Here is a 447471-nt window from a genome sequence, read left to right as displayed (position 1 = left end):
ACGGAGGAGTCGGACGCGGGCACGACCGTTCGGATGCTGCTCGACTCCGAGGAGGTCTCTGTGCGCCAGTCGCTCCGACAGCTCGGGTTCGTCGTCGACTCGATGCAGCGGGCGGCGATCGAGTCGCTTTCGGACGCCGAGGATCGGACGGCCGTCACCGCTCGCGACGAGCAGGCCGATCGGCTGTCGGCGATGATCGACCGGTCGGTGGCCCGCGGGCTCGCCGACCTCGAGGAACTCGACGCGCTCGGGACGACGCGCCCGGATCTGTTCGAGTCGTGGACGGCGATGCGCGAGCTCGGACGCGTCCGCGAGGCCGCCACGGGCATCGACGCCGTCGCGGCGCGGATGGACGATCCGCCGACCGAATCACGGATCGCTGAGATCCGCGAGCTCGCCGAGGAGGCCCGGTCGGTCGTCTCCGACGGCGTGAGCGTCGTCGTCGAGGACGAGGGCGTCGACGCCGCGCGGCGCGCGCTCGACGCTCAGAGCCGGACGTGCGAGTCGATCGAGGAATTCGACCGCCGGCTCGCCGAGGACGACGGCGACACGCCGGAGCTTCGCTCCGTCTTGGACCGGGTTCGACGGACTGCGGAACGTGGCGGCGTCCTCGCCGAACTCGGTCTCTCTCGAGCGATCCGTCGAGGCGATCCGCCCACGGAACGGCCCGACGGGGCGATCGGGCCCACAAGTCGGTGACGTCCGCCTCAGAACCGACCCCGTCTGCCTCAATACCGTTCCGGCGCGAGCGCGCTCGGACACTCGCCGATGCGCTCGCCGCCCGACTCGCGCACGACCATGAGGTCTCGCAGTCGGATCGAGCCGTTCTCCCGGTCGCGAACGCCGGCCTCGACCGCGAGCACCGTTCCGGCACGCAACTCCGTCTCGCCGTCGACCGACGGCGGCTCGCGGCGGTCCAACCCGACCCCGTGAACCACGGCGACGGCTCCGGAACCGGACTCGCCGGGGGCCGGATCGAACCCGTACGCGCCGACCTCCGCCGATATCTCCTCGCTCACGACCGCGACCCTGACGCCGGGATCGGCCGCGTCGACCGCCATCTCTCCGGCCGTCTCGCCCGCGACGTGCGCGCGACGTTCCCACCCGCCGTCGCCGTCGACGACGAACGTCCGGGTCAACGCGCCGTGATAGCCCACAGGGCCACGCGGCGCGATCGAGACGACGATGGGGTCGCCGGCTCGCAGCACGTTCCGGTCGGCTTGCGACCCCTCGACCATCGTGTTTCCGGCGGGATCGACCCCGGCGCGAGCCAGCGCCGCATCCGCCTCGCGACGGAGCCGCTCCGCCGATAGCGGCTCCTCCCGCCAGCACAGGCTCCCGGACGCGTCCGAAGCGACCGTGCTCTCTGCGACGATCGCCGCCACGTCGCCCATCGCGGCCGTGGCCGCGGTTTGGACGGTTCGGAGGCGGTCGATCTCCGCGTCGGATTTGGTCGTGCGCGCCTCCCGAACCGCCGTCGTCGAGGCGATCGAGTGGCCGGCCTGCTTCAGGTAGACCGCGGCGTCGTGCGGAAGCGTTCGGGGAACGACGACGTCGGCGCCCGAACCGACCAGTTCGGTGACCGCCGCGGCGGCTCGCTCGCCGACCGGCGCGCCGTCGTCCGTGTCGACCGGTCGGACGGAGCGGTCGATCGGGTTCGTCGCCCGCCCTCGACGGAACCTCGACTCGACTGGCGAAACGGACGAGTCGAAGCGTTCGACTGCGGGCGGACACAGGACTGCGTCGTCCTCGCTCACCGCGATCGCGGCCCGTCCGTCGAACGTGCCGGCCCGGGAGAGGTACCGGAGGTCCGAATCGAACCGGTCGCCGACCACGACGAGCGCGTCTGCGTCGCCGTCCGCGAGCCGCTCGGCGATCGCGGTGAGACCCGTCTCGACGGGGGCCGAGCCGGACGCGACCTCCGAGCCGGTCACGGTTCGGGTTCGGGCGCGGCGAGTTCCGCCTGGACGTCCTCGAGCAGTTCCTCGATCGGCTCCTCGCGCAGCTCGTTGTAGAGCAGCACGCTCACGGGCAGCGTCGGGGCACCGCTTATCAGGTTCTCGAGGAGGACCAGCCGCTCGCGTGCACGGGACATTCCGACGTAGAAGACGCGTCGCTCGTTGTCGGCGAGGACCGGAACCGGGCTCGTGGTCTTCGTGAACTCCTCGACGCCGTCGACGTCGGTCGGGTCCTCGACGGAGGCGGCGAGCTGTTCGACCACCTTCTCCGTGAGGTCCGTCGAGACGAAGACGTGGTCCGCTTCGCGGCCCTTCGCGGAGTGGATCGTCCCGACGCGGACGCGGCCCGGCTCGACGTCCTGGTAGTCGCCGTCGAAGTACGCCCCGATGGAGTTGCGCTGGAAGCTCGTCACCTTCCGAACCATGTCGCCCGCGCTCGCCCGGTCGGGCATGAACGGGGCGTACTCCGTGATCGTCTCCGGTTCGATGTCGATCGCCGTGATGTCCTCCACCTCGGCCGACTCCTCGCGGTCGTCGAGGTAGTCGTAGAAGTCGTCACGCTCGTTCGTGCCGAACGTCGAGTCCTGAAGCATGTCCGCGAGCCGTCGGGCCTCCAGTCCGGTCACGGGCTCGTCGTCGTTGTACTTCTCGACGGCGCGGACGTAGTCGGTGAGCCGGTCCGTCCACATCCGTCCGTCCGTGAGCAGCTGGAAGGGAATCCCGTGATCGAGGAACTCGTCGATGAAGTCGAACATCTGATAGCGCGCCCGGAAGAGACACATCACGTCCCCGTCGTCGTCATCGATCGTGTATCGGACGTTCCGGACGAGATCGAGCATGGACGGGCTCTCGATCCCCTCGACGATGCCGCCCTCCTTTCGGGGCCTGAGGTCCTTCTCCTGGCGTTTGTCGATGTGGCGGATCTCGGCGTTGACGACGTTGAGGATCCGGGAGGGGAGCCGGTAGGAGTTCGGGAGGACGACGTCCTCGTCGACGTCGGTGTCGAGCAGGAGGTCGGGATCGGCGCCCTGCCACGCGTAGACGACCTGGTCGTCGTCGCCCGCGATGAGCGCCTTCTTCATGTGCGGTCGCCATTCGGTGAAGACGTCGTACTGGAGCGTGGTGATGTCCTGGAACTCGTCGATCACCAGGTAGTCGACGTTCGGGACGAGCGAGCGCTGGGCGACGCGCTCGAGCATGTCCGCGAAGCCCACGAGCTCGTTGTCGCCCTTGTAGGCGCGCCAGGCGCGGATCGCCTCGGGGACGTCGATCCGGTCGTCGTCGGCCGGCCAGGTCGGGGTGTACTTGTTGCCCTCCTGGGCGTTGGGGTCGACCTCCGGGGGGAGCCGGACCTCCTCGACGTTCCACTGGAAGGGGACGTCGTACCAGTCGGCGACGTCGCGTTTGGTCCGTTGCAGCCACTGTGAGGTGGCGATGATCTTGTTTCCGATCGTCGTCGACCGCGCGGTGCGGCGGCTGGCCCCCCCGTATTCGTCCTCGAACTCGATCCCGAACTCCTCGCAGAACTCGGATTTGTCGTCGTCGCCGACGACGTCGCCACGCGAGAGGTTGAGCAGCTCGTAGGCCTTCGCGTGCATGGTACAGACGTTACCCTGCAGGGATCGCGGCGAGAGGTCGCGGCGCTCGGCGAGCCGTTCGCGGACCTCGGCGGCGGCGGCACGGGTGTAGGAGACGACGAGGACGTCACGCACGTCGACGTCGTCCTCCTCGAGCAGCTCGTCGACGCGGTCGAGCAGCGCCGTCGTCTTCCCGCTTCCGGGACCGCCGAACAGGCGGGTCACGGTCGGGTCGGCATCGGTCATTGTACCCCTACACGGGGTGCGCTCGGATAAACGGCGTGGCTTCGGATCGATCCGCCGGATCGGGGCGAAACGGACCGGCCCCGCGTCGATCGACGAACGGATCGCCGCTCTTTGACGAACCCTTCTCCACCGACCGTGAGCGTCTCTCCGCCGCTCGACGAGCCTCTCTCCATCGATCGTGAGCCCCGAACCCACACACGACGACGGACCGTAACCATCTTAAGTACCTCGCGGTTACTGGTAGATGAGTCCTGATAGGGTAGTGGACTATCCTCTTGGCTTGCGGAGCCAGGGACCGGAGTTCAAATCTCCGTCAGGACGTTCACTTCGTTCGTTGCACTCACTACGTTCACGTCCTGACTTGCTCCACGCTCGCTTCGCTCGCGTGGAACTCCGTCAGGACGCTTACTTCTATCCGTTTGGTCGTATTCTCAATGTCCGTTTGGTCGTATTCTCAATGTCCGTTTGGTCGTTTCTCCATGTTCGTTCGGTCCTTTCTGCGCGACGTTGCACGACGAGCGAAGCGACCGTTCGTGTCGGTCCGGCGCGTCGTCGAGTGACGTGTTCGGTTCCGGATCGACGCGTCGATCGGATCTCGATCGGAGCGAAACTGGATCCGGGAGGTCGGTTAGGGGACGGGGAGAGGGGCTACCGGTGCGTGTTTCACTTTCGCTTTCGGGGTCGCTTTTAAATCGCGGCGGAGCGAGGTAGTACGTATGAGTCAAGCGACGTTCGACGACGACGACCTGTTCGGCGAGGCGGCCGCCGAGACGCGCGAGGAGGTCGAAACGCACCTGGAGGCGGCACGCGACGAGCTGCCCGATCCGGAGGCGGTCTGGGAGACGGAGGCCGAAAACGTCCTCGGCGTCCTCAACGGCCTCAAGTCCGCGATGGACGCCGGGGACGCGGCGGACCACCTCCGCCAGGCGAGGAAGGCCTTCGTCCTCGGCGAGCGCGCCGACGCCTTCGAGGACGCCGATGACCTGGAGGCCGCGATCGACGACCTCGCGGAGCTGATCGAGGACCTCGAGTCCGCGGCGGCCGACGTCGGCGACCTCACCGGGACGGTTCCGGCGATCCGCGGGACGCTTCAGGACGCCCACGAGGCGGCGGATTCCGGGGACGGTGCGGAGGCGGAGGACACGGAGGAGGGATCGGAGACCGACGCCGATGCCGAGACCGAAGCGGAAGCCGAGTGAATCCACGTTCGGCTCCCTCGCCTCCCCATCCACGTCCGGCCGCCCCGCCCGCTTATCCGTATCCCTTCACTCGGCTCGTCCGCATCCTTCATTCGGTTCGTCCGTCGCTTCCGTCCCCCTTTCTCCTCTCAATCTCGCGATCGCTGACCGCCGCTGCGAGCTCCGAAAGCGATTCGCTCGCGAGTTCGAGGAGCGTCTCGCCGCGCTCGCGGTCCCCCTCGCGCGGGTCGCCCACCACGCCGTTTTCGGCGAACTCCGCGGAGTCGTGTGCGAGGTTCACGCCGGCGACCCACTCGCCCCACCGCTCGGCCGCGCCGGCGGCGGCCGCCTCGATCCGATCCTCTCGGACGAGGTCGGGGTGTGTCGCACGCAGGAGCGCCGTCTCGAGCGGCCCGCCGTGGCCCATGTCGCTCGCCTGTTCGCCCACGGACTCGAACCAGGTGAACGCGACCGCGTAGCCTCCGTGGGACGGATCGCGCGAGAACCGCCGGGCGACCTCCGCGAGCGCGTCGACGTTTCCCCCGTGGCCGTTCGCGAGGACGATCCGGTCGATCCCGTGGTGGACGAGCGACTCCGCGGTCTCGCGGACGTACGCCCGGAACGTGTCCGGGCTCACCCAGAGCGTCCCGTCGAACGCCCGGTGTTCCTCCGCGACCCCGACCGGGACCGTGGGCGCGACGAGCAGCTCGCCGTGGCTCCCCTCCGCGCTCCCGTCGTTGGGCGTTCCGTAGACGTCCGCGGCCTCGCTCGCCACGGCCGTCGCGGCGAGGGCGTCCGTTCCGAGCGGCGCGTGGGGGCCGTGCTGTTCGGTGCTGCCGACCGGGATCACCGCCGCGTCTATCGCGGCGTCGCGAACGTCGGTCCAGGTGGCCTCCGAGAGGTGCATACGCCCTCTCCGGCGCCGTGGACCGTATAGCCGGCGGTCATTCGAGCCGGCGGTCGTCTCCGTGGGAGACGTTCCTCACACCGACGGCGTCGCTCCGTCGCCGGATTCGACCTCTCTGTCGTCGAGTTCGGCCTCTCAGTCGTCGAGATCGGGCTCGGGCTCGGCGTCGATCGCGGCGGTCCGCTCGGCCGCGCGTTCGACGAACTCCCGGGGAAGCTCCTCGATCTCGCCGGCCTGGACGCCCCAGAGGTTCGCGTACAGCCCCTCGTTCGCGATCAGTTCCTCGTGGGTGCCGCGTTCGACGATCTCGCCGCCCTCCAGGACGAGGATCGTATCGGCGTCCTTGATCGTCGAGAGCCGGTGGGCGATCGCGAACGTGGTGCGGTCGGTCGTCAGCCGGTCGAGCGAGCGCTGGATGAGCATCTCCGTCTCCGTGTCCACGTCGGAGGTGGCCTCGTCGAGGACGAGGATCTCCGGGTCGGCCAGAACGGCGCGGGCGATCGTGAGCCGCTGGCGCTGGCCGCCCGAGAGCTTCACGCCGCGCTCGCCGACCATCGTGTCGTAGCCGTCCGGCAGGTTCTCGATGAACCCGTGGGCCTCGGCGGCCTTCGCCGCCTCGATCACCGCCTCGTCGCTCGCCTCGAAGGTGCCGTAGGTGATGTTCTCGCGAACGGTGCCGTAAAAGAGGTACGACGACTGGCCGACGTACCCGATCGACCGCCGCAGCGAGGGGAGGGTGACGTCCCGGACGTCCTGGCCGTCGATCCGGATCGCGCCGTCGTCGACGTCGTACATCCGGAGCAGGAGCCTGAGGAGGGTCGACTTGCCGGCGCCGGTCGGGCCGACGAGCGCGACCGTCTCCCCGCCCTCCGCCGTGAAGTCGATCCCGGAGACGGTCGGCTCCTCGCCGTAGCCGAAGGTCACGTCGTCGTACTCGACGCGTCCCTCGTCGACGACCAGATCCGGCGCGTCCGGGTCCTCCTCGAGGCGCGCCGGCTCGTCCATCAGCCCGAAGACGCGGGCCGCCGAGGCCCGAGCGCGCTGGTACATATTGATGATCTGGCCGAACTGCGCCATGGGCCAGATGAACCGCTGGGTGTAGAGGATGAACACGACGAACATCCCCGGGGAGAGCTCGCCGGAGAAGGGCCCCGGCGGACCCTGGAACACCCACAGCCCTCCGACGATGAACGTGATCACGAACCCGACCCCGGCGATCACCCGGAGCCCGGGGAAGAACTTGATCCGGGTCTCGATGGCGTCCCAGTTGGCCTCGAAGTAGTCGAGCGAGACGTCGTCGACGCGGTCGGACTCGTAGTCCTCCGTGGTCGCGGACTTGATCACGCCGATGCCGCCGAGGTTGTTCTCGATCCGGGAGTTCAGGGTTCCGACCGTCGATCGGACGTCCGCGTACTTCGGCTGGATCGTCTCGACGAAGAGGTAGGTGAACACGGCGATGATCGGCACCGGAAGCAGGGCGACGGCCGCGAGCTGCGGGTTGATCCAGACGAGGACGCCGCCGATCCCGACCACCATCACCGCGAGCCGGAACAGCGAGTTCATCCCGTCGTTGAGGAACCGCTCGAGGCGGTTGACGTCGTTCGAGAGCACCGACATCATCTCGCCGGTCTGTTTGTCCGCGAAGAAGGTCATGTTCAGCCGCTGCATCCGGTCGTAGGTGTCGGTCCGGACGTCGTGTTGGATGTGCTGGGCGAAGGAGTTGAACCCCCAGTTGCGCACCCAGTGGAACCCGGCGCCGAGGAGGAACGCGCCGGCCACCACCCCGACCGTGAACCAGAACTGGGAGAGCTGGTCGGCCGGCAGCCACGCGTCCGGCAACACGACGAGCGGGACCTGCTCGCTGAAGGCGGGGACCTCGCCCGCCTCGCGCTGGGCGGGCGTGACGAAGATGGCGTCGACGGCGATCCCGAGCATCAACGGCGGGAGGAGGTCGAGAAGCCGCGCGAACACGCTCGCGAGGATCCCGACGCCCACGTCCCGTCGATAGGTCCAGCCGTACTCGCGGAACAGCCGTTTCATCGGATTCTCGACGGCCTCCCGCTGGTCCTCGAAGGGATCGTCGCCCTCCCGCTCGGGGCTGCTCATTCGGTCGATCCTACCGCCGTCGCGGCAAAGAGGCTTCCCTTCGGGGTGTCGTCGCTCGACGAGCCTCTCCCGCTCATCGATCGACGATCACGCGATCTCCAACCTCGATCCCGTTTTCGGCCGCGTAGCCGTATCGGACCTCGAGGACGTACCTCCCGCGTCCCTCGAAGCGGTCGTCGGAGTCGGCCTCCGCGGAGTGGATGGTCGTGATCGTCCCGTCGGCGTCCACGAAGAGGATGTCGAGCGGGAACGACATGTTCCGCATCACGTAGGCGTGGGTGCCGACCTCGTCGTGGACGAAGAGCATGCCCTCGTTCGGGTCGAGCGAGTCGGTCTCCGAGAGGCCGGTGTAGCGTTTGTCCCGGGTGTCGGCGATCCGGACGTCGACGGTCGCCAGTCGGTCCCCGGTCGTGCCGTCCTCGACCTCGATCGTGGTTCGCTCGTACTCGCCGGGGTCGCCGGGCCAGAGGTCGACGGCGAGCACGCCGAGCGCGGCGGCGACGAGCAACAGGCCGACGACGGTGAGACGGCGGTTCACGGGCGGGCTTCGTGGCGCGGAAAGAAACCGTTTTCCGCTCCGGGGCCGATCGAAACGGTACGGGCTCGTGGTCTAGCTGGTTATGACGCGGCCTTTACAAGGCTGAGGTCGGCGGTTCGAACCCGCCCGAGCCCACTCCTGTGGCGAACCGAACGGTGAGCCGCAGGTGTGGCGGGGCGCGGTTCGAACCCTGCAAGACGCAGCGTCGAGCGAAGCGAGACGACCGTCTTGCTCCGGTTCGAACCCGCCCGAGCCCATTTCTGGGACGAACGAAGTGAGTCATAGACATGTCTGTGAGGTCGGTTCGAACCCGCCCGAGTCCGTTTTGAAGGGTGCGTACACGGAGACACCCATTTCACTCAGCCGAGTCGGCCGCACGGCCGCGCTCTTCGAGTTGGCGGTCCCGGTCCGTCGGACTGTGGAGCTCCGGAACCTCGATTGGAGACCCATCCTCGTCGACGGCGACGAAGACGAAACACGACTCACTGGTCCGCTTCCGCTCGCCCGTCCGTGGATCCTCGCGGTCGACGACGACTCGCACCCGGATGCTGGAGCGACCCACCCGGTACGCCCACGCCTCGACGACCGCAATGTCACCCCGGGGAATCGGGCGGGTAAAATCGAGTCCCGATATCCGAGCTGTAACGCACGTCTCGCCGGCGAAACGCATCGCGGACATCGCCCCCACCTCGTCCATGAGCTTCATCACCACCCCGCCGTGGGCGGTGTCGTAGTTGTTGGTCATGTCGGGCTGTATCCGAACGCGGTTCTCGATGTACGTCTCACATGGAGTCGGCATACCGGACGGACGGGCCATAGGGACTTAGTTTCGTGTCGGTTGCTCGCCTCGGGTTGCCCGCCACGTCTTCATCCCGGTTCCCCAGCCCGACTCGCGTGACGTGTTCCGGCCGATCTCTCCACCATCCGTGTACCGATCCCCTGTCCGGTCCCGCGGGGTCCTCGATCGTCCGGTACCGTTTTTCGACCGGAGCACCGACCGGATCGACGATGCCCTCCGATCGTGCCTCCGCCCCGCTCCGAGAATCCCGATCGTCTCGACGGCGGGTTCTCGCCGCGCTCGGCGCCGTGGCGTCCGCATCGACCGCCGGCTGTAGTGGCGTACTCCCGGGACGCGACTCCGGCCGTACCGACGATCCGATCGAGGTCACCGTCCTGAACGACACGTCGTCGACGGCCCAAATCGCGGTCCGCGTGACGGACGCCGAGGCGGAGATGATATTCAGTCGCGTGTTCTCCCTTGGCCCCGAGAAGATGGCGGGGTGCGGTGCGATCGAGGCGACTCCCGCGAGCGTACACGCGTTCACGGCGGACGGCGTCTCCCGCACGTGGCGGTACGCCCCGGATCTGCCGGCCGATTTCGAGTGTGATCGGGCGGATATCGGACTCACGCTACGCCGGGACGGGGCGATCGAACCGTGGTACTCGTGTTGACGACCCTTACTTCGGCCCCGTCGCAGCGGACGGCTCGCCGTGAGCCCCGCAGGCGTGACCCTTGGGTCCGTGATCGTGGCCGCTTCGATACTGCCCGCCGCCGCCACGTCCGTCATCGTCGCTCCGGTCGTGATCGCCGTCCCGCCCGTGACCGCCGCCGTCGCGGTCCGACCCCTTGCCGGCACCGCTCCCGTCTCCGTCGGCCTCGCGGGCGCCGACGTGTTCTGCGACCTTCCGGCGGTTGATCGCGCCGACGCGGTCGGCGACGGCGTCGGTGAGATCGAAGAGGTCGGAGCGGACGTCGCTTTCCGGATCGCGGATCGTCGGCCCGTCGCGGGACCCGGTGTCGAAGTCGGGGTGGACGGGGAGCCGCGAGAGGACGGGGACGTCGTAGTCCTCGCCGATGGCGTCGGCGCCGCCGTCGCCGAAGACCTCGTGGGTGTCCCCGCAGTCGGGACACCGGAAGGCGGCCATGTTCTCGACGACCCCGAGCACCGGCGCGTCGTGGTCGGCGAAGAGGCGAAGCCCCTTGCGGGCGTCGGCCACGGCCATCTCCTGTGGCGTGGTCACGATCACCACGCCGGCGACCGGCAGCGTCTGCAGCAGGTTCAACGACGCGTCGCCGGTGCCCGGCGGCAGGTCGACGACCAGGTAGTCGAGCCGGCCCCACTGGACCTCGGTGATGAACTTCATCATCACGTTGTTCACCATCGGGCCGCGGAGGACCGCGGGCTGGTCGTCGTCGTTCGGCATCATGTGGTCCGCGCTCATCACCATGACGCCGTCCGAACGCGGCGGGACGATCTCGCCGTCGGGCATGACGCCGGGCTCGTTCTCGGTCGGGAGCAGTCGAGGGACGTTCGGCCCGTGAACGTCCGCATCGAGGATGCCGACGCGCGCGCCGCGGTCGTGGAGGCCCGCCGCGAGGTTGGCTGCGACGGTCGTCTTGCCGACGCCGCCCTTTCCGGAGGCGACGGCGATGACGTTGCGGACGCCGGGCAGGACGTCCGCGTCGAAGCCGTGGTCGGCCCCCACCGCCGCCGAGAGTTCGGGCTCGAGGCCGGCGTCCTCGATCGTCCCGCGGATCGCGTCGCCGACGTCGATCTCGGCGGGCGAGTAGGGCGCGTTGAACGCCAGCGAGACCTCGGCGGTCCCGCCCTCGATTGAGACGTCGTTGACGAGTCCCAGCGAGACGACGTCGTCGTCGTTCATCGGGTCGGTCACGTCGGTGAGTCGGTGGATCAGGTCGGGTTCGGTGACGGTCATTGGCTTGGGGTCGGGGACGTGGATCGTGTGTTGGTCGTGGATCGCGCGTGTCGGTTGTGCGTCGCGCGCATCGGTCGTGTCTGAGTGGTGTGAGCGGTTCGATCGGTCTCGTGGTAGGTGGTAGGGAGGGGAGAGGGTGCCTCAGAAGAACGCGTATCCGATGGCCAGCGTCGCGAGGAACAGCCCGCCCCACAGCGCGGTGGTGAGCCCGACGAGGTAGCCGACCCCGAGGAGCCCCGTCTCCGCGTCGCGGGGGTCGCCGAGGAACCACGCGATCACCATCACGTAGACGGGCAACAAGACGATCCCGAAGATGAGGTAGGTGCCGGGACCGACGAACGGGAGCGCGTAGCCGGCCGAGCTGGCGAGCGGGACGGTCATCGCGCGTCCACCTCCTCGTGGTCGGACTCGATGGCGTGCAGCTCGACCACCGGGATCACCTTCGAGACGACGAGGAAGAACGCCGCCACGATCCCGATCGTGCCGAGCAGCGCCGACAGCTCGACGGCCGAGGGCGTGTAGGTCCCGGGCACGCCCGAATACAGCTGGAAGTGCGCGTGCATCAGCCCCTCGACGACGAAGAGCACCTTCTCGATCAGCGTACCCGCCAACACGCCGCCGGAGAGCGCGACGAGGACGGGGATCGAAAAGAGCGAGGGACGCAGCGAGGCCGCGAAGACGTACACCATCGCGAGCGCGACGAGGACGATCGCGACCCAGTAGAGCGGCGTCGCGATCTTGACCTCGGTCGCGTGCTGGAGGGTGGTCGGCGCGGCGAAGATCCCGGTGATGACCTGCTGGAGCTGGAGCCACAGGAACATGAGGCTGAAGAAGCCGAGCCACTTGCCGAGCCCGACGAAGACGGCGTCGGGGATGAGCTCCTCCCAGCCGTAGGCGTATCGGAACGCCGCGGCGATGATGACGATCCCGCTGACCGCGGAGGTCAACGCGATGGAGAGGAACGACGGTCCCTGGACGCCGCCGGCCCAGCCTGCCATCGAGGGCAACAGCGCGAACAGCCAGGGGATGACCCCGCCGTGCAACAGAAGCGGCGCCATGATGATGATCGCGAAGGCGATCCACCAGACCATCCGCTCGACAACCGCGTCCTCGCGCTCGGAGTAGCCGACGAGCAACAGCGCGTAGATCGGCGCGAACCGGTCGGGGAGGCGGTCGCGAAGCCGATGGAGGTCGTAGCGGATGGTCAACAGGAGGTAGGTCGCGGTCAACACGAAGTAGGCGGTGATGACCGTGACGTCCCACATCAGCGGCGACCACTGGACGCGGGTCGGCCAGGCGGGGACGACGCTCGTGACGAGCCGGTCCGGCCGCCCGACGTGGATGAGGATGAACAGCCCGGCGCAGGTCAACGCGGCGATCGTCAACAGCTCGGCCAGGCGAGCGACCGGCTGATAGGTGTCCATGCCGAGCAGCCGGACGGCCGCGGAGAGGATGATCCCGCCGTGGGCGATGCCGACCCACCAGATGAACGCGCCGATGTACAGCCCCCAGGGCACCCCGCCGCCGGAGCCCCAGTCCGCGAGGTTGGTGACGATGAGCCCGTGGCGAAGCTGCTGGAGGTAGAAGGCGACCCAGACGCCGATGGCGGCGAGCGCGGCGAGGAACGCGAGCGCGTACCGCGGCGTGACCGTGGTGATCGGACGCACGAGCGTCTCACGGGAGACGGCCGTCACGTCGACGCCGGCGTCGTCGGTGCTCACGCGCTCTCACCTCCCGCGGCCGCGGCGCCCCGATCGAGGACCTCCTTGCGGTCGTCGACGAGGCCCATCTCCTCGTAGGTGACGGGACCCTCGACCTGTTCTGCGTCCTGGGAGGGCTCGTTGCCGATGAACGTGACGTTGGGGTCGGTACCGCGCTCCTCGAGGAGCTGGAAGGACGAGACCGTGTGTTCCTTGCGTTCAGGGAACTCCGACAGATCGTTCTCCTGGCCGTCGACGTACTCCTCGAAGTGCTGGTTCGGGGGGCTCTCCGGGTCGTTCAGGTCGCCGAAGTGGATCGCGTCCATCGTACAGGCCTCCTCGCAGGCGGTGGTGCCGACCTTCTCCTCTCCCATCTGGCCGTCCTGTCTGTCGACACAGAAGGTGCACTTGCCCATCACGCCCTCCGGCGGGCGCGAGCCGACCCACCGACCCCGGTCGTCGATCTGGTGGTCGTCGTCGATCTCCGACTCGGGAACGTCCGGCTCGCCCCACTGGAAGTAGTTGACCCCGTAGGGACACGACACCTCGCAGTAGCGACAGCCGATGCAGATGTCGTAGTCGGTGAGTACGAGGCCGTCCTCCTCGCGGGTGTGGCGGGCGCCGACCGGACACACCTTCGTACACGGCGAGTCGGTACAGTGCTGGCAGGTGCGAACGAGGAAGTTCTCCTCGCCGGCCTGATGCTCGTCCTCGTAGGCCATGACGTACATCCAGTTCGACCCGCGCGAGAGGTTGTGCTCCTGGTCGCAGGCGACCATACAGGAGAGACACCCGTCGCAGTTGTTGAGGTTGATCACCATCCCCCAGCGGGTTTTGTCCTCGTCGCCGCCGGAATCGCTCGTCGCCGCCGGCGGGTCGGATTCCGAGCCCGACCCCGCGAGGACGCTGAGCGCCATGGCGGCCGCGCCGCCCTTCGTCATCACCTCGCGTCGCGAGAGGTCCTCGCCGTCGGCGATGTCCGCGAGCGTCTCGCGCAGCCCCTCCTCGTCGTCGGCGTCGACGACGACCTCGTCATCCATGTCCGCTCGGATCTCGGGGAGTTCGCGAGCGTCGCGTCCGAACTCCTCGAGGACTGCCTCGTGGTAGCGCTCGTGGAACTCGGCCTCCGAGAGCTCGCCGGCCACGACGCGCTGGGCGTCCTCGGCCATCGCCGCGCCCAGCTCGGCGTCGTAGTCGACGTCCGCGAGCATCCGCTCCGCCTCCGCCTTCGAGGGAACCGACGATCCCTCGCCGGGAGCCGAGCCATTCGAGCGTCCCGCTCGGTCCGCCGACGCGTCGCCGCTCGTCGGATCGGGGCGCTCCCGCGCGTAGATGTCGTCTCGATCGGCGGCAGCCTCCGGGCGCTCGTCGGTGGGTCCCGAGTCACGGCTCGGACCGGATTCGTCGCCGGAATCCTCACCCACGACCGATCACCCGGATTTCGGGCGGCGATACTCCGCGCCGGAGCGTCGAAGCCGCGTGTCTGGTTCGGGACATCGATCGAGGATCGAACCTCCGAAACAGTAACGAGTGGTACAAACATGTTCGAACGCCGGGAGGACGGTGATTCGCGGGAACGCCGCCGCCGACAGGCATGGCTATTCTCGGGAACGACATCGACGACGGCACGCGAGTGGAACCCGAACGGCGGCCGTGGACAACGATTAGGTCCGTGGCGCTCGAACCGTCCCGGGTGAGCCGGATCGATCTCCCGGGGGGCGCGAACGACGAACGCGATGGCGAACGCGCCAGTCACGGCGAGCGTGGCAACCGTGCCAGTCACGGCGAGCGTTCCGAGCGTGGAACTCGCGGCGAGCGCGCCAGCCACGGCGAGATCGAGGCGCTCGCGGCGATCGGTCTCCTCGTCGCCGTTCTCGTCCTCGCGATCGGCGCGGTGGCCGGCCCGGCGTCGATCCCGGGCGCCGACGGTCTCCTCGACGATGGCGCGGACGGCGAGCCCGAGATCCCGAGCGGGAACGGGAACGCGGACGTCGGAACCGAGGATGACGGCGTCGCCTCCGGGCACCGGACGCGGGTGACGGTGATCGAGGTCGTCGACGGCGACACGATGCACGTGCGACTCCCGGACGGCTCGCGGGACACGATCCGGCTCCTCGGGGTCGACACGCCCGAGGTCGGCGACGGGAACGTCGATCCCGCCGAGTGGGAGGGGATCCCCGACGACGAGGCGGGCCGCACCTGGCTCGCGGCGTGGGGCGATCGAGCGAGCGTCCACGCAGAAACGCGGCTCGCGGGCGAGGACGTCTACGTCGAGACGGATCCGACCGCCGACTACCGCGGCAGCTACGACCGGCTGCTCGTCTACGTCTACCGAAACGAGTCGGCCCGGACGTCGTTCAACCGGCGGCTGATCGACGAGGGATACGCGCGCCTCTACGAGAGCGAGTTCGAGCGGCGGTCAGCCTACCGATCGGCGGAGACGGCGGCGAGGGAGGACGGGGTCGGGGCGTGGGGCTACGAGGAGGGCGCCTGGACCGACGGCGGGCGCGTCGTTGATGGAGCGGGAGCCACGAGCGAGGGCGGGCTCGCGGTCGTCGCGATCCACGCCGACGCGGAGGGGAACGACCACGAGAACCGCAACGGCGAGTACGTGACCCTCGAGAACCGCGGGACGGACCCGATCGCGTTGGGCGGGTGGACCCTCTCGGATGCGGCCGGAAACGCGTACTCGTTCCCGGACGGGTTCGAACTCGAACCCGGCGACCACGTGACCGTCTACACGGGCGACGGGGCCGACACCGACACGGAGCTGTACTGGGGTTCGGATCGCGCGGTCTGGAACAACGACGGCGACACCGTGATCGTCCGGTCCGCGGACGGCACGACCCGCATCGAGTACGCGTATTGACGGCCGTCCTCGAGGTCGGCTCTCCGGGACCACCTCTCCGCCTTCTCACGCCTCGACGTCGACGAGCCGCATGAGCGGGTAGCCGTCCGCCATCTCCATGCGGGTTCGGACGACGACGTCATCGCGGACGATCCGCATCGAGACGTCCATGAGCGACCCCGTGAGTTCGGTGTAGCCGTTCTCGTGGTCGATCGCCTCGTGGACGCGGTCGTCGTGGATCGTGACGGTCACCGACTCGCAGTAGGGCTGGTTCTCTATCGCCTCGGCCATCCCGCGCTCGAGGCTGCGCGTGCTCGCGGGGCTCACTGGCGTGCCCGCGAACTGGTGGTAGAGCGATCCGAACTTGATCCCGGCCTCGAAGCAGGCCTCCTGGGCGTCGGTCGGCGCGTCCCCGGCGTGGGCGTCCGTGGGCATGTCCCGGAGGGTGGATCGCCGGGAGGTTATAGCCGCCGATCGGGGTGAATCGCCGGTACACGTAAACCGGATCCGACCGTGGGTCCGGTATGGCAGCGAAGTCGGCGTATCGCGACCGGCCGGAGGTGGAGGTGGAGATCCTCGATGCGCTCGTCGATCGTGGCGATGAGGGAATGACCGTCTTCGAGCTTCGCGCCGCCGTCGACGCCGACATCGACCGGATCGAGGAGGCGTTGAGCAACCTGAAGGACGACGGGCTGATCACCGTCGATCAGGCCGAGACTCGCCTGCGGATGTATCCCCACGACCGCGTCGTTCCCGACCCGACGGAGGATCACGACGAGCACGGACTGGTGGAGCGCATCCGATCGAAGCTCGGGCTGTGAGCCCGTCCCCGGTTCTCGGCCCGCCGGCTCCCGATTCGTCGGATCGTCGTCGCATCCAGCGGGCTTTTGTCTCTGCCGCGACTCCGGATCGGTATGACGCTGGTCAGTGACGCGCACGCCGACCACGGGGCCACCTTCGTCGAGCGCGGCGGACGGGAGGTCGTCGACCACTACGGTCGTCCCCATAGCGTCGGGCGTGCGGTCCGAAACGGGGTCGGGGCGATCGAGATGGGTTACGGGATCGCGGTCGTGAGCGGGGACGACCGCGTCGAGTTCGTCGACAACGCGGTCTCGAACCGCGTCCCCGAGTCGGACGGCGAGGGGGTCTACGCGCTGTTGCTCGACCCGCAGGGCGGGATCGAGACGGACATGTACGTCTACAACGCCGGGGAGCGACTGCTCGTGTTCACCCCGCCGGACCGGGTCGCCCCCCTCGTCGACGACTGGCTCGGGAAGGTGTTCATCCAGGACGTCGAGGTTCGCGACGCCTCCGAGGAGTTCGGCGTCTTCGGCGTTCACGGCCCCACGGCGACGGAGAAGATCGCCTCGGTGCTCAACGGCGCGGGTTCGCCCGAGCCCGCGCTCTCGTTCGTTCGAGGGACGATGGTCGACTCCGGCGTGACCGTGGTCGCGAGCGACGCCCCGCTCGGCGAGGAGGGCTACGAGGTCGTCTGTGCCGCCGAGGACGCCCCCCGCGTGTTCGACACCCTCCTCACTCGGGGGCTGAACGCGGCCCCGTTCGGCTACCGGACCTGGGACGCGTTGAGCGCGGAGGCCGGCACGCCGCTCTTCGAGTACGAGCTGGCGGGTCGGGTTCCGAACGTGGCAGGGATCCGCAACGCGCTCGACTTCGACAAGGGCTGTTACGTCGGCCAGGAGGTCGTCTCCCGCGTCGAGAACCAGGGGCGGCCGAGCCGCCGGCTGATCGGCGTTTCCCTCCCCGGAGACGCCGCCGCCCGCCCGACCACGGGCGCCGCGATCGTCGACGGGGACGCGGCGATCGGCGAGCTCACGCGCGTGGTCGAGAGCCCGACGAGCGGTGGGCCGATCGCCCTCGGATACGTGGAGTACGACGCGACCGCTCCCGGGTCATCGCTCTCCGTTCGCGCCGACGGTGACGACGTCCCGGCGACACGGGTCGAACTTCTCTTCGAGGCGGGAAGCGCCGAATCGGCGCGACTCCCGAGCTATCCCGAGTGAGGGCGGGCCGATCGGCGTTCTCGATCGAGTGAGATCGCGCCGATCGCCGCTCCGGCCGAATGAGGTCCGTCGGACGCCGCTCCGGAGGGGTATATTGATTATCCTGGATCCCGTGTGTCTACCGGATGTCTGCATCTTCGCGGGTGGAGACGGGGATCGACGGGCTCGATCGAGTGCTCTCGGGGGGACTCCGAACGGGACGTTCCTACATGCTTCGCGGCGGTCCGGGCACGGGTAAGACCATCCTCGGACTCCACTTTCTGACCAGCGGTGCCGAGGCCGACGAGTCGACGCTGTTCGTGAACTTCGAGGAGCCGACCGACCGGCTCCGCGAGAACGCGTCCTCCCTCGGGTTCGACCTCTCGGACGTCGAGTTCCTCGATCTGACCCCCGACGACGACGCGTTCACGGAGGAACGCACCTACGGGCTGTTCGGCCCGGAGGAGACCGAGGCGGGGCGCGTGGCCGAGGAGATCGAGGACGCGGTCGATCGGACAGATCCCGACCGCGTCTTCGTCGATCCGCTCACCCAGTTCCGCCAGCTCGTCAGCGACGACCGGGCGTTCAGACGCGAGGCCACCGCGTTCATGCAGTATCTGACCGACGCGGGGGCGACGGTCCTCTTTACGACCCAGTCGACGCCGAACCGGTCCGTAGACGACCTGGAGTACCTCTGTGACGGCAGCGTTCGGCTCTCGTACGCCGAGACGGGCCGGACGATCGAGGTGACGAAGTTCCGTGGCTCCGACTTCCAATCGGGCGCGCACACGGTGCGAATCACGGACGAGGGGATGTGCGTCTACCCCCGTCTCGCCCCGGAGATCCACTCGAGGGAGTTCACCGCCGAAACCGTCTCGTCGGGCGTTTCGGAGCTCGACGCGCTCCTCTCGGGCGGGATCGAGCGCGGTACGGTCTCCGTGATCTCGGGCCCCAGCGGCGTCGGCAAGACGACGACCGGGTCCCACTTCATGAAGGAGGCGGCCGCACGCGGGGAGCGGTCGGCGATCTACATGTTCGAGGAGTCGATGGCCACCTTCCTCCACCGCTCGCGGTCGATCGGCGTCCCGATCGACGAGATGATCGACGAGGGGTCGCTCGCGATCGAGGAGATCGAGCCGCTTTCCGTCTCGCCCGACGAGTTCGCGGCGCAGGTGCGAACGGAGGTCGAAGAGCGGGACGCGCGCGTCGTGATGCTCGACGGGATCTCGGGGTATCGCCTCTCGCTTCGCGGGGAGTCGGACGACCTCGTCCGCGAGCTGCACGCGCTCTGTCGGTACCTGCGGAACATGGGCGTCACCGTGATCCTCGTCGACGACGTCGGGACCGTGACCGGCGAGTTCACGCCGACGAGCTCGAAGATCAGCTACCTCGCCGACAACATCCTCTTTTTGCGCTACATCGAGGTGTCGGGCGAGCTGCGGAAGGCCGCCGGCGTGTTGAAGAAACGCGCGAGCGACTTCGAGCGGACGCTCCGCGAGTTCGAGATCACGAACGACGGGCTCGTTCTCGGGGAACCGCTTTCGGGACTGCGTGGCATCCTCACGGGCACGCCCGAGTTCGTCCACGAGGAGCGGACCGGCACCGTTGGGGAGACCGACGTCGACGCCGAGGGTAACCGACCGACCTGAGCACATGAGCAACCACGAGGCGTCGAACGGATCGGGGGGCGACGAGACGGCACCAGCCGGGGGTCCGTCGGGTCGCAATCGCCGTCCGGACGACCCCATCCAACGGCGAGGCGATCCCTCCGAGTCCCCGTGGATCGCTCGTCCGGCGGTCGATGCCGTCGACGGGGGCGTGACGCTCGGAGAGCGCGAGGAGAACGACGGCCGCGACCCCCGTACCCGGATCGCGTATTGTCTGACCCGCGAGGGGCACGAGCGGCTTCTCGTCTCCTGGCTCGAGGAGCGCGGGTACGAACCGGTTCGGCTCGGCTCGGCCGAGATGGAGGCGGCGCGGTTCGATCTGTGTATCGTCGATCGCCGGACGCTCGGGGAGGTCGCCGACGTCCTCACGGAGCGGCAGCGCCGTTCGAGCGTGCTGCTTCCGACGCTGCTTCTCACCTCCGAGGACACCGGCGAGGCGCTCGCCGCCCTGCCCGCGGAGCTGGCCGCGGTCGTCACCGACGTGGTCTCGACCCCGCTTCGAACGCCGATCCTGAAGCGGCGCCTCGAGGGCGCACTCCGGACGCGCCGGCTCTCGCGGGAGCTCGCGGGGAGTCGCGAGCGGTACCGGCGGCTCCTCGAGCACACGCCGGCGGCGGTGTTTCTGGTCCGCGACGGCCGGATCGAGTACGTGAACGCAGCCGGGGAGCGGACGCTCGGCGTTCGAGACGGCGACGTCCAGGGCGAACGGTTCGTGTCATTCGTCGACGAGGCGGACCGCGATCGGGTCGCCTCGATCGTGGAGTCGGTGGCGCCGGGTGCCGCCATCGAGTTCGTCGACGCTTCCCTCCGGCGAAACGAGTACGCGATCCCGGCCGAACTCGCCATCGCCCGGATCGACGACGAGGGCGGCGACACCGTCCAGATACTCGCCCACGACATCTCGCGGCGTCAGGCACGCGAGGAGCAGCTCAAGCTGTACAGGCGGGCGATGGACGCCGCGACGGTCGGCATCTCGATCACGAATCCCTCGCTTCCGGACAACCCGCTCATCTACGTCAACGACGAGTTCGAGCGTCTCACCGGCTACTCCCGCGACGAACTGCTCGGCCGAAACCCGCGGGTCCTGCAGACGGAGAACACCGACCCGGAGACGGTCGACCGACTGCGGGAAGCGATCGACGCCGGCGAGCCGGTCTCCGTGGAGATCCGAAACGGCCGGCCCGACGGTACGGAGTGGCACAACCAGCTCGACATCACGCCGATCGAGGGCGACGACGGCGAGGTGGAGTACTTCCTCGGGTTCCAACGCGACGTCAGCGACCGCCACGAGCGCGAACAGCGCCTGGCGGTGCTCGATCGGGTGCTTCGCCACGACCTGCGCAACCGGCTCAACCTCGTCACGGGCCACGCGGCGGAGATCGGGGCCGGAAACGGCGATCCCGCGGAACACGCGGCGGCGATCACCCGGGCGGCGGACAGCCTCATCTCGCTTGCCGACGCCGCTCGACGGTTTCGCTCGGCGATGCGGAACGCCGACGTGGCCGAACAGGTCCGGATCGACCACCTGATCACGGAGGTGGTGGACGCCGTCGAGGAACGACAACCCGACGTTCACATCGACTGCGATCTCCGGACCGCGGCGGTGCGATCGAACGGAAGCCTGAAACTCGCGATCGAGGAGCTCCTCTCGAACGCCATCGAGCACGCCGGCGCGGATGCGACGATCGAGGTGCTCCTCGAACGGGCGGGCGATGACGTGCTCGTCCACGTCGTCGACGACGGTCCCGGGATCCCGGTCGGCGAGCGAAACGCCCTCGAGGGAACCGCGGAGACGCCGACCGACCACGACTCGGGGATGGGTCTCTGGCTCGTCCGCTGGGCCGTCGAGGCGATCGACGGAGCAGTCTCCTACGTCCCGAACGAACCACGCGGCTCGATCGTCACGCTTCACGTTCCGATCGTCGAGGAGTCCGACGCCTCCGCGATCGAATAGGACGCGGGGCTGCCAGTTGGCTCCACACCTTCCCTACCGAAGGAGTCGGCGGAACTGCTCGCGGGAGAAGAACGAGGAGGGCCGATCCATGTGGACGCCGATCTCCCCGGAGAGCGCGCGGAGCCCGACGTGCTGGACCGGTTCGGGAAGCGAGTAGCAGGCGCGGACCAGCTTGCCGAGCCGGATCTCACGCGCGAGCCGATCGCGCCAGGCCGACTCGTAGTCGGCGAGCGTCGTCGGGTCGTCCGGTTCGATCCGGTCTGCGGCGGCGTCCGCGGCGGTCATCCCGTAGAGGATCCCGCCGCCGGTGAACGGCTTCGTCTGGGCGGCCGCGTCGCCGATCAGGAACGCGCGATCGCTCGTGACCGTCCCCGGCGGGCCGATCGGGATCGCTCCCGAGCAGAAGCGGTCGGTCTCGACGCCGTAGGCGTCGGTGAGGGCGTCGAACATGTCCGTCACGTCCGCGCTCGGGGGCGCCGCGAGGCCGTACTCGACCCCGGCGTTCCCGCGGGGGATCCGCCACGCGAAGAATCTCGGAGCCGTGAGGTGGACGTCGACGAAGTCGCCGTCGTCCGGCTCCGAGTCGAACGCGAGCACGCCGTGGAGCGTCTCCTCGGGCTCCGGCAGATCGAGCGATCGCCGCACGCGCGAGACGGGACCGTCACAGCCGGCGACCATCCGGGCCTCGATCGTCTCGGTGCCGCCCCCCGCGCTCTCGGCGACCGAGACCTCGAGGACGACCCGGTCGGCGCGCTCGTCGATCCCCGTGACGGTGTGGCCCTCCCGGACGTCCGCGCCGGCCTCGCGGGCGCAATCGGAGAGGGTGCGATCGAGCTCGACGCGGTCGATCACGTTCGAGACCGCCTCGCGCTTGTAGAAGGGATACGAACGCGACCCCGGACCGCCGACGTGAAACCGCGCGCCGCGGACGCGGTTCTGTCGGAGATTCGGCTTCGCGTCGTCCGGGACGTACTCCCAGATGTCCGTGGAGACGTGGCCGGAACACGCGAGCGGGGTACCGACCTCGCCCTTCTCGAGGGCGACGACGTCGTGGCCGGCCTCGGCGGCCCGGCGAGCGAACCGCGCGCCGGCGGGGCCGACGCCGACCACGGCGAAGTCGTACATGTCAGAACGGGAGTACCCGGCGTTGAAAGGGCTTTCCCGTCGGGGCGCCTCCCCGACCATTCGCGTTCGTGTCGTTCGGCGAGTCTGCGTTCGGATCGGTCGACGAGGGCGGTTCGAGTTGCCCGGCGAGGTCGCGGACGACCGCCGTCCTGCGTGGTCCGATCGCACGCCACACCCCGAGACGAACCGCTGAAGTAGCCGGATCGCCTACGCGCCGGTAGTGTCAACGCAGCTCGCCGACGTCGAAACGCTGTTCCTCCACGAGGCGCGGGGCCACTACGTCGTCGCCGCGGTCCGCGACGGCTCGCGCGTGTTCCGAGGGCGCCTGGAGCTGAAGGACACCGACGCCGGCCCGCGTCCGGGCAAGTTCCACGCGGTCCGCGGTGACGACGCCGAGCCGCGCCGCCCCGAGGAGTTCGTCGAGCTGGCGCGCGGCGCCTCGCGGATACGGATCTCCCAACAGACCTCCCCGGAGGGACGCAAGCGACTCCGCGCCGCCCTCGACGGGTACCAGCTCGAGGCGGCGGTCGTGCGGACCTGTCGTCGGTGTGCGGCCGAGGGGCGCTACTCGCCGATCACGGGAGAGACGGCGATCGCCCACAACGACGAGCACATCTGTCCCGAGTGTGCGAAACGCGAGCTCGACCGCGAGCTGTCCTTCGCGAGCGGCGCCGGCGGGACGAACGGCGGCGGGTTCACGAGCGCGGCCGAGGACCGCCTTGAGGAGCTTCTCATGGAGGTCCAGGACCTCGACCGGATCGCGAACCTGCTTTCGGGCGGGCTCGATCCCGACCTGACGAAGTACGACGAGGTGTCCGCGACCGTCGACGACGTGAGTCCCGTCCGGACGGCGGACCTCGACCTCCACCCGGAGCTGGCCGAGCGCACCCGCGACCGATTCGACGAGCTGCTTCCCGTCCAGAGCCTCTCCGTGCGGAACGGACTCCTGGATGGCCGCGACCAGCTCGTGGTGAGTGCCACGGCGACGGGCAAGACGCTCGTCGGCGAGCTGGCCGGCATCGATCGGGCGCTTTCGGGCGACGGCAAGCTCCTCTTTCTCGTCCCGCTCGTCGCGCTCGCCAACCAGAAACACGAGGACCTCCGCGACCGGTACGGCGACGTCCTCGACGTCACGATCCGGGTCGGATCCTCGCGGATCGACGACGACGGAACCCGGTTCGACCCGAACGCCGACGTGATCGTCGGGACCTACGAGGGGATCGACCACGCGCTGCGGACGGGCAAGGATCTCGGCGACGTCGGGACGGTCGTGATCGACGAGGTGCACACGCTGAAGGAGGGCGAGCGCGGCCACCGCCTCGACGGGCTCATCTCGCGGCTGAAGTACTACAGCGAGCGGCGCGCCGCCGAGCGTGCGGGCTACGACGGCGCCCAGTGGGTCTACCTGTCGGCGACGGTCGGCAACCCCGAGTGGCTCGCCGGCGAGCTCGAGGCCACGCTCATCGAGTTCGAGGAACGACCCGTCCCGATCGAACGCCACGTCACCTTCGCGGACGGCCGCGAGAAGACGCGGATCGCGAACAAGCTCGTCAAACGCGAGTTCGACCGGGAGTCCTCGAAGGGGTACCGCGGCCAGACGATCGTCTTCACCAACTCCCGGCGGCGCTGTCACGAGATCAGCCGGAAGCTCGAGTACGCCTCGGCGCCCTACCACGCCGGCCTCGAGTACGGCCGCCGCAAGCAGGTCGAACGGCAGTTCCTCGATCAGGACCTCTCCGCGGTCGTCACCACGGCCGCGCTCGCGGCCGGCGTCGACTTCCCCGCCTCGCAGGTGATCTTCGACTCGCTGGCGATGGGGATCGAGTGGCTCTCAGTCCAGGAGTTCTCCCAGATGCTCGGGCGGGCGGGCCGGCCGGACTACCACGACCGCGGCACCGTCTACCTGCTCGTCGAGCCCGACTGCACCTACCACAACTCGATGGAGCGGACCGAGGACGAGGTGGCGTTCACCCTCCTGAAAGGCGAGATGGAGGACGTCGCGACGCTGTACGACGAGACCGCCGCCGTCGAGGAGACGCTCGCGAACGTCACCGTCGCCGGCAAGCAGGCCAAACGGCTCAACGACCGGATGATCGGCGACGTTCCCACCAAACACGCCGTCGGCAAGCTGCTGGAGTGGGAGTTCATCGAGGGGTTCGAGCCGACCCCGCTCGGCCGGGGGATCACCCGGCACTTCCTCTCCCCGGACGAGGCGTTCTTCATCCTGAACGGGATCCGAAACGGGACGGACCCCTACGACCTCGTCGCGGAGCTGGAGCTTCGCGAGGACGACGATCGGTAGACCAAACCGGACGCCGATCGGGCGGGCGACCGGCGGTCGAGGTGGTCGAATCCCGCACGAACGAAACCCTTTAGCGGGCCATCCGGGTAGTAGGAGGTACGGGGCCGTGGGGTAGTGGTATCCTCGCTGCCTTGGGTGCAGTGGATCTGAGTTCGATTCTCAGCGGCCCCATTGCGTCACTCGTGGTTATCACACACAACCTGTCTCAGTTCTTTGTACAGCTCCGGGTGATGGTTTTTGAGTAGCTCTACGTCCGTTCCCAGTTCGTCTTCTATCCTGTTTCTGATTCGTGAAACCGTCTGATATCGTTTCGATCCGGGTGTGTCCGATTGAAGATGTTCTCGCTCTGTCTCGGTGAGTAGAGCCCGTGTGCGCGCCATGTGTTCTCTATATTTCCACCTGATATCTGCTTGGTGTTCTTCTCAATAGACATCTGCACATATGCAAATGTTAAGGTGGTAGAAACCAAACCAGATGACGCGACACGAACCATATGGAATCACACAGACGCGGAGACCTTACCGAGCAGATCGTTATTACCGAACTCAAAAGGCGGTGTATTAGCGTTTCGACCCCGATCGGGGACAACGAACGTTATGATGTCGTCCTTGAGCAGCCAAGTGGTAATTTGCTACGGGCACAGATCAAAACAGGACGTCTAAAAGACGGTGTAATTCGATTCAAGGGTGTTAGTCAACATACCAATTCTTCAGGACACGTTTATCAGCGATATGGAGACGATGTCGACTGTTTTCTAGTTTACTGTTATGAAACGGAACAAACGTATTTCATCGATTCTGCTGAGGTCGGGACGTCGATGTATCTCCGTGTTGATTCGCCTCGACAAGACACTAATCAGATCAACTGGGCAAAGGAATACCGTCTTGACGACCAATGGCCTCTCGAAAACCAAGAACAGGAACTGTCCGCTGTTTCCGTTGCTGTCGATGCTTTGCGAGAGACGGACGAATCAATTTTCACCGATCCTACCGGAGATGACTCCCGGACCGTCCTATTTGTTGACTCACACGAAAAGATTCGCTCTGTCGGTATCGAGACTGGATGGCTCATAGATGGTCGTATCCGGTTCGTACCGCGTCAGTCCCACGATCACTATCTCGTCTACTGTGCTGAACTGGAACGACTACTCGCGGTCAACGCAAATGATTTTGACCGGTCGATCTCTTTCCGGCCCGCCAATACGAGTCGTTCTTTCGCTCGTTCAAATTCAGTAGAGGCGTACGCCTTTGAAAACAACTGGCCGCCAGAGATCGATCCGGTTCCTCCGATTAGCTCAATTGAACCGCTCTCACGTCTTGCAGACCGGTTGGGAGAACACGGAACTGAACCGTCGATCGTTCCTGGTCGAAATAATAGAACGCTCGTCGTTTCTCATAACGAGTCGGAGTATCGGGTACGTGTCGCCTCGACATGGATCGAGAACGGATCATTGCGGTTCGACGCCGACGGAGATGCTGTCGATTATTACGCTCTTGAACATCCCGAAGATGATACGTTCTTTCTGGTTCCGGACGAGGCCTTCAGCAACTCCATCTCACTCCGAGTTGAACCTCCCGAAATAGCCAACCCGCAGATTAATTACGCTGATCGATTTCGCCTCGACCGGATGTGGCCTCCCTAGATCGAACTGACGCTTCTTCTCCGTCCCTTCCCGGTTCGGGGTCGCCGTCGCCAATGTCCGCTCCGTCGATCAGACTCGTTACACCCGGCCGAAGGCGGATTGATACTGATCACTTTTGATGCGGTGTGACGGCCAACCACGCCTTGCTTGCACCCGTTCCCCCGCGCCGGGTTTCGAAATCCTTTTGTCCGGAATGGGCTTTGGTTCGGGTGCGAGCCGCCTTAGCTCAGACTGGGAGAGCACTCGACTGAAGATCGAGCTGTCCCCGGTTCAAATCCGGGAGGCGGCATCCGGCTTCTACACGATTTTCATTCGAGTAGTTTTCGCACTCGAGTGAAGATCGAGCTGTCCCCGTTCCCGCGAGCGTAGCGAGCGGGAAGTCGAAAGACGAGTGAAGCGAGTCTTTCGGAAGTTCACAATCCGGGAGGCGGCATTAATCTCACAGTTCAACGCTGACGAGTACCACCTTCAGGACGGCGTGAGGAGATCATCCATCTCTGCGAGACTCCATAGCGACCAGCGTTCGTCGAGTTGATCTTCGAGTCCCTCGACGAACCCGCTCTTTGCGAACAGCGCGAAGCGCTCCTCCCGCTCATCCGGCCCCCATCTAACGTTCCCCGCTTTTGTCTGTAGCTCCTCGACGAGTGCCGTCCCGACTGGATCCGATGTCCACTTGCACTCGGCGAACAGGATCCGATCGTCGTTCGGTGCGAGACCGACGATATCGATCTCCTCTTCCCCGTACCACCAGCGGCCGACCTCCGAGTACGGCTCGAACTTGCCGCGTCGAATTCCTTCCCACACGGCCTCCTGGCACACGTCCTCGAACGTGGTGGCGACGTGCGTCGGGAGATCCGGAGCGATCGTTCCATCGTACACGATGTCCGGTGCTTCCTCGATGCTGGAACGGTTCGGCTCGACGTACCGGAACCAGAACCGGAGGAACCCGTCAGCGACGCGGTACCGCGACCGCTTGGACTTCTTCCCGGACGCTGTCACGGGAACTTCCCGATCGATCAGTCGGAGCTGCCGCAACGTCTGCAAATACTTCGATAACGGACCGACATCGATTCCCGTCGCTCCCGAGATCTCGTTCGGCGTCGTGTGCCCCAGCGCAACCGCTTCGAGAATACTCATGTACCGGGCGGGATTTCGGAGCTCGGTTCGAAGCAAAAACTCCGGCTCGGTGTACAGTACTGCTGACGGCGATAGCACCTGCGACCGGACGTTGTCCGCGAGCGATCGTCCGTAATCGAACAGCGTGAGATACATCGGCGTTCCGCCGGTGATCGCGTAGGATCGAATCGCGTCTACCGTCTCGTAGTCGATGACCTCACGGGCCTGCTGAAACGAGAACGGCCGCACGTCGAGTTGCCCCGTGCGGCGACCGTACAACGGACTCTCGTGGCCGAGTACCTCCGATTCCATCGTACTCACGCTTGATCCACAGAGAATCAGCATCGAATCGGTTTCCTGGAGTTGTTCATCGACGACTCCCTGTACGTAGGATGGTACCGAGTCGTTCTCCGCGACGAGGTACGGGAACTCGTCGATGACGACCACAACTGCCTCGGACTGGAGTTTCTCCCCGAGGTAGTCGAAGGCCTCGTCCCACCCGTCGATCCGTGGGGTGCGATCGTCGAAGAACGCTGCAACCTGATCGATGAACTTCTCGCGCTGCCGGTGTTCGGCTTCCTGTGCCGCGAGAAAGTAAATATGCGGCCGATCAGTACAGAACTGCTTCAGCAACTCCGTCTTGCCGACACGCCGACGCCCGTAGACGACGAATACGTCCGAACCGGGCGACTCAAACGCGTCTGAAAGCGCAGTAAGCTCCTCTCCCCGATCATAGAAAGTCATACTTTGAATAATGATTACTGCGATAATGACTTATACGTTCTGGCGCGGCTCCTCACCTCGCCCTGAGGTCCGGAACGGTGACGCTACGTGCCGGATCCACGCCTACCCGGACGGGTTCGAGGCCGAGGACACGGACGAGCCCCATCACCAGAAGTCACGGACTTCTGGTTAGCAGCCGGAACTCGAAGAATTCCGGCGACACCCTCAACGAGTGAACCCGTCAGGATGAGCGAAGTGGGGTGGGGTAGTTCACTCCCGTCCCGCCAAAACGCCTAACTCGACGACGGAAAATGGCGGAGACATGGTCGAGGGCGAGACCGAGCAGGCACAGGGGGAGGAGGTACGAGCGGAGCGACGATCGGAATACGGCTCGGACTGGCAGCGGTGGACCGACGATCGGGGGCCGTTCTACCGATCGTGTGCCGTCCCTCCCGTCGACGATCGAACCGAGACGCCGGCCGAAGGCGAGCGGCCGGCGGTGCAGTTCACGACGGGGATCACGCGAGCGGTGCTTCGAAACCTTCCGGTGGCGTTGCTCGCCGTCCTGGCGGTGTACGTTCCGACGACGATCGTCCAGTACGGCCGGTCCGGCCGCCTCGCGGTTTCGGTCCCCTCGATCGGAGTCTCGACGGCGATCGTGGCCGTGCCGGGGCTGTTGGTCGGCGGCCTGTGGTTGTACCTGCTCTACCGGCTGTTCGGATCGCGATTTCGCGGCTCGACGGTCCACCGCAGCGTCGTGTTCTTCGCGACCGCGATCCCGCTTGCGGCCGGAACGGTCCACGCGGCCTACGTCGCGTGGACGAACGCGGGGACGGGGGCAGACCCGGCGGCCACGGTGCAGGCGGGCTACTTCCTGTTCGTGTTGGTCGCCGGCCACCTCGTCTACGACGGGCTCGCGCTTCGCACCGAGAACCTCCTCGCGAACCTCGGTTCGACGACGATCGTCGATCGCGAGACTTACGAGGCGTTCTACGACGACCTCACGGAGACGCTCGGAGACACGATCTCGTTCGGTCCGGTGGAACTCCCGGAGTCGGTGACGTTCGCGGTGGTGGTCGCGCTCGTTCCGATCCTGTTGCCCATGCTCATCACGCCGTGGAGTTGGGTCGGGACGCTCTCGTATGCGGCCTACTCGCTCGTGACGCTGTTCGTCGTCGCCGTCCTCTATGACGTCTTCATGCTCGTCTATGCGTTCACGGAGCTGCTGCGGAGCGACGCGTTGAGCTACCAGCCGTTCCACCCGGACGAACACGGCGGGTTTCGCGACCTGGGTCGGTTCGCGACGCGGGTGAACGCGATCCTGCTCGTCGCGGGCGGATACGTCGCCTACCGCTTCTACGCGGAGGGGATCTTGAACCTCCCCGACGGCGGCCTCGGCGGCCCGCTCGTCGCCGTGACCTGGGTCGTGTTGTACCTCGGACCGGTCGCGGCCTACGTCTTCTTGGTCCTCTTTTGGCTCTATCACTCCTTCTGGCGGCTTCATCGCCGGATGGAAGAGGGCCGGCGCGAACGGATGGAGGAGCTACAGCGCGCCGCGAGAGCGCAAGCCGGCGAGGACGCGGACGGTCACACCGAACTCGAGACGGACGTCCCCGCCTGGGAGTCGCTGCAGTCCGCTCCGACCTGGCCGATCAAACGCCAGAGCCTCTTCGGGATCATCGTCGTCGATGCGGTTCCGGTGATCGCGACGTTCGTGCTCTGACCCGCAGGTCGGCACCAATCGAGACCGACGCCGTCGCCGGGTGTCGGTTGTGACGCCCGTCGAGCTGCCGTCGTCGCCGGGCGTCACTCCCCGAACGCTCGTTCGGTAAACCCCCGAAGGTCGCGGTTGAACCGCTCCGGAACCTCGAGGAACGGCGAGTGACCGACGCCCTCGTAGATGATGACCTCGGCGTCGGCCACGAGGTCGGCGTGGCGCCTCGCGGCGGCGGGCAGGACGACCCGGTCGGCCGCACCGTGGAGGAACAGGGCGGGAACGTCCAACTCTCGGATGACGTCCTCGTGGGCGCCGGTTCTCGCCTGCAGGGCCTCGCGGACCCGCGGCGGACAGCGGGCGTTGATCCCGAGCAGGAGGTGGCGCTCGCGGGCGGAAAGGGGCGTTTCCGTACAGATGTCGAGGAACTCGAGGAGGGAATCGACGCTCTCCTCGGCGTCGCGCGTCTCGAGGTTCTCGAGCATCGCCGCGAATTCCGGCCCGGCAACTTCGGAGGCCGCGTCGGTTCCCTTCTCCGTGATGGCGCCGACGAAGGCCGCCCCGGACACGTCCTCCGTCCCCTCGATCGAGAGGTAGTCGGCGAGCACCAGCCCGCCGTAGGACCACCCGACTACGACCGGATCCTGGGGGGCGAACTCCTCGATCACCGCCCGGACGTCGGCCGCCCACAGCCTCGGATCGCGGTAGCGCTCGTCGCCCTCCGGCTTCCCGGAGTCGCCGTGTCCACGCAGGTCCGGCGCGACGAGGCGGAGGTCCTCGACGAGGTCGCTCTCGAACTGCCGGAACCAGGAGAGCCGCGACTGCGAGTAGCCGTGGATCAAGACCACCGGCGGGGCGTCGACCGGACCCGCCGTATCGACACGTAGCTCCGTTCCCCCGCCGCCGACGACCGTGTGGGACTCCATGTCGCGGAATCGGAACACTGCGGTAAATAGGTTGGCGAGGTGGACCGGGTCGGTGAGCCACGAAGCGGCGCGAAGACGCTCCGGCACTCAGGCCGCGGCGATCAGCTGGTCGGCGCCGTAATCGAGGAGGTACGGGATGATCAGTCCGACGACCACGCTCGTCACACGCTGCATCGAGACCGGATACTCGTGCATCTGTTTGGCCACGTTCAGGTTCATGAAGTGGTTCATGTACTCCCTCGAGACGTCCGGCGACTGCGGGTTGACCTCTGGAAAGGTGGTTCCCGTTCCCTCGAGGTCGGCGACGTCGGTGGCGATCGCGTGTAGCCGCGCGTCCTTCTGGTTGGCCATGAACCAGTGGAGGGCGAAGACGGGGTAGAAGAACAACAGCACGCCGACGAGCGTCCCGACGGCGAGATAGAGGGTGTCGACCGCGACGAGTTCGGCGTTCCCGCTCATCGCGCCGGTCCGGATCCCGGTCACGATCGTGATGAGCGTATAGAGGATCAAGCCGATCACGTACCGGTGGCCGCTCGTCTCGATCAATTGCCCGACCGGCCGGAGTCCGCCGTATCCCGAGACGTCCTCGAAGTCGAGGAGGCGCTCGTTCCGGATCCGGGCCGGAAGCGTGAGGTGGACGTTGATCACGACCGCGAGGAACTCGGCGAGGATCGGGTAGTAGACGAACGGGATGATGACGAAGAACGCGAGCCCGCCGGCGATCGGCCCCATCGCGGACAACACGAACTCGACGTTCCCGAGCCCGAAGAGGTAGACGGCGTGCAAGAGGAGTCCGCAGGCGAGCAGTCCCCGACGAAGCCGCGGCGGCGCCGGGTTGGTCTCCCAGGCCGAGGATTCCTCGGCGGCGGAGCCCCAGACGCCGGCGAGGGCCGCCGCGTCGATCCGTCGAAGAGCCCGGTCGACGAAATCGAGGTCCGCGGAGTCCACGTCGTCCACCGTCCCGTGGGTAGCGACGTCGCGTGCGATCCGCCGGTACCGTCTTGCGAGCGTCGTCGCGGTGGACGCGGCGAGCAACAGCCCGGCGACCTCGAGGAAGTTCCCGGCGAGCGCGATCGGCGTCGCCTGTACGACGCCGACCGCCAGTCCGACGAGATGATCGATCGCCCAGACGATCGTGACGAACAGGTGGGCGGCGAAGCGCCGCATTCGAAGCCGGTCCGAAAGCGCGGCCACGCCGGTCCGATCGGCGTACCGTTCGATCCACAGCATCGTTCCGGAATCGGTCGATCCTCCGACCATGGATCGGACGTACGCGTTCTCTTTGAAGAAGGTACCGGCGGCGAGGGGAAACCGACGTCGCGAGAACCCCGCCGGAGACGGTGACCTTCAAGTCGCAGGGACGTGAGGTGGCGAACGATGGGGGACCCGGACCACGCCGACCTCGACGAACACGACGATCTCGAGGAGCACGGTGATCTCGACGATCCAAACGGTGATGCGGACGAGGAGACGCCGAGCGAGCTCGACGAGTCGGTTCGCAAGGCGGTCGAGCGGTCGCGAATGGGTGCCCCGGCGGTCGGCGAGGCGGTTCGAGACCGCTTTTCGGCCGACGAGGTCTTCCAGCGGATCGTCGCCGCGGCCGACGAGGAGGTCACCTCGAGCGGCCGCGAGCTGTTCTTCAGCGGCATCGCGGCGGGGTTCGCGATCAGCATCACCTTCCTGTTGTACGCCTCCGCGTCCGCGGCCACGGACCACCCGATCGTCGGCGCGGTGTTGTACCCGCTCGGGTTCATCTACATCATCATCGGCGGCTACCAGCTGTACACGGAGAACACGCTGCCGCCGGTCGCGTTGACCCTCGAGCGGCTCGCGAGCCTGCCGACGCTGCTTCGCCACTGGAGCATCGTCCTCGCCGGGAACTTCCTCGGCGGCGCGGCCGGGACGGCGGCGCTCGCATACGGGAACGTCTTCGATCCGGCGGCCGCGGAGAAGGCGCTCGAGTTGAGCCGACACGGCGCCTTCGAGACGCCGTGGTGGTCGCTGTTCTCGAAGGCCGTCTTCGCCGGGCTCATCGTCGCCGGCGTCGTCTGGGTCGGCTTCAGCGCGCGCGACACCGTCTCCCGGATCGTCGTCACCTACCTCGCCTTCCTCGCGATCCCGATCGGCGGGCTCTTTCACGTCGTCGTCTCCTTTTCGGAGGCGTTCTACCTCGTGTTGCACGGCGAGCTCGCGATCGCGTCCGGTCTCGTCGGGTTCGTCCTGCCGGTCCTCCTGGGTAACACCCTCGGCGGCGTGACGCTCGTCACCCTCGTCAACTACTTCCAGACGAGCGAGGACCGCCTCGAGTCCGCGCGGTTCGAGGGGATCGAACGTCGGCTCACCCCCCGCGAGTGGGCCTTCGGTCGACTGTCCGGGCGGTCGTACGTTCCGATGCTCGATCCCACGGAACAGGGGCTCTCCAGCGAGGGAACCTACCGGGTCATGGTCCCGATCGCCAACCCGCGGACCGAAGCGGATCTGGTTCGTCTGGCGAGCACGCTCGCGAGCGCACACGAGGACGCGATCGTCCACGCCGTCCACGTGATACAGACGCCCGGACGGCGACCCGGAGATCCGGGGCGGCGTCAACGCGAGCGCATAATGGAGGAGTCCGACCGGCTGATGGAGCCGCTCCGGGACGTCGCGGCCGACTACGACGCCGGGCTGCGGACCTCGATGGTGATCACGAACCGCTCGTTCGAGGAGGTGTTCAACGCCGCCCGTCGGACCGACCCCGACCTCGTGGTGATGGGGTGGGACGACGACCGGCTGTGGAGCGACGCCCGGGCTGAACGCCCCCTCACCGAGCTCACGAGCCGGCTGCCGAGCGACTTCCTCGTCGTGAAGGACCGCGGGCTCGACCTCTCGCGGGTCCTCGTTGCGACCGCGGGGGGGCCGAACTCCGAGCTCGGCGCCGAGGTCGCCGAGATGATCGAAACGGTCGCGGGCGCGGCGGTGTCGCTGTTGCACGTGGTCGACGACCCGGCGGAACGCGAGGCGGGCGAGACGTTCCTCTCCGAGTGGGCGCTCGATCAGGGGCTGCCCGACGCCGAGCGAATCGTCGACGACTCCGGCGACGTGGAGGCCGCGATCGAGCGTGAGGCCGGCGAGAACACCGTCCTCGTGCTCGGCGCGACCGAGCGGGGATTGCTCTCGCGCCTCCTCACCGACTCGCTGCACATGGAGGTCGTGAACGACGTCGACTGCTCGGTGCTTCTCACGGAGCGTCCCGGCGAGCGTTCGCTTCGAGATCGGATCCTCGGGTGAGGCGCGGGCGGCCCGGCGCCTCGAGAAAGGTACTTACCGCCGCATCGAGAACGGACGCGACGAGATGGACGACGCCCAGGCGCTCGACGAGATCGTTCACGAGCCGAGCCGGGAGTTCGTGGAGTCGACGAACGTCCACGCGTTCATGCGCGAACACGGGATGGACGACCACGAGGAGCTGATCGCGCGGACGACCCGCGAGGTGCCGGGCGAGCCGGACTCGGGGGTCGACTGGTTCTGGGACGAGATGGTCGACTACCTGGGCGTCGACTTCGAGACGGACTACGAGGCGGTCCGCGACGACTCCGACGGACCGCAGTTCTCGCGGTGGTACCCCGGCGGCGAGATCAACGTCGCCCACAACGTCCTCGATCGCCACGCCGCCGTCGACTCGCCGAACCGAAACCGGGTCGCGCTGATCTGGGAGGGCGAGCCGGGCGACGTCCGCGAGATCACCTACCACGAGCTGTATCGCCAAAGCAACCGCGTCGCAAACTACCTCGAGTCGGTCGGTATCGGCGCCGGCGACACCGTCGCGTTGTACATGCCGATGGTCCCGGAGGTGACCGCCATCCTCTACGGCTGTTTCAAGGTCGGCGCCATCGCCGTGCCGATCTTCTCCGGGTTCGGCACCGAGGCGACCGCGACGCGGATCGCGGACTCGGAGGCGAGCGTGCTGTTCACCGGCGACGGGTTCTACCGCCGGGGAAGCCCGATCCGGCTGAAGGCCGATGCCGACGCCGCGATCGAGGCGGCGGGCCACGTCGAGCACACCGTGGTCTACGACCGCCTCGGCGAGACCCCGGCGGGGAGCGGCGAGGGTGCCGATGGATCGGGGACGGACGCCGGGGCCGAAGCGAGAGCGAGGACGGACGCGGAGATCCCCTGGAACGACCGGCGCGACGCCACCTGGGCGGCGGCGATCGAGACCCGGGATCCCGAACACGATACGCCGGCATTCCCGTCGGAACACGAGGCCATGCTGTTGTACTCCTCGGGGACGACCGGCACGCCGAAGGGCATCGTCCAGACCCACGCCGGATCGCTCATGCAGTGTGCGAAGGAGGTGTACTTCGGGTTCGACCACAAGGACCACGACCGGTTCTTCTGGGTCTCCGACATCGGCTGGATGATGGGCCCGTGGTCGCTCATCGGCAACCACGCCTTCGGCGGCACGGTGTTCATGTACGAGGGCGCCCCCGATCACCCGGAGCCGGACCGGTTCTGGGAGATGATCGACCGCCACGGCATCTCGACGTTCGGGATCTCCCCGACGGCGATCCGGGCGCTTCGGAAGCACGGCGACGAGTGGCTCGAGGGGCACGACCTCTCCTCGCTGCGGCTGCTCGGGTCGACCGGCGAGCCGTGGGATCCGGAGTCGTGGCGGTGGTTCTATGACCGGGTCGGCGGCGGGGAGGCGCCGATCATCAACATCTCGGGCGGCACGGAGATCTGCGGGTGCTTTTTGATGCCGATGCCGACCCGGCCGCTCAAGCCGTGTACCCTCGGCGGGCCGGGCCTCGGGATGGCGATCGACATCGTGGACTCCGAGGGGAACTCCGTCCGCGAGTCGAACGAGCGGGGCTACCTCGTCGCGCGCGACTCGTGTCCCTCGATGACGAAGAGCCTCTGGTCGGGCGACGAGCGGTACCTCGAGGAGTACTGGTCGACCTTCGAGGACCTCTGGGACCACGGCGACTTCGCCCAACAGGACGAGGACGGCTTCTGGTTCCTCCACGGGCGCGCCGACGACGCGCTCAACGTGGCGGGCCGGAAGGTCGGTCCCGCGGAGATCGAGAGCGTGCTCATCGACCACGACGCGGTCAACCGCGCCGCGGTGGTGGGCGTCCCCGACGAGACGACCGGCACCGCCGTCGTCGCCTACGTCGTCCTCGAGGACGGCGTCGAGGCGAGCGACGAGATCCGCGAGGAGCTTCGCGAACTCGTCGGTCGCGAGCACGGCAAGCCCTTCACCCCGCGTGAACTCGCCTTCGTCGAGGAGTTCCCCAAGACCCAGTCCGGGAAGATCGTCCGGCGGGCGATCGCCGCCGCCCACCGCGGGGAGGACCCCGGCGACCTCTCCTCGCTCGAGAACCCGGAGGCGCTCGAGGAGATCCGCGACGCGCGGTGAGCGGCCGGACGACGCGAATTCTTGCCGGCGTCGCGGACGCGATCGCGGTGGTACTCGAGGGTCGCCCCGAACGCACCGGCCTCCGGACGGAGACGGGACGTTCGCGTGCGATCGCGTTCGGTCGGACATCGGCCTCCCGGTGTGGAACCGATCACTCGATCGGTGATCGAACGTTCGGAAGAGGAGGTGAACGGAGGGACGATCGGCCGCTGTCGCTCGCGACCGGCGTGGCGACCGCCCGCGATCGGCCGTTTCGGGTACTGTCGAGTGTTGCCAGGGCATCAACGGCCTTGTGAGTCGCCGAGAGAGGGAGGCATATGTCATCGTCACCTGGAGGTGCAACGGCGATCCAGCGCCTCGGCGACCGCGTCGCCGAGTGGGCGAACCGCTGGATCCCGAGCCCGTTCATCTTCGCGTTGTTGTTGACCGCGCTCGCGTACGTCGCGGCGAACGTATTCACCCCGGACGGCCCGGTCCAGAACGTCGTCAACTGGTATTCCGGCTTCTGGGCGCTGCTCGCGTTCGGGATGCAGATGGTGTTGATCCTCGTCACGGGATATGCGATCGCCGTCTCCGACGCGGTGAGCTCGTGGCTCGAACGGGTGGCGTCGATCCCGAAGGACGGCAAGCAGGCGGCCGTGTTCGTCGCCGCGATCGCGATGATCGCGGGCTACATACACTGGGGAATCGGCCTGATCGTGGGCGCGATCATCGCCATCTTCGTCGCACGGGCGGGCCACGCCCGCGATCGGACGTTCCACTACCCGCTTTTGTGCGCGGCGGGCTACACGAGCCTGCTCATCTTCAACGTGGGGCTCTCGAGCAGCGCGTCGCTGCTCTCCGCGACCGAGGGCCACGTCTTCGAGGACGTCATCGGGGTCGTCCCGCTCTCCGAGAGCGTCTTCACCGTTTACGCCGCCGGGCTCGCGGTGCTCACCTTCGTGTTCATCCTCGCGACGGTCTACCTGCTCGCACCCGAGGAGCACCACGCGACCGGGATCGAGGAGTACGCGCCGGGGCTGCTCGACGAGGGGGAGTTCGAGGCGGACGGCGACGAGGGGGACGCCCCTGGTGACGGATCCGAGGACGCCGACGGCTCCGAGGACGTCACCGAATCCGCCGTCGGTGGCGAAACGCGAACGCCGGCCGACGCGCTCAACCGGAGCCGGATCCTCGCGTACGGCGTGGCGGCCGGGATGTTCGTCTACGTCGTCCGCCACTTCGCGACCTCCGGGATCGGCGACGCCCTCGATCTGAACGTCTTCAACTTCCTGTTCATCGCGGTGGGGTTGCTCCTTCACGGGACGCCCGCGGACTACATGGACGCGATCCGCGAGGGGACCGAGGGCGCGGCCGGGATCATCCTCCAGTTCCCGTTTTACGCCGGCATCCTCGGCATCATCGCCAACTCCGGGCTGGGCGACATGATCGCGACGCTGCTCGTCGGCGTCTCGACGCCGGAGACGTTCCCCGTCATCGCGTGGCTGCTCGCCGGGTTCATGAACCTCTTCGTCCCGAGCGCGGGCGGCGAGTGGGGCGTCATCGGCGGCATCGTCGGCGGCGCGGCGGTCGAACAGGGCGTCCCGGCCGGCCAGGCGGTCATCGCCTACAGCACCGGCGACATGTGGACCAACATGTTCCAGCCGTTCTGGGCGCTGCCGCTCTTGGGTCTCACCCGGATGCGCGCCCGCGACATCCTCGGGTACACGCTCATCTTCCTCGTCGTGATGACGCCCGTCTACGCGCTCGGGCTCTACTTCCTGCCGTACTGAGGGTCGATCGTCTCGAACCCCTCGCGTCGTGAGGTTCGAGCCGTCCTTTGAACGCGTCCGCGTGTGTCGTTTTGCACCCAGTTCCCGAGTGCCGACGTCGACTCACTCCGGATCGGGGACGAACACGTGGATCGGCCACTCCCGCTCGTGGGAGAGCGCGAAGGCCTCGTCGGCCGGGGTCGGATCGCGGAACTCGAGGCGGACCGGATCGCCGATCGCGAGGTCGTCGTAGTCGGCGTCGACCCGCGCGGTCATCCGCACACCGCCCTCGAACTCCCCGATCGCGACCGGGAACGGCGCGAGATCCGAAAGCGCCGACGGCGGGTTGTGGATGCGCGTGAACGAGGCGATCTCGGCGTGCGGATCCACCTCCTCGAGATCGATCTCCCGCGCGCCACAGCGGTAACAGCGCGGACGCGGCGGCAACAGGGCGGCACCACACTCCCCGCACCGTCCCGCGAGGAGCGTGCCGTCGTCGACCGCCTCGAAGAATCCGGTGGCCGTGAAGGGGCTCCGTTTCGCGCGGGCGATCCGGTCGGGGTCTCCGGAGGCGACCCCCTCTGTGGAACCCTCGAGAGCGTCCTCGTCATCACCCCCCGAACCGTAGATCGGCCAGTCGAACGGACCGAACTCAGTGGGCGAATCCGGAGGTCCGGCCGGATCCTCGCCGTTACGGTCGCTCATGCGTCCACCCCCGACAGGAGGTGGGCGGTCGTGATCGAGTCGGCGGTTCCGCCCTCGTTGAGACACAGCGCCCGATCCGCGTCCGCGATCCGGCGATCGGGTCCGTCCGGTCGGTCAGCACCGACGATCCGCTCGTACGCCTCGACTATCTGGTATATTCCGGTCGCGCCGACCGGATGGCCGCGGGCCTTCAGCCCCCCGCTCGTGTTCACCCGGACGTCCGTACACTCGGCGGACCGTTCGTCGGGATCGAGGGCCACCTCGTGGCCGCGGCCAGCGGGGGTAAAGCCCGCGGCCTCCGCCGAGAGCGCCTCGTTGATCGAGAACGCGTCGTGGACCTCCGCGAGGTCGACGTCGCCGGCCCCGATCCCGGCCTGTTCGTAGACCGACTCGACGGCGCGTTCGACGCCCTTGAGGCGGGTGAGGTCGTGTTCGGCGATCGCGAGGGCGTCCGAGACCGCGGCGAACCCGTCGACCGCGATGGCGTTCTCGAGGCCGACGAGCCGCTCTGCGACCGACTCGCTCGCGACGATCGCCGCGGCCGACCCGTCGCTCACGGGCGCACACTCGAGCAGCTTGATCGGATCCGCGACGGGCGGCGACTCGAGGACGTCCTCGAGGGAGAACTCGCGGTCGAACTGCGCGATGGGGTTTCCACGCGCGTTTCTGTGGTTCCGGACCGCGATCCGCGCGAGGTCGGCCTCCGAGCGGTCGTGTTCGTGGAGGTATCGTTGGGCGAGCATGGCGTAGACGCCGGGGGCGGTGATCCCCGAGCGTTGGCCGAGCGTCCGCTCGGAGGCCGCCACGAGCGAGTCGGTCGCGACCGGCGTGCCGCCGGTGCTCATCGTCTCGACCCCGCAGGCGAGCACCGCGTCGTGTGTGCCCGCGGCGACGTCCGAGACCGCCTCGTGAAACGCGAGCCCCCCGGAGGCCGCACAGCCCTCGACGCGCTGGGCCGGGACGTGACGGAGTCCGGCCCACTCGGCGAACTGGGAGCCGTAGACGATCTGGTGTTCGTAGGACTCCGACTGGCTGCCCACGTAGAGGGCGTCGACGAGCTCCCGCGGCGAGGGGAGACCCGCGAAGGCCTCCTCGATCGCGAGCGAGAAGAGGTCGCGGCCGGCCATCCCGAACTGCCCGACGGGCGAGCGGCCGACCGCGACGACGTAGGGTCGTGTCATCGAGCGCGCTTGGCCCGCGGCGCACAAACGTCCTTGGGTCGTGGGAGGTGCTTTGGTCGTCCGGAACCTGCTTGCGCTGTCCGGGCGTTTATTTCACCCCGAGCGGAGTGCACCGAGGCGATGCTTTCTTGATCGGCCCACGGCTCCCTACGAACGGGAGACGAAGGGAGATGACCGACGAGAACGGCCGCGACCGCGATCGCTGTGATCGCTGTCGCGGGACGACGGAGGGGAGACGGGACGGACCGGCCGCGCCGTCGACGTCGCGGGTGTCCCCGGAGGCGGAACGAACCACCTTCGAGGTCGACGGAATGGAGTGTCTCGGCTGTCCGGGACGCATCGAGGAGGCCCTCGAGTCGATCGAGGGAGTCCACGACGCGACCGCCAGCCACGGGACCGCCACGGTCGGGATCCGATACGACGACTCGAGAGTCTCGGCGCAGGCGCTCGAGAGCCGGCTCGCCGCGGCCGGCCACGCCGTCGAGAGCCGCGATCGGGCCTTCCGGAACCGACAGGCGCGACACTGGGCCGACGCGCGCGTCGCGGCCGGGGTCATGGCCGGACTGATGGTCGCGGTCTCGTATGCGACCGTCATCTATCCCGCCCGCCACGAGTGGCTTCTCGGTCCCGCGATCGCGGACCACCTCCGTGCGGGCCTCGGGATGACGGGCGGGTTCAGCTTCCACCTCAACGTCGCGGTGCTTTCGGGGATCGTGTTGTTCTTCGCGGGACGACCCATGCTCGATCGCGGCCTCGAGGATCTTCGGTCGGGACGGGCGAGCCCGGAACTCGCGGCCGCTGGCCTCACCGTTCCGACGTACCTCCACGGCGCGGCGGTGGTGCTCGCGGGACCGATCGGCGTCGTGGACCTCGCCGCCCTGTCGATCCCGGTCCGGTTCGACGTCGTCGTCGCGACGGTGCTCGTCTGGCTCGGCCTCCGGCACGCGCTCGGGCTTTCGGCCCCGTCCGCGAGCGAGGTCGGGCCGGCCTCGGAGGGCGCACGCGAAACCCGGACTCCGGAACGGACCGATGCTCCGGCGCGGACCGACCCCACGGGCGAGCCGTGACCTTCAGCCTCTGTGTACGCGAGGCCTTCCGTGACGGCTCGGGCGAGCGTCACCGCCGGTTGGGCGTCGCGGTCACGACGCCGCTTCCCGGCGTCGGTCGTCTGTGTCCGTACGCCTCCGAGGACGCGGCGATCGCGGTCCAGTCGCACGTCGACGCCGAACTCGGCGAGCGTGCGATGTCCTATCTCGCCGACGGGCTCGCGATCGACGACGCGCTCGGCGGGCTGTTGTGCGCCGATGACGCGCGCGAACGCCGACAGATACACGGCGTCGACGGCGAGGACACCTTCGCACACACCGGCGCCGACTGTCCCGGCTGGGCCGGCCACCGCGAGGGCGAGAACGTGACCGTCGCGGGGACACACCTGGAGGGGCCGTCGGTGCTGGAGCGGACGCGTCGGGCCTACGAGTCGCACGCTCACGGCGAGGACCCGCTCGCGAGCCGGCTCGTCGACGCGCTCGCGGCGGGCCGGGAGGCCGGCGGCGACTCGCGGACGGAGCTGTCGGTCGGGTCCGCGGCTCTCCTCGTCGCATCGACCCGCGAGTACGACCCGATCGCGCCGTACTCCCACGACCTCCGTGTCGACGCCACCGAGACGCCGATCGAGGACCTCCGGGAGACCTACGAGAACGCCAGGCGAGGCTACGAGGACGTCCTCGAACGATACGCCTGAGGGAGGTCCGGTCGACGGCGACATGCCGAGCGAGGCGATCAGACCCGCCTGACGTTCACTCCCGATCGAGGTGCCCGAAGCCGGACGTTCACGTTCGACGCCCGTTCACACCCGAAGCCGGACGACGACGGGGAGGTGATCCGATGGATACCGGCCGCGGTCGTCGCGGTCCGCGAGCGTCGCGGCCGCGTCGACGTCGATTCCCTCGGAGACGAGCACGTGGTCGATGCGCCGGTTCATCACGAGCGAGCGGAAGTCCGTGAGGCTCGTGTCCGGACCGTGGCGGACCGGCGCCGACTCGACCGCGTCCGCGAGCGCCACGGTCGGGCGATCCTCGTCGGACTCGCGGCTCTCGACGGTTCCATCCGCGACGCCGCGCAGGATCCGATGGGGCTCCTCGCCGACCCGACAGTTGAGGTCGCCCAACACGACGACGGGCGTTCCCTCGGCGATCGTCGCCAGCCGGTCGGCGAGGGTCGCCGCCCCGCGTCTGCGTGCGCGGGCGCTCCGGTGGTCGAGGTGGGTGTTGCAGACGGTGAACGCGCCCGCGTCTCCGTCGCGTTCTGCCTCCGAGGGAACGATGCGGGCCCACGTCACGATCCGTGGATGGGCGCCGTCCCACCCGGCGCCGGGTTGCTCGGGCGTCTCCGAGAGCCAGAAGGTGTCGTGATCGCGGACCGTCCACCGGTCCGAGCGAACCGCGATCGGACAGCCCTCGCCCGATCCGTCCGCCAGTCGCCCGCGACCGACCAGCGCGTAGCCGGGCAGGGATTCACGGAGGTCCTCGCGCTGGCCGGCGCGCGGCTCCTGAAACCCGACCACGTCGGGGGCGTGAAACCGGACGAGCGACGCCACGCCGTCGCGACGCGCCGGCCAGCGGTCGTGACTGCCGCTCGAGTCGGCGAACCGAACGTTGTAGGTCATCGCCCGCAGTCGCCTCATGATCTCACGCGAGAACGCGAGCGGTCATAAACGGTCCGACGATCGAAACGGCGCTCGCTGGGTGCGTCCGACGCCTAGAGGTGGTCGGGGGACTCGCTTCCGTACTGGAGCTCGCCGCCGCGACCGCCCTCGACGGTCGAGGAGCCGGAGTCGCCCGAGGAGGGGACCCGGACGACCACGTCCTCGACGTCGTCGAACTCCAAGAGGAGATCGCGTTTGATGTTGGTGGCGGTGACGTTCGAGATCCCACAGCCGGAACAGGTGCCGCCGAGTTCGATCACGACCTCGCCGGTCTCGGGGTCGGCCTCGCGCACGACGCTCGTCCCGCCGTGCATCTGGATGATCGGCATCTGTCCGACCATCCACGTCTCGATCCGTTCCGCAAGCGTCTCCTCGCTCATTACCCCCGCTTCGGGCCCGAACCCCTGGAACCTTGCGGTCCGATCGGGACTGAGGGCGTTCGTCGAAACGGTTTGCGGTTACGCTCGCGTCCGATCGCCCGTGCCGCCGGTGAGCGCGCTCGCGAGGGCGCCCTTGACGACGACCTCGTCGCCGAGTTCGGTGAGCCGGAGCTCCGGGACGTTGACGAAGACCATGTCGGCGAGACGCTCGCGGATCGGATCGACGACGAGCTCGGGGTTGTTGAGCGCGACCGCCCCGCCGAGGGAGACGACGAGCGGGGCGTAGGCGTGACAGACGTTTGCGACTCCGATCGCGTTCCAGCGCGCCAATCGGTCGATCACGTGGTCCGCGAACTCGTCCTCGCCGGCGAGATCGAAGACGTCCTTCGCGGAGAACTCCGGGTCGTCGACCGGGAGTCGCGTCTCCATCCCGGTTCGATCCAGAAGCGTCCGCGCGTACTCGGGAACATTGTGGCCCGAACAGTACGCCTCCCAGTGGCCGTCCCGCCCGCACCCGCAGGTCATCGTGCCTTCGGGGTCGATGGTCATGTGGCCGACCTCGCCGGCGTTGCCGTCCCACCCCGAGAGGACGTGTCCGTCGACCGCGACGCCGGCGCCGATGCCCGTCGAGATCGTGATGTAGGCCATGTCGTCGGGGTTTCGATCGCTGTGGAACCGCTCGCCGATGACGCCGGCGTTCGTGTCGTTGTGCAGGTGGACCCGATCGGTCGAGAGCAGCTCCGAGATCGGTCCGGTAAGCGGGATGGTGTCGATCGAGTCCGGCAGGTTGGCGGGGTTCGAAACGGCCCCGGCGGCCAGATCCAGCGGGCCGATGGAAGCGATGCCGGCCGCCTCGACGTCGCCGGGATCGACGCCCGCGTTCGAACACGCCTCGCGGATCACGGCGAGGACGGCCTCGGTGACGGCGATTCCGGCCGGACCCGCCGGCGTGTCGGTCGAGGCCGATCCGAGGATCGACGCCGTGCCGTCGCCGACGACCGCCCGGACGTTCGTGGCCCCGAGGTCGACGCCCACGTAATACATCACTCCGAGAACGGTCCCCGCGACACATCAATGGCGGTGATCCTGCTCCTCGCGTGTGACGGGACGACCATTCGCACGCGTGGTTCCTACGATGCTCTACTCGTGAGTGAGCACGATGCCCTACCCGTGGAAGACTCCACGACGATCCGCCCGTCGAGGAATCTATGACGAACTACCGCGGAGGTCCTGGCGGACGAAGGTGACCGGACACGGCGCCGAGAGCATGACCTCCTGGGCGACGCTGCCGAAGACGGCCTTGCCGGTCGGGGAGCGGCGACGGCCGCCGACGACGACGCGGTCCGCCTCCACCTCCTCGGCGAGTTCGACGATCGACTCCCCCCGCTCGCCGACCACGCCGCGAACTTGGGTCTCGATGTCGTCCTCGTCCATTCGGTCCTCGAGGTCGCGGATCGAGGCGTGACGCCCCGCGACGTAATCGGGTGACGACTCCTCGCTTTGGGGATCGATGTTGAGCCGTTCGCGACTGCGATCGTACTCGTCATCGGTGTAGACGTGTGCCAACACGACCTCGGAACCGCACGGTCCGGCGACGGCCGCCGTCTCCTCGCCGAGCCGTCGAACTCGATCGTCGTTGTCCGCGCCGACCGCGAGCAGAATGGTATCGATGCCCATGGGTGGCAGTAGACACAGGGATAGTTAAAACCGATCGGTCGCCCGCTACGAGACTACGCGGGGATCCCCCCGAGTTGTGTGCTCCTCGTCTCAGTCGTCCATTCGTCCCTCTTCGCCCTCGAGAACCGCGACCTCAGCGTCGGCCGCGAGCTCCGGAACCGGCTCGGGCGAGTCGTTTCGATATCGCACCAGTTCGAACCGCTCGTAGGGGATCGTCTCCGCGACGTCCCAGCCCGCGCCGAGGTACGGGAAGTACGCCTCGCCCCCGCTCCGTTCGGGGATCTCCGAGACGTACGCCTCCGTCGCGTAGGGGACGAACGATCGGTAGATCCCCTCGCCGCCGATGACGAAGACGCGGTTCGTTCGACGTCCCTCGAGGGCGAGTTCCATCGCCCGGCCGGGATCGGTCGCGAAGGAGACTCGCGGATCGCTCGATGCCCGCGTCCCGTCGCGGCTCACGACGATCACGGGATCGCCGGGCGTGCGTCGTATCAGATCGAACGTCCGACGCCCAACGATCACGGGATTCCCCTCGACGCGTTCGCGGTACTGCTCGACGTCCTCGGGATACTCCCAGGGAACGTCCTCGCCGTCGCCGATCGCGCCGTCGCGATCGACCGCGGCGACGAGGGCGATCTCCGGGTTCCGGTCCGTGCGTTCCATCTCAGGTCAACTGGACGTCGTCGACGTCGTGGTGGCGCTTCGCGAGCGTCCGCGCGATCTCGATGGTCCGACCGGACGAGCCGATCGCGACGCCGCGGTCCTCCTCGGCCACCTCGACGTAGGCGACCCGGTCGTTCTGTTCGGAGATCGTCACCGCTCGGACCGCCGCCGGCGCGAGGGCGTTCGCCACGAACGCCTCCGGGGTGTCCGCGTTCTCGACGAGCTCGACGGAGGCGTCGAGCCGGTCCTCGACCCGCGCGACGGTCTCGCCGCCGTGACCGATCGCGGCGGCCATCTCGCCCGCGGGGACGAGGAAGACGAGCCGGTCGCCCTCCACGAGGCAGTCGATCGGCCTCACGCCGGTGATCTCGTCGAACCGCGCCATGTACCGTCGCGCCTCGTCGGAGAGCTCGACCCGCATCAGTCGTCAGCCCGGTTCGAGCCGCCGGACGGCTGTGAGCCCATCCGGAGGTCGACGTCGCCGGTGCCGATGGCGACCGGCTTGCCGGCGATGACGTTCTCGATGACGCCGTCGAGCTCGTCGTACTCGCCGTGGACGGCGGCGTCGAGCAGGTGGTTCACGGTGACCTCGAAGGCGGCCCGCGCGAGCACGGAGTCCTTCGAGCCCGAGATGCCGTGTCGGCCGATCGACTCGATCTCGCCGTTGTTCGTCATGATGTCGGCGACGAGCATCAGGTGGCGGATGTTCACGTCGTCGAGCCCCTGCTCTTCGAGCGTGTTCATCGTCTCGTCGATGATGGCCTCGCGGGCCGCCTCGACGCCCAGGTTGCGGTAGATCTCGTGGATGTTGTTACACGTGGTGCGCGTGTCGTCGACGCCCTCGATGGAGAGGACGTCTCCGAAGGCCGACCCCTCGGTGTAGAGGACGAACTCCTCCGTGTCGTCCTCGAGCTGCTCCTTGCGGATGACGACGCGGTCGACCTCCTCGATGCCCTTGAAGACGACGTCGCGAAGCTGCTCGACGAGCTGGAGCAGCTCGCGGTAGCTCGGCTGGTTGGGGCCGAACTCGATGACGGTGCCGGCCTGTCGGGCGTCGACGCCGAGGGCGTCCTCGATCGTCTCCGTGATGATCCCGGCGACCTCGGTGGGGTCCGTGTGGGTGGGCCACCGCTCCAGCAGGGTTTCCTCGTTCAGATCGATCCGAACGAGCATGTCCGCGACGTTCGTCGAGACGTCGCCGAGCGCGAGGATCTTCGTCGACTCGATGGACCAGACGACCTCGTGGGTCTTCTCGCGGTTCGTCGCGTACTCGCCCTCGAGGTGGACCGTCATCATCGGCGTGTCCGGCGTCTTCCGGGCGTCGACCAGCTCGATGAGCCGGGGAAGCCCCTGCGTGACGTCGATCTCGGCGACGCCCGCGTAGTGGAAGGTGTTCATCGTGTTGTGGGTCACGACGCCCTCCGCGGTGGTGAACGTCTCCAGTCCGGCGACAGAGAAGTCGTAGACGTACTCATGGTCGCTCGTGACCGTCTCGATCGATTCGATGCGGTCCCAGACGACGTCGCCGTTGATAGCTCGACGGAGCGTATCGAGCGCCTCCGAGTTGACGCCTGCTGTCTCTGCTTCGTCGACGAGTCGTTCCAGACGCGTGCGACCGATTCGCTGTCGGTTCGATGCTGCGTTCACTTGCCGACTTGGAATCCCGGCATCGGAGGCAACATCACGGAGCGCATCGCCGAAGTTCGGGATCTGATCGGTCACATCAGGACCGTCTCCATCCACTTCCGAAACGAGACTGTGGAGTTCTTCTCCGCGTTCGCCGATCATACCGACGCGGTCAGCGAACTGTCCGACGTGCTTTTTCGGGATCCGGAGCGTCCGTGAGCCATCCTGCTCTGCAAGCGTCGCGTGGACGCCCACTCGTGCGAGCAACAGAGCGATTCCGGCGCTAAGACGGTGGCTTCTGGAGCTGGATCGAACTGCGTTTCGGCCGACGTTCCCGTCGCCGCTGAAGTACCCACAAAGGGCTCCGCGAACGAACTCGTCGTTCGCGCCGAACGCGAAGCCGGGGACGGTCTTTTTGCCGTCCTCCAGACACGTTTCTCGAAGGAAGTCAGCGAGGATCGATCCGTTGATTCGGATGTCGTAGCCTCGTGCGAATCCGCTGTCGTTCTCGTACTCGTTGACCGTCAGGTCGAACCGCTCCGCGAACGCTCGGATTCGATCTTGGAAGTCGGAATCCACGTTGGAAACCGAGACGTAGTGATCGGTGACTGAGCCTTCCGCCAGCCACGCTCCGAGGAAGAATCCGGTCTCCTCATCAAGCGGGAATCGCTCGGGAAGCGAAACAGTACCACCGACGGGATAGACGGCGTGTTCGTCGAGTTCACCTCGATCGAGGGCGTTTCGCTTGTTGCGAAGTTGATCCTCCCCGCCAGGAACTGCCTCGACACCACCGTCGGTCAGGGTGGAGGTGTACCAATAGTCGCTCGTGGGGAGGAACTCTCGGAGATCGACGTCGTCCGAACTTTCGCCGTCGAAGGAGGCTACAACGGGAAGCCAGTCTCCCTCTGAGAGTTGCTCACCGGCCACGGGGGCGACCTCGTTTTCGAGCCGAGTGACGAACGAGTGCGCCTTGGTCGCCCGGATCGTCCGTCCGGATTCGAGCTCGAACCGGAGGAGCTCGTCCGGCGTTTCGTGACGACTAACCTCCTCGATCTGCTTCCATGCGACCTGCTCGTCCGAGCCGAGACTCAGCGTCTCCAGCCCGTCGGGTGCGATCGCGACCTCGTGATCATCGAATGATCGAGATTCGCGTGCGTCGACGACGTCATCGACGATCGCTCCGATCTCGGCGACGTTAGTCGCTCCGTTACGGCGAACGATGACGCGCTCGTCGTATGGCACGCTCATCTGCGTACCGGGCTCGCCGATCGACTGTGCGGAGACCGTCCCGACGGGATCGAGGGGATCGACGCGGGTGTCGAGATAGCGGTTCTCGACGCCGGTGACGATGTCGTTCGCCTGATCGGTCGTGATCCCGCCGTGTTCTCCGGCCTTCTCCTCGATCGTCTCGTAGAGGCGGGTCTTGAGACGTCGCGGCAGGTCCGTGTCCTCGACGAGCGCCTCGATGTCGTCGGTGACGTGATCGTAGGCCGCGGCGCCGGTCTCAGTCATCGGACTCAACCTCCAGTCCCTGCGCCTTGTTCAGCCCGGGACCGGCGTGTTCGGAGATGTTCGTCGGACGCTCCTTGCGGCCGAGGAACTCCTTTTTCTCCGCGTCGTCCTCGAACTCCGAGGAGAGCACGCGGTCGGCGATCTGTTCGACCTCGATGTCGTGGTCCTCGTTGGAGGAGACCTTGATGGGAGAGGTGCCGTCCTCGCCGAACTCGAACTGGACGAGCGTGCCGGAGGTGTCCCGGACCGACCCGTCGTACTGCGCCTCCAGCTCGGAGAGCGCGTTGATGAGCCGACGCTGGAGGTAGCCGGACTTCGAGGTCCGGACCGCCGTGTCGACGAGCCCCTCGCGGCCGCCCATCGCGTGGAAGAAGAACTCCCGCGGGGTGAGCCCGCCGCGGTAGGAGTTCTCCACGAAGCCGTGGGCCTCCGCCGAGAGGTCGTTCGGCTTGTAGTGTGAGAGCGAGCGGTCCTCGTAGCCGCGGTTGATCCGCTCGCCGCGAACCGCCTGCTGGCCGACGCAGCCGGCCATCTGGGTGAGGTTCAACATGGACCCACGCGCGCCCGAACGGGCCATCACGACCGCCGGATTGTCGTCGCCGAAGTGCTGGTCCGCGATCTCGCCGGCCGAGTCGCGGGCCTTGCCGAGCGTCTGCATGATCTTCATCTCGAGGGTCTCATCGACCGTCCGGCCGGGCAGGCTCTCCAGCTCGCCGGCCTCGTAGGAGTCGATCAGGTCATCGATGCGGTCGTAGGCGTTGTCGATCGCCTCGTCGACCTGCTCTTCGGCCTCCGCCGGGATCGACTCGTCGTCGATGCCGATCGAGAAGCCGAAGTGCATGATCGCCCGCATCGCGAGCGCCGCGACCTCGTTGATGAAGACGCGTGCGCGCGTCTCGCTGTAGACCTTCGTGATCGTGTCGACGACGTCGCCGCCGAAGGCGCCGACGGCGTCCTCGTCGATCGTACCCTCGACGAGCTGGCCGTCCTCGATGACGACGTCGTCGCCGGTCGAGGAGGTGAACTCGAGCTCGAGGTCGTCCGGGAGGAGCTCGGAGAACAGCGACCGGCCGGTCCAGTACTCCTGGCCGTCGTCGTCCACGCCGTCCGGCTCGGGCAGCTCGTCGACCCGCGTCGCACGCAGCAGGTCGAGCGCCTGCGTCTCCGTGAACTCGGGGTTCGTGTGGGTGAGCAGGTAGGTGCCTGAGATGTGGTCCTGGATGGCGCCGATGATGTTCTCGCCGAACCGCGGCGAGAGGATCTGCTCTTGGACGCGCATCAACACGCGCGCCTCGGCGCGCGCCTCCTCGTTCTGGAGGGCGTGCATGTTCATCTCGTCGCCGTCGAAGTCGGCGTTGTAGGGCGGACAGACCGTGGTGTTGAGCCGGAAGGTCTTGTAGGGCATCACCACGACCTCGTGGGCCATGATCGACATCCGGTGGAGCGACGGCTGCCGGTTGAAGATCACGATGTCGCCGTCGATCAGGTGTCGGTTGACCTCCCATCCCTCCTCGATCTTCTCAGAGAGCTCCTCGCAGTTGGTCTCGGTCACCTTGAGCCGGCGACCGTCGGGTCGGCGAACGTAGTTCGCGCCGGGGTGTTTCTCGGGGCCGTTCCGGACGTACTGGCGTGCCTCCTCGACGTTCCGCTCGGTGACGTTCAGCGTCTGGGTCATCTCGGTGGCGACCCGGTCCGGGACGCCGACCTCGTTGAGCGAGAGCGTTGGGTCGGGCGAGATGACGGTCCGCGCGGAGAAGTTCACGCGCTTTCCGGAGAGCGATCCGCGGAAGCGACCCTCCTTGCCCTTCAGCCGCTGGGAGAGCGTCTTCAGCGGACGCCCGGAGCGGTGTCGTGCGGGCGGGGTTCCGGAGATCTCGTTGTCGACGAACGTCGTCACGTGGTACTGCAACAGCTCCCAGAGGTCCTCGATGATGAGCTGTGGCGCGCCGGCCTCGCGGTTCTCCATGAACCGCTGGTTGATCCGGATGATGTCGACGAGCTTGTGCGTGAGGTCGTCCTCCGACCGCTGGCCGTTGTCGAGGGTGATCGACGGCCGGGTGGTCACCGGCGGAACCGGGAGCACGGTCAGGATCATCCACTCCGGACGGGAGTGTTCGGCGTCGATGCCGAGCACCTCGAGGTCCTCGTCGGGGATGTCCTCGAACCAGTCGCGAATGTCCGAGGGCATGAGCTTGTTCATGTCCTCCTCGGTCAGGTCGACGTCGAGCGCGCGCTCGATCGCACGGCGGTCCTCGTCGCGCGGCCGGAACTCGCCGGAGAGGATGTCGTTGATCCGATCGAGGGCGATCCCGGTCTCGTCGGCCAGCTCCGAGGGGGAGGTGCCCGTGTCCTCCTCGTCGTCGGGGTCCGGCTGCATCGCCTCGGCGATGTGCTCGGAGTACTCCCCCGAGAGAACGTCCTGTACCTCGTAGTAGGTCGTCGGCTTCTCGTGTTTGATGTCGGCCTGCGGGTCGCCACAGAACGGACACGTCGAGGCCTTGCGGGCCTGCCGCACCGCGGCCTTCAGGACGTCAGTCTGGTCGTCGCCGAGCTCGCGAGCGCGCTCGTAGCGCTCGCTGAACTCCTCGCGTTCGTGCTCCTCGAGCGCGAGCCGCCCGCACTCGCGACACGTCGATCGAAGCAGCCGTCGAATGAGCTTCGTGAAGCCGACGTGGATGACCGGCGCGGCCAGCTCGATGTGGCCGAAGTGGCCGTTACACGACCCCGAGTGGGATCCGCAGGTCCGACACTCCAAGCCCGGATCGATGACGCCGAGCCGGGGGTCCATGAGCCCCATGTCGATGGGGTAGCCGTCGTCGTCGTAGGTGTCCGCCGTGATGACCTTGGTCGCGGACATGTCCCGATACGTCTCCGGGTCCATCAGCCCGAAGGAGATGCCGCCGAGTTCTTTTGGTGTTTGCATTGACATGTGGTGTGCCTCCTAGACCGCGTCCTCCAGCTCGAGTTTCGGTCGAATGCCGAGGGCGATCATCTCATCGAGCAGGAGCTTGAACGCGTAGCTGACCTCCAGCTCGTGGATGTCGTCCTCGTCGCCGGTCACCGGGTCGTACACGCGACGCTGTTCGCGGTCCTCGACGGCGACGAGTCCCGTCTCCGCGGAGATGTAGACGTTCTCCGCGTCCGAGGACTCCAGCAGCCGCTCGTTGAGGACCATCGCCGCGCCGTGGCCGATGACGGTGTCGCGTTCCATCTCGCCGACGCGAAGCCCGCCCTCGCGGGCGCGTCCCTCGGTCGGCTGGCGGGTGAGCACCTGCACGGGGCCGCGCGAGCGGGCGTGCAGCTTGTTCGAGACCATGTGGTAGAGCTTGTGGTAGAAGATGGTCCCGACGAAGATCTCCGCCTCGATCTTCTCGCCGGTGACGCCGGAGTACATGACCTCCTTGCCCGAGGACTTGAAGCCGTTCTCCTCGAGGGAGCCGCGAAGCTCCTCCTCCTCTTCGCCCTGGAAGGGCGTGCCGTCGACGCGCTCGCCGCGGAGCGAGCCGACCTTGCCGCCGAGCATCTCCAGGACGTGGCCGACCGTCATCCGCGAGGGGAGCGCGTGCGGGTTGACGATGAGGTCCGGGACGACGCCCTCCTCGGTGAAGGGCATGTCCTCCTGGGGCGCGAGGTGGCCGACGACGCCCTTCTGGCCGTGTCGGGACGCGAACTTGTCTCCGAGTTCGGGGATCCGCTGGTCGCGGACCTTCACCTTCGAGAGCTTCGAGCCGTCCTCGCCCTCCATCAGCGTGACCGTGTCGACGACGCCGTCCTCGCCGGACCGCATCGTCACGGACGTCTCACGCCGCTTTTGCGGCGAGAGCCCGCCCATGTCGTCGGGCTCCTCGAGGAATCGCGGCGGGCTCGTCTTGCCGAGCAGGACAGACGACTCGTCAACCTTGGTCTCGGGGTTGACGAGGCCGTCCTCGTCGAGGTGCGTGTAGGCGTCCTCGCCGCGCGCGCCGCGAACGTCCTGGCTCGGGATCTCGAAGCGGTCCTCCTGGCCGCCGGGATAGCGTCGTTCCTCGCCCTCGTAGGTCCGGAAGAAGTGCGAGCGCGCGAGCGCCCGATCGACGGAGCCCTGGTTCATCACGAGCGCGTCCTCGATGTTGAACCCCTCGTAGGACATGACCGCGACGACGAAGTTCTGTGCGGCCGGCCGGTCGTCGAAGTTGATCTGTTCGGTCGTCTGGGTCTTCACCATCGACAGCTGCGGGTAGTGCATCAGGTGCTGTCGGGTGTCCGGGCGGATCCGGTAGTTGGCGGAGGGCAGCCCCAGCGACTGCTTCATCATCCCCGCGCCCATGGTGATGCGCGGACTGGCGTTGTGTTCGGGGTAGGGGATCATGCCCGCGCCGATCCCGAAGATGAGCTGCGGGTCGATCTCGAGGTGGGTGTGGTCCTCCTCCAGGTCGTCCTCGTCGATCGCGACGTAGACGTCCTCCTCCTCCTCGGCGTCGATGAACTCGACGTAGCCGCGGTCGACGAGGTCCTGGAACTCGAGGTCGTCGTTCTCGACCGCCTCGATCTCCTCGTCGGACAGCAGCGGCTCGCCGTCCTCGACGACGATCAGCGGCCGGCGGGCCCGCCCCGCGTCCGCGTTCACGATCACTTCCCGCGTGCGGTCCTTCACCGAGACGTTGACCATCTCGGAGACGTCGCCGCGGCGCCGTGCCTCTCGGATCTGTTCGGCGAGCTCGTCCGGGTCCGGATGGGTCCCGACCAGGCTGCCGTTGACGTAGACTTTCGCCTCGCGTTCTGATGCCATGTTAGTCGTCCGCCGTGGTTCGTTCGACGCCCTCGATGCCGGGGATCCCCTCGACACCCATCGACGCCAGTTCGCGTTTGAGTCCCTGTTCGTTCTCGACGTCCTGTGAGAGCTCCATCGCCTGTGCGAAGTTCTTCACCAGGCCACAGTTCGGCCCCTCCGGGGTCTCGGAGGGACAGATGCGACCCCACTGGGTCGCGTGCAGGTCCCGCGCCTCGAAGTGCGGCTGCGAGCGCGAAAGCGGCGATCGGAGCCGACGGAGGTGCGAGAGCACGCCCATGTAGTCCGTCCGATCGACGAGCTGGGAGACGCCCGACCGGCCGCCGACCCAGTTGCCCGTCGCGATCGGGTGTTCGAGCCGCTCGGTCAAGACGTCCGAGCGGACCACCGTGTTGACGGTGAGCTGTCGGTTCCGCATGTTGGCCCGCTCGAGCTGGTACTTGACGTCGCGGGAGAGCTTGTTCAGCGCCGTCCGGAAGAGGTCCTTCATCAGGTCGCCGGAGACCTTCAGCCGCTTGTTGGCGTAGTGGTCCTTGTCGTCGGATTCGCGTCGACCGAGCGCGAGCTCGAAGCACGCCTCGGCCATCCGACAGAGGTAGTAGGCCTTGTTGATACGGACGTCCTCCTCCTCGACGCCCTCCTCGTGGAGGTGCGGAAGGAGGTACCGGTCGATGACGTAGTTGGCCCGCTTGAGCTGGTAGTTCTTGCCCTGGCCGCTGGCGACGCGCTTGCCGAGCTCCTCGATGGCCTCCTCCTCGGTCTGGACGGAGGCCTCCTCCAGGTTCTCGAGCATGTACTTCACGATCTCCGGGTCGTCGGAGACGCGGTGGACGATCTCCTCGTCGGACTCGAGTCCGAGCGCACGCACGAGAGTCACGAAGTCGATCGAGCCCGAGACGGACGGGAACGACACCTCGAGGAGCCCCTCGCGGTTGCGCTCACAAAGCACCAGCGCGCGGTACCCGCGGCGCTGGGAGAACGTCTTTGCGACCTGGATCTCGTCGCCGTACTTCGTGTCGTACTCCGCGAGGATCTTGTTCGGCGCGAGGTCCTCGGAGGTCATCAACACGCGCTCGGAGCCGTTGACGATGAAGTAGCCGCCGGGGTCGACGGGGTCCTCGCCGATGTCGATGAGCTCCTCGTCGGAGAACCCGGCCATGTTGCACTTGTTCGAGCCGACCATGACCGGCATCCGGCCGACCTTGGTCTCCGTCGAGTCGACGACCGTCTCCGGTTCCTCCTCGCCGCCGCGAACGATGGACATCTCCATGAAGACCGGCGCGGAGTAGGTGATGTTCCGCAGGCGGGCCTCCTGGGGGTACAGAAGCTCCTCGGAGCCGTCCGCCTCGCGGACGCGGGGCGTGACCATCCGAACGTCGCCGAGTTCGACGTAGACGGGCTCTTGGCCCTCCTTGTCGCCGATGTCGGTCTCGATCGTCTCCTTCTCGTCGACGACGTCCTGCATGCCGCGACCGAGGAAGTTGTTGAACGATCGAAAGTGGTGTTCTGCGAGCCGTTCGTCCGAGAAGTACTCACGCGAGACCGCGCGTCGTGCTTGCCTGTTCATGAAACTACGAGTCGATAGACGATCGCCCGATCGGTCGTCCGCGACTCTCGGACGATCCGGATCACGTCGCCCGGTTCGGCCTCGTCGGGCAACGCGGGATCGGTGCGTTTGATCTTCGGCAGGTCGGTCCGTGCGACGTCGTACTCCGCGAGCACCTCGTCGATTTCCTCGGGATCGTCGAGGAGCTCGTGGTCGGGAACGAGTTCGTGGTCAGTTACGTTTACCATGGGTGCTGGGGGAAGAAGCTATCACGAGATACTACAGGTCGTTATATCCCCCAGACGCATAAGGGTTGCCAACTTCGATCGGGAGACGCAGCTATCCGATCGCGGGCGAGTGCTATCGAAACACACGGCGTATCCGCATAAAAGCATGACGCCGCATCGCGAGGCGGGTTCGCCCCCGATCGCCGGCCGACGACCTTCGGATCCCCTGCTACAGCACCACTCCCCGAGGTTCGCGTCGCGGGTCGATCGTCCGAATTGCGTGTCGGAAGCGCCCCGAACGCCGCCGCGCCGGATGGGAGTAATCGGCACGCCTGCGTCGGATGACAAGCCTTATTTGTGACACAGGGCTACCCGCAGGTGCAGCAGGCCCGGATGGTGTAGTGGCCCATCATACGACCCTGTCACGGTCGTGACGCGGGTTCAAATCCCGCTCCGGGCGCCTCCTCGCTGCATCCACCGGCCCGGATGGTGTAGTGGCCCATCATACGACCCTGTCACGGTCGTGACGCGGGTTCAAATCCCGCTCCGGGCGTTTTTCGACGAACGACACGGCGAGCGGAGCGAGCCGTTCGTCGAAAACGCGTGCGAGGGGATCTGAATCAGGGAGTGGAGGGAACGGAGTGAGTGGAACGACTGAGGTTCAAACCCCGCTCCGGGCGCTTTTGCCGACTCCAACCAGTGAGCGAGGCGTCTACGTGTGTTCTCTACGGGAGCCGTGAGCGGGCGGCGCCGATCCGTTCGTCGACGTCAACCGTCCTCGAGCAGTCCGAGATCGCGGGCCACGAGGTCCGCCAGGCTGTCGGCGACGCCCGGATCGACCTCTGCCAGCTCCTCGCCGTCGTGTCGGTTCTCGTTGTGTCGATCGATGGAGGCGGCGAGATCGGAGAGCGGGACCCGCGTCGTGGTGTCACAGGCCGAACAGCGGATCGGGACCGTCGGATCGTCCCCGGAGTCGTCGGGGGTCGCGCTCGCGTCCGTCTCTCGCGTGTCGCCGTCGTCGGTCATTCGACGTGGTGTGGTTCACGCGTCGTCATAAACACGTTGATGCGAGCGACCTCGATGCGGAGCGACCTCGCCGCCCGTGTTGGAGGTGCCCCGAGAGCGCTCGCGGCGACGTCCGACCACACCGCTTATTCGACCCCGCGTCCAACCCCGCCTCGAGATGGACCGGCTCCACGCGCGCTATCCGTTCCTCGAGGCGGCCCGCGAGGCCGTCGCGACCGCGGACGTCTCGCTGCCCGTGCTGGTCGCGGAGGGAGCGCCGGCCGTGGCGCGCGGCCGCGAGCGGGTCGAGCGAGCGCTGACCGAGGGCACCGTCGAGAGCGAGACCCCGGACGCATACGGCGTCCAGGCCGAACTGCTCTCGTACCCGATCGCGCGGATCCTCGTGTCGCTCCTGGAGTCCGACGCCGCGATCGAGAAGTACGCGCGCGCGGAAGCCGCCACGGCGATCGACCGGCTCCTCGAGGACCTCGATCGGGACGACGAGCTTCGGTCCGTGGGAACCGTCGGAATCGAACTCGAGGACGTCCTCCGGGAGTTCGACCTCGAGGACGCCGTCCGACGAGAGGCCGGACGACGGACCGTCAACCCGGCCCGAGCGCGCTATCGGATCGACGTCGGCCCCTACCTCCGGCTCTCCTCGAGCGACTGGGGCGACCGCTGGCGGCTCGTCAACCGCGAGCTGGCCGACGGGTCGCTCCCGATCGACCGCGACGACCTCCTGCGGTGTCTCGAGGAGGCCGTCCGTGATCGGGTGCTCGAGGGGCTCCCCTTCGAGTTCGCCGACGACGACGAGCTGGCCGCGGAGCTGTCCGCCGAGGTCGAGGACCTGCGACGGCTGCTCTCCGAGCGCCCGCGCGTCGGCGCGATCGAGGTGGTCGCGCCGGACCTGTTCCCGCCGTGTATGCGAAACCTGATCGAGAAGGCCGAGCGGGGGACGGCACTTTCGGCCCCCGAGGAGTTCGCGCTCATGGCCTTCCTCACGGGGCTGGACATGTCGCCCGAGGAGGTCGTCGCGTTCTGTGCCGACACGAGCCTCGATGCGGAGGCCATCCGCTATCAGACGGAGTTCCTCCGCGACGAGACGGGGACGCAGTACCCGCCGCCGACCTGCGAGACGCTTTCGGCCTACGGGATCTGTCACAACGAGGAGGACCACTGGCAGATCGCGGGCGACCCGCTCGCCTACTACGAGCGACGGCTGGAGGCGGCCGACGACGTCGTCGGCTGGCGCGATCGGGCGGAGGCGACCGGGACGACCGGCGACGTCGACGCGGACGCGTGACTCGGGGAGAAAGCCGGTGAGACGGGCGGGACGGACCGAAGTAGGACTGGAGGGATCGGACCGACTCCGAACGTATCCCCAGTGAACGACGAACGCTTTCAGGAGCCGCCGTTGGCCCGGATCAGGTAGGCGCCGACGGCGGCCATCAACAGGACGAACCCGACGAGCAGTCCGACCAGCGCGATCGCGCCCTGGGGGGGCAGCGCGAACGACCCCTCGACCGGAAGGTCCGGGGTCTTGCCGTAGGTGAGGCCGATGTAGACGAGACCGGCGAAGAAGACGACGACGGCGGCGAGGGAGACGACGATCTGCCGACGAAGCTCCGCGTCGATGTCCATACCGCAAGTCGGAAGAGCGAGCCCAAAAGGACTTCGAAACGCCTCCCGACGGCGTCGCGGCGATTCAAAGACGGAGGCTGAGCCCCCGAGATCGACGGGTTTCGACAGGTCCCATCGACGCGCCATTTAAATACGCTCGGCGGCAAGTTCCACACGAACTGGGGGTGTATCCCCTCGGGTGATCGAATGACGAATAATCGGGATAAACGGGGCAATTCGAACGATACACGAAACGCTCCGAGAGGCGAACCTCCGTTTCCACAGGAATCGTTTGGCTCCCCGACGCGAGAGGCGAGTACCCGCACCAAGCGTGCCCGGACGGAGCCGATGACGATCCGGCCGACCCGGGACCGGCGGTACGTCGTCGAGACGACGGGCGGCACCTACGTCGTCTCGCTCTCCGCCGGCAGCTGTACGTGTCCGGACGCCGCGATCCGCGGCGTCCGGTGTAAACACCTGCGTCGGGTGGCCATGGAGGTGACGAGCGGCTCGGTTCCGGCACCGAACGAACGTGTCGGCGTCTGTGCGGTCTGTGGACGCGAGACGTTCGTGCCGGTCGGATCCGCTGGCGCACACCTCTGTGAGACCCATCTGTTCGAGCCGGGCGAGATCGCACGCGATCGCGAGACCGGAAAGCGACTCTTGGTGACCGCGGTCACGGCCGACCGTGCCGACGCCACGGAGACGGACGAGGGACGTCTGGTGAGCGAGTACCCCACGAACGCCGACTACGGGTCCCACGAGCCGGTCGTCGAGGCGGTCTACATCTCGGAGGCGGAGGCTCGCGGCGGGACCGAGAACGGTTCCTCGAGCGTGATCGAGCCGAGCGATCGCAAGCGCTACCGCTTTCCCGCCTCGCGGCTTCGACGTCCGCGAGGGGACGACGATCGCGCCGGTCCGCGTCGATCGGCCGACGACGCCGATTCGAACGCCGCCGGCGAGCGAATCGGAACCGACTCGAGTTCCGCCGGCGAGCGGGTCGACGCCTGACCGTAGGGCGGAACCGAACCGTTCGCCGTCCGGGAGCGAGTACCCTCCGTCCTACAGGTCGTCGAGCGTGACCCGCGTCGAGTCGCCGACGAACTCCGCGAAGTCGGTCCCGTCCGCGAGCGCGGTCTCCTTTTTCACCCGGTAGTTGCCGCCGTCGGTGGTGTAGAGGTCGCCGGGGTGAAAGAAGTACCAGTCCTCCCGGTCGAACCGGACGGCGATCCGGGCCTTCGCGCCGAAGTTCTGCGAGAAGAACAACAGCGCCTCGACCTCCTCGCCGGTGAGGTAGATCGGGTCGCCCGCGCTCGATTTCGCCTCGATCGCGTAGAACCGATCGCCGTTTCCAGCGAGCACGTCGGGCAGCTCGCGCTCGGTCGCGCTGCCGCTCGCCGGGGCGCGCATCACCGCGAACCCCGCCTCGTCGAGTGCGTTGACGAGCTCGCGCTCGCGGCGATCGCCCTTCCGGTTAGCGGACATCGATCGCCTCCGCGTGCTCCCGGAGGGCGGGGCGCTCCCGTATCTCGGTCATCGTGGAGGGTTGCAGGCTCGAGGATAAAAACGCGACGCTCGATCGGATTGTCGGGACGCAGTCCAGCGATCGGATCTACGTTCCGTGTTCCCAGCTGTCCATGTACTCGCGCTGTTCGGCCGAGAGCGCGTCGTACTCGACGCCCTCGGCGTCGAGTTTGATCTCGGCGACCTCCCGGTCGAGGTCGTCGGGGACGTCGTGGACGCCCGCCTCGTAGGCGTCGCCGTTCTCGACCAGCTCGCGCACGCAGACGGCCTGGATGCCGAAGCTCTGGTCCATCACCTCGACGGGATGGCCGAGCGCGAGCGGGGCCGCGAGGTTGACGAGTCGCCCCTCGGCGATCACGTTCAGCTCCCGGCCGTCGGGCATCTCGTAGGCCTCGACGCCGTCGCGCGCCTCGAAGCGGTCGACGGCGAGGTCGGCCAGCTCCTCGAGGTTCACCTCCACGTCGAAGTGGCCGGCGTTCGCGAGGAGGACGCCGTCCTGCATGCGCTCGAAGTGTTCTCCCGTGATCACGTCGCGGTTGCCGGTCGTCGTGATGAAGACGTCGCCCTTTGCCGCGGCCTCGTCCATCGGCATGACGTCGTAGCCCTCCATGTGGGCCTCGAGGGCGCGGCGCGGCTCGACCTCGGTGACGATCACGTTCGCGTTCTGGCCCGACGCCTTCTTCGCGACGCCCTTGCCGCAGTAGCCGTACCCGCCGACGACGACGTTCTTGCCCGCGAACGAGAGGTTCGTCGTCATCGCGATGGTGGCGAGCGAGGACTCGCCGGTGCCGTGGACGTTGTCGAACAGGCGCTTCATCGGGGTGTCGTTGACCGCGAAGACCGGGTACCGGAGTTCGCCGTCCGCGTCCATCGCGCGCAGGCGGTGAACGCCCGTGGTGGTCTCCTCGGCGCCGCCGATGACGGAGTCGATCAGCTCGGGGTACTCCTCGTGGACGAGTTTGACCATGTCCATCCCGTCGTCGACCGTGATCGTCGGGTCGTGGGCGACGACGGCGTGCATCGCGTCGTAGTAGGCGTCGTCGTCGACGCCGCGCACCGCGTACGAGGTGATGTTCTCGTGGGCGTCGAGGGCGGCCGAGACGTCGTCGTGGGTCGAAAGCGGGTTGCAGCCGGTGATGGCGACCTCCGCGCCGCCGTCGGCCAGCAGTTCGACGAGGTTCGCCGTCTTCGCCTCGACGTGCATCGCCATCGCGACGACCTCGCCCTCGAGCGGTCGATCGGCGAGGAAGGACTCGCGAAGCTCCGAGAGGATCGGCATGTGCTGTATCGCCCAGTCCATCTTTCGGCGGCCCTCCTCGCGGGCCGCCTCGGGGTCCGCGAGCTGCTCGGTTACGGACGGATACGGATCGCTCATGCCCGAGCGTTTCCCGCGGTGTTCAAAAACCCTACCGACACCGGTCCGGAGACGGTGCGACCGCTCGACGTAGGGGAACATCCGATCGACGTGGTGACGGCATCCGACCGACGTGGTGACGGCATCCGCTCGGCGGCGTCTCGGCTCGTCGTCGATGAAGAACCGGGCGACGGTGTGGGTGGGTGAGTGGAGGCGAACGAACCGACGGAGGGGACCGGAGATGTGGTGTGGTGAGTGGTGTGGTGAGTGATGTGGGTACGTCCGGTGTGGACGTTCCGGGAAACCCCCCATCGTGTGCCTTTGACCCGCGTCGCCCGCACTCGGTTCGAGGGGAGGGGAGAGAATAAATCCCCCTCGCCGTTTTGACCGTGTAAACCGTTTATGACCGTTTATACTGCCGGTTTGGCCGTAAACGATCGCCGTGGCGAACGGTCGAACGGAGCGATCTCCAGGGGCCGAACGGGGAGGCTCCCGAGGACGGGCCGACCGTCACTCCGCACGCGCGACGAGGTCGGCGGCGACCGACCCGGCCCGCTCCATCACCGCGTCGGCGTCGAGCGTGGTGACCTCCCGATCGCGCATGAGGACCGATCCGTCACAGACCGTGTGGCGCACGTCCGAACCCCTCACCGCGTACGCGAGGTGTGAGACCAGGTCGTGGGCGGGCGTGAGGTGCGGGGACTCCAGGTCGACGACGATCAGATCGGCCGCGGCGCCGGCCTCGATCCGGCCGCCGGGAACTCCGATCGCCTCGGCGCCACCGCTCGTCGCCATCTCGACGACCGCCGGCGCGGGGACGGCCGAGGCGTCCGCGGCGGCGAGCTTTCCGACCATCGCGGCGTCGCGCATCTCGTCGAAGAGGTCGAGGTCGTTGTTCGAGGCGGCGCCGTCGGTCCCGATCCCGACCGTCACCCCGGCCTCCCGCAGCCGCTGGACCGGCGCGATGCCCGAGGCGAGCTTCATGTTCGAGGCCGGACAGTGGACGACCGCGGTCCCACGCTCGGCCAGTCGGGCGATCTCCGAGTCGTCGAGGTGGACGCCGTGTGCGAGGAAGCTCGAGGGGCCGAGCACGCCCCGGTCGTCGGCATACTCGATGGGCCGGATCCCGCGTTCGGAGACGATCGGGTCGACCTCGCTTTCGGTCTCGTTGGCGTGGAGGTGGACCGGCAGGTCGTGGGCGGCGGCCAGGTCGGCGGCCTCCTCGAGGATGGACTCCTCGACGGTCGTCAGCGAGTGGGGCATCACGGCCGTGTGGATCCGACCGTCGGCGGCACCGTCGTAGGTCGTCGCGAACTCGACTCCGTCCTCCAGGTCGGCGCGGGCCTCCTCGTGGTCCTTCCCGACCGTGACGATGCCGCGGCCGAGACGCGCGCGGACGCCGGCGCGCTCGACCACGTCGGCCACGCGGTCCATCGCGAAGTACATGTCCGCGAAGGCGGTCGTTCCAGAGCGGATCATCTCGAGCACGCCCAGCTCGGCGCCCGCCTCGATGTCGTCGTCGGTGAGCTCCTCCTCCACCGGCCAGATGTCCTCGCGAAGCCACGCGTCGAGGGGCTTGTCGTCGGCGTAGCCGCGAAGGAGGGTCATCGAGACGTGGGTGTGGGCGTTCACGAGGCCGGGCATGACCAGCCCGCCCGAGGCGTCGAGGACCTCGTCCCCCTCGAGGTCGGGGCCGATCGCCTCGATCGTTCCCGCGTCGGCGTCGATCAACACGTCGTCGGTCGTCACGCGGCCGTCGGGGCGCAGCACCCGACCGTCGGTCACCGCAAGCGTGTGCATACGCGGGCCTCGAGCGTCCGGCGTCGTAACTCCACCGAAGCCGCGAGAGTCACATCGGATCGGGGGCGATCCCGCGGCTCGAGTGGGTAGCGATCCGACGGCCCGAACCGAGGGCGGTCCTCAGCGCTCCGCGCAGTACTCGACGAAGTTCCGGAGAATGCGAAGCCCCGTCTCCCCGCTCTTTTCGGGGTGGAACTGGGTGCCGAAGACGTTCCCCGCGTCGTTGGCGACGATCGCCGGGAACTCGACGCCGTGGTCGCTCGTGGCGACGACGGCGTTCGCGTCGTCGGGCTCGGCGTAATAGGAGTGGACGAAGTAGGCATATCGCCCGTCGATCCCCTCGGCGATCGGGTGGGATCGCTCCACGGAGAGGTCGTTCCACCCCATGTGGGGGACCTTCTCGTCGACGTCGAACCGGACGTTTCGTCCGGGGATCAGATCCAGGCCGCGGACCTCGCCCTGTCCGGCGTGATCGGCCTCCTCGCTCGAGGTGAGAAGCATCTGCATCCCGAGACAGATGCCGAAGAGCGGCCGGCCGGCCTCGGCGTGGTCGACGAGCGCCTCGCGGTAGGGGCCGGCGTTCTCCATCCCCTCGCGGAACGCGCCCACGCCGGGCAGGACGACGCCGTCGGCGTCGGCGAACGTCTCCGGGTCGTCTGAGATCGTCACCGACGCGCCCGCGCGTTCGAGCCCGCGCGTCGCGGACCGCAGGTTTCCGAGGCCGTAATCGACGATCACGACATCGGCCAGCACCTCGTCGGGTGGCTCGGGAATGCCCATACGCGTTCTGGGCGGGCCGCCGTCAAGTCGGTTTCCCTCCCGATCGCGGAGGCGGGCGGGTCCAGCGAACCGGGACGCTCCGGATGAGGGATCGGGGCGCTTCGATCGTCCTCAAAACTCCCCGAGTCGCGACTGGCCGTCCGGTCCGGACGAGGCGCCGGGTTCCCCGCCCCCGTTCCCGTCTCCGGCCTCGTCCGACCTTCCGGCTCCGATCCCGGCGATCCGGGCGGCCTCGCCGATCGCCTCGAAGAAGCCGTCGCGCTGGCTCCGGTCGTAAAGCGTCGCCGCGGGGTGGACGGACAACAGCACGCGCCGGGAGGCGCCGCCGATCCGCTCGTCGACCACGGAACCGGCCTCCGAGGTGATCGCCACCTCGCGCTCGAGGAGGTGCTGGCTGGGGACCTTCCCGAGGGTAACGATCAACTCGGGATCGAGGCGATCGATCTCGGCGTCCAGGTGTCCCCGGCAGTTCGACAGCTCCTCGGCGGAGGGATCACGGTTGTCGGGCGGACGACACCGCACGCAGTTCGTGATGCGGACGTCCGCACGGGCGATCCCCGCCTCCCGAAGCGCCTCGTCGAGAACGTCGCCGGACCGGCCGACGAACGGTTTCCCCTGCTCGTCCTCGTCGGCGCCCGGGGCCTCCCCGACGAAGGCGAGGGCGGCGTCGGTCGGCCCGGATCCGTTCACGATCCGCGAGCGCGACTCGACGAGCGCCGGACAGCGCGTGCACTCCTCGACGCACAGATCGTCGCCGAGCCCGCCGTTCGGAGCGCTCGAGCTGTCGTCCGGAGCGCTCGAGCCGCCGTCCGAAACGACCCTTCCCTCGTCGTGGACCATACCGATCCGGCGGCCGCGGGGGACAAAAAGCCGATCGGGTCGAGAAGCGATCGGGAGGGGGTTCGAACGCTCCCGTCATCCGGAATCGCCGGCGAACCGCCGGAACGCTCTGGCCGCCCGCTTTGCGACTCGAACCGGCTCGGGGCGGTCGGCGCCGTCGATCGTCAACCGCCGGACGATCTCCTCGGCCCGATCCGGTTCGACGCCGACGGCGCGCACGAAGCGATCCGGACCGTCCTCACTCGAGGAGGTCGACACCCGACGTCGCTCCGGAAGCGATCGATAGATCGACTGCCGTTCCCGGCCCTCCTCGCCGTCGAACGCCTCCCGGATCGCGGACTCGAGTCCCGGACTCGGTTCGTAGGAGACGGAGAGAACGGGTCGGTCGACGGCGCGGTGGACCGCACGGAGGTCGACGACGTTGAACCACGCGGGGGCGATCCCGGCGATCACGAGCCGGCGAACGTCCTCGCGATCGAGCGTTTCGAAGAGGTCGATCGTCGCCGCGGTCGCGTCGGTTCCGCCGACGGTGCAGGTAGCGCCGACCAGGTCGTCGACGCGACCGTCCGCGCGAACGAGCGCGCCGCCGAGCCGGCTGCGCTCGGGGCCGTCGCTGAACGCGATCCCGAGCGAGCGGCTACCGGGTTTCACTCCCCGTGGTCCTTGATGTCCTGGAGCCGATCCAACAGCTCGTCGTTGGACGCGCCGATCTCGTATTCCACCCGTCCCTGGTGGTCGTTCTCGGCGGTGCGGACCCCGTCGTCGTCCTCGAAGTCGGCGTCCAGGTCCTGATTCTCCTGTTCGGATTCATCGTAGCTCCCGAAGCCCATACGTGTGAATATTGTCGATCGAACGTCAAAAAACTACTGCCGGAACGGGCCGCGAACCCCCGGCTCACCCGCCGTCGCTGATCGAGGCGAACCGGAAGTCCGCCGAGCGATCCTCGAACCGCGAGAGTGCGAAGGGATCGCCGGGGAACGGCGGATCGGTTCCCTCGATCCGGTGTCGGATCAGCGTCGCGGCGACGGGCGCGGTCATGATCCCCCGACCGTGAAAGCCCGTTGCGACGGCCAGCCCGTCCGGTCCCGCCGCCGGCCGGTCGACGATCGGTCGGGTGTCCGGCGTCGCGGCGTCGACGCCGGCCCAGTCGTCGACGATCCGGACGGGATCGGGGTCCGCGAGCAGGCCGGAACCGATCTCCGAGGCGTGCTCGCGGAACGCCCCGTCGGCCGATCGGCTCGCCGCCGCGGGATCGTCGACCGCGGCGGAACGGCCACCGACGAGCAGTTCGTCCTCGCCCATCGGCCGGAAGTAGACGTCGGGACCGGGAAGCCACCCCATCGAGACGTCCCGACCGCGAAGCGCCGGCGAGCGGATCACCACGCACTGGGTCCGATAGGGGCGGATCGGTATCGGGAGGTCGGGCGCGAGCAATTCCCGGGTTCGCCAACCCGCCGCGGCGACGACGGTCGAACAGTCGATGGCTCCGTGATCGGTTTCGACGCCGATCACGGAACCGGAATCGGCTCCGCCATCGGTTCCGCCCACGGGTTCGGTTCCATCCCCGCCATTATCCCCTTCCCCGTCGACGCGGATCCCGGTGACGGTCACTCCCGTCTCGACGCGTGCCCCCGACTCCTCGGCGTCGGCGCGCAGGGCGTCCGCGAGTTCGGCGGGATCGAGGTAGCCGGCGTTCGCGAACCGAACCGCGCCGGCGTACCCGGACATGTCCAGGGCGGGCCACCGCCGCTCGACCGCGTCGGGCGACTCGAATGCGACGTCCAGCCCGCCGTTTGCGACCTCGTTTCGGAGCCGGTCGACGCGCGCCCTCGCCGCCTCCTCGCGGTCCGGCGAGACGGGCTCGACGCTCGGCGCCTCGACGTACTCGATGGCGCCCGTCGCGTCGTACCGATCGAAGAACGCGTTCGCGTGGGCCGCGATCCCGGGGTAGTCCGGATACGACGGCGACATCGTCACCTCGCCGGCGGCACGCCCCGTGGCGCCCGCGGCGATCCGATCGCGCTCGAGGAGGAGGACCCGCCGGTCGACGGCGAGTTCACGGGCGATCGCACAGCCGATGACGCCGCCGCCGACCACGACGACTTCGGGCGATACGTCCCGCGCGAGCCGTCGTTCGCTCACTCGACGTCGATCCGGTGGCCGCCGTCGTCGGCGACCCGCTTCGAGAACTCGATCGTCAACACGCCGTTGTTGTAGGTCGCCGACGCCGAGTCCTCCTCGACGTCGGCAGGCAGGCGGACCCGACGGGAGACCGACCGCTCGCGCCGCTCGCGTCGGTGGTACTGGACGTCGTCCTCGTCGCGCTCGTCGGCGTACTCCTCGGACCGCTCGGCCGCGATCGTGAGGGTTCGATCCGAGAGGGTGACGTCTATCCCCTCGCGGTCGTATCCGGGGAGGTCCGCGGTCACCGTCACCGTCTCGTCGGTCTCGGCGACGTCGACGCTGAATCCGCCGCCGAGTCCGGTCTCGATGTCGCCGCCGATCTGCTCGAACTCGCGGCTCATGCGGTCGAAGAGCTGTTCGATCTCCTCGAAGGGGTCCCGTCGTGGCATGGGTACCGATAGGTCCGCGATCGACTTGAACGTTGTCGGGACGGGGGCGATCGCGTGGCGTGTGTCGTCCCGGGCTACGATGTGTCGTCTCGATTCACACGACGTGCGTCGTATCGTAGGACCCGAGCACGCGCACCCAGCCGTTCTCCGCGATCCCCTCGAGCGTCTCGAGTGCGGCCTGGGTCCGCGGCTCGTAGAGTCCGGCCTCGATGTCGAAGTGGAACAGGTAGTCGCCGAGGCGGTTGCCGCTCGGACGCGATTCGACCCGCGAGAGGTTGACGTCGCGGTCGGCGAACGCCTCGAGCATCTCCAGGAGGAGCCCGGGGTAGTTGGCGTCCGGATAGACGATCAGGGTCGTCTTGCCGCCCGCCCTCGAGCGCTCCGTGGCCGGCGCGATGACGAGGAACCGCGTCGCGTTCGAGGACCGGTCCTGGATGTCCTCCGCGAGGACGCGGAGGGTCGTCCCCTCGCCGTCGATCGGCTCGGCGTTGTCGGGGTGGCCGATCCCGGCGACGCTGGCGTCCGAGCGCGCGCGCTCGACGCCGCGTGCCGTCGAGGCGACCGCCTCCTGGTCGACGTCGGGGTACTCGCGCTCGAGGTAGGTCCGACACTGCGCGAGCGCCTGCGAGTGGCTTGCGACCACGTCGAAGTCCTCGGCCTGCGCGAGCAGGGCGTGTCGGATCGGGGTGACGATCTCCTCGACGACGGCGACCTCCTCGTCCGCGAGGGCGTCGAGGCTCTCCGTCACCGACCCCTCGATGCTGTTCTCGATTGGCACGACGCCGCGGTCGAACTCCCCCGAGGAGACCGACTCGACGATCGCCGTGACCGACTCGCGAAACGCCACGTCATCGGCGACGGCCCGGGCGGCCCGGTGTGAGTAGGTGCCGGCGGGGCCGAGCGTGACAACGTTCATCGTCCGCGATTGCCGGCCGGCGCCCAAAAGCGTGCCGGAGGCGCGCGCTCGTCGCCCTCGACGACGAACCTTTATAAATCAATACGTCGACGTGTACACCGTTGATGACCGATCCGAAGGACACGATCACCATCGAGAACGTCGTCGCGTCGACGGGGATCGGCCAGGAGCTGGACCTCGAGAGCGTGGCGATGGATCTGGCGGGCGCCGACTACGACCCCGAACAGTTCCCCGGACTCGTCTATCGCACGAAATCCCCGAAGTCGGCCGCGCTCATCTTCCGGTCGGGGAAGATCGTCTGTACGGGCGCGAACTCCACGGACGCGGTCCACGAGAGCCTGAACATGGTCTTCGACGAGCTTCGAGCCCTCGAGATCCCGGTCGAGGAGGACCCGGAGATCACGGTTCAAAACATCGTTACCTCCGCGGACCTCGGCGAGGACCTCAACCTCAACGCGATCGCGATCGGGCTGGGACTCGAACACATCGAGTACGAGCCCGAGCAGTTCCCCGGACTCGTCTATCGCCTCGACGACCCGGACGTCGTCGCCCTCCTCTTCGGCTCGGGCAAGCTCGTCATCACCGGCGGGAAGGAGCCCGCCGACGCGGCCGCCGCCGTCGACGTCATCGTCGAGCGTCTCGAGGAACTCGGACTGCTTTGAGCGACCACGAGTGCGTCGCCTGCCTCCCGTCGGACCCACGACGCTTTAGCCCTCGACGGACAACGCGTACGTGATGCTCCTCCAGTCGGGGTCCGGCTCCATCGCGGTTCTCTTTACGATCGTGTTCTTCGCGTTCGGGCTGTCGGTCACGGCACACCTCGCCGCCAGAAACGTCCTCGGGGACGTCGACCCGAAGCGGGCCCTCCTCGTCGGCCCGCTTCCGGCGGTCGTCGGCGTCGTCGGCGGGGCGTTCTCGCTTCCGGCCGCGCTTTCGGTCCCGGTCGCGATCCTGCTGGACGCGGCCGCCATTCACCGCGCCTACGGTCAGCCGCCGCGGGGCACCGCGCTCATCACGTTCATCCACTTCGTGATCACGGTGTTGGTGACCGTGGTCGTCGTCGGCGTGGCGATCCTGATCGCCAGCCGGCCGACGTGACCGACTCGACCGCCGAACCCGCAGCGGGGCACTGATCGAACCCCGCACCCCGGGTGTAGGTTTATACTGCTTGACGCGCCACGTTCGTCCATGCGTCCCCTCTCGCGGGCCCGGACCGTCGTCTGGAACGACGACGAACGGCGCCTACGCCTCCCGATCCGGCTGGTCCTCACGGTCGTGGTCTTCGGCCTCCTCGCGGGCGCGACCATGCTGGGTATCGGCGCGCTCGGCGTGTCGCTCCCGGAGGGCGCGACGGCGCTCGCGCTCACCGGCCTCGGAAGCCTCGCGATCGTGACCGTCGGCTGTGCTGTCGTCGCTCGAACGATCGACCGGAGGCGGTTCGACGACTACGGGCTCCGGATCGACCGCGAGTGGTGGATCGACTGCGGGTTCGGACTCGCGCTCGGCGCCCTCCTTCAGGCGGCGATCTTCCTCGTCGGGTGGGCCGCCGGCTGGTACGTCCCGAGCGGCACGTTCGTCTCGACGGGGGGCTTCGCGGGCGCGTTCGCGGGCGTTCTCGCTCTGTTCCTCGCGGTCGGGATCTACGAGGAGCTGTTGATCCGCGGCTGGCTCCTCTCGAACCTCGCGGAGGGACTGCGATTCGCCGGGGACCGCCTCGCCGTCGGCGTCGCCGTGGCCGTCTCCTCGGGCGTCTTCGGCGTCCTCCATGCGACGAACCCGAACGCGACGGCCCTCTCGACGGCGATCATCGGCCTGGCCGGCGTGTTCCTCGCGCTCGGCTACGTCCTCACCGGCGAGCTCGCGATCCCGATCGGGATACACGTCACGTGGAACTTCGCGCAGGGGGCGGTCTTCGGGTTCAGCGTCTCGGGGATCTCGATCCCCGCGACCGTGATCGAGACGCAGGTGGTCGGCCCCGCGGTCCTCTCGGGCGGGCGGTTCGGCCCCGAGGGCGGGGTGCTCGGGCTCTGTGGCATCCTCGTCGGCTGTGTGGCGATCGCGTGGTGGGTCGATCGCCGGACCGGGGGGCTCCGGATCCATCCGTCCGTGCTGGCGCCCGATACGGTGACCGACGCGAGCGGCTCCGGGACCGACGCCGATCCGAACGCGGAAGCGTGAGGATGTCGCCTCGGAAGGCGCCCCGAGCTACTCCACGAGCCGCTCGATCTCCGTGACGAGGATCCCGGTCGCGCCGACCGCCTTGAGGTCGGTGATCGTCGAGAAGACGTCGCCCTCGTCGACGACGGCGTGGACGGCGACCATCCCGTCGCCGTTCTCGTCGGCCTCGACGTCCATCACGGTCGGCCCGCCGAGTCCGGGCAGGACGTCCTTGACGTCTGGCAGCTTCGCCGTCGGCGCGTTCATCATCAGGTAGCGTTTGTCCTCGGCCGCGAGCACGGACTCGAGCGCGGTCATCACCTCCCGTACCTTCCCGTCCTCGACCACGTCGGAACGGGCGAACAGCCGCACCGAGGACTCGAGCACCTCGTCGATCACCGCGAGGCGGTTGACCTTCAGGGTGGTCCCCGTCGAGGTGATGTCGACGATCGCGTCGGCCATCTCGACGTGTGGGGTCAGTTCGGTGGCTCCGGTGACGGTGACGATCTCGGCGTCAACGCCGACCGTCTCGAAGTACGACCGGGTGATTCCCGGGAACTCGGTGGCGACGGTCCGTCCCTCGAGGTCGGCCACCGATCCGATCTCGCCGTCCTCGGGCGCCGCGAGAACGAGCCGGCAGGTTCCGTATCCGAGATCGAGGAGGTCGACGAGGGGCGTGTCCTCCGTGCCGCCCGCTCCGTCACCGTCTGTGTCCTCCTCCGACTCGCCCGTCGAGCCGGCGGCCGCGGCGCGTTCGACGACCGCTCCGGACTCCACGGCCTGGTCGAGGCCCGTGATCCCCAGATCGGCCGCGCCGTCGCGGACGTACTCCGGGATGTCCGCCGCGCGCGCAAAGAGGATGGAGACGTCCGGATCGACGGTGTCGGCGTACAGCTGTCTGTCGGCCGTCCGTTCGAGGTGGAGACCGGCGCGTTCCAACAGCTCGATCGTCGGCTCGTGGAGACGCCCCTTGTTGGGCACGGCGATTCGCATACCGGGACATCGCGGGGCGGGTGGAAACAGTTTTCGTCCGCCGCCGATCGCCTCACTCGTCGCCGGATCGGTCGTCGTCGTCCACGCTTCGCTCGCCACCACGCTCGACGGTTACCACGTGAACGTCGTCGGGATCGAACCCGACCGTCACGTCCCCCGCGATCGGATCCCGGGTTCGCGCGAGGAGTTCCCGGCCGTTCCACGCGAGGTGGACCCGGGTCGTCTCCCCGAGGAACTCGGCGCTCTCCGCGGTCGCTTTGAGTCGGTTGTCGGGCGCGTCGTGGATCGTTCCGTCCGCGTCGATCCGCAGCGCCTCCGGCCTCACGCAGACGGTGACCCGATCCCCGGAGCGGATCGATCGGCGTCCGGGATCCACGCGGACGGTCTCGCCGCCGATCTCGACCGGAACCGAAGGGGTTTCGGCAGGGTCGCTCGACCGGAGCGCGGTCCCCGAGAACACGTTGTTGTCGCCGACGAACTCGGCCACGAAGCGCGTCTCCGGCCGCCGATAGACGGCCTGGGGCGTGTTGACCTGTTCGAGGTGTCCCCCGTTCATGACCGCCACGCGGTCTGAGATCGCGAGCGCCTCCTCCTGGTCGTGGGTCACGTAGATGGTGGTGATGTCGAGCTCGCGCTGGATCGACCGCACCTGGAGCCGGAGGCGCTCGCGGAGCTTCGCGTCGAGGGCGCTCATCGGCTCGTCGAGAAGCAGGACGTCGGGCCCCGGCGCCAGGGCGCGGGCGAGCGCGACGCGCTGTCGTTGACCGCCCGAGAGTTCGTCGGGGTCCCGATCGGTCGCCTCCGGGAGATCGACCAGATCGAGCAGCTCCGCGACGCGTTCGGTCTCGGAGACGTCACCCGGCGGGTCGGAGAACCGAAGCCCGTAGGCCACGTTCTCGCCGACGGTCATGTGCGGAAACAGCGCGTAGTTCTGGAGGACGACGCCAACCTCGCGCTCCTCGGGCGGGACGCCCGACACGTCCCGGTCGCCGAACCGAACCGTACCGGCCGACGGCTCCTCGAAGCCCGCGATCAGCCGGAGCGTGGTCGTCTTCCCGCAGCCGGAGGGGCCGACGAGCGTGAAGAACTCGCCGCGAGGGACCCGTATCGACACCTCGTCGACGGCGGTCGTGTCGCCGTACCGACGCGAGACGGCCTCCAGTTCGACGGCGATCGGCGGGGAACTCTCAGATCCCACCGCCGTCACCCCCGAGCCGGTCGATCACGAGGAAGCTGGCGGCGGTGACGAACAGGAGAACGACGCCCATCGCGGTCGCGGGGCCGAGCCGCCGGCCGATGAACCGCTCCATCGCGACCGGCATCGTGTACTGGTCGGTCCCGGTCGCGAGCACGACGGTGGCCGAGAACTCGCCGACGGAGATCGCGAACGCGAACGCCGCGCCCGCGACGATCCCCGGCCAGACGAGGGGGAGTTCGACGTCCACGAGCGCGCGGATCCGGGAGGCCCCGAGCGCCCGTGCGGACTCGACGAGCGAGCGGTCGAGCGACTCGAGGCCGGGTGCGACGGTCCGAACCACGAACGGGTAGCCGGCCACGGCGTGTGCGGCGACGATCGCGACGGCGCCGCCGACGGCGATCCGCGTCCCGGCGACCTCCGCTCCGAAGACGAGCCCGCGGAGCAGCCCGAGCCCGACGACGATCCCGGAGACCGCGAGCGGCGCCATCGCCACGGCGTCGACGACCTTTCGGCCGCGGTACCCGCGGGTGCTGGAGACGGCGACGATCACGCCCATCGGCAACGCGACCGCGAGGGCGGCGAGCCCGAAGAGGAGCGAGTTTCGGATCGCGTCCCACGGCCGCACCTGAAACGCCGCCCCGGTCCGCTGCCGCTCGAGGAGGAACCGGTAGTGGTCGAGCGTGATCCCGCCGGGGTCGGTCACGCTGGCGAGGAGCATGCTCGCGATCGGCGCGAGGAAGACGATCCCGGCGAGCAGGACGTAGATTCCGAGTCCGGACCGGAGGAGGAGTTCCCTCGCCGAGCCGGTCGGCGGTCGGAGTGGGCGACGCGGAAGCGGGCGGATGCCCCGCGATCGGACCGTGTGTGCCGCCTCGTACCGGAGGTAGGCGTAGAGGATCGAAAGCGAGATGCCCAACTCGAGGAGCGCGAGCGCGGCGGCCTCCGTGTACTCGAGGTCGCGGACGAGCCGGTAGACGAACACCTCGACGGTCGCGAGCTCGAACCCCCCGAGCGCGAGCACGATGGGGAAGCTTCCGAACGTGAACACGAAGGCCAGCGCGGCCCCCGACAGCACCGCCGGATACAGCTGCGGCGCGACCACGTCGAGGAAGGCGCGGAAGGGGCTCGCACCGAGGCTTCTCGCGGTCTCGACCGCGCTCGCGTCGACCGACTCCCAGGCCGCGGTGGTGACGCGGGCGACGAGGGGCGCGTTGTAGAACGCGTGGGCGATCACGATGGCCTCGAGCGTGTAGAGCAGCTCGAGGCGGGGCAGTCCCACGGCGGCAAGCGCGGCGTTCAGCGTCCCCGTTCGCCCGAACGTGGCGACGAACCCCGTCGCGACCATGATCGACGGAAGCACGAAGGGGAGGATGGTGACGGAACGCAGCGCGCGTCGTCCGGGAAACTCGAAGCGGGCCAGCAGGTAGGCCCCCGGAAGCCCGAGCGCGACGCTCGCGCTCGTCGAGAGCGCGGCCTGATAGGCGGTGAACCCGACGATCCCGAGGTGTCGATCGGGTCCGAGGAGATCCCGGGCGGCCGCGACCGGGGACTCGCCCGTGAGGACCCGAGCGAGGTCCCCGAAGTAGAACGGATCGCGGAGGATCTCGAGGAACGCCGACGCCGTGACCCTCCCGTCGACGACGAGCGCCTCGACGAACACGGTCGCGACGGGGTAGTAGAACACGACGAGGAGAACGAGGACCGTGACCGCGGCGAGGACCGCGATCGCTCGCCGCTCGAGGCCGGCACGAACGCGGGCGAACGCAGTACGGAACCGCTCCAAACCGGCGTCGAACGACCCGTTTTCGTCGCGGGGTCGCTCATCGCGCGATCGGCCGCGGTCGGATCGGTCGCTCACCGTGGGCCCTCCCGATCTTCGGGGGCCGACGCGTCAGTTGCCACCGGCGAACTGGCGTTCCCAGGCGTCGACCCAGCCATCGAGCGACCCTTGTAGCTCCTCGTAGGTGAAGGTGACCGGTTCCGGCGGCTCCTTGGCGAGGTCGGCGTAGTCGTCGGGCAACTCGGCGTCGTCGGTCGCCGGGAACTGGACGTTTCGCTGGGCGATCTGGCCCTGCACCGCCGGGCGCAGGACGAAGGACATGAACTGCCTGGCGAGGTCGGGATCGGCGGCCTCCGAAAAGACCGCCATCCCCTCGGGGTTCGCGTAGCCCTGGTCGTTCAAAAACCGGATCTGGTGTTCATCGAGGTCGGCGCCGCTGTCGGCGGCGAACACCTGGTCCGTGGAGTAGGAGACGACCATCGGCGCCTCGCCGCCCGTCCAGGCGTCGTAGGCGTCGCTCCAGGAGCCGAGCACCCGCACGTCGTTCGCCTGGAGGTCCGCCCAGAAATCGAGGTAGTCGTACTCGCCCTCGTCGCCGAACTCGTGGACCGTGTGCAACAGGAACGCCCGGCCCGTGTCGCCGGAGGGCGTCTGGGCGATCAGGTCGCCGCGGTGTTCCTCCTCGAGGAGCCCCTCGAACGTCTCCGGCGCCTCGGTCTCGGTGCCGTCGTAGACCAGGCTGATGTAGCCCGTGTCGTATGGGATCGCCCGATCCGCGGGATCGAACTCGAGGCCCGACTTGACGGCTTCCGTCCCCTCGACGTCGCCCGCCTCGGCGAACAGATCGCCGTCGACGTTCTCGTCCACGCGGACCAGGTCGTCGGGGTTCACCCCGAGATAGAGGTCGGCCTCGACGTCGACGCCGGCGTTGTGCCGTTCGATGTAGTAGTTGAGGTCGTTCGGCGGCGTCTGCCAGACCAGCTCGGCGTCGAACTCCGACTCGAAGGCCTCCTTGAGCCACGCGCCCGGGCTCGTCGAGGGGGCGTCGATGAAGGCGCTGTAGGTCCCCACGACGAGGGTCCGCTCCCCGGGCGTCGAGGGCGTCCCGGTCACGTTTCCGTTCCCGCCGGCGTCGGGCGGCCGCTCCGTTTCGTCGGTCGATCCGTTTCCGTCCTCCGGGTCGGAACCCGAACACCCCGCGAGCCCCGCCGTCGCGGCGCCCGCGGCGGCCAGAAACGCGCGACGATCGAGGACGTCGCCGGCTCCGTGTTCGGCACGGCGGTCGGTCATTACCCGGTTGTTTCCGTCGGTGATACATAAACCGCGTGGCTCGGATCGGCGACGCTGAACGGGTGTGGTGTCGGGTTTCGGGTCGATCCTCGGCTGCGGAGTCTCGAGGCGACGCTTCGACGTCGGGTTTCCGACCGACACGGCTATCCGTCCCGCCCGCGAACCGAAGCGACGATGTCGGAGTCAACACGACGCGAGCTGCTCGCGGGCGCCGCGGCGGTCGGAACCGTGGGGCTCGCGGGCTGTCTGGGGGGACGCGACGGCGAGGTACCGCCGCCGGAGGTGACCGACGACCGCATCGAGGACTGGGAGCTCGTCGACGAGTCGAGCAGCACCATCCTCGAGGAGGAGGTCGGTCCGGTCACGGTCACCGCGCTCGAACACACGCGCGCATACGAACACCGTGGGGTCGCGGAGGCCGCCGCCGAGACGTTCGACTCGGACGGCTCGCCGGTCGTGTTCTTCGCCACGCGGGTCGACCTGCGGCCCGCGATCGACCAGCTCCCGCTCGGCGTCGGCCGGGACCGGGTGATGTCGCAGGTGGTGACGGCCGCGGACCAGGCGTTCCGTAGCCAGCTGTCGAGCGCCGGCCTCGAGGACGTCGAGCGGACGAACGAGGGGACCATGGACATCGCGACCGGCCACGAGGCGACCGCCTACACCTACCGCGGGTCGTTCGCCGCGACCTCGACGATCGACACCGGCTTCGGCGGAACGGAGGAGATCTCCGGAACCATCCAGATGGAGGGACGCCTCGCGGTCTGGCACGACGGGACCGACGTCCTGATCGCCGGCGGCGCCTATCCGGTCGAACGGATGACGGCCGCGATCGACGAGGGGCTCCCCGAGGGAGCGCCCGACGCGGAGGAGCTCGTCGACTCGGAGGCGCTTTCGGCCGACCCGGCGACATACGAGGAGGACGTCGAGGCGCTCATCGTCTCCGTGGAGTAGGCGACGACGGTCGCCGACTCCGGCGAGTAATCGTCGTCGGTTGCCGGCCGTCCGGCGTGGGGTCATCGCCGCCGATCCTTATTACCCCTCGGCACCCAGGGAGGGACGATGCCACAGCGACGGCACGTCCTGGGCGGGCTATTCGTGCTCGTTACGGCCGTGGCCATGGCCCTCCTGTGGACGGTCGCGGCGACCGTCTTCTTCGCCATCACCGTCGCGTACGTGCTCTCGCCGGTCCGTCGATGGGTCCGCCGACACGGCGCCTCGCGGCGGATCGCCTCGTTCGTTGCGACCATCGTCGGGTTCGTCGGCACCCTCCTCCTTTTCGCGCCCATCGGAGTCGTGTTGTTCCTCCGACTTGACGCCGTGATCGCGTTTCTCAACGAGGCGCCGGAGACCATTCCCATCGAGATCGGCGGCTGGTCGACGACCCTCGTCACCCAGGACGTGATCGCCGAGGCGGGCGACTGGCTCGTCGACGTGGCGACCGCGATCGCCGCCCAGATGCCCGTGTTGTTGATCAAGTTCGCGCTGTTCAGCTTCGTGGTCTACTCGATGCTTTACTACGAACAGCGAACGCGAAAGGCGCTCATCGCGCTCGTCCCGCCCTCCTACCGCGGGCTGGCCGACGCCCTCCACCGCCGCGCACGGCGAACCCTCTACGGGATCTACGTCGTCCAGGCGGCGACGGGCGTCGGGACGTTCCTTATCGCGATTCCGGTCCTCGTCGCCTTCGGGTACCCCTCGCCCGTCGCGCTCGCGGCGGTCGCCGGGATCCTCCAGTTCATCCCCGTGTTGGGCCCGAGCGTACTGATCGTGGCCCTGGCCGGCACCCACGTCGTGGCCGGCGAGCCGATCCTGGCGGTCGCGATCCTCGTGATCGGCGGACTCGTGATCGGCTGGGTTCCGGATCTGGTGATCCGCACGCGGCTCGCCGCCGAGACGGCGGACCTCGCGGCGAGCCTCTATTTCATCGGCTTCGTCGGCGGCGTGCTCACGGTCGGACCAATCGGGGTGATCGCCGGACCGCTCGTCGTCGCGCTCGTCTCCGAGCTCGCCGCCCAGCTCTCCGAGGAGTTCAATCGGCTCCCCGTGAGCGAGCGATCGTGACTCGGATCCGGCGTCGCTGAGTGCGCTGCACGCGGGAACCATCCGGGACGAGCTGATCGGGAGCCGACCGCCAACCGACGGGTATTCCCGCGCGCGCGAGCAACCGAGGGGTATACGATGAGCAAGGAATACATCGAGGTCCGGGGTGCCGAGGAGCACAACCTCTCGGACCTCGACGTCCGGATCCCGCGCGAGGAGTTCACGGTCGTCACCGGGCTCTCCGGGTCGGGCAAGTCGTCCCTGGCCTTCGAGACGGTCTACGCCGAGGGCCAGAGACGTTACATCGAGTCGCTTTCGGCGTACGCCCGGAACTTCCTCGGCCAGATGGACAAACCCCAGGTCGAGAGCGTCGAGGGGCTCTCGCCGGCGATCTCGATCGACCAGAAGAACGCCGCCAACAACCCCCGATCGACGGTCGGAACGGTCACGGAGCTCCACGACTACCTCCGCCTGCTGTACGCCCGCATCGGAAACCCGCACTGTCCCGAATGCGGCCACGAGGTCGGCGAGCAGTCCGCCCAGCAGATGGTCCGTCGGATCATGGAGCTTCCGGAGGGGACGAAAGCGGAGATCGCGGCGCCGGTCGTCCGCGACCAGAAGGGCGCCTTCGAGGACCTGTTCGAGGATCTCACCTCGCGGGGATACGCCCGCGTCGAGGTCGACGACGAGCGGTACGACCTCTCGTTCGACGACCCCGAGCTCGACGAGAACTACGATCACACGATCGACGTGATCGTCGACCGGATCGAGGTCTCCGAGGACGAACGTTCGCGGATCACCGACTCGGTCGAGACCGCCCTCGAGGAGGCCGGCGGCGTCCTCAAGGTGATCGTCCCCGATCCCCCCGCCGGTGCGGCCGACGATCTCGGCGGGTCGACGGCACGCTCGACGGGTGACCTGGCGGGAACGGCCGACGATGAGAAGTCGGACGACGACCCGGCGAACGGGGAGTCGAACGGCGCCGACCGGCTCGTCGTCGAGTTCTCCGAGGACCTCGCGTGCAGCCGCTGTCACATCGACTTCTCGGAGATCGAGACCCGGTCGTTCTCGTTCAACTCGCCCCACGGCGCCTGTCCCGAGTGTGAGGGGATCGGATCGACGAAGGAGGTCGACGAGGACCTCGTCGTCGAGGATCCCTCGAAGCCGATCAAGGACGTCTTCGAGGCGTGGTCGTACAACCGGTCGTACTACCGCACCCGGATCGACTCGGTCACGGCGCACTTCGGCGTCTCGGTCGAGACGCCCTTCGAGGATCTCGATCCGGACGTCCGCGAGCAGTTCCTCTACGGCACCGACGAGCAGGTCGTCTTCGAGCGGAAAACGAAGAACGGCGTTCGACGCAAGGAGAAGCGGTTCGAGGGCGTCATCCCGAACCTCCAGCGACGACACGTCGAAACCGAGTCGCAGTCGACCCGCGAGCACATCGAGGACTACATGGCCGTGACGACCTGTCCGGCCTGCGAGGGAACGCGCTTGAAGCCGCAGTCGCGCTCCGTGCTCGTCGACGACACGCCGATCACGGCGGTCAATCGGATGTCGATCGGCGAGGCCCGCGAGCACTTCGAGGGGATGGAGGCGACCCTCTCCGAGCGCGACCGGACCATCGCCGAGGAGATCCTCAAGGAGATCCGCGCCCGCCTCGGCTTCATGGAGGAGGTCGGCCTGGAGTACCTCACCCTCGACCGGGAGGCGTCGACCCTCTCGGGCGGCGAGAGCCAGCGGATCCGGCTCGCGACCCAGGTGGGATCGGGGCTGGTCGGCGTCCTGTACGTCCTCGACGAGCCGTCGATCGGGCTCCACCAGCGCGACAACGACCGGCTGTTGAACACCCTCGAGGGGCTTCGCGACCTGGGCAACACCCTGCTCGTGGTCGAACACGACGAGGAGACGATGCGCCGGGCGGACTCGATCATCGACATGGGACCCGGCCCGGGCAAGCGCGGCGGCGAGGTCGTCGCACAGGGCGACTTCGAGGCCATCTGCGAGGCGGAGGAGTCGGTCACCGGCGACTACCTGTCGGGGCGAAAGGCGGTTCCCGTCCCGGACGATCGACGCGAGCGCGACGGCGAGATCGTCGTCCGCGGCGCGCGCCAGCACAACCTCGACGACGTGGACGTCTCGCTCCCCCTCGGCGTCTTCACGGCGATCACGGGCGTCTCGGGCTCCGGCAAGTCCACCCTGATGCACGACGTCCTCTACAAGGGACTCGCCCGCGAGATGAACGACAACACCTCCGTCGATCCGGGCGACCACGACGCCATCGAGGGGATCGAGGAGATCGAGACGGTCCGGCTCATCGACCAGTCGCCGATCGGCCGTACGCCCCGCTCGAACCCCGCGACGTACACGAACGTCTTCGACGACATCCGCGAGCTGTTCGCGGAGACGAAGCTCGCGAACCGGCGCGGCTACGAGAAGGGTCGATTCTCCTTCAACGTCAAGGGCGGCCGGTGTGAGGAGTGCGGCGGGCAGGGCACGGTCACCATCGAGATGAACTTCCTCTCGGACGTCCACGTCCCCTGCGAGGAGTGCGGCGGCGACCGATACAACGACGAGACGCTGGAGGTGACCTACCGGGGCAAGACCATCGCCGACGTCCTCGAGATGAGCGTCGCGGAGGCCCACGAGTTCTTCGAGAGCCACGACGGCATCCGACGGCGCCTGCAGCTGCTTCGCGACGTCGGGCTCGGATACATGCGGCTCGGACAGCCCTCGACGACGCTTTCGGGCGGCGAGGCCCAGCGGGTCAAGCTGGCCGAGGAGCTCGGCAAGCGGGACGCCGGCGACACGCTCTACCTCCTCGACGAGCCGACGACCGGGCTCCACAAGGAGGACGAGCGCAAGCTGATCGACGTCCTCCACCGGCTCGTCGACAACGGAAACAGCGTCGTCGTCATCGAACACGAACTCGACCTCGTGAAGAACGCGGACCACGTGATCGACCTCGGACCGGAGGGCGGAGACGGCGGCGGGGAGCTCGTCGCGGCCGGCACTCCGGAGGCAGTCGCCGGGACCGAGGACTCACACACCGGCCGATACCTCCGTGACATGCTGCCCGCGGTCGACGCCGAGGGGCCCCGAAGCGACCGGCGAAAGCCGGCGACGGCGGACGACGACTGATCGCGATCGGAGTCTTGACCCCGCCCGGTGTACACGAATCGCCGCCCTCGACCACCGGCTCCGGGAGAACCGTTTTCACTGACGGCCTCCCGGATCCGGCATGGACGAGCCAGCGGAACCGGACGCGATCGACCGCGTGGCCGAACGGGCGCCCCTGCTTTCGGAATGTGGCGAGCGGTTCCGCGAGCGCGAGCCCTTCGCTGGCCTCACCGTCGGCGTCTCGGCACCGATCACCCCCCACACCGGCCTGTTCGTCGAGACGGTGGCCGCCGGCGACGCCGCGGCGGTGCTCGTGACCGGCGAGGCGGGGACGACCCACGGCGACGTCGTCGAGCGGCTGGCGACCCACCCGCGGATTCGAGTGCGCTCCGCTCCGGGGGACGACGAGGGAACGCTTCGGGAGGAACGCCACGAGCTGCTTTCGGCCGAGCCCGATCTGATCGCCGACGACGGCGCCAACCTCATCGAGCCGCTCTGTGAGGAGCGCCCGGCGATCGCCCGCGGCGTTCGCGGCGCCTGCGAGCAGACGACCGGCGGGATCACCCGGATTCGGGCGCTCGCCGAGCGGGAGGCCGTTCCGTTTCCGATCTACGACGTCAACGGCGCGCCGATGAAGCGGCACTTCGACAACGTCCACGGCACCGCGGAGAGCTCTATCTCGGCGATCGCGAGCCTGACGAACGCCCTCGTCGCGGGCTCGAAGGCGGCGGTGATCGGCTACGGTCACTGTGGAGGCGGGATCGCGGACAAGCTTCGGGCGCTCGGGGCGCGAACGACCGTCGCCGAGATCGATCCCCGGGCCGCGCTTCGCGCGCTCGCCGACGGACACGACGTCGCGCCGGCGGCGGAGGCGGTTCAGGACGCGTCGCTCGTGATCACGGCGACCGGCCGACCCGACGTCCTCGGCCGCGAGACCTTCGAGGCGATGGCCGACGGGGCCGTCCTCGCGTCGATCGGAAGCGAGATCGAGATCGACGTCGACGCGCTCGCGGAGCTGGCGCTCGATCGCACGCGGCCGGAGCCCGGGGTCGAGCGATTCCGTCTGCCGGACGGGCGGACGATCCGGCTGCTCGCGGACGGACGGGTCGTCAACCTCGCGTCCCCGGAGGGCGCCGGAAACCCGATCGAGGTGATGGACGCGACCTTCGCGGTGATGGCGCGAAGCCTGGAGACGCTGGCCGAGGGCGTCGATCTCGCTCCGGGGCTCCACCCGGTCCCCGAGCGGCTCGATCGGGAGATCGCCCGCCGAAAACTGGCCGCGATGGACGTGACGATCGATGGACGGACGAGGTGAGGGAAGGCCTACTCGGCGTCCGCCCGTTCCGTCACGTCGATGAACGACGCCGGCGGCGCCAGGTCGCGACGCCCGCCGAGGGTTATCACGAAGAGGACGCCGACGCCGACGACGTAGGCCGCCAACACCGGGATCGTCACGAGGAACATCGTCACGATGTCGGCCGGCGTGAACGCGGCGGCGAAGGTCAACGCCGCGATGGTCACCTCCCGCCATCGGGTCCGGAAGGCCGCATACGGGATCCCCGCGGAGTTCATGATAACCATCATCACGGGGATGTCGGCGAGGACGCCGATCCCGAGCGTCGTGTAGATGATGAGCCAGAGGAAGTCGTTGATCCGGTAGGTGATCACCATCCGGGCGTCGAGCGCGTCGGTGACGAGATACGAGATGATCCCGGGCGCGATGTACGCGTACCCGAGCGCGAATCCGCCGACCAGTCCCACGGTGAGCGCGCCGACCCACGCGAAGATACGCCGCCGGTGGCCCCGGACGATCCCGCGATCCCGAAGTGCCGGCCAGGCGTAGTAGGCCACGACGGGAAGCGTGAGGAGGAGGCCGACGAGCACCGAGAACTTCACCATGAAGATGAGCGCCTCGACCGGATGGAGGGTGATCACCGTCACCTGGCCGGCGTCCAGCTGATCGGGGACCCGATCGAGGAAGTCGGCGCGAACCCCGCCGAGCCCGCCGAGGTACAGCCAGGTAAACGTCACGCCCATCACGGCGATGAACCACGCGACGATCCGGAACGACCGGGACCGCAGCGAGTCGAAGATGAACTTCAGGTCCGTGTAGTAGCCGCCGATGTCCTCCTCGTCGGTGTCCTCGGCGAAATCGTCGATGAACGTCGTGCTCGCGCGCGAGGCCCGGTCGGTGACGTTTCCGATCACGCCGCCATCCCCACCGCCTCCCCCGCTTACGCCCCCGTCCCCGCCGGAGTCCGTCGAACCGTCGGTCGACCCCGAAACGTCGAGGTCGTCGTGGAGGGCCGGGTGGGTGGTGTCGTCCGATCTGGGATCGTCCGCGGTCTCCGCGTCCCCTCCGGCATCGTCTGTTGTCCCATCGTCCGGTGTCCCGGCGTCGTCCGTCTCCGTGTCGTCCGTCGCGTCCGCCGCGTCGAACCGGTCGAGGACCGCGCGTGCGGTTTCGGGGTCGTCCTCGTCTATCGCCTCGCCCGCGATGGCAAGCGCCTCCTCCTCGCTCAGGGCCTCGAAGGCCTCCTCGGGCGCCGCACGAACGCCGGCGGCGTCGAGTTCGCGCAGGTCGATCGCGGTCGGGTCGCCGTATCGGGCGCCGGCGGCGGTCGCATCGAGGTTCCGGTAGATGGCGCCCAGGAGCGCGAGGAGGAAGAAGACCGCGGCTACGATCGTCGCGTACAGTCCGAGCACGACGGCGGGATCGAGGCCTCCCACGCCCCCGGGCGGAGAGATGCGTCGCGAGCTCCCGGCCAGCGCTATCAGATCGTTCGCCGCCTCGCGGCCGCCGTATTCGTAGAAAGCGTAGACGATCGCGGCGCCGAGGACCGTTGCGCCGGCGACGAGGTTCCAGTGTCCGCGAGCGGAGGCGACGGGGTCGATCCGGTCCGAGGAGCGTTTCGCCGTGACCACGACCTTCGCGAGATAGAGGCTGAACCCGTAGAGGGCCGTGAGCGGGACCGCCCACATGATCTGGGTGAACGGATCCGGCGGCGAGAACATCGCGCCGAAGACGAAGATGCCCACGACCGCGTGGCGCCACTTCTCCCGGAAGGTCTCATAGGAGACGATCTCGGCGTAGGAGAGCCCGGTGATCAAAAGCGGCATCTGCCCGGCGAGCCCGAAGGAGATTGACAAAAAGACGATGAACTCCGTCCACATCACGATCGAGTAGCTCGGGTTGAAGCCGGCGTCGAGCCCGAACTCCGCGAGGAACGCGAACATCACGGGGAAGAAGACGAAGTAGCCGTAGGAGAGCCCGGCGAGGAACAGGGCGGTGGCGAGGAGGCCGATCGCCGCGATCTTCCAGCGCGGGATCGGCGACTGCGGCCACATCCCGCGTTCTCGAAGGCCGTCGCGGGCGAAGTAGACGAGGACGGGGAACGCGACGACGGCGCCGACGACCATCCCGATCTTCGCCTGCAGGAGGATCACCTCGAAGGGGGTCTGTGCGATGATCTCCAGCTCCGATTCGACGTCGACGGGCATGTTCGCGGCGGTGATGCCCTTGAGCGCGTCCCAGATGTACACCCGAAGCGCGTAGAAGGTCGCGATAAAGGCGATGAGGAAGACGACGAAGACCTTCTGGAGGTCCTTTTGGACCGACCGGAGGATCGCCGCCGCCGAGTCGCGACCCGCCGAAAGCGCCTGCTGGGTGTCCTCGTCGAGCGCGCTAGCCATACCGGGTCGAACGCTCGTCCCGGTTATCAACCTTTTCGAACGCACGTCGTGGTTTTCGAACACGCCGAGGCGTCGATCGAACCGACGTCACACCCTCGTCTCGACGTCACGTCTCGAAGCCATCCAAAAAGGCCTATAATAACCCGGGGGCCAACAACGAACGAATGGGTGAGGACTCGCCTTCGCGAGAGCCGCCGGCGGACGACCCGTCGCCGGACGCCGACGACCCCTCGGTCGCCGACGCGACGACGGACGAGGACAGCGGCGGGTCCGAGGATCCGGACGAGTACCGCTCCGAGCCGGACGATCACGACGATCGCGACGGTCGTGGCGACCCCTCGACCGAAAGCGACGGGGACGACGGAGCGAACGGATCCGACGAGAACGGAAGCGACCGCGGGGCCAACGGGTCCGACGGGAACGACGACTCCGACGATGACGACGATCCGAATGGGAAACCCGACGCCACGGAAGTCGAGGACGTGACGGATGAACCGGACGACGGTGCCGGCGTTGAAAGCGGAGGCGACGCGGACGGAGACGTCGACGATGACGAGGACGAAGGCGACGAGACTGACGAGGACGCCGGATCCGGTGTCGAGGACGACGAGGACGATGAAGATGATGAAGATGACGAGGACGACGACGACGAGGATGACGACGAGGACGAGGGAGACGACGGGGATGACGACGCCGATGTGGGCGACAACGCCGACGAGGATGACGAGGCCGAAGATGCACCTCGCGGTGTGAACGAGCCGACGGTGAGGGGCGACGATCCGGACGACCCTCTCGTCGAGGGACCCGACTCCGACCAGGAGATGCCGCTGGCGGAACACATCGAGGAGATGATGCGACGGCTCGGGATCGTCTTTCTCGTCGCGGGGATCGCCGTCCTGATCGCGTTTCCCTCCTCCAGCGATCTGATCAACTACTTCTGGTCGTACCACATCCCCGAGCCGAACGCGAACCGGCCGCGGCTGTACGCGCCCCTCGAACTCGTGTTGACCCGGCTCAAGGTCGCCGGGCTTGCCGGCGTCGTCGTGGGACTGCCGGTGTTCGTCTACCAGACCTATCGGTTCATGCGTCCGGGGCTCTATCGCCGCGAGCGGCGCTACTACATCGCCGCCATTCCGACGAGTCTCGTTCTCGGGACCATCGGGATCCTCTTTGCGCACTTCCTCGTCCTGCCGGCGATCTTCAGCTACTTCACCACCTACACCTCCGATGCCGCCGTCATCGCGTTCGGGCTCGCGGAGACGTTCAACCTCATCATCGTCATGATGTCGTTCATGGCGATCGTCTTCCAGATCCCGCTTTTCATCATGCTCGCGATCATGATGAACCTCGTCACCCGCCAGTGGCTCGAGGACAAGCGGCTCATCTTCTGGGGGGTCTTCTTGGGGATCGCCTTCCTGTTCAGCCCCGACCCGACCGGGATGGCCCCGATCATCGTCACGCTCACCATGATCGTGCTCTACGAGGGCACGCTCGCGCTCCTGCGGTGGACCGGGAACTGACCGATCCGTGGCCTGATCGGCCACCGATCGGCGATCCGACTTGCGACTCGATCTGGACCCCGTCCGCCACCCCCGAACCCGGAACTCCCCGTTCCGCGAGAGGAGGGTTCTTAGGTGATGACGACGAAGACGCGTCGTAATGGCCCAGGCCGGCAATCAGGATCTCACGGAGCGGTTCATCCAGTTCTATCGGAACTACTACCGCGAGGAGATCGGCGAGTTGGCACAGCGGTATCCCAACGAGCAGCGGTCGCTGTACGTCGACTACGACGACCTCTTCCAGTTCGATCGCGACCTGGCCGAGGACTTCCGCAGCCAGCCCGAGCAGATGCGCGAGTACGCGGAGGAGGCGCTGCGGCTCTACGACCTGCCGGCGGACGTCGGGCTCGGCAAGGCCCACGTGCGGGTCGAGAACCTGCCCGACAGCATCGACATCCGCGGCATCCGCGTCCACGACAACCACATCGGCCGGCTCGTCTCCGTGCGCGGAATCGTTCGCAAGGCGACCGACGTCCGCCCGAAGATCACGGACGCCGCCTTCGAGTGTCAACGCTGCGGGACGATGACCTACATCCCCCAAAGCGACGGCGGCTTCCAGGAGCCACACGAGTGTCAAGGCTGTGAGCGACAGGGGCCCTTCCGGGTGAACTTCGACCAGTCGGAGTTCATCGACTCACAGAAGCTCCGCATCCAGGAGTCGCCCGAGGGACTGCGCGGCGGCGAGACGCCCCAGGCGCTCGACGTCAACGTCGTCGACGACATCGCCGGAAAAGTGACGCCCGGGGACCACGTCACCGCCGTCGGCGTCCTCCACATAGAGCAGGTCGAACAGGGCAACGAGAAGTCCGCGATCTTCGATCTGTACATGGACGGCGTCTCCATCTCCATCGAGGACGAGGAGTTCGAGGACATGGAGATCACGACCGAGGACAGAGCCGAGATCGTCGAACTCTCGAACGACCCGGACGTCTACGGAAAGATGGTCGAGTCGATCGCGCCCGCGATCTACGGCTACGAGGAGGAGAAGCTGGCCATGGTGCTCCAGCTCTTTTCGGGCGTGACGAAACACCTCCCCGACGGATCGCGGATCCGCGGCGACCTCCACATGCTGCTCATCGGAGACCCTGGAACGGGAAAGAGCCAGATGATCTCCTACGTCGAGAACATCGCACCCCGCTCCGTCTACACGTCCGGCAAGGGGAGCAGCGCGGCGGGCCTTACGGCCGCCGCGGTTCGCGACGACTTCGGCGACGGCCAACAGTGGTCGCTGGAGGCCGGCGCGCTCGTGTTGGCCGACAAGGGGATCGCGGCGATCGACGAGCTGGATAAAATGGACGCCGGCGATAGGTCGGCGATGCACGAGGGGCTCGAACAGCAGAAGATCTCCATCTCGAAGGCCGGCATCAACGCCACGCTCAAGAGCCGGTGTTCGCTGCTCGGCGCGGCGAACCCCAAGTACGGCCGGTTCGACCAGTACGAGCCGATCGGCGAGCAGATCGACTTGGAGCCCGCGCTCATCTCGCGGTTCGACCTCATCTTCACGGTGACCGACCAGCCGGACCCCGAACACGACAGCCGGCTCGCAAAGCACATCCTGAAGACCAACTACGCCGGCGAGTTGAACACCCAACGCGAGGAGCTCGCCACCTCGGAGTTCACGCAGGCGGAGGTCGACGGCGTCACGGAGGAGGTGGCGCCCGCCATCGACGCCGACCTGCTGCGGAAGTACATCGCGTACGCGAAGCGGAACTGCTACCCGACGATGACCGACGAGGCCAAATCCGCCATCGAGGAGTTCTACGTCGACCTCCGTTCGAAGGGCGTCGACGAGGACGCGCCGGTTCCGGTGACGGCTCGACAGCTCGAGGCGCTCGTGCGGCTGGCCGAGGCGAGCGCCCGCGTTCGGCTCTCCGATACGGTCGACCGGGAGGACGCCGAACGCTCGACGAACATCGTCGAGTCGTGTCTCAAGGACATCGGCGTCGATCCCGAGACGGGACAGTTCGACGCCGACGTGGTCGAGACGGGGACCTCGAAGAGCCAGCGCGATCGCATCAAGAACCTGAAGGGACTGATCGCGGAGATCGAAGAGGAGTACGAGGAGGGGGCCCCGGTCGATGAGGTCCTCGAGCGCGCGGGCGAGGTCGGGATGGACCCCGGCAAGGCCGAGGACGAGATCGAGAAGCTGCGTCGCAAGGGTGAGGTGTACGAGCCGACCCAAAACCACCTCCGGACCACCTAGATGGACCGGATATCCGCGATCAGGAACCTCGAGGACGCCCTCCGGGAGTTCGATCACGGCGAGGCGACCCTCGAGGAGACGGAACGACGCGCCGTCGCCGTCCTACGCACCTACGCGACGGAGTTCGAGGGGTCGACCGACGTCTACAGGGCCGTCGGGCCCGACCCCGCCGGCGGAACCGTGGTGGTCGCTCCCTCGAAGGCGGCCGCACGCGCACGGATCGCAGAACGGATCGTGTCGATGTCGGCCGCCGGGACGGACGAGTGCGAGCCGTCCGACGCTCCCGAGTTCGAGGTCGAACGGCTGTAGCCGGGGAGGTTGACACCGGAGTTCGGGACCGATAGACGTGTCGACGAACCGATCGGATTTTACGAAAACAGTAGGACTTAATTCATCGTTATTCCTCCGGGGAGGCGTGCTACTGGTGATGGTGTACTCCCGGAGGGCGCGAACCGCGCTCCGGAACGCGTGTCGGGGCCACGATGACGTCGTCGTACGGCGGTTCGGGCGTGCGGCGATCCTCGAGGAGAACGCGTACGGCGCGTTCTTGGCCCTTCGGCTGCGAGCCGAACACGGGGGGGACGTACAGATCGAGCGAACGAGGCCCTTCAACGAGTTCGAGGCGGTGGATCCGGACGTTCGCGAGGCCGCGGTCGCGTACGCGGATCGCGAATCCCCCTCGACGCCGTACGCGAAGTTCGCTGCGGGCACGCCACACCCGGATCCGGCCACCCTGCGCGAGCGGTCGCTTTGATCCGCGAACGCGACGTGGCCCCGGCGTGGATCCGCATCGGCGGGATCCGGCGATCTGGCGTGGCGATCGACCTCCGGGACGTTCCAGAGTCGATCGAGATCGAACCACCGGATCTCGTCTCCCAGCTGTTGGCCGCGATACGTCCCGCATCGGGCTGTCGTCTCGACACCCGAACCGGCGGAGTGCGTCGTGGAGCCGGAGAGATCGACATCGACGTCGACTGTGTCGCCCCGTCGACGCCGATGGCGCTCGATCGCGTCGGGTCGCGTGGATCGTTGCGTTCGACGTTCGCTGCGGCGGCGCGAACGATCGGGTGGACGTCCACCGCGGCAAGCGAGCTCGCGGACCGCCGACTGGAACTGTCACGGCTCGAGGTTCCGACCGTCGAGATCGAGGCGGCGCGGCGTCGGGTCGCCGAGACGGGCACGGACGTCGACCGACTCCGGGAGGAGATCGCGACCATTCGCGGGGAGCTCTCGACCCGGCGTGAACTCGAGGCCGATCCGGACCCCGCTCGCGAGCGCCTCGCGGAGGCGACGGCGAATCTGGCCGAGACCGAGACGGTACACATCGCGGCACGCCAGGAGCTCGAACGCGCTCGCCGACGCGCTCGACACGCACGCGACGTCCGCGAACGACGACTCCGACTCGAGGACGAGATCGGCAACCTGGAGCGGGCGGCCCGCCGGCAGCTGGCTCGCCGGCTGTCCCCCGTGGTCCACGATCGATTGGCGGGACTGCCCGTCGAGACGGCGTTCCCCGCCGAGACGTCTCCCGTCGAGTCGGACGAGGAGAGGGTCGGCGACCTTCGAGACACCCCGCTTCTCGCCGCGCTCGCCGCGAGTGCCATCGCCGGTCGGCGTGCGCCCGTGGTATCCGTCTCCGGCGGGCGTTCGAACCTCGGAGATGATCCCCTCGATGGGGCGGCGGCGTCGATCGCTCGACGATTCGGCTACCCGATCGTTCGGGTGTGACCCGGACACGCGAGACTCGAGCTTCGGGCACGCGAGCGTTGATATACGAACGGGCGGCAACGGGCGTATGGACCTGTCGTGTGCCCTCGAGACTCGGGGCGGGCTGGCGATCGTGACCGGGCGGCTTCGAAACGACGCCGACGCTCGAAAGCGCGTTCGAGTCGAGAACGCGCTCGACGGCCCCGTGTTGCCTCCCCGGCGTCGTGGCGTGCCCGAGCCGGGGTGGGACGCCGACGGATACACCTGTAGACTCGCGCCCGGATCCACGAGGGCGTTCGGATACGTCTGTGTCGCCACCCCCTCGCGTACCGAGCAGCCGGCACGGATCGATACGGTGGAACCCACGACGGGGGACCCCATCGACCATCCGACGGTCGTCGCCCGCCGAACGCTCGGCGGCCACAGACCGCCTCGGGACTGTCTCGCGCGGTCGGGCAACGACATTGGCGGCACGGCGACTCCGGCGAACTATCCGCCCGAGAAACCGGATCGAGGGGGATCTGACGCGGCTGACCGAAGACGCTTCGACGCCCTCCCGGATCGGATCGCGGATCGCCTCGATCGGCTCGAGCGGGTCGAGGAGAACACGCTCGAATCCGCGACCCGTACCGTCTCCGAGTTCGGCGGTCTTGGGTCACTCCGTCGCGAGCTCGCGGTTGGACGCGGACGTCGATCGGCTTCGAGCGCTTCGGGATCGATGCGGGACGCTGATCGAACGCCACGAGCGTCTCGAGGTGCCGACGGAGGCCCTGGAGCGGCTGGCGTGATCGTCGCCGTCGCCGGCGGCAAGGGCGGGGTGGGAAAGACCACGGTCGCCTACAACCTGGCGGCCGCACGCGCCGGTGTGGTGATCGACGCGGACCTGAGCATGGCCGACCTGCCCGAGGGGTCCGGCCCCGACCTCCACGACGTGCTCGCCGGACGGGCGACCCCGCGGGAGTGTCTCCGAGGCGGACCCGTGACCGTGTTGCCCTGTGGCCGCTCGCTGGCCGGCGCGCGAGCGAGCGATCTGCGACGGCTCTCGGGCGTCCTTCGATCCATCGAGCGGGATCACCGGACGGTGATCGTCGACTGTCCGGCGGGTCGACGGGCCGATGCGGGCGTTCCGCTGGCGGCCGCCGACCGCTGCGTGCTCGTCGTCTCCCCGCGGGCGTTCGCGCTTCCGGACGCGATCCGAACGCGCGAGATGGCGCGGCAGTTCGGAACGGGGCTGTCCGCGGTCGCGATCAACCGGGTCGTCGAGCCCCCGCCGAAGGCACGGATCGCCGACGCGCTCGGCGCGCCGGCGGAGGCGATTCCGGCGGATCCGCGCGTGGCCCGCTCCGTGATCGAGGAGCGACCGATCGTCACCGCCGCCCCGGAGAGCGAGCCGGCAGAGGCGATCACGTCGCTGGCGAGCCGACTCTAAACGCGATCGACGCGGGACGCGAAACGACGTTCGTGGGATGCGAAAAGACCGTTCGAGGGCGGACGCGAAACGACGTTCGTGGGACGGCGGAAAAACGCGGCCGGTCAATTCGGAGAACGCACGTCGTCGGTTCTCGCGTTCGCCCTATCGGATCACTCCTCGGCGATCGCCGAGGCGCGCTCGCGGAGATCGACGTACGTCTTCCGGACGGTGACCGGCGTCACGTCGGCGACCTCGGCGGCCTGCTGTTGGGTCACGTCGCCGCCCCCCTCGCGACTCGCGGTGTAGAGACACGCGGCGGCGACGCCGGAGGGGTTTCGTCCCCCGACGAGCCCCTCGTCGACAGCCGTTTCCGCGAGTTCGCGGGCGCGCGACTCGATCCACGACGAACAGTCCAGCTTCGAGGCGAACCGCGGGAGGTACTCCGCCGGATGGACGGCGCCGATCGGCAACCCGAGCTCCCGGTTCATCGCCGCGAACGCGGCCCGGTGTTCGTCCTCCGTGGCCTTCGCGGCCGCACACACCTCGGGAACGGTTCGTGCGACGTTGGCGGTTCGAGCGGCGACGTAGACGCTCGCGGACGCGAACCCCTCGATGGACCGCCCGCGAAGGAGGTCGGCGTCCTGGGCGGACTCGAAGAGCGTACACGCCCTGTCACGGACGGGGTCCGGCAGCCCGAGGACGTCGGACAGCCGACGGATCTCCGTGAACGCGTAGACGCGGTTGCGATCCCGTTTCGACCCGATCCGCGCGCGATTGTGCTGGGTCCGCATCCGGGCGATCCGACGACGTTTGCGCGAGGTCGCCCTGGTCGCCCGTCCGATCTCCGTCGAGAGTCCCCGATCGTGGCGCGCACGCGTTCGCGGCGCGCCGGTCCGTTTCGGATCGGTCGTGTCGTCCGCGAAGGAGCGCCACTCCGGCCCGTGGTCGATCCGGTCCTCCGAGACGACGAGTCCGCACTCCGAACAGACCGTTTCCGTTCCCTCAACTCTGAGACGGCCGCCACACTCCGGACAGACGGGTCCACTCACCTGAGTCGTGCTGGTCTGACTCATCACGAGTGAACCTTGGCCCCGATCGCATACTTAAACCCGGGAGGGATCGGGGGGATCAACGCCGGCGCGCGCGGTCGAACCGACCGGTCACCGATAGGTTCCGCGGACCGACGTTCCTTCGCTTCGAACCGAAGACGAATTTTTAAATACGATATCGTGGAAGCAACCGTGTGACGCTCTCGGATATCGCGGCGGGCATCGAGGTGACGGCCGAGCAACGCGACCGGGGCGCTGCGGTCGTCGACGACACCGGCGTCGATCCGATAGACCGGCTCGCGGAGCACGCCGACGCCCTGCCGTGTACCCCGGCGGCGACGGCGACGCTCGTCGAGGCCTACACCGCGGGCGCGAGCGTTGGCGAGGCCGCTCGCGAGGCGAACGTCGCCCCGATGACGGCCGCGAAGGCGCTTCACCGGTGCGGGATCGACGGACTGCATCCCCTGGCGCCGACACGTCGGGAGATCGTTCGCGAGTGGCTGTCCGGACGCTACTCGCGAAGCGACGCCCTCGCGCTCGTCGGCGGGGACGAGGCGGACTTCGCGCTTTCGACTTACATCGAGACCCACGACCCGATCCCGGAGATCGCCGAGGCGCTCTCGGCCGCGAGCGACGTCGACGGCGGCGTGTGCGCCCTCGGCGGATCGATTTCGCTCCCCGACGATCTCCGATAGACGCTCCCGCTCCTCGAGATCGCCTCCCGCAGCGATCGCCGGCGGGACCCCTCACCGAAGCCGGTCGAGTAGCCGCTCCTCCTCGAAGTCGACGTCGACGGTCGTCTCGAAGCACGTCTGGAAGGCGGCCGCCACCGCGACGGCGTACGCGCCGTTTCGTTGATCCACCACCGGACGCATCGCCGACGGATCGGGATCCGGGAGGACGGCGTCCGCCGCCGCGATCGGTTCGCCGGTCGCGATGGTGACGTCACGTTCGGCTCCGACGTCCGCGAGCCGTCCACGGAGACGCTGGAGCGCGTCGCGGCCGTGATCGGTGCCGGGCGTCACGGCGGCGACCCGCTCCGCCGCCGTGACCGCCGCGACGGCCGGATTCGTGGCCACGGGCGGCGTGTCGACGACGACGTGGTCGGCGGTCGTCCTCGCCTCCTCGATCCGGGAGGCGAGCGCCCTCGCCGGCTCCGCGGCCTTCGCCCGTGCCAGCCGTTCGAACGGGGCTCGAACCGGAACGACGGACAGCGTTCCCGGCCAGTCCCCCTCGATCCGGTAGGTCGCATCGCGCAGGGGACGGTCCGTGTCGTCGACGAGGAGGCGCGTCAGATCCGGCGCGATCCGTCCGGACACGTACTCCGAGAGCCCTTGGGTCGCGTAGGCCGCGTCCACCACCGTCACGCTCCGGCCGCAGAGCGCGCCGATGGCCGCCAACTCCACCGCGGTTCGGGTCGTCCCGGCGCCGCCGACCGCGCCCACGACCGCGAGCGTCGTCTCACTCATACGTGTCCGCAGGACGGCGCCGGGTTAAACGATCGGAACGTGGCAACGGGCGTGGCGGGACGCAGCGTCGGGCGCCTCGAACTGGAGCGTCCCTCGTCGCGGGTCAGGCCGAGCGGATGGCGTCGGCGATCGCGTCGATCTCCCCGTCCGATAGGTCCGGACGGTCCCCCGCGACCGCGTGGATGGGCGCCCCGCCGTCGCCCTCGAAGCGCGGCACGACGTGGACGTGGACGTGGGGTACCTCCTGGCCGGCGGCCTCGCCGTCGTTGATGCCGACGTTCGCGGCGTCGGCGTCGACCGCGGATCGGATCCGCGGGGTGAGCTCCGTCACCACGTCGAACACCTCGCCGGCGAGGTCGGCCGGAAGGTCGCCGATCTGGCCGTGGTGCGTCTTCGGGATGACGAGGGTGTGGCCCGGCGCGAGCGGGTTCGCATCGAGGAACGCGAGCGCGCCGTCGGTCTCGTGAACGGTTCGGGCCGGGATGTCGCCGTCGACGATCGAACAGAAGATACAGTCCTCGGACATGTCCGAGGGATCGATGCGGCGGCGTATGAAGGTTTCTGCCGCCTCGACGACGTTCGATCCTCCACGCCGTGTCTCCCGTTCGACGGTCACTTCCCGAGCGCCCCGACGGTCACTTCCCGAGCGTCCCGACGGTCACTCCTCGAACTCGGTCAACTCGGGGTCCGCGTCGTCGTCGATCTCCGCGAAGACGGTCCGGTAGGTCTCGCGGTACCGCCAGATCTTCCGAAGGAGGATGAAGCCGAAGATCCCGTCGAAGACGAGCACGTAGACGACGAACGAGGGGAGCGATCCGAGCCCGGTGACGGCGCCGATGATCCCGGCTCCGAGCCCGACCGTCGAGTTGTAGGTGGCGTGGATGAGGGCGGCGATGAGGATGCCCTTCACGACGAGCGGTCCGCGGTGGTCGGGGTTGAACTTCGCCAGACCGAGGTAGTAGCCGGCGAACGACGAGTAGATGACGTGGCCCGGGCCGGCGAACGCCCGGACCGCCGCGATCCCGTCTCCCGCGCCGAGGATCGCCAGGCTGATCCCCATGTCGACGGCGTCGACGCTCCGGGAGATGTAAAGCAGGTTCTCGATCGTGGCGAACCCCAGTCCGGCCACCGCCCCGTAGACCGCGCCGTCGATCACGGCGTCGAACCGCGCGTCCGTGTAGGCGTACAGCCGGACCGCGAGCAGCTTTACGGTCTCCTCGACCGGCCCGACGACGAGGAAGAAGAAGCCGACCTGGCCGATCGCGTTGAAGGGGCCGAACGCGCCGGTGACCGCGGAGTTGAGCACCGCCGCGAACGTCGCCGTCAACACGGCCAGCAGGAACGTGGCGACGAGAAGGGACAGCGGCTCCGTCGTGGTCGCGTCCGAGTACCACACGTAGCCGGCGATCGCCGCCGCCGGGACGGCGGAGAGTATCGTCAGGATGCGAACGATCGGATCGCCGAACGCCCCGATCGCACCGATCCCGGCCAGGATCGAGAGGGCGATCAGGATCACGAAGGCCTTCGCGCCGACCGTGATGCTCCAGTATCCGGAGACGACGACGCGATCGAGGAGCGTTCGTGGCTCCCAGGTGGCGACGTCGTAGAGGTCCATGCTCCCGTCGGACGCCGACTCGATCGGATCGGACGGATCGCTCATGCGTGTTCGCTCCATTGATCCCCATCCAGTAAGGTGTTCCTCCGGTCGGACGCATTCGACCGGCTCCCGGATCGGGTCGCCATCCGACCGCGGCCGCGAACCGCGAGGCTTCAAAACCCCGCCGTCCGTACCGCGGGTATGCACTTCGATCCGCGCACCCAGCAGGCGCTTCGGGAGGCGGGGCTGGACGCCGAGGCGATCCGGGCGGCGAGCGACCGAGCGGCGGAGCTCGTCCGCGAGGACGCCGACGCCATCGAGGCGTTCTTCGAGGACGGGGGGACGTTCCACTCGGACATGGAGACCGCACACGGCCCCGACGGCCCGGTCGAACACGTCGACCTCTACACCCACGGAGGCGACCTTCGCGGCTACCTCTCGTTCGACTCGTGGGGGGCCTACGTCGAGGACGGACGGGTCCTCTCGGAGGAGGTCGTCGAGTTGACCCTCGGACCGACGGTCCACGACCGCGTGCGCTTCGTCCGGGACCCCGCGGACCTATGAACGTCAGGATCCGCGGGATCTACGCGACGGCCCTCACGAAGCTGTTTCTCGCGGCCGGCCACGAGGTCGTCGACGCCTCGCCGCCGATCCGCGAGCGCTTTCGCGAGACGGACGGGACCGGAGTTCGCGGCCCCGCCGCCGTCGACGTCTCGATCCGGACGACGGACGACCGGGAGGGCGTCGGGGCTCACGGCGAGTTCGCGGCGGTCGAGGCCGTCGCCGATCGACTGTCAGGGGTCGGGATCGACGCGTTCGTCTGGCCGGACCCGACCCCGTTCGGGAGCGTCTTCGACGGCGAGGTGACGGAGACGCTCGGCGGCGGCGCGGTCGTCCGACTGGCGGACGACATCACGTCGATCGAGGAGCGTCTTCGCGAGCGTCGCGGGGCGGGCGACTCGACCGACGAGACGGACGATCCAACCGACGAGGCGAACGTCCCCGAGATCCGCGGACTGCCGGGCGACGACCGACCGATCGAGGGATACCTCCCCTACGGCGCGACCGACGAGCGGATCGAGGTCGGCGACACGATGCGGGTGCAGGTACGCGAGTCCGCGCCGCCGTGGGGGGACCGCCGCCCCGAGCTCGATGCGAACATTCGGGTGCCGGGGACCCTGGCGTCGCTCGTTCCCGGCGAGGGCGTGCGCGTCGAGTCCCACGACGAGGCGGCGGGCCGCGAGCTCGCGGGGATGGTCGACCTTCTCGGGCTGGAGCCGCCGGAGGGATGGGGCGTCGTCTGGCACCGTCCCGCCGTCGACGCCGGAATGGACGCGCTGGAGGCGGGGCTGTCCCGGGCCGTGGAGCGGGTCGAGGGGATCGCCGCGGCACGCGAGAGATCGGTCGACGCGCCGCGGCCACTCGCGTTCCCGGCCGCGGGCGCGTGGTGTTGGTTCGGCCGGGAGTCGCGGTTCGAACTCGACGAGCGTCGCCGCGAGGTGGCGACCACGATGCCCGGACACCACCGAGTCAAGGCCGGATCGGAGGCGGCGAGCGCCGGCGTCGACCTCGCCGAGGCGCTGTGTGGCGACGGGCTGTCGGGCGGAGCGGCGTCGGACGGGGGAGAGGGCGGTCCGGAGTTCCCGTTCGGGGTCGTCCACGACCAGTTCGGTCCGAACGAGGGCGACCGCGTCCGGATCGCCCACGGCAAGCCCGCCGGACACCTGATCGTCCTCGGCGAGGGCGAGGTGACGGAGATCGATCCCGCGGCGGGACGGGTGACCGTCGAGCGTTCGATGACCGCCGGCGGCACCTACGACGCGCTCGGCGTTCCGCGTGAGGCCGGCGACGTGGCGACCACGACGTTCACGGAGGGACGGTGGTGGTACCCCACGACCTACCGCGACGGCGACGGGACGGTGAAGGGGACCTACCTCAACGTCTGCACGCCGGTCGAGGTCTTTCCCGAGGCGGTCCGCTACGTCGACCTCCACGTCGACGTGATCAAGCGGGCGGACGGGACGGTCGAACGCGTCGACGACGACGAGTTGGCGGCGGCCGTCGACGCGGGATACGTCTCGGAGCCGCTCGCCGAGCGGGCGCGATCGGTCGCGAGCGCGATCGAGAAGGCGGTCTAGCACCGTCGAACGGGTGGTCCGCCGGTCGCCCTCGACGGCTGCACCACATCCGGTCTTCCGTCGGGCGCGCCGCTCAAGTACGTGCGCGGCCAACGGCGGACGTGAGCGACGCCGACTCCCCGCTTTCGGAGGACCGTCCCGCCGTCGATCGGTCGCTGCGGGTCGACGCCCCGTTCGAGCCGGCCGGCGACCAGCCGGCGGCGATCGAGGCGCTCGTGGAGGGCTACGAGGACGGCGCGGACGAACAGACGCTGCTCGGCGTGACGGGTTCCGGCAAGACGAACACGGTCTCGTGGGTCGCGGAGGCGCTCGACCGGCCCACGCTCGTGTTGGCACACAACAAGACGCTCGCGGCCCAGCTCTACGAGGAGTTCCGGGAGCTGTTTCCCGACAACGCCGTCGAGTACTTCGTCTCCTACTACGACTACTACCAGCCGGAGGCGTACGTCGAGCAGACGGACACCTTCATCGACAAGGAGATGTCGATCAACGAGGAGATCGATCGACTGCGCCACTCCGCGACGCGGTCGCTTCTCACCCGCGAGGACGTAATCGTCGTCGCCTCCGTCTCCGCCATCTACGGGCTCGGCGACCCGGGGAACTATCGGGAGATGGCCCTCGAGCTGTCGGTCGGCGACCGGATCGGCCGGGAGGACCTCCTCGCCGAGCTCGTCGACCGGAACTACGACCGCAACGACGTGGACTTCACCCAGGGCACCTTCCGCGTCCGGGGCGACACGATCGAGGTGTTCCCGATGTACGGCCGCTACGCCCTGCGGATCGAGCTGTGGGGCGAGGAGGTCGACCGGATCCTCAAAGTCGATCCGATGCAGGGCGAGGTCGTCTCCCAGGAGCCGGCGGCGTTGATCCACCCCGCCGAACACTACTCGATCCCCGACGGCAAACTCGAGGAGGCGATCGCGGAGATCGAGGAGCTTCGCGACAGACGGGTGCGCCACTTCGAACGCGAGGGCGACCTCGTCGCCGCCCAGCGCATCGACGAGCGCACGACCTTCGATCTGGAGATGCTCCGCGAGACCGGCCACTGTTCGGGCATCGAGAACTACTCCGTCCACATGGACGACCGCGAGGTCGGCGACCCGCCCTACACCCTGCTCGATTACTTCCCCGACGACTTCCTCACGGTGATCGACGAGTCCCACCAGACGATCCCCCAGATCAAAGGTCAGTACGAGGGCGACAAGTCCCGCAAGGACTCGCTCGTCGAGAACGGCTTCCGGCTGCCGACCGCCTACGACAACCGGCCGCTCACCTTCGAGGAGTTCGAGGAGAAGACGGACCGAACCCTCTACGTCTCCGCGACGCCCGGCGACTACGAGCGCGAGCACTCCGCGCAGGTGGTCGAACAGATCGTCCGGCCGACCCACCTCGTCGACCCGGCGGTCGAGATCGCCGACGCGACCGGCCAGGTCGACGACCTCCTCGAGCGGATCGACGACCGGATCGACCGCGGCGAGCGCACCCTCGTCACCACCCTGACGAAGCGGATGGCCGAGGACCTCACGGAGTACCTCGAGGAGGCCGGCGTCGACGTCGCCTACATGCACGACGAGACGGACACCCTCGAGCGCCACGAGATCATTCGGGACCTCCGGCTCGGCAACATCGACGTCCTCGTCGGGATCAACCTCCTCCGGGAGGGGCTCGACATCCCGGAGGTGAGCCTCGTGGCGATCCTCGACGCCGACCAGGAGGGGTTCCTCCGCTCGACGACGACGCTCGTCCAGACCATGGGGCGGGCGGCACGAAACGTCGAAGGCGAGGTCGTCCTCTATGCCGACGAGGTGACTGACTCGATGCGGGCGGCGATCGAGGAGACCAACCGGCGACGGGAGATCCAACGCGAGTTCAACGAGGAACACGGCCACACCCCGACGACGATCGACAAGCCGGTCGGCGAGACGAACCTGCCCGGCGCGAGGACGGACACGAGCGGCGTCTCGGTCGGCGACGTCGAGACCGAGGACGGCGCCAGAGAGCAGATCGAGGCGCTCGAGGAACGGATGAACGAGGCGGCGAGCAACCTCGAGTTCGAGCTGGCCGCCGACATCCGCGACCGGATCGCGGAGCTGCGGTCGGCCTTCGAACTCGAGGAGCGCGAGGAGGGGACGGTCCCCGAGCCGACCGCCGAGGAGTTTTGAGCGCCCCGGCCGTCGACCAGTCCGTCTCGAGAGAGCCGACCGCGGATCGAGGCGCCTACCGGATCTTTCTCACGTCGCTGATGTCGAAGCCGCCGTCGTGGATCTCGGTCTCGAAGCGGACGATGTTCTCCTCCTCCAGCCGCGAGAGCACGCCCCGGAACTCGCGGATGACCATCGTCCGTGCGCGCTTCGATCCGCCCGTCTCCCAGGAGAACCGGAAGGTCCCGCCGGCGGCGTCCATCAGCGTGCCGCGTTCGGTCTCCGAGAGGGTGTCCTCGTTGACCAAAAGCAGGATGAGCCCGCCCCAGTGGTAGGCCGCCTTCTTCAGTCCCTTCATCACCATCGCGATGTCGTTCCAGGTCATCTCGTCGGAGACCGCCGAGACGAGGTCCGTGATCGAGTCGATGACGACGAGGTTTCCGGCGGCGTGCTCGGTGAGGTACTCCCCCAGCTCCGAAAGGAGGTCGCCGCGGCGGTCGCCGGCGCCGAGATCGCGGATCTCCGAGGGCTCGTTCCGGTACCAGTCACGCGGGATCGGGCTCAACTGGAAGTAGGGGACGGAGAGGTCGGCGAACTCGATGCCCGGAACCGCTGCCTCCGCGATCTCGTCGGCCATCGTGTACTCGAGCTCCCGACCGATCGAGTCCCGATCGGCGGTGAAGGAGACGTAGTGGATCTCGGGCGGGACCCGGGCGTCATCCGCCAGCTCCCCGTAATAGAGGTCGAAGAGCTCCTCGTCGACGTTGGCGAGCGCGTTCATCGCGACGCTCGTGTACAGGAACTCCCGGGCGCCGGCGCCGGACTCCCCGGCGAGCAGCACGACGTTCCCCGGGGGAGCGCCGCCGCCGAGGATGGAGTCGAGACGCGCGATGCCGAAGGGAAAACTCGCCATGCAGGATGGCCGTCCCCGGACCGTTTAGCCGTTACGCCGGCTCGACGCGTGCGCCGCGGTTGCGACCCCGAACGATCCGGACGCGACCGTCGACGCCGGCCGCCTCGAGGGCCGCCCGGCCGGCCTCGCGGGCCGCCTCGGCGCGGTCGGCGTCGGTGACCGCGTAGACGGCCGGCCCCCACGACGACTGGCCGGCGCCGTGGACCGCCGGGGCGTCCGAGAGCGCGGCCACGACCTCGCCGACCGGCGGACGGTAGACGCCGCCCTGCTCGTCGGCGTACCACGCGCCGTTGAGCCGACCGATCTCGGCGACCGCCTCCCCGAACGCCTCGGCGCGACCGTCGGCGACGGCTGGCAGCGCCCGGCGCGTGAGGATCCCGGCGATCCGGTCGGCCAGCTCCGGCTCCGCGCGCTCGACCGCCGTTCGGATGCTCTTGTCCTCGCTCTCGCCGCTGCGTCCGGGATCGACGTCCGGGGAGACCACGAGGAACCGCCAGTCGTCCGGGATCGCGTGGCGGGCGGCAACTGCCGGAACCTCCCACTCGCCGGCCGGCGGGCGCTTCGTGGTGAACCGCGCGGTCGGGTGGCCGGCATCGAGGAGGAATCCGCCCGCCTCGAAGCTCGCGACGCCGAGTCCGGACCGCCCCCCGCGACCGAGACGCGGGGCACGCTCACGGACGCGTGCCTCGCGGTCGTGGGCTCGGGCGACGCCCGCCAGGGTCGCGAGCGCGATCTGCGTGCCGCTCCCGAGCCCGGCGTGTCTCGGGATCGACGACCGAACGGCGATGGACGCGCCGGAGACGTCGAGGATCTCACACGCCCGCTCGGCGTACTCGGCGACGTCCACGCGAAGCGATCCGGTTTCCCCCGTCCGGATCTCGACGTCGATGGTCGACGACGGCTCCGCGAGAACCTCGACGGTCGGCTCGTCGATCGCGACGCCGACGCCCCCGTAGAGCCGCTCGTGTGAGAGGCTCAGGTTCGCGAACCCGAAGTGGAGTCGGGCGCCGGCGACGACGCGGGCCATGTCGGGTCGAGTTTCGACGTCCGGACGGATAAGGGACCCACCGCAGGCGGGGCTTGCCGTCGTCGGAACTCGATGGCACGACGACCCAGCGCGAGCCCATCCCCGCGTCGCCCCTCGCCCCTCACTCGAAGAGTCCCTCGACGTCGTTCTCCCGCGAGCGTCGACGCTCGACGAGGTCGCGGAGCCGAGCGTAGGCGACCGCGCGCCGGTCGGATTCCTCCTCCACGTCACCCGTCCCGTCGTCGACGTCCCGTCCGGCGAGCCGCGCTCCCGCCACGTCCGCGAGCAGGGTTCGGTAGCGCGTGCGTCCCGTTCCGACCTCCTCGCGGGCATAGCGAGCGGCGTCCGCGACGACGTCGGGATCGATCCACTCCGTCGACTCCGCGACCGCCGTCGCGGCCCGAACGAGGCGCTCGAGGTCGCTCCCGTCGCCGTCGGTGACGGCGGGCGCATCGTCGTCCATGTCGGATCGTACGCGCCGAACCGAATAAACGTCCGCTCCGAGCGGGTCCTCGTCCGTTTCGTCGGGTCCGTGCAACCACTTTGGGTCACTCCGATGCGGTCGAGAAACCGTACGACGGCACCGAACAGCGTGAAGTCCGGGCGCGTCCTACCCTCCCGTCGTGGCCGTCACTGTCGATATCGGAACGGACCGCCGGATCGAGTTCTCACGGAGCGAGGTAACCGGCGCGGTGGGGGATTCGATCACGGTCCTGCCGCTCGTGGTCGCGCTCGCGGTCGTCACGGAGGTGTCGCTCCCGAACGTGCTCGTCGCGTTCGGCGTCTTCCAGGTCGTCTGGGGCGTCGTCTACGGGCTGCCGGTCTCCGTCGAGCCGATGAAGGCGCTGGCGGCGCTCGCGATCGCGGGCGGGCTGACCCACGCCGAGCTGGCGCTTTCGGGCCTCGCGCTCGGCGTCGTGTTGCTCGTCCTCGGCGTCTCGGGGGCGCTCTCGGCGGTCGAACGCTGGATCGGGGAACCCGTGGTTCGAGGCGTCCAGCTCGCGGTCGGTCTGATCCTGCTCCAGACGGCGATTTCGATCGCCGCGACGGACCCGACCGTCGCCGCCGTCGGGCTCGCGATCGTCGCGGCGTCCGTGGCGGCGGGATACGGGAGCGCGAGCGCGCTCGTTGTCCTCCTCGCCGGCGCGCTTGCGACCATCGCAACGGCGGGGGTTCCCACGCCGCAGCTACCGGGTGCGCCGGCGCTCCCCGACCTCTCGGCCGGACTCACGCGGCGGGCGGCGGAGGGGGCGTTCGCCCAGCTCGCGATGACGGTCGGCAACGCCGCGTTCGCGACCTCGCTGCTTTTCGCCGACCGATTCGACGCCGAGGTCCCGGCCGACGACCTGTCGACGAGCATGGGCGTGATGAACCTCCTGGCCGTGCCCATCGGCGGGATCCCGATGTGTCACGGCTGCGACGGTGTCGCCGGAAAACACGCCTTCGGCGCCCGCACCGGCGGCGCGAACGTGATCCTCGGCGTCGGCTACGTCGCGGCGGCCCTCCTCGCGACCTCCGCGTTGCTCGCGGCGTTTCCCATGGCGCTCCTCGGCGTGCTGCTCGCGGTCGTCGCGTTCTCGCTGTCGCGGAGCGTCCTCGAGTCCTCGAACCTCCCGCTGTCCGTGGCCATCGGCGTCGGCGCGCTCCTCGTCAACCTCGGAGTCGCGTTCCTGCTCGGCGTCCTCGTCCACCTCGCGATCGAGCGTCGGCGGTGAGACCGGCGCGGACGATCACCGGTAGCACGCCCGCTCGACTTGCCGGTCGAACAGCCGCGAGAGCAACTGCGTGACCGGCCCGCCGCCGACCGCGACGCCGTCGACCGTCCCGATCGGCCGGACCTCGGCGGTCGTGTTGGTGAGGAACGCCTCGTCGGCTTCCCGAACGTCCGCCGGGTCGCAGGTCCCCTCCTCGATCGGGATCCCCTCCTCGGCCGCGAGATCGAGGACGACGCGTCGGGTGATCCCCGCCAGGACGGGTCCATCGAGACTCGGCGTCCGCAGGACGTTCCCGGAGACGAAGAAGACGTTCGAGGTCGCGCCCTCCGCGAGGTGGCCGTCGGCGTCACAGAGCAGGGCCTCGTCGGCGTCCGGATCGGCCTCTCGCGCCTCGATCCGGGCCAGGATACCGGGGAGGTAGTTGTGCGTCTTCGCCGTCGCCGGAAGACACGCGTCGGGGACGCGTCGGGTCTCGACGGTCCGAACCGTCGCGGGGCCCTCGAAGACGGGCTCGCCGTCCAGGCCGCCGCGGACGAGCGGGCGCGCGTAGACGACCACGGTCGGGTCGACCTCCGGGTCGGGATCGAGCGTTCCGGGCTGGACGCCCCGGGAGACGGAGAGCTTGAGGTAGGCGTCCTCGAGGTCGTTCGCCTCGAGGGTGCGATCGATCCGCGATTTGAGGCCCCTCCGCGTCAGCCCGTGATCGAGGGCGAGCGCCTCGCAGGTGTTCGCGAGCCGATCGGCGTGCGCCTCCCACTCGAAGACCGTGCCGCCGTAGGCGCGCAGCGTCTCGAAGGCGGCGTCGCCGTACATGAACCCCCGATCCCGGACGTTCACGGTGGCTTCGTCGGCGGGAACCAGATCCCCGTCGACGTGAAACAGGCGGGACGACCCGTCGTCCCCGTCGCCGGTCGCGCCCTCGGTCATGGCTCGCCCCCCGAGTCGCACAGGTCGACGAAGTTTCGAACCAGCCGCATGCCGTGATCGGTCAACACGCTCTCGGGGTGAAACTGGACGCCGACGTGGGGTCGATCGCGGTGGCGGACGCCCATCACGACTCCGCGGCCGTCGGCGGTGCGGGCGGTCTCGACGAGCGCGTCGGGGAGGGTCCCGCGCTCGACCCGAAGCGAGTGGTACCGGCCGACCTCGATCGGATCCGGGAGCCCCGCGAAGACGCCGACCCCGTCGTGGGAGACGCCGGAGGGCTTGCCGTGGACCACCTCGGGGGCCCGCGAGACGGTCGCGCCGTGTCGGGCACAGAGCGCCTGGTGGCCGAGACAGACCCCGAGCGTCGGGTATTCGAGGTCGAACAGTGGGACCGAGACCCCGGCGTCGTCGGGCGTTCCTGGCCCCGGCGAGACCACGATCCCGTCGGGGTCGACGGCCCGGATCCACTCGGTCGTGATCGCGTCGTTGCGGCGGACCGCGACCGCTCCCGCGATCTCTCCGACGTACTGGACGAGGTTGTAGACGAACGAGTCGTAGTTGTCGATCACGAGGATCCGCGGACCGTCCTCGGCGTCCCCCGATCCGGTGTGCCACTCGATCGACGAGGGGGAGTTGCACCCGTCGCCCTCAGACATCGGTCGTCCCCTCCTCGCCATCCGGACCGATCTCCGAGGTCGCGGTCGTTTCCACGCGCAACTCCCCGTCGGCGAGCGCCTCGTCGACCGCGTTGACGAGCCCGCGGGCCTTGTCGAGCGTCTCCTCGTACTCGGCGTCCGGATCCGAGTCGTCGACGATTCCGGCGCCGACCCGGAGGTGGTACTCGCCGGCGTGGCGGACGAGCGTCCGGATGAGGATGTTGAGCGTCGCGCGCCCGTCGAACCCCACGATCGCCATCGACCCGGTGTAGGGTCCGCGCTGTGTCGCCTCGAGCTCGTCGATGATCTCCATCGTCCGCGGCTTCGGCGCGCCCGTGATGGTCCCGCCCGGGAAACAGGCGGCGACGGCGTCGGCGAGCGAGACGTCATCGCGAGCGCGACCTTCGACCAGCGAGACGAGGTGCATCACCTCCGAGTAGCGGTCGACGCGGCGGTACTCCGGGACGTCGACCGAGCCGAACGCGGAGACCTTCCCGAGGTCGTTGCGCTCGAGGTCGACCAGCATGGCGTGTTCGGCGCGCTCCTTCTCGTCGGCCCGCAGCTCCGCCTCGAGGGCGGCGTCGGCCGCCGGGGTGTCGCCGCGCGGACGCGTGCCGGCGATCGGTTCGGTGACCAGCCGATCGCCCTCGCGCTCGAGCAGGAGCTCGGGGCTCGCTGAGACCAGATCGACGCCGCGGTCGCCGCGAGCGAACTCCAACAGCCCGGAGTAGGGGGCCGGGTTCACCTCCCGGAGCGCGTCGAAGGCCTCGACGGGATGGACCGCCGCGGGGGCGACGAGTCGCTTTGAGACGTTCGCCTGGAAGGTGTCGCCGGCGCGGACGTACTCCTTCACGCGGCGAACGCGGTCCGCGAAGGCCGCACGCCCGCAGTCGCTCTCGAAGGCGGCCGCGTCGGCGTCGACCGGCGCGGGGCCGACCTCGGGATCGCCGGTCTCGATGCGATCGGCGAACGCCGAGAGCGCCTCGACCGCCTCGGCGTGGATCCGATCGAGGCGAGCGCCGTCTTCCCCGTCATCGCCTCCGGGCACCCTCGGACACCGAACGAGCCGGAGTTCGACGGGCGAGTCGCACGGACACCTCCACGCGGCGAGCGTGTCGTAGACGGCGAACTGAAGCCGCGGGAGGCCACGGTCGTCGATGGCGGACTCGGGGAGATCCTCGAGCTCCCGGGCGACGTCGTAGGCGATCCATCCGATCGCGGCGCAGGGATACGGCACCGTACAGTCGCCGCGAACCAACCGCTCACCGGCGATCAGCTCCTCGAGTGCCGAGAGCGTCGGGGAGCGATCGCTCCCGTGGCGCTCGGCTGCGTTCGATCCGGGACCGCTCTCGCGGTCGGCGAGTACGGCCTCCGGGGAGACTCGGAGGCGCTCCGCCGGCTCGACGCCGAAGTAGCCCCAGCCGGACTGGCCGCCCGTGGTCTCGAGGACGGCGCCGCCGGGGCCCTCCCGGGCGCGCCGGTAGGCGAGAAAGGGATCGTCGACCTCGAGGCGCGCCTCGACCGGAACGCGGGCGCCCGACGGGGCGTCGACCGCGACCGAACGGAACGCGTCGCGGTCGGTACGCAGACGCATGCGTGATGGTTCGCGAGTGTGGGTGAAACGGTTTCGGTCCGAACGCCGGGAGAACGGCGAAGGGGTCGCCTCGATCGGGGGCGACTCCCGCTACTGGATGTGGCCTTCCTCGCGAAGCTGGTCGGCCTCGTTCTTCTCGTAGCGCCAGGTGATGTCGGCCTTCTCGTCCTGCCAGTCCCACGGCTCCACGAGGACGATGTCGTCCTCGCGGATCCAGATTCGCTTTTGCATCCGTCCGGGGATGCGGGCGGTACGTTCCGTGCCGTCCGCACACCGAACCTTCACGCGGTTCGCGCCGAGCATGTCGGTGACCTCCGCGAACACCTCGTCGTCGTCTGGCATCCGGAGGTCGCGCCGACCGTCGCCGTCGTCGCTCATGGGGGGCGATTCGATCCGTCGCGGTTTAAACCCGCCGGACGTCGTTCGGCGGTGAGCGTCCGGTCCCGGTGAGCGTTCGATCCGGTGAACGTCCGACGAGCGAACTCCGGTACCTTCGACCCCTTCGGCACCGTCGAGCGCCGGGGGAGAGTGGGCGGAGGAGAACGAACCGGGGAGCGTGAGGAGGGACTACTGGTTGTGCAGCTGTTCGCGGCCCGGAGCGATGAGCCGATCGAGGTAGGAGGCGAGCGCGGGCTTGGCGTCGGCGGGGTGCAGCTCGCCGGACTCGAGGTCGGCCTCCAGTTCCGGATAACTCTCGTACTCGAGGTCGCCGCCGTACTCCTCGGGACGCTCGACGACGACGCGGTCGAACCGCGGGAAGACGTGGTACTCGAAGATCTGGAGGACCGGGTTCTCCCGTTCGCGTCCCTCGTCGTCAGGTTCCGGGTCGGCGGTCGGCGGACAGTACGCCTTCTCGACCTTCGTCTCGATCTCCGAGGTGGCGTCCTCCATCGAGATGGTGACGCCCGTACTGGAGGACATCTTGCCGACCCCGGAGGCGAGGTCCGCGATGAGCGGGGTGTGCAGGCTCGTCGGGGGCTTGCGGTCGATGCTCGGAAGGACGTCGCGTGCGAGCATGTGGACCTTCCGCTGTTCCATCCCGCCGACGGCCAGATCGACGCCGAGGTACGGGATGTCGAGCGCCTGCATCAACGGGTAGACGGCCTGTGAGACCTTCACGGCGTCGCCGGATTTGATCTCGGCCATCGCTCGCTCGGCGCGGGCGAGCGTCGTCTCCAGTTCCAGGGCGTGGAGATCGAGGGTGTAGTCGTCCTCGAGCTGGAAGTCGGAGCCGAGCACGAACTGCGTGCGGCCCTCGTCGAGACCGTAGGCGATGAACTGGTCGCGCATCCGCTCCGCGGTCCGGCGGATGTCCTCGAAGGAGCCCTTGTCGTTGAGGTAGGCGTGGACGTCGGCGAGGAGGACGGTGACCTCGAAGCCGGCCTCCTGGAGGTCGATCAGCTTGTTCGCGGTGAGCATGTGCCCGATGTGGAGGACGCCCGAGGGCTCGTAGCCGACGTACGCCCGCTTCCCGTCGGGGTCGTCGGCCAGCGCCTCGATCTCCTCCTTCGTGACCACCTCGGCGGCGTTCCGGGTGATCAACTCGTAGGCGTCCATACGGGTCACCTCGGGGACCGCCCGGATATGACTTCTGAAAGCGCAGCGGCCGAGAATCGCGCAGCGATCGGGAACGGCGTCGTGGTCGAGAACGGAGGGTGGTCGAGAACGGCACAACGGACGCGAAAGCGCGGTATCGGTGGACACGCGGAATCTCCGGGCTCGACGCCCGTCGAGCGATCGAAGCGACGATCGAGCGGGAGGAGATCGAACGGGACGAGGTTCACGACGAGACGTCCGGTTGTGGCCTCGCGATGTCGCGTCCCGTTATGACTCTCCAGAATTGTGCAAGGTGTTTAAGGATCACGTTTATATCCCAGACGTACATCGCAATATCACGTGAAGAGGAAGACAAAGAATGAATGATTGGACGTAATAGAACCGTATCGTAAATAAAGTCCCGATAACGGTGAACCCATGTATTGAGTGACCCACCGCCCGCGCCGATCCCGCGTATCGAGCCGAAACCGAATCCCACCGACTCGACGTCCACGAACCGCCGCCCGTCGACCGAGAACACCACCGGACGAGACCGCCGCCGGCGGGCGGCAACCGCCGTGTGAACGGGCGATTTCGACGACGTCCGACACGTCCGATCGAGGATCCGCCCGCGACCGACCCGCTCGAAGGGATCGGAGACCGCCCCGCGATCCCTCTCCCGGCACCGGGGAAGCGACGCGAGCCACGACCCGGCGTCGACGGGCGAACGCCGAGCGGAACGGTCGGGACCGCCCCGGCGGCGGTCCACGGATGTCCCGCCAAACGCGAGCCGTCGTCCCAGCCGACGACGGCGCCAGGCGCGAAATCGCCGCTGGTCCCACGAAAACGCCGGGAGATCCGGGGGGCGATCCGTTCGTCCACCGATCGCCGCATCCGTCCCGTCCGTTCACCGTTTTCTCGATCGGCTTCCTACTCGCTCGGCTTCCCCTCGCGATCGTCCTGCTCGGTTACGCGGGTGATGCCGCCGATCACGGCCGATCGGCGCGGTGTTCCGAGATGATCTGATCGACCATCTCCGCGTTCCGTTCCCGCTCGCGCGCTTCGGCCCGCCGCTCCCAGTCGTCGATCGCGGCCTCGACCTCGCTCTCGCGTGCGACCGCCAGCTCGTCGACCTCCTGGATCGTGACCTGCTCGGCCGGCGCGACCGGGATCGACGCGTCGAAGAGCACCGCGTCGGCCGCATCCGAGAGGTTCCCCTCCCGGAGGACGAGCCGCGGTTCCGTCTCCGCGAGCCGTCGCGCGCTCCGGCGGCCGGCCCCTGAGGCGTCGCGCAGGTAGACCACGTCGCCGGGGGCGAGCCCGTACTCGCGGTCGGCCGTCTCGATCGCGTCGAGGGTGAACTGATCGACGGGCTTCACCGCGAGGAGATCGCGACCCGCCGCGACGTCGGCGAAGTCGGAGTGGTCGAGCTTCCAGAGCGCCTTCAGGCGCTCGAGCTTCTCCTCCAGCTCGTCGACCCGCTCGCGAGCCTCGTCGCGCTCGCGCTCGAGCCGGTCCGTCTCCCGCTCGAGCCGGGAGACCGATCGGCGCTCGCGGGCCTCGATCCGCTCCTCGCGTTTGGCCTCCGTGAGTTCGCCCTCGAGTTCCTCGATCCGGTCGTCGCGCGCCTCGAGTTTGTCCGTGAGGTCGTCGACGTGTCCCTCGAGGCGGTCGACGCGGTCGCGGAGCCGTCGGATCTCGCGTTCCTCCTCCGTGCGGTCCGGCTCGTCGGATCCGGCCTCCTCGCCGCCGTTGCCGCCGGAACCGCCTCCGTCGTTCGACCCGTCGTCCCGGAGGTCGGCGATGGCCGACTCGACGGACCGCTCGTCGCCCACGACGCGGGCGATCACGGCGTCCCGGTCGATCCGCGGCGGGGTCTTCTCCGCGATCCGCTCGAACTGGTCGGCGTGATCGTCGAGCGCAAAGAGCGCCGCGGCGAGCGCGTCGCGCTGGTGGTCGTCGTCGGTGTCGACCTCCCGGGTCCGGTGGAGCTTCTCGTCGACCGGGAGGTCGGTCTCGGGGATCCACCCGGCGGCGTCGAAGGACCGGCGGAACTTCTCTACGGTCTCGGGCATCGGCTCGACGTCCGCGGCGACGATCGCCGGCCGGCCGCGTTCGACTATCCACTCCGTGATGTCGCCAGAGTCCGCGGTCCGCGTCGAGTGGACGTCGTGGACCGTGCCGTCGAACCCGACGACGGCGACCGCGGTGGTCGTGCCCGGATCGATGCCGACGATCACGTGGTCGCGCCGCTCGACCAGCGGATCGAACTCGATCCCGTCGCGCCGCTCGCGTTCGATCTCGACGCGGACGTCCCCTGCCCGCGAGCTCGAGACGGGGATGTCCTCGGGGCGGGCCTCGACGGTGAAGACGGCGTTCGCGTAGCCGCCGTACTTCTCCGTCACGTCCCGGTCGTACTCGAGGTTCGCGGAGCGGAGCTCCGATTCGACCTCGCGGCTCCGCTTTTTGACGTTGCCGTGGATCCGGCGGGTGTAGCGGTCCTGGCTCCACCCGCCCTTGCCGGTCGAGCGCCCCCGGGCGACCTTGACGGTCGTCTCGTCGGTGAAGGCGGACACCTCGTGGCCGACGTTCGCCGCGGCGAGGCGCGCGGACGCCTCCGCCTCGGCCATCGGGTCGGACTCGTAGGGGATTCCGTGGCGGGAGGCGACCCGCGAGAGGGGCTCGGGTCGCTCCGCGCCGGTCACCTGCACGAGGCGGGTGCCGTCCGGCAGCGACCGGAGGAGCTGGACGAGTTCGCCCTTGTCGGCGGCGAGCTCGTAGGCGTTGTCGGTGGCGATCCGCGCCGGCTCGCGGTCGTCGATCAGCCGCAGGAGCTTCCGGAGGGAGACGACGTCGCGGTCGATCCGGGCGATGGGCCCCTCGACGTCGGGAAGCTCCGCCGCCGCCTCCTCGTCGTCCTCGTCGACGGGCGTGAGGGTCACGAGCGCGTAGGAGGGCGCGTCGCCGCGGACGTCGCCGCTTTGGACGTCGACGCCGAACACCGGCCGGTCGAGGGCGCGGATGGTCCCGGCAGTCACGGAAGACGATAGGCGATCGACGGGTAAATACCCCACGCCGGTGGGGGTGAGGGGAGTGAAAGCGGCGACGTCGGTCCTCCCCACCGTCGCCCGTGAGCTTCCCTACCCGTCGGCGTCGGGATACGGAACCTCGATCAGCTGTCCGTCGTCGGGGACGAAACACTCGCCGTCGAACGCCTCGCGCGCCTCGGCCTCGATCGCGGAGGCGTCCCCGGCGTACCGCGAGGAGATGTGGGTGAGCACGAGCCGTTTCGCGCCGGCCCGGGCGGCGATCTCGCCGGCCTCGCGGCCGGTCGAGTGGGCGGTCTGTCTGGCGCGTTCGGCCATGTCGTCGCCGAAGGTGGCGTCGTGGACGAGCAGGTCGGCGTCGGCCGCGACCTCGACGGTCCGGTTCTGCGGGCGCGTGTCGGCGGTGTAGACGAATCGCCGGCCGGGACGGGGCGGCCCGACGACTTGCTCGGGTCGCACGACCGTTCCGTCCTCCAGTTCGACCGGCTCGCCCTCGTGGAGCGTCCCGAACTCCGGGCCGGGCGGAACGCCGAGCTCCTCGGCCTTCGGCCGGTCGAACCGTCCCAGCCGGTCGTCCTCCACGAGCGCGTACCCCTGCGAGCGCGTGCGGTGGTCGGTCTCGAAGGCGCGGACCTCGTACTCGTCGGCTTCCAGCGCGACGGAGCCGGGCGAGACCTCGGCGATCCGCACCGGGAAGGCCGACTCGTGGCCGGCGGCGTGGACCAGGTCGTGGAGGTCACGCTTCGTGTTCGGCGGACAGTGGATCGCGAGGGGTCGCTCGCGATCGTTGAAGTCCATCGTCTGGACGAGTCCCGGAAGCCCGAGGACGTGGTCGCCGTGGAGGTGGGTGATGAAGACGTGGTCGACCGAAAAGCCCGTCGCGAACCGCATCATCTGGCGTTGGGTTCCCTCCCCGCAGTCGAAGAGCAGGCGGTCTCCCTCGCGATTCACGAGGAGGGAACTCGGAGCCCGCTCGGTGGTCGGGACGGCGCCGCCGGTCCCGAGGAATCGCACGCGAAGAGACATGCTCGTACCTGCGGACGGCGCTTATAAACCGGTGTCGAAAGGGGCTCCATCACGACCACCCGATCGACCGATTCTTGAGCACCCGTCGCCCATGGATCGGTAATGGACGGACCGCTGTGGACGGAGCGGCACGCGCCGGACCTCTCGGAGATCCGCCAGACCGAGGCGCGAGAGCGGTTCGAGCGTGCGCTCGAGGAGCCGATGAACCTGGTGGTTCAGGGGCCGCCGGGTGTCGGCAAGACGGCGGCGACGCGCGCGCTGGCCCGCGAGGCGCACGCCGATCCGGAAAACGACCTGATCGAGATCAACGTGGCGGACTTCTTCGATCGCAGCAAAAAGGAGATCCGCACCGACCCGCGCTTCGAGTCGTTCCTCTCGGGACGCAGCCGGCTGGCCAAACGCGACATGATCAACCGCGTGCTCAAGGAGTCGGCGGCGTACGCCCCGATGAGCGGCGAGTACAAGACGGTCGTCCTCGACAACGCCGAGTCGGTCCGCGAGGACTTCCAGCAGGCGCTGCGGCGCGTGATGGAGCAGTATCACCGCACGACGCAGTTCGTCATCACCACCCGTCAGCCGACGAAGCTGATCCCCCCGATCCGATCGCGGTGTTTCCCGGTTCAAATGCGCGCGCCCACCGTCGAGGAGACGATCGACGTCCTCGAAACGATCGCCGACCGCGAGGAGGCCACCTACGACCACGACGGCCTGGAGTTCCTCGCCAGCGCCGCCGGCGGCGACCTTCGTCGGGCGATCCTCTCCGCGCAGGCGACCGCCGTCGAGGGCGGCGAGATCACCATGTCGACCGCCTACGAGACGCTCGGGGAGATCGGCCACGACGAGGCGATCCGCGAGGCGCTCGCGGCGGCCGAGGACGGGGAGCTGTCGGACGCCAGGAGCACGATCGAGGACCTCCTCGACGAGGAGGGATACTCCGGGGAGGACTTGCTTCGCGAGCTGCTGCGGGTCGCCCGCGCGGGATCGACCTACGGCGGCGACGATCTGAAGCGGCTGCACAAGCTCGCCGGCGAGACCTCCCTCGACCTCGCCGAGGGGCTCGACGACCGGCTCCACCTCACCCACCTGTTGGCGGCCTGGGCCGCGGACCGGGACACGCTCGAGGGCGGGATCCGCGAATCCGTGGAGGCCTGAACCGATGTCCGGAGGTAGGAACCGATGACCTCGTCGTCGACGCGCGAGCCGGCGCCGTCCGAGCCGCCGATCGCCCGAATGCTTCCGTTTTCGGTCGTCGCTGACGCCTGGGGGCTCGCGCGGATTCCGGCCCTGATCGGCGCCGCAGTCCTCGTGTTCTCGCCGCCGATCGGAATCGCACTGTGGACGCTTGCGGTCGCGATCCTCTGGTTCCACCGGGACCCCGATCGGTCGACGCCCGAGGCGTCCAGTTCTGGTTCCGAGTCCGATTCCGAGTCCGCCCTCCCCGCAGTCTCTCCCGCCGACGGGACCGTTTCGACGATCCGCGAGGAGGGCGACCGCCTGCGGGTCGGGGTGTTCATGAACGTCACCGACGTCCACGTGAACCGCGCGCCCCTGTCCGGCACGGTGCAGGACGTTCGCCACCGACCGGGGGCCTACAGGCCCGCCTTCAGCAAGGATTCCGACCGCAACGAGCAGGTCGTGATCGACTGCGGGGACTACGAGCTGTTCCTCATCGCCGGGTGGTTCGCCCGGCGGATCCACCCGTCCGTCTCCGTCGGTGACGACCTCGAGCGCGGTCAGCGCGTCGGCCACGTCTCCTTCGGCTCGCGGGCGGACGTGCTGTTTCCCCCGTCGGTCGAGCGCGAGGACCTGTGTGTGCGCGAGGGTGAGACCGTTCGCGCCGGCGAGACCCTTCTCGTCGATCGGTGACTCGGAGCTCGGTGGTCCGATCGATACGGCCACCTTTCCGGTGGAAACCTTCTTGTATGTGTGGGGTGTTACCATAGATCGATGCCGGACACCAAATCGGGACGCGAGAAGAAGGGCAAGGACAAGCGTCGCCAGCTGGAGAACAGGCTCGCGAAACGCGAACTCACGGCCGAAGACGAGCCGCCCGAACCGGAAGGGATAGACGGCGACCTTCTCGCCGAGGACGTCGACGCTGACGCCGACGCCGACCTCGACGCCTGATCCCGCGTCGATCGCGTGTTCCGTTCTTGTCGTCTCGATCCGTTGTGTGAGCGACTGGATCGTCGGCGACTGCTCGGGAGTCTCCCACGAGGCTCGGTGGTTCGAGGAGATCGAGGCGGTCGTCCGTCAGGGCGGGTCAGTCGTCCGTCAGAGTGAGCCAGTATTTCCCTCCGTGCGACCCCGTGCTCCCATCCCATTCACTTAAACAACCCCGTGAGCGACCGTACCGCCTCCGCCCACATCGTGCTAATATGTCACACAATATTGGGTAGATCGTCCTCGCATCTCTCGATTTAATCGATCCTCGATTGTGGACTCCCCGTCCTCCACCTCCGTCCGGTGACGAAGCGTTTATATAGAATCACAATCAATCTTCGCTCGTCTATGAGTCAACGAATGCAGCAGGGACAGCCGATGATCATCATGGGCGACGACGCCCAGCGCGTCAAGGACAAGGACGCCCAGGAGTACAACATCTCGGCGGCCCGCGCCGTCGCCGAGGCGGTTCGATCGACGCTCGGCCCGAAGGGGATGGACAAGATGCTCGTCGACTCGATGGGCGACGTCACCATCACGAACGACGGGGTCACCATCCTCAAGGAGATGGACATCGACAACCCGACGGCCGAGATGATCATCGAGGTCGCGGAGACACAGGAGGACGAGGCCGGCGACGGCACTACGACCGCCGTTGCGATCGCGGGCGAACTCCTCAAGAACGCCGAGGACCTCATCGATCAGGACATCCATCCGACGGCGGTCATCAAGGGATTCTCCCTCGCGAGCGAGTACGCCCGCGAGGAGATCGACGAGATCGCAGAGCAGGTCGACCCCGAGGACGATGACCTTCTCCGTTCTGTCGCCGAGACCTCGATGACCGGAAAGGGCGCCGAGCTCGACAAGGACACCCTCGCCGACCTCGTCGTACGCGCCGTTCAGGCCGTCACCGTCAAAGCGGACGACGGCTCCCACGTCGTCGACCTCCAGAACCTGAAGATCGAGACGCAGACGGGCCGTCCCGCGAGCGCCTCCGAGCTCCTCTCGGGCGCGGTCATCAACAAGGATCCCGTCCAGGACGGGATGCCGACCGACTTCGAGTCCGCGAACGTTCTGCTCCTCGACGAGCCGATCGAGGTCGAGGAGGCCGACGTCGACACCTCCGTCTCCATCGAGACCCCCGACCAGCTCCAGCAGTTCCTCGACAAGGAGGAGGCCGAGCTTCGCGGCAAGGTCGACAAGATCGTCGAGTCGGGCGCCGACGTGGTCTTCTGTCAGAAGGGCATCGACGACCTCGCCCAGCACTACCTGGCTCGCCAGGGAATCCTCGCGGTCCGCCGGACCAAGAAGTCCGACCTCGGGTTCCTCAAGAACGTCCTCGACGCGCCCATCGTGAGCGACCTCGACGACCTCGAGGCCGACGACCTCGCGACGGGAACCATCCGCCGTGACCAGGAGGACGAGCTGTTCTACGTCGAGGGACCGAACTCACACGGCGTCACGCTGCTGCTTCGCGGCTCCACCGACCACGTCGTCGACGAGCTCGAACGCGGCGTCAACGACGCGCTCGACGTCGTCTCGACCACCGTCGCCGACGGGCGCACGCTCGCCGGCGGCGGCGCCATCGAGGTCGAACTCGCGAGCCGACTCCGTGATTACGCCGACTCCATCGAGGGCCGCGAACAGCTCGCCGTCGAGGCGTTCGCGGACGCCCTCGAGCTCGTCCCCCGCGTGCTCGCCGGAAACGCCGGCCTCGACTCCATCGACCTGCTCGTCGATCTGCGCGCGGCCCACGAGTCGGGCGACCAGCGCGCCGGCCTCGACGTCTTCTCCGGCGACGTCGTCGACACCTTCGACGCCGGGGTCGTCGAGACCGCCCACGCCAAAGAGCAGGCGCTCTCGTCTGCCACCGAGGCCGCGAACCTCGTCCTCAAGATCGACGACATCATCGCCGCGGGCGATCTGTCCACCTCCGGCGGCGACGACGAGGGCGCCCCCGGCGGCGCCGGCGGCATGGGCGGAATGGGCGGCGGCATGGGCGGCATGATGTAAGCCGGCCGGTCGAAACTCCCGCTCTCACCCCACCCGTCGATCTCTCACGCGTTCCGAGCCGTTCTCGAAACGTTCGTCATCTTCCCTTCGTTCGGTTCCGCTTTGGTTCGATTCCGCTTTCGTTCCCGCTTCCGTCCCCTGTCCGGCTTCGGCCGAGCCTCTCAAGTGTGTGTCAGGCGAACCGTCACCCATGGAGACGCTGCTTTTGGATTCCGAGGACGTCGCGTCGTACGCCGAGATGGACCGGCTGATCGACGCGGTCGAGGCGGCCTTCGCGGCCTACGAGCGCGGCGACGTCCGCATGCCGGCGAAGTCCTACATCGACCTCCCGCAGTACGAGGGCGACTTCCGGTCGATGCCGGCCTACCTCGACGTCGGCGACTGGGACGCGGCGGGCGTCAAGTGGGTGAACGTCCACACGCGAAACCCCTCGGAGTACGGCCTCCCGACCGTGATGGGGACGATGATCTACTCCGAGCCGGAGACCGCTTTCCCCCGTGCGATCATGGACGGCACGGAGTTGACGATGAACCGGACCGGCGCGGCCGCGGCGGTCGCGACCGACCACCTCGCGATCGAGGACGCGCGATCGCTCGGGATCGTCGGCGCGGGCGTACAGGCGTACACCCAACTCGAGGCGATCGCGACGATCCGGCCCATCGAGGAGGTCGTCGTGAGCGACATCGACGAGGACCGAGTCGGCCGATTCGTGGAGGCCTTCGAGGACCGATTTGCCGTCCGAGAGGGGACTCCGGCCGAGGCGGCCGCCTGTGACGTCTGTTCGACGGTCACCCCGGTCGAGGAGCCGATCGTGACACGCGAGATGGTCGGCGACCGGACCCACATCAACGCCATGGGCGCGGACGCGGCCGGCAAACACGAGATCGCCGACGAGGTCCTCCTGGACGCGAAACTCGTCATCGACGACTTCGAACAGTGTACCCACTCCGGGGAGATCAACGTCCCCTGGAGCGCGGGCATCCTCGACGCCGACGACGTCTACGGCGAGATCGGCGAGATCGTGACGGGCAAGAAGCCGGGGCGGACGCCGGAGGACGGACTCTCCGTCTTCGACTCGACGGGGCTCGCGATCCAGGACGTCGCGGCCGCACACGTCGTCTACGAGGCTGCCGACGCCAACGGCGCGGGATACGCCTTCGATCTGCTCGGGCTCGCGGGCCGGTTCGAGACGTGATCCGAGGGTCGCTCGCGAACCGCGTCTGACGTAAGAACTAATGCGGTCTCGGCGACACTGGATGGTATGGGAATCATGAGTAAGATCCTCGGCGGCGGGGGCAACCGCTCCGTCGACGACTACGTCGAACTCGACCTCGACGACTTCGCCGAGCCGCCGGGAGAGGCCGGAACGCAGGTCCACATCGCGGAGATAAGCGACAAGACCGACGTCATCGCGATCAAGGACGCCGTCTACGACGGCGACTTCGTCATCGCGGACATCACCCGCCACTCCACCTCGGATCGGACCATCGAGCACATCATCGACGAGCTGCGACAGGTCGCAGACGAGGTCGACGGCGACATCGTTCAAAAGGGCGACGACCAGCTCATTTTGACGCCCACCGGGGTCTCCATCTCCAGACAGAAGCTGGAGTGAGCCGCCGACGCAGCCGCGGATCGCGGGATCTGTCGCCGCGGATCACACGACATGTCGCGGCGGATCGCACGATATTTCCCGGTAACCCCCCGATGATCCAGTGAATGTCGAAGCCAGTCCTGCTCACCGGTGCGGGGGGACGGGTCGGCCAGGCCGTTCTCCGGGGGATCGGTAGCGAGTACGACTGGCGACTTCTCGACCGCGAGCCGCTCGCATCCGATCGGGTCCCCGACCGCGTCAGCGCCGCCGATCGATACGTCGCCGACGTCACCGACTTCGAGGCCGTCCGGGAGGCCATGGAGGGCGTCGAGGCCGTGATCCACCTCGCGGGCGATCCGCGGACGGACGCGCCCTGGGACAGCGTGCTCCGGAACAACATCGACGGGACCCGGACGATATTCGAGGCCGCCGTCGATGCCGACGTCGAGCGCGTCGCGTTCGCCTCCTCGAACCACGCCGTCGGCCACTACGAGACGGACGAACGAACGCCGGGCATGTACCGCAGCGACGACGACTACCGCCTCGACGGGACCGAGTTTCCCCGTCCCTCGAACCTCTATGGCGTCTCGAAGGCGACCGGCGAACTGCTCGGACGGTTCTACCACGACGAGTACGGGATCGACGTCGTCTGCGTCCGGATCGGCAACCTGACGCGCTCTCACCCCCCGCGCGAGTACGAGCGCGGACAGGCGATGTGGCTCTCCCACCGCGACTGTGCCCACCTGTTCGACCGCTGTCTGCGAGCGGACTACGGCTTCGAGATCGTCTACGGCATCTCCGACAACGACCGCAAGTACTACTCCATCGAGCGCGCCCGCGAGGTCCTCGGATACGACCCGCGCGACAACTCCGCGGAGTACACCTTCGAGGGCGACCCGATGGACGGCGACGACGGGTGAGCGGTCACTCCCCGGGATCTTCGTCCCCGCTCACCTCGTGGACGTGGCCGCATTCCGGGCACCGGACCTCCTCTCCGCGAACCCGCTGGCTCGACTCGCGGACCTCCCGCATCACGCTCGAGATCCGCTCTTCGGCCTCGAGTTCGTCCTCGACGTCCAGGTCGACGCCCTCGACCTCCAGCAGGAACTTCGCGATCTCCGTCACCTCGTACATCATCTCGTCGACGTCCTCCGCGGTGAAGAAGCCGGACATCGCGCCGTAGAGGAAGGTCGCGCCGGCCTTCGTCACCTTCCCCTCGAAGGAGTGTCGCGCCTGGTTCACGGCCTGGGGCGTGTACGTGTCCGTCATGAACGGAACCAGCTCGGGGAGGTTCTCGCCGATCTTCGTCATCTCCACGCCCGTCTCCGTCCGGAAGTCCGCACACAGCCTGGCTATCGCCCACTCCCGTGCGGTGATGTAGGTCCGATCGCGCAGGAACTCGTTGACCCGGTCGTACTGGGCGCCGTCCATCTTCTTGAACCGCTCGTACTTGCGGACGTCCGGCGGGACCTCGCTCGAGTCAGCGCCCTCGCGTTCGGTCGCTTCCTCGCCAGCCTCGTCGCTGGCGGTTTTGCCGTCGTCGTCGGCTTTCCCACTGTCGCTCCCGTCGCCGGCGGCTTTCCCGTTGCCGGCCTCGCCGCTGGTGGTTGCCTCGTCCGGCCTCCCCTCGTCGACCGGTTCCCGGTCGTCCGTCCCGTCGCGATCGACCGACTCCGACGTCCCCGACGCCGCACCCTGGTCCTCGCTCATACGTTCGCTAACCCGACCGGCGGGCAAAAGCGTTCCCCGTCGACCGACCGGGAAGCCGGCGAGCCGTCCACGAACACGTGAACTCGCCTCGTTCCCGTCGTGATTCCCGTCCCGAGTCGATTCCCGGTCCTACGCGGCGTACTTCTCGACGAGCGATCGGAGCCGCTCTTCGGGCTGGGCCCCGACGATCTCCTCGACCTGCTCGCCGTCCGCAAAGAGCACGAGCGTCGGAACGCCGCGGACGCCGAAGGTGCTCGCGAGCGTCTGGTTGGCGTCGACGTCGACCTTCGCGACCGTCGCGTCGGTCTCGTCGGCCAGCGTCTCGACGACCGGCTCGAGCATCTGGCACGGACCGCACCAGTCGGCATAGAAGTCCACGAGGACGACGCCGCCACCCTCGACGAGCTTCGTGAGGGCTTGCTCGTCGTCGACGTGAACCGGTTCATCGTGGGAGACGCCGCTCGAATCGGAACCTGATGTCGTTGCCATCACCCTTCGGTAGGCCGCCGTCGTAATTAAGAGTTTTGGGTAGTTTGAACAATATAGATGTACACGTTCGCCGGCGTTCCAACCGTCGGTCGGCGACGCCACGCGTGTCCTCCCTTCGCTCCATCCCGCACGCATTCCGCGTTTTCCGCCGTTCGTCTCCGTCTTCGTCCCGAAACACGCGTTCCCTCCGTCGTCGGCGTTCGTGCCGATATTCGACTCAGCGTCGGAATGGAATTGTACATTTTCTACACAAATCTTTTAACCCCTGACGACGTATCGATCCGTACACATGCCAGATTCGATGTCCGAACAGCTCCAGCGTGACATGGAGTGTGAGGGGCTCCTCGAGTGCTTTCACGGCCTCAAGCAGCTCGATCGCGAGTGCTTTCGCGCGCTCGTCGACGCCGGGGAGCCGCTCACCGTCGACGAGGTCGCGGAGGCGGTCGACCGGGAGCGATCGACGGCCTATCGTGCGGTCCAGCGGCTGTTGCAGACGGGCTTCATACAAAAGGAGCAGGTGAACTACGACCAGGGCGGCTACTACCACGTCTACTCGCCGACGGACCCCTCGAAGATCGCCGACGACATGCAGCGCATGCTCAACGACTGGTACGCGAAGATGGGACAGCTCATTCAGGAGTTCGAGACGAAGTACGAGGACGCCGACGCCCCGGCGACCGCCGAGAGCTGATCGCGGGCGAAGTAACCCGCCGTACCTCGCTTCTCGCTCCCGTTTTCGATTCCATCTCTCTCCCCTTCTCGCTCCCGTTTCCGGCCTCACCTCCGCTTCCCGTCCCGTTTCCGGCTCCACCTCGGTCCCTTTTTCGCGTTTCGTCCGTCCTCGATCGGCGTGTTCGTCCGCCAGGTCGACCGTCCGTCGATGATGAATAAGTATTGTACAATACACACAAACAGTAATACGCGAGGCGGGCGTATCCTCGGTCGATGAAACCGCCGACCCGGGCCGAGACGCAGAACTGCTCGCCGCGCTCGTCGGGAACCCCGCGTTCGCCGCGATCGGGATCCCCGCCATCGTCCCGCTCGTCGCCGGAGGGACCATGACTCCGCTCGACCTCCGCGCCGAGGTGCCGGCGCTTCAGCAGTCCGTCTACCTGAACTACGGCGCACACGGCCCCAGCCCGCGACCCGTCGTGGAGGCTGCCGAATCGTTCCTCCACACGCACGAGTACGACGCGCCGGCGCGGACGAACCCCTACGAGACGGCCGCCGACGCGTTCGATCGGACCCGGGAGGCCGTCGCCGATCACGTCGGCGCCGACCCCTCCGAGATCGGGCTCACCGAGAGCACCACCGCCGGGATCAACGCCATCGCGGGCGCGATCGACTGGGATCCGGGCGACGTCGTCGTTCGGACCGACCTCGAACACCCGGCCGGGATCCTCCCCTGGCAGCGGCTCGAACGCGAGGGGGTCGAGGTCCGCGTCGTTCCGACGAGGGACGGCCGGATCGATCCAGACGAGTTCGCGGCGGCGGTCGCCGACGCGCGGCTCGTCTGTTTTTCGGCCCTCACCTGGACGCACGGCACCCGGCTTCCCGTGGCCGACCTCGTCGACATCGCCCACGATGCCGGCGCCTTCGCGCTCGTCGATGCCGTCCAGGTGCCGGGCCAGACGTCGATGGACGTCGGGACGTGGGGCGCCGACGCCGTCGCCGCGGCCGGCCACAAGTGGCTGCTCGGCCCGTGGGGCGGCGGATTCGTGTACGTCGCGTCCGACGCCGTGGACGCGCTCCATCCTCGGTCCCTCGGCTATCGGAGCGTGAAGACGCCGACCGCGGACCCCTACGAGCTCGCCGAGGGAGCCCGCCGATTCGAGGTGGGAACCGCGAACCCGGCCCCACACGTCGGGCTGCAGGAGGCGATCGGGATCGTCGAGACGGTCGGGCTCGACCGCATCGAGGACCGGATCGGCGCCCTCGCCGGTCGACTTGCCGACGGCGTCCCCGCGGATCGACTGTTGAGCCCCGCCGACCCCGAGTCCGGTCTCGTGACGATCGACGTCGACGACCCGGCCGCGACCGTCGAACGCCTCGCGTCCGAGGAGATCCGCGTTCGCGACCTCCCGTTCCCGGAGGCCATCCGGGCGTCCGTCCACGCGATCAACACCGAGGACGACGTCGATCGCCTCCTCGATGCGCTCTCCGCGGAGTGGTGACCGTGGCCTCCGACGATCGGGTTCGCGTCTGGCTCGTCGAGCGGACCTACTCCGACGACGAACAGAACGTGGTCATCCTCGTCTACGCGACGACCGAGGGTGACCGGTACTTCCGCAAGGAGCGCGCGCTGACGAGCTTTTCGGACGTGCGCGATACGACCGCCGCGATCGAGGTCGACCCCGATGACCTCGGCGACGTCGACGACCCGTCGCTTCGAGAGCGCTATTCCGGGGAGGCCTCGCGAATGGCGGCCGAACACGATCCGGACGATCCCGTTTGACCTCCCCGTTCAGACGAACGCGAGCGGAACCATCACCGCAACGCCGAGGGCGACGCCGCCCGCGAGTTCGCGTTTGCCCCCGTGCGGGAGCGGCTCGCCGATCGACAGCGCCTCCGGCAGGAACTCCGTGAGGACGAGGTAGATCATCGCGCCCGCGGCGAACCCGAACCCGTAGGGGAGCAACCGGCGGGCGATCCGGACGAACGCGAAGGCGATCACGGCGCCGATCGGCTGGGGCAGACTCGAGAAGACCGCCCACCAGACCATCCGCCACTTCGGCACGCCCATGGCCTTCAGCGGGATGGAGATCGCCGTCCCCTCCGGGACGTTGTGGATGGAGATCGCGATCGTCATGAACACGGCCAGGATCGGGACGGTGAACCCGACGATCCCGATCCCGCCCGCGAGCCCGAGGTCGGCGAAGGAGACGCCGACGGCGATCCCCTCCGGAAAGCTGTGGACGGTCAACACGCCGAGGATCAACACGAGCTTCTTGAAGTCGGCCTCCTCGTACTCGCGCGGGTCGATATCGACGTCCATCAACACCTCGTGGGCGATCACGACGAGGACGACGCCGGCGGCCATGCCGATCGCGATCTCCAGCGGGGTCCCCTCCGAGAGCCCCTCGTCGATCAGCCCGAACAGCGACGCCGAGACCATGATCCCCGAGGCGAGCCCCCAGAGGACGACGGTCCAGCGGTCACCGATCTCCTCGAAGAAGAAGAACGGGAGCGCGCCGATCCCCGTCGCGAGCGCCGTGATGAACCCCGCGACGAACACCACGACGAGGTTCTCGAGAAGCGCCATTCGTCCGATCGTTATCGGATATCGGATATAAACCTCCCCCCGAACGTGGCGACGGCGCCCCTCGACCCGACCGATTTTCACGCTCGGGACCCAACCGCGGACATGGGGTTTCACACCTTCGACGCCGACCGCGCGGCGAGACTTGAGGAGGCGGGAAAACGCTACCGATACCTCTCCCGCGAGGAGCTGCTCGCCGCGATCGATCCCGGTCCGGACGCCGTGATCGCCGATCTCGGCAGCGGAACCGGCTTCTTCACCGACGACGTCGCACCCCACGTCGGGACCGTCCACGCCGTCGACGTCCAATCCGAGATGCACGAGTTCTACCGACGGAAGGGCGTTCCCGACAACGTCGAACTCCTCGCGAGCGACGTCGCCGACCTCCCCTTCGAGACCGATGCCCTCTCGGGGGCCTTCTCGACGATGACCTACCACGAGTTCGCGAGCCCGGAGGCGGTGGAGACGATCGCCCGCGTCGTCGAACCCGGGGGACGCCTCGTCGTCGTCGACTGGAGCGCCGACGGCGCCGGCGAGGCCGGACCGCCGATCGACGAGCGATACGACTCCGAGGCGGCCGCGGACGCGCTTCGCGCCGGCGGATTCGAGATCGAGCGCGTCGACGACCGTCCGGAGACCTTCCTGCTCGTCGCCGTCGCGCCGTAGCTTCCGGCGGCCTCTTCGCCGCCCGTCGTCACCGTCTACCGTCCGCAATCCGTAATCCGTAATCCGCAATCCACAGTCCGCAGTCCACAATCCGCAATCCGCCGTCTACCGTCCGCCGTCCGTCGTTTACGGTCCGCCGACTTCCCTTTCTATCCGCATTCTTATATTTGGGGCAAACGCTAATATTACACGAACGAACATTATGTTTGTATGGTAACCATAGACATCGAATCCGAGGAGGGACAACGCGAGATCCTCCGCCGGATGATGCTGATCCGCGAGTTCGACGAGATGGCCGGCGACCGATTCGCCGACGGGGAGATCCCGGGCTTCGTTCACCTCTATATCGGCGAGGAGGCGGTCGGCGTCGGCGCCTGTGCCGCGCTTGAGCCGGACGACTACATCGCGAGCACACACCGGGGCCACGGCCACTGCATCGCGAAGGGGCTCGACCCGAAACGGATGATGGCCGAACTCTACGGCAAACGCGAGGGCTACTGCAACGGCAAGGGCGGCTCGATGCACATCGCCGACGTCGACGCCGGGATGCTCGGCGCGAACGGGATCGTCGGCGCGGGCCCGCCGCTGGCCACCGGCGCGGCGCTCTCGGCGGCCCAAAAGGACGAGGACCGGGTCGCGCTGGCGTTCTTCGGCGACGGCGCCGTCGCGCAGGGCCAGGTACACGAAGCGATCAACCTCGCCGCGACGTGGGACCTGCCGGCCGTCTTCCTCGTCGAGAACAACCAGTTCGGCGAGGGGACCCCCGTCGAGAAGCAACACAACCTCGAGAACCTCAGCGAGACCGCGGAGGCCTACGACATCCCCGGATTCTCCGTCGACGGGATGGACGTCACGGCGATCTACGAGGCGGTCGAGCGCGCCCGCGAGCGCGCCGCCGCCGGCGAGGGACCGACCTTCATCGAGGCGAACACCTACCGCTATCGCGGCCACTTCGAGGGCGACCACCAGCCCTACCGCGACGAGGACGACGTCGAGGAGTGGCGCCAGCGGTGCCCGATCGACTCCTTCTCCGGCCGGCTCGTCGACGCCGGCGTGTTGGACGAATCGGCCGTCGAGGAGCTGCGCTCGGAGGCGGCCGCGGAGATCGAGGAGGCGGTCGCGTTCGCCCAGGACGCCACCGACCCCGACCCGAGCGAGGCCTACGAGGACATGTTCGACGTCGCCGTCCCCGAGTTGCACATGCACGCCGGCGGCGCCCGTGCCGACGGCGGCACCAGGGGAGGTGAGGGTCGATGAGCGTCGACTCGGACGTCAGCAGCGCCTCGAACACGGAGACGATGACCGTCCGCGAGGCCATCCGCGCCGCCATGCGCGAGGAGATGCAACGCGACGAGGACGTCTTCCTCATGGGCGAGGACGTCGGCCTCTTCGGCGGCGTCTTCGACGTCAGCGACGGGCTCTTGGAGGAGTTCGGCGAGGGGCGAGTCCGGGACACGCCGATCAGCGAGGCCGGATTCCTCGGCGCGGGGGTGGGCTCTGCGGCCGCCGGATCGCGGCCCATCGTCGAGATCATGTTCTCGGACTTCCTCGGCGTCTCGATGGAACAGACGATGAACCAGATGGCCAAGATGCGCTACATGTTCGGCGGGAAGACGGAGATGCCCGTCACCGTCCGGACGACGGAGGGCGGCGGCATGGGCGCGGCCAGCCAGCACTCCGGCACGGTCCACACGTGGTTCGCCCACTTCCCCGGGCTCATCGCCGTCACTCCGGGAACGCCCGCGGCCGCAAAGGGGCTGTTGAAGACCGCGATCCGGTCGAACGACCCCGTGTTCTTCTTCGAGAACAAGATGATCTACGAGCAGTCCGGCGAGGTCCCCACCGACCCGGACTTCACGCTCCCCATCGGCGAGGCGGGCGTGGAGCGCGAGGGCGAGGACGTGACCGTGATCGCCACCCAGCGCCTCGTCGGCGAGTCGCTGCAGGCGGCGGAGGAGCTCGCGGGCGACGTCGATCTCGAGGTGATCGACCTCCGGTCGCTGTACCCGCTCGACACCGACACGATCACGGAGAGCCTCGCGAAGACCGGGCGGGTCGTCATCGCCGACGAGAGCCCGGTCTCCTACGGCGTCCACGCCGAGGTGCTCTCGCGGCTCGTCGAGCACGGCTTCTACACGCTCGATGCGCCGCCGGAACGCGTCGGGGTTCCCGACACCCACATCCCCTTCAGCCAGCCGCTCGAGAACGAGGTGCTCCCCGACTCGGAGGACGTGATCGCGGCGGTCGGGCGGTTGTCCTGAATGGCTGAGGACGACTCCGTCTCCCCTTCATCCGGCGGTTCGTCCCCGACCGACGATTCGTCCCCGACCGACGATTCGTCCTCGCACGCCCCGACGGTCGGACTGATCGTCAACCCGGCCGCCGGCCGCGACATCCGCCGGCTCACCGGCGGCGCGAGCGTCAGCGACAACTATGCCAAACGCCGGACCGCGGAGTGCGTTCTCGCCGGGCTGCAGCTCGCGCCCGATCCGGTCGACGCACTCGTGATGCCCGACCGCGCCGAGCTCGGCCAGCGGATCGTCGGCAACGTCGACGCGGACGGCGATCTCGCGGCGGCGGGAATCGACGTCTCCCTGCTCGAGATGTCGATCGAGGGCGGACCCGAGGACACTCGGACTGCGGCGGGGCGATTTCGGGAGGTCGCCGACGCGGTCGTCGTGCTCGGCGGCGACGGCACCAACCGCGACGTCTCGACCGCGATCGGCGAGGTCCCGATGGTCAGCGTCTCGACCGGCACGAACAACGTCGTCCCGACGCCCGTCGACGGGACCGTCGCCGGCGCGGCTGCCGGCCTCGTCGCCTCCGGCGCGGCCGATCCGAGCGCGGTCACCACGCGCCACGGGACCCTCTCCGCGACCGTCGCCGGCGCCTCGGGCGAGGGGACGGTCTCGGGGCTCGCGACGATGGGGCTGCTCGATCGACCCTTCATCGGCACGCGGGCGGTGCTCGACGTCTCGGAGTTCGTCGCCGGCGTCACCTCGCGGGCGTTCCCCGCCGAGATCGGCCTCTCGGGGATCGCCGGCGGGATCGAGCCCTGTGCGCCCGACGCTCCCGGCGGCGTGGGCCTCCGGTTCCGCGACGGCGGCTCGCCTCGGACCGTCCGGGCCATCACCGTCCCCGGCGTCGTCGAGACCGTGACCGTCGGGACCTGCAGGCGGATCGACGCCGGCGAGCCCTGGACCGTGTACGTCGACCGCGGCGTGATCACCGCCGACGGCGAGCGCGAGCGGGAGGTCTCCGACGCCGAGGTCACCTTCAGGGTCCACGACGAGGGGCCGCGGCTCGTCGACGTCGAGGCGGCGTTCGAGGCCGCGATCGACGCGGGAACGTTTCGGCCGGCCGACGTGGAGGTGATGCGGTGATGACGGTGCGGTGGCGGTGAAGTGGTGGCGGCAAAGCGGTGGTTGGGGGTACGATGATGGCGATGCGGTGATGGCGATTCGGTGATGGAGATGCGGTGACGGCGCCCCCGGAACTCGAAATGCCTCGTGTCGAGCCGATCAGTCCGCCCGTCGCCAGCTCACGGTCACTTCGAGGTCCTCGCGGAGCAGCTCGGCGACGTGACAGGTCCGCTCGCCGCCGGTTACGATCCGATCGAGGGCGTCGTCGTCGGCGTCATCGACCCCCGAGAGCGCCACCTCGAGGTCGATCGACTCCACCGAACCCTCCGCGGGCTCGCTTTCCGCGCTCACCTCGATCCCCTCGAAGGCGATCTCGCGCATGTCCGCTTGCACGCCGATGCTCGCCGAGAGGCACGCGGAGAGCGCGCCCGTGAAGTAGTCGATCGGGGTCGGGTGACGTCCGCCCCCGAACTCGGGCGTGACGTCGAAGGGCCACTCGTAGCCGCCGGCCGTCACGGTCCCCGAGAGGTCCGGATCGAGGCTCGCGGTCGCGTTCCGTTCGGGAAGTGCCCGCACGCCGTCACCCTCGTTCACCGCGTCGGCCGCCGGATCGTCGTTCCCCTCGTTGGCCGCGACGGCCGCCGGTGCGTCGCTCGGCGAGACGCCATCGAGGAGCGGCCACGGGTTCTCGAGGCGCTCGACGAGCGTGGCGAGGAACCGGGCGGCGTCCGCCCCGTCGACGACGCGGTGGTCGAACGAGAGATCGAGCGGCAACACCTCTCGAACGACGACCTCCCCGTCCCGGGCGACGGCCCGCTCCGAGAGCGCGTTGACCCCGAGTATCGCCACCTGCGGCGGGTTGATGATCGGATCGAAGGACTCCACGCCGAGGAGCCCGAGGTTCGAGACCGTGAACGTCCCGCCCGAGAGGTCGTCCATCGTGAACTCCCCGGAGAGCGCGCGGTCGGTCATCCGGCGGCGCTCGTCGGCCAGTTCCGCGATCGACCGCTCCTCGACGTTCCCGATCACGGGCGTGATCAGCCCGTCGTCGACGTCGACGGCCAGGGCGACGTTCCGGTCGGCGTACAGCCGGTGGACCTCCTCCTCGAAGGTCGCGTTGAACGCCGGGTGCTCCTCGAGCGCGGCGGAGAGGGCGCTCACCAGCACGTCGGTCACCGAGACGTCCGTGCCGTGGACCGCCGTGGCGGCCTTCGCCGCCCGCCGCAGCGATCCGGCGTCGGCGGTCCGGTGTTCGGTGACGTGGACGGCGTTCCGGTAGCTCTCGCCGAGCCGCGAGCTGATCGTCCGTCGCATTCCGTCGAGCGGACGCTCCTCGACGACGGTGCGTCCCTCCTCGTCCTGGCCGCCCGCCGCCACGTCGGAGGGTTCCTCCTCCCCCGCACGTTCCGCTGCGGCCTCGACGTCCTCCGCGGTCACGGCACCGCCGGGTCCCGTTCCCGTCACCGTCGAGAGATCGACCCCGAGTTCGTCCGCGCGTTTGCGTGCGCGCGGCGAGACTTTCTCCGGCTCCTCGCCCGCGCCCGTCTCGGCGTCCGCATCCGTGGTTCCCGCCTCCGTCCCGCCCTCGGCGGCCCGCTCGACGTCCTCCTCGGTCACCGCGCCGCCCGGCCCGCTTCCGGAGACCGTCGCCGGATCGATGTCGAGCTCGTCGGCGCGCTTTCGCGCGCGCGGCGAGATCTTTCCGCCTCCGGACCCGGCGGTCGCTTGCCCGCGATCGTCACCCGCTTCGGGCTCGGCCTCGCCGACCGAACCTCCGGTTTCGGCCGCCTCGGTCCCGGATGCCTCGGCACCTTCGGCGTCGTCCCCCTCGGACGCTCCAGCCTCCGCGAGCAGGTCCGCGATGTCGGCGTCCGCCGCGGCGACGACCGCCATCGGCGCGCCCGGCGGCGCCGACTCGCCCTCCGCGAGAACGATCCGACGGAGCACCCCGTCCTCGCGCGCGTCGATCTCGGCGGTCGTCTTCTCGGATTCGATCTCGGCGATCGGTTCCTCGGCCTCCACCGAGTCACCCTCCTCGAGAAACCACTCAACGACGGTTCCCGCGTCCATCTCCAGTCCCAGCTTCGGAACCTTGACGACGTATCCCATGCCGGAACATCGGGGTCGATCGTTATAATTATGGCCGTGAACGTACCGATCGTTCCCGCGAATCGGGGCCGTCGAATCCACTTAACGGTTCGCAGTTCCAAGGTCGACCATGGTGATCCTCGTGCCCTTCGATGGCGGGGCGCTCGCGGAGGCGGCCCTCGAGCGCGCGGTCGAACTCGCGAACGCCCTCGGCGAGTCGGTCGTCGCCCTCGCGGTCGTGCCGCGGAACAACGGTCGGTACGCCCGCGAACGCGGCTGGATCGACGCCGACGAGGAGTTCGACGCCCGGTCCGTTCTCGCGGATCTCCGCGGGCGGACGAACGCGATCGCCGCCGAAGCGGAGTTTCGACACCTCGTCGTCGACCGATACGCGACCGCCGGCGAGATCGCGACCCACATCCGCGAGGTCGCCCGCGATATCGACGCCTCCGTCGTCGCCGTCGGAAGCGAGAACGCCGGCCGGATCGCCACTGGCGTGGCGAGCGTCGGATCGACCGTCGCGGCCGGGACGACCTACGACGTACTCATCGTCAGAAACGCCGACTCCTTGAGGAGCGAAACCCCGGGATAGCTCCCGTTCGGTCCACTCGCCCACCCCCTCGTCTATCCGCTTGCCTACTCGCCCGTCTGCCCGCTTGCCTACTCGCCCGTCGCCCGTTCGCCCGCCTATCCGCCGATCCGGCCGCGCTCTCGTCCGGCGGAACGACCGACGAGGAGGACGAGCGCCGCGAGCACGAGCCCGAACGCGAGCGTCCCGATCCCGCTCGGAGAGACGGAGATGGCCTCGCTGCCGAGGACCGTTATCGCCGTGACGACCGCGCCGAGGACGACCGCGACCCCGAGCAGCACCGCGCCGATCAGCTTGATCGCCCGATCGAGTTCGGAGACCGATCGATTCTGTGACATACACGTAGACGTAGCGCGTCCACTCTTAAACGAACGACGGGGATTCTCGAAACGCTGGAACGGTGGGTCCGACGCGAACCCTGCTCACCTCGCCCCACTCACCCCGTCCGATCGTCTCGGCCCACTCATCTCGTCCGATCACCCCGGTCCGTCACTTCGAGTCGGTCGCCTCGACCATCTCCGATCCCGTCTCCCACTTGTCGAAAAAGGAGACGTACCAGTAGATCCCGAACAGCAGGACGACCACGGCGATCAGATACGGAACGATGGGAACGCTCATCCCGAGGAACTCGAGCAGCGTTCGGAACTCGTAGAGGCCGACGCCGAGGACGGAGAGCGCCACGAGGAGTCCCCCTCGAGTCACCGACGCGTCGAACGCCATCAGATCCACCCCCGGCTGGCGGCGAGCCACTCGGTCGCGTTCCGCACCGTCCCGGTCGTCGCCTCGAGCACCATCGGGTACGCCTCGCCGCCCGGCCCGAAGAGCCCGCCGCGAGCGACGATGGCGGCGATCGGCAACACGTACGCCAGGATCACGAGCAGGACGGCGATCCCGCCCCACAGACGGATGTTGTCGAGCACGAGCGGCGCGTCGTCGGACCCGGAGATCGGATCGGCGATCGTCTCCGCGAGCCCGTCGGTCCGCTTGTTGCCCATCGTCAACATGACGTTGCTGAGGAACATCACGGCCGAGACGAAGAGGATCGTCCCGCCGACGGCGATCTGGAGGTTGAGCTCCTGGAACCCGCCGAACGCGGTCCCGTACTCGAAGCCGGCGTACTCCGGCTCGGCCGTCCGTCGCGGCACCCCGAGCAGCCCCTGTGCGTGCATCGCGTTGGACATGAGCGCCATCCCGGCGAACCACAGGACGACCTGGGCCAAGCCGATCTGTCTGCTGTAGATCGGCTTGTTCGTGATCTGGGGCCACAGCCAGTAGGTCGCCGCCATGAACGTCAACGCGACGGCGGCTCCGACGGTGAGGTGGAAGTGGCCTGGCACCCAGATCGTGTTGTGGATGAGGTAGTTGATGTTCATTCCGGCGTTTACCATCCCCGAGAAGCCGCCGGCGGCGAACATCAGCCCGGCGAGCATCATCCCGGTGAACGCGGGATCACGCCACGGGAGCGTCCGGAGCCAGCCGAACAGGCCGGTTCCGCCCCGGACCCGGGCCCCGTACTCCACGCTCGCGACGACCGTGAAGGCGGTCAACAGGCTCGGCAACAGCAGGAACATCGTGTTCGTCATCGCGACGAACTTGAACCCCTCCGCGATCCCCGGATCGAGGTACTGGTGGTGGATCCCGACCGGGGTCGAAAGCAGCAGGAACAACACGAACACCACGCGAGCGAGCGGGTCGCTGAAGAGCCGCCCGCCGGCGATCGACGGCAACACGGTGTACCAGAGCAGGTACGCCGGCATCAACCAGAAGTAGACGACCGGGTGGCCGAAGAACCAGAACAGCGTCCGCGTCAGCGTCGGGTTGACGGAGTCGATCAGCCCGAGCGACCACGGCAGCAGGAACACGAGGACGGAGATCGCGAGCGCCGAGGTCGCGATGTACCACATGATCATCGTCGTCAACACCATGAACGTCTGCAGCGGGATCCGCTCGTCGGGGTGCTCGCGCCGCCAGGCGAGGAAGGTCCGCCACCAGTCGAGTCCGGCCAGCCACGTTCCGACGAGGAAGACGGCGAGACCGCCGTAGAAGAGCGGGTGTGCCTGAAGCGGCGCGTAGAAGGTGAACAGCACGTCGGCGCTCAAGTCGACGGCGCTCGTGAAGCCGGCGAGGATCGTGATCCCCGTGAGCGTCATCCCCGTCGCCATCAGCCCGTACCACGCCCAGGAGAACCGCGTGTTCACGAGCGGGCGATCGAGGCTCCGCACGAGCGCCCAGGTGAACACCCCGACCAGGAAGAAGATGGTGAAGCTCAACACCAAGAAGACGCCGTGGGCCGTGAGGAACGTGTAGTAGTCGACCGAGCTGAACGGCCGCGCGATCCCCGTCCGGTGGAGCGTCTGAATGATCCCGAACGTCGTCCCGATCGCGAACGCGAGGAACGCGCCGAGGAACGTGGCCCGGACGATCCGCGCCTCCTCGGGGAACTTGTCGTAGAACGTCTCCCCAGCGTCGCCGGACGTCGTGCTTTCGCTCCCGTCCGCGGCTCCGCCCGCGGTGCCGCCTCCGCTCCCGCCCGCGGTGCCGCCTCCGCTCCCGTCCGCGGCGTCCCCCGTCTCACTCATCGCCATCACCGCCCGACTCGGTCGCGTTCGACGTCTCGAACTCCTCTTGAGGGACGACTTCCAGTTTCCCCTCCATGCCGTGGTGGGCGGCGCCGCAGTACTCGTTACAGATTATCCCGTACTCGGTGGGTTCGCTCGTCTCGACGGTCAGCGTCGAGACCTCGCCGGGGATCACCATCGTGTTCGCGTTCGTCCCCACCACCTCGAAGCCGTGTGTGACGTCCCGGGAGGTCACCATGAACGTCACCGTGCTGTTGGCCGGCACCACGATCGGGTCCGGTTCGAACCCGAACTGGTAGGCGACGACGTACGCCTCGTACTCGTTCTCGCCGACCTGCTCGACGCGCGGGTCCGCGAAGCGCTCGTCCTCGTCGAGCGCGGTCGGATCGACGGTCGGCTCGTCGGCGGCGACCATCGCGACGCCCGGTCCGACGGCCCCGTACGTCACCGAACCGATGAGCAGCAGGATGAGCCCCAGTCCGAGCGCCAGCCAGATCTTCTCGTAGCTGTGGACGTGCATGGATCACCCCACCACTATCAGGTCGTTTCCGAGGAACTCCACGAAGTAGATGTACACCCACATCGTCACGAGGATGACGAAGTACATCAAGATCAACGCGAGGGTCCCCTTCGGATCGAACGACTTCGGATCCTCGAGGAGCGCCGCCCGTTCGGACCCATCGGTCTCTGTCGTTCCCATAGGCAAAAGTTACTGGACCGATCCACTTATACTCGAAGGGCCATCCAGCACGATGGGACGCGCCCCTCGTTTATTTATGATCGCAGGACTCACGTGTGATCATGGACCTTCCCGCCCACTACGTCCCGCTCGTCGGGCTCCTCGCCATCCCGGCCGCGGTGGTCTTTGCCGCTTCCCGGGGAGAACCGGCAATCGCGCTCGCGATCGTCAACGTCTGCATCATCGTCGCGAGCCTCCACCGGGCGATGTCCGGCGAGACGGGCTCTTCGACCCACGCCGCGGCGTCCTCGTGATCCGCCTCCGGTTCCCCTGAATGTCCTGTTCGCTCTGTGACCTCCCGACGCCGGCCGAGCCCGTCACCGACCCGGACGTCGACGGCGAGTTCTGTTGTCGCGGCTGTCTTGAGGTCGCCCGGTCGCTCGGCGGGCTCGAGGAGCTGGAGGATGCGGCCGCGAACGTCGATGCCGATGTCTCCGCCGGTGGCGGGGGCGCGGGCGAGGACGGCGGGGACGCCGACCTCGAGACCACCTATCTCCACGTCGACGGGATGCACTGTGCGACCTGCGAGCGGTTCCTCGAGTTGACGGCCGGGCGAGCGGAGGGCGTCGAGGCGGCGACGGCGAGCTACGCCACGGACACCGTCCGCGTCGACTACGACCCCGAACGGATCGACTCGAACGACCTCGAGGAGGTCCTCTCGACGGCGGGGTACCACGCCACCGACCGCGCGGATCGGTCGGAGACCGGAGATGACGTCGACGTCGTTCGCTTCCTGGTCGGCGGCGGGCTCTTCGGGATGATGGCGATGTTGTGGTACGTCCTCTTTTTGTACCCGACCTACTTCGGATACGACCCGCTCTTCGAACTCGGCGGCGTGTCCGGACGCTACCTGTTCGCGCAGATCTGGGTGTTCGCCTCCATCGTGCTGTTTTACACCGGATTTCCGATCCTCCGTGGCGCCTACGTCAGCCTCCGTGCCGGCCGGCCGAACATGGATCTCCTCGTCTCGCTGGCCGCCGCGGGATCGTACGGATACAGCACGCTCGCCCTGTTTCTCGGGCAGACCGACCTGTACTTCGACGTGACGATCGCCGTGGTCCTCGTCGTGACCGCGGGCGGCCAGTACGAGACCCGGATCAAACGACGGGCGACCGGCCTGCTCTCCGATCTGACGACCGCGATGGACGAGACGGCCCGACTGGCCTCCGGCGAGGAGGTCACCGTCTCCGAGATCGCTCCCGGACAGCGGCTTCGCGTACGCCCCGGCGAGCGGATTCCCCTCGACGGGACGGTGGTCGAGGGGGTCGCCGCCGTCGACGAGTCGCTCGTCACCGGCGAGTCGATCCCGGAGACGAAACGCCCCGGCGACGCGGTTCGCGGGGGAACGATCGTGGCCGACGCCCCGCTCGTGGTGGCCGTCGGTGAGGACGCCGAGAGCACGCTGGATCGCCTCGTGGAGCTGCTGTGGGACGTCCAGAGCTCCCGGTCCGGCGCCCAGCGGCTCGCCGACCGACTCGCGACCGTGTTCGTTCCGCTCGTCGCCGCCACCGCCCTCGCCGTCGGAGCCGTCAGGCTCGCGACCGGCTCCTCGCCGACGGCCGCGGCGCTCGTCGCCCTCACCGTGCTCATCGTCTCGTGTCCGTGCGCGTTCGGGCTCGCGACCCCGCTCGCCGTCGCCGCCGGGATCCGCGAGGCGGCCGAGCGGGGGATCGTCGTCGCCTCCGACGCCCTCTTCGAGGAGGCGACGTCCGTCGACGCCGTCGTCCTCGACAAGACCGGGACGCTCACCGACGGCGAGATGCGGGTGCTCGACGTCGAGACGGCGGAGGGGACCACCGCCGACCGACTGCTCCGGCGAGCGGTCGAGCTCGAACGCGCCTCCCCGCATCCCATCGCCGAAGCGATCGTCGAGGGTGCCGATCGGCTCCGCTCCGACGGCGGTCTCTCGGACCGGGAGCCATCCGGTGTGGAGTCGCTCGATGACGTCGATGAACCACGTGAGGGCCCGTCTTCCGGCCGGGATCGGCCGGACCGTCCGGAGACGACCGTTCACGACCGCGGCGTCGTCGCCTCGATCGACGGGGTCGAACGACGGGTCGGCCACCCCTCGCTGTTCGACGACTGGGCGGTCCCGGACCGGCTCGCGGACGCCGCCGACTCCGTTCGAACCCGAGGGAACGTCCCCGTTCTCGTCGGTTGGGACGGCTCGGCACGCGGCGTCATCGCGGTCGGCGACGACGTTCGCGACGGCTGGGAGGCGTTCGTCTCCGACCTCCGCGACCGCGGGATGGAGGTCGTCGTCCTCACGGGCGACAGTCCCGAATCGGCCGCACGCTTCGAGGAGCACCCGAACGTGGACCGGGTTTTCGCCGGCGTCCCGCCGGAGGCGAAAGCGGCGACGGTCTCCCGGCTCGCGGCGGATCGCTCCGTGGCGATGGTGGGAGACGGCAGCAACGACGCGCCGGCGCTCGCGGCGGCGACGGTCGGCATCGCGGTCGCGAGCGGGACCGACCTCGCGCTCGACGCCGCCGACGCGATAGTGCTCGAGGACCGTCTCGGTGCGGTCACGGAGCTGTTCGATCTGGCCGCCGGGACCGGACGGCGGATCCGGACCAACCTCGGGTGGGCGCTCGTCTACAACGCGGTCGCGATCCCGCTCGCCGTCGCGGGACTGTTAAATCCCCTTCTCGCCGCGGTCGCGATGGGGGCGAGCAGCCTGCTCGTCGTGGCCAACTCCGCCCGATCGATCCTTTCGACGGGGTGAAGCTCACGACTTCGGTTTCGGTTGGTTGAGGCTCCGATCCCGGTTGGTTGGAACTCCGGTTCCCGTGGGATGAGATCCCGGTCCCGGCTTCGATTCGGGCGTTTCGGTGTCGCCGACGAACACGCTTTTGAGACCGGCGATCGAGAGGGGGCGTATGAAGGTACTCCTGGGGATCGGCGGCAGCGAGGACTCCTTTCGGGCTCTCGAGCGCACGATCGACCGCGCGGTGGCCGCGGGCGACGATCTCGTCGTCGCCGTGGTCGAGAATCCCGACTCCGATCGCTCCTACGAGGAGGTGGTCGAACGCGTCCGGTCGGTGCTCGAGGACGCCGAACTCGAGGCGGACGTTCGCCACGTCGAAGGCGATCCCGGAAGCCAGATCGTCGACATCGCCGAGCGCGAGGGGTTCGACCAGATCGTCCTCGGCGGCGGTCACACGAGCCCGATGGGGAAGATCTCCCTCGGGAACATCGCCGAGTTCGTGCTGTTGAACGCCAAGACCACCGTCACGCTGGTCCGATGACGCCCTCGCGTTTCCCCGATGCGGTCGCCGACGAGTTCCCTCGTCCCCCCCTCGAGTTCGAGGATCGCGAGGGACGCCACGTCGAGATCCGCGTCTACGACGGCTCAAAAGCGGAACACGACGCCCTCGCCGAGATGTACGACGACTTCGATTCGGCCGACAGGGCACAGGGGATCCCCCCGAGCCGCTCCGAGGAGATCCGCCGGTGGCTCGATCAGATCCTCGAGGGGGACTGTTACAACGTGATCGCCTGGCACGGCGACGACGTCGCCGGCCACGCCACCCTCGTCCCGGCGGACGGCGGCCACTACGAGTTGGCCATCTTCGTCCACCAGACCTACCAGGAGGCCGGCATCGGAACCCGGCTCATCCGCTGTCTGCTCGGCCACGGCCAGTCGGCGGGCGTCGAGACGGTCTGGTTGACGGTCGAACGCTGGAACCGCGCGGCGGTCGGGCTCTACGAGAAGATCGGATTCGAGACCGCCGACGCCGAGAGCTTCGAGATCGAGATGGTGCTCCGACTGAACGAGCCGCAGGAGACGGACGGATCGTCTCCCGACTCAGACTGACAAAACCGGCTGGCTCGCGTACAACAGGACGTACTCGGCCGCCTTCTCGAGCACCTCCCCCGGATCGCCGGAGACCGGCTCGCGGGGGACCACGAGGAAGTCGGCGTCGACGTCCTCCGCGGTGTCGAGGATCACGCTTCCGGGGTGGGTCGTCTTCACCGTGGTCGAAAATCCATAGGCGATCGACGTCGTGACGTCGACGCTCGCCGCGTCGGCCCGATCGAAGATCGTCTCCGTGAACGCCTCCGTGTCCTCGGCCACCGCCGACTCGTCGACTGCGCCGGTCTCGATCGCACGGGCGACGTCCTCGCCGAGGACGTAGACGGCGTGGACGGTCGCGTCGTACTCGTTCGCCACCGCGATCGCGTACTCGACCGCCTGCTGTGACTCGTCGCTGCCGTCCACGGGGGCCAACACCAGGTCGATGTCGAGGCTCGCCATACTCGGTCGGTCGTCATCCCCCGGTAAAAAGCCCCCTGTCCGACGGAGCGTCCCTTTTAAGCACCGCGCCGGAGAACGGCCGATATGTTCGATACGATCGTCATCGCCACCGACGGCTCAGACAGCGTGCGCCGCGCCGTCGACGTCGCGTTGGACCTCGCGGACCGGTTCGACTCCGCGGTCCACGCGCTGTACGTGATCGACAGCGGCGAGGTGGACTCCTCCCCCGAGGCGGTCCGTGAGGACCTCCGTGACGCCCTCGACGAGCGGGGGCGGTCGGCGCTTTCCGACGTCGCGGATCGCACGGATCTTCGCGTCGAGACTGCCGTCCGCGAGGGACGACCCGCCGCCGAGATCTCCGGATACGCCCGCGAGGTCGACGCCGACGTCGTCGCCACCGGAACGCGGGGCCGCCACGGCGAGAACCGGTTCCTGATCGGCTCGGTCGCAGAGCGCGTCGTTCGGACCTGTCCGGTCCCCGTCCTCACCGTTCGACAGCTCTCCGAGGAGTGACGCGTCGGGACCGGCGACGCCCACGTTCGGCCGGCGTACGTTCCGACCGGCATCCGCGTTCGCCCGGCGTTCAACGCGTCCGTCCGAACAACGGCGGAGTTTTCCACCTCGCGGGCGGAGTGGGGCCATGGACGACGAACTCATCGACGACGGGTCGATCCCGCTTTCGCGCCGCACCCGCCTCCCCGGAAAGGGCTTCTTCTACCCCGACTCGCTCGACGACGAGCGCGCCGAACGACGGGCGCGCGAGGCGGTCGAGGGTGCCGACGTGGTCGTCATCGCCGACGCCGACGCCGACGGGCTCGCGTGCGCCGCGATGATCCGCGAACGCTACGACGCCGCCCTCGACGTGGCGAGCTTCGAGGCCGACATCGAGGACCGGCTCTCGGAGGAGGCCGCTGGTTCGATCGACCCGGACGACGGGGAGACGGAGGACGCGGAGAAGGCGGACGACGCAGCGAACACGAACGAAGTGGCGGAGACGGACGACGCGGACGATCCCCACGAGCGATCCGCGGTCGCGCTCGTCGCGGCCGGCCCCTACTCGCTCGATACCGCCTTCGAGCGCGTCGCCGAGTACGCCGAACCGGGAATCGACCTCTACGTGTGTGACCTGTGTCCCGACGAGTTCGAGTGGATCGCGGAGCCGCTTTCCGATCTCCTCGAGGTCGCGGGGACCGCCCGCTGGTTCGACCACCATCAGTGGGACGAGTCGGCGGCCGAGTCGGTCCGCGAGGCGGGCGTCGATCTCGTCGTCGGTGACTCCGAGGAGGAGTGTACGGCCGACGTCACGCTTCGATCGATCGACGCCGACCTCGGCGACCGATTCGGCGAGCTCGCCGCGGTCACCCGCGATCACGACCTGTGGATCAAAGAGGATCCCCGGTCCGACGACCTCGCGGACTACGCCTACTGGACGTCACCCGAGGAGTACGTCACGATGGTCGGGACCTACGGCGTTGACCTCCCCGACCCGGTTCGGCGATTCCTCGAGTCCCGTCGCGTCGAGAAGCAGGATCGGATCGATGCCGCCGTCGATCGCGCGGCGGTCCACGGGATCGGCGACTGGTCGGTCGCGGTCACCTACGGCCGGTGTTCACAGAACGAGGTCGCGGAGACGCTTCGCGAGCGCGGCGCCGACGCCGCCGTGATCGTCAAGCCCGCCGGTTCGGCCTCGATCCGCGGCTCGGAGGGGTTCGAGCGCGCACACGAGGTGGCCGGCAGAGTGAACGGCGGCGGCCATCCGAAGGCGGCCGGCTGTAAGCCGGACATCTACGAGGACATGCTCGATTACGCACACCACTGGACCACCGAGGGACAGGCCGCGAGAAAGCTGATCCTCGGCGCCTTCGAGGCCGTGGCCGAGGAGGCGGAGTCGGTCGGATCGGACGACGACGCCGAGTGAGGACGTCACCTCGATCGTCCTCCTCACTTTCGCTTCTCGTCGATCCGTTCACGCCCCTCGTCGATCCGTTCTCGGCCCTTCACTCCTCGCGCTCGCCGACGACCCACTTGTGCGAGAAGTTCTCCCCGCACGAGCAGTGTGCGTACGCGTGGATCACGTCGCCCTCGGCGTAGAGGCCGCCGACCTCCTCGTTTTTTCCCTCGGCGAAGGCGAACACGAACTCGAGTTCGTGCGCCTCGTCGGCCTCCCCGTCCGCCGCCGGACAGGTCGCATCGTCGAGGGTCACGGCGATCTCGCCGGTCGTGCCCATCGCCTCCCGGGTGAACCCCATCGCGTCCATTCCGGTCCCCGCCTGGAACGCGGATCGGCCTCGCTCGCCGTCGACGACGATCACGACGCCGTTTTCGCGATCCTCCCCGACGTTTCGAAGCCGCGAGTCGTCGTCCAGTTCCGCGTCGCTGACGAACAACACGACGTCCTCGAGCCGCTCGCCCGCGAGGAACTCCTCAAGGTCGCTCATACCCCACGTCGGCGTTCCCGCCCTAAAAGGGGCGCGTACTCGCGGCGGCCTTCCTCCGGGCTACCCCGCAAAGGCCCTCTTCCGGGCCATTCCGTGAAGGTTCATATACGATCGCGGCCCAGCCGCCACATCGTCTGACCTTCACCGCGGGACGGATCGAGGTAGCGCGGCGCGACGTCCCGCGGCAGCGAGCGCCGCCTGTTCGCCACCTTCCACCGGACGTCTCACAGTTGATCGCGGATCGTCTCGGCGGTCGCTGCTCCGATCCCCTCGACGTCGGTGAGATCCTCCGTCGACGCCGATCGAACTCCCTCGACCGAGCCGAATCGCCGGAGCAGCCGTGTCCGCGTCTCGGGACCGATCCCGGGGACCGAATCGAGCACCGTCGAGACGTCGTCGCGAAGCGACTGGTGGTATCGGACCGCGAACCGATGGGCCTCGTCTCGAACCCGTCGCAACAGCCGTAGCTCCGGCGCGTCGTTCGGCCAATCACGCGCCCCCTCGGACGTGATCACGATTTCGTCGGCCTTCGCCAGTCCGACCGCCGGGATCTCCCACCCCGCCTCCTCGAGGGCCTCTCGGGCCGCCTCGAGTTGTCCCTCGCCGCCGTCGACGAGCAACAGGTCCGGGTCGGACCGGTCGTCGCGCCCCTCGACGGCCCGTTCGGCCCGCCAGCGGATCAGCTCCCGCATGTTGGCGTAGTCGTCGTTGCGCTCGGTTAGCTTCTTGCGACGGTACGCGCTCGTCTCTGCCGATCCGTCCACGAAACGGACGTTCGAACCGACCACCGCCCGCCCGCCGGCGTGGCTCACGTCGAACCCCTCGATCCGTTCGGGCCGATCGATCCCGAGCCGGTCGGCCAACGCGGCGATCTCGTCGGTCCGCCCGACGCGACGTCTCGCGTTCTTCAACGCGAGATCGACGAGCTTGGCCTCGCGTCCGGCACCCGGAACCCGAACGGAGACGCCCTCCGCTTCGAGCCAGCTCACCACGTCGTCGTCGGTTGGTCGCTCGGGCAACAGGATCGCGTCCGGTAGCTCCCGCTCCGCGTAGTACTGGGTGAGGAACGCCGACAGCACCGCGGCCGGCGTGGTCGCGGTCTCCTCACTCGTACTCGTGGTCTCGCCGCCCTCGGTCGGAACCGTGCCGTCGTCGAGACCACTCCCGCCAGCCCCATCGCCGGCGTCAGCATCGGCGTCGGTTCCCTCCACGTCCGTTCCGATCCTCGGCGAGTCGAGCCGGTGGCGGCTCCGATCGACGAGCTGTCCGCGAGAACTGTGGAGTCGAGCGACGCGTGCGGTCTGGCCCTCGACCGTCGCCGCGAGCACGTCCACCGTTCGGTCGTCGGACCGATCGGAGACGGCCTCCCCGCCCTCGCCGTGGAACGCCTCGATCGCCTCGAGTTCGTCCCTGAGCCGTGCGGCCCGTTCGAACTCCTCGCGCTCCGAGGCGGCTTCCATCTCCCGGCGGATCGGGTCGGCGAGGACGCCCGTTTCGCCCTCGAAGAACCGTCGAACGAGTTCGACGTCCTCGCGGTACGTCTCGGCTCCGATCTCGTCCGTACACGGCGCCGAACACAGCCCCATCTCGTAGTCCAGACACGGCCGGTCGCGGTTTCGGTATTTGTGATCCGAACAGCCTCGGAGCCCGTAGATCTCCCGGATCGCCTTGGTGACGGTCTCGACCCGTCCCTTGTCCGTGTAGGGTCCGTAGGCCACGGAGCCCTCCTCTGGATCCCTGGTTATCTCGATCCGCGGCACCTCGTGGTCGGTCAACTCGACGAGCGGATAGGACTTGTCGTCGGTCAACCGGACGTTGTAGCGCGGCTGCTGTCGCTTGATCAGGTTCGCCTCGAGAAGCAGCGCCTGCGTCTCGGTGTCGGTGACCGCGAAGTCGATCGCGTCGGCCCGCTCGACCATCCCCCGAATGCGGGCCGACCGTGGGTCCGCATACGATCGGACCCGACTCCGGAGGTCGACCGCCTTGCCGACGTACAGCGTCACGTCTCCGGAGACGAACTGGTAGACGCCCGGCTCCCTCGGGAGATCGGCCGCGTGATCGCGAACGTCCCCGGTGTCCATCACGTTCGAGTTGGTCGCTCACGGGCTTGAACCGCACGGTGAACGACCGCTCCGTCCCGCTCCCACCTCGCCCCGCATCGGTTCCACGTGGTGGTTTCGTCCGATACAGACAGACACAGTTATGCGGGTCCCTCCGCTACGGCCGGACATGACTGACCGTCACACGACGTACAACGGGGGCGCAGTATGCGAGTAGTGGCGAAGTTCGGCGGTACGAGCCTCGGCAGCGGCGACCGGATCGACCGGGCCGCCGACTCGATCACGAAGGCCGTCGAGGACGGCCACGAGATCGCCGTCGTCGCGAGCGCGATGGGATCGACGACCGACGAACTCCTCGACGAGATCACCTTCGAGGCCGACGAGGCCGACCGTGCCGAGATCGTCTCGATGGGCGAGCGCACGAGCGTCCGCATGCTGAAGGCCGCCCTCGCCGCTCGCGGCGTCGAGGCCGTTTTCCTCGAGCCGGGCCACGAGGACTGGCCGGTCATCACGAACGAGGTCGGCGAGCTGGACGTGGAGGCGACCCGACAGCGTGCCGAAAAGCTCGCGGCCGAACTGGACGACGTCGTCCCGGTCATCACCGGTTTCCTGGCCCAGGACCACCTCGGGAACGTCACTACCCTCGGCCGTGGCGGCTCGGATACGACCGCGGTGATGCTCGGCAACTACATGGACGCCGACGAGGTCGTCATCGTCACCGACGTCGAGGGCGTCATGACCGGCGACCCGCGCGTCGTCGAGGGGGCAAGGAACGTCGGTCGGATCACGGTCGACGAGCTTCGGAACCTCTCGTTCCGCGGCGCGGAGGTCGTCGCACCGAGCGCGCTGTCCTACAAGAGCGAGGAGATGAACGTGCGGGTCGTCCACTACCAACACGGCGATCTCCTCGAGGGGGGTACGCGGATCGAAGGACAGTTCGAGAACCTGATCGACATGCAGGACCAGCCGCTCGCGTGTCTCACCGTCGCGGGACGGGCGATCCGAAACCGGCCGGGGATCCTGGCGGAACTCTCCGACGCCCTTCGGACCGAGGACATCAACATCGACGCCGTCGCCTCGGGAATGGACTCCGTCACCTTCTACGTCAACCGCGATCTGGCGGAGACCGCGGAGACCCTGTTGCACGACCGCGTCGTCGACGACGACACCCTCTCGTCGGTGACGGTTCACGACCCGATCGCCGTCATCCGGCTCACCGGCGGCGAGCTACCGAACCGACCGGGAATCATCAAGGAGATCGTCTCGCCGCTCGCCGCGGCCGGGATCAACATCGTCGATCTGATCACGAGTGCGACTTCGGTCGCCCTCTTCGTCGCCTGGGACGACCGCGAGGAGGCGCTCAACATCGTCCAAGAGGAGTTCGACCAGTAGGCTTCGATCGCAGCCCAGCCTCGATCCCCCGACCGACCTACCTTACCGTCCCTCGCGCAACCGCGTTCCGATCCGCTCGGGCAGATCCGTCTCTCGAACGGCGTCCACGACCGTCTCGACGTCGTAGTCGACGCGTCGCTGTTCGACCGTCATCGCGTCGAGGTCGACGATCGCATAGGCCGCCCGCGGGTCGCCGTCCCGGGGTTGCCCGACGCTGCCGGGATTGAGGACGATCCCCTCCTCGTAGACCTCGTGGGACTGCACGTGCGTGTGGCCGAGGACCAACACGTCGGGGGCGCCGTCGCTTTCGTCTCCCTCGCCTTCGACCTGGTCGAGCAACCGGGGTGAGAACTCACCAGGGCGCGTGTAGCGGTCGGGATCCCGCGGGTGTCCGTGCACGAGGTGGACCCGTCCGTTCGCGGTCCGTCGCTTCGTCGGGAGGTCGCGAAGCCACTCGATCTGTGCGTCCGAGAGGTGTCGTTTCGCGTAGCGCACCCCCGCACCGGCGAGGCTGTTGAACCCGAACGTCGTGTCCCCGGCGACCGCACGGTCGTGGTTGCCCGCGATCGTTTCCGCGTGGAGTTCTCGGACCCGATCCACGCACTCGCTCGGCCAGGGGTTGTAGCCGACCACGTCGCCGGCACAGACCGTCCGGTCGACCGGCGGCATGTCCTCGAGGACGGCGTCGAGCGCGATCCGGTTGGCGTGTACGTCCGAGATCACTGCGAGACGCATGAACGGGACGTAGTCCGTCCGGTCGGGTTAGCCCTTCGGTGACGTAGCTCTTCGGCGGGAATCCTCGATTTCGTCTTCCCCAGTCCCCGTGCCCGGGAGACCGCCTCACTCCCCGTTTTCGAACGCGACCGCGACCGCGTCCTCGCTCACCGTCGCCGCCGCCGCACAGACCGGGTGTTCGAACTCCGCTTCGAGGACCTCCCGTGCGGCGTCGGGCGCGTTCGTTGCCTCGAGATCTCGCGGCTCCGGCGAGTCGATCTCGTAGGTCGCGACCATCGTCGGCTCCGAGACCGCCTCGACGCACAGCGCGTCGCGTCGGACCGTCCCGATCACGGCGCTTTCGGGGGCCACCACGCCCGCGATCCGGGGGGTGTCGTAGTCGTCCTTCTCGTAATCGAGTGCGAGAAGCGGCGTCGCAAGCGCGTCGCGTTCGGGATAGCCGGCCTCCAGCTTCTCGGCTATCGGATCGACGTGCGATCCGTTTCCGACCACCGCGCGGCGATGGCCGGTCGGCGTCTCGACCGCGCGTACGCAGTTGTAGGAGACGTACGGGTTGTCCGTTGGCTCGGCGTCCTCCGTTGGAGCCACCGTGAGCATGCCGTCTCGGTCGACGACCTCTCGGTTCGGGAACGATCGCGATGAGACGCGGTAGGCGCCGATGCCCGGCGCGACGACGACGAAGCGTCCGACGTACATACCTCCCGTTTTTGCGCTCTCGGGTATGGGTATGTCGGTTCGGCGAGGACGCTTCGGTCCGCTTCGGAACACTCATAACGCTCGACGGGGTACGAACGGGTGCCGATCGAGTCCATTGGGGTAGTGGCCAATCCTGTTGCCTTCTGGGGGCAACGACCCTGGTTCGAATCCAGGATGGACTACTTCTCTCGTCACTCTCTCCGCCCACTTCTTTCGCTCACTTCTCGACGTCCAGTAGCGCCACGCGCTCCTCGATCACGTCGGCGAGCGTGCCGTCGGTGGCTGCCAGTTCACGGTCGCTTACGTCGTAGAACGCCCGGACCCGATCCTCGTCCGTCCGTTCGGCGACTCGCTCCCTCGACCCGGTCGGAGCGGCCGAATCGTCCGGATCGAGGGCGGCGCCGTCCGCGAACAGATCCGCGAGGCGATCGAGGGCCACCTCGACGTCGACGCCATCTGCGGCGCTCGAACCTTCGTTTCGTTCCTCGGACGACGCGTAGGCGATCCCGATCGCGGGCGTCTCCCCCTCGTCCACGCCCATCTCGAGCGCGTCGTCGATCTGGCGTCTTCCGGCGGCGTACAACAGCGTCTCGACCGCGTGATCCCTGGCCACCTCCTCGCCGCGTTCGAAGGCCCGCTCGGCGCGCGCGACCGCGCGTTCGAGCTGGGTCGTAGAGACCACATAGCGCGCGTCGACCACCTGGACGACCGCGCCGGTCTCCCGGCGGATCGACCGAACTCGTCCCAAGAAGGCGTCGAGATCGTCGATCGACGTCGTCCCGACGAGAAACCGGGGGTTAGGGCAGGCGTCGCACGCTTCTCCCTCGGTCGATCCCTCTTCGGTCGATCCCTTCTCGTTCGAACCGGTCACCGGAAATCACCCAGGTTCGACTGCCCCTCGCCCTCGTCGCCGGCGGACCCGGCCGTCGCCGCCGCCGAGGCGGACGCGTCGGCCCGAACGTCCTCCATCGACGGGTCCTCGCGACCGGCGTTCTCCAGGATCGTCTCGGCCGTCCGCTCGCGCCCGCGAAGGGCCCCGAGAACGACCGACTTGTCGACCTCGCGGAGGTCCGAACGCGACTCGATTCCGGCCTCGTAGAGTCGTCTGGCGCGTTTGCGGCCGACCTCCCGGATCCCGGCCAACTCGAGCAGCTCCTCGCGGACGCCGTACTCGATGCGCTTTCTCGCCTCCCGGATCTCGCTCGCGCCGTCGATCTCGATCTCGTTGGCCAGCGTCTCCGCGGCCCGCAACAGCCACTCGGCGGTGTCGACCTTGCCGCGGATGTCGCCGGGACCGACCCCGTAGCGCTCCGCGATCCGGTCCTCGTCCACCTCGTTCGCCCAGTCCTCGAGGAGCCGTGCGGTCTTCAACGAGGCGAGCCAGTCCTCGAAGCGGACGTCCTCGTGTTCGGACGGCGTGGCTCCGAGCAGCTCGTCCTCGCGTTCGTAACACGTCTGCGTGTACCGCTTTTTGTCCCCGGACTTGAGGTAGAGCTCGTACATGTCCGGCGTACGGCTCACGAGGTGATACAGCCCGAGCGGCGAGAGATCGACGGGCTCCGGTTCGCTCGTTCCCTCCGGCTCCGACGTCTCGTCCGGCTCCGCCCCGTTTTGTGGCTCGTCCTCGACGCGATCGTAGGTCACGAACTCGACCGACTCCCCGTCGTCCCCGTTCCCGGTCGTCGCGCCGTCGCCCTCCTCCGCGGCCGATCTCCTCCTCGGCGCGTATCGTTCGTCGCTCCGGCTTCCGGTCCCGTCCCGTCCGCCGGCCGCGCGAAGCCCGTCGATCATCTCGGCGGCGCTCATCGGATCGAGGTACTGTCGGGAGACCGCGTGGCCGATGGACGTCGCCGCCAGCCGCTCGCCGTCGTGTCCCCGCTCGCGTTCGAGGAAGTCGTTAACGCTCAGGTACTCGATGACGGAGTCGGCGACGCGCTCGAGGTGTCGGTCGTCGTCGGCCTGGGCGGCGTACAGCGTGTTCCGGAGGAACTCGAAGAGCCCGTCGCGCGTCGATGCGAACCCCGTCGCGACGGTCGCGAGCACGTGCGTCCGCAACGCCGGCTCGGCCGCGAGCTTCGAGCGGACCGGCTCGGGATCGGCCCAGAGATACCGATCGAACAGCTCCTCGGATTCCTCGCGTCCGTCGGCCAGCAACACGGCCTCGCCGTAGGGATCCAGACCGGGACGACCCGCCCGCCCACACATCTGGTGGATCTCGAGGACGTCGAGCGGCTTCATCCCGCCAACCTCGCCGTCGTAGCGTCGCCAGTCGCGGACGATCACCCGTCTCGCCGGGGTGTTCACTCCGGCGGCGAGTGTCGGCGTCGCACAGACGCACTTGACGAGCCGATCGCGAAACGCCGCCTCGACGGCCGAGCGGTTCTCGCTCGCGAGCCCCGCGTGGTGAAACGCCGCACCCCGTTCGACGGCGTCGGCGAGGTCGGAGGCGGTCTCGGTCTCTGAGGCGTCGCGGATCTCCGCGGCGAGCGACTCGAGTTCCTCGCGTTCCTCCTCGGTGAGGCGATCCCCGGTGACCCGAGCCAGGTCCCGTGCCGCCGACTCGGCGTTGCGCCGGGAGTTGACGAAGACGAGCGAGGATCCCCCTCGGCCGTCCTCGACGGTGTCGAGCGCGTCGGCGACGAGCGCCGCGGTCTGGTCCGCGCCGGGGTCGTCGCCGACGGGCACCTCGCGTCTGTCTCCGTCGACGAAGTCGATCGCGCCGTCGCAGTGAACGCCCATCCGGAGGTCGATCGGCCTCCAGTCGGACTCGACGAGCGTCGCGTCGAGCCAGCCCGCGATCTCCGCGGCGTTGCCGACCGTCGCCGAGAGCGCGACCGTCTGGAGCCCCTCGTTCATCCGCCGGAGCTTCGCGAGCGTCACCTCGAGGGTCGGCCCCCGCGAGCGGTCGTCGACCAGGTGGACCTCGTCGCTCACCACACACGAGAGCTCGTCGATCCACGGGGCTCCGTTACGGATCAGCGAGTCGACCTTCTCGCTCGTCGCCACGATCACGTCGCGGGTGGCGAGCCACTCGCCGTCCGACTCGTAGTTGCCCGTCGAGACGCCGACGGTCACGCCGAACTCCGAAAAGCGCTCGAACGCCTCGCGCTTTTCTGACGCCAGCGCCCGAAGCGGGACGATGTACAGCGCCTTGCCGCCGCGTTCGACCGCCGAGAGCATCGCCAGCTCCGCGATGAGCGTCTTGCCGGAGGCGGTCGGAACCGCCGCGAGGAGGTTTTCACCCTCCAGCAGCCCGGCCTCGACCGCTTCGGCCTGCGGCGGATAGAGCTGTGAGACCCCCTCGGCCTCCAGGGCCTCCGCGACTCCATCGGGGAGCCCGGAGAGCGAACTCGGTTCCATCACGCCCCCCTTGGCGCCCGTTCCGGTTTAAACGATCGGAGTGGGGGTCGGACTACTTCCCCACCCTTTCCCTCCCTCTCCTCCGCTCGCCGACCCCTCGCCTGACCGTCCGCCCCGAACCCTCGCCTGACCGTCCGGAACGTGACCCGTCGGCATTCACACCCGATCGTCCGGATCGTGGTCCGCCGCCATCCGCCGGGCCTCCGTGCGGAACCGATCGCGATCCGCCTCGGCGTCCACCGTCGAGAGGTCCTCGTTTGCACCGTCCTCGCCGGTCTCGATCGCGGCGGTCACCCCGTCGCCCATGTAGAGCCGCTGTTCGGCGATCTCCTTCGTGTGAACGCGCTCGCCGTCTGTCGTCGCGTAGGTGAGCCGGACGAGCCCCTTCGAGTCGAACTCCCGGTCGACGAGCCACAGCGTCGTCATGTTCGGGGATCGGGAGAGCGCGCGGTTAAACGCCTCGTTGCCGTTCGATCCTCGCCGGTGGCAACGCATCGCGGGTGTCACTCGTCGCTGGCGCCACTCCTCACTCGTCGACGACGCTCGTCACTCGGTGTCCACACCGGTCGATCCCTCGATCAGCCGCTCCTTTTCGTCCCTCGATAGCTGCTTGATCGCGTGCTCGCGCGACATCGCCGCCGAGCGCGTCTCGAACTGCTCGACGTGGCGCAACTCGACGGGCGTCCGACCGCGCGTGTACCGCGCCCCGTCGCCGGCGTCGTGTTCCGCGACGCGGCGCTCGACGTCGGTCGTATAGCCCGTGTAGTAGGTGCCGTCCGCACACTCGATGACGTACACGTGGTGCACGCCTCGGTCCTCACTCCGCTCTGGCGGCCGCGATCCGTCTGGCGATCAGCCCCGCCTGCGCGCCGGCGACGAACCCGGCGTCGACGTTCACCGTCGTCACCACGGTACACGACTGGAGCCCGCCGTAGAGCGCCGCCTCCCCGTCGCCGGCGACGCCGTATCCCGACGCGACCGGGAGGGCGATCACCGGGACGTCGACGAGCCCCGCGACCACCGTCGGAAGCGCTCCCTCGCGGCCGGCCGCGACGATCGCCACGTCGGCCTCGCGGACGCGGTCGATCTGATCGAGGATCCGGACGAGGCTCGCGACTCCGACGTCCTCGATCAGATCGACGTCGGCGCCGACCTCGCGGGCGATCACGGCGGCCTCGCCCGCGATCGGCGCGTCGCTCGTCCCGCCGGTGACGATCGCGACCCGCGCGTCCAGATCCGGCGGTTCGAACTCCGGCGTGTGGACGACGACGGTTCGCGTCCGTTCGTCGTGATCCACCTCGGCGTCGGGAAACTCCGCGTACACCGCCTCGATCGCGGCCTCGGCGACCGCTGAATCCGCCCTGGTCACGAGCGCCCGTCCCGTCGTCTCGACCGCGGTCCGCGCCAGCCGTGCCGTCTCCTCGGGCGTCTTTCCGTCCGCGAGGATCGCCTCGGGGATGCCCCGTCTGGTCTCGCGGGCGGCGTCGAACCGTCCGGCGTCGGTCGTCGCGTACCCCGACAGCCGTGATTCGGCCTCCGAGATGCCGATCTCGCCGTCCGCGAGGGCTTCGAGTACGTCGCGCATACCCGGTCCTGTGAGCCCGATCGGTTCGTAGCTGTCGGTCCGTAGCGGCCTTCGACACCGTGACACTCGATACCGTTTAACGTGTGAACGTATCGGGTGATTTTGCCGTTAACCCCACTTACGGGCCCCGTATCGGGCGAATTCAGGAACTCTTATTAAGTATCGAGGGATAGTCCCGTCTGCATGGCAGACCTCATTGTCAAGGCAGCGGTCAAGGAAGCGCTGGAGGACAAGAACGTCGCCTCGGACTTCTACGAGGCGCTCGACGAGGAAGTCGCGGAGCTGCTCGAGGACGCCGCCGCCCGCGCGGAAGCGAACGACCGGAAGACGGTCCAGCCGCGCGACCTGTAGATCGGTCCCGCTTTCCTCCCGTTTTTTCACCCCTCGCCAGCCCCGGTGTCCGCGATCCGGCGCCGGCGAGGCTCCCGTGTGAGGTCGCTCGGCTTCTCGCGTGAGGGCTCCCGGATTTTCCGCGTGAGGTGGTCCTCAGGACTCGATCACGCGAACGCCGTCGTCGGTTCCGACGTGGACCTCGTCGGCGAGTCCGACGAACAGCCCGTGTTCGAGCACGCCCGGAACGGTCGCGATCGTTCGCGCGAGCGAGGCGGGGTCGTCGATCGCTCCGAACGAACAGTCCAACACGAGGTTCCCGTTGTCGGTGACGACCGGGCCGTCCTTTCGCTGGGCCCGCCGCAGCGTCGGTTCCCCGCCCGCGGCCCGGATCTCCCGTGCGACCGTCGCGCGAGCGTCGGGAAGCACCTCCACGGGGACCGCGCTGTCGAGCGTCGTCGCCTCCTTCGAGGGATCGGCCACGACGAGCAGCCGATCCGCGGCCGCGTCGACGACCTTCTCTCGCGCGTGGGCCGCGCCGCCGCCCTTGATCATGGCTCCGACGTCCTCCTCCGCTCCCCCCTCGTCGATCACGACCTGATCGGCGCCGTCTATCGCCAGGTCGATTCCGGGCTCGTCTCCTCCGACGACCTCCTCGAGGTCGACGAGCGGGATCGACTGCTCTCGCGCGAGTTCGCGGGACGCGAAGGACGTGGGGACGCCCCGGACGTCGAGGCCGGAATCGACCATGCGGCCGATCGCGCGGATCGCGAACGCCGCCGTCGATCCCGTTCCGAGGCCGACCACCGCGCCGTCGGTCACCGCCTCGGCGGCCGATTCGCCGGCCCGTCGCTTCTGGTCGTCCGTGCCGCCGGTCGTCTTCATACCCTCCCGTGCGGCGGCGTCGACAAAAAGCGTCGCCGTTCGGTCCCGTGCGGGGACGTCGGCTCGTCGGTCTCGAACCCGGGCGTCTCACTCCAGCCGATCGACCACGGCCTCGGCGTCGTACGCGAGCGTGAGCGTGCGCGACCGGCCGCGCCCTTCGACGTCGGCGTACTCGGCCTCGATGAGACCGAGCTGGTCGAGCTTGTTGATGATCTCCGAATAGCGGGTGTACCCCAGGTCGGTCTCCTCGTGGAACGCCTCGTAGACGTCGCCGGCGCGCTCTCCGTCGTGTTCGACGAGCACCTCGACGAGCGCCCGCTCGGAGGTGGAAAGGCCTCGAAGCGACCGCGAGAGGTGGACGAACTTCGACTTCTCGTAGGCCGCCTCGACGTCCTCCGTGGCGATCGTCTTCGATCCCCGCATCTCGGCGTTGAGCCCGGCCCGCCGGAGCAGGTCGATCCCGACCCGCAGGTCGCCGCTTTCGGCGGTCAGCTCGGAGACGCGTTCGAGCTCGGGGCGGTCGATGACCCCGTCTTGAAACCCGCGTTCGACCCGCTCCCCGAGGATGTCGACGATCTCGGGGACGTCGTAGACCGGAAAGTAGACCTCCTCGGGACGAAACACCGACTGCACGCGCGAGTCCAGCTCGTCGATCACCTCGAGCGAGAGGTCCGAGGAGACGACGATCACGCCGATGCGCGCCCCCGAGTGGGTCTCGTGGGCCCGCAGCATCGAATAGAGGGTGTCGGAGGCCTCGTTCTCGTAGAACAGGTAGTTCACGTCGTCGAGGGCGACCACGAGGACCTCGTCCTCCTCGATCAGCCGGTCCGTGATCTGTCCGAACAGCTTCTTGAAGGAGATCCCCGAGGAGGGCGGCTCGTACTCGAAGATGCGCTCGAAGAGCCTCGAGAAGACGGCGTACCGCGTCGAGTCGACCTGACAGTTGACCCGGACGGTCCGGACGTCGCTCCCGCCGGCGAGCTCGCCGAAGAGCTTCTGGATCGCGGTCGTCTTTCCGGTCCCCGGCGGCCCGCGGACCATCGTGTTCAGCGGCCGGGATCCACGAACCGCGGGGCGAAGCGCGTACTTGAGCCCCTCGATCTGGCTCTCGCGGTGTTTGAACGTCTCGGGAACGTAGTCGATCTCGAAGACGTGCTCGTCACGAAAGACCGACTCGTCCCACGAGAGCATCCCGTCGGGATCCCCGCTCATCGTGTACACCACGTCCCCCCGGTCACTTAACCGTTCCCCGGAACCTCGGCGAAAGTGTAACGATCCGTGATATCGTCCGAGGCCTTCGAAACGCGTGCTTTCGGTTTCACTATCGGCTCGCTCGAAACGACGTTTCCGTTCACGGTTCCCGTTCCGGTTCCGTTCCCGGTTCCCGTTCCGGTATCGGTTCCGGTTCCTCGAGGGACAGGACGTGCACGTACCGAGTCAGCGATCGGTGGACTCGCCGCTCGAACAGCGCGTCTATCGCCCAGCCCGCCTCCACCGCGGCCGACCGCCAGTCGCGGTCGGCGACCATCACCGCTCGGTCGCTCGCCCGCGCCGCCTCGGAGAGCGCGCCCGCGACCAGATCCGCGAGTTCGTGGCGCTCGATCTTCGACTGGCGGCCGTATGGTGCATCGAAGACGACGCAGTCGATTCCGTCGTCGACGACCGGCAGTACCGTCGCGTCCCCCCGGAGCACGTCCCAGCTCCCCGAGAGGTACGTCCGCAGGTTTCGCCGGGTGCCCCGGACCATCTTCGGCTGGGCGTCCGCGGCGAGCACGCGAGCCCCGACGAGTCCCGCCTCGATCGGCAGCCCGCCGGTTCCACACATCGGGTCGAGGACCGTCGCACCCGGCCGTGCGCCGGCCACGTTCACGTACGCACGGGCGTCGATCGGATCCATGCTTCCCGGCTGGAAGAACGGGCGGTCGGTCGGCTCCGGCGCGAACTCGCGGTCGGCCTCGGCGTGGACCCACCCGAGCACGCACGCCTCGACGCGCTCCCCATCGGCACCCGCCACGGCCTCGTGGTCCGGCCGCTTGCCGGCTGCAAAGAGCGCCCGCAGGACGTGGTCGGGGTCCTCGAGGTCGACCCGGAAGCCGCGGTCGACGAGCACCTGCCCGAGCTCGCGTTCGGCGCGGCCGGTCGAGACGCCAGTCGTGGCGCGCACGTCGCGCGCCCGGACCGCCACCGATCCGGTTCGGAGCGGCTCTTCGTCACCCGCTTTGGAGCGTTCCTCGACGTCCTGCTCGATCGGCCGATCGGCACACGCGACCCGGAGGAGCCGGACCGCGTCGTCGACGGTCGGATCGCACCGACCGATCGACTCGAGGGCGGCGTGGGTGTACGCGAGCCTCGGGATGCCGGTTCCGACCGCCTCCGCGCGGGCGATCCCGGGGGCCATCACCTCGACGCCGGCGGCGACGCTCGCGGCCTCGTAGGTCGCGAAGGCGTCCGTCTCCCCGGCCAGTTCGAGCCAGTACACGCCCGAGTTCCGCCCGCGGCCCAAATGAGCCTAACGGACGGCTCTCGCGGCGATCGATCGCCGAAAAAGCGGATCGTGGATGGATAGCCGACGGAACGATCGTCGAAGAAGCGCCGGGAGAGGGATTTGAACCCTCGATCCCGTGAGGGAACACGCTTTCCAGGCGTGCGCCTTGCCACTCGGCCATCCCGGCTTAGCCGATCCTACTTCGGTGCGACTGTTAAACCCTTCTCTTCGCCCGCAGGCGATGTTCACTCAGGTAGGCGATCGCGACGACGATCACGCCGACGCCGACGCCGATCGCGACCGCGATCGGGTACCCCACCGGAAGCTCACCCGCCCCGACGAGCAGGTATCCCTGCAGCCCCACGAGGAACGCGAGCGTTCCGACCGCGCCCCAGAGCAGCGCCGATCTGGCACGGGTTCGCGGCGTCGCCGGGACGCCGGGGCGATCGTTCGGGGAGTCCGGCCGTTCCGTCGTCGACTCCTCGGACGTCTCCTCGTCCGCCGACATCTACTCGCGGACCGCGATCGCCTCGATCTCCACGCCGACGCCCTTCGGCAGCGCGCCCGCCTGGACGGCCGACCGCGCCGGCGGATCCTCCTCGAAGTAGTCCGCGTACGTCCGGTTCATCGCCTCGAAGTCGTCGATGTCGGCGAGGAAAACGGTCACCTTACAGACGTCGCTCGGCTCCGCGCCGGCCTCGGCGAGCACCGCGACGAGGTTGTCCAGCGCCTGCTGCGTCTGGACGTCGATGTCCGCACCCGACAGCAGATCCCCCTCGGGCGTCAAGGGGATCTGACCGGCGGTGAACACGAGGTCCCCGGTCGCCGTCGCCTGGCTGTAGGCGCCGACCGCCGCCGGCGCCGCGTCCGTCTCGATGATCTCCTTCATGTGGACGCCTGCGCCGCGCGATCACTTAAAGACTCGATCGCCGGTTCCGACCCGTCCCGCTCTGTCCCCGCTCACGCGAGGATCTCGACCTCGTAGCCGTGGTCCTCGAGGCTCGCAACGATCTCCGCCGCGTGTGCGTCGTCGTGCGTTTCCATCTCGACTTCCAGCTCCGCGGCGTTGACGGCGACGTCCCGCGAGGTCCGGTCGTGGTGAACCGCGTAGACGTTCGCGCCGTGGTCGGCCACGATGTGTGCGATGGACTCGAGCTCGCCCGGGCGGTCCTTGAGCGCCATCTTCACCTTCAGGTACCGGCCCATCTCGATGAGCCCGCGCATGATCACGGTCGTCAGCCGGTTCATGTCGATGTTGCCGCCACAAAGCGCCGCCACGATCGTCTCGTCGTCCCCGTACTCGAAGGCCTCCGAGAGCACCGCCGCGAGCGGCACCGCGCCCGCCCCCTCGACGAGCGTCTTCGACCGTTCGAGGAGCAGCGTGAGCGCGTGGGCGATCTCCCGATCGGAGACCGTCACGACCTCGTCGACGCGCTCTTCGATCACCTCGAAGGTCCGCTCGCCGATCGATCGGGTCGCGATCCCGTCCGCGATCGTGTCGACGCTGTCTATCGTCTCGACGCGACCGAGCTCCAGCGATCGGGCCGCCGAGTCCGCTCCCTCCGCCTGCACGCCGACGACGCGGACGTCCTCCAACTGCGTTTTGATCGCCGTGGCGATCCCCGCGATGAGTCCGCCGCCGCCGATCGGAACCACGACCGTCTCCACGTCCGGGCGGTCCTCGACGATCTCCAAGCCGATCGTCCCCTGCCCGGCCATCACCGCCTCGTCGTCGAACGCGTGGACGTAGGTCCGCCCCTCGTTCCGTTCGATCTCGTGGGCGTGCGCCTGCGCCTCCTCGTAGTCGATCCCCTCCAGGACGACTCGACCGCCGTACCCGCGGGTGGCCTTCACCTTCGAGACCGGCGCGTGCTTCGGCATCACGATGGTCGAGTCGACGCCCGCGCGGGTCGCCGCCAGCGCCACGCCCTGCGCGTGGTTGCCGGCGCTCGCTGTCACCACGCCTGCCTCCCGCTCCTCGGGGGTGAGCGTCGCGATCCGGTTCATCGCGCCGCGGATCTTGAACGCGCCCGTGCGCTGGAAGTTCTCCAGTTTGAGGTGGACGTCGGCGCCCGTCATCTCCGAGAACGTCCGGGACCGCTCGAGCGGCGTCCGCCGGACGACCGACTCGATCCGTCCCCGGGCGGCCTCGACGTCCGAAAGCGACACCATACGCGTTCCTCGCCGCTCCGGCGGCTAATCGTTTCGGTTCCGCTCGCGTCGCTCCGTCTCCAGGGCGTTCGTCGGGTTCTCCTTCGCGGTCGCCGCGTCTCGGGGACGACGCGACCCGGTACGCGCGGCGGGCAGCGCGGCTCGACGTCTCGAGGAAATGGGGAAAGGGGGAATGCACGCGTGTGACGTGCACCTGAATCCAGCACGTCCGGTCATAAAAAGCTGCGGCTGGCGGAGTGAAAGTGTAACCGCATGACTGCGTCGACCGATCCGTCGCCGTCTGACGGATGTCCGATCGATCTCCCGGCCGGATCCCGTCGTCTTCCTCCGTCGGATGGCCCGCCGCCGTGCTTTATGTGATCATCGCTCGATCAATCGGCATGGACCTGTCAGCCGCCCTCCGGGACGCGGTCCTCGCCGCCCGACGCCGACCCGCCGACCTCCTCCCGTTCTACGTCCTCGCGGCCGCGATCCCCGTCATCGCGAGGACCGTCTCGTTCGTCGGATTCGCCGCGATCTACGCGTACCTCTCCTTCACCGGCCGGACCGAGCGGGTTCGATCCGCGCTCGCCGATCGCGATCTCCCCGCGATGCCCGACCCGGAGACGGAGCCCGAAGCCTTCGGACGGTGGGCGAGCGAGGTCGGTGCCGTTCTCGAGCCGCTCTTCGATCCCGTCGTGGCCGTGCTCCTCGCCGTCACGATCGTCCTCGCGCTTGCCGTAACCGTCCTCCTACACGCCGGCGTCGCCGCGGGGCAGTACGCGGTCTGTCTCGCCCGATTACGTGACGAACGCGCGACCCTCGCGGGGATCGGTGGCGTCCGATCCCACTGGCTCTCGATCCTCGTTCTCTCCCTTCTGGAGTTCGCCGTCTGGATCGCGGTGACGCTCGTTGCCGGGGTCGCGATCGCCGTCGCGGCCGTCGTCCACCCGATCCTCGCCGTGCTCGTCGGTCTGGTCGCGTTTCTCGTCTGGACCGTCCTCCTGCTCGCGACCCGGGCGGTTCTCGCGTTCGCGCCCGTCTCCGTCGTCGTCGACGACGTCGGTCCACTGGACGGCGTGGCCGGCGCAATGGCGTTCATTGGGGCGAACCCCGCGGAGGCGCTCGGCTACTACGCCCTCGCCGTCGCGTCTCTGTTCCTCCTGGCGTCGGCCGCCGGGGTCGCCTCGTTCGTCGGCGCCCCGAGCGTCGTCGGGCTCGCCAGCCTGCTCGTGCTCGCGCCCGGACTCGACCTGATCAAGACCGGTCTCCTCGGCCGGTGGCGTGGCGTCGTCGGCTTCCCCGATCCGAACTCACCCGTCGATAGCTCGACCCGGTCCGATCCGCCCCTCGTCGCGGTCCGCGGGGGAGTTCGAAACGGACTCTCGGAGGTGCTCGGATTCGTCCGGGCGGCTCCCGGACTCCACGCCCTCGTGCTCCTCGTCGGCGTCGCGGGGTTCGCGACCGGCTGGAACGCCGCCGAACCGCTCGCGGGCGTCGTGACCGCATCCATTCTCGATCGGCTCTCGGGCCACGTGCCGCCGGTCGCGGCCCTCGAGTTCTTCGCGAACAACCTGACGGTCGCGCTCGGGACGGCTCTGGCCGGCGTCGCCCTCGGAGTCCCCTCGATCGTCGCGATCTGGTTCAACGGGTTCGCCTTCGGCATCATCTTCCGGCTGGAGGTGGAGCTCCCGGCGCTCCTCGCGTTCGTCCTCCCGCACGGCGTCCTCGAGATCCCTGCCCTGATCGTCTCCGGCGCGCTCGGGCTCCACCTCGCCCGCTCGGGCTGGCGCACCTGGCGCGGGCGCGCATCACGGGAGTCGCTCGCGGAGGATCTCGTCTACGCGATCCGAGTTCTCGTCGGCGTCGGGATCCTCCTGTTCCTCGCGGGGCTGATCGAGGGGTTCTTGAGCCCGTACTACTTCCGGCCGTTCCTTTAACGTTCGATCGGCGGTCGTCTAACGTCCGATCGGCGGTCGTCTAACGTCCGATAGATGATCCCCTCGACGGTACGCGATCGGCACCCCTCGAGGGATGCCCCTCCCCGCGCGTCTCGGAGGGGCGTTCTCACCGCTCGTCGATCGGGACGAACTCCGCGTCCTGGGGGCCCGTGTAGCGCGCTCGGGGCCGGATCAGGCGGTTGTCCTCCTGATACTCGAGCACGTGGGCGATCCAGCCGCCGGCGCGCGCCATCGCGAAGATGGGCGTGAACATGTCCATCGGGATCCCGAGGTGGTCGTAGACGGACCCCGAGTAGAAGTCGACGTTCGGCGCGATCCCCTTCTCCGTGAGCCCCTCGTCCTCGAGGTACGACTCGATCGTGGTCGTGTACTCGAGCCACGTGTCGTCGCCGTTCGAGGCCGAGAGGTCGCGCAGCTTCTCCTCGAGGATGACGGCGCGCGGATCCTTCACCTCGTAGACCCGGTGGCCGAATCCCGGGATGCGCCGCCCCTCCTCGCGGGCGTCCTTGGCCCACTGCAGCGGGTCCTTGCTCGAGGCGTCGACCTCGCGAAGCGTCCGCATGACGTCCTCGTTGGCGCCGCCGTGAAGCGATCCCGACAGCGCGCCGATCCCGCCGGTCACCGCGGAGTAGATGTCGGCCATCGTCGAACCGATCACCATCGCCGTGAACGTCGAGGCGTTGAGCCCGTGGTCGGCGTGCAGCGTCAACGCCATGTCGAAGGTCTCCTCCGCGACCGCGTCCGGCTCGACGCCGGTCAGCATGTACAGGAAGTTCCCCGCGTAACTCAGCGACTCGTCGGGTTCGATCGGCTCTTCGCCCTGACGGACCCGATCGAAGGCGGCGAGGATCGTCGGGATCTTCGCCGTGATCCGACGACCCTGTCGAAGGGTCGCGTCGAGGTCCTCGGGGTCGGCGTCGGGCTCCGGTTCATAGGCCGAAAGCATCGACACCGCGGTTCGGAGCGCGGCCATCGGCTCCTCGTCGGCCTCGGCGAGGACCGCTATGGTCTCGAGTACGTCGTCGTCGACGTGACGCTCCTCCGCCAGCCGCGCCTCGAACTCCGTGAGCTCCTCGCGGGTCGGCAACTCGCCGTGCCACAGCAGGTACAGCACCTCCTCGTAGCTCGCCTCCCGTGCCAGGTCCTCGATCGCGTATCCGCGGTAGACGAGCTTTCCGACGCTCCCGTCGATGTAGCTCAGATCGGATTCGGCGACGAGAACGCCCTCCAAACCCCGCTTCAGCTCGTTTGACATATGGGAAGCCTTCCATCCACCCGAAAAAAAGCGTTGTCGTTTGGGAGGGTTTCGTAACGACGATCGTCGAACTCATCTACGACGTCATTCGGATTCGTTCCGACCGCTCATCCCCTGGCCGGAACCACCGAGATCGGTCGCTTGCGGTCGATCGCGTCCTCGAGCTCCTCGGCGATCGCCGACCCGCGGGACACCTGCACCTCGCCGCCCCGTCCGACGGTCGCGGTGAAGAGGTAGTCGTCGCCCGCCCGCACCTCGACGGTCTCGCCGACCTGTTCTTCGACCGGGATGACGACGTGTCTGGAGGTGATCTCGGGCTCGACGACCGTCCCGCGATCGCCGCCGTTCGTGGGGACGGACCCCGCCGTGCTCGTGGTTCCGCTCCCGTTGGCGCCACCGTCCGATCCGCCCGAGCGGTCGGGCCGCTCGGAGTGGGTCCGGACGTCGATGTCGATCCCGAGGCGGTCCTCGATGTCCGAGATCCGTCCGCCGCCCTTGCCGATGACGTAGGAGATGTCGTCCTCCTCGACGTAGACGATCGCCGTCTCGCGTCCCTGCAGCTCCACGTCGACGTGTCCGCGCGCGACGGAGCGGATCTCGCGTTCGATCTCCTTTTTCGCGATCCGCGAGACGCCGCTTTCGCGCTCGCCGTCGTCGTCGCCGATCGGGACCGTCACGACCTGGCGGTTGAACGTGTAGATCTCGTAGTCGGCACGGCCCGTCTCGAAGTCGCGGACCCGGATGACCGGTCGCGCGAGGTCCTCGGCGGTGAGTCCCTCGGGGACCTTCACCTCCGTGTCGACGTCGTAGACCGTGTGGACCTCGCCGGCCTCGATGTAGACCACGGTGTCGACGATCTGTGGGATCATCCCGAGCTCGACGCGGCCGACGAGCCGCTGGAGCGCATCGATCGCCCGCGAGGCGTGGACCACGCCGACCATGCCGACGCCGGCCATCCGCATGTCCGAGAACACCTCGAAGTCCGCGGTCTTTCTGACCTCGTCGTAGATCGTGTAGTCCGGCCGGACGAGAAGCAGCGAGTCGGCGGTGTTCGCCATGTCCCCGCCGAGAGCGCCGTACTGGGTGATCTCCGGGCCGACCTGCAGGTCCCGCGGCTTCTCCATCGTCTTGACCGCGTAGTCGTTGTCGTTGAGGAACTCCGCGACCGCCTGCGCGAACGTCGACTTGCCGGCCCCGGGTGACCCCGAGATCAGGACGCCGCGCTTCGACTCCAGGAAGCGCTCGCGGAGTTCGTCCGCCGACTCGTAGTCGTCGAGGGTCGTCTTCGCGATGGGCCGGACCGCCGTGATCTCGATCCCGTCCGCGAACGGCGGCCGCGCGACGGCGATCCGGTAGTTGCGGTACTGGACGATGTCCATCCCCTCGTCGGAGAGTTCGACGAAGCCCTCGTTCGATCCCCGCGCGAGGTTGACGATGGCGGTCGCCCACTCGTTCATCCGCTCGTCGCTCGTTACCTCCTCTTCGATCACCTCATAGCGCATCTCGCCGAGGGTGCCGCGTTTGGCCTTCGGCTTCGTCCCCGCCTTCAGGTGGACCGACATCGTCTCCTCCGTGAAGTAGTCGGCTATCGGCAGCTCCTCGACCACGCCGCGGGTCACCGGCTCGACGTACTCGACGGCGATCCCCTTCGCGCGGGCCACCTCCGACTGCACGACGTCGCTCGTCAGGAGGGTGGCGTCGTGATCCTCGGCGACGTCGCGGATGATCGCGTCGATGTCGCCCTCGCTCGCGGCCCCCTTCTCGGCCGGCTCCGGCCGCCGGCCGACGTAGGTCAACTCGATCGTCCCCGCGTCGGCGAACTCGGCGAGCCGCTGGAGCTCGGAGAGGCCGTCCCAGCCGGCGTCGTGGCCGTCGTTGGCCTGCGCCTCCAGCTCGCCGACGACCGCCTCCGGCACGAGGACCGTCGCCCCCTCGTAGGACCCGTCCTCGACGCGCTCGGACACGCGGCCGTCGATGACCGAACTGGTGTCCGGTACAACGTTCATACGCGACCTGGGGTCGGGACGCGTATAAGCGTGTTCGACCGCGGATCGTCCCCGATCGACCGACATGCTCGGGGACGGGCGCCCGCTTCCACCCTCCCGGCGACGCCCGCTCGATCCCTCGCGCCCAACGCCCACATCGACCCTCGCGTTTTTACCGGAGGACGACGCCAGACGTCACCATGAGCGAGCGCGAACTCCGTGATCTCACGCGGCGGCTCGTCACGATCCCGAGCCACGAGGACGAGACCGCCGCGGGCGACGCGATCGAGTCGTGGCTCCGCTCCGAGACGGATGCCGCGGTCGAGCGCGACCCCGACGGCAACGTGATCGCTCGACGGAACCCTAGTGGGTCGACAGCCCTTGCCCTCGTCGGCCATCACGACGTCGTCCCTCCGGCGGACCGACAGCTCACCGACGACGGCGGGTACGTCCTCGAGGAGCGCGACGGCCGGCTCCACGGGCGGGGGACCGCGGACATGAAGGGTGCGGTCGCCGCCTGTCTGCTGGCGTTTCGGGACGCCGACCTCCCGCCCGATCTCGAGTTCGTGTTCGCCTCCTTCGTCGGCGAGGAGCAGGGCGGCATCGGCGCCAGGGCCGCGATCGACCGCGGGTTCGCTCCGGAGTTCGCCGTCGTCGCCGAGGGGTCGACCGGCTACTCGGCGCCCGACGATCGACCGTCGGCCACCGTCACGGACGTCGCGGTGGCCCACCGGGGTCGCCGGGGATCGACGATCGTCGCCTCCGGCGAGTCCGCACACGCCTCCGAGTCCGGCGCCGGAGTGAACGCCGTCTACCGCGCCTGCGACGCCGTGGACGTCGTTCGCGACCTCTCCGTCCCCGAGACCACGGTTCTCGGAACGCCCCTCTCCGGCTCGCTCGCGGTCACCGAGATCGAGGGCGGAACGGCGATGAACGTGGTTCCGGACCGCTGTACCGTCACCGTCGACGAGCGGACCGTCCCGGACGAGCGCGCCCGTCTCGAGCGCGTCGAGGCGATGGACGGCGTCGAGTGGACGGTCGACGGGGACCTCCCGCCGATGGCGTGCTCGAGCGAGCCCTTCGCCGATGCCGCGGTCGCCGCCGCCCGAGCGGCCCACGAGCGGGAAGCGACCTCCTCCGCCGGCGGTTCGACCGGTTCCTCCGACGTCGGCACGCCCGAACGCGTCACCAAACCACACGCGACCGACGCGGGCTGGCTGGCGGCCGCGGGGACCGCCTGCGTGGTCTGTGGTCCCGCCGAGCCCGGGGAGGCACACACGGACGATGAGAGCGTCTCGATCCCGGTCCTCGAACGGTGTCGACGGCTCTACCGCACGCTCGCCGAGCGCGAGTTCGCGGCGCACGTGCGTGACGGGCACGGCGGAGAACCCCCGTGATCCCCGGGTGCGCACTCCTCGGGGCCGCTCTCTCCAGGGCCGCGCTTCCCGGAGCCGTCGCCGGAGCCACGGCGTTCTTTAGCCTCGGCGTGGTACGTCGCGCATGGACACGGACCCGGCCACCCCGGCCGACTCGGACGAACGCCCCGACGATCCCGGCTCCGATCGGAGCCTCGAGGACGCCTACGACGCGCTGCTCGACCGCTGTCGCCGGTGGAACGCCGTCTCGAGCGCCTCCGGCGTGCTCTCGTGGGACCAACAGGTGATGATGCCCGAGGGCGGCACGCCCGCCCGGTCGAAACAGCTCTCCGCGCTCTCCTCGCTCGAGCACGACCTCCTCACCGCCGAGGAGACGGGTGACCTCCTTGAGGAGATCGACGAGCGGAGCGGTGACCACGCCGCCGACCGGAGCGACGATCGCGGCGAGACCCTCTCCGCGGAGCAGGCCGCGGTCGTCCGCGAGATCCGGCGACCGTACGAGCGCGCTGACGCGGTGCCGCGCGATCTCGTCGAGGAGATCTCGGAAGCCTCCTCGGAGGCGCTCTCCGTCTGGGAACGCGCGCGGGCCGACGACGACTTCGACGCCTTCGCGCCCCACCTCGAGCGTCTCGTCGAGCTCAAACGCGAGTACGCCGAACACGTCGATCCCGACCGGGATCCCTACGCCGTGCTCTTCGAGGCGTACGAGCCGTGTCTCCCGATCGAGCGGGCGGAGGCGATCCTCGAGGAGCTTCGCGGGACGCTCGTCCCGCTGATCGACGCCATTCGGGAGTCGGACGTCGACCTCGCGGTCGACACCTTCGAGGGGACCTTTCCGGAGGAACGCCAGGAGGACCTCGCGCGGGAGGCGCTCGATCTCCTCGGATACGACTTCGAACGAGGCCGCCTCGACGTCTCCGCACATCCCTTCACCGCGGGCAACCAGTTCGACTGCCGGATCACGACCCGGTTCGACGAGTCGGACCCGCTCTCCGCGGTCGGATCGACGATCCACGAGTTCGGTCACGCGCGGTACACCCACGGGCTTCCACGGGAGCACTTCGGGACGCCGCTCGGGGACTCCCGGGACCTCTCGGTCCACGAGTCCCAGTCGCGGCTCTTCGAGAATCACGTCGGCCGCAGTCGCGCCTTCTGGGAGCGGTTCCTGCCGACGTTCCGCGAGCACTTCCCGGACGCGTCGGACGCGACCGTCGAGGACGCCTACGAGGCGGTCAACCAGGTCCACCCGGACAACCGCATCCGCGTCGAGGCCGACGAGCTCACCTACCACCTGCACGTCCTCGTCCGCTTCGAGATCGAACGCGACCTCGTTCGGGGCGACCTCGACGTCGCGGACGTCCCCGAACGGTGGAACGAGGGCTACGAGGAGTACCTCGGCATCCGCCCCGAAAACGACGCCGAGGGCTGTCTCCAGGACGTCCACTGGAGCCACGGCAACTTCGGCTACTTCCCGACCTACTCGCTCGGATCCGTGATGGCCGCCCAGCTGTACGCGGCGGCCGAGGCCGAGATCGACGCCGGTGAGGGTCCGGATCTCGACGCGCGCGTCGCCGCCGGCGACTTCGAGGCCCTCCACGAGTGGCTCCACGAGAACGTCCACCGACACGGCGCACGCTACGAGACCGACGAACTCGTGCGCCGTGCGACCGGCGAGCCGCTCTCGGCGGCGGCGTTTACGGACTACGTCGAGTCGAAGTACGGCGAGCTGTACGACGTCTCGCCGTAGGGGAGAGGGATCGCCACGCCGTAGAGGAGAGGGATCGCCACGCCGTAGGAGCGAGGGATCGACCCGTCGGAATCGACGTCACCAGGGCTCGCCCTTCAGGTTCCCCACAGTTCGTTCCTCGAGTTCACCACGGCTCGTTCTTCGCGCCGATCGCGAACGCGATCACGTTCGTGACGACGTGCAATACCGGCGTGATCACGAGCACGACCGCGATGGCGGGAAGCGTGAACCACTCGCCGAACCAGCCGGGCGCGACGAGGCACGCGAAAAGCAGCGCGACGACGACGAAATCGAGCTGATCGAGCCCGGGAAACGACGCCCCGCGCTCGCGGCCCGACCGCCGTTTGAGGAACGACGCCGCGATGTCGCCACACATCGCGCCGAACGCGAGCGCGAACGCGGCGTGATAGGGGAAGGTCGGCAGCTCGACGCCGATCGCCGACGACGCGGGGCCGTTGATCGCGTTCAGCCCCACCGCGAGCAGGACGCCGGCGACGGTGCCCGCGGCGGTCCCCCGCCAGGTCTTGCCGTCGCCGAGCACCCGCTTTTCGTTCCACGTTCGCCCGCCGTCGATCGGCCGTCCGCCGCCGGCCAACACCGCGACGTTGTTCGGGACGTACGCCGGCAGCATGGCCCACAGGGCGGTCGCGACGAGTGATCCGACCATACCGGCCCGACGGGGGTGGCCGTGTTAGCTCCTGTGGTGTTGTCGTCCCTCGGGTTCGGGGACAACGCTGATGGCGTTCGCCCCCGGATACTCGATCGAATGATCCCGCCGATCGCGCGCCGATTCGTCGCCGGCGATACCTCGGCTTCCGCCCTCTCGCACGCTCGCGGCGTGAACGACGAGGGCATCTCCGTCATCCTCAACCGGCTCGGGGAGCACCATACGACTCCCGAGGACGTCGAATCCGACGCCGCCGCCTATCGCTCGCTCGCCGACGCCATCGACCGTCGGGGACTCGACGCGTGCCTGTCGATCAAGCCCACCCAGGTCGGCCTCGACCTCTCGGCGGACCGCTACGTCGAGACCCTCCGGTCCGTCGTCGAATACGCCAGCGACCGGGACGTCTTCGTGTGGTGTGACATGGAGGGGTCCGCGACGACCGACGACACCCTCGACGCCTTCCGGGAGATCGCGGCGGAATACCCCTGGTCGGTCGGCCAGTGTCTCCAGTCGAACCTGAAACGCACGCGAGCGGATCTGGAGGCCCTCCTCGCGGTCCCCGGTCGGATCCGGATCGTCAAGGGCGCCTACGACGAGCCGTCGTCGATCGCCTACGTCGACCGCGAGCGCGTCGACGAGGCGTATCGGCGGGACGTCGAGTTCCTCCTCTCGAACCGCGATCGCGGCGTCGCCGTGGGCACCCACGATCCGGCGATGATCGGGCTCGCGCGTCGGCTCGCGGACGAGCATGGAACCGACTACCAGATCCAGATGCTGATGGGCGTTCGCGAGGACGCCCAACGCGATCTCGCGGAGCAGGGCGTCGACGTCGCCCAGTACGCCCCCTACGGGACCCGATGGGCCGACTACTTCTGGCGCCGCGTTCGCGAACGTCGGGCAAACGCGACCTTCGCGATCCGGGCGATCCTGGGACGGTGAGGCTCCCGGCGGACCGGGCGCGGGACGCTCCGGACGAGCTGCGTCGTCCGCCCTCCCGGCGGGTCTGTAACCTTTTAAGCGCGGCCGCCGCATGTTCCCACATCGGATGTCAACGTGGAAACGCGACTTCGCGAGCGGGCTCATCGTTCTCGTCCCGCTCATCGTCCTGCTTCTCGTCGTCGGATGGATCTATCGCCACATCGTCGCGCTTCCGCTCATCGACACCCTGGAGCCCGAGTGGCTCGTGGCGCCCGCCCTCCCGCTTTACCGCGTGCTCATCGCCCTCGCGCTTTTCACCACGCTCGTCCTCGCGGTCGGCTACTTCATGCGGACCACCCTCGGCCGGTTTCTCGAGGCCAGACTCGACGACGCGATCAACCACCTGCCCGCGTTGCGGGTCGTCTACAACGCCTCGAAGCTCGCCGTCGAGACCGCCCTCTCGGGGACGGACGACCTACAGAAACCGGTCCACCTCGAGACCTGGCAGGGGATCCGGATGACCGCGTTCAAGACCGGCAAGAAGACCCGGGACGGCCGGCTCGTGTTGTTCATGCCGACGGCGCCGAACATCACCACGGGATTCGTCATCGAGGTCGAACCCGAACGCGTCACCGAGACGGGCGAGAGCGTCGAGGAGGCCATGACTCGGGTCCTCTCCGCCGGGTTCGCCGAATCGGCCCACCAGGTCCCCGTCGAGGAGGAGTCGATCGCCGACGCCGTCGATCGGGGAGACGCTCGTGGTGACGGTCGAGAGGACGCCCGCGGTGGGGATCAAGGGGACGCTCGTGGCGACGGTCAAGGGAGCGCTCGCGGTGGCGGCCGTGAGGACGCCGCTGACGGCGATCGCGCCAACACGGAGTGACCGATCGCGCCTAGAGATACGTGAACCAGTCGTCGTGCTCGTCGGTCTGGCGCTCGACGAGATCGAAGAACGCCTGCTGGAGCTCCTCGGTCACGGGGCCGCGAGTGCCGGCGCCGATCTCGGTGTCGTCGACCGACCGGATCGGCGTCACCTCGGCGGCCGACCCGGTGAAGAAGAGCTCGTCGGCGGTGTACAGCTGTCCCCGCGACAGCACGGCCTCGTCGTGGACCGTGTAGCCCCGCTCGCGCGCCAGCGTGATGACGGTGTCCCGGGTGATCCCCTCGAGGATCGACTGGGCGCGTCCGGTGGTGTAGATCTCGCCGTCCTCGACGAGGAAGACGTTCTCGCCGGGGCCCTCCGCGACGTTGCCCTCCTTGTTCAAGACGATCGCCTCCACGTAGCCGTTCCGGCGGGCCTCCTCGCCGGCCAGCATGGAGTTGACGTACAGCCCGGTCGTCTTCACGTTCGTCGGGATCTGCGAGGAGGCGTGTTTCCGCCAGGAGGAGACCATCACGTCGACGCCCTCGTTGAGCGCCTCCTCTCCGAGGTAGGTGCCCCACGGCCAGGCCGCGATCGCGACGTCCGTCGGACAGTCCTTCGGCGAGACGCCGAGCGAGTGATAGCCGTAGTAGGCGATCGGTCGAATGTAGCCGCTCTCGAGGTCCTGGCGCCGCAGGAGGTCCATGGTCGCCTCGGTCAACTCCTCGCGCGAGTGGTCGATGTCGAGATCGTACAGCTTCGCCGAGTCGAAGAGTCGATCGAGGTGTTCATCCCACCGGAAGATCGCCGGGCCGTTCTCCGTGTCGTAACACCGCACGCCCTCGAAGACGCCCGTCCCGTAGTGGAGCGCGTGGGTGAGGACGTGGGTCGTCGCGTCCTCCCAATCGACGAACTCGCCGTTCTTCCAGATGGTGTCGACGTCCATCTCCTCGAAGCTCATACCTCCCCGGTCGTCGCCGCCGGTCATAAATCAGGGGGAATTCGCGTCCGGACGCGACGGCCGCTTCGGCCCCTCCGGCTTCCGCTCGTGTGGGCCGCTTCGACCCCACCTGATTCACGCGAGCGCGTCCACCAACGTCTCGCCCTCCACGTACGGGATCCCCTGTCGCTCCGCGTACGCCCTCGCGTCGGCGGGCGAAAGCGCCGCGCCGCTCTCGTCGTCGAGCATCTCGCAGACGACGGCGGCCGGCGGCATGTCGGTCGCCTCGGCCAGCGCGAGCCCGAACTCCGTGTGGCCGGTCCGCTCGCGCAACCCCTCGGCGGCGCCCCGGAGAAGGTGGACGTGTCCGGGAGTGTGGAACTCGGCCGCGAAGTCCTCGGCGGTGTAGGCGTCGGGATCGCGGTCGACGGCCGCCGCCGCGTTGCCGAGTTCCGTGATCGTGCGCGCCCGGTCGACGTCCGTGATCCCCGTGAACGTCTCGTGGTGGTTCACCGGAAGCGAGAACGACGACCGGTCGTCGTATGCGGGGTCGTCGTCGATCGCGGGGTGATCGAGCGCGTCGGCGAGAAACGGCAGCTCGAACGCCTCGGCGACCCGGTGGCCGACCGCCACACAGACCAGCCCGCCGGCGTCGTTTCGCATCCGCGAGACGGCCGCCGGGGTGACCGCGGTCGCCGGATAGATCATGTCGGTCTCTCCCTCCCTGTCCGCGAAGTCGTGGACGCAGATCGGCCCCCCGGATCGGAAGGCCTCGAGCGCCGGCTCGACGTCCGCATCCGGATCCACGCGCATCAGCGATCGGCCTCCGGCGCCCGCTCGTCCGCGCGGCTCGTCGGCTCGACGCGGAGCCGGACCGTCTCGCCGTCGACCAGGTCCAGCTCGTCCCGCAGCTTCACGGGCGCGATCACCTCGAGTTGCGAGTCGTCGTGGTGGGTGCGATCCGGGACGATCACGTGTGCGCCGCCGTACTCGCGCTCGGCGGCGTCGTCGGCGTCAGCGTCGTTGGCGTCGGCGTCGTTGGCCTCGTCGCCGTCAGCGTTCGACTCGGTGATCACGGTGACGCCGTAACAGGTGGCCGCGCCGTAGGTGCGGTCCTCGTCCGCCCACTCGTCGATGTCGATCGCCTCGATCCCGACGAGTTCGCCGCGTCGTCGAACGCTGGCCTCCTCGAGTTCGACGTTGAGGGTTCCGGGGAAGGGCTCGTACCCGAGCCGGGTTCGGAACTGTTCCATGTATCCCTCGAGGGTGATGTAGTGTCGTCCCTCGCCCATCCCGCTCGTGACGACGCCCGCGAGCGTGAGGTCGCTCTCCTCCTCGAAGAGGCGCCGGTAGTCCGCGTACTCGCCGCGGAGCCGCGACTCCCCGGCCTCCGTAACTGAGACCCACTGGCCGTCGCCGACGACCTCGCGGTCGATCAGCCCGGCCTCCTCGAGCCGCTGGAGCCGCCTGGAGGCCGTCTGTGCCGACGCGTCGAGGTCCTCGCCGAGGGCCGCACACGACACCTTCGTCTCGTGCAGCCCGCCGGCGAGCGCGACCGCCTTGAGCGCCGCGAGCTCGTCGGGTCCCGTCCGCGCGTCCGGGGGCGCCGTCTCTGACATACACGACGGATTCGACCCGTTCGCGTAAAAGCATAACGAATACGGAATACGTCACGAAATCGTGACGGTGCGTATCGAGATCGGGATTCGGACCGTGATCGTGAACCGTCCGTGTTCGATCCACCGCCGCGCCCTACAAAGACGCGTCGGTCGCACGCCGGCCGACCCCACCGACGTGTCGCTTCGCAAGGGCCTTTTAGACGGCCCCTGAACGGGCGGGCATGTTCCGACAGTTCCGGTCGGAGGTCGAGACCGCGCTCGCCGACGCGCTGGCGAGCCTGGACCTCCCGACCGACGATCTCGGCGTCGAGGAGCCGCCCGAGGAGATGGACGCGACCCTGGCCTCCAGCGCGTCCTTCCGACTCGCGGGCGAGCTCGGTGCCGCTCCGCCCCAGGTGGCCGAGGAGCTCGCGGCCGCCGTCGAGGCGACGATCGACGACGGCGACTTCGAGTATCTGGCCGACGTCGCCGTCGCCGGCCCGTATCTCAACTTCGAGACGACGGACGCGTACCTGCACGACACCCTCGCTGCGGGAGTCGACGAGGAGTACGGCGCGCTCGAGGACCGCGACACGTCCGTGGTCGTCGAGCACACGAGCGCGAACCCGACCGGGCCGGTCCACGTCGGGCGCGCCCGGAACCCGATCGTCGGGGACGCGGTCGCGAACGTCCTCGAGCTGGCCGGCTACGACGTCGAGCGTCACTACTACGTCAACGACGCCGGCCGCCAGATGGCCGTGTTCACCTGGGCCTTCGAGACGTTCGACGAGGACGACCTCGAGGATCCTCCGGCTCGCGACCGCATCGAGTACGATCTCGTGCGGTACTACCGCAAGGGCAACAGCTACCTCGAGGAGGCCGACCCCGAGGACGTGGAGGCGGCCGAAGCCGAGATCCAGTCGATCCTCCAGGGGCTCGAGGCGGGCGACGAGGAGACCTACGAGCGCGTCGGGACCGTCGTCGACCAGGTCCTCTCGGGGATGAAGGAGTGTCTCGCGCGCCTGCCCGCCGACTTCGACGAGTTCGTCAAGGAGACGCGGTTCATGCGCGACGGATCGACCGACGAGATCGCTGAACGCCTCCGCGAAAGCGACCACGCCGTCTACGAGGAGGACGCCTGGCAGCTGGAGCTCGACGAGTGGGGGATCGACAAGAACCTCGTCTTCCTCCGCTCGGACGGCACCTCGCTTTATACGACCCGGGATCTGGCCCACCACGAGTGGAAGTTTGAGAACTACGACCGGGCGGTCACGGTCCTCGGCGAGGACCACAAGCTCCAGGCCAACCAGCTCAACGCGACCCTCGAGATCCTCGGAAACGACGTCTCCCGGCTCGAGAACGTCATCTACTCGTACGTCAACCTGCCCGAGGGCAAGATGTCGACGCGCCGCGGTACCGGCGTGATGCTCGACGACCTCCTTGACGAGGCGATCGACCGCGCCCGCGAGGAGGTCGAGACCCGCCTCGACGACCGCATCCGCGACGACGACCTCACCGAGGAGGACGTCGAACGCATCGCCCACCAGGTCGGCATCGGCGCCGTCCGATACGACGTCGTCTCGAAACAGCCCGCGAAGGCGATCACCTTCGAGTGGGACCGCGCGCTCGACTTCGAGGCCCAGTCCGCTCCGTACGTCCAGTACGTCCACGCGCGCTGTTGTGGCATCCTCGAGGAGGCGGACGCCGAGGGCGTTTCGGTTCCGTCACCGACGGGCGACGAGTCCTTCGACGCCGCCGCCCTCGAGACCGACGAGGCCCGAACCCTCCTCCGTGAGATCGCCCGATTCCCCGCCGTGATCGAGGAGTCCGCGAGCGACCTCAAACCCCACGTCGTCGCCACTTACACCCGCGAGCTCGCCGACGCCTACAACTCCTTTTACCGCGAGTGTCCCGTCCTCTCGGCCGAGACCGATGAGCTGCGCCACGCCCGGCTCGCGCTCGTTTGCGCCTCGAAGCACGCGGTCGCGAACGCGCTTTCGGTCCTCGGCGTCGAAGCGCCCGAGTCGATGTGACCGTCCGCTCCCTCCGTTAGGTCACCGACGCGCGAGCGGGATCGAACCGCAACAACACCGCCCTTCCGACACCCCCCGGCGTCACCGCCCCAACAGTCGGCTGAAGAACCCCTTACGCTCGTTCCCGTCGTCGGATTCGTCGTCTTCACCGCCGTCGGATTCGTCCCTCTCGGACGCCGTGTCCGTTTCGTCGCCGCCCCCGGTCGTCGTTTCCGTCTCGTCGTCCCCTTCCGTTCCGTCCTCCGGCTCCGCTTTCGGTTCGGTCCCCGTCGACTCGTCCTCCGCTCCGTCGTCGTCCTCCGCTCCGCCGTCGCTATCTTCCGATACATCCTCACTTTCGGATCCATCGTCATCCTCATCGACGCCGACTTCGTCGTCGGACTTCTCGTCCCCGCCGGCCGTCTGGAAGGGTACGCTTTCGACTTCCCCCGACCCGTCGTTCGGCATGTCGTCCATGTCGTCGGATTCGCCCGTGTCGTCCGAACCTTCGGTGCTCTCGTCGTTCTCGTCGTCGTTCGCCTCCTCGCTCCCGTCGGGCTCGGCCTCGTCGATCGGCGGTACGCCCGGGTCCGGATCGCCCGTCTCCTCGGCGCTCTCTCCCTCCTCCGCCCTGTCGCTCAGATCCCCGCTCGTCATCTCGACGTGGGCGGTCGATCCGTTCTCGGGATCGGCGGCCGGCGAGTCAGCTTCGGCCTCCGATCCGTCGTCTGCCGCTTTCGCTTCCGAGTCGTCGTCCTCCGCTTCCGCTTTTCCTTCGTCCCCCTCATCCTCCGTCGACCCCGGCTCTTCGTCCGCCTCCAGCACGTCGGGGTCCACCTCCGGAACATCCACCCCGGTCAGTTCGCTCGCGAGCGATCGATAGGCGCGGGTGGCGGGCGCGGTCGGGGCGAACGTCGAGAGCGGCTCGCCGGCCTCGACCGCGTCCGGAACGGCCGCGTCCTCGGGAATCCGTCCCAGGATGGGTTCGCCGATCAGCTCCGCGATCCTCCCGTCGTCCGACGGCGGGTCGTCGGGGTCGACTCGAGTGATCGCCGCGCCGGCGACCGTCCCGCCGAGACGTTCGGCCAGCTCGCCCGTCTTTCGCGTATCGCGCAGGGCCTCGGTCCCCGTCGTCGAGACGAGCAGCGTCTCGTCGGCGAGCCCGAGCGGCAGCGCGGAGTCGTGTGAGAGACCGGCGCCCGCGTCGATCAACAGGAAATCGGCGTCCTCGAAGGCCGCGATCACGTCCCGCAGGCCGGCGGGATCCGCCTCCGCGTAGGCGTCGAGATCCGTCTCGCCCGGCAGGACGGACAGGCCGTTCGGCCCCTCGTGGACTGCGTCCTCGGGCTCCGCCCGCCCGGCGAGAACGTCGTGGATCGTGGTCTCGCCGACGTCGATCCCGAGCGCGCCGGCGAGGTTCGCCATCCCGATGTCGGCGTCGACGGCGACGACGTCCTCGCCGGCGTCCGCCAGGTGGGTCGAAAGCGCCGCGGTCGTCGTCGTCTTCCCGACGCCCCCCTTTGCCGAAGCGATCGCATAGACCGTTGTCATACCTCGTTGGACCGCCAGCGACCACTTAAAGGTACGCGAGGATCGACCGATTTCGTCCTCGTGCTCCCTCGATCCGGCTCGTCGACGTCCGCGCCCGTCGTGGTCGTTCCGTCGACTTTCGCAAACACCTTATACGTCGCTGTGGGATTCTCCAACGATTAGTGAGTATGCCGAGACCAGAGGTGCTCGAACGAGTGACGGAGGCCGAACGCGAGGCGGACGACATCGTCGCCGAGGCGGAAGCCGACGCCGAGGAGACCCTCGCGGAGGCCCGAAAGCGGGCCGAGGAGATCCGCGCCACCGCCGAGGAGGAGGCCGCGGCGGAGGCGGAAGAGCGGCTCGAGTCCGCCCGCGAGGAGATCGAGTCCCGGCGCGAGGAGATCATCGCGGAGGGCCGCGCCGACCGCGAGGCGCTCGAGTCCGACGCACGGGATCGCATCGACGAGGCGGTCGAATACGCCATCGATCGGTTCGAGGAGGCGGTGAATGCTCAGGCCTGAGCGGATGAGCAAGGTGTCGGTGACGGGTTCGAAACGCGTCATCGACGAGGTCATCGAGACGGCCTACGAGCACCACTCGCTTCACGTCACCGACTACGAGGGCGACTTCCAGGGGTTCGACCCCGGCTCGTCCCTCGAGGGCGCGGAGGACGTCAACGAGCGGCTCGTCACCGTGCGTTCCCTCGAGAGCATCCTCGAGGTCGACGACGGCGACGCGGGACCGACGGGCGTTCTCGACGACGAGGAGCTCGAGGCCGAACTCGAGACCGTCCGCGAGCGCGTCAACGATCTCACCGACGAGCGCGACGATCTGCGCGACCGGATCCGCGAGATCGACGACGAGATCGACCGCATCGAACCGTTCGCCGACCTCGGGATCGAACTCGACCTCCTGCGCGGGTACGACTCCCTCGAGGTCGTCGTCGGCGAGGCCAAGGCCGACGCCGTCGAGGACGCGCTCGCGGAGGCCGCGGGCGTTCGCGAATACGAGGTCTTCTCCGGCAATGGCGTCGTCGCGGCCTTCGCGTATCCGGCCGATGACGCCGAGGAGGGCGTGTTACAGGACGCCCTCGTCGGAGTCGACATCGCCCTGCTCGAGGTGCCCGACGCCGACGCCAGCCCTGCGGAGTACGTAAGCGAGCTGGAGTCCGAACGCGCCGAGCTGGAGTCCGAACTCGAGACCGTCGAATCGGAGCTGGAGTCGGTCAAACAGGACGCCGCCGGGTTCCTGTTGCGTGCGGAAGAACAGCTCACCATCGAGGCCGAAAAGAAACAGGCACCGCTCTCGTTCGCGACGACGGAGAACGCCTTCGTCGCCGAGGGCTGGATCCCGACCTCGACGTACGACGAGTTCGCGGCCGCCATCGAGGAGACCGTCGGCGACCACGCCGACGTCGAGGAGCTCGAACGCGCGGAGTTCACCCCGAACGGCCACCACAACGCGGCCGTCGACGCCGAGGGCCACGAGGCCGCCACCGACGGCGGCCACGAGGCGAGCAACGAGACCCCGCCGGTCGTCCAGAACAACGGCGACGTGGCCGGCCCCTTCGAGCTGCTCGTCAAGAGCTTCGGCCGGCCGCAGTACTCGGAGTTCGACCCGACGCTCCTCGTCTTCCTCACCTTCCCGCTCATGTTCGGCTTCATGATCGGGGACGTCGGGTACGGGATCCTGTACGTCGGCATTGGAGCGTTTATGTACCGCCGATTCGATGATACGCTTCGCGAACTCGGCGCAATCGCGATTTGGTCTGGACTCTTCACGGTTCTGTTCGGGCTCTACTACGGGATCGACGTGTTCGGTTACCACGGGTACCAGCTGTTCTTCGAACACTGGCCGGTCGCGAAGGGGCTGAGCCCCGGCGATTCCCACTGGGCGCTGGCGTACTTGGTGCTGTCTGTGCTGTTCGGAATCGTGCACCTCAACGTCGGCTACGTGCTCTCGTTTGTGAAGAACTTCCAGATCCACGACCTGAAGCACGCGCTCTACGAGAGCGGCTCGTGGCTGCTGCTGCTCAATGGGACCTGGCTGTGGATCTTCAGCCAGCACGTTCAGGGGCCGAAGCCGGGGTTCCTCTTCGATTCCGTGGGAGTGCTGACGCTGGGGATGGTGTCGTTCTCCGGGCTCCCGGTTGCCGTTGGATACCTCGGGATCGCGCTTGCCGTCCTCGGCTTCCTCCTGCTCGCGATCGGCCAACCGACTGAGATCGCTGAGGTTCTCGAACCCCTCGTCAACGTCGTCTCGTACGCCCGGATTATGGCCGTCCTGCTCGCGAAGGCCGGGATGGCGCTCGCGGTGAATCTGCTTGCGTTCGGCGCGTATATGGACAACGACGGGTACTTCCACTTCATCTTCACGCCGGAGTACCTCGCGTATGTCCAATCGAACCCCGAGTCGTACGACATCATCTTCGCAGGAATGACGACCGCGTTCGAGCCGAGTGCGATCGGCGTGGTCGCACTGATCGCCGGAGTCCTCATCGCGGTCGTGGGCCATATCGTAGTTCTGTTGCTCGGAATCACGTCCGCTGGCATCCAGAGCGTTCGTCTCGAGTACGTCGAGTTCTTTGGTAAGTTCTACAATGGCGGCGGCGAAGCGTACTCTCCGTTCGGCTACGATCGGGAGTACACGGCGAACGAATAACCGATCGCTGCCGTCCGTTTGGAGCTTCTCTGCATCGTTTTTGAGTGCTCTTCCGTCCGTCTCTTCGGCTATTTCCTTGATCTGTCTGACCCGGATCGCTACCGGTGTCCCGATTGAACTGGTGGGTGTGTGTAACCCTCACAACCGTCGCTTTGAGGGTTTCTCGCGGTCGTTTTCCTCGTTCGTTTTGGGAAGTTTTATGTCTCCAGTAGGGAGAACACCAACTGTTCGGAGACGAGCAACCGCAACTACTACCAATGTTTGAAGCTACCAGCGAACTCGGGAACGTCGTACTGCAGGAAGGTCAGGGCACGCTCACGAACCCGGCGGCCGCCGCCGCGCTCGCGGTCGGGCTCGCGGCGCTCGGTGCGGGCTATGCGGAACGCGGTATCGGTTCCGCCGCCGTCGGCGCGATGGCTGAGGACGAAGACCTGTTCGTTAACGGTCTCATTCTGACGGTGCTGCCTGAGACCATCGTTATCCTCGCACTGGTCGTCGTCTTCCTGTTCCTGTAACAACGACTTCCCCTTTTACAATGAGTCTGGACACCGTCGTTGAGGACATACGAGACGAGGCCCGCGCGCGTGCGGAGGAGATCCGTGAAAACGCCGAGGCCGAGGCCGAGGAGATCGTCTCCGAGGCGGAGGCCGACGCCGAGCGCATCCGCGAACAGCGGCTCGAGGAGGCCGAACGCGAGATCGAACGGGAGCGCGAACAGGCGCTCTCGTCCGCCAAGCTCGAGGCCAAACAGGAGCGACTCGCCGCTCGCCGCGACGTCCTCGAGGACGTTCGCGACCGCGTCGAGGAGTCGATCGCCTCCCTCGAGGAGGACCGACGCCGCGATCTGACCGAGACGCTTCTGGATGCGACCCTCGCGGAGTTCGACGACGGGGAGGACGTGGTCGTCTCGACCCGGTCGGCCGATGCCGACCTCCTCGCCGATCTGGTCGCTGACCGCGACGCCGAGGTCGGCGAGGACGTCGACTGTCTCGGCGGGGTCGTCGGCGAGAGCGAGACCTCCCGCGTTCGCGTGAACAACACCTTCGACTCCGTCCTGGAGACCGTCTGGGACGACGAGTTGAAGAACCTCTCGGAGCGACTGTTCGACCAATGAGTGCCGTCGGCAGCTCGAACCCGGAGTACGTCGTGGCGAGGGTTCGCGCCCGCCGCGGCATGCTGTACAGCGACGAGGAGTACCGCAAGCTCACCCGGATGGGCCCGGCGGAGATCGCCCGCTTCATGGAGGAGTCGACCTACGAGGCGGAGATCAACGCGCTCGGCAGCCGCCACGGCGGCGTCGACCTGATCGAGTACGCGTTGAACCGGAACCTCGCCAAGCAATTCGAGGAGATCCTCGAGTGGAGCGAAGGGCGTCTCTACGAGCTCATCGCCCGCTACCTCCGGAAGTTCGACGCCTGGAACGTCAAGACCGTGATCCGCGGCATCTACGCCGGCGCCGAGACCGAGGCGGTCGAGGTCGACCTCATCCGCGCGGGCGAGTTCGACGACCGTCGGATCCGGCGGCTCCTCGAAGCGGAATCGATCGAGGGCGTCGTGGAGGTCCTCGAGGACACCATCTACGGCCCGGCCCTCGAGGACGCCTACGCCGACTACGAGGAGTCCGACGTGCTCGTGCCCCTCGAGAACGCGGTCGACCGGGCGTTCTACGAGCGCCTGCTCGCCGATCTCGGTCGGGACGAGCCGACCCGCCAGTACGAGTCCTTCTTGACTGCCGAGATCGACCTCCGAAACGCCCGGAACGCGCTCCGGCTCGCGCGTTCTGGCGCCGACCTCGATCCGGCGGAGTACTTCATCGAGGGGGGCGACCTCTTCGATCGCGACACGCTGGCGCGGCTCGCCCGCGACCTCGACGAGCTCGTCGAGTACGTCGCCGAGAGTCAGTACGGCGACGACCTCGGACCCGCGCTTCGCGAGCTCGAGGAGGCCGACAGCCTCATCGCGTTCGAACACGCCACCGACGCGGCGCTTCTGGCCTACGGCGACCAGCTGGGGACGATCCACCCCGTCTCGGTCACGCCGGTCATCTCCTACATCCTCGCCAAGGAGCGCGAGGTGGAGAACATCCGCGCGATCGCTCGCGGGAAGGAGGCCGGGTTGAGCGACGCGGACATCGAGGAGGAGCTGGTGATAACATGAGCCAGGAGATCGCCGTCATCGGCAGTCCGGACTTCACGACCGGATTCCGGCTGGCCGGCGTCAGGGCCTTCGAGAACGTGCCGGACGACGAGAAGGACGAGGCGCTCGACGACGCCGTCGAGCGGACCCTCGAGGACGAGAGCGTCGGCATCATCGTGATGCACGAGGAGGACCTCTCGCACCTCTCGCGTCCCGTTCGCGAGCGCGTCGAGGGAAGCATCGAGCCCGTCCTCGTGACGCTCGGCGCATCGGGCGCCGGAAGCGGCGGGCTGCGCGATCAGATCAAACGAGCCATCGGGATCGACCTGATGGAGGAGGACGATTAACATGAGCAAAGCAGACACAACGGAGACCACCGAACACGGTGTCATCCAGAGCGTGAGCGGTCCGGTCGTGAGCGCCCGAGACCTCGATGCCCGCATGAACGACGTCGTCTACGTGGGCGAGGAAGGCCTCATGGGCGAGGTCATCGAGATCGAGGGTAACATCACGACCATTCAGGTGTACGAGGAGACCTCCGGGGTCGGCCCCGGCGAGCCCGTCGAGAACACGGGCGAGCCGCTGTCGGTCGACCTGGGTCCGGGAATGCTGGACGCCATCTACGACGGCGTCCAGCGTCCCCTGGACGTCCTGGAGGGCAAGATGGGCAGTCCGTACCTCGATCGCGGGGTCGACGCGCCCGGCATCGACCTCGAGGAGACGTGGGAGTTCGAACCCGCCGTCGACGAGGGCGACGAGGTCGGCCGCGGCGACGTCGTCGGAGTCGTCGAGGAGACGGTCACCATCGACCACAAGGTCATGGTGCCGCCGGACGCCCTCGAGGAGGGCGAGACCGCGGAGGTCGTCTCCATCGAGGCCGGCTCCTTCGACGTGACCGAGACCGTCGCCGAGCTCGACAACGGCGTCGAGGTCACGATGCGACAGGAGTGGCCGGTCCGCGAGGCGCGGCCCACCGTCGAGAAGCGCACGCCCCGACAGCCGCTCGTTTCGGGCCAGCGCATCCTCGACGGACTCTTCCCGATCGCGAAGGGCGGGACGGCCGCCATTCCGGGTCCGTTCGGGTCCGGCAAGACGGTCACCCAACACCAGCTCGCGAAGTACGCCGACGCCGACATCATCGTCTACGTCGGCTGCGGCGAGCGCGGCAACGAGATGACCGAGGTCATCGAGGACTTCCCGGAGCTCGAGGACCCGGCCAACGGCAACCCGCTCATGGCCCGGACCTCGCTCATCGCCAACACCTCGAACATGCCGGTCGCGGCGCGTGAGTCCTGCATATACACGGGGATCACCATCGCCGAGTACTACCGGGACATGGGCTACGACGTCGCGTTGATGGCCGACTCCACCTCGCGGTGGGCCGAGGCCATGCGCGAGATCTCCTCGCGGCTCGAGGAGATGCCCGGCGAGGAGGGGTACCCCGCGTACCTCGCCGCCCGGCTCGCGCAGTTCTACGAGCGCGCCGGCTACTTCGAGAACGTCAACGGGACCGAGGGCTCCGTCTCCGCGATCGGCGCGGTCAGCCCCCCCGGCGGCGACTTCTCCGAGCCGGTCACCCAGAACACGCTTCGCATCGTCAAGACGTTCTGGGCGCTCGATGCGGACCTGGCGGAGCGCCGCCACTTCCCGTCGATCAACTGGAACGAGTCCTACTCGCTGTACAAAGACCAGCTCGACCCCTGGTTCCAGGAGAACGTCTCGGAGGACTGGCCCGAAAAGCGCCAGTGGGCCGTCGACGTCCTCGACGAGGAGACCGAGCTGCAGGAGATCGTCCAGCTCGTCGGCAAGGACGCGCTGCCGGACGACCAGCAGCTCACCCTGGAGGTCGCACGCTACCTGCGTGAGGCCTACCTCCAGCAGAACGCGTTCCACCCGGTCGACACCTACTGTCCGCCGGAGAAGACCTACCTCATGTTGACGACCATCGAGACGTTCAACGACGAGGCGTTCTCCGCGCTGGAGGCCGGCGTCCCGGTCGAGGAGATCATCGACATCGAGTCCGCTCCCCGAATCAACCGGATCGGCGTCCAGGAGGACTACGAGGAGTACGTCGAGGAGCTCAAAGCCGACATCGCCGAGGAACTCCGGAGTCTCTACTAACCATGAAAGAATACCAAACGATCACCGAGATCAGCGGCCCGCTCGTGTACGCCGAGGTCGACGAGGCGATCGGATACGACGAGATCGTCGAGATCGAGACGGCACAGGGGGAGACGCTGCGCGGTCAGGTGCTCGAATCCTCGGAGGGCCTCGTGGCCATCCAGGTGTTCGAGGGCACCTCCGGCATCGACCAGGACGCGTCGGTTCGCTTCCTCGGCGAGACCATGAAGATGCCCGTCACCGAGGACCTCCTCGGTCGGGTGCTCGACGGCTCCGGTCGGCCGATCGACGGCGGCCCGGAGATCGTCCCCGAGGAGCGACAGGACATCGTCGGCGCGGCGATCAATCCCTACTCCCGGGAGTACCCCGAGGAGTTCATCGAGACGGGCGTCTCCGCCATCGACGGCATGAACACGCTCGTTCGCGGACAGAAGCTTCCCATCTTCTCGAGTTCGGGCCAGCCCCACAGCGAGCTCGCGATGCAGATCGCCCGCCAGGCGAGCGTGCCCGAGGAGGAGGAGGACGGCGACGACGACGAGGGCTCGGAGTTCGCCGTCATCTTCGGCGCGATGGGCATCACCCAGGAGGAGGCCAACGAGTTCATGCAGGACTTCGAGCGTACCGGCGCACTCGAGCGTTCGGTCGTCTTCATGAACCTCGCGGACGACCCCGCCGTCGAGCGGACGGTCACGCCGCGGATGGTGCTCACCACCGCCGAGTACCTCGCCTTCGAGAAGGACTACCACGTCCTCGTCATCCTCACGGACATGACGAACTACTGTGAGGCGCTCCGCGAGATCGGCGCCGCCCGCGAGGAGGTTCCGGGGCGACGTGGCTATCCCGGATACATGTACACCGACCTGGCACAGCTCTACGAGCGTGCCGGCCGGATCGAGGGGCGTGAGGGTTCGGTCACGCAGATCCCGATCCTCACGATGCCGGGCGACGACGACACCCACCCGATCCCGGATCTGACCGGCTACATCACCGAGGGCCAGATCTACGTCGACCCCGACCTCAACAGTCAGGGCCTGCAACCCCCGGTGAACGTCCTGCCCAGCCTCTCGCGGCTGATGGACGACGGCATCGGCGAGGGCCTCACCCGCGAGGACCACGGCGACGTCTCCGACCAGATGTACGCGGCATACGCGGAGGGCGAGGACCTGCGCGACCTCGTGAACATCGTCGGTCGCGAGGCGCTCTCCGACCGCGACAACAAGTACCTTGACTTCGCGGACGCCTTCGAGACGGAGTTCGTCGACCAGGGCTTCGAGACGAACCGCGATCTCGAGGACACCCTGGAGATCGGCTGGGACCTCCTCTCGATGCTGCCGAAGGACGAACTCAACCGCGTCGACGAGGAGTTCATCGAGGAGTACTACCGCGAGGACGACTCCGAGCGGAAGATCGTCGAGGCGGCCGACTGACGCCGATCGCTTCGTTTCGATTCCACCTTCGGATTCGACCGTTCTCGGCTCGTTTTCGCGTTCCACCAGTCTGCGGTTCGTGTCTCCGTCCGCATCGCTCGGACCCCCGACACGAGCCAAACAGACAACTATTAACCTCCTAGGGGAGCAACGTTCGCCCAAGAGATGGCCAAGGACGTCAAACCCACTCGGAAGAACCTGATGGCGATCGAGGATCGCATCGAGCTCTCCGAGCGGGGACACGACACCCTCGAGCAGAAGCGCGACGGCCTCATCATGGAGTTCATGGACATCCTCGACCAGGCCCAGGACGTCCGCTCGGACCTGTCGGACGACTACGAAACCGCCCAACGCAAGATCGACATGGCCCGCGCGATGGAGGGCGACGTCGCGGTCCGCGGCGCGGCCGCGGCGCTCAAGGAACACCCGGAGATCACGACGCGATCGAAGAACATCATGGGCGTCGTGGTCCCCCAGATCGAGTCCTCGAAGGTGAAGAAGTCGCTCGACGAGCGCGGGTACGGTCTGCTCGGCTCCTCCGCGCGGATCGACGAGGCGGCCGACGCCTACGAGGAGCTGTTGGAGACGATCATCCTCGCCGCGGAGGTCGAGACGGCGATGAAGAAGATGCTCGAGGAGATCGAGACCACCAAACGCCGCGTCAACGCTCTCGAGTTCACGCTGCTCCCGCAGCTGTACGAGAACCAGGAGTACATCGAACAGAAGCTCGAGGAGCAGGAACGCGAAGAGATCTTCCGGCTCAAGAAGATCAAAGCGAAGAAGGAAAAAGAGGAGGAGGCGGAAGCCGAGGCCAAAGCCGACTCCGAGACGTCCGAAGCCGTCTCCGCGGACTGACGCTCCGGCTCCGGGTCGTTCGAGTCGGTCCCGCTACACGATCGCGGTCCTTTATCCCACATCGTATCCACTCGCCGACATGGACTGTCCCGACTGTGACGGCGAGACGCTCGCGGTTCGCGTGCCTCCCGAGCTGCGCGAGTTCGTCGATCCGGCCCCCGAAACGGTCGTCGCGGTCTGTCCCGGCTGCCTGTGTGTTCGCCCGTCCGCTGGCGACGTGGCGGACGTGAACCACGACCCGACCGCCGATCCCTCCGCGGTGAACGACGCGATCCCGGACGGGAACGGCGGCGTCGCGTTCCTGTTGGCCTGTGGCAAGCTCGATTCGCTCGCGGTCAACCGTCCGGCGGTCGTCGAGCTGATGGAGTACGCCGAACGCGAGGGCGTCGACGTCCTGCTCGCTCTCGATCGACTCGGAGACGAACTCGAGGATCCCCACTTCGACGTCGACCGCCGCGCTCGCCAACTCGCGCAGTATCTCTGAGACGTACAGACCTTCCGAGACGTGTGCGGCCTCAGACGCCGGTCGAGTACCGCAGAATGCCGCCGATTCCGCCGAAGGCGTCCTGGAACTGCTCGCCCTTCTCGAAGTCCGTGGAGATGAACTTCGTCTCGGTCCCGCGCTGGTCCGCGATCTCCATCAGGTGTTCGATCACGTCCTCGCGTTCCCGCATCTCCGCGTCCTCGCCGCACTCCGAACACTCGTGGTCGGGCGTCGAGTGACGGCTGTCGACGACCTCGTACTCCTCGTGGCCGTTCGGACACTCGTAGATCACGACGTCCGACCGCAGATCCTCGGAGAGCAGCAGCCGGTCGACCGATCCCATCACGAGGTTCCGGCGGGTCGGTTCGAACCCGTAGGTCGCCTGCTCGCCGGTGTGGAGGTTCTCGAAGAACTCCTCCATCTGGTTTTTGTCGTCGACGATCGCCTGATCGGAGAGTGCCTCCTGGCCGGCGTCGACGAGGTCGTAGAGTCCCGACTCGTCGGTATAGGAGACGTCGAACTTGCCGAGGACCTTGTCCTGCAGCTCGTGGTGGAGGTAATCGCCGTCGAGGAACTCGTCCTTCGTCGGCGAGGGGCCCCCCACGAGGATCCCGTCGAGCTCGTGGCGCTTGGGAACGAACAGGTCGTTGGCCATCTCCGCGACCTCCTGGTAGAAGTTGTCGATCGCCTCGAGTCGAAGCCGGGCGAACCGCTGGGCGGACTGTCCGCCCTTGCGCTGTTTGCCCGGGACGAGCGAGGAGGCGGACTTGACGGGCTCGACGCGTTTGCCCTTCAGCCACCCGACGTTGGCCTCGCGGCGATCGAGGACGATGAGCCCGAAGAGGCCCTTGTCCGCGAGCATGTGCTCTAACGGCTCGGTCAGGAAGTCCGAATCGCAGTGGTAGCGGAACGACTCGACGGGGTCCGGCGGCGACTCGAGGGTCTTCGTCACCATCTCCGTCCGTCCGCCGCCCGAATCGACCGCACCCGAGAAGATGACCATCCCGTTCTCCGGCGGGAAGGTGTCGTAATACCGGAGGCGGTCCTTGATGCTCGTCAGCGCGTCCTGGACGTTTGTCCGCGTCTGTTTGGACTTTATGTTCGCCGCCTCGCTGTGCTCCTGGGTGACGTGTGCCACCACGTCGGCGACCTGTTTGTCCTCGGGGATGTAGATCGTGACGAGCTGGGTTCCGGAGCCCTCGTACTCCTGGAGTTCCTCTATCACCTTCCGGAACTCGTATTTGCGACGGTCGTCGTTCGTTTCTTCCGTCTCGGTACTCATTACGGAACACTCGCCGCGCTGGGGGTAAGTATGCTTTGACCTACGGGTTCCTCGTGGTTGGACCGGCCCGTCCGTCCCCGAGCCCGTGGTTCCTGCGGCCCGCTAGCCGAACCGCGACTCGAGTTCCTCGCGGAGGTCCTCGAGATCGAGGTCCTTCATCGCCAACAACACGAGCAGGTGGTAGACGAGGTCGCCGCTTTCATACAGCAGCTCCTCGTCGTCGTCGTCCTTCGCGGCGAGGATCGCCTCCGTCGTCTCCTCGCCGATCTTCTCTAAGACGGCGTTTTCACCCTTCTCGTGGGTGAAAAGCGACGCCGTGTAGGATCCCTCCGGCAGCTCCCGCTTTCGATCCTCGATCGTCTCGAACAGCTCGTCGAGAACGTCCGGATCGGCGTCCCTTGCCGCTTCGGCCTCGCTCGTCGGTCGTTCCGTCGGTTCGTCCGTCATCGTGCCTCCACCTCCCGTTCGGGCGCGAACGCGAGCTCGTGGATCCGCGGATCGTCGGTGAGTTCCGGGTGGAACGCGCTTCCCACGACCGGTCCGTCGCGAACGCAGACGGGTCGTCCGTCCCAACTGGCCAGCACCTCGACGCTCTCGCCCACCTCGTCGATCGCCGGTGCCCGAATGAACACCGCGGGGAACGGGTCCTCGAGCCCCTCGACGTCGAGCGGGGCCTCGAAGGAGTCGCGCTGGCGGCCGAACGCGTTCCGATCGACGCTGACGTCGATCGCCGAAAGCGTGTCCACGCGGTCGTCCTTGGCGTCCCGCGAACACACGATCAGCCCCGCACACGTCGCGAGAACCGGCTTGTTCGCGGCGACGTGTGATCGGATCTCCCCTGCGATGCCCTCCCGGTGGAGGAGCCCGGAGATCGTCGTCGACTCCCCGCCGGGGACCAACAACACGTCACACTCCGGGACGATTCCCGACTCGCGGATCTCCACGACCGTCGTCTCCTCGCCGCGTCGCGCGCCGACGCGCCGGATCGCGTCGGCGTGCTCGGAGACGTCCCCCTGAACGGCGATCACGCCTGCCTTCATGCCCGTAGCTGGGGGTGCAGTCCGGAAAAAGTGCGCGTTCTTCGGGACGCGCGCCGATCCGTCGCGGCGTGCGCGCTCTTCGGTTCCCTCGGACGTCCCGTCCTCACACGGTGAGCGAGATGATCTGGACGAACACGCCGAAGAGCACCGCGAACGCGATGACCGTCTTCGGGTCGATCAGGATCGCGTTTCGGTCCTCGGAGTCGAAGTACCGAACGAGCCCCGCGCTGGACATCAGCCCGCCGGAGTTCTGTCCGCTGCTCATGGTTCCACTCGCCGGTCCACTCGCCTAAACGTTTCGACTGGCGATCTTCCGTCGGTAATCCCGAGCCGATCGTCGGCGACGTCGGCCGCGTCGGTAACTCTTATCCGCTCGCCGCGACAACCGAGCGTAGAGCAATGACCGTTCGACTCCTCGATTTCCACGCCGACTGGTGTGGCCCGTGTAAGACCCAGGACCCGATCCTCGACGAGCTCAAGGAGGAATTGGGCGACGCCTTCGAGCTGGAGAAGATCGACGTCGACGAACAGCAGGACGTCGCCAACCAGTATCAGGTGCGCTCGCTTCCCACCCTCATCGTCGAGTCCGACGACGGGGTCGTCGACCGGTTCGTCGGCGTCACACAAAAGGAGGACATCCAGGCCGCCATCGAGCAGGCCGGCGCCTGATCCGCGCGCGTTCGTCTCGCAAGCTTTTACAGCACGCCGGCTCTGGTGTCGGTATGGCCAAGTTCGACGCCGCCGAGGACCGACTTCTCGAGAAGATGGTGTGCATGCGCTGTAACGCCCGCAACTCCGAGCGTGCCGAGCGATGCCGCAAGTGCGGCTACGGGAACCTCCGCCCGAAGGCGAAGGAACGCCGCGCGGCGTAGATCGTCGGGTTCGCTTCCGTCCCCATCACGCGTCTTCCGGTGAGCCGTGTCTCCGGACGGATCGGGTCCCAAGGGCTACTCGGGATATTTCGGCTGCCGCCGCTTCGCACGCTCGAGCGCGCGCTCTATGACCTCCCGTACGCCGTCCTCGTTTTCCGACGGCCGGTAGACGTCACCGTGGCCGGCGTACATTCCCGAGACGCCCTCGGGCAGGTGGTCGAGGAGGTCCTCCAGGCTCTCGATGAGCCGCTCGCGCGACTGGCCCGCCATGTCCGTGCGGCCGAACGATCCGTCCTCGAACGCTCCGTCGTTGTAGACCACCACGTCGCCGCTGTAGAGGCGCTCGTCGCCGACGAACGAGACGTGATCGGACGCGTGACCCGGGGTGTAGACCACCTCGCAGGTCTCATCGCCGATCTCGACCGTCGATCCGTCCACCAGTTCGACGTCGCGGCGAGGGTGCTCCGCGTACGCGTAGAGTTCGGCGTCGAAGGCGTCGAGCACCGCGTCGAGTTCCGCCACGTGGTCCGTGTGCTGGTGGGTCACCACCACGCGGTCGAGCGCCTCCACGTGCTCCGCGATGACGTCCTCGACGCCGGGCATTGTTCCGGCGTCGACGAGGGTCGTCACCTCGCCCGGAACCAGATAGGCGTTGCAGGTGAACTCCTCGGCGTCGGCCGTGACGTTGATCGGGTCCATGCTGGCGGGTTCGTGGGGCGGCGCCTTATAGGATCGCCCGCCGGTTCGCGATACCGATGGCTCGGGGAGCGATCGTCGACATTCTCGAGAGCCCGTTCGTCCGCTGGATGGGCCCTGCCGGATTTGAACCAGCGCTCAACTCGTTATGAGCGAGTCGCTTTAAGCCGGACTAAGCTAAGGGCCCTCACGAGGTGGTCTCTCGGCGCGACCCTTTAGCGTATCGGGTTCGGCCGGTTTCGACGTCGGGACGCCCGACGGCGTCGCTTCCGGGTCGGCGTCGAAACGAAGGAGGCGCCGAAGCCAGGACTCGAACCTGGGACCGCCTCGTATCTGCGACGAGCGGGCGAGCCGGTCGTCCTAACAGCGAGGCGCTCTACCAACTGAGCTACTTCGGCGTGCACCCTATGGTATTCGGCTGCTTTTGATAGGGCTTTCGTTTTCGCCCGACGGCGGGGTTCTCGGTTCGTCGGACGCGACCGATCGACGCGCTCGAGGTCGACGGCCACGGCCCCGCCGCTTTCGACCGACATCCTTTCGGGTCGACCCGCTGAACCCGTCCCCATGAGCGAGCTCGATGCGGTCCGCGAGTCGGTTCTCGACCGCGTCAAACCGGGACCCGACGAGCGCGAGCGGCTGGAGGCGACCTCGGGACGGCTCGTCGATCGGGTCCACGAGGCGCTCTCCGATCTCGCGATGGATCCGGACATCGAAGACGACGTCGACATCGTTCGCGTCGGCTCGACGGCACGGGGAACCTGGCTCGCGGGCGATCGTGACATCGACCTCTTCGTTCGCTTTCCCACCGACCTCCCGCGATCGGAGCTCGAACGGTACGGCCTGGCGATCGGCCACGCCGTTCTGCCCGACGGCCACGAGGAGTACGCCGAACACCCCTACGTCAAGGGGACCGTCGACGGCTTCGAGGTGGATCTCGTCCCGTGTTATGCCGTTTCGGATGCGACCGAGATCCGCTCGGCCGTCGATCGGACCCCCTTTCATGACGCCTACCTCTCCGAGCGGCTCACACCGACGCTGGCCGAGGAGGTCCTGCTGGCGAAACGCTTCCTCAAGGGCATCGGCGCCTACGGCAGCGACCTGAAGACCCGCGGCTTCTCGGGCTATCTCACCGAACTGCTTGTCGTGGAGTTCGGCGGCTTCGCGCCCCTGCTTCGTGCGGCGGCGGACTGGAGCCCGCCGATCACGATCGATCCGGAGACGCACGCGGCGACCGCCTTCGACGACCCGCTCGTCGTCATCGATCCGACCGATCCGGAACGGAACGTCGCCGCCGTCTGTTCGGCCGAAAACCTCGCGCGAGTCCAACACCACGCGCGCGACCTCCTCGAGACGCCGCGTACGGAGGTCTTCTTCCCGCCCGATCGCGAACCGCTCGATTCGGATGGCGTCCGCGACCACCTTCGGCGCCGCGGGACGACCCCCGTGGCGGTCGTCTTCGAGGCGCCCTCCCTCGTCGACGACCAGCTGTGGCCGCAGCTTCGCAAGTCGCGTTCGGGGATCGTCCGCGCGCTCGAGGATCACGGCTTTCCGGTGCTTCGATCGACCGCGATGGTCGAGGACGGATCCGAAACGGATCCCCGGCGGGCGGTGCTGTTCGTCGAACTGCTCGTCGAGACGCTCCCCTCGATCGCCAGACACCTGGGGCCGCCGGTCGCGGTCCGCGAACACGCCGAGGGATTTTACGCGGCCTACGCGGACGAGGAGCGCCCGCCCTACGGTCCGTTTCTCGAGGGCGATCGATACGTCCTCGAGCGCGACCGCGAGGTGACGAGCGCCGCGGAGTTCCTCGAGAGCGACGCGATATTCGACGTCGGTCTCGGGACGCACGTCGCGGACGCGCTGTCGCAGCGGGACGTTCTCGTCGGCGCCGAGACGGCGACCCTCGCAGACGGGTTCGGTCCGGAGCTTCGGTCGTATTTCGACCCGAGACCGTGACGGGACGGACTACAGGTCGAACTGCGTTTTGACGTCGTCGACGAGCACTCGAGTCGAGTCGTTTATCTTTCCCTCGACGTCGATCGGATCGCGCCCGTCGAAGGTCTCGTGGACCGTTCGGACCCCCTCGGAGAGGGTGTCGAGGCCGTATCCTCCCTCGAGGACGAACCCGAGTCCGGCGTCGACGCGGTCTGCGATCCCGCGAACCTGCTCCGTCAACATCGCGTATCCCTCCGTCGAGACGCGCATCCGCGAGATCGGGTCGTGTCTGTGGGCATCGAAGCCGGCCGAGACGAACAGGAGCTCCGGGTCGAACCGCTCGAGGAGGGGCGAAAGCGTCTCCTCGACCGCGTACTGGTACTCCGGATCGCCGGCACCGGCGGAAAGAGGGACGTTCAGCGTGGTTCCCTCCGCGCCGTCCGTCCCCGTCTCGTCTATCGCCCCCGTTCCCGGATAGAGTCCCTGCTCGTGGATGGACGCGTAGAACACGTCGTCCCGGTCGTAGAAGATGTCCTGGGTGCCGTTTCCGTGGTGGACGTCCCAGTCGAAGATCGCGACGCGGTCGGCCGCCCCCTCGTCGATGATCGCCTGGGCGGCCACGGCGGCGTTGTTGAAGAAACAAAACCCCATCGCGTCGTCCTCGACCGCGTGGTGGCCCGGCGGACGGCCGATCGCGAACGGGGTCCGACGCCCGTTCGACCCCGAAAGCGCCTCCGTCGCCGCCCACCTCGCGAGCCCCGCGGACGTGAGGGCCGCCTCGAAGGTTTCCGCCGTGGCGACGGTGTCGGGGTCCCAGTTCCCCCCGCCGTCCGCACAGAACGCCTCGATCTCCTCTACGTACTCCTCGTCGTGGACGGCCTCGATCTCCGAGCGATCGGCGGGCGCGGCCTCCTCGTAGCTGACGCCGTGTTCCCGCTTGAGTCCCTCGCGGATGGCTCGCAGGCGATCGGGGCTTTCGGGGTGTCGATCGCCGGTGTCGTGTTCCAGACAGGCCTCGCTGTATCCGAACTGCATGTCACTCGAAGAGGGCGAAGTACGTCTCGATGTCTTCCGCCTGGATCGTGCGTCGATCCGCGTGGCGTGCGAGCGTTGCCGCCGCGCCGGCGACGTTGTCCGCGTAGTCCTCGAGAACGTCGGCGAGCGCGATCCGCGCGTCCATGCCGACCCGATAGCCGTCGTCGATCTCCAGCCTGGCGATCCGGTCGACCGGCGCCACGGGCAAGACGAGGTCCTCGCGGTCGACGACCTGTTCGACGCCGAAATCCGAGGCCATAAGCGTCTTTCGCCCGTCGTCGGTCGCGTGCTCGGCCGCGTCCTCGGCCAACGACGCGCCGTGTCCCTCCACCCGGCGCGCGAGCGCCTCGGCCGCGTCGGCGCTCACCCTGAGGTCGCCGGCGTTCCGCCGGATGATCTGATCGACCGGGGCGAACGGCAACTCGACACTCATACACACACTCGGGGTCGTTTCCGGTATAACGCTTTCCGTTAGCGCCCGTTAGCCGCCGTCTCCGACCACGAGGAGCGATATCCGCTCTCCTCGAGTCGCCTCTTCGAACCGCCTCATCAAGCCGTCCCCCAGCCGGATCCGCGTCGACGATGCCGTCCGTCCCGAATCGCGCTCCGAACCGGCCTCAAAAGACCTCGTCGGCGTCGATCCGGCCGTCCCGTTCGGTTCCCCTGACGGTTATCTCCTCCCCGAGACGGAGTTCGGCCTCGGTCTCCACGCTCTTCGTGCGCTCGCCGTCGTCGAGGACCACCGGGCTTCCGGCCTGAACCACCGTTCCCGTGAACTCGACGCTCTCGGCGACCGCGGCGCCGTCGGCGGCGGCCGTCACGGTCGCGCCGCCGGGCGATCCGTCCGCCGACGCCTCCGGGGATTGCGGCGTCTTCGTGGTCTCCGACGTGTTCGTCTCCCCCGACGACTCTCCGTTCGTGGCTGGCCCGCCATCGCTGTCGGTGGCGCTTTCACCCACGCCATCGCCGTTGTCGGCGAAGGCTCCGAGCCCCTCGCTTTGGCCCGTCTCCGGGGATCGGCCCGACGCATCCGACGGGCTCGAGCGCGCGGCTCCCTCGGAGCGGTTCCCGGCCGCGGTCGGCGAGTCGCCGCGTTCGATGACGCTGACCGTCGACCGCCAGTTCGCCGACGCCTCGAGGTCGTCCTGCCATCCCTCCTGGATCTCCACGTCGGTGAAGACGACCTCGTCGGCCAGATCCACCTCGCGGTCGGCCTTCTCGCCCCACAGCGCGACGCGGATCTCGCCCGTCTCGTCCTTGATTCGGACGTTTCGAACCTGCCCCTCCGAGCCGTCGTCGCGATCGAAGGTCCGTGTCGGGTCGGTCTCTATCACGCCGCCGGCGATGTCGACCGTCCGGCCGATCTCCAGATCGGCGATGTCGGTCGTCTCAGGGACGTATTCGACGTCCTCCTCGACGCGTTCGATCGATCCCCGGGACCCGACGTGCAACTCGAGGGAGCCGTCCCGCTCGCGGACGTAGCCGTCGACGACCTCGACGACCTCGTCGGCGTCGAACTCCCCCGCGAGGTCCGCCCGGTCGTCCCAAAGCGTCACGCGGACGCGGCCGGTCTCGTCGCCGAGGACGAGATTCGAGACCCGTCCCTCCGAGCCGTCGTCGCGATCGAAGGTCCGAACGGCGTCGGTATCGAGAACCTTCCCGACGAGGGTCACGTCCGAGGCGCCGAGCGTGAGATCCTCGACCCGGTAGGTGTCGAGGATCTGCACGTCGACCTCGGCGTCCTCGTCCGTCTCGACCTTGTTCGCGCTGACCTCGAGCCCGTTGTACCCCTCCTTTGGACGTCCCATCACGCGGAGGACGTCGCCGACCTCCAGCTGCTCTTGGGCGGCCGTCGCCATCTCGTCCCACAGCGCGACCCGGACCGAGCCGGACTCGTCCGCGATCTCGACGTTACAGACCCGGCCGTCCTCCTCCGTGTCGTCGCGATCGAAGGTCCTGATCTCGCCGATCGAGGTGACCTTTCCGAGGAATTTCACCTCGTCCATCCCCGGCTCGATGTCGGCGATCGTCTCGGCCTCCTCGTCGCGAAGCTCGTGGGCGATGAGCATCGCGGCCGTCTCCTCGTCCGCGAGGCCGCCCATCTGCTCGACTTTGTCCTCGACGGCCGCCTCGAACTCCTCGAGTTCGACGTCGGCCTCGAGGTCCGCGTAGACGTCCTCGATCACTCCCATGGTGGTACCTCACCGAAGGGCGACTTCGCGCATAAGCGTTGTCCTCCACCCGCTCCACGCGCTTCGACGAACGGGCGGTATGCCCGTTTTCGTGGCCGATTTCGACCGATACGTCGGATCCTCGATTCGGCGACCGTCGCGTGTCGTCTCCCCGTAGCCATCGCTTCCAAGTGGCTCGGTATCGGTTAAAAACCCCCGCGTGATCCGTCCGATCGAAGTCGTTCGGGCGACCGGTCCGGGACGGTCTCGGACGGCCCGTCGGGGCCGAACCGTCGCCGGGGTCAAACTGCCGGGATCAAGCCGCCGGCGTCCAGCCGCAGACGCCACACTCGCGCGCGGACTCGTCGTGGAGACCGCCGCACTCCGGACACTTCTTTTTGTTATACGATCGCTCCCAGCGTACGATGTCGGTTTCGTGACCGCGGTCCTCGAGGAATTCGTCGAACACGCCGTCGTTCGTGCTGGGTGCGGACGACATACACGGTATGGTATAGCGTACCACTAACTTAGACCTTTCGTTCGGTGCGAACCGACCCCCGTTCGACGCCGTCCGTCTCGGGCGTGCCGTTCCGACCGGTTTATACGCGCCGCGACGAGCACACGGGTATGAACGATCCCGAGGATTCGTCCGCCGGACGCGACGACACGGCAGCCCTCGTCGACGCGCTTCGGGAGGCCGACGCCGTTCGATTCGGCGAGTTCGAGCTCTCGCACGGCGGCACGAGCGAGTACTACGTCGACAAGTACCTCTTCGAGACCGACCCCGAGTGTCTCCGGCTCATCGCCGCGGCCTTCGCCGACCGGCTCGCCGACACCGACGCCAAGCTCGCGGGCGTCGCCCTCGGCGCGGTCCCGCTCGTCGCGGTGACCGCCGCCGAACTCGATCGCCCCTACGTCATCGCTCGCAAGAAGGCCAAGGAGTACGGCACCGCGAACCGGATCGAGGGGCGGCTCGAGGCGGGCGAGGAGGTCATCGTCCTCGAGGACATCGCGACGACCGGACGGTCGGCCGTCGACGCGGTCGAGGCGCTTCGGGACGCCGGCGCCGTGGTGAACCGCGTGCTCGTCGTCGTCGATCGCGAGGAGGGCGCGAGCGATCTGCTCGCCGAACACGACGTGACCCTCGAGTCGATCGTGAACGCCTCACGGCTGCTGGAAGACGCCGATCGATAGCGATTCGCGGGAACGGGGATCCGCCCGGGCAAAAGGAACGGCCAGCCTCAGGCGACGGGAGTCCGCTCGACGACGGTCCCGTCGACGGTCGGGTACTGTTCGACGATCTCGCCGTCCTCGATGTCGTCGTCCTCGATCATGTCCTCGAGGAGCCACCAGGCGACCTCGACGTGGTTCGACTTGACGCTGTAGAACTCCTCGGGGACGCCGAGGTCCTCGAACCGCTCGGGGGACGCGTACGTCTTTCCGTAGACCAGCGTGCCGTCGTCGGTCACCTCGTCGAACTCCCGACGGACGTTCCGGGCCATCCGCTTCAGCCGGTTGCGGTGTTGGGCGGCGTCCTTGAAGACGCTCGTACAGAAGTAGACCTTCTCGTGGGAGGCCATCTCCTCGAGGATCGCGTCGTCCTTCGATCCCTCGACGGCGGACATGTGTCCCTCCTGCAGCTCGAAGCCCTCCTCCTGCATCCGCCGGTAGTTGCCGTCGGACATCTCGAACTCGTTGACGTTGCAGAACTCCGCGGCCCCCTCGTCCAGAAACTCGAGGAACTCGGGCTCCGCGCGGATCCCGGGGATCTCGAAGGCGGGAGTGATCTCCTCCTCGCGTGCGACGTGGAGGATCTCCTCCCACTCGGTGCCGTGCATGTCGCCCCACAGCTCGAGCGGCGGGTGAAATCGGATCTCGTCGAGGCCCGCCTCGCTCAGCCGGCGCATGTTCTCGCGACCGCCCGTGATCCCGGTGTAGAGGTGAGTGTGGTGGTCCTCGCCGAACTCGTCTTTGAGGAGCTCGAGGTACCGGCAGGTCCGCTCCAAGGCCTCCTGGGGCTCGCCGCCGGTGATGGAGGTCCCGAGCGCGCTCATCCGCTTGGCCTCGGCGATGACGTCCTCGTCGGACTCGACGCGCCGCTCGTTGGCGTAGACGTCGGTGACGTTCTTGCGGTTCTCGCCGAGGGGACAGTAGAAGCAGTCCCGCTGGTCGCAGTAGCCGTAGACGAAAAGCACCATCTTCCCGCCCTTGGCGCACTGTTCACAGCCCTTCGATATCATCTACGGAACACTACCGCCTCCGGACTCAAAAAGCGTGCGGAGCGTCGTTCCGGCGTGTCACGCCCTCTCGAACGGATGTCGCGGCCGGAATTCCGGAACGGGTCCTCATCGTCTCGGTCCGTTTCCCGTCCCACAAAGCATGTACCTTCCCACGGGGAAGCCTCTCCTCATGAGTGACCGCCACGATTCGTCGATCGACCGCGAGGACGCTTCGACCGACCGCGAGGGCGCCTCGGTCGACCCCGACGACGCCTCTGCCGATCGCGACGACGCCCGGATCGACTCCGATCGGCGTTCGAACCGTTCCGGCGGAACCTCTCGCCGTCGGTTCCTCCTCGCGGGCGGGGCGGTCGGGATGGCCGGGCTCGCGGGCTGTACCACCTTCGACGTCGCTCGCGGCGAGGTGGTCGAGTTCGAGGCCGGCACCGCGACCGTCGCCGACGCCGCGCTCTCCGAGACCGACTACGAGCTCAACGACGTCACGACCGAGACGCGGACCCACGAAGTCGACGTCCCCGGCGGAACGCGTACGGTGCGGGTGAAAAACCGGGTCGCCGAGTACGACAAGGCCGTCGATCTGTTCGGCGAGCGCTATCAGGCGGCCGTCTTCGTGACCCTCGCGACGCCCCGCGTCGAGCTTCTGGGTCGCTCCTACAACCCGATCGCCGACATGGACAACGCGGAACTCGCCGAGGTCGTTCTCTCGCGATACGACGACGCGTCCGACCCCGAGCGCGGCTCCGAGTACACGACGTCCATCCTCGGTACCGACGCGACCGTCGTCGTCTACACCGCCCAGGGGAACGTCCAGGGAACCGACATCTCGATCGACCTGGAGCTTCACGTCGCCGATCCGGTGGGGACCGGCGGCGACTTCGTCGTCCCGGTGGCCGCCTATCCCGACTCGTTCGGCGACGGCGAGAACGTGCGCCGGATGATGAACGCGATCGAACACGCGAACGAATGACCGCCCGTCCGAGCGAGTGTGTGCTCGTTCGTCGTCCCCGGTCCGTCTCCACCCGCGTTCCCGGACTCTTCGGCCCGCCGGCGACCGAAAGCATATGCCCGACCGTGGCGTAGCCCCGCTCGATGCTGCTCGTCCTCTGTGTCGACCTCGACGACGACCTCGGTCGCAAGACCGGCCGCGAGACCCCGGTCATCGGACGCGAGGCGGTGACCGCGGCGGCCGTGGATCTCGCGACGGTCGACCCGGAGGACTCCGACGTCAACGTCCTGTTTCAGGGGATCAACGTCCACGAGGAGCTGTCGGGGACGAGCGACCAGGAGGTCGAGATCGCCGCCGTCACCGGCGTCGACGGATCCGACGTGCAGGCCAACCGAAAGGTCGGCGAGGAGATCGACCGCGTGCTCGCGGAGCTGTCGGCGAGCGACGAGATCCGCGCCGTGATCATCACCGACGGCGCGCAGGACGAGTCCGTGTTGCCCGTGATCCGCTCGCGAATGCCGATCGACGGGGTCAGACGCGTCGTCGTTCGGCAGGCACAGAACCTTGAGTCGATGTACTACACGATCAAGCAGGTCCTCGCCGACCCGGAGACCCGCGGGACGATCCTCGTGCCGCTCGGCATCCTGCTCCTCATCTACCCGCTCGTCGTCCTCGCGAACCTCTTCGAGATCGCCGGCGCGATGGTCCTCGGACTCATCTCCGCGCTGCTCGGTCTCTACTCGCTGTTTCGCGGCCTCGGGCTCGAGTCGACGATCGACGCCACGGCCGACCGCGCTCGAAACGTGCTGTACGCGGGTCGCGTGATGCTCATCACCCACGTCGTCGCGCTCGCCCTCCTCGTGGTCGGCGGCGTGCAGGGCTACGAGACGCTCGAGATCGTCCGGTCCGCGGTCGGTGACGGCGGTCCAATCACGGTCGGAACCGCGCTCGCGGCCTTCGTCCAGGGGTTCGTCCAGTGGGCCGCGGTGGCGGGAATCACCTCCAGCCTCGGCCAGATCACGGACGAGTACCTCGCCGGCGAGTTCCGGTGGCGCTACCTCAACGCCCCCTTTTACGTCGTCGCCATCGCGGTCGTGTTGTACGCCCTCTCCGGCTTCTTCCTCCCGCCGATCGCGGGGCTCACGACCTTCACGCTCGGCGATCTGGCGCTCGCGCTCGCGGCGGGGACGCTTCTCGGCGTGTTGAGCACGCTCACCTTCGCCGTCGCGGAGTCACGGACCGAGCGGACGATCGACCCCGCCTGATCGGGTCGACGGACGCTCCGATCCCTCGACTCGTCTTCGACCGACCGCGAGCGTCTTCGACTCCGTCGTCGGTCAGTGGACGCTCCGCGAGCAGGACCCACAGAGGTGTTCCTCCTTGAGGTCCACCTCGCGGACGGTGGGCGAAAAGGACATCACGCACTTGCTGTTGTCGCAGTGTTCCAGACCGAGGGTGTGGCCGATCTCGTGGACGACCTCCTTGCGGACCCGGTCGGCGACGACGTCGGTCTGCGGCTTCGAGGAGATGCCGCCGTCCGAGGACGTCTGGAGCCGGTAGGTGGAGATGATCGAGCCGTTCCCGTTGAGGTAGGCGAGCCCGAAGACGTAGTTCCGTCTGCGGTAAAAGAGGTCCCGCGCGGTGATGCCGATGTTCTTCTCGCCGCTTCCGACCCGGCTTACGACCTCGATGAGGTCCTCGGCGCGATACTGGTCGCGCCCCTCGTCGTAGCCGCTCGCCGGCACCGACTGCTCGTCGTGTACCGTCACTTCACAGTCGTAGACCGACCGCAGCGCGCTGGAGGCCTCCCGTTTGACCCGGGCCGGCACCTCCCCGACGGGAACGATGTCCACGAGCATGAAAGCCGTTATGCCTCCCTGGTGCATAAATGGCCCGGCGTGACCGGATCTCCCTCGTGCTCGCTCCCGAACGCGCTCGCCGAACTCGCCGCGTCGGACCCCCGAGGACCGACCGGCTCGGCGGCCCGTGACTCGTTTCGGAACCTCTCGGACTCTCCCGTCCTCCTGGAGGTCGGGATCGGACGTCGACCGGACGTCGCCCGCGCGCTCGCGGGAACCGGATACCGGGTGATCGCGATCGACGTCGTCGACCGGCCGGTTCCCGACGAGGTCGCGTTCGCTCGCCTCGACGTCCACGACCTCGCGATGTCGGCGTCGCCGCGTCGGTCGCTTCCGATCCCGGAGGCCGACGCGGACGCCGCCCCGGTCGCCCTGGTCTACGGTCGAAACCTCCCGGCGGAGATCCAACCGGCGACCGTCCGCCTCGCCGAACGGCTCGACGCCGCGGCCGCGTTCACGACGCTCGGGTTCGAGGATCCCTCGCCCTCGCTTCGCGTCGAGCGGCGGACCGTCGGATCGGACACCCTCTACGTGGTCTCCGAGTCGCGCGGGCAGTCGTGACCGGCTCGCCACGCGGCGAGCACGCGCCAGTCGGAACGGTTTTTCGCGCCGCCGCGCGAGGGAGGGTATGCAGGTCGACGCAGTCGTGCTCGACGTCGACGGGGTGCTCGTCGACGTCGCCGACTCCTACCGGCGGGCGATCGTGGAGTCGATCGAGCGCGTGTACGGGCGGACCATCGACCGCGGAGCCATCCAGGCGTTCAAGAACGCCGGCGGGTTCAACAACGACTGGGAGCTCACGGACGCCGCGGCGCTTTACGTGCTCGCGCGAGCGGACGGTCTCGAGTTGGACGTCGAGGAGTTCACGGCCCGGATCGCGGACGCCGGGGGCGGACTCGAGGGCGCGAAAACCGTCCTCGAGACGCTCCCCGACGAGTCGCGCGCGGCCGTCCTCGACGCGTGGGATCCCGACCGGCTCCGCGAGGTCTTCCAGGCGCTCTATCTCGGCGCCGATCTCTACCGCGAGCTGGAGGGCGGCGAGCCGCCGTTCGAAACGTCCGGATTCATCGCCGACGAGCCCGTGCTCGTTCGCCCCGGGACGATCTCGACGCTTCGATCGCGCTTCGACGTCGGCGTTCTCACCGGTCGCCCCGCCTCCGAGGCCGACATCGCGCTCGACCGGGCCGGCCTCGATCTCCCCTCGAGCCGCCGGTTCACCATGGACGACTGGGAGGAGGGGAAGCCGCACCCCCGCGCGCTTCGGACGCTCGCCGAGCGGTTCGACGCCGACGTGGTCGCGTTCGTCGGCGACACCCTCGACGACGTTCGGACGGCCCGCAACGCCGACGAGGCGGACCCCGATCGCGTCTACTACGGGATCGGCGTGTTGACAGGCGGGCTCACGGGCGAATCGGGGCGAGAGACCTACGCCTCGGCCGGCGCCGACGCCGTCGTCGAGGACGTGAACGCCCTCGTCGACCTCCTCGAGCGACGCACCTAAGACGCCGCCGCCGCCAGTGTGGATATGCGAATCGCGATACTCGGCGGAACCGGGGAGGTCGGGGAGGGCCTGGCGCTCCGGTGGGCGTTCCACACGAACCACGACGTCATCGTCGGCTCGCGCGACCCCGAGCGCGCGCGCTCGAAGGCCCGGGAGTACGAGACCGAACTCGACAGCCGCGGCGTCGACGCGTCGATCGGCGGCTTCGAGAACGCCATGGCGGCCGACCGCGCCGACGTGGTCGTCCTCGCCGTTCCGCCCTACCACGTCGGCGACACCGTCGAGGAGGTCGCCGATCGTCTCGGGGCGGACGACGTGCTCGTCTCGCCGGCCGTGGGGATGAAACGCGAGGACGACGGCTTCCACTACCACCGCCCCGGCGCCGGAAGCGTCACCCGGATCGCCGCGGACGCGGCGCCCGACGACGTTTCGGTCGTCGGCGCGTTCCACAACCTCCCCGCCGGTCGGCTGGCAAACCTCGATCGCGACCTCGGGATCGACACGTTGATCCTCGGCGACGACCCCGACGCGAAGGACATCGTCTCCATGCTCGCGGAGGCCATCGACGGGCTCCGCGCGCTGGACGCCGGATCGATCGACAACGCCGCCGAGGTCGAGTCGCTCACGCCGCTTTTGGTCAACGTCGCGATGCACAACGAGCGGCTCTCGGAGCTCGGCGTCCGGTTTCAGTGAGGAACGCCGACCACGGAGGGCGGCCGTCGACCCGAACACGTTCCCCGAGTTCCTCAAAATTTAACAGGTTTCGCCATGTGGTACCGACCAACCATGACGAAGGCGCTCAAATCGTCCGGTTTTCTCGGATTGGCCGTGATGATGGCCGTGGGGCTTCACCAGTCGATCATCCTCTCGAGCGGCGGCGCGGTCCCGCCGTGGATGATCGGCGGACACGCACACCTCGGCGTCCTCTCCATCCTCGCCATCGTGATGGGCTTTGCCGTGCCGGCGCTCGGCGTGGCCGGAACCCTTCGGACCGCCGTGACGGTCCTCTTCGTCGCGGGCCAGTGGGGCGTTCCGCTCACGGTCTGGATCGGCGAGGGCGCCGGGCTCACGTTCCTCATGCCGACGACGCTGCTTTGGGGCGGCGCGCTCATCGTGTCGATGCTCATCATGCTCTATCACACGCTCACCGCCGACGCCGGCTCCGGCGGTGCCGGTGCCGCCGGCGTCGCCCCCGCGGACGACTAACCCCTTAGCGGCCACCTTCGGTGACGGACCGTCCGTCCGCGGTCGTCCCGACTGGCGCTTGTCGTCACCCGACCGGCCTCACCCGACCGGAGTCATTCGATCGTCGCGTGATCGAGCACCTCGCGCTCGTCGAAGAGCACGATCACCTCTCCCGGTGAGTCCTCCGCGTCGATCGTCGTCGAGTCGCCCTCCCGTACCGTCCCCTCGCCGTTCCACGGGATCGGCCCTTCGGTGTGCCCTGGAACGTGTACGGAGAGCCGCTCCGCGTCGATCGGGTGGCCGCCCGCGTGTCGAACGACCAGTCCCCCGTCGTCGCCGTCGCGTTCCACCTCGAAGCTCGCCTCCGGGGCGATGGTCTCGGCTCCGACCCCGACGGGCTCGTCGGGGACCGTCCACTCGGCCCGGAGCGTCGTTCCCACCTCCGGTTTCCCGACCGGGATCGCGTCCCCGCCCTCGAGCATGTCGTGTTCGTCGGCCGGCTGGTCCTCCGCGGGCTCGTCGTCGACGAGCAGCCGGAACTCCGATGCGTCCCGGTCGACCCGGCCGACGTAGACGGCGTACAGCTCGTCCGGGTTCCTCGAGTCCGGAGTCGGATCGGATGACGACTCGGCTCCGTCGCCGGAACGGTTGACTCCCGGTATCGGTCCTTCGGATCCCCGTCGGAAGGTGAACGCGTGTCGGGGTCGCGTCGGGAAGTGGCCGATCGACCGGACCGAGACCGTGTTGGCCGTCTCGTGGCGCACGCTCACCCGCACCCGGTCGCCGATCTCCGCCTCGAGGACGATCGAATCGCCCTCCGTCAGCTCCTCGTACTCCTCGGCAAAGGACGGCGGCTCCGCGGGCTCATCGCCTTCGCTTTCGTTCGCGTCACCGCCGCTTCCGCCGTCGCCGTTCTCCTCACCGCTTTCTCCCCCACCGTCGCCGTTCTCCTCACCGCTGCTGCTCTCCGTTCCGCCGCTGCTGCCTCCACTCCCGCTCGCGCTCGTTCCGGTTTCCACGACCGTTCGGGACCCGCTCGGACCGTCGATCGACACCTCGAGACCCGCCGGATCGGCCGGCTGTTCGCCGACGTAGGTCAGTTCCATCTCCCCGGTTCCGGGGTCGTAGGTCGCCTCGATCGCGTTCCGTGCGGTCGTCGTCCCGCCGAGTCCCCGCTCGGCCTCCTCGCCCACCCAGACGGCCTCGACGGTCGCGAACGGCGTCGCCTCGGCGGTCACGACGTCGCCGGGGCCGAACTCGTCGTGTTCGTCGCTCGGCTGCGTTTCGGCGAGTTCCTCGTCGATTCGAAGCTCGACGTTCTCCGCGTCCATCACGTCGCCGTCCCGGTGTTCAACCCGAACGGTCCCGGACTCCGCGTCGTACTCCACGTCGACGAACGCCTCGGGGGTCACGTGGTGTTCGTCCACCGTCACCGGCTCCTCCGGCTTCAGCCACTCGACGACGACCGTGCTTCCGATCGGGATCTCGCCGAGATCGATCGCGTCCCCCTCCGAGAGCGTCTCCGTTCGATCCTCGAGTTGGACGTCGGCGGGCTCGCCGTCGACGAGCGTCCGGAACTCCGCGGCCGGCCGGTCCCGCTCGTCGTGGTAGACGGCCGCCACCGATCCCTCGCGTCGGTGCAGGTGGAGCCGCGGCGGGGTGACGTGGAACCGACGCAGGGGACGCTCCGAGACGCCGGGAACCTCCGGAACGTCGATGTCGACCGTGACGACGTCGTCCACCGCGACGTCCTCGACCGTGGCGGTTTCGCCCGTCGTGATCGGGGTCGAACCCTCGAACCCGTCCGGGAGTCGAACGCCGTCGGAACCGCGGTGTACCAGCTCCACGCGATCCGGGTCGGCGTCCCGCTCGCCGACGTAGGTCACCTCGAGGGCGCCCTCCTCCAGGTCGTATGCGAACTTGAACGCCTCCTCGTCGATCGCCTCGTTCACGTAGACGTACTGGCGGTTCCCGTCCTCGTCGAACCACCGGAGGATCACGCGCGAGAGAGGGTCGACTGCAACGTCCATCGCGTCCCCCGGCTCGAACGTCTCGACCCGGTCCCCCGGCTGGGCGTCGACGAGCTCCCCGTCGACCCAGAGTTCCAGCTCGGAGAGGGCCTCGCCCTCGACCGCCTCGCCGCCGACGTGTTCGATGGCGAGCGTCCCCTCGTCGCGATCGAGCGACGACTGGACGCGGACCTCCGGGGCCGCCTCGCGGTCGTACTCCGGCGGCGCCTCGAGGACCGCCCGAACGTGGACGAGGTCCCCGTCGCTCGACTCACGATCGATCGCCGTCTCGCGTACGATACCGGCGCCGACCTCCTCGATCAGCGACCGGACCGTCTCCTCGTCCGGTTCGCTTCCGTCCGTGAACAGGACGTACTCCGCCTCGGATCGATCCTCGAGATTCGCGGGATGCACCTCGAATCCCCCCGCGAACGCCTCGAGGCTCCCGATCGCGGGCGTTCGGAACCCGGAGTCCGCGGCGTCGGGGACGAAGAGGACCGTCGAGAACCCGACGAGTCGCTCGAAGGCCGCGCCGGCGTGGTCGTCCGCTTCGACCAGCCGGTCGACTTCGCCGCGCGCCGCTCCGGCGACCGCCCGCGCGTCGGCGTGGCGTTCCTCGGCGTCCTCGCCGGCGACGAACGCGGTCCGCCCCTCGACGCTCGCGACCGTCGTTTCGCCGTCGTCCGCGAGCCGCCATCCCTCGGCGGTCTCGATCGTCTCTCCGTCCGCCTCGCGGTCCATCGATCCGACGGCCACCGTGAGCCGCCGGCGATAGTCGTGTGCGATCGCCGTTGCGACCATCTCCAGGTCGGCCGCCTCGACGCCGAGTTCGCGTCCGGCGACGCGTGCCTGGTGCGGGAGGTTCTCGGCCTCGTCGATCGCGGAGACGTCCTCGGCCACGACGAGCCGGTAGGACATCTCGACGGCCGATTCGGCCGGGATCGCCTCGAGCGCGTCCGCGAGCGCGCTCGGGAGATCGTACTCGTCGGCCAGGTCAGCGACGCCCGCGGACGCCGACGGTCGCAGGTGGCGATCCGGATCGAGCGTGCCGGTCAACGCGGCGAGCGTCAGGGCGCTTCCACCGAGAAAGCTCCGACGGGAGGGTCTGTTCATACGTGTGGCCACTCGGGTTCCACCAAAAGCCGTTCCGAAGGCTCAAACGCGCCCTTGTGCCAACGGGTCGGCCGTAGGGATCAACCGATCCCCGGCGACGGTCGGCGCACGCCCGACCGGCGTTTAGGCATGCCTAAATTACTTGTACTCTCGGGTTTTAGGACGACCTAAATCATGCAGGTCACGCTCCGTGACGTCCGGGATCGGATCGAATCGCTCGCAAGTGACGTGGGGCGGTATCGTCTCGTGTGCGCGCGCACCGGCGAGACGCCCGTCCCGGTTGCCGGTCTCTCCTTCGAGAGCCGTGAGATCGCACGCAACGCCGCTCGCGAGGCCGAACGCTATCGCTCGGCCCTTCGGCGGTACGACGACGGCCTCGCCCACCACGACCTCATCGTCTGCGAGCGGTCGGGGGGCGATCGATGACCGTCCGAACGCCCGTCCACGAGGCCCTCGATCGCGTTGAGTCTGAATGCGACCGCGCCACCAAAGAGCGGAGCGCGCTCGGGCGGTTCGACGCGACCGTTCGGGAGATGGACCCCGTCTCGCCCGCCCCAACCGGCACGACCACGAGCCCCGCCGGTGTGACCGACGGTGGAACCGTCTCGATCCCGGGCGCGGCCGCCGAATCCGGTGCTCGATCCGGCGGAACGACCCGAGTTCGCGAGGTCTTCGCCGAGACCGTCGCGCCCCATACCACCGCGGGTCTCGACGGCGACTCCGTGGATGCGGCAGTTCGCTCGTCGCTCGGCGATAGCGTCGCGCTCGCCCTCGCTCCCGGCACGCCCGACCGGTTGACTCGAGACCTCCAGCAGGCGATCCGCTCCGCCGTCGCGGACCGCCGCGAGAAGCTCCGAACGATGGAGACGGCCCTCGACCGGGAGCGTCGGTCGCTTCGAGCCGCACGCGAGGAGATCGACGCCGTCGTCGAGTGGATCGCTTGCGCCGACGAAACCCCGCTCCTTCGACTCGACTTCGATGCCCTCTCCGACCGCCACGACGCCATCGATCGACACTGCGAGCGATGTGAACACGTCGCCGCCGAACGCCAGCGGCTGATCGCGAGCACGACGAGCCACGACGGCTCCGTCGGGATCACCCACCGGTCACTTCTCGAGCACCTCTATGCGGACTTCGAAAGCTCCCATCCGGTGTTGGCGACGATCGCTCGCCTCGTCGATCGCTGTCGGGACTGTCAACGGGCCGTTCGTGACCACCTGACGCGTCGGGTGTGAAAACGGGACTTTCGCTATGGCGGATTTTCTATCGCACCATATGGTTTATAAATCGTCGAACTCGCGGACCGTCTCGAAGGTTCCCTCCGCGACGGCGTCGGCGAGCCCGGCTACGTCGACGGAATCCGGCATCTCACGTGGATATTTCCGGACGAAATAGCGGGTGAGGTTCCGGAGATCCCGTTCGAGAAACTCCCGGGCGTTCTCGTGGTCCCGCCGGACCGCCTGGGGCCAATCGAAGATCGTGATCCCGCCCTCCGCGACCGCGACGTTGTGTTCGGACATGTCGGCGTGGATCCAACCCTCCCCGTGGGCCGTTTCGAGCTCGCGGATCACGAGATCGCACACGCCGAGGGCCTGTTCGGACTCCAGTTTCGCGCGGGCCAGTTCCACCCCGTCGAATTTGTCCATCACGATCGCGTGGCGGTTCTGATCGACCGGCCGCGGCACCGAGACGTCGGGATACAGCGTCTCGAGCGCCTCGTGTTCGCGTTCGGCCGCCTTGCGCGCGGTGTAGAGCCACGAGACGTGCTGGCGATCGGCGGTGTACTCGCGTTCCTTCATCACCTCCCGGAAGTTCGTATAGCCCTCCCGATGGAACTTCAACGCCAGCGGCTTGAACGACCGCACCTCGTAGACGTCGCTTTCCTTGCCGACCCCGAGCGGTGCGCCGATCCCCTGGAGCGTCTCTCGTTCGGCGAACGTCCGCAACGCGAGGGCGTCGTAGCCCTCGAAGGTGAGCTGGTAGCCCACGTACTGCATCGTCCGCCGCTCGATCAGCTCCTCGTCCATGCATCGGTCGATCCGGTAGTCGACCTCCTCGGGCGTGAGATCGGCGTATTCGGGGAGCTTGTCGCGGCGGACCCACTCCGAAAATCGCATCCCCTGCTCGACGCCCGAGAGGAGATAGAAGTCCTCGGGCTCGAGATCCGCCATCACCCCCGCGATGTTCGTGACCATGTCGGGGCTACTCCGGCGACGCCTAAAAGGGCGATGCGATCCCGGTCGATCGCCATGATAAATCCCATAATGCAATATAGAACTCACTAATCGACGCGAATGTCACCGTCGGCTCCGGGCGAACGCAACGGCTTTTCGGTCTCGATCCGAACGGGACCCATGAACGCACCCGACGGCGAGTGGCGTCTGATACGCGAGGAGGCGCGGCCGGGGGCGATGCAGATGGCGCTTGACGAGGTCGCCGCCGAGACCGCCGCCGACGGCGGCCCCTACACCGTTCGCGTCTACCGGTGGGACCCGAGCTGTCTCACGCTCGGGTATCACCAGGACCCCGGAACCGTCGACTGGGACCGGTGTCGCGAGTCGGGGATCGACGTGACCCGCCGACGGACCGGCGGCGGCGGGATCTACCACGACTTCCTCGGCGACATCGCCTACTCCATCGCCGTCCCGGCCGGGGCGGTCCCCGGCGAGCTCGTCGACTCCTATCACCTGCTCTGTGAGCCGATACTCGCGTTCCTCTCGCGGATCGGGATCGACGCCGGCTACGCCGAGGAGTCCCGCCCGGCGATCCATACGCCGGCCTGCTACCTCCGCGAGCTCCATCCGGCACACGACCTCGTGGCCGGACCGCCGGACGACCGACGGAAGATCGCCGGCAACGCACAGCATCGCGGCAACGAGGCGGTCCTGCAGCACGGTTCGCTGACCTACGCCGTCGACGCCGAGACCCACCTCGGCGTCTTCGACGACCCGCGGACGACTCCCGACCGGTTCCACGAGCGCGTCGTGGGCATGGACGAGCTCGTCGACCACGACCGCGAGTCCGCAGTCGGGGCCCTCGAGGCGACCCTCGCCGAGTGGGCCGACGCCGACGAGGGATCCTGGAGCGACTCCGAACTCGCCAGGGCGCGCGAACTCGTCGACGAGCGATACGGCTCCCGCTCGTGGATCCGACGTCAACCCGGGTCGCGGTAGCGGCTCGGCCGAGTCCGCCGGCCGATCCGTTCGCGCACCGTCCGTCGCCGTTCGAAGCGGCTTTTGCGCTCGCGGTCCATCCTCCGTCATGAGCCCGAACGTCGGAGCCCACGTGTCGATCGCCGGCGGCGTGGACAACGCGATCGACAACCAGATCGAGGTCGGCGGCACCTGCGGACAGATATTCACCCACTCGCCGCAGGTCTGGCAGGACCCGAACATCGACTCCGAGGAGGCCGAACGATTTCGAACCGGAACCGCGGAGCGGCTGGATGGTCCCTGGGTGATCCACACCTCCTACCTCGTGAACCTCTGTACGCCGAAGCCGGACCTCCGCGAGAAGTCACGCGAGTCGATGCAGCGGGAACTCGAGGCCGCGGCGGATCTCGACATCCCGTTCGTCAACGTCCACCTGGGCGCCCACACCGGCGCCGGGGTCGAAGCGGGACTCGAAAACGCCGCGTCCGTCATCGACGAACTCGAAGTACCCGAAGGCGTGCGGATCCTGGTCGAGTCAGACGCCGGATCCGGCACGAAGCTCGGCGGGCAGTTCGAGCACCTCGCGACCGTCCTCGATCTCACCGAACGCGACCTCGACGTCTGTCTCGACACCGCCCACACCTTCGCCGCCGGCTACGACCTCTCGACGGCGTCGGGCGTCGACGACGCCGTCGCGGAGTTCGACGACGTCGTCGGCCTCGAGCACCTGCGGTGTATCCACCTCAACGACTCGAAACACGACTGCGGCACCAACAAGGACGAACACGCCCACATCGGCGAGGGATACATCGGCGAGGCGGGCATGGAGCGGATCGTCAACCACCCGGACCTCCGCAATCTGCCCTTCGTGCTCGAGACGCCCACCGAGGACGGCCGCAGCTACGCGTGGAACATCGAGCGCGTCCGCGAGCTTCGGAACTGACGATCCGCGGGGCTTAACGCCCCGCCCCGAAAACGTCCGGTCGTGCGCCGGTTCTCCCCCGAATACCTCGACCGCACGCGCCGCGGCATGTGGGCCGACGACCGCGAGGCGCTTTCGGACCTCGAGTTGGACTCGCGGGAGTCCGTCCTCGACGTCGGCTGCGGGACCGGCGAGTTGACCCGCGTGCTCGCCGAGGAGACGTCCCCCGAGACGCGGCTTCTCGGGATCGACGCCGACCGGGACCTGCTTCGGGTCGCCCGCGACCGAAATCCGGAGCGGGTCTCGACGTGTGTGGGCGATGCGACCCGAATTCCCCTTCGAGACGATTCCGTCGATCTGCTCGCCTGCCAGGCGCTCCTCATCAACCTTCCCGACCCCCGAGCCGCGGTTCGGGAGTTTGCGCGCGTCTCGAGTGACCTGGTGGCGACCGTCGAGCCGAACAACGCCGACGTCGGCGTCTCCTCGACGGTCGAACGCGAAAAACGACTGGAACGGGAGGCCCGAGAGGCCTACCTCGATGGCGTGGGAACGAACGTCGCGCTCGGCGACCGGGTTCGCGAGCTGTTCCGCCGTGAGGGGTTCCGGGACGTCACCGTTCGGCGGTACCTCCACGAGAAGCGCGTCGCGCCGCCCTACTCCGAGCGGTCGATGGAGGCGGCGGTTCGGAAGGCGAGCGGGTCCGGGCTGGACGAGCACCGCGCCGAACTCGAGGCCGCGCTCTCCCCGGAGGCCTACGAGGACCTCAAGGGCCGCTGGCGCTCGATGGGTCGTGAGGTGATCGACGACATGCAGGCCGGCGAGTACGAGCGCGTCGAGGTGGTTCCCTTCGAGGTGACGGTCGGCCGCGTCCCGAGTTGACCGTTGGACGCCGGCTCCTAGACGACGTCGCCGCGGACCGACGCCCCGTCCGCGTCCGATCGGTCGCGTCGCATCGCGGCAGCGGCCTCGGTCGCCACCTCGGAGTCGGCTCCGAGCATCTCCAGCGCCTCCTCGAGCGTGGGCATGGCGAACGATCCCTCGCGGAGCCGACCGAGCGCCTCCCCGTCGCGCTCGCCGTCGACCCACAGACACACGCCCCGCGGGTCGAGGATCTCCCCGTAGATCTCACGCGCCAGCGCGCCCTCCAGCCGCTGGGTGACGTTCGCGTCGAAGCTCGCGTTACACACCTCGAGGTGGACCGGCTCGTCGTCCGGCAGGAGGTGGGCCGCCAGACACTTCTCGGGTGCGACGTACCCGTTGTCGCTCGTCTCGATCAGGTCCGGGTGGTCGAGCGCCCACTCGGCGCGTACCGTTCCGCCGATCCCCTTCACGCCGAATTCGGCCTCGAAGTCGCGGTCCCGTTCCCCCTCCCGATTCTTCCGGTTCTTCCGTTCCCCGCCGAACAGGACGTCCTTCGTGAGGTAGACGTCGAGACGGTCTATCGGGTCGAGCCCGAGCGCGACCTCCCCGAAGACCCACACCTCCCGGACCGGAACAGGCATCGTCTCGGCGTCGATCGTCTCGAGGATCGCCTCGATCCGGTCGACGGCCGCGTCTCGTTCCATCGACGAACCCTTGCTCGCGCGTCCGGATACCGGTTACGTCGCGAGGCCGAGGGGTGGTCGGCGGACGGTCGACGGATGGTCAGTCGACGGTTGGGGGACGTTCCGTCCGCCGGTGGCCGGTTCAGGCGGCGTCCTCGCGCCAGTCGTACTTCGCGACCGCCCGGTCGGCGCGCTTGGAGATGCCGTTCGGGTTCCGCTTCGGCGAGCGGTCGCGCGCTCGGGCGGCCATCCCCTCGCCGAAGCCGCTCGCCGTCCCGGCCACCACGTCCCGGCCGTTCCCGACCCAGCCGGACGGCGTGGCCTCGCCGGAGAGGACGTCACGGGCAACCGAGGTGGCGTCGCCGACCGCGTGTGACCCGATCCGACGGAGGACGGTCGGACGGAGACCGTAGTTCTTCGCCAGTCGATACGCGAGCGCGCGGTACTTCCAGCGCCAGTCGTGGTCGGGCTCGCCGCCGTCGGCCGCGGCCGGTTCCCCGGGATCGTGGCGGACGGTTGCCTCGGGCTCCCAGACGAGTTCGTAATCGTGGGTCGCGAGCCGGTGTGCCAGATCTCGCGATCCGCCGGTCGGAAGGTGCTCGTCGAAGCCGTCGAGGTCATAAAGCACCGACGCGCGGAACGCGACGTTCCCGCCCGCGAAGTACGCGACCTCCCGTCCCGCGATCCGTCGCCGTTCGCTCCGCTCCGCGGTCCGGCCGGCCGGCAGCGACCGACAGACCGGTCCCGTGACGACGTCGCCGCGCTCGAGTCCGGATCGGACCCCCTCCAGCCACGACGGGCCGACCCGGTTGTCGTAATCGACGAGCGCGATCCGGTCGCCGCTTGCGACCTCGATGCCCGCGTTCCGCGCGACGTTCACCGTTCGATCGGAGATCTCCACGAGGACGTCGACGTCGTCCCGGTTGCGGACCATTCCCGTCGTTCCGTCCGCCGAGGGACCGTTCACCACGATCACCTCGGCGTCGGGCGCGTGGGCGGCGAGCGCGTCGAGGCCCGCGGCCAGCTGGTCACGCCCGTTGAGCGTCGGAACGACGACCGAGAGGGTCATGTCTGCTCGAATAGGCACGGCGACCTAAAAGACCCTTCGTGAGCGGTCGAGCTACTTCCGGAGGTAGTAGACCTGCTTGCGGGCGTCCTTGAAGCTGTAGCGCGACTCGATCAGCTCCGCGTCCTCGAGGCGGTTGAGGGCGTATCTGACGGTCCGGTCGGGAAGCAGCGACTCCTCGGCCAGCCGGCCCTGCGACAGCGGCGCGTCGGTCTCGAGGACCTTCGCCACGAGCTTCGCGCTCGGGGGTAGCTCGCGCAACCGGTCGCGGAACTCCGCCTCGGTCAGGATCTCCGGCGTTCTGGTCTCCGCGGAACTAGTGCTCATATCGTATGAAACCGATCGACCCGTCGTAAAGGTTGGCTATATATGGGTGAAACTGATACCTACAATATAAGGTAATAGTATCGTGTTCGATCGACAGAGATCGATCAGGCGGGTTCGCTCGCGCCCGATATCGTTGCGATCGGATCGTCCGGCGTTCGTCCGCCTCATCCAGTACGGTTTTGTTCGTCGGGCGTACAACGTCCGGTAGCGTGAAGGGACAGGACTGGTATCAGGCCGACGAGGTCGCCGAGGAGTACGACGACGTCCGGTTTTCCGACGGCGGGCGCGTGATCGACCGCCGCGAACGGGAGGCCGTGCTCTCGGCGGTCGAGCCGGACGATGACACGCGGATCCTCGAGGTCGCCTGCGGCACCGGCCGGTTCACGACGATGCTCGCCGCCCACGGCGCCGAGGTCGTCGGGCTCGACATCTCCCGCGAGATGCTCGAACAGGGACGGCGGAAGGTCCGCGATGCGGGCGTCGACGATCTCGTCGAGTTCATGCGCGGCGACGCCTCCCGGCTCCCGTTTCCCGACGATCACTTCGACACCGTTCTGGCGATGCGGTTCTTCCACCTGATGGACGACCCCGAGCGGTTCATCGCGGAGATGCGTCGGGTGAGCAGCGACCAGATCGTCTTCGACACGTTCAACCGCCGCAGCGCGCGCACCCTCTACACCTGGATCCTCCCCATGGGGTCGCGACTCTACTCGGAGGATCAGGTCGTCTCGCTGCTTCGGTCGGCCGATCTCTCGCTCGCCGGCGAGGAACACGACTTCGTGTTGCCCTACGGCTTCTACCGCAGCCTCCCCGGCGTCGTCGCACGTACGTTTCGGCGGATCGACGAGGCGATCGGGGAGACGATCCCCGGCGATTACGTCGCGTCCGTCTCCTACTGGGACGCCAGGGTCCCCCCCGAGAAGTGACCTCGTTCGGGTTCGTTTCGAACGTCGGCGATCGGGGACGCCGTTGCGACGGACCGCTTAGACGTCCTCGTCGACGATCTCGCCGACCGCGAAGTTCGATTTGACCTCGGTGACCTCGATCTTGACGCGCTCGTCGATCTCGCCGCCGGGGACGATGATGACGTAGCCCCGCTCGACGCGGGCGATCCCGTCGCCCTGCTTGCCGATGTCCTCGATCTCGACGTAGCGCATCTCGCCGGGTTCGACCGGCGGCTGTGGACCGTCCTCGGTTTCGGGAGCGGCCTCCCCGAGTTCCTCCCCGCTCGCCTCCTCGATCGCGCGGGTGATGAGCGCGACCCGGTAGGTCTCGCCGGGATCTATCGTTCCGGTGTCGATCTCGCGTTTCGGTACCTCGATGACGTACGACCCGTCCGTCTCGCGGACGTCGGCGCTGAACAGACAGAGGAGTTCATCCGAGATTTCCATAGGTAGACCTCCACCCGTTAGTGAGAACGGAGCACAATAGGTGTACCGCCACCGGATCGCGATCGAGCGCCGTTCGATCGGCAGCGCGATCGGATCTCGTGTTCGTCTACTCGATCGGCGTTCCGTCCCCCCGCTTCGGCCCTTCGGAGTCGAAGACCACCACGTCGCGGGGTTCGCCGTCGTTCCCGCCGTCGTTCTCGTCGTGGCCGTCGCCGTGAGTCCCGGCACGCACCGTGGGATCGTAGGCATCGCGGACCGCGATCGACTCTTCAAGCTCGCGGACCGCCCGCCGCTTGAGCGCCGCCGCGAGCGACTCGGCGTCCGCCCTCTCGATGTCGCGTCCGAGGCCCTCACACTCGTGGGCGCGGACCATCCCTGACCCGTCGACCGCCTCGCCCATCGGCTGGCTCGTCCCGCCGAGCGCGACGCTGAACGGGTAGGTCCGACAGACCAGCGGCCGATCGTCGTGGACGGTACAGCGACCGCGTCCATCCGCCTCGCGGTAGAAGGTGCAGTCGCCACAGGCGTCCGTCTGGAGCGCCCACTCGAAGGTCTCCCCGACCGGATTCCCGTCCGCGTCCTCGGACAGCCCGTAGGGCATCGGTCTGGCGACGTCGCGCCAGTCGTACTCCTTCTCTGCCACCTCCCCCTCCAGATCGTCCCCGTTCGCGGCCTCGATCAGGTCGCGGACCTCGTCGGGGAACACCGTCGCGGTGTGCGGTTCCCGATCCGTCTCGCCGGCGCCCCCGTCCCTGGTATCGGCGTCGCTTGCGATGCCGTCCTCCGTCGCCGTTCCGCCGGCGTCGCCGTCGATTCCGTCGTCCGAACCGTCGGCCGTCTCCGTCTCGGCCGGGTCCTCCTCGTCCGGGTAATACCCCTTACAGCAGGCGCCACAGCGCGTACACTCGAACCCGATCGACTCGATGGCGTCCGCGAGCGCGTCGATCTCGAGATCGCGGGCCCGCTCGAGTTCGGCTTCGAGATCCTCCATGTCCGTTCCTCGGCCGCGAGCGGTTTACCCGATCCGGTCGAACAGGCCGTCCGGCTCGGACGGTCGAGTCGGCCCGAACGCCGGTCGGGGTGATCGCCGGACCGGCCGTCGTCGAGGCGTCCGCTCCAGAAGAGCGAAGTGATCGGATCCCCTACCGCCGTCCGTGAAGGAGTTTCGCCGCAAGCAGCTGCTCGAGCGGGTCGACCGCGAGGCGGCGACGATCGGCACCTCGATCCCGGAGGCGATCGAGGTCCGCGGCGAGTCGATCGACCTCCGGGAGTTCGTCTTCGAGATCGAGCGTCGAGAGACGGTTCCGTCGGGCGAGCGCGACCGCGTCGAGCGGGCGAAACGGAACCTGCGACGCGAGCGACGCGAGCGACGCGAGCGGATCGAGGAGGGGACGATCCCCTACGAGGAGGGGCGCGAACTCGCGAGCGCGATCGTCGGGATCGACCGGGCCCTGGAGGCGCTCGAGAGCCTCGATTCGGGGTCCCTCGAGGCGGAGGCCGAACGCCGGGAGGCCGCCGATCGAAAGCGGTGGATGAACTTCCTCAAGAAGGCGCTCGGCCGCGATGACTCCTCCTCGGGGCGCACGCGATCTTGAGCCCGCTCACACGTCGCCGGTCATCGCACGGAACAGCCGTTCGGTGAGTTCGTCGCGGTCGACCGCCTCCGCCGTGGTGTCGTCGGTCGGGGTCGTCTCCGGCTCGACCCGCCCGCCGCCCATCCGTGCGTGTCCGCCGCCGTTCCCGCCGTCGATCGCGGAGAGACACTCCTCTATCGCCTTGCCCATGTGGACGCGGTCGTCACGCGACCGCCCCGACAGGTGGATCGTGTCGTCGCGCTCGCCGATCACGACCACGGCCGTCACGCCCTCCAGCTGGATGAGCTCGTCCGCGGCCTGGGGGATCGCGTCGACGTTGTTGACCGCACCGACGTCGGCGACGCCGAAGGACCCTTCCACCTGACGGCCCGCGATCGCCCGCGCTTTCACCTCGAGCACCTCCGCGTCGACGGCGGGGTTCGCGATCCGGTCGAGCCGGTCCTGATCGACGCCGGGATACAGGTAGCTCGCGGCCGCGAAGTCCGCCTCGCTGGCGCCGACGGTCAGGTGTTTCGTGTCCGAGAGGATCCCGTACAAAAGCCCCGTGGCCGCGAGCGTCGAGAGGGTGTAGGTGCCCTCGGTCTCGCTCGCGTGTTTGTCCGGAGGAACCGGGGTCGCGTCGTTGTCCTCGAAGTACTCCGCGACGATGGTGGCCGTCGAGCCGTAGTCGGTCCGAACGTCCGTGAACTCCTCGCCCGACCCGTCCCCGGGGTGGTGGTCGATCACCGCGAGCGGCAGGATCCCCTCCGATCCGGCGAACCCCCGCGGCTCGTTGTGGTCGACGAGCACGACCGACTCGGCGGCCAGATCCGTCACGTGGTCGATCCGGTCGAGGTTCAACTCGAGGACGGTCCGAAACGCCCGGTTCTCCTGGTGGCGGATCTGTCCCGGATACTGGATCGTCGCATCCACGTCGAGCTGGTCGGCGAGCTCGACGACGCCGACGGCCGCGGCCATCGAGTCCGGATCCGGATTCGGGTGCATCAACACCGCGATCTCCTCGCGCTCGTCGATCAGGCGGCGAAACTCGACGCCGCGCGCGCGACGGATGCGGAGGAACGCGTACGCGCTTCCCAACACGACCGCCACGGCGATCGCGGTCGCGACGGCGAGTTCGGGATTCTCGCGCACGAGCACCTCCGCGTCGGCGATCAGCCGTTCCCCGGTCGTGGCGGCTCCCATCCGTACACCCTCTCACCCGCTCTTGCTACAAGAAACCACGCGGCGTTTTTGACCTCTGGGATCGGACGCGCCGGTCACTCGCCGAGGTACGCCTCGATCGCCGCACGGTATCCCTCCCGGTAGGTCGGGTACGCAAGCTCGTAGCCGAGATCGTGAAGCTTGTCGTTTCGACACCGCTTTTCGGTCTCGATCCGTCGTCTCGCCGCCTCCGAGAGGTCCCCCTCTGCGAGCCGCTCGGCCGTCGATCGCTTCGGCGGTCGGTCGACGCCGCACTCGTCGGCCAGCCAGTCGGCGAAGGCGTGCTTGTCGACCGGCTCGTCGTCGACGACGAGCACCGTTTCGCCTCGAGCGCGGTCCTCGGCGAGGAGGTGACGGACGGCGCCCGCGGCGTCCACGCGGTGGACCATGTTGAGGAACCCGGCGGTCACCGGCCCCTCGAGGTAGCGCTCGAGGCGGTATCGATCGGGACCGTACAGTCCGGCGAAACGCGCCACCGTCCCGTCGATCCCGGCGTTCGCCGCTCCCTCGATCGCGACGCGTTCGGCCCGCGCCAGCACGCGCGTCTTCTCCGTTTGCGGGTCGATCGGCGTCTCCTCCGTCACCCAGTCGCCGCCGTGATCGCCGTAGACGCCGGTCGATGAGGTGTAGACGAGCCGGTCGGGCGACTCCTCGCGTGACGCGTACTCCGCGATCACGTTCTCGAGACCCGACACGTACACCCGCCGTGCCGCCGCCGCGTCGCGGCCGCCCGAACTCGCCGCGAAGACGACGGCGTCCGCCTCCGGAAGCGCCGAAAGCGACTCGGGATCCGTGACGTCGGCCCGAATCGACGTTATTCCGGCGCTCTCGACGGCAGCGAGGCCCTCCTCGGAGCGTCGCACGCCGTGGACGTCGTGTCCGCGATCCAGAAGCTGGCGGCCGAGTTCGCTCCCGACGTAGCCGCAGCCGACGATCGCGACCCGCGTCATCGCTTTCTGTCCTCGATGACCGCCTGGATCTCCGAGAGCTGGGCGAGCGTCATCGGCGCTCGCCCCTCGAGCGCCTGCTGGACCTCCTGGCCGGAGAGGTCCGCGTCGATCGCGCCCGCGATCGTGTCGACGTCCAGAACCGCCGTCGTCATTCCCATGAGGAGGTGATCGCGAAGCTCGTAGACGATCGTCTCCGGCTCGCGGTCGCCCGCGAGGGCCAATATCGCGGCCGTCTCCTCGATCGACAGCCCCGAGAGCCCCTCGTCGGTCGTTCCCTCGAGACGGTCCCCGTCGATCGAGGTCTCCGCGGCGACGCGCTCGTCGCCGACCGTCTCGATCGCCTCGGCGACGAGCCCCAGATAGGCGTCGAGTATCGCCTCGGCCTCCGCTTCGGCCTCCGTCGCGGCCTCGTGCAACATACGGGTTCTCCGCGGTCGCGGCGGAAAACGGCTGCGGTCGCCGGGATCCCTCGGGGTTTCGATGCGTCGTTCAGGACTCGACCTCACACCGGCGGCCGTCCGGTCCCGGACACGGCCAGCCGCTCGACTCCTCGGACCACGTGCCGTCGACGTCGCCGACGCCCGGCGGTCCCGGCGGGACCGCGATCACCACGGTCGTTCCCGTTCGGAACCGAACCGGCTCCGCGTGTCCGAGCGTGACCTCCCGCCCCTCGAGTTCGATCGTCGATCGCCTCCCGGATCGAACGTAGCGGAACTCCTCGTCCGGCGGACCGACGTCCGCCCGCAGCTCGAACCGCGGATACTCGCCCGCGACCTCGACGTGCCAGACGTTCACCGTCGCGTACCAGTATCCCGGGACGGGCGTGATCGGGAGTCCGGAACCGACCTGCTTCGTCACGTCCGTACCCCAGCGCATCTCGGCCTCCTCGACTCCGTTTCGAAGTCCGTCCTCGACGGCCGACTCGATCCGCGACCGGGCGATCGGTCGAACCACTTCGGCCACCTCGGTGGCTCGCGCCCGCGAGACGCCCGTTCGCTTCGACGCCATCGAGTCCGTCAACGCGGTCCGAATGACGGCCTCCAGACGGGCCCGTTCGCCCCGAGCGAGTTCGCCGTCGCGCGCCCGCTCGATCTCGCTCGCGAGGGCCCCGGCGTACCCGCCGTTCGCCATCGCTGCGGCCAACTCGCCGGTCGTCGCGTACTCATCGCGGGTGCGTCGGATCGCCGATCGACGTTCCACCGCGGACAGGTACGTCACGGCTCGCAGGTCGCGTTCGACGTCACGCTCGATCCGGATCGTCGATTCCGCGACGTCCGCCTCCAGATCGTCTCGTCGTGTTCGGAGCGTCTCGCGTCTGTCTCCGGACGTACCGGCCTCGGACTCGCCGGACGTGCGTGCCAGCGTCCGGTCAGCGGCGACGAGCGTTCCCGCCGCCCGCGGGAGCGGGACCCGATCGCCGAACGCCAACGCTCGATCGACGATGCCGCTCGAGACGTCGCCGTACGGCATCGTGAAGACGTTCACGTTGCGCGTCGCGAGTGGTCGCGTCCCCGATTCGAACGCGGCTCCTTCGGGCGTTTCTCCGATCCTCGTCCGCGGGAGGTATCCCGGGGTCCCGTTCGGCTCGAACGCCACGCCGCCGGCCGGTCCCGACTCGCCAACGACGAACGGTTCGGACTCGGCTGCCCGTCCGCTGGCGGCGACGTATTCACTGAGCGACGCGCCGCTTCCCGGGTCGGAACCTCCGGCCGTCGATCCGCCGGGTGACCGGTCGGCGACCGCCTTCTCCAGTTCGTCCCGCGCGTTCCGATCCTCCCTCGAGCGCCGCTCGAGGTCCGCGATCACGGCGTCGACGTACGCGCGACGAACCGCGACCCGAGCGCGATCGGACGCGCCGTCGTACGTTGCCGGGGCATCGACCAGTTCTCCGCGTCGGTCGCGGAGTTCGGCGGCGAGTCGACCGTACGGGTTCGCGGTTCCCGCCGCGACCGCGCGCATATCGACCGTCGTCTCCGTCTCTCGAACCTCCTCGTGGAGTTCGGCGACGTCCTCGCGGATCCATCCCTCGAGGTCCGACGGACGTTCTCCGTAGACGGTCGTGGTTCGCGTCGACGGGCCGTCCGTCGCCGCGCGCCGCGCCGCCGCGTCGACGTCCGCCGCATCGAGCGCGCGGCGTGCCGCCTCCGGCGTCGACTCCAGGTTCGGTCCGTCGATCGCCCCGCCGCGTCGGAACGTCGGCGCAGTCGGTCGTTCGGGTGCGCCGGCACGCGGCGCGTAACGCCCGTCGACCGACACGGTGACGCGATACCGTTCGTCCCACCGCTTGCGGGTGGTTCGTCGGCTCGTCCCGTCGGTCCAGTATCGGACGATCCGCCGCTCGACCGTGACGGAACGCGACGTCGTGTCGAACCCGCCCGCGCCACCCGCGTCGGATCCCCTCGCGCCGCCGGAATCGAATCCGGACGAGCCCTCGGCGCCGTCGATCGTCGCGTCGCTCGTCGTTCGCTCGCCGAGGAACGTCCAGTTCGATCCGGGCGCGGATCGCGGCGGCGGCCGGGTGCGCCCGCCCGTCCGGCTCACCTCCGTCCGCCGGATCGCACGAATGCGATAGGCCTCCCGGGCGATCGGGTCGGATCGCTCGAGCGTCTCGAGGAGCGCCGCGTCGGCGGCGGGCCCGACCGACACGCTCTCGGTCGTGTTCTCGCGGACGTGATCGGATCGATCGCCGTCACCGTCGCCGTCGTCGCCGACGTCGCCGACGTCACCATCGATTTCCCCGCCGTTCGGAACCGGCGCGTCGAGAACCGTCCTGCTCCACTCGGTCCCGTCGAGGCTCGTGGGTGCCAACAGATCGGCGAGACCGGTTCGGGCGGTCGCCCGCCGCGTTCCGGCCGCCGCGTCGGGATCGGCCGCGCCGAAGATCCCGCGTTGAACCGCGATCGTCCCGGTGTTCGTCGAGAGCTCGACGTGTCGGTTCGCGAGGACGTTCTGGACCGGCGCCCCGAACCGCTGGGCATACCCGCGCGCCCAGACCAGCGCGTACAACCTGGCCGTGAGCTGTCGACCGAGGCCGGGGCCCTCGAGGGCGCCTCGACTCATCGCCGACTCGAACTCCTCCGTTCGTTCGTGTGCGGCCAGCACGGGAACGGAAACGACGACCGTGATCGGCCTCGTCCGCTCGGCCACCACCCGCCCGTCCCGCCTGGCGGTCGTCCGCACGCCGTGGATCGTCGCCTCGAGGGCGGTCCCGTCGGCGACCGGCTCGATCGTCACCCTGTCGCGAACCCGATCCAGGTCCTCCGGGGTGAGTCGGCCCGCGTTCCCCTCGAGTTCTTCCCCGAACGGGAGCGTCGTCTCGGCGCGGACGCCGCCCTCCCGGACGGCGGTCGCGGAGAGCGCTTCGCGTGCTGCGACCCCGATCCGTATCCGAAGCGCGTCCTCGAAGGCGGAGTTCGGTCTGACGGCCGCTCCGGCCGCCGTCTCCGCCGGCCGGGTCACCGGCCGTTCCGCCGCCGAGCGTGCCGCGTTCGCCGTTGCGATCCGGAGCGCGGGCGTGGCGTCGGCGCTCGACCGCTCCATCGCCCGTTCCACCGAGCGATCGACGGTCACGTCCGTGGCGGCGAGCCCGCTCGCGTACGCCGTGCTCGTCACGATCAGGAGCACGCCGACGAGCGCGAACGGGACGCGACCCCGCCGGTCCGACGCGAGGGAGATCCGGTCGCGACCCCTCGACTCGCGCTCGCCCGGGCGCATCCGGTTAGGACGGACCATCGTCCCACCTGCGGACGACGATCCGCGCTGTCTCCGTGTTCCCCCCGCTCGACTCCGCGCCGGCCGACCTCCACTCGTCTCCGACCGGAACCTGTACGACCGAGGTTCGAACCCGCGCGGCCTTCGGCGGTGACCCGCCGATCGAAAGCACCGTACCGCGTCTCTCGGTTTTTCCCTCCGTGTCCGTTGATCGTGTTTCGCCCGGATCGTCGCCCCCGGCGTCAACCGGGAGACGTACCACGACCGCGGTTCCGGGATCGAGACGCGGTTCGACCGTCCCGTGGACGGCGTCCACGTATTCGTTTGAACCGGTATTCGCCCTCCCTACTCCACCTGCCCTACCCACCCCACCTATCCCCTCCCCTCCGTCCGTTTCGATCGTCGCCGCGGTCACCAGATGCTCGGCGAGGGTGGCGTGGCGACGGCGGCCGCCGTCGTCCGTCTCGTACTCGACGGTCACGGTTTCGGTCGCGATTCGGTCCGCGAGGTCGTCGGCGTGATACCCGCCCCCGTCGCCCGCCGGATCGACCCCGGCAACGGTCACGATGCTCGCGGAGACACAGAGCAGGAACAGCCCCACGTCGAGAACGGTGCTCGTCATCGCTCGGCCACCACCGCACGAAGCTCACCGCGCACCTGCTCGCCCGGCGCGATCCGGACGCTCACCGTTCGTTCGACGACCGTCACGTCCGGCGGATACGGGCGGCTCGCGTTTCGCTTCCCCGCGAGCCATCGTCCCTCTCTCGTGAACAGTCCGACGCCGACGCGTCGGTCGCTGATCGGGATGTCGGCGGGAACCGCCAGCCGGTCCGGATGGCTCACGCCCGCCACCGTGATCTCGTCGTGCACGCGGTCGAGCACGACGTCGGCGGTCTCCCGGCTCTCCGTGGTCGCGTCGACGGAGGCGATCGTACCCGCGTACAGCGAGAGCCCGACGCCGACGGCGAGCAGGGCGACGAGCGCCGCGATCGGTTCGACCTGCCCGCGAGCGGCCGATCCGACCTGCCTGCGAGCGGCCGATCCGACCTGCCTGCGAGCGGCCGAGTCGATCCGCCCGTGAGCGATCGGTTCGGCCGAGGGTGCGGCTCCGTTCACGATTCCCTCCGTGCCCTCATCCGACGAGCGTGACACGTTCCTCCTCCCAGTGAACCGCCCGGATCCGCAACCGCGTCGGCGCCGAGCGCCACCGCGGTTCCCGTTGTCGACTCTCCCTCGCGGCCTCGGAGAAGGCCTCCGGCGACTCGAAGACCCTGTCGGGCGGCTCCCCTCGAAGGATCCGGGACAGCCGTTCGTCCCCGCTCGCGGGCGTCACCGGCGCGAACTCGATGATCGCGGTCGTCGATCCCCCCGGCCCCCGTAACGAGATACGGTTCGGCGCGAGCCGGATCCGATCCGCGGCGAGTCCGTGTTCCGCGGTCGTCGGGTATTCTTCGGCCGCCACGCGATCGATCGTGTCGGCCACGCCGACCGCGTCCGGCGTCGGACCTGCCGGCATCCCGGCCGCGATCCCCAGGGTCACGAGGCTCATCCCCGCGATCCCGACCCACGCGTACCACCCGTCGATCGGCACGTCGAACATGGCCCGGAGTGGTTCCGGTTTCGGTAATAAAGGTTCGCGACGTCAAAACAGCATGCTTGCGCCGAGGAACGACGCGAGGTACGTCGCGGCCGCGGTCGGCAACGCGATGGCGATCCGGTAGGGCACGAGCGTCGGATCGAGTCCCCGCTCGAGCAGCGTCGACAGCCCCGTCAGGATCGCCGCCAGCAGCAGCACGTACACGCCGACGATCCGACCGAGAACCGGAACGGGGACGGGTTCCACCGCCGCTCTAGAAACGGTTTCACCGCCGAGTCCTCCGGCTCCACCGGGGCCGCCGACCGCCGCCGTGGCCGTCGGATCCAGGGACGCGCCCGCCGCGATCGTCCCGCCGTCCATTCCCGCGGCGAGCGCCACCGTCGCGCCGCCCACGAGCGGGCCGAACACGGTGGCCGTGTTCGCGAGCGTTCGAGTGACGGTCGCGAGTCGTCTCGTCGCGTCGCGCTCGAGCGTTCGAAGCGCCTCGAGCTGCTCTCCGAACTCGACGAGCACGTCGCCCGCTGGGGCTCCCTCGCGTGCGGCGATCGCGAGGAGCTCGATCGCGCCGCGAACGCGGGGGCTCGGTACGTCCGCGAGGGGTCCCGCCGTCCCGCGGAGCGCCGTCTCAACGTCGACTCGGAGCGTTCGGCTCCGCCGGGACGCGGCTTCGAGGGCGTCGCCCGCCGGTCCGTCCATCGCCCGGCCCGCGTCACGGACCGCCCGTTCGACCGCGATTCCGTCCGCCACGTGCCCGCCGACGATCGCGAGCGCGTCGGGCAGTTCCGCCTCGATCTTCCGAACCCGAGCGAGCACGACCCGGCGTGGCCGGACGTGGAGGAACGTCCCGGCACCGACCCCGAGGCCGAACGCGAGGAGCGGTGCGCTCCAGGGTGCGAGCGCGTGTCCAACCGCCCATCCGATCGCCGCTCCGAGAACGCCCGCGGCAACCGGAAGTCCCCGCCGGTCCGGCACGTCGGGGTGGGTCCCGTCGATCCTCGGCGGCGGGAAGGCGACCGGGCGTCGCAACAGGATCCAGCCGCTCGCAGCGGTCAACGTCGCGGGGAGGATCACGACGTACGCCGCCACCATCGCGGTAGCTCCGAGCGGCACCCCGGCCGCGCGAGCCGCCGGAAGCAGCGCCACGAGCGCGAGCGGCAACAGCACTCCGAAGGCGTAGATCCCCGAGACCGGCCCCCGGATCTCGCCGATGAACGCCGCCATGCGGTCCGTGGTGCCGTCGACGACCGCCTCGAGCGCCCGATCGAGCCCCCGGTCGCGCCGCTCGGCGGGCGCGGCCGCCGCCGCGCGGATCCGGGAACCGGCCCGTTCGAGCGCGGGGAACCACGGCTGCCACTCCCGGGTGAAGGTCCGAAGCCCGGATCCCGGTCGGGAATCGGACCGGCGAACGGCGTCCGCGAGGCTCCGCGAGAGCGGCCCCGTTCCGGTCTCGGCCGCGAACTCGACGGCCCGCTCCGTCGCCGGCTCCAGTCGCATTCGAAGCACGATCCGCCCGACCAGCCCGGGCGCGGTCCCGAGTGCCCGCGTTCGCCGAAGCTCGGCGAGCCAGCACGGCGTTCGCCGGCGAACGTGCTGGGCCGTGAGACCGAGCACTGCCGCGGTCGACGTGCCGGGGAGGCTCCCGCCGACGGGGATCGCGAGGACCATCACCACGGCGGCGACGAGCAGACCGACGTGGCGCGCCCGGCGTTCGATCGCTTCGGGACTTCGATCGCGTTCGAGAAACGCGAGCGCCCGCCGAAGCTCCTCGTGTCTGTCGACCCCGGGATTCTCGATTCGACTTCGGTGCCCGCCGTCGCCGCCCGTGACGTTAGCCTTCGTTCCGACGCCACCGCCTCTCACGGAGTCACCGGACGCTCCCTGGCTTCGCGAGTTCGCTCCCTGGTTTCGCGAGTACCGCGATCGAAGCTCCCGGCACCACGACCGCGATCCCGATATCGCCTCGCGGATCATCTATCCGGTCTCCCCCGTTCGGCCACGGTCTTCGAGACCGCTTCGGCGGACGTCTCGCCCGATCCAGCCTGTTCGACGATCGTCTTCGCCCGCTCTCCGATCAGCGTCCGAACCGCCGCGTACGATTCCTCGTCCCGCGTGAGATCGTTCACGAGCACGCTCGTTCCCTGCTCGATCCGGTTCGTCGAGACGAGACCGTCCTCGGTCCGCTCGAAGAGTCGAGAGAAGACGGCCCCGTCGCGTCCGGTCGAAACCTCGGATATCGACCGCACGCGATGGTCGGCGAGCTGTACGAGAAGATCCGTGCTCGCGAAGGCCGCCTCCGGAACGCCGAGGTCCGTGACCACGCGCTCGTGGACTGCTTGCGGGTCCCTCCCGTGGATGGTTCCGAGGACCGTCTCGCCGCTCGCCCCGACGCGCATCGCCTCGTAGAGCGCGGCGGCCTCCTCGCCGCGAACCTCGCCGACGACGATCGCGCCGTCCCCGAGTCGGAGTGCGGTGTGAACCGCCTCCGCCGGGGCGATCTCGCCGGCGTCGCCTCGGTCCTCGACCGAGAGTCGCTGGACGTCCCGGCCCGTTTCTTGGAGCCGCCGCACCGGAAGCTCCGGGGTGTCCTCGATCACGACGCCGCGGGTTCCGGCCGGAAGCTCCCAGAGCAACGCCCCGAGCGTGGCGGTCTTCCCCGCGCCCCGTCCCCCCGCGACGAGCCCGGCGACGCCGCGTTCGATCGCCACCGACAACAGCCCCGCCGCCTCGCCGGTGAGCGTCCCGCATTCGACGAGCCGTGGCAGGGTCCAGGCCTCCTCGCCGCCACGGCGGAACGTGAACCCGTAGCCGTCGCTCACTGGCCGCGTCGTCGCCGCGACCCGGATCGGCCCCGATCCCGTCTTGAGAGTCGCATCGAGGGTCGGCGACGCCCGCGAAAACGCCCGTCCGGAGACCCGCCGGAGCCGGGAGGCGAGCGTCGCGGCCCCCTGCGGCGACAGCCGCACGTTCGTCCGGAGTCGCTCACCGTCGACGACCACCCGGAGCGGCGTCTCGGCGACCGGCGGCGTCAGGAACGCATCGGAGACGTGCGGGTCGCCGAAGACGTCCTCGAGCACCCCGTACCCGCGTGTGTGTCGACGGAGGATCGAGGCCAGATCCGCAGCCGGCGTTCCGCCCCGGCCCCCGTCCCCGCCCCGGACCGCCCGGATCGCCCGTTCGAGGGATCGATCGACGAGTTCGGTGCCGCTCCCGCTTCCGCTCCCGCTTCCGCTTCCACTTCCGTCTCCGCTTGCGCTCCCGCGTCTTCCTCCAGTCCCGTTTCCGCTCCCAGCGCCGGCGATCAGGCGGCTCCGCGCGGCGCTCACCGTCCCGATCTCCTTCCCGTCGAGTTCCGCCTCCGGCGGAGTCATGTGGTAGCTGCGAAGCGTGCCGGGGTGTTCGTAGATACGGACCGTCGCACCCGTCGACGTCTCCCACCGGTCGACGATCGTCGCCTCCTCCGGCAGGCGTGTCGCGACCGCACAGGTCGCGAACGACGGTGACACGTACGGACGGAGCGCGTCCGCGTATCCCTCGACCCGCTCTGCCACCTCGATCAATCCCGTCTCCGCGGCCGCGCGTTCGACGTCTCCTGCCCTCCCGGTCGCCTCCCGCGCGGCTCGAAGCGGATCACGTGCGGCGATCCGGGCGGTTCGTGGTTCCCGGTGCCGCGTCCGCTCGACGAACCGGCCCGCGGCGATCAAAAGCGCCAGCGCCCGATCGAGATAGGCGAACTCCCGTCCCCCCGTCGTGACGCGAACGACGTCGGCGTCCCGGTCTGCAAGCGCGTGAACCGCCGTCGCCCGACAGTCGGAAGACGCGGCGAGTGCTCCGTCGCCCGGACAGCCGTTCGCGTCGATCCGAAGTGCGGTTCGGGCGTTCGGGTCGGAGCCGGCGGCGTCCTCGAACGCCCACCGACACCCGCACGATCCGTGCGGTTCGGTCGAGTTCCCCTGCGACCCGGCCCCGCCGAATCGGCGGCGGACCGTCTCGAGTACCTCCGAGAGTCCCCGGCGCGTCGTCATGGGCCGTCTGTGCCGGCATCCGATTTAAACCTCGATCCGACCCTCCCCCTGTTCCGGTGGCCGAATCGCGCGTAGCTCGACGGCGTCGCCATCGCCGCGTCCGCGGTGTTCCAGCCGGAGCCACGTCCCGTCCGCGGACAACTCGATCGGCGATCGTTCCGGCGCGAGCGTGACTCCACGGATCCGGTGTGTCTCCACGCCGCTTTCGTCCGTTCGCCAGGCGAGGACCAACTCACAACCCTCACCTCCCTCGGCCGCATCCCGTTTTGGCCCCCGTTTCGGTCCCACGTCCGCTCGACAGCCGATCGTCGCCCCCTCGATCGTCCGCCTCGCGAACCCCGTCGGTAGTCGGACTCGAAGGACCGACCGCGGCGCGAGATCGGCCTCCGCGACCGCCGGCGACGACGACGCCAGATCCGCGCCCGTTCGCTCGACGTGGGTCGCGATCCGGTCCATCTCGGTTCGAGTTGCGTCCTCCCGTGCGTCCGAGAGCGCGGGCGTCGTCGTCGCGAGGAGCGCGACCGCGATCGCCACCGCGAGCACCGCGCGGATCACAACGTGTTCCGGAGCTTTGCCAGGATCCCCGAATCGACGTCGGGATCCGATTTCGCGACGTCGGGCGCCCTTGCGATCTTCTCGGGGATCGTCCCGTTCGTCCCGTTCGGGATCGCGGCGGCGACCGCTGGCGGCCGATCCGCGGTCCGCTCACGGCGCCGCCGGTCACTGCACTCCCGGTCCGGCTCCGACGTCGTCCGGTCGCTTCGTGATCCGTCGGACGGTTCGCCCCCGCGATCCTGGGGCTGCCGTCGAACTCGCTCGTCCCGTTCGGCGCACCCGGACGCGATCCTGCCGCCGTCCGTCCGCCCGCCGGTTCGGGCCGGCGGGTTCCGGGACTCGACGGACGAATCGTGACCGGCAGCCGGCCGGCACCGTCGTTCGACGCGCTCCGCGGTCGCAAGCGCGAGGTCCGCTCGACTTTCCACCTCGCGGTTGACCGCGCGGATGCTACCCACGTAGCCCCGGACCGCCTGCGTCGCGGCGTCGATCTCGTCGATCCGATCCTCGACCGTCTCGACCGCCGACTCCAGATCCGACAACCGCCCCTCGAGTGCCGCGCGTTCGGAGAGCTCCGCCACCGAACCGTCCCCGTCGCCGGCGATCGCCCGTTCGATCGCGTCGACGCGGTCGGCGAGCCGGTCACGCTCGACGATCCCGTGTCCGTCCAGCTCCGCCGTTGGCGCGTTCCCGGTTTCGTCCCCTCCCTTCCGGCTCTCGGCCGGTTTGCTGTCATGCGTGGCGGGATCGGTGCTTGCCGACGTCGGCGTCGCGTTCGGATCGCGTTCGGTCATGGGGCCGGTGTGTCGTCACCGTATGTAAACTGCGGGGCGGGATCGGTCGGCGACTCGGTTTGACGTCGGTCCGGTTTGACGTCGGTCCGGTTTGACGCCCGTTCGGTTGGATCCTCGACGTTCGTTCGGCTGTGCGGGGAAACCTTGATGGATCGGTCACACGGTGGTTCCCGTATGAAGGTCGTTCTCGTGGGCGTCGGTCAGGCCGGCGGCAAGGTGGCGACCGCGCTCGCCGAGTTCGACGCCGAGATGGGCTTCGACGCGGTTCGCGGGGCGCTCGCGGTCAACACGGCCGAGGCCGACCTCCGGTCGCTTCCGATCGACACCCTCCTGATCGGCCAGTCGCGCGTCAACGGCCACGGCGTCGGCGGCGACAACGAGCTCGCGGCGTCGCTCATGGACGAGGACGCGACCGAGGTCCTCGACGCGCTGTCGGGACGGATCACGGCGGAGGCGGAAGCGATATTCGTGGTCGCCGGCCTGGGCGGCGGTACGGGATCCGGTGGCGCACCCGTGCTCGTACGCGAACTCCGCCGCGTCCACGACGTCCCCGTGTACGCGCTCGGCGTTCTCCCCAGCCGCGAGGAGGGCGCGCTCTATCAGGTGAACGCGGGTCGGTCGCTGAAGACCGTCGTTCGGGAGGCCGACGCCACCCTGCTCGTCGACAACGACGCCTGGCGGGCGGCCGACGACAGCGTGGGGAGCGGCTACGATCGGATCAACCGCAAGCTCGCCAGGCGGGTCGGGCTGGTCCTGGCGGCCGGCGAGGCGACCGGCGAGGACGGCCGGGACGTCCCGGAGTCGGTCGTCGACACGAGCGAGGTGATACAGACGCTTCGTGCGGGCGGCATCGCGGCGGTCGGCTACGCGAGCGCGACCGCCGCCCCCGAGGCGGAAGAGAACATCTCGGCAGTGATGAGCACGACCAGGAAGGCGGTGATGACCGGGCTCAGCCTTCCGGAGGCGACGGAGGCGGACGCCGCCCTGCTCGTCGCGGCGGGCGAACCCGACCGAATCCCGCGAAAGGGCGTCGAGCGGGCGCGACGGTGGCTCGAGGAGGAGACCGGGAGCGCGGCGGTCCGTGGCGGCGACTTTCCGCTCTCCTCGGATCGGATCGCGGCGATCGTCCTGTTGGGCGGGGTCGAACGCTCGGCGCGCGTCGAGACGTTCCTCGAGCGCGCACGCGAGGCGGCACGGGAGACGGACGAACTGGAACAGGAGCGGTCCGACCCCGCCGCGGCCTTCGACAACGAGGACCTCGACGGGCTGTTTTGAGCGGCCTTCGGGAGAAGAGGGACTTTCGGATTCGGCGTCCGGGTGCGATGCGTGTGGTGTTCAGACCGCGAGGTCGCCTTTGGCCTTGATGACCTCGAGGTCCTCGGCGTCGATCGACTCGACCTCGAGCCAGTGGGGGACGTACTCGCGTTTCTCGAAGCTCTCTCGCTCGTCCTCGGTGCCGATCGTACACCACAGCTGGGGCTCGTCGGGGCCGTGCCAGTCGCCCTGGCGGTTCACGGCGAAACAGACCATCTCCTCGCCCTCGTAGTCGATCACCGCGTCGCGACGGATGCCGGGGTCGCCACGGACGATGAGGTGTTGCATGGCCGGCGGTTGGCGTCACCACCGCTTAATCGCTTCGGTAGCCGGTTCCGCCGGAACCGAGAGCCAAACCGCTTTACCGGCCCCGCCACAACGGGAGGGTAATGGCGACGTGCGACGAGTGTGGTGCCTACGAGAACCTCCCCTACCAGTGTCGCCGCTGTGGACGGACGTTCTGTGCGGAACACCGGCTCCCCGAGAACCACGACTGTCCGGGCCTCGGGGAGTGGGACGACCCATCGGGCGTCTTCGACAGCGGCTTCGACGACTCGGCCGCCGCGGACGCGCGGGACGGGTCCGGTTCACGGACCGGAACGAACCGATCTCGCTCCGTGACCGACCGCGTTCGCGGACGGATCGCCGCCGAGACCTCGACGGGCGGCCTGCTCGGCTACTTCCGCGGGAACCTCACGTTCGTGTTCCTCGCCGCGATGTGGACGACCTTTCTCGCCCAGCTCGTGGCGGCGGCATTCGTCGGCCAGGAGTTCTCCCGGTCGCTCTTCGTCCTTCGGCCGGACCACCTCGAGTACGTCTGGACGTGGGTCACCTCGGTGTTCGCCCACGGCAACTTCGCGCACATCGCGCTCAACTCCATCGTGCTCTACTTCTTCGGCCCCCCCGTCGAGCGACGGATCGGGTCGAACCGCTTTCTCGCGTTGTTCCTCGGCGCCGGCGTGATCGCCGGGCTCGCCCAGATCGGGATGGGGTTCGCCCTCGGCTCCGTCGGTCCCGGCGTCGTCGGCGCCTCCGGGGCGATCATGGCGATCATGGGCGTGCTCACCGTGTTGAACCCGCACCTTCGAGTCTACCTCTACTTCTTCATCCCGATGCCGCTTTGGCTGTTGACCGTCGGGTTCGCGGTCGTCAGCGTCCTCTTCGGGTTCGGCGGCGCGGCCGGCGGGATCGCCCACTGGGCACACCTCGCGGGTCTTCTCGTCGGGCTCGCCTACGGGAAACACGTCAAAGGCGAGATGCGCGCGCCGAGCCAGCTCCGGTTCGGCGGTCCGGGCGGTCCGGGCGGCCCCGGCGGTCCCCGCGGACCGGGCGGTCCGGGTCGGTGAGGATGTCCGACCGCGAGCGCGACGCGATCGAGCGATCCTCCGTTCCGTCCCCCGATCGGTCCCCCCTCGATCTCGCCCGACCCGAGTTCCTCCCCGATCCCGATCTCTCGCGGGGCGAGATGGAGGCGCTCCAGCGCGACATCGCCGACGTCGCGGTCTTCGAGGACGCCCTCGAGGTGGCTCCTGCCGACGTCGCCATCGACGACTCCTTCGACCTCTCGTCTGGCGTTCCGGGTCCGAGTTCGGATTCGGACTCGGACTCGGGCTCGGACTCGCATTCGGACTCGGACCCGCATTCGGACTCGGACTCGCATTCGGACTCGGACTCGCATTCGGACTCGGACCCGGTTCCCCCGGGCAGGCAGTCGACGCTCGGCGAGCAGTCGAACGTCGATCGGTCCGCGCCGATCGTCGTCGGAGTCGACCAGGCGTTCCTCGAGGATGCTGTCGTCTCGGCGGTCGTCGCCCTCCGGAACGGTCGGATCGTCGAGCGGACCCACGCCGTCTCCCCGCTTTCGATCCCGTACATCCCCGGCCTGCTCGCCTTCCGGGAGGGCGGCCCGATCCTGGACGCGCTCTCGACGCTGTCCATCGACCCCGACCTCCTCGTTCTCGACGGGTCGGGTCGCATCCACTTCCGGCAGGCGGGCATCGCCACGCACGTCGGCGTGCTCCTCGACATCCCCGCCGTCGGGGTCGCAAAGAGCCTCCTGTGTGGCGTTCCGGACGCCTCCGTCGACGAGCGCTCCGCGGGGTGGTCGACGCCGATCCGCGCCGCCGACGGCGTCGAGGCGCCCGCGGGCACCGTGATCGGCCACGCCTACCAGTCCCGGCAGTACCCGAACGAGCGGCGCATCAACCCCCTGTACGTGAGCCCCGGCCACCGGATCTCGGCGGAGACTACCCTGGAGATCGTCGAGGCGCTGTGTGCCGGCTACAAGCTTCCCGCGCCGACGCGGCTCGCGGACGCGTACGCCGACGAGGTGAAGCGGTCGATCCTCGCGGACGACTGACACGTTCGATCCGCCGGACGGTCCGTTCGATCGGAACGGTGGGAGTTATGGCCCTGCCGAACGAGGGGCGAGTGTGCAAGAGACGGTACTCATCACGGGCTGTTCCTCCGGGATCGGTCGGGCGAGCGCGCTCGCGTTCCTCGAGGAGGACTGGACCGTGTACGCGACCGCACGCAACCCCGCCGACGTCCAGACGCTCGGCGAGGCCGGCTGTGAGATCGCGACCCTCGACGTCACGGACGACGGGGACGTCGAGCGCGTCGTCGACCGGATCCTCGACGAGGAGGGCGCGATCGACTGTCTCGTCAACAACGCCGGATACGGACGGTTCGGACCGATCGAGGACGTCCCAGTCGCGGACGTCCACGACCAGTTCGACGTGAACGTCTACGGCCCCCACCGGCTCGCGCGGGCCGTCCTGCCGAGCATGCGTCGCGAACGGGACGGGACGATCATCAACGTCTCCTCGGTCCTCGGCCGGCTCTCGATGCCCGGAACCGGCGTCTATTCCGGCTCGAAACACGCGCTCGAGGCGATGTCCGATGCGCTCCGAAACGAGCTGGCGGAGTACGACGTCGACGTCGTGGTCGTCGAACCCGGCCCGGTCCGAACCGCGTTCTCCGAGCGTGCCGACCGTGAGGTCCGTTCGGACGATTCGTCCTCCAGTGGCTCCGACGACGGCCGGTCGGGCGCCTACGAGGAGTTCTACCGCGTCTTCGAGGACACCCAGCTCGTCGCCGGCGACGGGCCCGGATCGGTCGAGCCGGAGACGGTCGCGGACGCCGTCGTGAACGCCGCGAGCATGACGCAGCCGCCCGCTCGCGTCCAGCCCGGAACCCTCCCGCGTGCGGCCGTGCTCGCGCGACACCTCCCGGACGGCGTGCGGGACGCGGCATACGACCTGTTGCGGAAGCTCTCACGATAGCTCGATCCCTCGAACGCCGGGCGTGATCTCCGGTCCGTCACTCGAGTTCCATTGTTCGGCCGACCACCCCAGTTTCATCACCGGCCGGTCACTCCAGGCAGGTCGCGACGACCCGCAGCGCGTCCTCGCCGCGCACCTCGTCGGCGAGCAGCGGGACGCGTTTCACCTCGCGACCCCGGAACAGGTCGGTCGCCCGCGCGAGCGCGTCGCGCTGTACCTGCCAGCGGCGCTCGCAGAACGCACAGTCCTCGTGGTTCGGCGTCACGACCCACTCCGGATCGACGTCGGCGACGTCCGCGAGGTCCTCCATCACCCGGTTGACGACGATCGTCCCGACCGGAATTCCGAACTCGTCGAGCCGGTCGACGAGCCGCTCGGACTCCATCACCCCCATCTCCTCGGGGATCATCACGACGCGGAAGTCGGTCCGGTCGGGATCGCGAAGGACGGCCCGGAGGCGCTCGATCCGCTCTCTGAGGTCGTCGAGGTCGGCGCTCGGGTCGGCGTCCCCGTCGCTGGCGCCGAACATCCCCTTTATGCCCTCCATCATGCCGGAGAACTGCTGGCGCATCTTCATCACCCGGCCGATCATCGAGTCCATGATCTCCGGCAGCTGGAGCAGCCGGAGCGTGTGTCCGGTCGGCGCGGTGTCGACGACCACGCGGTCGAACCGCGGGTCGTCGAGGTACTCGAGCAGCTGGCGCATCGCGGCCGCCTCGTCCGCGCCGGGCATGGTTCCGCCGAGCAACCCGCCGAGGGGGCCCTCCCCGTCCGGGCCGGGTTCCGTCGCGTCCGGATCGGCGCCCGGGTTTCCTGTCCCGGCCATCCCGCCGAGATCGCCGAGTCCGCCGAGCGGATCGCCCTCGGCGCCGAAGAGTCCCTCCTCCATCGCGGCGTCCGGGTCGATCTCAGCCGCATAAAGCGGCACGTCCTCGCGGATCCGCGCCGGCCGCGGCGGGATCTCGACGCCGTAGGTGTCCGAAAGCGAGTGGGCCGGGTCGGTCGAGACCACGAGCGTCGCGGTCCCCCCGGCGGCCGAGGAGAGGCCGGTCGCGGCCGCCATCGTCGTCTTTCCGACGCCGCCTTTGCCGCCGTAGAGCACGTACTCGGGGGCGTCGACCCCGGTCGGGAGGTCGGCGTCCGTGGACGCCATCGTTCCCGACGGCCGATCGTCGTCCACGGCGTCCTCGTCTCCGGCCCGTCCCTCCTCGACGCTCTCGACCGGCTCGACGTCGATCTCGTCCATGTCCCGACCTCGTCGTCCGGACTTGTGAGCGCGTCGGTGTCGACGTCCTCCGCGACCGCCGCGATCGACACGCCGTCGATCGGCGGCGGACGCCCGTCTCCGGTTCCCACATCGGGAGCGACTCGTAGCCTTTTTACTCGTGCTGGCGGTAGGAGTCGGTACTATGGCCGAGAAGAAGGCACGATCGACCGGCAGCGCGGGTCGTTTCGGCGCGCGGTACGGGCGGGTCGCCCGGAAACGCGTCCAGGACATCGAGCGGGAGATGCGCGAGGCCACCGTCGACGGCGACTCCGTAAAGCGGATCGGCACCGGCATCTGGGTGAACGAGGAGACCGGCGAGACCTTCGCCGGCGGCGCCTACCGCCCCGAGACCCCCGGCGGACGAACCGTGCGACGATCGATCCGCGCGGCGCTCGCCGACGAGGAATAATGAGTTACCGATGCTCCCGCTGTAAGCGCGACGTCACGCTCGACGAGTACGGTGGCGTGCGCTGTCCCTACTGCGGCCACCGAGTCCTGCTCAAGGAACGCGGCGGCGGCATCAAGGAAGTCGACGTCGAGTAGACCCCGAACCGCGCCCTTCCCGCTTCGGATCCGACTCGACGATTCTCGCGCCGGTTCTCGATTCGATCCACCATCCATGACCGACTACGACGCTCCCGGTGGGCCCGATATCGCCGATATCGCCGAGACCGACGCCGACTCGACGTTCGTTCACGACCTCGTGGTCCGATTTCCCTACGCCGACGCCGAGCGCGCCCGGACCGTGGCGGACGCCCTAAGCCCCGAGGTCGACGCGATCGACGACGACCGATCGCGGGCCGACCTCGAGCGGGACGGCTCGACCGTGATCGTTCGCGTTCGCGCGCGCGACCTCGTCGCGCTCCGTGCGGGATTCAACAGCTGGACGCGGCTCGTCGACGTCGCGGAGACCGTCGCGATCGCCGGCCGGCGTGGGGCGGGCGGCGACGGGTCGGCGTGAGGGACAAAGTCGGGGGTTTTTCAGTCCGGACCGTCTCCTCCCGTGCATGCAGGGCAACATGCCGCCGGAAGCACAGGAGAAGATCGAGGAGCTGCAGGACCTTCAGGAGACGGCCCAGCAGGTCGCCCAACAGAAGGAGCAGTCCCAGACGGTCCTCAACGACTCGAAGACCGCCCTCGACGCGCTCGACGACGTCGACGAGGACGCCACGATGTACCGCGAGATCGGCGAGATCCTCGTCGAGACCGACTACGAGTCCGCTCGCGAGGACCTCGAGGAGACGGTCGACTCGCTCGAGGTCCGCGTCGAGCAGCTGAAAAAACAGGAGGAGCGCGTCCAAGAGCAGTTCGAGAGCCTCCAGGAGGAGCTCCAGCAGCTCCTGCAGGGCGGCGCCGGCGGCGGCGGTCCGATGGGTCCCGGCGGTCCGGGCGCCGGCGGCGCGTAGATGTCCGGCGAGGGTCCTGACGGGACTGACGAGCCGTCCGACGAGGAGGTCGTCCAGGCCGCCGCCGAGGCGGCGGAGGGCGTCGTCTTCTCCCGGTATCGACAGTCCGACGTCGACGATCTCGACGTCACCGTGACCTTCGAGGACGGCGTCCTCGAGGTCGACGTCTATCTGAACGCCCCCGACGGGGAGACCGATCCCGATCCGGACGCGGTCGCGGAGGAGGCGGTCGCGGCCGCCGGCGACGCGGTCGACGACCTCCTCGAGGTCTGATCGGACTTTACGCCTGATCGGCGTTTTTGAAGCCTGACGCGCCGAACCCCGTCCTTTTCGATCCGACCGTGTCGTGCGACCGATAGGTATTTCCCCGTTCCTTGTGTATTGTTACCATATGTCTGGAAAAACGATCGGAACCACGCCCCTCGACCGGCTCCGGGAGCGGTTAGATGCCACTCGTCGAGTCTGTGAGTCGTGCGGCTCCGACCAGTCCGACTCGCGGTGGGAGGCGGCAACCACCGGATCCAGAATCCTGTATCGTCTCGAGTGCGACAGCTGCGGCGCGCGGATCGAACGATCCTTCAGGCTGTAGGTCGCTCTCGGTTCGGATTCAACTCGTCCTCTCGAACGGCTCCCCCTCGAGCTCGCGGACCACCTCGCCGTCGACGAGGATCCGTCCGCTTCCGCGAACCGTCACCGTATGTCGTGGTACCCGAAACGTGAGCTCCCACTCGCGGTGGGGAGAGGTGACGAGCTTCTCGAGCGCCTCGGCGTCGATGTGCTCGTACAGCGTGTACTCGAGCTCGTGCGGCGAGACTCCCTCGACCTCCGCTATGGCCTCGACGACGTCGGGGATCACCTCGTATCGACGGGTCATCGATCCCCCCCGATCTTCTCGAAGAGGTGACAGCCGGTTCGAAGCCGCTGGGGTAGATCCTCGTAGCTCGCGATCGCCTCGAGAACCGCGGCGATCTCCTCGAATCGGTCCCCTCTGGACGCCTCGAACGGTTCCCGTCTCCACTCGATGAAGCCGGCGCGTTCCATCATGGGTAGGTGGTGGTGTACGAGGTCATGCGTGAGTCGTTCGGGGTCGAGCCGATAGTCCGGCATGTTCGCGGCCTCGGGAAGCGACAGCGATCGTTCCGGCGGTGACTCCATCAACGCTCCGATCAGCTGTCGACGCGGCCCCGCCGCCAGGGTTCGAAATATTCGGTGCCAACGCTCCCCGAGCTCCTCGATCGACTTCACGCGTTCCCCCCGCGTTCGACCCTGCCTCTCGGTCGTTCCTCACGATGTTCGAGTGGAACTGTTCCGGATCCAGCATAAACGTGTCGCCGCGTCTCAGCCCCGGAACTCACGGCGACTCACAGATCGCGAGGAAGTTCTCGAACACCGCCTCGCCCTCCTCGGTGTGTGCGACCTCCGGGTGCCACTGAACGCCGTAGCGGTCGTCCTCGACGTTCGAGATCGCCTCCGTCGCGCAGACGTCCGAGCTCGCGGTCCGGACGAACCCCTCCGGCAGGGTCTCGACCTCGTCGGCGTGGGACGCCCACACCCGCGTGGTCGGCGCCAGCGACCCGACGAGCGGATCGGTCTCGTCGTCGATCTCCACGTCGACGTCGGCGTACCCGCCGTACTCGCCGCCCGTGACCGATCCGCCCAGTTCCGCGGCCATGATCTGCATCCCGAGACAGATCCCGAGGATCGGCACGTCCAACTCGAGGTACTCGCGACAGCGGCCGATGCGGTCCATGTCGGGCCCGCCCGAGAGAACGATGCCGTCGGCGTCGATCTCGGCTGGCGGGGTGTCGTTGTCGATCAGCTCGGCGTCCACGCCGACGTCGCGCAGCGCACGACGCTCGAGGTGGGTGAACTGTCCGTGGTTGTCCACCACGACGATCCGGGTCATGGGGCCGTTAGGGCCGACCCATTCAAAAACGAATCGGAAGGACGTGCAGGGTCGTGTGTGATCGATGGAGCTTGAACCAAATGTGATCCAAGAATACGGATCGGTAACCGTCGGGCAGGCAACCGCTGGATGGATCTCGGCCGGATCGACTTTGGCTCCGAATCCCGGTCCTCAGAATCCCGCTCTCAGAGATCCGCGCCCGCGGCCAGTCCCGGGATCACCCGCGAGGCGTTCTTCGTGAACGCGCGCCGCATGAGGTCCTCGGAGACGTCGAGGGTCAACACCTCCATCACGGCGACGTTCGGGTGGACGTCCGGGACGCCGCTGCCGAAGAGGACCCGGTCCGGGTGCTCGAGCAGTCCCGTCTCGAGCACGTCGCGAAAGCGGACCGCGCTCGTGTCGAGATACAGATCGTCGTACTCCTCGAGGAGGCCGAGCGTCTCGTGCATCAGTCCCGTCTCGAGGGGATAGCCGCCAAAGCTGCCCAGAACCACCGGGAACTCGTAGGCCAGCAGGGTCTCCTCGAGCCTGTCGGGCGGAAAGGCGGCCCCGCCGTCGACCAACACCGGCTGGCCGGCGCGTTCGAGCTGGTCGAGGACGTCCGCCTCCGGGATCCCGTCGTAGGCCGGCTCCATCCTGAAGCCGTGAAACCGGTCGTCGTAGGCGTACTGCTCGACGTCGTCCGGCCGGGTGTGATGGTCCGCCCGCTCGGTTCGGAGGTTCCGAACCCGGTCGATCGGGGTTCCCCCCGCCTCGCGGGGACCGTTGAGCCGGGCGAACGCGAGGAACGGCCGGTCGACGCTCAATCGCGCGACCGCGTTGTTCACCCGGAGGTAGCTCTCTCCCGGCGGTCGCCGTCCCGGCGAGACGATCGCGCGAACCACGCCCGCCTGGTGCATCTCCCGTTCGAGCCGCTCGGGCGTGATGTCGCGACCGTGGGTGATCACGGACTCCTCGTCGGGGTCCAACTGCGCGTGGACGTCGACGATCCGGAACCCGTGTTCCAACCCCAGCATCGTCCGTACATCCGGCTCCGAGTACCTGTGTCTGTCGGTCGTCCTACGGAACTGCAAAAAACGCGGTGGATCGGGCGGCGCGACCTCGCGCGTGTCGTTTCGAACGGAACGGACCGGCGGACGGCGTCGATCCGGTTATCGGATGACGTCGAGCCCGTTGTGCTGTTCCGTGGGCTCGGTGCCGCCGTCCGACTCCCAGCTGGCGGCGTCGGCGCTGCCGCCCGTGGGATCGGCCGGCTCGCTGCCGTTGATGCTCGCGCGCGACCGGTCAGCCTGCTTTTGGGTCGACGGACCGAGCACCTGGGCGCTCTGGACCCCCGTCATGATCGCCATGACGCGGACCTTGCCCTTGTACTCCTCCTGGATGCGGGCGCCCCAGATCACGTTGGCGCTCGCCTCCAGCCGCTCGGTGATGTTGTCCGCGATCCCCTCTGCCTCCTTCAAGGTCAGGTCGGGACCGCCCGTGATGTGCACCAGCCCGCCCGAGGCGCCGCGGTAGTCGACGTCCAAAAGCGGGTGGTTCATCGCGTCGCTCACGACCTCCTGGGTCTTGTTTTTGTCCTGGGTCTCGCCGACGAGCATCACCGCGACGCCGCCCTGGTTCATGATCGTGGACATGTCCGCGTAGTCCAGGTTGATCAGGGACGGCTGGGTGATCGTCTCGGAGATCCCCTTGACCGTCTCGGCGATGATCTGGTCCATCACCGAGAAGGCCTTCCCGATCGGCAGGTTCGGCACGTAATCGAGGAGGCGGTTGTTGTCGAGCACGATGATCGAGTCGGCCTCGTTGCGCAGCTCCTCGAGGCCCTCCTCGGCTTTCACCGTGCGGGCGCGCTCGACGTTGAACGGCGTCGAGACCATCCCGACGACGATCGCGCCCTGCTCTTTGGCGATCTTCGAGACCACCGGTGCGGCTCCGGTACCGGTCCCGCCGCCCATGCCCGCGGTGACGAAGACGAGGTCCGCGTCGCCGAGGACCTCCTTTATCGTCCCCTGGGCCATCTCGGTCGCGCGCTCGCCCATCTTGGGGTCGCCGCCCGCGCCGAGCCCGGAGGTCAGCGACTTGCCGACGAGGATCTTCGTGTCGGCCTCGATCATCTTCAGGTGCTGTTTGTCGGTGTTGATGGCGACGGTGTCGGCGCCGTCGACGCCGATGTTGTACAGCCGGTTTATCGTGTTGTTGCCGGCTCCTCCCGCGCCGACGATGACGATCCGTGGATCGCCGAAGTCGTCGTCGTCCATCCCCTCGTCCATCTCGCGCTTTTCGGCTTCCGCGTTCTCGAGTGCGTCCTGAACGATGTCCTGCATCGTTACACCTTCGCCCAGGTGCGCTCGGCGCGCCGACGGGTCTCGTGTTCGCCGTCCTGTTCGTTCAACATCTCACGGACGGCCGACCGGATCGCCTCGCTCCGGTTCGGGAACTCGCCCGTTTCGACCATCTGTTCGACCTCCTCGATCTGCTGTTTCGGGATTCGTAGTGTCACACGCTCCATGGTCATTCCCCCGGTAAGACGGTGATATCGCGTCCGGTGCGTGTCCTACGGACGAAAACCGCCCGCCGGCGACCGAATCGCCGACGTGGCGATCGTCTGTAAGACGACCGTCTTACGCGGATGAACCCTCATGGGCAGAATACTTAAAACTACCGGCGGGTGTAAGACAAAACTGCTGAACCGACGTATACGATGTGCGAACCCCCGTTTACGTGGGTTTAGGGTGTATCGAGGACGTCCGCAGCCGGGGTTCTCCGGCCGCATCCGGGACAGAACGACCAGTCAGATCGGATCTCGTCGCCGCACTCACAGAACACGCGGTGGGATCTCTTTTCCCCACAATTCGGGCAGTAAACGTGGTCTTCCGGCATGTTCTCGCCACAGCTTCCGCACGTTTTACGGTCCGTTTGCGCGCGTTCGGTGGCGTTTTCGGCACGCGTCTTACGCTCAGGGTCCTGGTCGGTCGGAGCGGGCTCCTCCTCGTCGACCGCGTCGGACCGGTCGACGGAAACCCCGTCGAGTGTAACGTTTACGTTGATATCCCGCCCCGATTCGGGCGTATACGCGCCGTGGGGTTCGAGACGGCCGGATCGATCGGGACCCAACCGCTCGTCCAGGGCCGCGTCCAGCCGCTCCGCGATCAGATCGTCGACACGTTCCGCGATCGCGTCGTCGACGTCGGACGCGGATCCGGACTCCTGCGGATCGGCGTCCTCCGCCTCCTCGAGGAAGGTGCGGAGCGCCTTCCGCATGACCTCGCTTTTGGAGGCGTCGTACTCCTCCAGGCGATCGACGAGGTCGTCGTCGGCGCGGAACGTGATCTTGCTCATGGTCCGTCTCCCGATATTGACGGTACGTATAAGTATCTTCCTCCGTGTCGGACGGTCGTCGGTCACTCGTGATCACGCTCGTCCGACGCGCCCCTCCCGTGTTCGTCTCGCGACTCGGAGAGGGTTTCCGTGTCGTCTCACGACCCGGAAGCGATTTCCGTCTCTGTCGTCTCATCGCCGTATGGACTACCAGGCCAGTCTCGACCGCGCGATCGACGCGCTCCCGGATCTGGGCGGCGACGACGAGCGCCTCCGCGTTCCGGACCCGACCGCCCAGAAGGACGGCGCGTTCACCCGACTCACGAACCTCTCCGCCATCGCCGACGCGCTCTCGCGTGACCCGGAACACGTCCACTCGAACATCCAGCGCGAGCTCGGTACCGCCGGGCAGTACGAAAACGGGGTCGCACGGTACAACGGCAACTTCCGCACCGACGACTTCCAGGAGGCGATCGACGCCTACGTCGCCTCCTACGTGACCTGTTCCGAGTGTGGTCTCCCCGACACGCGACTCGTGACCGAGGACCGCACGCCGATGCTTCGGTGTGAGGCGTGCGGCGCGTTCCGTCCGGTCGCGAAGCAAACGACCACGAGCCGGACGCGCGCCGAGGCGGTCGAGGAGGGAACCACCTACGAGGTCGAGATCGTCGGCACCGGTCGCAAGGGCGACGGCGTCGCGGAGCGCGGCGAGTACACGATCTTCGTGCCCGGCGCCTCCGAGGGCGAGACCGTTCGCGCGTACATCGAGAACGTCTCCGGCACCCTCGCGTTCGCCCGGCAGGTCTGATCGGTCGCCGGTTCGACGGTCCTCCCGTCCCCCCGATCGACAGGTTCAATCCCGGCACGCTCCTACGGCTTTTCAACGTGGCAGTCACCTTCGATCTGTTCGGCACGCTCGTCGACATCGAGTATCCGACCGACCCCGCCGAGGCCGTCGCCCGCGAACTCGAGGCCCGAGACGTCACGGTTCCGGACGACTGGCACGTCGCCTACGGCGAGGTCCACGTCGACGCCCCCGAGGGTGCCGCCGTTCCCCTGCCCGCTCACGTCGGCCGCGCGCTCGCCTCGCGCGGCGTCGACGTCTCCGACAACGCCGCCCGCCACGCGGTCGTCTCCGCATTCGACCCCGACGTGACGGTTCGGGAGGGCGCCCGTGATGCGATCGCCGCTGCCAACGACCGCGGCCCGGTCGGGATCCTCTCCAACTGCTCGGTCCCCGAACTCGTCCCCCGAACGCTCGTTCGGGCCGGCCTCCGCGGCGAGTTCGACGCGGTGACCACGAGCATCGGCTGCGGCTGGCGGAAGCCCCACCCGAAGGCGTTCGAGGCCGCCGCGGCCGCCCTCGGCGTCGACGTCGAGGACCTCATCCACGTCGGCGACGACCCCAGCGAGGACGGCGGGATCGCCGATCTCGGCGGTCGCTTCCTCGACGTCACGGAGACGCCCCTCTCCGAGCTCTCGACGCGACTGGAGGCCAGGCGGTGACCGCCCGGTGACTGGGTCGGCCGCCCTCGCGGTGGTGATGGCGGCCGTCCTCGATCGCGCGTTCGCCGAGCTCCCCGGTCGTCTCCACCCGGTCGCCCGTCTCGGCGCCGTCGTCGAGCGCCTCGATCGGATCCTCTCGGACTCACGGGCGGCGGGCATCGTCCTCGCCGTCTCGATCCCGATCGGGTTCGGCGGCCTCGCCGCCGCGACCGTCCTCCTCGGCGGGGCCGTCCTTGACGTCTGGACCGTTTTCGAAGTCGGGATCGTTTCGGGGTCGCTCGCTCGAGCCGGTTCGGGACTGCTCGGCCGTTTGGACGGCGTACTCGTGGCCGCGCTCGCCGCAGTCGTGCTGTTCTCGTGCTCCAGCCATCGTCTCTTGATCGCGATCGCCGGCCGTGTCGTCGAACGAACGGAGACCGATCTCTCCCGCGCCCGCGAGGACCTCCGTGCGCTCGCGGGTCGCGACGCGACCGATCTCTCCGCGGGCGAGGTCCGCTCCGCGGCCGTCGAGAGCGCGGCGGAGAACCTCGCGGACGGGCTGATCGCCCCTCTCCTCGGGTTCGTCACCGGGGCGGCGATCGCCTCGGCGGCCGGTCGGCCCGACCTCGCGTTGTCGGTCGCCGCCGGCGCGGCGGCGTGGGTGAAGGGCGTCAACACCCTCGACTCGATGGTCGGCTACCCCACGCGCCGGATCGGGTGGGCTCCGGCGCGGCTCGACGACCTCGTGATGTGGATCCCCGCGCGCGTCTCCGCCGCGCTCGTCGCGCTCGCGGCCGGTCGGCCGGCGACGCTTTTCGCCGCCCGCCGATTCGCCGCCGTCCCCGAATCGCCGAACTCCGGCTGGCCGATGGCGACGGCCGCGCTCGCGTTGGACCGCCGGCTCGAGAAGCCGGGTGCCTACGCGTTGAACCCCGAGAGGGACCTCCCGGACGCCGCCACCGCGGCGGTCGGAGTCCGGATCGTCGACCGGGCGGGGTGGCTCGGGATCGCGCTCGCCACGATCGCGGCGGGCGTCGTCGATCTCTCGGTCGTCGGGTCGATGTCGATGCAGGGGGTCCTCGTCGTATGACGGAGTCCGACGACTTCGACAGCTCCGACGGCGGCGGAGCGAGCGCCGTTCACGCTGTTCGCGGTGCCGTCGCGTTTCTCACCCGGATCCCGGTCCCCGGCCGTTCCGAGGCGGATTTCGGGGCCTTCCGGCGGTCCCCGTGGACGATGCCGGTCGTCGGCGCGCTCGTCGGCGCCGTCGCGGGGGCCGGATTTCTCCTCCCGTTCCCTTGGCCGACCGTCGCGGCGATCTACCTGCTCGCCATCTACCTGTCGACCGGCGTCACACACGCCGACGGGCTGGCCGACCTGGGCGACGCGATCGCGGCCCACGATCCGGAGCGTCGACGCGAGGCGCTTCGGGACGCCGGCGTCGGAGTCGGCGGAGCGCTCGCGCTCGTCGTCACCCTGTTCGTCCTCGCGCTCGGGGCCGTCGGGCTGGCCTCGCCGCCGTCGATGCGTCCCCTCGACGCCGCCCGGATCGTCCTCGCCGCCGAGGTCGGCGCCAAGCTCGGAATGGCGCTGCTCGTCGCCCTCGGAACCGCGGCCCACGAGGGACTCGGATCGCAACTGGTCGACGTCTCCGACGCTCGAGCCCTGATTCCCGCGGCCCTCCTCGCGTCTCCCGTAGTCCTCGGTCCCTCGTTTCAGGTCGCGACCGGCCTCCCGCTCGGCGTTCACATCCCCGCGCTCGCCGCGCTGCTCGCGGGGCCCGCGGTCGCGGTCGTGCTCCTCGTTCGCACCCGGTCGTGGCTCGGCGGCGTCAGCGGCGACGTGATCGGGGCCGCGAACGAACTCGGCCGGGCGCTCGCGCTACACGCGGGGGTGATCGCGTGGGCGATCGCGTGACCCCCGATCCGTCGTCCTCGACCGTGCCGCCTCCGGCGTCCTCACGGATTCCCGCCGTCCTGCTCTGTGGCGGTCGGGGGACGCGCCTCCTCGACGCGTGCGAGGACGAAGCCGAGGGGACGATCGACGTCGAGTACGACGAGAAGCCGCTCGTGACGGTCGGGGAGCGACCGATGGTCGACCGCGTCCTCTCTGCCCTGATCGAGGCGGACTCGATCGGTTCGGTTCACGCGGTCGCCTCCCCGCACGCGCCGGAGACGATCGAACACCTCGAGGCGGTCGGACGTGACGATGTGACCGACCGACCCGAGGCGGTCGGACGTGCCGAGGGGATCGATCTCGTCGTCCACGAGGGTACCGGCGAGGGGTACGTCGCGGATCTTCGAGCCGCGATCGAGACGGTCGGAACGCCCGCACTCACAGTCGTCGCCGACCTCCCGCTGCTTCGCGCGTCCCACGTGGACGCGACCGTCGAGCGGTTCTGGACCGGACCGGACGTAGCGACGTCCGGATCCGATCGTTCGGTGCCGCGCTCGCTCTCGGTTTGCGTTCCGGCCGGGACGAAACGACGTCTCGGCGTCAGCGTCGACGCCACGCTCGGCTCCGACGACCGAGGTCGGCCCCTCGCACCGACGGGGCTGAACGTCGTCGGCGACGACGGAGGTGACGACGACGGGAATGACGACGGTGACGATGGAGACCGCGACGAGCCCGGTCGTCGGTGGATTCGCGACGATCCGGCCCTCGCCGTGAACGTGAACCGTCCCGGCGACCTCGCCGTCGCACGCGATCGGATCTAAGCGGCGATCGATGACGCGGGTCCCCGACGCCGATCGACGTTGTGGGGAGCGGAACCTTTGTAGCCGATCGCGGCCCTCCGTACCGTATGGACCGCGACGCCCTCGCCGCCCTCGACCGCGTCCCCCACGGCGGGACGAGCGACCCCGCCGTGGTCGACTTCAGCGCGAACACGAACCCCGAGTCGCCCCCCGGCGTCACGCCGGTCTACGAGGCCGCCCTCTCCGTCTCGCGGCGGTACCCGTCGGACGGCTACACCGAGTTCCGAACCGCCGCCGCCGACGCCGTGGGGTGTGACGGCCCGGAGGTGATCCCGACCGCCGGCGCGCTCGCGGGGATCCGGCTCGTCTGTTCGATCGCGGTCTCCGAGGGCGACCGCGTGCTCCTCCCCGAGCCCTCCTTCGGCGAGTACGCACGCGAGGTCCGCCTGCAGGGTGGCAGTCCGGAGTTCGTCTCCCACGAGTCGATCCTCGAGGCCGATCCGGCGGAGTACGCGCTCGCGGTCGTCTGTCACCCGAACAACCCGACCGGCCAGGCGTATCCGGAGCCGGACCTGGAAGCGTTCGCGGCGCGGTGTCGGGGGGGAGACACGCCGCTCCTCGTCGACGAGGCGTTCCTCGATTTCACCGATCGGGAGAGCCTCGGTCCGGCACCGGGCGTCGTCGTCGCGCGATCGCTCACGAAGGTCTTCGGTCTCCCGGGGCTGCGTGCGGGGTTCCTCGTCGCGACCGGCGAGTGGCGCGAGGCGCTCGAGACGGCGCGGCCGTCCTGGGGGCTCTCCACGCCGGCCGCCGCCGTCGGCGCGCACTGTCTCGGTCGCGGGGCGTTCCTCGAACGCACCCGCCAGCGCGTCGCGAGCGAGCGCGAACGGATGGCCGACCGCCTCGCGACCCGCTTTCGAGTGTTCCCCTCCGACGCCCCGTTCCTGCTCCTCGAGGTCGACCCGGACGACGCGTCCGTCGACGCGTTGATCGACGACGCGCGCGAGGCCGGCTACGCGATCCGGGACGCTCGAACCTTCCGCACGCTCGATCGCCACGTTCGCGTCGCCGTGCGTCGGCCGACGGAGAACGACGGGCTCCTCGAGGCGCTCGATGTCTGATCGTTTCGGCTCCGACTCCGGCCCCGATTCCGGCTCCGGATCCGGTTCGTCACCACGTTCCGATCCGGTCCTCGAGGCGACCGTCTCCGACGGCGTCTGTCGGCTGGCGCGCCCGGACACGCGGTTCCTCTCGACCGGTTTCGACGGCGGGCAGGAAGTCGCCGACGCCGCCTACAACCTCACCGTTCCCGACGGGTTCGACGACCGGGACCTCGGATCCTACGTCGCCGAGCGACTCGACCGGGCCGGCTTCGGATCGGGTGCGGGCTCCGGCGCCGCCCCCGCGCTCCTCACCGGGGTCGACCAGGCGCACGCGCGACGTGCCCGTCTCGGCCCGGTCGCGGCCGTCGCCACCGCCGGCATTTCGAATCCCGCCGCGTTGCCGATCGCGGATCGCGATCCGAACGCGGATGTCGGCGGGGTGTCCCTCGACGAGCACCGCCACGACGGCACCGTCAACGTGATCGCCGTCACCACGCGGTCGCTCGCCTCCGGCGCGCTCGCGAACCTGCTCGCCGTCGTCGCCGAGGCCAAGGCCGCCACGCTGCTCGCGACGACCGGAGTTCCGGGGACGACTTCCGATGCGATCGTGGTCGGCGACGACCCCGACGGCGAGCACGCGCGGTTCTCCGGAAGCGCTACGCCGGTCGGACGGGCGGCGCGCGTCTGCGTGCGCGACGCGGTCGCGGCCTCGCTCCGATCTCGATACGCCGGGACCGCCGACTCGATCCCCTCGGACGTCGCGGACGCCGATCACGGCGTCGTGTCGAACGAGCGTGCGCGGGTGACGCCGGTCGACCGGGACGGGGATTTATGACGTCGAGGGGGTCAGATTCGTACCACAACCCATGATCCGCCGGTTCCTCGCCGCAAAGCCCCTCCAGGCCTGCAAGCTCGTCGCCGTCGTCTGTATCCTCGCCATCGCCACGCTCGGGTTCTTTCGGATCCTCCCCGGCCAACAGCTCCGCGTTCTCCTCCTCGTCGCCTTCCTCGGGCCCGTTCTCGCGCTCGTCGTCCTCGCCGAGGCGCTTGTCGCGGGGTATCGGACGCTCCGTTCCGAGGACGACTCGCCGACCGACCGGCTCGCCGCTCGTCCGGCGTACACGGTCGTTCGTGCAGTCGAGGTCGTCGTGCCCCTTCTGGCGGGCGGCGCGTTCGCGGTCCTGATCGCCACCCTCTCGGACGAGCCGATGTCCGGGCCGGGCGCCATCGGACTCCTGTTCGTCGGAGTCGGCCTCGGCCTCCTCGCGCTCGTTTCGATCCTCGTCCGCACGCTGGCCGAGTACGTCCTCCACCGGCGGAACCTCCCACGGCAGCGAACCGACGACGTCGCGAGTTGAGCACCGCGTCGCCGAGGCGAGTTCGATTCTCCTGGCCGGTCCGATCAGAGCCGATCGCGCCACGCCCCCTCGATCCGCCCATCCTTGAGGAGCTTCTCGAGGTGTGCGCGAACGGTCGCGCGGGCGAGGTCCTCGACGCCGATCAGGTCCCGATCGTAGGCCCCCTCGAGAACCGCATCGACGTCGCTCGCGCCCGCCTCGACGGCCTCGAGCACCGACCGCTCCCGGTCGAGTCGGCGGTCGATCAGCCGATCGAGGGTCGAGCGCGGATCCTGGATCGCCGGGCCGTGGCCCGGGTACAGGACCGTCGGGCCTCGATCCCTGATCCGACGGAGGCTCTCGAGATACGCTCGGAGGCCGCCGCCCTCCCGGCTGACGACGACGCTGCCCTCCGCGAGCGCCAGATCGCCGCAGAGGATCGCCTCCCCGCCGCGGGGAGCCCCCTCGTGTTCCGTCCCTTCGCCGACCGCAAACGCGAAGTGGTCGACGGCATGGCCCGGCGTCGCGATGGCGATCGCGTCGGCGCTCCCGATCGCATCGCCCTCCGTGAAGGTCGCGTCGGGCTCCGCCCCGGTCGCCTCCTCGAAGCGGTCCGCGAACGCCGACGGGGCCCACGTCGTCGCTTCCGCGGCGGCCGCGTACTCGGCGACCGCGCCGACGTGGTCGGGGTGGGCGTGGGTGACTGCGACGTGTTCGACGGACTCGGCGACTCGATCGAGGTCCGGGTGCCTGCCGGCCGGATCGACGAGAAGGTCGCCGAGGACGTACGCGTTCGTCGTCCCGCCGGGCGCTCGCGTCGAGGGCGTCCGGATCGGGACTCGGCGGATCGACGGACGTCCCGTTCGAGATCTCGTCGTAGGCGTCGACGTCGACGGTGACGTCCCCGTGGGATCCGCGTCCCGGTCCTCGTCCGACATCGATCAGTCGCTTCTTCCGGACGCCGGTTTGTGGATCCCCGCTCCTGCCGCTCCCGGAATCCGACCGCCGTCGCCTTCGTCGCCGTCGCCAGCCACGAAGTACCGCGAGAGGTCGATCGTCTCCACGGGGACCTCCGCGAGCGACTCGTAGGGGCGGCCGACGATCACGTCGCCGGCGGTACTTTGCGCGATGCCGGGGATCGCGGTCAGCTCGTCCATCGACGCCTCGTTGACGTCGAGGGGGTAGGGAACCCCGGTGACCGACCGGTACCCGTGGTCGACGATCGCGACGTCGATCGCACGTCCCAGTTCGCGCTCGCCAGGGATGCCGACGAGCAGCGCGTAGGTGCCGAGCTGGCGGCCGAAGGTGGTCCCGTCCTGGTGGTACTCGAGGTGGACGTCCGGGAGGACCGTTCCCGGCGGGACCACGCGGTCGAGCATCGGATTGTCGATCGTCTCGCGAACCTCCTCCTTGTAGCGTTTGAACTGGCGTTTGTGGTCCTCGGCGACGTCGGCTCCCGTCTCCGCCATCTCCGTGCCCGCGAACGCCATCACCTGCCGGATGTTGATCCGACGGAGCATCAGCCCCTCGTCGTAGACGCGCTGGAGGAACCGCCGGTTGTGCTCGAAGGTCTCCTCGCGTTCGCCCTGGAGCCCGTGAACGAGGTTGATCCCGGGAAGCAGCTTCGGGAGGCGCGGCGAGGCCTCGGGACCGGTCGAGGGGCCGAGGACGCGATCGTCGCCGCCGGGCGTCGCCTCGGGCGTGTCGCCGGGACGCCAGCCGCCCTCCTCGTTGACGACGCGGACGGCCTCCAGACACTCGTCGGCGGACACGAGGAGGTTGTTCTGCTCGCGCACGACCGGGTCCGCCGACTCGAGGCCGAAGGCCGCGGTGTCGCCCGGCGTGTTGTGTTCGGCGATGATCCGGATCGCCTCGCGGGACCGTTCGGGGTAGTCGACGATCGTCACCGGATTCATGTTGTCGAGGTGGAGGGTTTCCAGATCGGGCGCGACCTCGCGGATGCCGCCGTAGAGCCGGCGGAGCGCGTCCGGATTCGGCGCCTCGCCGTCGCCGCCGAACGCCAGGATGTCGGCCTGGCGGCCGAGCCTGAAGTGCCCCACGCCGCGCGAGGCGAGCGCCCCCACCTCGCCGACGACGCCCTCGACGTCGCGGAACGCCGGGTTGCCGTACAGCGGCTCGGTACAGAACGAACACCGGTAGGCGCACCCGCGGGAGGTCTCCAGCTCGCAGATGAGGTGGTCGGGGTGGTTCGGGTGCTGTTCGACCACGAACGCACCGAGGCGGGCCCAGCGGTCGACCTCGGGGTTCTCGCGCATCCGATTGCCGAAGCCCTCCAGCCCGTTCGCGACGAGGTCGTACGCGGCCGCCTCGACGTCGCCCTTCGCGACGAAGTCGTAGTCGAGGTCGTCCCGCTCGGTCTCCTGGGCGCCGGCGTTCTCCTCGCCGACCCCGAACCGGACCGGGCCGCCGAGCAGCGTGGTCCCCTCCGCGGTCCAGGCAAGTTCGCGGACCTCGTCGGGCTCCGCCGGGGTGCCGCCGACGTACTTTCCCGGGACGGTCATCCCGCCCACGTAGACGAACAGGTCGGCGTCGGCGACGTCCGCCCGCCTGTTCCGCTCCTCGCGGAGCTCGTCGATCGTGTGGTAGGTGATCGAAGACTGCGGCACGCCGGCGTCGACCAGCGCGCCGGCCGTGTACCGCGGGTAGGTGGAGATGTACGGCGGCACGCCGAAGTGCGCCGGCTCGTCGACGTACCCGTCGACGATGGTGACGGACAGGTCCGCGGGATCGGCGGGGGTCCCGCCGTCGACTGCGGCCGGATCGGTCATATTGGCGCGTCCTACTCGCCCGAGACGGTAAAACGGCGCGGATGCGGGTGCGGGTGCAGGTCCGCGACGATCGATCTCGGCCGGCGTCGGCGTCCTCCGACGATCGACTTCAGCCGGCGTCGGCTCCTTTGATGATGGTTTTCACCCGGCGTCGGCGTTCTCCCCACGCGATCGGTTCGTCCACTTCTTCTCGACGTCGCGATTCGCCAGCACGACGAGCTCCCCGTCGTCGGCCCTGATCCGGGTCTTTCGGAGGTCGATCTGCGTCACGGTCCCCGTAACCGAGGCCGTCTCCACGCGGTCGCCGGGCGTGAAGTCCGGGTCCTTGAGGAGGTAGACGCCGGCGACCGTGTCCGCGATCATCTCCTTCAACGCGAAGGCGACGCCCAGCCCGATGAACCCGCCGGCGGTTCCGAGGCTCGCGGCGACGTCGCCGAGGCCGACGATCTTCAACAGCGCGAGCGCCGCGCCGAACCATAAGAATAGCCCGACGACCGCCACGGAGAGGTCGACGATGAGTCGCTGCTCCTCGGGATAGATCCGGTCGAACGCGGTTCGCGTGGCGGCGAGCGCGAGCTTGATCACCACGAACGCCAGGATCAAGAAGACCACGCCGGCGATGACTTGCGGGATCGCCGCGATCACGTCCTCGAGGAACTCCGTGAGGATCCGATCGCCGATCGATCCGTCGATCTGCACCGGCATGTCGTGGCGTTCCATGGCGGACCGATTCCGGAGGCTTTCGGAAAGCCGTTGCGGTGGATTCGGGCCGCTCCGTCGATTAGCTTTCGACGCAACCGTCGGAAGAAACGGGTGTCCGTTGGTGCGATCGGACACTCCGCTCTCGGACAGTACCGTTTAGTGGCGACCGACTGAAGGGGACGTATGTTCGATCACGGACCGCCCCCGACCCGCCAGTCGAGCCGTCGAGGCCGCACCGCTCGATGGCCACGCCAGTCCGATGCACGCCGACGCAATAGTCACCGACCGGAGGACCGATGGTAGACGTCGCGCTCTCGGTCGGCCGGATCCTCGCGGCGCTCGTGCTCGTCGCGTTGAACGGCTTCTTCGTCGCCTCCGAGTTCGCGTACGTTCGGGTCCGCGCGACCGCCGTGGAGGAGGCCGTCGCGAAGGACAAAGCCGGCGCGGGACTGCTCCAGGAGGCGATGGACAGCCTCGACGATTACCTGGCCGTGACCCAACTCGGGATCACGATCGCCTCGCTCGGACTCGGGTGGATCGGCGAGCCCGCGGTCGCGGCGATCATCGAGCCCGTGCTCGGCGAATTTCTGCCCGCCAGCCTGGTCCACCTCGTCGCCTTCGCGATCGGATTCGGCGTGATCACGTTCCTCCACGTCGTCTTCGGCGAGCTCGCACCCAAGACGATCGCCATCGCCCAGGCCGAGCGGATCGCGCTGCTCGTCGCGGCGCCGATGCACCTCTTCTACTACCTGTTTTATCCCGGGATCGTGGTGTTCAACGGGACCGCCAACGCCTTCACGCGCCTGATCGGCGTTCCCCCCGCCTCCGAGACGGACGAGACGCTCACCGAGACGGAGCTTCGAATGGCGCTCTCGAACGCCGGAGACGAGGGTCACGTCGCCGCCGAGGAGGTCGAGATGATAGAGCGCGTCTTCCAGCTCGACGACGTCGTCGCCCGCGAGGTGATGGTTCCGCGTCCCGACGTGCGAACCGTTCCCGCCGACGCCTCGCTCGTCGACCTCCGATCGATCATCGTCGAGTCGGGCCACACCCGCTATCCCGTCGTGGACGCTGACGATCCCGACCAGGTCGTCGGCCTCGTCGACGCAAAGGACGTCGTGCGGGCGATCCAGCTCGTCGACGGCTCGCCGAACGGGACCGGAACCGAGTCCGCGGCCACCGCCGGCGACATCGCCCGCGACATCCACGTCGTCCCGGAGACGACCAACGTCGCGACGCTGCTTTCGGACCTCCAGGACCGACACGCGCAGATGGCGGCGGTCATCGACGAGTGGGGCGTCCTCGAGGGGATAGTCACGATCGAGGACATCGTGGAGGTCGTCGTCGGGGACATCCGCGACGAGTTCGACGTTCGCGGTCGCGAACCGGGGATCGACCGCCCCGAGGACGGCCCAGCGGTGGTCGACGGCGGGCTCGCGCTCTCGGCGCTCGACGACGAACTCGGAACCGACTTCGCGACCGACACGGTCGAGACCGTCGGCGGACTGGTCCTCTCGAGGCTCGGTCGACCCCCGGAGGTCGGCGACCGGGTGATCGTCGGCGAGCACGAACTGGAGGTCTCCGAGGTCGAGGGGATGCGCGTCTCGGCCGTGATCCTCAGGCCGGAGGCGAATTCGGATCCGGACGCGGGGGCCGGAACGAACTCGGAGGACGATTCGGATGTGGAGGGTGGATCGGCTACGAGGGGCGGGTCGAACGACGGCCCCGACGCGCGCGATTCGGAGTCAGCGGAGAAGTAGCTCCGACTATCCGCTCGCCGCGGCGTCGGTCTTTCGGATCTCCACCTCGAGGGTTCCGGCCCGGGTGACCGTCGCGTTCGCGCCGCGCGGCGTCACGCGGGCCTCCGGGGGGAGCGTGACGCTGCCGGCGAGCGTGCGTCCCCGTCCCGGAAAGACGAGGTCGAACCCGCTCCGGCGTTCCTGATCGACGGGGCGCCGGAGCGTGACCTCGATCGTTCGGTCGACGAACCGAACGTCGACGTCGTCCCCGTGGATCCCCGGCGCGTCGAAGACGACGAGGTAGGCGTCGTCGCTCTCCAGCAGGTCGTGATCGAGGGGGCGCCGTTCCTGGTACTTTCCCCAGCCGCGTCCGACGCGCTCGAGGACGCCCTTCACCGTCCGTCTGCCGGCGGAGAGGAACGCCGGCATCTCACACCTCGATGACGGAGAGGGCCCGGCCGCCGCAGTAGGGACACCGCAGGTCGTCGACCGAGTGGTCCTCCGGGACGTCGTAGGTGTAGTGGTTCTCGAACATGTCGAGCTCGCAGTCGGCGCTCTCGCATTTGACCTCCTTCGTCGCGGGCATGCTCCCGGATTGGGCCGCTGCGGGCTTAAGTTCCGTGGGGCTCGCCTTCGGGCTCGAGCGCGGCGACCGCTCCCTCAGTCGTCGCTCGGGACCTCGACCGACTCCGGCTCGGCGGACTCCGACGGCTCCTCCTCCTCGTCCGTCGTGAGCCCCTCGATCGGGGCGTCCGCGGTGCCGGTCGTCGACCTGGTGATCTCCTCGATCCGCTCCTCGGCGGCCTCCGGATCGGTCACCCAGTCCTCGTAGAACGAGAACGGGTTCGCGGACTCGCCGTCGCCGAGGCCGGCCGCCTCACTCGAGGTGTACCCGCGATGCAACAGCTTGTAGAGGTGGTTCTGGCTCTGCCAGTTCGCCCGGGCGTCGCGGATCGCCGGGACGGAAAGCTCCGCGTACTGCCAGACGTTCCCGTCGCTGCCGCACTCGCCGAGGACCCGGCCGTCGAAGCCGACGATGTTCGACTTCCCGAAGAAGGAGTAGACCTCGTCGTTGCCCGCGAGGTTCGCCACGGCGACGTAGGCGTTGTTCGACCACGCCGCGTGTCGCGCGACGATCTCCTGCTGCTCGGCCGCCGGATACATGTACCCCTGACAGCGGACGATCAGCTCCGCGCCCTTGTAGGCGCAGTCGCGCCAGATCTCCGGGTAGTTCCCGTCGTCACAGATGATGAGGCTGATCTTCAGCCCCTTCGGCCCCTCCGTGACGTAGGTCTCCTCGCCCGCGGTCCAGCCCTCGATCGGACACCACGGCAGGATCTTTCGGTACTTCTGTCTGATCTCCCCCTCGTCGTCGATCAGGATCAGGGTGTTGTACGGGTTCCGGTCGGGATGGTCCTCGTGTTTCTCGCCGGTGATCGAAAAGACCCCCCAGACGCCGTGTTCCTCGCAGGCCCGCGAGAAGATCTCCGTCTCGGGGCCCGGAACCTCGGTCGCCAGCTCCATCATCTGGTCCTCGTCGTAGGTGATCCCCTGCGTCGAGTACTCCGGGAAGATCACCAGATCGACGCCGGGCGCGCCGGTCGTGATCCCCTCGATCCGGTCGGCGATGGTCTCGCACTGTTCGAGCACTTCCTCCGTGGAGTCGGGACTCGGCGCCGCGGTCTGGTGAACTGCCACGCCGACGGTGTCGCTCGAGGAGGAAACGTCTCCGTGTCTCATCGTATCACGATCGCATCGTTCGTCCACTCCGGTATAATTGTTCCGTGGGTATTGGATAGAATACTTGGAATTCTTGTGTGTTCTTCAATCTGTATAAGGAAACAGTTTATTTATATATGCTATATCCCGATACACTTTGGAACTATTCAACTAATGGTTCCACATATGAGGATCAATCCGTTTCCCCTCGCTTTCACGTTCTCCGCGGTCGCTCCCACGACGCCTGCTGTTTAGTTCGCGACCGACCGTCCTCCCATCGTCGGACTCTCGGACTCGCTCGTCCCAGCAACCGTTAACACGATCGCGCCCGTCGGTCCCGTATGAACAAGCTCGTGAACGGCGAGTGGCGCGTGGACGCCCACGAGTCGACCGACGATTCCGGCGCGTTCACCCGACAGACGACCACCTTTCGGAACTGGGTCGCCGGATCTGAGGTCCCCTCTCACGTCGACGCGGAGCCGGACGACCGCTTCCAGCCGGAACCCGGACGGTACCACCTGTACGTCTCCTACGCGTGTCCGTGGGCCCACCGCGCGTTGCTGGCCCGCTCGATGCTCGACCTCGAGGACGTCATCGACGTCTCCGTCGTCGACCCCTGGCGCGGGGACGACGGCTGGCAGTTCACCCCCGAGAAGGCGGGCTGTACCCGCGACCGCGTCCACGATAGCGACTACCTCCGCGAGCTGTACGTGCGCGCGGACCCCGAGGCCACCTGCCGCGTGACGGTGCCCGTCCTCTACGACACCGTCGAGGACACCATCGTCAACAACGAGTCCCGCGAGATCCTCCGGATGCTCGACACCGCCTTCGGCGACCTCGGAAACGGCCGCCGGCTCCTACCGGAGGACGAGGCGGCGGTCGACCGCGTCGACGAGATCATCACGGAGATCTACGAGCCGATCAACAACGGCGTCTACCGCGCCGGCTTCGCGACCTCCCAGGAGGCCTACGACGAGGCCATCGACGACCTCTTCGGAGCTCTCGACCGGTGGGACGAGGTGCTCGCGGACCGGCGGTTCCTGGCCGGCGACCGGTTCACGGAGGCGGACGTCTGCATGTTCACGACGCTCATCCGCTTCGATCACGTCTACCACACCCACTTCATGTGCAACGTCCGGGCCATCCACGAGTACGAGCACCTCTGGGGGTACCTACGGGACCTCTACCAGCTTCCGGGCGTCGCGGAGACGGTGGAGCTGGACCACATCACCGAACACTACTACACGACCCACCCGGACGTCAACCCCTCCGGCGTCGTCGCCCGCGGTCCCGACCTCGACTTCGAGGCGTCCCACGACCGCGACCGCCTCGGCGAGGACCCGTTCGCGTCGGCCTCCTCGATCGAGGCGGAGTGAGTCACTCGTCGTTCGCTTCCGCGTCGTCGTTCCGGCCGTCCGCTTCCGCGTCCCCGTCGTCGTCGAATGATCCCCGTCGGATGGCCGTCTCGGCCGCCTCGAGCGCCTCCTCGCGGTCGAAGGAGTCGATCACGTACTGTAGCTCCTCGATCGGCGCGTCCGAGAGCTCGCGGGCGTGGCGCGTCACGTTCGGGATCGCCCGCACGATGTTGTCGACGATCGGGACGGCCGCGGAGCGGGACGACCGCGAGCCGGGATTGAGGTCGATCACGATCTCCGTCTTCCCGGTCGACGCGAGCGCCTCGGCGCGGTCGCCGTCCTCTAAGGGAACGAGCACGACGTCGGCCGCCCCGATCCCGTCGGCGTCGACCGTCGCCCGCTCGTGGGAGAGCCCCGGGATCCGGCCGTCGCCCGCGAGGCCCTTCACCTCGGTCGCCCCGTGCTCGCGGAGGTGTTCTGCGATCCGTTCCATCCGCTCTTCCGTGCGGTTGAACAGGTTCACCTCGAGGTCGGCCTCCGTCGCCGCCGCGAGTTCGACGATCTCCTCGGGGACGAGCGCCGCCACGTTTCCGTTCACCGAGAGCACGGGATGATCGGCCGAAAGCAGGAGCGCGGCCGCCGCGCGTTCTGCCGCCCTCGCCGACGGGATGGTTCGCTCGCCGAGCAGGTAGTCGAACGCCTCCCCGCGCCCCTGTGCGATCAGCCCCTGCCTCGAGGTGATCCCCTTCTCGATGCCCGCCTCGATCCGGTGTCGCGTCACGAGCGACTCGTAGCGCGGGTGGTCCGCGGGGATCTCGACGTCGGTCATACCCCCGGTACGCCGCTGGGGGGTTAAAACCGTTCCATCCCGCCCGATCCCTGTTCCCGGTCCCCGTATCCGATCCGCGTACCCGGTCTCCGTTCTCGACCCACGTACCAAGTCAGCGAAGTCCCTCCACGTCGCGGAACACTTCGCGAACGTCTCCCGGCGTGGCGTAGGGACCGCCCTCGACGCGGTGGTCGGGCACGAAGAGCGGGGTCGGGTTGTCCCGCAGCGCGTCCTTCACGAACTCGAGATCCTCGGCGTCGTTGTCGTCGCGGCCCGCCATCCGCGTCACCCGGCTGACCGAGACGGACTCCCCGTAGGGGATCCCCTCGACCGCCTCGAGCACCCCGCGGCGGTCGGTGGGGAGGGTTAACCCGAGCTCGACGTCCGCGAACGCCTCCTCGCTCCCCGAGAGGTACTCGCCGATCCGGTCGAGCAGCTCGTGGTCGGACTCGGCGTCCGCCGGGATCGACCGCGGGAAGGACGCGGAGATCACGTGGCCGCTCGCGAAGCCGATCTCGACCGCTCGATCGAGTCGTTCGTACGAGCGCGCGTAGACGCCCGTCGTCCCGGCGAGGCTCACCACCGCCGGAGCCTCCGTGTACGCTTCGCGGTCGACCCCTCGATACGTCCGCCCACGCTCTGTTCCCGCCGCCGTTTCCGGCCTCCCGTGGCGTCTCGATCCATGTGACGACCGTCGGAGCCGGACCCATAAGCAAGTTGCCTCCGTCGGACCCTTCGCCGTCCCCCGCGGCCGCCCGATCTCGGCGGCCGGGACGCAAGCCTTATGAACAGATACGTACATTAGTGATCAGTAATGGACGACGACACGGAGGAACTCGCGCCCGCGGTCCGGTCGATACTGGAGTCCGCGAGGACGCGATCGGGCGACGGCGGCAATGGCCATAACGGCAATGGCGACGGCGGCGAGCGCGTCGACGCCGATCCTCGCGATCTGGAGGCGGCTTTCGATGCCGCGGAGGCGGACGGTCGAACGCCGGTGATCGCGGAGGTCAAGCCGACCAGCCCGACGACCGAGGGCACCCGAGAGGACGACCCGGTCGCGCTCGCGACGGAGATGGTCGATGGCGGGGCCGCCGCGCTCTCGGTGTTGACGGAGCCCGACCACTTCGGCGGGTCGACGGACACCCTCGAGCGCGTTCGCGATGCCGTGGACGTTCCCGTCCTCCGCAAGGACTTCCTCGTGACCGAGGACCAGCTCGACGCGGTCGAAAGCGACGTCGTCCTGCTCATCGCGCGGTTCCTCGGCGACGACCTCGGGCCGCTTCTGGCGGCGGCCCGCGATCGGGGGTTTCAGGTCCTCGTCGAGGTCCACGACCGCGAGGAGCTCGAGCGGGCGATCGCCGCCGGCGCGCGGTTCGTCGGGGTGAACAACCGCGATCTGGCCCGTCTCGAGGTCGACCTCTCGACCTTCGAGTCGGTTGCGCCGCACGCGCCCGACGACGTGACGTTGATCGCCGAAAGCGGCGTCACCGCCGCCGCGGACGCCCGCCGAATGCGTGCGGCCGGCGCCGACGCGCTGTTGATCGGCAGCGCCATCATGGACGGCGACGTCCGATCGAACACGCGAACGTTTACCACCGCGGAGAGGGACCGATCGACCGACGACTCGGCGCCCGACGGCGCGTCGACCGACGACTCGACGCCCGACGGCGCGCCGACCGACGACTCGACGCGACCCGCCACGGACGCCACGGACGCCGCGGAACACGACACACCGACATCATGAGCGAAACCACGACCGACGCGGACGAGGGGACGAGGACCGACGTCGACGGGCGACGGACGGGAACCGACGTCGACGAGCGACCGCCGGAGGATCCGACCCCCGTTTCGGGCGGTACGGACGGGAATTTCGGACGGTACGGCGGCCAGTACGTTCCGGAGGCGCTGATGCCCGCGATCGAGGAGCTGACCGACGCCTACGAACGGTACGTCCTCGAGAACGAGGACGGCTTCATGGACGAACTCCGACGGCGACTTCGCGACTTCGGCGGGCGGCCGACGCCGCTCCAGCACGCCGAGCGGCTCTCCGAGCGGTACGACCGTGACGTCTATCTGAAACGCGAGGACCTGCTCCACGGCGGCGCCCACAAGCTCAACAACGCGCTCGGGCAGGTCCTGCTCGCGAAGTACATGGGCAAAGAGCGGATCATCGCGGAGACCGGCGCCGGACAGCACGGCACCGCGACGGCGATGGCGGCCGCCCACCTCAATATGCCCTGTGAGATCTACATGGGCGAACGCGACATCAACCGCCAGCGTCCCAACGTCTTCCGGATGAAGCTCAACGGGGCCGAGGTCACCCCGGTGACCGCCGGCCGCGGGACGCTCAAGGAGGCGATCTCCGAGACCATGCGCGACTGGGCCGGATCCGTCGAGGACACCCACTACGTCATCGGCAGCGTCGTCGGACCTCACCCCTTCCCGGCGATGGTCCGCGACTTCCAGTCGGTCGTCTCCGAGGAGGCGCGCTGGCAGGCGATCGAGGCGACCGGCGGCCTGCCCACCGACGTGGTCGCCTGCGCCGGCGGCGGCTCGAACACGATGGGGTCGTTCGCGGCGTTCCTCGAGGACTCCGAGGTGGCGTTACACGCCGTCGAGGCCGGCGGCGCGAGCCTCGAGGTCGACGAGGACGAGGGCGTCGCGCCCCACTCGGCGTCGCTTTACGCCGGCGAGGAGGGCGTGCTCCACGGCGCGCGCACGCGACTGCTGCAGGACTCCCACGGCCAGATCGTCGAGAGCCACTCCGTCTCCTCCGGGCTCGATTACGCCGGCGTCGGCCCGCAGCTCGCCCACCTCGTCGACGAGGAGCGGGTTACCCCCGCGGCCGTCGACGACGAGGCGGCCCTGGAGGCGTTCCACCGCCTCTCGCGAACCGAGGGGATCATCCCCGCGCTCGAGTCCGCCCACGCGATCGCGTACCTCGAGGCGGTCGCGGGCGGGGACGGTGGCGACGGTGAGGACGACGAAGGCGACGAGTACGACGCAGACGCCGAGGACGACGCCCTCGGGGACACGGTCGTCGTCACCGTCTCGGGACGGGGGGACAAGGACCTCGAGTCCGTGATCGAGGAGACGGATCGCCGCGATCTGGATGCGGGACCGGACATGTCGATGTTCACGGGGGGGCTGTAGATGTCCGACTCGACCGGAAACAGCGAGGCGATCGCCCGGGCGTTCGCTGACGGCCCCGCCTACATCCCGTACCTCGCCGTCGGGGACCCCGACTACGACTCCTCGCTCGCCTACGTCGAGGCGCTCGAGCGCGGCGGCGCGGACGTCATCGAGTTGGGACTGCCCTTCTCGGAACCCATCGCCGAGGGGCCGACCATCCAGGAGGCGGTCGTCCGCGCCCTCGAGGCGGGGATGACGCCGGCCCGCTTCTTCGAGTTCGTCGAGGACCTCGACGTCGACGTCCCGCTCGTCTGTATGACCTACTACAACCTCATCTACCAGTGGGGCGAGACGGAGGGCCCCCGGCCGTTCGTCGAGCGCGCGGCCGAGGCAGGACTGGAGGGGTTCGTCGTCCCGGACCTTCCCGCCGAGGAGGCCGACCCCCTGCGGGACGCCTGCGACGAGTTCGGTCTCGATCTCGTCTTCATCGTCGCGCCGACCACGGCCGGCGACCGCCTCGACCGGATCATGAGCCAGGTCTCGGGATACGTCTACGTCCAGGCGCGTCTGGGAACGACCGGCGCGAGGACGGACGTCTCGGATCACACGGCCGAGAGCCTCGAGCGGCTTCGGGAGTACGACGTGCCGAAGGCGGTCGGGTTCGGCATCTCCAGCGGCGACCACGCGGAGCGGATCGTCGCCGCCGGCGCGGACGGGATCATCGTCGGCTCCGCGCTCGTCGACGTCGTCGCCGAGGGCGCGGCGGAGGGGCTTCCCGCCGAGACGGTCGCGGATCGGCTCGAGGACCTCTCGCGCGAACTCGTCGCCGGCGCCGAACGCGGGTATTCCGCCCGATCGGCCGTCGCCGACCCGGAGTGAGCCGGGACGCGATCGGGAGGCGCTCGACCGTCCCGGCCGACTCCGAACGAAAGCCACTTATCCGCTATTGCCACAGTTTGGCATACGAACCGGGTCGCGTCGTTCGACGCGATCCATCCCGAGCCCGGAACCGCAACCGCGGACCGACGCACGACCGAGCCAAAGACCATGACAGCAGGACTCAACGCACGACTCGACCGCATCTCCACGGATGACCGCTACCTCATCGTCCCGATGGACCACGGCCTCACCATGGGTGCCGTCCAGGGGCTCAAGGACATCGAGGCGACCGTCGACGGCGTCACGGCCGGCGGCGCCGACGCCGTGTTGACCCAGAAGGGCGTCGCACCCCGCGTCCACCCGAACAAGAACGGCGCCGGCTACATCGTCCACCTCAACGGGTCGACGACGATCGGGCCCGACGAGAACGACAAGCGGCTGACCGCGACCGCGGAGGAGGCGATCCGGGCGGGCGCCGACGCCGTCTCCTTGCACATCAACGTCGGGTCGACCTACGAGCCGAAACAGATCGAGGACCTCGCGGAGCTCACCGGCGAGGCCGATCGGTTCGGCCTGCCCGTGCTCGCGATGGCGTACGCGCGCGGCCCCGACGTCGACGGCACCGACCCCGAGGCGCTCGGCCACGCCGTTCGATTCGCCGAGGAGCTCGGGGCCGACGTCGTCAAGACGGGCTACTCCGGCGACGCGGACTCCTTCGAGCACGTCTGTGAGTCGACCCGGCTGCCGGTCGTCATCGCCGGCGGGTCGAAGGGCTCGGACCGCGAGACGATCGAGATGGTCCGCGGCGCCATGGACGGCGGCGCCGCCGGCGTCTCGATGGGACGGTCGATCTTCCAACACGACGATCCGGAGGCGATCACCCGCGCGGTGAGCGCCGTCGTCCACGAGGACCGCGACGCCGAGGACGCGCTTCGGGCCGCCGGACTCGTACAGGCCTGATCGCGGCCGACAATTCTTCCCGCTCGACGTCGGGTCCGTTTCCGCAGTTTTCAAGCACCGAGGGGTCGACCTATCGACAATGACACGTAGCGTCTGGGTGAAGGCCGACGACGAGGTCGGCGAGTGGGAGCAGCGAAAACGCCGGATCACGGCCGGGATCGAGGCCGGCGTCGACTGGGTGCTCGTCGACGAGTACGACGTTCCGCGAGTGCGCGAGCTGGGCGACGTCGACGTGGCGGCGTTCCGGTCGGACGCCGACGTCGTCGACGAGGCCGAGGCCGACGCGGCGGACGCCGAGGCCGACGCCTACGTCGTCGGCAAGGACGGCGAGGGCGACGGGACCGTCTCGATGCCCGACGACCTGGCCGGCTCCGCGGACCTCACGACCCTTCGGCGTCGAGACGACCGCGTGCAGGGCGTCTACACCCGCATCCTCGACGAGCGCTACGAGGCCTTCGCGGAGGACGCGGCGAACGACGCCGAGTACACGATCGTCGTCGGCGAGGACTGGACGATCATTCCCCTCGAGAACCTCATCGCTCGCGTCGGCGACGACACCCACCTCGTGGCGGGCGTCACCTCCGCCGAGGAGGCCCGGACCGCCTTCGAGACGCTCGAGACCGGAGCCGACGGCGTGCTCGTCGACAGCGACTCGCCCGACGAGATCCGCGGCGCCGTCGAGGCCCGAGACACCGCCGCCCGCGAGCAGCTCGACCTCCGGTACGCCGAGGTGATCGACGTCGAACGCACCGGCATGGCCGACCGCGTCTGCATCGACACGGGCAGCCTGATGGACCACGACGAGGGGATGCTCGTGGGATCGATGTCCCGCGGGCTCTTTTTCGTCCACGCCGAGACCGCGGAGAGCCCCTACGTCGCCTCCAGGCCGTTCCGGGTCAACGCCGGCGCGGTTCACGCGTACGTCCGCACCCCCGACGGCGGCACGAAATACCTGGCCGGGCTGCGCTCGGGCGACGAGGTGCAGGTGCTCGACACCGACGGCCACACCCGCGAGGCGATCGTCGGTCGCGTGAAGATCGAAAAACGGCCCATGTTCCGCGTCGAGGCGGAAGTCGAGACCGAAGACGGCGTCGACCGCGTCGAGACCCTCCTGCAGAACGCGGAGACCATCAAGGTCGCGACCCGGGAGGGACGCACCGCCGTGACCGACCTCGAGGTCGGCGACGAGGTGCTCCTCCACTACGAGGACGTCGCTCGCCACTTCGGCGAGACGGTGGAGGAGAGCATCATCGAAAAATAACGCACCGCCGAGAAACGGCGCACCGTCGTGGGCTGGTCCCCCCGCGAACCGACCCATCGGGAACTGCCCATCGAGGTCGGGACTCACATCGGTCGCGTCCCGGTCTCGTTCCCCGACTCGCTCTTCGATTCACTCCTCGTCCGGTCCCGGAAGCGGCTCCGTACACCAGTGACAGAAGTCGAGCTCCGCGTCGGTCTCCTTGCCGCAGTGGGGACACTTGAGGGTCGCCCCCTCGACGTCCTGGTGATCCCGTCCGCGGATCCCGGCCTTCCGGTCGCCCTCCGTCCGTTCGGACTCGGGCGACCCGTCACTCGAGGCGGTGCCGGCCCCGCCCACGTCGACGATCGACTCTCGCCGTCCGGCCTGGCGACGCTCGCGGCGTCCGATCACGAACGCGTCGAGTACTGATAATAACGTTAAAAATAGGATCGGAACTACTACCTCTGGAGGAAGTGATTCCGAGTATTCTATCAGGCCCACATTTGGATCTTCTGGGATCGTTCCGTAGAATACCTGTAATATGACTCCAATTGAGCTGATCGTTAAGATCCATACGAATGCACGGCCCCAGTGGCGGAGAAATGCATGACCAAGCCCCGGAAACAGAAACGCGAATATCGCGGCCAGCCACGGTCGAAATCGATCTCGCATTAACCCTACTTGTTGGGGAATCCTCCTGAAACTTCTGCATTCCACAACTTCGCCAGAACGTATGTTCTCCCTCGCTCTGACCTTTTGATGGGCCGTCAACCCACAAACCGTGCTGTAATCATCTGATCGCTCTTCTGATTGTCCCGCCCCTCGCGTACTCGGTTCAGTCGGTCGATCTCGCCGCGAAGCGTCGCGATTCGACGGGAGTCTCGAGATCGTAACGGGGGGATTCGCGCCGGCCGGGAGACGCGAATCAACGTCCTTTAAGCCGCCTCTCACGGAACGGTGGAGTATGCAGGGACTCGACGACCGCACGTACACGGCCGACGCCGAGCCGGGCGATCGCGTCACGATCGCCGGCTGGGTCCACGAGATTCGCGATCTGGGCGGCATCGCCTTCCTCATCCTCCGCGATACGACGGGACGCATCCAGGTCAAATTCGAGAAGGACGAGATGGACGACGACCTCGTCGAGACCGGACTCGGCGTCTCCCGCGAGTCCGTGATCGCCGTCACGGGCGACGTCGACGAGGAGCCGCGCGCGCCGACCGGCGTCGAGGTGACGCCCGACTCGCTCGAGGTCGTCGCCGAGGCCGACACCGAGCTCCCGCTCGATCCCTCGGGCAAGGTCGACGCCGAATTGCCGACGCGTCTGGACAACCGGACGCTCGACCTCCGCAAGCCGGAGGTCAAGGCCATCTTCGAGATCCGCGCGGAGATCCTCCGGGCGGCCCGAGAGGCGTTCCGCGAGGCGAACGCCACGGAGATCACCACGCCGAAGATCGTCGCCACGGGGACCGAGGGCGGCACCGAGCTGTTCCCGATCACCTACTTCGGCGAGGAGGCGTTCATGAACCAGTCGCCCCAGCTGTTCAAACAGCTGACCGCCGGCTCCGGGCTCGAGCGCGTCTTCGAGATCGGCCCGATCTTCCGGGCGGAAGAACACAACACGCCGCGACACCTCAACGAGGCGACCTCCATCGACTTCGAAGGCGCCTTCTGTGACCACGCGGACGCCATGGACGTCTGTGAGTCCGTCGTCCGCTCGGCCTACGAGGCCGTCGAGGAGAACTGCGCGGAGCAGCTCGAGACCCTCGGGCTCGCGGCCGACTTCGAGGCGCCGAGCGAGGCCTTCCCCCGGCTCACCTACGAGGAGGCGATCGAACGCATCAACGCCACCGGCGAGCTCGACGAACAGCTCGTCTGGGGCGACGACCTCCCCACGGAGGGCGAACACGCCCTCGGCGAGGACGTCGGCCAGCACTACTTCATCACCGACTGGCCCTCGGAGATCAAGCCGTTCTACATCAAGGACCACGACGACGACGAGACCCTCTCGACCGGCTTCGACCTCATGCACCCGCGCATGGAGCTCGTCTCGGGCGGCCAGCGCGAACACCGCTACGAGGAGCTCATCGCCGGATTCGAACAGCAGGGGCTCGACCCCGACGAGTTCGAGTACTACACGAAGATGTTCAAATACGGCATGCCCCCCCACGCCGGCTGGGCCATCGGCGCCGAGCGGCTCGTGATGACGCTTCTCGACCTCGACAACATCCGCGAGGCCGTGCTCTTCCCGCGCGACCGCCAGCGGCTGAGCCCCTGATCGCGGCATGACCGACGACCCGAGCGGTACCGATCCCTCGACCACGGACGCCGACCCCCGTGTCGGCGCCGTCGACCGTGCTTCAGCTGTCGACTCCGGGACCGACGCCAGCTCACGCGCGTTCGTTCCGGGCCACGTGACCGGGTTCTTCAGCGCACATCCCGACGAGAACCCCCGATCCGCCGGCTCCCGCGGGGCCGGGATCGCGCTCGCCGAGGGCGTCGAGGTCTCCGTCGTGCCGGCCGATGGAGATGAACTACCCTCCCGATCCGGATCGACGGACCCGTCCCCCATCGACGTCAGGTTGAACGGCGAGGGGGCCGACATCGAACCGGTCGAGGCGGTCCTTTCCGCGCTCGATGCGACCCCACGGACCGCAGGCGTCGAGGTCGAGACCGACCTCCCGGTCGGGGCGGGATTCGGCGTCTCGGGGGCGGCCGCGCTCGGGACCGCCCTCGCCGTCAACGACGCCTTCGCGTGCGGGCGTTCGGAGAACGAACTCGTGGCCGTCGCCCACGTCGCGGAGGTGGAGGCGGGCACCGGCCTGGGCGACGTCGTCGCCCAGGCGCGCGGCGGGATTCCGATCCGGATCGAGCCCGGCGCGCCCGGCTACGGGTCGCTCGACGGCGTGCCCGCGACCGGCCGGATCGAGTACGTCTCCTTCGGCGAGCTCTCGACCGCCGCGGTCCTCTCGGAGGACACCGCCGGGCTCTCCGCCGCCGGCGAGCGCGCCCTCTCGACCCTCCGGGACGACCCGACGCTTTCGACCCTTCTCGCGTCCTCGCGGCGGTTCGCCCGGGAGGCGGGACTGCTCGTTCCCGAGGTCGCGGAGGCCATCGATCTCGTCGACGACGCCGGCGGCGAGGCGGCGATGGGGATGCTCGGTCGGACCGTAATCGCCCTCGGGGACGGCCTCTCGGCCGCCGGCTACGACCCCGACGTCACCCGGATCCATCAGGCCGGCGCCCGCCTTCTGTGATCGACGGATCTGTGATCGGGTCCGAGCGACCCTAGTCGGGCCGCAGCGGATCCCCGGGTGCCGTCCCGAACCACCCGTGTGTCAGGAACTCCGCCGCGTTCACCACGTAGTGGGCGACGACGACGGCGAGGAGGCTTCCGGTCGCGATGAACATCGCCGCGAGGGCGACGCCGAGGACGCCGGTCACGGCGATCCCAACCCGTCCCTGCGCTCCGTGGCCGAGACCGAAGGCGATCGACGACCCGACCGCGAGCGGCCACGGATCGATTCCGAATCCGATCGCGAACGCGCCGACGAGCGCGCCGCGAAAAAGCGTCTCCTCGAAGACCGCGATCGTGGGCAACACGACGACGAGCAGGGCCGCCCACTCGCGGCGCGTGGCGGGCGAGAGCGTCTCTCGAAGTCGATCCGGGGCGCCGTATCCCGCCCGTTCGGCGAGGGCCGCGGCCAGGTCGTCCAACACGTAGAGCGCGAGTCCGGCCGCGAACCCGTATCCCGTCGCGCGTCCGATCGCGGCGAGGTCCCTCACCGATCCGGCTCCCGCCCACGGTCCCACGCCGAACGCGCTCGCCGGGACGTCGCTGCCCCACGCGATCGCGACGACGACGGCGAAAAACAGCGCCTGCGTGATCGTGACGTTCGCGAAAAGCGCCAGCGTCGAGACGGAGTCGTCGATACCTCGCTCGACGCCATCGGTCGGATGGTCTCGCTCGACGCCGTCTGTCGGATGGCCTCGTTCGGCGTCGTCAGCCTCGCGATCGGCCGTCCCGTCGCTCGGTTCGCCGTCGAGACTTTTTTCCACCGGATCGGTCGGGTAATTCGCCCGTGACCGACTCCGCTCTCCGTCCTCGGCGATCCGATCGAGCACCCGCCGTGACCGGCGCGTCAAGACGAGAAGAACGAGCGTCAAGGCGAGGATCGCCGCGCCGAAGCCGGTCCAGTTCGACATCGGTTGAGTGGGTCGCGACCGCGGATCGGATTCCGACGCGGGCGGGGGTCACCGCCCACCCCGGCTCGACCCTCGGCCGTGGATTACTGCGGGCTCGGGTTCGAGGGGTTCGCCACGCCCTTCTCTTTGAGCGCGGAGCCCGTGATCGACTTCAGCCGGTCGACGAGCGAGTCCGTCTCGGGTTCGCCCTCCATGGCGATCTCGAGGACCTCGCTGATGTGGCTGACGGGGATGACCTCGATCATCTCCTCGTACTCGTCCTCGATCATCACGTCCTGTTCGTTGGCGGCCGGGATGATGACCCGGTCGCAGCCCGCCTTGGCGGCGGCCTCGATCTTGTGGGTGACGCCGCCGACTGGCAACACGTCGCCGCGGACCGAAAGCGAGCCGGTCATCGCCAGGCTCTGGTCGACGCCGACGCCCTCAAGCGCGCTGATCACGGCCGTCGCGACCGTGATGGACGCGGAGTCGCCGTCGACGCCCTGCTGGCCGGCCTGGACGAACTGGATGTGGATGTCCTTCTCGGAGATGTTCTCGTCGGAGAACTTCTTGATGATCGCGGAGACGTTCGAGACCGACTCCTGGGCCATCTCCTTGAGCTGGCCGGTCGCGATGACCTCGCCCGGCCCCTGGGAGGGCGCGACCTCGGCCATCACCGGGAGCATGATCCCGGAGTCCTCGCCCATCACGGCGAGGCCGTTGACCCGTCCGACGACGTAGCCGTCGGAGACCTGCAGCTCGTAGTCCTTCCGGCGCTCGATGAAGTCGTCGGCGAGCTGCTGTTCGATCGACCGCGAGCGTCCCTTCGCCTGGAGCACGTGGTCGCGGGTGGTGTAGTCGGCCCCCTCGCCGCGGGCGATGTCGCCCGCCACTCGAACGAGGCCGCCGAGGTTCCGGAAGAGGAGCGTGAGGTGGCCCTTTCGGCCGGCGCGGCGTTTCGCCTCGAGGATGACCTCCTCTATCGCCTCCGCCGTGAACTCGGGGAGCCGCCCGTCGTTTGTGACCTCCTGGGCCACGAAGCGGGCGTACTTGCGGCGCATCTCGGGGGTGTCCTCGATCGTGTCCTCCATGTACACCTCGTAGCCGTAGCCCTTGATGCGCGAGCGCAGCGCCGGGTGCATGTTCTCCATCGCGTCGAGGTTCCCGGCGGCGATCATCACGAAGTCGGTCGGGACGGGTTCGGTCTGGACCATCGCGCCCGAGGAGCGCTCGGACTGGCCCGTAATGGAGAACTCGCCCTCCTGGATCGCCGTCATCAGGTGCTGTTGGCTCCGGATGTCGAGGGTATTGATCTCGTCGATGAACAACACGCCCTTGTTCGCCTGGTGGATGGCGCCGGCCTCGACGCGGTCGTGGCTCGGCGTCTCCATCCCGCCGGACTGGAAGGGGTCGTGGCGGACGTCGCCGAGCAGCGCGCCGGCGTGGGCGCCCGTCGCGTCCTCGAAGGGCGCGGTCTTCGTGTCCGCGTTGTTCACGAGGAGGTTCGGGATCATGGCGTCGGACCCGCGGTTCATGTACCGGAACGCGAGCCAGATGACGCCGGCCGCGATGATGCCGAGGAGGATCTGTCCGGCGATGATGAGCGCGTAGCCCAACACGACCGCGATGATGATCCACATGAGGAAGCTGCGCATCTGGTTGCGCTTTCTGGCCTCCTCCCTGTGTGCCTCCAGTATCTGTTCGCCCTTGCCGGCCGGGACGGTCCGCACCTTCGGATTGTTCCCGTCGTCCGGGTTGTGGTAGACGAGAACGTCCTGTAGCTCCTCTTTGGGCAGCATCTCGGCCATCGCCTTCGCGAGCATCGACTTGCCGGTGCCGGGCGAGCCGATCATCATCACGTGTCGGCGCTGTTTGGCCGCCTTGATGATGACGTCGCGGGCGTGTTCCTGGCCGATCACCTGGTCGACGAGCCGATCGGGGATCTCGATGTCCTCCGTGGAGTCGACCTTGAGTCCGCCGAGCAGGTCGTCCTCGTCGGGATCCTCTTCGACCTCGGCGCCGTGGACCTCGACGGAGCTTCCGAGCTCCTCGATGTCCGGCGTTTCCGTCCCGTCCTCCTCGTTCGTCGTTTCGCTCGCGTCTCGGGGGACCGCCTCCTCGGCGTCCCGTTCGTCCGCGAGCGCTACCGTGAGCGCGCCGTCGTCGTCCGGATCGCCCCGTTTCCGATCGGGTGCGTCCGGGTCCCGCTCGGGATCAACCCGGTCTCCCTCGGAGCCGTTCCGTTCCTCGGATCCCGCCTCCGTGGCGTCGTCGGCCGGCGTTTCCGCCGGCTCATCCGTCGACCCCTCGGGTTCGGAGTCGGTCGGGGACGTCCCGGATCCGGCCTCACCGCTCTCGCGGTCGTCGTCGGGGGCCGGCTCCGTTCCATCCGTGGGATTGGCTCCCTCGTCGCTCGGGCGCTCCGTGTCGTCCTTCTCGTTGCTCATAGGGTGGTTCGTCGCTATTCGAAAACAGGCGACGGCGATTGATATACTTTCTCCCCCGACGATCGACGCCGACGTCCGGATGACCGGCCGATATAGCGTCTGAGGCGACCGTTCGTCCCATCACCGACGACTCGTCGGCTTTATAAATCCTCCCCTCGGTAGGTCCGGACATGCGGGGGTTCTATATCGGCCGTTTCCAGCCGTTCCACGACGGCCACCTGCACATGGTCGAGGAGATCGCCGAGGAGATCGACGAGCTCGTGCTCGGGATCGGCTCGGCCGGCGACTCCCACACCACGCGAAACCCCTTCACGGCCGGCGAGCGGGTGATGATGGTGACGAAGGCGGTCGAGGACCTCGACCTCACGACCTACGTCGTCCCGATCGAGGACCTCGACCGAAACTCCGTGTGGGTGAGCCACGTCCAGAGCATGTCGCCGGGGTTCCAGGTGGCTTACTCCAACAACCCCCTCGTCATCCGTCTCTTCGAGGAGGCCGGCGTCGAGGTTCGACAGTCCCCCATGTTCCGACGCGACGTCCTCGAGGGCGCCGAGCTGCGCGAGCGCATGATCCACGACCGCGACTGGGAGGCCCTCGTCCCGCCGGCGGTCGTCGAGGTCATCTCGGAGATCGACGGCGCCTCGCGCATCCGACGGATCGCGGAGACCGACTCGAACGGCGAGACGCTGTGACGCCGCTCCTCACGCTACGACTGCCGCTCCTCACGCTGTGACGCCCATCCTTACGCCTCGTCGAGCCGTTTCTCCCACTTCTCGGCGGCCAGCGACTCGCGGGTGATCCCGTCCGGTCCCTGTGCGAGCAGTCGCGTCGCCGCCTCGTCCATCACGTCGGGTTCCAACACCCCGTCTCGCTCGCTCTCGGGCAGGTGGTCCCAAAACCGCGTCTCGACGCGGCCGCCCGGATCGAGACAGTTGACGTTCACTCCGTCGTCGGCCACCTCGTCCGCGAGCGTGCGGGTGAATCCCTCGAGTCCCCACTTCGAGGCGACGTAGGGTCCCCACCCGGCCGACGCCCGCCGTCCCAGTCCCGAGGAGACGTTGATCACGTTGCCGCCGCCGGCGTCGATCATCGACGGCACCGCGTGTTTGACACAGAGGAACACCCCCGTGAGGTTGACAGAGAGGATCGCCTCCCAGTCCTCGAGGTCGACCTCGAGGATCTCTCGTTTCTCGTCGTACAGGCTCAACATCCCGATCCCGGCGTTGTTGACGAGTCCGGTCACCTCGCCGAACGTCTCGAGGCTCCGCGCGACGAGCGCCTCGACCGCCGCCTCGTCGGTGACGTCGGCCGGGACGACGAGCGTCTCGCCCGGAGCGTCCGCCACCTCGTCGGCGACCGCACGGAGGTCCGCCTCGCCGCGCGCGGTGAGGACCACGTTCGCGCCCTCTCGAACGAACCGCTTCGCCATCGAGGCGCCGAGCCCGCGGCTCGCCCCCGTGACGACGACCGTCTCGCCCGCGAGTCGTCCCGTTTCCGTCGATGCCCGTCCGTCGGACTCCGATCGCGTCATACTCCCCGGTGGAGGCGTCCACCTAAAAGGATGCGGGCGTCGAGTCGGCGCCTGCAGACTGCCTCGACTCAGACCGCCTCGATCGATTCGATCAGGCGGCACTTCCGGCAGACCTCGCGGCTGGTGGTCGAGCCGCACTCGACGCACTCGCCGAGCGCGGTCCCCTCGTCGTCGCCGTCCTCGCGGTAGCGCTCGGCGACGATCCCCGCGAGCTCCTCGTAGCCCGCCATGATCGAGTGGCGCGTTCCCGGGTGGGACTCCTCGAGATCGTGGAGGAGGGACTGGATCTCGCCGCGGTAGGCCTCCTCGGCGTGGGGACACTCCGCCATGTGTGCGGGTAGATCCCGCAGGTGACAGTAGAGGGCGACCTCCCGCTCCGGGACGTCCCGGAGGGGCTTTGCGCGCGGGACGAAGTGGTCCGACTCCGCCCGGTGTCCGCCGTTTGTCGTTCCTCCATCGGAGCTCGCTTCCGCCCCCCGCTCGTCGAAGGGGCCGAGCGACGCGTCGAAGTGTTTCGCGACCTGTCGGACGTCGCCCTCGAGGAAGTTCATGAGCGCGGTCTGGGCCTCGTCGTCGAGGTTGTGGCCGGTGAGAAGCTTGTCGGCGCCGAACTCCTCGGCGTACGTCTCGAGCAGGTCGCGACGGAACACCCCGCAGTAGGCGCAGGCGGCCATGTTCTCGGGGTCCGTCTCGACGACGTCGTCCATCTCGACGCCGAACTCCTCGGCGTAGGAGACGACCTCGTGGCGCATCCCCAGGTCCTCGGCCAGTCGCTCGCAGGCGTCGAGGCTCTCGTCGCGGTACCCCTCGATCCCCTCGTGGATCGTGAGCGCGAGCATCTCCACGCGCGGGTCCCGCCCGAAGGTGTCGTCGAGGATCGACGCGAGGACGACGCTGTCCTTGCCGCCCGAGAGGCCGATCACCCACCGGTCCGGGTCCTCCGGCGTCGCGTCCGGATCGAGGAGGGAGTCCTCGCGGACCCGGCGGCGGACGCGCTTTTCGACCGACCGGCAAAAGTGGTCCTCACAGAGGTGGGCGCCGGAGTAGGCGGCGTGCATGACGGCGTCGGCACCGCACTTGTCGCAGTCCATCGCGAGTTGGTTGTCGACCCGGCGGGATACGGGTTTCGGGGTCGGATCGGCGCGTGCTCCCACCGCGATCCCCGTCGGATACACGCCCTCCGAACCAGGACGATTTATGCGCGTGCCGGTCCCACCCGGGCACATGCAGATCAAATCCCGTCACCACCTCCGCAGCGACGACATCGACGCGATCCGCGAGGCGCTCGCCGAGGGACTCGGCGTCGAGATCGACGGCGACGCCTTCGAGCTGGTCGAGCTGGTCGACTCGCCGTTCGATCTCGTCCTCGTCGACGGCGAACCGCTCGTCTTCTACGCCGACGACGAGCCGTTCCTCACGGTCCGCGGCGCCAACGCGACCGATCCCGACTCGGGGGTCGTCACGGTCGACGCCGGCGCGATCTCCTTCGTCTCGAACGGTGCCGACGTGATGCGGCCCGGAATCGTCGAGGCCGACTCCGACATCGAGGCCGGCGACCTCGTGGCGGTCGCCGAGGAGACCCACGGGAAGGTGCTCGCGATCGGACGCGCCCTCGTCGACGGCGGGGAGATGGTCGGCGAGGAGGGGAAGGTCGTCGAGTCGGTCCACCACGTCGGCGACGACCTCTACGAGTTCGACGTCTGAGGCGGTCGTTACGCGTTCGACGTCCGGGGCCGCTACGCGTTTGGCGTTGGACGCTCGCCTACCACTCGCGGACCGCCCCGTGTTACTAGGACAACATCTCGAGGAGCGTCGCGGGCGCGGAGAAGGAGACAGGCACGTCGCGCTCCCGTACCGGTCGCCGGCCCATCCGAGCGACACGATGCCGTCCGCCCCGCGAAACGAGCGGGACGCCCGTGCCCTCGGCGCGTTCCGTCACACCTTTGCGCCGCCGCCCCGTTATCGTGATCGATGGAGTACCTGCCACGTCGGGTCGCGCTCGTCGACGAGCGGCTCGAGGAGGTCATCGCGGGGATCGAGCCCCCGGAGCTTCGCGAGGAGCTCGAACACGTCGTCCTCGCCGGCGGCAAACGCGTCCGACCGGCGGTGACGATCCTCGCGTGCGAGGCGGTCGGGGGGGACCCCGACGACGCCGTCGACTTCGCGGCCGGGATCGAGCTGGTTCACAACGCCTCGCTCGTGGTCGACGACATCATCGACCGGTCGGCGGTCCGTCGCGGAACGCCCTCGGCGTGGGCCGAGTACGGTCACGGTCCGGCCATCGTCGCCTCCGACGGCCTCCTCGGCGAGGCGTTCGCGCTGTTCTCCTCGAACGAGCGTGCCATGGGGATCGTCGCGGAGGCGATGGTCGAACTCGGCGAGGGCGAGGCCGTCGAGCTCGTCGATCGGCCGACCGACGAGGCCGCCTACAAGTCGCTGGCGCGCAAGAAGACGGGGGCGCTCTTTCGAGCCGCGGCGGAACTCGGCGCGGTCGCCGCGGCGGCCGACCCGTTCGTGGTGGAGTCGTTCGGGGAATACGCCGAGCGCGTCGGCGTCGCCTTCCAGATGCGCGACGACGTACTCGATGCGACCGCCGACCCGGACGCGCTCGGCAAGCCGACCGGCCAGGACGCGGAGATGGACCGGCCCTCCGTCGTCCAGGTCACCCGACTCACGCCGGCGGAGGCCAACGAGGAGGCACGGGCGCAGTCGGACGCGGCCCTCTCGGCGCTCGATGCGACCGACCTCCCCGACACGGAGGCGATGCAGTACCTCCGCGACCTCGCCGAGTTCGTCGTCGTTCGCGAGCGGTGACCGGTCGTCGGCGTCTCGCCGGTGTTGTCCCGGCTCCGACGATCGTCGATCGGGCGCGTGTCGGGCTGTCCCCGAGCGCGCTCCGGTCCGCCGCGTCGATCCCGTGATGACCACGACTGTGGATCTATTCACCCGATACACACATCGATATATTCATACATACGCAATCTCGAACGTCGATATGAACCGCGCAGAGAAGGCCGCCCTCCAGCTGCAGGCGGTCGCCGTCCTCCGCATGTTGAAACGGACGCGGACCTACGACGAGCTATCGGATCTCACCACCCTGCCCGCGGGCGATCTCAACCGCTACGTCAACGGCCACGTGCTCCCCGGCGCCGACCGTGCACGCGAGATCGTCGAGGGGATCGGTCGGGAGGCGCTCGCCGACGAGCTGCGCGCACGGACCGAGATCGACGAGGAGGGCTACGTCGACAACTCCCGGGTCGTCTTCGACCAGTCGTTCCTCGACCTCGTCGCGCCGGTGGCCGCGGAGTCGTTCGCCTTCGACGCCCCGGACGTCGTGTTGACCGCGGCGACGGACGGGATCACCCTGGGAGCCGCGATGGCGTCCTTCTTCGACGCCGACCTCGCGTACGCGAAGAAGTCGAAGGAGACCGCGGTCGAGGAGTTCATCGAGTCCAGACAGCGGCTCGCTTCGGGGATCGAGTTGACCTACTACCTGCCCGCGAGCTCCATCGGCGCCGGCGACACCGTCCTGATCGTCGACGACCTCATTCGGTCCGGGGAGACCCAGGAGCTCCTCTTGGACATCGCCTTGCAGGCCGACGCCGACGTCACCGGCGTGTTCACCCTCATCGCCGTCGGCGGCGAGGGGCTCGAGCGCGCCCGCGAACTCACCGACGCGCCGGTCGGCGCGCTGGAACGCTTCGAGTAGGTCGCCGGTCGCGTCGAGTCGGTTCCCGTCGGACGCTTCGGATCGATTCCGGTCGGGCGGTTCGAATGGTTCCGGTCGGGCGGTACATTCCTCCCAGTATTGTGCGGCCGTGATCAACGCCTTCAGTAACGCTTATAGGTCGATCGTGAGAGATGCACAACCATTCAATGGGTTTCACAGACACGCTCGCCGATCGATTCGACGTCGCGGCACGCGGGTCCGACGTCCGGACGGAAGTGATCGCGGGGATAACCACCTTCCTCGCGATGTCGTACATCATCGTCGTCAACCCGTTCATCCTGGCGGAGGCGATCGAGATACCCGGATACGAGTTCTTCGAGGTCGTCCAGATGATCGCGATCGCGACCGTCCTCTCCTCGGCGGCCGCGACGCTGGTGATGGCCTTCTACGCCAACCGTCCGTTCGGACTCGCTCCCGGAATGGGGCTCAACGCCTTCTTCGCCTTCTCGGTGGTTCTCGGGCTGGGGATCCCGTGGCAGACGGCCCTCGCCGCCGTCTTCGCCGAGGGCGTTCTGTTCATGCTTCTCACGGCCGTCGGCGCGCGTAAGTACGTGATCCAGCTCTTTCCGGAGCCGGTGAAACGCGCGGTCGGCGCCGGTATCGGCCTGTTCCTGCTCTTCATCGGACTCCAGGAGCTGCAGGTCGTCGTTCCCGACGAGGCGACGCTCGTCACCCTCGGCGGCGTCTTCGGGAATCCGTGGGCGATCCTCGGCGTGTTCGGGCTCGTCCTCACCTTCTCCCTGTGGGCCCGCGGCGTCACCGGATCGGTCGTCCTCGGCATCCTGGCGACGTCGATCGTCGGCTGGGGGCTGACGCTCGGCGGCGTCTTCGAACGGGGCGTCGTCACGCCGGAGTCCCTTCCGTCCGCCCAATACGACATCACGCCGCTCGCCGGCGCGTTCCTCGACGGGCTCGCCGACATCGAGCCGTTCACGTTCGTATTGGTCGTGTTCACCTTCTTCTTCGTCGACTTCTTCGACACCGCCGGAACGCTGATCGGGGTCTCACAGTACGGCGACTTCCTCGACGAGGACGGCGACCTGCCCGAGATGGAGAAGCCGCTGATGGCCGACGCGGTCGGGACGACGGTGGGCGCCATGCTCGGCACCTCGACGGTGACGACCTACATCGAGTCCTCGACGGGCGTCGAGGAGGGCGGCCGGACCGGCCTCACCGCGCTCGTCGTCGCGCTCGGCTTCCTCGCGTCCCTCGTGTTGATCCCGGTCGTGGCGGCGATCCCCGGATACGCCTCCTTCATCGCGCTCGTCGTCGTCGGCGTGATGATGCTGCAAGGGCTCACGGAGGTCGACTGGGACGACCCCGCGTGGGCCGTCTCGGCGGGCCTCACCGTCACCGTGATGCCGTTCGCCTACTCGATCGCGGACGGTCTGGCGGCCGGCATCGTCGCGTACCCGATCATCAAACTCGCGGTCGGCGAACCCACGGACGTCTCGCTCGGACAGTACCTACTCGCCGCGTTGGTGGCCGCCTACTACGTCCTTCAGACGAGCGGCGTGATTCTGTAGGCTCTCGTCTCGACCCCGCGTCGGCGTTCCCCGACGTACCACGACCGTTAACCGATCGGCGCACGTACACCTCGTCGATGTCGAACATCGTTCTGTACGAACTCGAGGGCTGTCCGTACTGTGCGAAGGTCAAACAGAAGCTCGCGGACCTCGATCTCGAGTACGAATCGCGGATGGTCCCGCGCTCGCACGCCGAACGCGAGGAGGTCGAGGCGGTCAGCGGCCAGACCGGCGTGCCCGTCCTCGTCGACGAGGACCACGGCGTCGAGGGCATGTCGGAAAGCGACGACATCGTCGCCTACCTCGAGGAGACCTACGGCGAGGCGGCCTGATCGTCGTCGGATCATCCGTTCGACGTCCTCGAGGATCACCCGCTCGACGTCCTCGAGGCTCGATCGATCGACGTCCTCGGACGAACCCGGCCGGCCTCGACCACTCGAGTCGTCGATCGAGCGTGTGTTCCTCGCTCTCCGAGCCGAATACAAACCACGAACGATCACTCTATACGGATAGTTCTCACTTGATGGGAACCGTTCTCCGTATATAAGTCCGATTCCGCCGTATTTTCATCCGTAAGGAGGCAAAAAAACATGTCCACACAGGATGCACGCGGCTACCGCGTGCCGAAACTCGACGACGTGGGACCGAAACCCGAGTGGTTCGCCGTGGGGCTCCGGCTCGCGATGGGTTGGATCTTCATCACGGCCGGCCTCGGGAAGCTCCTCGAGGGCTTCACCGCCCAGGGGTACCTCGCGAACGTCGACCCGGCGAGCCCCCTGAGCGGGGTCTACGGCGCGATGGCCGCGAGCCCGGCCGTCATCGCCACGGTCGACGTCGCCGTCCCCGTCGGCCAGGTCCTGATCGGGACCGGACTGATCGTCGGCGGGCTCGTCCGCCTGGCGGCGTTCTTCGGCGCGATCCAGTCGCTGGCGTTCTACTTCGGCAACTGGGACATGGCCGGCGCCTACGACGTCCTCACGGGCTTCGTCACCTCGGAGCTCGTCTACGCGCTCGCCTTCCTCACGGTCGCGGCGTACGGGGCGGGCCGGTACTACGGCGCCGACCGGTTCATCGAGCGCTACGAGGTCGACGGCGAGCCGCTCGTCGAGCGCTACCCGCGGCTCCGGTACGTGCTCGGGTGAAGGGCGCGCTCGGGTGAGACACGTGCTCGAGTAGGAAACGCACTCGGATGCGGTTCGAGGCTCACGCCTCGGCCGGCTTCTCCGCGCGCTCCTCGATCAGCTCGCGGATCGCATCGGGGTCGTCCATCTCCGCGAGCTCCTCACAGGAGACGAGCCCCGTGCCGTCGACCTGCTCGCGCTTGCGCCTGTTCTCCGTGAAGTAGACGGAGCGCGTTTGGGCGACCGTGCCGATCGAGGACATGATCCGTGCACGCTTTTCGGCCGCCTCCGTGAACGTCGAGTGCCCGGTGAGCACCCGCATCTCGGGGCCGTCGTCCTCCGAGACCGCCTTGAAGGGCGCCCGGGCGGTCGGGTGAACCGTGAACCCGGCGGCGGTGAGCACGTGGAGGACGTGTTCGTCGTCGGGGTCGGCGTCCGGCGCCGACGGCGTCGGATCCGCCTCGCGAACGTCGTCAGCTCCCTCGAGTACCCGGACGGGATCGGAGAACGGTTGCTCGAAGATCTCCTCGAGCTGGATCGCGACCTCGACGGAGGCGTTCATCCCGTCCTCGTACTTCGAGACCGTGCGTCGCGAGACGCCCAGTTCCGTGGCCAGCCGGCCGAGCGACCAGCCGCGCTCCTCGCGCTCGTCGGCCAGCAGGTCGCCGTCGAGGCTGACGTAGAGCCCGCCGGGGGCCGCATAGATGAGCGGCGGGACCTCCTCGACGAAGAGGTCGTAGGCGGTATCCGGGTTCACCACCGGCACGCCGTGCCGGAAGTAGACGACGCCGGGCTTGAGGTCCTCGTCGCGAGTCCGCAGCCCGATGAGCATCGGCGTCGCCTCCAGGTACTCGCCGAGCCGGCGCAGCTCCGCGCCGGTTTCGGCGTCGAGCGCGTCGATGTTGGCCAGGATCTTCAAAAGCAGCAGGTCCTCGCCGCGGCGGGCCGCCAGGTCGAAGCTCTTGGGTCGAACCGCACAGCGATCGCTGACGAGGAACTCCGCGTCCTCCAACATCGCCGTGAGGTTCTCGACCAGCGCTGCCCGTGACATGGACGAAAATACCCATTCGGTACGTAAATACGTTGTGCCGGAATGCCCGGTTCGACGCGTCGCTATCCCGCGGTTTCGATCCGCGGCGGGGACGTCGCCTTTCCACGGCGTTGATTTCGGCCGCCCGCGGCGTGGACGTCGACCGCCCGTAGTGTGGACTCGACCGCCCGCGGTGTTGGACATCGATCACCCGCAGTGTGGACTCGACCGCCGTTCGTCGGAGTCGCGGACGACTCGGGGACGACGAGTCCGCATCACAATTAACCATGTGGCGCAAATACGGCGAGTCGAATGACACCGACCGAGATCGGCATCCGGCTGTTCGCCGGGATCCTCCTCATCCTCGCGAACGGGTTCTTCGTCGCGATCGAGTTCGCGTTGACGCGCGTTCGGCAATATCCGGAATCGGAGTTCGACACCCCCGCTCTCCGCCGAGCGTGGGAGATGACCCAGGATCTCGAGATCTATCTCACGAGCTGTCAGGTCGGGATCACCGCCTCGAGCATCGCGGTCGGTATCGTCGCGGAGCCCGCCCTCGCCGCGCTCTTCGAGCCGTTCTTCGCCGGCGGCGTGTTCGCGTCGATCGGCGCCGGCGGCCTCATCGCGTTCGGGATCATCAACCTCCTGCACCTCACCCACGGCGAACAGACGCCGACCTACCTCGGCGTCGAGCGCTCGAAGTTCGTGTGTCGGTACGGGGCGCGTCCGCTCTACTGGTTCGCGTGGCTCATCTCGCCCGTGATGCGGATCGGCGATTCGGTGGCCAAGGCGACCCTGCGGTTGTTCGGCGTCGAGATGACCGGCGCGTGGCTCGAGACGGAGACCGACGTCATCGAGTCGCGCGCGGACCTCCGCAACCGCCTCGGGTCGCTTCTCGACGAGGGCGATCTCCCCTCGGAACGGCGCGAGGAGGTGCTCAACGCGCTCGACGTGGACGAGCGGCTCGTCGAGGAGGTGATGGTCGACGTCGAGGACGTCGTCGCGATCTCGACGGCCGCCTCGATCGAGGAGAACTTCGAGCGCATCCGACGGACGCCCCACTCCAGATTCCCGCTGATCGGCGAGGACCCCTCCGACCTGCGCGGCGTCGTGTACGCCCCCGCGATCTTGAACCACGTGGACGACCTCCAGGACGGCTCCGTGTCGTTCGCGGACATCGCGGCCCCGCCGATGACGATCCCGGCCGGGACGAGCCTCAGCGAGGCCTTCGACCGGTTTCAGGAGAACCGACAGGAGCTCGCGCTCGTCTTCCGCGACGACGAGGCGATCGGACTGATCACCGCGACGGACGCGCTGGAGGCCGTGATGGGACAACTCGAGGACCCGCTCGATCGGGCGTGGGGTGACGACTCGAACGGCTCCGACGATCCGGCAGATCTGGGCGATCCGGTCGATTCGAGCGATCCTGACGATGCGGACTCGACGTGACGCTCCGGTCGCCGCCGCGAAACCGGCTTATTCTCCGAAGACGAACCGGGCCACGTGACCATCGTCGGCGTCGACGACACCGACTCCCGTTCGCTCGGGATGTGTACGACCTACCTCGCGACCCGGCTCGCGGAACGGATCCGCGAGCACGGTGGAACCGTCGAGCGACGGCTCCTGATCCGTCTCAATCCCGCAATCGAACACAAGACCCGGGGCAACGCGGCCCTCGCGCTTCACACCGACATGCCCGCCGCCGACGCCTTCGCGCTGGCCCGCGAGGAGATCGACGCACGGTCGATCGGCGATGACCCGCGGACCTCGCCCGGGGTCGTCGTCGCCGACGTCGCGGTCGCGGACGCCGGCACGATCGGCCCCTCGGAGGAGGGCCGATCCGCGGACGAGCGACGCGGGATCCCCCCCGCGGTTGCCGAGTTCGCCGAGGACGCACTCCGACGGCGTCACGACCTCGACGACGCCCTCTCTTTGATCGACTCGCATGGAATGTTCCACGCCGGGTTCGCCGCCGAGGGGTGTGATACCGAGGGGCGCGGGCGGATCGGCGCGCTCGCGGCGGTCGGCGCGTTCGCCGCTTTCGAGGAGTGGACCCACGAGCACATCGCCTATCGCGAGTTCGACCGGTGTGGCACGCCGAGGTCGGTCGACGTCGACTCCGTTCTCGAGGCGGCCGACTCCGCGTATCCGACCGTCTGGGACACCGCCGATCGCGACGCCGGGACGGCCGTCTGCGTCCCGAACGCGCCCGGCCCGATCCTCTACGGGATCCGGGGCGACGACCCCGAGGCGTGCCGCGCGGTGGCGGACCGGATCGACTCCGAGCCGGTGGACCGCTCGGCGACCTTCCTGACGAACCAGGGGACCGACGCCCACCTCGCGTCGGGGTCGATCGGGTCGCTTCGCGACGGCGCGGGCTACCGTGTCGACTGCGTGGTGTGTTCCCCGCCGGAGACCCGGCGCGGCGGCCACGTCTTCCTCGAGGTGACCTCTCCCCGGCTCGCCGACCGGCTCCGTCCGGACTCCCCCGAGTTCGACCCATCGCTCCTCGAATCCGTCACCTCGCCCCCCGCGGACGAGCGGCTTCTCGCCGCCGCCTTCGAGCCCACGAAGCGCTTTCGCGACCGGGTTCGGAACCTCCGGGTCGGCGATCGCCTCACGGTCTGCGGGGAGGTCTCCCGGCGCGAGCGCGGACGGGAAGCGCCGAGCGATTCCGACCGCCCGTCGGACGAATCCGGCCGATCGACGAACGGTCTTGCCCGATCGACGGACGGTCCCGACCGGACGATCAAACTCGAGAAGTTCGCCCTCCGCGACCCGGTCCGGACCGAGCGGGTCAACCCGACGTGTCCGTCCTGCGGCCGGTCGATGGCCTCCGCGGGACGCGACCAGGGGTATCGGTGTCGCGACTGCGGTACCCACGCTGACGAACGCGATCGGCGGCGGATCGATCGCGATCTGAAGCCCGGCTGGTACGAGGTTCCCCCGTGCGCGCGCCGCCACGTCGCGAAGCCCCTCGTTCGCGGCGGGTTCGACGCGTCGATCCATCCGGAGCGGTGATCCGCGTCTACGCGGCGATGATCCGCGTCGACACGGCGTGGCCCGTCCCTCGCTACGCCCGTCCGGTCAGCGGCACGACCACGTCCTCGTCCGGATCGAGGATCCCCCGCTCGCGATACGCTTCGAGGGCCGCGGGCGCGACCGCCGAGGTCGCCTCCACGTCGAACCCCTCCCGCCGGAGCCGTCCGAGCGCCGCTCGGGTGTCGGACTCCGTGACCGCGATCGCGTCGCCGCCCGTCTCCCGGATCGCCTCGATCATTCCGTCGATCCGCGGCGGGTTTTCGATCCGAATCCCCTTCGCGGCGTCGTTGTCCCCGCCCCGGTTCGCGGCGTCCGCGTCGTGTAACTCGCGGACCACCGGTGCGTTTCCGGCCGCCTGTGCGGCCAGCAGCCGCGGCGTCCGGTCGATCCAGCCGGCCTCGCGGAGCCGATCGAACCCGCGATGGGCGCCGAGCAACAGCGTGCCGTGTCCCGCCGGCACCACCACCGCGTCGGGGACCTCCCAACCCGACTGCAACGCGACTTCGTAGGCGAAGCTCGCCGTTCCGGCGTGAAACGCGGGATTCCACGCGTGGCTCGCGTACCAGGCCGACCCCGATTCGACCGCCTCGAGACACGCGTCGGTCGCCGCCCGCCGTTTTCCCTCGATGGGCACGGCGTCAGCGCCGACCCGCTCGATCGCCCGGATCGTCGACGCCGCGGACGACGCCGGGAGGTAGATCTCGGCGTCGATCCCGGCGCGGGCGGCGTAGGTCGCCACGGCCGTTCCCGCGTTCCCCGAGGAGTCCTCACACAGGCGCTCGACGCCGAGCTCCCGCGCACGGGTGAGTATCGTGGTCGCCCCTCGGTCCTTGAACGAGCCCGTGGGGAGGACGTATTCGAGCTTGAACCGGCAGTTCCAGGGCTCGTCGGCCTCCTCGGTCTCCTCGCTTTCGTCTCCAGCCCGGTCGGCGTCGACGATCGGCGTCGGGCCGGCGCCGAAGGTCACGCGATCGTCCGGATCCCCGCCGATCGGGAGGAACTCCTCGAAGGCCCACATACCTGCTCGCACGTCGAACCCGCCCGGATCCGGGGGTGACGGCGACGTTGGGTGGGGATTCGCGTCGAACTCCAGGGGGGACCCGCAACTGCAGCGCCAGCGGTCGAGAAACGTTGCGCCGCAGTCCGGACAGACGAGGGATTCGATGGATTCCGGGGTCGACCCGTCGGCGTCGTCGGGCGGGGACATCAGTACTGGTCCACGTTCGTTCCGATCGAACAGACGTACTCGCCGGCGGCGACCTGCGGCAGTCGCCGCGACCGCCAGAATATCCCGTCGCTGTCGGCCGTCACGCGCGCTTTGCGTTTCCCGAAGACGTCCGTCACCTCGAAGAGCGGGTCGCCGGCGTCGACGCGTCCGCCGAGCTCCTGTTTGAACCGGACGAGCCCGCCGGCCGGCGAGCCGTACTGTTCGAAGCCGCGCGCACGCGTCTGTTCGTTGATCTCGGGCTCCCGATCGAGGAAGCCGTAGTGGCCGAGGACGTTGAAGACGCCCTCGACGCCCTTGCGGATCGACTCCTCGTCCCACCCGATACAGCCGCCGAGCTCCGGGTCGATCGTCGGGATCCCGTCGTTGGGCGCGACCCGAGCGAGCTGGCCGTCCGGCCCCTTCTGGTCGAGGACGTAGCCGCACCCGAAGACCTTCGCGAGACGCAGACAGTCCCCGTGGATCCGGTGGCGCGGCCCACAGCGCACCCGGACCTCGTCGATCATCCGGCTCGTCGAGCCCTGATGGAGGTCGAGGATCAGGTCCGCCCGGGTGGCGGCCTCGTAGGTCGCGTGGGCGATGCGTTCGGTTGCGGTCCCCTCGGCGTCGCCGGGGTACGCCCGATTCATCTTCGTGTCGTCGATCGGGTTTCGGTGTTCGGCGATCTGGAAGGCGTAGTGGTTGACGATCCCCACGACGAGGACCGCCCCCGAGAGTTCGCTCGGATCGATCCGCGGAACCACCCGGTTCACGACGCCGAGGCCGTTGAGCTCGTCGCCGTCGCTCACCGCCTGCACGTAGAGCGTCTTCCCGTCCGCCGCGCCGTTGATGACGGCGACGGGCAACCGGACGGGCGATCCGTCCCGCGCCTCGCCGACCTCGAGTCGCCCCGTGTCCATCCGTCCCGGGGGCGCGCTCGCCGTTCCGAGCGTGAGCATTACCGTAGCCTCGTCGGGAGCCCTCTAAATCGGTTCGATTCGCGTCCGGAACCGCGGGCCATCGCGAGCGAGACGACCACGGATCGTTGCGGGCGAGACGACCGCGGGCCATCGCGAGCGAGACGACCGCGGGCTGCTCGTGCGTCTCGGACCGCTAGTCGGCCTCGATCGCACAGCCCCCCGAGTAGTCGATGCCCTCGATCGTCTCGATCGGGTCCTCCCCGCAGACCGGACACTCGGGGTTTCGCGCGTACTCGACCGTCTCGAAGGTCATGTCCATCGCGTCGTAGAACAACATCCGGCCGACGAGTGGTTCACCCGTCTCGAGCAGGAGCTTCGCCGCCTCCGTCGCCTGGATGCACCCGAGCGTGCCCGGAAGCACCCCGAGCACTCCGGTCGTTGCGCAGTCGGGGACGGTTCCCGGCTCGGGCGCCTCGGGGAAGAGACACCGGTAGCAAGGTCCCTCGGGCACGAGCGTCGTCGCCTGTCCCTCGAACTTGTAGATCGCGCCGTGGGCAACCGGGATCGACTCGAGTCTGGCGGCGTCGTTGACGATGTACCGCGTCCGGAAGTTGTCCGTGCAGTCGACGATCACGTCGTGGCCCGAAAACAGATCGCGGGCGTTGTCGACGTCGAGACGCGTTCGGCGGGTCGTCACCTCGACGTCGGGGTTGAGCGCCTCCACGTACCGCCTCGCGGATTCGGCCTTCGGCTCGCCGACGTCCGCGTCCGTGTGGACGATCTGCCGCTGGAGGTTCGACCGCTCCACCACGTCGTCGTCGACGATCGTCAATTTCCCGACGCCCGCCGCCGCGAGGTACTGGATGACAGGCGCGCCGAGCCCGCCGGCCCCGAGCACGAGGGCCTCGCCCTCGAGCAGCCGTTTTTGCCCCTCGGGGCCGACCTCCTCGAGGATGATGTGTCTGGAGTAGCGATCCAGCTGCGTGGAATCCAACGAGAGGCTCATGGGTCGTCTTCGCCGGTGACGGCCATAAGGCTGCGGGGGCTACGTGATGGAGAACCGCGTTCGCAAAGAGAACCGATCGATCGAAGCTGACCGCGTTCGAAGTCTACTTGCCGCGGCGCCGGTCGCCGCCGATCGACGGCCGGGTGTGTTCGGTACCCTTGCCGCGGGTTCTCTGACCACGGCCCTTGCTGCCGGCGGAGGTGAGACCGCGGAAGGCGCGCCCGCGGTGCTCGTCGGCGCAGATCCAGTTCAGGTCGTCGTCGTTCTCGATGGCGGGATGGGCCGGATCCACGAGGATCACCTCGTGCCACTTCTGGGACCCGTCCTCGCCGACCCAGTAGGAGTTGAGCACGCGCAGGTTGCGGTACTTGCGGGAGGCGCGCTCCTCCGCGATCCGCTGGATCGACTTGCGCCGCGAGAGGCGGTTGACGCCCTGTCGCTTCGAGCGGCGGCCGGCCGTGAACCGCTGCTTCCGAGAGCCGCCCTTGCGGACGCTCACGCGGGCGACGACGATCCCCTGTTTGGCCTTGTAGCCGAGTTCGCGGGCCTTGTCCAGGCGGGTCGGTCGCTCGACGCGCTCGATGGCGCCCTGTTCGCGCCACTCCTGTTTGCGCTGCCACTGTAGCTCGGCGAGTTTCCCCTCCTCCGGGGACCGCCAGGCCTCCTTGATGTGCGAGTAGAAGCTTCGTGCCATGGTGTGTCCACGGACGTTTTCGATTCAGTCCCGGCGGCGAACCGCCGCGGAACCACATTTCGTCCCGTCCCCGGCGAGGCCGGGCGGCGGGTGCCCGCTGGACGTCCGACCAGCGAGTTGTCGCCACTACCGTACGCCCCCGGTTAAAAACGTCGTTTGCCGGTCGCCGTGCGGCCACATCCCATGGACGCCACGAAGGCGAGCCGACCTCCCGACCAGTCCAGATCGACGATCGTCGATCCCCGATCACGTCGTAAACCAACACTCTAAAGTAGGTTTACGAGAACGCCACGGACATGTCCACACGGACCGAATCGGTCGACCTCGTCGGCGACGAGACGACGCGGAATCTCGCCCGCTGCGCGCTGATCGCGGCTCTGGTCGGCGCGTTCGCCTACGTATCGTTCCCCTTCCCGCTCTCGCCCGCCCCGGTCACCCTGCAGGTGCTCGGCGTCTTCCTCGCCGGCATCCTGCTCGGTCCGGTCTGGGGGCCCGCGGCGCTCGTGATCTACCTGGCCGCCGGCGCGGTCGGCGCGCCGATCTTCCAGGGCGGCGGCGCCGGGTTCGGACACCTCGTCGGCGCGACCGGCGGGTACCTCCTGTCCTACCCCGTCGCCGCCGGCCTCGTCGGACTTCTCGTTCACCGGGGTTCCGAGCTCCGAGATCTCGATACCGTCGGCCTTTCCACCCTGGTCGGCGCCATGGTCGCCGGCACGGTCGTGATCTACGCGTTCGGCGTGGTCGGCCTGATGTTGGTCCTCGGGCTCGGGCCGGTCGAGGCGTTCCTCCAGGGGGCGCTGTTCTTCATTCCGGCCGAGGCCGCGAAGATCGCCGCCGCCGTCGGCGTCGTCCGATCGGAGGCGATCGCGGCGCGATGAGGACGCAGCTGGCCTTTTCGGCCCAGGAGGACCCGACGCCGTGATCGAGGTCGATTCCGTCCGGGTCGACTACGACGGCGTCCCCGCCGTCGACGACGTCTCCCTCGACATCGCCGACGGCGAGTCCGTCGTGATCGCCGGCGCGAACGGCTCGGGAAAGACCAGCCTCGTCCGAACGTTCAACGGGCTCGTCTCGCCCGATTCCGGGGAGGTTCGCGTCGACGGAACGGCGGTTCAAGCCGATCTCGCCGCGGCCCGCCGCGCCGTCGGGATGGTGTTTCAACACCCGCGCGACCAGATCGTCGCCGCCACGATCGGCGCCGACGTCGCGTTCGGCCCCGAGAACCTCGGACGTGATCGCGCGGAGATCGACCGGCGCGTCGATCGTGCGCTCTCGGCCGTCGGACTCGACGGTCGACGCGAGGACCGCGTCGACGCGCTCTCGGGCGGCGAGCGCGCGCGGGTCGCGATCGCCGGCGCGCTCGCGATGGAGCCGTCCCACCTCGTCCTCGACGAGCCGTTCTCGGGGCTCGACGAGCCCTCCCGCCGATCCGTGCGCTCCCGCCTCGCGGAACTCCGGCGGAACGGGACGAGCCTCGTGATCGTCACCCACGACCTTCGCGACCTCGAACCGCTCGTCGATCGCGTCCTCGTCCTCTCCGACGGTCGACTCGTCGCGGACGATCCGCCCGAGGGGGCGGCGGAGGCGCTCTCGCGGTTCGACGTGCGGGTGCCCTCGGGTTGGCCGAGGTCGGCCGGGGTCGGGAACGGGGACCGGGACGAAGACGCGAGTGGTGGCTCGATCGCAGATACGTCGACACCGGAGCCATCGGCGCCGGACCCGGGCCCGGACTTGGACGGGGCGTCGTGACCGTCGCGTACGTTCCGGGGGAGTCGCCGGCCCACCGGCTCGACGCCCGCGTCAAACTCCTCGTGCAGGTCGGCTTCGCCGCGGCGGCGTACGCCCACACGACGCCGCGTGGGCTCGCGGTCCTCACGATCCTCGCGGTCGGCTGCGTGTGGGCCGCCGGCGGTACCGTTCACGAGATGGCGTGGGGATTCCGATGGGCGGCGCCCGTGTTGCTCGTCGCTCCGATCGTCGCGGGGGCGACCCTCGGCACGCCGTGGTTTCGACTCGAACGCGCCCTCTCGACCGGGCTCGCGAGCTACCGGGTGGCGATCGTCCTGCTCGTCGCCGGCGCCTACGTCCGGTCGACGCCAGTTCGCGAGTCGCGGGCCGCGATCCAGCGTCTTGTCCCGGGACGTGCGGGGCGATCCCTCGGGATCGGGATCTCGCTCGTCTTCCGGTTCCTCCCGCTTCTTCGCCGTGAGCTCGCGAGCGCCCGGAACGCCCTCCACTCGCGGTGTGGCGACGCCCGCTCCCTCCCCGAGCGGATGCGGATCGTGGCCGTCGCCGGACTGAACCGGGCCTTCGATCGCGCCGACCGGCTCGCGCTCGCGTTGAACGCCCGGTGTCTCGCCTGGAACCCGACGCTCCCGCCCGCCAAGTTCGGTCGTCTCGACGCGCTGGCGACGCTTCTGGCGGCGGGACTCGTTCTATCGGCCCTTCTCCCGTGGGTTTGAGCGTGCTCCCTCGTGGACGACGTCGACGGGACGATCGATCTCTCTGCGGTGGCAAGATTTAACCGACGAACCGCGGACCTTCATCCATGCTGCCACTGCAGGCCACCCGGGAGACGTTCTGGACGATCTCCCCGACCGGCAAGGCGGTCTTCTACGTCCTCGCCGCCGCCGCGATCGCTGTCCTCCTCTACGGCGTCTACGCGCGGTTCGCGCGGTACGCCGCGGGCCGATCCGATCCGATCGACCGGCTCTCCTCGCTCCCCGAGCGAACCCTGGCCGCGACCCGGATCGTGGCGAGCAACGAGGGGCAGTTCGACTGCGACCTCTACGCCGGACTCATGCACACCTTCGTCATGTGGGGCTTTCTCGTCCTCCTCATGGCGACGACGATCCTCTTCGTCGACATGGACGTCTACGGGCCCATCACGGGCGACTCCTTTTGGGTCGGCGGCTTCTACCTCGTCTACCAGTTCGCCGTCGACGCCTTCGGCCTGCTGTTCGTCGTCGGGATCTCGATGGCCCTCTGGCGGCGCTACGCGACGCGATCCGACCGGCTGTGGGGGAAACACACCTCGCTCGAGGACGACGCGTTCGTCTGGAGCCTCCTTCTGCTCGGCGTCGGGGGGTTCATCGCGGAGGCCGTCGCCATCGTCGGCCAGCCCGCCCGCGCCGGCGAGTCGGTCAGTTTCGTGGGGATGGCGATGGCGACCGGCCTTCTGGAACTCGGGCTCACGCCCGCCGGGGCGGCCGCGATCTATCCCCTCGTCTGGTGGCACCACGCCCTGCTCGCGCTCGCGTTCGTCGCGTGGATCCCCTACGCCAAGCCGTTCCACATGCTCTCGTCGTTCGCGAACGTCGTGGTCAGGGACGAGGACGCCGGCGCGCGCCTGCCGAACGTCCCGGCGGACCTCGATCACACGAACGCCGAGTCCCTCGAGGACTTCACCTGGAAGGAGCTGCTCGACCAGGACGCCTGCACCAAGTGCGGGCGGTGCTCCTCGGCGTGTCCCGCGAAGGCCTCCGGGCGAAACCTCGACCCCCGCGACGTCATCCTCGATCTGAAGGCGTACCGCGAGTCCCGCGAGGACGATCCCGTGATCGGCCGCCCCGCGAACGCCGTCCCGGGAGCGAACGGCGACGCCCCGGCGTCCGCGGACGGCGACGGCGACGACGGGACGGTCCCGATCGTCGCCGAGGAGGGCGGCGTGATCGACGCCGAGTCGATGGAGTCGTGTATGGCCTGTCTGGCCTGCATGGACGCCTGTCCCGTCGAGATCGACCACCTCTCGACGTTCACCCGGCTCAACCGTCAGCTGGTCGACGAGGGGGCGGTCGACCCGAACCTGCAGGGTGTCCTCGAGGACGCGATGCGGACTGGCAACACCTTCGGCGAGCCGGCGGACGCCCGCGGCGAGTGGACCGAGGACCTCCCGTTCGACGTCGCCGACGCGCGCGAGCGCGAGGTGGAGTTCCTCTGGTACGTCGGCGACTATCCGAGCTACGACGACCGCAACCGGAAGGTCGCTCGCGCGCTCGCCAGGCTGTTCGAGGCCGCCGACGTCGAGTTCGGCATCCTCTTCGACGACGAGCGGTACGACGGCAACGACGTCCGGCGGCTCGGCGAGGAGTTCCTCTACCTGGAGCTGGCGGGCCACCACGTCGAGACGTTCGCTGACTGCGAGTTCGAGACGATCGTCTGTACGGACCCCCACTCGTACAACACGATGAAAAACGAGTACCCCGAGCTCGACTTCGCCGAGTTCGCCGACGATCCGATGATGCCCTTCGACCGGGAGGAGCCGTGGAACGCCGACGGCGAGATCGACGTGAAACACTGGACGCAGGTGGTCGAGGAACTCGTTGCGGACGATCGCCTCGGACTCTCCGGCGACGAACTCGACTACACCGTGACCTACCACGATCCCTGTCACCTCGGGCGGTACAACGACGAGTACGAGGCGCCTCGAGAGCTGATCCGGGCGACCGGCGCCGACCTCCACGAGATGCCGCGCTCGCGTGCGGACTCGTTCTGCTGTGGCGGCGGCGGTGGCGGCCTCTGGACGGAACACGACGAGGAGACGAAGCCGAGCGAGGAGCGCCTCCGGGAGGCGACCGAGGACACGGACGCGGGCGCCGCCGTCGAGAAGTTCGTCGTCGCCTGTCCGATGTGTACGACGATGTTCGAGGACGGGCGAAAGACCGGGGGCTTCGAGGACGACCTGGAGATCGTCGACGTCGCGGAGCTGCTCCTCGAGGCGCTCGAGGTCTCGGACACGCTCGATCCCGTCGCCGCCGATGACGCGGACGGGACGGCGGGCGCGACCGCCGCGGACTAGCTGCCCTTATCCAACGATCCCCTCGATCCGTTCGAGCGCCGTCTCGACGTCCCCGCGGTCCACGTCGAGGTGGGTGGTGAACCGGACCGTCCGCCGGCCGAACTCGACGCATCCCACGCCGGCGTCCGCACAGGCGCTCGCGAACTCCGCGGCCGTGCGTCCGGCCCCCTCGACGTCGACCACGACGATGTTCGTGTCGGGATCCGACGTCGAGAGGCCCGGTAGCTCCTCGAGCCCCTCGGCAAGCCGGGCGGCGTTGGCGTGGTCGTCGGCGAGCCGGTCGACGTTCTCGAGCGCGCAGAGGCCGGGGGCCGCGATCATCCCGGCCTGGCGCATCCCGCCGCCGAACAGCTTGCGGACCCGCCGCGCCTCCTCGATGAACGCCGCCGGCCCCGCGAGCATCGACCCGACGGGCGCGCCGAGTCCCTTCGAGAGACAGAACATCACGCTGTCGACGCGCTCGAGCAGGTCGGACGCGTCGACGTCCAGCGCAACCGCCGCGTTGAATATCCGAGCTCCGTCGACGTGTACCGGAACGGCGTGGTCGTGGGCGGCCGTCGCGGCCGCGTCGATCGCCGATTTCCCGATCGCGGCCCCGCCGCGGTAGTTGTGCGTGTTCTCGAGGGCGCACAATCCCGTGCCGGGACGGTGCAGGTCGCGTTCGACGATCCCCTCGCGAACCTGGTCGGGCGTCGGCACGCCCCGATCGCCGGCGTCGATCGGGCGCGTCTGGACGCCCGAGAGGCTCGCGGCGCCGCCGAGCTCCCACCGGTAAATGTGCGACTCGCGCTCCACCAGCAGCTCGTCGCCGGGTTCCGCGTGCGTGTGGACCGCGATCTGGTTGCCCATCGTGCCCGAGGGAACGTAGAGGGCGGCCTCCATGCCGACCATCTCCGCCGCGCGGGACTCGAGTTCGTTCACCGTCGGGTCGTCGCGGTAGACGTCGTCGCCGACGTCGGCGACCGCGGCCGCCTCGCGCATCGCCGTCGAGGGCGTCGTCACCGTGTCGGACCGGAGGTCGACGTCGAGATCCGAGCTCATGTCCGTCGGTTCGTCCACACGGGCTTATCGATACCGGACAGGGGAGCGTCGCGTTGATCGGCCGTCGCTACACCGTCTCACACGACCGGATCCGTCCCCAGATCGACCGCCGATCGGCGACGAACCGGTAGCCCCGCTCCCGAAGCGTCGACCACCCCGGAACCCGGCGTGCGACGTTGACGGCCGCTCGCCATCCGGGGCCGAAACGGGCTACGACGCGCTCGAGAGCCTCGCCGCAGGAGTAGACCGCCTCGTCGGTCAACAGGTGCATGCACGACTCGTAGTTCCCGGGCAGCCGCGCCCGCTGGTCGGGCGAGAGTTCGCCGAACCCGACGGGTTCGAACTCGCCGTGGCGGACCGCGATCCGGACACACCACTTGCAGAACCCGCAGTCGTCGTCGTAGACGAGACGAGGCGTCGCCATGTCCCCGCTTGGCCGGGCATCGGCTTGGGCGTTTGGCTTCCCGGCGGCCACCGATCCGTCCCCTCACGTGGTCCGGCCCTATCGCCGCACGGCGGCGACCACGAGGTAGACGAACGGCGTGTCCGCCACCGCGATCAGCAGCTTGAGGAGGTACTGGCCGAGGATCAACGAGACGACGATGGCCGTCGGCAGCGCGTCCCCGATGCCGAAGTAGGTCGGCGCCACCACGAAGGCGACGCCGACGAAGATGACCGTGTCGATCGCCTGGCTCGTCGCGGTCGACGCGAGGTTTCGCAGCCACAGGTGGGCCCCGTCGGTCCGATCGCGGAGCGCGTGGAAGACGAGCACGTCCCAGTTCTGGCTCACGAGGTACGCGAGCAGACTCCCGGCCACGATGTTGGTCGCCGGCGCGAGCGCCGACTCGAAGGTCGCCGCGAACTCCGGGTTCTGTGCGGGCGCCGCGATCGTCGACCAGACGAGCGCCAACACGACGAAGTTCATCGCGAACGCGACGTTGACCATCACCTGCGCCGCGCGCCGCCCGTACAGCTCGGCGTAGCAGTCCGAGGCGAAGAACGTGAGCGCGTACGCGAGCGCCGCCCCCGGCAGCAGGATCTCCGGACCGACCCGCGGGACCGCGACCGGAAGCGGGATCGCGAGGAGCTTCGCCGCCGTCAGCTGGGCGGTCACCAGCGCGGTCACGAACAGCGCGAGCAGGCTCACCCGTCCGATCGCCCGGCGGCCGGTCGGGTCCTCGGACGCCACAGCGCCCGGGCTAGACATCCTCGCCCCCGTCGTCCGTTCCGTTCGCGTCGGGCGTTCCGTCTCCCCGTTCGTCCTCGTCCAGCCGCCCGTGTCGTTCGTCGATCTCGTCGAGCCGGTCGAGCGTCTTGCGGATCGACGCGCGGACCGCGTCGCTTCGGTTCACGAACTTGCCGTCGTCGCCGACGTGTCGATCGAGATCGTTCAACAGCTCCTCGGGAATGTCCACGCTCACCTTGGGCATCGTTGGTCTCGAGAGTCGTTCGGGGACTCCCGGTTATATATGCTTCCAAGGCTCCTCGAGTAATATCAATTCACGCGCTCGCCGCGATCGACGTTCCGGAGGGGATCCGGGGCGTTCGAACGCCGTCTCCGCCGGACGGGGACACGCTTTTACTCGCGCGAGCCGTTGGATCGCCACCATGGACGAGAAGACGGCCGAGCTTCGGGACATCTTCGTCGACGCCACGGGCGCCGAAACCGTCACGGAGAGCCAGGAGTCCGGCCGGGGGTCGTTGACCGATCGCGACGACGCGACGGTCACACGGCGGGTCCAGGAGCTGATCGCGACGATGCGCGAGCGGTACGCCTTCTCGAGCGACCTCCCCGACTCGGCCTACGAACGCGTCGTCCGCGCCCACTTCGAGGGAGACGGCGACGGGAACGACGGGAGCGGTGAGAGCGACGACGCCGGGAGCGACGACGCCGCGATCGCCGCCGACCTCGCGTCGGCGGCCGAGGACCCGAACGCGGAACTCGACGCCGCTCCCGAGATCTCTTCGGAGGACGTCTTTCGCGCCCGGATGGATCTCCACCTCGTTCGCGACGACGACCGCGAGTTCCCGGTCGAGTTCGAGGCCGTAACGCGGCTCGTCCTCGCCGGCGCCACCACGGCGGAGCTGGCCGAGGAGCTGGGGATCGACGCCGAGACCGCCGCCCGATGCCGCCGTGTCGCCGAGGCGGACGTCGAGTCGACGCGCGCGAACCACCGGTTCCGCGACGAGTTTCGCGAACTCCTCACCGACGTCGAACTCGAGGAGACACACGCCACCGACGCGCGCGAGGACGGCCTCCGGGAGGCCGCCGAGGACATCGAGACCGACGTCTCGTTTTGATCGCCGGCTCCGGTCGTTCACCCCTCTCCACCTCCTCGAGCGTCCACCCCGGTCGTTTATACCGGATCGCGGCACAGACACCCCGTGTCAGACGCCGATACGCTCGAGTTGGACGCCACAGGAACGGACGCTACAAAAGCGGACGCTACAGCAACGGACGCAACACCAGCGGACGCCACCGAGGTCGGAACCGCCTCGCCCGGACGGGACTCGCCTCTCCCGTCCGGTTCGGTCTCGTTCGGCGACTTGACTCGCGCGGCCTACTGCCCGCGCCAGCTCTACTACGCCCGACGGGTCGACGATCGAACGATCCCCGACTCCCAGCGGGCCCGGATCGACCTCGCCTTTCGATACCCCGAACTGCTCGACCTCTCCGATCGCGACCTCTCGGATCGACCGATCGATCCGCCGCCGGCCCGTTATCGGCGGCGACTTCGGTCCCTTCGCGACGGCGGACTCGTGGATCGATTCGACGTCCCCTGGCGTTCCCTCGTGAACCCGGCCGACGAGCGCGTCCTGCTCGTCGGTCGGACGTGCCACGGCATAGCACACAAGGTCATCGACGGTCCCGATTCGGACGGTTCGTCCCCGGATCCACCGCCGATCCCGACGATCGTCTCGCCCGGGACGCCGCCGGAGACCGGCGTCTGGGAACCGCAGGCGGTTCGAGCCGTGGCCGTCGCGAAGGCGCTCGCATGGGAACGCGAACGGGAGATCCCGCGTGCGCTCGTCGAGTATCCCGCCGTCGGCGTCGTTCGGGAGGTGCGTCTCACGGTGCGGCGGCTGGCGACGTATCGACGGGCGCTTCGCGCCGCCCGCGGGATCGACGGTCCGCCGCCGAGGGTAAACGACGCCCGCTGTCCGCCCTGTGAGTACCACGAGAAATGCGGAACGAAGACCCGATCGCTTCGATCGCGGCTCGGGCTGTGAACACGCCGTCCTCCGGGCCTACCGCTCGGACTCGAGCCACGCCTCGACCGCGTCGGCGTTCGCGCCGCGGCGGTGGACGGTGCCCGTCGCCGGTTCGACGACGGTGCTTTCGACCCCGTCGGTCTCGCCGCCGTCGATGGCGACCGCGACCCGATCGCGGATCCCCTCGTCGAGGTCCTCGAGTCGGCGAACGCTTCCGGTTCCCGACCGGTTCGCGCTCGTCGCGGTGAGTGGCCCGGTCTCCGAAAGCAGCGCGAGCGCGATCGGATGGTCCGGGATCCGGATCCCGACCCGGTCTCGACCCGCAGTGAGCGCGTCCGGCACCGACTCGTCCCGCGCTACGATCACGGTGACCGGCCCCGGGAGGAACCGGCGGAGGCACGCCTCCTCGATGTCGGTCGGCTGGGTGTGTGCGAGCGCCGCGTCGACGCTCGCGACGCCGAGCGAGAGCGGCTTCGATCGGTTCCGGCCCTTCGTCTCGAAGACCCGCTCTACGGCCGCCGGATCGAGCGCGTCCGCTCCCAGTCCGTAGACGGTCTCGGTCGGGTAGACGACGAGTTCCCCTCGTGCCGTCGCCGCGGCCGCCCGGTCGATCGCCGCCTCGATCTCCGGCGTGACCGCCGGATCCGCGCTCGGGTTCGGCTGTCCGCTCATTCGCTCACCCGAGGAGGTCGCCGATCGCCGTCTCGACCTCGTCGTACGGCGGGAACGAGGGCTGCTCGTCGCCGACCCAGGCGTATCGAACCGTCCGGTCCTCGTCGATCACGAACACGGCGGGCCGGGCGTCGACGACCCCGGTCATCCCGTCGAGATCGTTCTCGATGCCGTAGTCCGCGAGCACCTCGCCGGCCGGATCCGAGAAGATCCGGGCGTCGACGCCGCGCTCATCGAGGAACGTCCCGTGTTCGTACGGCGTCGAGATGCTCAGTCCGACGACCTCGATCCGGTCCGTCCACTCTCGCTCGTCGATCTCGTTGTACACGTAGGTCGACTGGAACGCGCCGTCCATCGGATGTGCGACGAGCAGGACTGGCCCGTCCTCGATCAGGCTCGAGAGCGATCGATCCTCCCAGTACTCGTCGTTCACGAGAGGACGGGTGAAATCGGGCGCGGCCTCGCCGGCCTCGACGTGGTCCGTCTCCGGCAGGGAGACGACGTCGAACTCGACCATCTCAGGCTCCCTCCTCGCCGTAGGTGTTCTGCAGGTACTCGACGATGTTCGCGCTCTCGGACATCGTCACGCCGGTTCGTTCGTCGACGATCGCTGGAACGGTCCGGGCGCCGGAGACCCGCTTTACCACGTTCCGTTCGGAGTGCATCGGCTCGACGAACCGCGACCGGTACGCGAGTCCGAGATCGTTCAGCGTCCGGACGACCCGTTCGCAGTACGGGCACGCCTGCAGCCGATACAGGGTGATGTCTGTGTCCTCGGCCATGAGGACGGGTTGTGCCTCCTCGCGTGTAACCGTGTCGCCACGTCGTGGCGTCCGACCGGGCTCGATCCACCCGACCGATACGTTTCGGCGTCCGATCGCGTTTGATCGTCTCCGATCTCCTCTGATCGCCTCTGATCGTGTTTGATCGCATTCGATCGCCTCCGATCGCGGTAGTTCGCCGGTTCGGGGGCCGCTTCGGCCGAAACGATCCGAAACACCCTCCGAAATGATTTAACGGCTCCCCCTCTCACGTGTAATGAGAATGGGCTTATCGTCGAGTATCTCGGCCATCACCCTGCTCCAGGCGGCACCGATCGACACGACGACCTGGACGCTCCTCGGGATGGTCGCCATCGTCGTCCTGCTCGGACTGTCCGCGTTCTTCTCCTCCTCGGAGATCGCGATGTTCTCGCTCGCGAAACACCGCGTGGACGCGATGGTGGAGGAGGGCGTAGCGGCCGCCGAGACCGTCCAGGGCCTGCGGGAGAACTCCCACCGTCTCCTCGTGACGATCCTCGTCGGAAACAACATCGTCAACATCGCGATGTCGTCGATCTCGACCGCCCTGGTCGGCTTCTACTTCGACGCCGGGCCCGCGGTGCTCATCTCGACGTTCGGCATCACGGCGATCGTGTTGCTGTTCGGCGAGAGCGCCCCGAAGTCCTACGCGGTGGAACACACCGAGTCGTGGGCGCTTCGGATCGCCCGCCCGCTCAAGTACTCCGAGTGGGTGCTGTTCCCGCTCGTCGTGCTCTTCGACCACCTCACCCGGCTCGTCAACCGCCTCACCGGCGGTCGCGCGGCGATCGAGTCGACCTACGTCACCCGCGAGGAGATCCAGAACATCATCCAGACCGGCGAGCGCGAGGGCGTCATCGAGGAGGAGGAACGCGAGATGCTCGACCGGATCTTCCGGTTCAACAACACCATCGCCAAGGAGGTGATGACGCCGCGACTCGACGTCACCGCCGTCCCGAAATCCGCGAGCGTGGAGGAGGCGATCGAGACCTGCGTCCAGTCGGACCACGAGCGCGTGCCGATCTACGAGGGGAACCTCGACAACATCGTCGGGGTCGTGACCGTTCGCGACCTCGTTCGCGAGCTGCGATACGCGGAGGGTGAACCCTCCCTCGACCGCGTCGTCAAGCCGACGCTGCACGTTCCGGAGTCGAAGAACGCCGACGAGCTGCTCGAGGAGATGCAGGACAACCGCCTCCAGATGGTCGTCGTCATCGACGAGTTCGGGACCACGGAGGGCATCATCACCCTCGAGGACATGGTCGAGGAGATCGTCGGCGACATCCTCGAGGGCGACGAGCCGGAGCCCGTCGAGTTCATCGACGACGACGTCGCGATGGTCCAAGGCGAGGTCAACATCGACGAGGTCAACGAGATTCTCGGCATCGATCTCCCGGAGGGACAGGAGTTCGAGACCCTCGCCGGCTTCGTCTTCAACCGCGCCGGTCGCCTCGTCGAGGAGGGCGAGTCGATCGACTACGACGGCATCGACATCCGAATCGAGCGCGTCGACAACACCCGGATCATGAAGGCCCGAGTCACCATCACCGACGAGTATCGCGCCGACGATTCCCCCGAGGAGCCCGACGAGTCCGGTACCGAAGAGGCCGCGGAACCCGACGCCTCCTGAGCCCTCACGGAACGACCGCGACCAGCCGGTAGGCGCCGTACCCGAGCGCCAACGCGACCGCGAGCGATCCGATCCACGCCAGGACGGTATACCCCATCTTTCGACCGCTCACGCCCGAGTCCCCGGCGGCGTATCCCGCGCCGATGATCGCGGACACGATGATCTCGTTGAACGAGACCGGGATACCGAACGCGACGGCCGTCTGGGCGATCGCGAACGAGGGGATGAGCGCCGCGATGGAGCGGCGCGGCCCCATCGACGCGTAGTCCTGGGCGAGCGCCTTGATCATCCGCGGCGCGCCCGTCCAGGACCCGGCGAGCAGCCCGGCGCCGCCGCCGACGAGGACCGCCCAAAGCGGCACCGACGTCCCCCCGAGCAGCGGCACCAGGGGGCCGATCGCCAATCCGACCTGCGAGCCGCCCGCGGAGAACGCGACCAGCCCGCCGAGCGCCAGCAGGAACCGTCGCTGTCCCCCCTCGCGATCGCGTCCGAGGTCGGCGTGGACGACGGCGGCGACGCCTGCGGCGAACGCGAACGTCACGATGATCGCTCCGAGTCCGATTCCGAGGCCCGGATCGAACTCGGCGACCGCCGGGAGACGTCCGCCGAGGTCCCCCGCGATCGATCCCTGCTCGTCGGCCGGCCCCAGGAACGCGAATCCGACGTTCGCGAGGATCGCTCCGACCACTCCGGCGAGGCTCGCGGTCAACGCCCGCTCCGGGAGCCTCGGACTCTGGAGCGCGCGCGCGACGCCGTAGGCGACGCCGCCCCCGACGAACGGCGTGAGCACCCACAGCGTGGTTATCTCGGCGTACTTGCCCCACGCGGGGTCGCCCCCGAGGCCGAGGCCGACGCCGACGACCGCGCCCGTGACCGTGAACGCCGTCGCGATCGGATATCCCGTGAACACCCCGATCGCCACCAGCGCCGCCGCGGTCACGAGCGCGACGATCGCGGCCCCGGCGGTGAGCGTGACGCCGCCTATCAGCTCCGTGCCGACCGCCTCCGTGACGTTCGCGCCCTGAAGCACCGCCCCGAGAAAGCCGAGGACGCCGACGACGAGGCCCGCCCGCATCACGGAGATCGCGTTCGCGCCGACCGCGGGTGCGAAGGGAGTCGACCCCGACGATCCGGCTCCGATCGCCCAGGCCATGAACAGGCTCGCCAGCCCGGCGACGAGGAACGTGAGTGCCGTTTCGGCGGCCATCTTACCGCTGGCCGTCCTCGTAGCCCTCACGCAGGCTCAAGAGCGTGCGCCTGACGAGCAGGAAGCCGAACAGAAAGAGCCCGATCAACGCCAGGAGCAGGCCGATGAACACGGGATCCAGCGGGATCATACACCGCGGCTATTCCCGGCGTGGTGTTAGGCGTTTCGGCGCGACGGCGGAGCGTCCGACCCGGCCGTTTGTGTCGATCGCTAAAACGCCTCTTTGTGCCAAGCACGGATATATGCTCCCGGCGCTCCCACGTTCGGATGCGACACCCGCTTCGGCCCTCCCCCGCGATCCACGGACCGTCGACGATACCTGACCCCCACGCGACGTCGATTCAGATTACGGCGTCCACTCACCCAACGACGTTCCCCCCTTCGGCGCCGACGTTCCCCCCCTTTCGGCGTCGACGTCCCACCCGCCGTTCGGCTGGCGACCCACTTTCCCCTCACCCGATGTAGGCGCCGAACGCGTTGCCGTCGTCGACCGCGTCCCCGTTGCCGAGCGTGGTGTCGTCGATCCCCCCGGTTTTCACTCGCACTCGTCGCCCGCGGAGGGATCGATCCGGAACCGCTCGAACGTCTCGCCGCCGGGTGTCACGAGCCGTCCTCGAAGTCCGGTTTCGTCGCCCTCCTCGTCCACCGTCTCCAGCTCGGCGTGTGCGGTCCGGTTCCCGCGGGGCTGTGTGTGGCTGCCGGGGTTCACGAGCGTCACTCCGCCGGCCTCCTCGACCGTGGGACGATGGGTGTGGCCGAACACGACGGCGTCGGCGTCGCGTTCGCGGCCGAACAGCCGGAGTGCGGTCCTCCCGCCGCGGAGCGTGTGGACGACCGCGAACCGGACGCCCGCGTACTCCACCGTTCGCGTCTCCGGAAGCCGATCGCGAAGCGCCGCGTCGGCGTTGTTTCCGTGGACCGCTCGAAGCGTTCCGGCCTCCTCCGCGAACGCCTCAACCGCCGACTCGCGATGGAAGTCGCCCGCGTGGATCACCGCCTCGGCCTCCCGGACGGCGGTCAGGGTCGCTCCCGAGAGCCGGTGTCCCCCGGTGCTGTGTGTGTCCGAGACGATCGCGAGCATCGGCGTCACTCCGTCCCGTCGGGTTTGTCGGCCTCGCTCCCGTCCTCCCCGGGCAGCGAGAGCGCCGCGAGCAGCGACTCCAGTTGCACCTGCTCGTTCGCCCCCTCCGTGATCCGGTAGTCGGCCTCGCCGATCCGTTCCATCAGCCGGACGGCCTCGCGCTCCGTGAGGTCGAACTCCCAGACGGACCGGTGGAGCTGGTCGATCACGTCGCCGCCGGCCATCCCGGTCTCCGTGAGGAGTGTGTCGAGGGTCGCCCGAGCCCGAGAGAAGTCGCCCGAGAGCGCGTCCGTGACCATCGACTCGATCTCCTCGGGGCGGGCGGTCGCGGTGATCGCGTAGACGGCCTCCTCGTCGACGACGTCGCCGGTCGTCGCGGCCGCCTGCAGCGAGTTGATCGCCCGGCGCATGTCGCCGTTCGCCGCGTAGACGAGCGCGTCGACGCCCGCGTCCGTCACCTCGATGTCCTCGGCGGCGGCGATCTCGCGGACCTGGCCCGCGATCGCCTCGTCCGAGAGCGGCGAGAACCGGAAGACGGCACACCGCGACTGGATCGGGTCGATGATCTTCGAGGAGTAGTTACACGAGAGGATGAACCGCGTGTTGTCGGAGAACTGCTCCATCGTTCGCCGGAGCGCCGACTGGGCGTCGTCGGTGTTGTGCGTCAACACGCCGTTCGCGAGCATGAAGTTCGGCGTTCCTTCCATGCTGATGTTGTACGCCTTCCCGCGGTGGCTGTACTCGATGCTGTCGATCTGCACGGTTCGAACCGACTCGAGACCGCCGTCAGTGAGTACCGCAGCCTCGAACTCGTCCTTCTCGTAGTGTTCGTGATGCGGTAGTTCTCCGTCACCGACGACGATGAACGTGTACTTATCTCCGTACGTTTCGAGGAACTCCTCTACTTTCTCCGTCTGTCCCCACAGTTTGGCCACCCCTTTCACTTCGATCACCGTCTCGCCGACCACGAAGTCGGGGTGATATACTGAATCCGATAGTTCGAAGGCGGGTTCGTACTCGTATTCGATGCCGGCTTCCTGTAGTTTCTTGCCGACCTCGTATTCCCAATCGGATCGGACGAGATGACCGAGCTCCTCGCTGTGTCTGACGTTCCCACCCGTCGGTTCGTGTCCCTTCAGTGCCTCGGAGACCTTCGCTGCGATCTCGGGATCGCGCATTGGATTGTTATCCCCGGTGATATCACAGACCGGATAATCGCAGTTTTCGGCGCTTTTTTCGATGACTTCGGCCCGCTCGTCGGCATCGAGATTCCGCCACCACTCCGCAGCTGCCGCTCCGATCTTCCGCTTGGTTTCCTCGGCATCGGCATCGACGACCCACTCCTCCCAGGGCGTCCCCGACCGCATTTCGCTGATCGACTCACGGACTCGTTCGACCGTCTCCTCGTCCATGTCCCAGACGTGGGTCCCGTGGAAATCACCCCCGTAGTTCGGATTGCGTTCGCCAGCCAGCCGTCCATCGGAGAGTGCCTCGACGATCTTCTCCCGCCGCTCTTGGGACCACTCCGTCCCATGCATCGGATTGTTTTCACCGCTCATTTCCCGGCTGTGTCCCTCGTTCTTGCAGTCGATCGAGCAGAACCGTCCGGCAGTCCACGAGCCACAGACCTCACACCGAGACACCCCGATGTCGTCCTTGAAATCCGCGATCTCGTCTCCCGGGGATAGCTCCCGCAGCTCCTTCTCGACGAGTCTCCCGTCCTCGCCGACCACGAAGAACGGATGGGTCGGGCTCGCGAGGAACGTCCGCCCGTCATCCAGTTCAATCTCGAAGAAGTCCGCGATCCCGGAGTCAACGAGACGGCCGGCGTCCGACTGGATCTCGTTCGTCTCGAAGTCAACCGATGGGATCGGCTCGCCGTCCGTGCTCACCTCCTCTATCGGCTTCACCTTCGGTTTCGATGGGTATCCCGTTACCACCTCGGTCCCCGGCGGAACGCACAGCGAGTCGGCCTCGTCGAGAAAGATGAGCCGGTAGTCGTAGCCCCCGAAGGACGACCGTGCGAAGTTCTTGATCCGATCGCGAACCACGTCGATCCCGCGCTGATCGGAGGCGTTGAGCTCGAGGAAGTTCCCGCGCCAGTCGTCGCCGTAGATCTCGCGGGCGATCGCCGTGGCCGAGGTGGTGTTGTGCATCACCGTTGGGACGTTTCCGGCGACGTAGTTTCGCGTCCCGGGCACCGTCAAGTCGTAGACCCGCTCGTCGGTTTCGATCCGTTCCACGGATTCGACGCGGTCGTAATACAGATCGGCGTCGGCGATCGCGGTCGCCTCATTGAGCAGCTCGATCGTCTCGACCGACAGTCGATCCAGCGCCACCTCACGAAGCCGTTCAGCCACGGTTTCGAACCGCGCCACCGTTCCCGCGTGATCGTCGGCTTCCAGCAGATTCGCGAGATCCGCCGGCTCGAACGCGAGTCCCTCCGCGATCTCCACGTTTGAGGCGCCGATCAGGTCACGGCAGGTCCGCAACTCGGTCTGGACCGCCTCGAGCGCCGCGTTCTCGATCGGTCGGTCGAGTTCCTCGAGAACCTGCAGGGCGCGCGTCGCGTACGGGGTCCGCCGCCCGTCGCTGTATTCGAGGAGTCGATCGGATCGCACGCCGGTCGATTCGGCGATCGCCGACCGCGTCTCGATCGGCTCGAGGTCGCTTCGTTTCTCGATCCACGCCGCCGGGAGGCTCGTCGTCCCCGTCACCATCGGCTCCAATCGGTCGAGCCGCTCCAGTGCCCGTTGTACCTCCTCGATCCGATCGGCCGCGGCCGAGACGACGTCGTCCAGGACTGCACAGTACCGTTCCCTTCCGGGCGTCTCCGGATTCAGCGATTTCGGGAGGTGGTCGGTGACCGGAATGTCGAGTCGGCCACAGAGTTCCCGGAGCACCGTCTGTGCCGGGATCGTGTCGTGGTTCGGGTTGGCGTCCTTCGCGGCGTGTTCGTGAAGCCGATCGGCCTTGTACCCGATCGAGAAGCCGACCCGGTCGGCGAACGTCTCGAGCGCACTCGCGCCGGAGAGATATATCGCGTGGTAGGTTCGCTCGATCCCGGTCCCGTTCGTTGCCGCCTTCTCTAACGTCTTTCGCCGGCACGGGATCTCGAACGTCGAAAGCAGGTAGGAGACGAGCGTGATGTGGTCCGGATTTCGTTGGATGAGTTCGATGGTCCCTTCTGCTCCGACGTGAGCCTCGGCGTCGAAGACCGCACGGAGGAACGCGGCTCGTGGGGCGTCGTCCGCCGAGACGATCGCGGAGCCGATCGCCGTCTCCTCGTCGCCCGATGCGCTCGCAAAGACGTCGAAAACCGACTCGAGATAGTGGGTGAGCGTCCGTGACCCGATGCGAACGTATGGAACCCCGTGTTGGCACCCACGCTCCGTGTCGACCTCGAAGACCGTTCGTGCCGCCGATTCGAACGCCTCGAGGAGTCCCTCGTCGGTGTTGTAGAACTTGATCCGTCCGTCGTCGATCCTCGCCTCGCTGATCGCGAGTCCCAGGAACCGCGCGAGTTCAGGCGTCACGGTCGTCGGTGGCGTGATCGACCGCGACCGGTGGCCGACGGCGTTGACGTATTCGATCGTTTGCGCCGCGGGAACCCACTCGTTCGGCCGCAGATCACACGCGCGAAGCTCGGAGAGCGGTATCGAATTCACCCCCGATCCGGTCGCCCACTCGGCATCGAGCATCGAGACGCGGTCCGGAAGCGACTCCCACGCGAGCGTGACTTCGGTGCGGTCCGGGTCCATCTCCTCGAACCAACGGAGCGACGATCCCGACTCCGCCCCCGGGGGTGCGGGCGATTCCGGCGTCGGGACCGATAGCGGTCGAGCGACCCGATCGCCGGCCTCGGTGTCGGCTGCCGGAACCCACTCGAACCCGTCTTTGGTGATGACGCGGAGCTTGTGTTCCGGGGTCACCCGGAACTCGCCCCCGTCTCGCGTGCGGATCGTGACGAGTTCGTTCGCCTCCTTCGCGAAGACGTCCGAGGGGGAGACGTACTCGAAGTCGTTTTGCTCCGTCAGCGTGGCCACCTCGAGGTCGCGTTGCGGCGTCGAGAATCCGTCGATGTCGCCGACCACGTCCTCGATGCGCCTGATGCCGTCGCCCGTCAACACCGGCGTGTCGCCCGTGACGCACTTCCCGACGCCGGCAGGCCCGGAGAAGAGCAGGTGCGGCAGGTCGTCCTGTGCGATGTAGCTCTCGAGCCGCTCGACGATCTCCTCTTGTCCGTGGATCTCCCGGAGGGTCTGGGGCCGGTACTTCTCGATCCAGATCTCCCGGCCGGTCGCGGTCGCGGCCGTCGTCTCGGGGTCGTCGACGTCGGCTTCGGATCCCTCGGCGTCGACGTCCGCCTCCGGCTCTCGATCCGACGCTTCCCCGTCGGGGTCGGCCGGCTGTTCGGGGTCGCTCATACGTCGACCACCGTTCGGCGGGGTCATAAACGAACCGAGACGCCGACTCGCTTCGATGCGCCCGTGCCGTTCACGGCGGTCGGCCTCAGACCGGCCACACGCCGCCGAACAGGAGGCTGAACGTCAGGAACGACCCGACGGTCGCGAGGATCGGAACGAGGTTCTGCACCAGGATCACCCGGATCGAGGTGCGCGGATCGAACAGCTCCACGGCCGCCGGGACGTCCGCGGGGTCGGCGTCGCCGATCGCTTCGGGCGCGGATCGCTCCGTCTCCCTCGTCGGGTCGCCGACGGTCGGCGGGTCGTCGTCCGCACGCAGCGCGCCGACGGAGACGCTCGGGGACGTCTCGCCGGCGACCGCCTCGGCGACGGTGAACGTCCGGCTCGCGCGTCCCCAGCCGAGCCCGACGATGGACGTCGTCGCGATCACGACGAAGCTGGCCGGGACTCCCATCGCCGAGAGCCCGACGACGATCGTCGAGCTGATGACGGCCACCACGAGCGCGGCGGTCAACGGGAGGTCAGTGATGTCGTTTCCGAGCGTGTCCATCGTCCGTCTGGCGATCGTGAACGCGCCGACCGCGACGGCCGCGGAGCCGATCAGGATCCCCGGCGTCATGTCGATGGCCCCGCTGCCGACGAGCGGCGCGATGGCGTTCGCGATGTTGCTCGTTCCCGAGCTGAACGCCATCAGACACCCGATCGCGACGACCGCGGCGCTGCCCGCGATCTCGCGGCGCGTCGTGTCGGGTCCGGGAACTGGACGCGGCAGGCGCCCGCTCCGGTCGATCCGGACGAGCGGTCCCGCGGACCCGTCGATCGCGATCGCGTGCTCGATGCGAGCGTAGAAGTACCGACCCACGACCACCGAGAGCCAGAACCCGGCCACCGGCGAGACGATCCACCACAGCAGGATCTCGCCGACGACCGCCCAGTCGAGCTGCTCGGCGGCCAGCCCGAGCCCGGCGATCGCCCCGACCGCGGTCATCGAGGTCGAGGCGGGGGTGCCCGAGAGGTTCCCGAGGAACAGCGCGCCGCCGATGAAGGCCAACACGAGGATGCTCGCCTCGGGGGTGAACACGCCCGGCTCTCGAAGCAGGTCCGTCCCGAGCGTCTCGACGACTCGCCGGCCGATGGTGAACGCCCCGGCGAAGAAACAGACGCTCATCAACGCGCCCGCGGCCACCTTCCCGATCACGCCGGCGCCGACGGCCGGACCGAACGCGGGACCGGTGGTCGATCCCCCCACGTTGTACGCGACGAAACTGGCGATGACGACGCCCGCGACGAGCAACGGATCGGTCGCGATCACGGCTCGATCGGAGGGAGGCGACGATCGAATATAAACGCCGCCGTCTCCCGGTACGGCGAAAGCGTTTGGTCGATCCGCGCCCTACCGCCGCCCGATGCGACTGCGCGGCCGACAGACCCAGTTCTACATCGACATCGTCTACGGCGTCGCCTTCCTCGCGGGGTTCGGCTACCTGATGATCGCCGGGATGGACGCCCGCGTGGCGGCCTTCTCCGGCGGGCTCGTCCTCGGGTACGTGCTTCGCGTCTGGGAGAACATGACCGTCTACGAGCGCGTCCTCGAGGAGCAGGTGGCCGAGAAGGCCGAGGATCGCGTCGCAGTCGAGGCGGAAGAGCAGGTGGCGGCGGAAGCCGAAGAGCAGGTGGCGGCGGAAGCCGAAGAGCAAGTCGCCGCAGAGGCGGAGGAACGGGTCGCGGCCGAGGCGGAAGAGCAGGTCGCAGAGCGGGCCGAGGATCGCGTCGCCGAGGAGGTGGACGACAGGGTGGCCCGGGAACTCGAGGACCAGGTCGCGGACGAGGTGGAGACACGGGTGGCCGAGGAGGTCGAAAGCCGCGTGCAACGCGACGTCGAGTCGGAACTCATCGACCGGGTGAGCGAGATCGACGAGGATCTCGCGGCCGAGCTGGCCGACCGGCTTCGCTCGGAGTCGTGAGGTCGCCCGCGCGTGTCGAACCGATCGCTTCAACCCGATCAGGCCCCAAACCCGAGCATGAACGTCACCGTCGAGGTCGTCGGCGAGGGGAGTCGCGATCTCTCGTGTGGCCCCGAGGACACCTACGGCGACCTGATCCGCGCCGTCGGATACAGCCCCCAGGAGGCCTCCGCCCTCGTCGACGGGTCCCCGGTCCCCGAGGATCGGACCGTGGATTCCGACTCCGTTACGGTGCTTCGGCTGATCAAGGGCGGGTCGGACGGTCGGTCCGATCTCGGCGTTCCAGGGGACGTCGACTTCGCGGGCGCGAACGTCGGGGCGGGTCCCGACCCCTTCGTGTTGTCCGAGGCCGACGCCGACCTCGCCGCCCTGTTCTTCCACCGGGACCACCTCTGTGGCAACTGCCGAACGCAGGTCAAGACCGTCGTCGCTCGCCACGACGACTTCGAGAACGCCGGCGTCGAACCCGTGTCGATCCTTCCGGAGCCCCGCGATCGCGCCGCCGAGTGGGTCGCGGAATACGACGTTCCCTACCCCTTCGTCGCCGACCCCGACGCCGAGATCGCCAGCCAGTACGGTCAGCGGCGGCGGTTCGGACCCATCGGCCGCCGGGTCGATCTGATCGGTCGGATGCCAGAGGTCGTCCTCGTCGACCTGCGCCGGGACCCCGAGGTCCTGTGGCGATACGCCGGCGACCACCCCGGCGACAGGCCCGGGATCGAGGCGATCCTCGAGGAGGCCGCGAAGTTCACGTGATGACGGGGGAGGACGACCCGCGATCGCCGGACGCTCCGGCATCGGAGGCACCATCGCCGGACGCTTCGACACCGGAGGCACTATCCTCGATCGACTCCGACGATCCTCCCTCCGGCATCACGACCCGGCCCGCCGATGCGGACGAGTACGTGGACGTGATGCGGATCCTCGAGGGGGCGCTGCTCGACGTCGACGCCGACGAGGTTCGCGAGCGGATCGAGGCCGAGGACGTCCTGGCCGCCGTCGAGACGGCCGACTCGGCCGTGGGTGGTTCGGACGCCGCTCCCGTGATCGCCGCGATGGTGCTCGTCCCGCGGCACGCCGGGGTTCATATCGAAGCCATCGCCGTGAATCGCTCCCGTCGCGGACGCGGGATCGGATCGGCGCTCGTCCGGGCGGGGATCCGCCACGCCGCGGGCCGCGGTTTCGATCGGGTCGTCGCGGAATTCGATCCAGATCTGCGGGAATTCTACGCGGGCATGGGGTTCTCGATCGGGGCGAACGATCGCTCCCCCGACGACGACCGCTCCGACGATCGGCTGTTGGGGGAGCTTGCCCTCGAGTCGGCATCGAACGATCGGTCCTCGTCCAGGTAGCCGGCGGATCCGGACGTTCCGGAGCCGAACCGTTTTCTCCGGGGGACTCCGAATCCGAGCATGAAGCTCTCCGCCGTCGATCTCTCCCCGGTCCCCGACGACGGGACCGCCGCCGACGCGTACGCGAACACTGTCGAGGCCGCACGCCAGGCCGAGCGGCTCGGCTACGAGCGCTTCTGGGTGGCCGAACACCACGGCATGGCCGACACGCTCGCGGGAACCACGCCGGAGGTGTTGCTCGGCCACCTCGCCGCCCGGACCGACTCGATACGGCTCGGCTCGGGCGCCGTCCTGCTCAACCACTACAGCCCGTTCAAGGTCGCAGAGCAGTTCGGCGCGCTGGACGCGCTCGCGCCGGGGCGGATCGACGCGGGATTGGGACGCGCGAACGGATCGCCCGCCGCCGATCGGGCGCTCGGGACGGACAGGCACGTCCGAAATCCCGACGAGGACCACGCGGAGCGGATCGAGGCGGTCCTCTCCCATCTCTACGACGAGTATCCGGACGACCACGCCTACGCGGATCTGGAGATCCCCCGCTCGGAGGACGGTCCGGCCGTCCCGTGGGTGCTCGGGTCGAGCCCGTCGAGCGCGGCCATCGCCGGGGAGCTCGGGCTGCGTTTCTGTTTCGCCGCGTTCATCCGCCCGCAGTTCGCCGTCCCCGCCTTCGAGGAGTACCGGGAGCGCTTCGAGCCTTCCCGGTTGGGGGGCGGCGTCGACGAGCCGGAGGGGATGGTCGCTTTGAACGCCGTCTGTGCGGAGACCGACGCGGCGGCCGCCCGGCTCCGATCCGTCGCGGAGGCGTCCTACAGGCGGATGCAACGTGGCGAGGTCGGCACCCGACCCGCCATCGAGGAGGCGATCGACGAGATCGGCGGCGTCCCCGACCCGACGCCCGCCACCCTCGATCCCGACGAGTGGCCACGGGCGATCTCCGGCAGTCCGGAGACGATCGAGGGGCTGCTCGACCAGCTCGCCGACCGCGTCGGCGTCGACGAGGTCATGATCCAGCACGTCCTCGGCGACCACGAGGACGCGCTCCGCTCGCACGAGCTGTTGGCGGACGCCGTCGGTCTCTCCGCCCGATGACGTGTGGCGGCCGTTCCGACCGGATGACTCCCGGTCCCGTCCGGCGCCATCCGACGTGCCTTTCCGGGTCCGCGACGTTTCGATCGACATGAACACGGATTCGTCCGCGATCTCCGGGGGAGACGTCGATCGAGGGCCGGTGAAGTACGCATGACGCGCAAGGACATGTACTACAACCGCTCCAAACAGGAGGGGTACCGGAGCCGGGCCGCCTACAAGCTCCGGCAGCTCGACGAGACGGCATCGCTTTTCGACCGCGACGACACGGTCGTCGACCTGGGCGCCGCGCCGGGCGGCTGGCTGCAGATCGCCGCCGAGCGCGTCGGGGCCGGGGGAACGGTTGTCGGAGTCGACCTCCAGCGCATCCGCGATCTCGACGCCGAGGACGACTGGGGCGACGGCGACGTCGCGACCGTCGAGACGATCCGCGGAGACATGACCGAGGAGAAGACGACGGACCGGCTGCGGGAGACGATCGGCGAGCGCGGCGCGGACGTGGTGATCTCCGATATGGCCCCCAACATGACCGGCGAGTACGGCCTCGACCACGCCCGCTCGGTCCACCTCGCCCGCCAGGCGTTCGAGGTCGCGCTCGACCTCCTCGCGCCCGGCGGCGACCTGGTCGTCAAGGTGTTCCAGGGTAAGGACCTCGCCGATCTCGAGTCGGACATCGAGGCCGAGTTCGAGTACGTTCGGACGGTCTCGCCGCGGGCCTCCCGCGACTCCTCCTCGGAGGTGTACCTCGTCGCGAAGGGTCGGCTCACCGCGCCCGTCTCCGAGGGGGATCGGCTCACGGTGGAGATCGTCGGTTCCGGCGAGGAGGGCGACGGGATCGCCAAACGCGACGGCTACACGATCTTCGTTCCCGGGGCCTCCGAGGGCGAGACCGTCGAGGTCGTCGTCGACGATCTCAAGCCGAAGTTCGGGTTCGCCGAACGCGTCGACTGAGCCGTCCCGACGGCGTCGACCGAAACCCCGAAAAACGCGCAACTGCGTCGGATCGACGGCGAGCGGCCGACCCCGGAACCCTTTTGGCCAAACGTCGGCCACACAACGGTAATGAGTGCGCTCGAGGACGAATATCGTCTCGATTACTTCGAGGAGGAGGGCTTTCACCGCCGCGAGTGTTCCTCCTGTGGCGTCCACTTCTGGACGCGCGACGACGACCGGGAACTGTGCGGCGAACCGCCCTGTGAGGACTACAGCTTCATCGGCGATCCGGGCTTCGACGAGCCGTACACGCTCGAGGAGATGCGCGAGGCGTTCCTCTCGTTCTTCGAGGGTCACGACCACGAGCGCATCGACCCCTATCCCGTCGCGGCGAACCGCTGGCGCGACGACGTCCTGTTGACCCAGGCGTCCATCTACGACTTCCAGCCGCTCGTCACCTCCGGGGAGACGCCGCCGCCGGCGAACCCCCTCGCCATCTCCCAGCCGTGCATCCGGATGCAGGACATCGACAACGTCGGCAAGACCGGCCGGCACACGATGGCCTTCGAGATGATGGCTCACCACGCCTTCAACGTCCGCGAGGACGCCGACGACGAGTACGCCTACGAGGGCGAGGTCTACTGGAAGGACGAGACGGTCGCCTACTGCGACGAGTTCTTCGAGTCGCTGGGCGCGAACCTCGAGGAGATCACCTACATCGAGGACCCGTGGGTCGGCGGCGGCAACGCCGGCCCCGCCATCGAGGTCATCTACCGCGGCGCCGAGCTCGCCACGCTCGTCTTCATGTGCATGGAACAGGACCCCGAGGGCGACTACGAGCTGAAGGACGGGAACACCTACTCCTTCATGGACACCTACATCGTCGACACGGGCTACGGGCTCGAGCGGTGGACCTGGATGAGCCAGGGCACGCCCACCGTCTACGAGGCGATCTACCCCGACGCGATCGAGTTCCTGAAGGACAACGCCGGCATCGAGCACACGGAGGAGGAACGCGAGATCATCAACCGTGCGGCGACGCTCGCGGGCCGGCTCGACATCGACGACGTGGAGGACGTCGAGGACGCCCGCGGCGACATCGCCGAGAAGCTCGACGTCGACGTCGAGGAGCTTCGTGCCCTCCTCGAGCCGCTCGAGTCGATCTACGCGATCGCCGACCACTCGCGGACGCTCGCGTACATGCTCGGCGACGGCATCGTCCCCTCGAACGTCTCGACAGGGTACCTCGCGCGGATGGTCCTCCGGCGGACGAAGCGGCTCGTCGACGACGTCGGCGTGGACGCGCCGCTCGACGAGCTCGTCGACATGCAGGCCGAGCGCCTCGGCTACGAGAACCGCGATACGATCCGCGACATCGTCCGAACCGAGGAGCGCAAGTACCGACGGACGCTGGAGCGCGGCACCCGGAAGGTCGAACAGATCGCCGACGAGTACGCGGGAGCTGACGAGCCCATCCCGACGGAGACGCTCATCGAGCTGTACGACTCACACGGCATCCAGCCCGACACCGTCGCCCAGATCGCCGCCGATCGGGGAGCCACCGTCGACGTTCCCGACGACTTCTACGGGCTCGTGGCCGACCGACACGAGGAGGCCGGCGAGAAGACGGCCGCCGAGCGCGACGACCGGCTCGCGGACCTCCCGGAGACCGAGGAGCTGTTCTACGACGACCAGGAGCGCATGGAGTTCGAGGCGGTCGTCCTCGACGTCCTCGAGGTCGACGCGACGGATGATGGAGACGACGGGGAGCCGGCATACGACGTGGTCCTCGACCAGACGATGTTCTACCCGGAGGGCGGCGGCCAGCCGGCCGATCGCGGGACCCTCACCGCCGGCGAGACGACCGTCGAGGTCACCGACGTCCAGAAGGTGGACGGGGTGGTCCTCCACCGCACCGACGGGGACCCGGGGAAAGGCGAGTTCGTCCGCGGCCAGGTCGACGGCGAACGTCGCCGGCAACTGATGCGCCACCACACCGCGACCCACCTGATCGGCCACGCCGCCCGCGAGGTGCTCGGCGACCACGTCCGGCAGGCCGGCGCCCAGAAGGGGCTCGACTCCTCGCGGCTCGACGTCCGCCACTACGAACGGATCACCCGCGAGGAGGTGAAGGCGATAGAGCGCGTCGCCAACGACCTCGTGATGGACAACGTCGCCGTCCGCCAGGAGTGGCCCCACCGCCACGAGGCCGAGGCCGAACACGGCTTCGACCTCTACCAGGGCGGGGTTCCGCCGGGAACGAACGTCCGGCTGATCCACGTCGGAGACGCCGACGTCCAGGCGTGTGCCGGGACGCACGTGAGCCGGACCGGCGACGTCGGGGCGGTGAAGGTGCTCAAGACCGAGCCCGTCCAGGACGGCGTCGAGCGGATCGTCTTCGCCGCCGGCACCGCCGCGATCGAGGGGACCCAGCGGACCGAGGACGCGCTGTACGACGCCGCCGACGTCCTCGACGTGGATCCCCTCGACGTCCCGGGGACGGCGGAGCGGTTCTTCGAGGAGTGGAAGGACCGCGGCAAGGAGATCGAGCGGCTCAAAACGGAGCTCGCGGAGGCGAGAGCCAGCTCCGGCGACGCCCTCGAGGAGGTCGACCTCGACGGCGACGCCGTTGTCATCCAGCGGCTCGACGCGGACTCCGACGAGCTGCGGGCGGCGGCGAACGCCCTCGTCGAGGAGGGCAAGGTCGCGGTCATCGGCTCCGGCGCCGGCGGCTCCGCACAGTTCGTCGTCGGCGTTCCGGACGACGTCGGCGTGAACGCCGGGGAGGTCGTCAGCCGGCTCGCGAGCCGCGTCGGCGGCGGCGGCGGCGGTCCGCCCGACTTCGCCCAGGGCGGCGGCCCGGACGTCGACGCGCTCGACGACGCGCTCGCCGAGGCCGCCGAAACGGTGCGGTCGATCAAGCGGGCGTAGACCGTGGCCCGCGCGGAGAACGGTCCGGTCTCGATCCGATACGAGCGCGACGGGTCGGGCCCCGCGGTGCTGTTCGTCGGCGACGTCGGCCTCGGCGCCTGGCAGTTCGGCTGGCAGCACGCCGCGGTCGCCGGTCCCTATGCCGCCATCACCCCGGAGATTCGCGGGATCGGCCGGTCGGACGCGCCGTCCGGACCCTACCGCGTCGACGACCTCGTCGCCGACCTCGAGGCGGTCCTCGCCGCGGAGGGGCGTCGCCGCGTCCACCTCGTCGGATACGGATTTGGCGGCATGCTCGCGCTCGCCTACGCGCTCTCGTCCTCGCGTCCGAGGAGCCTGACGCTTTTCGGAACGCCCCCCGCGGGCGACGCCTACAACCCCGACTCCCTGTGGGCCGACCCGAACGATCCGGCCGCCGTCGAGGCGTCGGTGAACGCGCTCCTCTCGTCGGACTTTCGGGAGTCCCACCCCGACGTCGCGTCCCGGATCGTCGACTGGCGGGTTCGCGAGGACGCCGCGAGGGGGCCGTTCGAGGCACAGAAAGCGGCGCTCTCCGCGTTCGACGTCGGGGATCGGCTTCACGAACTCACGACGCCGACGCTCGTGATCCACGGCGGCGAGGACGCGATCTGTCCGGCTCACTACGGACGGTCGCTCGCCGAGGGGTTGCCCCGCGGCGAGTTCCGCGCCGTTGAGGATGCAGGTCACCTCGTCGGCGTCGAAGCGTCCGCGACAGTAAACGACGAGCTGGTCGGCTGGCTCGCGGAACACGCGGATCGGGACCGCTGATCTTGGCGGCGTTCCTCCCGTGTCGGACGCCGGCAGCGTTCGGGACGGACACAACCGTTTTGAGGCTGTGACGACTGGATCCGACAATGACGCGACTTCGATTTGCGCTGCTCAACGCGGCTCACGACGCCGCACACAACCGGCGCAACTTCCGCCGGGAGCTCGATGCCGACCTCGTCGAGTTCCGGGCCACGGAGGGCGAGCTGCCCGACCACCACGAGTACGACGCGATCGTCATCACCGGCTCGCGATCGTCGGTCTACTGGGACGAGGAGTGGATCCCGCCGCTCGTCGAGTACGTCTCGGAGGCGGTCGATCGCGGCGTTCCCGCGCTCGGCATCTGTTACGGCCATCAGGTGCTCGCGGAGGCGCTCGACGGCCGCGTCGCCGGCATGGACGACTTCGAGCTGGGCTACGCGGAGATCGACCACCACGGCGACGAGATCTTCGAGGGGGTCGACGGGACGTTCACCGCCTTCGCCTCCCACGGCGACGCCGTCGTGGAGCTGCCGCCGGAGGCCGAGCTGCTGGCCGAGAACGAATACGGCGTCCACGCCTTCCGGTGCGGCCACAGTTGGGGCCTCCAGTTCCACCCCGAATACGACGTCGAGACGGCGAGACACGTCGCCGACGGAAAGCGTGACCGGCTCGGCGACGCGCGGGTCGACGACGTTCTCGCCGGCATCTCCCCGGAGGCCCACGAGGCGGCCTGCGAGGCCAAACAGGTCTTCGAGAACTTCACGTCGTACGTTCGCGACCGGGTCGCGGACGCCGACCCCGCGACGGCGCCGGCGGACGACTGATCGGCGTCCAGTCGTCCGTTCTCTCTTCCCCGCCTTCGTTTCCCGTTCGATCTTCGGTCCCGTCGTTCGTGTGACCGGTTTGCAAACACCTTTTGACGTCCTCCGTCGACGTTCCGTCATGCTCGATTACGTGGGGCTCGAGGCGGACCTCGACCGGGAGGAGCGGATGATACGCGACACGGCCCGTCGGTTCGTCGACGAACAGGTACGTCCGGACGTCGGCGAGCACTTCGAGAACGGGACGTTCCCGACGGAGTTGATCCCCGAGATGGGCGATCTCGGGTTCTACGCGCCCAACTTGGACGGGTACGGCCTTCCGAACGTCTCCGAGACGGCCTACGGGCTGTTGATGCAGGAGCTCGAGGCGGGCGACTCCGGGCTGCGCTCGATGGCGAGCGTGCAGGGCGCGCTCGTGATGTATCCGATCCACGCGTTCGGCAGCGAGGCGCAAAAGGACGAGTGGCTCCCCGAGCTCGCCACCGGCGAGGCCGTCGGCTGCTTCGGATTGACCGAGCCCGAACACGGGTCGGACCCCGCCGCGATGGAGACCCGCGCGGTTCGGGACGGCGACGAGTACGTCCTCAACGGCTCGAAGACGTGGATCACGAACTCGCCCATCGCCGACGTCGCCGTCGTCTGGGCGCGCGATCGCTCGGCGGCGGACGACGGCGAGACGGGCCCCGTTCGCGGGTTCCTCGTCGAGACCGACCGCGACGGCGTGACCACGAACGAGATCGAGGAGAAGCTGTCGCTTCGGGCGTCGATCACCGGCGAGATCGGCCTCCAGGACGTTCGGGTGCCCGACTCGAACGTGCTCCCCGGCGTCGAGGGAATGAAGGGACCGCTGTCGTGTCTCACGCAGGCGCGCTACGGGATCGCGTGGGGGGCCGTCGGCGCGGCCCGCGACTGCTTCGAGACGGCCCGCGAGTACGCCGGCGACCGCGAGCAGTTCGGCGGGCCGATCGCCCGCTTCCAGCTCCAACAGGGGAAGCTCGCGGAGATGGCCACCCAGATCACCACGAGCCAGCTTCTGGCCCACCGGCTCGCCGAGTTGAAGGAGCGCGGCGAGTTGCGCCCCCAGCAGGTCTCGATGGCCAAACGCAACAACGTCCGGATGGCCCGCGACCAGTCGCGGGTCGCCCGCGAGATCCTCGGCGGCAACGGGATCACGACCGACTACCCCCCGATGCGCCACATGGCCAACATGGAGACCGTCTACACCTACGAGGGGACCCACGACATCCACACCCTGATCCTCGGGGAGGACCTCACGGGGGTGGCCGCCTACGAGTGAGCCGCGGTTGGGCTCTCTCGTCGCTTCCGGGGTGAGCCTCCCCCGGGCTCTCTCGTCGCGTCCGGAGGAGCCGCGGTCGCGCTCGCTCGTCGCTTCCGGGTGAGCCGCCGTCCGGTTCGCTCGTCGATCACGAGCGATCGTCCGTCGAACTCGATCGGCGCACGACCCGGGGCGGCGATCCGTCCGATCGGGCCCATATGGAAGGGGTTTTAAGCGCTCCGTGGGAACAACGGGCCACTATGGGCGAGAAATCGAAGGCCAAGAAGAAGCGTCTGGCCAAAGCCGAGCGCCAGAACCAGCGCGTGCCGTCCTGGGTCATGATGAAGACGGACATGAACGTCACCCGCAATCCCAAGCGGCGTAATTGGCGGCGAAGCGACCTCGACGAGTAGGACCGATGAGCACAAGCGACTTCGAGGAACGGGTCGTCACCGTTCCGCTCGGCGGTCTCTCGGACAAGCCGGTCCAAAAGCGTGCGGACTACGCGATGCGGACGGTTCGATCACACCTCGCACAGCACTTCTCGGTCGAGGAGGACGCCGTCCGGCTCGACCCGGACATCAACGAGGCGGTCTGGGCGCAGGGGCGCCAGAACCCGCCCAGTTCCCTCCGCGTCCGCGCGGCCCGGTTCGTCGAGGACGAGGAACCGATCGTCGAAGCCGAACACGCGGAGTAACCGCGCGTGCTACGGGCGTCCTTCGTCGGTTCGTCGTACGTCGGCGTGTTCGCGCGGGTCGCGAACGACGTCCTGTTGGTGCGGCCGGACATCGACGACGACCTCCAGTCGGCGCTCGGCGCGGAGCTCGACGCGGAGGTCGTTCCCACGACGGTCGGCGGCTCGAACACCGTCGGCGCGCTGGCGACCGGCAACGAGTGCGGCATCGTCGTCTCGCCGCGGGCCACCGAACGCGAGAAGCGGCGCATCGAGGAGGCCGCGGACCGCGAGGTCCGCGAGCTTCCCGGAACGATCAACGCCGCCGGCAACGTCATCCTGACGAACGATTACGGCGCGTACGTTCACCCCGACCTCGACCGAGAGGCCGTCCGGGCGATCCGCGAGACCCTGGAGGTCCCGGTCGAACGCGGCGATCTGGGCGACGTCAGGACGGTCGGAACGGCGGCGGTGGCGAACGACGTTGGCGCGCTCTGTCACCCGAAGTCCCGCGAGGAGGAACTCGAGGCGATCGAGGAGCACCTCGACGTCCACGCCGACCTCGGGACGATCAACTACGGCGGTCCCCTCGTCGGTTCCGGACTGATCGCCAACGACGAGGGCTACGTCGTCGGCGAGGACACCACCGGGCCCGAGCTCGGGCGCATCGAGGACGCGCTCGGGTTCATCGAGTAGCCCGTTCGTTTCCGCCGCGACCCGACTCTCCCGGCTCCGATTCCGTCCGTTTTTGTCCGTTTTCGTCCCCTCCCGTTCCGGTTCCCGTTTAGGAAGATACTTCCCTGTCGCTTCCCGATTCCCCTCCATGAGTCACTTTACGGCGAGCGGACGGTTCAAGACGCGCCACGGGTTCCAGGAGTTCACCAAGACCATCGAGGCCCCCAACGAGGACGTCGCCCGCGAGCACGTCTTCTCGCAGGTCGGCAGCCAGCACGGCGTCAAGCGGGCCGAGATGGAGCTCGACGAGCTGACCGAGGCCGACGGGGTGGAAGCATGATGGGCGGCGGTCAACAGCAGCTCCAGCAGCTCTCCCAGGAGCTGCAGGCGATAGAGGAGGAGATCACCGCTCTCGAGGCCGAGATCGAGGGGTTCGAGCAGGAGCAGCGCGAGATCGACGAGGCGATCGAGGCGATCGAGACCCTCGAGACCGGCTCGACGGTTCAGGTCCCCCTCGGCGGCGGCGCCTACCTCCGCGCGGAGGTTCAAGACATCGACGAGGTCGTCGTCTCCCTCGGCGGCGACTACGCCGCAGAGCAGCCGCAGGACGACGCGGTCTCCGCGCTCGAGACGAAGCGGGACGCGCTCGACGACCGCATCGAGGAGACCGAGGCGGAACTCGACGAGCTGCAAGAAGAAAGCAGCGAGCTCGAACAGCAGGCCCAACAGATGCAACAGCAGATGCAGCAACAGCAGATGCAGCAGATGCAACAGCAGGACGACGAGTAGGTCGGAATTCGAACCTCGATGACGGGACGAAACGACCGACCGACGACCACCGCTTTCGGGAGCCACGATCGTGTTTGACGGACTGAAGGACAAGCTGAACGACTTCCGTACCGACGTCGAAGAGCAGGCCGAGTCCGAACCGGACGAGAGGTCCGACGACGGGGAAGCCCCCGATCAACCCGCCGCGAGCGACGCGGCCGTCGGACCGGAGGCCGACGCCGCCTCGAGCGGAGACGCCTCGGGGGGCGGTTCCGCCGGGTCGGAGGACGGGGACTCCGATCCGGACTCCGAAGGCGCCGAGCCGAGCACCTTCCAACGTGCGAAGGCGTTCGCGACCGGCCGGATCATCATCGAGGAGGAGGACCTCGAGGAGCCGCTTTGGAACCTCGAGATGGCGCTTCTCGAGAGCGACGTCGAGATGAGCGTCGCCGAGGAGATCCTCGAGACGGTCCGCGAGACGATGCTCGGCGAGACCCGAAAGCAGGTCGAGACGACCGGCGAGCTCGTCGAGGAGGCGCTCCACGACGCGCTGCTCGAGGTGATCGCGGTCGGCCAGTTCGACTTCGAAGCGCGGATCGCCGAGGCCGACAAGCCGGTCACCATCGTCTTCACCGGGGTCAACGGCGTCGGCAAGACGACGTCGATCGCGAAGCTCTCGGAGTGGCTCGCCGACCGGGGCTACTCCTCGGTGCTCGCGAACGGCGACACCTACCGGGCCGGCGCGAACGAGCAGATCCGCGAGCACGCCGACCGGCTCGACCGGAAGCTCATCGCCCACGAGCAGGGCGGCGATCCGGCCGCGGTCGTCTACGACGCCGTCGAGTACGCCGAGGCCAACGACGTCGACGTCGTCCTCGGCGACACGGCCGGCCGGCTGCACACCTCGAACGACCTGATGGCCCAACTCGAGAAGATCGACCGCGTGGTCGATCCCGACCTCACCCTGTTCGTCGACGAGGCGGTCGCCGGCCAGGACGCGGTCACCCGCGCCAAGGAGTTCGACGACGCGGCGGCGATCGACGGCGCCATCCTCACGAAGGCCGACGCCGACTCCTCGGGCGGGGCCGCGATCTCCATCGCTTACGTCACCGGCAAGCCGATCCTCTTTCTCGGAACCGGCCAGGGCTACGACGACATCGAGCGCTTCGATCCCGAACGGCTCGTCGATCGGCTCCTCGGCGAGGACGCGTAGCGCCGGACTCGGGCGCTCGCCTCCGCTCGCAACGATCGGTGGACGCTCGACGGATCGACCCCCTCGTCGAGAATTCGACGGTGTGATCCGCCCACATGCGTGCCGGCGACGAACAAAGGCTTTAGCCCTCGGGTCGCGTACTTCCCGTAAATGGTACTCGACGATCTGGGAAGTTCCCTCCGCGGCACGCTCGATACGCTGCAGGGGAAGTCCCGACTGAGCGAGGAGGACGTCGAGGAGATCATCAAGGAGATCCAGCGGTCGCTGCTTTCGGCCGACGTCGACGTCTCCCTCGTGATGGAACTCTCGGACTCGATAGAGACGCGGGCGCTCGAGGAGGAGCCGCCCGCGGGGACGACAGCACGCGATCACGTCCTGAAGATCGTCTACGAGGAGCTCGTCGAACTCGTCGGCGACTCGACCGAGCTCCCCCTCGAGCCGCAGACGATACTCCTCGCCGGCCTGCAGGGGTCGGGTAAGACGACCTCCGCCGCCAAGATGGCCTGGTGGTTCTCGAAGAAGGGGCTTCGACCCGCGGTCATCCAGACCGACACCTTCCGGCCCGGCGCCTACGACCAGGCCAAACAGATGTGCGAGCGCGCCGAGGTCGACTTCTACGGCGACCCGGACGCGGAGGACCCGGTGCAGATCGCGCGCGACGGCATGGAGGCGACCGCCGACGCCGACGTTCACATCGTCGACACGGCGGGTCGACACGCGCTCGAGGACGACCTGATCGCGGAGATCGAGGAGATCGAGTCGGCCGTCGATCCCGACCGCTCGTTGCTCGTGCTCGACGCCGCGATCGGCCAGGGCGCCACGGAACAGGCGAGCCGGTTCGAGTCGGCGATCGGCATCGACGGCGTCGTGATCACCAAACTCGACGGGACCGCGAAGGGCGGCGGCGCCCTCGCGGCGGTCAACGAGACCGGCTCCTCCATCGCCTTCCTCGGGACCGGCGAGACGGTCCAGGACGTAGAGCGGTTCGAGCCCTCGGGGTTCATCTCCCGGCTGCTCGGCATGGGCGACCTCAAGCAGCTCTCCGAGCGCGTCGAGCGCGCGATGGCGGAGACGGGCGAGGAGGAGGACGACTGGGACCCCGAGGACCTCCTCGACGGGAACTTCACCCTCAAGGACATGCAAAAGCAGATGGCGGCGATGAACCGCATGGGTCCCCTCGATCAGGTGATGGACATGATCCCGGGGATGGGCGGCGGCGTGATGGACCAGCTGCCCGACGACGCGATGGACGTCACCCAAAACCGGATGCGCGAGTTCGAGGTGGTCATGGACTCGATGACCGACGAGGAGCTCGAGAACCCGCGGATCGTCGGGCAGTCGCGCGTCGAGCGGATCGTTCGCGGGTCCGGAATCGAGGCGGAGACGGTCCGCGAGCTGCTCGAGCAACACCGGATGATGGAGCGAACCCTCGACCAGTTCCAGGGGATGGGCGACGGCGACATGCAGCGGATGATGAAGAAGCTCCAGCAGGGCGACGGCGGCGGCGGTCTCGGCGGGATGATGGGCGGCGGAAACGGACCTTTCTGAACGCGCCTCGTACGCTCGTCGAACGCGCAACGCTGGAAATCGGATCTGGGTAGATCAATACTCCGGCGGAGCGTACACGTTCACGGTGACGAGCGGGTCGTCCCCGGTGTTGACGATCTCGTGGGTCTCCCCGGGTTCGATGAGGACGAGCGTTCCCGCCCGGAGATCGTGTCGATCCCCCTCGATCGTCGCCCGTCCGGTCCCGGAGACGACGAACAGCCACTGGTCGCTCCCGGCGTGTGCGTTCTCGGGGCTGCCCGTCGACTGGCCGGGCTGGAGGACCATCGAGGCCGCCTGCGAGCGCCCCGTGCCGGCGACGACGTCGAAGAACCCGTGTGTCGAGGTCGTATCCACGAGTTGCATAGCGATCGCCCTACTCGACGTCGTCAATTAAAGCTGGGGGTGAACACCTCGATGCCACGTCGCTTGAGATCGCGCCGCCTTCCGCGGCCGGTAGACTGTTCGTGGTCGCCCCGGAACACCCGTCGGGGCTCACACGATCAATGACCACAACGTCCACGGACCGATTCGATCCGGTCGAGGCGACGGTCGACGACGTCCGGACGGCGATCTCCGACGAACGGATCACCGCCGAAGCGCTCGTGAAGCGATATCTGGAGCGCATCGACGCCTACGACGACGACCTGAACGCGATCTTGACGGTGAACGACGACGCTCTCCGGCGGGCCCGCCGGCTCGACGCGCGATTCGCGGACGAGGGACCGGTCGGCCCGCTCCACGGCGTCCCGGTGATCCTGAAGGACAACCAGGACACCCACGACATGCCGACGACGGCGGGCTCGGTCGCGCTCGCGGAGGCACGGCCCGCCCGCGATGCCTTCATCGTCGAACGGCTTCGGGAGGCGGGGGCGATCGTTCTCGCGAAGGCGAACCTCCAGGAGCTCTCCTTCGGCGTCGATACGATCAGCTCTCTGGGCGGTGAAACGCGAAACGCATACGACCTCGACCGTCGACCGTCCGGATCGAGCGGCGGGACGGCGGCGGCGGTCGCCGCGAACATGGCCACGATCGGCACGGGGACGGACACCTGCTCGTCCGTTCGCTCCCCGCCCGCGTTCAACGCGCTCGTCGGGGTGCGCCCCACGCGAGGGTTGGTGAGCCGAACCGGCATCGTCCCGCTCAGCGACACACAGGACACGGCGGGTCCGATCGCGCGGACCGTCGCCGACGCCGCCCGGATGCTCGACGTCATGGCCGGATACGACCCCGAGGATCCGGTCACCGCGCGGGGCGCGGACGCGGTTCCCGACGACGGATACGTCTCACACCTCGATCCGGACGGTCTCGAGGACGCACGGATCGGTATCCTCAGGGAGTGGTTCGGGCTCCAGGACGAGACGGCCGCCCCGAAGGCGGACGCGGCGGCCGTCACGACCGTGCTCGAGGACGCCATCGCGGACCTTCGCGCGGCGGGCGCGACCGTCGTGGATCCCGTCGAGGTCGTCGACGGCGACACCCTTCGGAGTGCCCGTGTCGTCGGCTTCGAGTTCGTCCGCGAGTTCGACCGGTATCTCGCCGAACACGGCGGCGAAATCCCGTACGAGTCGCTACGGGAACTGTACGAAACCGGGTCGATCGCGCCGGCGGTCGCCTCGCGGATCGATGACGCGGGAATTTTGGACGGCGACGGCGAGTCGCTGGACCGGAACGTCGATTATCTGCGTCGCCTGCAGCGACGGCAGCGACTCGAAAACGCGGTTCTCGCCCGGTTCGTCGAGGAGGACCTCGACGCCGTGATGTACCCCCCGTCGACGGTTCCGCCGGTCGAACGCCCCGACCACCAGCCGTTCTCCGAGCTTCCCTGCGAGCTCGCCGCACACACCGGGCTCCCCGCGATCGTCGTGCCGGCCGGAAGCACCGACGACGGGCTCCCGGTCGGGATGGAACTCCTCGGACGGCGGTTCGCCGAACCGCGGCTGTTCGAGGTGGCCTACAGCTACGAGCAGGCGACCGATCATCGGCGCCCGCCGGAGCGCTTCGGGGATCTGGAGGCCTCGTGACCGGCGGCGCGACTGGGGCGCGGTCCGGCCATCGCGGAGTCCGTCGTGGTTCTCGGTAGCCGGGGCGACTCACATTTAATATTCGGGAGGGTCGTTTCGGACCATGTCCACCTGGACCACCGACGAGACGGGACCGACGCTTCACCAGTCGGTCGCGGCCCTCGAAACCCCGGCCCTGCTCGTCGACGTCGACGCGATGGAGCGCAACATCGAGTCCTACGCGGCGTTCGCCGACGAGAACGACGTTTCGCTCCGGTCGCACGCCAAGACGCACAAGAACGCCGAGCTCGCGGCGCTCCAAGACGAGATGACCGACGGTGGCGGGATCTGCTGTCAAACCCTGGGCGAGGTGGAGACGATGGTGCGAAACGGCATCGACGACGTGTACCTGTCGTATCAGGTGGTCGGCGATCGAAAGCTCGACCGGCTCTGTTGGCTCTCGAGGAAGGCGGAGAAGCTGGCGACGACGGTCGATTCGGTCGCGACGATCGAGATGCTTCGGGACGCCGCCCGCGACCACGACACGACGGTCGACGTCGTCCTCGAGATCGACGTGGGATTGCACCGAACCGGCGTCGCTCCCGGCCCCGAGGCCGTGGCTCTCGCGGAGCGGATCGACGCGGCGGACGCCCTCGAGTTCGACGGCCTCCTCGCGTACGAGTCACACGTCAAGGCCGAGGCCGCGACCGAATCGGACTTCGAAAAGCGGTGTCGGGAGGCGATGGACTTGGTCCAGGACGTGGTCGCGGACATCGAGGCCGCCGGCGTCGCCGTGGCGGAGGTGAAGGTCGGCGGGACGGCCACCTCGCGCTACAGCGGTACGCACCCGGTGGTCACCGAGATCAACCCGGGCATGTACCCCTTCAACGATGTCGGCGAACTCGAACACCGGCCGTGGGAGGTGTCGAAGGACGACTGTGCGGCGACGGTCCTCACGACGGTCATCTCCGTGCCGGACGACGATCGACTCGTCGTCGACGGCGGCAGCAAGACGTTCTCGTTGGACACCCCCAGGATGCCGGTTCCCAGGAACCGCGACGACGTCGAGTACGTCAACGCCAGCGAGGAACACGGCTGGATCGACACCGGCAACTCGGACGAATCGTTCTCGGTCGGCGACCGGTTGGAGTTCATCGTTCCCCACGTCTGTACGACGATCAACCTCCACGATCGAATCGCCGGCGTTCGAGACGGCCGGATCGAGGAACTCTGGGAGGTCCAAGCGAGGGGAAAGGTCCGGTGACGGCGGGCGACGCGACGTCTACGGGAACTCGAGGAAGTCGTCGTCCTCGAAGTCGATCGGCTCCGGCTCGGAGACGACTCGCAGGTCCTCGCGCTCGCGCGCCTCCTCGACCAGCGCCTCGCTCGCGACGAGCGTGCCGAGCCGCATCGTGTCGAGCGCGCGAACGAGCCTGACGTCCTCGGGCTCGTTCACGCCGATCGTCGACAGACAGACGGTCAGTCCGGCCCGGTCGTTCTCGACGGCGGTCGGCGTTCGGATCCCCCGAAGCGTGCTCGCGGTCACGGCGTTCGTGAATCCCTTTTCGGGTTCCATCGCCTCGAGCAGGTCCTCGTGGACCAGGTCCGCGAGACCGATCCCGACGGTGTTTCCGTGGGAGGGCTCCGTGAGCGATCGAGTGTACACGCGCGTGTACCGCGGGCGCTCGAGGATCGGCTCGGGCTCGTAGGGCCGTCTGTGGAGGACGTTCGGGTCCATCCCGGGGCCGCTTATGTCCTTGCCCATCCGGTCGAGCACGAGCACGTCGAGCTCGTCGAACGGGAGCGTGGGGAGCTGCTCGTAGGCGATCTCGAGCAGCTCGGCCTCACGCGAGAGGAAGCCCTCCGGGGGGACCCCCTCGATGATCGTGGTGTCGTCGTGGAGGTCCTCGACGATCGCGACCCCGCCGACGACCGGCAGCCGGTCGATGATCAACGACGCGATCTCCGGCAGCATGTTGCGGAAGCTCCAGTCGAGCGCCCAGCGGTGGGCCATCTGGGCGCCCTTCTGTTTGCCCATGCCGATGACGAGCATCTTCGAGAGGCCGCTTTCGACGTCACCGTCGAAGTCGGTGTGCGGCTTCACGCGGTTGACCGGCACTATCGCGTCCGCCGCCGCGGCGTTCGCGTCGGCGTGGACGGCGATCCCGTGTTCGTCGGTCTCGCCGATTATCTCCGTCTCCATCGTCGCGCGTACCTCACAGCCGACGGCCTCCTCGGTGACGCCGAGCGCGGCGAGCTTGTCGCGTTGCCCCTCGGCGGTCGCCCCGCCGTGGCTGCCCATCGCGGGGAACACGAACGGCTCGTAGCCGCGATCGGAGAGCCCCTCCACGACGCCGCGAACGATCTCCGGAACGTTCGCGATGCCGCGCGATCCCGCGCCCACCGCGACCTCGCCGCCGGCCGGCACGTCCGCCAGGTCCAGTTCCGACACCGCGGCGCTCGCCTCGCTCGCGAGCTGGTCTTCGGGGATCGGGTCCGTCTCCCACCGCTGTTCGATCACGCCGACGCGGGGGAACTCGGTCGTCCCGCAGGTGTCGTAGACGCGTTCGTCGGGGATCACCAGATCCGTCGGTTTCGTCTCGTCGTCGCTCATACTCGATAGAGGGAACGACCCGCCCATAAACGTTGGCACACGGCGGTCTCGGTCGTTTCCCGGTGTCGATCCACCGTCGCGGTCTCGTCGGACCGCCGTCGAATCGATCGCTCCGAGCTCGCGTCCGCCGCGCGTCGGACGCCAACGGCGACGTTTTTTACGTTCGGACCGCACAGGGAACGACAAATGGGACTCAGGTGTCTGCTCGGGCACGACTTCGGGGAGCCGACGGTCGAACGCGAGCGCGAGGAGGAGGGCGACCAGGTCGTCATCACCGTCCGTGAGATCGAGGAGTGCGCTCGCTGTGGCGAGCGTCGCGTCGTCAGCGAGAACAAGGAGGTCACCACCCTCGAACAGCTGGCGGCCGCGGCGGCCGGAACCGACGCTCCGGACGAGGCCGGATCCGCCCCCGACGCCGGGCCGGAGGGAGCCGGCGTCGACGATCGGGGAGCCGCGGCGGGCGGAAACCGGCCGACCACAACCGTCGGAGACCCCTCCGAAACCGCCGAAACCGTCGGAGATCCCACGGACGCCGAAACGTCCGCAAGCGCCGAAGCGTCCGCAAGCGCGGGAGAACCCTCACGCGCTGGTGACCCCTCGAGCGCCGGAGGATCATCGGAGACGGAGCCGCCGACCGCGGCTGCGAGCGAGGCGGACGCGAACATCGATGCGCAGACCGCATCCGGGGAGGACGCCGAGATACTCGAGGAAACGGACGACGAACCCGGCGGGGGAGCCGGAACGGTCGATCACGAAGACGAAGCCTCCGAACGCCCCGAGACGTCCGACGCACCCACGCCGGATTCGGGATCCGGATCGACACCGGCCGGAGCCGACTCGCAACCCGACGCCGATCCCGGCTCGGAATCCGCATCGGAGGACGACGGGATCATCCTCACGGAGTCCGACGGAACGGAAAGCACGGACGATCCACCGGCACCGGATGCCCCGGTCGACGCCCCGGAGTCGCCCGACGGAACCGGATCGTCCGACGAGCGCAAGCGCGGCGAGTGGTCCGATCCCGACCGTGAGGACCGCTCGCAGGAGTCGCCCGATCCGACCGTCGACGGGGATCACACCCCCTGGCCGGAGCGTCGCGGCGAGGACGAGGGGTTCGATGCGACCTACGAGGGCGGCGACGACGGCGACGACCCCGCGGTCTCCTTCGGCGGCGGGTTGACGCCCGAGGCGGACGGGCCGATGGAGTTCGACGACGAGGAGACGGAGTTCATCGAGGGATCCGACGGAGGTCCGGGTTCGGCCGCCGCGGAAACGGCCGGTCGATCCGGCGGATCGGACGGTACGGACGTCGACGATCCGGGATTCACGGCGGCTCGGACGGTCGAGCTCGCGACCGAGTCCGACGAGGAGACCACCGAGTACTTCTGTCCGGAGTGCGGGCTGGTACAGCCGTCCGGCGAGAGCTCGATGCGGGCCGGCGACATCTGTCCCGAGTGCAAGCGCGGCTACATCGCGGAGCGGCCGATCGCGGAGTCGTGATCGCGGAGGGGTGCTGATCGCGGAGTCGTGATCGCGAGGCGTCCGTGTCCGTTACACCCGCGCATGGTCCGTGACGAAAGGGGTTTACCGTCGGCTTTCGAACGTCGCGCCAATGAAACAGTACAAGATGCGTCGCGGCGAGTACCTCGAGGAGCGGATGCCCGATCTGAAGGCGTCGATCGAGGACTACTTCGGCGAGGTCACCGGCACGGAGGACTACGACGGACACGAACTGTACGTCGTCGAGGATCCGGACAATCCGGTCTTCGAGCGGATCGTCGCCGGCGCCGCGAGCTACGACGGCAAGAAGGACAAACTCGCCGTCCACTTCGAGGAGCGTCCGGCGGAGGACGTCATCGCCGAGGGCAACGCCGACGCGGCCGCCGGGGCCGTGGACGCGAAGAACGACTTCCTGCTCGAGGCCACCGGCCGCGACGCCAAGTCGCGACGCGACTCGATGAAGCGCGCCGTCGAGGACGAGGCGCCCGACTACTGAGAGGGAAACCGGCCGCTTTTTCGCCGCATCGCTCCCGCTCTCCAGGTCGCGTCTCATGCGTCCACGAGACGACCGCTGTGTCCTCGTTACTCGCTCATCGGAGCTGTGCGGCCGCCGTTTCGATCCGTGAGACTCGTTCAAAACCGACGAGAGGCACCGATCGACCGATCTGAGGCGGTTTCGCCGATCGAGAAAGCGGGCGTTTAAGTATCTCCGTCGGGAATGGCGGGTACGATGGCGAACGGCAAGTACGCGGCCCGCAAGCTCAAACAGGACCGGCAGAAACGACGCTGGTCCGACACCGAGTACGCTCGACGCGAGCGCGGGCTCAAGACGAAGTCCGACCCCCTCGAGGGCGCCCCGCAGGGCCGCGGGATCGTTCTCGAGAAGGTCGGTATCGAGGCGAAACAGCCCAACTCGGCGATCCGAAAGTGCGTCCGGGTTCAGCTCATCAAGAACGGCAAGCAGGTCACCGCCTTCTGTCCCGGCGACGGCGCGATCTCGTTCATCGACGAGCACGACGAGGTCACCATCGCCGGCATCGGCGGCGCGAAGGGCCGCGCGATGGGCGACCTCTCGGGCGTGAACTACAAGGTCGAGAAGGTCAACGGCGTATCGATGATCGAACTCGTTCGCGGGAACGCGGAGAAACCCGTCCGATGAGCGGAAACGAGGAGACCGACGTCGAGGAGGCACAGACGCCGGAGCCGGACGCGCCGGCCGACAGCGAGACGGCCACCGAGAACGCCCTGCTGTTCGGCGTCTGGGACGTCTCGGAGATCGCCTACGAGGACCCCTCGACGAAGCGGTACATGAACGTGACGCCCATCGCCCACACGATGGGTCGCCACGCCGCAAAGCAGTTCAAGAAGTCCGAGATATCCCTCGTCGAGCGGCTCATCAACCGTCTGATGCAAAACGAGGAGAACACCGGGAAGAAACAGCAGGCCACGCGGATCGTCCGCGACGCTCTCGACATCGTCCACGAGCGCACCGAGGAGAATCCGGTGCAGATCCTCGTCACCGCCGTCGAGAACGCGGCCCCGCGCGAGGAGACCGTCCGCCTCAAGTACGGCGGCATCTCCGTGCCGAAGGCGGTCGACGTCGCGCCCCAGCGCCGCGTCGACCAGGCCCTCAAGTTCATCGCCGACGGCGTCGAATCGGCGACCTACAAGTCCACGACGCCCGCCGCCGAGGCGCTGGCCCACCAGCTCATCGGCGCGGCCGACTACGACGTCGACGCCTACCCGATCTCCCAAAAGGAGGAGCGCGAGCGCGTCGCCGCGGCGGCCCGCTAGATACCTCCGCGCTTTCAGTTTCCCCCGCTTTTGCTTCCTTCTCTCCTTCGACTCGTTCCCCGCCTCCGAGTCCTCACTCCCTTCTGATACCTCACCTCCTCTGATATCTCACTCCCTCCCGGCTCTCCTTTTTGACCTGCTGTGGGACGGTGCTTCGAACGGTACGTTTTACCCGTCGCTCGGACAACCCGCTCGCATGCGATCGACCCGCCGCCGATTCCTCGCGGCCGCCGCCGCGAGCGCCGCCGGGCTCTCCGGCGTCGCCGGCTGTCTCTCCGCACCGAGCGATACGACGAACGGGACTGACTCGCCGTCCTCCGACCTCGCCGTCACCCACGACATCGAGTCGTGGGACCGATACGACCCGGACTGGTCTCATCCGGTCGATCCGCCGACGCTCGACGTCGAGATCGAGACGGTGATCGAGGGCCTCGAGATCCCCTGGGATCTGGCGTTCGCGCCGAACGGCGACCTCTTCGTCTCCGAGCGCGTGGGACGGATCTCGCGGTACGACTCCGACGAACTGGAGACCGTCGCGGCCCCCGACGTGATCGACCACGCCGACTCGATCGCGCCCGGCGAGGAGGGCGGCTGGTGGGAGGCCGGCAGCGAGGGCGGCCTGATGGGGCTTGCGGTCCATCCGAGCTACCCGGACGTGCCGTTCGTGTACGCGGTCTACACCCGCGAGGACGAACCCGCCGTCGAGGGCGGCGACCCGTACGTCAACCGTGTCTCCTACTTCGACGTCTCCGCCGAGGACCCGGCGGAAACCGAGACGGTCGTGATCGACGACGTCCCCGGCAACGAGATCATCCACAACGGCGCGCGGCTCGCCTTCGGTCCCGAGGACTACCTGTGGGTGACCACGGGCGACGCCGCCTCGGTCAATCCCGATCTCGGAACGGACCGGCCGCTGCCCCAGGACCCCTCCTCGCTCGCGGGGAAGGTGCTCCGTCTCGAGCCCGACGGGAGCGCCCCCGAGGACAATCCCGACATCGACGGCGGCGACCCGCGGGTGTACACCTACGGCCATCGGAACCCCCAGGGTATCAGCTTCCTCCCGGACGGGACGCCCATCGTTACCGAACACGGCCCGTCGAACCGCGACGAGGTGATGGTGCTTCGCCCCGGCGCGAACTACGGGTGGGGTCCCGAGGACGAGCGCGCGCGCGACGCCGAGACGTACCCGGGAACCGACTACGCCCGGCCGGTCGTCAACACCGGCCCGGACGAGGGGTGGGCCCCGTCGGGCTGTGTCTTCTACACCGGCGACCGGGTTCCCTCCTGGTCGAACCGGCTGCTCGTCGGCGGGCTCGTCTCCCAGCGGGTCAACCTCGTCACGGTCTATCCCGCCGACGGCGAGCCCGCCTCGACGGAGAACGGCGGAACGCGGTACGACGCCGACTGGATGAACGAGGCGTACGACGCCGTCGCCCACCACACGCTGGAGAACGAACTCGGCCGGGTCCGCCACGTCGAGCAGGGACCGAACGGCGAGGTCTACGCGATCACCTCGAACCGGGACGGACGCGCACGGGAGGGGTTCCCCCGGGAGGGTGACGACCGACTCGTTCGGCTCACGCCCGCGTGAGCGGCACGAGATCGGAGTCGGCGTGTGTCGTAGTCGGCGCCCGCGAGGTCCAGTAGTCAGACCGCGTATGCACGCGTTGCGTCGACGAGCGCCTTCCGGTAGTCGCTCTCCGAGGGATCGGGGCCGAGCGCCAGGAATCGCCGCTTGAAGTTCGCGACGTCGATCGCGGGCGCGTCGCTGCCCGCCGCCCGGGCGAGGTCGTACAGCCTGTGATCGCGGTCGGCGAGATCGTGGCGTTCAACGAGCGCCAGCGCGAAGGCGGCGTTCACCGCGGTTATCTCCGGGTCCGCCCCGCTCGTGGCCGGCTCGCTGTCCGGTCGCGGCGGTGTCGGTCGATCGGCGACGGCGGCCGCGAGGGTCGACTCCAGGAACCCGAGCAGCTTGTCGGACGGCGCCACGGAGAGGGTGATGTCGTCGGCGTAGATGTCCTTCATGTGGTTCGCGATCTGATAGCAGTGCGCGAGCTTTCGACGCTCGATCGACTCGCCGGCGAGGCCGAGATACAGCGCCTCCTCGGTCGATTGGGTGTGGGAGGGGTGTGACTCCTCGTGGCGAACCATGTGTGCGAACTCGTGGACGGCGAGTTCGCGAGCCATCGCGCTCGTCGCCGCTCGCCGGGAGATGTTGAGGACGTGACGGTCCCGATAGTGTGCCGCCCAGGTCCGCTCGTCGGGATCCTCGCGGACGCGAACGCGGACGGGATCCTCGATCGTGAACTCGGTCTCGAAGAGGTCGGCCGCGCTGAGAAACGGGTCGGGGGCGAGATCGCCACACACTCGAATGTCCATGCTCATCCCTACCACGGCCTACCCGCCTAAAGCGTTTTCGCGGATGCCGTCTCCTTCCGAATCGACGATCGCCGTCTCCCGTCCACGCCGCCCCACCGTGTGTCGGATCAACACGAAACGTCCACGTGACGGCCGAAAACCCCCGGCTGTGCCCGGAGCGAAACACTACCCTTTTGACCCCGCTGGCGGTACAACGCACCATAATGGGCCGACGAAAGAAGATCGTCCAGGAATGTGAACGGCTGATGGACAACCCGGACCACATCCGGAATATCGCCATCGCCGCTCACGTCGATCACGGCAAGACGACGCTCTCGGACAACCTGCTCGCAGGAGCGGGGATGATCTCCGAGGACACCGCGGGCGAACAGCTCGCGATGGACACGAAGGAGGACGAACAGGAACGGGGAATCACCATCGACGCGGCGAACGTCTCGATGACCCACGAGTACGACGACACCAACCACCTCATCAACCTCATCGACACGCCGGGCCACGTCGACTTCGGCGGCGACGTGACCCGCGCGATGCGCGCGGTCGACGGCGCGCTCGTGGTCGTCGACGCCGTCGAGGGCGCGATGCCCCAGACGGAGACGGTGCTCCGGCAGGCCCTTCGCGAGGGCGTGAAGCCGACGCTCTTCATCAACAAGGTCGACCGCCTCATCTCGGAGCTCCAGGAGGGCCCCCAGGAGATGCAGGAACGGCTCATGTCCGTCATCGCCGACGTCAACGAGCTCATCCGGGGGATGGCCGAGAACATGGACGACATCCCCACCGACTGGACCGTCTCGGTCGAGGACGGCACCGTCGGGTTCGGCTCCGCGCTCTACAAGTGGGGCGTCTCGATGCCCTCGATGCAGCGCACCGGCATGGACTTCGGCGACATCATCGAGCTGGAGCGCAACGACGAGCGTCAGGAGCTCCACGAGCGCACGCCGCTTTCGGACGTCGTGCTCGACATGGTCTGTGAGCACTTCCCCAACCCGATCGACGCCCAGCCCCGTCGTGTCCCGCGCATCTGGCGCGGCGACCCGGACTCCGAGCTGGCCGAGGGCATGCAGCTGGTCGACGAGGACGGGGAGGTCGTCTTCATGGTGACGGACATCTCGATGGACCCGCACGCGGGCGAGATCGCGACCGGCCGCGTCTTCTCGGGCACGCTGGAGAAGGGCCAGGAGCTGTACGTCTCCGGGACCGCCGGCAAGAACCGCATCCAGAGCGTCGGTCTCTTCATGGGGAGCGAACGCGAGGAGGTGGAACGCGTCCCGGCCGGCAACATCGCATCCGTCACCGGGCTGCGTGACGCCATCGCCGGATCGACGGTCTCGTCCGTGGAGATGACGCCGTTCGAGTCGATCGAGCACATCTCCGAGCCGGTCATCACGAAGTCCGTCGAGGCACAGAACATGGACGACCTGCCGAAGCTCATCGAGACGCTCCAGCAGGTCGCAAAGGAGGACCCGACGATCCAGATCGAGATCAACGAGGACACGGGCGAGCACCTCATCAGCGGGCAGGGCGAGCTGCACCTCGAGGTCATCACCCAGCGCATCCGCGACAACCAGGGCATTCCGGTCATCACCGGCGAGCCGATCGTCGTCTACCGCGAACAGCCCCAGGAGGCCTCCCGCGAGGTGGAGGGCCAGTCGCCGAACCGCCACAACAAGTTCTACCTCACCGTCGAGCCGCTCTCGGAGGAGATCGTCGAGGCCATCCAGCTCGGCGAGGTCTCGATGGACATGCCCGAGCTGGAACGCCGCGAAGCGCTCCAGGAGGCAGGCATGGACAAGGACACCTCCCAGAACGTCGAGGACATCCACCGGACCAACATCCTCATCGACGACACGAAGGGTATCCAGCACCTCAACGAGACGATGGAGCTCGTCCTCGAGGGGCTTCAGGAGGCCCTCGATGACGGCCCGCTCGCGGCCGAGCCCGTCCAGGGTGCGCTGTTCCGGCTCCACGACGCCAAGCTCCACGAGGACACCATCCACCGCGGTCCCGCCCAGGTCATCCCGGCGGTCCGCGACGCGGTCCACCGCGCGCTGATCGACGGCGAGGTCCGTCTGCTCGAGCCCATCCAGGACGTCCGCATCGACGTCCCCTCCGAGCACATGGGCGCCGCCTCCGGCGAGATCCAGGGTCGACGCGGTCGCGTCGACGACATGTACCAGGAGGGCGACCTCATGGTCGTCGAGGGCATCGCGCCGGTCGAGGAGATGATCGGATTCTCCTCCGACATCCGATCCGCCACCGAGGGCCGCGCCTCCTGGAACACGGAGAACGCCGGCTTCCGCGTGCTCGTCGACAACCTCCAGCGCGAGAAGATCATGGAGATCCGCGAGCGAAAGGGCATGAAGCTCGAGCTGCCCCAGTCGATCGACTACATCTGATCGGGCGATCGCGGGCGACCGGACCGTCGCCTCGATCCGTCGTTCGATCGAACATCCCCCTCAGTCGGCCCATCGTTTCCTCGATCAGGTCTCACCGCTTCGAGTAGCCGTGTCGGCTCGACGTTATCGGTTCGCCGCCTCGACGCCGCTCTTTATCCGTGATGGCGACGTACCACACCACATGCCCGAAGAAGTGCTGTTCAGTTCCGAGAGCGACCACACCCGAACGGAGATCGCGTCGTATCTTCGCCGTGTCGCCGATGCGCTCGACCGAGACGATGCGATCACGCTGACCGCCGGGTCCGAATCGGTGCGCATGGACCCGCCGGAACGACCCACGTTCGAAGTGAAAGCCGAACGCGAGGGGCCGACCGACGGTCCCGGCGAATTGAGCATCGAGTTCGAGCTCGAATGGCCCGAAAACGGCGAGACGAAGGGAGATGCAGGCGATCCGTTAGAGATCGAGTGACCCGGTCACGCGTTCCGTCGGCCGGCCGTATCGTCCGAGGAGCGAACCGTCGTTCGTCCTCTCGGCATCTCAGGTCACCAGCGAGACGCCGCCGCCTCCGACGATCGCGAGCCCGCCGAGCCCGAAACAGACCGCCCAGAAGGGGACGCGTTCGACGACCCGCATCAGCGCGTCGATCGTGAAATACCCGACGACCGCGCTCACCGAGAGCGCCAGCGCGGCCGCGCCCGGGGCGATTCCCGGGAGGCCGCCCGCGCCGAAGACGGTCAACGCCGCGGCGGCGAGGCTCGCGGGGATCGAAAGCAGGAACGACAGCCGAAACGCCGCCGGCGGGTCGTAGCTCCGCACGAGCAGCGCGCTCGTGGTGATCCCCGACCGGGAGACGCCGGGCAGGATCGCGATCCCCTGCAGGGCCCCGACGAGCAGGGAGTCGCGAAACGTCGGCCGCTCGCGGCCGCCCATCCCGATCGATTCGGAGGCGATCTGGAGGACGCCCGTCAGCACGAGGAGGACGCCGATGAGCGCGATGAAGACGCCCCCGGCCAGCTGCCCGGCCAGATCGACGGCGTAGACGTAAAGCGGAATCCCGACGATCCCCGTCATCACGCAGGCGACCACGACGTAGGACGCGATCGCGTTCTCGCCGCTGTAGGCGGCGTCGGGCCGCCAGCCGGGCACGGCGCCCGCCGCCCGCGTGATGTCCTCGCGGTAGTAGCTCGCGGCCGAAACGGTCGTCCCGACCTGCAGGAACAGCGCCAGCTGGATGGCGACCTGCGGGTCCGTCCCCGCGATCGTGAGGAACAACGCGAGGTTGCCCTGGCTGGAGACCGGTAGCCACTCGACGACCCCCTGGACGATCCCCGCGAGCACCGCCACGATCAGCTCCGTGCGCGTCACGATCGGTACTGGCGCGTCACCGTACTTAAGGGGGATCGATCGACGGCTCCCGAACGCGGTGAACCACGGGGATCGAGGTCATCACCGTCGCGGTCCGCGCCGGCGGTCGTCCTCACGCCGTCGTGAGATCGCTGCGAGCGCTGTGAGCAGGACCACGACGAAGAGCAGCCACATCCAGGATATCGTCGCGCTCGTGCTCCCGGGTTCGGCCGTTCCGGACGGCTCGGCGGTCGGTTCCGGCGTCGCGGTCTCCTCCACCACGCGCAGTTCCCCGGCGTGGATCGACCCCACGCGGACGTCGTAGGTGCCGGCTGGCTCCGCGGTCCAGTTCGACTCGAGGGTCCGCTCCTCGCCCGGATCGAGGATGACCGTCCGGTTCGCGACTCGACGGTCTCCGCCCTCTCCGTTTTCCCCTTCCGATTCGCTTCGACTTGCGGTCACCGACAGCGTGCGTGTCGCGGCCGTGTATCCCTCGTTTCGAACCGTCGTCCGGGTGGTAGTCGACGCGTCGACCGGCACCCGCTGATCGAGGTGGTCGGCCTCGAGCACCGCGATCCGTCCGGGCTCGGTGGCGACCGCGTACCGTGCCGGCTCGTCGGCGGCGATCGCGAATCGATAGGTCTCCGGACCGGAACCGCCCTCGGATCCGTCCTCGAGCCGTTCGGCGTCGACGCTCGACCAGTCGTCGGTTCGTTAGACGTCGATCGCCGTCGGCGGCGCGTCGCCGAACGCGCTCGCGTTCACGCCCACCACGAGCGTCCCCTCGCGCACGCTGTCGGGCATCCCCGAGACACGTTCGACGTCGATCACCACGGGCCGGGCGACCGATCGGGGAGCGTCGATCCCTGCGTCGCTCCCGTTTCGAACCGTGACCGAGAGGTCGAAGTCCACTCGGGTGTCCGCGACGATCTCGTACTCGAGGACTGACACCCCAATCGCCTCCTCGTGGTCGGTGACGACGTACTCCGCGGTCACCGTCGAACCCGGGCGTGCACACACCGCGGTCTCGTGTTCGACGGGGTTCGTTCCGTCCAGATCGCTTTCGGCGCTCGGCGAACAGACGGGCGGATCGCTTTCCGAGCCGCCGGAGTCATCGTCTCCGTCGTCGACTGCGCGTTCGATCGTTGCCGTGTCGGACTCTCCGTCGCTCACGTCGTTGTCGTACACGTCACTCGCGGACTCGAGGGTCGCTTCGTAATCCCCGCCGGCGTCGTCGCCGTCGCCGACGACCAGCGTTCCCGAGTACCGATAGTCGCCGTCGCCGATCTCCGTCTCGACCAGGTCGCCGCGATCGAGCGTTCCCTCGATCGGTCCGGTCACGGCGACGCTCGCGGCCGAAAGTTCCGTGAGCGACTCGAACTCCACCGAGAGCTCGTCGTCCGTACCGTCGTCGTCCCCATCGTCGGCGGAGAGGCTGAACGCGTCGATCCCCGTATCGATGGCGCCGACGGCGACCCGGACGAGAGGGTCGCTCGTGTCGCTCGTCCCGTCGGTGTCGTCGATGGAGGCGTCGATCCCGTATTCGCCGTCCTCGAGCGCCGAGTGGTAGGTCGCCTCCACGGTGAGTTCGACGGTGGCGTCCGTGGTTCCGCCGCCGCTTCCGGCGTCCAGCGTGACCGTGGTCGTCGATCCGCTCGTCGAGTTCCCCTCGACCGTCGCGTCGGCCGCCGTCGCATCCGTCACGGTGTAGTTTCCGTCGAGGGGGTCGGGGAAGACGACCTCGAGTTCTGCGTCCTCGCCGTCCCGAGTGAGGTTGCCGATCTCGACCGTCAGGTTCTGCGTCACGGTCTCGCCGGGGTCGACGCCGTTCGGGTCGATCGATCCGTCCGTGATCGCCACCGGATCGAGTTCGCCGACGGAGACGTTCGCAACCCGCGATTCCGAATCCGAGTTCCCATCGGAGTCCTCCGCGGTCGCATCGAAGTGGAGCCGGTTGCCGTCCGTTCCGGTCGGGTAGGTGACGTCGGCGGTGACGGTCAGGTTCGCGTCCGCGGTTCCGCCCCCGCCTCCCACGTTCAGATCGACGTCGACGCGCTCGCCGTTCACCGTCCGGTTCCCCTCGACGGTTCCCGTGTCGGTCGCCACGTCCGTGACGGTTACCTCGTTCGCGAGCGCGTCCGGGAACGCGAGCGAGACGTTCGCGGGCGCCCCGTCCCGGTTCAACTCGTCGACGTCGATCTCGATCGTCTGGTCGGTGACGGTCCCGCCAGCGTCCACCTCGTCGGGTGACATGGATCCGCCCGCGACGTCCACGATCGGGAGAACGGAGACGGTGGACAGCCGCTTCGTGTCGGTGCTTCCGTCCGCGTCGTCGACGGTCGCGTCGACGTCGAGGTCATCGCCTTCGGCCCCGGTCGGATAGGTCACGTCCGCATCCAGGGTGACGTTCAGGTCGTTGAGGTCGCTCCAGTCGTCCAGATCGAAGGTTCCGGTGACCTCGTTTCCGTCGACGGTCGTGGTCGGTTGGCTCGCCGCGCCGGCGTCGGTCGTGACTGTGGCGTCCGTTATCTCGCCGTCGAGGTCGTTCGGGAACGCGAACGTCACGGCGTGTCCGTTCCCGTTCGAGAGGTTCTCGATCTCGGCGGTGACCGTCTGGTCCGTCACGGTCTCGCCCGCCGCCACCTCGGTCACCGAGCTTTCGCCGTCGACGATCGACAGCGCTCCGATCGTGACGTTCGCCGTCTGTCCGTCCGCGGCGTCGCGCGTGAATCCGTCCGTGGTGTTGCTCGCCGTCCGGAGGGTCGCGTCGTAGTCGCCCGGATCTCCCTCGGAGACGTTCTCGGCGGTGTAGTTGCCGTTGCCGTGGTGGATGAAGTCGCCCTCGTCGAGCGTGGTCGAACGATCGCCGTCGACGGCCACCTCGATGTCGTCGAGCTTCTCGCTCGCGTTGAGCACGAGGTCGGCCTCGCGGTCGTCCGTCTCGAAGGCGAACCGTTCGATCTCGAGCGGCTCGAGGAGTTCGTACCGCGGAACCGCGGACGTCGCACTGCTGCTGGGGTTGACCACGATCTCCACATCGTGCGGCCCCGTTGTGTCGGGGTTCGTGAGGTTCGAGTATTCGAGTATGATACGGTCGTCCGCACTGATGCTCACGCTTCCGCCGAAGTCGAAGCTGATCGTCTCTCCACCGTTCGAGAGCGTCACGTCGTCCAGATCGGAGATCGCATCCTCTTCTATCGTTCCGTCTTGATCCGTGTCGATCCCCGCTCGAACCACGTCGTCAACCGTCACGTTTCCGAGATCGGGTGCCGTGCTCGCCGAGTAGTCCAGTCGGAGTCCGGTGAGTGAGCTGCCACTCACGCCGTCGTCGCTCTCGATCGTTATTTCGGCGGTGTGGTTCGCCGCGACGTCGACGATCGGGTCCTCCGCGGTGATGTTCCCCTTCGAGCTTTGGCCGTCGGCTCCCCCGACCAACGTCAGTCCCACCGCGAACACCCCGACGGCGATCACGGCGAGGATTCGTCGTGGAGTCATCGACGACCTCTCGATCCCGTCCGTCGCGAGGACGTTCGATGCACGGCGGCGACGATACGGCTCGTGGGTTCGGTCGAGTCGGCGCCACCGTATCCACACTGGAGGATGTTCCTGCTCATTTTCGCGTCTCCTGCCTCCGACCCACCGGTCGGTTCTTCACAATCTATCGTCGCTTGAGTGATAATTCTTGAGGACGCCCACCGAATCTCCGCTTGGTCACGATTCGAACCGTGTCGGTCGCTCGATGTGGCCGTCCCAGTCGCTCGAAACGGCAACAATCATGTATCCGCGCCCGTCCCGTACCAACATGACTCTCACACGCGACTCTCCGGCCGGTGATCGCCAATGGCGCTCATAGACGACGAGGGCAACCTCCTCGGCGTAGTGAACGTCGTGGACGCCCTCGTGGTCCTGCTCGTCGCCGCCGTGGTCGTCGCCGGCGCGGCCCTCGTCCTCGCCGACGATCCGGCTCCAGAACCCGACACCGGAACGACCCACGCCACCCTCGATCTGGGCACCCAGCCCGACTACGTCGTCGCGGCGATCAACGAGGGTGACGTCTACGAGCCGAGCGACGGAACCCGACTCACGATCACGGACCTCCACCTCACGCCGCGCGAGGGCGGGGTCGCGGTGCTCGCCCGCGTCGAGGTTCAGGGGACACTCGACGACGACGGAGCGATCACCTACGAGAACGCCCCGCTACGGCTCGGGCGCTCTCTCGAGATCGCGACCGACCGCTACCAGGTGAACGGTCAGATCCGCGACGTCGGCGAGGCCGATGCGATCGACGCCGAGGAGACGACGGCGGTCCTGCGGGGAACCATGCCCGCCGCGGCGGCGGAAAGCATCGCTTCGGGCGACGAGCTTCGCCTGGCCGGACGCACCGTCGCCACCGTCGAGGACTCGGCCGTCTACGCGACCGCCGACCCCGGGACCCGCCGGGTGCTCCTCGCCGTCTCGCTCGACGCCCACCGCCACGGCGATTCCCTGTGGTTCGCCGGCACGCCCCTTCGCCAAGGACAAAACCTCACGTTCCCGACGACCGCCTACTCCTTCGAGGGGACGGTAGAGCGCGTCGGCGGCGAGCCCGAACTCGACTCGGCCACCACCCGCGAGGTCACCCTCCGCATGGAGGACGTCCACGAGGACATGGCGGACGCGATCGCGCCCGGAATGGTCGAGTACTCCGGCGAGGAGACGGTCGCCGAGGTCACCGACGTCGAGACGGAACCGTCCATCATCATCGCGACCGGAGACGACGGGACCGTGAACGTCGTCGACCACCCGGTGAACCGCGAGGTCACCATCACGGCCGACCTGCGCGTGCGCGAGACGACTACCGGAGTCCGGTTCAAGGGCGAACCCCTCCGGCAGGGCTCGACGGTCGTCCTCGATCTCGGCACGGTCACGGTCGAGGCGACCGTGGTCGCCGTCGGGGCGTAGTCTCGGTCGACGCCGAGGCGACGGTCGTCGCCGGGGCGCAACCGCAGTCGACGTCTCTCGGCGTCGTTGTGATCGATGTTTCTCGGCGCCTTACCGTCCCTTCGAGTTGACTCGTCGCTCCGCGCCGTTCCAACGCTCCGCAGCCAGCCGTCCAACTCCCGGTAGTCGGGTCGCGATCGCGACTCTACGCAGTCGGGTCGTGATCGGTCGAAAAAGCGAAATCGCCCTTCCTCGCTGGAAGTGACGGACGAGGTCGTCTTAGTTACGGACGAGGTTCGTCGCGCGGGGTCCCTTGGGGGATGATTCGATGTCGAACTCCACTTCCTGACCTTCCTCGAGATCGGGGCCGCCGACGTCCTCCATGTGGAAGAACACGTCTTCGTCCTCGTCTACGTCGTCCGCGTCAGTCGAAATGAAACCGTAGCCGCCAGTGTCGTTGAAGAAGTCAACCTTACCGTTTGCCATTGCAACCAAACGTACACCCCGTTCGGGGATAACGCTTGCGAGGGTCATGGTACCACGACCACCCCTCCTCGACTGGAGCGTCCACCCGACCGTTCCGCCGTCCGAATCGCCCACCTCTTTATACTCGCAGGCGTCACCATACGACGAGACGCGATACACCGATGTCCTCCGATTCCGACGCCGCCGGTCCGTCGATCGACCCGAGCGAGTCAGCGATCGGACGCGCGATCGAGCGCGCCGCGAACCGACTCTCTCGGGCGTCGGCGGACTCGGCGATCATTCGGACCGCCCGTCGAACCGCCGACCGCGCGAGCGAGATCGCCGTCGACTCCACGCTCGCCGACTGCGGGCGGTTCCTCGTCGAGGCGACCCGGAACTCCTGGCTGTTTCGCTGGCTCACCGCGGAGCCCGACCCGGAGGTGATCGTCATCGACCTTCGGGAGACGTGGACGGTCGGCCCGGTGCTTGTCCTCTTGGACCGAGTTCTCGGACGTCTCGGCGATGCGACGGCGGATTCGTGGTTCGCCTCGGCCGCGGAGTCGACTCACGCGGAGCTCCGTGCGGCACCCTTGCGCGTGCTCGGACTCCTCGCGCTCGCGGTCGGACTCGCGTCCGCGGTCGGCGTCTTCGTCTCGGCAGTCGTCGCGGATGGATCGATCGTCGGGATCCGCTCCGTTCTCGCGCTCGCCGTCGCCGCCGCCGGAACGATCGCGCTCCGGGACGACCGCACCTGGTCCGAGCTTCGGGAGACGCGTCCCGTCGAGCTGCTCGTCGCCGCGCTCGAACCGCCCGAGCCGCCCGAGCCGCCCGGCCCATCAGAGTCACCCGAGCCGCCCGAGGAGGATGCCACGCGATCGGCATCCGAGACGGACGAGGACGTCGGCCCCGATTCGACCCGGTAGTCCGTTCGGCCCACATCGCCGGAGGCTTATACCTCCCGACCCGACACCGTGGTGTATGCAGACGGGCACGCCCCCAGATCGACGCGTCGACACGGAGCCACGGCCGAGTCGCTCCGGGCCGACAACGCCGTGCCCCCTCGCGGACCGGATCGGGCGCTCGGAGGTGGTCGCGTGAGCGCCCCGAGCGGTCGCCGGGACGCCGACGTCGATGGCGACGCCGAGAGCGCCACCGACGGCGGCCACGCCGCCGCCTCCTCGACCCACACCGTTCGCTTAGAGCTCGTCGACGAGCCGGGCGAACTGCTCGCGGCGCTCCACCCCATCGCGGACAACGGCGGCAACCTCCTGTCCATCTACCACGAGCGCGGCAACAAGACCCCGCGTGGTCACATCCCGGTCGAGGTGGACTTCGAGGCGACCGAGGACCGGTTCGAGGCGATCGTCGAGGCGCTCCGCGAGGAGGGCATCAACGTGATGCAGGCGGGCACGGAGCGGTACGCGGAGCAGATCACGCTGTTGCTCGTCGGCCACCTCATCGACACCGACCTCTCCGACACGCTCTCGCGGATCGAGGAGTGTGCGTCCGCCTCCGTCGTCGACGTGTCCCTTTCGGCACCCAAGGGGTCCGGAAACGGCGTCTCCAGCGCCAGGCTCCGGCTCGCCGCGCGCGCGAACGAGACGGTCACCGCCCTCGAGGCGGTCCGGTCGATCGCCTCCGAGAAGGGGATCGACGTCATCGAGCCGCTCGCCGGAGGTGACCGGTGATGGCGGCGACCTCGCCAGGGACCGGCAGCCGACTCGCGATCCTCGGCGTCGGGGCCGTCGGTCGGTCGGTCGCCGAACTCGCGAGCGAGTACGGTCACGAGGTCGTGGCGCTCTCGGACTCGCGGGGCGCGGCGATCGACGAGGACGGACTCGACGTCGCCGACGCGCTCGCCGAGAAGGACGCCTCGGGCGTCGTCGGTCCCGCCGACCCGGCCGACGCGCTCGCCGCGGATTACGACGTGCTCGTCGAGGCGACGCCGACCACGCTCGGGGACGCCGAGCCGGGCTTTTCACACGTTCGGACCGCCCTCGAACGCGATCGGAACGTCGTGCTCGCGAATAAGGGGCCCGTCGCCGAGCGGTTCGGCGACGTTCAAGCGCTCGCCGACGACTCCGCCGGGTCAGTCCGATTCGAGGCCACCGTCGCGGGCGCCATCCCGGCGATTTCGACCATCGAGGACGTCGACCCCGCCCACGTCACCGCGGTTCGCGGCGTGTTGAACGGCACGGCGAACTTCATCCTCACGCGGATGGCGGCCGAGGGTCTCGGTTACGACCACGTCCTCGCGGAGGCCCAGGACATGGGCGTCGCGGAGGCCGACCCCTCCTTCGACGTCGAGGGGACCGACGCCGCGCTCAAGTGCGTCATCCTGGCGAACGTGCTCTCGTTCGGCTCCGCCGAGGATCCCTCCGATGCCCGTGAGTTCTCCCTCGCGGACGCGACCGTCGATGGCATTCGGGACATCCCCGGAAACGCCCTCGAACTCGCGGCCGACGACGGCCGCACCATCCGCCTCATCGGCGAGGCCAACCGCGATCGCGTCCGGGTCGGTCCGCGGCTCGTCTCCGAGGGCGCGACCCTCGCGGTCCCCGGCACGCAGAACATCGTCCAGCTCGAGACGACCCACGCGGACCGCTTGAACCTCTCGGGACGCGGCGCCGGCGGCCCCGAGACCGCGAGCGCCGTCCTCGGCGACGTCGGTCGTCTGAGCTGATCGTCGCTTTCTCCCCGTTCGCCCCTTTCTCCGTCATCGCGTTCTCCCCGCTCCATCAGCATCGCCCCCGCCTCTTTCGGTATCCGATTCGTTCTCGCCCACCCTCGGGCTCGACGATGCGTATCGGCGTCGACAATGAGTATCGGCCTCGACGACCGGTATCGATATTCACGACCGACATCGACGTTGACGACCGGTGTCGACCTCACCTCCCGGACCGGGTGCGGCGGTCGTGTCAGCACTCCCCACGTGAGGATCCCGCACAAACCGCCGGACGGCATCCGGATGGGTTGTACTCCGTATCGAAACCGTTTTAGTGGAATCAACCGAAAACATCCTCACAGAGCGCCTTAGCGCGTGATTACCCATGAGTGACAAACCGCACCAGAATCTGGCCATTATCGGCCACGTCGACCACGGCAAGAGTACGCTCGTGGGCCGACTCCTCTATGAAACGGGGAGCGTCCCCGAGCACGTCATCGAGCAGCACCGCGAGGAAGCCGAAGAGAAGGGCAAGGGCGGCTTCGAGTTCGCCTACGTGATGGACAACCTCGCCGAGGAGCGCGAGCGTGGCGTCACGATCGACATCGCCCACCAGGAGTTCGACACCGACGAGTACTACTTCACCATCGTCGACTGTCCGGGCCACCGTGACTTCGTGAAGAACATGATCACGGGCGCCTCACAGGCCGACAACGCGGTCCTCGTCGTCGCGGCCGACGACGGCGTCGCGCCCCAGACACGCGAGCACGTCTTCCTGGCCCGTACGCTGGGTATCGGCGAGCTCATCATCGGCGTCAACAAGATGGACCTCGTCGACTACGAGGAGTCCTCCTACGACGACGTCGTCGAGGAGGTCAAGGAGCTCCTCAACCAGGTCCGCTTCGATACGGACAACACCACGTTCGTTCCCATCTCGGCCTTCGAGGGCGACAACATCGCCGAGGAGTCCGAGAACACCCCCTGGTACGACGGGCAGATCCTCCTCGAGGCTCTCAACGACCTGCCGGCCTCCGAGCCGCCGACGGACGCGCCGCTTCGGCTGCCGATCCAGGACGTCTACACGATCTCCGGCATCGGGACCGTCCCGGTCGGACGTATCGAGACCGGCGTGATGAACACCGGCGACAACGTCTCCTTCCAGCCGTCGGACGTCGGCGGCGAGGTGAAGACGATCGAGATGCACCACGAGGAGGTGCCGAAGGCCGAGCCCGGCGACAACGTCGGATTCAACGTCCGCGGCATCGGCAAGGACGACATCCGTCGCGGCGACGTCTGTGGTCCCGCCGACGACCCGCCGTCGGTCGCGGAGACCTTCCAGGCGCAGGTCGTCGTCATGCAGCACCCGAGCGTCATCACCGCCGGATACACGCCGGTCTTCCACGCCCACACGGCGCAGGTCGCGTGTACGATCGAGTCGATCGACCAGAAGATCGACCCGTCCTCCGGCGAGGTCGCCGAGGAGAACCCGGACTTCATCAAGTCCGGCGACGCCGCAGTCGTCACCGTGCGCCCGCAAAAGCCCCTCAGCATCGAGCCGTCCGGGGAGATCCCGGAACTCGGCAGCTTCGCGATCCGCGACATGGGTCAGACCATCGCTGCCGGCAAGGTGCTCAGCGTCAACGAGCGATAATCGATGCAGCAGGCACGCGTCCGCCTCGCCGGTACCCGCCCCGAGGACCTCGACGACATCTGCGACGACGTCCGCGAGATCGCGGACTCGACGGGGGTCTCCCTGTCGGGCCCGATCCCGCTGCCGACGAAGACGCTGGAGATCCCGTCCCGCAAGTCCCCCGACGGAGAGGGGACCGCGACGTGGGAACACTGGGAGATGCGCGTTCACAAGCGTCTGATCGACATCGACGCGGACGAGCGGGCGCTTCGCCAGCTCATGCGCATTCAGGTTCCGAACGACGTCAGCATCGAGATCGTACTCGAGGACTAAGCGCTAGGGCGCACTCGCGCCGCAGTTCTTCCGTTTTTTGACCCGTCGATAGCGGCGCCGATGTCGGCGTCGATCGTTTCCTTCGCAAGGAAGAGGCCCGGGGTTCAAATCCCCGCGAGTCCATCGGAGCGACCGAGTTTTACGAGGGAGCAGAATGGTCGAGCGATGATTTGAACCCTACCAGTCGCGCGCAGCGACCGACGGGAGCGAGCACGTCTGGTTTCGGTTCACATCCCCGCGAGGGAACTCACTTCGTTCGTTCCCTCGCGTGCCCCCACTCGCTGCGCTCGTGGGGACCCCGCGAGTCCACCCGATTCCGGATTCGTGCGATTCGTCTCGATCTGGAGGTTGTAACGCGTGTCGTCGACGTCGAGAACGGGTCTCCGTGTCACGGAAGTGTCGAAAGGTAAGGTACAAATACGCCGGTCGATTCACAAGACATGAAGGCGGGCTCGTAGATCAGTGGCAGATCGCTTCCTTCGCAAGGAAGAGGCCCGGGGTTCAAATCCCCGCGAGTCCATCGGAGCGACCGAGTTTTACGAGGGAGCAGAATGGTCGAGCGATGATTTGAACCCTACCAGTCGCGCGCAGCGACCGACGGGAGCGAGCACGTCTGGTTTCGGTTCACATCCCCGCGAGGGAACTCACTTCGTTCGTTCCCTCGCGTGCCCCCACTCGCTGCGCTCGTGGGGACCCCGCGAGTCCACTTCCGAACGCAGTACGAATCCGTGAGCGGAGCGTTCGCGTATCGAATTTGTAGTCGGTGTTGACTCACACCGATCGGTGTCAACTGACGGTTACCGTGCGCCCTGGCACCCGCCACGGAGCCGACTACACTCGGAACTCCGCGTCCGGACACAGACGTCCACGTCGGCGTACTCCTCCTCGACGATCTCCTCGAGGAGATCGAGCTCGCGTTGTCCGTGTCGATCGCTGGCGAGGAAGTAGGGGCCGAGCCGCTGTTCCACGACGCGACGGCCACAGAGCCCCTCTGCCTGCAGCGACCGAACGACCTCGCGGATCGCCGACTCCGACGGGCTCGGCTCGAAATCGAAGTCCGCTCCCCGCTCGCTCGAGAGCCGTTCAAGGAGCCGTTTCGTGTCGATCATACTCGAGGGAACGGACCTCGTATACTTCAATAGTAACCCGAACCAGTTCCGGTGTGGGTCGAATCGGTTCCGGTGTAACTCGAACCGGTGTCGGTGTCGTAAAATATATAAAAATCTGACTGACTCATCCGCATGATGTCTGGCACCTACCACCGCACTGGCGGTCACTACATCGACGGGCAGTGGCGTGAGCCGTCCGGCGGCTCCGAGGTCGACGTTCGCGATCCCGCCTCCGAGGCGGTCATCGCGGAACTGCCGACCGCGACGAGCGAGGAGGTCGCGGCGGCCGTCGAGGCCGCAAACGAGGCCCAGACCGAGTGGGGGCGACGCCCGGCCAAGGAACGCGGCGAGCTGGTCCGCGAGGTCGCGGACGTGCTTTTGGACCACAAGGACGAACTCGCGGAGCTGATCGTCGAAGAGCAGGGCAAACCCCGATCGGTCGCGGAGGGCGAGATCGAGGCCTCCGCCGACCTCGCGGAGTACATGGCCGAGTGGGACCGTCGCATCGAGGGCGACATCCTGCCGGGGGACGTTCGCGACGAGAGCATCCACCTCCAGCGACAGCCGGTCGGCGTCGTCGCGGGCATCATCCCCTGGAACTATCCGATCGCGGTGTTCGTTCGGAAGTTCGCGCCCGCCCTCGTCGCCGGCAACGCGCTCGTGGCCAAACCGAGCGAGCTGACGCCCGTGGCGACGTTACGGCTGACCGAGCTCATCGACGAGCACGTCGACCTCCCGGACGGGGTCTTCAACCTCGTCTTCGGCGCGGGCGAGGCCGGCGCACAGCTGGTCCAGTCGTCGGACGTCGACATGATCTCGATGACCGGAAACGTCGAGACCGGCAAGGAGATAATGCGTCAAGCGGCCGACAACCTCACGGAGGTCTCGCTCGAACTCGGCGGCAAGGCTCCCGCCATCGTCTGGAAGGACGCCGACGTCGACGAGGCGGTCGAGGACGTCCTCACGGCCCGGATCACGAATACCGGACAGGTGTGTACCTGCGCCGAGCGCGTCTACGTCCACTCGGACGTCCGCGAGGAGTTCGAACGGAAGTACGTCGAGGCCGCACGTGAGGTCACCATCGGCGATCCGAAAGACGACCCCGACATGGGGCCGCAGGTGAGCGAGCGGGAGCTCGAAAAGACCGCGGCCGCCGTCGATCGCGCCCGCGAACAGGGTGCGGAGGTCCTCCTCGGGGGATCCGCGCCCGACGACGGGGCGTTCGAGAGCGGGTACTGGTACGAGCCCACCGTCGTCGGCGGCGTCGACCAGGAGATGGACATCATGCAACGGGAGGTCTTCGGGCCGGTCACCCCGATCATGGAGGTCGACTCGCTGGACGAGGCCATCGAGTACGCCAACGACTCGCGATACGGGCTCTCGGCGTACCTCTTCACCGACGACTACCAGGTCGCCATGCGGGCCGCGGAGGAACTCGAGTTCGGGGAGACCTACATCAACCGCACCCTCGGCGAGTCCTGGCACGGCCACCACATCGGGTGGAACCAGTCCGGCCTCGGCGGCGAGGACGGCAAGTACGGCTTCCTGAAGTACACACAGCTCAAGACCGTCTACCACAACTACGCCTAGCGGACGTCACGGTCCGTCCGCGTCGTCGCCGACGAACGCTCGGCCGATCACCCGTCTCGTTATGCCGAACGCTCCGTCTCTCCGAGCTCCGATCGAACCATCGACTCGAACCGATCGAACCCGGTCGCGAGCCGATCGCGGTCGTTCGCGAAGCTCACCCGTAGGTAGCCCTCGCCGCCCTCGCCGAAGGCCGACCCGGGCGCAGTCACCACGCCGTGGTCGCCGAGGAGTCGCTTCGCGATCTCCAGGCTCGACCCCTCGAGAGCGCTCACGTCGACGAAGACGTAGAAACCCCCCTCCGGTCGTCCGGCTGAGACGTGCGGGATCGCCTCGATCCGATCGAGGACGTACTCTCGACGCGAGCGGAACGTCTCCCGCATGCGCTCGACCGGTTCGCGTGGGCCGGTGAGGGCGGCGACGCCGGCATGTTGTGCGGGCGTGTTGACACACGACGTCGTGTACTCGTGGATCGTCGAGAGCACGTTGACGACGTCGGCGGGTCCCGTGAGCCAGCCGACGCGCCAGCCCGTCATCGCGTAGGTCTTCGACAGGGAGTTCACGGACAGCACCCACTCGTCGTGGTCGGTCACGGCCGCGGCCCGCCGGGGTCGATCGCCGTAGGTCAACTCGCGGTAGACCTCGTCGGCGATGACGTACGCGCCGTTGTCGGCGGCCGTCTTCGCGATCCGCTCGATGCCGGCCTCGGAGATGGTTCGGCCCGTCGGGTTGGAGGGCGAGGTGATCGAGACCGCCGCGGTGTCGGGGCCGATCGCCTCGCGGATGGCCTCCGGGTCGGGCTCGAACTCCTCGGAGGCGGGCATCGGGACCTCGACCGGCTCGGCGCCGGCCAGACGCGTCTGTTCGATCACGTTCGGCCAGGCCGGAGTGGGAACCACGACCTCCTCGCCGGGATCCGCGACCGCCTGGATCGCGAGGTGGAGCGCCTCCACGCCGCCGGTGGTGACGACGACCTCCGAGTCGGGGTCGATGTCCGGACCCGGCTCCGACGACAGGCGCGCCGCGATCGCCGCGCGAAGCTCCGGTATTCCGGCGTTCGAGGTGTATTTCGTCCGGCCGTCCTTCGCGGCCTCGGTCGCGGCCTCCACGACGTGTTCGGGCGTGTCGAAGTCGGGTTCGCCGAACTCGAGGTGGACGAGATCGCCGCCTTGCCGCTCCGCGAGCTCGAACATCACGCGGATCTGCTGGGGTTCGACGTCGCCGACGCGCCGGGACAGCCGGTTCGTCTCGGTGGTGGTCCTCGGATCCATGTCCTCACCTTCAGGATCGACGCGAGAGGTCTTTGCGTCTGTGGTTGCCGGTTCTTTCGTCGACGCGGTCGTGGACCACTCGCCGTCGACGCCATCGCCGATCATTCGCCATCGATGCGGTCGTCAGTCACTCGCCGTCGAGATCGACCGGGAGCGCGTCGAGGTCCGGGTTCCGTTCCCGGAACTCGATCACGAGCCGGAACGCGAGCACGTAGGCCACGACGGCGAAGACGATCGCCAAAAGCAGATTCCCGGCCCACAGTCGAAGCAGGTGTTCCGTGCCGGCGACGGGCGTGAACGCCTCCATCGCCTCCTCGGGGACGGGCGCGAGCAGGCGGGTTCCGAGCCAGTAGCTCGTGCCGTAGACGCCCCACTTCACCGCCGGATTGAGAACGATCACGGACGCGAAGAGCGCGATCTTGCTCAGCTGTTTGAACAGGTACGCGAGAACGAGGAACACCGCGACTCCGAATCCGAGCGTCGGCAGGGCCGTGATGAAGACGCCGAGGCTGAAGCTCACGGCGATCTCGCGGGGCGTGTGGTCCTCGAGGAACGCCGACTCCAATTCCTCGCGAACCCGATCGTGGGTTCGTCTCGCCCGTTCCCGGATCATCACCGCGTCGATACTCCGGTAGCCGACATCAATGCTTCGACGTCCACATCAATTATACCGCCGTGGTCCCATCTACGTTCATGCTCCCCACCCATGCCGCGGGTCGGTTTCGACGGACGCAGCTTCGCTCGGTGCGACCGGCCGGTCGTTTCCGTCCCCGACCGGCCGGAGGCGACGATCGCGTTCGTCCGGCCGGAGTCGACGTCGACCGCCGACCGATGAACGGCACACGATGACCGACCGTGCCGTCTACTTCGTCGACGAACGAACGGTCGATGTCCGGTCGGTCGACGTTTCCGAACCGGGACCCCAGGAGCTCCTCGTTGAGGGCGAACTGTCCGCGATAAGCAGCGGCACGGAACTGCTCGTCTATCGCGACGAGACGCCGGAGATGTCCGTCGACGAGACCCTCGACGCGTTCGACGGGAGCTTCGAGTACCCGATGCGGTACGGCTACGCGACGGTCGGAACGGTCGCCGCGGTCGGGAGCGGGATGGACGAGGAGTGGCTCGGCGAGTCCGTCTTCGCGTTCCATCCCCACCAGACCCGTTTTTCGATCCCGGCGACGGACGTCGTCGCGCTCCCCGACGGGATGTCCTCGGAGGCCGGCGCGCTCCTGCCCTCGATGGAGACCGCCACGAACCTCGCGTTGGACGCCCGCCCGCGCGTCGGCGAGCGCGTCGTCGTCCTCGGAGCCGGCGTCATCGGGCTCTGTGTGGCCCACGTCCTCGCGGGGTTTCCGCTGGAACGGCTCGTCGTGGTCGATCCGATCGAGGCCCGTCGACGGACCGCCGAGGAACTCGGAGCCGACGATGCCCTCGCCCCGGAGGACCTCGCGGCCGGGTCGATGGACGCGGATCTGGCGATCGAGGTCTCGGGGCGGCCGGGCACCCTCGACGACGCGATCGACGCCGTCGGCTACGACTCGCGGATCGTCGTCGGGTCCTGGTACGGGACCAAGCGCGCACCGATCGATCTCGGCGGACGGTTCCACCGCGACCGGATCGAGGTCGTCTCGAGCCAGGTGAGCACCATCCATCCGGAGCTGCGGGGACGGTGGGACCGGTCCCGCCGTCGTGAGGTCGCCGTGGACCGCCTCGAACGGTTCGACCCCGAGACGGTCGTCACGCATCGGATGCCGATCGGACGGGCGCCGGCGGCCTACGATCTCCTCGACACCAGCCCGGACCGGGCGTTGCAGGTGCTTTTGGACCACACGTGAGTTCGCTCCGTCCGTTCGACCGCCCCGGACAGCGTCGCGGCCGTTCGACCGGCCCGGACAGGATCGCGGACGAAAGACCGTGACAAACGATTTATCGGTCTCGTCCGTAGGACCCGTATGGCTCGGATGGCCGACCGCTTCGATCTCGACTCGCTCTCGCCGCTGGCCCGCTTCGGGATCGTCCTCGCGCTCTCGAGCGCGCTCGTTCACCTCGTGTTGGGCGTCGGCTTCCTGCCGCACCCGATGGGGGTCGCGTTCCTGCTGGCCACCGGCGGGTTCCTCGGCGCGGTCTACCTGCTCGCGATGGGCTACCGTCGCCGCCTGCTGTATCTCGTCGGGATCCCCTTCGTCGGGATTCAGATCGTCCTCTGGTACGTGTTCAACCGTCCGGCCGGGCTCTCCGACGTCCCCGCCGTCCACCTGCTCGACAAGCTCGTTCAGGTCGCGTTGATCGGCGTTCTCGTCGTCCTCCATCGTCGGGAGCGGTAGCGTGACCTCGAGCGCATCCGCATCCCGCCGGCGTCGTCGGCGTCTCCGGGCCGTCGCCGCCGTCCACCTCGTTCTCGCGGTGGCAGTCTCGATCGTCGCCCTCTCGCTCCTCGATGTCCCCTTCGAGCCGGCTCGTTCCGGGGCGTCACTCGACCCGATCCGTTCGGGGGTTCCCGTGGGGTCGGGTCGTTCCGGCCTCGCGTTTCTCCTCGGAACGAGCCTGGCGCTCGTCGCGGCCGCGGCGATCGGCCGCCGCTCGCTCGTCGTCGCCCGATCGGAGGCCGGACCGCAGCCCGCCACCGCCGCCACCCTGGTGACCGCGATCCGTGCGGGCACGCTGGTTCCGCTCGCCGGCGTGCTGGCGGTATCGCTCGTCGCTGACCCGACGGTCGGCTCCAACGGATGGCTCCCGGCGACGCTCTACGGGACCGTCGCCGCTCTCGACGTTATCGATGGCGCGCTCGCGCGTGCGACCGACTCGGTCACCGCGCTCGGCGCCCGACTCGACACGGAGGCGGACGCGCTCGGGATCCTCCTCGCTTCTGCCCTCGCGGTTCGCTACGGCGCCGCACCGGCCGCCTTCATCGCCGTCGGCGCCGCTCGCTACCTGTTCGTCGCCGGAATGCACTTCCGCTCCCGGCGCGGACTCGCGCTCCACGAGCTCGACGACCGGCCGATCCGCCGCGTGCTGGCGGGGGCGGCCATGCTCGCCGTCTGGATCGCGCTCCTTCCGGCCGTCGCTCCCGAGCACGCTCGCGTCGTCACCGCGTTCGTGGCGATTCCGTTCCTCGGCCACTTCCTGCGCGACTGGCTCGTCGTCTCCGGTCGACTGGGCTGATCGGCGTCGACGTTCTAGGGACCGATCGATGTTTGCTCGCGGTTCCTCGTTCGGATCCCGCTCGGGACCCGGTTTTATGTGCGACGCCGCCGTGGTGATCCTGTGTATTCGGTGTCACTCTCCCGCGAGTTCATCGCCCAACACTACCTGATCGTCCCCGACCCGGGTCCGGAGGGGACGCTCCACTCGCATCGCTACACGGTCGAGGCGACCTTTCGTGGCCCCGAACTCGGCGAGTACGGCTACCTCGTGGACATCGACGCCCTGGCGTCCGCCCTCGAGGCCATCGCGGAGGAATTCGCCGACCGGACGCTCAACGACCTCGAAGCCTTCGCGGGGCGCAACCCGAGCGTCGAACACCTCGCGCGGATCGTCGGGGACCGGCTCCTCGATCGGATCGTCCCGGAGACCGCCACGGAGCTGTCGGTTCGCGTTCGCGAGGACGATGTCGCCGCCGTCACACACCGACGCTCGCTCGGCTCCGACGCGGAACCGTAAGCCGCGGGACCCTCACCGACCACCATCATGGACGCAGGTAGCGATCCCGGAACCGACGGCACGTCGCCCTCACGGATACGGACCGACAGCTCCCGATCGACCGGCCGGACGTCGGGCCCCTCAATCGCGGGCTCCCTCTCGTTCGCTCTCGTGGTCTACGAGGGACTCGAGGGGTCATCCGGCGGATTCCGCTACGATCGCGAGATCGTCTCGCGCCTGCGTGAGCGCGGCGACACGGTCGAGGTGATCGCGCTCCCGTGGCGCCGGTATCCGGCCGCCGTCGCGACGGCCTACTCGCCTCGCCTCCGCTCGCGACTCGACCGGGACGTCGACGTACTTCTGGAGGACGGACTGTGTCACCCCGCCCTGTGGCGACATAACCGTCGGATCGAGGGACCGGACGCCGTGGTCGGGCTGCTCCACCACCTCCGTTCGGACGATCCGACGGAGCGATTCCGCTCGCTGATCCGTCCCGTCGAACGGCGGTTTCTCGACTCGCTCGACGGCGTCGTCGCAACCAGCGCGTTCACCGAACGGCGCGCCCGCACTTGCTGTCCTGCGCTCGGGCCCCGTCCGTCGCTCGGGTCTTGTTCGTCGCCTGATCCCCGTCCGTCGCTCGTCGCCCACCCCGCCGGCCGCGCGGAGGCCGCGGCAGTCCCTCCGGACACGTTGGCCGACCGCACGGCCGGCGATCCCTTCCGCGTCGTCTACGTCGGCTCCGTCGTGCCACGCAAGGACCTGCGAACGCTCCTCGAGGCGCTCGCACGGATCGGGCCCTCGCGGGGCGAGCAGCACGAGACGGGTGCTAGGGACAACGAACTGGAGGAGACGCGCGACGCCCCGGTCGACTGGCGGTTGACCGTGATCGGTGATCGAACGGCGGATCCGGGGTACGCTGACGACGCTCTCTCCCGGACCCACGCGCTCGGGATCGGCGATCGCGTCGAGTTCCTCGGAACCGTTCCGACCGACGTCCTGGTGCGGAAACTCGAGTCGGCGCACGTCTGCTGTGTCCCGTCACAGTATGAGGCCTTCGGCATGGCGCACCTCGAGGCGATGGAGCGCGGGGCCGTTCCCGTCGCCGGCTCCGTCGGCGGCGCGAGCGAGTTCCTCGCGGACGGCGTGAACGGACTGGTGATCGACCCCGGCGATCCGGCCGCGCTCGCCGACCGTCTCTCGCGGCTCGCGACCGACCGGAACCTGCTCGCGAAGATCGCCCGCGGCGCCCTCGCGACCGCCGACCGCCAACCCGGGTGGGACGCCGTGACGGAGTCGCTCCGCTCGTTTTGCGGCGCGTTGGCGACCGAGAACGTCGACGGTCGGGGGTCCGCTGCTGTACCAGATCCCCACGCGGTCCCCGACGTCCGGATCGAGCCCCACGGGGCTCCGTCCCGAGGTGTGGAGGGAGCGATCGACCCGTGACCTCGAAGTCCGAATTCCTCGAGGCGAAGACCACCGTCGACGACCGGGCGGTGAATCGCCGCATTCGGGATCGGTTCCTCGCCGCCCTGCGCGAGCGTGCGGACCGGTCCGACGGCCCGGTTCGCGTCCTCGAACTCGGCGCAGGCGTCGGATCGATGATCTCCAGGTTCGCCGCCTGGGACGGCACCCCCGACTCCGTTCGCTACCGGGCCGTCGACGTCGATCCCGACGTGATCGCCGTCGCTCGGGATCGGGTCCCCCGCCATCTCATGGATCGAGGCTACGAGATCACGCGGGATGACACGGCCTTCCGGGAGGACGCGGCTGCCCAGCGTGACGCGACCACCCGGCGCGGCGACCGGTTCGTGGCGACGACCGCCGAACGAACCGGGGATCCCGACCGGCTCGAGATCTCGCTCGAGGTGGCCGACCTCCGTGAGGTCTCGGCCGAGGCGGACGCGGTCATCGCGTCGGCGCTTCTCGACCTCGTGGATCTGGAGTGTGTCCTCCCACGGATCCGGTCGCTGCTCGCCGACGGCGGGCTCCTGTATGCGCCCTGCACCTACGCCGGCGCCACGGGCTTCGCCCCGGCTCACCCGCTCGACGACCGAATCGAGCGGCTCTACCACCGACACATGGACGAGGTGCGCGAGCAACCCGGAAGCAGCCGAGCCGGTCTGGATCTCCTCGCGGCCGCGCCGGCGTTCGACTACGAGGTGCTCGACGCGGGCGGGGCGGACTGGGTCGTTCGACCCATGACCGTGGGGGAGAACGGACGCGGCGACCCGAGTGGTGGGACGAATGGCGAGTACCCGGCGATGGAGGCGACCTTTCTTCGCGGACTCCTCGAAACGATCGACGGTGCGCTCGCCGACTTCCCCGCGGACGTCCTCGATCCCGCAGACCGAAAGCGGTGGGTCGAGGCCAGACGGACGCAGGTCGAGCGCGGCGAGTGTTCGATGATCGCCCATCACCTCGACGTCCTCATGCGCGCGTGAGACGGAGGAAAACGGGATCGATCGGGATCCCCGACGGTGGGCCGCCTCAGTCGTCGTCGAGCGCCGCCGGCTCCTCGTCCTCGTCGATCATCCGCTCGGGGATCGTGCCGGATCCGGTCGTCGGTCGCGAGACCGGACGGAGGGTGAAGCGCTTTTTCACCATGTCGTAGAGGAACACGAACGTGCCGAGGATGATGAGCGTGTCGCCGGGCAGGCGCGCCCAGAACAGCGCCTGGACCAGATCGCGGTTGTAGAACGCGAGGCTTCGCGCGGCGGCGTAGCCCTCGGTGAACGCCACCTCGAGCTGGAGGAACCCGACCGGGAGCACGGAGACGAACACCATCACGGCGAGTCCCACGTTCCACAGCCAGAAGGCCCACCGGAGGTGACGTTCGGTCCAGTCGGCAGGCCGCGTCGCGATCCGCAGCATGTAGGTCGCCATCCCCAGCGCGAGGAAGCCGAACGCGCCGAACATGGCGGCGTGGGCGTGGCCGACTGTCAGGTACGTGCCGTGTTCGTAGTAGTTGATGAGCGGGAGGTTGATGAAGAAGCCGAGCACGCCGGCGCCCAGGAAGTTCCAGAAGCCGCTCGCGATGATGAACATGAACGGCAGCGTGTACGGGAACGACTCGCCGCTCGTCGCGAGCGCGCGGTACTGGCCCATCGCCTCGAAGAGGATGAGGATGAGCGGGATGAGCTCGAGGGTCGAAAAGACGGTTCCGAGCGGGAGCCACACGTCGGGCTGGCCGACCCACCAGTAGTGGTGGGAGGCGCCGATGACGCCGGAGCCCATCACGAAAAGCGCCTGGAAGGCGACCGCCTTCTCGGCGGAACGCTTGCGCAACAGGCCCATGCTCACGAGCGTGAGCCCGACGATGGCGACGATGAAGAACTCGAAGGCGCCCTCGACCCACATGTGGACGACCCACCACCGCCAGAACTCCGTCATCACGATGTTGGTCTCCGGCGTGTAGAAGAACCCGGCGGTGAACAGCAGGCCGATCGATCCGCCCGCGTAGATGATCATGTGTGCGAGCCCGTAGGGCGACTCGCGATCGAGAAGCGGCTTGAACCCGCGCCAGACGAGCCCGGTCCACAACACGAACCCGACGAGGAGGCCGACCTGCCAGAGGCGGCCGACCTCGAGGTACTCGAGCCCCTCGTTGCCGATGATCCACCAGAGGTCGCCGTCGATGTACCCCTGCGCGCCGAGCCAGACCCCGGAGAGCCCGCCGACGGCGGCCACGATCAGCGCGCCCAACAGGACGTGGACGTAGGTCCGCTGGCGGTCCGGCTCGTGGCCGGTCAAAAGCGGCGGGAGGAACAGCCCCGCGCCGAGCCACAGCGAGGCGATCCACAGGATGCCGAGATCGAGGTGGAACGTCTTGGCCAGCGCGAACGGGAACGCCTCGACGATCCCGACGCCGAACACCTCCTCGACGCCGAAGAAGGCGTGCCGTTCGACGTAGTAGTGGGCGAGCAGCCCGCCGAGGAGGACCTGTACCGCAAAGAGCGCGCCCGCGAGCGGGATGAATCGCGTCGCCGCGCGCTGGCTCGGCGAGAGGTTGATCTCGTCCGGCGGCGGGATCTCGATGCCGGTCACCTCCGGCTCCGGGAGCGTGACCGACTTGTACAGCCAGACGCCGATCCCGACGGCGCCGACGAGCAGGACCATGCTGATCACGCTCCAGATCATCGTGGCCCCGGTGGGAACGTTCCCGGCGTCGGGGTTGTACGGCCAGTCGTTCGTGAAGCTGTGGTCGCTTCCGGGTCGGTCGGTGTGGGAGATCCACGCCGTCCAAAGCGCGAAGTCGGCGAACTCGCGTGCCTCCTCCTCGGAGCCGATGAACTCGGCGGGAACGCCGCGATCGAGATCGCCGCCGTGGTACCGATCGACGTAGGTCTCCGTGACCTGTTCGTGGGCGTACGCCTCCGCCGTGGAGTACTCGATCGTCTCCTGGCCCTCCGTGATGGTCCCGCCGAGGTCGTCGCGCACCATCCGGTCGACGGCCGACTGGTCGGGTCCGTCGAGGGACCCGTAGGACTCCCCGTAACGCTCCTCGGCGTAGTACTCCCGCATGTACTCGACCTTCAGATCCAGGGTATCCGCCGTGTAGTCCGGTCCGAAGTAGGCCCCGTTTCCGAGGATCGAGCCGTGGTTCATCAGCCCGTTCTTCTGGAAGGCGATCTTGCCGTCGCGAACCTGGGTGTCGGTGACGATCACGTCCCCGTCCGGACCGACGACCTCCTGGGGGATCGGCGGCACCTGCTGGGCCGAGTAGAACGCCCCGGCACCCATCACGACGAGGTTGAACACGAACACGACCGCGAGCACCTTCGCGATCGTTCGTCGAGTGAGCTCCATGTCGGAGCGTCCACTCGCGAGCCCATAATACCTGCCCACGAGTATATTCGTGCGTCACCCGGTCACGACGGACGTGGACGGGTGTCCGGGACACCTCCGTGATCGACGTCCCCGGTACCCCCGGGATCGAGTGCCCGCGATCGACGTCCGGTCTCCCGACCGCCTCAGACGTCGTAGTCGGCGTCCTCCGCGTCCTCGACGACCTCGAGTCCGCGGTTGTTCACCGCGTAGGCGTCGATCCCGAGCTCCTGGATGAACTGCTTGTAGAGGCGCTCGGCCGTCTCGCCATCCTTCTGTTTGTCCGAGGCGCGATCACAGAGCTCGATCAGGTTCTCCGGAACGTCGTTCGTGTGTACGATCCAGTGGTTGATCAGGTCCGAGAGCCGGCGGATGGGCGAGGTGAAGTGGCCGTAGATGTCGAAGTTGAGCGCGTGGTGGCCCCCGAAGGGGTCGTTCATGTACTTCGCGCGCGGCATCACCTTGAGGACGGCCCGCTGGATCTTGTTGAGCTGTCGATCCGGCGACTGTTCGAGCGCGGCGTTGACCGCCTTCCGGGGGTCGTCCCACGAGGAGCCGGGGATCGAGACGGACTCGAGCTCCTGGATCTCCCGGAGCGCGTCGTTCCACTGGTCCGGCGTCGGCTGCGGGTGGACGCGGTACATCGCCTCGACGCCGCGGTCCCACATGAGCGTGTGCGTGACGGCCTTGTTGGCCTTCAGCATCGACTCCTCGATGATCGTGTGCGCGCGGTCGCGGCGGGGGTTCAACACGAGCGAGCCGTCCGCCTTGCGCTGTTCGTGCATCCGGTCGGCCAGCTCGAACGCGAGCGCGTTCTCGTCGTGCAACGGCGCGTCCTCGTCCTCGAGGCGGTTCTCACACTGCGTGTAGGTGAGCCGCTCGTTCGAGTTGATGACCGACTTGTAGATATCGATGTCCTCGAAGGAGAGCGTCTCGTCGTCGATCTCCATCTCGACGGTGTGTGCGAGCCGGTCCTCGTTCGGGACGAGCGAACAGACCGTCTCGGCGAGGGTCGGCGGCAGCATGTGGACCGTATAGGCGGGCAGATAGACCGTGTTGCACCGTTTCACCGCCTCCTCCCACATCGACGTCTCCGGGTTCACGTAGTGGGTGACGTCGGCGATGTGGACCCACAGCCGGTAGGCGTCCTCCTCGCGTTCGATCGAGATGGCGTCGTCGAAGTCCTGGGCGTCGATCGGGTCGGTGGTCCAGGTCGTCAGATCCCGGAGGTCCCGACGCTCCTCGACCGCCTCCTCGATCTCGGCCTCGACGCCCTCCGTTCGGGCCTCGGCCTCCGCGAGCACCTCCCGGGGGAACTCGTCGCGGATCTCGAACTCCTCGAAGAGCTCCTCGCGTTTCTCGGCCAGCTGGTCGGCCACCGCCTCCGTGACCCGAACCGGCCCCTGGTCGTCGCCGGTGTCCGACTCGGATCGCGCGTCGCTTGACATGTCGGGGACAATGCGTGTCGGGTAGAAAGGCGTGTCGGGGTCGCGGGACGACCGGCGTACGGACGCGATCGCGGACGTATCGGTGCGGTTCGCGGACGCCGAGGCCGGTCACCGCCCGCGATCGCGATCGTCTCGACGATCGAGGTCCGGCCGATCGCCGTCCAGTCGATCGGGGTCCGATCGATCGCCGTCCAACCGATCGCCATCCAGTCGCTCCCCGTCCAGCCGATCGCCGTCCGGCCGATCGAACCCTCCCGCGTCGTTCGATCCGGTCCCTCCCGACTCGGCGGCCGCGGCGTACCGCTCGAGGAACGTCGAGCGGTCGAGCTCGCCGGCGCCGATCGCACACAGAAGCGACTCGAGATCGCCGCGCGGCTGGTGGCACAGATCGTCGTGGCACTCCCGGCAGAGATGCTCGAACTCCTTTCCGCGGCGGTCGAAGCGATCGCCCTCCTTGTCGTACTCGCGGGCCTCGGATCGGAGGATCGCGTCGCCGCAGGCGATACACACCACCGTCGTTCGTTCCCGGTGATTCCGGGGCGACCACATGATCGACGCCACGGGCCGGTGGTACTTAGGGATTCGTGCGCGGCTGCCGCGCGTCGGACGTTCGGCGTCGAACGTTCGCGGTTGGACACCGGCGTCGAACGTCCGGTGTCGGACGCCCGGCGTCGGTGGGTGTTAAAAACCCGGGCGGGACGGATCGGCGGGCTTTAGGCCGCGATTCCCGGATACGCTCACGAGCGACGACGAGGACCACCATGAGCCACGAAGACTTCCCGACGGACGACCCCGCGGTGGTGACCTGCGGGTTGCCCTACGCCAACGGCGACCTGCACGTCGGCCACCTCCGCACCTACGTGGGCGGCGACGTCTACGCCCGCGCACTCGAACGACTCGGCCAGCAGACGGCGTTCGTGAGCGGCTCGGACATGCACGGCACGCCCGTCGCCGTCAACGCCGAACGCGAGGGCGTCTCCCCCGAGGACTTCGCCCTCGAGTGGCACGAACGGTACGCCGAGACGTTCCCGAAGTTCAACGTCGAGTTCGACAACTACGGCCACACCCACGACGGGACGAACACCGAGCTCACCCGCGAACTCGTCCGGACCCTCGACGAGCGCGGCCACGTCTACGAAAAGGAGATCATGGTCGCCTACGACCCGATCGACGACCAGTACCTCCCCGACCGATACGTCGAGGGGATCTGTCCCTACTGCGGGGCTCACGCCCGGGGCGACGAGTGCGACGAGGGGTGTCAACGCCACCTCGAGCCCGGCGAGATCGAGGACCCGGTCTCCACCATCTCGGGCAACCCCGCCGAGTACCGCGAGCGCACCCACAAGTTCTTCGAGGTCTCGGAGTTCGCCGACTACCTCTCCGCGTTCCTCGACCGGCTCGAGGGAACCTCGAACGCGCGCAACCAGCCCCGCGAGTGGATCGAACAGGGGCTGCAGGACTGGTGTATCACCCGGGACATGGACTGGGGGATCGACTACCCCGACGCCGACGAGGGCGGGGACGCCGGCGAGGGTGACGACCTCGTCCTCTACGTCTGGGTCGACGCCCCGATCGAGTACATCGCCTCGACGAAACAGTACACGGAGCGCGCGGGCGCCGACGTCTTCGACTGGGAGGCCGCCTGGCGGGACGACGCCGACCACGACGGCGGCCAGATCGTCCACGTGATCGGCCGCGACATCATCCAACACCACACGATCTTCTGGCCGGCGATGCTGCACGCGAGCGACCACGTCGAGCCGCGCGCGGTGATGGCCTCCGGGTTCGTCACCCTCGGCGGGAAGGGCTTCTCGACCAGCCGCGACCGGGCGGTCTGGGCCGACGAGTACCTCGAGGAGGGGTTCCACCCGGACCTGCTGCGCTACTATCTCGCCACGAACGGCGGCTTCCAGCAGGACGTCGACTTCTCGTGGGAGCGGTTCCGCGAGCGCGTGAACAACGAGCTGGTGGGCACGATCGGCAACTTCCTCTACCGCTCGCTGCTCTTCGCCCACCGAAACTACGACGGCGCGCCGGCCGACGTCGACGAGCCGAGCGAGGAGGTCGAGACGGCGATCGACGAGGCGGTTGCCGACGTCACGGCGGCGGTCAACGACTACTCGATCCGCGATCTGGGCGACGCCGTCACCCGCCTCGCGGGCTTCGGAAACGAGTACATCCAGCGCAACGAGCCGTGGGCGCTCGTCGACGACGAGCCGGAGGCGGCCGCACAGGTCATCTACGACTGCGTGCAGATCGCCAAGGCGATCGCCGTCCTCTTCGAGCCCATCGCCCCCGAAAAGTGCGAGCGACTCTGGAGCCAGCTCGGCGAGGACGGTTCGATCCACGACGTCACCGTCGAGGCGGCGACGGAACCGCCCGCCGGATCGTTCGACGAGCCCGCGGAACTCTTCGAGAAGATCCCCGAAGAGCGCGTCGAGGAGCTGAACGCGAAGCTCGAGGAACGGGTCGCGGCCGCAACGGACGAAGGCACGGAGACGGACGATGATGAGAACGTGTCGGCGGACGAAGGGTCCGAAGAGGACGACGTGAGCGTCGATCTCGAGCCGCTCGCCGAGGACCGGATCAGCTTCGAGGAGTTCGAGGCTCTCGACCTCCGCGTCGGGCGGATCCTCTCGGCGGAGGGGATCGAGGGCGCAGACAAGCTCGCCCGCCTGGAGGTCGACATCGGCGTCGAGACCCGCCAGATCGTCGCCGGGATCAAACAGCTCCACGACCTCGAGGAGATCGAGGGACGGACCGTGATCGTCCTGGCCAACCTCGAGCGCGCGGAGCTGTTCGGCGTCGAGTCGAACGGGATGGTCCTCGCCGCCGGCGAGGAGGCGGACCTCCTCGCGACCCACGGGGACGCGAAGCCGGGCGAGACGGTGCGGTAGATTCCGGCCCGCCCGCGGTAGAACCTCGATCCACCCGCAGTAGGACCCCGGTCCACACGACGCGATCGTCGTTCGACGGCCGCGGACCGCCGATCGTTGAGAGGCTTTTTCACCCGTCCCGACAACGCCGTGGTATGCGAAACGCGAAGATCGTCTGCACGCTGGGCCCGGCGTCGGACGACACGGAGACGATCCGGGCGCTCTCCGCGGCCGGCATGTCGGTCGCGCGGCTCAACGCGAGCCACGGGACCACCGACCACCGGCGGACGGTGCTCGAGCGCGTTCGATCGGTCGACGACGAGACGGACTCGCCGCTCGCCGTCATGGTCGACCTCCAGGGGCCGGAGGTCCGGACCGCGGAGACGGACGAGCCGATCCACCTCGAGACCGGTTCCGTGGTCCGGTTTCTGGAGGGTGACACCGCGACGCCGGAGGCGGTCGGGCTCACCCACTCCATCGCCGCCGCCGGACCCGGCGACACGGTGCTTCTCGACGACGGCCGGATCGAGGCCACGGTCGAGGACGTCCAGGACGGAACCGTCACCGCGCGCATCGACTCCGGCGGCGAGCTGGCCTCCCGGAAGGGCGTCAACCTCCCCGGCGTCGCCATCGACGTCGACCTCGTCACGCCGAGCGACGAGCGCGAGCTGCGGCTGGCCGCCGAGGAGAACGCGGACTTCGTCGCGGCGTCGTTCGTTCGGGATGCGGCGGACGTCTACACCATCACGGACCGCCTCGACGAGTACGGCGGCGGCGACATCCCGGTCGTCGCGAAGATCGAACGCGCTGGCGCCGTCGACAACCTCGCCGGGATCGTCGACGCCGCCGACGGCGTGATGGTCGCCCGCGGCGACCTCGGCGTGGAGTGTCCGCTCGAGGACGTTCCCGTCATCCAAAAGCGGATCATCCGGACCTGCGTCGATGCCGGCGTCCCCGTCATCACCGCGACGGAGATGCTCGATTCGATGATCCGATCGCGTCGTCCGACCAGGGCGGAGGCGTCGGACGTCGCGAACGCCGTCCTCGACGGGACCGACGCCGTGATGCTCTCCGGCGAGACGGCGATCGGCGACCACCCGGTTCGCGTCGTCGAGACGATGGACCGGATCGTCCGGGAGATCGAATCGAGCGACGAGTACGCGGAGACCAGAGAACAGCGGGTCCCGACCGCCGACGACGAGTCCCGGACGGAGGCGCTCGCTCGCTCGGCGCGCTATCTCGCCCGCGACGTGGGGGCCTCCGCGGTCGTCGCGGTCTCGGAATCCGGATACACCGCCCGGAAGACGGCCATGTTCCGCCCCGGAGTGCCGGTGGTTGCGACCACGCCGACGGACCGCGTCCGTCGCCAGCTCGCCATCTCGTGGGGCGTCCAGCCCGAGTACGCCGATTACGCCACCGACATCGAACACGTCCTCGACAACGCCGTCGAGGCGGCGATCGACGTCGGTGCCGCCGAGTCGGGCGACACGGTCGTCGTCCTGTTGGGGATGATGTCCGGACTCGATGGGACCGACACGGCGAACACGCTGAAGGTTCACGTCGCAGCCGAGACGATCGCGGCCGGCAAGTCGGTCGTGAGCGGTCGAACGACCGCCCCTCTCGTTCGGATCCCGGACGGCGATCTCTCCGTCCTCGAGCGGGACTCGATCGTCGTACTCTCCGAGGAGTTCGACGGCGAATTCACGGGGGATCTCTCCCGGATATCGGGGATCATCGGCGCGCGTCCGGGCATGACCGGCTACCCGGCGGTCATCGCCCGCGAGCTCGGCGTCCCGATGGTCTCGGGCGTCACCCTCCCCTCGTGGATCGACGACGGAGAGGTCGCGACCATCGACGGCGAGCGCGGCGTGATATACGAGGGTGACGTCCGGCAGCGCTCCGGCGATCGCTGAGGCCGTCCGGATCCCCTCGACCGTCAACCGTCCCCGCTCTACCGTTAACCGTCCCCGCTCTACCGTTAACCGTCCCCGCTCGACCGTTAACTGACGCCGTCCGGAACCGTCGAGCGACCCCGTTCGAGTTCGATCGCGGCGAGTCACCCACCAGCCATTTACCCATCCCCACCCAGATCTCACCCATGACTCGGGGAGATCGCGGTCGCGGTCACGCGCGGGCGGACGAGGAGGACGACGCCGACGAGGGGTCCGAGTGGCGGTTCAGCATCGAGGAGGTCGGCCCCGACGGGATCGTCGAGGAGACGAGTCCCGGCCCGGGACCGATCGAGCCCGAATCCATCGACCCGGTCCACGCGACGTTCGTCGCGCTCGGGGTCGTTCTCGCCGTCGCGGTCGTCGTGACCGCCTTTTGAGGGGAATTCCCCGTCGAAACCGCCGCGGAATCGCCGGAAACTCCGTGAAACCACTTAATCCCCTGGAGCCCCTACCTCGAGTATGGAGTTGCTGTTCCAGGCGGAGCTCCTCACGCCCGAGGCGCTGCCGATTTTGCTGTTGGCCCTCGGACTCGCCCTCTCGGTCGCGGAGGCGATAGCCCCCGGCGCCAACTTCATCGTCGTCGGGATCGCGCTCCTTGGCGCCGGACTCGTCGGCCTCGTCTTTTCCCCCCTCGCCAGCCCCTTCGCGCTCGCGTTGGTCGCGCTGTTCTTCGGCGCGATCGCCTTCTACGGCTACCGCGAACTCGACCTCTACGGGGGGAAGGGACAACAACAGACCCGCGACAGCGGTTCGTTGATCGGGACGACCGGTCGCGTCACGGAGACGGTGACGGAGACCGCAGGGGAGGTGAAGCTCTCCGGTGGCGGGTTCAACCCCCACTACTCGGCCCGGTCGATCGACGGGACGATCCCGGAGGGATCGGAGGTCATGGTCGTCGATCCCGGCGGCGGAAACGTCCTCACCGTCGAGTCCCTCTCGGCGATCGAGGACGACATCGACCGCGAGCTGGCGGCCGGTCGAGACGCGATCGCCGAGGCGGACGCTTCGAACGCCGAACTCGACGAGGAGGCGGGAGACGGATCCGAATCCGGAAGCGAAACCGAAGCCGTAGACGACGCTGAAGTCGAAACCGAGTAACGATCCGGTTCGATCGGTTTCCTCCCGGGCGAACGCTTATGTTCGTCATACGTCAATCATACGTATGGTATCTCCCCTCCTCCAGACCGGCTTCGGGCTCGCGCCGATCGGCCTGCTGTTTCTCGTTTTGGTCCTCGTCGCGATCTGGCAGTCGATCGAGATCGTCGACGCCTACGAGAAGAAGGCGCTCACCGTCTTCGGCGAGTACCGACAGCTGCTCGAGCCCGGCATCAACATTATTCCGCCGTTCGTCTCGCGGACCTACGCCTTCGACATGCGGACCCAGACGCTCGACGTCCCGCGCCAGGAGGCGATCACCCGCGACAACTCCCCGGTCACCGCCGACGCGGTCGTCTACATCAAGGTGATGGACGCCAAGAAGGCGTTCCTCGAGGTGGACAACTACAAGAAGGCGGTCTCGAACCTCGCGCAGACGACGCTCCGGGCCGTCCTCGGCGACATGGAGCTCGACGACACGCTGAACAAGCGCCAGGAGATCAACGCGAAGATCCGCAAGGAGCTCGACGAGCCGACCGACGAGTGGGGCATCCGCGTCGAGAGCGTCGAGGTCCGGGAGGTCAACCCCTCCAAGGACGTCCAGCAGGCGATGGAACAGCAGACGTCCGCGGAGCGACGCCGCCGCGCGATGATCCTCGAGGCACAGGGCGAACGTCGCTCGGCGGTCGAACAGGCCGAGGGTGACAAGCAGTCGAACATCATCCGCGCGCAGGGTGAAAAACAGAGCCAGATCCTCGAGGCACAAGGCGACGCGATCTCGACGGTACTGCGCGCGAAGTCCTCGGAGGCGATGGGCGAGCGGGCGGTCATCGAACGTGGCATGGAGACGCTGGAGGCGATCGGCCAGGGAGAGTCGACGACGTTCGTGCTCCCGCAGGAACTCACGAGCCTCGTCGGACGGTACGGCAAGCACCTCACGGGTTCGGACGTCGAAAGCGAGGGAGAGGGGCTCGAGGCGCTCGAGTTCGACGAGGAGACGCGCCAGCTGCTCGGTCTCGACGACATCGACGAGATCCTCGGCCAGATAGACGAGGCCGCCGAGATGAACGTCGAGGAGCTCGAACAGGAGGCCGAGGCCGTCAAGTCCGGCGACGTCGGCAGCATCAAGTCCGCCGACGAGGTGATCCAGGAGATGGACGCGGACGTCGCCGACGAGGACCTGGAGAGGGAATCCGAGTGAGTTGACGGTGGCTCCCGATCGAACCGGATCGAAACCGGGTGAACGGTCGACCCCCGCGGACAATTCCTGTCACTCGTCCACACGACGAGCGATGAGCTTTTATCCGATGCTCGACACTCTTCGGTCGTGACAGACGACGTCGACGAGCGGAAACGACGGACGCTCCGGCGGTTCGCCGCCATCGGAGCCGCCGCTCCGTTCGTCGGCTCGGCACGGGCGGACGACGACGGGGACGACTCGAGCGACCCCCCGGCGGACAACGAGACCAGGGAGGCCATCCGCGGATACGTCGCGACCACGCCCGGTGCCCACTTCTCGAAGATCCGCGACGACCTTCGGCTCGGAACGGGCGAGACGCAGTATCACCTCCGGCGACTCGTCTCCGCCGGCGATCTCGAATCCGCGAAGGACGGCGACTACCGACGGTTCTACCCGACGGGTCGATTCGACGACGTCGACAAGCGAGCGCTCGGATACCTCCGTCGCGAGACGCCCCGTCGACTCCTCGTCCACCTCCTTCGGGACCCATCGGCGACGGGAACGGAGATCGCCGCGGCCGTCGGCGTCTCCCGCCCGACCATCAGCGCGGCAGCTGCGGATCTCGAGGCGGCGGGCCTCCTCGATCGCGAGGACGGATACGTCGTTCGCGAGCCCGAGCGCCTCGTCGTGTTGATCGTGCGCTACGCCGATTCCTTCGGTCCGGAGGCGCGGGCGTTCGCGGACGACGCCGCGGACCACCTTCGATACGATCCCGGCGCGGACGAGTGATCCACCTCATCCGCCGTCCTCGACGATCCGGACTGCCTCCCGAAGCGACGTGACCACGTGGTCCGGTTCCGCCGTCACTTCGGCCGCGTTCACGTGTGGTCGATCGAGAAGGATCGACTCGAGGCCCACTCGTCGGGCAGCTATAACGTCCGTTTCGCGATCGCCGACGTAGTGGCCGGAATCGACGCTTTCGGCACTCAACGACGAGAGCGCACGCTCGAGAAACGTCGGTTCCGGCTTCTTTCGACGGTAATCGGCGAGCGTCGGTTTCCGGCCGATCGCGACGTCGAATCGTTCCGGGAAACAGTAGTCGGCAACGAACTTCGCCGTCTCGTGGCGGTTGTTGCTCACGAGCCCGGTCGGGAGGTGGTCGGGAAGCTCCAGAATCGCCTCGACGTCGTCGTACAGCGGACGGTCACCGGATCGGATCCGGGCGTTCGCGCGGCGGGAGGCATGCGATTCGCGCGTTCGCCACCACTCGTCGCGATCGATATCGAGTTCGCGACACGTCTCGTCCATGGCCGGCCGATACTCGGTCTCCTCCAGGATCGACGCGTGCTCGTCGCTGACCCTCCGAACCCCGTGCTCGCGGAGCGCGTCGTGTGCGGCCGCCCGGTACACGCGGGGATCCGTTCCGTCCCCCTCGAGGAACACCCCGTCCATGTCGAATAGCGCCACCTCGGTCACGCCCGTTCGTAGGTCGCCGCCGGCAAAAAGCGCCCCGGACGGCGGCCATCCCCCCGGTTGATCGTCCGAGGCGGGTCTATCGCTCGACCATCCACGTCGTTCCCGACGAGTAGCCCCACTTCTCGATCGACAGGTCGATCGGCGCATCGCGTACGGCCCGGATGTTCGCGCCGACCTCCTTCGCCGAGAGTCCTAGGTCCTCGGCGATGAGTCGCGATTTGAAGTAGGTCTGGGTATCCACGCGCGAACGGAGGTAGGAGAGGATGCGGCGCTGTTTTTCGGTGAGGTTCGTGGCCGCCGCCGGATCGGTCGTTGTCGCGCTCATGTTCGTACCCAGGTACCGACGACAAAAGGGCGGTTTGGTAGGATCGGCTAACGCCGCGCATTCCGTCGATTCTCCATGTGATGGATACCCGATCGTCCCCGAGGACTGACGAGGTGGGTACGATCCTCGAAGCGGCTCGCGGATGCCTTCCGTGACCCCTTCAGAAGGTACTTACCTGCGCCGTGGCCATGTGGCGATGATGACCGGAGTCGCCGGCGATCCAGCCGTGAGCGTGGTGTTGCCAGCCTACAACGAGGAGGCCACGCTCGAGGATACCGTCGAGGCGACCCTCTCGACGCTCGCCGAGTTCCTCCCGGATGGCGACTTCGAGGTGATGGTCGCGGAGGACGGATGTACGGATCACACCCCGCAGATCGCCGATCGACTCGCGGCGAGGGACGAACGGGTTCGACACGTTCACAGCGAGGAGCGGCTCGGACGCGGCGGTGCGCTCGAGCGCGCGTTCGAGGCCGCCGACGGCGACGTTCTCGTCTACTTCGATACCGACCTCGCGACGGACATGTCCCACCTCGAGGAACTCGTCGAGGCGGTCCGCTCCGGCGAGTACGACCTCGCAACCGGATCCCGATGGATGCCGGGACGCGAGGCCGATCGCCCGGCGAAACGCGGCGTTCCCTCACGCGGCTTCAACCTCCTCGTTCGGGGACTCCTCGGCTCCGACGTTCGGGACCACCAGTGCGGATTCAAGGCGATCTCACGGGAGGCCTTCTCGACGCTCGCCGATGACGTCGAGGACGACCACTGGTTCTGGGACACCGAACTGTTGGTTCGAGCCCAACGCCAGGGGCTTCGAGTCAAGGAGTTCCCGGTCGCCTGGGAGCCCAAGGGCGACACGAAGGTCGATCTCGTCCGTGACGTACTCGGAATGGGATCACAGCTCGGCCGTCTGTGGTGGCAGCTGTCGGTCAGACCGCGGATCACGCCACGGGTGAGCTTCGGTGCCGGACTGCTCCTCGTTGCCATCGCCGTCGCGTTGATGTCGACCTACATCGACTTCGGTGAGGTCGTTCGCGAGATGCGTCGGGCCGACCCTCGCCTTCTCGCCGTCGCCACCGTGTTGTACGCCCTCTCGTGGCCCATACGGGGCTATCGATACGGGGACATCCTCCACGAGCTCGGATTTCACGAGCGTCTCGGGTTTCTCACCGGCGCGGTGTTCATCTCACAGACCGGCAACCTCGTGTTGCCCGCTCGCGGCGGCGACGCCGTTCGAGCCTACATCGTGAAGATGCGACGCTCGATCCCGTACCCGTCGGGGTTCGCGTCGCTCGCCGCCGAACGCGTCTTCGACCTCCTGACGCTCGCCGGACTGTCGGGCGTCGTCCTCGTCGGCTATGCCGCCTCCGGACGACTCGGGGAGGTGATCGTCGCCATCTCGGGAGGCCATCCGGCGGGTCGAACGGCGGCGTTCGTCGCGATGGGGGTCGGTCTGGTGGCGATCGCCGCCGTCCTCGGACTGGTGTTTTCGGCACGCTCGGATGCGAACCGGATCCGCACGCTCGTCTCGCGGGTCAGCAGCGACTCCTACGGTCGAGTCGTCGCCGACGTCCTCGAGCGGTTCGTCGGCGACCTCCAGCGGGTCGGCGGCGATCCCGCAGCGTTCTCCCGCGTCGGCGCGACGAGCGTCGTCATCTGGGCCATCGACGTGCTGGTTGCCCTGTTGGTCCTGGTTGCGCTCGGCGTCAGGCTGGAACCGGTGACGCTGATCGCGGTCTGTTTCTTCGCCGTGAGCGTCGGCAACCTCGCAAAGGTACTTCCGATCTCTCCCGGCGGAATCGGCCTCTACGAGGGTGCCTTCACGGCCCTCGTCGTCGGACTCACCCCGATCGGCGTCTCGACGGCCCTCGGTGCCGCGGTCCTCGATCACGCCCTGAAGAACGTCGTGACGCTCGTCGGCGGCGTCGTCTCGATGCTGGCGCTCAACGTCTCGCTCACCACCGCCGTCGAGGAGACGGCGGACATGAGCGAGACTGACGCGCTCAGGGAGTAAGCTCGGATACTGGCCCATCCATCCGGTCTCCGTCGTTCGATCGGAGGAATCTCGACGGAATCTTTTGGGGATGCAGAACAGCACCCTCTCGTGAAGTGGCGGACAGGCGATACGGACTACGAGCGACCGACGGTTCCGAAACGTCCGTATCGCGCGCCCGCGTTCCGTTCCGGACCGGCTACCGAGACACGGGACGGCTGGGTCGTTATGTGTATTAAACGTCGGGTCGGTCGGCCGATTCGCACACGTATAGATCGGTGAGAAACGGTGCGAGAGCGCTCGAAGTTGCGGTCTCGAGCGCCTTCGTTCGGTCGATTCGACCTCCGGTGAACGCGCCGATCGCTCCCCGTCCGGTGGCGACGTCCTCCTCCCCGAGCACGTCGTCGATGACCGGGCCGAGTTCCGCGCCGTCCCGCACCCGCCGCTCGACGGTTGCCGGGAGTCGAACGCTCGGTCCGGAACCGATCCCGGTCGTCGCTCCGTCGTCGACGACGGCCCACATGATCAAGAACAGCCCGTCGGCGTTCTCGACGTCGGCGACTCCCCCCTCGAGCCCGACGCCGAGGTCGTATCCCCTCTCGAGGACGTTTCGAGCTCGTGTTCGGGCACCGCGGATCGTCTCCGCGCGACCGCGGGGTTGTTCGCTCACGCCGGTCCCGACGGGAACTGTCTCGATCGAGGCGGGAGCGGTCCCGTCGATCGTGGCACAGTTCACCGCTGCCGCGACCGCCTCGCGTTTCACCGGATTCGCGCTACCGACGCCGACTCGCATGTCGGCCATCGATCGGGACCGGACAAGTCGGTGTCGGTGGTGGTCGGGTCGTGTTAGTGGTGGTCGGGTCGTGTGGATGGGTGGCCGGGTCGCGTCCTCGGTCACGCACGTCGCGCTCGCCGGCATCACGTCTCGAGATGCAGACCTGGATGAATGACCTCCGCGAGCCGTTCGATCCCCTCGATCAGTCCCGGGCTCGGTTGGTTCATGAGGTCGTCGTGGATCACGTGGACCTCCGCGTCGAGTTCCCAGCCCCGATCGGCTATCACGCTCGGATCCACGCGATCTCCGTATCCACAGGGGTGTAGGACGACGTGATCGGGGTCGTGGCCACGGACGGCTTCCTCGTCCGTCTCCCGCGAGCGCTCGCCGGGATCGACGAACGGATACCGCCCGCCCGCGGCCTCGACCACGTCCGGGACCCAGTTGCCGGCGGCCATGGGCGGGTCGCTCCACTCCTCGCAGTAGATGACGGGCCGAGTGCCCCTTGACTCTCGGCGATGGTTCGAGACGCTCTCGGTGATCTCGTCGATCCGACCGCGTGCCCGTTCCGCGAGGCGTTCTCCGGCTTCCCGCCGACCGACGGCGTCACCGACGTCGGCGAACGACTCCACCACGTCCTCGAGCGTCGCGGGCTCGTGGTGGACCACGTCATGTCCTCGATCACGAAGCGCATCGGCGATCTCCGCTTGGAGTCCGTCGCTCGTGAGGACGACGTCCGGTTCGAGCTCGTCGACCCGTTCGAGATCCGGCGTCGTCCATCCACCGACCGTCTCCGGATCGCGACCGCTTTCGACCGAGCAGTGGGCGGTCACGCCCACGAGACGGTCGCTTGCGCCTAACGCGCCGATCGTCGCGGTCGCGCTCGGCGCCAGCGAGACGACGCGGGGAGGCTCCATGGTCGTCGATCGATCGCCCACGTCAAGGGTGCTTCGGTACGCACTCACACACGAGATCGAACCGTTCGCCGACGATCGTGATCATTCATTCAATTTCTGCCCGGGTGGATTCCGGTCGTTTTAAGTGTCGTTCGCTCGTCTTTTGGGTAAGCACTTCCTCGGGTTCTCATTGGTCCGTCCGAGGGGGATGACACCTATGAGCGAACGCACACACATGCGGGAGAGAACCTCCCAGCGCGAAACCGAAAGCGACGAAGGATTGAGTTGCCCCGAGTGTGACGGCCACGTCGTCACCGACGAGGAGCACGGCGAGACGGTCTGTTCGGACTGCGGCCTCGTCGTCGAGGCCGACTCCGTCGATCGCGGCCCCGAGTGGCGCGCGTTCGACTCTCGCGAGAAGGACGAGAAGTCGCGCGTCGGCGCCCCGACGACGAACACGATGCACGACAAGGGCCTGTCGACGAACATCGACTGGCGCGACCAGGACGCCTACGGCCGGTCGCTTTCGGGCCGACAGCGCCAGAAGATGCAGCGGCTCCGCAAGTGGAACGAGCGGTTCCGCACGCGCGACTCCAAGGAGCGCAACCTCAAGCAGGCGCTCGGCGAGATCGACCGCATGGCCTCCGCGCTCGGCCTCCCGGACAACGTTCGCGAGACCGCCTCCGTCATCTACCGGCGGGCGCTCGACGAGGACCTGCTTCCCGGCCGATCCATCGAGGGCGTCTCGACGTCGTGTGTCTACGCAGCCGCGCGGATGGCCGGCGTTCCGCGCTCGCTCGACGAGATCTCGGAGGTCTCCCGCGTCGAGAAGTCGGAGATCGCCCGGACGTACCGCTACGTCGTGCGCGAGCTCAAACTCGAGGTCAAACCCGCGGATCCCGAACAGTACGTCCCCCGGTTCGCCTCCGCGCTCGAGCTCTCCGACGAGGCCGAGATGCGCGCGAAACAGCTTCTGAAGAACGCCAAGGAGAAGGGCGTCCACTCGGGGAAGTCGCCGGTCGGGCTCGCCGCCGCCGCCGTCTACGCCGCCGCGCTGCTCACCAACGAGAAGACGACGCAGGCGGCCGTCTCGGAGGTCGCGGACATCTCCGAGGTCACGATCCGCAACCGGTACCACGAGCTGCTCGAAGCCGAGGAAGGCCTCATCGCGTAGTCGATCGGCGTCTCTACGGTTCCTTTCTCCGCTTTCGTTTCCCCGTTGCTTTTCCCCTCGCTTGCGAGCGGTCGACAGCCACACCTAAGTCGGCTCGGGGCCCACGGGTCGACATGTTCGAGGAGTTCGTGCTCGCGGCGGCCACGGCGGATCCGAGCGAGGCCGAGGCGGCGGTGCCCGCCGCCGACGCCCTCGAGTTTCGGATGGACCTCGCCGATGATCCACTCCGTGCGCTGTCGGCCTACGACGGACCGCTCCCGGTCATCGCCACGGACCGGGCCGACTGGGAGGGGGGCGAGGCCGACTCGCTCGCGCGCTACGAGCGGCTCTCGGAGGCGGTCGCCCACGACTCCGTCGTCGCCGTCGACGTCGAACTCGCGGCGCTGCAAGCCACGGCGCCGGATCCGGAGCTCGAACGGTCACACGCGAACGCGCTCCGGGAGACCGCTCGCGAGTCCGGCGTGCAGGTGATCGCCTCCGCTCACGACTTCGAGTCGACGCCGCCCGTTGACGCGCTCGTCGACCTCCTCGCGGACGCCGCCGCGGCCGGCGACGTCGGGAAGGTCGCGACGATGGCCGCCTCTCCCGACGACGCCCTCGCGATGTTGCGTGCGACCCGACGGGCGACCGCGGCCGGCCACACGGTGGCGACGATGTGCATGGGCGAACCCGGCAGACACACCCGTGCCGTGGCGCCCGTCTACGGCTCCCGGGTCGGCTATGCCCCCGTCGATCCGGCGAACGCGACGGCGCCCGGACAGTATTCGCTCTCGACGCTTCGTCGGCTCGTCGACGACCTGACTCGGGACGGGAGCGAGGCGTGACCGACTCCACGCCGTCGAACCTCTCCGAGGGATCCCGACTCCGTCATCGGCCCGCCGGTTCGGCCCCGTCGACCGACGTGGAGGAGGACGACGTTTCCGCGGACCGGACGCTCGCGAGCACCGTCGAGATCGCGGACTCGACGCTCTCGAAGGCGAGGGGATTGATGTTCCGGCGGTCGATCCCCGACGACTACGCGCTCGTGTTTCCCTTCGAGAACGTCGACGCGCGAACGCTACACATGCTCTTCGTGCCCTTTCCCATCGACGCCGTCTGGATCGTCGACGGGATCGTGACGCGGACAAAGCGACTGCGGCCGTTCGTCGGGATCGGTCGCGCCCGGGCCGACACGGTGATCGAGCTGCCGGCCGGAGCCGCCGACGCCGTCGAACCCGGCGACGCTATCGCGTTCCCGGAAACCCGATAGCTTATTACCGTGGGTCTCCACCCCACGAGTACGAATGACACGATACACTCGTGGCAATTCGGAGGATAGAGGAAGTCGCCACACGGCGGCTGGCCGTGAAATTCTCCGGTAACGACGACCAACCGGCCCGTCCTTCTCACGACGGGTCCACAGACGACGCCGTTTTCACCTCGCTTTCGGACCGCGATTCCGTTCGATTGCTCGATACCACCCTTCGCGACGGCGAGCAGATGCCGGGCGTCTCGTTGACCCCGGATCGGAAACTCGACATCGCCCGCGAGCTGGACGCGACCGGCGTCCACGTCATCGAGGCCGGCTCCGCGTGCACCTCGGAGGGCGAACGCGAGGGCATCCGCCGGGTGGCCGACGAGGGGCTCGATGCGACCGTCACGAGCTTCGCCCGCGGCGTCAAGGCCGACATCGACCGCGCGCTCGAGTGCGGCGTCGACGGCGTCAACCTCGTCGTCCCGGCCTCGGATCGCCACGTCGAGACGAAGGTCGGGTCCACGCGCGAGGAGGTCCTCGAGACCGTCGAGGAGCTCGTCGCCTACGCGAAGGACCACGGGTTGTGGCTCGAGCTGCTCGGCGAGGACGGCTCACGGGCCGACCTCGAGTACCTCGAGCGCATGGCCGAGACCGGATTCGACGCCGGCGCCGATCGGTTCTGTTACTGTGACACCGTCGGCGCGGCCGGCCCCGAACGAACCGCCGACATCGTCTCGCGCCTGGCCGCCCTCGGGCCGACCGGGGTTCACACCCACGACGACCTCGGGTTCGGAATGACGAACGTCCACGCCGGCCTCCGCGCCGGGGCGGACTTCGTCCACGCGACCGTCAACGGGGTGGGCGAGCGCGCCGGCAACGTCGCCTTGGAGGAGGTCGCCATCGCGCTCGATCGGTGTTACGGGATCGAGACGGTCGACCTCGAGCACCTCTACCGGCTCGCCCGGACCGTCTCGGAGGCGACCGGCGTCTCGCCCCCGCCGAACAAGGCGGTCTGCGGGGCGAACGCCTTCGCCCACGAGTCCGGCATCCACACCGACGGGACGCTGAAGGACGGCGCCATGTACGAGCCGTACCCGCCCGAGACGGTGGGCCGCGAGCGCCGGCTCGTGCTCGGGAAACACGCCGGGCGCGCGGGCGTCTCGGCCGCCCTCTCCGAACACGGCGTCGAGGTCACGGACGACCAGCTCGCCACGGTCGTCGAGCGCGTCAAGGACCTCGGCGACCGCGGAAAGCGCGTCACCGACGCCGATCTGCTCGCCATCGCCGACGACGTACGCGAGCGCGAGCGCGAGCGTCAGGTCGAGCTGCTCGATCTCACCGCCTCCTCCGGCTCCGGGCTCCCGACCGCGTCGGTGCGACTGCGGGTCGCCGGCGAGGAGCGGGTCGCATCCGGTCACGGCTCCGGCCCGGTCGACGCCGCCGTCGCCGCGGTTCGCGAGGCGCTCGCCGACGAGGACGTCGAGTTCGAGCTCGACTCCTACCACGTCGATGCGATCACCGGCGGGACCGACGCCGTCGTGACCGTCGTGGTCGAACTCTCCCGCGGCGACCGGACGGTCACCGTCGAGGCCGCGGAGGCCGACATCACGCGTGCGAGCGTCGTGGCCATGGTCGACGCGCTCGACCGGCTGTGTGGCGACGCCCTTCGGCAGGCGAGCGGACCCACGCCGGCGGACGACTGAGCGACTCCGGCTTCCGTTCCGGTCTTCGTATCGGCCGGTATCGGGCCATCGCTCGATCGTCGACGCGCGTCTGACGGGGTTTTTATTCGATCGCCTCCGATCGACGGGCGTGAGCGTCGTCGTCGCGATCAAACCCTCGGCTCGAAAGCGCAACGCCAAGGTCGGGACCGCCGTCTTCGAGGAGGGCCCACGCCGGGAGTTCGCCGATCGCGAGGCTGCAGAGCGGTGGGCGGCGGACCTCTCGGCCGGCGACGGCCACGTCTGGATCGCTTCGGCCCATCCGGAGGACGGCGGCGACGTCGACTGCTACCTCCTCTCGCGGGCGACGAACGCGAAGCTTGAGGCGGCCTACGACAAGCGCCGCCGTCGCCTTCGTGAGGACGGTGCGACCCAGCGGTCGCTCGACGGGGCGTGATCGCACGGTCTCGATCCGCGGGGCAAGATCGGATTCTCGGAAAAGTCGGGAGCGCCGAGGAAGGGATTTGAACCCTTGAGTCCGAACGGACAGCAGATTTCGAATCTGCCGCCTTGGCCAGGCTAGGCTACCTCGGCTCACGTGTCCGTACTCGAGTTCGAATGAAAGGGGTTTCGATCCCGTACCCGTCCGACTGCGCGGCGGTCCCCCGTGGATCTCGCACCGGATCCGCACCGGATTCGCTCCCGAGTCACTTTTAGCCGCCCCCGGCGAGTAGCGATCGATGGTCGAGGCCTTCGCGGTCGCCAGCGGGAAGGGCGGAACCGGAAAGACGACGAGCACGCTCGCGTTGGGGATGGCGCTTTCGGCCGACCACGACGTGACGGTCGTCGACGCCGACACGGGCATGGCGAACCTGCTTTTCCACGCCGGCCTCGACGACGTCGAGGTCACGCTCCACGACCTCCTCCTCGAGGGGACGGCGACGGAGATCTCGGAGGCGAGCTACGACCGGTTCGGCATGACGGTCGTCCCCTGTGGAACCTCGCTTTCAGGGTTCGAGCGGGCGGATCCGGACCGCCTCCGTGACGTGGTCGCGAAGCTGGCCGCCGACACGGACGTGTTGCTCCTCGACTCCCCGGCCGCCCTCGGGTCGCGATCGGCCGTGTTGCCCATCGTCCTCGCGGATCGAACCGTGATCGTGGTCCAGCCGACGATCCCCGCCATCTCGGACGGACTGAAGGTCCAGGAGTACGCGCGGGCCTACGGGACCGAAACTGCGGGCGTCCTGTTCAACAAGGTCCGCGAGGACGCCGACCGCGTGGCCGAACAGGCCGAACGCCACTTCGGCGGACCGACGCTCGCACAGGTGCCGGCCGCGGAGTCGGTTCGTGCGGCTCGCGCGGCCGGCGAGCCGCTTCTCGCGTACGCTCCGAACAGCGACGCTGCAGCCGCCTTCCGGAAGGCGGCCGCGGCCATCGACGTCCGGGACCGCGACGTCGAAGCGGTGGCCGACCGGTTTCGAAGCGCGGTCGTTCCCGACACGGTATGAGCGAGGACCGACCGAACGCGAGCCTCCCCGAGACCCCTCGCGAGCGCCGCGCGTTCGCCCTGGGTAGCGTTCCGATTCCACGCGGCGAACTCCGGCGCTCGCGGGTCGTCTCCGACCTCGAGGAGCCACTCGAGACGGCGCTTTCGGCTCGGCTCACCGGCTATCTCGTGCTCGTCCCTCAGGAGACGCTGCTTTTGGACGGCGACGTCCGAACCGTCCTCACCCTCGAGGACGGCGTTCCCGTGCTCGCGTACACGCCGGCTTCCGATCGCGGCGGCGCCGACGCGCTCGCCGACGTCGCCGTCTCCGGGCCCTATCGGATCGAGGTGTACGAACTCGCCGCCGACGCGCTCGATACGCTCCACGAGGAGGAGTCGTTTCGCGTCCCGCCCGGCATGCCCGCCGAGGAGCTCGCGGACGCGCCGGCGCTGGCCGAGCGAACCAGGGAGCGTGCGCCGGCCGACCGTCGCACGGAGGACGATCCGTCCTCCGACCACGGCGCGCTCGAGTCCTTCCTCGCCGACGACGAGCGTATCGAAGCGATCCGCGAGCAGGCTCGCGAGGAGGCCGCCGACCGCGCCGCGGAGTGGGGATTCGACGTGGAGCCGTGAGCGGGGACGAAGACAAGACCGAGGACGATCGACGATTCGTTCGCCAAACGGCCGCGACGGGAACCACTTCTAGATCTTCGATACGCCACTGACAAATGGTACTACCTCGAACCTGCGACTGTACGAACCGACAATGGAGGCGATATCTGGAGATGCAGTCGTTGAGATTGTAACGACGGTCTTTGTTCTCTCGACGATGTTCTCGATGGGGCTGAAACTCTCGGTCACACAACTGTTCGGTGCTCTCCGTGACCGGCAACTGTTGAGCAAATCCCTCGTGGTGAATCTCGTAGCCGTCCCGGTCGTCGCCTACCTTCTCATCCGAATGGTTCCGGTCGGCCCGGCGTACGCGACTGGTTTCCTGTTACTTGCCGTCTCGCCCGGCGCACCGTTCGGCCCAAAATTTGCCGAAATGTCGGACAGTGATATCGCGTTTGCCAGCGGTCTGATGGCAATTCTCTGTCTCCTGTCGGTTGTGACGATCCCAATCTCACTGGTAGTGCTCGCACCCGGTGATGTCGTCGTCGATCCCGTCGCAATCGGACGGATGGTGCTGGAAATTCAGATTGTACCACTACTCGCGGGGCTTGGGTTATCCTACCTGTATCCCGCATTCGGTGACCGGATGTACGCGCCCATACAGCGACTGTCCGACATCTCGTTCGTCGGACTGATCGTCCTCTTAGTTGTAGTTTATAGCGGCGAGTTGCGATCGCTCATCGGAACAGAGATGCTCGCCATCTCGGCGGTCGCTGTCGGTCTCTCATTAGCACTCGGGTACCTCTTTGGGGGGCCGGTCCGGGAACGGCGTGAGGTGTTGGCGACCACGACGGCCGCACGCAACGCCGCGATTGCGCTGTTTATCGCAACCGCTGGGTTTTCGAATCCGGACGTTCTCACAGTCGTGCTTGGATTCTCGTTCGTCAGTGTCGTTGGTGCCGGCACACTCGCGGGCGCGTGGCGATAGCTCGGTGGGTAACTTCGACGATGAATATTCAAACCGTCGAGGGTTCCCGACCAATAGGCCTAAGATGGCCAAACTTAGGGGTTTACCGAAGTAGATTCAACCCAAAACGATCGATGAAGACCACTGCCAAGTGATTATTCGAGGTGCCCCATTACTATGGCCACAGCCCTCGTACCTCGTGGGCCTCCGCGACTCGCGAGAGTGCGACAATATAGGCAGCATCTCGCCACGTCACATCACGATTAGCAAATTCCGTTTCGACCACATCCCACGCTTTCAACATCTCTTCATCGAGTTCATTGTGAACCCGTTCAAGCGACCACGCTCGGCGGTTGATGTCCTGCAACCACTCGAAGTAACTGACGGTAACGCCACCTGCATTCGCGAGAATATCTGGAATAACCGGAATCCCTCGATCTGTAAATATCTGATCTGCCGCACTCGTTGTTGGACCGTTTGCACCTTCAACGATAATGTCCGCCATTACCTCTTCAGCGTTTTCGACTTTCAGTACATTACCGAGCGCAGCTGGAATCAGGACATCGACATCGAGTTCGAGTAACTCTGCGTTCGTAACTGTTTCCGGCGCATCGTGACGCATCACCGCTTCGGGCTCTTCGTGATGAGACGGAATCGCATGTGTGTCAAGACCGTTTGTATCGTATATGCCACCGTTGACGTCACTGACAGCGACGACGTTTGCACCCCAGTCATCAAGGAGGCGAGCAGCATTTGATCCGACGCTGCCATAGCCTTGAATAGCGATGGTCGTCGTCTTAATATCCTTCTCGTAGTACTCTATCGCTTCTCGAGCAATAATGGCGACACTCCGACCAGGAGCCTCATTACGTCCCTTGCTTCCCCCGATAACGGGCGGTTTCCCCGTGACCACACCAGGAACCGTTTCGCCTTCCTGCATCGAATAAGCGTCCATCAACCAGGCCATCGTCTGAGGCCCCGTCCCCATATCGGGCGCCGGAATATCCACGGTCGGACCGATAACGCTGCGAATTTCCTCACCAAACCGCCGGGTGAGACGTTCCGTCTCATCATCGCTCAATTTTTTCGGATTCACCGCAACTCCCCCTTTTGCACCACCGAAGGGGAGATCCATCACAGCACACTTCCAAGTCATCCACATCCCGAGGCCCACACATTCGTCTCTGGTAACCTCGGGATGATACCGCAGCCCGCCCTTGTACGGACCGCGGACACTATCGTGTTGAGCCCGATAGCCGGTGAAAACCTCTACTGTTCCGTCATCACGTTCGATCGGGACCGTAACTTCGTGAACCTTCTTTGGATGTTTGAGGCGGTCAACCACATTCGAATCGATATCGAGGTGATCAGCAGCATGTTGCAATTGGCGACGAGCGGTCTCCAAGGCTGATTCAATCTCCGTCTCAGTGGATTTTGCTACTGCTCCCTCTTCGCTTTGTGAGTAGTTGGATTGTGACACCATCGTTATTCAACAGAAACCTGTCGATTTCGCATTTTACCAGCACAGTCAGGACATTGACTGGGGCGATTTTCAGCGAACACGATTTTGCCACACGAAAAGCACTCGTATTCCGATTTTTCGTTTGAGTCAATTTCGATGTCTTTCATGGTGCATCTATGAGTGCCGAAATCAGAGTGGACACTCCGCTATGTAATAATAGGTGTATAAGGATATATTTATGCATGTGATATCACACGTGTGAGCCGATCTCGGGTGTGGTATCAAACATACAACCACCGCGAGTACGAGTCTATTCGAACTTCTACAACCTCGTCGGCAGCACTCGGGGGTCACCGAAACGATCGGATATCGATCCAGCGGTAAAAGCAGGATATCAATCGATGTGACGAATTCCTAACAGAACGCCAACCCGGGGGGAAGAACACGCTCGCCAAAATTGTAAACGAACACGCAACGGATTGCCATCGGGCGCACAGAACCATCCGGTTCTATTGGAATTCTCGTCTAATGATAGATTCTGATCCGGTGGTGATCAGTACATCTGATGTACTGAACGAGTGAGCGTAGAACACTCTCAACTACTGAGGATTGCAACAGAGCCAACTGACCGAGACTATCATCAGAACTAACCGGACATCCGGGTTGGCATGATCCGTGGAGACCAGTAGCGGCCTTCGGCATAATCAGTCCGTAACGGGCCCGTTGGAAGTGACGATCCGCGACGTCGGTAACACTCTGTAACGTCTTTCGATAGCCCGCCTCCGGTGCCGGAAATCCCTGACGGGCGCCGAGCACCTCATCGTTTACCGCCGCGATCTCGTAGAGACGTCCATTGCGGCGGAGCTCCATGTCTCGTTCAATTACTGGCTGATAGAACGGTACCGGGTATATATTCGGGGATCACTAATCCCGGGCGGATTCGAATTGCTTCCATCAGCAGTCCGGGGATTGCCGATTCCCGGATAGCCGGATCCCCCTTTGGCTGCGATCGCCGGATGGCCAATATGCTCCCTCTCGTGGTCGATTTTCGCCCCGATTCCACGCCACTGTCGATACTGATCAGCGGTTCGGTTATTACGGCGTTCTCGAGATCGTCCGCGAAACGCTCACTACGGATTTTCCTTTCTGCTCGTCAAGACCGGACCGACATGGAAAAGCTACCAACCACCCACAGAACTTCACCTCGACTCCGTTTCGTGTATCCCACGAACCACACGAAGGCGACGATCCCCGTTACGCTACGTAACGAACTCAAAATCGCGTCTGGGGATTCACCTTATATACACCCGCCCGCAGTCGTGCCAATCTGCCCCGTCAGGAAACGTGACGGGCGCGACGGGATTTGAACCCGCGGCATCTTGGTCCGGAACCAAGTGCTCTGTCCGCTGAGCTACGCGCCCTCACCTTCGAGTATCCCGCTCGATCGCTTAAACGGTTCGAAAAATGGACCCGGAACCGATCGTGGAGTGAACGTCCGACGCGGCGGATCGCGTCGGCCTACGGCGACTCGCCGGTCTCGATGCTGAAGGAGTCGCGCGGGTAGGCGACGCAGGTGAGCGTGTAGCCGTCGTCGATCTCGGCCTCGCCGAGCATCTGTTGGTCGTCGTGGACGACGTAGTCCTCGGAGGGGCCGTCGGTGATGTGGGCCGAACACGAGACGCACTGGCCCTGCCGGCACGCGTAGGGCATGTCCCAACCCTGCTCTTCGCCCTGGTCGAGGATCGGTTCGTTGTTGGCGAGTTCGACCGTCTCGCCCTCCTTTATGAACTCGACCTCGTAGTACTCGATCTCGTCGTCGGGAATGTCGCCGGGGCCGGCGGACTCCTCGGCGCCGCCCTCCTCGAGCTCGCCGCCCTCGCCGCCTTCACCGCCGCCGCCGACGGCGACGGCGCCGCCACCGCCGCCGATGGAACGGTTCATCGGCTCGGGGAAGTCGGTCTCGGGTACGGTGGACGCACGCCGTTCGAGCACCTCCTCGGAGATGTCCTCGGCCGGGCTCCAGCCGGTCCCCTTCAACGAGGAAAAGAACACGACGACCAACACGATGGACGCCGCCACTCCGATCGCCAGTGGATCAGCCATGTTCGCGAGTACGAAGAGGTCCCATAAGGGGGTTTTGATCGGTTCGAGCGGATCTCGGATCGATCCGAAACGTCCCGTGGCCGGTCGGCGTCGACGCTCCGATCCAAGTGCTGTCGCTCTTTAGGGTGCTGTTGCTCTCCCGGATGCTGTCGCTCGTCAGAGCGTGGACGCCTCGAAAGAAATCGGAACTCGGTTCGCGATCGACGCGGTCGGTGCGGCGAAACGGTCAGGTGGGTGTGGCTGGGCTATCGGCCGACGCTCACATTGCGCCGCCCATGCCGCCCATGCCGCCGCCCATGCCGCCGCCCATGCCGCCCATGCCGCCGGCACCGCCGGGCGCGCCGCCGTCGTCGCCGCCGTCGTCGGAGCCGCCGCCCTTGAGGTCGCCGGCCGCGATGACGTCGTCGATACGGAGGATCATGACGGCCGCCTCGGTGGCGGACTCGATGGCCTGCGTCTTCACGCCGAGGGGCTCGACGACGCCCTCGGCCTCCATGTCGATTACGTCGCCGGTGTAGGCGTCGAGGCCGGCGCCGAGCTCGCCGCCGTCGTGGCGGGCACGGAGGTCCACGAGCGAGTCGATGGGATCGAGACCGGCGTTCTCCGCGAGGGTGCGCGGAATGACCTCGAGCGCGTCCGCGAAGGCCTCGACGGCCAGCTGCTCGCGGCCGCCGACGGAGTCGGCGAAGTCACGAAGCTGGAGCGCCAGCTCGGTCTCGGGCGCGCCGCCGCCGGGCAGCACGGCACCCTCGAGCAGCGTCGTCCGCACGACGCCGAGCGAGTCGTCGACCGCGCGCTCGACCTCGTCGACGACGTGCTCGGTGCCGCCGCGGAGGATGAGCGTGACGGAGCGGGCCTGTTCGACGTCCTCGACGAAGATGCGCTCGTCGCCACCGATGTCCTTCTGGGAGACGGAGCCGGCGAAGCCGAGGTCGTCCTCCTCGATGTCGTCGAGGTTGGCCACGATGTTGCCGCCCGTCGCGCGGGCGAGCCGGTTGAGGTCGTCCGACTTCGCGCGTCGGACCGCGAGGATGCCCTCCTGGGCCAGGTAGTGTTGGGCCATGTCGTCGATTCCGTCGCCCACGAAGACGACGTCGGCGCCGACGTCGACGAGCTCGTCGACGAGCTCGCGAAGCTGGGCCTCCTCCTGGTCGAGGAACTGCTGGAGCTGGTCGGGGTCGGTGACGTTGACCTCGGCGTCGATCTCCGTCTCCTTGACCTCGATGGCGCCGTCGAAGAGCGCCACGTTGGCGTCCTCGACCGCGTAGGGCATGTTCTCGTTGACGCGCTCCTTGTCGACGATGACGCCCTCGACGAGTTCGGACTCGTCGATGGAGCCGCCGACGACCTTCTCGACCGAGACGTTCTCGGTGTCGATGCCGTCGTCGTCGGCCACCGCGAGGACCGCGTCGACGACGAGGTCCGCGAGCTGGTCCTTTGCGGACTCCGCGCCCTTGCCGGTCATCGCCGTGGCGGCGATCTCGGTGAGGGTCTCACGGTCGTCCTCGCTGACCTCGATGGACTCCTCCTCGAGGATCTCCTTGGCCTTCGAGGCGGCCTGGCGGAAGCCCTGTGCGAGCGTCGTCGCGTGGATGTCCTGGTCGAGGAGCTCCTCGGCCTGGTCGAGGAGTTCACCGGCAACGACGACGGCCGTCGTCGTCCCGTCGCCGACCTCGTCCTCCTGGGTCTCGGAGACCTCGACGATCATGTTGGCCGCCGGGTGGTCGATGTCCATCTCCTTGAGGATGGTCACGCCGTCGTTCGTGACGACGACGCCGCCCGTCGAGTCGACGAGCATCTTGTCCATCCCCTTCGGTCCGAGCGTGGTTCGAACCGACTCCGCGACGGCCTTGCCGGCCGTGATGTTCATCGTCTGTGCGTCCTTTCCGGAGGTCCGCTGCGATTCCTCGGAAAGTACGATCATCGGCTGGTTGCCCATTCGCTGTCGCTGACTCATAGTACAGCGTGTGATTGTCTGTAGTTCTATAAAAGGATTACGCTACCGGTCGACGAAAGCGCCTCACGTGACGGCGCAACTGGATGTGTCACTCGATGTCATAGGGTGTGTTTATAAACTAATTCGACGTCGTATCTCCGGGTTCGGCGCCGCATATTCGGATTTCGCGTCCCCGGGCGAGTCACTTCGGGGCGGAGAACCCGACGTCGTCGCCAAGCTCGTTCGACTTCCGCTCCAGGAAGGAGTAGACCGCGCCGTGGGGTGCGCCGTCGAGCAACATTCCGACCGCCCGTCGAACGGCCGAGACCTCCTCGGGACCGCCGATCACGCCGACGGTCGTTCCGTAGACGACGACTTCGGCGCCCGTCAGTTCCTCCATCAGCTCGCGCGTTCGGCCGTTTTCGCCGATGATCCGTCCCTTCTGTCGCTGCAGGTCGTTGTCGTTTCGGGTGTGGTCGGCCAGATCGACTAACTCGAAGCGTCGGAGGTCGTGATCGAGAAGCGAGAGGGCGACGTCGGGGGTGAATCCCCGACCGATCGCGCGGACGATGTCCGGCGCGATCATCGCGGAGACCGGATCGCCCGTCGAGTCGATCGCCACGGAGCCCGTCTCCGAGTCGACGTCGAGTCGGACGTCCGCCCGGTCTTCCACCTCGCGCAACGTCTCGCCGCCCTCGCCGATGAGGACGCCGATCCGGTCCTGCGGAATCGTTACGTGTCGCATACGTCCCGTTGTCCGTGGATCCGTTTAAGGGTGTTCTCGTGTAGTCGCCGTGTGCGTCCCTCTCGTGGGCGATTCCGAACCTGACGGCCGGCGGATCGGTTTGCCGTTTCGAGCGCTCCGTTCGTGAGGAGCACTCCGTTCGTGGAGGAGCACTCCGTTCGTGAGGAACACTCAGATCGCGAGGATGTCGTTTACGAGCGTGCGCGTGATGATGGCGGTCAGACAGCCGACCCACGTCAACGTCACGAAGTGGATGTACCCGTTCGCGGGGTTGCCGCCGTCGATCGTCCGGATCATGAGCGAGGAGACGACCGCGTTGAACAGGACGATCGTCAAAAGCAGGAACTCGATGACCGGGATGTCGTAGACGCCCGCGTAGATGATCTGTCCGAAGTCCATCTCGTCGACGTCGAGATCGGCGGAGAGGTCCGCGAGGATCGAAACGACCTCCAGGCCGATGAAGAAGGCGAACGTGGAGGCCGCCGTGATCCCGTAGACGAGACCGATGAGGGTCACGGCCGACTGGCGGCGCTGCTCGCGAAGCTGGATCACGGCGTTCATGTTCGCGGAGATCAACTCGCCGAGCTGTTTGGGATCGCCGCCCATCCGGCGGCCGATCAGGTACATCTCCGAGAACTTCTGGATCAGATACGACCGCGTGTCGATCGCGAACCGCCTCCAGGCGCCCTCCGGCTCGATGCGAACGCTGAGGCGCCGATAGAGGCGCTCGATGGCCGGCGAAAGCGCCCCGAAGTCCTTCTCGCGCAGCGACTCCAACACCTTCGTCGTCGTCGACTGCTTCGCGCTCTCGGTCGCGCCGAGCGCCCTGATGAACGAGGGGAACTCCTCGTCTCGAGCGCTTATCGCGGTCTCCTCGCGACGCAAGATCACGCCGGTGAACAAAAGCGGCGTGAGCGGAACACAGACGTACAACGGCAGCGGAACTGGGTTCAAAAACCACAGCAGTCCCGGAAGCCCCGGCCCGACGCCGACGATTCCGCCGCCGGTCACGGCGATGAGCAAAAGCGATCCGACCCCGCCGAGCGCCAGGGCGCCGTAGAGCCGTACGTCTCCGGGCGCGCCGTTCTCCGGATGGTACCAGATCGGATCGTAGGGCGTCATCGACCGGATGACCACGTAGAACCCGGACTGTACGAGCACGAACAGGACGATCACGGCCACCACGGTCATCGTCGGATCCGTTCCCGTCAGGATCGGGAGGACGACGGCGAAGACGAGCGCGAACGTCATCGAGAGGATCATCGACATGTACAGATCCTTCATCACCTCCAGGTTCGCAAGCGCGGACTCGTACAGGGTCTCGTAGTTCGTCAACATCACGTCCTGTTCGGACAGCAGGAACTCCTCGAGCGGCTGTCCGGCGCCGATCGTGTAGCCCAGTCGCTCGAAGAAGTCGGCGAGCATCTTCGAGGGCACGCGCTTGGCGCGGCGGCGACACGCGTCGTCGAGGCTCTGGTTCCACGTGTCGACGAGGTGGACCACGCGGCCGATCTCCTCGGCGGCGACGCCGTACTCCTCCTCGCGCGCGAGCGTCCGGAACACCTCCATCCGGTCGATGTTCGTGGTCGAAAGCACCGTCATGTGGGTCATGACCAGATGGAGCTGGTTGTCGATGTGTGACCTGCGGCTGTTGAGGTACAGCTTCGGGTATCCCACCGCCGACGCGAACACGAGCAGACCGATCCCGACGATCGGAAGCTTGACCGAAAGCGGAAGAGAGACGACGAGCGCGACGCCGACGGTGACCGCCAGGAACGTCGACGCCGGAAGCAGGACGTAGCCCACGTACTGCCGTTTGCTGATGTCCAGCCTGTCGAACGACTCCAGCAGCTCGGAGACGAGCGAGATGAGCCCCGCGATCCCGGTTTCGGTTCCCTTGATCGACATGGTGTGTCTCCTTCGTGTTTCGCGTTCGTTCGCGTCCGGTCGTCCCCGTTCCCGCCTCCGTCGTCCTCATCTCCTCCTTCGTCGACCTCGTCTACGGCGAGTCGACGGACCGCTATCGACTCATCTCGAAGGGAAGCCCCTCGATCCCGTCGCGTTGGAACGCCGTGATCGTCTCGTTGACCTCGTGGTATCCCACGATCCCCTCATCGATCATCCGCTCCGTCAGGTTCGCACGAAACTGCAGGTCGTCGTAGATACGACGGGTGTCGGCGTAGCCGAGAAGCGTCGCGATTTGCTCTTCGAGGACGTAGGAGTTGTTCATTCCCTGGAAGACGATCCGGTCCTCGACGGGGTCCCAGTTGAACACCTCCCGGGTGATGACCCCGTCCATCTCCTTGGAGTAGCCCTCGATCTCCTGGACGCTCGTCACGCGGCGTAACACCTCGTCGCCCTGTTTCACCCGGTTCTGGAAGAGCGCGACGTCGGCGTTGTCCATGAACGTCTCCGGGACGTTGATCGGATCGGAGGTGAACCGCTGGATCATCGAGACGATGTCGCTCGCGTGGAAGGTCAACATCACGGGGTGGCCCGTCTGGGCCGCCTGGAACGCCATCCGTCCCTCCGCGCCCCGAACCTCGCCGACGATGATGTAGTCCGGTCGCGACCGAAGCGCCGCCGCGACCAGATCGAACATGTCGACGTCGACGGAGCCCTCCCCGCCGCCTTCCCGCGTCAACAGCTGTTGCCAGGTGTTGTGCGGCGGGATCACCTCCGCCGTGTCCTCGGCGGTGTATATCTTCGAGTCGCGAGGGATGTACGAGAGGACGGCGTTGAGCGTCGTCGTCTTTCCGGAGGCCGTCTCGCCGACGACGAAGACGGTCTGTTCGTTCTCGAGACACAGCCACAGGTAGGCGGCCAGCTCCGGCGAGAGCGTCCCCCAGTCGGTGATCTGATTCACCGAAAGCGGCGTCTCCTGGCCCTGACGGATCGTCAACGAGGACCCCTTGATCGAGACGTCGTCGGAGTAGATGATGTTGATCCGCGAGCCGTCCGGCAGCGTCGAGTCGACGATCGGGTCGGCATCGGAGACCGGATCGCCGATCCGCTCGCCCATGTTTCGAAGCCAGTTGTCGAACTCCGCCCTGGTGCCGAAGTCGACCGTCGTCTCCAGCATCCCGAAGACGCCGTGGTCGACGTGACACTCGTGGGGGCCGATGACGTGGATGTCCTCGTTCGCCGGATCGCGCATCACGGGTTCGAGCGGCCCGTAGCCGACGATGTCGCGGGTGAGCCGGTACCGGATGCTCTCGTAGGTCTCGGGCGTGACGGACAGCTTTCCCCAGTTCAACGCGCGCCGGACGGACCCGAGGCGGCCCCCGTTCCCGTCGTCGATCGTCGTCACGTCGTCCAACAGCGTGTCGATGAGCTTCGTGTACTCCTCGGTCGTCTCCGGCGTTCGGTACTCCCCGGAGGCGGTGAGCAGCTCGTCCCTGACGGACTGCAGCGTCTCCGCCTCCGCGCCGGACAGCTCCGGCTCGATCGCGTAGTACTTCGTCTCCTGGCCGAGGTCGCCGTAGATGTGACAGAAGATCGGCCCGCCGACCGGGTAGAGGACGTTCGGCCGCTCCGACTCGTACTCGTCTTTCGCCTCCTCGATCAGCTGTGGAAACTCGCCGGTGATCTGTCTGAACTGCCGGAGGTGTCGGTGGAGGTGCGGTCGTCGATTTGCCACCTCCACGAGTTCCGACGACGGGCGAGCGGTTCCCTGTTCGGTCACGTCGATCCCACTCTCCCGCCCGACTCGTTTTCGTTCATGTGTTCATGCGACGCTCCGGCTCTCGACCACCACGCCGATCCCCGACCGAACGGAGTAGCCGATCGTGTCGCCGACCTGTTCGCCCATCCCCGCAAAGCGCTTTACGCTTATCTGTCTGCGGACCTCGCTTCCGACCTCGATCATCTCGAGTTGCAGGTAGACGTCCGCGATCGCCCGAAACGGTCCGATCGCGTCCTCGTCGATCGCCGAGGGATCGATCGTCAACACGATCACCTTTCCTCGCGAGATGACGTCGCGGAAAAACGAGATGATCTCCAGGGCCGCCTGTCGCTCCTCGTTCTTCCGAATGAGCGACTCGAAGGTCGGGTCGTTGCGGAGGATCGAATCGAACGTGTCGATGAATATCACGTCCGTGTTCCACATCACCTCCGCGTTCATCAGCCGGCTCAGAAGCTGCATCCGCTCGCCGGAGCCCTCCGAGAACGCGCCGCCGGAGTTGAAGTCCGCGTGCAAGAACAGCAGCTCCTCGTTCAAAAGCGGGCGGACGACGTCGTAGGACAGCGAGTGCATCTGGTCGATGAACCCGCGGATGGTCAGTTCCGTCGAGAGCATCGTCACGCTCGCACCCTCCGAGAGCAGCCCGTGGCAGAACCGCTGGGAGAGCGCCGACTTCCCGGCGCCGTAATCGCCTTCCATCAACACGATGCTTCCCCGCGGGATCCCCCCGCCGAGCTCCATGTTCACCCGGTCGTGATCGTCGAGCCCGAGCGAGAGCAGGTTGTCGCGCGACATCGTTCAGCTCCCCCCGTCGTACCGGAACTCGAAGACTTCCTCGTCACCGTTCACGGTCATCGCGATCCGGTGATCCCCTGCATCGAGATCGACGTCGATCGCGAAGGCCATCACGTCGCCGCGGGCCCAGGTCGTTCCCGATCCCGAGTACAACGTCGTCTCGATCGAATCGTGCGTGATGAACCGTCCGTCGACGACGATCACCACGCCCGACCCGTCGGGAGCGAGCCGGTGTGTCCCCGTGTTCTTCACGAGCAGCGAGAGGGTTCCCTCGCTCGAGTCGTAGACGGCGTCGCTGCCCGCGTCGGAGACGATCGTCACGTCGGTCCGCATGTCCGTCGCGACGTCGGCGCTGCCGTCCTCGATCGCGGCGTTGACCTGGTCGACGCCGGAGGTCACCGTCCCGACGACTCCCGCGGCGATCACCAAACTCGCGATGAAGATGATCATGTGGGAAATGGAGACGCTCGCCATCTATGCGGCCACCACCGTTCCACGGACCTGCAGCCCCTCCTCGGTGGCGACGAGCGCGGTCTCGGGGTCGTCGGCCGGGACCGAAAACCGCAGTCGCTCCTCGGGTAGCCACAGCTCGGTCGACGTCGATCCGTTCGCCGGATCGGTGGTCTCGGGATCGTAGACGATGGTCTCCTCGTCGCTCGTGGTGACGTACTCGTTGTCGACGACGAGCGACGTCCTCGGCACCGAGACGGTTCGTGCCCCCCCGTTCTCGACGGTGACGTTCAGCGTCGACCCGTCGTATGTCGCGTTCACGAACTCAACGTCGGTGTTCTCCCGCTCGAGGGCGCGTTCGTTGACCTCCGATCCAGCGTCGCTCACGCGGTCGAAACCGTTCGAGGCGACCGGATACAGCGTCCCGAACGCCACGAAGAGCCCGGCGACGATGATCGCCGTGGACGCCGAGACGCTAACGCCCATCCGGGAACCTCCCCGAGAACGGCCGTCCGGTCTCCCGGTCGGCCACGCCGTCGGTTCGCTCCTCGTTCCGTGTTCCCCTCACGTCTTCTCCCGCGTTCGTTCCCCGTCCCCCCGAACGCGGAGACAGCGAACGCGTGTCCGATCGGCCCGTCCGACCGTCGTGTCGGTTCTCGCGGCCTCGAGCGTTCCGGTCGCCGCTTCGATCCGGATTTCGACGCTCGGGCCGGCCTCGAGATCCATCGCCGGATCGCCCGCGACGGTCGCCGTTTTGTCCTCCCTCAGACGATCCCCCCCGGGAGCGCGGCCGTGATTGCGCGTTTCGCCCCCCCTCGCGTCCGGGTTCAGGTCCCGTTTCCGATCGGGTCCCCGTCCCGTTCTCCCCCTCCTCGGCGGTCGGGATACGCGAATTCCCCAGGTCGAGCAGCTGTCGCTCCGTCAGATCCTCCCACCGGTCCAACAGCACGTCCCGGGAGTCCGTGTCGGCGAGTCGGAGGACGTACTGCAGGCTCCGCGTGTGGTGGCTCCTCTCGAGGACCGCCGTACCGGGTCGGATCACCTCGTTTCTGTCGACCTGGCCGAATCCCGAGAGGAACGCGCGAAGCTGTTCCGCGACGGACTCCGAGATCCAGTCGATCCGCTCGTAATAACGGATCGCGCGCGCCGCGTCCGTCACGTCCGCGGTCTCGACGAGGTACTCCAACCACTCCATCACCAGGAGGTCACACACGTGCTCGGCGGGCAGCGACCGGAGATACGGCTCGCGACGTCCGGGCTGGAGCTCGTCGGCGTCGACGTACTCGAACCCGTCGTCGAACCCTTCCGTCCCCCTTCGATCGGGACCGTACCCCGCGGCACGCTCCGCGTTCTCACCTCGACCGGTCGGGCTCTCGTCGGCCGGCTCGTGGGAACCCTCGTGCTCCCTCTCGGGAACGTCCCCCGGTTCCGACGCGGAGACCGACCCGGTACTCATATGCACCGACTCGCCGCTCGAGGCCGGGGTGTGGTCGTCCTCGGCGTCGAACTCCTCTTTCAGGTCGCTGAAGTCACGTCCCCCCTTCGGCGGATCGTTGGACTCGGATGCGCCCTCTCGACGTTCGTCGGCCTCGTCGATCGTGCTTTCGAGGATCGGATCGACCGGCTCCTCGTCGGCGTCGGGCTCGGTGTTCAGCATTGAATCCGCATCCGGATCGTCGAAGGCCCCTTCGGAATCGCCGGAATCCTCCCCTGTGTCCCGATCGAACAGGCCGAGTGCCGCGTCGCTCCCGCCGCCGTCGAAGCCGCCTCCGCCGCCGAAGGCGTCAGTCTCGTCGACGAACGGGTTCACGCCCTGGGTGACCATCTCGTAGATCCCCAGCAGGTTGCGGATGTCCTCCTCGATCTCCCCCACCGTCTCGTCGATCTCGTCGTTCTCCGATCGAACGGTCGAGACGGTCGAGGAGAGCGACTCGAGATCCTCCTCGATCTCCTCGACGCGACGTTCGAGTTCCCTGGCACCGCCGCCGCTTCCCTCGAGTGATCCCCCCATTCCCCCCTCGGCGGCGTCCCCCTCCAAGCCGCCGAGCGCGTCCGATTCTCCCCCCATCCCCCCGGCCCCATCGCCACCGCCGAACCCCCCGCTACCGCCGAGTTCGTCTTCGAGGCCACCGCCGGCGAACCCGCCGTCGTCGGCCAGCGGATCGCTACTGTCGTCGTCGCTGGGCTCGTCGTCGCGGAACCTGTCCAGAAGCCCCGCCCCGATCAGCCCCACGACGGTGCCTCCGACCGTCGAGAGGGTCCAGATCGATGTTTCGAGCGCCATTATCCTGGCGAACTACCGAGTCGCACTTTAATGTATCCACTTCAGTATCATCGCTGATAACTATCGTGATGGCTGAATGATCAATCCCCGGCGGCAGCCGGATCGACGTGTCACTGAAACAGATATTTACCGAACGTCATCCATCCGGATCCTCGCCGATCCAGTTCCACGCTCCGGCGTCTCCGCCCTCGTCGTCCCTCGAGCTTTTTGGTGACGTCCCTCGCGAGTCCGTCCCTCGCGAGTCCGTCCCTCGCGGCGCGCGATCCCGATCGGATCGACGGTTCCTCTCGTTTCCTCGGCCCTCTCGCGTGGGTTGCCCGCTTTCGTCCGTCCGCCTTCTCGGGTTCCCGGTTCGGGCGTCCGCCCCGTCGTCACTTTCATCGGATTCTCCGTCGCTCGACGTCTCGATCCGGAGGCCGCCGTGGGCCTCCGCGACCGCCAGGAGGTCGCCGATCGAGTCCTCGCGCGTCAGCCCGTGGCGTTCCACGTATCGATCAAGGGTCCCGCGCGGGAACTGGACGGGGGTCTCCGAGGCCGCGATGAGGATGCCGAGCGCCTCGTCGATCGGCGCCTCGCCGGCCGCGTTTCGGGTGAACCAGGTCAAAAGCGTCTCGAAGGTCGCGGAGACGTCCCCGGAGACCATCCGGTGGCGTACCACCTCGTCGCCGACCGAAAGCGTCGCGTCGAAGCCGAACTCGAAGCCGTCGTCCTCGAAGGAGGCCGCCAGCCAGCGGCTCACGTCCCGAGAGGAGATCGGTCTCCGCTCGCTCCGTGATCTGGACCGTTTGGGAGTCCCGCTCTCCGGCTCCTGTGGGCTCGAGGTTCCGGCGTCGGATGATCGGGTGCCGATTCGCGACGTCGGCCCGCGCCCTCGTCCCGTATCCGTTCGCGAATCCGCCGATCCCCCCGTATCCGTGTCGGTTTCCGTCGTTCGATCGGCCTGTTCGGATTCGGTTTCCGCCGTTCGCTCGGCCTGTTCGGATTCGGTCGATTCCCCCAGCAGCTCCGCCAGCCGCTCCGCATCGCTCGGCACTCGCGGGGGGCCACTTCCCGCGGAGACCACGTACCGTCCGTCGTCGATCTCCTCGACCCGCTCGTCGTCGGTGAAGTCGAGGTCGTCGGGATCGAAGGCGGGGCCGTCGTCGCTCATGTGTTGTGTACGCTCATGCTCATCATCGGCGAGTTAGTATAAAAAACGAGCGACGAAGGATTTGGACGGACGCTACAGCGAGACGGCGCTCTTGCCCGATAACGAGTCGGGCGCGCGTATCTCGACGGTGGTCGTCGCGCCGGAGGCGGTCGTTATCCGGAGTTCGAGGGTGCCACCCTCCGCGAGGCCGGTGGAGCCGTCACCACCGACCTCCGAGATCGCTTGCAGATCGAGGGTGACCTTGTGGAGGTCGTTTTCGTCGGTGACGATGTTTCCGCTCCCGTCCACGGCTTGTGTGGTGAACTCCGTGCTGCTCGTACTGTCGCTGTGAGTCAGAGTGATCGACCCGCTGTCGGCGATGAGGTCGATCGTGACCTCCGTGAGGTCGATGTCGTTCGAGCCGGGGCTCTTCGTCGAGCTCATGTCGATCGTGGTGATCTCGTCGTTTCCGATCGCGCCGATCGTGCTCACGACCTGCAGGCGATCGGTGACTTGACTGGTACTCTCCTCGCCCGTGTTTTCGGACTGCGTCTGGAGGAAGCCGGCGGTGTTGATGAGCACGCCCGCGGCGATCGCCGCCACGAGCACCATCGCGATGAACACGATGAGGGTGCCGATCCCCACCTGACCCCTTTCGTCGTCCTCTGTGATTCGTTCGAACATGGTTTCGTGTGGTGCGCCCGTGGGGTCGCCACGGACATACTCCGGCAGACGAAAACACCGTACATAAAAACTCGTCTCAAAATATTTGTTCTGATAATGGACTTGCGTCCTGCGTTTTTGACCCCGATCGCTCGGCATATGGTGTCATCAAAACAACTATTTCCTCGGGCGGAGTTATCGACTCTGATATCTGCCTCTCACTCTTCGAACTCCATCGAGGATACCCGCCTTCGACGCCCCCTCGATCGGCTCGCGAGCGTACGCTCTACAGCAACGCCCTAATGCGCGGCATGAGGCCTCGAGAACTCGGAGATCTCAAACGCAGCGGGTTCCGGCGGGACGCGGTCGAATCCGATCGACGAGTCACCGGTAGGTGATGAGGCTGTAGACCACGAAGCTGAACCCGACGCCGGTGAGTCCGCTGTTGACCGTCAAAAGCGACCTCGTGCCGGTGAAGTCGGTCACGAACGCGCTCACGGAGGTGGCGATCGCCGCCGCGACGATGAGCGCGAACCCGATCGACAGGTGGATCATCGCACGCCGCTCGGTCTCCTGGTAGGCCCGAAGCGCGAGGGCCACCATCGTCAGCCCCGCGACGACGAGCCCCGCGGTGGCCAACAGGTATAGACCCTCCATCGGTTGCATACGGGACGTGACTCGATCGGACACATAAAACTACGGATCAAAATATCACCGATAATAACGTCGCTTTCCGACGAATCACCCGTTCTCGTCGCCGATCGACCCGTCGTGGCGTGGATCGGCTCGCCCCCGACGTGACCGCCTACGTTTCGAAGTGCGTACCTTTACAAGGGCGGAATCAATATTGAGACCGTTGAATGTCGGGGGACGACCTGATCGAGGTGCTCGGGAACAAGTACAACACGGATATCCTCGCTGCGGCCGACGATCCCAAGTCTGCCCAGGAGCTGAGCGACGAGCTCGACGTCCCGATCGCGACGTGCTACCGGCGGATCGACGAGCTGCAGGAGGCCGACCTCCTCGAGTTACACGACCGGCCGCTCTCGGAGGATCGTCGCCGAATAAACGTCTACCGGCGCCGCGTCGAGCGCGTTTCCGTCGAGTTCGCCGACGGAGTCGACGTCGACCTCGAGGAGCGGTCGGCGGTCACGAACCGCCTCGACGAGGTGTGGCGCAACCTCTCGAACGCGTGACCTCGGTAGTTTCGTCCCCTCCCTGCGCGTTCGACCCTTCAACGCGTTCGCTCCCGCTCAAAACGGCGTCTCCGAGTTATCCATCATCGTGAACCCGCCGGCCTGGTCGTGGACGACGAGTCCTCCCTCGTCGATCTCCAGGGGATAGATGTCCGTGTCGATGTCCTGTTTGCGCATCTTCGCCACCCAGAGGTACCTGTTGACGCCCGAATCCGTCGGCGTCTGGATGAGGTAGACGTTGCCGTCGGTGAGGAAGTTCTCCAAGCCGATCTCGGTGTCCGGAAAGACGGCGCCCTGCTCGTTTATCAGAAGCGACGTGAGGCCGTTCTCCTTGAGGATGTCCGAGAACTTCAACAGGTAGGTCCGCTCCTCGCGTTCGTTCTCGAAGAAGAGTTTGAACATCGACAGGGAGTCGAGCACCAGTCGGTCGAATCCGCCGTCGCCGACCGTCTCCAGGATCCGATCGATCGTCTCCGAGAGGTCGCCGTCGCCGAGCAGCTGCCGCTTGTCGAGGACGACGATCCGGCCGTCGTCGACGTACTCGTCGAACGACTCGAAGCCGATCGACTCCGCCGCGGCGCGGATGTCCTCCGCGTCCTCCTCGAAGGAGATGTAGACGCCCCGCTCGTCGAACTCCCGGACGCCGGTGTAGAGATACTGGATCCCGAGGAGGCTCTTTCCGGTTCCCGGGTTCCCGGAGACGAGAACTGTCGACTGTGGGGTGATTCCACCGCCGAGGATCGCGTCCAAACCGTCGACGCCCGTGGAGACGAGTCGGGACATGTTGGCGACACCTCCGACGGCGAGCGATAAAGTCCTCCCGGTCGACCAGGCCGACGCCCTCGAGAACGCGAGGATCGCCGGACGGACCAACAGCCGGGCTTTTACGCCTCGGTCTCGAAGTTCCGAGGAATGACAGAGGAGTTCGACCTGCTCGAGCCCGCCGACGATCCGGGCGACGAGTGGGAGGAGCTCGACGTCTCCGATACCGAGGCGGACCGGATCGCCCGCCGCCAGGATCGGGAGTTCAGCGAGTTCCGCAAGCGGCTCAAGGACGCCGACCAGTTCAAACTCGACGGGTCGGTCTTCGACGACGCCACGCTCGCCGCGATCTACAAGCTCGTCCAGGACGGCTACATAACCGCCTTCGGCGGACCCGTCTCGACGGGCAAGGAGGCCAACGTCTTCGAGGCGTTCGGCGAGGACGAAAGCCAGGAGGTCGCGGTGAAGATCTACCGGATCAACTCCTCGAACTTCACCCAGATGCGCGAGTATCTCGAGGGCGATCCGCGGTTCGAGGGGATCGCCTCCGACAAGAAGGCGACCGTGCTCGCCTGGACCCGAAAGGAGTTCGCCAACCTCCGGCGCGCGTACGACGCCGGCGTCCGCGTCCCCGAACCGATCGCCGTCCAGCGAAACGCGCTCGTGATGGAGCTCGTCGGCCACGCCGACGACCGCGCGCGCCGGCTCTCGGAGGTGACCGTCGAGAACCCCGAGACCGCCTTCGAGGTCGTCCGCGAGTACATGCGTCGGCTCTATCGGGTCGGGCTGATCCACGGCGACCTCTCCGAGTACAACCTGATCGTTCACGACGGCGAGCTGGTGGTCATCGACCTCGGACAGGCCGTGACGGTTCACCACCCGAACGCCCGGACGTTCCTCGAGCGCGACTGCCGGAACGTGGCCGCCTTCTTCTCCCGGCAGGGACTGGAGGTCTCCGCTGACGATCTGGCGGCCGCCGTCACCGAGCCGGAGCCGGAGCCCGGCGGCAACTCCGACGAGGAGTAGCCCTGATCGGCCGATCGTCTCCTTCGGCGTCGCCCGGTCGTCACGGAACGCTTTTCGCCCGCCGGATCGACCCTCCGATATGGCTCTCGCTCCGATCGTCGCCGGTTCCGGAGTCCTCCTCGCCGCGGCGGCCGCGATCGCGGTCTACTGGGACGCCGACCGCCTCGGGATCGCGCGGGCACCGCTTTGGGCCGGATTCGTCTTCGTCACCGTGGCCGTGGGGCTCACGCTCCCGGTCTTCGTCCCGACCATCCCGATCCCGGGCACCCTGATCATCCTCGTGATGGGGCCGGCGCTGTACGCCTTCGAGCGCGACGACTCCCGCTACGGCTCCGACGCCGATCCCGGGTCGCTCCCGAACGAGGCACGCGACGACGGCGAAAAAGAGGAATAGCGACCGGACGTCGCCAAATAGCGACCGGGTCGCCACTTCGTCAGCTTCCCCGCGGGTACTCCTTGCCGAGATCGAGCCCGCCTGCGACGTCACGATCCGCGTCCCCGTCGTCGTCTGAGTTCCCGCCTTCGGGCTCCTCCTCGTCGCCGGGACTCACGCTGCCGGTCCGGTAGCCGGCGAGATCGAGGGTAACGTGGTCGAAACCGACGTCCTCGAGGTGTTCGGTGGCGGCGCGGGCGAACTCCGGATCGAGGGCGTCCTCGAGCTCCTCAGTCGCGATCTCGATGCGCGCGAGCCCGTCGTGATCGCGGACGCGGAACTGCGAGAAGCCCCACTCCCGCAGCAGGCGCTCGGCCTTCTCGACGCGCGAGAGACGCTCCTCCGTGACCTCCAGTCCGGTGGGGATCCGCGAGGAGAGACAGGCCATCGACGGCTTGTCCGCCACGGAGAGGCCGTAGGCCTCGGCTATCTGCCGCACCTCGGATTTATCGACGTCGTGTGTCAGGAGGGGAGACCGGACCGAAAGCTCCTCGACCGCGCGCAGGCCGGGGCGATGCCCCTCGCCCGGATCCGAGGCGTTCGTCCCGTCACAGACCGTGTCGATCCCCATCTCGGTCGCCTTCTCGTACATCCGGCCCAGCCGCATCGTTCGGCAGTGGTAACACCGATCGCCGTCGTTGGCCACGAACTCCGGATCGTCCAGTTCGGAGAACTCGACGATCTCGTGGCGGATCCCGATCTCGGTAGCCACCTCGACGGAGTCCTCCAGCTCCGCGGCCGGAAGCGTCTCGCTTTTGGCGGTGCAGGCGACGGCGTCCTCCCCGAGGGCGTCACGCGCGAGCGCCGCGACCACGGACGAGTCGACGCCGCCGGAGAAGGCGATCAACACTTCACCGCACTCCGAGAGGGACTCCCGGAGGAGGTCGACCTTCCGTTCCAGCGACGCCGAAAGCGCCTCGCGGTCGAGTTCGACCGACGCGTCCGGCGTTCCCGCCGACCGCCCGGCGTCCGTAACCGTGTCCATGACCGTCCGTTACACCCGAGGGAGAAAAAGGGCGTCGTCGTGTTCGTCGATCGGAGGTGGTCGCGTTCTCTACTCATGGTCGACTTCGGGTTGGCCCCCGCCCCGCGACCCGCACCCTTTTGACCGTTCCCGAAAGAACCCGGGGTGATGGAACTGGAGGCGATCCCCGGCGTCGGCGCCAAGACGGCCGACGCCCTCCACGAGCTGGACGATCCGGAGGCCGCGCTTCGCCGCGGCGACGTCGCCGCGATCGCGAGCGCGTCCGGGATCACCCACGGCCGGGCCGTCCAGATCGCCCGCGGGGCGGTTCGCGACCGCCACGGCGACGACGGGCGCGTGCTCGCGACCGATCGCGCACGCGAACTCTATCGCGACGTGATCGGCCTGCTCAAGGACCGGGCGGTCACCGACTACGCCGAGACGCGCCTCGAGACGTTCTACCCCTCCGCGTCCCGGTCGCGGATCGAGGAGGTCCGCTCGTTCGTCGCGGACGCGATGGAGCGCGAACCGGACCCGGCGGTCCTCGAGGCGCTCTCCGGCGTCGAGCCGATGGAGTCGCCGGGAACGGTCCGCGTCCGCGAGCGATGTCTGGCGACCGCCGACGCCGAACGCTACGCCGAGGCCGAGGCGGCGATGCCCGAACTCTCCGTCGAAACCGCCGAGGACGTCCGCGACCTCTCCGAGCTCGCGCGGTCGTACGCCACCGTGATCGTCCTCGACGAGTCCTTCGCGGGCCTCGACGTCCACGGCGACGTCCGGGTCCGTCCGGACGCCCTCGAGACGCCCGCCGAGACCGTTCCCGAGCGCCTCCTCGCCCGATTCGCGACGAACCGGGACCGGCTCCTCGCGGCCGCGGCGGTCCACGAGGCCGCCGACGTCGACCCGCCGTGTGACCTCGAGGCGCTCCGGGACGCGCTCTCGCGGGTCGACGACGACGGAACCGTGATCGGCGACGACGAGTTCGACCGGCTCGCGACCGCGGTCGACGACCTCGATGCGGCCGTGGGCACCGCCGAGTCGGTCGCGAACGACCACCTCCGTCAGGCGATCCGCGAGCGGGACGTCACCATCGAGGGACAGGACTTCCTCTCGCTCGTCGAACAGGGCGCCCGCGTCGACTCGCTGCTCTCGCGCGAACTCGCCGACGAGTACGACGCCGCCCTCGAGCGGGCACGCGATCACGTCGTCTCCGCGTTGCGGCTCGACCCCGGCGAGGCGGAGATCGCAAAGCGCGTCTTCCCCGAGGGGGATCCCACGTTTCCGGTCGAACACGACGAGGAGACGGTCTCCCGCCTTCGAAACGAACTCTCGACGGCTCGCGACCAGCGTGCGGCGACGCTCAAAGCCGATCTGGCCGAGGACCTCTCGGAGCTTTCCGATCCGGCCGACGATCTCGTCCGCGACGCGCTCGAACTCGACGTCGAACTCGCAGTCTCCCGATTCGCCCGCGATTTCGACTGCACGCTTCCGACGTTCGATCGCGATCGCGGCTTTCGGATCGTCGAGGGGCGATCGCCGCTCCTCGACGTCTCCTACGCGGATGCGGAGCCGGTCGATTACGCGGTGAGTGGCGCGACGCTGCTTTCGGGGGTCAACTCCGGCGGCAAGACGTCGACGCTCGATCTCGTCGCGCTCGTTGCGATCCTCGCCCAGATGGGTATGCCCGTTCCGGCCGCCGAGGCCCGCCTCGAGCGCTTCGAGGAGATCCACTACTACGCGAAGTCCCAGGGGACCCTCGACGCCGGCGCCTTCGAGGCGACGCTTCGGGAGTTCGGCGACCTCGTCGAGGGCGCGGACGGCCGGCTCGTGCTGGTCGACGAGCTGGAGTCGATCACGGAACCCGGCGCCTCCGCGAAGATCATCGCCGGCATCCTCGAGGCGCTCGAGGACCAGGCGGCGACCGCGGTCTTCGTCTCCCACCTCGCCCGGGAGATCCGCGAGGCGGCCGACTTCCCGGTCGCCGTCGACGGTATCGAGGCCACCGGACTCGAGGACGGCGAACTGCGGGTGAATCGGTCGCCACAGAAGGACCACCTCGCCCGGTCCACCCCGGAGCTCATCGTCGAGAAGCTCTCCGGCGAGCGCGGCGGCGCGTTCTACGAGGACCTCCTGGAGAAGTTCTGAATGCTCCGGATCGCGCTCGTCCCCCTCGTCGCCGTCCTCGCGATGCTCGCGGCAACCGTCGGCCCGCTCATCGCGGCCGATCGCTTCCTCGCGACCCGCGAGCCGACGCCCGCGGAGCGCGATCGCCTCGCGGAGCTTCGCGAGGCGGTCGGACTCGACGTGTCGGCCGTCGCCGTCATCGAGGAGACGACCCGAAGCCCGGAGATCACGGTCCGCGGCCCGCCCGGACGACGCGTGTTGTTCGTGACGCCGGACGTGCTCGGCGTCGACGGAGAAAGCGATCGAGACGCGACTGACATCGATGGACACACCCTCGATGAAATCACCGTCGAGGCGTTGTTCGCGGCCGAGGTCGCCCGCCTCGATACGTATTACGGCGAATTTCGGGCCGTCTCGGTGGCCGGAGTGGTGTCGATCCTCGCCGCGATCGTCCTCACGCTCGTCCCCTTCGACGACGGGTTCACCGCGCTCCTCGCGGTCGGGCTCGTCTCGCTTTGGGCCGGACGGCGGATCCAGTACGCCGCCGACGCCCGCGCGGCCGATCGCGTCGGCGCCGACCGGCTGGCAGACGCCTTCGAGCGCGCGGCCGACCGCCGCGGCGTGGAGCCGGAACGCGGCGGGTGGCGGACGGCCTTCGAGGTGCAGCCGCCGCTCGGGGATCGGATCGATCGGCTGCGCGAACGCGGCGGGTAGGAACCGTTCCCACCCCGGGCGATCGGGCCTACTCGAACCCCTCGATCAGCGCCGGAACCACCTCGAAGAGGTCGCCGACGATCCCGTAGTCCGCGACGTCGAAGATCGGCGCGTTCGGGTCGGTGTTGATCGCGACGATCGTCTCCGCGCCCTTCATGCCGGCGACGTGCTGGACGGCCCCGGAGATGCCGATCGCGACGTACACATCGGGCGTGACGACCGCCCCGGACTGGCCGACCTGGCGGTTCTTCGGGAGCCAGCCGTTGTCGACGATCGGCCGCGAGGCCGAGACCGTGGCGCCGAGCGCGTCCGCCAGATCCCGTATCAACTCCAGGTTCTCCTCCTCGCCGATCCCCCGGCCCACGGAGACGAGCACGTCGGCCTCCGTGATGTCGACGTCGCCGGCGGCGATCTCCTCGTAGCCCCGGACGCGAACGCCGGAGTCGCCCGCCTCGGCGTCGACGGTGGTCGTCTCGACCCTCGCGTCGCCGGTCCCTCCCGCGGCCGGCCACTCGCCGCCGCGGACGGTGACGGCGAACCGATCGCCTGTCACCTCGACGGTCGTCTCGACCTTCGAGCCGTACATCTCGCGGGTGACGGTGAGTCCGTCGTCGTAGGCGAAGTCGATCGCGTCGGTCACGAGCGGGAGGTCGAGACGCTCGGCGACCGCGGGCGCGTAATCGAGCCCGTTGACGGAGTTGGGAACGAGAAGCGCCGTCGGGTCGAGTTCCCCGTGGAGGGTCTCGACCGCCCGCGCGTAGACGCCGTGGTCGAACTCCTCGCCGTTCTCCACGGCGTGGATCGCGTCGACGCCCTCGCGATCGAGCGCCTCGGCGAACTCCTCCGTCGCCCCCGAGATGACCGCGACGTGGAGCTCGCCGCCGATCGCGTCGGCCAGTTCGCGTCCTGCAGTCACGAGCTCGTAGGAGACGTCGCGAAGATCGCCGCGGCGATGTTCCGCGATGGCGAGGACGGCGGCGGTCATCAGGCGTCCACCCCCCGATCACGGAGGACCTCGGCAAGCCGAGTCGCGGCCTCGCCGGAGTCGCCCTCGATGAGTTCCGCCTCGGAGTCGCTTTCCGGCTCGTACATGCTCGAGAGCGTCAACGCCCCCTCGACGTCGGCCTCGGAGAGGCCCAGATCGTCGAGCGTTCGGACGTCGATCTCCTTGCGTTGCGCCTGTCGAATCCCGCGCAGGCTGGCGTATCTCGGCTCGTTCAGCCCCGTCTGCACGGTCAGGACGGCCGGAAGATCGACCGTCGCGACCTCCTCGATCCCGCCCTCGAGTTCCCGTCGAACGTTCGCCGTTCCGGCGTCAGCGTCCACCTCGAGGTCGTTCACGACCGCCGCGTGCCGATAGCCGATCCGCTCTGCGAGCGCGACGCCGGTCGCCCCGAAGGCCGTATCGCTCGCTTGAACGCCGGAGAGGATCAGGTCCGGCTCCTCGCTCTCGACGACCGCCTCGAGGAGATCGACGCGGGTCTCGACGTCGAGGAAGGCGTCGCGGAGCGCGTCGTCGAAGACGCGAACCGCGCGGTCGGCGCCCTTCGCCAGCGCGGTGCGGATCGTCTCCTCGGCGCGTTCCGGCCCGATCGTGGCCGTGACGACCTCCTCCGCGACGTCCTCCTCGGCCAGTCGCGCGCCGGCCTCGAGCGCGTACTCGTCCCACTCGTTGATCCCGTACTCGAGGTCGCCCTCGGCGATCCGGGTCCCCTCGATCGCGAAGTCGTCGCCGACCTCGCCGACCTCCTTTACGGTCACGAGAACCTTCATCGTGGATCGCTACCACCGACCGCGAGTAAGGGTTTTCGAAAGCCGTCCGCGTCCTTTGGCGATGCCCCGTCAGTCTCCATCCTCTCCGCTCGGACTACCCTCTTCGTTCGGATCGTTCTCTCCGTTCGGATCATCCTCCCCCTTCGGACCACCCTCTCCGCCTTCATCGGGCGTGTGATCCGGAAGCGAGATGAGGTTCTCGCGCCCGAGCCGGAGCTTCTCGACGCGTTCCGCCTCGGCCATCGCCGAGAGGAGCTGGGAGACCTTCGCGTCGGACCAGCCGGTCTCCTCGACGATGGCCGCCTGTCGCATCCGTCCGCCGCTGTCCTCGAGCAGCCGCTCGACCCGTTCCTCATCCGACAGCAGCGAGGGGTCCGGCTCGGCGGTCCCCTCGGAGTCGTCCGGTTCGTCCCCTGCCGTTTCCTCGCCGTCCCCGACGTCCGATTCACCGTCAACTCCCGAATCGCCGGTTGTCCTCTCCCGTTCGGCCGAGGCGCCAACCCCTTCGGGTGCGCTCTCCGTTCCCGTGCCGTCCGTTCCGGGACTCGGCTCCGACGTCCCCGTCCGCTCCGTCGACGCAGCGTCCTCCGTCCCGGAGCCGTTTCCGGACCCTGTTTCGCTCCCGGCTTGGGTCCCCGATCCGCCCCGAGTCTCCGAGGCGTCGTTTCCGTCGGTCGAGGCGTTCGATCCCGAGTTCCCGATCGGGACGTCGATCGACGGCCCCGACTCGTCGGTTCGCCGATAGGCCCACAGCCCGCCCGCGATGGCGATCGATCCGACGATCACCGCCGCCGCGAGGGCGAACCACGGCGGCCCCGTGACGGGCTGTGTCGTCGGCGTGTAGACGACCACGATGTCGTCGTCCGGCTCGAACGTTCGCGGCCCCTCGATCACCACGGCCCGGTCGTCGAGCGAGAGGCCGATGCCCGGAAACGAGTCGACCTGATAGCCCTCGGGCGGCTGGATCACCATCCGCTGGTTCGTTCCGAGCGACTGGAGCCACGTCTCGCCGTCGGCGGTTCGGAAGGCATCGTCGAGGACGAGCTGGTCGCCCTCCTCGCGGAGGAACTCGGTCCAGGTGAACGAGAGGCGGAGCTCGCCGACCGCGCCCTCCTCGCCGGCGATCTCGATCCCGCGATCGATGGCGGCCTCGCGTTCGACGTCCATGATCTCCATCTCGCGTCCCGACGCCTCGGCGGCGCCCGCGGCGAGGTTGACGTACAGATCCGCGGACGGTCCGACCTCCCCGGACTCGAAGCGCGCCGCCACGCGTTCGAACGCCGTCGTCTCGTTGTCGTTCGTCAGCTCGTACCGAACGACGACGGTCCAGTCCGCCTCGCGCGTCGACTGGAGGTCGATCCGGAACTCCGTCTCGGGGGTCACGTTCGTCGTCGACAGCTGGCTCGGGTCCGCACCCGGATCCACGGCGCTCGCGCCCGAACCAATCGCGTTCGCGCCTGAACCGACGGTGTTTACGCTCGGATCGACGGGTTCGGACGCGAGTGCACCCGCGCTCGCGACGGACCCCGGCCGCGCGTCGACCGGCGCGGCTCCGGCGAGGACGCCCCCGGCGACGCCGGTTACCAGGAGCAGAGTGGCGAGAACGACACGGAGGGCGGGTCGCCGCATACAGCCGTTCCCTCTCGTGCGCTCGGCAAAATCCTTTTCATCGCCCGATTCTCCGCCACCGATCGCCCGATCGATGGGTGTATTTTTTAACCGATGCCGCCGGATCTCCCCCCGATGAGGGTCCTCCCCGTTCTGCTGGCGGTCGCCCTCCTGATCGCGCCGGCGACGGCCGGGTTCGCCGTTGCGGGGGCCTCACCCGCGACCGGGGCCGACGATCGACCGGCGATCCTGACGGAGCGATCGCCGGACGCCGTCGACCCGCTCCGCGAAGAGGGGCCAAATCGCGGAGCGGATGCCGTCCTCGTGGATGCCTCGACCGTCCGACAGACCGGGACCGAGGACGGAACGGATGGCAACGGGACGACGGAGAACGGATCGGACGCCCCCGCGACCGACACGTGGATCAACGTGCTTTCCGCGCCGTCCGACTCCGCGACGTCGGTCTCCATCGGTCACCATCGCGCCGACCTCGGTCCCGCGAGCCGGATCGAAACGGCCCGTACGACCGCCTCGATGCGCACGGAGGCCGCGATCGCCCACGTCCGGGCCGCGAACTCCTCCGGCGAGCGTCAGCGGCGGCTCGTGGCCGCCGAGGCCGAGGTCAGGGACGCCGAGGCCCGCCTCTACGAGCGCCAGCGGGCCGCGATCGACGCCCACGCGCGCGGCGAGCTGTCCGACCGGGAGCTGTTCATCGAGCTCGCGGAGATCTCCGCCACGGCGGACGCGCTTCGCACGCGACTCGACGTGCTCGCCGCGCTCGCCGCCGAGACCTCCGGAACCTCGCTCGAGACCGATTCGCTCGCCTTCCGGTTGAGCGTCTACGACGGGCCGGTTCGATCCTACGCGCTTGAGACGCTTCGCGCGGGCGAATCGCCCGATCGGATATACGTGGAGACCCGGGAGGACGTCGCCGTGTTGGCCGCCATCGACGCCGACGACGGCGAGTACCTCAGAGAGGTCTATCGCGGCGACCGGTGGGACCGGGACGCCGCCGGCGACGCGGACGAGAGCGAGCGCGCGCTCGAGCGAACGCTCGCCGCGTACCCCCGCGTCGACGACCGGAGCCTCTCCGCGGACACGCTCGGGACCGACGGGCTCACCCGCGTCAACGTCCCCTTTGAGGGAGGGCGTCTTCGGACGTTCGTAAGCGGCGGCGACGGCGACGTCTTCATCGAACACCAGCGCCGCGATCTGGCGTCCTTCTCGGACTCCCACCGCCGATCGACGACCCAGGACGGCATCGAGGTGACCGTCGATGCGACCTACCCGGGCGGCCCGGTCCGCGTGACGGCCATGGACGTCGAAAGCGGCGAACCCGTCTCGAACGCCACGATAACCGTCGCCGCCGGCGACGACGACAGCGTCGAGGTCGGGTCCACGAACGCCGAGGGCCGCCTGTGGATCCTCTCACCCGATCGACCCTACCGAACCACCGTCGTCGACGATCCCCGCGTCGCGTGGGTTTCGGAGGTTACCCCCGTCACGCCGCCGCGGATACCCCCTCCCGAATCGGGGAACGAAGACGAAAGCTGAAGGGCTCCCGACCGCGCGTTCGATCCCCGTACCGGGCGTCTCCGGATGACTTTCGGTACGGGGCGTCTCCGGACTCCTCCTCCCGTGTTCCGTCCCGGGACGAGGGTTTTAGAGGGATACCGACGCAGACGGCGTGTGTTTCCGCCCGTCCCCCGCCCACGTTCGCCCCGAAGGATCGATCGGCCCCGCTTCGACCGGGCGTTCGCTCCCATCGCGGCCGTCTGTCTGCTCCTTCTCGTCGTGGTCCTCGGCGGCGGATTCGCCGCGATCGTCACGAGCGCCGCCGACCCGATCGACCCTGCGCCGACCGCCAGCCTCTCCGTGACCGTAGAGGAATCGACGGTGACCCTCTCACACGAGGGGGGCGATCCGATCGACGTCTCCGACGTCCGTATCAGCGTTCGCGTCGACGGCGAGGCGCTCTCCGAGCAGCCGCCGGTGCCGTTCTTCTCCGCGAGCGGGTTCGAGCCCGGCCCGACCGGCGCGTTCAACAGCGCGGGGACGACGACGCTTTCGGCCGGCGACCGGGCGTCGTTTTCGATCGCGGGAACGAACGACCCGGTACCGACGCCGGGAGCGACCGTCGAGGTGCGGATCGACGCCGGGTCGACGCCGGTCGCGCGACTCTCGACCACGGCAACGGAAGCGTGAGAGATGAGGAGAAACGGGGAGGGACGCGAGACCGGTCAACGACGGACGAGGGATCGCGGCGGCGCGCCGCCTACTCCGGGACGGTCGCGACGGTCGTGATGGCGCGTGGACTTCCGGGGCTGGCCTGCTGGATGTGGTGTTCGAACTCCTCGTACCCGGCCTGCCGGAACATCCGGTCGGCCTCGTCGGCGTCGTAGAACAGCATGATCGCGTCGGCGATCCGTCGTGCGATCCGCGAGTTCGGGTGGTCGGGACCGACGACGAGGACGGTGGCTCCCGGCTTTGCGACCCGACGCATCTCCTGGAGCCCGGCGACCGGGTGGGGCCAGTACTCGATCGACCCCGACGACCAGACGGCGTCGAACGTGTCGTCGGCGAACGGGAGCCGCTCGGCGTCCCCGCGGTAGAAGTTCACCCGGTCGTGTTTCCCGAACTTCTCGAAGGCCCGCTCCATCTGGTGGACGCTCTGGTCGAGGCCGTGGACGTCGTCCGTGTACTGGAGGATCCCCTCCGTTCCGAACCCGGTTCCACAGCCGACGTCGAGAACGCGGTCGCCCGCCTCGAGATCCATCCACGAGAGCGCCTCGTCGCGCATCCGCTCGTTCCAGATGAACGGGTTGATCCGGTCGTAGATCTTCGAGAGGTACCTGTAGAACGTCCGTGCCCTGGCCTTGTCCTCGAGAAGTCCCATTCGTGGGGCGATCTACGGCTCGGCTCCCCATAACGGTGCGGATCCGTCGACGCAATGCGGATCACCTCGCTTATTGGCGCTCGCCCGTTTCGATGTTCCATGCAGCCGACGACCGTCGGCCGGTTTCGGGTCCAGCGCCGCGAGGGCGACGCGTTCACGCTGGTCGAGGTTCCGGACGAACCCGTTCATCCCGACGACCCCGACGCCGACGAGGCGTACGCTCCGCTCCGGGCGGACGGCGATCACTCGGCGGACGTCGAGCCGCTGGAGCCCGGATGGGTCGTCGACGCCACGCTCGCCTGGTCGGACGCGACCGCCCGCATCGAGGAGTACACGGTCGTCCGCGAGACCCGGATCCACGTCGCCGACGAGGTCACGGGTATGTTCGAGGCGGCCAGGGAGGCCTGGCGGAACGCGCGCGCCGCCGGCGACGCGATGGTCTCGACGACGACCCGCGGACGCGACGGAACGCCGAACGGCGCGTTGTACCTGTTCGCGGATCCGCCCGGCCGCGACACGCTCTCCGCGCTCGCCGACGGATCGCTTCCGCTGGAACCCCTCGTCGCTCGAGTGAACGAGCGGCTCGACGACGGGGAGCCCCGTTCGGTCTTCCTGTTGCGTCCCGATTCGGACGACTACGTCGCCGTTCTGGTCGCCTTCCGACGTGACGGGATCCTCGCGCGGACGGTCCGGGACACCTACGACCTCGGGTCGGCGCTCGCCGACCGACTCGATGACCTCGAGGACGACGCCGGCATCTACGGGGAACTCGAGGAGAACGCGACGTCCTCGGACGGCGCTGATCCGTCGGCCCATTGATCGGCCGAGCCGTCGACCGTCGACCGACCGTCGACGGGCCGACGCTCGGCTGCCGTGACCCGCCGGTTCACTCGCCACCGTCGTCGTTCGACGGTGAGCGCTCCCGAACGAAGGCGCGGAGGTCCTCGGCGTCGCCGGTCCGGTCGTGGGTCAGGTAGTACGCCGCCGCGGCGTTTCCACACGCGAGGGCGGTCTCGACGGGCCACCCGGCGGCGAGCCCGACGGCGAATCCCGATCCGAACCGATCTCCGCCTCCGATCCGTCGGTCGGGATCCTCGAGCCGGAAGTTCTGAACGGAGACGACGTGATCGTCCCCGACCGCCATCCCGGCTCGCGGCTCGGCGTGCATGACGACCCCGGCGATTCCCGCGTGATCGCGGATCGCACGAAGCCGTTCGTCATCGTCACGGAGACGCTCGTCCTCGCGCTCGTGTGCTTGAGGATCGCTCGTGGACGGATCCGCGTCGATCGCCGCCGCGATCTCGCGGATCTCCGCGCGGTTCGCGTTCACGATCACCGCCTCCGGATCCTGTAGTTCTCCGAGCGCGTCCAGCAGCTCCGAGATCGCGTCCGGGTCGCTGCCGACGAGATCGCCCGGATCCACGAGGTGGATCTGCGGCGACCCGTTTCGAATCGTGTCGTCCTCATGGGTGGACGCGATCCGGATCGCCTCCGTCGTCCGGGGGAACGAGACCCAGTTGCACCAACAGACCACGTCGGCGTCGAGCGGGTCGACGGGCGACTCGAGGGCCGCCTCGAGGTCCGCGGCCCCCCACGACCGGACGTCACCGGATTCCTCGGCCAACATCACGGCGTCGTCCTCGAGGTCGAGTACCCTGACGGTCGCGGGCTCTCCGAACGAATAGGTCTCGAAGGGAAACGCGGGCATCTCGGGCGCGTCGAGGTGGCCACAAAGTGCGACCTTCGCTCCCAGTTCGTGGGCACCGATCGCCAGGTTCACCGCCTGTCCGCCGGGTTCCGTGCGCTCGGGAACGAGTTGCAGGGACTTCCGGCCGTCCTCGATCGCGGTCGCGAGCGCTGCTCGCGTGGTGAGTCCCCCTCCGACCCCGGTTTGGATCCGATAGCGCCGATCGATCGATCCGTCCGGGAGGGCCGAAACCCGCAGATCGCTGGGGATCTCCGCGAGGCGGTTTTGTAGGTCCACGTAGGGCGATTCGACGGGGGAACGCCCCTCCCCCGTGGCCGATGTCCCCGGTTCGGATCGCACGGCCGTGGTTCGGACCGGGTTCACTTGAGTGGTTCGCGTGCTCGAGTCCGATCGATCGACCGCGCCGCTCCGATGCGTCTATGTCGCGGCGGATCGAACGTCCCCACGTGAGTGAAAAGCGACCGGACCGGCCGCCGCTCGTGTCGTTTCTCGCCGCGCTCGACGTCCGGCGACACGCCGTCGTCGGAGGGATCGCTGGGGCCTGCGTGGCGCTTTCTGCCTACCTGTTTCGGGTCCTCGAGCTGTGGGGTCCCTTCCAGGGAACTCGCGAGTATCCCGTGATGGGTCCCGAGGGGTGGTTTCTCCTGCTCGCGTTCGTCCTGGCGGTCGCCTCCGGGACGCTCGTGGCGATCGCGCTCACGGTCCGTTCGGCCGTCCGCCGAAGCCGTGAGATCGCCGCCGAGGAGTAGTTCGAACGGTGGGCGGTCGTCGTTGCGCCTCAGTCCGCACAGCAGGCTTCCTTGTCGTCGGTCGAGGGATCCCGTGCCGGCTCCGTGAGCTCGTAGAGGTTCTGTCTCGCGTCCGCGAAGTAGACGTCCTCGTCGACGACGCCGATCCGCTCGAGCCGCTCGAGCGCGTATCGAACCGTCCGTGCGGAGAGCATCGACTCCTCGACGATCCCCTTCTGTGTCAACGCCCCGTTGTACTCCAATACCTTGAACACGAGCTTCGCGCTCGGAGGGAGGTCCTCGAGCGTCTCGGTCCCGTCGGTGCTCCCCTGTTCGGTTCCAGCCATCGTTACGACTCGAAATAGCACACCGTGATAAAGGTTCATGCAGATCCTCCCGATCCGGGCCGTTTGGGCGCGCTCCGACGTGCGTCCTCCGCGAATTGCGGAAGTATTTGCCTCTATAAACCGACGGATCACCGTCCTGGCTGACCGATCGGTCAGGCAACCGGCTCGCGCGCGCTCTCACGGCGCGACCAATGTGGCTGGTCGGCTCGTCGACGTGTTCTCGACGTTCCCGCGTGTTCCATCCGGGGTTCGTTTCGTGCTCGTTGTCGCCCGCCTCGCCCGGGTCGACCCGGGTCGGCTTCGGAACGAACGCCTTTTCACCGGCGCCAGCGGACCCGTTGGTATGAGCGACGACTCGGGACTCACCGGCCACGCCCGCGGCGTGGTCGTCACGACCATCGCCTGTCTGGCCGGCATCGGCGCAGCGCTCGCGTCCGCCTGGTACGTCGGCACCTCTCCCGCCAACGGCGGATCCACGATGGCCGTCGTGGTGATGGGCGCGTTCGTCGTCGTCCAGTTTCCCATTCTGAAGCTGGCCGGCGTCGACGTTGCGGACTTCGGCGTGAAGGACAACCTCTACGTGGTGTTCATGACCTTCACGCTGTGGTTCATCACCTACACGGTCCTTTTGACCTCGGGTGTTCGGCTGTAGCCATGGCCGACGACAGCATCGCGGTCGTCGACCTCGACCGGTGTCAGCCCGACCGGTGCAACTACGAGTGCATGAACTACTGTCCGCCCAACCGGACGGGCAAGGAGTGCATCACGATGCGCGGCGAGGACGCCGAGGACGGCGACCCCGACCAGATCCGCATCTCCGAGGAGATCTGTCTGGGCGAGACCTGCGGCATCTGCGTCGAGAAGTGCCCCTTCGACGCCATCGAGATCATCAACCTTCCCTCCGAGCTCGAGGAGGACCCCGTCCACCGCTACGGCGAGAACGCCTTCTCGCTGTACGGCCTGCCCGTCCCCGAGCCCGGCTCCGTGACCGGCATCCTCGGACCGAACGGCATCGGGAAGTCGACCGCGGTCCACGCGCTCGCGGGCGAGCTCGTCCCGAACCTCGGCGACCACGAGGGAGCCGACGAGGGGGCCGACTGGGAGCCGGTCGTCGACCGCTTCCGCGGTACCGAGCTGCAGACCTACCTCGATCGACTTCGGGAGGGATCGATATCGATCGCCAGAAAGCCTCAGTACGTCGACCAGATCCCCAAGCAGTTCGATGGGAACACGCGCGACCTGCTCGAACACACCGACGAGCGCGGCGCGCTCTCCGAGCTCATCGACCGGCTGAACATCGCTCCGGTGATGGACCAGGACATCGACTCCATCTCCGGCGGCGAGCTCCAGCGCGTGGCGATCGCCGCGTGTCTGGCCCGCGACGCCGACTTCTACTTCCTCGATGAGATCACCCCGTATCTCGACATCGGCCAGCGGATGACCGCCGCCCGGCTCATTCGCGAGCTGGCGGCCGACTCCGACCGGTCGATGCTCGTCGTCGAACACGACCTGGCCATCCTCGACCTCCTCGCGGACACCCTCCACGTCGCCTACGGCGAACCCGGCGCCTACGGCGTCATCACCGACCCGAAGTCCGTCAGAAACGGGATCAACGAGTACCTGAAGGGCTACCTCGACAACGAGAACATGCGGATCCGTCCGGACTCGATCACCTTCGAGGAGCACGCCCCACGCGTCTCCTCGAAGGAGAACGAGCTCGTCGAGTACCCGGACCTCCGGAAGTCCTACGGCGAAGGGGAGTTCGACCTCGACGTCGAGGGCGGCACCATCTACGAGTCCGAGGTGCTCGGCATCGTGGGTCCCAACGGGATCGGCAAATCCACCCTCGCGAAGCTGTTCGCCGGCTCCCTCGAGCCCGACGATGGCGAGTTGGACTTCGCGCTCGACATCGCCTACAAGCCGCAGTACATCGAGATCGACCGCCACATGCGCGTCGACGCCTTCCTCTCGTCCATCACGGACCGCGTCGGAAGCTCCTACTGGAACACGGAGATCGCGGACCCGCTCCAGCTCGATCGAATCATGGAGCAGAACCTCACGGACCTCTCGGGCGGCGAGCGCCAGCGCGTGGCGATCGCGGCGTGCCTCTCCGAGGACGCCGACCTCTACCTGCTCGACGAGCCGTCGGCCCACCTCGACGTCGAACAGCGCGTGCGCGCCACGACCGCGATCCGCCGGTACGCGGAGAACCACGACGCGACCGTGCTCGTCATCGACCACGACATCTACATGATCGACCTGCTCGCCGACCGGCTCATGGTCTTCGACGGCGAGCCGGCCCACCACGGCCACGCCAAGCCGCCCCAGGAGATGCGCGCGGGGATGAACGACTTCCTCTCGGACCTCGACATCACCTTCCGGCGCGACGAGCGCACCGGCCGCCCGCGGATCAACAAACCCGACTCCCAGAAGGACCGCGAGCAGAAGCGGACCGGCGAGTACTACTACTCCGTCTAGTCGCCACGTCCACCCCGTCTCGTCGCGTTCGTCGCCGCTCCGCCGTGGCTCGCGGACGCGGTTCGAAGCCGGTTCCGTCGGACCATACACCGACCCGCTGCCGAACCGTATAACCGACCCGCCGCCGAACAGTGGGCCATGATCACGGACTCGATCGGCGTCGCGGCGGGCATCATCGCGATCCTGTTGTGTGTGAGCGCATTCTTCTCCGCCAGCGAGATCGCGATCTTCTCGCTGGAGCGCCACCGGGTCGCGGCGCTCTCCGCCGGCACGGATCCGGACGGTCCGGTTCTCGCGCGACTGCGGGACGACCCCCACCGGCTGCTCGTGACGATCCTCGTCGGCAACAACGTGGTCAACATCACGATGGCCAGCCTCGCGACGGCCACGCTCGCGGCCGCCTACGGTCCGGGTGCGGGGGTCACGATCGCCACCGCGGTGATGTCCGTGTTGATCCTCGTCGTCGGCGAGATCGCCCCGAAGTCCTACGGCGTGGCCAACGCCGAGCGGATCGCGCTCGCCGTCGCCCGCCCGATCGCATTCGTCGAACGCGTCCTCTCGCCGGTCGTCACGGTCTTCGAGGGCGTCGTTTCGGTCGTCGAACGGGTGACCGGCTCGCCCACGGCGACTCCGCCCGGGCTTACCCGGGCCGAACTCGAGCGGCTCGTCGCCACCGGCGAGCGCGTCGGGGCCATAGACGAACGCGAGCGGCGCATGGTCGAGGGCGTCTTCGACCTCGACGAGACGAGCGTCCGGGAGATCCTCGTCCCTCGCCCGAACGTCGTCGCGGTCGACCGCGAAACCCCTCTCGAGGAGATCGTCGGACTCTGCGCGAGCGAACGGCTCACGCGCGTCCCCGTCTACGAGGGGTCCCTCGATCACGTCGTCGGGTTCGTCGACGTCCGCGACGCCGAACGCGCGATCCGCGAGGGGCTCGATCTGGACGACGTGCTCCGGGAGGTCGTGGTCGTCCCCGACTCCCAGCGCGTGGACGTGCTCCTCGCCGAACTGCAGACGCGGCGGATCCCCCTCGCGGTCGTCGTCGACGAGTACGGCGAGACCGAGGGGATCGCCACGATCGAGGACGTCCTAGAGGAGATCGTCGGGGACATCGCGGAGGTCGGCGAGAAGCGCTCGCTTCGCCACACCGACGACGGCCTGCTCGTGAACGGCGAGGTCACGGTCGGGGAGGTGACGGACGTCCTCGAACTCGACGTCGCGCTGCCGCGTGACGGGGAGTACGAGACCGTCGCGGGGCTGGTCAACGCCCGTCTCGGGCGCGTCGGCGAGCCCGGCGACCGCGTCGAGTTTCCCGATTCCGGCGTCTCGATCGCCGTGGAGACGACCGACGGAAACCGGGTTCGAACGGTTCGCGTCCGTCGAACGGACCCGTGACGACCGGCCGGCGTGGAGTGATCACTCCGCGTCCGTGTCGACTTGCGCCGCACACTCACGAAGCAGCCCGTCGAGGATCTCCGGCGTCGTCGGATGGTAGGCCCGATCGGGGATCTCGCGCACGTCGAGTTCCATCTCGACGGCCATCTGGAGCGTCTTGGCCATCACGTCGGCGTGGTAGTGGAGTCCCTGCCAGCCGAGGACGGTCCCGTCCTCGGCGTCGACGACCAGCCGCGCCAGGCCGTGGGGGACGTCCTTCGATTTGAACACGCCGTCGTCGCTCGCCCGCCTGGTCGCGGTCGCGATCGCGTGGCCGGCCTCGACCGCCGATCGGGGCGTGTGGCCGACGCGCGCGAAGGGGTAGATCGCCGCGCCCGAGAAGATCACGTGGTGGTGGACGTTCGAGTACGGCTCGACCGGCTCGCCCTTGGCGTGTGCGAGCACGTTCTCGGCCGTCTTGTACCCCTGTTCCTTCGCGACGTGGAGGATCGGCTCGCGGCCGTTCGCGTCGCCGACGACGAAGGTCCGCTCCGCGTTCGGCGGTCGCATCGTCGCGTCGATCCAATCGTCGGCGGGAGAGAGCGTGGTGTTCTCGAGTCCCAGCCCGTTCAGGTTCGGCTCCCGGCCGGTGAAACAGAAGATCGATTCGGCCTCGACCGGCTCCGGATCGGCTGCGGCTTCGGCGCCGTCCTCGCGTCGGAGGTGGAGGCGAACCCCCTCCGCCGTGGTTTCGACCCGGTCCTCGCGGACCTCGGTTCGGATCTCGACGTCGAACTGCTCGCGGTAGATCTCGAGGAGCGCGTCGCCGAACTCGGGGTCCGCCTCGTCGATCGGCCGCTCGTCGTGTTCGATCACGGTGAGATCGACGCCCGCCTCCGCGAGGTAGGGGACCATCTCCAGGCCGACGTATCCGAAGCCGAGAACGACCGCTGAATCCGGGAGTTCCGTCGCGTGTAACGTGTCCTTGCTGGTGTAGTAGCCGGCCTCCTCGAGCCCCGGCACGTCCGGGACGTTCGGGACCGACCCGGTCGCGATCACGACGTAGTCCGCCTCGATCGTGTCCCCGTCCACCTCGATCGTGTGGTCGTCGAGAAACCGCGCCCGCTCGTGGAGGAACTCGACGTCCTCGTCCTCGGCCATCTCGTGGATCGATTCGCGGCGGTGGCCGGCCCACCCGCGCGTTCGGTCGTTCTTCTCCGCGACGACCCGCTCGAGGTCGAGTTCGTGCGGCTCGCCCGTCAGCCGGTCGTCGACGCGACCCTGGTGACGGTGTGTCGCCGCCGAGATGAGCTCCTTGGAGGGCATACACCCCTCGAGGATGCAGAGTCCTCCCCCCGGCTCCCCGTCGTCGACGAGCGTCAGCCGGTCGATCCGGCCGCCGACGTGCGGGTACAGTCCCTCCGCGACCGCGGCACCGGCGCTTCCGTACGCGCCGATAACGGCTACGTGCATGGTTCACCTCGCGCTCGCGCGATAGTAAGCGTTGTCCACCGCGGACGGCGTGATCGTCGCCCGCCGCGGACGGCGTGGTTCGCCGGCTATCGATCGATCCCCGACTCCCCCTCGAGGACGGACTCGACCTCCTCGCGGGAGATCACGGCGATGTCCCCGCCGATCGTGCGCTTGAGCGCGGCCGTGGCCGCGCCCCACTGCAACGCGTCGGGAACGGCGCCGCCGTCGATGCGCCGCGTGAGGAACCCGGCGACGAAGGCGTCCCCAGTTCCGATCGCGTCGTGGGTGTCGGCCTCGAAGGTCCCCTGCTCGTGGACCGAGCCGTCGGAGACCGCGAGCGCGCCCTTCTCGCCGCGGGTGAGCACGACCGTCTCGAGGTCGTGGTCGGTCAACAGACCGTGAGCGATGTCGACCGCGTCGCCCTCGCACTCGAGGATCTCGATCGCGTCCCGACGCGGCACGAAGAGGGTGTCGACGTGTTCGAAGAGCGATTCGTAGGTCTTCCTCGCCTCCGCCGGCGACCAGAGCTTCCCGCGGTAGTTCAGATCGAACGTTCGCGTCACCCCGGCCTCGCCCGCAGCCTCGAGGAGGTCGACCGTCGTCCGCTCGGCCGCCTCGGAGAGCGCGGGGGTGATCCCCGTCGTGTGAAACGTCGTCGTGTTCTCGAAGATCCCCTCGGGAAGTTCCGACGCCTCGATCGTGGTGAACGCCGAGTCCGAACGGTCGTAGACGACGTTCGTGCCGCGCGGATCCCCGCCGTGTTCGATGTAGTAGGTCCCGGTACGCGAGCCCGCGGGGTCCGCCCAGGCGATCCCGGTTCGCACGCCGTGGCTTCGAAGCTCCGAGACGATCCGTCGCCCGAGCGGCGAGTCCGGCAGCTTCGAGAGCCACACCGCGTTCACGTCGAGCCGTGCCGCGCCCGCGGCGACGTTGCTTTCGGCCCCGCCCGTCTGCACCTCGAGGTTCCGGGTCGTCTCGAGCCGCTCGCCGCGCGGCGGCGACAGCCGCAACATCGTTTCGCCGAAGGTCACGAGGTCGGTCACGCGTCCCACTCCATGTCCGCAACTTACGGTCCCGGTATATAGAACGCGTGGTCCGCTCGCGGCCGAGGGTCGAACGGCGGGGACTCGAGGAGATCGGGTTTCGAGGGGCAACCCTTCGCTACTCGGCGTTCGCGGAGACGGGCTCGTCCTCGACGTCGGTGTGGCGGACCAGCTCCCCGTCGCCGTCGAAAAGCGAGACGTCGTCGAACTCGAAGCGCAACGCCACCTCGTCGCCCTCCTCGAAGCGCTCGTCCTCCGGCTGGAGGACCGTGAGTTCCTCGCCGTCGTGGTCGACGATGAGGTACGTCGTCGAGCCGCGCATCTCCACGAGCTCGACCGTCGCGTGGAGACCTCCGCCGTTGTCGGGCGCCACCGGGATGACGTCCTCCGGGCGGGCGGCCATTCGACGAACCTCGGAGAGGTCCCCGTCGCCGCCGGGGAACTCGTAGGTCACGCCGTCGATCACGGCCTCCCCGCCCTCGATGGACGCCGAAAAGAAGTTCATCGTCGGGTTGCCGATGAAGTCCGCGACGAACTCGTTGGTGGGGAAGCGATACAGCGTCTCCGGGGTGTCGACCTGCTGGAGCTTCCCCTCGTCCATCACCGCGATGCGGTCGGCGAGCACCATCGCCTCCTCCTGATCGTGGGTGACGAAGACGGTGGGGACGCCGGTCTGTTCCTGGAGCCGCTTGAGCTCCTTTTGGAGCTGGATCCGGAGCTTCTGGTCGAGCTTCGAGAACGGCTCGTCGAGCAGGAACGCTCGCGGCTCGCGCACTAGCGCCCGCCCGATGGCGACGCGCTGTTGTTGGCCGCCGGAGAGCTCGCCGGGTTTCCGATCGAGCAGCTCCGAGATGTTCAACATCCCGGCGGTGTGTTCGACGCGCTCCTCGATCGTCCCGGCGTCGACGCCGCTCGCTCTGAGCGGCGAGGAGATGTTGTCCCGCACGCTCATGTGCGGGTAGAGCGCGACCTGCTGGAACACCATCGCGAAGTCCCGCCTGTTCGGTCCCATGTCGGTCACGTCCTCCCCGTCGACGGTGATCGTCCCGCTCGTCGGCTCCTCCAGCCCGGCGATCATCCGCAGCGTGGTGCTTTTCCCGCAGCCGGACGGCCCGAGCAGGACGATGAACTCGCCGTCGTGAAGCGTCAACGACACGTCATCGGCCGCCACGACGTCTCCGTACTCCTTTCGCAGTTCGTTGAGTGTGGTTTCTACCATGTGTTATTCGAGGGTGAATCCGGCGACCAGTCGTTCCTGTGCGATGAAGGCGAGGATGACGATGGGGGTTATCGCGATCATCGTCGCCGCGCCCATCCGGCCCCACAGGATGCCACGCGTCGTGACGAACCCGGCGAGGTAGATGGGGATCGTCTGTGCGTCCTGGGTGGTCGTGAGGACCAGCGCCAGCACGTACTCGTTCCACATCAGGATGGCCGTCAAGATCGCGGCACTCGAGATGCCCGGCGCCGCAAGCGGCAGGACGACCCGGCGCCACGTCTGGATCCGGGACCATCCGTCGACGCGGCTCGCCTCCTCCAGCTCCTTCGGGATCCGCTGGAAGAAGATGAGCATGATCCACGTCGAGATCGGGATCCCGATCGGGAGGTAGGCGATCATCAACACACGCCAGGTGTTGATCCACCCGATCCCGACGAACATCATGTAGATGGGGATGGCGATCGCGATGGGCGGCAGAAAGCGCATGCTGAGGATGAAGAAGCTCACCTGTCCGTCGCCGGGGTCATAGCGGGTCAACGCGTACGCCGCGAGCGCGCCGACGGCGACGGAGACGGTCGTGGAGACCGCCGTCACGATGACGCTGTTGCGGATGTAGATGGGCATCCCCTCGTCGACGATCACGTTGCGGTAGTGTTCGAAGGTGAACTCGTCGGGAAGGAGACTCGGCGGGGCCGTCTGCGGCTCCACCGACAGCCCGACGAACAGGTCCCACACGAGGGGACCCCAGATCCAGACCATCCAGAGGGCCAACAGGACCGCCACCGCCCCGCGGGTCGCGAGCCGGGAGTAGTTGAAGGTCTTCTTCAGGTCCATCAGTGGTCACCCTCCGGCGAGATGAGGTCCTCGGCCACCGACTTGAAGATGAGGTAGGCCGCGCCGAACATCAACAGCCAGTAGAGGACGCCGGCGGCGTTGGCCCGTCCCAGATCGAAAAACCGGAAGCCGTAGTTGTACGTCACCATCGCGATCGACTCCGTGTAGGAGCCCGGACCGCCCAGGGTGAGCACCTGTATCTTCGGGAACACCTTGAACGCCCGGACCACCCGAAGCAGGAGGACGATGACGATGGCCGTGCGCATCTGCGGCAGCGTGATCCACTTGAACTGCTGCCACTTGCTCATCCCGTCGATCCGGGCCGCCTCGTAGTAGACGTCCGGGATGGACTGGATCGTCGCCGTGAACACCAGGACGAAAAGCGGGGTCCACATCCACACGTCCGAGACCACGATCGCCACCGCCGACCACGGTCTGGAGGCGAGCCAGGCGATCTCGATGCCGAGGAGGTGGTTGACCATCCCGTATTCGGGCGTGAGAAGCATCCGCCAGGTCAACCCCGTGACGACGGGGCTGAGCATCATCGGCGGCAGGGTGAGGACGACCCACAGCTGTCGATGCTTCACGTACTTGCTGTAGATGACGAGCGACATGCCGAGCCCGAGCAGGAACTCCGCGGTGACGACGATGACGACGAACGCGACGGTGAAGAGCGCCCCGCTCGTGAACCGGCCGTCCGTGAGCACCTGCGCGTAGTTCGCCAGGCCGACGAAGGCCTCCATCTGCCCGGCCTGATTGAAATCGAAGAGGCTGTTGTAGATCATGAGCAGGAACGGGTAGATGGCGACCAGCATCAACATGGCGACGGCGGGCGCGACGAACAGCCACGCTATCGTCCGCTCGTCGTCGAGACGCTCGCGGAGCGCCGCTTCGGTTGAGGAGTCGAGAGCCCTCATCTATCAGTCGTCGCTCATGATGTCCTGCCACTCCTCGTGGATGTTCTGCATCGTCTCCTCGGCGCTCGAGTTGCCCGAGAGCGCCTCGCTTATCTGGACCTGCATCGTGTCGCCCAGCTCCTGGTACTGCGGGTTCCGGGGCCGCAGTGAGAGCTGTTCGATCCCGGGGTTCTCCTCGGGGTCCTGATAGCGCGCCTGCGGGTTCTGTTCCTTTATTTCGTCGGTGAAAGACGATCGACGCGTCGGCGTGACGCCGTGTTCGGTGAAGGCGTATTTGTCCATCTCCTTCGAGGTGGTCCACTGGGCGAACAGGAAGGCGGCGTCCTTGGTCTCCTGGTCCGAGTAGGTGTTCAAGAGGACGCCCCAGCCGCCGAGGTTGGGGAACCCGCCGGGGGTGAGGGAGACGCGAACGCCCTCCTCCCAGCCCCACTCGTCGATGAACTTGGCGGTCGCGGTCCCCCACTGCTCGACGGCCCACGTGTTGCCGTCGAGGAACTGGTCGCGGCTCTGGGTGTAGCCGGTCGAAAGCGGGTTGCGCGCCCACTCGACCTGGTCCATGTAGTGTTGGAGCGCCGTCGTCGCGCCCTCCATGTCGAGCCGGGAGTTCCCCTCGTCGTCCAACATCGAGGATTCGCCGGTCTCGGCGGCGAAGCGGTTCGGGTAGCTGTAGACGATGTTCCACCCGCGCTGGCCCTCCAGGCCCATGTCCCATCCCTCGTCGTGCATGAACTGGGCGACGCGGTTGAACTTCTCGTAGCTCTCGTAGCCGCCGAACATCTCGGGCATGATGGACTCGCCGTGTTCCTCCTCGTAGGCGTCGGCGTGGTCCTCGAGGACGTCCTTGCGAACTGAGAGCTTCATCACGTCGCCGTACCACGGAAGCCCGTAGCGGGTACCGTCCCACTGGCCGTAGTTCTCGGCGAAGACGTTCAGGTGATCGTCGTAGTCGTAGTCGTCGTTCGCCAGCGGGGAGTCGAAGTACGGACCCAGGTCCTCAGCGAATCCCGGCTGCATGAACGATCCCGTCCAGATGACGTCGCTGATGAACGCGTCGAAGGAGGCCTCCTGTGCCCGGAACTGGTTGAGAAGCTGGGTGAGCATCTCGCTTTGGGCGTAGGAGGTGACCGTCACCTCGATCCCCGTCTCCTCGGAGAACCCCGCGGCGAGGTCGTCCCACGCGTCGATGTAGTTCGAACTCGTCGCGAAGTTCAGCTCCACGCCCTCGTAGGAGGCGGCCGGATCGCTTTCGTCCTCGACTTGCGATCCGGGCCCGCCGCCACCGCCCCCGCCGCCGATGTTCCCGCCACAGCCCGCCAGCCCCACCATGGCACCGGTCCCCGCGATTCGCAGGTACGACCGTCGATCGACGCGGCTCGTGTTGGTTTCACGTACCATGATACATGTTTAGGATGATCTATATATAATGGTTTGTGATGGGCATTGCGTCCCCGATTCCGTCCGTTTCGGGCGACGATCGCCCTTCCGGGGCTACCGCTCGTGACGACGATCCGGATCGACGTGACGAATTGCCGAACGGTCAGTGGCCCGGATAGTCCCGCTCGAACCGGTCGTCGATCTCCGCCGCGTCGATGCGGATCACCACCGGTCGCCCGTGGGGACACGACCAGGGGTTCTCACAGTCGTCGAGCGCGTCGAGGAGCCCGACGACCGATCCCTCCGTGAGGGACGTGTTTCCGGTGATCGACGGGTAGCAGGCCAGGTCGGAAAGCAGCTCGTCGACGACGTCCTCGACCGGCTCGGCGTCGTCCGATCCCTCCTCTACGAGCGACCCGAGCACGTCCCGGAGCAGCTCCGGATCGAGGGTCGCATCGAAGACCGCCGGAACCGCGGAGACGATGACCTCCCGGTCGCCGGACCGCTCCGTTCGGAACCCGATCTCGCGGAGCGACTCCTCGAACTCCCCGAGGAGCGCGGCCTCCCGCGCCGTCAGCTCGACGGTCACCGGCTCGGCGAGCGCCTGGGCGTCCATCCCGTCGGCGAACGCCGTCTGCAGCCGCTCGTAGTTGACGCGCTCGTCGGCGGCGTGCTGGTCGATGAGGGCGAGCCCCTCGTCCGTCTCCGCGACCACGTACGTCCCGTGGAGCTGTCCGAGGACCCGAAGCCGCGGCAGCGAGTCGAACGCCCGTTCGGTCCCCGCGGTCGTCTCGCCGTCGAGCGTCTCCTGCTCGTTCGGACTGGGGAACGACCGGATCCGTTCCCAATCGCTTCCCGTAGCCGAGTCCGAACCCGGATCGTGGGATCGATCCGTCGACGCTCGGCTCGGGGCCGTCTCCGCACGTGGCGACACGTCGCTCCCGTCCGGATCCTCGCGTTGCCACGTTCGCGGGGAGGGCGACGCGTTCACGTCCGTCGCCTCCTCCCGGTTCGCGCGTGCGTGGTGAGTGGTCGTCTCGTCCCCTTCGGGCTCTCCGGCTCCCGTCTCACCGATCTCGGTCTCTCCGTCCTCGTCAACCACGTCCTCCTCGCCCACCTCTTCCTCCTCGCCCTCGCTGCTTCGTTCGGCGTCCGTTCCATCAGTCGTCCCCGTCCCGACGTCGATCGACGTCTCCGGCTCTGAGAGCCCCTCGACGAGCCAGGCGTCCTCGTCGTCCGGATCGAGTTCGATCGTCGCGTCGTCGCGAGTCGCTCCCTCGGCCGCCGTGTCAGCCCCGTCGTCCGCTCCCAGATCATCACCCGCTCCGGCGCCGCCCCGAACCTCGGTTCCGGGACGTTCCGGTTCGATCGGGGTTTCCGCGGGGGCCGACCGGCCGCGCGGGGCGCCCGAGCGGACCAGTCCGTGATCGAGCAGCGCGCGCTCGACGGCCGTCTCGACCGCGTCGCGGACGGCCGCCTCCGCGTCGAAACGGATCTCCGTCTTGCGGGGGTGGACGTTCACGTCCACGGTCTCCGCCGGCACCTCGACGAAGAGGACCGCGAAGGGATAGCGATCGGCCGACAGCTGGCCGCCGTAGGCGTCCACCACGGCGTTTCGGAGCGTGCTCGACCGGACGTACCGGCCGTTGACGAACGTGGAGAGGTACTCCCGGCTCGCGCGCGTGGTCTCGGGGTGGGAGACGAGTCCGTGGACGCGCCGAACCGGGTCCCCGTCGTCGGCTCCCGGCGCGTTCGTCTCCTCATCGATCGCACCGGACTCCGATCCCGCCTTCGTTTCGTTCTCCGTCGGTCGCCACTCCACTTGACGCATGGACGTCGCGACGTCGCGCCCGTAGACGGCGAGCACGGCGCTCTCGAGGTCGCCGTTTCCCTCGGTCGCGAACGTCTCGCGACCGTCGTGTTCGAGCGAGACCGCCACGTCGGGGTTCGCGAGCGCGTACTGGGTGAGGACCCGATTCACGTGGTCGAACTCCGTGGCGTCCGTCTTCAGGAACTTCTCGCGGGCGGGCGTGTTGTAGAAGACGTCCTCGACTTCGACCGTGGTGCCGACCGGACAGCCCGCGGGGCGGACCTCCTCGACTTCGCCGCCCTCGACCGTGATCTCGGCTCCCGAGTCGGCGTCGACGCCCACGCTCGGATCCCCGTCGCTCGGGTCCTCCTTCGAATCCCCGTACGCCTCCGGGCGCGGACGCGACCGGATCGTGAGCCTGGAGACCGCGCCGATCGTGTAGAGCGCCTCCCCGCGGAACCCGAGCGTTCCGACCCCCGACTCCAGGTCGTCGATGTCGCCGATCTTCGAGGTGGCGTGTTCGGCCACCGCCTCGGGCAGCTGGTTCGGGGGGATCCCCACCCCGTCGTCGCGGACGCGGATGCGCTCGGTTCCGCCGCCGGTCACCGCGACCGCGATCCGCGATGCGTCGGCGTCGAGGGCGTTCTCGACCAGTTCCTTGACGATCGAGGCCGGACGCTCGACGACCTCTCCTGCCGCGATCTGCTGGATCGTGCGCTCGTCCAGCCGCCGGATGGCCGCGCCCGAGCCGGACGGGGGATCTCCTCCCCCGGTCGGCGTTCCGTCGCGCCCGTCGTCCTCGTTCATATGCCACCTCTCGGCCATCGCCGCACTTCAACTGTTGGGGCGGCATACCCGGAGACGAGGTTCGGGACCGTCCCGTTCGGAGATATTTCTTTATGGCTGGCCGACATGGTTTCGCCATGGCGACGCGAACTGCGACCGACGGCGGCGCTCGTTCGACGTTTCGAAGACCCTCCTCGCCCGTCGCGTACATCGCGGTCCTCGCGGCCCTGGTCTCCGCGGGGATCCACCTGTTTCTCGCGCCGCAGGTGATCGGGTTCAGCCGCACGACCGGGATCCTGTTCTATCTGAACGGGGCGGGCTATCTCGGCGGGATCGCCCTGTTCTTCACGCGGTACTGGCGCCGGGAGCTGTACCTCGTGGCGGGCGCGTACGCGCTCGCGACGTTCGTCGCGTTCTTCGCGTTCGGCGGGCAGGTGAACCCCCTCTCGATCGCCTCCAAGGTCGCCGAGGTGATCCTGGCCGCCGCGGCGATCGGGCTCTACCGGACCGAATCGTGATCCCGTCCGCCGTTCGAACCGAAAACCAACGGATTGATATGCGACCCCTCGAGAATGTGACTAAGTAGTTAGTCAGTCGATGATCGCCGCACAGTCCTCCGACCGTTCGCCCCGGATCGCCGACGCATCGCCGTCGCCGGTCCCGACTCACGTCCCCCCCGTCACCAACGAATGAGAGACACTCCATCCTCCGGTGTTCGCCCATGAGACAGAATCGCCCGCCAACGCTCGTCGTCGCCCTCGTCGTCGTTCTCGTCGGGTCCGTCGTCGTCGGTCCCGCCCTCGCCGGCGTTCCCGGCGGCGTCGCCGCACAGACACAGCAGTCCGGGGAGGTGATCGGCCAGCCCGACATCACCTTCGCGACGGCCTCCGGCGAGGTTCCCGCCGGCTCCCTCGGTGAACTCTCCATCGCGATCACGAACCGCGGGAGGATCGACAAGGGCGGTCCCGCCCAGTACGAGGAGCGCGTCACCACCGCCCGCGGGATGACCATGGAACTCGACGACTCGAACGTCCCGATCGACGTCCGAACCGGCCAGATCGCGGTCGGGAATCTGCCGACCGGCTCCTCGGAAATGACCGTCCCGATCACGATCGCGGAAGGGGCCGAACCGGGCACCTACCGGATCCCGATCGAGTACGAGTACCAGTTCACCCGCCTCGTCGATTACGACGCCTACGGCACGGACTACGGGGAGTTCACGCGCTCGCGGACCGGATCGATCACGGTCGAAGTCACCGAGGACGCCCGCTTCGAGGTCGTCGACACGAACGCGACGGCGCAGATCGGCGACGAGAGCGACGTCTCCATGACCCTTCGCAACGTCGGCTCGGAGCCGGCCGGCGACGCGAGCGTCGTCGCCGAGTCGAGAAGCGGCGCGTTGACCTTCGAGTCCGGCGACACGAGCTCGACCGCGTTCGTCGGCGAGTGGGAGCCGGGCGAGACGCGCACGATCAACTACAGCGTGGCGCTCGCCTCCGACGCCGCCCGCCGAGGATACACGGTCGACCTCTCCGTGAACTACGAGGACACCGACGGGATCAACACGACCTCCAGACCGATGACGGCCGGGATCGCGACCGCCCCCGAGCAGTCGTTCGACCTCCAGGACGTCTCCTCGTCGCTTCGGGCCGGCGAAGATGGCGAGATCGAGGGAACCGTCACGAACGTCGGCCCCCAGAGGGCGGACAGCGTCGTCGTTCGATACGCCGACGACTCCTCGAGCGTCGTCCCCATAGAGGAGTCGGCCGCCGTGGGGTCGCTCGATCCGGGCGAGTCCGCGTCCTTCACGCTCCCGCTCGAGGTGAGCAGCGAGGCGGAGGCGGGCGCGAAGTCGCTCGAGTTCGCCGTCCGCTACCGCAACCAGGACGGGGACCGGCGCGCCTACGAGAAGCTCGACGTGCTCGCGGAGGTCGCACCCGAGCGCGACCAGTTCGACGTCGCGATCGCGAACTCGACGATCGAGTCGGGCGGCTCGCGGACCCTCTCGGTCGAGGTGACGAACAACCTCGACGAGACGGCGAGCGACGTCGAGGCGCGGCTGTTCGCCGACGACCCGCTCGATACGGGCCAGACGGACACCGGGTACGTCCAGTCGATCGAGCCGGGCGAGACGGTCACCGTGACCTTCGAGCTGACCGCGGCCGCCTCCGCGACGCCCGAGAAGACCTACCCGATCTCCTTCGACTTCCGCTACGACGACGCGGACGGAAACAGCCAGCTGTCGAACACGGTTCGGATGCCGATCGACGTGGTCGAGGGTGAGGACGGCGGACTGCCGCTCCCGCTCATCCTGGCGGCGGTCGTCCTGGTGGCGGTGGCGGGAGCGGTCTGGTACCGGAGGCAGTAGCCGATGATCGGCGGCCACTGGCCGACGAGTAACGGCTCTCGAGCGCCCGGAGACGGAGTCGGAGGTCCACGTTCATGACTCTCGGCGATCGGATCGAGGCGGCGACGAGACGGCTCAACGACACGATCGTCGACAGCCCGCGGACCGTGGTGATCGCCTTCCTCGTCCTCACCGTCGTGTTCATGGGCGGGTTCGGGCTCATCAGCACCGAGACGGACTCCACCGAGGGGTTCACCGAGGACCTCCCCGAACAGCAGGCGCTCGACGCGGTCAACGAGGAGTTCGAGGACCCATTCACCCCCGAGAGCGAGTCGACACAGCTGATCCACACGGGCGACAACGTCCTCACGAAGCGGGCGCTCGTGCGCAACCTCCGGGTCATAGAGCGCGTCGAAAAGCGCGAGGACCTCCGGATGGAGTCCGCGAGCGGCCCCGCGCCGATCGTCGCACAGGCCATCGATCCCTCCGCGACGACGGCGGCCGAACAGCGGCGCGTCGTCGAGGGGTCCACGCCGACGGAGATCCGTCGGACGGTGCGGCGACTGGCGGCGGAGAACCCCGCGTTTTCGAGAACCCTCTCGGAGGACTTCAATCCGAGCGATCCCTCCGCCTCGGCGTCGATCACCGTCGTCTCCCACGACGTTCCGAGCGGGTTCTCCTCCGGGGACCTAACCGACGTTCAGACGGACGTCCAGTCGATCGCGAGCGACGAGCCGGGCGACATCCGGGCGTTCGGTTCGGGGATCACGAACGCGGAGATGGGCAACGTCATCGGCGACTCGCTCACCATCGTGATGCCCGTCGTCGTCGTCCTGCTGTTGGGCTTCCTGACGGTCGCCTACCGCGATCCGATCGACCTCGCGCTCGGGCTGTTGGCGCTTTTGATGACGGTCGTCTGGACGTTCGGCTTCCTCGGCTACTCCGGCATCCCGTTCAACCAGCAGATGATCTCCGTGCCGGTGTTGCTGCTCGCGGTCGGGGTGGACTTCGGGATCCACATCATCAACCGCTACCGCGAGGAGACGGTCCAGGGGTTCGAGGCGACCGAGGCGATGCGCGAGGCGAACAACCAGCTCATGATCGCCTTCGTCATCGTCACGGTGACGACCGTCTTCGGGTTCGGGGCCAACGTGATCTCGGATCTCACCCCGATCCGGAACATGGGGATCGCCTCGGCGATCGGGATCGTCTTCACGTTCCTCATCTTCGGGCTCTTCCTCCCCGCCGCGAAGCTGGAGGTCGACCGGCTGCGCGCCGACTTCGGCGTTCCCGAGTTCAACTCCAAGCCGATCGCCTCCGAGGAGTCCGCGCTCGGCCGGGCGCTCGCGTTCCCCGCCGTCGTGAGCCGGTACGCGCCGGTCGTGTTCGTGATCGCGCTGCTCCTCTCCGGCGGCGTCGCGGCCGCCTACGGCAGCGGCGTCGACACCTCCTTCGAGACGGAGGACTTCCTGCCGCCGGAGGAACAGCCCGGCTACGTGACCGTCCTCCCGGAGCCGTTCGCGCCCGGCGAGTACACCGTCACGGAGACGATCAACCTCCTCGAGGACCGGTTCGCGACCAACCAGGACCAGTCGGTGAAGCTGTACGTCGAGGGCAACTTCGAGGAGGGCCACGCCCTCGAGGCGCTTTCGGCCCCGAACGAGGACCCGCCCGACTCGCTCGCGGTCGGTTCCGGCGGCGGCGCACGGCCGCAGAGCATCGTCACGGTGATCGATTCCCACGCCGAACGGGACCCGGAGTTCGCGGCGCTCGTCGCCCGAAACGACCGTGATGGGGACGGAATTCCCGACCAGAACCTCGAGCGGATCTACGACGAGCTGTTCGCATCCCCGGCGGGCGACCGGGCCGAGCGGTACCTGACGGAGGACCGCCGCAGCGCGCAGGTCGACTACGCCATCGAGTCGGACGCCTCCCAGGACGAGGCCGCCGCCGACACCCGGGAGTTCGCCGAGGAGTTCCGGTATTCGGCCACGGCGACCGGCTCCATCGTCGTCTTCGACGCCGTCACCGACCTCATCTTCACCTCCGCGATCGAGGGGATGATCCTGGCCGTCGGGCTCACGGGCGTCTTCCTCGTGATCGCCTACGGGGTTCTGGAGGGCAAGCCGATGCTCGGGATCGTCAACGTCTTCCCCATCCTGATCGCGATCGCCTACCTGATCGGGACGATGCGATATCTCGGCATGTCGCTGAACGCGCTCACGGCGACGATCCTCTCCATCTCCATCGGACTGGGGATCGCCTACTCCGTCCACACCACCCACCGGTTCATCGACGAGTACAACGCCGGCGCCGGCGCCCACGAGGCGATGGTGATCACGCTCTCGGGAACCGGCGGCGCGCTCCTGGGCAGCATGCTCACCACCTCGCTCGGGACCGGGGCGCTCGCGCTCGCCATCACGCCCGTTCTCGGCGACTTCGGGCTCCTGATGGCGCTGAGCGTGACCTACTCGTTCGTCATGTCCGTCGTCGCCCTCCCCCCCGCGGTGTTGCTGTGGGCCCGCTACGACGAGGCGGGGTCCCTTGCGGGGCTCGCCGGCACGGCGAGCGGGAGTTCATGAGGGGCCACGATCGGACGATCCCCCGTGGTCGCGTCAGGATCGCGGCACCCGGAAGAGGTGGTATGCCCAACTACGCACCGGCTCGTTCGCTCGCCGGTTCGCCGTTCACGAGCGAGTAGTGGACTTGAATGTCGTCGTACTGCGCGACGGGACGCTTCGATCGTCCCTCCGACACCAATTCGATGACGCCGAGTTCGGAGAGTTCCGTGAGGTTTTGATGGACCTGCTTGAAGTCCCGATCCACCAGATCTGCGGCCGCCCGCATGCTCTCCGGCCGGTGCTGGCGGATCGCCCGCAGGAGTTCCAAGTTCGCGGGACTCAGGAGTCGGGCGAGTTCGGCCTCGGATTCGAAGTTGAGGACGTGGACGTGTCCGATCTCCTCTCGGTCGTCGTCGGATTCGGCTGCCCGGATCATCTCTTTGGTTCGTTTTCGGAGTCGATTCTCCGCTCCCACGTAGACGTGGAGCGTTCGATCGTCGGGGGTTTGCTCGAGTTCCGTCATGGTTTGGGTGGCGTCGGTTGGTGGGTTACGACCGGCGTTCGGCGATCTCCTCCTCGAAGCGTTCCACGAGTTCGAGCATTCCGGGAAACTCGATTTCCATCACGTCCTCGGACGTGTGGCGCTCGTGTCCTTTCGTGTCCTCGTGGGAGTTGTCGTATCGGAGTATCGTCTCCCCGTCGAGCGTTCCGAAGTGGAGCGAGTACTTGTAGCCCGACGGGTACGCCGGATCGTCCGTCTCGATGATCGTCTGTCGTTCGACATGGCCCTCGAAGGTGTTCGTGAAGTCCCGGATGGTCCGAGCGTCCATCGACGTATGATGGATCGTTCCACATCACAATAACTCTATGGGGTGAACACCATCATATCGGGTCGATTCACTGCCGGTGGCACGAAGCCGGTTCCGTGGAAACCGCTCTCGGTCCATCGCCCAAAGTATTTACCCCCTCCATCGTTCTTTCCGGGTGAACGCCCCCGTACCCGAGACGGCGGTCCGTCCCGGCCCGGTGTCCGTCCCCTCGAACGTCGCGGATCTCGAGGCGTCGACGACGCCCGGATCGCCGGCCATCGCCCCGTTCCGGTCCAGGCCCTCCCACCTACCGAACGATGACACGCGATACACCCATTCGAACGACGGCGCGGGCGGCCCTCCTCGCGGCGCTTTGCGTTGCGGCCCTCTGCTCGCTCGCGACCGTCCCGGTCGCCGCGACCGGCGGGACCGCGGCGGGTGACGGTGGGATCGCGATCGGAGGTGACGCCGCGTCCGCTGGAGACGTCGCGTCCGCCGAAACCGTGGAGGTCAACGCGACCGGCGCGACCGCCGAGACCGGCCGGACCGTCGATCCGGGTTCGGGGACGGATACGGAATCGACGGAGAACGCGACGATCCGGATAGACGGCGAGGAGCGAACCGGCGGCTGGAGCGAGGCGACCTACGAGGACCCCGCCGGCGACGTCGTCACGCTGACGCTGGACCTCTCGGAGCGAGTCGACGAGGACGGGCCGGGCGACGACTCCCATTCGGACGATGGTGCCGACGCGGACGACGCCGGCGCCGGCGACGACGTTCCCGACCACGCGTACGTCCAGATCGGGAGCGCGGAGGCCGGCTTCATCGACGTGCTCTACCTCGTGGACGCCGACGACGACGGCGAGGTGACCGTCTCCGTGAACACCAGAACCCTCGGGACGAGCGACAGCGTGAGCGCCACGAACGCGGATCTGGTCTACCACTCCCCGGGCGACGAGGTCCGGAGCGCGGTCCACGGGCGGCTTCCCTCCGGCGAGAACGGGCCGACGTTCGTCGGCGCCGACGGCGAGCCACTCCCGGGTTTCGACGCCTACCTCGCGGAGCTGGGGCTGATCGTCTCCGCGGACACCGACCGCGGGATCGACCAGCTCGCCCGCCCGATCCAGCCCGGCACGTACCCGATCGCCGCCGGCACGTCCGGCGAGTTTCGCGTCCTCGAGGCGGGTTCCACCTCGCCGGGCGAGGCCGAGCCGGGAACCTCCGCGATGGCGGCGACGGAGGGCGACGCGGGCGGGACGGACGAGGCGGCCGAGGCGATCACGGAGGCCGCACCGCTCGGCCGTGCGACGATCGACCTCTCCCGGCCGGGGATCGAGGACGTCTCGATCCGGGCCGCGCCGGCCGGCCCCGCCGACGCGGCCGAAAACCGGACGGCGCTCCAGGAGTCGATGGGTCCGCGCGAGTCCGTGGCCGCCGGCGACCGACTGGTGATCGAGGCGGAGGCGACCGGGATCTACGGACACCTGGTCGCGATCGAGGGCGACTTCGCGTCGCTTGAGGAGGGCTTCTCCCCGAACACCCTCGCGGAACTCGAGACGCGCACGGGCGAGGGCGTACGCTTCGCGGTCGAGGCCGAGAGCGGGCCGGTGTTGCAGGGTCCGGGCCCGAGCGGGAGCGTGGACTCGCCCTTCGAGGTGCTCGACCTCTCCGAGGTCGACCCCGAGACGGTCGCGGTCTACGCCGACGAGGAGGCGGGCGAGCTGTACGTGGTCGTGGACACGCGCGAGGTCGACGCCTTCGATCCGGGGACGGGCGACGGCGGACGCGACTTCTCGGCGTCGATGGACTACGAGAGCGACCCGGAGGAACCGTTCCTGTTCGACCGCGAGGACCGCCACATCCAGACGTTCTACCGCGGACTGCTGGGCGGCGCCGGCGGCGATCCGGGCCAGCCCGCCTTCCCGTACCTCGATCCCGGCGAGAACGCCACCGGCGAGACGAACTTCTCCGTTGCACCCCCCCACGCGAGCTTCGAGGCGATAGGGGACGAAGCGGGCGGCGGTGACGGTACGGGAGGTGGAGACGCCGGCGAGGACGGCCAGGGGACCCTTCGGCTGCGGAGCGACCGGCCGGTCCGGGTCGCCGGGGAGACGAACCTGGCGCCGGGAACGGAGGCGACCCTGCGGGTGGCCTCCGGCGAGACCGCCTCGCTGTCGTACGTCCAACTCGCGACCGTCGAGGTGGGGACGGACGGGAGCTTCGCCGGGACGTTCAACCTCACGGAGGCGTCCCCCGGCGACACCGCCGAGGTGAGCTTCGAGACCGAGGCCGAGGGAGCCATCGCGACGGCGAACGCGACGATCGTCGGTCCCGGAGCCCCGACGACCGCCGGGACGCCCCGGAGCGACCTCCCCACGTTCACCGAGGATCCCCCATCGGACCTCGTCGAGGAGACGCCCGGGTTCGGCGTCGGCGCCGCGATCGTGGGGCTCGTGGTCTCGATCGCTGTCGCGGTCGGGATTCGACGCCACGGCGGGGCGTGAGGTCGGTTCGGGCGTTCACGCGTTCGCGCGTTCGAGCGAGTGTGGGATCGCGACTCAGCGCGTGTTCGACGAGGTCCCGATTCCCCACCCGCGTAACCTTCAAGCCGGATAGTATACGACGTATACGCATGGGTACTCGAAACGTCCGGCTCGACGAGGACGTCTACGAGCGCATCAGGAGCGAGAAGCGACCGGACGAGACGTTTTCCGAGGCGATCGACCGCCTCATCGGGGGCGCATCGCTGCTCGATCTGGTCGGGATCCTCTCGGATGAGGAGGCGGACGAGTTCCGTCGGGCCATCGAGGAGTCCGACGACGCCGGCACGCGGGAGGTCGACGAGCTGGTCGAGCGGTTCGGCGGTGACGATGATCCTTGACACCTCGTTTCTCATCGATCTGATGGACGGCGACGAGGCGGCGATCGAGGCCGCCCGTGAGATCGAGGACGCCAACGTCCCCCAGAAGATCCCCGCACAGGTCGTCTACGAGCTGTACGTCGGGGTCGGCTACGTCGAGGACACGTTTCGCGAGATCGAAGCGATCCGCTCCGTGTTGGATTCGCGGCCGATCGTCGCCGTCACCGAGGACGTCGCGAAACACGCCGGCCGGATCGACGGACGGCTTCGCCGTGACGGCAACCGTATCGGCCAGGGTGACGTCAGGATCGCCGCGACGGCGATCCGTCACGACGAACCGGTCGTCACCGGGAATCCGACGGACTTCGCTCCGATCCCGGACGTCGAGATCCGCGAGTACTGAGACGTCGAGCGTCGCGTAGAGGTCCTGCAGTCACTTCGAGGTCAGGTATTCGTCATCCTCGCTGTAACGGGCGTCGTCGGCCTCGGTCTCGTCGACCGGATCGCAAGCATCTCACCCGACTTCGAATGGTGACGGTCTCGTCCTTGACACGTCCATGCTCCTGTTCAACGATGGTTCCGGCCCTCAGGAGTCTCCGGCAATGTGGTCGTGATCCGCCGCGGCGTCGGTTGGTTCACCGACGTCGACCGGGTCCAACCGTGAAAACGCGCCGTAGCGTTGTTCGACGAGTTCGACCGAGATCGCCCCCTCCTCGTCGACGTGCCAGCGGAGTTTGTCGCCCGGTTCGACGCCCGCCTTTCAACGTATTGCTGCCGGGATCGTGACCGAGTAGCTCTCGGTCACCGTCGTTTCGTCCTCGATCTCGTGAGCCACTCTTGAACGTACGTGGAACGCACCAAAACAATTTGCCCGCAAATCCCCTACACGAACACGCGTTCACCGTCGCAATTCGTCGATGAGCACGGAGGCGGCTTCGTCGACGATTCCGTGTTCGATCCGTCCCTGCCAGCGTTCGATGTCCTCGGGGACGATGGACTGGACGCCCCAGGGAACGATACGACTTCGTCGAGGCGTACCTCCGCGGATCCAACCCGTCTCGGGGATCTCGACCACTCCCTCCATCCACGACTTCGTCGTGAGCGTACATGCGAGGTATTGGTCGCCGTGAAACGGATGGTCCTCGTGGTTCGACACGATCAGCCACGGTCTGGACGTCTCGCCGGGCTTGAACGGATCGGTTCCGTACACGACGTCTCCCCGCTCAAAGATCGGTTGCGCGTCGTCGTCACTCACTGCTCGTCTCCCGGCTCGGATGCGGATCCTCCGGCGCGTGCTCGCGCCACTCGTCCTCGTCCTCCTCGCCGAGCGTCTCGTTGAACAGCGCGGTCGCACGCTCGTAGCCACCGTACGCGTCGAGACGCGTCTCGTCGTCGGTGATGGCCCAGTAGGTCGCCTTGTGTTCGACGAGGTCCCGGTCCTTCAACCGCGTGAGGGCGGTGCTGACGGCACCCTCGTCGAGACCGGTGCGGGAGGCGATCTCCCGGGCCTTGAACGCCCGATCGTCGTGGCTCGCGAGGAACCCGAGCACTCGATCCGGGGCGGACAGCTCCGCGAGTTCGGCCTCGTCCGCGTTCCGAAACGTCTCCCTGTCGATCGACATTCTCGATCGACCATTGTGCAGCCATCGATATAGACGTTCGTACTGAAAGCTTCGTACCATCTGAAAGATCGGTCCGTTGTTCGGTTCGACTGTGACTGTGCTCCTCGACTCCTCGTTCCGCATCGATCTGATGGACGGCAGCGAGGAGGCGATCGATGTCGCCCGAGCGATCGAGGATTCGTCACTCTCGCTCGTAGAGGGTATCGTCGATCTCGGTCTCGTCGACCGGATCCTCGGGCGAGAGGAGCGGATCGCCGGTGAAGAGCGGGTCGTCTTCCGGCAGTTCAGACGCGTCCTCACCGCCGTCGGTCACGGGCTCGCCGGCACGGGCGTTCAGGTGCGCTTCGGCATCGTAGTCGCTCGGATCGCCGCCGAGATCCTCCGCGAGCGCCCCCCGGATTTCCTCACGCTGTTGGTCCATCCCCTCGCGGAGCGCGTCGATCTCGTCCTCGCTCACCGGTTTTTGATCTCGTGTCATCGTTCGACCTCCTTCCGTCGGAATTGGGGACGTGGCGATCGCCTTGGTTCTCGAGGCGGCTGAATTGCGGGATTACTCCTGGAGGTGGGCGACGGGCCGAGTTCCCGGGCGTGTTCGCTCTCGTCGATGTCGTACCGCTCTTCTATCGAGCGAAGTCGTTCCTGGAACGTCTTCATTGGGGTCTTCGATTGCTTTGGCGGATGACAACTACGGACTTTCCGAGTATAGTCCGTTCCTCGTGTCGATCCTTTGAGGGCGGGCTCAATCGTTGTAGTAACTATAGAGATCGGCGTACTGTTTCCATGTGGAGAGGAGATACTGTTTCATCCGCGAGTACGGCCACTCGTCCGTCAGCACCTCCTTTTTGTCCGGTATAGAGTTCTCCGGGAGATATTCCTTGTCGATATGGGGATCTTGACCGTGCGCCGTGTCAAGACGAACGATCTCTTGATTGCTGTGATCGATCCGCTTGCGCGCCACTGAGACTCCCCATGCACTGGCGTCAGCGTCCGGATCGTAGTTCTCACCATCGACTGGTTCCGGAACGACGAACCCACAGAGGTAGTACTCGTCACCTCGATACTCGCCGAGATCGATGAACTCCAACCTATACACCTTCGATCACCGTCGCCGCCGACCCAATCGTTCCCTTGTTCATGGTTGTGGTGTCTGCTGTCCGACCTCGCACACACGCGCACGAACTGGTGTCTGAGAATACCTCCGGGGTATCTCTCACCAATACCGTCCCGTGAGCCACGACGGGAGAGAGGCGTATACAGACTGCAGACCGATTCCATTCCCTGTTTGTCCCATGCATTACAAACGGGTTCCGATATTTGGTATCGATGGATAGCGATCTCACACCATTGGAGACTTCGTGACCGATGGAGCTTTATCGTTGCAGACTTAACAACGATTAGGTGACGATCGAATGAGCGACCATCAACAGCGGCCGCCCGAGCCGTCACCGGAACGCTTCGATCCGGACGAGGCGGAGGTCGATCCCGAGGTGGAGTTCCGGGCGGCGTTCAGCGAGGCGGTCACCCAACACGGGTTCCCCGACACGCTCGTCCTGGCTCGCGAGCACGCGGGTGCAGTGTTCACCGATCGGCGGCTGCGGATCGTCGATCATCTCGCGGAGCACGATCCCGCCTCGGTTCGTGGGTTGGCGCGCGAGTTGAACGAGGACAAGGGGGTCATCAGTCGCGATCTCGAGGCCCTCGCACGGCTCGACGTCGTCGAATACGTTGCCGACGGGCGGGCGAAAGCCCCGCGTCTCAAACACGCCCACGTCGTCGTTGAGCCCGTGGTGTGAGCACCGGAGGGCGGCCATTCACCGGTGCGTGGTGATCGCCAGGCAAACACGCGGATCACTATTCGCATTTTCGGCCCCAAGTCCACCCTCCCAATGGCTCCCTGACTGCGACGTCACTCGGCAAGCAGGTCGAGGATCTCTCGTTCCTCCTCGATGATCCGATCGACGCGTTCGAGGAACTCCTCGTCGAGTTCGTCGTCGGTGTTGCGGTTCCGGCCCATTGTGGTGTCGTCGACGTCGATCGAGTTGAATCTTTCTCAGACCTCTTGACCGCCTTAGTCTTCGATTAGATCACGGAACCCCCACGGGATCTCGCCTCCATTCCTATCGAGGTATGTCACAGCTTGCTTGACATCGGCTAGCTGGACGTTTTCACGGGCTCCTCCCTTTATTTGAATGATCGAGGCCTCGCTTTTCGGAATCATTTCGTCTTTAAGTAGACTTCTCGCTTTCCCCTGATCACTGTCACGTACTGAATGGTTGACAAGCTGATCAATAGATATGTTGTTAGAGCCGGTTACTCGCTTGTTCACCAACGTTTCAACGAGCTGATTTTTAACGTCTTATTCACCCATTATATCACATATCCTATGTTGAGATAGCTTAAGACTTACCATTTATTCTGACATATCTGTGTTGCTGGAGATTCACTTGTATATCTAATTCGGAATGTTAATGTGGATCGGCTCTGTACCCTATCGTAGCCATGGAGTCAATCGCAACCGATCCCGGTGACCGATCACTCGCTCACGAGGGTGGCTTGGCGAGGGTGTTCGACTCGCCCGCCCGGAGTCGAATCCTCGACGCCTTCGTCGAGAACTCGGATCGGCAACTCAACGTGAGTGACGTCGCGCGGTTGAGCGACACCTCCCGGAGCACGGTCTACGATCACCTCGAGGTGCTCACGGAGCTACGGATCGTCCAACCGATCGACGAGGGGACGACCCGATACACGCTCAACGAGGATGACGAGATCGCCGTCCTCCTCGACAAGCTGCAGGGCATGATGGTCAGGCGCCTCCTCGACGTCGAACAGGACGTCGAGTGGTGATCGCTCCATAGTACACACATGCCGCCGTTTCGATCCGGATCGAACGACCCGGAGACCCACACGCTGTTCGACCGAATGCGCGAATTCGTCTTCGACCATTTGTCGTCGACCGATCTCGAGGAGCTGCGCGAACGAGCCGCGACGGGAACACCGATCTCGGATCTCGTCGCGGACGACCGAGCGAACGCCCGTAGCGCGCTCGCTCGATCCTTCGGCCCTCTCGTCGATGCGGCCCTCTCGTCCGCTCAGTAATCTCGGCCTACCGACGTTCGCCGGTCCGATCCTCCCTCCATCGAGTCCGATTCGACCCGCTACCACTCCTCACCACGCACGCGCGCCCGAGCGCCGACCCACGGCGCCCGACCATCTACACCCACTCCGCCCAGTACCGACCTGCCCACCAACCTGTCCACACACCCATCCACCACGCTCGTCCGTCCACCCGAACCACCGATCGGATCGCCCGCCTGCTCGCCCGTCACCGACCATCATCCACCTGCTCGCCGGCGTCGATCGACGCTCACGCACACATCCATCACGCACACGCCCGGAGTCTGACGGTAGTCTGACACGCGTTGCGTTCGACGTTCGTCGGACGCCGTCGATCGACGTCCGTGGGCGGTCGAAACGCTCTCGATCCGAAACACGTCAAACCGCCCCGATTCGCCCGAGAAACCGGCGATTCGACGCGACGTCGATCCGGATTATGCGGCGGTTATCACCCCCTCAAACCGGCACCCGGCGTATGTGAACGTCTACCTAACAGATACACAAAGTACTTAATGGCGGTCGGTATAATTGGGCGTGTTGACCGTCCGGAAGACGAGCGGCGTCTCTCCGGAGGTCCATGCGAAGCAGAAACCTAACTATGACAAACGAAACAAACTATCGCTCAAAGGGGCGCGCGGTGTTCCTGGCGGTGATCATGGTTGTATCCATGATTGCGTCGGGTGCAGCGATCGCTGCCGCTGATGAGCGTGGTCAATACGCCAACTCTGATGCTCGAGATGATTGGAGCACCAGTGATGGCGAAGGTATTGTTGGTAACGGCGCAACTGTCTATCAGGGTGAAGATGGGATCGTCTTCAACGCGTCCACTGACGCGAACGATGAAGTTGATCCAACTAGCCTAGAACGAACGGCTGGCGCATCTGAGGGAGAGCCCCTGGAGATGCCGATCCCCGAAGATCAGCCAACTGGTTCTTATTCGAACCAGTCCACTCCCGGTTCTGATGCGTTTAATGTCTCCGTCGCGACCCCACGCGTAACCACTCTCGAAGTCCTGAATAACGGTGGTGCGGATGTCTCTGGAGGCATCCTCACTTCCGATCAGGACCAAGCGGCGGTTGACATTGAATACAACTACGAAGACGCAGAAGACATCGAACTGACCGTCGAAGATGAGGATGGTATCGATGTCACCAACGAGATCGTTGATGATTCCGGTGGTGCCACCCAAAACGGCGACGGTACGATATCCATTGACCCGTCCGCCGTCGACGAGGGAGAGTACACCTTCACCGTTGGAGGTGTCGACGACCTCGACTGGGGTGACGCGAGTGACTCGGTGACGGTTACGATCTCCTCAGATGAGACTGCTTCCCTGAGCCTCGAAAGTGACGAGGTCACCCAGGGTGAGAATCTGCAGTACACGGTCGAAAACAGTCCGGAAGGTAACTACCACGCAGTCGTGATCGAGAGTGGTGAGTTCCGTGACGGTATCTCCGGTGAAAACGCGTCGAACATCATGCGGAACGTCGGTGACACCGTAGAGACCGGTGTCTTTGCGGCTGGAGATACCAATGACACCGCAGATGGTGACATCTATAACGGCTCGCAACCCGACAATACCATTCTAGAGAATGGAAGCGACTACGATTACGCCTACGCGATCGTCGAGATCGATGGTGGCAATGGTGTTGGATCCGTCGAGACGCAGTTCCTCGATGATTCCTCGGTTGACATCGACCTGTATCAGGCGAACGGCACGGCAGCGACTCCGTACTTCGATGGTGGTCCGCTGACGCACGATGTGACCAACGATACCGTTGCCGAGACTGATGACGACCAGTCCTTCGACGTCAACGAGGGAGACGTCTCGCTTGACAGCCCGACCGGTGCCTACGTCGTCGGCTCTGAGGTCGACGTGAATGGTACCGCCGCAGAGGGAATCGATGATGTCGCGATCTACGTCCGCGACAACAACGACTTCGAACACGTCACGATCGATGGCGAGGACACGATTACCGTCGATGGTGACGACACCTTCGAGGAGGAGGACGTTGTCTTCTCCGACGGCAGCGATCTGCTTGAACTTCCGGGCACCTACCGCCTCGGAGTCATCGACGCTCAGGATGCCGACGCAAACGATGACGATTCGCTCGATGATACGCTGTCTACCTCCGACTTTAACAGCGGAGTCAGCAGTACGTCCTCGATCACGGTGACCGACACCGAGCTTGACGGGTCGTTCGTCACCTACAACGGTCAGATCGCCACGGACGATCAGGTGATCGACGTTGAGGGTACGGCACCCGGCAAGGACGAACTCGTCGTAGCCTTCGTTGACTCACGTGGTAACGCGGCAGCTTACGACATCTCTGTCGATAGCGACGGGACCTTCGACGAGGAGGAACTTAGCCTAAGTGACCTCCGTCAGGGAAGTACGTCCGCTCACATCATCTCGTCCGGTCGAGATGGTACATTCGGTGACGATGTAGCTGATTCAGCTAGCGGCTTCGTTGACGAGATTCAGACCTACGATAGTGGTTCCAGCACGGGCGATCAGGTCCGTGACCGGATCCTCGCCAACTCCGTTGACGACACGGCGAGCGACGACCTGATCGTCACTGAGACCTTCCGCTACGCGGACGGTCTCACGACGATCGAGTCCGCCACCGACCCGGCCGAAACCGGTGGCACGCTTGAGATCGAGGGTCAGACCAACCGTCGGCCCGACGACAACACGATCACCGTCGAACTCCTCGACGAGAACGACGACTCCGTGACCATCGAGAGCACGGACGAGTGGGAGACTGACGGTCAGTGGTCCGTCGAGATCGACCTCTCCGAGAACGATGTCGAGCCCGGTGACTACACGGTCGAGTCCGACGACGGCGACAACACCGATCGCATAGACATCGAGGTTGTCGACGAGATCGAGACCGAGGAACCGACCGAAGAGCCGACTGAGGAGCCCACGGAGGAGGCCACCGAGGAACCGACCGAGGAACCCACGGAGGAGCCCACCGAGGAACCGACCGAGGAGCCGACCGACACCGAGACGACTGAGGAAGAGACGCCCGGCTTCGGTGCCGTCGTCGCCCTCGTCGCCCTCGTCGCGGCCGCACTCCTCGCAGTCCGGCGTCGTCCCTAACTCGGACGACTAACCACTGACTCGAGAGAGTCAGCCCCGATTTCCACCTTCTTTATCGCGCCACCCCGACCAGCGACGGCGCTCGCGTTCGATCGTCGCCGACGCTGACTCGTGATCATTAACGTCGAGTCGTGAGCGTGGTCAAATCGCGATCGTGGTCACACCCTGATCGTCGTCGAACCCCGATCGCCACTCGTACCCGACCGAACGTAACCGAAATCGATCCCTCCGAGAAGTCTACCGCTCCGGCGATCGACGTGACGTGATCCCACCAACACGACGCAGTCTCACGGATTTCGCCAACGACGAGACAGCGTCGTCGACGCCGCCACACGAACTGTTACAACCTCTGTAACCACTTACGACATCGAACACAGGCTACCGCGGATACATATAGGACCCGTCGGCGCCATCGGTCAAACACGGGTCGCCACGACGACTCGTGTACCCCGCGACGACGGCCCTCCAGGCCGGTTCCCGTTCGCACCTCACCTCTTTCGGCGCGGTCTCCGCTCGCCAGCAGCGACGTCGCCGTACGCTTACTCCTCGACCGCGGCCTCGATCGGCTCCGACTCGTTCCAGACGCGCTCGAACCACTCGCTCGCCCACTCGGCGACCGCCGGCTCGTCCTCGCAGACCAGCATCGCCCGCAGCGCGTTCGCGTCGTCGTAGGCGACCACGCAGGTCGTCCCCTCGAAGGCCAACAGGCCGGCCGACAGCCGATCGGGGTGGACCGCCACCGTGACGTCCTCGCGCTGTAGCGCCCGCTCGAGGTCGGACGGGAACTCCTCGGCGGAGGTCTCGAGCACCCGCTCGTCGATCAGCAACTCGATCGACGTTCCGGTCTCGAGCAGGTCCATCGCCGCCTCGTTGAACGTCCGCGTGACGATGGGCGAGATGCTCCGGACGTGGCCACCCTCGGCGTCCGCGAAGCGGTCGAGGAGCGCCTCGACCGGCGCGAGCGGGTCGCTGGAGGTGGCGACGGTCAACTCGCCCGAGGCGAACGCCTCCGGCGGCGGCCCCCCAGGCAGCGACGTGAGGTGGCTCGCCAGCGGGGCGAACTCCCGGGCGCGCTCGGCCGCCCCAAGCAGCTCCTCGTAGGCGTCGACCACCTGCTCGCCGGTCGGGGTCAACCGATAGGTCGCGTTGCGCTCACAGACCCAACACCGCTCGCGAAAGCCCGCGAGCACGCGCTGGACCGTGGTCCGCGTCGAGTCCACCCGGCGGGTGATCTCCGCCGGGCGAAGCGGCTCCTCGCGCAGCGTCCGCAGGATGGCGATCCGGCCCGGCGATCCGGCGAGGTAGCGCACGTCGCCGTGTACCTCCTCCGGCGTCGAGGTGGGCATCGATGTGGTCCCATTGCGGTAGCGCCCCCAAATACGTGTCGTCCGACTCGGAACGTGACCGGGACGTGGTCGGGACGTGGCCGGGAGGCGATCGACGATCGAGAGGGTCGTTGGCGGGGGTTTTGGTGCTCGGCAGGCCGATCAGTCGTCTCCCGGTTTGTAGGCACCTGACCGCTTCTCGATGGTGTGGACCCACAGAATCCGATCGGCGTGGACCGCCTTGCAGCCCAGACGAAACGCACCGATTCGGAGCTTCGAATGCGGGGCGCCGGTGAGCGGTTCCAGATAGTCGCTTGGCTCTCGCCACTGATCCGTGACGATCTCGTCCAGCTTTGAGACGATGCGCTCCTGATCGTGCGGCTGAAGCTTACCGTATTCCCGTTCTGCTGGATCGGTGAACTTCCAGTCCCAGTTCTCGTCACTCGTTCCCATCCGTGTCCTCGTTCAGGCGCGCTCGGATCTCCTCGCTGCTATAGGTCTGCCCCTCGCCGGTCGCCAGCTGGTGCTCACTGGCGGCGATGTCCTTCCAGCCCTTTCGCGAGAATGTCGGGTGTTTCACGGCGTCGCGAAGGGCCCAGCGGATGAACTCGCTTCGAGACGGGAAGTCCTCGGCACGCCAGGTCGCATCGAGGTCGTCGAGGAACGCCTGCGGCACCTTCACCGTGATCGTGGTCATGTCGGGGTCGTCAGTGGCCCCAGCGTCGGCGTCGGACATACGTCGGTATTACCCTCGTGTTACTATAAGCATTGCCGATTTACGCCGTCTCGCCGTGCCAACGTCCGTACTCGTGTATCCGTGATCATGATTCTTCACGCGCTCCTGCCACGCTCCGGATCGTGTTCGCCTCGACGTTCACGAGTAGCCGGTACTCGCTCGAGTGGGTCCCCTCGTCGCCCCGGGTCGGATCGAGCTTCGAGTAGCCCGTCGTGAACGCCTCCACCAGCCTCTCGCGTCCCGGAAGTTCGACGTCGAGGACGTCGGCGAGGTAGACGACGCGTTTGATCGCCGCACCGTTTCCAAGCCGCAGCAACTGCGTTGCCAGCGCCTCGTCGTCCCGGACGGGCGCGTTGGCGAGGCCCTTCGCCAACTCGAGGATTCCGCCGCAGTGTTCCGGATGGTCCGCACAGTCGGCCAGGGTCTTTTCCACGGTGGCGACGTTCACGGTGTGGGCGTCGATGGCGGTCGGCTCGAACCCGAAGAACTTGGCCTCGGTCACCGTCACGAAGGTATACGTCACCCCGTGGATCTCCCGATCCGGAACCTGCTCCGTCGTCGCGGCGAAGACGGTGGTCGGAACCTGCTCCGTCAGCCCGTGATGGTTGAGCGCGCTCCAGTAGGAGATGTACGTCGGGTCGGCGAGATGGGACGCGATCACGAACTCGTGTTCGGTGTACTCGCCACGTTCGCCCGCGGCCAACGGCACGATGAGGTAGGTTCCGCTGGCCAACCGGTCCAGCCATTTCTTGTGCACCAGATCGTTCGTGATCTGCTTCGCCTCGTCGTACGAGACGTCGATCGCGTCCTGCACGTCCTCGATCGTGATGATCGCCCGGTTTCGTCCCGCCAATCGCGTCAGGGCGAGGCTCTCGCGCTTCGACAACCCCTGTTTTATACTTTTTATTGAATTCGTATCCATATTCGGCACTAAATCAATACAAAGTATACTCGTGTGACGGATAAAAGGATACCGCCGCTGGCGGGAGCGACGGAAAATGGGCCGGTGTGAGGAGATGGAGTGAGTTCTTCGAAGTCTGACGGTCGTATTGGTCTTTTCACCAATAGCCCTATGGTACTGGTTTGTGTACCAATGGATGAGGGTGGTCCCAATGATCGACGATGATCCCACTGTTCAGCGATGGTCCCACTATTCGAGAATGATCTCGATGGCGTGATCGAGGGGAGGAAGTACCCCGACGGGATCGTCGTCCGCGTGTTCCGTCTGCGGTCGGACCGGGACGCCTACCCGCCCAGGTGGACCGACGAGACCCACTCACGGTGATACCCATGAACGACACCACGCCGCCGCTACACCCGATGGAGCGCGAACGGCTTCGGGACGAATCGACCCTCGTCGTGACCGTGAAGTCGTCCGATCAGTTCCACGACGACGTCACTGACGGGATCGAGGCGCTCAAACGCGATGGCGCGGTTGATTCCCCGCCGACGCTCTCGTTCACCAGCTACGACGACCTCATGGGGACGCTGACGCCGCGCGTCCTCGATCTCATCGAAGCCGTCCGACGGGAGGAGCCATCCAGCATCAACGAGACCGCACGGGTCGTCGATCGGGACGTGAAGAACGTCCACGAGGAACTCACCCGGCTCGCCCAGCTGGGCATCGTCCTCTTCGAGGAGGAGGGACAGCGGAAGCGGCCGATCGTCTGGTTCGACGAGCTCGTCATCACCCTCCCGTTCGACCCGGAGGCCGGCGACGCGGCCGCTGCTGCGCCGTGAGATCGGCGGTGGAAGGCCGAACCCGCTTCCTCAGAAAACGTTCGGCCTCATTCCACGACTTGCCGGTCCTCACTCCACACTCGCCCGACCCTCACTCGGACCCTCACCCCGGCATCTCGACCACGATCAGCGACTCGCGCGTGGCGTCCTCGCTCACGATCCGCACCTCGATGGCGACCGCGGCGACCGTCGCGGTCCCCGCACGCTCCTGAATGACGACGCCGTCGTCGGCCACGCACGCCCCGAACGCGCGATTCCGGCCGGTCGGGCACGCCTCACGCGCCCACGCCGACGCGTCCGCGGGCGCGACCCGAAGGGTCACGATCACGCCCTCGTCGAGGGCAGCCGCCTCCAGCCCGTCGAGGTCCTCACGGAGCGCCGAACGGTAGATCGTGACCGCCTCGCCGCGATTCTCCCACTCGTGGTCGCCCGCGACGGCCGCGAGATTCGCGAGGGCAGCCCGCTCGATCGCGTCGTGAACCGCCCGCTCCGAGGCGGCCCCTGACGCGGCGTGGACGCCGGGGGATCCGCCGGACTCAACCCCGGGCTCGCTCTCGAGGTCGCCCACGTAGCCGAGCTGGAGGTAGGTGATCGCGAGCGGCACGAGCGCGAACGCGATCACCGCCGCCGCGAGCAACACGAGCTGGCCGCGGTCCTCGCCGCTCACCCGTGCCACACCTCCACGCGAACCGTCCCGTGTCTGGTGAGGACCGTCGCCCGGCCAACGGTCGCCCCGCGCGGCGGCGCGATCCCGAACGACCCGTGCGGCGTCCGAACCCGGTATCGGAGGTGGTCGGGAACCAGCGTCTCCGCCCGCCTCGCGAGCCCCTCGCGTTCCTCCGTGAACGTCTCCGGAGTGGCGATCGCCGCACCGATGGTCGGGACCGCTCCCCCGTCTCCCTCCCCATCGGCATCCGGGTCCCCGCGCTCGTTCGCGAGCAGCGCTCCGACGTCCGCGGCGTGGGCGTCGAGCTGTGGCGTCCGCGTGTCGGCTATCCCGGTCGCGATCCCGAACGTCATTGCGACTCCCAACACGAGGAGGACGCCGATCGTCGCCTCGACTGCCGACAGCGACAGTTGCCCCCGATCGATCTGTCGGGACACGTCACTCCCTCGCACCCACGGTCACCTCCACGATCGCGGCCGAGCGCGACTCCGTGGCGATCGCCACCTCGAGGACGCCGAGCCCCTCGAACGCGAGCGTGCTCCGGGCGCGACGGGGCAGATCCACGCTCGCGACGCCGGCGAGCCCGTCCGGATTGTGAAGGACCACCCGCGCGTTCGCGCGGACCGTGGTGACGTTTCCGGAGACGACGCGAACGGTCGCGTCCGTCGCGTTCGACGGAGTCGTCATCGACGTTCCGTTCTCGGGGACGTGTACGCGTTCGCTCGCCGCCGACCGCTCCGCGAGCGACGCGACCCGCCGGACCGTGGTCCCGCCGCGGACGTCGCCGCGTTCGACGAGCGTCCGCATCTCGCGGTTGCCGGCGTCCTCGTTGCCCGCATCCTCGTCCGTTCGAACCCGAAGCCGGATCCGGACCGCCCGATCGCGCGTCTCCGGGACCGCCTCCGTGACGGCATCGACGGTCAGCGACTCCGCCCGCTCCGGATCGAGGACGTTTCGCCGGCGCGTCGTCGGTCCGTCCGCGGCCACGAGCCGGTCCGCGATCGAGACCGCGACGCTTCGCTCGACGACGTCGCGTTCGGCCGCCTCTCGCGCGTCCGTCGCCGCCGCGAGGGCGATCCCCGTCGCCGAGACGAGAAGCACGAGCGCGACGACCACCACCGGCAGGTTCGCCTGCGCCCGCTTGCGGTCGGACTCCGAATTTCCGGCGTCGTCGTTTCGGATCTGTCTCCTCGCGTCGTCGTTTCGCTTCCACTTCGTCGCGTCGTCGATCCCCTCCCGCTTCATCGCATCGTCGGCTCCATTCCGTTTCATCTCGTCACCAGCTCCAGCGTCACCTCACCGTCCGACAGCCGCGCGCGCACGAGGAGCGTTCCGCCGCTTCGCCACTCCCCTTCTACCTCCGTCACCCGCGGCGGCAACGCCGGCACCAGGCGTCCCCCGACGGAAGGATGGGGGTGTTCGAGCCGGATCGCGTCCGTCACCGCCCGGATCCGGTATGGCCGTCCGCGGATCGTCCCCGGCAGGTCGACGCGCGTCTCCCCGGTCGAACGCCGGACGGTGGTCCGGCCCGTTCCCGACGCCGGCACGGACGCCTCGATCGCGTTCGACGCCGCGGCGAGGGTTCGGTCCTCGATCTCGACGGCGGTCGCGGTGCGGTACTCCGGGACGACGCCGCCGTAGAGGACCGCCGAAAGCGCCGCGACGAACAACACGACGATGGCGATCTCGAACAGCTTGCCCGTCACCGGCGTGACCGCCCGGTCGGTTCCGGTGCATCTGCCGTCCCGACGTTTCGGAACCTCGTTACCCACGCCGCACCTCCAGGTCGACCTCCCGAACGAGCAGGTGTCCCGCACGCTCGCCCTCGATCGTCGCCACGACGCTCGGGTGGGTGTCCCCCGGGAACGTCGTCGATTCGACGGTCCCCTCGACGCCCGCCGTCTCGATCAGTCGCTCGAACGCCCGTTCGAGCGCCGCCGGCGCGGGCGTCTCGATCGCCACGCGGAACGTATCGCCCTCGAGTTCCCGGCGCTCGTGTCGAACCGTCGTCTCGAGCACCAGCCCGCCGCCCGCTCTCGACCCAGCTCCGGAGACCGATTCCGCTCCGGCTCCGGAGACTGCGACGTGTTCCGTTCCCCTGATCACGGGCAGCGTGAAGGCGACGATCTCCTCGGAGACGAGCAGCGAGGGATCGCGCGTGACCCGTGCTGTCCGGCCGTCGCCGCGGACCACCGTGCCGGCGACGGTCTCGACGCGTCGCGTTCCCGACTCGGAGACGTACCGGATCCCGTTCGCCTCCCGTCTCGTCCAGCCGCCGTCCGTCCCGATCCGAACCGATCGCTCGACGGTCTCGACGCGCCCGGACGAAACCGGGAGTCGCGTTCGGTGGTGGCCCGGGGACGCGGTGTCCTCGATCGCCGTGGTCAGCGCCGTCTCGACCCCGTCGGCCTCGATCGTCCGCGCGTGGTCCTCGACGACGACGCCCATGCCGGCCGTGATGACGCCCATGCTCGCAACGGTGACCCCGATGAGGAGTGCGACTCCGATGACCGTCGAGACGCCGCGCTGGGCGGCGGCGTCTCGACCTCCTGTCGGGCCACGCTGGGCGGCGGCGTCTCGACCTCCTGTCGGGCCGCGTTGGGCGGCGGCGTCTCGATCCTCCGGCCCGTCCCGTCCGTCGAGAGTCACAACAACCCCATCCCGGCGAAGATCAGATAACACACGCCGACGAGCGAGCCGGAGTGCAAGAGCGCCTCGTAGTACCCGCGCGAGGCGGCGCCGGCGAACCAGCCGGAGGCGAGCATGGTCGCCTGCATCACGACGTAGAACCGATAGCGCTCGCGCGCCGGCCGGATCGACCCCGGATCGAGCGCCAGGCTGCCGGCCCCGGAGACCGCCGACAGTTGGGCGAACCCGTCGATGACGTAGACGTTGACCGCGACCACGATCCCGATCACCAACAGCGCGGCCGTCCACCCGACCGCGACGTAGACGAGCATCGCCGACCGGAGCGCGCGCTTTTGGTGATAGAGCCGTCCGATCTCCGTCTGGAGCGTCTCGAAGACGGTCTCCGTGTCGCTGCCGGCCTCGAGTGCTCCCGTGACCAGCCCGACCGTCTGTGCGGCAAGCGGCGTGCCGACCGTCTCCACGAACCGGTTCAACGCGGCCGTCCGGAGCGTCTCGTCTTCGTTCACGCCGCCGGACCCGTTCACACCTGCGCTCGCACCTCCGATTCCGATTCCGACTTCACTGCCCCCGCCGTCTCCGGTCCCGTCTCCGATCTCGGGTCCCGGACTTCCGCCCCCGGTCGTCAACGAGAGGTTGAACGCCAGGTCCGCGACGTCGGCGTTCAACGCGCCGAGATCGACCTCACGGGCCACCAGCGCGACGGCCTCCGGAAACGGACGGCCGAGCGAGACGTGGCCCGAGACCGCGTGGACGAAGTCCTTGATCTCGCGGTCCTTCGCGTCGTCGAGGCGGGCCCGACGAACCGAGACGACGCCGACCGGCAGCGCGAACGCGAGGTAGCCGAAGAGCGCCACGTTCACGGGATCGACGCCGCCGAGGGCGAACCCGGCGGCGAGCAGCACGGACGGGATCACGAGCACGGCCGCGGCCGAGGCGGGGTTGGTCGGCGCCGATCGGAGGGTCGCGATCGCCCTGCTCGGCCGATCGTAGCTCGCCCGTTGGTCGCGCGGGCGGAGCCGGTCGACCGCCGACGCCGATGCGAGCCCGACGACGAGGATGAACGCCCCGCTCCCGTAGGTCAAGAGCGCGCGCGTCGAGACCGCCCCGAGCGGCGTTTCGATCGGCTTCGCGAGCCCCGGCGCGATAACGCCGATGATGCTCAAGATGATCACGAGGAGGGCGGGCAACACGAGCAGCACGATGAACAGCTCCGAGAGCAGTTCTAAGAACCCCTCCGCGCGCTTTCTGGCGCGGTCCTCACGCAGCCCGAGCATTCGGCCCTCCATCCGGAGGTAGTTCGCGAGCGCGTCCTCCCCCTGGTTCGCGTGCTCGCGGAACTTCAACAGAAACGGCCCGAGAAGATCCTTCGAGGGGGTATCGCGCGCCGCGCGGCCGAGCGCCCGATCGAGGCTCCCCGTCAGTCGTGCGCCGTTGAGCGCCCCGCGAAACGCCGTCGCCGTCTCCCCGTAGGCCCCGTTGACCGCCGTCTTCTGCAACATGCCGCGTGCGTCGTCGCTTCCCGACGAGAGCGCGTGGAGGTACCGAACCGCGCCCGGAAGCGTTCGTTCGATGTCGTCCCGGCGGGCGGCCGCCAGCCACCGCAGGTAGCTTCCCCCGAGTCCGACGATCCCCCGTTTGGCCACACCCCCGACCAGCACCCCGGCGGCGATCGCGAGCCATGCCCGTGGAACCGACACGAGGCCGATCGTCTCCGTGGGGAGCCCGACCGCGAGCGTCTCGTTCACCCGGCGCACGAACGCCGACGAGAGCCCCGCGGTCACGAGGACGGCCGGCGCCGCGGCCAGCATCCCCCCGATCCACGAGAGCGCGTAGACGCGCGCGAGGTACACCTCGAAGCTCGCGTCGATACGGGTCCCCCGGTAGCGGTGTCTGTCCCCCGCGTGGCGTTCCGCGTCGGCGTGGCGGGCGAACAGCGCGTACAGCCCGCGATCGACGGCCGAGAGACGATCCCCGACGCTATCGTGCGATCGATCGGAACCTTCCGATCGCCCGGTCGCGCGTCGCTCGGATCTACGGCTCGTTCCCTCCAACCCCCTCATTCCTCGGCCCCGGTGGTTCGTGCGGCCCGCTCGACGGTCGCGGCCTCGTCGGTTCGGAGGTCCGAGAGGAACTCGAAGATCCCCTCGAAGTCGTCCAGTCCCTCCCCGGCGAGATACTTCACGTAGCGGTGTTTTCGGTGGAACTCCGCCTCGACCGCCTCGAGTTCACGATCGGTGCGTTCGGCCAGGCGGTGGAGGACGTAGAACCCGAGATCGCCGGCGCTTGTACCCCCGCGGTCGACCTCGCCTACTGCCGCGGTCGCCTCCGCGTTCCCGTCTCCACTCGCGAGCGCCGGGTGATCGTACTCGATGCGGAACTCGCCGTTGGTGTCCCGCCAGGCGACCGTGTTCCAGTGGATCCGCGCGTCGCCTTTGTGGATCGTTCCGCCGCCGCCGCGTCGATCGATCCCGTCCACGCCGCGCGTGGCGGCGGGGTCGAGCGCCTCGAACTCCGCCTCCGAGAGGATCTCGACCACGTGGGCGACGTACCGCTCGCCGGCGACCTTGTGGGGGAAGACGACGAGGTCCAGCTCCCGGAGCAGGTAGGCGGGCAGGCCGCGCTCGATGACGCGGTTGACGAGCGTCTCGACGTCCTCCGCGTGGGTCGTTCCCAACACTCCGTGGCCCGTGTTCAACACCTCCGCGAACGTCTCGAAGGAGGCCGGCGTGTTGATCTCCGCTATCACCTCGACGTCGGGATTGAGGTAGTTCGTCTCGGTCATCAACTCCGCCATCGTCACCCGCTTGTACTCGCTTTCGTGCTCGCGGGTCGTCAACGAGACCCCGGTCTCGTGGGGGAGGTCGACCTCCTTCGATCCCTCGTCGATCGAGATCGGCCGGTCGTCGAACGGGATGAAGGGCATGTGGGCGTTCATGAGCGTCGTCTTGCCGACGCCGGTCGGCCCCGAGAACAACACCACTCCGTGGGACTCGTACAACAGCCAAAGCAGGGTCACGAGCTCGCTCGAGATCGACCCGTACTCGAGGAGGTCGACCGGCGTCAGCGTCTCGGCCGACTGTTTGCGGATCGAGACGTGCGGGCCGCCCTCGGAGATGACCGGAAGCGCCACCGCACACCGGATCGTCTCCTCGACTCCCTCGACGTCGAGGTTGACCTTCGCCGAGGGACGCGAGGCGTTCAGCTCCCTCCCGTCGCTCGCGGCCAGCTGGGTGACCACGTTGACGAACGCCCGCTCGCTCTCGAAGGCCAGGTTCGTCGGAACGCGGTCGCCGGCGCCGTCGGTACCCTCGAAGACGGTCGTTCGCGGGACCACCTTGATGCGCTCGCCGACCCGGTTCGCCTCGATGTCCTCCAGGTTCGGATCCCGGATCGGAACGGTCAGGATACCCTCGCCGACGTAATCGCGAAGCACGTAGTAAACGAGGTCGTCGAGCCGGTCGCGGGCGTACCGCGAGTCGACCGGCGGGACCGCGAGCCCGTACCCTGCGAGCGCCGACCGGACTCGATACCGCGTCGCCTCCAGCCAGGCGCGCGTGTTTCGTGCCAACAGGCGCCGCGAGAGGAACTGCCGCGCCCGATCGGCGACGAACGCCTCGCGGTCCTCGAGGACGCGATCGACGTTCGTCTCCCAGATGCGCGCCTTACACGCCTCGATGAGTGCCTCGTCGCCGGGCAGCAGGTCGGGCTCCAACACCGCGTACTTGATCTCGAAGCGGTCCGAACCCAACAGCCGCTCGCGGTAGACGACCACGTCCACCGAAAACCCCGCGAACGGGACGGCATAGCGCCGGAGTCGCTCGCCGGCCACGCGCTCGACGTAGTCGGCATCGACGCCGATGCCGGTCTCGACCGGCGCGAACGACGCCGTGTGAACGACGAGTTCCGACGAGTCCCCCACGTCGCCCACCTCGATACGGTCGTCGACGGCGAGGGGCGTAAGCTCCCCGAGAAGTCGGAGTTCGCGCAACGCGTGGTGGTCGATCCGGCGACGGGCAGCCCGTGACGTCTCGAGGAGCCGGTCGAGCGCGCGTTCGTACTTCGGCTCGAACCCCCGATCCGCACGCTCGATCACTCCCTCGCGTGTGAGCGGTCGTCGGTGACGGATGGCCGAGAAATGTTCGCGAACCGTCCGAAGCGCCGCCTCGTCCTCCGGCGAAAGCGGCGGCGAACGGCTCCCGTAGACGAACCGCCCGTCGACCTCGCGGATCGTTGCCACCACGCCCGCGATCGGCTCGTACTGCGCCCGCACGTCGGGTGTATACCACGCGTCGGGGTGATCCGGTGCGACCGGCGTTGGAACTGTTGGGCCGGGGAGTGGTGTCCCGTCCCGTTCTTCGACACTCACGTTGACCTCTGGATGCCGTGGGTTCAGCCGGTTCGATATATAATCCTTCGTTTCACGCGATCACGTATAGAATAATTGACGTTGGCGCACCGATCGTCGCCGATCGCTCGCGTTGAATCCGCTACCCGGTCGACGCCAGCCGCTCGAGGACGCGTCGTCTGTCCGTCCGTATTCGATCGGTGAGTTCCGCGATCGCGGACAACACCGGATGTGCGGTCTCCTCGAGGGTTCCGTAGAGGTACTCGTGGAACGAGGGTTGCTCGTCGTCGGGGACGTACGGCGGGTCACGAAGCGTCTCCTGTCTGTCCGCGGCGAGGGTCCCGCAGGCCTCCTCGAGATCGCCGAGCGTCCCCCAGACGTCCTGACACGCCTCGAAGGTCGGCTTCGCGTTGCCGTCCTCGAGATGCGAGCGGAGGTTCCGTCTGGTTCGGTCGATCCGCTCGAGGCGCGCCTCGACGTCGTCGATCTCCGAGAGTTCCGCGTCCACGGCGGAGAGCAGCTCCTCGCGTGCCATCTGAGCGCCTCGACTCCGGGAGACGATCGTCGCATGAAGCGGCGCGGAGACCCGCTCTTCGGCCAAAAGCGCCGTGGTGACGTCGGGGCCGAGTTCCTCGGAGAGGCTCTCCGCGAGCGTATCGTCGTACTCCTCCGTGTAGTGCGGGACCGACATGACGGTCTCGCGGTACTGTGAACACACCCGATCCCGGAGGTCGTCCGGCGGCCGGGGGGGACCCGTCCCGTGGCGGGCGAGGGGGATCGCCCCCCCGCTCGCGGCGGCGTTCCCCCCCGTGGAGAACTCGTCGGCCTCGTGGGGCGTCAGCCCCTGGGTCCGATCGATGAACTCCTCGAGGGCGTCCCGCTCGTCGACGATCCGCCGTCGTTCCTCTCTGAGCTGTGTTCGCGCCTCCGAGATGTAGACGAAGGTCACGAGGGCCGCCACCGCGAGCAGGACCGTCCCCGTCGCGATCGCCGGATCGGAGAGGGCGCTCG

435 protein-coding genes, 14 tRNA genes and 4 pseudogenes (2 of these 453 running past the window's edge) are annotated in these 447471 nt (G+C 68.0%); 224 read left to right on the top strand and 229 right to left on the bottom strand.

From position 1 onward, the window contains the following. On the top strand, nt 1-699 hold the 3' portion of the coding sequence (locus ACZ5YD_RS09645) for an AbrB/MazE/SpoVT family DNA-binding domain-containing protein (protein ID WP_379742955.1). Its footprint begins 375 nt before the window's first position; 699 of the gene's 1074 nt are visible here — the last part of the coding sequence; its start codon lies off the left edge, out of view; its stop codon occupies nt 697-699. Between the two features lie 29 nt (nt 700-728). Here ACZ5YD_RS09645 and ACZ5YD_RS09640 read toward each other — a convergent pair whose 3' ends face one another. Both ACZ5YD_RS09640 and ACZ5YD_RS09635 read right to left on the bottom strand, forming a co-directional pair. After that, nucleotides 729-1934, bottom strand: a complete 1206-nt coding sequence (locus ACZ5YD_RS09640; protein ID WP_379742952.1) for a M24 family metallopeptidase — start codon at nt 1932-1934, stop codon at nt 729-731. Then, a complete protein-coding gene (locus tag ACZ5YD_RS09635; protein WP_379742950.1) occupies nt 1931-3781 on the bottom strand; it encodes a UvrD-helicase domain-containing protein in 1851 nt (616 codons plus the stop codon). Before ACZ5YD_RS09635 ends, ACZ5YD_RS09640 begins: the two co-directional genes overlap by 4 nt. Before the next feature lie 248 nt (nt 3782-4029). Here ACZ5YD_RS09635 and ACZ5YD_RS09630 point away from each other — a divergent pair. Further along, nucleotides 4030-4102: transfer RNA gene (locus ACZ5YD_RS09630), tRNA-Arg, on the top strand. Between the two features lie 395 nt (nt 4103-4497). Further along, nucleotides 4498-4980: a DUF5790 family protein gene (locus ACZ5YD_RS09625; RefSeq protein WP_379742947.1), complete on the top strand. Its 483-nt coding sequence runs from the start codon at nt 4498-4500 to the stop codon at nt 4978-4980. 88 nt (nt 4981-5068) lie between these two features. Here the strand turns inward: ACZ5YD_RS09625 and ACZ5YD_RS09620 are convergent, their stop codons facing one another. The 3 genes from ACZ5YD_RS09620 to ACZ5YD_RS09610 all read right to left on the bottom strand — a co-directional run bounded on the left by ACZ5YD_RS09620 (nt 5069) and on the right by ACZ5YD_RS09610 (nt 8510). Further along, complete coding sequence (locus ACZ5YD_RS09620; RefSeq protein ID WP_379742944.1) at nt 5069-5866, bottom strand: creatininase family protein; 798 nt, start codon at nt 5864-5866, stop codon at nt 5069-5071. Nucleotides 5867-6001: 135 nt separating this feature from the next. Further along, on the bottom strand, nt 6002-7972 hold the full coding sequence (locus ACZ5YD_RS09615; protein WP_379742941.1) for an ABC transporter ATP-binding protein: 1971 nt from the start codon (nt 7970-7972) through the stop codon (nt 6002-6004). 73 nt (nt 7973-8045) lie between these two features. Next, nucleotides 8046-8510, bottom strand: coding sequence for a DUF192 domain-containing protein (locus ACZ5YD_RS09610; RefSeq protein ID WP_379742938.1), 465 nt, complete (start codon nt 8508-8510; stop codon nt 8046-8048). Between the two features lie 61 nt (nt 8511-8571). Between ACZ5YD_RS09610 and ACZ5YD_RS09605 the strand changes: the two genes are divergently transcribed. Further along, nucleotides 8572-8645 (top strand) — tRNA-Val (locus ACZ5YD_RS09605). A gap of 220 nt (nt 8646-8865) precedes the next feature. Here the strand turns inward: ACZ5YD_RS09605 and ACZ5YD_RS09600 are convergent. Beyond that, nucleotides 8866-9309 carry an acyl-CoA thioesterase gene (locus ACZ5YD_RS09600; protein WP_379742935.1) on the bottom strand — a complete coding sequence of 148 codons (444 nt, stop codon included), beginning with the start codon at nt 9307-9309 and terminating at the stop codon, nt 8866-8868. Between the two features lie 209 nt (nt 9310-9518). Between ACZ5YD_RS09600 and ACZ5YD_RS09595 the strand changes: the two genes are divergently transcribed. Further along, a complete protein-coding gene (locus ACZ5YD_RS09595) occupies nt 9519-9962 on the top strand; it encodes a hypothetical protein (RefSeq protein WP_379742932.1) in 444 nt (147 codons plus the stop codon). A gap of 6 nt (nt 9963-9968) precedes the next feature. On the opposite strand, the gene ACZ5YD_RS09590 is transcribed toward ACZ5YD_RS09595, so the two are convergent. The 4 genes and pseudogenes from ACZ5YD_RS09590 to ACZ5YD_RS09575 all read right to left on the bottom strand — a co-directional run bounded on the left by ACZ5YD_RS09590 (nt 9969) and on the right by ACZ5YD_RS09575 (nt 14352). Further along, on the bottom strand, nt 9969-11228 hold the full coding sequence (locus ACZ5YD_RS09590; RefSeq protein WP_379742929.1) for an Mrp/NBP35 family ATP-binding protein: 1260 nt from the start codon (nt 11226-11228) through the stop codon (nt 9969-9971). A gap of 141 nt (nt 11229-11369) precedes the next feature. After that, a pseudogene (locus tag ACZ5YD_RS09585) lies at nt 11370-11567 on the bottom strand (hypothetical protein); the annotation flags it as partial. A gap of 38 nt (nt 11568-11605) precedes the next feature. After that, entirely contained in the window at nt 11606-12949 is a 1344-nt protein-coding gene (gene nrfD / locus ACZ5YD_RS09580) for an NrfD/PsrC family molybdoenzyme membrane anchor subunit (RefSeq protein ID WP_379742926.1), read from the bottom strand. Beyond that, the gene (locus ACZ5YD_RS09575) at nt 12946-14352 is read right to left on the bottom strand and encodes a 4Fe-4S ferredoxin N-terminal domain-containing protein (protein ID WP_379742923.1); all 1407 of its coding nucleotides are present in this window, start codon (nt 14350-14352) and stop codon (nt 12946-12948) included. Before ACZ5YD_RS09575 ends, nrfD begins: the two co-directional genes overlap by 4 nt. A gap of 269 nt (nt 14353-14621) precedes the next feature. Here ACZ5YD_RS09575 and ACZ5YD_RS09570 point away from each other — a divergent pair, with 269 nt between their 5' ends. Further along, on the top strand, nt 14622-15797 hold the full coding sequence (locus tag ACZ5YD_RS09570) for a lamin tail domain-containing protein (RefSeq protein ID WP_379801168.1): 1176 nt from the start codon (nt 14622-14624) through the stop codon (nt 15795-15797). A gap of 45 nt (nt 15798-15842) precedes the next feature. Here the strand turns inward: ACZ5YD_RS09570 and ACZ5YD_RS09565 are convergent, their stop codons facing one another. After that, a complete protein-coding gene (locus ACZ5YD_RS09565) occupies nt 15843-16211 on the bottom strand; it encodes a dihydroneopterin aldolase family protein (RefSeq protein WP_379742918.1) in 369 nt (122 codons plus the stop codon). Between the two features lie 89 nt (nt 16212-16300). Here ACZ5YD_RS09565 and ACZ5YD_RS09560 point away from each other — a divergent pair, with 89 nt between their 5' ends. The 4 genes from ACZ5YD_RS09560 to ACZ5YD_RS09545 all read left to right on the top strand — a co-directional run bounded on the left by ACZ5YD_RS09560 (nt 16301) and on the right by ACZ5YD_RS09545 (nt 21397). Beyond that, nucleotides 16301-16597, top strand: a complete 297-nt coding sequence (locus tag ACZ5YD_RS09560) for a DUF6432 family protein (protein WP_379742916.1) — start codon at nt 16301-16303, stop codon at nt 16595-16597. 93 nt (nt 16598-16690) lie between these two features. Then, nucleotides 16691-17797: a CAF17-like 4Fe-4S cluster assembly/insertion protein YgfZ gene (ygfZ, locus tag ACZ5YD_RS09555; protein ID WP_379742914.1), complete on the top strand. Its 1107-nt coding sequence runs from the start codon at nt 16691-16693 to the stop codon at nt 17795-17797. Nucleotides 17798-17922: 125 nt separating this feature from the next. Beyond that, nucleotides 17923-19425: an ATPase domain-containing protein gene (locus ACZ5YD_RS09550; RefSeq protein WP_379742910.1), complete on the top strand. Its 1503-nt coding sequence runs from the start codon at nt 17923-17925 to the stop codon at nt 19423-19425. A 4-nt stretch (nt 19426-19429) separates the two neighbouring features. Continuing rightward, the gene (locus ACZ5YD_RS09545) at nt 19430-21397 is read left to right on the top strand and encodes a PAS domain S-box protein (protein ID WP_379742908.1); all 1968 of its coding nucleotides are present in this window, start codon (nt 19430-19432) and stop codon (nt 21395-21397) included. Between the two features lie 33 nt (nt 21398-21430). Here the strand turns inward: ACZ5YD_RS09545 and ACZ5YD_RS09540 are convergent, their stop codons facing one another. Further along, nucleotides 21431-22522, bottom strand: coding sequence for a geranylgeranyl reductase family protein (locus ACZ5YD_RS09540; protein WP_379742905.1), 1092 nt, complete (start codon nt 22520-22522; stop codon nt 21431-21433). Between the two features lie 220 nt (nt 22523-22742). Here ACZ5YD_RS09540 and ACZ5YD_RS09535 point away from each other — a divergent pair, with 220 nt between their 5' ends. The 4 genes from ACZ5YD_RS09535 to ACZ5YD_RS09520 all read left to right on the top strand — a co-directional run bounded on the left by ACZ5YD_RS09535 (nt 22743) and on the right by ACZ5YD_RS09520 (nt 26755). After that, nucleotides 22743-24824 (top strand): DEAD/DEAH box helicase, encoded by a 2082-nt coding sequence (locus ACZ5YD_RS09535; RefSeq protein ID WP_379742902.1) that lies wholly within the window; start codon nt 22743-22745, stop codon nt 24822-24824. Between the two features lie 100 nt (nt 24825-24924). After that, nucleotides 24925-24995: transfer RNA gene (locus ACZ5YD_RS09530), tRNA-Pro, on the top strand. A gap of 322 nt (nt 24996-25317) precedes the next feature. Then, nucleotides 25318-26466: a group I intron-associated PD-(D/E)XK endonuclease gene (locus ACZ5YD_RS09525; RefSeq protein WP_379742899.1), complete on the top strand. Its 1149-nt coding sequence runs from the start codon at nt 25318-25320 to the stop codon at nt 26464-26466. Nucleotides 26467-26681: 215 nt separating this feature from the next. Further along, nucleotides 26682-26755: transfer RNA gene (locus ACZ5YD_RS09520), tRNA-Phe, on the top strand. A 179-nt stretch (nt 26756-26934) separates the two neighbouring features. Here ACZ5YD_RS09520 and ACZ5YD_RS09515 read toward each other — a convergent pair. Next, on the bottom strand, nt 26935-28326 hold the full coding sequence (locus tag ACZ5YD_RS09515; RefSeq protein WP_379742896.1) for an ATP-binding protein: 1392 nt from the start codon (nt 28324-28326) through the stop codon (nt 26935-26937). Between the two features lie 301 nt (nt 28327-28627). Here ACZ5YD_RS09515 and ACZ5YD_RS09510 point away from each other — a divergent pair, with 301 nt between their 5' ends. After that, the gene (locus ACZ5YD_RS09510; protein ID WP_379742894.1) at nt 28628-30028 is read left to right on the top strand and encodes a hypothetical protein; all 1401 of its coding nucleotides are present in this window, start codon (nt 28628-28630) and stop codon (nt 30026-30028) included. Between the two features lie 83 nt (nt 30029-30111). Here the strand turns inward: ACZ5YD_RS09510 and ACZ5YD_RS09505 are convergent, their stop codons facing one another. Both ACZ5YD_RS09505 and ACZ5YD_RS09500 read right to left on the bottom strand, forming a co-directional pair. Further along, a complete protein-coding gene (locus tag ACZ5YD_RS09505; RefSeq protein WP_379742891.1) occupies nt 30112-30945 on the bottom strand; it encodes an alpha/beta fold hydrolase in 834 nt (277 codons plus the stop codon). A gap of 87 nt (nt 30946-31032) precedes the next feature. Further along, nucleotides 31033-32205: a hypothetical protein gene (locus ACZ5YD_RS09500; RefSeq protein ID WP_379742888.1), complete on the bottom strand. Its 1173-nt coding sequence runs from the start codon at nt 32203-32205 to the stop codon at nt 31033-31035. Nucleotides 32206-32322: 117 nt separating this feature from the next. On the opposite strand from ACZ5YD_RS09500, the gene ACZ5YD_RS09495 reads away from it, so the two are divergent. The 3 genes from ACZ5YD_RS09495 to ACZ5YD_RS09485 all read left to right on the top strand — a co-directional run bounded on the left by ACZ5YD_RS09495 (nt 32323) and on the right by ACZ5YD_RS09485 (nt 38115). Continuing rightward, nucleotides 32323-34212: a formate/nitrite transporter family protein gene (locus ACZ5YD_RS09495; RefSeq protein ID WP_379742885.1), complete on the top strand. Its 1890-nt coding sequence runs from the start codon at nt 32323-32325 to the stop codon at nt 34210-34212. A 64-nt stretch (nt 34213-34276) separates the two neighbouring features. Beyond that, nucleotides 34277-36343, top strand: coding sequence for an AMP-binding protein (locus tag ACZ5YD_RS09490; RefSeq protein WP_379742882.1), 2067 nt, complete (start codon nt 34277-34279; stop codon nt 36341-36343). A gap of 317 nt (nt 36344-36660) precedes the next feature. Next, on the top strand, nt 36661-38115 hold the full coding sequence (locus tag ACZ5YD_RS09485) for a short-chain fatty acid transporter (RefSeq protein WP_379742879.1): 1455 nt from the start codon (nt 36661-36663) through the stop codon (nt 38113-38115). Between the two features lie 102 nt (nt 38116-38217). Here ACZ5YD_RS09485 and ACZ5YD_RS09480 read toward each other — a convergent pair whose 3' ends face one another. After that, nucleotides 38218-38799 (bottom strand): Zn-ribbon domain-containing OB-fold protein, encoded by a 582-nt coding sequence (locus ACZ5YD_RS09480; protein ID WP_379742876.1) that lies wholly within the window; start codon nt 38797-38799, stop codon nt 38218-38220. Continuing rightward, on the bottom strand, nt 38796-39980 hold the full coding sequence (locus ACZ5YD_RS09475; RefSeq protein ID WP_379742873.1) for a thiolase C-terminal domain-containing protein: 1185 nt from the start codon (nt 39978-39980) through the stop codon (nt 38796-38798). The genes ACZ5YD_RS09480 and ACZ5YD_RS09475 overlap by 4 nt, the downstream gene beginning before the upstream one ends. 170 nt (nt 39981-40150) lie before the next feature. Here ACZ5YD_RS09475 and ACZ5YD_RS09470 point away from each other — a divergent pair, with 170 nt between their 5' ends. Continuing rightward, nucleotides 40151-41047 (top strand): cation transporter, encoded by an 897-nt coding sequence (locus ACZ5YD_RS09470; protein ID WP_379742870.1) that lies wholly within the window; start codon nt 40151-40153, stop codon nt 41045-41047. Further along, nucleotides 41044-41721 carry a DUF1028 domain-containing protein gene (locus ACZ5YD_RS09465; protein WP_379742867.1) on the top strand — a complete coding sequence of 226 codons (678 nt, stop codon included), beginning with the start codon at nt 41044-41046 and terminating at the stop codon, nt 41719-41721. Before ACZ5YD_RS09470 ends, ACZ5YD_RS09465 begins: the two co-directional genes overlap by 4 nt. Before the next feature lie 105 nt (nt 41722-41826). On the opposite strand, the gene ACZ5YD_RS09460 is transcribed toward ACZ5YD_RS09465, so the two are convergent. From ACZ5YD_RS09460 to ACZ5YD_RS09410, 11 genes are all read right to left on the bottom strand, one after another. Further along, nucleotides 41827-42663 (bottom strand): endonuclease/exonuclease/phosphatase family protein, encoded by an 837-nt coding sequence (locus ACZ5YD_RS09460; protein ID WP_379742864.1) that lies wholly within the window; start codon nt 42661-42663, stop codon nt 41827-41829. Between the two features lie 74 nt (nt 42664-42737). Next, nucleotides 42738-43064 carry a NifU family protein gene (locus ACZ5YD_RS09455; protein WP_379742861.1) on the bottom strand — a complete coding sequence of 109 codons (327 nt, stop codon included), beginning with the start codon at nt 43062-43064 and terminating at the stop codon, nt 42738-42740. A 78-nt stretch (nt 43065-43142) separates the two neighbouring features. Further along, on the bottom strand, nt 43143-44108 hold the full coding sequence (locus tag ACZ5YD_RS09450) for an ROK family protein (protein WP_379742858.1): 966 nt from the start codon (nt 44106-44108) through the stop codon (nt 43143-43145). A gap of 162 nt (nt 44109-44270) precedes the next feature. After that, nucleotides 44271-44741 carry a universal stress protein gene (locus ACZ5YD_RS09445; protein WP_379742855.1) on the bottom strand — a complete coding sequence of 157 codons (471 nt, stop codon included), beginning with the start codon at nt 44739-44741 and terminating at the stop codon, nt 44271-44273. A 90-nt stretch (nt 44742-44831) separates the two neighbouring features. Then, nucleotides 44832-45404, bottom strand: coding sequence for a dihydrofolate reductase (locus ACZ5YD_RS09440; protein WP_379742852.1), 573 nt, complete (start codon nt 45402-45404; stop codon nt 44832-44834). Between the two features lies 1 nt (nt 45405). Beyond that, nucleotides 45406-45825: a NusA-like transcription termination signal-binding factor gene (locus tag ACZ5YD_RS09435; protein ID WP_379742849.1), complete on the bottom strand. Its 420-nt coding sequence runs from the start codon at nt 45823-45825 to the stop codon at nt 45406-45408. Beyond that, a complete protein-coding gene (locus ACZ5YD_RS09430; RefSeq protein WP_379742847.1) occupies nt 45825-48542 on the bottom strand; it encodes a DNA-directed RNA polymerase subunit A'' in 2718 nt (905 codons plus the stop codon). The genes ACZ5YD_RS09435 and ACZ5YD_RS09430 overlap by 1 nt, the downstream gene beginning before the upstream one ends. Continuing rightward, nucleotides 48535-51465, bottom strand: a complete 2931-nt coding sequence (locus ACZ5YD_RS09425) for a DNA-directed RNA polymerase subunit A' (RefSeq protein WP_379743074.1) — start codon at nt 51463-51465, stop codon at nt 48535-48537. Before ACZ5YD_RS09425 ends, ACZ5YD_RS09430 begins: the two co-directional genes overlap by 8 nt. An 18-nt stretch (nt 51466-51483) precedes the next feature. Next, a complete protein-coding gene (gene rpoB / locus ACZ5YD_RS09420; RefSeq protein ID WP_379742844.1) occupies nt 51484-53310 on the bottom strand; it encodes a DNA-directed RNA polymerase subunit B in 1827 nt (608 codons plus the stop codon). Between the two features lies 1 nt (nt 53311). After that, nucleotides 53312-54877 carry a DNA-directed RNA polymerase subunit B'' gene (locus ACZ5YD_RS09415; RefSeq protein WP_379742841.1) on the bottom strand — a complete coding sequence of 522 codons (1566 nt, stop codon included), beginning with the start codon at nt 54875-54877 and terminating at the stop codon, nt 53312-53314. Beyond that, entirely contained in the window at nt 54874-55104 is a 231-nt protein-coding gene (locus tag ACZ5YD_RS09410) for a DNA-directed RNA polymerase subunit H (RefSeq protein WP_379742839.1), read from the bottom strand. Before ACZ5YD_RS09410 ends, ACZ5YD_RS09415 begins: the two co-directional genes overlap by 4 nt. A gap of 366 nt (nt 55105-55470) precedes the next feature. Here ACZ5YD_RS09410 and ACZ5YD_RS09405 point away from each other — a divergent pair. Together ACZ5YD_RS09405 and ACZ5YD_RS09400 are read left to right on the top strand one after the other, a co-directional pair. Then, nucleotides 55471-55543, top strand: a tRNA-Asp gene (locus tag ACZ5YD_RS09405). A 20-nt stretch (nt 55544-55563) separates the two neighbouring features. Beyond that, nucleotides 55564-55636, top strand: a tRNA-Asp gene (locus tag ACZ5YD_RS09400). Between the two features lie 215 nt (nt 55637-55851). On the opposite strand, the gene ACZ5YD_RS09395 is transcribed toward ACZ5YD_RS09400, so the two are convergent. Then, complete coding sequence (locus tag ACZ5YD_RS09395) at nt 55852-56109, bottom strand: hypothetical protein (protein ID WP_379742836.1); 258 nt, start codon at nt 56107-56109, stop codon at nt 55852-55854. A 157-nt stretch (nt 56110-56266) separates the two neighbouring features. Here ACZ5YD_RS09395 and ACZ5YD_RS09390 point away from each other — a divergent pair, with 157 nt between their 5' ends. Next, the gene (locus ACZ5YD_RS09390) at nt 56267-57391 is read left to right on the top strand and encodes a DNA primase (RefSeq protein ID WP_379742833.1); all 1125 of its coding nucleotides are present in this window, start codon (nt 56267-56269) and stop codon (nt 57389-57391) included. A 98-nt stretch (nt 57392-57489) separates the two neighbouring features. Here ACZ5YD_RS09390 and ACZ5YD_RS09385 read toward each other — a convergent pair whose 3' ends face one another. Continuing rightward, nucleotides 57490-57729: a DUF7472 family protein gene (locus ACZ5YD_RS09385; protein WP_379742830.1), complete on the bottom strand. Its 240-nt coding sequence runs from the start codon at nt 57727-57729 to the stop codon at nt 57490-57492. Between the two features lie 327 nt (nt 57730-58056). Here ACZ5YD_RS09385 and ACZ5YD_RS09380 point away from each other — a divergent pair, with 327 nt between their 5' ends. Then, a complete protein-coding gene (locus ACZ5YD_RS09380) occupies nt 58057-58719 on the top strand; it encodes an SWIM zinc finger family protein (RefSeq protein ID WP_379742827.1) in 663 nt (220 codons plus the stop codon). Between the two features lie 51 nt (nt 58720-58770). On the opposite strand, the gene hjc is transcribed toward ACZ5YD_RS09380, so the two are convergent. The 10 genes from hjc to pheA all read right to left on the bottom strand — a co-directional run bounded on the left by hjc (nt 58771) and on the right by pheA (nt 67495). Next, nucleotides 58771-59193: a Holliday junction resolvase Hjc gene (hjc, locus tag ACZ5YD_RS09375; RefSeq protein WP_379742824.1), complete on the bottom strand. Its 423-nt coding sequence runs from the start codon at nt 59191-59193 to the stop codon at nt 58771-58773. Nucleotides 59194-59320: 127 nt separating this feature from the next. Next, nucleotides 59321-60607, bottom strand: a complete 1287-nt coding sequence (locus tag ACZ5YD_RS09370; RefSeq protein WP_379742821.1) for an adenosylhomocysteinase — start codon at nt 60605-60607, stop codon at nt 59321-59323. 489 nt (nt 60608-61096) lie between these two features. Next, nucleotides 61097-62386, bottom strand: coding sequence for an amidohydrolase (locus ACZ5YD_RS09365; RefSeq protein WP_379742818.1), 1290 nt, complete (start codon nt 62384-62386; stop codon nt 61097-61099). A gap of 120 nt (nt 62387-62506) precedes the next feature. Beyond that, complete coding sequence (hisH, locus tag ACZ5YD_RS09360) at nt 62507-63166, bottom strand: imidazole glycerol phosphate synthase subunit HisH (protein ID WP_379742815.1); 660 nt, start codon at nt 63164-63166, stop codon at nt 62507-62509. Between the two features lie 111 nt (nt 63167-63277). Next, nucleotides 63278-64006, bottom strand: a complete 729-nt coding sequence (locus ACZ5YD_RS09355) for a uracil-DNA glycosylase (RefSeq protein ID WP_379742812.1) — start codon at nt 64004-64006, stop codon at nt 63278-63280. Nucleotides 64007-64081: 75 nt separating this feature from the next. Continuing rightward, nucleotides 64082-64657 carry an endonuclease dU gene (locus ACZ5YD_RS09350; protein ID WP_379742809.1) on the bottom strand — a complete coding sequence of 192 codons (576 nt, stop codon included), beginning with the start codon at nt 64655-64657 and terminating at the stop codon, nt 64082-64084. Next, the gene (locus ACZ5YD_RS09345) at nt 64654-64836 is read right to left on the bottom strand and encodes a DUF5786 family protein (protein WP_379742806.1); all 183 of its coding nucleotides are present in this window, start codon (nt 64834-64836) and stop codon (nt 64654-64656) included. The genes ACZ5YD_RS09350 and ACZ5YD_RS09345 overlap by 4 nt, the downstream gene beginning before the upstream one ends. A gap of 64 nt (nt 64837-64900) precedes the next feature. Further along, nucleotides 64901-66148, bottom strand: a complete 1248-nt coding sequence (locus tag ACZ5YD_RS09340; protein ID WP_379742803.1) for an NAD(P)/FAD-dependent oxidoreductase — start codon at nt 66146-66148, stop codon at nt 64901-64903. Next, the gene (locus tag ACZ5YD_RS09335; protein WP_379742800.1) at nt 66145-66579 is read right to left on the bottom strand and encodes an Hsp20/alpha crystallin family protein; all 435 of its coding nucleotides are present in this window, start codon (nt 66577-66579) and stop codon (nt 66145-66147) included. Before ACZ5YD_RS09335 ends, ACZ5YD_RS09340 begins: the two co-directional genes overlap by 4 nt. Nucleotides 66580-66673: 94 nt before the next feature. After that, nucleotides 66674-67495 (bottom strand): prephenate dehydratase, encoded by an 822-nt coding sequence (pheA, locus tag ACZ5YD_RS09330; protein ID WP_379742798.1) that lies wholly within the window; start codon nt 67493-67495, stop codon nt 66674-66676. Between the two features lie 104 nt (nt 67496-67599). Between pheA and ACZ5YD_RS09325 the strand changes: the two genes are divergently transcribed. From ACZ5YD_RS09325 to ACZ5YD_RS09315, 3 genes are all read left to right on the top strand, one after another. Next, nucleotides 67600-68157, top strand: a complete 558-nt coding sequence (locus ACZ5YD_RS09325) for a TATA-box-binding protein (RefSeq protein WP_379742795.1) — start codon at nt 67600-67602, stop codon at nt 68155-68157. A gap of 73 nt (nt 68158-68230) precedes the next feature. Further along, nucleotides 68231-68593 (top strand): DUF7473 family protein, encoded by a 363-nt coding sequence (locus ACZ5YD_RS09320; RefSeq protein ID WP_379742792.1) that lies wholly within the window; start codon nt 68231-68233, stop codon nt 68591-68593. 90 nt (nt 68594-68683) lie between these two features. Then, nucleotides 68684-69673: a CPBP family intramembrane glutamic endopeptidase gene (locus tag ACZ5YD_RS09315; RefSeq protein ID WP_379742789.1), complete on the top strand. Its 990-nt coding sequence runs from the start codon at nt 68684-68686 to the stop codon at nt 69671-69673. A gap of 27 nt (nt 69674-69700) precedes the next feature. Here ACZ5YD_RS09315 and hisG read toward each other — a convergent pair whose 3' ends face one another. The 4 genes from hisG to ACZ5YD_RS09295 form a co-directional block, all read right to left on the bottom strand. Further along, complete coding sequence (gene hisG / locus ACZ5YD_RS09310; protein ID WP_379742786.1) at nt 69701-70645, bottom strand: ATP phosphoribosyltransferase; 945 nt, start codon at nt 70643-70645, stop codon at nt 69701-69703. Nucleotides 70646-70697: 52 nt separating this feature from the next. After that, on the bottom strand, nt 70698-71843 hold the full coding sequence (locus ACZ5YD_RS09305; protein WP_379742783.1) for an ABC transporter ATP-binding protein: 1146 nt from the start codon (nt 71841-71843) through the stop codon (nt 70698-70700). Beyond that, on the bottom strand, nt 71833-73626 hold the full coding sequence (locus ACZ5YD_RS09300; RefSeq protein ID WP_379743071.1) for an ABC transporter permease: 1794 nt from the start codon (nt 73624-73626) through the stop codon (nt 71833-71835). The genes ACZ5YD_RS09305 and ACZ5YD_RS09300 overlap by 11 nt, the downstream gene beginning before the upstream one ends. A gap of 108 nt (nt 73627-73734) precedes the next feature. Next, nucleotides 73735-74913 (bottom strand): thiamine ABC transporter substrate-binding protein, encoded by a 1179-nt coding sequence (locus ACZ5YD_RS09295; protein WP_379742780.1) that lies wholly within the window; start codon nt 74911-74913, stop codon nt 73735-73737. A gap of 174 nt (nt 74914-75087) precedes the next feature. Here ACZ5YD_RS09295 and ACZ5YD_RS09290 point away from each other — a divergent pair, with 174 nt between their 5' ends. The 4 genes from ACZ5YD_RS09290 to ACZ5YD_RS09275 all read left to right on the top strand — a co-directional run bounded on the left by ACZ5YD_RS09290 (nt 75088) and on the right by ACZ5YD_RS09275 (nt 81388). Further along, entirely contained in the window at nt 75088-75864 is a 777-nt protein-coding gene (locus tag ACZ5YD_RS09290) for a DUF6517 family protein (protein ID WP_379742777.1), read from the top strand. Between the two features lie 108 nt (nt 75865-75972). Beyond that, nucleotides 75973-76974: an AI-2E family transporter gene (locus tag ACZ5YD_RS09285; protein WP_379742774.1), complete on the top strand. Its 1002-nt coding sequence runs from the start codon at nt 75973-75975 to the stop codon at nt 76972-76974. Nucleotides 76975-77091: 117 nt separating this feature from the next. After that, the gene (uvrA, locus tag ACZ5YD_RS09280) at nt 77092-80094 is read left to right on the top strand and encodes an excinuclease ABC subunit UvrA (protein ID WP_379742771.1); all 3003 of its coding nucleotides are present in this window, start codon (nt 77092-77094) and stop codon (nt 80092-80094) included. Between the two features lie 100 nt (nt 80095-80194). Continuing rightward, nucleotides 80195-81388, top strand: coding sequence for an adenosylhomocysteinase (locus ACZ5YD_RS09275; RefSeq protein ID WP_379742768.1), 1194 nt, complete (start codon nt 80195-80197; stop codon nt 81386-81388). Nucleotides 81389-81396: 8 nt separating this feature from the next. Here ACZ5YD_RS09275 and ACZ5YD_RS09270 read toward each other — a convergent pair whose 3' ends face one another. After that, nucleotides 81397-83766, bottom strand: coding sequence for a twin-arginine translocase subunit TatC (locus ACZ5YD_RS09270; RefSeq protein WP_379742765.1), 2370 nt, complete (start codon nt 83764-83766; stop codon nt 81397-81399). 164 nt (nt 83767-83930) lie between these two features. Here ACZ5YD_RS09270 and tatC point away from each other — a divergent pair, with 164 nt between their 5' ends. From tatC to ACZ5YD_RS09235, 7 genes and pseudogenes are all read left to right on the top strand, one after another. Next, nucleotides 83931-85286, top strand: coding sequence for a twin-arginine translocase subunit TatC (gene tatC / locus ACZ5YD_RS09265; RefSeq protein ID WP_379742762.1), 1356 nt, complete (start codon nt 83931-83933; stop codon nt 85284-85286). Between the two features lie 139 nt (nt 85287-85425). After that, nucleotides 85426-87528, top strand: coding sequence for a minichromosome maintenance protein MCM (locus tag ACZ5YD_RS09260; RefSeq protein WP_379742759.1), 2103 nt, complete (start codon nt 85426-85428; stop codon nt 87526-87528). Further along, complete coding sequence (locus tag ACZ5YD_RS09255) at nt 87529-87837, top strand: DUF7854 family protein (RefSeq protein WP_379742756.1); 309 nt, start codon at nt 87529-87531, stop codon at nt 87835-87837. A 106-nt stretch (nt 87838-87943) separates the two neighbouring features. Continuing rightward, nucleotides 87944-88282: a DUF7855 family protein gene (locus tag ACZ5YD_RS09250; protein ID WP_379742753.1), complete on the top strand. Its 339-nt coding sequence runs from the start codon at nt 87944-87946 to the stop codon at nt 88280-88282. Further along, complete coding sequence (locus ACZ5YD_RS09245; protein WP_379742750.1) at nt 88279-89256, top strand: DUF7856 family protein; 978 nt, start codon at nt 88279-88281, stop codon at nt 89254-89256. The genes ACZ5YD_RS09250 and ACZ5YD_RS09245 overlap by 4 nt, the downstream gene beginning before the upstream one ends. Beyond that, nucleotides 89189-89617, top strand: a pseudogene (locus tag ACZ5YD_RS09240) (DUF7857 domain-containing protein); the annotation flags it as partial. The gene ACZ5YD_RS09245 and the pseudogene ACZ5YD_RS09240, both read left to right, overlap by 68 nt. Before the next feature lie 402 nt (nt 89618-90019). Next, the gene (locus tag ACZ5YD_RS09235) at nt 90020-90664 is read left to right on the top strand and encodes a nucleotide-binding protein (protein WP_379743068.1); all 645 of its coding nucleotides are present in this window, start codon (nt 90020-90022) and stop codon (nt 90662-90664) included. Between the two features lie 152 nt (nt 90665-90816). Here the strand turns inward: ACZ5YD_RS09235 and ACZ5YD_RS09230 are convergent, their stop codons facing one another. After that, the gene (locus ACZ5YD_RS09230) at nt 90817-91719 is read right to left on the bottom strand and encodes a transcription initiation factor IIB (protein WP_379742747.1); all 903 of its coding nucleotides are present in this window, start codon (nt 91717-91719) and stop codon (nt 90817-90819) included. A 170-nt stretch (nt 91720-91889) separates the two neighbouring features. Between ACZ5YD_RS09230 and ACZ5YD_RS09225 the strand changes: the two genes are divergently transcribed. Beyond that, the gene (locus tag ACZ5YD_RS09225) at nt 91890-92390 is read left to right on the top strand and encodes a DUF7858 family protein (RefSeq protein WP_379742744.1); all 501 of its coding nucleotides are present in this window, start codon (nt 91890-91892) and stop codon (nt 92388-92390) included. A 51-nt stretch (nt 92391-92441) separates the two neighbouring features. Here ACZ5YD_RS09225 and ACZ5YD_RS09220 read toward each other — a convergent pair whose 3' ends face one another. The 3 genes from ACZ5YD_RS09220 to ACZ5YD_RS09210 form a co-directional block, all read right to left on the bottom strand. Next, nucleotides 92442-93164: a ParA family protein gene (locus ACZ5YD_RS09220; protein ID WP_379742741.1), complete on the bottom strand. Its 723-nt coding sequence runs from the start codon at nt 93162-93164 to the stop codon at nt 92442-92444. Nucleotides 93165-93267: 103 nt separating this feature from the next. Further along, nucleotides 93268-93690, bottom strand: a complete 423-nt coding sequence (locus tag ACZ5YD_RS09215) for an HIT family protein (RefSeq protein ID WP_379742738.1) — start codon at nt 93688-93690, stop codon at nt 93268-93270. Nucleotides 93691-93822: 132 nt separating this feature from the next. Next, nucleotides 93823-94824 carry a PrsW family intramembrane metalloprotease gene (locus ACZ5YD_RS09210; protein ID WP_379742735.1) on the bottom strand — a complete coding sequence of 334 codons (1002 nt, stop codon included), beginning with the start codon at nt 94822-94824 and terminating at the stop codon, nt 93823-93825. 138 nt (nt 94825-94962) lie between these two features. On the opposite strand from ACZ5YD_RS09210, the gene ACZ5YD_RS09205 reads away from it, so the two are divergent. The 3 genes from ACZ5YD_RS09205 to uvrB all read left to right on the top strand — a co-directional run bounded on the left by ACZ5YD_RS09205 (nt 94963) and on the right by uvrB (nt 99061). Next, nucleotides 94963-95325 carry a DUF7532 family protein gene (locus tag ACZ5YD_RS09205; RefSeq protein ID WP_379742733.1) on the top strand — a complete coding sequence of 121 codons (363 nt, stop codon included), beginning with the start codon at nt 94963-94965 and terminating at the stop codon, nt 95323-95325. Further along, complete coding sequence (locus tag ACZ5YD_RS09200; protein ID WP_379742730.1) at nt 95322-96899, top strand: ribonuclease FAU-1 family protein; 1578 nt, start codon at nt 95322-95324, stop codon at nt 96897-96899. The genes ACZ5YD_RS09205 and ACZ5YD_RS09200 overlap by 4 nt, the downstream gene beginning before the upstream one ends. A gap of 101 nt (nt 96900-97000) precedes the next feature. Next, nucleotides 97001-99061 (top strand): excinuclease ABC subunit UvrB, encoded by a 2061-nt coding sequence (gene uvrB, locus ACZ5YD_RS09195; protein WP_379742727.1) that lies wholly within the window; start codon nt 97001-97003, stop codon nt 99059-99061. A 55-nt stretch (nt 99062-99116) separates the two neighbouring features. Here the strand turns inward: uvrB and ACZ5YD_RS09190 are convergent, their stop codons facing one another. The 3 genes from ACZ5YD_RS09190 to ACZ5YD_RS09180 all read right to left on the bottom strand — a co-directional run bounded on the left by ACZ5YD_RS09190 (nt 99117) and on the right by ACZ5YD_RS09180 (nt 101443). Further along, a complete protein-coding gene (locus tag ACZ5YD_RS09190) occupies nt 99117-99953 on the bottom strand; it encodes an RAD55 family ATPase (protein WP_379742724.1) in 837 nt (278 codons plus the stop codon). A 31-nt stretch (nt 99954-99984) separates the two neighbouring features. Beyond that, entirely contained in the window at nt 99985-100980 is a 996-nt protein-coding gene (locus ACZ5YD_RS09185; RefSeq protein ID WP_379742721.1) for a beta-ribofuranosylaminobenzene 5'-phosphate synthase family protein, read from the bottom strand. 121 nt (nt 100981-101101) lie between these two features. Further along, on the bottom strand, nt 101102-101443 hold the full coding sequence (locus ACZ5YD_RS09180) for a hypothetical protein (RefSeq protein ID WP_379742718.1): 342 nt from the start codon (nt 101441-101443) through the stop codon (nt 101102-101104). 160 nt (nt 101444-101603) lie between these two features. On the opposite strand from ACZ5YD_RS09180, the gene ACZ5YD_RS09175 reads away from it, so the two are divergent. Further along, entirely contained in the window at nt 101604-102695 is a 1092-nt protein-coding gene (locus ACZ5YD_RS09175) for a putative sulfate/molybdate transporter (RefSeq protein WP_379742715.1), read from the top strand. 15 nt (nt 102696-102710) lie between these two features. On the opposite strand, the gene ACZ5YD_RS09170 is transcribed toward ACZ5YD_RS09175, so the two are convergent. The 5 genes from ACZ5YD_RS09170 to ACZ5YD_RS09150 all read right to left on the bottom strand — a co-directional run bounded on the left by ACZ5YD_RS09170 (nt 102711) and on the right by ACZ5YD_RS09150 (nt 107429). Then, nucleotides 102711-103622 (bottom strand): aminotransferase class IV, encoded by a 912-nt coding sequence (locus ACZ5YD_RS09170; RefSeq protein ID WP_379742713.1) that lies wholly within the window; start codon nt 103620-103622, stop codon nt 102711-102713. Beyond that, on the bottom strand, nt 103619-104278 hold the full coding sequence (locus tag ACZ5YD_RS09165; protein ID WP_379742710.1) for an anthranilate synthase component II: 660 nt from the start codon (nt 104276-104278) through the stop codon (nt 103619-103621). Before ACZ5YD_RS09165 ends, ACZ5YD_RS09170 begins: the two co-directional genes overlap by 4 nt. Then, the gene (gene pabB / locus ACZ5YD_RS09160) at nt 104271-105872 is read right to left on the bottom strand and encodes an aminodeoxychorismate synthase, component I (protein ID WP_379742708.1); all 1602 of its coding nucleotides are present in this window, start codon (nt 105870-105872) and stop codon (nt 104271-104273) included. The genes ACZ5YD_RS09165 and pabB overlap by 8 nt, the downstream gene beginning before the upstream one ends. 90 nt (nt 105873-105962) lie before the next feature. Further along, a complete protein-coding gene (gene eif1A / locus ACZ5YD_RS09155; RefSeq protein WP_379742705.1) occupies nt 105963-106250 on the bottom strand; it encodes a translation initiation factor eIF-1A in 288 nt (95 codons plus the stop codon). A 189-nt stretch (nt 106251-106439) separates the two neighbouring features. After that, a complete protein-coding gene (locus ACZ5YD_RS09150; RefSeq protein WP_379742702.1) occupies nt 106440-107429 on the bottom strand; it encodes a tyrosine--tRNA ligase in 990 nt (329 codons plus the stop codon). A 98-nt stretch (nt 107430-107527) separates the two neighbouring features. On the opposite strand from ACZ5YD_RS09150, the gene ACZ5YD_RS09145 reads away from it, so the two are divergent. Further along, nucleotides 107528-107791 carry a hypothetical protein gene (locus ACZ5YD_RS09145; protein ID WP_379742699.1) on the top strand — a complete coding sequence of 88 codons (264 nt, stop codon included), beginning with the start codon at nt 107528-107530 and terminating at the stop codon, nt 107789-107791. A gap of 606 nt (nt 107792-108397) precedes the next feature. On the opposite strand, the gene ACZ5YD_RS09140 is transcribed toward ACZ5YD_RS09145, so the two are convergent. Next, a complete protein-coding gene (locus ACZ5YD_RS09140; protein ID WP_379742697.1) occupies nt 108398-110446 on the bottom strand; it encodes a DUF460 domain-containing protein in 2049 nt (682 codons plus the stop codon). Between the two features lie 102 nt (nt 110447-110548). Continuing rightward, the gene (rnz, locus tag ACZ5YD_RS09135) at nt 110549-111481 is read right to left on the bottom strand and encodes a ribonuclease Z (RefSeq protein WP_379742694.1); all 933 of its coding nucleotides are present in this window, start codon (nt 111479-111481) and stop codon (nt 110549-110551) included. Between the two features lie 102 nt (nt 111482-111583). On the opposite strand from rnz, the gene ACZ5YD_RS09130 reads away from it, so the two are divergent. The 7 genes from ACZ5YD_RS09130 (at nt 111584) to azf (ending at nt 118171) form a co-directional block, all read left to right on the top strand. Next, nucleotides 111584-112633 carry an AAA family ATPase gene (locus ACZ5YD_RS09130; protein ID WP_379742691.1) on the top strand — a complete coding sequence of 350 codons (1050 nt, stop codon included), beginning with the start codon at nt 111584-111586 and terminating at the stop codon, nt 112631-112633. Nucleotides 112634-112657: 24 nt separating this feature from the next. Next, a complete protein-coding gene (locus tag ACZ5YD_RS09125) occupies nt 112658-113347 on the top strand; it encodes a protein sorting system archaetidylserine decarboxylase (RefSeq protein ID WP_379742688.1) in 690 nt (229 codons plus the stop codon). 81 nt (nt 113348-113428) lie between these two features. After that, a complete protein-coding gene (locus tag ACZ5YD_RS09120) occupies nt 113429-113608 on the top strand; it encodes a hypothetical protein (RefSeq protein WP_379742685.1) in 180 nt (59 codons plus the stop codon). A 414-nt stretch (nt 113609-114022) separates the two neighbouring features. Then, nucleotides 114023-115657 carry a thermosome subunit beta gene (gene thsB / locus ACZ5YD_RS09115; RefSeq protein WP_379743065.1) on the top strand — a complete coding sequence of 545 codons (1635 nt, stop codon included), beginning with the start codon at nt 114023-114025 and terminating at the stop codon, nt 115655-115657. A 190-nt stretch (nt 115658-115847) separates the two neighbouring features. Further along, entirely contained in the window at nt 115848-116852 is a 1005-nt protein-coding gene (locus ACZ5YD_RS09110) for an ornithine cyclodeaminase family protein (RefSeq protein ID WP_379742682.1), read from the top strand. Between the two features lie 66 nt (nt 116853-116918). Further along, complete coding sequence (locus ACZ5YD_RS09105) at nt 116919-117272, top strand: cell division protein SepF (protein WP_379742680.1); 354 nt, start codon at nt 116919-116921, stop codon at nt 117270-117272. Between the two features lie 104 nt (nt 117273-117376). Further along, nucleotides 117377-118171 carry an NAD-dependent glucose-6-phosphate dehydrogenase Azf gene (azf, locus tag ACZ5YD_RS09100; protein ID WP_379742677.1) on the top strand — a complete coding sequence of 265 codons (795 nt, stop codon included), beginning with the start codon at nt 117377-117379 and terminating at the stop codon, nt 118169-118171. 4 nt (nt 118172-118175) lie between these two features. Here azf and ACZ5YD_RS09095 read toward each other — a convergent pair whose 3' ends face one another. Next, on the bottom strand, nt 118176-118961 hold the full coding sequence (locus ACZ5YD_RS09095) for a DUF5806 family protein (RefSeq protein ID WP_379742674.1): 786 nt from the start codon (nt 118959-118961) through the stop codon (nt 118176-118178). Between the two features lie 129 nt (nt 118962-119090). Further along, a complete protein-coding gene (gene trxA, locus ACZ5YD_RS09090; protein ID WP_379742671.1) occupies nt 119091-119450 on the bottom strand; it encodes a thioredoxin in 360 nt (119 codons plus the stop codon). Nucleotides 119451-119739: 289 nt separating this feature from the next. Between trxA and ACZ5YD_RS09085 the strand changes: the two genes are divergently transcribed. From ACZ5YD_RS09085 to ACZ5YD_RS09075, 3 genes are all read left to right on the top strand, one after another. Next, nucleotides 119740-120141, top strand: coding sequence for a helix-turn-helix domain-containing protein (locus ACZ5YD_RS09085; protein WP_379742668.1), 402 nt, complete (start codon nt 119740-119742; stop codon nt 120139-120141). A gap of 367 nt (nt 120142-120508) precedes the next feature. Beyond that, nucleotides 120509-121624, top strand: a complete 1116-nt coding sequence (locus ACZ5YD_RS09080; protein WP_379742665.1) for an aminotransferase class V-fold PLP-dependent enzyme — start codon at nt 120509-120511, stop codon at nt 121622-121624. Beyond that, complete coding sequence (locus ACZ5YD_RS09075) at nt 121621-121905, top strand: DUF7967 family protein (protein WP_379742662.1); 285 nt, start codon at nt 121621-121623, stop codon at nt 121903-121905. The genes ACZ5YD_RS09080 and ACZ5YD_RS09075 overlap by 4 nt, the downstream gene beginning before the upstream one ends. Nucleotides 121906-121914: 9 nt before the next feature. Here the strand turns inward: ACZ5YD_RS09075 and ACZ5YD_RS09070 are convergent, their stop codons facing one another. Further along, a complete protein-coding gene (locus tag ACZ5YD_RS09070; RefSeq protein ID WP_379742659.1) occupies nt 121915-122712 on the bottom strand; it encodes a ZIP family metal transporter in 798 nt (265 codons plus the stop codon). Between the two features lie 102 nt (nt 122713-122814). Here ACZ5YD_RS09070 and ACZ5YD_RS09065 point away from each other — a divergent pair, with 102 nt between their 5' ends. The 4 genes from ACZ5YD_RS09065 (at nt 122815) to ACZ5YD_RS09050 (ending at nt 126758) form a co-directional block, all read left to right on the top strand. Then, a complete protein-coding gene (locus ACZ5YD_RS09065; protein ID WP_379742656.1) occupies nt 122815-123375 on the top strand; it encodes a class I SAM-dependent methyltransferase in 561 nt (186 codons plus the stop codon). 210 nt (nt 123376-123585) lie between these two features. Then, nucleotides 123586-124632, top strand: coding sequence for a thiamine pyrophosphate-dependent dehydrogenase E1 component subunit alpha (locus ACZ5YD_RS09060; RefSeq protein WP_379742653.1), 1047 nt, complete (start codon nt 123586-123588; stop codon nt 124630-124632). Further along, nucleotides 124629-125636, top strand: coding sequence for an alpha-ketoacid dehydrogenase subunit beta (locus ACZ5YD_RS09055; RefSeq protein WP_379742650.1), 1008 nt, complete (start codon nt 124629-124631; stop codon nt 125634-125636). Before ACZ5YD_RS09060 ends, ACZ5YD_RS09055 begins: the two co-directional genes overlap by 4 nt. Then, nucleotides 125637-126758 (top strand): NAD(+)/NADH kinase, encoded by a 1122-nt coding sequence (locus ACZ5YD_RS09050; RefSeq protein WP_379742647.1) that lies wholly within the window; start codon nt 125637-125639, stop codon nt 126756-126758. It abuts the gene before it with no gap. A gap of 138 nt (nt 126759-126896) precedes the next feature. Here the strand turns inward: ACZ5YD_RS09050 and ACZ5YD_RS09045 are convergent, their stop codons facing one another. Continuing rightward, nucleotides 126897-128846, bottom strand: a complete 1950-nt coding sequence (locus ACZ5YD_RS09045) for a 2-oxo acid dehydrogenase subunit E2 (protein WP_379742644.1) — start codon at nt 128844-128846, stop codon at nt 126897-126899. 109 nt (nt 128847-128955) lie between these two features. Between ACZ5YD_RS09045 and ACZ5YD_RS09040 the strand changes: the two genes are divergently transcribed. Next, nucleotides 128956-129417, top strand: coding sequence for a universal stress protein (locus ACZ5YD_RS09040; protein WP_379742641.1), 462 nt, complete (start codon nt 128956-128958; stop codon nt 129415-129417). Nucleotides 129418-129512: 95 nt separating this feature from the next. Here ACZ5YD_RS09040 and ACZ5YD_RS09035 read toward each other — a convergent pair whose 3' ends face one another. From ACZ5YD_RS09035 to ACZ5YD_RS09015, 5 genes are all read right to left on the bottom strand, one after another. Further along, a complete protein-coding gene (locus ACZ5YD_RS09035; protein ID WP_379742638.1) occupies nt 129513-129752 on the bottom strand; it encodes a hypothetical protein in 240 nt (79 codons plus the stop codon). Between the two features lie 151 nt (nt 129753-129903). Beyond that, nucleotides 129904-130134 (bottom strand): CbaC protein, encoded by a 231-nt coding sequence (locus ACZ5YD_RS09030; RefSeq protein ID WP_379742635.1) that lies wholly within the window; start codon nt 130132-130134, stop codon nt 129904-129906. Beyond that, nucleotides 130134-131993 (bottom strand): b(o/a)3-type cytochrome-c oxidase subunit 1, encoded by a 1860-nt coding sequence (locus tag ACZ5YD_RS09025; RefSeq protein WP_379742632.1) that lies wholly within the window; start codon nt 131991-131993, stop codon nt 130134-130136. The genes ACZ5YD_RS09030 and ACZ5YD_RS09025 overlap by 1 nt, the downstream gene beginning before the upstream one ends. Then, nucleotides 131986-132513: a cytochrome c oxidase subunit II gene (locus ACZ5YD_RS09020; RefSeq protein WP_379742629.1), complete on the bottom strand. Its 528-nt coding sequence runs from the start codon at nt 132511-132513 to the stop codon at nt 131986-131988. Before ACZ5YD_RS09020 ends, ACZ5YD_RS09025 begins: the two co-directional genes overlap by 8 nt. Nucleotides 132514-132516: 3 nt before the next feature. Then, entirely contained in the window at nt 132517-132693 is a 177-nt protein-coding gene (locus ACZ5YD_RS09015) for a hypothetical protein (RefSeq protein ID WP_379742626.1), read from the bottom strand. Nucleotides 132694-132794: 101 nt separating this feature from the next. Here ACZ5YD_RS09015 and ACZ5YD_RS09010 point away from each other — a divergent pair, with 101 nt between their 5' ends. The 4 genes from ACZ5YD_RS09010 to ACZ5YD_RS08995 all read left to right on the top strand — a co-directional run bounded on the left by ACZ5YD_RS09010 (nt 132795) and on the right by ACZ5YD_RS08995 (nt 136549). After that, nucleotides 132795-132986: a hypothetical protein gene (locus tag ACZ5YD_RS09010; RefSeq protein ID WP_379742623.1), complete on the top strand. Its 192-nt coding sequence runs from the start codon at nt 132795-132797 to the stop codon at nt 132984-132986. 20 nt (nt 132987-133006) lie between these two features. After that, complete coding sequence (locus tag ACZ5YD_RS09005) at nt 133007-135457, top strand: heavy metal translocating P-type ATPase (protein ID WP_379742620.1); 2451 nt, start codon at nt 133007-133009, stop codon at nt 135455-135457. Between the two features lie 154 nt (nt 135458-135611). Next, a complete protein-coding gene (locus tag ACZ5YD_RS09000; protein WP_379742617.1) occupies nt 135612-135980 on the top strand; it encodes a universal stress protein in 369 nt (122 codons plus the stop codon). Beyond that, on the top strand, nt 135977-136549 hold the full coding sequence (locus tag ACZ5YD_RS08995; protein ID WP_379742614.1) for a GNAT family N-acetyltransferase: 573 nt from the start codon (nt 135977-135979) through the stop codon (nt 136547-136549). Before ACZ5YD_RS09000 ends, ACZ5YD_RS08995 begins: the two co-directional genes overlap by 4 nt. Here the strand turns inward: ACZ5YD_RS08995 and ACZ5YD_RS08990 are convergent. Then, complete coding sequence (locus ACZ5YD_RS08990; protein WP_379742611.1) at nt 136541-136990, bottom strand: universal stress protein; 450 nt, start codon at nt 136988-136990, stop codon at nt 136541-136543. The genes ACZ5YD_RS08995 and ACZ5YD_RS08990 overlap by 9 nt on opposite strands. Nucleotides 136991-137074: 84 nt before the next feature. Here ACZ5YD_RS08990 and ACZ5YD_RS08985 point away from each other — a divergent pair, with 84 nt between their 5' ends. Together ACZ5YD_RS08985 and ACZ5YD_RS08980 are read left to right on the top strand one after the other, a co-directional pair. Next, nucleotides 137075-137503 carry a universal stress protein gene (locus ACZ5YD_RS08985; protein ID WP_379742608.1) on the top strand — a complete coding sequence of 143 codons (429 nt, stop codon included), beginning with the start codon at nt 137075-137077 and terminating at the stop codon, nt 137501-137503. 127 nt (nt 137504-137630) lie between these two features. Next, complete coding sequence (locus ACZ5YD_RS08980; protein WP_379742605.1) at nt 137631-138908, top strand: DHH family phosphoesterase; 1278 nt, start codon at nt 137631-137633, stop codon at nt 138906-138908. A gap of 79 nt (nt 138909-138987) precedes the next feature. On the opposite strand, the gene ACZ5YD_RS08975 is transcribed toward ACZ5YD_RS08980, so the two are convergent. Both ACZ5YD_RS08975 and ACZ5YD_RS08970 read right to left on the bottom strand, forming a co-directional pair. Then, complete coding sequence (locus ACZ5YD_RS08975; protein ID WP_379742603.1) at nt 138988-139428, bottom strand: DUF5807 family protein; 441 nt, start codon at nt 139426-139428, stop codon at nt 138988-138990. 224 nt (nt 139429-139652) lie between these two features. After that, the gene (locus ACZ5YD_RS08970; RefSeq protein WP_379742600.1) at nt 139653-141509 is read right to left on the bottom strand and encodes an excinuclease ABC subunit C; all 1857 of its coding nucleotides are present in this window, start codon (nt 141507-141509) and stop codon (nt 139653-139655) included. A gap of 186 nt (nt 141510-141695) precedes the next feature. Between ACZ5YD_RS08970 and ACZ5YD_RS08965 the strand changes: the two genes are divergently transcribed. Continuing rightward, nucleotides 141696-142880, top strand: a complete 1185-nt coding sequence (locus tag ACZ5YD_RS08965; RefSeq protein ID WP_379742597.1) for an aspartate kinase — start codon at nt 141696-141698, stop codon at nt 142878-142880. Between the two features lie 42 nt (nt 142881-142922). Here the strand turns inward: ACZ5YD_RS08965 and ACZ5YD_RS08960 are convergent, their stop codons facing one another. Next, complete coding sequence (locus ACZ5YD_RS08960; RefSeq protein WP_379742594.1) at nt 142923-143615, bottom strand: metallophosphoesterase family protein; 693 nt, start codon at nt 143613-143615, stop codon at nt 142923-142925. Between the two features lie 105 nt (nt 143616-143720). Beyond that, a complete protein-coding gene (locus ACZ5YD_RS08955; RefSeq protein ID WP_379742591.1) occupies nt 143721-144311 on the bottom strand; it encodes an IMP cyclohydrolase in 591 nt (196 codons plus the stop codon). Between the two features lie 109 nt (nt 144312-144420). On the opposite strand from ACZ5YD_RS08955, the gene ACZ5YD_RS08950 reads away from it, so the two are divergent. Then, nucleotides 144421-144493 (top strand) — tRNA-Gln (locus tag ACZ5YD_RS08950). 35 nt (nt 144494-144528) lie between these two features. Here ACZ5YD_RS08950 and cgi121 read toward each other — a convergent pair. The 5 genes from cgi121 to larB form a co-directional block, all read right to left on the bottom strand. Next, entirely contained in the window at nt 144529-145182 is a 654-nt protein-coding gene (gene cgi121, locus ACZ5YD_RS08945) for a KEOPS complex subunit Cgi121 (RefSeq protein WP_379742588.1), read from the bottom strand. Beyond that, on the bottom strand, nt 145179-147671 hold the full coding sequence (locus ACZ5YD_RS08940) for an ATP-dependent DNA helicase (protein ID WP_379742585.1): 2493 nt from the start codon (nt 147669-147671) through the stop codon (nt 145179-145181). Before ACZ5YD_RS08940 ends, cgi121 begins: the two co-directional genes overlap by 4 nt. A 156-nt stretch (nt 147672-147827) precedes the next feature. Beyond that, nucleotides 147828-148097, bottom strand: coding sequence for a DUF7967 family protein (locus ACZ5YD_RS08935; protein ID WP_379742582.1), 270 nt, complete (start codon nt 148095-148097; stop codon nt 147828-147830). 120 nt (nt 148098-148217) lie between these two features. Further along, entirely contained in the window at nt 148218-148478 is a 261-nt protein-coding gene (locus ACZ5YD_RS08930) for a GIY-YIG nuclease family protein (protein ID WP_379742579.1), read from the bottom strand. A 10-nt stretch (nt 148479-148488) separates the two neighbouring features. Beyond that, nucleotides 148489-149256 carry a nickel pincer cofactor biosynthesis protein LarB gene (gene larB / locus ACZ5YD_RS08925; RefSeq protein ID WP_379742576.1) on the bottom strand — a complete coding sequence of 256 codons (768 nt, stop codon included), beginning with the start codon at nt 149254-149256 and terminating at the stop codon, nt 148489-148491. A gap of 183 nt (nt 149257-149439) precedes the next feature. Between larB and ACZ5YD_RS08920 the strand changes: the two genes are divergently transcribed. Further along, nucleotides 149440-149607, top strand: coding sequence for a DUF1931 family protein (locus ACZ5YD_RS08920; protein WP_379742568.1), 168 nt, complete (start codon nt 149440-149442; stop codon nt 149605-149607). Nucleotides 149608-149742: 135 nt separating this feature from the next. Here ACZ5YD_RS08920 and rpiA read toward each other — a convergent pair whose 3' ends face one another. The 7 genes from rpiA to ilvA form a co-directional block, all read right to left on the bottom strand. Next, nucleotides 149743-150471, bottom strand: a complete 729-nt coding sequence (gene rpiA / locus ACZ5YD_RS08915) for a ribose-5-phosphate isomerase RpiA (RefSeq protein WP_379742565.1) — start codon at nt 150469-150471, stop codon at nt 149743-149745. An 87-nt stretch (nt 150472-150558) separates the two neighbouring features. Beyond that, nucleotides 150559-151683 carry an ORC1-type DNA replication protein gene (locus tag ACZ5YD_RS08910; RefSeq protein ID WP_379742562.1) on the bottom strand — a complete coding sequence of 375 codons (1125 nt, stop codon included), beginning with the start codon at nt 151681-151683 and terminating at the stop codon, nt 150559-150561. Nucleotides 151684-151822: 139 nt separating this feature from the next. Beyond that, nucleotides 151823-152950, bottom strand: coding sequence for a methyltransferase domain-containing protein (locus ACZ5YD_RS08905; RefSeq protein ID WP_379742559.1), 1128 nt, complete (start codon nt 152948-152950; stop codon nt 151823-151825). Nucleotides 152951-153061: 111 nt separating this feature from the next. Further along, nucleotides 153062-153143, bottom strand: a tRNA-Ser gene (locus tag ACZ5YD_RS08900). 27 nt (nt 153144-153170) lie between these two features. Next, nucleotides 153171-153464 carry a hypothetical protein gene (locus ACZ5YD_RS08895; protein WP_379742556.1) on the bottom strand — a complete coding sequence of 98 codons (294 nt, stop codon included), beginning with the start codon at nt 153462-153464 and terminating at the stop codon, nt 153171-153173. After that, nucleotides 153465-153845 carry a Rid family detoxifying hydrolase gene (locus ACZ5YD_RS08890; RefSeq protein WP_379742553.1) on the bottom strand — a complete coding sequence of 127 codons (381 nt, stop codon included), beginning with the start codon at nt 153843-153845 and terminating at the stop codon, nt 153465-153467. A gap of 71 nt (nt 153846-153916) precedes the next feature. Further along, complete coding sequence (ilvA, locus tag ACZ5YD_RS08885) at nt 153917-155128, bottom strand: threonine ammonia-lyase (protein WP_379742550.1); 1212 nt, start codon at nt 155126-155128, stop codon at nt 153917-153919. 380 nt (nt 155129-155508) lie between these two features. Here ilvA and ACZ5YD_RS08880 point away from each other — a divergent pair, with 380 nt between their 5' ends. Continuing rightward, complete coding sequence (locus ACZ5YD_RS08880; RefSeq protein ID WP_379742547.1) at nt 155509-157047, top strand: stage II sporulation protein M; 1539 nt, start codon at nt 155509-155511, stop codon at nt 157045-157047. A 127-nt stretch (nt 157048-157174) separates the two neighbouring features. Here the strand turns inward: ACZ5YD_RS08880 and citZ are convergent, their stop codons facing one another. Both citZ and ACZ5YD_RS08870 read right to left on the bottom strand, forming a co-directional pair. Further along, nucleotides 157175-158323, bottom strand: coding sequence for a citrate synthase (gene citZ, locus ACZ5YD_RS08875; RefSeq protein WP_379742544.1), 1149 nt, complete (start codon nt 158321-158323; stop codon nt 157175-157177). Between the two features lie 107 nt (nt 158324-158430). Next, nucleotides 158431-160329 carry a PINc/VapC family ATPase gene (locus tag ACZ5YD_RS08870; protein WP_379742541.1) on the bottom strand — a complete coding sequence of 633 codons (1899 nt, stop codon included), beginning with the start codon at nt 160327-160329 and terminating at the stop codon, nt 158431-158433. A gap of 179 nt (nt 160330-160508) precedes the next feature. On the opposite strand from ACZ5YD_RS08870, the gene ACZ5YD_RS08865 reads away from it, so the two are divergent. Next, nucleotides 160509-161705, top strand: coding sequence for a M20 family metallopeptidase (locus ACZ5YD_RS08865; RefSeq protein WP_379742538.1), 1197 nt, complete (start codon nt 160509-160511; stop codon nt 161703-161705). A gap of 103 nt (nt 161706-161808) precedes the next feature. Next, the gene (locus tag ACZ5YD_RS08860) at nt 161809-163431 is read left to right on the top strand and encodes a carboxypeptidase M32 (RefSeq protein ID WP_379742535.1); all 1623 of its coding nucleotides are present in this window, start codon (nt 161809-161811) and stop codon (nt 163429-163431) included. 124 nt (nt 163432-163555) lie between these two features. Here the strand turns inward: ACZ5YD_RS08860 and ACZ5YD_RS08855 are convergent, their stop codons facing one another. After that, a complete protein-coding gene (locus ACZ5YD_RS08855) occupies nt 163556-164098 on the bottom strand; it encodes a CDP-2,3-bis-(O-geranylgeranyl)-sn-glycerol synthase (protein WP_379742532.1) in 543 nt (180 codons plus the stop codon). A 99-nt stretch (nt 164099-164197) separates the two neighbouring features. Here ACZ5YD_RS08855 and ACZ5YD_RS08850 point away from each other — a divergent pair, with 99 nt between their 5' ends. Then, entirely contained in the window at nt 164198-165037 is an 840-nt protein-coding gene (locus ACZ5YD_RS08850) for a proline dehydrogenase family protein (protein WP_379742529.1), read from the top strand. A gap of 106 nt (nt 165038-165143) precedes the next feature. Continuing rightward, on the top strand, nt 165144-165899 hold the full coding sequence (locus ACZ5YD_RS08845) for a DUF502 domain-containing protein (RefSeq protein ID WP_379742526.1): 756 nt from the start codon (nt 165144-165146) through the stop codon (nt 165897-165899). A 10-nt stretch (nt 165900-165909) separates the two neighbouring features. Here the strand turns inward: ACZ5YD_RS08845 and ACZ5YD_RS08840 are convergent, their stop codons facing one another. From ACZ5YD_RS08840 to ACZ5YD_RS08830, 3 genes are all read right to left on the bottom strand, one after another. Beyond that, nucleotides 165910-166839 carry a branched-chain amino acid transaminase gene (locus ACZ5YD_RS08840; protein WP_379742523.1) on the bottom strand — a complete coding sequence of 310 codons (930 nt, stop codon included), beginning with the start codon at nt 166837-166839 and terminating at the stop codon, nt 165910-165912. Between the two features lie 114 nt (nt 166840-166953). Then, entirely contained in the window at nt 166954-167631 is a 678-nt protein-coding gene (ribB, locus tag ACZ5YD_RS08835; protein WP_379742520.1) for a 3,4-dihydroxy-2-butanone-4-phosphate synthase, read from the bottom strand. After that, nucleotides 167631-168437 carry a DUF120 domain-containing protein gene (locus ACZ5YD_RS08830; RefSeq protein ID WP_379742516.1) on the bottom strand — a complete coding sequence of 269 codons (807 nt, stop codon included), beginning with the start codon at nt 168435-168437 and terminating at the stop codon, nt 167631-167633. Before ACZ5YD_RS08830 ends, ribB begins: the two co-directional genes overlap by 1 nt. Before the next feature lie 221 nt (nt 168438-168658). Between ACZ5YD_RS08830 and argS the strand changes: the two genes are divergently transcribed. After that, a complete protein-coding gene (argS, locus tag ACZ5YD_RS08825) occupies nt 168659-170449 on the top strand; it encodes an arginine--tRNA ligase (RefSeq protein WP_379742513.1) in 1791 nt (596 codons plus the stop codon). Nucleotides 170450-170530: 81 nt separating this feature from the next. Here argS and ACZ5YD_RS08820 read toward each other — a convergent pair whose 3' ends face one another. Beyond that, entirely contained in the window at nt 170531-171979 is a 1449-nt protein-coding gene (locus ACZ5YD_RS08820) for a nucleotide-binding protein (RefSeq protein ID WP_379742510.1), read from the bottom strand. Nucleotides 171980-172146: 167 nt separating this feature from the next. Between ACZ5YD_RS08820 and ahaH the strand changes: the two genes are divergently transcribed. From ahaH to ACZ5YD_RS08770, 10 genes are all read left to right on the top strand, one after another. Next, nucleotides 172147-172479 carry an ATP synthase archaeal subunit H gene (gene ahaH, locus ACZ5YD_RS08815; RefSeq protein WP_379742507.1) on the top strand — a complete coding sequence of 111 codons (333 nt, stop codon included), beginning with the start codon at nt 172147-172149 and terminating at the stop codon, nt 172477-172479. Beyond that, nucleotides 172466-174619 (top strand): V-type ATP synthase subunit I, encoded by a 2154-nt coding sequence (locus ACZ5YD_RS08810; protein ID WP_379742504.1) that lies wholly within the window; start codon nt 172466-172468, stop codon nt 174617-174619. The genes ahaH and ACZ5YD_RS08810 overlap by 14 nt, the downstream gene beginning before the upstream one ends. A 257-nt stretch (nt 174620-174876) precedes the next feature. Beyond that, entirely contained in the window at nt 174877-175134 is a 258-nt protein-coding gene (locus tag ACZ5YD_RS08805; protein WP_379742501.1) for a hypothetical protein, read from the top strand. A gap of 20 nt (nt 175135-175154) precedes the next feature. Continuing rightward, nucleotides 175155-175733: a V-type ATP synthase subunit E gene (locus ACZ5YD_RS08800; protein ID WP_379742498.1), complete on the top strand. Its 579-nt coding sequence runs from the start codon at nt 175155-175157 to the stop codon at nt 175731-175733. Beyond that, nucleotides 175730-176776 carry a V-type ATP synthase subunit C gene (locus tag ACZ5YD_RS08795; protein ID WP_379742495.1) on the top strand — a complete coding sequence of 349 codons (1047 nt, stop codon included), beginning with the start codon at nt 175730-175732 and terminating at the stop codon, nt 176774-176776. Before ACZ5YD_RS08800 ends, ACZ5YD_RS08795 begins: the two co-directional genes overlap by 4 nt. Then, the gene (locus tag ACZ5YD_RS08790; protein ID WP_379742492.1) at nt 176773-177102 is read left to right on the top strand and encodes a V-type ATP synthase subunit F; all 330 of its coding nucleotides are present in this window, start codon (nt 176773-176775) and stop codon (nt 177100-177102) included. The genes ACZ5YD_RS08795 and ACZ5YD_RS08790 overlap by 4 nt, the downstream gene beginning before the upstream one ends. A 1-nt stretch (nt 177103) precedes the next feature. Beyond that, nucleotides 177104-178876, top strand: a complete 1773-nt coding sequence (locus ACZ5YD_RS08785) for an ATP synthase subunit A (protein WP_379742489.1) — start codon at nt 177104-177106, stop codon at nt 178874-178876. Nucleotides 178877-178878: 2 nt separating this feature from the next. Then, on the top strand, nt 178879-180303 hold the full coding sequence (locus tag ACZ5YD_RS08780) for a V-type ATP synthase subunit B (RefSeq protein WP_379742486.1): 1425 nt from the start codon (nt 178879-178881) through the stop codon (nt 180301-180303). Between the two features lie 165 nt (nt 180304-180468). Beyond that, the gene (locus ACZ5YD_RS08775; protein WP_379742483.1) at nt 180469-181158 is read left to right on the top strand and encodes a V-type ATP synthase subunit D; all 690 of its coding nucleotides are present in this window, start codon (nt 180469-180471) and stop codon (nt 181156-181158) included. A 79-nt stretch (nt 181159-181237) separates the two neighbouring features. After that, nucleotides 181238-181642, top strand: coding sequence for a DUF6276 family protein (locus ACZ5YD_RS08770; RefSeq protein ID WP_379742481.1), 405 nt, complete (start codon nt 181238-181240; stop codon nt 181640-181642). Between the two features lie 31 nt (nt 181643-181673). On the opposite strand, the gene prf1 is transcribed toward ACZ5YD_RS08770, so the two are convergent. From prf1 to ACZ5YD_RS08750, 4 genes are all read right to left on the bottom strand, one after another. Then, a complete protein-coding gene (gene prf1, locus ACZ5YD_RS08765) occupies nt 181674-182924 on the bottom strand; it encodes a peptide chain release factor aRF-1 (protein ID WP_379742478.1) in 1251 nt (416 codons plus the stop codon). A gap of 102 nt (nt 182925-183026) precedes the next feature. After that, nucleotides 183027-183371: a phosphoribosyl-ATP diphosphatase gene (gene hisE / locus ACZ5YD_RS08760; protein WP_379742475.1), complete on the bottom strand. Its 345-nt coding sequence runs from the start codon at nt 183369-183371 to the stop codon at nt 183027-183029. Further along, nucleotides 183368-183964 carry a pyridoxal 5'-phosphate synthase glutaminase subunit PdxT gene (gene pdxT, locus ACZ5YD_RS08755; RefSeq protein WP_379742472.1) on the bottom strand — a complete coding sequence of 199 codons (597 nt, stop codon included), beginning with the start codon at nt 183962-183964 and terminating at the stop codon, nt 183368-183370. The genes hisE and pdxT overlap by 4 nt, the downstream gene beginning before the upstream one ends. 103 nt (nt 183965-184067) lie before the next feature. Further along, nucleotides 184068-184229, bottom strand: a complete 162-nt coding sequence (locus tag ACZ5YD_RS08750; RefSeq protein WP_379742469.1) for a preprotein translocase subunit Sec61beta — start codon at nt 184227-184229, stop codon at nt 184068-184070. A 134-nt stretch (nt 184230-184363) separates the two neighbouring features. Here ACZ5YD_RS08750 and ACZ5YD_RS08745 point away from each other — a divergent pair, with 134 nt between their 5' ends. Together ACZ5YD_RS08745 and ACZ5YD_RS08740 are read left to right on the top strand one after the other, a co-directional pair. Next, the gene (locus ACZ5YD_RS08745; protein ID WP_379742466.1) at nt 184364-184633 is read left to right on the top strand and encodes a thioredoxin family protein; all 270 of its coding nucleotides are present in this window, start codon (nt 184364-184366) and stop codon (nt 184631-184633) included. A 53-nt stretch (nt 184634-184686) separates the two neighbouring features. Next, the gene (locus ACZ5YD_RS08740; RefSeq protein ID WP_379742463.1) at nt 184687-184836 is read left to right on the top strand and encodes a 50S ribosomal protein L40e; all 150 of its coding nucleotides are present in this window, start codon (nt 184687-184689) and stop codon (nt 184834-184836) included. A 75-nt stretch (nt 184837-184911) separates the two neighbouring features. Here ACZ5YD_RS08740 and ACZ5YD_RS08735 read toward each other — a convergent pair whose 3' ends face one another. The 3 genes from ACZ5YD_RS08735 to ACZ5YD_RS08725 form a co-directional block, all read right to left on the bottom strand. Beyond that, on the bottom strand, nt 184912-185535 hold the full coding sequence (locus ACZ5YD_RS08735) for an MBL fold metallo-hydrolase (protein WP_379742460.1): 624 nt from the start codon (nt 185533-185535) through the stop codon (nt 184912-184914). A gap of 108 nt (nt 185536-185643) precedes the next feature. Next, nucleotides 185644-185719 (bottom strand) — tRNA-Ile (locus ACZ5YD_RS08730). A gap of 108 nt (nt 185720-185827) precedes the next feature. Next, nucleotides 185828-185930 (bottom strand) — tRNA-Asn (locus ACZ5YD_RS08725). A 166-nt stretch (nt 185931-186096) separates the two neighbouring features. Between ACZ5YD_RS08725 and cca the strand changes: the two genes are divergently transcribed. Continuing rightward, nucleotides 186097-187488 carry a CCA tRNA nucleotidyltransferase gene (gene cca / locus ACZ5YD_RS08720; RefSeq protein WP_379742457.1) on the top strand — a complete coding sequence of 464 codons (1392 nt, stop codon included), beginning with the start codon at nt 186097-186099 and terminating at the stop codon, nt 187486-187488. Between the two features lie 9 nt (nt 187489-187497). Here the strand turns inward: cca and ACZ5YD_RS08715 are convergent, their stop codons facing one another. From ACZ5YD_RS08715 to ACZ5YD_RS08700, 4 genes are all read right to left on the bottom strand, one after another. Then, nucleotides 187498-188502 (bottom strand): histone deacetylase family protein, encoded by a 1005-nt coding sequence (locus ACZ5YD_RS08715; RefSeq protein WP_379742454.1) that lies wholly within the window; start codon nt 188500-188502, stop codon nt 187498-187500. A 1-nt stretch (nt 188503) separates the two neighbouring features. Then, a complete protein-coding gene (locus ACZ5YD_RS08710) occupies nt 188504-188935 on the bottom strand; it encodes a histone (protein ID WP_379742451.1) in 432 nt (143 codons plus the stop codon). A 184-nt stretch (nt 188936-189119) separates the two neighbouring features. After that, the gene (locus tag ACZ5YD_RS08705) at nt 189120-190694 is read right to left on the bottom strand and encodes a single-stranded DNA binding protein (RefSeq protein ID WP_379742448.1); all 1575 of its coding nucleotides are present in this window, start codon (nt 190692-190694) and stop codon (nt 189120-189122) included. A gap of 295 nt (nt 190695-190989) precedes the next feature. After that, nucleotides 190990-191172: an HVO_0416 family zinc finger protein gene (locus ACZ5YD_RS08700; RefSeq protein WP_379742445.1), complete on the bottom strand. Its 183-nt coding sequence runs from the start codon at nt 191170-191172 to the stop codon at nt 190990-190992. 128 nt (nt 191173-191300) lie between these two features. On the opposite strand from ACZ5YD_RS08700, the gene pyrE reads away from it, so the two are divergent. Further along, on the top strand, nt 191301-191867 hold the full coding sequence (gene pyrE / locus ACZ5YD_RS08695; RefSeq protein WP_379742442.1) for an orotate phosphoribosyltransferase: 567 nt from the start codon (nt 191301-191303) through the stop codon (nt 191865-191867). Nucleotides 191868-191914: 47 nt separating this feature from the next. Here pyrE and ACZ5YD_RS08690 read toward each other — a convergent pair whose 3' ends face one another. Further along, complete coding sequence (locus ACZ5YD_RS08690) at nt 191915-192913, bottom strand: radical SAM protein (protein ID WP_379742439.1); 999 nt, start codon at nt 192911-192913, stop codon at nt 191915-191917. Nucleotides 192914-193082: 169 nt separating this feature from the next. Between ACZ5YD_RS08690 and ACZ5YD_RS08685 the strand changes: the two genes are divergently transcribed. Together ACZ5YD_RS08685 and ACZ5YD_RS08680 are read left to right on the top strand one after the other, a co-directional pair. Then, the gene (locus tag ACZ5YD_RS08685) at nt 193083-193880 is read left to right on the top strand and encodes a DUF6517 family protein (protein ID WP_379742436.1); all 798 of its coding nucleotides are present in this window, start codon (nt 193083-193085) and stop codon (nt 193878-193880) included. Between the two features lie 122 nt (nt 193881-194002). Then, nucleotides 194003-195124: a DUF373 family protein gene (locus ACZ5YD_RS08680; RefSeq protein ID WP_379742433.1), complete on the top strand. Its 1122-nt coding sequence runs from the start codon at nt 194003-194005 to the stop codon at nt 195122-195124. 72 nt (nt 195125-195196) lie between these two features. On the opposite strand, the gene ACZ5YD_RS08675 is transcribed toward ACZ5YD_RS08680, so the two are convergent. Then, complete coding sequence (locus ACZ5YD_RS08675) at nt 195197-195718, bottom strand: archaemetzincin family Zn-dependent metalloprotease (protein ID WP_379742430.1); 522 nt, start codon at nt 195716-195718, stop codon at nt 195197-195199. A 39-nt stretch (nt 195719-195757) separates the two neighbouring features. Here ACZ5YD_RS08675 and ACZ5YD_RS08670 point away from each other — a divergent pair, with 39 nt between their 5' ends. The 4 genes from ACZ5YD_RS08670 to ACZ5YD_RS08655 all read left to right on the top strand — a co-directional run bounded on the left by ACZ5YD_RS08670 (nt 195758) and on the right by ACZ5YD_RS08655 (nt 198425). Continuing rightward, nucleotides 195758-196279, top strand: coding sequence for a UPF0146 family protein (locus ACZ5YD_RS08670; RefSeq protein ID WP_379742428.1), 522 nt, complete (start codon nt 195758-195760; stop codon nt 196277-196279). A gap of 67 nt (nt 196280-196346) precedes the next feature. Further along, entirely contained in the window at nt 196347-197219 is an 873-nt protein-coding gene (locus ACZ5YD_RS08665) for a TIGR01548 family HAD-type hydrolase (RefSeq protein WP_379742425.1), read from the top strand. A gap of 24 nt (nt 197220-197243) precedes the next feature. Next, on the top strand, nt 197244-197912 hold the full coding sequence (gene npdG / locus ACZ5YD_RS08660; protein ID WP_379742422.1) for an NADPH-dependent F420 reductase: 669 nt from the start codon (nt 197244-197246) through the stop codon (nt 197910-197912). Nucleotides 197913-198005: 93 nt separating this feature from the next. Beyond that, complete coding sequence (locus ACZ5YD_RS08655) at nt 198006-198425, top strand: DUF8059 family membrane protein (RefSeq protein WP_379742419.1); 420 nt, start codon at nt 198006-198008, stop codon at nt 198423-198425. Nucleotides 198426-198517: 92 nt separating this feature from the next. Here ACZ5YD_RS08655 and ACZ5YD_RS08650 read toward each other — a convergent pair whose 3' ends face one another. After that, complete coding sequence (locus tag ACZ5YD_RS08650) at nt 198518-201526, bottom strand: hypothetical protein (protein ID WP_379742416.1); 3009 nt, start codon at nt 201524-201526, stop codon at nt 198518-198520. A 174-nt stretch (nt 201527-201700) separates the two neighbouring features. Here ACZ5YD_RS08650 and ACZ5YD_RS08645 point away from each other — a divergent pair, with 174 nt between their 5' ends. After that, nucleotides 201701-201952 (top strand): DUF7552 domain-containing protein, encoded by a 252-nt coding sequence (locus ACZ5YD_RS08645; protein ID WP_379742413.1) that lies wholly within the window; start codon nt 201701-201703, stop codon nt 201950-201952. After that, nucleotides 201949-202761: a DUF7260 family protein gene (locus ACZ5YD_RS08640; protein ID WP_379742410.1), complete on the top strand. Its 813-nt coding sequence runs from the start codon at nt 201949-201951 to the stop codon at nt 202759-202761. The genes ACZ5YD_RS08645 and ACZ5YD_RS08640 overlap by 4 nt, the downstream gene beginning before the upstream one ends. A 45-nt stretch (nt 202762-202806) precedes the next feature. Here the strand turns inward: ACZ5YD_RS08640 and ACZ5YD_RS08635 are convergent, their stop codons facing one another. Beyond that, nucleotides 202807-203721: an RIO1 family regulatory kinase/ATPase domain-containing protein gene (locus ACZ5YD_RS08635; protein ID WP_379742407.1), complete on the bottom strand. Its 915-nt coding sequence runs from the start codon at nt 203719-203721 to the stop codon at nt 202807-202809. Between the two features lie 159 nt (nt 203722-203880). Between ACZ5YD_RS08635 and ACZ5YD_RS08630 the strand changes: the two genes are divergently transcribed. The 3 genes from ACZ5YD_RS08630 to ACZ5YD_RS08620 all read left to right on the top strand — a co-directional run bounded on the left by ACZ5YD_RS08630 (nt 203881) and on the right by ACZ5YD_RS08620 (nt 206479). After that, entirely contained in the window at nt 203881-204699 is an 819-nt protein-coding gene (locus tag ACZ5YD_RS08630) for a lipoate--protein ligase family protein (protein ID WP_379742404.1), read from the top strand. An 88-nt stretch (nt 204700-204787) separates the two neighbouring features. Further along, a complete protein-coding gene (locus ACZ5YD_RS08625) occupies nt 204788-205621 on the top strand; it encodes a deoxyribonuclease IV (RefSeq protein ID WP_379742401.1) in 834 nt (277 codons plus the stop codon). 42 nt (nt 205622-205663) lie between these two features. After that, nucleotides 205664-206479: a class I SAM-dependent methyltransferase gene (locus ACZ5YD_RS08620; protein WP_379742398.1), complete on the top strand. Its 816-nt coding sequence runs from the start codon at nt 205664-205666 to the stop codon at nt 206477-206479. 17 nt (nt 206480-206496) lie between these two features. On the opposite strand, the gene ACZ5YD_RS08615 is transcribed toward ACZ5YD_RS08620, so the two are convergent. The 3 genes from ACZ5YD_RS08615 to ACZ5YD_RS08605 all read right to left on the bottom strand — a co-directional run bounded on the left by ACZ5YD_RS08615 (nt 206497) and on the right by ACZ5YD_RS08605 (nt 208537). Beyond that, nucleotides 206497-207165, bottom strand: coding sequence for a DUF7095 family protein (locus ACZ5YD_RS08615; protein WP_379742395.1), 669 nt, complete (start codon nt 207163-207165; stop codon nt 206497-206499). A 121-nt stretch (nt 207166-207286) separates the two neighbouring features. Further along, nucleotides 207287-208213 carry a glycosyltransferase family 2 protein gene (locus tag ACZ5YD_RS08610; RefSeq protein ID WP_379742392.1) on the bottom strand — a complete coding sequence of 309 codons (927 nt, stop codon included), beginning with the start codon at nt 208211-208213 and terminating at the stop codon, nt 207287-207289. 51 nt (nt 208214-208264) lie between these two features. Beyond that, complete coding sequence (locus tag ACZ5YD_RS08605; protein WP_379742389.1) at nt 208265-208537, bottom strand: MarR family transcriptional regulator; 273 nt, start codon at nt 208535-208537, stop codon at nt 208265-208267. A gap of 209 nt (nt 208538-208746) precedes the next feature. On the opposite strand from ACZ5YD_RS08605, the gene ACZ5YD_RS08600 reads away from it, so the two are divergent. Continuing rightward, nucleotides 208747-209463: a class I SAM-dependent methyltransferase gene (locus tag ACZ5YD_RS08600; RefSeq protein WP_379742386.1), complete on the top strand. Its 717-nt coding sequence runs from the start codon at nt 208747-208749 to the stop codon at nt 209461-209463. A gap of 57 nt (nt 209464-209520) precedes the next feature. Here ACZ5YD_RS08600 and ACZ5YD_RS08595 read toward each other — a convergent pair whose 3' ends face one another. Together ACZ5YD_RS08595 and ACZ5YD_RS08590 are read right to left on the bottom strand one after the other, a co-directional pair. Beyond that, nucleotides 209521-209928, bottom strand: a complete 408-nt coding sequence (locus tag ACZ5YD_RS08595) for a TRAM domain-containing protein (RefSeq protein WP_379742383.1) — start codon at nt 209926-209928, stop codon at nt 209521-209523. A 106-nt stretch (nt 209929-210034) separates the two neighbouring features. Further along, complete coding sequence (locus ACZ5YD_RS08590; protein ID WP_379742379.1) at nt 210035-210919, bottom strand: YkgJ family cysteine cluster protein; 885 nt, start codon at nt 210917-210919, stop codon at nt 210035-210037. A gap of 163 nt (nt 210920-211082) precedes the next feature. Between ACZ5YD_RS08590 and ACZ5YD_RS08585 the strand changes: the two genes are divergently transcribed. After that, a complete protein-coding gene (locus ACZ5YD_RS08585; RefSeq protein ID WP_379742376.1) occupies nt 211083-211523 on the top strand; it encodes a DUF5788 family protein in 441 nt (146 codons plus the stop codon). A gap of 6 nt (nt 211524-211529) precedes the next feature. Here ACZ5YD_RS08585 and ACZ5YD_RS08580 read toward each other — a convergent pair whose 3' ends face one another. The 11 genes from ACZ5YD_RS08580 to ACZ5YD_RS08530 all read right to left on the bottom strand — a co-directional run bounded on the left by ACZ5YD_RS08580 (nt 211530) and on the right by ACZ5YD_RS08530 (nt 224352). Next, nucleotides 211530-212705 carry a DHH family phosphoesterase gene (locus ACZ5YD_RS08580; protein ID WP_379742373.1) on the bottom strand — a complete coding sequence of 392 codons (1176 nt, stop codon included), beginning with the start codon at nt 212703-212705 and terminating at the stop codon, nt 211530-211532. Nucleotides 212706-212779: 74 nt separating this feature from the next. Further along, nucleotides 212780-213673 carry an SDR family oxidoreductase gene (locus tag ACZ5YD_RS08575; RefSeq protein WP_379742370.1) on the bottom strand — a complete coding sequence of 298 codons (894 nt, stop codon included), beginning with the start codon at nt 213671-213673 and terminating at the stop codon, nt 212780-212782. Further along, on the bottom strand, nt 213670-214092 hold the full coding sequence (locus ACZ5YD_RS08570) for a DUF5791 family protein (RefSeq protein ID WP_379742367.1): 423 nt from the start codon (nt 214090-214092) through the stop codon (nt 213670-213672). Before ACZ5YD_RS08570 ends, ACZ5YD_RS08575 begins: the two co-directional genes overlap by 4 nt. Nucleotides 214093-214162: 70 nt before the next feature. Further along, nucleotides 214163-217405 (bottom strand): DUF7286 family protein, encoded by a 3243-nt coding sequence (locus ACZ5YD_RS08565; protein WP_379742365.1) that lies wholly within the window; start codon nt 217403-217405, stop codon nt 214163-214165. Continuing rightward, nucleotides 217392-218006, bottom strand: a complete 615-nt coding sequence (locus ACZ5YD_RS08560) for a DUF7284 family protein (protein ID WP_379742362.1) — start codon at nt 218004-218006, stop codon at nt 217392-217394. Before ACZ5YD_RS08560 ends, ACZ5YD_RS08565 begins: the two co-directional genes overlap by 14 nt. Next, a complete protein-coding gene (locus tag ACZ5YD_RS08555; protein WP_379742359.1) occupies nt 218003-218536 on the bottom strand; it encodes a DUF7285 family protein in 534 nt (177 codons plus the stop codon). Before ACZ5YD_RS08555 ends, ACZ5YD_RS08560 begins: the two co-directional genes overlap by 4 nt. Further along, on the bottom strand, nt 218517-218984 hold the full coding sequence (locus ACZ5YD_RS08550) for a DUF7283 family protein (protein ID WP_379742356.1): 468 nt from the start codon (nt 218982-218984) through the stop codon (nt 218517-218519). The genes ACZ5YD_RS08555 and ACZ5YD_RS08550 overlap by 20 nt, the downstream gene beginning before the upstream one ends. Nucleotides 218985-219026: 42 nt before the next feature. Next, a complete protein-coding gene (locus ACZ5YD_RS08545) occupies nt 219027-220952 on the bottom strand; it encodes a type II secretion system F family protein (protein ID WP_379742354.1) in 1926 nt (641 codons plus the stop codon). Then, nucleotides 220949-223003: an ATPase, T2SS/T4P/T4SS family gene (locus ACZ5YD_RS08540; protein ID WP_379742351.1), complete on the bottom strand. Its 2055-nt coding sequence runs from the start codon at nt 223001-223003 to the stop codon at nt 220949-220951. The genes ACZ5YD_RS08545 and ACZ5YD_RS08540 overlap by 4 nt, the downstream gene beginning before the upstream one ends. A 24-nt stretch (nt 223004-223027) precedes the next feature. Further along, complete coding sequence (locus ACZ5YD_RS08535) at nt 223028-223558, bottom strand: DUF7311 family protein (RefSeq protein ID WP_379742348.1); 531 nt, start codon at nt 223556-223558, stop codon at nt 223028-223030. Then, the gene (locus ACZ5YD_RS08530) at nt 223555-224352 is read right to left on the bottom strand and encodes a DUF7310 family coiled-coil domain-containing protein (RefSeq protein ID WP_379742345.1); all 798 of its coding nucleotides are present in this window, start codon (nt 224350-224352) and stop codon (nt 223555-223557) included. The genes ACZ5YD_RS08535 and ACZ5YD_RS08530 overlap by 4 nt, the downstream gene beginning before the upstream one ends. Nucleotides 224353-224526: 174 nt before the next feature. Here ACZ5YD_RS08530 and ACZ5YD_RS08525 point away from each other — a divergent pair, with 174 nt between their 5' ends. Continuing rightward, the gene (locus ACZ5YD_RS08525; protein ID WP_379742342.1) at nt 224527-225627 is read left to right on the top strand and encodes a tubulin/FtsZ family protein; all 1101 of its coding nucleotides are present in this window, start codon (nt 224527-224529) and stop codon (nt 225625-225627) included. A gap of 60 nt (nt 225628-225687) precedes the next feature. On the opposite strand, the gene ACZ5YD_RS08520 is transcribed toward ACZ5YD_RS08525, so the two are convergent. After that, on the bottom strand, nt 225688-225954 hold the full coding sequence (locus ACZ5YD_RS08520) for an HAH_0734 family protein (protein ID WP_379742339.1): 267 nt from the start codon (nt 225952-225954) through the stop codon (nt 225688-225690). A 101-nt stretch (nt 225955-226055) separates the two neighbouring features. On the opposite strand from ACZ5YD_RS08520, the gene ACZ5YD_RS08515 reads away from it, so the two are divergent. The 3 genes from ACZ5YD_RS08515 to ACZ5YD_RS08505 all read left to right on the top strand — a co-directional run bounded on the left by ACZ5YD_RS08515 (nt 226056) and on the right by ACZ5YD_RS08505 (nt 228950). After that, nucleotides 226056-227012, top strand: a complete 957-nt coding sequence (locus ACZ5YD_RS08515; protein ID WP_379742336.1) for a rhomboid family intramembrane serine protease — start codon at nt 226056-226058, stop codon at nt 227010-227012. Between the two features lie 119 nt (nt 227013-227131). Beyond that, nucleotides 227132-228025, top strand: a complete 894-nt coding sequence (locus ACZ5YD_RS08510) for an endonuclease V (protein ID WP_379743062.1) — start codon at nt 227132-227134, stop codon at nt 228023-228025. A 73-nt stretch (nt 228026-228098) separates the two neighbouring features. Next, on the top strand, nt 228099-228950 hold the full coding sequence (locus tag ACZ5YD_RS08505) for an SDR family oxidoreductase (RefSeq protein WP_379742333.1): 852 nt from the start codon (nt 228099-228101) through the stop codon (nt 228948-228950). An 88-nt stretch (nt 228951-229038) separates the two neighbouring features. Here ACZ5YD_RS08505 and ACZ5YD_RS08500 read toward each other — a convergent pair whose 3' ends face one another. Then, nucleotides 229039-230196, bottom strand: a complete 1158-nt coding sequence (locus ACZ5YD_RS08500) for an ArsA family ATPase (RefSeq protein ID WP_379742330.1) — start codon at nt 230194-230196, stop codon at nt 229039-229041. A 163-nt stretch (nt 230197-230359) separates the two neighbouring features. On the opposite strand from ACZ5YD_RS08500, the gene ACZ5YD_RS08495 reads away from it, so the two are divergent. The 6 genes from ACZ5YD_RS08495 to ACZ5YD_RS08470 all read left to right on the top strand — a co-directional run bounded on the left by ACZ5YD_RS08495 (nt 230360) and on the right by ACZ5YD_RS08470 (nt 232212). Next, nucleotides 230360-230626: a 50S ribosomal protein L37ae gene (locus ACZ5YD_RS08495; protein WP_379742327.1), complete on the top strand. Its 267-nt coding sequence runs from the start codon at nt 230360-230362 to the stop codon at nt 230624-230626. Continuing rightward, complete coding sequence (locus tag ACZ5YD_RS08490) at nt 230626-230760, top strand: DNA-directed RNA polymerase subunit P (RefSeq protein WP_379742324.1); 135 nt, start codon at nt 230626-230628, stop codon at nt 230758-230760. The genes ACZ5YD_RS08495 and ACZ5YD_RS08490 overlap by 1 nt, the downstream gene beginning before the upstream one ends. A 76-nt stretch (nt 230761-230836) precedes the next feature. Beyond that, nucleotides 230837-231178 carry a KEOPS complex subunit Pcc1 gene (locus ACZ5YD_RS08485; RefSeq protein ID WP_379742321.1) on the top strand — a complete coding sequence of 114 codons (342 nt, stop codon included), beginning with the start codon at nt 230837-230839 and terminating at the stop codon, nt 231176-231178. Between the two features lie 58 nt (nt 231179-231236). After that, nucleotides 231237-231623 (top strand): prefoldin subunit beta, encoded by a 387-nt coding sequence (locus ACZ5YD_RS08480; protein WP_379743059.1) that lies wholly within the window; start codon nt 231237-231239, stop codon nt 231621-231623. After that, entirely contained in the window at nt 231624-231896 is a 273-nt protein-coding gene (locus ACZ5YD_RS08475; protein WP_379742318.1) for a DUF3194 domain-containing protein, read from the top strand. 118 nt (nt 231897-232014) lie between these two features. Beyond that, the gene (locus tag ACZ5YD_RS08470; protein WP_379742315.1) at nt 232015-232212 is read left to right on the top strand and encodes an HVO_0649 family zinc finger protein; all 198 of its coding nucleotides are present in this window, start codon (nt 232015-232017) and stop codon (nt 232210-232212) included. An 18-nt stretch (nt 232213-232230) separates the two neighbouring features. Here ACZ5YD_RS08470 and ACZ5YD_RS08465 read toward each other — a convergent pair whose 3' ends face one another. The 7 genes from ACZ5YD_RS08465 to ACZ5YD_RS08435 all read right to left on the bottom strand — a co-directional run bounded on the left by ACZ5YD_RS08465 (nt 232231) and on the right by ACZ5YD_RS08435 (nt 236868). Further along, the gene (locus ACZ5YD_RS08465) at nt 232231-232497 is read right to left on the bottom strand and encodes a HalOD1 output domain-containing protein (protein ID WP_379742312.1); all 267 of its coding nucleotides are present in this window, start codon (nt 232495-232497) and stop codon (nt 232231-232233) included. Next, nucleotides 232494-232868 carry a hypothetical protein gene (locus ACZ5YD_RS08460; protein WP_379742309.1) on the bottom strand — a complete coding sequence of 125 codons (375 nt, stop codon included), beginning with the start codon at nt 232866-232868 and terminating at the stop codon, nt 232494-232496. Before ACZ5YD_RS08460 ends, ACZ5YD_RS08465 begins: the two co-directional genes overlap by 4 nt. Nucleotides 232869-232974: 106 nt before the next feature. Next, entirely contained in the window at nt 232975-233529 is a 555-nt protein-coding gene (locus ACZ5YD_RS08455) for a GMP synthase subunit A (protein WP_379742306.1), read from the bottom strand. Between the two features lie 185 nt (nt 233530-233714). Next, complete coding sequence (locus tag ACZ5YD_RS08450) at nt 233715-234545, bottom strand: amidohydrolase family protein (protein ID WP_379742303.1); 831 nt, start codon at nt 234543-234545, stop codon at nt 233715-233717. A gap of 135 nt (nt 234546-234680) precedes the next feature. Beyond that, entirely contained in the window at nt 234681-235853 is a 1173-nt protein-coding gene (gene ftsZ / locus ACZ5YD_RS08445) for a cell division protein FtsZ (protein ID WP_379742300.1), read from the bottom strand. Nucleotides 235854-235855: 2 nt separating this feature from the next. Next, a complete protein-coding gene (locus ACZ5YD_RS08440; protein ID WP_379742297.1) occupies nt 235856-236038 on the bottom strand; it encodes a ribbon-helix-helix domain-containing protein in 183 nt (60 codons plus the stop codon). Nucleotides 236039-236256: 218 nt separating this feature from the next. Then, nucleotides 236257-236868 (bottom strand): double zinc ribbon domain-containing protein, encoded by a 612-nt coding sequence (locus ACZ5YD_RS08435; RefSeq protein ID WP_379742294.1) that lies wholly within the window; start codon nt 236866-236868, stop codon nt 236257-236259. A 181-nt stretch (nt 236869-237049) separates the two neighbouring features. Here ACZ5YD_RS08435 and ACZ5YD_RS08430 point away from each other — a divergent pair, with 181 nt between their 5' ends. From ACZ5YD_RS08430 to ACZ5YD_RS08395, 8 genes are all read left to right on the top strand, one after another. Continuing rightward, complete coding sequence (locus ACZ5YD_RS08430) at nt 237050-237655, top strand: translation initiation factor IF-2 subunit beta (protein ID WP_379742291.1); 606 nt, start codon at nt 237050-237052, stop codon at nt 237653-237655. Nucleotides 237656-237732: 77 nt separating this feature from the next. Further along, nucleotides 237733-238353: an HAD family hydrolase gene (locus ACZ5YD_RS08425; RefSeq protein ID WP_379742288.1), complete on the top strand. Its 621-nt coding sequence runs from the start codon at nt 237733-237735 to the stop codon at nt 238351-238353. 37 nt (nt 238354-238390) lie between these two features. Next, nucleotides 238391-239422 (top strand): CobD/CbiB family cobalamin biosynthesis protein, encoded by a 1032-nt coding sequence (locus tag ACZ5YD_RS08420; RefSeq protein WP_379743056.1) that lies wholly within the window; start codon nt 238391-238393, stop codon nt 239420-239422. Next, nucleotides 239419-240249: an adenosylcobinamide-GDP ribazoletransferase gene (gene cobS, locus ACZ5YD_RS08415; protein WP_379742286.1), complete on the top strand. Its 831-nt coding sequence runs from the start codon at nt 239419-239421 to the stop codon at nt 240247-240249. The genes ACZ5YD_RS08420 and cobS overlap by 4 nt, the downstream gene beginning before the upstream one ends. Further along, nucleotides 240234-241049 (top strand): NTP transferase domain-containing protein, encoded by an 816-nt coding sequence (locus tag ACZ5YD_RS08410; protein ID WP_379742283.1) that lies wholly within the window; start codon nt 240234-240236, stop codon nt 241047-241049. The genes cobS and ACZ5YD_RS08410 overlap by 16 nt, the downstream gene beginning before the upstream one ends. A gap of 86 nt (nt 241050-241135) precedes the next feature. Next, a complete protein-coding gene (locus ACZ5YD_RS08405) occupies nt 241136-242149 on the top strand; it encodes a threonine-phosphate decarboxylase (RefSeq protein WP_379742280.1) in 1014 nt (337 codons plus the stop codon). Next, nucleotides 242142-242966, top strand: coding sequence for an adenosylcobinamide amidohydrolase (locus ACZ5YD_RS08400; protein WP_379742277.1), 825 nt, complete (start codon nt 242142-242144; stop codon nt 242964-242966). The genes ACZ5YD_RS08405 and ACZ5YD_RS08400 overlap by 8 nt, the downstream gene beginning before the upstream one ends. Before the next feature lie 31 nt (nt 242967-242997). Continuing rightward, nucleotides 242998-243489 (top strand): hypothetical protein, encoded by a 492-nt coding sequence (locus tag ACZ5YD_RS08395; RefSeq protein WP_379742274.1) that lies wholly within the window; start codon nt 242998-243000, stop codon nt 243487-243489. Nucleotides 243490-243533: 44 nt separating this feature from the next. Here ACZ5YD_RS08395 and ACZ5YD_RS08390 read toward each other — a convergent pair whose 3' ends face one another. The 3 genes from ACZ5YD_RS08390 to ACZ5YD_RS08380 all read right to left on the bottom strand — a co-directional run bounded on the left by ACZ5YD_RS08390 (nt 243534) and on the right by ACZ5YD_RS08380 (nt 246977). Next, on the bottom strand, nt 243534-244406 hold the full coding sequence (locus ACZ5YD_RS08390) for an MBL fold metallo-hydrolase (protein ID WP_379742271.1): 873 nt from the start codon (nt 244404-244406) through the stop codon (nt 243534-243536). Nucleotides 244407-244409: 3 nt separating this feature from the next. Next, nucleotides 244410-246257, bottom strand: coding sequence for a radical SAM protein (locus tag ACZ5YD_RS08385; RefSeq protein ID WP_379742268.1), 1848 nt, complete (start codon nt 246255-246257; stop codon nt 244410-244412). 141 nt (nt 246258-246398) lie between these two features. Further along, nucleotides 246399-246977, bottom strand: coding sequence for a mechanosensitive ion channel family protein (locus tag ACZ5YD_RS08380; protein WP_379742264.1), 579 nt, complete (start codon nt 246975-246977; stop codon nt 246399-246401). A 278-nt stretch (nt 246978-247255) separates the two neighbouring features. Here ACZ5YD_RS08380 and ACZ5YD_RS08375 point away from each other — a divergent pair, with 278 nt between their 5' ends. Next, nucleotides 247256-248719, top strand: coding sequence for a hemolysin family protein (locus ACZ5YD_RS08375; RefSeq protein WP_379742262.1), 1464 nt, complete (start codon nt 247256-247258; stop codon nt 248717-248719). 6 nt (nt 248720-248725) lie between these two features. Here the strand turns inward: ACZ5YD_RS08375 and ACZ5YD_RS08370 are convergent, their stop codons facing one another. The 3 genes from ACZ5YD_RS08370 to ACZ5YD_RS08360 all read right to left on the bottom strand — a co-directional run bounded on the left by ACZ5YD_RS08370 (nt 248726) and on the right by ACZ5YD_RS08360 (nt 250438). Then, nucleotides 248726-249127, bottom strand: a complete 402-nt coding sequence (locus tag ACZ5YD_RS08370; RefSeq protein ID WP_379742259.1) for an Hsp20/alpha crystallin family protein — start codon at nt 249125-249127, stop codon at nt 248726-248728. 1 nt (nt 249128) lies between these two features. Continuing rightward, nucleotides 249129-249284 (bottom strand): DUF7559 family protein, encoded by a 156-nt coding sequence (locus tag ACZ5YD_RS08365; RefSeq protein WP_379742256.1) that lies wholly within the window; start codon nt 249282-249284, stop codon nt 249129-249131. 74 nt (nt 249285-249358) lie between these two features. Further along, nucleotides 249359-250438, bottom strand: coding sequence for an aliphatic amidase (locus tag ACZ5YD_RS08360; protein WP_379742253.1), 1080 nt, complete (start codon nt 250436-250438; stop codon nt 249359-249361). A 320-nt stretch (nt 250439-250758) separates the two neighbouring features. Between ACZ5YD_RS08360 and ACZ5YD_RS08355 the strand changes: the two genes are divergently transcribed. Next, nucleotides 250759-251793, top strand: coding sequence for a glutathione S-transferase family protein (locus tag ACZ5YD_RS08355; protein ID WP_379742250.1), 1035 nt, complete (start codon nt 250759-250761; stop codon nt 251791-251793). A 1-nt stretch (nt 251794) separates the two neighbouring features. On the opposite strand, the gene ACZ5YD_RS08350 is transcribed toward ACZ5YD_RS08355, so the two are convergent. Both ACZ5YD_RS08350 and ACZ5YD_RS08345 read right to left on the bottom strand, forming a co-directional pair. Further along, nucleotides 251795-252601, bottom strand: a complete 807-nt coding sequence (locus tag ACZ5YD_RS08350) for a 4-phosphopantoate--beta-alanine ligase (protein WP_379742247.1) — start codon at nt 252599-252601, stop codon at nt 251795-251797. 112 nt (nt 252602-252713) lie between these two features. Continuing rightward, a complete protein-coding gene (locus tag ACZ5YD_RS08345; protein WP_379743053.1) occupies nt 252714-253181 on the bottom strand; it encodes an MGMT family protein in 468 nt (155 codons plus the stop codon). Nucleotides 253182-253415: 234 nt separating this feature from the next. Here ACZ5YD_RS08345 and trpC point away from each other — a divergent pair, with 234 nt between their 5' ends. From trpC to ACZ5YD_RS08320, 5 genes are all read left to right on the top strand, one after another. Continuing rightward, the gene (trpC, locus tag ACZ5YD_RS08340) at nt 253416-254348 is read left to right on the top strand and encodes an indole-3-glycerol phosphate synthase (protein WP_379742244.1); all 933 of its coding nucleotides are present in this window, start codon (nt 253416-253418) and stop codon (nt 254346-254348) included. Next, nucleotides 254345-255757: a tryptophan synthase subunit beta gene (gene trpB / locus ACZ5YD_RS08335; RefSeq protein WP_379742241.1), complete on the top strand. Its 1413-nt coding sequence runs from the start codon at nt 254345-254347 to the stop codon at nt 255755-255757. Before trpC ends, trpB begins: the two co-directional genes overlap by 4 nt. Then, the gene (gene trpA, locus ACZ5YD_RS08330; protein WP_379742238.1) at nt 255758-256615 is read left to right on the top strand and encodes a tryptophan synthase subunit alpha; all 858 of its coding nucleotides are present in this window, start codon (nt 255758-255760) and stop codon (nt 256613-256615) included. A gap of 168 nt (nt 256616-256783) precedes the next feature. Then, the gene (locus ACZ5YD_RS08325) at nt 256784-257575 is read left to right on the top strand and encodes a 2-amino-3,7-dideoxy-D-threo-hept-6-ulosonate synthase (RefSeq protein WP_379742235.1); all 792 of its coding nucleotides are present in this window, start codon (nt 256784-256786) and stop codon (nt 257573-257575) included. A gap of 79 nt (nt 257576-257654) precedes the next feature. After that, nucleotides 257655-258836: a 3-dehydroquinate synthase II gene (locus tag ACZ5YD_RS08320; RefSeq protein ID WP_379742232.1), complete on the top strand. Its 1182-nt coding sequence runs from the start codon at nt 257655-257657 to the stop codon at nt 258834-258836. Nucleotides 258837-258965: 129 nt separating this feature from the next. On the opposite strand, the gene ACZ5YD_RS08315 is transcribed toward ACZ5YD_RS08320, so the two are convergent. Further along, nucleotides 258966-259226, bottom strand: a complete 261-nt coding sequence (locus tag ACZ5YD_RS08315; RefSeq protein ID WP_379742228.1) for a DUF7575 domain-containing protein — start codon at nt 259224-259226, stop codon at nt 258966-258968. Between the two features lie 553 nt (nt 259227-259779). Between ACZ5YD_RS08315 and aspS the strand changes: the two genes are divergently transcribed. Both aspS and ACZ5YD_RS08305 read left to right on the top strand, forming a co-directional pair. Then, nucleotides 259780-261093: an aspartate--tRNA(Asn) ligase gene (gene aspS, locus ACZ5YD_RS08310; protein WP_379742225.1), complete on the top strand. Its 1314-nt coding sequence runs from the start codon at nt 259780-259782 to the stop codon at nt 261091-261093. A 7-nt stretch (nt 261094-261100) separates the two neighbouring features. Beyond that, nucleotides 261101-262072, top strand: a complete 972-nt coding sequence (locus tag ACZ5YD_RS08305) for a pantoate kinase (protein ID WP_379742222.1) — start codon at nt 261101-261103, stop codon at nt 262070-262072. A gap of 31 nt (nt 262073-262103) precedes the next feature. Here the strand turns inward: ACZ5YD_RS08305 and ACZ5YD_RS08300 are convergent, their stop codons facing one another. Together ACZ5YD_RS08300 and lonB are read right to left on the bottom strand one after the other, a co-directional pair. Beyond that, on the bottom strand, nt 262104-263021 hold the full coding sequence (locus tag ACZ5YD_RS08300; RefSeq protein ID WP_379742219.1) for a CPBP family intramembrane glutamic endopeptidase: 918 nt from the start codon (nt 263019-263021) through the stop codon (nt 262104-262106). An 83-nt stretch (nt 263022-263104) separates the two neighbouring features. Beyond that, entirely contained in the window at nt 263105-265447 is a 2343-nt protein-coding gene (gene lonB, locus ACZ5YD_RS08295; RefSeq protein ID WP_379742215.1) for an ATP-dependent protease LonB, read from the bottom strand. A 170-nt stretch (nt 265448-265617) separates the two neighbouring features. Here lonB and ACZ5YD_RS08290 point away from each other — a divergent pair, with 170 nt between their 5' ends. Then, nucleotides 265618-266139, top strand: coding sequence for a nicotinamide-nucleotide adenylyltransferase (locus ACZ5YD_RS08290; protein WP_379742210.1), 522 nt, complete (start codon nt 265618-265620; stop codon nt 266137-266139). 50 nt (nt 266140-266189) lie between these two features. On the opposite strand, the gene ACZ5YD_RS08285 is transcribed toward ACZ5YD_RS08290, so the two are convergent. Continuing rightward, nucleotides 266190-266978: an SDR family NAD(P)-dependent oxidoreductase gene (locus ACZ5YD_RS08285; protein ID WP_379742207.1), complete on the bottom strand. Its 789-nt coding sequence runs from the start codon at nt 266976-266978 to the stop codon at nt 266190-266192. Between the two features lie 68 nt (nt 266979-267046). Next, a complete protein-coding gene (ncsA, locus tag ACZ5YD_RS08280) occupies nt 267047-268069 on the bottom strand; it encodes a tRNA 2-thiolation protein NcsA (RefSeq protein WP_379742204.1) in 1023 nt (340 codons plus the stop codon). 133 nt (nt 268070-268202) lie between these two features. Here ncsA and ACZ5YD_RS08275 point away from each other — a divergent pair, with 133 nt between their 5' ends. The 6 genes from ACZ5YD_RS08275 (at nt 268203) to ACZ5YD_RS08250 (ending at nt 273376) form a co-directional block, all read left to right on the top strand. Next, nucleotides 268203-268682, top strand: coding sequence for an RNA-binding protein (locus ACZ5YD_RS08275; RefSeq protein WP_379742201.1), 480 nt, complete (start codon nt 268203-268205; stop codon nt 268680-268682). A gap of 267 nt (nt 268683-268949) precedes the next feature. Further along, nucleotides 268950-269792: a polyprenyl synthetase family protein gene (locus tag ACZ5YD_RS08270; protein ID WP_379742198.1), complete on the top strand. Its 843-nt coding sequence runs from the start codon at nt 268950-268952 to the stop codon at nt 269790-269792. Nucleotides 269793-269973: 181 nt separating this feature from the next. Beyond that, nucleotides 269974-270687, top strand: coding sequence for a phosphoribosyltransferase family protein (locus ACZ5YD_RS08265; protein ID WP_379742195.1), 714 nt, complete (start codon nt 269974-269976; stop codon nt 270685-270687). A 167-nt stretch (nt 270688-270854) separates the two neighbouring features. Continuing rightward, nucleotides 270855-272234 carry an NCS2 family permease gene (locus ACZ5YD_RS08260; RefSeq protein ID WP_379742192.1) on the top strand — a complete coding sequence of 460 codons (1380 nt, stop codon included), beginning with the start codon at nt 270855-270857 and terminating at the stop codon, nt 272232-272234. Between the two features lie 77 nt (nt 272235-272311). Beyond that, nucleotides 272312-272566, top strand: a complete 255-nt coding sequence (locus ACZ5YD_RS08255; protein WP_379742189.1) for a glutathione S-transferase N-terminal domain-containing protein — start codon at nt 272312-272314, stop codon at nt 272564-272566. A gap of 258 nt (nt 272567-272824) precedes the next feature. Beyond that, on the top strand, nt 272825-273376 hold the full coding sequence (locus tag ACZ5YD_RS08250) for a DoxX family protein (RefSeq protein ID WP_379742186.1): 552 nt from the start codon (nt 272825-272827) through the stop codon (nt 273374-273376). Nucleotides 273377-273437: 61 nt separating this feature from the next. Here the strand turns inward: ACZ5YD_RS08250 and ACZ5YD_RS08245 are convergent, their stop codons facing one another. Further along, entirely contained in the window at nt 273438-274406 is a 969-nt protein-coding gene (locus ACZ5YD_RS08245; RefSeq protein ID WP_379742183.1) for a transcriptional regulator, read from the bottom strand. 291 nt (nt 274407-274697) lie between these two features. Here ACZ5YD_RS08245 and ACZ5YD_RS08240 point away from each other — a divergent pair, with 291 nt between their 5' ends. Both ACZ5YD_RS08240 and ACZ5YD_RS08235 read left to right on the top strand, forming a co-directional pair. Beyond that, nucleotides 274698-275834 (top strand): CNNM domain-containing protein, encoded by a 1137-nt coding sequence (locus ACZ5YD_RS08240; protein ID WP_379742180.1) that lies wholly within the window; start codon nt 274698-274700, stop codon nt 275832-275834. Between the two features lie 54 nt (nt 275835-275888). Beyond that, a complete protein-coding gene (locus tag ACZ5YD_RS08235) occupies nt 275889-277406 on the top strand; it encodes a TiaS agmantine-binding domain-containing protein (protein WP_379742177.1) in 1518 nt (505 codons plus the stop codon). 52 nt (nt 277407-277458) lie between these two features. Here the strand turns inward: ACZ5YD_RS08235 and ACZ5YD_RS08230 are convergent, their stop codons facing one another. The 4 genes from ACZ5YD_RS08230 to ACZ5YD_RS08215 all read right to left on the bottom strand — a co-directional run bounded on the left by ACZ5YD_RS08230 (nt 277459) and on the right by ACZ5YD_RS08215 (nt 281251). After that, entirely contained in the window at nt 277459-278634 is a 1176-nt protein-coding gene (locus ACZ5YD_RS08230) for a threonine synthase (protein ID WP_379742174.1), read from the bottom strand. Further along, on the bottom strand, nt 278634-279590 hold the full coding sequence (locus tag ACZ5YD_RS08225; RefSeq protein ID WP_379742171.1) for a succinylglutamate desuccinylase/aspartoacylase family protein: 957 nt from the start codon (nt 279588-279590) through the stop codon (nt 278634-278636). The genes ACZ5YD_RS08230 and ACZ5YD_RS08225 overlap by 1 nt, the downstream gene beginning before the upstream one ends. A 154-nt stretch (nt 279591-279744) precedes the next feature. Then, nucleotides 279745-280557 (bottom strand): SAMP-activating enzyme E1, encoded by an 813-nt coding sequence (ubaA, locus tag ACZ5YD_RS08220; RefSeq protein ID WP_379742168.1) that lies wholly within the window; start codon nt 280555-280557, stop codon nt 279745-279747. Between the two features lie 103 nt (nt 280558-280660). Beyond that, nucleotides 280661-281251: a 50S ribosomal protein L15e gene (locus ACZ5YD_RS08215; RefSeq protein ID WP_379742165.1), complete on the bottom strand. Its 591-nt coding sequence runs from the start codon at nt 281249-281251 to the stop codon at nt 280661-280663. A gap of 296 nt (nt 281252-281547) precedes the next feature. Between ACZ5YD_RS08215 and ACZ5YD_RS08210 the strand changes: the two genes are divergently transcribed. The 4 genes from ACZ5YD_RS08210 (at nt 281548) to ACZ5YD_RS08195 (ending at nt 286049) form a co-directional block, all read left to right on the top strand. Continuing rightward, nucleotides 281548-282129, top strand: a complete 582-nt coding sequence (locus ACZ5YD_RS08210) for a biotin transporter BioY (RefSeq protein WP_379742162.1) — start codon at nt 281548-281550, stop codon at nt 282127-282129. Between the two features lie 40 nt (nt 282130-282169). Beyond that, a complete protein-coding gene (locus ACZ5YD_RS08205; protein WP_379742159.1) occupies nt 282170-283000 on the top strand; it encodes an energy-coupling factor ABC transporter ATP-binding protein in 831 nt (276 codons plus the stop codon). Then, nucleotides 282997-283713, top strand: coding sequence for an energy-coupling factor transporter transmembrane component T family protein (locus ACZ5YD_RS08200; protein ID WP_379742156.1), 717 nt, complete (start codon nt 282997-282999; stop codon nt 283711-283713). Before ACZ5YD_RS08205 ends, ACZ5YD_RS08200 begins: the two co-directional genes overlap by 4 nt. Before the next feature lie 86 nt (nt 283714-283799). Then, complete coding sequence (locus ACZ5YD_RS08195) at nt 283800-286049, top strand: (Fe-S)-binding protein (protein ID WP_379742153.1); 2250 nt, start codon at nt 283800-283802, stop codon at nt 286047-286049. A gap of 6 nt (nt 286050-286055) precedes the next feature. On the opposite strand, the gene ACZ5YD_RS08190 is transcribed toward ACZ5YD_RS08195, so the two are convergent. From ACZ5YD_RS08190 to ACZ5YD_RS08175, 4 genes are all read right to left on the bottom strand, one after another. After that, nucleotides 286056-287090, bottom strand: a complete 1035-nt coding sequence (locus tag ACZ5YD_RS08190) for a threonine aldolase family protein (protein ID WP_379742150.1) — start codon at nt 287088-287090, stop codon at nt 286056-286058. 67 nt (nt 287091-287157) lie between these two features. Continuing rightward, nucleotides 287158-287514, bottom strand: coding sequence for a thiol-disulfide oxidoreductase DCC family protein (locus ACZ5YD_RS08185; RefSeq protein WP_379742147.1), 357 nt, complete (start codon nt 287512-287514; stop codon nt 287158-287160). Between the two features lie 78 nt (nt 287515-287592). Next, nucleotides 287593-288297 (bottom strand): queuosine precursor transporter, encoded by a 705-nt coding sequence (locus ACZ5YD_RS08180; RefSeq protein WP_379742144.1) that lies wholly within the window; start codon nt 288295-288297, stop codon nt 287593-287595. Then, a complete protein-coding gene (locus ACZ5YD_RS08175; RefSeq protein ID WP_379742141.1) occupies nt 288290-288520 on the bottom strand; it encodes a ribbon-helix-helix domain-containing protein in 231 nt (76 codons plus the stop codon). Before ACZ5YD_RS08175 ends, ACZ5YD_RS08180 begins: the two co-directional genes overlap by 8 nt. A gap of 178 nt (nt 288521-288698) precedes the next feature. Between ACZ5YD_RS08175 and ACZ5YD_RS08170 the strand changes: the two genes are divergently transcribed. Next, nucleotides 288699-289391 (top strand): hypothetical protein, encoded by a 693-nt coding sequence (locus ACZ5YD_RS08170; RefSeq protein WP_379742138.1) that lies wholly within the window; start codon nt 288699-288701, stop codon nt 289389-289391. A gap of 246 nt (nt 289392-289637) precedes the next feature. Next, nucleotides 289638-290321: a CRISPR-associated protein Cas4 gene (locus tag ACZ5YD_RS08165; RefSeq protein WP_379743050.1), complete on the top strand. Its 684-nt coding sequence runs from the start codon at nt 289638-289640 to the stop codon at nt 290319-290321. Nucleotides 290322-290339: 18 nt separating this feature from the next. Here ACZ5YD_RS08165 and ACZ5YD_RS08160 read toward each other — a convergent pair whose 3' ends face one another. Genes ACZ5YD_RS08160 through ACZ5YD_RS08150 form a run of 3 tightly spaced genes read right to left on the bottom strand, consistent with a single transcriptional unit; the run spans nt 290340 to nt 291757 of the window. Further along, on the bottom strand, nt 290340-290975 hold the full coding sequence (locus ACZ5YD_RS08160; RefSeq protein WP_379742135.1) for an L-threonylcarbamoyladenylate synthase: 636 nt from the start codon (nt 290973-290975) through the stop codon (nt 290340-290342). Between the two features lie 4 nt (nt 290976-290979). Continuing rightward, nucleotides 290980-291492, bottom strand: coding sequence for a redoxin domain-containing protein (locus tag ACZ5YD_RS08155; protein WP_379742132.1), 513 nt, complete (start codon nt 291490-291492; stop codon nt 290980-290982). A 1-nt stretch (nt 291493) separates the two neighbouring features. Continuing rightward, nucleotides 291494-291757: a glutaredoxin family protein gene (locus tag ACZ5YD_RS08150; RefSeq protein WP_379742129.1), complete on the bottom strand. Its 264-nt coding sequence runs from the start codon at nt 291755-291757 to the stop codon at nt 291494-291496. Between the two features lie 262 nt (nt 291758-292019). Here ACZ5YD_RS08150 and ACZ5YD_RS08145 point away from each other — a divergent pair, with 262 nt between their 5' ends. Then, nucleotides 292020-293405, top strand: coding sequence for a hemolysin family protein (locus ACZ5YD_RS08145; RefSeq protein ID WP_379742126.1), 1386 nt, complete (start codon nt 292020-292022; stop codon nt 293403-293405). Nucleotides 293406-293409: 4 nt separating this feature from the next. On the opposite strand, the gene ACZ5YD_RS08140 is transcribed toward ACZ5YD_RS08145, so the two are convergent. The 5 genes from ACZ5YD_RS08140 to ACZ5YD_RS08120 form a co-directional block, all read right to left on the bottom strand. Next, nucleotides 293410-294612 carry an inorganic phosphate transporter gene (locus tag ACZ5YD_RS08140; protein WP_379742123.1) on the bottom strand — a complete coding sequence of 401 codons (1203 nt, stop codon included), beginning with the start codon at nt 294610-294612 and terminating at the stop codon, nt 293410-293412. A gap of 1 nt (nt 294613) precedes the next feature. Beyond that, a complete protein-coding gene (locus tag ACZ5YD_RS08135) occupies nt 294614-294742 on the bottom strand; it encodes a DUF7859 family protein (RefSeq protein ID WP_379742120.1) in 129 nt (42 codons plus the stop codon). Nucleotides 294743-295147: 405 nt separating this feature from the next. Further along, nucleotides 295148-295693, bottom strand: a complete 546-nt coding sequence (locus ACZ5YD_RS08130) for a metallophosphoesterase (protein WP_379742117.1) — start codon at nt 295691-295693, stop codon at nt 295148-295150. Between the two features lie 5 nt (nt 295694-295698). Next, the gene (locus ACZ5YD_RS08125; protein WP_379742114.1) at nt 295699-300120 is read right to left on the bottom strand and encodes a replication factor C small subunit; all 4422 of its coding nucleotides are present in this window, start codon (nt 300118-300120) and stop codon (nt 295699-295701) included. Between the two features lie 85 nt (nt 300121-300205). After that, the gene (locus ACZ5YD_RS08120; RefSeq protein WP_379742111.1) at nt 300206-301432 is read right to left on the bottom strand and encodes an inorganic phosphate transporter; all 1227 of its coding nucleotides are present in this window, start codon (nt 301430-301432) and stop codon (nt 300206-300208) included. 94 nt (nt 301433-301526) lie between these two features. On the opposite strand from ACZ5YD_RS08120, the gene ACZ5YD_RS08115 reads away from it, so the two are divergent. The 17 genes and pseudogenes from ACZ5YD_RS08115 (at nt 301527) to ACZ5YD_RS08035 (ending at nt 316128) form a co-directional block, all read left to right on the top strand. Beyond that, the gene (locus ACZ5YD_RS08115; RefSeq protein WP_379742108.1) at nt 301527-302084 is read left to right on the top strand and encodes a hypothetical protein; all 558 of its coding nucleotides are present in this window, start codon (nt 301527-301529) and stop codon (nt 302082-302084) included. Nucleotides 302085-302141: 57 nt separating this feature from the next. Next, nucleotides 302142-302342: pseudogene (gene samp2 / locus ACZ5YD_RS08110) on the top strand (ubiquitin-like small modifier protein SAMP2); the annotation flags it as partial. After that, complete coding sequence (locus tag ACZ5YD_RS08105) at nt 302316-302840, top strand: peroxiredoxin family protein (RefSeq protein ID WP_379743048.1); 525 nt, start codon at nt 302316-302318, stop codon at nt 302838-302840. The pseudogene samp2 and the gene ACZ5YD_RS08105, both read left to right, overlap by 27 nt. Continuing rightward, complete coding sequence (locus tag ACZ5YD_RS08100; RefSeq protein ID WP_379742105.1) at nt 302840-303436, top strand: GNAT family N-acetyltransferase; 597 nt, start codon at nt 302840-302842, stop codon at nt 303434-303436. The genes ACZ5YD_RS08105 and ACZ5YD_RS08100 overlap by 1 nt, the downstream gene beginning before the upstream one ends. Before the next feature lie 60 nt (nt 303437-303496). Further along, entirely contained in the window at nt 303497-304525 is a 1029-nt protein-coding gene (locus ACZ5YD_RS08095; RefSeq protein WP_379742102.1) for an LLM class flavin-dependent oxidoreductase, read from the top strand. Between the two features lie 150 nt (nt 304526-304675). Continuing rightward, nucleotides 304676-305473 carry an SAM-dependent methyltransferase gene (locus ACZ5YD_RS08090; RefSeq protein ID WP_379742099.1) on the top strand — a complete coding sequence of 266 codons (798 nt, stop codon included), beginning with the start codon at nt 304676-304678 and terminating at the stop codon, nt 305471-305473. Between the two features lie 111 nt (nt 305474-305584). After that, nucleotides 305585-308386 (top strand): alanine--tRNA ligase, encoded by a 2802-nt coding sequence (gene alaS / locus ACZ5YD_RS08085; RefSeq protein ID WP_379742096.1) that lies wholly within the window; start codon nt 305585-305587, stop codon nt 308384-308386. A 3-nt stretch (nt 308387-308389) separates the two neighbouring features. Then, a complete protein-coding gene (locus ACZ5YD_RS08080; protein WP_379742093.1) occupies nt 308390-309175 on the top strand; it encodes an alpha/beta fold hydrolase in 786 nt (261 codons plus the stop codon). Between the two features lie 86 nt (nt 309176-309261). Beyond that, nucleotides 309262-309978 (top strand): type 1 glutamine amidotransferase, encoded by a 717-nt coding sequence (locus ACZ5YD_RS08075; protein ID WP_379742091.1) that lies wholly within the window; start codon nt 309262-309264, stop codon nt 309976-309978. Nucleotides 309979-310096: 118 nt separating this feature from the next. After that, entirely contained in the window at nt 310097-311272 is a 1176-nt protein-coding gene (locus ACZ5YD_RS08070) for an acyl-CoA dehydrogenase family protein (protein ID WP_379742089.1), read from the top strand. Nucleotides 311273-311511: 239 nt separating this feature from the next. Continuing rightward, the gene (locus ACZ5YD_RS08065; RefSeq protein ID WP_379742086.1) at nt 311512-311664 is read left to right on the top strand and encodes a 50S ribosomal protein L39e; all 153 of its coding nucleotides are present in this window, start codon (nt 311512-311514) and stop codon (nt 311662-311664) included. A 5-nt stretch (nt 311665-311669) separates the two neighbouring features. Then, nucleotides 311670-311948 (top strand): 50S ribosomal protein L31e, encoded by a 279-nt coding sequence (locus ACZ5YD_RS08060; protein ID WP_379742083.1) that lies wholly within the window; start codon nt 311670-311672, stop codon nt 311946-311948. 6 nt (nt 311949-311954) lie between these two features. Continuing rightward, a complete protein-coding gene (locus tag ACZ5YD_RS08055) occupies nt 311955-312620 on the top strand; it encodes a translation initiation factor IF-6 (RefSeq protein ID WP_379742080.1) in 666 nt (221 codons plus the stop codon). Nucleotides 312621-312747: 127 nt separating this feature from the next. Beyond that, nucleotides 312748-312939, top strand: a complete 192-nt coding sequence (gene rpl18a / locus ACZ5YD_RS08050; RefSeq protein WP_379742077.1) for a 50S ribosomal protein L18Ae — start codon at nt 312748-312750, stop codon at nt 312937-312939. After that, nucleotides 312939-313388 carry a prefoldin subunit alpha gene (gene pfdA / locus ACZ5YD_RS08045; protein ID WP_379742074.1) on the top strand — a complete coding sequence of 150 codons (450 nt, stop codon included), beginning with the start codon at nt 312939-312941 and terminating at the stop codon, nt 313386-313388. Before rpl18a ends, pfdA begins: the two co-directional genes overlap by 1 nt. Before the next feature lie 70 nt (nt 313389-313458). Beyond that, a complete protein-coding gene (gene ftsY, locus ACZ5YD_RS08040; RefSeq protein WP_379742070.1) occupies nt 313459-314580 on the top strand; it encodes a signal recognition particle-docking protein FtsY in 1122 nt (373 codons plus the stop codon). Between the two features lie 150 nt (nt 314581-314730). Continuing rightward, complete coding sequence (locus ACZ5YD_RS08035) at nt 314731-316128, top strand: signal recognition particle protein Srp54 (RefSeq protein WP_379742067.1); 1398 nt, start codon at nt 314731-314733, stop codon at nt 316126-316128. Between the two features lie 54 nt (nt 316129-316182). Here ACZ5YD_RS08035 and ACZ5YD_RS08030 read toward each other — a convergent pair whose 3' ends face one another. Further along, nucleotides 316183-316491, bottom strand: a complete 309-nt coding sequence (locus ACZ5YD_RS08030; RefSeq protein ID WP_379742064.1) for a cupin domain-containing protein — start codon at nt 316489-316491, stop codon at nt 316183-316185. A 140-nt stretch (nt 316492-316631) separates the two neighbouring features. Here ACZ5YD_RS08030 and ACZ5YD_RS08025 point away from each other — a divergent pair, with 140 nt between their 5' ends. Then, nucleotides 316632-318149, top strand: a complete 1518-nt coding sequence (locus ACZ5YD_RS08025) for an amidase family protein (RefSeq protein ID WP_379742061.1) — start codon at nt 316632-316634, stop codon at nt 318147-318149. 103 nt (nt 318150-318252) lie between these two features. Then, the gene (locus ACZ5YD_RS08020; RefSeq protein WP_379742058.1) at nt 318253-319392 is read left to right on the top strand and encodes an alanine racemase; all 1140 of its coding nucleotides are present in this window, start codon (nt 318253-318255) and stop codon (nt 319390-319392) included. Between the two features lie 18 nt (nt 319393-319410). Here the strand turns inward: ACZ5YD_RS08020 and ACZ5YD_RS08015 are convergent, their stop codons facing one another. Continuing rightward, complete coding sequence (locus tag ACZ5YD_RS08015; protein WP_379742055.1) at nt 319411-320742, bottom strand: nickel pincer cofactor-dependent isomerase, group 22; 1332 nt, start codon at nt 320740-320742, stop codon at nt 319411-319413. A gap of 186 nt (nt 320743-320928) precedes the next feature. Here ACZ5YD_RS08015 and ACZ5YD_RS08010 point away from each other — a divergent pair, with 186 nt between their 5' ends. From ACZ5YD_RS08010 to ACZ5YD_RS07990, 5 genes are all read left to right on the top strand, one after another. Then, nucleotides 320929-322242 (top strand): DUF7093 family protein, encoded by a 1314-nt coding sequence (locus tag ACZ5YD_RS08010; RefSeq protein WP_379742052.1) that lies wholly within the window; start codon nt 320929-320931, stop codon nt 322240-322242. Nucleotides 322243-322354: 112 nt separating this feature from the next. Next, on the top strand, nt 322355-322738 hold the full coding sequence (locus tag ACZ5YD_RS08005; protein ID WP_379742049.1) for a DUF5611 family protein: 384 nt from the start codon (nt 322355-322357) through the stop codon (nt 322736-322738). A 234-nt stretch (nt 322739-322972) separates the two neighbouring features. Further along, nucleotides 322973-323401, top strand: a complete 429-nt coding sequence (locus tag ACZ5YD_RS08000; RefSeq protein ID WP_373672880.1) for a 30S ribosomal protein S12 — start codon at nt 322973-322975, stop codon at nt 323399-323401. Then, nucleotides 323398-324036 carry a 30S ribosomal protein S7 gene (locus tag ACZ5YD_RS07995; RefSeq protein ID WP_379742046.1) on the top strand — a complete coding sequence of 213 codons (639 nt, stop codon included), beginning with the start codon at nt 323398-323400 and terminating at the stop codon, nt 324034-324036. The genes ACZ5YD_RS08000 and ACZ5YD_RS07995 overlap by 4 nt, the downstream gene beginning before the upstream one ends. Before the next feature lie 196 nt (nt 324037-324232). Then, nucleotides 324233-325627, top strand: a complete 1395-nt coding sequence (locus ACZ5YD_RS07990) for a PQQ-dependent sugar dehydrogenase (protein ID WP_379742043.1) — start codon at nt 324233-324235, stop codon at nt 325625-325627. 56 nt (nt 325628-325683) lie between these two features. Here the strand turns inward: ACZ5YD_RS07990 and ACZ5YD_RS07985 are convergent, their stop codons facing one another. Beyond that, entirely contained in the window at nt 325684-326415 is a 732-nt protein-coding gene (locus ACZ5YD_RS07985) for a DUF5781 family protein (RefSeq protein WP_379742040.1), read from the bottom strand. A 203-nt stretch (nt 326416-326618) separates the two neighbouring features. On the opposite strand from ACZ5YD_RS07985, the gene ACZ5YD_RS07980 reads away from it, so the two are divergent. Further along, the gene (locus ACZ5YD_RS07980) at nt 326619-328808 is read left to right on the top strand and encodes an elongation factor EF-2 (protein WP_379742038.1); all 2190 of its coding nucleotides are present in this window, start codon (nt 326619-326621) and stop codon (nt 328806-328808) included. A gap of 181 nt (nt 328809-328989) precedes the next feature. Then, complete coding sequence (locus tag ACZ5YD_RS07975) at nt 328990-329277, top strand: amphi-Trp domain-containing protein (RefSeq protein WP_379742035.1); 288 nt, start codon at nt 328990-328992, stop codon at nt 329275-329277. A gap of 69 nt (nt 329278-329346) precedes the next feature. Here ACZ5YD_RS07975 and ACZ5YD_RS07970 read toward each other — a convergent pair whose 3' ends face one another. The 3 genes from ACZ5YD_RS07970 to ACZ5YD_RS07960 form a co-directional block, all read right to left on the bottom strand. After that, on the bottom strand, nt 329347-330174 hold the full coding sequence (locus ACZ5YD_RS07970; RefSeq protein ID WP_379742032.1) for an undecaprenyl-diphosphate phosphatase: 828 nt from the start codon (nt 330172-330174) through the stop codon (nt 329347-329349). 81 nt (nt 330175-330255) lie between these two features. After that, a complete protein-coding gene (locus tag ACZ5YD_RS07965) occupies nt 330256-330723 on the bottom strand; it encodes a hypothetical protein (RefSeq protein WP_379742029.1) in 468 nt (155 codons plus the stop codon). A 144-nt stretch (nt 330724-330867) separates the two neighbouring features. Continuing rightward, nucleotides 330868-333648: an autotransporter outer membrane beta-barrel domain-containing protein gene (locus tag ACZ5YD_RS07960; protein WP_379742026.1), complete on the bottom strand. Its 2781-nt coding sequence runs from the start codon at nt 333646-333648 to the stop codon at nt 330868-330870. A gap of 345 nt (nt 333649-333993) precedes the next feature. Here ACZ5YD_RS07960 and ACZ5YD_RS07955 point away from each other — a divergent pair, with 345 nt between their 5' ends. Next, the gene (locus ACZ5YD_RS07955; RefSeq protein WP_379742023.1) at nt 333994-335094 is read left to right on the top strand and encodes a DUF4330 family protein; all 1101 of its coding nucleotides are present in this window, start codon (nt 333994-333996) and stop codon (nt 335092-335094) included. Between the two features lie 258 nt (nt 335095-335352). On the opposite strand, the gene ACZ5YD_RS07950 is transcribed toward ACZ5YD_RS07955, so the two are convergent. Continuing rightward, a complete protein-coding gene (locus tag ACZ5YD_RS07950) occupies nt 335353-335559 on the bottom strand; it encodes a cold-shock protein (protein ID WP_373672819.1) in 207 nt (68 codons plus the stop codon). 161 nt (nt 335560-335720) lie between these two features. Here ACZ5YD_RS07950 and ACZ5YD_RS07945 point away from each other — a divergent pair, with 161 nt between their 5' ends. The 7 genes from ACZ5YD_RS07945 (at nt 335721) to ACZ5YD_RS07915 (ending at nt 340686) form a co-directional block, all read left to right on the top strand. Continuing rightward, nucleotides 335721-336461 (top strand): hypothetical protein, encoded by a 741-nt coding sequence (locus tag ACZ5YD_RS07945; protein WP_379742020.1) that lies wholly within the window; start codon nt 335721-335723, stop codon nt 336459-336461. Between the two features lie 171 nt (nt 336462-336632). Continuing rightward, nucleotides 336633-337226: an amino acid-binding protein gene (locus tag ACZ5YD_RS07940; protein ID WP_379742017.1), complete on the top strand. Its 594-nt coding sequence runs from the start codon at nt 336633-336635 to the stop codon at nt 337224-337226. After that, complete coding sequence (locus tag ACZ5YD_RS07935; RefSeq protein ID WP_379742014.1) at nt 337226-338221, top strand: homoserine dehydrogenase; 996 nt, start codon at nt 337226-337228, stop codon at nt 338219-338221. The genes ACZ5YD_RS07940 and ACZ5YD_RS07935 overlap by 1 nt, the downstream gene beginning before the upstream one ends. Nucleotides 338222-338588: 367 nt before the next feature. Beyond that, entirely contained in the window at nt 338589-339854 is a 1266-nt protein-coding gene (gene tuf, locus ACZ5YD_RS07930; RefSeq protein WP_379742011.1) for a translation elongation factor EF-1 subunit alpha, read from the top strand. A gap of 3 nt (nt 339855-339857) precedes the next feature. Then, nucleotides 339858-340166, top strand: coding sequence for a 30S ribosomal protein S10 (rpsJ, locus tag ACZ5YD_RS07925; RefSeq protein ID WP_021073576.1), 309 nt, complete (start codon nt 339858-339860; stop codon nt 340164-340166). Nucleotides 340167-340204: 38 nt separating this feature from the next. Next, nucleotides 340205-340289, top strand: a tRNA-Ala gene (locus ACZ5YD_RS07920). Nucleotides 340290-340614: 325 nt separating this feature from the next. Further along, nucleotides 340615-340686 (top strand) — tRNA-Ala (locus tag ACZ5YD_RS07915). A 277-nt stretch (nt 340687-340963) separates the two neighbouring features. On the opposite strand, the gene ACZ5YD_RS07910 is transcribed toward ACZ5YD_RS07915, so the two are convergent. Then, the gene (locus ACZ5YD_RS07910) at nt 340964-341275 is read right to left on the bottom strand and encodes a hypothetical protein (protein WP_379742008.1); all 312 of its coding nucleotides are present in this window, start codon (nt 341273-341275) and stop codon (nt 340964-340966) included. 135 nt (nt 341276-341410) lie between these two features. On the opposite strand from ACZ5YD_RS07910, the gene aldA reads away from it, so the two are divergent. After that, nucleotides 341411-342865, top strand: a complete 1455-nt coding sequence (gene aldA / locus ACZ5YD_RS07905; RefSeq protein WP_379742005.1) for an aldehyde dehydrogenase — start codon at nt 341411-341413, stop codon at nt 342863-342865. 59 nt (nt 342866-342924) lie between these two features. Here aldA and ACZ5YD_RS07900 read toward each other — a convergent pair whose 3' ends face one another. Both ACZ5YD_RS07900 and ACZ5YD_RS07895 read right to left on the bottom strand, forming a co-directional pair. Further along, a complete protein-coding gene (locus ACZ5YD_RS07900; RefSeq protein WP_379742002.1) occupies nt 342925-344133 on the bottom strand; it encodes a pyridoxal phosphate-dependent aminotransferase in 1209 nt (402 codons plus the stop codon). Nucleotides 344134-344260: 127 nt separating this feature from the next. Continuing rightward, nucleotides 344261-344746, bottom strand: coding sequence for a DUF2062 domain-containing protein (locus tag ACZ5YD_RS07895; RefSeq protein WP_379741999.1), 486 nt, complete (start codon nt 344744-344746; stop codon nt 344261-344263). Nucleotides 344747-344978: 232 nt separating this feature from the next. On the opposite strand from ACZ5YD_RS07895, the gene ACZ5YD_RS07890 reads away from it, so the two are divergent. The 6 genes from ACZ5YD_RS07890 (at nt 344979) to ACZ5YD_RS07865 (ending at nt 350213) form a co-directional block, all read left to right on the top strand. Then, complete coding sequence (locus tag ACZ5YD_RS07890) at nt 344979-345968, top strand: zinc-dependent alcohol dehydrogenase (protein ID WP_379741996.1); 990 nt, start codon at nt 344979-344981, stop codon at nt 345966-345968. Between the two features lie 117 nt (nt 345969-346085). After that, a complete protein-coding gene (locus ACZ5YD_RS07885) occupies nt 346086-346457 on the top strand; it encodes a DUF7475 family protein (protein ID WP_379741993.1) in 372 nt (123 codons plus the stop codon). A 1-nt stretch (nt 346458) separates the two neighbouring features. Further along, nucleotides 346459-347295, top strand: a complete 837-nt coding sequence (locus ACZ5YD_RS07880; protein WP_379741990.1) for a CDP-alcohol phosphatidyltransferase family protein — start codon at nt 346459-346461, stop codon at nt 347293-347295. A gap of 102 nt (nt 347296-347397) precedes the next feature. Further along, nucleotides 347398-347793 (top strand): 6-pyruvoyl trahydropterin synthase family protein, encoded by a 396-nt coding sequence (locus ACZ5YD_RS07875; RefSeq protein ID WP_379741987.1) that lies wholly within the window; start codon nt 347398-347400, stop codon nt 347791-347793. Nucleotides 347794-347820: 27 nt separating this feature from the next. Further along, nucleotides 347821-349215 (top strand): glycosyltransferase family 4 protein, encoded by a 1395-nt coding sequence (locus ACZ5YD_RS07870; protein ID WP_379741984.1) that lies wholly within the window; start codon nt 347821-347823, stop codon nt 349213-349215. Next, entirely contained in the window at nt 349212-350213 is a 1002-nt protein-coding gene (locus ACZ5YD_RS07865) for a class I SAM-dependent methyltransferase (protein WP_379741981.1), read from the top strand. The genes ACZ5YD_RS07870 and ACZ5YD_RS07865 overlap by 4 nt, the downstream gene beginning before the upstream one ends. A 46-nt stretch (nt 350214-350259) precedes the next feature. Here the strand turns inward: ACZ5YD_RS07865 and ACZ5YD_RS07860 are convergent, their stop codons facing one another. From ACZ5YD_RS07860 to ACZ5YD_RS07850, 3 genes are all read right to left on the bottom strand, one after another. Further along, nucleotides 350260-352578: a nitric-oxide reductase large subunit gene (locus ACZ5YD_RS07860; RefSeq protein ID WP_379741978.1), complete on the bottom strand. Its 2319-nt coding sequence runs from the start codon at nt 352576-352578 to the stop codon at nt 350260-350262. 164 nt (nt 352579-352742) lie between these two features. After that, nucleotides 352743-354044: a ribonuclease catalytic domain-containing protein gene (locus tag ACZ5YD_RS07855; protein ID WP_379741975.1), complete on the bottom strand. Its 1302-nt coding sequence runs from the start codon at nt 354042-354044 to the stop codon at nt 352743-352745. Nucleotides 354045-354152: 108 nt separating this feature from the next. Further along, nucleotides 354153-354593, bottom strand: coding sequence for a DUF7562 family protein (locus ACZ5YD_RS07850; protein ID WP_379741972.1), 441 nt, complete (start codon nt 354591-354593; stop codon nt 354153-354155). A gap of 212 nt (nt 354594-354805) precedes the next feature. Between ACZ5YD_RS07850 and metG the strand changes: the two genes are divergently transcribed. The 6 genes from metG (at nt 354806) to ACZ5YD_RS07820 (ending at nt 361936) form a co-directional block, all read left to right on the top strand. Next, entirely contained in the window at nt 354806-356941 is a 2136-nt protein-coding gene (gene metG, locus ACZ5YD_RS07845; protein WP_379741969.1) for a methionine--tRNA ligase, read from the top strand. 134 nt (nt 356942-357075) lie between these two features. Beyond that, entirely contained in the window at nt 357076-358833 is a 1758-nt protein-coding gene (gene pyk / locus ACZ5YD_RS07840) for a pyruvate kinase (RefSeq protein ID WP_379741967.1), read from the top strand. Between the two features lie 185 nt (nt 358834-359018). Then, nucleotides 359019-359249, top strand: coding sequence for a DUF7312 domain-containing protein (locus ACZ5YD_RS07835; protein ID WP_379741964.1), 231 nt, complete (start codon nt 359019-359021; stop codon nt 359247-359249). Nucleotides 359250-359331: 82 nt separating this feature from the next. After that, the gene (locus ACZ5YD_RS07830) at nt 359332-359970 is read left to right on the top strand and encodes an NfeD family protein (RefSeq protein WP_379741961.1); all 639 of its coding nucleotides are present in this window, start codon (nt 359332-359334) and stop codon (nt 359968-359970) included. A gap of 64 nt (nt 359971-360034) precedes the next feature. Continuing rightward, entirely contained in the window at nt 360035-361168 is a 1134-nt protein-coding gene (locus ACZ5YD_RS07825; protein WP_379741957.1) for an SPFH domain-containing protein, read from the top strand. 126 nt (nt 361169-361294) lie between these two features. After that, entirely contained in the window at nt 361295-361936 is a 642-nt protein-coding gene (locus tag ACZ5YD_RS07820; RefSeq protein WP_379741954.1) for a winged helix-turn-helix transcriptional regulator, read from the top strand. A gap of 6 nt (nt 361937-361942) precedes the next feature. Here the strand turns inward: ACZ5YD_RS07820 and ACZ5YD_RS07815 are convergent, their stop codons facing one another. After that, nucleotides 361943-362623, bottom strand: a complete 681-nt coding sequence (locus tag ACZ5YD_RS07815) for an HAD family hydrolase (protein WP_379741952.1) — start codon at nt 362621-362623, stop codon at nt 361943-361945. A 76-nt stretch (nt 362624-362699) separates the two neighbouring features. Beyond that, entirely contained in the window at nt 362700-362948 is a 249-nt protein-coding gene (locus tag ACZ5YD_RS07810) for a DUF7123 family protein (protein WP_379741950.1), read from the bottom strand. Nucleotides 362949-363147: 199 nt separating this feature from the next. Here ACZ5YD_RS07810 and ACZ5YD_RS07805 point away from each other — a divergent pair, with 199 nt between their 5' ends. Continuing rightward, nucleotides 363148-364959, top strand: coding sequence for a flippase-like domain-containing protein (locus tag ACZ5YD_RS07805; protein ID WP_379741947.1), 1812 nt, complete (start codon nt 363148-363150; stop codon nt 364957-364959). A gap of 214 nt (nt 364960-365173) precedes the next feature. Here ACZ5YD_RS07805 and ACZ5YD_RS07800 read toward each other — a convergent pair whose 3' ends face one another. Both ACZ5YD_RS07800 and ACZ5YD_RS07795 read right to left on the bottom strand, forming a co-directional pair. Next, entirely contained in the window at nt 365174-365740 is a 567-nt protein-coding gene (locus ACZ5YD_RS07800; protein ID WP_379741944.1) for a DUF84 family protein, read from the bottom strand. Nucleotides 365741-365856: 116 nt separating this feature from the next. Beyond that, complete coding sequence (locus tag ACZ5YD_RS07795; RefSeq protein ID WP_379741941.1) at nt 365857-366630, bottom strand: cobalamin-binding protein; 774 nt, start codon at nt 366628-366630, stop codon at nt 365857-365859. Between the two features lie 196 nt (nt 366631-366826). Between ACZ5YD_RS07795 and ACZ5YD_RS07790 the strand changes: the two genes are divergently transcribed. The 5 genes from ACZ5YD_RS07790 (at nt 366827) to ACZ5YD_RS07770 (ending at nt 371135) form a co-directional block, all read left to right on the top strand. Then, nucleotides 366827-367783: a transcription initiation factor IIB gene (locus tag ACZ5YD_RS07790; protein WP_379741938.1), complete on the top strand. Its 957-nt coding sequence runs from the start codon at nt 366827-366829 to the stop codon at nt 367781-367783. Nucleotides 367784-367896: 113 nt separating this feature from the next. Next, entirely contained in the window at nt 367897-368607 is a 711-nt protein-coding gene (locus ACZ5YD_RS07785) for a type I 3-dehydroquinate dehydratase (protein ID WP_379741935.1), read from the top strand. Beyond that, on the top strand, nt 368604-369032 hold the full coding sequence (locus ACZ5YD_RS07780; RefSeq protein ID WP_379741932.1) for a DUF192 domain-containing protein: 429 nt from the start codon (nt 368604-368606) through the stop codon (nt 369030-369032). The genes ACZ5YD_RS07785 and ACZ5YD_RS07780 overlap by 4 nt, the downstream gene beginning before the upstream one ends. A gap of 197 nt (nt 369033-369229) precedes the next feature. Beyond that, nucleotides 369230-370720 (top strand): 2-isopropylmalate synthase, encoded by a 1491-nt coding sequence (locus ACZ5YD_RS07775; protein ID WP_464384467.1) that lies wholly within the window; start codon nt 369230-369232, stop codon nt 370718-370720. A 109-nt stretch (nt 370721-370829) separates the two neighbouring features. Next, the gene (locus tag ACZ5YD_RS07770) at nt 370830-371135 is read left to right on the top strand and encodes a DUF8081 domain-containing protein (protein WP_379741926.1); all 306 of its coding nucleotides are present in this window, start codon (nt 370830-370832) and stop codon (nt 371133-371135) included. Between the two features lie 52 nt (nt 371136-371187). Here ACZ5YD_RS07770 and ACZ5YD_RS07765 read toward each other — a convergent pair. Further along, nucleotides 371188-371272 (bottom strand) — tRNA-Ser (locus ACZ5YD_RS07765). A gap of 146 nt (nt 371273-371418) precedes the next feature. Here ACZ5YD_RS07765 and ACZ5YD_RS07760 point away from each other — a divergent pair. The 3 genes from ACZ5YD_RS07760 (at nt 371419) to ACZ5YD_RS07750 (ending at nt 373764) form a co-directional block, all read left to right on the top strand. After that, nucleotides 371419-372186 carry a nucleotide-binding protein gene (locus tag ACZ5YD_RS07760; RefSeq protein WP_379741923.1) on the top strand — a complete coding sequence of 256 codons (768 nt, stop codon included), beginning with the start codon at nt 371419-371421 and terminating at the stop codon, nt 372184-372186. Then, a complete protein-coding gene (locus ACZ5YD_RS07755; protein WP_379741920.1) occupies nt 372183-372797 on the top strand; it encodes a DUF8054 family protein in 615 nt (204 codons plus the stop codon). Before ACZ5YD_RS07760 ends, ACZ5YD_RS07755 begins: the two co-directional genes overlap by 4 nt. A 133-nt stretch (nt 372798-372930) precedes the next feature. Further along, complete coding sequence (locus tag ACZ5YD_RS07750; RefSeq protein ID WP_379801163.1) at nt 372931-373764, top strand: bile acid:sodium symporter family protein; 834 nt, start codon at nt 372931-372933, stop codon at nt 373762-373764. 154 nt (nt 373765-373918) lie between these two features. On the opposite strand, the gene gdhB is transcribed toward ACZ5YD_RS07750, so the two are convergent. The 15 genes from gdhB to ACZ5YD_RS07675 form a co-directional block, all read right to left on the bottom strand. Beyond that, nucleotides 373919-375226: a glutamate dehydrogenase GdhB gene (gene gdhB / locus ACZ5YD_RS07745; RefSeq protein WP_379801161.1), complete on the bottom strand. Its 1308-nt coding sequence runs from the start codon at nt 375224-375226 to the stop codon at nt 373919-373921. 2 nt (nt 375227-375228) lie between these two features. Further along, the gene (locus ACZ5YD_RS07740) at nt 375229-375372 is read right to left on the bottom strand and encodes a rubrerythrin-like domain-containing protein (protein ID WP_379739213.1); all 144 of its coding nucleotides are present in this window, start codon (nt 375370-375372) and stop codon (nt 375229-375231) included. 1181 nt (nt 375373-376553) lie between these two features. Then, nucleotides 376554-376626, bottom strand: a tRNA-Arg gene (locus ACZ5YD_RS07735). 97 nt (nt 376627-376723) lie between these two features. Then, entirely contained in the window at nt 376724-377308 is a 585-nt protein-coding gene (locus tag ACZ5YD_RS07730) for a 2Fe-2S iron-sulfur cluster-binding protein (protein ID WP_379739211.1), read from the bottom strand. Between the two features lie 259 nt (nt 377309-377567). Beyond that, complete coding sequence (gene thsA, locus ACZ5YD_RS07725; protein ID WP_379739229.1) at nt 377568-379232, bottom strand: thermosome subunit alpha; 1665 nt, start codon at nt 379230-379232, stop codon at nt 377568-377570. Between the two features lie 214 nt (nt 379233-379446). Then, nucleotides 379447-379989, bottom strand: coding sequence for a KH domain-containing protein (locus tag ACZ5YD_RS07720; RefSeq protein WP_379739208.1), 543 nt, complete (start codon nt 379987-379989; stop codon nt 379447-379449). A 171-nt stretch (nt 379990-380160) separates the two neighbouring features. Beyond that, nucleotides 380161-381897, bottom strand: coding sequence for an archaellar assembly protein FlaJ (flaJ, locus tag ACZ5YD_RS07715; protein WP_379739205.1), 1737 nt, complete (start codon nt 381895-381897; stop codon nt 380161-380163). A 112-nt stretch (nt 381898-382009) separates the two neighbouring features. Further along, the gene (locus ACZ5YD_RS07710) at nt 382010-383674 is read right to left on the bottom strand and encodes a type II/IV secretion system ATPase subunit (protein WP_379739202.1); all 1665 of its coding nucleotides are present in this window, start codon (nt 383672-383674) and stop codon (nt 382010-382012) included. A gap of 42 nt (nt 383675-383716) precedes the next feature. Next, the gene (arlH, locus tag ACZ5YD_RS07705; RefSeq protein WP_379739198.1) at nt 383717-384466 is read right to left on the bottom strand and encodes an archaellum protein ArlH; all 750 of its coding nucleotides are present in this window, start codon (nt 384464-384466) and stop codon (nt 383717-383719) included. A gap of 3 nt (nt 384467-384469) precedes the next feature. Continuing rightward, on the bottom strand, nt 384470-384940 hold the full coding sequence (arlG, locus tag ACZ5YD_RS07700; RefSeq protein WP_379739195.1) for an archaellum stator protein ArlG: 471 nt from the start codon (nt 384938-384940) through the stop codon (nt 384470-384472). Next, nucleotides 384941-385402: an archaellum stator protein ArlF gene (arlF, locus tag ACZ5YD_RS07695; protein WP_379739192.1), complete on the bottom strand. Its 462-nt coding sequence runs from the start codon at nt 385400-385402 to the stop codon at nt 384941-384943. After that, entirely contained in the window at nt 385392-387200 is a 1809-nt protein-coding gene (locus ACZ5YD_RS07690; protein ID WP_379739189.1) for a FlaD/FlaE family flagellar protein, read from the bottom strand. Before ACZ5YD_RS07690 ends, arlF begins: the two co-directional genes overlap by 11 nt. 136 nt (nt 387201-387336) lie before the next feature. Next, on the bottom strand, nt 387337-388350 hold the full coding sequence (locus ACZ5YD_RS07685) for a DUF7500 family protein (RefSeq protein WP_379739186.1): 1014 nt from the start codon (nt 388348-388350) through the stop codon (nt 387337-387339). 72 nt (nt 388351-388422) lie between these two features. Beyond that, nucleotides 388423-389013 carry an archaellin/type IV pilin N-terminal domain-containing protein gene (locus tag ACZ5YD_RS07680; protein WP_379739182.1) on the bottom strand — a complete coding sequence of 197 codons (591 nt, stop codon included), beginning with the start codon at nt 389011-389013 and terminating at the stop codon, nt 388423-388425. A 363-nt stretch (nt 389014-389376) separates the two neighbouring features. Continuing rightward, the gene (locus tag ACZ5YD_RS07675; protein WP_379739179.1) at nt 389377-389658 is read right to left on the bottom strand and encodes a DUF7521 family protein; all 282 of its coding nucleotides are present in this window, start codon (nt 389656-389658) and stop codon (nt 389377-389379) included. Nucleotides 389659-389852: 194 nt separating this feature from the next. Between ACZ5YD_RS07675 and ACZ5YD_RS07670 the strand changes: the two genes are divergently transcribed. Beyond that, entirely contained in the window at nt 389853-390188 is a 336-nt protein-coding gene (locus ACZ5YD_RS07670) for a winged helix-turn-helix domain-containing protein (RefSeq protein WP_379739176.1), read from the top strand. Between the two features lie 57 nt (nt 390189-390245). Here the strand turns inward: ACZ5YD_RS07670 and ACZ5YD_RS07665 are convergent, their stop codons facing one another. Then, nucleotides 390246-390971, bottom strand: a complete 726-nt coding sequence (locus ACZ5YD_RS07665) for an RAD55 family ATPase (protein WP_379739173.1) — start codon at nt 390969-390971, stop codon at nt 390246-390248. A 129-nt stretch (nt 390972-391100) separates the two neighbouring features. Here ACZ5YD_RS07665 and rio1 point away from each other — a divergent pair, with 129 nt between their 5' ends. Both rio1 and ACZ5YD_RS07655 read left to right on the top strand, forming a co-directional pair. Then, nucleotides 391101-391976, top strand: a complete 876-nt coding sequence (gene rio1, locus ACZ5YD_RS07660; RefSeq protein ID WP_379739170.1) for a serine/threonine-protein kinase Rio1 — start codon at nt 391101-391103, stop codon at nt 391974-391976. Nucleotides 391977-392055: 79 nt separating this feature from the next. After that, a complete protein-coding gene (locus ACZ5YD_RS07655) occupies nt 392056-392370 on the top strand; it encodes a hypothetical protein (protein ID WP_379739166.1) in 315 nt (104 codons plus the stop codon). A 40-nt stretch (nt 392371-392410) separates the two neighbouring features. Here the strand turns inward: ACZ5YD_RS07655 and larE are convergent, their stop codons facing one another. Continuing rightward, nucleotides 392411-393394 carry an ATP-dependent sacrificial sulfur transferase LarE gene (gene larE / locus ACZ5YD_RS07650; RefSeq protein ID WP_379739163.1) on the bottom strand — a complete coding sequence of 328 codons (984 nt, stop codon included), beginning with the start codon at nt 393392-393394 and terminating at the stop codon, nt 392411-392413. 147 nt (nt 393395-393541) lie between these two features. On the opposite strand from larE, the gene ACZ5YD_RS07645 reads away from it, so the two are divergent. Both ACZ5YD_RS07645 and ACZ5YD_RS07640 read left to right on the top strand, forming a co-directional pair. Next, complete coding sequence (locus tag ACZ5YD_RS07645) at nt 393542-395518, top strand: MutS-related protein (protein WP_379739160.1); 1977 nt, start codon at nt 393542-393544, stop codon at nt 395516-395518. Then, complete coding sequence (locus ACZ5YD_RS07640) at nt 395519-396211, top strand: peptidase (protein ID WP_379739156.1); 693 nt, start codon at nt 395519-395521, stop codon at nt 396209-396211. It abuts the gene before it with no gap. Between the two features lie 28 nt (nt 396212-396239). Here the strand turns inward: ACZ5YD_RS07640 and ACZ5YD_RS07635 are convergent, their stop codons facing one another. The 3 genes from ACZ5YD_RS07635 to ACZ5YD_RS07625 form a co-directional block, all read right to left on the bottom strand. Next, entirely contained in the window at nt 396240-397196 is a 957-nt protein-coding gene (locus tag ACZ5YD_RS07635) for an electron transfer flavoprotein subunit alpha/FixB family protein (RefSeq protein ID WP_379739153.1), read from the bottom strand. Further along, on the bottom strand, nt 397196-397984 hold the full coding sequence (locus ACZ5YD_RS07630; protein ID WP_379739150.1) for an electron transfer flavoprotein subunit beta/FixA family protein: 789 nt from the start codon (nt 397982-397984) through the stop codon (nt 397196-397198). Before ACZ5YD_RS07630 ends, ACZ5YD_RS07635 begins: the two co-directional genes overlap by 1 nt. A 69-nt stretch (nt 397985-398053) precedes the next feature. Next, nucleotides 398054-399613, bottom strand: coding sequence for a DUF7345 domain-containing protein (locus ACZ5YD_RS07625; protein WP_379739147.1), 1560 nt, complete (start codon nt 399611-399613; stop codon nt 398054-398056). Nucleotides 399614-399727: 114 nt separating this feature from the next. Between ACZ5YD_RS07625 and ACZ5YD_RS07620 the strand changes: the two genes are divergently transcribed. Further along, on the top strand, nt 399728-401146 hold the full coding sequence (locus tag ACZ5YD_RS07620) for a DUF7094 domain-containing protein (protein WP_379739144.1): 1419 nt from the start codon (nt 399728-399730) through the stop codon (nt 401144-401146). A 135-nt stretch (nt 401147-401281) separates the two neighbouring features. Further along, nucleotides 401282-401797, top strand: coding sequence for a type IV pilin N-terminal domain-containing protein (locus tag ACZ5YD_RS07615; protein ID WP_379739141.1), 516 nt, complete (start codon nt 401282-401284; stop codon nt 401795-401797). A gap of 70 nt (nt 401798-401867) precedes the next feature. On the opposite strand, the gene ACZ5YD_RS07610 is transcribed toward ACZ5YD_RS07615, so the two are convergent. Further along, entirely contained in the window at nt 401868-402488 is a 621-nt protein-coding gene (locus ACZ5YD_RS07610) for a methyltransferase domain-containing protein (protein WP_379739136.1), read from the bottom strand. A 99-nt stretch (nt 402489-402587) separates the two neighbouring features. Here ACZ5YD_RS07610 and ACZ5YD_RS07605 point away from each other — a divergent pair, with 99 nt between their 5' ends. After that, the gene (locus ACZ5YD_RS07605; protein ID WP_379739132.1) at nt 402588-403307 is read left to right on the top strand and encodes a DUF6663 family protein; all 720 of its coding nucleotides are present in this window, start codon (nt 402588-402590) and stop codon (nt 403305-403307) included. A gap of 67 nt (nt 403308-403374) precedes the next feature. On the opposite strand, the gene ACZ5YD_RS07600 is transcribed toward ACZ5YD_RS07605, so the two are convergent. After that, complete coding sequence (locus ACZ5YD_RS07600; RefSeq protein ID WP_379739129.1) at nt 403375-404535, bottom strand: PfkB family carbohydrate kinase; 1161 nt, start codon at nt 404533-404535, stop codon at nt 403375-403377. A gap of 80 nt (nt 404536-404615) precedes the next feature. Here ACZ5YD_RS07600 and ACZ5YD_RS07595 point away from each other — a divergent pair, with 80 nt between their 5' ends. After that, nucleotides 404616-404945 carry a DUF7536 family protein gene (locus ACZ5YD_RS07595; RefSeq protein ID WP_379739126.1) on the top strand — a complete coding sequence of 110 codons (330 nt, stop codon included), beginning with the start codon at nt 404616-404618 and terminating at the stop codon, nt 404943-404945. 29 nt (nt 404946-404974) lie between these two features. Here the strand turns inward: ACZ5YD_RS07595 and ACZ5YD_RS07590 are convergent, their stop codons facing one another. Next, complete coding sequence (locus ACZ5YD_RS07590; protein WP_379739123.1) at nt 404975-405271, bottom strand: winged helix-turn-helix transcriptional regulator; 297 nt, start codon at nt 405269-405271, stop codon at nt 404975-404977. A 343-nt stretch (nt 405272-405614) separates the two neighbouring features. Between ACZ5YD_RS07590 and ACZ5YD_RS07585 the strand changes: the two genes are divergently transcribed. The 3 genes from ACZ5YD_RS07585 to ACZ5YD_RS07575 all read left to right on the top strand — a co-directional run bounded on the left by ACZ5YD_RS07585 (nt 405615) and on the right by ACZ5YD_RS07575 (nt 409144). Continuing rightward, on the top strand, nt 405615-405923 hold the full coding sequence (locus ACZ5YD_RS07585; protein ID WP_379739120.1) for an EMC6-like membrane protein: 309 nt from the start codon (nt 405615-405617) through the stop codon (nt 405921-405923). A 2-nt stretch (nt 405924-405925) separates the two neighbouring features. After that, nucleotides 405926-407749, top strand: coding sequence for a ribosome biogenesis/translation initiation ATPase RLI (locus ACZ5YD_RS07580; RefSeq protein WP_379739117.1), 1824 nt, complete (start codon nt 405926-405928; stop codon nt 407747-407749). A gap of 138 nt (nt 407750-407887) precedes the next feature. Then, complete coding sequence (locus ACZ5YD_RS07575; protein ID WP_379739115.1) at nt 407888-409144, top strand: hemolysin family protein; 1257 nt, start codon at nt 407888-407890, stop codon at nt 409142-409144. A gap of 21 nt (nt 409145-409165) precedes the next feature. Here ACZ5YD_RS07575 and ACZ5YD_RS07570 read toward each other — a convergent pair whose 3' ends face one another. The 7 genes from ACZ5YD_RS07570 to mutL form a co-directional block, all read right to left on the bottom strand. After that, on the bottom strand, nt 409166-410596 hold the full coding sequence (locus ACZ5YD_RS07570; RefSeq protein WP_379739112.1) for a dihydrolipoyl dehydrogenase family protein: 1431 nt from the start codon (nt 410594-410596) through the stop codon (nt 409166-409168). 86 nt (nt 410597-410682) lie between these two features. Next, complete coding sequence (gene kdgK1 / locus ACZ5YD_RS07565; protein ID WP_379739109.1) at nt 410683-411648, bottom strand: bifunctional 2-dehydro-3-deoxygluconokinase/2-dehydro-3-deoxygalactonokinase; 966 nt, start codon at nt 411646-411648, stop codon at nt 410683-410685. A gap of 109 nt (nt 411649-411757) precedes the next feature. Further along, nucleotides 411758-412858: an ABC transporter ATP-binding protein gene (locus ACZ5YD_RS07560; RefSeq protein ID WP_379739106.1), complete on the bottom strand. Its 1101-nt coding sequence runs from the start codon at nt 412856-412858 to the stop codon at nt 411758-411760. Nucleotides 412859-412861: 3 nt separating this feature from the next. Further along, entirely contained in the window at nt 412862-413692 is an 831-nt protein-coding gene (locus tag ACZ5YD_RS07555; RefSeq protein ID WP_379739103.1) for a carbohydrate ABC transporter permease, read from the bottom strand. Continuing rightward, nucleotides 413692-414609 (bottom strand): carbohydrate ABC transporter permease, encoded by a 918-nt coding sequence (locus tag ACZ5YD_RS07550; RefSeq protein WP_379739100.1) that lies wholly within the window; start codon nt 414607-414609, stop codon nt 413692-413694. The genes ACZ5YD_RS07555 and ACZ5YD_RS07550 overlap by 1 nt, the downstream gene beginning before the upstream one ends. A 3-nt stretch (nt 414610-414612) precedes the next feature. Next, complete coding sequence (locus ACZ5YD_RS07545) at nt 414613-416004, bottom strand: extracellular solute-binding protein (RefSeq protein ID WP_379739097.1); 1392 nt, start codon at nt 416002-416004, stop codon at nt 414613-414615. Nucleotides 416005-416146: 142 nt separating this feature from the next. Continuing rightward, nucleotides 416147-418600 (bottom strand): DNA mismatch repair endonuclease MutL, encoded by a 2454-nt coding sequence (gene mutL, locus ACZ5YD_RS07540; RefSeq protein ID WP_379739094.1) that lies wholly within the window; start codon nt 418598-418600, stop codon nt 416147-416149. 116 nt (nt 418601-418716) lie between these two features. Here mutL and ACZ5YD_RS07535 point away from each other — a divergent pair, with 116 nt between their 5' ends. The 3 genes from ACZ5YD_RS07535 to ACZ5YD_RS07525 all read left to right on the top strand — a co-directional run bounded on the left by ACZ5YD_RS07535 (nt 418717) and on the right by ACZ5YD_RS07525 (nt 423508). Then, nucleotides 418717-419097, top strand: a complete 381-nt coding sequence (locus tag ACZ5YD_RS07535) for a DUF7475 family protein (RefSeq protein WP_379739091.1) — start codon at nt 418717-418719, stop codon at nt 419095-419097. 203 nt (nt 419098-419300) lie between these two features. Next, nucleotides 419301-420947, top strand: a complete 1647-nt coding sequence (locus ACZ5YD_RS07530; protein WP_379739088.1) for a COG1361 S-layer family protein — start codon at nt 419301-419303, stop codon at nt 420945-420947. A 74-nt stretch (nt 420948-421021) separates the two neighbouring features. Continuing rightward, nucleotides 421022-423508 (top strand): efflux RND transporter permease subunit, encoded by a 2487-nt coding sequence (locus tag ACZ5YD_RS07525; protein ID WP_379739085.1) that lies wholly within the window; start codon nt 421022-421024, stop codon nt 423506-423508. Nucleotides 423509-423578: 70 nt separating this feature from the next. Here ACZ5YD_RS07525 and ACZ5YD_RS07520 read toward each other — a convergent pair whose 3' ends face one another. Both ACZ5YD_RS07520 and ACZ5YD_RS07515 read right to left on the bottom strand, forming a co-directional pair. Next, nucleotides 423579-424010 carry an HVO_A0114 family putative DNA-binding protein gene (locus ACZ5YD_RS07520; RefSeq protein ID WP_379739082.1) on the bottom strand — a complete coding sequence of 144 codons (432 nt, stop codon included), beginning with the start codon at nt 424008-424010 and terminating at the stop codon, nt 423579-423581. Nucleotides 424011-424035: 25 nt separating this feature from the next. Then, a complete protein-coding gene (locus ACZ5YD_RS07515) occupies nt 424036-424317 on the bottom strand; it encodes a toxin-antitoxin system TumE family protein (protein ID WP_379739079.1) in 282 nt (93 codons plus the stop codon). A 296-nt stretch (nt 424318-424613) separates the two neighbouring features. On the opposite strand from ACZ5YD_RS07515, the gene ACZ5YD_RS07510 reads away from it, so the two are divergent. From ACZ5YD_RS07510 to ACZ5YD_RS07500, 3 genes are all read left to right on the top strand, one after another. Further along, the gene (locus tag ACZ5YD_RS07510) at nt 424614-426800 is read left to right on the top strand and encodes a BGTF surface domain-containing protein (RefSeq protein ID WP_379739076.1); all 2187 of its coding nucleotides are present in this window, start codon (nt 424614-424616) and stop codon (nt 426798-426800) included. A 128-nt stretch (nt 426801-426928) separates the two neighbouring features. Further along, nucleotides 426929-427177, top strand: coding sequence for an antitoxin VapB family protein (locus ACZ5YD_RS07505; protein ID WP_379739073.1), 249 nt, complete (start codon nt 426929-426931; stop codon nt 427175-427177). Then, nucleotides 427167-427559, top strand: a complete 393-nt coding sequence (locus ACZ5YD_RS07500; protein ID WP_379739070.1) for a type II toxin-antitoxin system VapC family toxin — start codon at nt 427167-427169, stop codon at nt 427557-427559. Before ACZ5YD_RS07505 ends, ACZ5YD_RS07500 begins: the two co-directional genes overlap by 11 nt. Before the next feature lie 183 nt (nt 427560-427742). Here the strand turns inward: ACZ5YD_RS07500 and ACZ5YD_RS07495 are convergent. The 5 genes and pseudogenes from ACZ5YD_RS07495 to ACZ5YD_RS07475 form a co-directional block, all read right to left on the bottom strand. Then, a pseudogene (locus tag ACZ5YD_RS07495) lies at nt 427743-427991 on the bottom strand (AbrB/MazE/SpoVT family DNA-binding domain-containing protein). Nucleotides 427992-428054: 63 nt separating this feature from the next. Then, a complete protein-coding gene (locus ACZ5YD_RS07490; protein WP_464384466.1) occupies nt 428055-428366 on the bottom strand; it encodes a type II toxin-antitoxin system PemK/MazF family toxin in 312 nt (103 codons plus the stop codon). A 37-nt stretch (nt 428367-428403) separates the two neighbouring features. Then, nucleotides 428404-428778, bottom strand: a complete 375-nt coding sequence (locus tag ACZ5YD_RS07485) for a MarR family transcriptional regulator (RefSeq protein ID WP_379739064.1) — start codon at nt 428776-428778, stop codon at nt 428404-428406. A 181-nt stretch (nt 428779-428959) separates the two neighbouring features. Beyond that, the gene (locus tag ACZ5YD_RS07480) at nt 428960-429256 is read right to left on the bottom strand and encodes a hypothetical protein (RefSeq protein WP_379739062.1); all 297 of its coding nucleotides are present in this window, start codon (nt 429254-429256) and stop codon (nt 428960-428962) included. Between the two features lie 261 nt (nt 429257-429517). Further along, nucleotides 429518-429862: a hypothetical protein gene (locus ACZ5YD_RS07475; RefSeq protein ID WP_379801157.1), complete on the bottom strand. Its 345-nt coding sequence runs from the start codon at nt 429860-429862 to the stop codon at nt 429518-429520. A gap of 325 nt (nt 429863-430187) precedes the next feature. Between ACZ5YD_RS07475 and ACZ5YD_RS07470 the strand changes: the two genes are divergently transcribed. From ACZ5YD_RS07470 to csg, 4 genes are all read left to right on the top strand, one after another. Continuing rightward, nucleotides 430188-430571 carry an HVO_A0114 family putative DNA-binding protein gene (locus tag ACZ5YD_RS07470; protein ID WP_379739056.1) on the top strand — a complete coding sequence of 128 codons (384 nt, stop codon included), beginning with the start codon at nt 430188-430190 and terminating at the stop codon, nt 430569-430571. Between the two features lie 769 nt (nt 430572-431340). Continuing rightward, entirely contained in the window at nt 431341-431622 is a 282-nt protein-coding gene (locus tag ACZ5YD_RS07465) for a winged helix-turn-helix domain-containing protein (RefSeq protein ID WP_379739054.1), read from the top strand. Nucleotides 431623-431640: 18 nt separating this feature from the next. Beyond that, nucleotides 431641-431874, top strand: coding sequence for a hypothetical protein (locus ACZ5YD_RS07460; RefSeq protein WP_379739051.1), 234 nt, complete (start codon nt 431641-431643; stop codon nt 431872-431874). 616 nt (nt 431875-432490) lie between these two features. Then, entirely contained in the window at nt 432491-434998 is a 2508-nt protein-coding gene (csg, locus tag ACZ5YD_RS07455; protein ID WP_379739048.1) for an HVO_2072 family ArtA-dependent S-layer glycoprotein, read from the top strand. A 539-nt stretch (nt 434999-435537) separates the two neighbouring features. Here csg and ACZ5YD_RS07450 read toward each other — a convergent pair. The 4 genes from ACZ5YD_RS07450 to ACZ5YD_RS07435 form a co-directional block, all read right to left on the bottom strand. Next, the gene (locus tag ACZ5YD_RS07450; RefSeq protein WP_379739045.1) at nt 435538-436344 is read right to left on the bottom strand and encodes a helix-turn-helix transcriptional regulator; all 807 of its coding nucleotides are present in this window, start codon (nt 436342-436344) and stop codon (nt 435538-435540) included. 141 nt (nt 436345-436485) lie between these two features. Further along, nucleotides 436486-436776, bottom strand: coding sequence for a type II toxin-antitoxin system RelE family toxin (locus tag ACZ5YD_RS07445; RefSeq protein ID WP_379739042.1), 291 nt, complete (start codon nt 436774-436776; stop codon nt 436486-436488). Continuing rightward, nucleotides 436763-437059, bottom strand: coding sequence for a ribbon-helix-helix domain-containing protein (locus ACZ5YD_RS07440; protein WP_379739039.1), 297 nt, complete (start codon nt 437057-437059; stop codon nt 436763-436765). Before ACZ5YD_RS07440 ends, ACZ5YD_RS07445 begins: the two co-directional genes overlap by 14 nt. 85 nt (nt 437060-437144) lie before the next feature. Beyond that, on the bottom strand, nt 437145-437981 hold the full coding sequence (locus ACZ5YD_RS07435) for a type IV toxin-antitoxin system AbiEi family antitoxin domain-containing protein (RefSeq protein ID WP_379739036.1): 837 nt from the start codon (nt 437979-437981) through the stop codon (nt 437145-437147). A 219-nt stretch (nt 437982-438200) separates the two neighbouring features. On the opposite strand from ACZ5YD_RS07435, the gene ACZ5YD_RS07430 reads away from it, so the two are divergent. Then, entirely contained in the window at nt 438201-438344 is a 144-nt protein-coding gene (locus ACZ5YD_RS07430; RefSeq protein WP_379739034.1) for a hypothetical protein, read from the top strand. Between the two features lie 5 nt (nt 438345-438349). Beyond that, nucleotides 438350-438799 (top strand): HVO_A0114 family putative DNA-binding protein, encoded by a 450-nt coding sequence (locus tag ACZ5YD_RS07425; RefSeq protein WP_379739031.1) that lies wholly within the window; start codon nt 438350-438352, stop codon nt 438797-438799. 103 nt (nt 438800-438902) lie between these two features. On the opposite strand, the gene ACZ5YD_RS07420 is transcribed toward ACZ5YD_RS07425, so the two are convergent. The 8 genes from ACZ5YD_RS07420 to ACZ5YD_RS07385 all read right to left on the bottom strand — a co-directional run. Continuing rightward, on the bottom strand, nt 438903-439475 hold the full coding sequence (locus ACZ5YD_RS07420) for a DUF7261 family protein (RefSeq protein WP_379739029.1): 573 nt from the start codon (nt 439473-439475) through the stop codon (nt 438903-438905). Beyond that, entirely contained in the window at nt 439463-439903 is a 441-nt protein-coding gene (locus tag ACZ5YD_RS07415; protein ID WP_379739026.1) for a DUF7262 family protein, read from the bottom strand. The genes ACZ5YD_RS07420 and ACZ5YD_RS07415 overlap by 13 nt, the downstream gene beginning before the upstream one ends. A 1-nt stretch (nt 439904) precedes the next feature. After that, complete coding sequence (locus tag ACZ5YD_RS07410; protein WP_379739023.1) at nt 439905-440738, bottom strand: DUF7263 family protein; 834 nt, start codon at nt 440736-440738, stop codon at nt 439905-439907. Further along, complete coding sequence (locus ACZ5YD_RS07405) at nt 440735-441238, bottom strand: DUF7266 family protein (protein ID WP_379739020.1); 504 nt, start codon at nt 441236-441238, stop codon at nt 440735-440737. The genes ACZ5YD_RS07410 and ACZ5YD_RS07405 overlap by 4 nt, the downstream gene beginning before the upstream one ends. Further along, a complete protein-coding gene (locus tag ACZ5YD_RS07400; protein ID WP_379739018.1) occupies nt 441231-442115 on the bottom strand; it encodes a DUF7289 family protein in 885 nt (294 codons plus the stop codon). Before ACZ5YD_RS07400 ends, ACZ5YD_RS07405 begins: the two co-directional genes overlap by 8 nt. Continuing rightward, nucleotides 442112-444175 (bottom strand): type II secretion system F family protein, encoded by a 2064-nt coding sequence (locus tag ACZ5YD_RS07395; protein ID WP_379739015.1) that lies wholly within the window; start codon nt 444173-444175, stop codon nt 442112-442114. The genes ACZ5YD_RS07400 and ACZ5YD_RS07395 overlap by 4 nt, the downstream gene beginning before the upstream one ends. Further along, nucleotides 444172-446481, bottom strand: a complete 2310-nt coding sequence (locus ACZ5YD_RS07390; RefSeq protein WP_379739012.1) for a type II/IV secretion system ATPase subunit — start codon at nt 446479-446481, stop codon at nt 444172-444174. Before ACZ5YD_RS07390 ends, ACZ5YD_RS07395 begins: the two co-directional genes overlap by 4 nt. Nucleotides 446482-446602: 121 nt before the next feature. Beyond that, on the bottom strand, nt 446603-447471 hold the 3' portion of the coding sequence (locus ACZ5YD_RS07385) for a DUF7260 family protein (RefSeq protein ID WP_379739009.1). 91 nt of this gene lie beyond the right edge of the window; the window shows 869 of its 960 coding nt (coding positions 92-960); the start codon falls outside the window, past its right edge — the gene reads right to left on this strand; its stop codon occupies nt 446603-446605.

It is taken from the genome of Halopenitus salinus (assembly GCF_055397165.1).
This window is presented reverse-complemented; position numbering and strand designations above follow the sequence as displayed.

Bases quoted from the DNA above. Each gene is read 5' to 3' on its own strand.
- ACZ5YD_RS09635 (WP_379742950.1), bottom strand. From the start codon at position 3,781: ATGACCGATGCCGACCCGACCGTGACCCGCCTGTTCGGCGGTCCCGGA.
- ACZ5YD_RS09625 (WP_379742947.1), top strand. From the start codon at position 4,498: ATGAGTCAAGCGACGTTCGACGACGACGACCTGTTCGGCGAGGCGGCC.
- ACZ5YD_RS09620 (WP_379742944.1), bottom strand. From the start codon at position 5,866: ATGCACCTCTCGGAGGCCACCTGGACCGACGTTCGCGACGCCGCGATA.
- ACZ5YD_RS09615 (WP_379742941.1), bottom strand. From the start codon at position 7,972: ATGAGCAGCCCCGAGCGGGAGGGCGACGATCCCTTCGAGGACCAGCGG.
- ACZ5YD_RS09600 (WP_379742935.1), bottom strand. From the start codon at position 9,309: ATGCCGACTCCATGTGAGACGTACATCGAGAACCGCGTTCGGATACAG.
- ACZ5YD_RS09595 (WP_379742932.1), top strand. From the start codon at position 9,519: ATGCCCTCCGATCGTGCCTCCGCCCCGCTCCGAGAATCCCGATCGTCT.
- ACZ5YD_RS09590 (WP_379742929.1), bottom strand. From the start codon at position 11,228: ATGACCGTCACCGAACCCGACCTGATCCACCGACTCACCGACGTGACC.
- ACZ5YD_RS09565 (WP_379742918.1), bottom strand. From the start codon at position 16,211: ATGCCCACGGACGCCCACGCCGGGGACGCGCCGACCGACGCCCAGGAG.
- ACZ5YD_RS09560 (WP_379742916.1), top strand. From the start codon at position 16,301: ATGGCAGCGAAGTCGGCGTATCGCGACCGGCCGGAGGTGGAGGTGGAG.
- ygfZ (WP_379742914.1), top strand. From the start codon at position 16,691: ATGACGCTGGTCAGTGACGCGCACGCCGACCACGGGGCCACCTTCGTC.
- ACZ5YD_RS09550 (WP_379742910.1), top strand. From the start codon at position 17,923: ATGTCTGCATCTTCGCGGGTGGAGACGGGGATCGACGGGCTCGATCGA.
- ACZ5YD_RS09545 (WP_379742908.1), top strand. From the start codon at position 19,430: ATGAGCAACCACGAGGCGTCGAACGGATCGGGGGGCGACGAGACGGCA.
- ACZ5YD_RS09540 (WP_379742905.1), bottom strand. From the start codon at position 22,522: ATGTACGACTTCGCCGTGGTCGGCGTCGGCCCCGCCGGCGCGCGGTTC.
- ACZ5YD_RS09525 (WP_379742899.1), top strand. From the start codon at position 25,318: ATGGAATCACACAGACGCGGAGACCTTACCGAGCAGATCGTTATTACC.
- ACZ5YD_RS09515 (WP_379742896.1), bottom strand. From the start codon at position 28,326: ATGACTTTCTATGATCGGGGAGAGGAGCTTACTGCGCTTTCAGACGCG.
- ACZ5YD_RS09510 (WP_379742894.1), top strand. From the start codon at position 28,628: ATGGTCGAGGGCGAGACCGAGCAGGCACAGGGGGAGGAGGTACGAGCG.
- ACZ5YD_RS09505 (WP_379742891.1), bottom strand. From the start codon at position 30,945: ATGGAGTCCCACACGGTCGTCGGCGGCGGGGGAACGGAGCTACGTGTC.
- ACZ5YD_RS09500 (WP_379742888.1), bottom strand. From the start codon at position 32,205: ATGGTCGGAGGATCGACCGATTCCGGAACGATGCTGTGGATCGAACGG.
- ACZ5YD_RS09495 (WP_379742885.1), top strand. From the start codon at position 32,323: ATGGGGGACCCGGACCACGCCGACCTCGACGAACACGACGATCTCGAG.
- ACZ5YD_RS09490 (WP_379742882.1), top strand. From the start codon at position 34,277: ATGGACGACGCCCAGGCGCTCGACGAGATCGTTCACGAGCCGAGCCGG.
- ACZ5YD_RS09485 (WP_379742879.1), top strand. From the start codon at position 36,661: ATGTCATCGTCACCTGGAGGTGCAACGGCGATCCAGCGCCTCGGCGAC.
- ACZ5YD_RS09480 (WP_379742876.1), bottom strand. From the start codon at position 38,799: ATGAGCGACCGTAACGGCGAGGATCCGGCCGGACCTCCGGATTCGCCC.
- ACZ5YD_RS09475 (WP_379742873.1), bottom strand. From the start codon at position 39,980: ATGACACGACCCTACGTCGTCGCGGTCGGCCGCTCGCCCGTCGGGCAG.
- ACZ5YD_RS09470 (WP_379742870.1), top strand. From the start codon at position 40,151: ATGACCGACGAGAACGGCCGCGACCGCGATCGCTGTGATCGCTGTCGC.
- ACZ5YD_RS09460 (WP_379742864.1), bottom strand. From the start codon at position 42,663: ATGAGGCGACTGCGGGCGATGACCTACAACGTTCGGTTCGCCGACTCG.
- ACZ5YD_RS09455 (WP_379742861.1), bottom strand. From the start codon at position 43,064: ATGAGCGAGGAGACGCTTGCGGAACGGATCGAGACGTGGATGGTCGGA.
- ACZ5YD_RS09450 (WP_379742858.1), bottom strand. From the start codon at position 44,108: ATGTATTACGTGGGCGTCGACCTCGGGGCCACGAACGTCCGGGCGGTC.
- ACZ5YD_RS09445 (WP_379742855.1), bottom strand. From the start codon at position 44,741: ATGGGCATCGATACCATTCTGCTCGCGGTCGGCGCGGACAACGACGAT.
- ACZ5YD_RS09440 (WP_379742852.1), bottom strand. From the start codon at position 45,404: ATGGAACGCACGGACCGGAACCCGGAGATCGCCCTCGTCGCCGCGGTC.
- ACZ5YD_RS09435 (WP_379742849.1), bottom strand. From the start codon at position 45,825: ATGCGGGTCGAGCTCTCCGACGAGGCGCGACGGTACATGGCGCGGTTC.
- ACZ5YD_RS09430 (WP_379742847.1), bottom strand. From the start codon at position 48,542: ATGACTGAGACCGGCGCCGCGGCCTACGATCACGTCACCGACGACATC.
- ACZ5YD_RS09425 (WP_379743074.1), bottom strand. From the start codon at position 51,465: ATGCAAACACCAAAAGAACTCGGCGGCATCTCCTTCGGGCTGATGGAC.
- rpoB (WP_379742844.1), bottom strand. From the start codon at position 53,310: ATGGCATCAGAACGCGAGGCGAAAGTCTACGTCAACGGCAGCCTGGTC.
- ACZ5YD_RS09415 (WP_379742841.1), bottom strand. From the start codon at position 54,877: ATGAACAGGCAAGCACGACGCGCGGTCTCGCGTGAGTACTTCTCGGAC.
- ACZ5YD_RS09410 (WP_379742839.1), bottom strand. From the start codon at position 55,104: ATGGTAAACGTAACTGACCACGAACTCGTTCCCGACCACGAGCTCCTC.
- ACZ5YD_RS09395 (WP_379742836.1), bottom strand. From the start codon at position 56,109: ATGACCGACGACGGCGACACGCGAGAGACGGACGCGAGCGCGACCCCC.
- ACZ5YD_RS09390 (WP_379742833.1), top strand. From the start codon at position 56,267: ATGGACCGGCTCCACGCGCGCTATCCGTTCCTCGAGGCGGCCCGCGAG.
- ACZ5YD_RS09385 (WP_379742830.1), bottom strand. From the start codon at position 57,729: ATGGACATCGACGCGGAGCTTCGTCGGCAGATCGTCGTCTCCCTCGCC.
- ACZ5YD_RS09380 (WP_379742827.1), top strand. From the start codon at position 58,057: ATGACGATCCGGCCGACCCGGGACCGGCGGTACGTCGTCGAGACGACG.
- hjc (WP_379742824.1), bottom strand. From the start codon at position 59,193: ATGTCCGCTAACCGGAAGGGCGATCGCCGCGAGCGCGAGCTCGTCAAC.
- ACZ5YD_RS09370 (WP_379742821.1), bottom strand. From the start codon at position 60,607: ATGAGCGATCCGTATCCGTCCGTAACCGAGCAGCTCGCGGACCCCGAG.
- ACZ5YD_RS09365 (WP_379742818.1), bottom strand. From the start codon at position 62,386: ATGCACACGCTTGCGGTGACCGACGGTCGGGTGCTGCGCCCCGACGGC.
- hisH (WP_379742815.1), bottom strand. From the start codon at position 63,166: ATGGGCATTCCCGAGCCACCCGACGAGGTGCTGGCCGATGTCGTGATC.
- ACZ5YD_RS09355 (WP_379742812.1), bottom strand. From the start codon at position 64,006: ATGGTCCACGACGAGGGAAGGGTCGTTTCGGACGGCGGCTCGAGCGCT.
- ACZ5YD_RS09345 (WP_379742806.1), bottom strand. From the start codon at position 64,836: ATGGGCTTCGGGAGCTACGATGAATCCGAACAGGAGAATCAGGACCTG.
- ACZ5YD_RS09335 (WP_379742800.1), bottom strand. From the start codon at position 66,579: ATGCCACGACGGGACCCCTTCGAGGAGATCGAACAGCTCTTCGACCGC.
- pheA (WP_379742798.1), bottom strand. From the start codon at position 67,495: ATGAACGTTGTCACGCTCGGCCCCGCCGGCACCTACTCACACCGGGCC.
- ACZ5YD_RS09325 (WP_379742795.1), top strand. From the start codon at position 67,600: ATGACCGATCCGAAGGACACGATCACCATCGAGAACGTCGTCGCGTCG.
- ACZ5YD_RS09320 (WP_379742792.1), top strand. From the start codon at position 68,231: ATGCTCCTCCAGTCGGGGTCCGGCTCCATCGCGGTTCTCTTTACGATC.
- ACZ5YD_RS09315 (WP_379742789.1), top strand. From the start codon at position 68,684: ATGCGTCCCCTCTCGCGGGCCCGGACCGTCGTCTGGAACGACGACGAA.
- hisG (WP_379742786.1), bottom strand. From the start codon at position 70,645: ATGCGAATCGCCGTGCCCAACAAGGGGCGTCTCCACGAGCCGACGATC.
- ACZ5YD_RS09295 (WP_379742780.1), bottom strand. From the start codon at position 74,913: ATGACCGACCGCCGTGCCGAACACGGAGCCGGCGACGTCCTCGATCGT.
- ACZ5YD_RS09290 (WP_379742777.1), top strand. From the start codon at position 75,088: ATGTCGGAGTCAACACGACGCGAGCTGCTCGCGGGCGCCGCGGCGGTC.
- ACZ5YD_RS09285 (WP_379742774.1), top strand. From the start codon at position 75,973: ATGCCACAGCGACGGCACGTCCTGGGCGGGCTATTCGTGCTCGTTACG.
- uvrA (WP_379742771.1), top strand. From the start codon at position 77,092: ATGAGCAAGGAATACATCGAGGTCCGGGGTGCCGAGGAGCACAACCTC.
- ACZ5YD_RS09275 (WP_379742768.1), top strand. From the start codon at position 80,195: ATGGACGAGCCAGCGGAACCGGACGCGATCGACCGCGTGGCCGAACGG.
- ACZ5YD_RS09270 (WP_379742765.1), bottom strand. From the start codon at position 83,766: ATGGCTAGCGCGCTCGACGAGGACACCCAGCAGGCGCTTTCGGCGGGT.
- tatC (WP_379742762.1), top strand. From the start codon at position 83,931: ATGGGTGAGGACTCGCCTTCGCGAGAGCCGCCGGCGGACGACCCGTCG.
- ACZ5YD_RS09260 (WP_379742759.1), top strand. From the start codon at position 85,426: ATGGCCCAGGCCGGCAATCAGGATCTCACGGAGCGGTTCATCCAGTTC.
- ACZ5YD_RS09255 (WP_379742756.1), top strand. From the start codon at position 87,529: ATGGACCGGATATCCGCGATCAGGAACCTCGAGGACGCCCTCCGGGAG.
- ACZ5YD_RS09230 (WP_379742747.1), bottom strand. From the start codon at position 91,719: ATGAGTCAGACCAGCACGACTCAGGTGAGTGGACCCGTCTGTCCGGAG.
- ACZ5YD_RS09220 (WP_379742741.1), bottom strand. From the start codon at position 93,164: ATGAGTGAGACGACGCTCGCGGTCGTGGGCGCGGTCGGCGGCGCCGGG.
- ACZ5YD_RS09215 (WP_379742738.1), bottom strand. From the start codon at position 93,690: ATGTCCGAGGACTGTATCTTCTGTTCGATCGTCGACGGCGACATCCCG.
- ACZ5YD_RS09210 (WP_379742735.1), bottom strand. From the start codon at position 94,824: ATGAGCGATCCGTCCGATCCGATCGAGTCGGCGTCCGACGGGAGCATG.
- ACZ5YD_RS09205 (WP_379742733.1), top strand. From the start codon at position 94,963: ATGCACTTCGATCCGCGCACCCAGCAGGCGCTTCGGGAGGCGGGGCTG.
- ACZ5YD_RS09200 (WP_379742730.1), top strand. From the start codon at position 95,322: ATGAACGTCAGGATCCGCGGGATCTACGCGACGGCCCTCACGAAGCTG.
- ACZ5YD_RS09190 (WP_379742724.1), bottom strand. From the start codon at position 99,953: ATGGCGAGTTTTCCCTTCGGCATCGCGCGTCTCGACTCCATCCTCGGC.
- ACZ5YD_RS09185 (WP_379742721.1), bottom strand. From the start codon at position 100,980: ATGGCCCGCGTCGTCGCCGGCGCCCGACTCCACTTCGGGTTCGCGAAC.
- ACZ5YD_RS09180 (WP_379742718.1), bottom strand. From the start codon at position 101,443: ATGGACGACGATGCGCCCGCCGTCACCGACGGCGACGGGAGCGACCTC.
- ACZ5YD_RS09170 (WP_379742713.1), bottom strand. From the start codon at position 103,622: ATGACCGAGGGCGCGACCGGCGACGGGGACGACGGGTCGTCCCGCCTG.
- ACZ5YD_RS09165 (WP_379742710.1), bottom strand. From the start codon at position 104,278: ATGTCTGAGGGCGACGGGTGCAACTCCCCCTCGTCGATCGAGTGGCAC.
- pabB (WP_379742708.1), bottom strand. From the start codon at position 105,872: ATGCGTCTGCGTACCGACCGCGACGCGTTCCGTTCGGTCGCGGTCGAC.
- eif1A (WP_379742705.1), bottom strand. From the start codon at position 106,250: ATGAGCGACGACGGCGACGGTCGGCGCGACCTCCGGATGCCAGACGAC.
- ACZ5YD_RS09150 (WP_379742702.1), bottom strand. From the start codon at position 107,429: ATGGACGCCTACGAGTTGATCACCCGGAACGCCGCCGAGGTGGTCACG.
- rnz (WP_379742694.1), bottom strand. From the start codon at position 111,481: ATGTCTCTTCGCGTGCGATTCCTCGGGACCGGCGGCGCCGTCCCGACC.
- ACZ5YD_RS09130 (WP_379742691.1), top strand. From the start codon at position 111,584: ATGGACGGACCGCTGTGGACGGAGCGGCACGCGCCGGACCTCTCGGAG.
- ACZ5YD_RS09125 (WP_379742688.1), top strand. From the start codon at position 112,658: ATGACCTCGTCGTCGACGCGCGAGCCGGCGCCGTCCGAGCCGCCGATC.
- ACZ5YD_RS09120 (WP_379742685.1), top strand. From the start codon at position 113,429: ATGCCGGACACCAAATCGGGACGCGAGAAGAAGGGCAAGGACAAGCGT.
- thsB (WP_379743065.1), top strand. From the start codon at position 114,023: ATGATCATCATGGGCGACGACGCCCAGCGCGTCAAGGACAAGGACGCC.
- ACZ5YD_RS09110 (WP_379742682.1), top strand. From the start codon at position 115,848: ATGGAGACGCTGCTTTTGGATTCCGAGGACGTCGCGTCGTACGCCGAG.
- ACZ5YD_RS09105 (WP_379742680.1), top strand. From the start codon at position 116,919: ATGGGAATCATGAGTAAGATCCTCGGCGGCGGGGGCAACCGCTCCGTC.
- azf (WP_379742677.1), top strand. From the start codon at position 117,377: ATGTCGAAGCCAGTCCTGCTCACCGGTGCGGGGGGACGGGTCGGCCAG.
- ACZ5YD_RS09095 (WP_379742674.1), bottom strand. From the start codon at position 118,961: ATGAGCGAGGACCAGGGTGCGGCGTCGGGGACGTCGGAGTCGGTCGAT.
- trxA (WP_379742671.1), bottom strand. From the start codon at position 119,450: ATGGCAACGACATCAGGTTCCGATTCGAGCGGCGTCTCCCACGATGAA.
- ACZ5YD_RS09085 (WP_379742668.1), top strand. From the start codon at position 119,740: ATGCCAGATTCGATGTCCGAACAGCTCCAGCGTGACATGGAGTGTGAG.
- ACZ5YD_RS09080 (WP_379742665.1), top strand. From the start codon at position 120,509: ATGACTCCGCTCGACCTCCGCGCCGAGGTGCCGGCGCTTCAGCAGTCC.
- ACZ5YD_RS09070 (WP_379742659.1), bottom strand. From the start codon at position 122,712: ATGGCGCTTCTCGAGAACCTCGTCGTGGTGTTCGTCGCGGGGTTCATC.
- ACZ5YD_RS09065 (WP_379742656.1), top strand. From the start codon at position 122,815: ATGGGGTTTCACACCTTCGACGCCGACCGCGCGGCGAGACTTGAGGAG.
- ACZ5YD_RS09060 (WP_379742653.1), top strand. From the start codon at position 123,586: ATGGTAACCATAGACATCGAATCCGAGGAGGGACAACGCGAGATCCTC.
- ACZ5YD_RS09055 (WP_379742650.1), top strand. From the start codon at position 124,629: ATGAGCGTCGACTCGGACGTCAGCAGCGCCTCGAACACGGAGACGATG.
- ACZ5YD_RS09050 (WP_379742647.1), top strand. From the start codon at position 125,637: ATGGCTGAGGACGACTCCGTCTCCCCTTCATCCGGCGGTTCGTCCCCG.
- ACZ5YD_RS09045 (WP_379742644.1), bottom strand. From the start codon at position 128,846: ATGGGATACGTCGTCAAGGTTCCGAAGCTGGGACTGGAGATGGACGCG.
- ACZ5YD_RS09040 (WP_379742641.1), top strand. From the start codon at position 128,956: ATGGTGATCCTCGTGCCCTTCGATGGCGGGGCGCTCGCGGAGGCGGCC.
- ACZ5YD_RS09035 (WP_379742638.1), bottom strand. From the start codon at position 129,752: ATGTCACAGAATCGATCGGTCTCCGAACTCGATCGGGCGATCAAGCTG.
- ACZ5YD_RS09030 (WP_379742635.1), bottom strand. From the start codon at position 130,134: ATGGCGTTCGACGCGTCGGTGACTCGAGGGGGACTCCTCGTGGCGCTC.
- ACZ5YD_RS09025 (WP_379742632.1), bottom strand. From the start codon at position 131,993: ATGAGTGAGACGGGGGACGCCGCGGACGGGAGCGGAGGCGGCACCGCG.
- ACZ5YD_RS09020 (WP_379742629.1), bottom strand. From the start codon at position 132,513: ATGCACGTCCACAGCTACGAGAAGATCTGGCTGGCGCTCGGACTGGGG.
- ACZ5YD_RS09015 (WP_379742626.1), bottom strand. From the start codon at position 132,693: ATGGGAACGACAGAGACCGATGGGTCCGAACGGGCGGCGCTCCTCGAG.
- ACZ5YD_RS09010 (WP_379742623.1), top strand. From the start codon at position 132,795: ATGGACCTTCCCGCCCACTACGTCCCGCTCGTCGGGCTCCTCGCCATC.
- ACZ5YD_RS09005 (WP_379742620.1), top strand. From the start codon at position 133,007: ATGTCCTGTTCGCTCTGTGACCTCCCGACGCCGGCCGAGCCCGTCACC.
- ACZ5YD_RS09000 (WP_379742617.1), top strand. From the start codon at position 135,612: ATGAAGGTACTCCTGGGGATCGGCGGCAGCGAGGACTCCTTTCGGGCT.
- ACZ5YD_RS08995 (WP_379742614.1), top strand. From the start codon at position 135,977: ATGACGCCCTCGCGTTTCCCCGATGCGGTCGCCGACGAGTTCCCTCGT.
- ACZ5YD_RS08990 (WP_379742611.1), bottom strand. From the start codon at position 136,990: ATGGCGAGCCTCGACATCGACCTGGTGTTGGCCCCCGTGGACGGCAGC.
- ACZ5YD_RS08985 (WP_379742608.1), top strand. From the start codon at position 137,075: ATGTTCGATACGATCGTCATCGCCACCGACGGCTCAGACAGCGTGCGC.
- ACZ5YD_RS08980 (WP_379742605.1), top strand. From the start codon at position 137,631: ATGGACGACGAACTCATCGACGACGGGTCGATCCCGCTTTCGCGCCGC.
- ACZ5YD_RS08975 (WP_379742603.1), bottom strand. From the start codon at position 139,428: ATGAGCGACCTTGAGGAGTTCCTCGCGGGCGAGCGGCTCGAGGACGTC.
- ACZ5YD_RS08970 (WP_379742600.1), bottom strand. From the start codon at position 141,509: ATGGACACCGGGGACGTTCGCGATCACGCGGCCGATCTCCCGAGGGAG.
- ACZ5YD_RS08965 (WP_379742597.1), top strand. From the start codon at position 141,696: ATGCGAGTAGTGGCGAAGTTCGGCGGTACGAGCCTCGGCAGCGGCGAC.
- ACZ5YD_RS08960 (WP_379742594.1), bottom strand. From the start codon at position 143,615: ATGCGTCTCGCAGTGATCTCGGACGTACACGCCAACCGGATCGCGCTC.
- ACZ5YD_RS08955 (WP_379742591.1), bottom strand. From the start codon at position 144,311: ATGTACGTCGGACGCTTCGTCGTCGTCGCGCCGGGCATCGGCGCCTAC.
- ACZ5YD_RS08940 (WP_379742585.1), bottom strand. From the start codon at position 147,671: ATGGAACCGAGTTCGCTCTCCGGGCTCCCCGATGGAGTCGCGGAGGCC.
- ACZ5YD_RS08935 (WP_379742582.1), bottom strand. From the start codon at position 148,097: ATGACGACGCTGTGGCTCGTCGACCGGGAGTTCGACTCGAAGGGGCTC.
- larB (WP_379742576.1), bottom strand. From the start codon at position 149,256: ATGCGCGACGTACTCGAAGCCCTCGCGGACGGCGAGATCGGCATCTCG.
- ACZ5YD_RS08920 (WP_379742568.1), top strand. From the start codon at position 149,440: ATGGCAGACCTCATTGTCAAGGCAGCGGTCAAGGAAGCGCTGGAGGAC.
- rpiA (WP_379742565.1), bottom strand. From the start codon at position 150,471: ATGAAGACGACCGGCGGCACGGACGACCAGAAGCGACGGGCCGGCGAA.
- ACZ5YD_RS08910 (WP_379742562.1), bottom strand. From the start codon at position 151,683: ATGAGCGGGGATCCCGACGGGATGCTCTCGTGGGACGAGTCGGTCTTT.
- ACZ5YD_RS08895 (WP_379742556.1), bottom strand. From the start codon at position 153,464: ATGTCGGCGGACGAGGAGACGTCCGAGGAGTCGACGACGGAACGGCCG.
- ACZ5YD_RS08890 (WP_379742553.1), bottom strand. From the start codon at position 153,845: ATGAAGGAGATCATCGAGACGGACGCGGCGCCGGCGGCGGTCGGCGCC.
- ilvA (WP_379742550.1), bottom strand. From the start codon at position 155,128: ATGGTGTCGCTTTCGGACGTCGAGGCCGCCCGGGGACGGATCGAGTCG.
- ACZ5YD_RS08880 (WP_379742547.1), top strand. From the start codon at position 155,509: ATGGACCTGTCAGCCGCCCTCCGGGACGCGGTCCTCGCCGCCCGACGC.
- citZ (WP_379742544.1), bottom strand. From the start codon at position 158,323: ATGTCAAACGAGCTGAAGCGGGGTTTGGAGGGCGTTCTCGTCGCCGAA.
- ACZ5YD_RS08870 (WP_379742541.1), bottom strand. From the start codon at position 160,329: ATGAACGTTGTACCGGACACCAGTTCGGTCATCGACGGCCGCGTGTCC.
- ACZ5YD_RS08865 (WP_379742538.1), top strand. From the start codon at position 160,509: ATGAGCGAGCGCGAACTCCGTGATCTCACGCGGCGGCTCGTCACGATC.
- ACZ5YD_RS08860 (WP_379742535.1), top strand. From the start codon at position 161,809: ATGGACACGGACCCGGCCACCCCGGCCGACTCGGACGAACGCCCCGAC.
- ACZ5YD_RS08855 (WP_379742532.1), bottom strand. From the start codon at position 164,098: ATGGTCGGATCACTCGTCGCGACCGCCCTGTGGGCCATGCTGCCGGCG.
- ACZ5YD_RS08850 (WP_379742529.1), top strand. From the start codon at position 164,198: ATGATCCCGCCGATCGCGCGCCGATTCGTCGCCGGCGATACCTCGGCT.
- ACZ5YD_RS08845 (WP_379742526.1), top strand. From the start codon at position 165,144: ATGTCAACGTGGAAACGCGACTTCGCGAGCGGGCTCATCGTTCTCGTC.
- ACZ5YD_RS08840 (WP_379742523.1), bottom strand. From the start codon at position 166,839: ATGAGCTTCGAGGAGATGGACGTCGACACCATCTGGAAGAACGGCGAG.
- ribB (WP_379742520.1), bottom strand. From the start codon at position 167,631: ATGCGCGTGGATCCGGATGCGGACGTCGAGCCGGCGCTCGAGGCCTTC.
- ACZ5YD_RS08830 (WP_379742516.1), bottom strand. From the start codon at position 168,437: ATGTCAGAGACGGCGCCCCCGGACGCGCGGACGGGACCCGACGAGCTC.
- argS (WP_379742513.1), top strand. From the start codon at position 168,659: ATGTTCCGACAGTTCCGGTCGGAGGTCGAGACCGCGCTCGCCGACGCG.
- ACZ5YD_RS08820 (WP_379742510.1), bottom strand. From the start codon at position 171,979: ATGACAACGGTCTATGCGATCGCTTCGGCAAAGGGGGGCGTCGGGAAG.
- ahaH (WP_379742507.1), top strand. From the start codon at position 172,147: ATGCCGAGACCAGAGGTGCTCGAACGAGTGACGGAGGCCGAACGCGAG.
- ACZ5YD_RS08810 (WP_379742504.1), top strand. From the start codon at position 172,466: ATGCTCAGGCCTGAGCGGATGAGCAAGGTGTCGGTGACGGGTTCGAAA.
- ACZ5YD_RS08805 (WP_379742501.1), top strand. From the start codon at position 174,877: ATGTTTGAAGCTACCAGCGAACTCGGGAACGTCGTACTGCAGGAAGGT.
- ACZ5YD_RS08800 (WP_379742498.1), top strand. From the start codon at position 175,155: ATGAGTCTGGACACCGTCGTTGAGGACATACGAGACGAGGCCCGCGCG.
- ACZ5YD_RS08795 (WP_379742495.1), top strand. From the start codon at position 175,730: ATGAGTGCCGTCGGCAGCTCGAACCCGGAGTACGTCGTGGCGAGGGTT.
- ACZ5YD_RS08790 (WP_379742492.1), top strand. From the start codon at position 176,773: ATGAGCCAGGAGATCGCCGTCATCGGCAGTCCGGACTTCACGACCGGA.
- ACZ5YD_RS08785 (WP_379742489.1), top strand. From the start codon at position 177,104: ATGAGCAAAGCAGACACAACGGAGACCACCGAACACGGTGTCATCCAG.
- ACZ5YD_RS08780 (WP_379742486.1), top strand. From the start codon at position 178,879: ATGAAAGAATACCAAACGATCACCGAGATCAGCGGCCCGCTCGTGTAC.
- ACZ5YD_RS08775 (WP_379742483.1), top strand. From the start codon at position 180,469: ATGGCCAAGGACGTCAAACCCACTCGGAAGAACCTGATGGCGATCGAG.
- ACZ5YD_RS08770 (WP_379742481.1), top strand. From the start codon at position 181,238: ATGGACTGTCCCGACTGTGACGGCGAGACGCTCGCGGTTCGCGTGCCT.
- prf1 (WP_379742478.1), bottom strand. From the start codon at position 182,924: ATGAGTACCGAGACGGAAGAAACGAACGACGACCGTCGCAAATACGAG.
- hisE (WP_379742475.1), bottom strand. From the start codon at position 183,371: ATGACGGACGAACCGACGGAACGACCGACGAGCGAGGCCGAAGCGGCA.
- pdxT (WP_379742472.1), bottom strand. From the start codon at position 183,964: ATGAAGGCAGGCGTGATCGCCGTTCAGGGGGACGTCTCCGAGCACGCC.
- ACZ5YD_RS08750 (WP_379742469.1), bottom strand. From the start codon at position 184,229: ATGAGCAGCGGACAGAACTCCGGCGGGCTGATGTCCAGCGCGGGGCTC.
- ACZ5YD_RS08745 (WP_379742466.1), top strand. From the start codon at position 184,364: ATGACCGTTCGACTCCTCGATTTCCACGCCGACTGGTGTGGCCCGTGT.
- ACZ5YD_RS08740 (WP_379742463.1), top strand. From the start codon at position 184,687: ATGGCCAAGTTCGACGCCGCCGAGGACCGACTTCTCGAGAAGATGGTG.
- ACZ5YD_RS08735 (WP_379742460.1), bottom strand. From the start codon at position 185,535: ATGGACCCGATCAACGTCACGGCCGACGCCGAGGAGTTCACCTGCAAC.
- cca (WP_379742457.1), top strand. From the start codon at position 186,097: ATGAGCGAGCTCGATGCGGTCCGCGAGTCGGTTCTCGACCGCGTCAAA.
- ACZ5YD_RS08715 (WP_379742454.1), bottom strand. From the start codon at position 188,502: ATGCAGTTCGGATACAGCGAGGCCTGTCTGGAACACGACACCGGCGAT.
- ACZ5YD_RS08710 (WP_379742451.1), bottom strand. From the start codon at position 188,935: ATGAGTGTCGAGTTGCCGTTCGCCCCGGTCGATCAGATCATCCGGCGG.
- ACZ5YD_RS08705 (WP_379742448.1), bottom strand. From the start codon at position 190,694: ATGGGAGTGATCGAGGACGTCTACGCGGACCTCGAGGCCGACGTCGAA.
- ACZ5YD_RS08700 (WP_379742445.1), bottom strand. From the start codon at position 191,172: ATGTCGTCCGCACCCAGCACGAACGACGGCGTGTTCGACGAATTCCTC.
- pyrE (WP_379742442.1), top strand. From the start codon at position 191,301: ATGAACGATCCCGAGGATTCGTCCGCCGGACGCGACGACACGGCAGCC.
- ACZ5YD_RS08690 (WP_379742439.1), bottom strand. From the start codon at position 192,913: ATGATATCGAAGGGCTGTGAACAGTGCGCCAAGGGCGGGAAGATGGTG.
- ACZ5YD_RS08685 (WP_379742436.1), top strand. From the start codon at position 193,083: ATGAGTGACCGCCACGATTCGTCGATCGACCGCGAGGACGCTTCGACC.
- ACZ5YD_RS08680 (WP_379742433.1), top strand. From the start codon at position 194,003: ATGCTGCTCGTCCTCTGTGTCGACCTCGACGACGACCTCGGTCGCAAG.
- ACZ5YD_RS08675 (WP_379742430.1), bottom strand. From the start codon at position 195,718: ATGCTCGTGGACATCGTTCCCGTCGGGGAGGTGCCGGCCCGGGTCAAA.
- ACZ5YD_RS08665 (WP_379742425.1), top strand. From the start codon at position 196,347: ATGCAGGTCGACGCAGTCGTGCTCGACGTCGACGGGGTGCTCGTCGAC.
- npdG (WP_379742422.1), top strand. From the start codon at position 197,244: ATGCGAATCGCGATACTCGGCGGAACCGGGGAGGTCGGGGAGGGCCTG.
- ACZ5YD_RS08655 (WP_379742419.1), top strand. From the start codon at position 198,006: ATGACGAAGGCGCTCAAATCGTCCGGTTTTCTCGGATTGGCCGTGATG.
- ACZ5YD_RS08650 (WP_379742416.1), bottom strand. From the start codon at position 201,526: ATGAACAGACCCTCCCGTCGGAGCTTTCTCGGTGGAAGCGCCCTGACG.
- ACZ5YD_RS08645 (WP_379742413.1), top strand. From the start codon at position 201,701: ATGCAGGTCACGCTCCGTGACGTCCGGGATCGGATCGAATCGCTCGCA.
- ACZ5YD_RS08640 (WP_379742410.1), top strand. From the start codon at position 201,949: ATGACCGTCCGAACGCCCGTCCACGAGGCCCTCGATCGCGTTGAGTCT.
- ACZ5YD_RS08635 (WP_379742407.1), bottom strand. From the start codon at position 203,721: ATGGTCACGAACATCGCGGGGGTGATGGCGGATCTCGAGCCCGAGGAC.
- ACZ5YD_RS08630 (WP_379742404.1), top strand. From the start codon at position 203,881: ATGAACGCACCCGACGGCGAGTGGCGTCTGATACGCGAGGAGGCGCGG.
- ACZ5YD_RS08625 (WP_379742401.1), top strand. From the start codon at position 204,788: ATGAGCCCGAACGTCGGAGCCCACGTGTCGATCGCCGGCGGCGTGGAC.
- ACZ5YD_RS08615 (WP_379742395.1), bottom strand. From the start codon at position 207,165: ATGGAACGAGACGCGGCCGTCGACCGGATCGAGGCGATCCTCGAGACG.
- ACZ5YD_RS08610 (WP_379742392.1), bottom strand. From the start codon at position 208,213: ATGACCCTCTCGGTCGTCGTTCCGACGCTCAACGGGCGTGACCAGCTG.
- ACZ5YD_RS08605 (WP_379742389.1), bottom strand. From the start codon at position 208,537: ATGAGCACTAGTTCCGCGGAGACCAGAACGCCGGAGATCCTGACCGAG.
- ACZ5YD_RS08595 (WP_379742383.1), bottom strand. From the start codon at position 209,928: ATGGAAATCTCGGATGAACTCCTCTGTCTGTTCAGCGCCGACGTCCGC.
- ACZ5YD_RS08590 (WP_379742379.1), bottom strand. From the start codon at position 210,919: ATGGAGGATCTCGAAGCCGAACTCGAGCGGGCCCGCGATCTCGAGATC.
- ACZ5YD_RS08580 (WP_379742373.1), bottom strand. From the start codon at position 212,705: ATGGGAGCCGCCACGACCGGGGAACGGCTGATCGCCGACGCGGAGGTG.
- ACZ5YD_RS08575 (WP_379742370.1), bottom strand. From the start codon at position 213,673: ATGACGCGGGTCGCGATCGTCGGCTGCGGCTACGTCGGGAGCGAACTC.
- ACZ5YD_RS08570 (WP_379742367.1), bottom strand. From the start codon at position 214,092: ATGTTGCACGAGGCCGCGACGGAGGCCGAAGCGGAGGCCGAGGCGATA.
- ACZ5YD_RS08565 (WP_379742365.1), bottom strand. From the start codon at position 217,405: ATGGTCCGTCCTAACCGGATGCGCCCGGGCGAGCGCGAGTCGAGGGGT.
- ACZ5YD_RS08560 (WP_379742362.1), bottom strand. From the start codon at position 218,006: ATGACGAGCACCGTTCTCGACGTGGGGCTGTTCCTGCTCTGTGTCTCC.
- ACZ5YD_RS08550 (WP_379742356.1), bottom strand. From the start codon at position 218,984: ATGTTCGACGTGCCGATCGACGGGTGGTACGCGTGGGTCGGGATCGCG.
- ACZ5YD_RS08545 (WP_379742354.1), bottom strand. From the start codon at position 220,952: ATGATCCGCGAGGCGATATCGGGATCGCGGTCGTGGTGCCGGGAGCTT.
- ACZ5YD_RS08540 (WP_379742351.1), bottom strand. From the start codon at position 223,003: ATGACGACGCGCCGGGGACTCTCGGAGGTACTCGAGACGGTCCGCCGC.
- ACZ5YD_RS08530 (WP_379742345.1), bottom strand. From the start codon at position 224,352: ATGACCGAACGCGATCCGAACGCGACGCCGACGTCGGCAAGCACCGAT.
- ACZ5YD_RS08525 (WP_379742342.1), top strand. From the start codon at position 224,527: ATGAAGGTCGTTCTCGTGGGCGTCGGTCAGGCCGGCGGCAAGGTGGCG.
- ACZ5YD_RS08520 (WP_379742339.1), bottom strand. From the start codon at position 225,954: ATGCAACACCTCATCGTCCGTGGCGACCCCGGCATCCGTCGCGACGCG.
- ACZ5YD_RS08515 (WP_379742336.1), top strand. From the start codon at position 226,056: ATGGCGACGTGCGACGAGTGTGGTGCCTACGAGAACCTCCCCTACCAG.
- ACZ5YD_RS08510 (WP_379743062.1), top strand. From the start codon at position 227,132: ATGGAGGCGCTCCAGCGCGACATCGCCGACGTCGCGGTCTTCGAGGAC.
- ACZ5YD_RS08500 (WP_379742330.1), bottom strand. From the start codon at position 230,196: ATGGACGAGATCGACGTCGAGCCGGTCGAGAGCGTCGAGGAGGGACGG.
- ACZ5YD_RS08495 (WP_379742327.1), top strand. From the start codon at position 230,360: ATGGCCGAGAAGAAGGCACGATCGACCGGCAGCGCGGGTCGTTTCGGC.
- ACZ5YD_RS08490 (WP_379742324.1), top strand. From the start codon at position 230,626: ATGAGTTACCGATGCTCCCGCTGTAAGCGCGACGTCACGCTCGACGAG.
- ACZ5YD_RS08485 (WP_379742321.1), top strand. From the start codon at position 230,837: ATGACCGACTACGACGCTCCCGGTGGGCCCGATATCGCCGATATCGCC.
- ACZ5YD_RS08480 (WP_379743059.1), top strand. From the start codon at position 231,237: ATGCCGCCGGAAGCACAGGAGAAGATCGAGGAGCTGCAGGACCTTCAG.
- ACZ5YD_RS08475 (WP_379742318.1), top strand. From the start codon at position 231,624: ATGTCCGGCGAGGGTCCTGACGGGACTGACGAGCCGTCCGACGAGGAG.
- ACZ5YD_RS08470 (WP_379742315.1), top strand. From the start codon at position 232,015: ATGTCTGGAAAAACGATCGGAACCACGCCCCTCGACCGGCTCCGGGAG.
- ACZ5YD_RS08465 (WP_379742312.1), bottom strand. From the start codon at position 232,497: ATGACCCGTCGATACGAGGTGATCCCCGACGTCGTCGAGGCCATAGCG.
- ACZ5YD_RS08455 (WP_379742306.1), bottom strand. From the start codon at position 233,529: ATGACCCGGATCGTCGTGGTGGACAACCACGGACAGTTCACCCACCTC.
- ACZ5YD_RS08450 (WP_379742303.1), bottom strand. From the start codon at position 234,545: ATGCTGGGGTTGGAACACGGGTTCCGGATCGTCGACGTCCACGCGCAG.
- ftsZ (WP_379742300.1), bottom strand. From the start codon at position 235,853: ATGCAGGACATCGTTCAGGACGCACTCGAGAACGCGGAAGCCGAAAAG.
- ACZ5YD_RS08440 (WP_379742297.1), bottom strand. From the start codon at position 236,038: ATGGAGCGTGTGACACTACGAATCCCGAAACAGCAGATCGAGGAGGTC.
- ACZ5YD_RS08435 (WP_379742294.1), bottom strand. From the start codon at position 236,868: ATGAGCAAGATCACGTTCCGCGCCGACGACGACCTCGTCGATCGCCTG.
- ACZ5YD_RS08430 (WP_379742291.1), top strand. From the start codon at position 237,050: ATGGACTACCAGGCCAGTCTCGACCGCGCGATCGACGCGCTCCCGGAT.
- ACZ5YD_RS08420 (WP_379743056.1), top strand. From the start codon at position 238,391: ATGGCGGCCGTCCTCGATCGCGCGTTCGCCGAGCTCCCCGGTCGTCTC.
- cobS (WP_379742286.1), top strand. From the start codon at position 239,419: ATGACGGAGTCCGACGACTTCGACAGCTCCGACGGCGGCGGAGCGAGC.
- ACZ5YD_RS08405 (WP_379742280.1), top strand. From the start codon at position 241,136: ATGGACCGCGACGCCCTCGCCGCCCTCGACCGCGTCCCCCACGGCGGG.
- ACZ5YD_RS08400 (WP_379742277.1), top strand. From the start codon at position 242,142: ATGTCTGATCGTTTCGGCTCCGACTCCGGCCCCGATTCCGGCTCCGGA.
- ACZ5YD_RS08395 (WP_379742274.1), top strand. From the start codon at position 242,998: ATGATCCGCCGGTTCCTCGCCGCAAAGCCCCTCCAGGCCTGCAAGCTC.
- ACZ5YD_RS08390 (WP_379742271.1), bottom strand. From the start codon at position 244,406: ATGTCGGACGAGGACCGGGACGCGGATCCCACGGGGACGTCACCGTCG.
- ACZ5YD_RS08385 (WP_379742268.1), bottom strand. From the start codon at position 246,257: ATGACCGATCCGGCCGCAGTCGACGGCGGGACCCCCGCCGATCCCGCG.
- ACZ5YD_RS08380 (WP_379742264.1), bottom strand. From the start codon at position 246,977: ATGGAACGCCACGACATGCCGGTGCAGATCGACGGATCGATCGGCGAT.
- ACZ5YD_RS08375 (WP_379742262.1), top strand. From the start codon at position 247,256: ATGGTAGACGTCGCGCTCTCGGTCGGCCGGATCCTCGCGGCGCTCGTG.
- ACZ5YD_RS08370 (WP_379742259.1), bottom strand. From the start codon at position 249,127: ATGCCGGCGTTCCTCTCCGCCGGCAGACGGACGGTGAAGGGCGTCCTC.
- ACZ5YD_RS08365 (WP_379742256.1), bottom strand. From the start codon at position 249,284: ATGCCCGCGACGAAGGAGGTCAAATGCGAGAGCGCCGACTGCGAGCTC.
- ACZ5YD_RS08360 (WP_379742253.1), bottom strand. From the start codon at position 250,438: ATGAGACACGGAGACGTTTCCTCCTCGAGCGACACCGTCGGCGTGGCA.
- ACZ5YD_RS08355 (WP_379742250.1), top strand. From the start codon at position 250,759: ATGAACAAGCTCGTGAACGGCGAGTGGCGCGTGGACGCCCACGAGTCG.
- ACZ5YD_RS08350 (WP_379742247.1), bottom strand. From the start codon at position 252,601: ATGACCGACGTCGAGATCCCCGCGGACCACCCGCGCTACGAGTCGCTC.
- trpC (WP_379742244.1), top strand. From the start codon at position 253,416: ATGGACGACGACACGGAGGAACTCGCGCCCGCGGTCCGGTCGATACTG.
- trpB (WP_379742241.1), top strand. From the start codon at position 254,345: ATGAGCGAAACCACGACCGACGCGGACGAGGGGACGAGGACCGACGTC.
- trpA (WP_379742238.1), top strand. From the start codon at position 255,758: ATGTCCGACTCGACCGGAAACAGCGAGGCGATCGCCCGGGCGTTCGCT.
- ACZ5YD_RS08325 (WP_379742235.1), top strand. From the start codon at position 256,784: ATGACAGCAGGACTCAACGCACGACTCGACCGCATCTCCACGGATGAC.
- ACZ5YD_RS08320 (WP_379742232.1), top strand. From the start codon at position 257,655: ATGACACGTAGCGTCTGGGTGAAGGCCGACGACGAGGTCGGCGAGTGG.
- aspS (WP_379742225.1), top strand. From the start codon at position 259,780: ATGCAGGGACTCGACGACCGCACGTACACGGCCGACGCCGAGCCGGGC.
- ACZ5YD_RS08305 (WP_379742222.1), top strand. From the start codon at position 261,101: ATGACCGACGACCCGAGCGGTACCGATCCCTCGACCACGGACGCCGAC.
- ACZ5YD_RS08300 (WP_379742219.1), bottom strand. From the start codon at position 263,021: ATGTCGAACTGGACCGGCTTCGGCGCGGCGATCCTCGCCTTGACGCTC.
- lonB (WP_379742215.1), bottom strand. From the start codon at position 265,447: ATGAGCAACGAGAAGGACGACACGGAGCGCCCGAGCGACGAGGGAGCC.
- ACZ5YD_RS08290 (WP_379742210.1), top strand. From the start codon at position 265,618: ATGCGGGGGTTCTATATCGGCCGTTTCCAGCCGTTCCACGACGGCCAC.
- ACZ5YD_RS08285 (WP_379742207.1), bottom strand. From the start codon at position 266,978: ATGACGCGATCGGAGTCCGACGGACGGGCATCGACGGAAACGGGACGA.
- ncsA (WP_379742204.1), bottom strand. From the start codon at position 268,069: ATGGACTGCGACAAGTGCGGTGCCGACGCCGTCATGCACGCCGCCTAC.
- ACZ5YD_RS08275 (WP_379742201.1), top strand. From the start codon at position 268,203: ATGCAGATCAAATCCCGTCACCACCTCCGCAGCGACGACATCGACGCG.
- ACZ5YD_RS08270 (WP_379742198.1), top strand. From the start codon at position 268,950: ATGGAGTACCTGCCACGTCGGGTCGCGCTCGTCGACGAGCGGCTCGAG.
- ACZ5YD_RS08265 (WP_379742195.1), top strand. From the start codon at position 269,974: ATGAACCGCGCAGAGAAGGCCGCCCTCCAGCTGCAGGCGGTCGCCGTC.
- ACZ5YD_RS08260 (WP_379742192.1), top strand. From the start codon at position 270,855: ATGGGTTTCACAGACACGCTCGCCGATCGATTCGACGTCGCGGCACGC.
- ACZ5YD_RS08255 (WP_379742189.1), top strand. From the start codon at position 272,312: ATGTCGAACATCGTTCTGTACGAACTCGAGGGCTGTCCGTACTGTGCG.
- ACZ5YD_RS08250 (WP_379742186.1), top strand. From the start codon at position 272,825: ATGTCCACACAGGATGCACGCGGCTACCGCGTGCCGAAACTCGACGAC.
- ACZ5YD_RS08245 (WP_379742183.1), bottom strand. From the start codon at position 274,406: ATGTCACGGGCAGCGCTGGTCGAGAACCTCACGGCGATGTTGGAGGAC.
- ACZ5YD_RS08240 (WP_379742180.1), top strand. From the start codon at position 274,698: ATGACACCGACCGAGATCGGCATCCGGCTGTTCGCCGGGATCCTCCTC.
- ACZ5YD_RS08230 (WP_379742174.1), bottom strand. From the start codon at position 278,634: ATGTCCCCGCCCGACGACGCCGACGGGTCGACCCCGGAATCCATCGAA.
- ACZ5YD_RS08225 (WP_379742171.1), bottom strand. From the start codon at position 279,590: ATGCTCACGCTCGGAACGGCGAGCGCGCCCCCGGGACGGATGGACACG.
- ubaA (WP_379742168.1), bottom strand. From the start codon at position 280,557: ATGAGCCTCTCGTTGGATTCCACGCAGCTGGATCGCTACTCCAGACAC.
- ACZ5YD_RS08215 (WP_379742165.1), bottom strand. From the start codon at position 281,251: ATGGCACGAAGCTTCTACTCGCACATCAAGGAGGCCTGGCGGTCCCCG.
- ACZ5YD_RS08210 (WP_379742162.1), top strand. From the start codon at position 281,548: ATGTCCACACGGACCGAATCGGTCGACCTCGTCGGCGACGAGACGACG.
- ACZ5YD_RS08195 (WP_379742153.1), top strand. From the start codon at position 283,800: ATGCTGCCACTGCAGGCCACCCGGGAGACGTTCTGGACGATCTCCCCG.
- ACZ5YD_RS08190 (WP_379742150.1), bottom strand. From the start codon at position 287,090: ATGAGCTCGGATCTCGACGTCGACCTCCGGTCCGACACGGTGACGACG.
- ACZ5YD_RS08185 (WP_379742147.1), bottom strand. From the start codon at position 287,514: ATGGCGACGCCTCGTCTCGTCTACGACGACGACTGCGGGTTCTGCAAG.
- ACZ5YD_RS08180 (WP_379742144.1), bottom strand. From the start codon at position 288,297: ATGTCTAGCCCGGGCGCTGTGGCGTCCGAGGACCCGACCGGCCGCCGG.
- ACZ5YD_RS08175 (WP_379742141.1), bottom strand. From the start codon at position 288,520: ATGCCCAAGGTGAGCGTGGACATTCCCGAGGAGCTGTTGAACGATCTC.
- ACZ5YD_RS08170 (WP_379742138.1), top strand. From the start codon at position 288,699: ATGGACGAGAAGACGGCCGAGCTTCGGGACATCTTCGTCGACGCCACG.
- ACZ5YD_RS08160 (WP_379742135.1), bottom strand. From the start codon at position 290,975: ATGAGCGGACAGCCGAACCCGAGCGCGGATCCGGCGGTCACGCCGGAG.
- ACZ5YD_RS08155 (WP_379742132.1), bottom strand. From the start codon at position 291,492: ATGGTCGAGTTCGACGTCGTCTCCCTGCCGGAGACGGACCACGTCGAG.
- ACZ5YD_RS08150 (WP_379742129.1), bottom strand. From the start codon at position 291,757: ATGGCCGAGGACACAGACATCACCCTGTATCGGCTGCAGGCGTGCCCG.
- ACZ5YD_RS08145 (WP_379742126.1), top strand. From the start codon at position 292,020: ATGGGCTTATCGTCGAGTATCTCGGCCATCACCCTGCTCCAGGCGGCA.
- ACZ5YD_RS08140 (WP_379742123.1), bottom strand. From the start codon at position 294,612: ATGGCCGCCGAAACGGCACTCACGTTCCTCGTCGCCGGGCTGGCGAGC.
- ACZ5YD_RS08135 (WP_379742120.1), bottom strand. From the start codon at position 294,742: ATGATCCCGCTGGATCCCGTGTTCATCGGCCTGCTCCTGGCGTTGATC.
- ACZ5YD_RS08130 (WP_379742117.1), bottom strand. From the start codon at position 295,693: ATGCTCGCGATCGTCTCGGACACACACAGCACCGGGGGACACCGGCTC.
- ACZ5YD_RS08125 (WP_379742114.1), bottom strand. From the start codon at position 300,120: ATGAGCGACCCCGAACAGCCGGCCGACCCCGACGGGGAAGCGTCGGAT.
- ACZ5YD_RS08115 (WP_379742108.1), top strand. From the start codon at position 301,527: ATGCGACTGCGCGGCCGACAGACCCAGTTCTACATCGACATCGTCTAC.
- ACZ5YD_RS08100 (WP_379742105.1), top strand. From the start codon at position 302,840: ATGACGGGGGAGGACGACCCGCGATCGCCGGACGCTCCGGCATCGGAG.
- ACZ5YD_RS08095 (WP_379742102.1), top strand. From the start codon at position 303,497: ATGAAGCTCTCCGCCGTCGATCTCTCCCCGGTCCCCGACGACGGGACC.
- ACZ5YD_RS08090 (WP_379742099.1), top strand. From the start codon at position 304,676: ATGACGCGCAAGGACATGTACTACAACCGCTCCAAACAGGAGGGGTAC.
- alaS (WP_379742096.1), top strand. From the start codon at position 305,585: ATGAGTGCGCTCGAGGACGAATATCGTCTCGATTACTTCGAGGAGGAG.
- ACZ5YD_RS08075 (WP_379742091.1), top strand. From the start codon at position 309,262: ATGACGCGACTTCGATTTGCGCTGCTCAACGCGGCTCACGACGCCGCA.
- ACZ5YD_RS08070 (WP_379742089.1), top strand. From the start codon at position 310,097: ATGCTCGATTACGTGGGGCTCGAGGCGGACCTCGACCGGGAGGAGCGG.
- ACZ5YD_RS08065 (WP_379742086.1), top strand. From the start codon at position 311,512: ATGGGCGAGAAATCGAAGGCCAAGAAGAAGCGTCTGGCCAAAGCCGAG.
- ACZ5YD_RS08060 (WP_379742083.1), top strand. From the start codon at position 311,670: ATGAGCACAAGCGACTTCGAGGAACGGGTCGTCACCGTTCCGCTCGGC.
- rpl18a (WP_379742077.1), top strand. From the start codon at position 312,748: ATGAGTCACTTTACGGCGAGCGGACGGTTCAAGACGCGCCACGGGTTC.
- pfdA (WP_379742074.1), top strand. From the start codon at position 312,939: ATGGGCGGCGGTCAACAGCAGCTCCAGCAGCTCTCCCAGGAGCTGCAG.
- ACZ5YD_RS08035 (WP_379742067.1), top strand. From the start codon at position 314,731: ATGGTACTCGACGATCTGGGAAGTTCCCTCCGCGGCACGCTCGATACG.
- ACZ5YD_RS08030 (WP_379742064.1), bottom strand. From the start codon at position 316,491: ATGCAACTCGTGGATACGACCTCGACACACGGGTTCTTCGACGTCGTC.
- ACZ5YD_RS08025 (WP_379742061.1), top strand. From the start codon at position 316,632: ATGACCACAACGTCCACGGACCGATTCGATCCGGTCGAGGCGACGGTC.
- ACZ5YD_RS08020 (WP_379742058.1), top strand. From the start codon at position 318,253: ATGTCCACCTGGACCACCGACGAGACGGGACCGACGCTTCACCAGTCG.
- ACZ5YD_RS08015 (WP_379742055.1), bottom strand. From the start codon at position 320,742: ATGAGCGACGACGAGACGAAACCGACGGATCTGGTGATCCCCGACGAA.
- ACZ5YD_RS08010 (WP_379742052.1), top strand. From the start codon at position 320,929: ATGGGACTCAGGTGTCTGCTCGGGCACGACTTCGGGGAGCCGACGGTC.
- ACZ5YD_RS08005 (WP_379742049.1), top strand. From the start codon at position 322,355: ATGAAACAGTACAAGATGCGTCGCGGCGAGTACCTCGAGGAGCGGATG.
- ACZ5YD_RS08000 (WP_373672880.1), top strand. From the start codon at position 322,973: ATGGCGAACGGCAAGTACGCGGCCCGCAAGCTCAAACAGGACCGGCAG.
- ACZ5YD_RS07995 (WP_379742046.1), top strand. From the start codon at position 323,398: ATGAGCGGAAACGAGGAGACCGACGTCGAGGAGGCACAGACGCCGGAG.
- ACZ5YD_RS07990 (WP_379742043.1), top strand. From the start codon at position 324,233: ATGCGATCGACCCGCCGCCGATTCCTCGCGGCCGCCGCCGCGAGCGCC.
- ACZ5YD_RS07985 (WP_379742040.1), bottom strand. From the start codon at position 326,415: ATGGACATTCGAGTGTGTGGCGATCTCGCCCCCGACCCGTTTCTCAGC.
- ACZ5YD_RS07980 (WP_379742038.1), top strand. From the start codon at position 326,619: ATGGGCCGACGAAAGAAGATCGTCCAGGAATGTGAACGGCTGATGGAC.
- ACZ5YD_RS07975 (WP_379742035.1), top strand. From the start codon at position 328,990: ATGCCCGAAGAAGTGCTGTTCAGTTCCGAGAGCGACCACACCCGAACG.
- ACZ5YD_RS07960 (WP_379742026.1), bottom strand. From the start codon at position 333,648: ATGACTCCACGACGAATCCTCGCCGTGATCGCCGTCGGGGTGTTCGCG.
- ACZ5YD_RS07955 (WP_379742023.1), top strand. From the start codon at position 333,994: ATGGCGCTCATAGACGACGAGGGCAACCTCCTCGGCGTAGTGAACGTC.
- ACZ5YD_RS07950 (WP_373672819.1), bottom strand. From the start codon at position 335,559: ATGGCAAACGGTAAGGTTGACTTCTTCAACGACACTGGCGGCTACGGT.
- ACZ5YD_RS07945 (WP_379742020.1), top strand. From the start codon at position 335,721: ATGTCCTCCGATTCCGACGCCGCCGGTCCGTCGATCGACCCGAGCGAG.
- ACZ5YD_RS07935 (WP_379742014.1), top strand. From the start codon at position 337,226: ATGGCGGCGACCTCGCCAGGGACCGGCAGCCGACTCGCGATCCTCGGC.
- tuf (WP_379742011.1), top strand. From the start codon at position 338,589: ATGAGTGACAAACCGCACCAGAATCTGGCCATTATCGGCCACGTCGAC.
- rpsJ (WP_021073576.1), top strand. From the start codon at position 339,858: ATGCAGCAGGCACGCGTCCGCCTCGCCGGTACCCGCCCCGAGGACCTC.
- ACZ5YD_RS07910 (WP_379742008.1), bottom strand. From the start codon at position 341,275: ATGATCGACACGAAACGGCTCCTTGAACGGCTCTCGAGCGAGCGGGGA.
- aldA (WP_379742005.1), top strand. From the start codon at position 341,411: ATGTCTGGCACCTACCACCGCACTGGCGGTCACTACATCGACGGGCAG.
- ACZ5YD_RS07900 (WP_379742002.1), bottom strand. From the start codon at position 344,133: ATGGATCCGAGGACCACCACCGAGACGAACCGGCTGTCCCGGCGCGTC.
- ACZ5YD_RS07895 (WP_379741999.1), bottom strand. From the start codon at position 344,746: ATGATCCGGGAACGGGCGAGACGAACCCACGATCGGGTTCGCGAGGAA.
- ACZ5YD_RS07890 (WP_379741996.1), top strand. From the start codon at position 344,979: ATGACCGACCGTGCCGTCTACTTCGTCGACGAACGAACGGTCGATGTC.
- ACZ5YD_RS07885 (WP_379741993.1), top strand. From the start codon at position 346,086: ATGGCTCGGATGGCCGACCGCTTCGATCTCGACTCGCTCTCGCCGCTG.
- ACZ5YD_RS07870 (WP_379741984.1), top strand. From the start codon at position 347,821: ATGGACGCAGGTAGCGATCCCGGAACCGACGGCACGTCGCCCTCACGG.
- ACZ5YD_RS07860 (WP_379741978.1), bottom strand. From the start codon at position 352,578: ATGGAGCTCACTCGACGAACGATCGCGAAGGTGCTCGCGGTCGTGTTC.
- ACZ5YD_RS07855 (WP_379741975.1), bottom strand. From the start codon at position 354,044: ATGTCAAGCGACGCGCGATCCGAGTCGGACACCGGCGACGACCAGGGG.
- ACZ5YD_RS07850 (WP_379741972.1), bottom strand. From the start codon at position 354,593: ATGTGGTCGCCCCGGAATCACCGGGAACGAACGACGGTGGTGTGTATC.
- metG (WP_379741969.1), top strand. From the start codon at position 354,806: ATGAGCCACGAAGACTTCCCGACGGACGACCCCGCGGTGGTGACCTGC.
- pyk (WP_379741967.1), top strand. From the start codon at position 357,076: ATGCGAAACGCGAAGATCGTCTGCACGCTGGGCCCGGCGTCGGACGAC.
- ACZ5YD_RS07835 (WP_379741964.1), top strand. From the start codon at position 359,019: ATGACTCGGGGAGATCGCGGTCGCGGTCACGCGCGGGCGGACGAGGAG.
- ACZ5YD_RS07830 (WP_379741961.1), top strand. From the start codon at position 359,332: ATGGAGTTGCTGTTCCAGGCGGAGCTCCTCACGCCCGAGGCGCTGCCG.
- ACZ5YD_RS07825 (WP_379741957.1), top strand. From the start codon at position 360,035: ATGGTATCTCCCCTCCTCCAGACCGGCTTCGGGCTCGCGCCGATCGGC.
- ACZ5YD_RS07810 (WP_379741950.1), bottom strand. From the start codon at position 362,948: ATGAGCGCGACAACGACCGATCCGGCGGCGGCCACGAACCTCACCGAA.
- ACZ5YD_RS07805 (WP_379741947.1), top strand. From the start codon at position 363,148: ATGACCGGAGTCGCCGGCGATCCAGCCGTGAGCGTGGTGTTGCCAGCC.
- ACZ5YD_RS07800 (WP_379741944.1), bottom strand. From the start codon at position 365,740: ATGGCCGACATGCGAGTCGGCGTCGGTAGCGCGAATCCGGTGAAACGC.
- ACZ5YD_RS07795 (WP_379741941.1), bottom strand. From the start codon at position 366,630: ATGGAGCCTCCCCGCGTCGTCTCGCTGGCGCCGAGCGCGACCGCGACG.
- ACZ5YD_RS07790 (WP_379741938.1), top strand. From the start codon at position 366,827: ATGAGCGAACGCACACACATGCGGGAGAGAACCTCCCAGCGCGAAACC.
- ACZ5YD_RS07785 (WP_379741935.1), top strand. From the start codon at position 367,897: ATGTTCGAGGAGTTCGTGCTCGCGGCGGCCACGGCGGATCCGAGCGAG.
- ACZ5YD_RS07760 (WP_379741923.1), top strand. From the start codon at position 371,419: ATGGTCGAGGCCTTCGCGGTCGCCAGCGGGAAGGGCGGAACCGGAAAG.
- ACZ5YD_RS07755 (WP_379741920.1), top strand. From the start codon at position 372,183: ATGAGCGAGGACCGACCGAACGCGAGCCTCCCCGAGACCCCTCGCGAG.
- ACZ5YD_RS07750 (WP_379801163.1), top strand. From the start codon at position 372,931: ATGGAGGCGATATCTGGAGATGCAGTCGTTGAGATTGTAACGACGGTC.
- gdhB (WP_379801161.1), bottom strand. From the start codon at position 375,226: ATGGTGTCACAATCCAACTACTCACAAAGCGAAGAGGGAGCAGTAGCA.
- ACZ5YD_RS07740 (WP_379739213.1), bottom strand. From the start codon at position 375,372: ATGAAAGACATCGAAATTGACTCAAACGAAAAATCGGAATACGAGTGC.
- ACZ5YD_RS07730 (WP_379739211.1), bottom strand. From the start codon at position 377,308: ATGGCTGATCCACTGGCGATCGGAGTGGCGGCGTCCATCGTGTTGGTC.
- thsA (WP_379739229.1), bottom strand. From the start codon at position 379,232: ATGATCGTACTTTCCGAGGAATCGCAGCGGACCTCCGGAAAGGACGCA.
- ACZ5YD_RS07720 (WP_379739208.1), bottom strand. From the start codon at position 379,989: ATGCGACACGTAACGATTCCGCAGGACCGGATCGGCGTCCTCATCGGC.
- flaJ (WP_379739205.1), bottom strand. From the start codon at position 381,897: ATGTCGATCAAGGGAACCGAAACCGGGATCGCGGGGCTCATCTCGCTC.
- arlH (WP_379739198.1), bottom strand. From the start codon at position 384,466: ATGTCGCGCGACAACCTGCTCTCGCTCGGGCTCGACGATCACGACCGG.
- arlG (WP_379739195.1), bottom strand. From the start codon at position 384,940: ATGGCGAGCGTCTCCATTTCCCACATGATCATCTTCATCGCGAGTTTG.
- arlF (WP_379739192.1), bottom strand. From the start codon at position 385,402: ATGGGCGTTAGCGTCTCGGCGTCCACGGCGATCATCGTCGCCGGGCTC.
- ACZ5YD_RS07690 (WP_379739189.1), bottom strand. From the start codon at position 387,200: ATGGCGCTCGAAACATCGATCTGGACCCTCTCGACGGTCGGAGGCACC.
- ACZ5YD_RS07685 (WP_379739186.1), bottom strand. From the start codon at position 388,350: ATGAGCGACGACGGCCCCGCCTTCGATCCCGACGACCTCGACTTCACC.
- ACZ5YD_RS07680 (WP_379739182.1), bottom strand. From the start codon at position 389,013: ATGTTCGAACGAATCACAGAGGACGACGAAAGGGGTCAGGTGGGGATC.
- ACZ5YD_RS07675 (WP_379739179.1), bottom strand. From the start codon at position 389,658: ATGCAACCGATGGAGGGTCTATACCTGTTGGCCACCGCGGGGCTCGTC.
- ACZ5YD_RS07670 (WP_379739176.1), top strand. From the start codon at position 389,853: ATGTCGGGGGACGACCTGATCGAGGTGCTCGGGAACAAGTACAACACG.
- ACZ5YD_RS07665 (WP_379739173.1), bottom strand. From the start codon at position 390,971: ATGTCCCGACTCGTCTCCACGGGCGTCGACGGTTTGGACGCGATCCTC.
- rio1 (WP_379739170.1), top strand. From the start codon at position 391,101: ATGACAGAGGAGTTCGACCTGCTCGAGCCCGCCGACGATCCGGGCGAC.
- ACZ5YD_RS07655 (WP_379739166.1), top strand. From the start codon at position 392,056: ATGGCTCTCGCTCCGATCGTCGCCGGTTCCGGAGTCCTCCTCGCCGCG.
- larE (WP_379739163.1), bottom strand. From the start codon at position 393,394: ATGGACACGGTTACGGACGCCGGGCGGTCGGCGGGAACGCCGGACGCG.
- ACZ5YD_RS07645 (WP_379739160.1), top strand. From the start codon at position 393,542: ATGGAACTGGAGGCGATCCCCGGCGTCGGCGCCAAGACGGCCGACGCC.
- ACZ5YD_RS07640 (WP_379739156.1), top strand. From the start codon at position 395,519: ATGCTCCGGATCGCGCTCGTCCCCCTCGTCGCCGTCCTCGCGATGCTC.
- ACZ5YD_RS07635 (WP_379739153.1), bottom strand. From the start codon at position 397,196: ATGACCGCCGCCGTCCTCGCCATCGCGGAACATCGCCGCGGCGATCTT.
- ACZ5YD_RS07630 (WP_379739150.1), bottom strand. From the start codon at position 397,984: ATGAAGGTTCTCGTGACCGTAAAGGAGGTCGGCGAGGTCGGCGACGAC.
- ACZ5YD_RS07625 (WP_379739147.1), bottom strand. From the start codon at position 399,613: ATGCGGCGACCCGCCCTCCGTGTCGTTCTCGCCACTCTGCTCCTGGTA.
- ACZ5YD_RS07620 (WP_379739144.1), top strand. From the start codon at position 399,728: ATGAGGGTCCTCCCCGTTCTGCTGGCGGTCGCCCTCCTGATCGCGCCG.
- ACZ5YD_RS07610 (WP_379739136.1), bottom strand. From the start codon at position 402,488: ATGGGACTTCTCGAGGACAAGGCCAGGGCACGGACGTTCTACAGGTAC.
- ACZ5YD_RS07605 (WP_379739132.1), top strand. From the start codon at position 402,588: ATGCAGCCGACGACCGTCGGCCGGTTTCGGGTCCAGCGCCGCGAGGGC.
- ACZ5YD_RS07595 (WP_379739126.1), top strand. From the start codon at position 404,616: ATGTCGCGGCGGATCGAACGTCCCCACGTGAGTGAAAAGCGACCGGAC.
- ACZ5YD_RS07590 (WP_379739123.1), bottom strand. From the start codon at position 405,271: ATGGCTGGAACCGAACAGGGGAGCACCGACGGGACCGAGACGCTCGAG.
- ACZ5YD_RS07585 (WP_379739120.1), top strand. From the start codon at position 405,615: ATGAGCGACGACTCGGGACTCACCGGCCACGCCCGCGGCGTGGTCGTC.
- ACZ5YD_RS07580 (WP_379739117.1), top strand. From the start codon at position 405,926: ATGGCCGACGACAGCATCGCGGTCGTCGACCTCGACCGGTGTCAGCCC.
- ACZ5YD_RS07575 (WP_379739115.1), top strand. From the start codon at position 407,888: ATGATCACGGACTCGATCGGCGTCGCGGCGGGCATCATCGCGATCCTG.
- ACZ5YD_RS07570 (WP_379739112.1), bottom strand. From the start codon at position 410,596: ATGCACGTAGCCGTTATCGGCGCGTACGGAAGCGCCGGTGCCGCGGTC.
- ACZ5YD_RS07560 (WP_379739106.1), bottom strand. From the start codon at position 412,858: ATGGTAGAAACCACACTCAACGAACTGCGAAAGGAGTACGGAGACGTC.
- ACZ5YD_RS07555 (WP_379739103.1), bottom strand. From the start codon at position 413,692: ATGGACCTGAAGAAGACCTTCAACTACTCCCGGCTCGCGACCCGCGGG.
- ACZ5YD_RS07550 (WP_379739100.1), bottom strand. From the start codon at position 414,609: ATGAGGGCTCTCGACTCCTCAACCGAAGCGGCGCTCCGCGAGCGTCTC.
- ACZ5YD_RS07545 (WP_379739097.1), bottom strand. From the start codon at position 416,004: ATGGTACGTGAAACCAACACGAGCCGCGTCGATCGACGGTCGTACCTG.
- mutL (WP_379739094.1), bottom strand. From the start codon at position 418,600: ATGAACGAGGACGACGGGCGCGACGGAACGCCGACCGGGGGAGGAGAT.
- ACZ5YD_RS07535 (WP_379739091.1), top strand. From the start codon at position 418,717: ATGGCGACGCGAACTGCGACCGACGGCGGCGCTCGTTCGACGTTTCGA.
- ACZ5YD_RS07530 (WP_379739088.1), top strand. From the start codon at position 419,301: ATGAGACAGAATCGCCCGCCAACGCTCGTCGTCGCCCTCGTCGTCGTT.
- ACZ5YD_RS07525 (WP_379739085.1), top strand. From the start codon at position 421,022: ATGACTCTCGGCGATCGGATCGAGGCGGCGACGAGACGGCTCAACGAC.
- ACZ5YD_RS07520 (WP_379739082.1), bottom strand. From the start codon at position 424,010: ATGACGGAACTCGAGCAAACCCCCGACGATCGAACGCTCCACGTCTAC.
- ACZ5YD_RS07515 (WP_379739079.1), bottom strand. From the start codon at position 424,317: ATGGACGCTCGGACCATCCGGGACTTCACGAACACCTTCGAGGGCCAT.
- ACZ5YD_RS07510 (WP_379739076.1), top strand. From the start codon at position 424,614: ATGACACGCGATACACCCATTCGAACGACGGCGCGGGCGGCCCTCCTC.
- ACZ5YD_RS07505 (WP_379739073.1), top strand. From the start codon at position 426,929: ATGGGTACTCGAAACGTCCGGCTCGACGAGGACGTCTACGAGCGCATC.
- ACZ5YD_RS07500 (WP_379739070.1), top strand. From the start codon at position 427,167: ATGATCCTTGACACCTCGTTTCTCATCGATCTGATGGACGGCGACGAG.
- ACZ5YD_RS07485 (WP_379739064.1), bottom strand. From the start codon at position 428,778: ATGTCGATCGACAGGGAGACGTTTCGGAACGCGGACGAGGCCGAACTC.
- ACZ5YD_RS07480 (WP_379739062.1), bottom strand. From the start codon at position 429,256: ATGACACGAGATCAAAAACCGGTGAGCGAGGACGAGATCGACGCGCTC.
- ACZ5YD_RS07470 (WP_379739056.1), top strand. From the start codon at position 430,188: ATGAGCGACCATCAACAGCGGCCGCCCGAGCCGTCACCGGAACGCTTC.
- ACZ5YD_RS07460 (WP_379739051.1), top strand. From the start codon at position 431,641: ATGCCGCCGTTTCGATCCGGATCGAACGACCCGGAGACCCACACGCTG.
- csg (WP_379739048.1), top strand. From the start codon at position 432,491: ATGACAAACGAAACAAACTATCGCTCAAAGGGGCGCGCGGTGTTCCTG.
- ACZ5YD_RS07450 (WP_379739045.1), bottom strand. From the start codon at position 436,344: ATGCCCACCTCGACGCCGGAGGAGGTACACGGCGACGTGCGCTACCTC.
- ACZ5YD_RS07445 (WP_379739042.1), bottom strand. From the start codon at position 436,776: ATGGGAACGAGTGACGAGAACTGGGACTGGAAGTTCACCGATCCAGCA.
- ACZ5YD_RS07440 (WP_379739039.1), bottom strand. From the start codon at position 437,059: ATGTCCGACGCCGACGCTGGGGCCACTGACGACCCCGACATGACCACG.
- ACZ5YD_RS07435 (WP_379739036.1), bottom strand. From the start codon at position 437,981: ATGGATACGAATTCAATAAAAAGTATAAAACAGGGGTTGTCGAAGCGC.
- ACZ5YD_RS07430 (WP_379739034.1), top strand. From the start codon at position 438,201: ATGGTCCCACTATTCGAGAATGATCTCGATGGCGTGATCGAGGGGAGG.
- ACZ5YD_RS07425 (WP_379739031.1), top strand. From the start codon at position 438,350: ATGAACGACACCACGCCGCCGCTACACCCGATGGAGCGCGAACGGCTT.
- ACZ5YD_RS07410 (WP_379739023.1), bottom strand. From the start codon at position 440,738: ATGAAACGGAATGGAGCCGACGATGCGATGAAGCGGGAGGGGATCGAC.
- ACZ5YD_RS07395 (WP_379739015.1), bottom strand. From the start codon at position 444,175: ATGAGGGGGTTGGAGGGAACGAGCCGTAGATCCGAGCGACGCGCGACC.